Origin of the sequence: Cryobacterium flavum (genome assembly GCF_900103805.1) — a bacterium.
Lineage (GTDB): Bacteria > Actinomycetota > Actinomycetes > Actinomycetales > Microbacteriaceae > Cryobacterium > Cryobacterium flavum.
Map to the genome: position 1 here is coordinate 54,936 of NZ_FNIB01000002.1, position 365,042 is coordinate 419,977.

347 protein-coding genes, 3 tRNA genes, 2 pseudogenes and 2 riboswitches (1 of these 354 only partly in view) are annotated in these 365,042 nt (G+C 65.5%); of the genes and pseudogenes, 120 read left to right on the top strand and 232 right to left on the bottom strand.

The features are described from left to right. The 3 genes from BLS91_RS02545 to BLS91_RS02555 all read left to right on the top strand — a co-directional run. Window positions 1-898: the 3' portion of a PucR family transcriptional regulator gene (locus tag BLS91_RS02545; RefSeq protein ID WP_092338933.1), read on the top strand. Its footprint begins 323 nt before the window's first position; the window shows 898 of its 1,221 coding nt (coding positions 324-1,221); the start codon falls outside the window, past its left edge; its stop codon occupies window positions 896-898. Between the two features lie 35 nt (window positions 899-933). Beyond that, entirely contained in the window at window positions 934-1,203 is a 270-nt protein-coding gene (locus BLS91_RS02550) for an acylphosphatase (protein WP_092338935.1), read from the top strand. A gap of 72 nt (window positions 1,204-1,275) precedes the next feature. Beyond that, window positions 1,276-1,929, top strand: coding sequence for a Pr6Pr family membrane protein (locus tag BLS91_RS02555; protein WP_092338937.1), 654 nt, complete (start codon window positions 1,276-1,278; stop codon window positions 1,927-1,929). A 17-nt stretch (window positions 1,930-1,946) separates the two neighbouring features. On the opposite strand, the gene BLS91_RS02560 is transcribed toward BLS91_RS02555, so the two are convergent. Together BLS91_RS02560 and BLS91_RS02565 are read right to left on the bottom strand one after the other, a co-directional pair. After that, complete coding sequence (locus BLS91_RS02560; RefSeq protein ID WP_092338939.1) at window positions 1,947-3,356, bottom strand: flavin monoamine oxidase family protein; 1,410 nt, start codon at window positions 3,354-3,356, stop codon at window positions 1,947-1,949. Between the two features lie 124 nt (window positions 3,357-3,480). Then, entirely contained in the window at window positions 3,481-4,278 is a 798-nt protein-coding gene (locus tag BLS91_RS02565; protein ID WP_092338940.1) for an SDR family oxidoreductase, read from the bottom strand. A 145-nt stretch (window positions 4,279-4,423) separates the two neighbouring features. On the opposite strand from BLS91_RS02565, the gene BLS91_RS02570 reads away from it, so the two are divergent. Genes BLS91_RS02570 through BLS91_RS02580 form a run of 3 tightly spaced genes read left to right on the top strand, consistent with a single transcriptional unit; the run spans window position 4,424 to window position 6,500 of the window. Next, on the top strand, window positions 4,424-4,795 hold the full coding sequence (locus tag BLS91_RS02570; protein WP_092338942.1) for a GntR family transcriptional regulator: 372 nt from the start codon (window positions 4,424-4,426) through the stop codon (window positions 4,793-4,795). Continuing rightward, window positions 4,792-5,721, top strand: coding sequence for an ABC transporter ATP-binding protein (locus BLS91_RS02575; protein ID WP_092338944.1), 930 nt, complete (start codon window positions 4,792-4,794; stop codon window positions 5,719-5,721). Before BLS91_RS02570 ends, BLS91_RS02575 begins: the two co-directional genes overlap by 4 nt. Continuing rightward, window positions 5,718-6,500, top strand: a complete 783-nt coding sequence (locus tag BLS91_RS02580) for a hypothetical protein (RefSeq protein WP_092338946.1) — start codon at window positions 5,718-5,720, stop codon at window positions 6,498-6,500. The genes BLS91_RS02575 and BLS91_RS02580 overlap by 4 nt, the downstream gene beginning before the upstream one ends. Here BLS91_RS02580 and BLS91_RS02585 read toward each other — a convergent pair whose 3' ends face one another. The 6 genes from BLS91_RS02585 to BLS91_RS02610 form a co-directional block, all read right to left on the bottom strand. Beyond that, complete coding sequence (locus BLS91_RS02585) at window positions 6,501-8,036, bottom strand: DUF7059 domain-containing protein (RefSeq protein ID WP_092338948.1); 1,536 nt, start codon at window positions 8,034-8,036, stop codon at window positions 6,501-6,503. A 26-nt stretch (window positions 8,037-8,062) separates the two neighbouring features. Next, the gene (locus BLS91_RS02590) at window positions 8,063-9,187 is read right to left on the bottom strand and encodes an FAD-dependent oxidoreductase (protein ID WP_092338949.1); all 1,125 of its coding nucleotides are present in this window, start codon (window positions 9,185-9,187) and stop codon (window positions 8,063-8,065) included. Beyond that, a complete protein-coding gene (locus BLS91_RS02595) occupies window positions 9,187-9,885 on the bottom strand; it encodes a class I SAM-dependent methyltransferase (RefSeq protein WP_092338951.1) in 699 nt (232 codons plus the stop codon). The genes BLS91_RS02590 and BLS91_RS02595 overlap by 1 nt, the downstream gene beginning before the upstream one ends. Further along, a complete protein-coding gene (locus BLS91_RS02600) occupies window positions 9,886-11,091 on the bottom strand; it encodes a type III polyketide synthase (protein ID WP_092338953.1) in 1,206 nt (401 codons plus the stop codon). It abuts the gene before it with no gap. A gap of 69 nt (window positions 11,092-11,160) precedes the next feature. Further along, window positions 11,161-12,066 (bottom strand): phosphatase PAP2 family protein, encoded by a 906-nt coding sequence (locus tag BLS91_RS02605; RefSeq protein WP_140425708.1) that lies wholly within the window; start codon window positions 12,064-12,066, stop codon window positions 11,161-11,163. 80 nt (window positions 12,067-12,146) lie between these two features. Next, the gene (locus tag BLS91_RS02610) at window positions 12,147-12,374 is read right to left on the bottom strand and encodes a zinc-binding dehydrogenase (protein WP_092338957.1); all 228 of its coding nucleotides are present in this window, start codon (window positions 12,372-12,374) and stop codon (window positions 12,147-12,149) included. Window positions 12,375-12,620: 246 nt separating this feature from the next. Between BLS91_RS02610 and BLS91_RS02615 the strand changes: the two genes are divergently transcribed. Beyond that, a complete protein-coding gene (locus tag BLS91_RS02615) occupies window positions 12,621-13,559 on the top strand; it encodes a phosphodiesterase (RefSeq protein ID WP_092338958.1) in 939 nt (312 codons plus the stop codon). Here BLS91_RS02615 and BLS91_RS02620 read toward each other — a convergent pair. From BLS91_RS02620 to BLS91_RS02635, 4 genes are all read right to left on the bottom strand, one after another. Next, entirely contained in the window at window positions 13,489-15,285 is a 1,797-nt protein-coding gene (locus BLS91_RS02620; protein WP_092338960.1) for a stealth family protein, read from the bottom strand. The two genes, BLS91_RS02615 and BLS91_RS02620, sit on opposite strands and share 71 nt — an antisense overlap. 283 nt (window positions 15,286-15,568) lie before the next feature. Beyond that, window positions 15,569-17,548, bottom strand: coding sequence for a thioredoxin domain-containing protein (locus BLS91_RS02625; RefSeq protein ID WP_092338962.1), 1,980 nt, complete (start codon window positions 17,546-17,548; stop codon window positions 15,569-15,571). Between the two features lie 36 nt (window positions 17,549-17,584). Continuing rightward, window positions 17,585-18,259, bottom strand: a complete 675-nt coding sequence (pnuC, locus tag BLS91_RS02630; RefSeq protein ID WP_092338964.1) for a nicotinamide riboside transporter PnuC — start codon at window positions 18,257-18,259, stop codon at window positions 17,585-17,587. Window positions 18,260-18,403: 144 nt separating this feature from the next. Next, on the bottom strand, window positions 18,404-19,237 hold the full coding sequence (locus BLS91_RS02635) for an aldo/keto reductase (protein WP_092338966.1): 834 nt from the start codon (window positions 19,235-19,237) through the stop codon (window positions 18,404-18,406). 103 nt (window positions 19,238-19,340) lie between these two features. Here BLS91_RS02635 and hrpA point away from each other — a divergent pair, with 103 nt between their 5' ends. After that, window positions 19,341-23,405 carry an ATP-dependent RNA helicase HrpA gene (gene hrpA / locus BLS91_RS02640; RefSeq protein WP_092338968.1) on the top strand — a complete coding sequence of 1,355 codons (4,065 nt, stop codon included), beginning with the start codon at window positions 19,341-19,343 and terminating at the stop codon, window positions 23,403-23,405. Between the two features lie 95 nt (window positions 23,406-23,500). Here hrpA and BLS91_RS02645 read toward each other — a convergent pair whose 3' ends face one another. From BLS91_RS02645 to BLS91_RS02655, 3 genes are read right to left on the bottom strand one after another with little or no spacing between them, the layout of a single operon-like run. Next, window positions 23,501-24,268: an amino acid ABC transporter ATP-binding protein gene (locus tag BLS91_RS02645; protein WP_092338970.1), complete on the bottom strand. Its 768-nt coding sequence runs from the start codon at window positions 24,266-24,268 to the stop codon at window positions 23,501-23,503. Then, window positions 24,268-25,251 carry an amino acid ABC transporter permease gene (locus tag BLS91_RS02650; protein WP_092338972.1) on the bottom strand — a complete coding sequence of 328 codons (984 nt, stop codon included), beginning with the start codon at window positions 25,249-25,251 and terminating at the stop codon, window positions 24,268-24,270. The genes BLS91_RS02645 and BLS91_RS02650 overlap by 1 nt, the downstream gene beginning before the upstream one ends. A gap of 20 nt (window positions 25,252-25,271) precedes the next feature. Next, window positions 25,272-26,162, bottom strand: a complete 891-nt coding sequence (locus tag BLS91_RS02655; protein WP_092338974.1) for an ABC transporter substrate-binding protein — start codon at window positions 26,160-26,162, stop codon at window positions 25,272-25,274. Between the two features lie 166 nt (window positions 26,163-26,328). Between BLS91_RS02655 and BLS91_RS02660 the strand changes: the two genes are divergently transcribed. Continuing rightward, a complete protein-coding gene (locus BLS91_RS02660; protein WP_241983028.1) occupies window positions 26,329-26,853 on the top strand; it encodes a GNAT family N-acetyltransferase in 525 nt (174 codons plus the stop codon). Between the two features lie 64 nt (window positions 26,854-26,917). Here the strand turns inward: BLS91_RS02660 and BLS91_RS02665 are convergent, their stop codons facing one another. From BLS91_RS02665 to BLS91_RS02685, 5 genes are read right to left on the bottom strand one after another with little or no spacing between them, the layout of a single operon-like run. Beyond that, window positions 26,918-27,919, bottom strand: coding sequence for an iron-siderophore ABC transporter substrate-binding protein (locus BLS91_RS02665; protein WP_092338978.1), 1,002 nt, complete (start codon window positions 27,917-27,919; stop codon window positions 26,918-26,920). A gap of 50 nt (window positions 27,920-27,969) precedes the next feature. Next, window positions 27,970-28,833: an ABC transporter ATP-binding protein gene (locus BLS91_RS02670; RefSeq protein WP_092338980.1), complete on the bottom strand. Its 864-nt coding sequence runs from the start codon at window positions 28,831-28,833 to the stop codon at window positions 27,970-27,972. Then, window positions 28,833-29,882 carry a FecCD family ABC transporter permease gene (locus tag BLS91_RS02675; protein WP_092338982.1) on the bottom strand — a complete coding sequence of 350 codons (1,050 nt, stop codon included), beginning with the start codon at window positions 29,880-29,882 and terminating at the stop codon, window positions 28,833-28,835. Before BLS91_RS02675 ends, BLS91_RS02670 begins: the two co-directional genes overlap by 1 nt. Then, window positions 29,882-30,907: a FecCD family ABC transporter permease gene (locus tag BLS91_RS02680; protein ID WP_233206187.1), complete on the bottom strand. Its 1,026-nt coding sequence runs from the start codon at window positions 30,905-30,907 to the stop codon at window positions 29,882-29,884. The genes BLS91_RS02675 and BLS91_RS02680 overlap by 1 nt, the downstream gene beginning before the upstream one ends. 20 nt (window positions 30,908-30,927) lie before the next feature. Beyond that, window positions 30,928-31,905, bottom strand: coding sequence for a siderophore-interacting protein (locus BLS91_RS02685; protein ID WP_241983027.1), 978 nt, complete (start codon window positions 31,903-31,905; stop codon window positions 30,928-30,930). 108 nt (window positions 31,906-32,013) lie between these two features. On the opposite strand from BLS91_RS02685, the gene BLS91_RS02690 reads away from it, so the two are divergent. Continuing rightward, window positions 32,014-33,222 carry an MFS transporter gene (locus BLS91_RS02690; RefSeq protein WP_092338988.1) on the top strand — a complete coding sequence of 403 codons (1,209 nt, stop codon included), beginning with the start codon at window positions 32,014-32,016 and terminating at the stop codon, window positions 33,220-33,222. Between the two features lie 9 nt (window positions 33,223-33,231). Beyond that, on the top strand, window positions 33,232-34,047 hold the full coding sequence (locus BLS91_RS02695) for an aldo/keto reductase (protein ID WP_092338989.1): 816 nt from the start codon (window positions 33,232-33,234) through the stop codon (window positions 34,045-34,047). A gap of 3 nt (window positions 34,048-34,050) precedes the next feature. Here BLS91_RS02695 and BLS91_RS02700 read toward each other — a convergent pair whose 3' ends face one another. The 11 genes from BLS91_RS02700 to BLS91_RS02750 all read right to left on the bottom strand — a co-directional run bounded on the left by BLS91_RS02700 (window position 34,051) and on the right by BLS91_RS02750 (window position 46,761). After that, a complete protein-coding gene (locus tag BLS91_RS02700) occupies window positions 34,051-35,316 on the bottom strand; it encodes an MFS transporter (protein ID WP_092338991.1) in 1,266 nt (421 codons plus the stop codon). Continuing rightward, a complete protein-coding gene (locus BLS91_RS02705) occupies window positions 35,316-36,302 on the bottom strand; it encodes an aldo/keto reductase (protein ID WP_092338993.1) in 987 nt (328 codons plus the stop codon). Before BLS91_RS02705 ends, BLS91_RS02700 begins: the two co-directional genes overlap by 1 nt. Window positions 36,303-36,367: 65 nt before the next feature. Beyond that, window positions 36,368-37,279 (bottom strand): carbohydrate kinase family protein, encoded by a 912-nt coding sequence (locus BLS91_RS02710; protein ID WP_158252824.1) that lies wholly within the window; start codon window positions 37,277-37,279, stop codon window positions 36,368-36,370. A gap of 93 nt (window positions 37,280-37,372) precedes the next feature. Next, a complete protein-coding gene (locus tag BLS91_RS02715; protein WP_092338997.1) occupies window positions 37,373-38,677 on the bottom strand; it encodes a thymidine phosphorylase in 1,305 nt (434 codons plus the stop codon). Next, window positions 38,674-39,099, bottom strand: coding sequence for a cytidine deaminase (locus BLS91_RS02720; RefSeq protein ID WP_092338999.1), 426 nt, complete (start codon window positions 39,097-39,099; stop codon window positions 38,674-38,676). The genes BLS91_RS02715 and BLS91_RS02720 overlap by 4 nt, the downstream gene beginning before the upstream one ends. After that, the gene (locus BLS91_RS02725; RefSeq protein ID WP_092339001.1) at window positions 39,096-40,385 is read right to left on the bottom strand and encodes an ABC transporter permease; all 1,290 of its coding nucleotides are present in this window, start codon (window positions 40,383-40,385) and stop codon (window positions 39,096-39,098) included. Before BLS91_RS02725 ends, BLS91_RS02720 begins: the two co-directional genes overlap by 4 nt. Continuing rightward, complete coding sequence (locus tag BLS91_RS02730; RefSeq protein ID WP_369827308.1) at window positions 40,382-41,674, bottom strand: ABC transporter permease; 1,293 nt, start codon at window positions 41,672-41,674, stop codon at window positions 40,382-40,384. The genes BLS91_RS02725 and BLS91_RS02730 overlap by 4 nt, the downstream gene beginning before the upstream one ends. Further along, window positions 41,671-43,191, bottom strand: coding sequence for an ABC transporter ATP-binding protein (locus tag BLS91_RS02735; protein WP_092339003.1), 1,521 nt, complete (start codon window positions 43,189-43,191; stop codon window positions 41,671-41,673). The genes BLS91_RS02730 and BLS91_RS02735 overlap by 4 nt, the downstream gene beginning before the upstream one ends. A gap of 94 nt (window positions 43,192-43,285) precedes the next feature. Then, the gene (locus tag BLS91_RS02740) at window positions 43,286-44,392 is read right to left on the bottom strand and encodes a BMP family lipoprotein (RefSeq protein WP_092339005.1); all 1,107 of its coding nucleotides are present in this window, start codon (window positions 44,390-44,392) and stop codon (window positions 43,286-43,288) included. Window positions 44,393-44,534: 142 nt separating this feature from the next. Next, window positions 44,535-45,596: a BMP family lipoprotein gene (locus BLS91_RS02745; protein WP_092339007.1), complete on the bottom strand. Its 1,062-nt coding sequence runs from the start codon at window positions 45,594-45,596 to the stop codon at window positions 44,535-44,537. A gap of 43 nt (window positions 45,597-45,639) precedes the next feature. After that, window positions 45,640-46,761 carry a mannose-1-phosphate guanylyltransferase gene (locus BLS91_RS02750; RefSeq protein ID WP_092339009.1) on the bottom strand — a complete coding sequence of 374 codons (1,122 nt, stop codon included), beginning with the start codon at window positions 46,759-46,761 and terminating at the stop codon, window positions 45,640-45,642. A 96-nt stretch (window positions 46,762-46,857) separates the two neighbouring features. Between BLS91_RS02750 and BLS91_RS02755 the strand changes: the two genes are divergently transcribed. The 10 genes from BLS91_RS02755 (at window position 46,858) to BLS91_RS02800 (ending at window position 55,981) form a co-directional block, all read left to right on the top strand. Then, on the top strand, window positions 46,858-48,030 hold the full coding sequence (locus BLS91_RS02755) for a glycosyltransferase family 4 protein (protein WP_092339011.1): 1,173 nt from the start codon (window positions 46,858-46,860) through the stop codon (window positions 48,028-48,030). A gap of 110 nt (window positions 48,031-48,140) precedes the next feature. Beyond that, entirely contained in the window at window positions 48,141-48,554 is a 414-nt protein-coding gene (gene sdhC, locus BLS91_RS02760) for a succinate dehydrogenase, cytochrome b556 subunit (protein ID WP_092339487.1), read from the top strand. Window positions 48,555-48,565: 11 nt separating this feature from the next. Continuing rightward, window positions 48,566-49,018, top strand: a complete 453-nt coding sequence (locus tag BLS91_RS02765) for a succinate dehydrogenase hydrophobic membrane anchor subunit (RefSeq protein ID WP_092339013.1) — start codon at window positions 48,566-48,568, stop codon at window positions 49,016-49,018. Window positions 49,019-49,035: 17 nt separating this feature from the next. Continuing rightward, complete coding sequence (gene sdhA, locus BLS91_RS02770) at window positions 49,036-50,844, top strand: succinate dehydrogenase flavoprotein subunit (RefSeq protein ID WP_092339015.1); 1,809 nt, start codon at window positions 49,036-49,038, stop codon at window positions 50,842-50,844. Next, window positions 50,844-51,605, top strand: a complete 762-nt coding sequence (locus BLS91_RS02775; protein WP_092339017.1) for a succinate dehydrogenase iron-sulfur subunit — start codon at window positions 50,844-50,846, stop codon at window positions 51,603-51,605. The genes sdhA and BLS91_RS02775 overlap by 1 nt, the downstream gene beginning before the upstream one ends. A gap of 113 nt (window positions 51,606-51,718) precedes the next feature. Then, entirely contained in the window at window positions 51,719-52,744 is a 1,026-nt protein-coding gene (locus BLS91_RS02780; RefSeq protein WP_134505176.1) for a YihY/virulence factor BrkB family protein, read from the top strand. Between the two features lie 9 nt (window positions 52,745-52,753). Beyond that, complete coding sequence (locus BLS91_RS02785; RefSeq protein ID WP_092339020.1) at window positions 52,754-53,611, top strand: exodeoxyribonuclease III; 858 nt, start codon at window positions 52,754-52,756, stop codon at window positions 53,609-53,611. Continuing rightward, the gene (gene trpS / locus BLS91_RS02790) at window positions 53,608-54,612 is read left to right on the top strand and encodes a tryptophan--tRNA ligase (protein ID WP_092339022.1); all 1,005 of its coding nucleotides are present in this window, start codon (window positions 53,608-53,610) and stop codon (window positions 54,610-54,612) included. The genes BLS91_RS02785 and trpS overlap by 4 nt, the downstream gene beginning before the upstream one ends. A gap of 11 nt (window positions 54,613-54,623) precedes the next feature. Continuing rightward, window positions 54,624-55,220, top strand: a complete 597-nt coding sequence (locus BLS91_RS02795) for a GNAT family N-acetyltransferase (protein WP_158252823.1) — start codon at window positions 54,624-54,626, stop codon at window positions 55,218-55,220. Beyond that, window positions 55,217-55,981 carry an HAD family hydrolase gene (locus tag BLS91_RS02800; protein WP_092339026.1) on the top strand — a complete coding sequence of 255 codons (765 nt, stop codon included), beginning with the start codon at window positions 55,217-55,219 and terminating at the stop codon, window positions 55,979-55,981. The genes BLS91_RS02795 and BLS91_RS02800 overlap by 4 nt, the downstream gene beginning before the upstream one ends. Window positions 55,982-56,139: 158 nt before the next feature. Here the strand turns inward: BLS91_RS02800 and glpK are convergent, their stop codons facing one another. The 3 genes from glpK to BLS91_RS02815 form a co-directional block, all read right to left on the bottom strand. Beyond that, the gene (gene glpK, locus BLS91_RS02805) at window positions 56,140-57,654 is read right to left on the bottom strand and encodes a glycerol kinase GlpK (RefSeq protein ID WP_092339028.1); all 1,515 of its coding nucleotides are present in this window, start codon (window positions 57,652-57,654) and stop codon (window positions 56,140-56,142) included. Between the two features lie 71 nt (window positions 57,655-57,725). Beyond that, window positions 57,726-58,460: an MIP/aquaporin family protein gene (locus tag BLS91_RS02810; protein WP_092339488.1), complete on the bottom strand. Its 735-nt coding sequence runs from the start codon at window positions 58,458-58,460 to the stop codon at window positions 57,726-57,728. A gap of 189 nt (window positions 58,461-58,649) precedes the next feature. After that, entirely contained in the window at window positions 58,650-60,392 is a 1,743-nt protein-coding gene (locus BLS91_RS02815) for a glycerol-3-phosphate dehydrogenase/oxidase (RefSeq protein ID WP_092339030.1), read from the bottom strand. A 110-nt stretch (window positions 60,393-60,502) separates the two neighbouring features. Here BLS91_RS02815 and BLS91_RS02820 point away from each other — a divergent pair, with 110 nt between their 5' ends. The 7 genes from BLS91_RS02820 (at window position 60,503) to BLS91_RS02850 (ending at window position 67,070) form a co-directional block, all read left to right on the top strand. Then, on the top strand, window positions 60,503-61,477 hold the full coding sequence (locus tag BLS91_RS02820) for a sugar-binding transcriptional regulator (protein ID WP_338061540.1): 975 nt from the start codon (window positions 60,503-60,505) through the stop codon (window positions 61,475-61,477). A gap of 59 nt (window positions 61,478-61,536) precedes the next feature. Then, window positions 61,537-61,673, top strand: a riboswitch (FMN riboswitch). A 90-nt stretch (window positions 61,674-61,763) separates the two neighbouring features. After that, window positions 61,764-62,798, top strand: a complete 1,035-nt coding sequence (ribD, locus tag BLS91_RS02825) for a bifunctional diaminohydroxyphosphoribosylaminopyrimidine deaminase/5-amino-6-(5-phosphoribosylamino)uracil reductase RibD (protein ID WP_233197364.1) — start codon at window positions 61,764-61,766, stop codon at window positions 62,796-62,798. Window positions 62,799-62,805: 7 nt separating this feature from the next. After that, on the top strand, window positions 62,806-63,453 hold the full coding sequence (locus tag BLS91_RS02830; RefSeq protein WP_092339032.1) for a riboflavin synthase: 648 nt from the start codon (window positions 62,806-62,808) through the stop codon (window positions 63,451-63,453). Then, window positions 63,450-64,709, top strand: coding sequence for a GTP cyclohydrolase II (gene ribA / locus BLS91_RS02835; RefSeq protein WP_092339034.1), 1,260 nt, complete (start codon window positions 63,450-63,452; stop codon window positions 64,707-64,709). The genes BLS91_RS02830 and ribA overlap by 4 nt, the downstream gene beginning before the upstream one ends. Continuing rightward, the gene (gene ribH / locus BLS91_RS02840) at window positions 64,709-65,185 is read left to right on the top strand and encodes a 6,7-dimethyl-8-ribityllumazine synthase (RefSeq protein WP_092339036.1); all 477 of its coding nucleotides are present in this window, start codon (window positions 64,709-64,711) and stop codon (window positions 65,183-65,185) included. Before ribA ends, ribH begins: the two co-directional genes overlap by 1 nt. 33 nt (window positions 65,186-65,218) lie before the next feature. Then, entirely contained in the window at window positions 65,219-65,575 is a 357-nt protein-coding gene (locus BLS91_RS02845; RefSeq protein WP_092339038.1) for a hypothetical protein, read from the top strand. 142 nt (window positions 65,576-65,717) lie between these two features. Then, window positions 65,718-67,070, top strand: coding sequence for an MFS transporter (locus tag BLS91_RS02850; RefSeq protein ID WP_167552410.1), 1,353 nt, complete (start codon window positions 65,718-65,720; stop codon window positions 67,068-67,070). 52 nt (window positions 67,071-67,122) lie between these two features. On the opposite strand, the gene BLS91_RS02855 is transcribed toward BLS91_RS02850, so the two are convergent. Genes BLS91_RS02855 through BLS91_RS02865 form a run of 3 tightly spaced genes read right to left on the bottom strand, consistent with a single transcriptional unit; the run spans window position 67,123 to window position 69,760 of the window. After that, window positions 67,123-67,947: an ABC transporter permease gene (locus BLS91_RS02855; RefSeq protein ID WP_233197375.1), complete on the bottom strand. Its 825-nt coding sequence runs from the start codon at window positions 67,945-67,947 to the stop codon at window positions 67,123-67,125. Window positions 67,948-67,958: 11 nt separating this feature from the next. Further along, window positions 67,959-68,822 (bottom strand): ABC transporter permease, encoded by an 864-nt coding sequence (locus tag BLS91_RS02860; RefSeq protein WP_092339042.1) that lies wholly within the window; start codon window positions 68,820-68,822, stop codon window positions 67,959-67,961. After that, entirely contained in the window at window positions 68,819-69,760 is a 942-nt protein-coding gene (locus BLS91_RS02865) for an ABC transporter ATP-binding protein (RefSeq protein ID WP_092339044.1), read from the bottom strand. Before BLS91_RS02865 ends, BLS91_RS02860 begins: the two co-directional genes overlap by 4 nt. Window positions 69,761-69,827: 67 nt before the next feature. On the opposite strand from BLS91_RS02865, the gene BLS91_RS02870 reads away from it, so the two are divergent. Further along, window positions 69,828-71,753: an ABC transporter ATP-binding protein gene (locus BLS91_RS02870; RefSeq protein ID WP_369827307.1), complete on the top strand. Its 1,926-nt coding sequence runs from the start codon at window positions 69,828-69,830 to the stop codon at window positions 71,751-71,753. Window positions 71,754-71,842: 89 nt separating this feature from the next. Here the strand turns inward: BLS91_RS02870 and BLS91_RS02875 are convergent, their stop codons facing one another. Further along, window positions 71,843-74,887, bottom strand: coding sequence for an alpha-mannosidase (locus tag BLS91_RS02875; RefSeq protein ID WP_092339046.1), 3,045 nt, complete (start codon window positions 74,885-74,887; stop codon window positions 71,843-71,845). 194 nt (window positions 74,888-75,081) lie between these two features. After that, entirely contained in the window at window positions 75,082-76,932 is a 1,851-nt protein-coding gene (locus tag BLS91_RS02880) for a phosphoenolpyruvate carboxykinase (GTP) (RefSeq protein WP_092339048.1), read from the bottom strand. Window positions 76,933-77,110: 178 nt separating this feature from the next. Between BLS91_RS02880 and BLS91_RS02885 the strand changes: the two genes are divergently transcribed. The 3 genes from BLS91_RS02885 to BLS91_RS02895 are packed head-to-tail and all read left to right on the top strand — an operon-like array spanning window position 77,111 to window position 80,610. After that, window positions 77,111-78,553, top strand: coding sequence for a helix-turn-helix domain-containing protein (locus tag BLS91_RS02885; RefSeq protein WP_092339050.1), 1,443 nt, complete (start codon window positions 77,111-77,113; stop codon window positions 78,551-78,553). 57 nt (window positions 78,554-78,610) lie between these two features. Beyond that, window positions 78,611-79,582 carry a nitrilase-related carbon-nitrogen hydrolase gene (locus BLS91_RS02890; RefSeq protein ID WP_092339051.1) on the top strand — a complete coding sequence of 324 codons (972 nt, stop codon included), beginning with the start codon at window positions 78,611-78,613 and terminating at the stop codon, window positions 79,580-79,582. After that, window positions 79,579-80,610 (top strand): agmatine deiminase family protein, encoded by a 1,032-nt coding sequence (locus BLS91_RS02895; protein WP_092339053.1) that lies wholly within the window; start codon window positions 79,579-79,581, stop codon window positions 80,608-80,610. The genes BLS91_RS02890 and BLS91_RS02895 overlap by 4 nt, the downstream gene beginning before the upstream one ends. Here BLS91_RS02895 and BLS91_RS02900 read toward each other — a convergent pair whose 3' ends face one another. Next, complete coding sequence (locus tag BLS91_RS02900; RefSeq protein ID WP_092339055.1) at window positions 80,611-80,904, bottom strand: hypothetical protein; 294 nt, start codon at window positions 80,902-80,904, stop codon at window positions 80,611-80,613. After that, the gene (locus BLS91_RS02905; RefSeq protein ID WP_092339057.1) at window positions 80,904-81,209 is read right to left on the bottom strand and encodes a hypothetical protein; all 306 of its coding nucleotides are present in this window, start codon (window positions 81,207-81,209) and stop codon (window positions 80,904-80,906) included. The genes BLS91_RS02900 and BLS91_RS02905 overlap by 1 nt, the downstream gene beginning before the upstream one ends. A 154-nt stretch (window positions 81,210-81,363) precedes the next feature. On the opposite strand from BLS91_RS02905, the gene BLS91_RS02910 reads away from it, so the two are divergent. Both BLS91_RS02910 and BLS91_RS02915 read left to right on the top strand, forming a co-directional pair. After that, window positions 81,364-82,215, top strand: coding sequence for a hypothetical protein (locus tag BLS91_RS02910; protein WP_092339059.1), 852 nt, complete (start codon window positions 81,364-81,366; stop codon window positions 82,213-82,215). Further along, on the top strand, window positions 82,212-82,556 hold the full coding sequence (locus BLS91_RS02915) for a transcriptional regulator (RefSeq protein WP_092339061.1): 345 nt from the start codon (window positions 82,212-82,214) through the stop codon (window positions 82,554-82,556). The genes BLS91_RS02910 and BLS91_RS02915 overlap by 4 nt, the downstream gene beginning before the upstream one ends. On the opposite strand, the gene BLS91_RS02920 is transcribed toward BLS91_RS02915, so the two are convergent. The 8 genes and pseudogenes from BLS91_RS02920 to BLS91_RS02955 form a co-directional block, all read right to left on the bottom strand. Further along, a complete protein-coding gene (locus tag BLS91_RS02920) occupies window positions 82,516-83,298 on the bottom strand; it encodes a 3-hydroxyacyl-CoA dehydrogenase (RefSeq protein WP_092339063.1) in 783 nt (260 codons plus the stop codon). The two genes, BLS91_RS02915 and BLS91_RS02920, sit on opposite strands and share 41 nt — an antisense overlap. 43 nt (window positions 83,299-83,341) lie before the next feature. Further along, window positions 83,342-84,526, bottom strand: a complete 1,185-nt coding sequence (locus BLS91_RS02925; RefSeq protein ID WP_092339065.1) for a thiolase family protein — start codon at window positions 84,524-84,526, stop codon at window positions 83,342-83,344. Between the two features lie 66 nt (window positions 84,527-84,592). Continuing rightward, window positions 84,593-85,399 carry a TrmH family RNA methyltransferase gene (locus BLS91_RS02930; RefSeq protein WP_092339067.1) on the bottom strand — a complete coding sequence of 269 codons (807 nt, stop codon included), beginning with the start codon at window positions 85,397-85,399 and terminating at the stop codon, window positions 84,593-84,595. A gap of 86 nt (window positions 85,400-85,485) precedes the next feature. Further along, window positions 85,486-86,094: pseudogene (locus tag BLS91_RS21295) on the bottom strand (DUF4397 domain-containing protein); the annotation flags it as partial. 213 nt (window positions 86,095-86,307) lie between these two features. Continuing rightward, window positions 86,308-86,784, bottom strand: a pseudogene (locus BLS91_RS21300) (DUF4397 domain-containing protein); the annotation flags it as partial. 102 nt (window positions 86,785-86,886) lie between these two features. Then, complete coding sequence (locus BLS91_RS02945) at window positions 86,887-87,714, bottom strand: anti-sigma factor (protein ID WP_092339069.1); 828 nt, start codon at window positions 87,712-87,714, stop codon at window positions 86,887-86,889. After that, complete coding sequence (locus BLS91_RS02950) at window positions 87,701-88,255, bottom strand: RNA polymerase sigma factor (protein ID WP_233197362.1); 555 nt, start codon at window positions 88,253-88,255, stop codon at window positions 87,701-87,703. The genes BLS91_RS02945 and BLS91_RS02950 overlap by 14 nt, the downstream gene beginning before the upstream one ends. Before the next feature lie 253 nt (window positions 88,256-88,508). Next, a complete protein-coding gene (locus tag BLS91_RS02955; RefSeq protein WP_092339073.1) occupies window positions 88,509-89,990 on the bottom strand; it encodes an NAD-dependent succinate-semialdehyde dehydrogenase in 1,482 nt (493 codons plus the stop codon). A gap of 279 nt (window positions 89,991-90,269) precedes the next feature. On the opposite strand from BLS91_RS02955, the gene BLS91_RS02960 reads away from it, so the two are divergent. From BLS91_RS02960 to BLS91_RS02990, 7 genes are all read left to right on the top strand, one after another. Continuing rightward, complete coding sequence (locus BLS91_RS02960) at window positions 90,270-91,721, top strand: fumarylacetoacetate hydrolase family protein (protein WP_092339075.1); 1,452 nt, start codon at window positions 90,270-90,272, stop codon at window positions 91,719-91,721. Next, entirely contained in the window at window positions 91,709-92,416 is a 708-nt protein-coding gene (locus tag BLS91_RS02965; RefSeq protein WP_092339077.1) for a GntR family transcriptional regulator, read from the top strand. The genes BLS91_RS02960 and BLS91_RS02965 overlap by 13 nt, the downstream gene beginning before the upstream one ends. A 2-nt stretch (window positions 92,417-92,418) precedes the next feature. Next, window positions 92,419-93,933, top strand: coding sequence for a 5-carboxymethyl-2-hydroxymuconate semialdehyde dehydrogenase (hpaE, locus tag BLS91_RS02970; RefSeq protein WP_092339079.1), 1,515 nt, complete (start codon window positions 92,419-92,421; stop codon window positions 93,931-93,933). 159 nt (window positions 93,934-94,092) lie between these two features. Further along, window positions 94,093-95,169, top strand: coding sequence for a 3,4-dihydroxyphenylacetate 2,3-dioxygenase (gene hpaD / locus BLS91_RS02975; protein WP_092339081.1), 1,077 nt, complete (start codon window positions 94,093-94,095; stop codon window positions 95,167-95,169). 12 nt (window positions 95,170-95,181) lie between these two features. Beyond that, on the top strand, window positions 95,182-95,967 hold the full coding sequence (gene hpaH, locus BLS91_RS02980) for a 2-oxo-hept-4-ene-1,7-dioate hydratase (protein ID WP_092339083.1): 786 nt from the start codon (window positions 95,182-95,184) through the stop codon (window positions 95,965-95,967). After that, window positions 95,952-96,773 carry an HpcH/HpaI aldolase family protein gene (locus tag BLS91_RS02985; protein ID WP_092339085.1) on the top strand — a complete coding sequence of 274 codons (822 nt, stop codon included), beginning with the start codon at window positions 95,952-95,954 and terminating at the stop codon, window positions 96,771-96,773. The genes hpaH and BLS91_RS02985 overlap by 16 nt, the downstream gene beginning before the upstream one ends. 59 nt (window positions 96,774-96,832) lie before the next feature. Further along, window positions 96,833-97,567: an IclR family transcriptional regulator gene (locus tag BLS91_RS02990; protein ID WP_092339494.1), complete on the top strand. Its 735-nt coding sequence runs from the start codon at window positions 96,833-96,835 to the stop codon at window positions 97,565-97,567. Between the two features lie 19 nt (window positions 97,568-97,586). Here BLS91_RS02990 and BLS91_RS02995 read toward each other — a convergent pair whose 3' ends face one another. After that, the gene (locus BLS91_RS02995; RefSeq protein WP_092339087.1) at window positions 97,587-98,864 is read right to left on the bottom strand and encodes a hypothetical protein; all 1,278 of its coding nucleotides are present in this window, start codon (window positions 98,862-98,864) and stop codon (window positions 97,587-97,589) included. A gap of 236 nt (window positions 98,865-99,100) precedes the next feature. Here BLS91_RS02995 and BLS91_RS03000 point away from each other — a divergent pair, with 236 nt between their 5' ends. Then, window positions 99,101-100,447, top strand: coding sequence for an MFS transporter (locus BLS91_RS03000; RefSeq protein WP_092339089.1), 1,347 nt, complete (start codon window positions 99,101-99,103; stop codon window positions 100,445-100,447). Between the two features lie 262 nt (window positions 100,448-100,709). Here BLS91_RS03000 and BLS91_RS03005 read toward each other — a convergent pair whose 3' ends face one another. From BLS91_RS03005 to BLS91_RS03030, 6 genes are all read right to left on the bottom strand, one after another. Beyond that, complete coding sequence (locus BLS91_RS03005; RefSeq protein ID WP_092339091.1) at window positions 100,710-102,152, bottom strand: aldehyde dehydrogenase family protein; 1,443 nt, start codon at window positions 102,150-102,152, stop codon at window positions 100,710-100,712. A gap of 130 nt (window positions 102,153-102,282) precedes the next feature. Continuing rightward, window positions 102,283-103,014 (bottom strand): alpha/beta fold hydrolase, encoded by a 732-nt coding sequence (locus tag BLS91_RS03010; protein ID WP_233197360.1) that lies wholly within the window; start codon window positions 103,012-103,014, stop codon window positions 102,283-102,285. Continuing rightward, the gene (locus BLS91_RS03015; RefSeq protein WP_092339093.1) at window positions 103,011-103,601 is read right to left on the bottom strand and encodes an isochorismatase family protein; all 591 of its coding nucleotides are present in this window, start codon (window positions 103,599-103,601) and stop codon (window positions 103,011-103,013) included. Before BLS91_RS03015 ends, BLS91_RS03010 begins: the two co-directional genes overlap by 4 nt. A 19-nt stretch (window positions 103,602-103,620) precedes the next feature. Further along, complete coding sequence (locus BLS91_RS03020; RefSeq protein WP_241983025.1) at window positions 103,621-105,099, bottom strand: D-alanyl-D-alanine carboxypeptidase/D-alanyl-D-alanine-endopeptidase; 1,479 nt, start codon at window positions 105,097-105,099, stop codon at window positions 103,621-103,623. Window positions 105,100-105,131: 32 nt separating this feature from the next. Next, window positions 105,132-106,118 carry a Gfo/Idh/MocA family protein gene (locus tag BLS91_RS03025; protein ID WP_092339095.1) on the bottom strand — a complete coding sequence of 329 codons (987 nt, stop codon included), beginning with the start codon at window positions 106,116-106,118 and terminating at the stop codon, window positions 105,132-105,134. Continuing rightward, entirely contained in the window at window positions 106,115-107,497 is a 1,383-nt protein-coding gene (locus tag BLS91_RS03030) for a DHA2 family efflux MFS transporter permease subunit (protein WP_092339097.1), read from the bottom strand. The genes BLS91_RS03025 and BLS91_RS03030 overlap by 4 nt, the downstream gene beginning before the upstream one ends. 48 nt (window positions 107,498-107,545) lie before the next feature. Here BLS91_RS03030 and BLS91_RS03035 point away from each other — a divergent pair, with 48 nt between their 5' ends. Continuing rightward, complete coding sequence (locus BLS91_RS03035; protein ID WP_092339099.1) at window positions 107,546-107,815, top strand: hypothetical protein; 270 nt, start codon at window positions 107,546-107,548, stop codon at window positions 107,813-107,815. 10 nt (window positions 107,816-107,825) lie between these two features. On the opposite strand, the gene arsA is transcribed toward BLS91_RS03035, so the two are convergent. Both arsA and arsD read right to left on the bottom strand, forming a co-directional pair. After that, window positions 107,826-109,631 (bottom strand): arsenical pump-driving ATPase, encoded by a 1,806-nt coding sequence (gene arsA, locus BLS91_RS03040; RefSeq protein WP_276326779.1) that lies wholly within the window; start codon window positions 109,629-109,631, stop codon window positions 107,826-107,828. Then, window positions 109,601-109,975, bottom strand: a complete 375-nt coding sequence (arsD, locus tag BLS91_RS03045; RefSeq protein ID WP_092339101.1) for an arsenite efflux transporter metallochaperone ArsD — start codon at window positions 109,973-109,975, stop codon at window positions 109,601-109,603. The genes arsA and arsD overlap by 31 nt, the downstream gene beginning before the upstream one ends. 95 nt (window positions 109,976-110,070) lie before the next feature. Between arsD and arsM the strand changes: the two genes are divergently transcribed. Then, a complete protein-coding gene (gene arsM / locus BLS91_RS03050; RefSeq protein ID WP_092339103.1) occupies window positions 110,071-110,835 on the top strand; it encodes an arsenite methyltransferase in 765 nt (254 codons plus the stop codon). A gap of 149 nt (window positions 110,836-110,984) precedes the next feature. On the opposite strand, the gene BLS91_RS03055 is transcribed toward arsM, so the two are convergent. Continuing rightward, a complete protein-coding gene (locus tag BLS91_RS03055) occupies window positions 110,985-111,518 on the bottom strand; it encodes a GNAT family N-acetyltransferase (protein WP_092339105.1) in 534 nt (177 codons plus the stop codon). A gap of 96 nt (window positions 111,519-111,614) precedes the next feature. Next, on the bottom strand, window positions 111,615-112,166 hold the full coding sequence (locus BLS91_RS03060; RefSeq protein ID WP_092339107.1) for a hypothetical protein: 552 nt from the start codon (window positions 112,164-112,166) through the stop codon (window positions 111,615-111,617). Between the two features lie 75 nt (window positions 112,167-112,241). On the opposite strand from BLS91_RS03060, the gene BLS91_RS03065 reads away from it, so the two are divergent. From BLS91_RS03065 to BLS91_RS03075, 3 genes are all read left to right on the top strand, one after another. Next, on the top strand, window positions 112,242-112,670 hold the full coding sequence (locus BLS91_RS03065) for a GNAT family N-acetyltransferase (RefSeq protein WP_092339109.1): 429 nt from the start codon (window positions 112,242-112,244) through the stop codon (window positions 112,668-112,670). Between the two features lie 190 nt (window positions 112,671-112,860). Then, on the top strand, window positions 112,861-113,130 hold the full coding sequence (locus BLS91_RS03070; protein ID WP_092339111.1) for an RNA polymerase sigma factor: 270 nt from the start codon (window positions 112,861-112,863) through the stop codon (window positions 113,128-113,130). Next, window positions 113,127-113,675 carry a hypothetical protein gene (locus BLS91_RS03075; RefSeq protein WP_092339113.1) on the top strand — a complete coding sequence of 183 codons (549 nt, stop codon included), beginning with the start codon at window positions 113,127-113,129 and terminating at the stop codon, window positions 113,673-113,675. Before BLS91_RS03070 ends, BLS91_RS03075 begins: the two co-directional genes overlap by 4 nt. A gap of 233 nt (window positions 113,676-113,908) precedes the next feature. Here BLS91_RS03075 and BLS91_RS03080 read toward each other — a convergent pair. The 6 genes from BLS91_RS03080 to topA all read right to left on the bottom strand — a co-directional run bounded on the left by BLS91_RS03080 (window position 113,909) and on the right by topA (window position 121,279). Further along, window positions 113,909-113,984: transfer RNA gene (locus tag BLS91_RS03080), tRNA-Thr, on the bottom strand. A 46-nt stretch (window positions 113,985-114,030) separates the two neighbouring features. Next, window positions 114,031-114,669 carry a TetR/AcrR family transcriptional regulator gene (locus BLS91_RS03085; protein ID WP_092339115.1) on the bottom strand — a complete coding sequence of 213 codons (639 nt, stop codon included), beginning with the start codon at window positions 114,667-114,669 and terminating at the stop codon, window positions 114,031-114,033. Between the two features lie 29 nt (window positions 114,670-114,698). Beyond that, window positions 114,699-116,234 carry an alpha/beta hydrolase gene (locus BLS91_RS03090; RefSeq protein WP_092339117.1) on the bottom strand — a complete coding sequence of 512 codons (1,536 nt, stop codon included), beginning with the start codon at window positions 116,232-116,234 and terminating at the stop codon, window positions 114,699-114,701. 106 nt (window positions 116,235-116,340) lie between these two features. Continuing rightward, window positions 116,341-117,543 (bottom strand): DNA polymerase III subunit delta', encoded by a 1,203-nt coding sequence (locus BLS91_RS03095; RefSeq protein WP_092339119.1) that lies wholly within the window; start codon window positions 117,541-117,543, stop codon window positions 116,341-116,343. A 125-nt stretch (window positions 117,544-117,668) separates the two neighbouring features. Further along, on the bottom strand, window positions 117,669-118,289 hold the full coding sequence (gene tmk / locus BLS91_RS03100; protein WP_233197358.1) for a dTMP kinase: 621 nt from the start codon (window positions 118,287-118,289) through the stop codon (window positions 117,669-117,671). Continuing rightward, a complete protein-coding gene (topA, locus tag BLS91_RS03105; protein WP_092339123.1) occupies window positions 118,286-121,279 on the bottom strand; it encodes a type I DNA topoisomerase in 2,994 nt (997 codons plus the stop codon). The genes tmk and topA overlap by 4 nt, the downstream gene beginning before the upstream one ends. A gap of 206 nt (window positions 121,280-121,485) precedes the next feature. Here topA and BLS91_RS03110 point away from each other — a divergent pair, with 206 nt between their 5' ends. Next, entirely contained in the window at window positions 121,486-121,722 is a 237-nt protein-coding gene (locus BLS91_RS03110; RefSeq protein ID WP_092339125.1) for a hypothetical protein, read from the top strand. 13 nt (window positions 121,723-121,735) lie between these two features. On the opposite strand, the gene BLS91_RS03115 is transcribed toward BLS91_RS03110, so the two are convergent. The 5 genes from BLS91_RS03115 to BLS91_RS03135 form a co-directional block, all read right to left on the bottom strand. Next, a complete protein-coding gene (locus BLS91_RS03115; protein WP_092339127.1) occupies window positions 121,736-122,152 on the bottom strand; it encodes an Rv3654c family TadE-like protein in 417 nt (138 codons plus the stop codon). Next, entirely contained in the window at window positions 122,149-122,505 is a 357-nt protein-coding gene (locus BLS91_RS03120; protein ID WP_167552411.1) for a TadE family type IV pilus minor pilin, read from the bottom strand. Before BLS91_RS03120 ends, BLS91_RS03115 begins: the two co-directional genes overlap by 4 nt. Next, window positions 122,486-122,689: a DUF4244 domain-containing protein gene (locus tag BLS91_RS03125; protein WP_092339129.1), complete on the bottom strand. Its 204-nt coding sequence runs from the start codon at window positions 122,687-122,689 to the stop codon at window positions 122,486-122,488. Before BLS91_RS03125 ends, BLS91_RS03120 begins: the two co-directional genes overlap by 20 nt. An 85-nt stretch (window positions 122,690-122,774) precedes the next feature. Beyond that, the gene (locus BLS91_RS03130; RefSeq protein WP_092339131.1) at window positions 122,775-123,803 is read right to left on the bottom strand and encodes a type II secretion system F family protein; all 1,029 of its coding nucleotides are present in this window, start codon (window positions 123,801-123,803) and stop codon (window positions 122,775-122,777) included. Window positions 123,804-123,845: 42 nt separating this feature from the next. Continuing rightward, window positions 123,846-125,093, bottom strand: a complete 1,248-nt coding sequence (locus BLS91_RS03135; protein ID WP_338061541.1) for a TadA family conjugal transfer-associated ATPase — start codon at window positions 125,091-125,093, stop codon at window positions 123,846-123,848. A 462-nt stretch (window positions 125,094-125,555) separates the two neighbouring features. On the opposite strand from BLS91_RS03135, the gene acs reads away from it, so the two are divergent. Together acs and BLS91_RS03145 are read left to right on the top strand one after the other, a co-directional pair. Then, window positions 125,556-127,529, top strand: a complete 1,974-nt coding sequence (gene acs / locus BLS91_RS03140) for an acetate--CoA ligase (RefSeq protein WP_092339133.1) — start codon at window positions 125,556-125,558, stop codon at window positions 127,527-127,529. Between the two features lie 198 nt (window positions 127,530-127,727). After that, a complete protein-coding gene (locus BLS91_RS03145) occupies window positions 127,728-128,957 on the top strand; it encodes an acyltransferase family protein (protein ID WP_159433816.1) in 1,230 nt (409 codons plus the stop codon). 6 nt (window positions 128,958-128,963) lie between these two features. On the opposite strand, the gene BLS91_RS03150 is transcribed toward BLS91_RS03145, so the two are convergent. Then, window positions 128,964-129,434: a RidA family protein gene (locus BLS91_RS03150; protein ID WP_092339137.1), complete on the bottom strand. Its 471-nt coding sequence runs from the start codon at window positions 129,432-129,434 to the stop codon at window positions 128,964-128,966. 2 nt (window positions 129,435-129,436) lie between these two features. Continuing rightward, entirely contained in the window at window positions 129,437-129,604 is a 168-nt protein-coding gene (locus tag BLS91_RS20130; RefSeq protein WP_166789918.1) for a Sp36 family protein, read from the bottom strand. A gap of 71 nt (window positions 129,605-129,675) precedes the next feature. Between BLS91_RS20130 and BLS91_RS03155 the strand changes: the two genes are divergently transcribed. From BLS91_RS03155 to BLS91_RS03225, 16 genes are all read left to right on the top strand, one after another. Further along, the gene (locus BLS91_RS03155; protein WP_241983024.1) at window positions 129,676-132,291 is read left to right on the top strand and encodes a transglycosylase domain-containing protein; all 2,616 of its coding nucleotides are present in this window, start codon (window positions 129,676-129,678) and stop codon (window positions 132,289-132,291) included. After that, window positions 132,288-133,280, top strand: a complete 993-nt coding sequence (locus tag BLS91_RS03160; RefSeq protein ID WP_092339142.1) for a metallophosphoesterase — start codon at window positions 132,288-132,290, stop codon at window positions 133,278-133,280. Before BLS91_RS03155 ends, BLS91_RS03160 begins: the two co-directional genes overlap by 4 nt. 63 nt (window positions 133,281-133,343) lie before the next feature. Continuing rightward, window positions 133,344-133,417: transfer RNA gene (locus tag BLS91_RS03165), tRNA-Pro, on the top strand. A 135-nt stretch (window positions 133,418-133,552) separates the two neighbouring features. Continuing rightward, a complete protein-coding gene (locus BLS91_RS03170) occupies window positions 133,553-135,046 on the top strand; it encodes a DHA2 family efflux MFS transporter permease subunit (RefSeq protein WP_092339144.1) in 1,494 nt (497 codons plus the stop codon). A gap of 30 nt (window positions 135,047-135,076) precedes the next feature. Continuing rightward, window positions 135,077-135,550, top strand: coding sequence for a VanZ family protein (locus BLS91_RS03175; protein ID WP_092339146.1), 474 nt, complete (start codon window positions 135,077-135,079; stop codon window positions 135,548-135,550). A 46-nt stretch (window positions 135,551-135,596) separates the two neighbouring features. Next, window positions 135,597-136,475: a hypothetical protein gene (locus BLS91_RS03180; protein WP_092339148.1), complete on the top strand. Its 879-nt coding sequence runs from the start codon at window positions 135,597-135,599 to the stop codon at window positions 136,473-136,475. 47 nt (window positions 136,476-136,522) lie between these two features. Further along, on the top strand, window positions 136,523-137,617 hold the full coding sequence (locus tag BLS91_RS03185) for an acyltransferase family protein (RefSeq protein WP_092339150.1): 1,095 nt from the start codon (window positions 136,523-136,525) through the stop codon (window positions 137,615-137,617). Beyond that, window positions 137,614-138,180 carry a YdcF family protein gene (locus BLS91_RS03190; protein ID WP_092339152.1) on the top strand — a complete coding sequence of 189 codons (567 nt, stop codon included), beginning with the start codon at window positions 137,614-137,616 and terminating at the stop codon, window positions 138,178-138,180. The genes BLS91_RS03185 and BLS91_RS03190 overlap by 4 nt, the downstream gene beginning before the upstream one ends. A gap of 143 nt (window positions 138,181-138,323) precedes the next feature. Further along, complete coding sequence (locus BLS91_RS03195) at window positions 138,324-139,790, top strand: O-antigen ligase family protein (RefSeq protein ID WP_092339154.1); 1,467 nt, start codon at window positions 138,324-138,326, stop codon at window positions 139,788-139,790. An 84-nt stretch (window positions 139,791-139,874) separates the two neighbouring features. Then, a complete protein-coding gene (locus BLS91_RS03200) occupies window positions 139,875-140,915 on the top strand; it encodes a glycosyltransferase (RefSeq protein ID WP_092339500.1) in 1,041 nt (346 codons plus the stop codon). Beyond that, entirely contained in the window at window positions 140,912-143,827 is a 2,916-nt protein-coding gene (locus BLS91_RS19845; protein ID WP_134505175.1) for an oligosaccharide flippase family protein, read from the top strand. The genes BLS91_RS03200 and BLS91_RS19845 overlap by 4 nt, the downstream gene beginning before the upstream one ends. Beyond that, a complete protein-coding gene (locus BLS91_RS03210) occupies window positions 143,824-145,053 on the top strand; it encodes a glycosyltransferase (protein WP_092339156.1) in 1,230 nt (409 codons plus the stop codon). The genes BLS91_RS19845 and BLS91_RS03210 overlap by 4 nt, the downstream gene beginning before the upstream one ends. Next, window positions 145,050-146,099, top strand: coding sequence for a polysaccharide pyruvyl transferase family protein (locus BLS91_RS19850; RefSeq protein ID WP_159433817.1), 1,050 nt, complete (start codon window positions 145,050-145,052; stop codon window positions 146,097-146,099). Before BLS91_RS03210 ends, BLS91_RS19850 begins: the two co-directional genes overlap by 4 nt. Then, window positions 146,096-147,133 carry a glycosyltransferase family 2 protein gene (locus tag BLS91_RS03215; protein WP_159433818.1) on the top strand — a complete coding sequence of 346 codons (1,038 nt, stop codon included), beginning with the start codon at window positions 146,096-146,098 and terminating at the stop codon, window positions 147,131-147,133. Before BLS91_RS19850 ends, BLS91_RS03215 begins: the two co-directional genes overlap by 4 nt. A gap of 549 nt (window positions 147,134-147,682) precedes the next feature. Then, window positions 147,683-149,086 carry a right-handed parallel beta-helix repeat-containing protein gene (locus tag BLS91_RS03220; RefSeq protein WP_134505174.1) on the top strand — a complete coding sequence of 468 codons (1,404 nt, stop codon included), beginning with the start codon at window positions 147,683-147,685 and terminating at the stop codon, window positions 149,084-149,086. A gap of 505 nt (window positions 149,087-149,591) precedes the next feature. Next, window positions 149,592-151,505: a right-handed parallel beta-helix repeat-containing protein gene (locus BLS91_RS03225; RefSeq protein ID WP_092339162.1), complete on the top strand. Its 1,914-nt coding sequence runs from the start codon at window positions 149,592-149,594 to the stop codon at window positions 151,503-151,505. Here BLS91_RS03225 and BLS91_RS03230 read toward each other — a convergent pair. The 7 genes from BLS91_RS03230 to BLS91_RS03260 all read right to left on the bottom strand — a co-directional run bounded on the left by BLS91_RS03230 (window position 151,500) and on the right by BLS91_RS03260 (window position 159,466). Beyond that, a complete protein-coding gene (locus BLS91_RS03230; protein ID WP_092339164.1) occupies window positions 151,500-152,747 on the bottom strand; it encodes a glycosyltransferase family 4 protein in 1,248 nt (415 codons plus the stop codon). The two genes, BLS91_RS03225 and BLS91_RS03230, sit on opposite strands and share 6 nt — an antisense overlap. After that, complete coding sequence (locus BLS91_RS03235; protein WP_134505173.1) at window positions 152,744-153,853, bottom strand: hypothetical protein; 1,110 nt, start codon at window positions 153,851-153,853, stop codon at window positions 152,744-152,746. The genes BLS91_RS03230 and BLS91_RS03235 overlap by 4 nt, the downstream gene beginning before the upstream one ends. Beyond that, the gene (locus BLS91_RS03240) at window positions 153,850-154,836 is read right to left on the bottom strand and encodes a glycosyltransferase (RefSeq protein WP_198412721.1); all 987 of its coding nucleotides are present in this window, start codon (window positions 154,834-154,836) and stop codon (window positions 153,850-153,852) included. Before BLS91_RS03240 ends, BLS91_RS03235 begins: the two co-directional genes overlap by 4 nt. Before the next feature lie 87 nt (window positions 154,837-154,923). Next, window positions 154,924-156,399 carry a tyrosine-protein kinase domain-containing protein gene (locus BLS91_RS03245; protein ID WP_092339168.1) on the bottom strand — a complete coding sequence of 492 codons (1,476 nt, stop codon included), beginning with the start codon at window positions 156,397-156,399 and terminating at the stop codon, window positions 154,924-154,926. A 105-nt stretch (window positions 156,400-156,504) separates the two neighbouring features. Further along, complete coding sequence (locus BLS91_RS03250) at window positions 156,505-157,422, bottom strand: alpha/beta hydrolase (protein WP_092339170.1); 918 nt, start codon at window positions 157,420-157,422, stop codon at window positions 156,505-156,507. Then, complete coding sequence (locus tag BLS91_RS03255; protein WP_158252819.1) at window positions 157,419-158,474, bottom strand: acyltransferase family protein; 1,056 nt, start codon at window positions 158,472-158,474, stop codon at window positions 157,419-157,421. Before BLS91_RS03255 ends, BLS91_RS03250 begins: the two co-directional genes overlap by 4 nt. 224 nt (window positions 158,475-158,698) lie before the next feature. Further along, entirely contained in the window at window positions 158,699-159,466 is a 768-nt protein-coding gene (locus BLS91_RS03260; RefSeq protein ID WP_092339174.1) for an HAD-IIB family hydrolase, read from the bottom strand. An 83-nt stretch (window positions 159,467-159,549) separates the two neighbouring features. On the opposite strand from BLS91_RS03260, the gene BLS91_RS03265 reads away from it, so the two are divergent. Then, window positions 159,550-160,173: a flavin reductase family protein gene (locus BLS91_RS03265; protein ID WP_092339176.1), complete on the top strand. Its 624-nt coding sequence runs from the start codon at window positions 159,550-159,552 to the stop codon at window positions 160,171-160,173. Here the strand turns inward: BLS91_RS03265 and BLS91_RS03270 are convergent. The 9 genes from BLS91_RS03270 to BLS91_RS03310 all read right to left on the bottom strand — a co-directional run bounded on the left by BLS91_RS03270 (window position 160,118) and on the right by BLS91_RS03310 (window position 169,651). Beyond that, entirely contained in the window at window positions 160,118-161,467 is a 1,350-nt protein-coding gene (locus BLS91_RS03270; RefSeq protein ID WP_092339178.1) for an SGNH hydrolase domain-containing protein, read from the bottom strand. The two genes, BLS91_RS03265 and BLS91_RS03270, sit on opposite strands and share 56 nt — an antisense overlap. Before the next feature lie 65 nt (window positions 161,468-161,532). Next, the gene (locus BLS91_RS03275) at window positions 161,533-162,153 is read right to left on the bottom strand and encodes an acyltransferase family protein (RefSeq protein ID WP_092339180.1); all 621 of its coding nucleotides are present in this window, start codon (window positions 162,151-162,153) and stop codon (window positions 161,533-161,535) included. A gap of 112 nt (window positions 162,154-162,265) precedes the next feature. Next, complete coding sequence (locus tag BLS91_RS03280) at window positions 162,266-163,387, bottom strand: Gfo/Idh/MocA family protein (RefSeq protein WP_092339182.1); 1,122 nt, start codon at window positions 163,385-163,387, stop codon at window positions 162,266-162,268. After that, a complete protein-coding gene (locus BLS91_RS03285; RefSeq protein WP_092339184.1) occupies window positions 163,384-164,373 on the bottom strand; it encodes a Gfo/Idh/MocA family protein in 990 nt (329 codons plus the stop codon). Before BLS91_RS03285 ends, BLS91_RS03280 begins: the two co-directional genes overlap by 4 nt. 13 nt (window positions 164,374-164,386) lie before the next feature. Continuing rightward, window positions 164,387-165,229 carry a carbohydrate ABC transporter permease gene (locus tag BLS91_RS03290; RefSeq protein ID WP_092339186.1) on the bottom strand — a complete coding sequence of 281 codons (843 nt, stop codon included), beginning with the start codon at window positions 165,227-165,229 and terminating at the stop codon, window positions 164,387-164,389. Then, window positions 165,222-166,184, bottom strand: coding sequence for a carbohydrate ABC transporter permease (locus BLS91_RS03295; protein WP_092339188.1), 963 nt, complete (start codon window positions 166,182-166,184; stop codon window positions 165,222-165,224). Before BLS91_RS03295 ends, BLS91_RS03290 begins: the two co-directional genes overlap by 8 nt. Next, on the bottom strand, window positions 166,181-167,458 hold the full coding sequence (locus BLS91_RS03300) for an ABC transporter substrate-binding protein (protein ID WP_092339190.1): 1,278 nt from the start codon (window positions 167,456-167,458) through the stop codon (window positions 166,181-166,183). The genes BLS91_RS03295 and BLS91_RS03300 overlap by 4 nt, the downstream gene beginning before the upstream one ends. 29 nt (window positions 167,459-167,487) lie before the next feature. Next, window positions 167,488-168,789, bottom strand: coding sequence for an ROK family transcriptional regulator (locus BLS91_RS03305; protein ID WP_092339192.1), 1,302 nt, complete (start codon window positions 168,787-168,789; stop codon window positions 167,488-167,490). Window positions 168,790-168,961: 172 nt separating this feature from the next. Then, window positions 168,962-169,651 (bottom strand): FadR/GntR family transcriptional regulator, encoded by a 690-nt coding sequence (locus BLS91_RS03310; protein WP_092339194.1) that lies wholly within the window; start codon window positions 169,649-169,651, stop codon window positions 168,962-168,964. Between the two features lie 228 nt (window positions 169,652-169,879). Here BLS91_RS03310 and BLS91_RS03315 point away from each other — a divergent pair, with 228 nt between their 5' ends. From BLS91_RS03315 to BLS91_RS03330, 4 genes are read left to right on the top strand one after another with little or no spacing between them, the layout of a single operon-like run. Beyond that, window positions 169,880-171,115 (top strand): aminotransferase class V-fold PLP-dependent enzyme, encoded by a 1,236-nt coding sequence (locus tag BLS91_RS03315; RefSeq protein WP_092339196.1) that lies wholly within the window; start codon window positions 169,880-169,882, stop codon window positions 171,113-171,115. Between the two features lie 47 nt (window positions 171,116-171,162). After that, complete coding sequence (locus BLS91_RS03320; protein ID WP_233197356.1) at window positions 171,163-172,467, top strand: ABC transporter substrate-binding protein; 1,305 nt, start codon at window positions 171,163-171,165, stop codon at window positions 172,465-172,467. Window positions 172,468-172,478: 11 nt separating this feature from the next. Further along, window positions 172,479-173,459, top strand: a complete 981-nt coding sequence (locus BLS91_RS03325; RefSeq protein ID WP_092339198.1) for a carbohydrate ABC transporter permease — start codon at window positions 172,479-172,481, stop codon at window positions 173,457-173,459. Continuing rightward, a complete protein-coding gene (locus tag BLS91_RS03330; RefSeq protein WP_092339200.1) occupies window positions 173,456-174,292 on the top strand; it encodes a carbohydrate ABC transporter permease in 837 nt (278 codons plus the stop codon). The genes BLS91_RS03325 and BLS91_RS03330 overlap by 4 nt, the downstream gene beginning before the upstream one ends. A gap of 1 nt (window position 174,293) precedes the next feature. Here the strand turns inward: BLS91_RS03330 and BLS91_RS03335 are convergent, their stop codons facing one another. The 4 genes from BLS91_RS03335 to BLS91_RS03350 all read right to left on the bottom strand — a co-directional run bounded on the left by BLS91_RS03335 (window position 174,294) and on the right by BLS91_RS03350 (window position 178,330). Beyond that, entirely contained in the window at window positions 174,294-175,127 is an 834-nt protein-coding gene (locus BLS91_RS03335) for a class II fructose-bisphosphate aldolase (protein ID WP_092339202.1), read from the bottom strand. Between the two features lie 23 nt (window positions 175,128-175,150). Then, window positions 175,151-176,041, bottom strand: coding sequence for a carbohydrate ABC transporter permease (locus BLS91_RS03340; protein WP_198412720.1), 891 nt, complete (start codon window positions 176,039-176,041; stop codon window positions 175,151-175,153). 2 nt (window positions 176,042-176,043) lie between these two features. Next, window positions 176,044-177,012: a carbohydrate ABC transporter permease gene (locus tag BLS91_RS03345; RefSeq protein WP_092339204.1), complete on the bottom strand. Its 969-nt coding sequence runs from the start codon at window positions 177,010-177,012 to the stop codon at window positions 176,044-176,046. Between the two features lie 64 nt (window positions 177,013-177,076). Continuing rightward, window positions 177,077-178,330, bottom strand: a complete 1,254-nt coding sequence (locus BLS91_RS03350) for an extracellular solute-binding protein (RefSeq protein WP_092339206.1) — start codon at window positions 178,328-178,330, stop codon at window positions 177,077-177,079. 292 nt (window positions 178,331-178,622) lie between these two features. Here BLS91_RS03350 and BLS91_RS03355 point away from each other — a divergent pair, with 292 nt between their 5' ends. Genes BLS91_RS03355 through nagA form a run of 5 tightly spaced genes read left to right on the top strand, consistent with a single transcriptional unit; the run spans window position 178,623 to window position 183,401 of the window. Then, window positions 178,623-179,516, top strand: coding sequence for an SIS domain-containing protein (locus tag BLS91_RS03355; protein ID WP_092339208.1), 894 nt, complete (start codon window positions 178,623-178,625; stop codon window positions 179,514-179,516). Continuing rightward, window positions 179,513-180,484 carry an ROK family protein gene (locus BLS91_RS03360; RefSeq protein WP_241983023.1) on the top strand — a complete coding sequence of 324 codons (972 nt, stop codon included), beginning with the start codon at window positions 179,513-179,515 and terminating at the stop codon, window positions 180,482-180,484. The genes BLS91_RS03355 and BLS91_RS03360 overlap by 4 nt, the downstream gene beginning before the upstream one ends. Then, entirely contained in the window at window positions 180,481-181,422 is a 942-nt protein-coding gene (locus tag BLS91_RS03365; RefSeq protein WP_092339210.1) for a 1-phosphofructokinase family hexose kinase, read from the top strand. Before BLS91_RS03360 ends, BLS91_RS03365 begins: the two co-directional genes overlap by 4 nt. 45 nt (window positions 181,423-181,467) lie before the next feature. Beyond that, window positions 181,468-182,256 carry a DeoR/GlpR family DNA-binding transcription regulator gene (locus tag BLS91_RS03370; RefSeq protein WP_092339212.1) on the top strand — a complete coding sequence of 263 codons (789 nt, stop codon included), beginning with the start codon at window positions 181,468-181,470 and terminating at the stop codon, window positions 182,254-182,256. Further along, window positions 182,253-183,401: an N-acetylglucosamine-6-phosphate deacetylase gene (gene nagA / locus BLS91_RS03375; protein WP_233197354.1), complete on the top strand. Its 1,149-nt coding sequence runs from the start codon at window positions 182,253-182,255 to the stop codon at window positions 183,399-183,401. Before BLS91_RS03370 ends, nagA begins: the two co-directional genes overlap by 4 nt. Here nagA and BLS91_RS03380 read toward each other — a convergent pair. Beyond that, window positions 183,398-184,183 carry a glucosamine-6-phosphate deaminase gene (locus tag BLS91_RS03380; RefSeq protein WP_092339216.1) on the bottom strand — a complete coding sequence of 262 codons (786 nt, stop codon included), beginning with the start codon at window positions 184,181-184,183 and terminating at the stop codon, window positions 183,398-183,400. The genes nagA and BLS91_RS03380 overlap by 4 nt on opposite strands. Before the next feature lie 94 nt (window positions 184,184-184,277). On the opposite strand from BLS91_RS03380, the gene BLS91_RS03385 reads away from it, so the two are divergent. Continuing rightward, window positions 184,278-184,988, top strand: a complete 711-nt coding sequence (locus BLS91_RS03385; protein ID WP_092339217.1) for a copper homeostasis protein CutC — start codon at window positions 184,278-184,280, stop codon at window positions 184,986-184,988. An 83-nt stretch (window positions 184,989-185,071) separates the two neighbouring features. Here the strand turns inward: BLS91_RS03385 and BLS91_RS03390 are convergent, their stop codons facing one another. The 8 genes from BLS91_RS03390 to BLS91_RS03425 all read right to left on the bottom strand — a co-directional run bounded on the left by BLS91_RS03390 (window position 185,072) and on the right by BLS91_RS03425 (window position 193,189). Beyond that, window positions 185,072-186,151, bottom strand: coding sequence for a YeiH family protein (locus BLS91_RS03390; RefSeq protein WP_092339219.1), 1,080 nt, complete (start codon window positions 186,149-186,151; stop codon window positions 185,072-185,074). Between the two features lie 83 nt (window positions 186,152-186,234). Beyond that, window positions 186,235-187,632, bottom strand: coding sequence for a DMT family transporter (locus BLS91_RS03395; protein ID WP_092339222.1), 1,398 nt, complete (start codon window positions 187,630-187,632; stop codon window positions 186,235-186,237). 111 nt (window positions 187,633-187,743) lie between these two features. Continuing rightward, a complete protein-coding gene (locus BLS91_RS03400) occupies window positions 187,744-189,054 on the bottom strand; it encodes a UDP-glucose dehydrogenase family protein (protein WP_092339224.1) in 1,311 nt (436 codons plus the stop codon). A 194-nt stretch (window positions 189,055-189,248) separates the two neighbouring features. Beyond that, window positions 189,249-189,506 (bottom strand): hypothetical protein, encoded by a 258-nt coding sequence (locus BLS91_RS03405; protein ID WP_092339226.1) that lies wholly within the window; start codon window positions 189,504-189,506, stop codon window positions 189,249-189,251. 32 nt (window positions 189,507-189,538) lie between these two features. Beyond that, complete coding sequence (locus tag BLS91_RS03410) at window positions 189,539-190,426, bottom strand: aminodeoxychorismate lyase (RefSeq protein WP_092339228.1); 888 nt, start codon at window positions 190,424-190,426, stop codon at window positions 189,539-189,541. A 195-nt stretch (window positions 190,427-190,621) separates the two neighbouring features. Next, complete coding sequence (locus BLS91_RS03415; RefSeq protein ID WP_092339230.1) at window positions 190,622-191,542, bottom strand: anti-sigma factor; 921 nt, start codon at window positions 191,540-191,542, stop codon at window positions 190,622-190,624. After that, the gene (locus tag BLS91_RS03420; protein WP_166789926.1) at window positions 191,539-192,123 is read right to left on the bottom strand and encodes a sigma-70 family RNA polymerase sigma factor; all 585 of its coding nucleotides are present in this window, start codon (window positions 192,121-192,123) and stop codon (window positions 191,539-191,541) included. The genes BLS91_RS03415 and BLS91_RS03420 overlap by 4 nt, the downstream gene beginning before the upstream one ends. A 436-nt stretch (window positions 192,124-192,559) precedes the next feature. Beyond that, the gene (locus BLS91_RS03425) at window positions 192,560-193,189 is read right to left on the bottom strand and encodes a DNA-directed RNA polymerase subunit beta (RefSeq protein WP_092339233.1); all 630 of its coding nucleotides are present in this window, start codon (window positions 193,187-193,189) and stop codon (window positions 192,560-192,562) included. 95 nt (window positions 193,190-193,284) lie between these two features. On the opposite strand from BLS91_RS03425, the gene BLS91_RS03430 reads away from it, so the two are divergent. After that, window positions 193,285-193,357: transfer RNA gene (locus BLS91_RS03430), tRNA-Lys, on the top strand. Between the two features lie 114 nt (window positions 193,358-193,471). Here the strand turns inward: BLS91_RS03430 and BLS91_RS21110 are convergent. After that, a complete protein-coding gene (locus tag BLS91_RS21110; RefSeq protein WP_092339505.1) occupies window positions 193,472-193,813 on the bottom strand; it encodes a MarR family transcriptional regulator in 342 nt (113 codons plus the stop codon). On the opposite strand from BLS91_RS21110, the gene BLS91_RS03440 reads away from it, so the two are divergent. Continuing rightward, on the top strand, window positions 193,762-194,268 hold the full coding sequence (locus BLS91_RS03440) for an APC family permease (protein WP_198412719.1): 507 nt from the start codon (window positions 193,762-193,764) through the stop codon (window positions 194,266-194,268). The two genes, BLS91_RS21110 and BLS91_RS03440, sit on opposite strands and share 52 nt — an antisense overlap. 81 nt (window positions 194,269-194,349) lie before the next feature. After that, on the top strand, window positions 194,350-195,210 hold the full coding sequence (locus BLS91_RS03445; RefSeq protein ID WP_241983022.1) for an acetamidase/formamidase family protein: 861 nt from the start codon (window positions 194,350-194,352) through the stop codon (window positions 195,208-195,210). A gap of 201 nt (window positions 195,211-195,411) precedes the next feature. Here the strand turns inward: BLS91_RS03445 and BLS91_RS03450 are convergent, their stop codons facing one another. Genes BLS91_RS03450 through BLS91_RS03460 form a run of 3 tightly spaced genes read right to left on the bottom strand, consistent with a single transcriptional unit; the run spans window position 195,412 to window position 198,620 of the window. Continuing rightward, entirely contained in the window at window positions 195,412-195,963 is a 552-nt protein-coding gene (locus tag BLS91_RS03450) for a pyridoxine/pyridoxamine 5'-phosphate oxidase (RefSeq protein ID WP_092339237.1), read from the bottom strand. Between the two features lie 42 nt (window positions 195,964-196,005). Next, window positions 196,006-197,232, bottom strand: coding sequence for a GAF domain-containing protein (locus BLS91_RS03455; protein ID WP_092339239.1), 1,227 nt, complete (start codon window positions 197,230-197,232; stop codon window positions 196,006-196,008). 50 nt (window positions 197,233-197,282) lie between these two features. Beyond that, on the bottom strand, window positions 197,283-198,620 hold the full coding sequence (locus BLS91_RS03460; protein ID WP_092339241.1) for a DUF445 domain-containing protein: 1,338 nt from the start codon (window positions 198,618-198,620) through the stop codon (window positions 197,283-197,285). A gap of 299 nt (window positions 198,621-198,919) precedes the next feature. Between BLS91_RS03460 and BLS91_RS03465 the strand changes: the two genes are divergently transcribed. The 3 genes from BLS91_RS03465 to BLS91_RS03475 all read left to right on the top strand — a co-directional run bounded on the left by BLS91_RS03465 (window position 198,920) and on the right by BLS91_RS03475 (window position 202,414). Beyond that, entirely contained in the window at window positions 198,920-199,516 is a 597-nt protein-coding gene (locus BLS91_RS03465) for a DUF305 domain-containing protein (RefSeq protein ID WP_241983021.1), read from the top strand. After that, on the top strand, window positions 199,516-200,103 hold the full coding sequence (locus BLS91_RS21035) for a multicopper oxidase domain-containing protein (RefSeq protein ID WP_338061542.1): 588 nt from the start codon (window positions 199,516-199,518) through the stop codon (window positions 200,101-200,103). Before BLS91_RS03465 ends, BLS91_RS21035 begins: the two co-directional genes overlap by 1 nt. A 103-nt stretch (window positions 200,104-200,206) precedes the next feature. Next, window positions 200,207-202,414 carry an HAD-IC family P-type ATPase gene (locus BLS91_RS03475; protein ID WP_092339243.1) on the top strand — a complete coding sequence of 736 codons (2,208 nt, stop codon included), beginning with the start codon at window positions 200,207-200,209 and terminating at the stop codon, window positions 202,412-202,414. A 97-nt stretch (window positions 202,415-202,511) separates the two neighbouring features. Here BLS91_RS03475 and BLS91_RS03480 read toward each other — a convergent pair whose 3' ends face one another. After that, the gene (locus BLS91_RS03480) at window positions 202,512-204,425 is read right to left on the bottom strand and encodes a primary-amine oxidase (RefSeq protein ID WP_092339245.1); all 1,914 of its coding nucleotides are present in this window, start codon (window positions 204,423-204,425) and stop codon (window positions 202,512-202,514) included. Between the two features lie 161 nt (window positions 204,426-204,586). On the opposite strand from BLS91_RS03480, the gene BLS91_RS03485 reads away from it, so the two are divergent. After that, the gene (locus BLS91_RS03485; RefSeq protein WP_092339247.1) at window positions 204,587-205,183 is read left to right on the top strand and encodes a TetR/AcrR family transcriptional regulator; all 597 of its coding nucleotides are present in this window, start codon (window positions 204,587-204,589) and stop codon (window positions 205,181-205,183) included. 126 nt (window positions 205,184-205,309) lie between these two features. Here the strand turns inward: BLS91_RS03485 and BLS91_RS03490 are convergent, their stop codons facing one another. After that, on the bottom strand, window positions 205,310-205,528 hold the full coding sequence (locus BLS91_RS03490) for a hypothetical protein (protein WP_092339249.1): 219 nt from the start codon (window positions 205,526-205,528) through the stop codon (window positions 205,310-205,312). A gap of 244 nt (window positions 205,529-205,772) precedes the next feature. Between BLS91_RS03490 and BLS91_RS03495 the strand changes: the two genes are divergently transcribed. Together BLS91_RS03495 and BLS91_RS03500 are read left to right on the top strand one after the other, a co-directional pair. Next, a complete protein-coding gene (locus BLS91_RS03495; protein ID WP_092339507.1) occupies window positions 205,773-206,738 on the top strand; it encodes an AraC-like ligand-binding domain-containing protein in 966 nt (321 codons plus the stop codon). Window positions 206,739-206,943: 205 nt separating this feature from the next. Then, a complete protein-coding gene (locus BLS91_RS03500; protein ID WP_092339251.1) occupies window positions 206,944-208,449 on the top strand; it encodes an APC family permease in 1,506 nt (501 codons plus the stop codon). A gap of 162 nt (window positions 208,450-208,611) precedes the next feature. Here BLS91_RS03500 and BLS91_RS03505 read toward each other — a convergent pair whose 3' ends face one another. After that, the gene (locus tag BLS91_RS03505; protein ID WP_092339253.1) at window positions 208,612-209,535 is read right to left on the bottom strand and encodes a DMT family transporter; all 924 of its coding nucleotides are present in this window, start codon (window positions 209,533-209,535) and stop codon (window positions 208,612-208,614) included. A 72-nt stretch (window positions 209,536-209,607) separates the two neighbouring features. Between BLS91_RS03505 and BLS91_RS03510 the strand changes: the two genes are divergently transcribed. Next, complete coding sequence (locus BLS91_RS03510; protein ID WP_092339255.1) at window positions 209,608-210,504, top strand: LysR family transcriptional regulator; 897 nt, start codon at window positions 209,608-209,610, stop codon at window positions 210,502-210,504. Here the strand turns inward: BLS91_RS03510 and BLS91_RS03515 are convergent. Beyond that, the gene (locus BLS91_RS03515) at window positions 210,501-211,442 is read right to left on the bottom strand and encodes an aldose 1-epimerase family protein (protein WP_092339257.1); all 942 of its coding nucleotides are present in this window, start codon (window positions 211,440-211,442) and stop codon (window positions 210,501-210,503) included. The genes BLS91_RS03510 and BLS91_RS03515 overlap by 4 nt on opposite strands. A 126-nt stretch (window positions 211,443-211,568) precedes the next feature. On the opposite strand from BLS91_RS03515, the gene BLS91_RS03520 reads away from it, so the two are divergent. Then, window positions 211,569-212,111 (top strand): gamma carbonic anhydrase family protein, encoded by a 543-nt coding sequence (locus BLS91_RS03520; protein ID WP_092339259.1) that lies wholly within the window; start codon window positions 211,569-211,571, stop codon window positions 212,109-212,111. Between the two features lie 170 nt (window positions 212,112-212,281). Here the strand turns inward: BLS91_RS03520 and BLS91_RS03525 are convergent, their stop codons facing one another. Together BLS91_RS03525 and glyA are read right to left on the bottom strand one after the other, a co-directional pair. Further along, the gene (locus BLS91_RS03525) at window positions 212,282-213,166 is read right to left on the bottom strand and encodes a bifunctional methylenetetrahydrofolate dehydrogenase/methenyltetrahydrofolate cyclohydrolase (RefSeq protein WP_092339260.1); all 885 of its coding nucleotides are present in this window, start codon (window positions 213,164-213,166) and stop codon (window positions 212,282-212,284) included. A 205-nt stretch (window positions 213,167-213,371) separates the two neighbouring features. Then, window positions 213,372-214,664, bottom strand: coding sequence for a serine hydroxymethyltransferase (gene glyA / locus BLS91_RS03530; protein WP_276326780.1), 1,293 nt, complete (start codon window positions 214,662-214,664; stop codon window positions 213,372-213,374). A gap of 21 nt (window positions 214,665-214,685) precedes the next feature. After that, window positions 214,686-214,774: riboswitch (ZMP/ZTP riboswitch) on the bottom strand. A gap of 198 nt (window positions 214,775-214,972) precedes the next feature. Between glyA and BLS91_RS03535 the strand changes: the two genes are divergently transcribed. Beyond that, window positions 214,973-216,160: an LLM class flavin-dependent oxidoreductase gene (locus BLS91_RS03535; RefSeq protein ID WP_092339262.1), complete on the top strand. Its 1,188-nt coding sequence runs from the start codon at window positions 214,973-214,975 to the stop codon at window positions 216,158-216,160. A gap of 1 nt (window position 216,161) precedes the next feature. Beyond that, entirely contained in the window at window positions 216,162-216,806 is a 645-nt protein-coding gene (locus BLS91_RS03540) for an FMN reductase (RefSeq protein WP_092339264.1), read from the top strand. An 81-nt stretch (window positions 216,807-216,887) separates the two neighbouring features. Here BLS91_RS03540 and BLS91_RS03545 read toward each other — a convergent pair whose 3' ends face one another. Beyond that, window positions 216,888-217,712 (bottom strand): PKD domain-containing protein, encoded by an 825-nt coding sequence (locus tag BLS91_RS03545; protein ID WP_134505170.1) that lies wholly within the window; start codon window positions 217,710-217,712, stop codon window positions 216,888-216,890. A gap of 35 nt (window positions 217,713-217,747) precedes the next feature. Next, window positions 217,748-218,350, bottom strand: coding sequence for a hypothetical protein (locus BLS91_RS03550; RefSeq protein WP_092339268.1), 603 nt, complete (start codon window positions 218,348-218,350; stop codon window positions 217,748-217,750). Window positions 218,351-219,127: 777 nt separating this feature from the next. On the opposite strand from BLS91_RS03550, the gene BLS91_RS03555 reads away from it, so the two are divergent. Next, the gene (locus tag BLS91_RS03555) at window positions 219,128-219,577 is read left to right on the top strand and encodes an HNH endonuclease signature motif containing protein (protein ID WP_092339270.1); all 450 of its coding nucleotides are present in this window, start codon (window positions 219,128-219,130) and stop codon (window positions 219,575-219,577) included. A 276-nt stretch (window positions 219,578-219,853) separates the two neighbouring features. On the opposite strand, the gene mnhG is transcribed toward BLS91_RS03555, so the two are convergent. From mnhG to BLS91_RS03585, 6 genes are read right to left on the bottom strand one after another with little or no spacing between them, the layout of a single operon-like run. After that, the gene (mnhG, locus tag BLS91_RS03560; RefSeq protein ID WP_092339272.1) at window positions 219,854-220,198 is read right to left on the bottom strand and encodes a monovalent cation/H(+) antiporter subunit G; all 345 of its coding nucleotides are present in this window, start codon (window positions 220,196-220,198) and stop codon (window positions 219,854-219,856) included. Continuing rightward, window positions 220,195-220,464, bottom strand: a complete 270-nt coding sequence (locus tag BLS91_RS03565; protein ID WP_338061543.1) for an MrpF/PhaF family protein — start codon at window positions 220,462-220,464, stop codon at window positions 220,195-220,197. Before BLS91_RS03565 ends, mnhG begins: the two co-directional genes overlap by 4 nt. Beyond that, window positions 220,461-221,054: a Na+/H+ antiporter subunit E gene (locus BLS91_RS03570; RefSeq protein WP_092339274.1), complete on the bottom strand. Its 594-nt coding sequence runs from the start codon at window positions 221,052-221,054 to the stop codon at window positions 220,461-220,463. The genes BLS91_RS03565 and BLS91_RS03570 overlap by 4 nt, the downstream gene beginning before the upstream one ends. Then, the gene (locus BLS91_RS03575; protein WP_092339276.1) at window positions 221,051-222,658 is read right to left on the bottom strand and encodes a Na+/H+ antiporter subunit D; all 1,608 of its coding nucleotides are present in this window, start codon (window positions 222,656-222,658) and stop codon (window positions 221,051-221,053) included. Before BLS91_RS03575 ends, BLS91_RS03570 begins: the two co-directional genes overlap by 4 nt. Then, a complete protein-coding gene (locus BLS91_RS03580) occupies window positions 222,655-223,200 on the bottom strand; it encodes a sodium:proton antiporter (RefSeq protein WP_092339278.1) in 546 nt (181 codons plus the stop codon). Before BLS91_RS03580 ends, BLS91_RS03575 begins: the two co-directional genes overlap by 4 nt. After that, window positions 223,197-226,190 carry a Na+/H+ antiporter subunit A gene (locus BLS91_RS03585; protein ID WP_092339280.1) on the bottom strand — a complete coding sequence of 998 codons (2,994 nt, stop codon included), beginning with the start codon at window positions 226,188-226,190 and terminating at the stop codon, window positions 223,197-223,199. The genes BLS91_RS03580 and BLS91_RS03585 overlap by 4 nt, the downstream gene beginning before the upstream one ends. Before the next feature lie 287 nt (window positions 226,191-226,477). On the opposite strand from BLS91_RS03585, the gene BLS91_RS03590 reads away from it, so the two are divergent. Further along, window positions 226,478-228,037 carry an amino acid permease gene (locus tag BLS91_RS03590; RefSeq protein WP_092339510.1) on the top strand — a complete coding sequence of 520 codons (1,560 nt, stop codon included), beginning with the start codon at window positions 226,478-226,480 and terminating at the stop codon, window positions 228,035-228,037. Here the strand turns inward: BLS91_RS03590 and BLS91_RS03595 are convergent. Continuing rightward, window positions 228,034-229,311: an MFS transporter gene (locus BLS91_RS03595; RefSeq protein ID WP_092339511.1), complete on the bottom strand. Its 1,278-nt coding sequence runs from the start codon at window positions 229,309-229,311 to the stop codon at window positions 228,034-228,036. The genes BLS91_RS03590 and BLS91_RS03595 overlap by 4 nt on opposite strands. 196 nt (window positions 229,312-229,507) lie before the next feature. Here BLS91_RS03595 and purU point away from each other — a divergent pair, with 196 nt between their 5' ends. After that, a complete protein-coding gene (gene purU, locus BLS91_RS03600) occupies window positions 229,508-230,368 on the top strand; it encodes a formyltetrahydrofolate deformylase (protein ID WP_092339282.1) in 861 nt (286 codons plus the stop codon). A 149-nt stretch (window positions 230,369-230,517) separates the two neighbouring features. Then, a complete protein-coding gene (locus tag BLS91_RS03605; RefSeq protein ID WP_233197351.1) occupies window positions 230,518-230,874 on the top strand; it encodes a YrdB family protein in 357 nt (118 codons plus the stop codon). A gap of 61 nt (window positions 230,875-230,935) precedes the next feature. Here BLS91_RS03605 and BLS91_RS03610 read toward each other — a convergent pair whose 3' ends face one another. The 7 genes from BLS91_RS03610 to BLS91_RS03640 all read right to left on the bottom strand — a co-directional run bounded on the left by BLS91_RS03610 (window position 230,936) and on the right by BLS91_RS03640 (window position 245,350). Further along, window positions 230,936-231,592, bottom strand: coding sequence for an alpha/beta hydrolase (locus BLS91_RS03610; protein WP_092339284.1), 657 nt, complete (start codon window positions 231,590-231,592; stop codon window positions 230,936-230,938). Continuing rightward, the gene (locus BLS91_RS03615; RefSeq protein ID WP_092339286.1) at window positions 231,589-232,590 is read right to left on the bottom strand and encodes a ring-cleaving dioxygenase; all 1,002 of its coding nucleotides are present in this window, start codon (window positions 232,588-232,590) and stop codon (window positions 231,589-231,591) included. The genes BLS91_RS03610 and BLS91_RS03615 overlap by 4 nt, the downstream gene beginning before the upstream one ends. A 216-nt stretch (window positions 232,591-232,806) precedes the next feature. Next, window positions 232,807-234,042 (bottom strand): MFS transporter, encoded by a 1,236-nt coding sequence (locus BLS91_RS03620; RefSeq protein WP_092339288.1) that lies wholly within the window; start codon window positions 234,040-234,042, stop codon window positions 232,807-232,809. Between the two features lie 279 nt (window positions 234,043-234,321). Continuing rightward, a complete protein-coding gene (locus tag BLS91_RS03625) occupies window positions 234,322-237,996 on the bottom strand; it encodes a S8 family serine peptidase (RefSeq protein ID WP_092339290.1) in 3,675 nt (1,224 codons plus the stop codon). A 257-nt stretch (window positions 237,997-238,253) separates the two neighbouring features. Then, a complete protein-coding gene (locus BLS91_RS03630; protein ID WP_241983020.1) occupies window positions 238,254-241,820 on the bottom strand; it encodes a S8 family serine peptidase in 3,567 nt (1,188 codons plus the stop codon). A gap of 256 nt (window positions 241,821-242,076) precedes the next feature. Continuing rightward, the gene (locus tag BLS91_RS03635) at window positions 242,077-244,014 is read right to left on the bottom strand and encodes a heavy metal translocating P-type ATPase (protein WP_092339293.1); all 1,938 of its coding nucleotides are present in this window, start codon (window positions 244,012-244,014) and stop codon (window positions 242,077-242,079) included. A gap of 121 nt (window positions 244,015-244,135) precedes the next feature. Continuing rightward, entirely contained in the window at window positions 244,136-245,350 is a 1,215-nt protein-coding gene (locus tag BLS91_RS03640; protein WP_092339513.1) for an NADP-dependent isocitrate dehydrogenase, read from the bottom strand. Between the two features lie 159 nt (window positions 245,351-245,509). Between BLS91_RS03640 and BLS91_RS03645 the strand changes: the two genes are divergently transcribed. Further along, on the top strand, window positions 245,510-245,962 hold the full coding sequence (locus BLS91_RS03645) for a GNAT family N-acetyltransferase (protein WP_092339295.1): 453 nt from the start codon (window positions 245,510-245,512) through the stop codon (window positions 245,960-245,962). Window positions 245,963-245,979: 17 nt separating this feature from the next. Continuing rightward, window positions 245,980-246,303 carry an MGMT family protein gene (locus BLS91_RS03650; RefSeq protein WP_092339297.1) on the top strand — a complete coding sequence of 108 codons (324 nt, stop codon included), beginning with the start codon at window positions 245,980-245,982 and terminating at the stop codon, window positions 246,301-246,303. A 56-nt stretch (window positions 246,304-246,359) separates the two neighbouring features. On the opposite strand, the gene BLS91_RS03655 is transcribed toward BLS91_RS03650, so the two are convergent. Next, on the bottom strand, window positions 246,360-247,376 hold the full coding sequence (locus BLS91_RS03655) for a LacI family DNA-binding transcriptional regulator (RefSeq protein WP_092339299.1): 1,017 nt from the start codon (window positions 247,374-247,376) through the stop codon (window positions 246,360-246,362). Between the two features lie 250 nt (window positions 247,377-247,626). On the opposite strand from BLS91_RS03655, the gene BLS91_RS03660 reads away from it, so the two are divergent. The 4 genes from BLS91_RS03660 to BLS91_RS03680 all read left to right on the top strand — a co-directional run bounded on the left by BLS91_RS03660 (window position 247,627) and on the right by BLS91_RS03680 (window position 253,024). Next, window positions 247,627-248,862 carry a sugar ABC transporter substrate-binding protein gene (locus BLS91_RS03660; protein ID WP_092339301.1) on the top strand — a complete coding sequence of 412 codons (1,236 nt, stop codon included), beginning with the start codon at window positions 247,627-247,629 and terminating at the stop codon, window positions 248,860-248,862. Between the two features lie 97 nt (window positions 248,863-248,959). After that, entirely contained in the window at window positions 248,960-250,573 is a 1,614-nt protein-coding gene (locus BLS91_RS03665; RefSeq protein ID WP_092339303.1) for an ABC transporter permease subunit, read from the top strand. Then, window positions 250,570-251,472, top strand: a complete 903-nt coding sequence (locus BLS91_RS03670) for a sugar ABC transporter permease (RefSeq protein WP_092339305.1) — start codon at window positions 250,570-250,572, stop codon at window positions 251,470-251,472. Before BLS91_RS03665 ends, BLS91_RS03670 begins: the two co-directional genes overlap by 4 nt. Before the next feature lie 1,156 nt (window positions 251,473-252,628). After that, on the top strand, window positions 252,629-253,024 hold the full coding sequence (locus tag BLS91_RS03680; protein WP_241983019.1) for a cupin domain-containing protein: 396 nt from the start codon (window positions 252,629-252,631) through the stop codon (window positions 253,022-253,024). Window positions 253,025-253,044: 20 nt separating this feature from the next. Here BLS91_RS03680 and BLS91_RS03685 read toward each other — a convergent pair whose 3' ends face one another. Together BLS91_RS03685 and BLS91_RS03690 are read right to left on the bottom strand one after the other, a co-directional pair. Beyond that, window positions 253,045-254,850, bottom strand: a complete 1,806-nt coding sequence (locus BLS91_RS03685; RefSeq protein ID WP_092339309.1) for an ABC transporter ATP-binding protein — start codon at window positions 254,848-254,850, stop codon at window positions 253,045-253,047. Further along, complete coding sequence (locus BLS91_RS03690; protein ID WP_092339311.1) at window positions 254,847-256,709, bottom strand: ABC transporter ATP-binding protein; 1,863 nt, start codon at window positions 256,707-256,709, stop codon at window positions 254,847-254,849. Before BLS91_RS03690 ends, BLS91_RS03685 begins: the two co-directional genes overlap by 4 nt. A gap of 545 nt (window positions 256,710-257,254) precedes the next feature. On the opposite strand from BLS91_RS03690, the gene BLS91_RS03695 reads away from it, so the two are divergent. After that, window positions 257,255-257,944 carry a DedA family protein gene (locus BLS91_RS03695; protein ID WP_092339313.1) on the top strand — a complete coding sequence of 230 codons (690 nt, stop codon included), beginning with the start codon at window positions 257,255-257,257 and terminating at the stop codon, window positions 257,942-257,944. A 161-nt stretch (window positions 257,945-258,105) separates the two neighbouring features. Here BLS91_RS03695 and BLS91_RS03700 read toward each other — a convergent pair whose 3' ends face one another. From BLS91_RS03700 to sucC, 6 genes are all read right to left on the bottom strand, one after another. Further along, window positions 258,106-259,185: a Glu/Leu/Phe/Val dehydrogenase dimerization domain-containing protein gene (locus BLS91_RS03700; RefSeq protein WP_092339315.1), complete on the bottom strand. Its 1,080-nt coding sequence runs from the start codon at window positions 259,183-259,185 to the stop codon at window positions 258,106-258,108. Window positions 259,186-259,322: 137 nt separating this feature from the next. Beyond that, the gene (gene purH / locus BLS91_RS03705) at window positions 259,323-260,990 is read right to left on the bottom strand and encodes a bifunctional phosphoribosylaminoimidazolecarboxamide formyltransferase/IMP cyclohydrolase (protein ID WP_092339317.1); all 1,668 of its coding nucleotides are present in this window, start codon (window positions 260,988-260,990) and stop codon (window positions 259,323-259,325) included. Then, entirely contained in the window at window positions 260,987-261,580 is a 594-nt protein-coding gene (purN, locus tag BLS91_RS03710; RefSeq protein ID WP_092339319.1) for a phosphoribosylglycinamide formyltransferase, read from the bottom strand. The genes purH and purN overlap by 4 nt, the downstream gene beginning before the upstream one ends. A gap of 10 nt (window positions 261,581-261,590) precedes the next feature. Next, a complete protein-coding gene (locus tag BLS91_RS03715) occupies window positions 261,591-262,838 on the bottom strand; it encodes a cell division protein PerM (protein ID WP_092339321.1) in 1,248 nt (415 codons plus the stop codon). 237 nt (window positions 262,839-263,075) lie between these two features. After that, window positions 263,076-263,963, bottom strand: coding sequence for a succinate--CoA ligase subunit alpha (gene sucD, locus BLS91_RS03720; protein ID WP_092339322.1), 888 nt, complete (start codon window positions 263,961-263,963; stop codon window positions 263,076-263,078). A gap of 13 nt (window positions 263,964-263,976) precedes the next feature. Beyond that, on the bottom strand, window positions 263,977-265,146 hold the full coding sequence (gene sucC / locus BLS91_RS03725; RefSeq protein WP_092339324.1) for an ADP-forming succinate--CoA ligase subunit beta: 1,170 nt from the start codon (window positions 265,144-265,146) through the stop codon (window positions 263,977-263,979). 252 nt (window positions 265,147-265,398) lie between these two features. Here sucC and BLS91_RS03730 point away from each other — a divergent pair, with 252 nt between their 5' ends. Next, window positions 265,399-266,109, top strand: a complete 711-nt coding sequence (locus BLS91_RS03730) for a VIT1/CCC1 transporter family protein (protein ID WP_092339326.1) — start codon at window positions 265,399-265,401, stop codon at window positions 266,107-266,109. A 58-nt stretch (window positions 266,110-266,167) separates the two neighbouring features. Next, on the top strand, window positions 266,168-266,578 hold the full coding sequence (locus tag BLS91_RS03735) for a DUF3054 domain-containing protein (RefSeq protein WP_092339328.1): 411 nt from the start codon (window positions 266,168-266,170) through the stop codon (window positions 266,576-266,578). 19 nt (window positions 266,579-266,597) lie between these two features. Here the strand turns inward: BLS91_RS03735 and BLS91_RS03740 are convergent, their stop codons facing one another. Together BLS91_RS03740 and BLS91_RS03745 are read right to left on the bottom strand one after the other, a co-directional pair. Continuing rightward, the gene (locus BLS91_RS03740) at window positions 266,598-267,209 is read right to left on the bottom strand and encodes a DUF6518 family protein (RefSeq protein ID WP_092339330.1); all 612 of its coding nucleotides are present in this window, start codon (window positions 267,207-267,209) and stop codon (window positions 266,598-266,600) included. Window positions 267,210-267,275: 66 nt separating this feature from the next. Beyond that, window positions 267,276-267,920: an NADPH-dependent F420 reductase gene (locus BLS91_RS03745; protein WP_092339332.1), complete on the bottom strand. Its 645-nt coding sequence runs from the start codon at window positions 267,918-267,920 to the stop codon at window positions 267,276-267,278. 133 nt (window positions 267,921-268,053) lie between these two features. Between BLS91_RS03745 and BLS91_RS03750 the strand changes: the two genes are divergently transcribed. After that, window positions 268,054-268,554, top strand: coding sequence for a MarR family winged helix-turn-helix transcriptional regulator (locus BLS91_RS03750; protein WP_092339334.1), 501 nt, complete (start codon window positions 268,054-268,056; stop codon window positions 268,552-268,554). Between the two features lie 154 nt (window positions 268,555-268,708). Here the strand turns inward: BLS91_RS03750 and BLS91_RS03755 are convergent, their stop codons facing one another. The 7 genes from BLS91_RS03755 to BLS91_RS03780 all read right to left on the bottom strand — a co-directional run bounded on the left by BLS91_RS03755 (window position 268,709) and on the right by BLS91_RS03780 (window position 275,878). Then, window positions 268,709-269,551 (bottom strand): FAD:protein FMN transferase, encoded by an 843-nt coding sequence (locus BLS91_RS03755; protein ID WP_241983018.1) that lies wholly within the window; start codon window positions 269,549-269,551, stop codon window positions 268,709-268,711. A gap of 9 nt (window positions 269,552-269,560) precedes the next feature. Further along, entirely contained in the window at window positions 269,561-270,190 is a 630-nt protein-coding gene (locus BLS91_RS20480; RefSeq protein ID WP_241983017.1) for an FMN-binding protein, read from the bottom strand. After that, window positions 270,187-271,611, bottom strand: coding sequence for a ferredoxin reductase family protein (locus tag BLS91_RS03765; RefSeq protein WP_241983016.1), 1,425 nt, complete (start codon window positions 271,609-271,611; stop codon window positions 270,187-270,189). The genes BLS91_RS20480 and BLS91_RS03765 overlap by 4 nt, the downstream gene beginning before the upstream one ends. 65 nt (window positions 271,612-271,676) lie before the next feature. Continuing rightward, window positions 271,677-271,835, bottom strand: coding sequence for a hypothetical protein (locus BLS91_RS19855; protein WP_158252816.1), 159 nt, complete (start codon window positions 271,833-271,835; stop codon window positions 271,677-271,679). Window positions 271,836-271,867: 32 nt separating this feature from the next. Then, the gene (locus BLS91_RS03770; RefSeq protein ID WP_092339336.1) at window positions 271,868-272,134 is read right to left on the bottom strand and encodes a hypothetical protein; all 267 of its coding nucleotides are present in this window, start codon (window positions 272,132-272,134) and stop codon (window positions 271,868-271,870) included. A gap of 88 nt (window positions 272,135-272,222) precedes the next feature. Continuing rightward, on the bottom strand, window positions 272,223-274,760 hold the full coding sequence (locus tag BLS91_RS03775; protein ID WP_092339338.1) for an ATP-dependent helicase: 2,538 nt from the start codon (window positions 274,758-274,760) through the stop codon (window positions 272,223-272,225). Window positions 274,761-274,816: 56 nt separating this feature from the next. After that, entirely contained in the window at window positions 274,817-275,878 is a 1,062-nt protein-coding gene (locus BLS91_RS03780) for a glycerophosphodiester phosphodiesterase family protein (protein WP_092339340.1), read from the bottom strand. Window positions 275,879-276,076: 198 nt separating this feature from the next. Here BLS91_RS03780 and BLS91_RS03785 point away from each other — a divergent pair, with 198 nt between their 5' ends. Together BLS91_RS03785 and BLS91_RS19860 are read left to right on the top strand one after the other, a co-directional pair. After that, entirely contained in the window at window positions 276,077-276,895 is an 819-nt protein-coding gene (locus BLS91_RS03785; protein WP_092339342.1) for a Bax inhibitor-1/YccA family protein, read from the top strand. Between the two features lie 90 nt (window positions 276,896-276,985). Continuing rightward, window positions 276,986-277,138 (top strand): hypothetical protein, encoded by a 153-nt coding sequence (locus BLS91_RS19860; protein ID WP_159433820.1) that lies wholly within the window; start codon window positions 276,986-276,988, stop codon window positions 277,136-277,138. A 77-nt stretch (window positions 277,139-277,215) separates the two neighbouring features. Here the strand turns inward: BLS91_RS19860 and BLS91_RS03790 are convergent, their stop codons facing one another. Next, complete coding sequence (locus BLS91_RS03790) at window positions 277,216-278,130, bottom strand: DMT family transporter (RefSeq protein WP_092339344.1); 915 nt, start codon at window positions 278,128-278,130, stop codon at window positions 277,216-277,218. Between the two features lie 44 nt (window positions 278,131-278,174). Here BLS91_RS03790 and BLS91_RS03795 point away from each other — a divergent pair, with 44 nt between their 5' ends. Further along, the gene (locus BLS91_RS03795) at window positions 278,175-278,729 is read left to right on the top strand and encodes a MarR family winged helix-turn-helix transcriptional regulator (protein ID WP_092339346.1); all 555 of its coding nucleotides are present in this window, start codon (window positions 278,175-278,177) and stop codon (window positions 278,727-278,729) included. On the opposite strand, the gene BLS91_RS03800 is transcribed toward BLS91_RS03795, so the two are convergent. Continuing rightward, entirely contained in the window at window positions 278,673-279,146 is a 474-nt protein-coding gene (locus tag BLS91_RS03800) for a DUF1990 family protein (protein ID WP_092339348.1), read from the bottom strand. The genes BLS91_RS03795 and BLS91_RS03800 overlap by 57 nt on opposite strands. A 121-nt stretch (window positions 279,147-279,267) precedes the next feature. Here BLS91_RS03800 and BLS91_RS03805 point away from each other — a divergent pair, with 121 nt between their 5' ends. Together BLS91_RS03805 and BLS91_RS03810 are read left to right on the top strand one after the other, a co-directional pair. After that, a complete protein-coding gene (locus tag BLS91_RS03805; protein WP_092339350.1) occupies window positions 279,268-280,647 on the top strand; it encodes an MFS transporter in 1,380 nt (459 codons plus the stop codon). Next, window positions 280,619-281,878, top strand: a complete 1,260-nt coding sequence (locus tag BLS91_RS03810) for an IS256 family transposase (protein ID WP_092339352.1) — start codon at window positions 280,619-280,621, stop codon at window positions 281,876-281,878. The genes BLS91_RS03805 and BLS91_RS03810 overlap by 29 nt, the downstream gene beginning before the upstream one ends. 139 nt (window positions 281,879-282,017) lie before the next feature. On the opposite strand, the gene BLS91_RS03815 is transcribed toward BLS91_RS03810, so the two are convergent. The 6 genes from BLS91_RS03815 to BLS91_RS03840 all read right to left on the bottom strand — a co-directional run bounded on the left by BLS91_RS03815 (window position 282,018) and on the right by BLS91_RS03840 (window position 287,699). Then, window positions 282,018-282,602 carry a GNAT family N-acetyltransferase gene (locus BLS91_RS03815; RefSeq protein WP_092339354.1) on the bottom strand — a complete coding sequence of 195 codons (585 nt, stop codon included), beginning with the start codon at window positions 282,600-282,602 and terminating at the stop codon, window positions 282,018-282,020. Between the two features lie 233 nt (window positions 282,603-282,835). Next, a complete protein-coding gene (gene guaA / locus BLS91_RS03820) occupies window positions 282,836-284,383 on the bottom strand; it encodes a glutamine-hydrolyzing GMP synthase (RefSeq protein WP_241983034.1) in 1,548 nt (515 codons plus the stop codon). Window positions 284,384-284,466: 83 nt separating this feature from the next. Further along, window positions 284,467-284,901: a DUF3817 domain-containing protein gene (locus tag BLS91_RS03825; protein WP_092339358.1), complete on the bottom strand. Its 435-nt coding sequence runs from the start codon at window positions 284,899-284,901 to the stop codon at window positions 284,467-284,469. Window positions 284,902-284,910: 9 nt separating this feature from the next. Next, window positions 284,911-285,690 (bottom strand): SURF1 family protein, encoded by a 780-nt coding sequence (locus tag BLS91_RS03830; protein WP_092339360.1) that lies wholly within the window; start codon window positions 285,688-285,690, stop codon window positions 284,911-284,913. A 5-nt stretch (window positions 285,691-285,695) separates the two neighbouring features. Beyond that, window positions 285,696-287,162, bottom strand: a complete 1,467-nt coding sequence (locus tag BLS91_RS03835; protein ID WP_092339362.1) for a cation:proton antiporter — start codon at window positions 287,160-287,162, stop codon at window positions 285,696-285,698. 3 nt (window positions 287,163-287,165) lie between these two features. Beyond that, window positions 287,166-287,699: a cation:proton antiporter regulatory subunit gene (locus tag BLS91_RS03840; RefSeq protein ID WP_233193339.1), complete on the bottom strand. Its 534-nt coding sequence runs from the start codon at window positions 287,697-287,699 to the stop codon at window positions 287,166-287,168. Window positions 287,700-287,833: 134 nt separating this feature from the next. Between BLS91_RS03840 and BLS91_RS19495 the strand changes: the two genes are divergently transcribed. Beyond that, entirely contained in the window at window positions 287,834-288,217 is a 384-nt protein-coding gene (locus BLS91_RS19495; protein ID WP_233197344.1) for a chlorite dismutase family protein, read from the top strand. A gap of 48 nt (window positions 288,218-288,265) precedes the next feature. Here the strand turns inward: BLS91_RS19495 and BLS91_RS03850 are convergent, their stop codons facing one another. The 3 genes from BLS91_RS03850 to guaB all read right to left on the bottom strand — a co-directional run bounded on the left by BLS91_RS03850 (window position 288,266) and on the right by guaB (window position 292,776). Next, complete coding sequence (locus BLS91_RS03850; RefSeq protein ID WP_092339364.1) at window positions 288,266-289,996, bottom strand: glycerol-3-phosphate dehydrogenase/oxidase; 1,731 nt, start codon at window positions 289,994-289,996, stop codon at window positions 288,266-288,268. Window positions 289,997-290,096: 100 nt separating this feature from the next. Beyond that, window positions 290,097-291,215: a GuaB3 family IMP dehydrogenase-related protein gene (locus tag BLS91_RS03855; protein ID WP_092339366.1), complete on the bottom strand. Its 1,119-nt coding sequence runs from the start codon at window positions 291,213-291,215 to the stop codon at window positions 290,097-290,099. 58 nt (window positions 291,216-291,273) lie between these two features. After that, entirely contained in the window at window positions 291,274-292,776 is a 1,503-nt protein-coding gene (gene guaB, locus BLS91_RS03860; RefSeq protein WP_092339368.1) for an IMP dehydrogenase, read from the bottom strand. A gap of 275 nt (window positions 292,777-293,051) precedes the next feature. On the opposite strand from guaB, the gene BLS91_RS03865 reads away from it, so the two are divergent. From BLS91_RS03865 to BLS91_RS03880, 4 genes are read left to right on the top strand one after another with little or no spacing between them, the layout of a single operon-like run. After that, window positions 293,052-294,317, top strand: coding sequence for a branched-chain amino acid ABC transporter permease (locus BLS91_RS03865; protein WP_092339370.1), 1,266 nt, complete (start codon window positions 293,052-293,054; stop codon window positions 294,315-294,317). Between the two features lie 9 nt (window positions 294,318-294,326). Continuing rightward, window positions 294,327-295,307: a branched-chain amino acid ABC transporter permease gene (locus tag BLS91_RS03870; protein WP_092339372.1), complete on the top strand. Its 981-nt coding sequence runs from the start codon at window positions 294,327-294,329 to the stop codon at window positions 295,305-295,307. A 37-nt stretch (window positions 295,308-295,344) separates the two neighbouring features. Next, the gene (locus BLS91_RS03875; RefSeq protein ID WP_198412727.1) at window positions 295,345-296,247 is read left to right on the top strand and encodes an ABC transporter ATP-binding protein; all 903 of its coding nucleotides are present in this window, start codon (window positions 295,345-295,347) and stop codon (window positions 296,245-296,247) included. Next, window positions 296,234-297,001: an ABC transporter ATP-binding protein gene (locus tag BLS91_RS03880; protein WP_174774958.1), complete on the top strand. Its 768-nt coding sequence runs from the start codon at window positions 296,234-296,236 to the stop codon at window positions 296,999-297,001. Before BLS91_RS03875 ends, BLS91_RS03880 begins: the two co-directional genes overlap by 14 nt. Before the next feature lie 181 nt (window positions 297,002-297,182). Here BLS91_RS03880 and BLS91_RS03885 read toward each other — a convergent pair whose 3' ends face one another. The 4 genes from BLS91_RS03885 to groES all read right to left on the bottom strand — a co-directional run bounded on the left by BLS91_RS03885 (window position 297,183) and on the right by groES (window position 300,769). Next, window positions 297,183-298,481: an ABC transporter substrate-binding protein gene (locus tag BLS91_RS03885; protein WP_092339376.1), complete on the bottom strand. Its 1,299-nt coding sequence runs from the start codon at window positions 298,479-298,481 to the stop codon at window positions 297,183-297,185. 127 nt (window positions 298,482-298,608) lie between these two features. Further along, window positions 298,609-299,316, bottom strand: a complete 708-nt coding sequence (locus tag BLS91_RS03890; RefSeq protein ID WP_134505168.1) for an ABC transporter substrate-binding protein — start codon at window positions 299,314-299,316, stop codon at window positions 298,609-298,611. Between the two features lie 108 nt (window positions 299,317-299,424). Next, the gene (gene rarD / locus BLS91_RS03895; protein ID WP_092339380.1) at window positions 299,425-300,375 is read right to left on the bottom strand and encodes an EamA family transporter RarD; all 951 of its coding nucleotides are present in this window, start codon (window positions 300,373-300,375) and stop codon (window positions 299,425-299,427) included. Between the two features lie 97 nt (window positions 300,376-300,472). Continuing rightward, complete coding sequence (groES, locus tag BLS91_RS03900; RefSeq protein ID WP_092339382.1) at window positions 300,473-300,769, bottom strand: co-chaperone GroES; 297 nt, start codon at window positions 300,767-300,769, stop codon at window positions 300,473-300,475. Between the two features lie 125 nt (window positions 300,770-300,894). Between groES and BLS91_RS03905 the strand changes: the two genes are divergently transcribed. Continuing rightward, window positions 300,895-302,100: a class I SAM-dependent methyltransferase gene (locus BLS91_RS03905; protein WP_092339384.1), complete on the top strand. Its 1,206-nt coding sequence runs from the start codon at window positions 300,895-300,897 to the stop codon at window positions 302,098-302,100. 4 nt (window positions 302,101-302,104) lie between these two features. On the opposite strand, the gene BLS91_RS03910 is transcribed toward BLS91_RS03905, so the two are convergent. From BLS91_RS03910 to BLS91_RS03955, 10 genes are all read right to left on the bottom strand, one after another. Further along, window positions 302,105-302,506 carry a hypothetical protein gene (locus BLS91_RS03910; protein ID WP_134505167.1) on the bottom strand — a complete coding sequence of 134 codons (402 nt, stop codon included), beginning with the start codon at window positions 302,504-302,506 and terminating at the stop codon, window positions 302,105-302,107. 93 nt (window positions 302,507-302,599) lie between these two features. Then, window positions 302,600-303,103: a DUF4190 domain-containing protein gene (locus tag BLS91_RS03915; RefSeq protein ID WP_092339388.1), complete on the bottom strand. Its 504-nt coding sequence runs from the start codon at window positions 303,101-303,103 to the stop codon at window positions 302,600-302,602. Window positions 303,104-303,187: 84 nt separating this feature from the next. Continuing rightward, on the bottom strand, window positions 303,188-304,279 hold the full coding sequence (gene tsaD / locus BLS91_RS03920) for a tRNA (adenosine(37)-N6)-threonylcarbamoyltransferase complex transferase subunit TsaD (RefSeq protein WP_092339390.1): 1,092 nt from the start codon (window positions 304,277-304,279) through the stop codon (window positions 303,188-303,190). After that, window positions 304,279-304,770 carry a ribosomal protein S18-alanine N-acetyltransferase gene (gene rimI, locus BLS91_RS03925; RefSeq protein WP_092339392.1) on the bottom strand — a complete coding sequence of 164 codons (492 nt, stop codon included), beginning with the start codon at window positions 304,768-304,770 and terminating at the stop codon, window positions 304,279-304,281. Before rimI ends, tsaD begins: the two co-directional genes overlap by 1 nt. Further along, window positions 304,767-305,402 carry a tRNA (adenosine(37)-N6)-threonylcarbamoyltransferase complex dimerization subunit type 1 TsaB gene (gene tsaB, locus BLS91_RS03930; RefSeq protein WP_092339394.1) on the bottom strand — a complete coding sequence of 212 codons (636 nt, stop codon included), beginning with the start codon at window positions 305,400-305,402 and terminating at the stop codon, window positions 304,767-304,769. Before tsaB ends, rimI begins: the two co-directional genes overlap by 4 nt. Window positions 305,403-305,492: 90 nt before the next feature. Beyond that, window positions 305,493-306,260 carry a sulfite exporter TauE/SafE family protein gene (locus BLS91_RS03935; protein WP_092339396.1) on the bottom strand — a complete coding sequence of 256 codons (768 nt, stop codon included), beginning with the start codon at window positions 306,258-306,260 and terminating at the stop codon, window positions 305,493-305,495. Then, window positions 306,261-307,283 carry a zinc-binding dehydrogenase gene (locus BLS91_RS03940; RefSeq protein ID WP_198412718.1) on the bottom strand — a complete coding sequence of 341 codons (1,023 nt, stop codon included), beginning with the start codon at window positions 307,281-307,283 and terminating at the stop codon, window positions 306,261-306,263. A gap of 419 nt (window positions 307,284-307,702) precedes the next feature. After that, entirely contained in the window at window positions 307,703-309,214 is a 1,512-nt protein-coding gene (locus tag BLS91_RS03945) for a carboxyl transferase domain-containing protein (RefSeq protein ID WP_092339398.1), read from the bottom strand. Further along, window positions 309,211-310,431 carry a CaiB/BaiF CoA transferase family protein gene (locus BLS91_RS03950; RefSeq protein WP_092339400.1) on the bottom strand — a complete coding sequence of 407 codons (1,221 nt, stop codon included), beginning with the start codon at window positions 310,429-310,431 and terminating at the stop codon, window positions 309,211-309,213. The genes BLS91_RS03945 and BLS91_RS03950 overlap by 4 nt, the downstream gene beginning before the upstream one ends. A 36-nt stretch (window positions 310,432-310,467) precedes the next feature. Next, the gene (locus BLS91_RS03955; RefSeq protein WP_092339402.1) at window positions 310,468-311,835 is read right to left on the bottom strand and encodes an SLC13 family permease; all 1,368 of its coding nucleotides are present in this window, start codon (window positions 311,833-311,835) and stop codon (window positions 310,468-310,470) included. Window positions 311,836-311,988: 153 nt separating this feature from the next. Here BLS91_RS03955 and BLS91_RS03960 point away from each other — a divergent pair, with 153 nt between their 5' ends. After that, window positions 311,989-312,660, top strand: coding sequence for a FadR/GntR family transcriptional regulator (locus BLS91_RS03960; protein ID WP_092339404.1), 672 nt, complete (start codon window positions 311,989-311,991; stop codon window positions 312,658-312,660). Between the two features lie 72 nt (window positions 312,661-312,732). Here BLS91_RS03960 and tsaE read toward each other — a convergent pair whose 3' ends face one another. Genes tsaE through glmS form a run of 4 tightly spaced genes read right to left on the bottom strand, consistent with a single transcriptional unit; the run spans window position 312,733 to window position 316,595 of the window. Then, window positions 312,733-313,257, bottom strand: a complete 525-nt coding sequence (tsaE, locus tag BLS91_RS03965; protein WP_198412717.1) for a tRNA (adenosine(37)-N6)-threonylcarbamoyltransferase complex ATPase subunit type 1 TsaE — start codon at window positions 313,255-313,257, stop codon at window positions 312,733-312,735. Further along, entirely contained in the window at window positions 313,250-314,320 is a 1,071-nt protein-coding gene (alr, locus tag BLS91_RS03970; protein WP_092339520.1) for an alanine racemase, read from the bottom strand. Before alr ends, tsaE begins: the two co-directional genes overlap by 8 nt. Window positions 314,321-314,367: 47 nt before the next feature. Next, window positions 314,368-314,724 (bottom strand): holo-ACP synthase, encoded by a 357-nt coding sequence (locus tag BLS91_RS03975; protein WP_092339405.1) that lies wholly within the window; start codon window positions 314,722-314,724, stop codon window positions 314,368-314,370. A 20-nt stretch (window positions 314,725-314,744) separates the two neighbouring features. After that, the gene (gene glmS / locus BLS91_RS03980) at window positions 314,745-316,595 is read right to left on the bottom strand and encodes a glutamine--fructose-6-phosphate transaminase (isomerizing) (protein ID WP_092339407.1); all 1,851 of its coding nucleotides are present in this window, start codon (window positions 316,593-316,595) and stop codon (window positions 314,745-314,747) included. A 34-nt stretch (window positions 316,596-316,629) separates the two neighbouring features. On the opposite strand from glmS, the gene coaA reads away from it, so the two are divergent. Beyond that, a complete protein-coding gene (gene coaA, locus BLS91_RS03985) occupies window positions 316,630-317,586 on the top strand; it encodes a type I pantothenate kinase (protein ID WP_092339409.1) in 957 nt (318 codons plus the stop codon). A 95-nt stretch (window positions 317,587-317,681) separates the two neighbouring features. On the opposite strand, the gene glmM is transcribed toward coaA, so the two are convergent. The 4 genes from glmM to truA all read right to left on the bottom strand — a co-directional run bounded on the left by glmM (window position 317,682) and on the right by truA (window position 321,120). Then, window positions 317,682-319,043: a phosphoglucosamine mutase gene (gene glmM / locus BLS91_RS03990; protein WP_092339411.1), complete on the bottom strand. Its 1,362-nt coding sequence runs from the start codon at window positions 319,041-319,043 to the stop codon at window positions 317,682-317,684. A 19-nt stretch (window positions 319,044-319,062) separates the two neighbouring features. Continuing rightward, window positions 319,063-319,548, bottom strand: a complete 486-nt coding sequence (rpsI, locus tag BLS91_RS03995; RefSeq protein WP_092107287.1) for a 30S ribosomal protein S9 — start codon at window positions 319,546-319,548, stop codon at window positions 319,063-319,065. Window positions 319,549-319,598: 50 nt separating this feature from the next. Further along, window positions 319,599-320,045: a 50S ribosomal protein L13 gene (rplM, locus tag BLS91_RS04000; protein WP_092107284.1), complete on the bottom strand. Its 447-nt coding sequence runs from the start codon at window positions 320,043-320,045 to the stop codon at window positions 319,599-319,601. A 136-nt stretch (window positions 320,046-320,181) separates the two neighbouring features. Then, complete coding sequence (gene truA / locus BLS91_RS04005; RefSeq protein WP_241983014.1) at window positions 320,182-321,120, bottom strand: tRNA pseudouridine(38-40) synthase TruA; 939 nt, start codon at window positions 321,118-321,120, stop codon at window positions 320,182-320,184. Window positions 321,121-321,212: 92 nt separating this feature from the next. On the opposite strand from truA, the gene BLS91_RS04010 reads away from it, so the two are divergent. After that, window positions 321,213-323,168, top strand: a complete 1,956-nt coding sequence (locus BLS91_RS04010) for an acyltransferase family protein (RefSeq protein WP_158252814.1) — start codon at window positions 321,213-321,215, stop codon at window positions 323,166-323,168. 4 nt (window positions 323,169-323,172) lie between these two features. Here the strand turns inward: BLS91_RS04010 and BLS91_RS04015 are convergent, their stop codons facing one another. The 53 genes from BLS91_RS04015 to BLS91_RS04270 form a co-directional block, all read right to left on the bottom strand. Beyond that, entirely contained in the window at window positions 323,173-324,216 is a 1,044-nt protein-coding gene (locus tag BLS91_RS04015) for a GNAT family N-acetyltransferase (RefSeq protein WP_092339414.1), read from the bottom strand. Between the two features lie 38 nt (window positions 324,217-324,254). Next, the gene (locus BLS91_RS04020; protein ID WP_092339416.1) at window positions 324,255-325,298 is read right to left on the bottom strand and encodes a GNAT family N-acetyltransferase; all 1,044 of its coding nucleotides are present in this window, start codon (window positions 325,296-325,298) and stop codon (window positions 324,255-324,257) included. Between the two features lie 93 nt (window positions 325,299-325,391). Continuing rightward, a complete protein-coding gene (gene rplQ / locus BLS91_RS04025; RefSeq protein ID WP_092339417.1) occupies window positions 325,392-325,901 on the bottom strand; it encodes a 50S ribosomal protein L17 in 510 nt (169 codons plus the stop codon). Between the two features lie 50 nt (window positions 325,902-325,951). Next, window positions 325,952-326,941, bottom strand: a complete 990-nt coding sequence (locus tag BLS91_RS04030; protein ID WP_092339419.1) for a DNA-directed RNA polymerase subunit alpha — start codon at window positions 326,939-326,941, stop codon at window positions 325,952-325,954. Between the two features lie 133 nt (window positions 326,942-327,074). Further along, complete coding sequence (gene rpsK / locus BLS91_RS04035; RefSeq protein ID WP_035834641.1) at window positions 327,075-327,473, bottom strand: 30S ribosomal protein S11; 399 nt, start codon at window positions 327,471-327,473, stop codon at window positions 327,075-327,077. Window positions 327,474-327,519: 46 nt separating this feature from the next. Continuing rightward, a complete protein-coding gene (gene rpsM, locus BLS91_RS04040) occupies window positions 327,520-327,894 on the bottom strand; it encodes a 30S ribosomal protein S13 (protein WP_092107268.1) in 375 nt (124 codons plus the stop codon). Between the two features lie 131 nt (window positions 327,895-328,025). After that, window positions 328,026-328,139 (bottom strand): 50S ribosomal protein L36, encoded by a 114-nt coding sequence (gene rpmJ, locus BLS91_RS04045; protein ID WP_035834639.1) that lies wholly within the window; start codon window positions 328,137-328,139, stop codon window positions 328,026-328,028. A 67-nt stretch (window positions 328,140-328,206) separates the two neighbouring features. Further along, complete coding sequence (gene infA, locus BLS91_RS04050; protein ID WP_035834638.1) at window positions 328,207-328,428, bottom strand: translation initiation factor IF-1; 222 nt, start codon at window positions 328,426-328,428, stop codon at window positions 328,207-328,209. 219 nt (window positions 328,429-328,647) lie between these two features. Further along, window positions 328,648-328,872 (bottom strand): hypothetical protein, encoded by a 225-nt coding sequence (locus BLS91_RS04055; RefSeq protein ID WP_092339421.1) that lies wholly within the window; start codon window positions 328,870-328,872, stop codon window positions 328,648-328,650. Between the two features lie 56 nt (window positions 328,873-328,928). Further along, entirely contained in the window at window positions 328,929-329,711 is a 783-nt protein-coding gene (map, locus tag BLS91_RS04060) for a type I methionyl aminopeptidase (protein ID WP_092339522.1), read from the bottom strand. 146 nt (window positions 329,712-329,857) lie between these two features. Continuing rightward, a complete protein-coding gene (locus BLS91_RS04065; RefSeq protein ID WP_092339423.1) occupies window positions 329,858-330,454 on the bottom strand; it encodes an adenylate kinase in 597 nt (198 codons plus the stop codon). After that, window positions 330,451-331,773 (bottom strand): preprotein translocase subunit SecY, encoded by a 1,323-nt coding sequence (gene secY / locus BLS91_RS04070; RefSeq protein ID WP_092339425.1) that lies wholly within the window; start codon window positions 331,771-331,773, stop codon window positions 330,451-330,453. Before secY ends, BLS91_RS04065 begins: the two co-directional genes overlap by 4 nt. Before the next feature lie 144 nt (window positions 331,774-331,917). After that, a complete protein-coding gene (rplO, locus tag BLS91_RS04075; protein WP_092339427.1) occupies window positions 331,918-332,496 on the bottom strand; it encodes a 50S ribosomal protein L15 in 579 nt (192 codons plus the stop codon). Beyond that, window positions 332,496-332,678, bottom strand: a complete 183-nt coding sequence (rpmD, locus tag BLS91_RS04080; protein ID WP_066597599.1) for a 50S ribosomal protein L30 — start codon at window positions 332,676-332,678, stop codon at window positions 332,496-332,498. Before rpmD ends, rplO begins: the two co-directional genes overlap by 1 nt. Then, window positions 332,678-333,385: a 30S ribosomal protein S5 gene (gene rpsE / locus BLS91_RS04085; protein ID WP_369827303.1), complete on the bottom strand. Its 708-nt coding sequence runs from the start codon at window positions 333,383-333,385 to the stop codon at window positions 332,678-332,680. The genes rpmD and rpsE overlap by 1 nt, the downstream gene beginning before the upstream one ends. Beyond that, window positions 333,382-333,753 (bottom strand): 50S ribosomal protein L18, encoded by a 372-nt coding sequence (gene rplR, locus BLS91_RS04090; protein WP_092107252.1) that lies wholly within the window; start codon window positions 333,751-333,753, stop codon window positions 333,382-333,384. Before rplR ends, rpsE begins: the two co-directional genes overlap by 4 nt. 2 nt (window positions 333,754-333,755) lie before the next feature. Further along, window positions 333,756-334,292: a 50S ribosomal protein L6 gene (gene rplF / locus BLS91_RS04095; RefSeq protein ID WP_092339429.1), complete on the bottom strand. Its 537-nt coding sequence runs from the start codon at window positions 334,290-334,292 to the stop codon at window positions 333,756-333,758. Window positions 334,293-334,298: 6 nt separating this feature from the next. Further along, the gene (gene rpsH, locus BLS91_RS04100; RefSeq protein ID WP_092339431.1) at window positions 334,299-334,697 is read right to left on the bottom strand and encodes a 30S ribosomal protein S8; all 399 of its coding nucleotides are present in this window, start codon (window positions 334,695-334,697) and stop codon (window positions 334,299-334,301) included. Between the two features lie 208 nt (window positions 334,698-334,905). After that, window positions 334,906-335,511 (bottom strand): 50S ribosomal protein L5, encoded by a 606-nt coding sequence (gene rplE, locus BLS91_RS04105; RefSeq protein ID WP_092339433.1) that lies wholly within the window; start codon window positions 335,509-335,511, stop codon window positions 334,906-334,908. Continuing rightward, the gene (gene rplX, locus BLS91_RS04110) at window positions 335,511-335,870 is read right to left on the bottom strand and encodes a 50S ribosomal protein L24 (RefSeq protein ID WP_092339435.1); all 360 of its coding nucleotides are present in this window, start codon (window positions 335,868-335,870) and stop codon (window positions 335,511-335,513) included. Before rplX ends, rplE begins: the two co-directional genes overlap by 1 nt. Before the next feature lie 2 nt (window positions 335,871-335,872). Beyond that, on the bottom strand, window positions 335,873-336,241 hold the full coding sequence (gene rplN / locus BLS91_RS04115) for a 50S ribosomal protein L14 (protein WP_035834620.1): 369 nt from the start codon (window positions 336,239-336,241) through the stop codon (window positions 335,873-335,875). A gap of 34 nt (window positions 336,242-336,275) precedes the next feature. Continuing rightward, window positions 336,276-336,575 (bottom strand): 30S ribosomal protein S17, encoded by a 300-nt coding sequence (gene rpsQ, locus BLS91_RS04120; protein WP_035834619.1) that lies wholly within the window; start codon window positions 336,573-336,575, stop codon window positions 336,276-336,278. Between the two features lie 2 nt (window positions 336,576-336,577). Beyond that, the gene (gene rpmC, locus BLS91_RS20915) at window positions 336,578-336,922 is read right to left on the bottom strand and encodes a 50S ribosomal protein L29 (RefSeq protein WP_092339437.1); all 345 of its coding nucleotides are present in this window, start codon (window positions 336,920-336,922) and stop codon (window positions 336,578-336,580) included. Next, a complete protein-coding gene (gene rplP, locus BLS91_RS04130) occupies window positions 336,922-337,341 on the bottom strand; it encodes a 50S ribosomal protein L16 (protein WP_035880247.1) in 420 nt (139 codons plus the stop codon). Before rplP ends, rpmC begins: the two co-directional genes overlap by 1 nt. Further along, the gene (gene rpsC / locus BLS91_RS04135; RefSeq protein WP_092107240.1) at window positions 337,341-338,111 is read right to left on the bottom strand and encodes a 30S ribosomal protein S3; all 771 of its coding nucleotides are present in this window, start codon (window positions 338,109-338,111) and stop codon (window positions 337,341-337,343) included. Before rpsC ends, rplP begins: the two co-directional genes overlap by 1 nt. Beyond that, window positions 338,111-338,476 carry a 50S ribosomal protein L22 gene (gene rplV / locus BLS91_RS04140; protein WP_092339439.1) on the bottom strand — a complete coding sequence of 122 codons (366 nt, stop codon included), beginning with the start codon at window positions 338,474-338,476 and terminating at the stop codon, window positions 338,111-338,113. Before rplV ends, rpsC begins: the two co-directional genes overlap by 1 nt. A gap of 26 nt (window positions 338,477-338,502) precedes the next feature. Then, window positions 338,503-338,784 (bottom strand): 30S ribosomal protein S19, encoded by a 282-nt coding sequence (gene rpsS, locus BLS91_RS04145; RefSeq protein ID WP_092107237.1) that lies wholly within the window; start codon window positions 338,782-338,784, stop codon window positions 338,503-338,505. A 9-nt stretch (window positions 338,785-338,793) separates the two neighbouring features. Continuing rightward, on the bottom strand, window positions 338,794-339,633 hold the full coding sequence (gene rplB, locus BLS91_RS04150; protein ID WP_092339441.1) for a 50S ribosomal protein L2: 840 nt from the start codon (window positions 339,631-339,633) through the stop codon (window positions 338,794-338,796). Window positions 339,634-339,656: 23 nt separating this feature from the next. Next, window positions 339,657-339,959 (bottom strand): 50S ribosomal protein L23, encoded by a 303-nt coding sequence (gene rplW / locus BLS91_RS04155; protein ID WP_092107233.1) that lies wholly within the window; start codon window positions 339,957-339,959, stop codon window positions 339,657-339,659. Then, window positions 339,959-340,609, bottom strand: coding sequence for a 50S ribosomal protein L4 (rplD, locus tag BLS91_RS04160; RefSeq protein WP_092107231.1), 651 nt, complete (start codon window positions 340,607-340,609; stop codon window positions 339,959-339,961). The genes rplW and rplD overlap by 1 nt, the downstream gene beginning before the upstream one ends. A 5-nt stretch (window positions 340,610-340,614) precedes the next feature. Then, a complete protein-coding gene (rplC, locus tag BLS91_RS04165; protein WP_092339443.1) occupies window positions 340,615-341,274 on the bottom strand; it encodes a 50S ribosomal protein L3 in 660 nt (219 codons plus the stop codon). Window positions 341,275-341,282: 8 nt separating this feature from the next. Beyond that, window positions 341,283-341,591 carry a 30S ribosomal protein S10 gene (gene rpsJ / locus BLS91_RS04170; RefSeq protein WP_035834607.1) on the bottom strand — a complete coding sequence of 103 codons (309 nt, stop codon included), beginning with the start codon at window positions 341,589-341,591 and terminating at the stop codon, window positions 341,283-341,285. Window positions 341,592-342,072: 481 nt separating this feature from the next. Further along, on the bottom strand, window positions 342,073-342,522 hold the full coding sequence (locus BLS91_RS04175; protein ID WP_134505166.1) for a hypothetical protein: 450 nt from the start codon (window positions 342,520-342,522) through the stop codon (window positions 342,073-342,075). A 146-nt stretch (window positions 342,523-342,668) separates the two neighbouring features. Further along, window positions 342,669-343,862: an elongation factor Tu gene (gene tuf / locus BLS91_RS04180; protein ID WP_092107225.1), complete on the bottom strand. Its 1,194-nt coding sequence runs from the start codon at window positions 343,860-343,862 to the stop codon at window positions 342,669-342,671. Between the two features lie 134 nt (window positions 343,863-343,996). Continuing rightward, complete coding sequence (gene fusA, locus BLS91_RS04185) at window positions 343,997-346,111, bottom strand: elongation factor G (RefSeq protein ID WP_092339447.1); 2,115 nt, start codon at window positions 346,109-346,111, stop codon at window positions 343,997-343,999. 124 nt (window positions 346,112-346,235) lie between these two features. Further along, window positions 346,236-346,706, bottom strand: coding sequence for a 30S ribosomal protein S7 (gene rpsG / locus BLS91_RS04190; protein WP_092107221.1), 471 nt, complete (start codon window positions 346,704-346,706; stop codon window positions 346,236-346,238). Beyond that, complete coding sequence (gene rpsL / locus BLS91_RS04195) at window positions 346,706-347,080, bottom strand: 30S ribosomal protein S12 (RefSeq protein WP_035834602.1); 375 nt, start codon at window positions 347,078-347,080, stop codon at window positions 346,706-346,708. The genes rpsG and rpsL overlap by 1 nt, the downstream gene beginning before the upstream one ends. 439 nt (window positions 347,081-347,519) lie before the next feature. Then, window positions 347,520-348,242: a hypothetical protein gene (locus BLS91_RS04200; RefSeq protein ID WP_092339449.1), complete on the bottom strand. Its 723-nt coding sequence runs from the start codon at window positions 348,240-348,242 to the stop codon at window positions 347,520-347,522. A gap of 113 nt (window positions 348,243-348,355) precedes the next feature. Then, window positions 348,356-348,847, bottom strand: a complete 492-nt coding sequence (locus tag BLS91_RS04205; protein WP_092339451.1) for a DUF6121 family protein — start codon at window positions 348,845-348,847, stop codon at window positions 348,356-348,358. 117 nt (window positions 348,848-348,964) lie between these two features. Continuing rightward, a complete protein-coding gene (locus tag BLS91_RS04210; protein WP_092339453.1) occupies window positions 348,965-350,068 on the bottom strand; it encodes a DUF805 domain-containing protein in 1,104 nt (367 codons plus the stop codon). 87 nt (window positions 350,069-350,155) lie between these two features. Beyond that, window positions 350,156-350,287, bottom strand: coding sequence for a hypothetical protein (locus BLS91_RS20920; RefSeq protein WP_255410014.1), 132 nt, complete (start codon window positions 350,285-350,287; stop codon window positions 350,156-350,158). Beyond that, window positions 350,287-351,564: a type IV pilus twitching motility protein PilT gene (locus BLS91_RS04215; protein WP_092339455.1), complete on the bottom strand. Its 1,278-nt coding sequence runs from the start codon at window positions 351,562-351,564 to the stop codon at window positions 350,287-350,289. Before BLS91_RS04215 ends, BLS91_RS20920 begins: the two co-directional genes overlap by 1 nt. Before the next feature lie 478 nt (window positions 351,565-352,042). Next, window positions 352,043-352,708, bottom strand: a complete 666-nt coding sequence (locus tag BLS91_RS04220) for a hypothetical protein (protein ID WP_092339457.1) — start codon at window positions 352,706-352,708, stop codon at window positions 352,043-352,045. Between the two features lie 4 nt (window positions 352,709-352,712). Further along, the gene (locus BLS91_RS04225; RefSeq protein WP_134505165.1) at window positions 352,713-353,372 is read right to left on the bottom strand and encodes a hypothetical protein; all 660 of its coding nucleotides are present in this window, start codon (window positions 353,370-353,372) and stop codon (window positions 352,713-352,715) included. Beyond that, complete coding sequence (gene pilM, locus BLS91_RS04230) at window positions 353,369-354,421, bottom strand: type IV pilus assembly protein PilM (protein WP_092339461.1); 1,053 nt, start codon at window positions 354,419-354,421, stop codon at window positions 353,369-353,371. The genes BLS91_RS04225 and pilM overlap by 4 nt, the downstream gene beginning before the upstream one ends. Window positions 354,422-354,498: 77 nt before the next feature. Beyond that, the gene (locus BLS91_RS04235; RefSeq protein WP_092339463.1) at window positions 354,499-355,341 is read right to left on the bottom strand and encodes a prepilin peptidase; all 843 of its coding nucleotides are present in this window, start codon (window positions 355,339-355,341) and stop codon (window positions 354,499-354,501) included. Beyond that, window positions 355,334-356,791, bottom strand: a complete 1,458-nt coding sequence (locus BLS91_RS04240; protein WP_134505164.1) for a hypothetical protein — start codon at window positions 356,789-356,791, stop codon at window positions 355,334-355,336. Before BLS91_RS04240 ends, BLS91_RS04235 begins: the two co-directional genes overlap by 8 nt. A 32-nt stretch (window positions 356,792-356,823) precedes the next feature. Then, window positions 356,824-357,435: a hypothetical protein gene (locus BLS91_RS04245; protein ID WP_092339467.1), complete on the bottom strand. Its 612-nt coding sequence runs from the start codon at window positions 357,433-357,435 to the stop codon at window positions 356,824-356,826. Then, window positions 357,432-357,830 (bottom strand): type IV pilus modification PilV family protein, encoded by a 399-nt coding sequence (locus tag BLS91_RS04250; RefSeq protein WP_092339469.1) that lies wholly within the window; start codon window positions 357,828-357,830, stop codon window positions 357,432-357,434. Before BLS91_RS04250 ends, BLS91_RS04245 begins: the two co-directional genes overlap by 4 nt. Window positions 357,831-357,913: 83 nt before the next feature. Then, window positions 357,914-358,339, bottom strand: coding sequence for a type IV pilin protein (locus BLS91_RS20925; RefSeq protein WP_092339471.1), 426 nt, complete (start codon window positions 358,337-358,339; stop codon window positions 357,914-357,916). Between the two features lie 155 nt (window positions 358,340-358,494). Continuing rightward, window positions 358,495-359,724: a type II secretion system F family protein gene (locus tag BLS91_RS04260; protein ID WP_092339473.1), complete on the bottom strand. Its 1,230-nt coding sequence runs from the start codon at window positions 359,722-359,724 to the stop codon at window positions 358,495-358,497. Further along, the gene (locus tag BLS91_RS04265) at window positions 359,725-360,903 is read right to left on the bottom strand and encodes a type IV pilus twitching motility protein PilT (RefSeq protein ID WP_276326785.1); all 1,179 of its coding nucleotides are present in this window, start codon (window positions 360,901-360,903) and stop codon (window positions 359,725-359,727) included. It abuts the gene before it with no gap. A 132-nt stretch (window positions 360,904-361,035) separates the two neighbouring features. After that, entirely contained in the window at window positions 361,036-362,757 is a 1,722-nt protein-coding gene (locus BLS91_RS04270) for a GspE/PulE family protein (RefSeq protein ID WP_092339524.1), read from the bottom strand. 374 nt (window positions 362,758-363,131) lie between these two features. On the opposite strand from BLS91_RS04270, the gene BLS91_RS19500 reads away from it, so the two are divergent. Both BLS91_RS19500 and BLS91_RS04280 read left to right on the top strand, forming a co-directional pair. After that, window positions 363,132-363,479, top strand: a complete 348-nt coding sequence (locus tag BLS91_RS19500; RefSeq protein WP_139165807.1) for a hypothetical protein — start codon at window positions 363,132-363,134, stop codon at window positions 363,477-363,479. Continuing rightward, window positions 363,437-364,873 carry an integrase core domain-containing protein gene (locus BLS91_RS04280; RefSeq protein WP_092339477.1) on the top strand — a complete coding sequence of 479 codons (1,437 nt, stop codon included), beginning with the start codon at window positions 363,437-363,439 and terminating at the stop codon, window positions 364,871-364,873. Before BLS91_RS19500 ends, BLS91_RS04280 begins: the two co-directional genes overlap by 43 nt. Window positions 364,874-365,042: the final 169 nt, after the last annotated feature.

The following is a 365,042-nucleotide window of genomic DNA, read 5'->3' on the forward strand; positions in this document are numbered from 1 at the left end:
GGGCACCGAGCCGCTCGGGTCGATCTGGGTGGTCGACGCCACTGGGGAGCTGGACGCCGCTGCCGCCGCCGAACTGGAACGCGCAGCGGACATCGCCGCGCTGCATATTCTGCGTGCCCGCAGCGCCGCCGATTTGGCCCGGGCGCAACGCGCAGTGCTGCTGCGCCGACTGCTCGACGGTGACACGGATGCCCGCCTCGTCGCCGCCCAGCTCGGCCTCGACCCGGGCAGTCAGTACGTGGCCCTCGCTTTTCAACCACAGTTCGGCCCCGCCGGCGATGAACTACGAATGAACCGGCTGGTCGACCTCGTGGCGATGGCCTGCGAGGCGCACCAGAGCGGCACCGAGTGTGTCGCCATCGGCACGACTGTATATGCACTGTTCTTCGGCCAGCAGCTGAATGACGCACAGTTGGTCAGCATCGAGGCGATGGCCGCCCGCCTGGTCGCACGGGCGACCATCGCGATGCGGATCGCGCTGCGGGCATCCGTTGGATCGCGGGTGAGCCGTGTCGACACAATCGCCCGGTCACGGCGGGATGCCGATCTTGTTCTGTTGCTGACGGATCCGGCTGGCCCGGTCGTAAGTGCGCGCAATGTGGGCAGTCGGCTGAGCCTGCTCGAACTCGGGCAAGTGCTGCGGGACACCCCGCGGTTGTTCTCGTCCCAGGCGCGCGCGGTGCTCGATCTGGATGAGCGTTCGGGCACCGAGTACGCGCTCACCCTACTTACCTACCTCGACTGCGGGCGGGACTCAGCTCGCACGGCCGGCCTGCTCTCGGTGCACCAGAACACCCTGCGCTACCGGTTGCGCCGGGTGCGTGACCTATTCACCATCGACCTCGACAACGCCGACGACACCCTGACGCTGTGGTTGAGCCTGCGCGTGGCCGACTAGCTGTTGTGCCAGCGCACCCGGGGCACAATAGTCAGGTGATTCGCAAACGAGTGCTCGCTCGCGGCGAGGTGCAGGGCGTCGGGTTTCGTTACCATGCCCGGGCCCAAGCGCTGCACCTCGGGCTGGTCGGGTACGTTCGGAACCGGCCGGACGGGTCGGTGGAACTCGAAATCGAGGGGCGGGAGGCATCCGTTGCGCGCATGCTGCACTGGCTGGAAACCGGCCCGCGGTATGCCGTCGTGACCGCCCTCGAGGTGAGTGACGTCGCGGCAACCGGCGAGAGCGAGTTTCAGATCACCGGTTGAGGTCGGGGGCTGCCCGGCGCTGGCGTAGCGTTAGCCTATGACCGCGCGCACGAGCCCCGCCGGGGTACGGGAATGAAAGCGCGCACCGCGTTCGGTGTGGCGCGCCTCGGCCTGACCGCGGTCGAACTCGTGGCCCTCATCGGCTACTTTCAGTACACCCTCGGCGTGACTACCTTCGCTATCGCGAACTTCTTCAGCTACTTCACGGTGCAGAGCGCCATCGCATCGATGTTCGTCTTTCTGACCGCCGCGAGTGTCGCATTGCGGCGATCGACCGACCCGGCCTGGCTCGACATGTTGCGAGCGATGGTGACGACCTACATTCTGGTCTCCGGAGTCGTCTACGGCATCATCGTCTGGCAGTCGTCGAGCGCGAACTATTCCATCGAGGTGCCCTGGTCGAGCCAGCTGCTGCACTTCGTTATTCCGGTCTTGGCCCTCATCGACTGGATCGTCGACCCGTTCAAGGCCCGCCTGCCGTGGAGATATCTCGGCTGGGCCATCGTCTTTCCGGTGTTCTGGCTGGTCTTCACCCTGTTACGCGGGCCCATCGTGGGCTGGTACCCGTACTTCTTTCTCGACGCCCGCCAGGTGAGCGGCCCCGGCGAGACCGTGTTCTACTGCCTGATCATCGTGGTGATCATCACGAGCATTGCGGCCCTGCTCACCTGGATCACAAGGCTCAAGCGGATGCCGCACCACCGACTTGCGTACTGGCGCCCCTGAGCTGTTCAGCTGCACTACTACGGGTCGGGTACCGCCAGGAACGGCTCGAGCGCGGTGAGCGCCGCCGCGAGAAAGTCGTCGTCGTCGAGCTCGCTCAGCCGGGTCGCGTTTTCGGCTGCGACCAGACCCATTAGAACGGGATCGCCGGTCAGCGGCATCATGTTGATCCAGACCGGGAAGTCGGCGTCTTCGCCGACGATGGTCCAGAGGCGGGCGGAGGTATCCCAGAACGGCACGTCGAACCGCAACCAGACCTTGTCGACCACGCCCATGCCGAGCGCGCCGATGGCACCGCGGTGGGCGAATGGCAGCGCCGGCGAGAATTCGATGGCCGCGTTCTTCAGCACACCGAGTGGCACGGTCACGATCACCCGATCGGCGGACAGCGACTCGCCGGTACCAAGGCGCAGGCTCACGCCGTCGTCGTCGTGGGCCACGCGATTGACCACGCTCGAGAGCAGCATTTCGAGGCCTTCGGCGTCACTGGCGAGCAGGGTGGAGTAGCCGCCCACAACGAGCTGGTCGTCGTCGGTGCTCGCGATGTCGGTCGTGTACCAGGCCGATTGCTGGCTCGGTGTGGCCCCGGTCTCAACCTTGAGTTTCGTGGCGATCTCGTACTCGAGCCAGTCGGCATCCGAGAGGCCATCGGCGTTCGGGGTCTTCGACAGACTTGCTTCGCCCGAATCGACCAGGGCTCGTTCAACCGAGACATCCTGCTGCTGATTGGCTGCCCAGCTGAGGGCTCCGGCCACGGCCTGAGTGCCGAGTGGTGACACCTCGACGATCGCCCCGGCTCGGGTTCGCACCTCGGGCGTGCGCACGAACGGCAGCAGCTTCACCCCGAGCGCCGTGAGCTCGTCGTCCAAAAAATTATCCGAGGTGTTGTGTACGAACGAGGGACCACGTTCGATCGGAAAGGGCCAGTCGTCGCTGACTGTGTCGATGCGCCCACCGATGCGGTCGCGCGCCTCAATCACGACCACGTTGAAGCCATCGTTGACGAGTTGACGGGCCGCCGTTATCCCGGCAATTCCGGCACCGACAATCGTGATACGTTCCCCCGGAGCCGCGACATCCCGCACCTGGCTGGCCGCCAGCAGACCAGAAGCGCGGGCACCCTGCACAGTGCCGGGCTCATCGGCCGCGGTCGCTTCGCCAGCGAAGAACACTCGGGCATCGACGGCCTGGCCGAGGGCTGTTCGGTGCTCTGGGGTGGCACCGACGGTGGCGTAGCTGAAGGATCCGCGGGAGAAAGGGTCGGCCGACCAGTTGGTTCTGGAGACCGTGAGCGGCTGCGGAACCAGCGAGGGGGTGAGCGTGGTTGGCGACGGGGATGTCGTCGGAACCGGCGCCGGGGACACGCACGCGGCGAGAGCCAACACGGAAAAACCCGACGCTGTGCCGAGCAGAAAAGTGCGCCGCTTCACGATCGGTCTGCTTTAGAACGGCGGATCCCGGGCGCGCGCCCGCAGTGCTTCAGTACGGCGCCAGTCATGAGACCAAACTACCGCAGACCGTGCCGCTTGACATTTTCTTCTCGAGAGCCGCTGGTTACCGGCGCTCCTCGGCCACGGAGTTACCGCCGTCGACGACGATCACCTGCCCGGTCACGTAGGCGGCTCCTGGCGAGGCAAGAAACGCGATGACGGATGCGACTTCCCCCGGCGTGCCGCTTCGGCCGGCCGGAACCAGCGCACCCTCCAGAGCCTCGCTCGTGAGCTGGGAACCGGTCGAGATCCAGCCGGGCGCGACGGCGTTCGCCGTGATGCCCACTTCGGCCTCGTCCACTGCGAGCGCCCGCACCAGCCCGACCAGCCCGGCCTTCGCTGCGGCGTAGGCGACATCATTGCGGCTGGCCATGATCGACCCGCTCACGCTCGACACCATCACGATGCGACCCCATCCGGCCGCGCGCATGAACCCGATCACCGTGCGAGTGGCATGAAATGCTGTGGACAGATTGATGGCGAGGCCGTGTTCCCACTCGGCCGGACTGGTCAGGATATCTCCGTGACCCATCTCGGCGTCGCCGACCGCGACCATGCCCGCGTTGTTCACGAGAATCGTCGGCTCGCTCCCGGTCGCGGCGAGCGCCACCCGCAGTCCCTCGGCACCGACGGCCGAGTCGAGGGCACAGACGATTCCGCTCGCATCGAGTCCGTGTGCCGTCAGTTCGCGCGCACGGTCGTGCACCCGCGCCGTCGTGCCCGTGAGGATCACCCGGCAACCGAGTTCACCCAGCATCCGTGCTGCGGCGAAGCCGATACCGGTGGCGCTGCCCGCCCCGGTGATGAGTGCGGTGTGCCCGCCGAGGTCGAAGGCGGCCGGGAGCGCGGTTGCGGGAGTCATGGCGTCAGGTTAGTGCCCTCTCACCGCAGACTGTGCCGGTTGACATTTTCCTCTCAAGGTAGTTAGTTAGTCACATGACCAACTAACCAGTGAACCGGCGGGGGCTGGGAATCGGGCAGCAGCATCCACTGAAAGCAGGCAGTCCTTGATCGAAGCGGGCAAACCGATCTTCGTGCAGATCGCGGAGCAGATCGAGAACGACATCATCGATGGCGTCATTGAGGAAGAAACATCCGTTCCGTCGACCAACGAATTCGCGGCCTTTCACCGCATCAATCCGGCGACCGCTGGCAAGGGCGTCAACCGTCTGGTCGAAGACGGCATTCTCTACAAGAGGCGAGGAATAGGAATGTTTGTAGCAACCGGAGCTCGGCAACGACTGGTCGTCGCCCGCACCGAACAGTTTCGGGCCAACTTCGTCGGCCCCCTGCTCAGTGAAGCCGCCAAGCTCGGCATCACCCCGAAACAGGTGGCCGGAATGATCAACATTGAATCGAGAAAGGGCAGTAACTCATGACTGACACCGCTGTGCGCGTCGCCGGCCTCACCAAGAAGTTCGGCGCCTTCACCGCTATCGACGACGTGAGTTTCACGGTCGAACGCAACAAGATCTATGGTCTGCTCGGCCGCAACGGCGCCGGCAAGACTACCCTGATGCAGCTGCTCACCGGACAGCAGTTCGCCACCAGCGGCACCCTCGAGGTGTTCGGCGCCTCCCCCGTTGAGAACGCGCGGGTGTTGCAGTCGCTGTGTTTCATCAAGGAAAGCCAGAGATATCCGGACAGTTTTCGGCCCCAACACGTCTTCGCGAGCGCTCCGTGGTTTTTCGCGAACTGGGACGACGCCTTCGCCGCCCGTCTGGTGGAGGATTTTCGGCTGCCGCTCAACCGTCCGATCAAGAAACTCTCCCGTGGTCAGCTCTCGGCGGTCGGCGTGATTGTGGGGCTCGCCTCGCGCGCGCCGCTCACCTTCTTCGATGAGCCCTACCTTGGACTCGATGCGGTCGCGCGGCAGATCTTCTACGATCGCCTGCTCGAGGACTACGCCGAGTATCCGCGCACCATCATGCTCTCGACACACCTCATTGACGAGGTCAGCAACCTGCTCGAGCACGTTCTCGTGATCGACGAGGGCCGTATCCTCATGGACCAGGACGCCGAGCAGCTGCGCGGCTCAGCCAGCACCGTGGTCGGCAAAAAAACGGATGTCGACGCTTTCGTTGCCGGCCGCGACATTATTTCCCGAGATGGTATCGGCGGGCTCGCCTCGGTGACCGTGGCCGGCCTCGGCGAGGCCGAACGGGCCGCCGCGCGCGCCGCCGGACTCGAGCTCTCGCCCGTGTCGCTGCAGCAGCTGATCGTGCAGCGCACCACGAGCACCACCGGCAGCGCAACCCTTGATGAAACCGAGAGCAAGACCGACGCCTGGAGCACACACTCATGACCGTCACCGATTCGCTGACCGGCACCGCGGCATCCGTTCACCCGCGGAGCGCGCCGGCCCGCATCTGGAACGTGGTGCGGTTGCACCTCATCGACCGCCGAACCTACATCGGTATCCCGTGGCTCATAGTGGGCATGGCCTTCGTGATCACCATCTTCATCGCCCAGATCGTCGGTTTCACGACCGGCGGACTCGGCACCCCCGACGCCATCGAGGGCCAGCGCTACAGCTGGGCCGTGCTCTCACCGCAGTGGTACCTGGTTGTCGTGGGCGTGCAGGCCATCTCCTTCGGGTTTCCGCTCGCGCTCGGTTTCGGCGTCACCCGCCGGGACTTCTACCTCGGAACAGCGCTGCTGTTCCTACTGATCTCGGCCGCCAACGCCCTCGCGTTCGCCCTGCTGACCCAGCTCGAACAGCTGACCGAGGGGTGGTTCATCGACACCTATATGTTCAACGCGCTCTGGCTCGGCATCGACGGGTTCTGGGTTGACCTTTTCTCGTTCTTCGTGATGCAGCTGCTCGTGTTCTTCATCGGGGCGTCGATCGCGACCATCTATATGCGCTGGCGCATGCCCGGCATGCTCGTGTTCTGGAGCTCGCTGGCCCTGGCCATCGTCGGCGCGGTCACGATCATCACCTTCACGAGCAACTGGCCGGCAGTTGCTATCTGGTTCGGCGCCCAGGGAATCGGCGGCATCTTCGCCTGGCTGCTTCTGCCCGCAGCGGTCGCCGGATTCGGCGGCTTCCTGGCTCTGCGCCGCGCGACCCCCAAGAACTAGCTACTTCAGGAAGCCATCGACTAAAAGGGCGCGCACCTTGGGCAGCAGCTCGGCGGTCAGCGCTGGCTCGTCCGCGTCGAGCAGCTGGGCGAGGGCTCCGATGATGGCGCCGACGGCGAGCTCACCGTCGCAGGCACCGACCAGCCCGGCCAGGGCGGTGTCGAGCGGCAACGAGCGGCCGAATCCGCTGCCCTGGTGCAGGGTCATGAGCGTCGGATCCTGCTGTCCTGGCCAGTAGTGGCGCTCTTCGGTGACGTCGGAGGCCACGGTGAGATTTGTGCGCAACAGGCGCGCATCATCCGTTGCCGCCTGCCAGTCGTGCGCGGCGAGACACTCGGCGAGGTGCGCGCCGAGCCCGGCCGGGTTGTGGCCCAGGGCATCGGGCAGGCGCTCGAGGCGACGCAGGCCGGGAGCGGTGCCCCGGGTGGATGCGGTTTCCGGCAGGCGCAGCAGCAGGTAGCCGAAGCCGACCCGACCCACTCCGCGCGCCTCGAAGTCGTTCAGCCAGGCCTTGTACAGCCGGTCGAAATCGGGACCGGGGCGGGTGCCGCCGTCGCGGATCCAGGTCTCGGCATACTCGCCCGGCGTCTGCACCTCGCGCTCGATGATCCACGCGTCGAGGGCACCCGGCGTGAGCCAGCGCTCAAGGCGCTCGAAGGCATCCGTTTCACCGTAGTATTCCCAGTTTCCGAGCAGCTGAACAACTCCGCCGGGCGTGAGGTGGTTGGCGGCGCCGCGCACAACAGCCTCGACCAGGGCATCACCGACCATTCCGCCGTCGCGGTACTCGTAGCTCGGCACTCCCTCGGTCCGCGGGGTGATCACGAACGGCGGGTTCGAGATGATGTGGTCGAACCGCTCCCCCGCCACCGGCTCGAACAGGCTGCCGAACCGAAACTCGATGTTGTCGATCTGGTTGAGCTCGGCGTTCAGCGCCGCGAGCTCGAGCGCACGCACCGAGATGTCGGTCGCGACGACATGCTCGGCGTGCCGGGAAGCGTGCATGGCCTGGATTCCGCAGCCGGTGCCGATGTCGAGCGCCCGCTCAACCGCGCGCGGCATCATGAGCCCGCTCAGGGTGCGCGAGGCGCCGCCGATGCCGAGAACGTGACTTTCGCCGAGCGGATGCCCGAGCGCCAGCTCCCCCAGATCGCTCACGATCCACCAGCTGCCGGCCCCGTGCGCGTCGATGAAGCTGTACGGACGGAGGTCGACGAGCGGGCGCAGGAGCGTATCGACGGCGGCCACGAGCCCGAGTCGTTCAGCCCCGCCTGCCCCGAGTGTCGGCAGCGCGGCATCGAGATCGGCACGCGGCACCGCGTCCCCGAGCAGAAACAGCCGGGCCAGCGTCGCGGCGGGTTCATTCCGGCTCAGTTTGACGGCGAGCGTGGCGAGCGCCCGCTGGGCCGGAACCCGCTGGTTGCGGCGGAGGGCGGCATCCGCTTCTATGCCCCACAGTCCGGTCAGGCCAGGAACCGAGAAATGAGCGGCCGCGAGGTCGGTGCGGAGGCGGGGAACGAGAGTTGCAGGAGTCACGGTTCTATTCAACTCGATGCGCGCGGTCACAACCAACGCATGGTGAACGCCCGGGCCACCAGTTCGTTGGCCGGCGGCAGCGTGAGACCGCGCACGACGGCGTTGCGAACGCCGAGTCGCAGACCGTGGGCTGGCCGGCCCATCTGCATGTTGAATCCGGCTTGCAGGGCCGCTCGCCGGGCGGCGCGGCGGCGCGTGCGGTCGTAGCGGGCCAAAACGGATGCCGCCGCTGACGGTTCGAGCAGCGCTCGCTGCACCGCCGGCGCGAGGGCCACGGCGTCGAGCCAGCCGAGGTTCATGCCCTGCCCACCGATCGGGCTGATCTGGTGCGCCGCATCGCCGATCAGCACCACGCGGCCCGTGCACATGCTCCCCGCGAGCCGCTGCTGCACGGCGAAGGCGCTGACAGCCCCGAGCGGCTGGGCAACGCTGACTCCTGTTCGGTGACGGATGAGCGCGGCGAAGTCGGCGCTGTCGGCATCCGTTGCGAGAAAATCGGTCATCGCCACCCACCGACGCCGATCGCCGGGCAGCGGAAACGACTCGACCACGCCGCCGCGCTCGAAGTAGAGCACCGCGCCGGTATCTCTCGGGTCAGGATCGGCGAAGTCACCCATGAGATACGTTTCACCGCGGCCGAGCTGCCGCCAGGCGATGCCTGCCGCCTGACGCACGCGGCTGCGCGCGCCGTCCGCGCCGATCACGTAGCGGGTATCGATCGGGCCGGCGTCGGTCGTGAGTTTCAGGGCGTCACCGCGGTCTTGCACCCCGGACACGGTCACGCCGCTGCGATACAGGCCTGGGCGGAGTTGCTCGAACCGATCGCGCAGCAGGGCCTCCGTCTCGTATTGCGGCAGGGCGACCACGAACGGATACGCCGGCGCGACCTTCTCGAACGACATCTGCCCGAGCCGGCGCGAATCGCAGCGCACCTCTCCCGTGCGAATGCGCACGGCCCGCTCGAGCAGGGCGTCGGTGATGCCAATGGCGGCGAGGGCGGCCAGCGACGGCGGGTGAATGCCGATCGCCCGCGACCGGAGGGACGGCGTCTCGCGCTGCTCCAGCACCTCAACGTCGAGCCCGCCGACGGCGAGTACGCAGGCGAGCATGGTGCCGACCGGGCCGCCACCCACGATGACGACGTCACGCATCAGGCCGCATCCCAGCCCAGCACGAGCCGCGACGGCAGGCCGCGCGACACCGTCCACCCAGCGGGCACCGCCGCCCGCAGCTCGACGGCCGTGTAGCTGCGTTGAATCGAAGTGAGCCCGTCCGGGCGAATATAGGAATGCCGAAAGAACGGCCAGGTCGCCGCCGCGAACCCGAGGTACGCGTAGTTGGAACGCTCCAGATCGGCGTGCAGCACGCGCACGCGAGCGAGATCCTCCGAGTCCACGAGCAGCCCCTTCAGCTCGTCCACGCTCAGATGGTGCAGCACGTGATTGGACACCACGAAGTCGAAGCGCGCGCCCTCTGCGACGAGGTCGGAGCTGAGCGCCCGGCGAAACGAGAGGCCGGCGATCTTCGGCTGGCTGGTCGCGAAGACGTGCGCACGGGCATCCGGATCGATGCCGGTCACGGTGAGCCGCAGTCCGTCGCGCACTGCCCAGCGGGCCAGCGATCGCGAGACATCGCCACCGCCGGAGCCGACGTCGAGCAGCGTCGTTTCGGTCGTGGTGGACAGAGTCGGGCGGATGCTGCGGCGATAGATCCCCGGCCAGCCCGACACGACCGCATTGACCACCTGAAAATTCTGGTACGTGCGCGTGAGCATGGCCGGGTCGCACAGCGGGGAATCCATGATCTCCACGGCCCCATGCGCCCGCACGCGCAGTGACGGAAGGGCCATTCAGCCCTCGATCACGGTCATCAGGCCGGACTCCACGGTGAGACCGGGGCCGAACGCCATGGCGCAGACCCGTTCACCGTCGGCGGTGGCTGGGCCGTCGAGAATTGCCTTCATGACGAAGAGAATGGTCGCGCTGCTCATATTGCCGTTGGTGCGCAGCGTCTCACGCGAAGGCAGCAGCTGGTCGGGGCGGAGTCCGAGTTTGGCCTCGGTCTTGTCGAGAATGCTCCGACCACCGGGGTGGATCGCCCAGTGCTCGATCACCGAGCTCAGCGTGGCCGGCGGCGCGAGGGTGAGGACCGGGGCCGCGCTGGCCGCTGCATCCGCCTCACAAGGGACGGCCACGAGCTGCCGGGTGATCGACGCGTCGCGGGCAAACAGGGGCGCGAGGGCACTCTCGATGTGTTCGTCGATGATGTGCGGAACGTAGGTGCTCAGAATCATTTCGAAGCCCTCATCGCCGATTTTCCAGGCCATGTCGCCCTCACCGACCGGGGTGATGACCGTTTCGAACAGGTCGAGACCGAGGGCTTTCTCGCCGGGCAGCGGTGCCCGGGAGCTGACGATACCGGCGGCCGCGCCGTCGGAGAACAGCGAGGAGGCGACGATGGTGTCCGGGTCGCTCGAGGTGCGCAGGTGCAGCGAGCAGAGTTCGGCGCTGACCACGAGTACGACCGCATTCGGGTCGGCCTCGACGAACTGCTTCGCGGTGCGGAGGGCAGGCATGGAGGCGTAGCAGCCCATGAATCCGAGGTGGTAGCGCTGGGTGCTGGCATTCAAGCCGAGTTCGCGCACGAGCATGTAGTCGGGGCCGGGGGCGTAGAACCCGGTGCAGGAGACTGTGACGACGTGGGTCACATCTTCCGGGCGAATGTCGGGGCAGGCGGCGAGCGCCCGGCGGCCAGCCTCGACGAAGAGTTTGGTGGCTTCCGTGATGTAGAGCTCGTTACGCACCCGGGTACTCGGCACCAGCAGAAGTTGCTGCCGCGCATCGAAGAACTGCGGATCGGCCGAATCGTTGTCGAGGGTGAGCTCGGCAATCACGGTATGTCGGGTTTCAATACCCGACACGTTGAAACTAGTGCTGACCAGCCGTTGTGCCAGTCGGCTGAGTCCGGGCTGGGCGGCGAAAATGTCGCGCACCTGCTCCTGGATCAGAATCGTCGGGGGAACTACGGTCTGGAGCGCTCTCAACGTGACGGCCATGAGTTAGTCTCGCACGTGGTTTCGATTGAGTACACCCCTCCGAGGCCGAATCTCAGGGCGTTGGCGAATCTAGGGCAGTCGAGCGAACAGCCGAGTTCCACTCAGCGCGAGCAGCAGGCCGGCGGTCACGATGGCCGCAACCCCGCCCAAGTAGGCCACGATGGTGCCGAGCGTACCGACGCGCTCGAACAGGCTGCTGTCCAGCACGAGGGTCACGATGAAGGCCACGGCGGAGATCGCCCCGCACCCGATCGACAGCCAGCGCACCACGCGAATCGTCGACTGTCGCAGCCCGGTAAAGGCTGGCCATCGTGAGCTGGGGGCGGCAGCATCCGTTTGCGGCACGACACCTACCCGCGGCCAGGCCAGCACCGCCCCGGCGAGGCACCCCCAGAATGCGACCCAGAGCAGGGCTGCAATCACGTCGCTCGGCCGATGCCACTGGTTGGCAAGCGTGGCCACACCGGCCAGCACGGCGAAAGCGGTGCCCCACCCGGCGACCATCGGGCGCATGCGCGGGCTCGCGACCAGAAAGACCACCAGCGCGGATGCCGCCGCCACCGTCGTATGCCCCGACGGGAATGAGTTTCCGGCGTAGCCCTCGACCGCGAGGTCGGGACGGGCCAGAATGCCATACTTCAGCAGTTGGGCCGAGGCAGTCGCCGCCGCTGCCGCGACCAGGGCAACCACGAGGGTGCGCCAGTTGCGGCGCACGAGCGCGATGACGGCGGTCAGCACCACGCCGAATGCCACGGCGATGTCCGGAACAGAGTCCAGCATCCGACCGGTGAACGAGGTAATGCTGCGACGGCCGAATTCGGCGCCGTCATAGGCAAGCTGGTCGGCTTCCTGGCCGGCGTGGCTGCGCACGAAGAACAGGTAGAGACCGATGAAGGCCACGGTGGTAAGCGCGGCCCCGGCGACGTACCCGAGCGAACCCTGCTTCAGGGAGTTTCGAGGGGACCAATTGCGCACGGTCAAGCATGCCACAGTGTTTCTGGGAGACGCGGTTTCTGGGAGACGCGGTTTCTGGGAGACGCGGTTTCTGGGGCCCGCTACCGGGTAGCGAGAACGACTTTGCCGTGCAGGTGGCCCGCCATGAGGTGGCGGTAGGCGTCCTGCACCTGATCGAGCGGGAACACCCGGTCGATCGGCAGCACGATCTCACCGTGCGCAATCAGTGTGGCCAGCGCCTCGAGGTCGTTGATGTCCGCGAACTGTCCGCCCACCTCGGTTACGCCCGCGCACCCGTACCTCACCGCGCCCGGCCTGCGGCTGCTCATCGTGCACGATGCTCAACACCTCTGGCTCACCAAATTCGTCAATGCGTACGTATCGAGCCATGCCTCAGCCTAGAGGCCCGCTCGTATGTCACCGACCGACCACGAATTGTCTCGCCCATTTACCCCAATTGCTGCACGATTGATGCGTGGCGTACACCGGTTGTTCAAGAACTTCTGATCGAATAGTGTCTACCACCGAGAGGGCATGCCGAAAGAGCGTGCACCCGACAAACGAATGGACGCTCTGTGAGCATTCGAACGGCTGAGTACCCCCGGCCGGACCACTTCCTGTTACACCTGAGCGACACCCACCTGCTGGCGGGAGGCTCAAAGCTCTATGGCAGCGTCAACGCTGAAGCCCATCTGGCCGAGCTGTTCGCCGAGGTCGAGGCATCCGGGGCCCGCCCCGAGGCCATCGTCTTCACCGGTGATCTCGCCGACAAGGGCGAACCGGGCGCCTACGAGCTGCTGCGCAAGATCGTCGAGCCGGCCGCTGCCAGGCTCGGTGCACGCGTCATCTGGGTGATGGGCAATCACGACAATCGTTCGGTTTTTCGCACCGAGTTGCTCGACCAGGCCGCGAGCGAGGCCCCGATCGACCGGTCCTATGACCTCAACGGCCTGCGCCTGATCACCCTCGACACCTCGGTCCCCGGTCACCATCACGGCGCGGTGAGCGACCAGCAGCTGCTCTGGCTCGCCGACGAGCTGCGGGTACCGGCGCCCGACGGCACGATTCTGGCCATGCACCACCCGCCGATTCCGAGCGTGCTCGACCTGGCCAACGCGGTGGAGCTGCGCGACCAAGATCGCCTCGCCAGCGTGCTCCGCGGCACTGACGTGCGCAGCATCATCGCCGGACACCTGCACTACTCGTCCATGGCCATGTTCGCCGGTATCCCCGTGTCGGTGTCGTCGGCCACCTGCTACACCCAGGATCTGAACGTTCCGGTGGGCGGCACCCTGGGTCGCGACGGCGCACGAGCCTTCAACCTCGTGCACGTCTACCCGGGCACCGTGCTGCACTCCGTGGTGCCGCTCGGCCACTATCCAACGCTCGACTACGTCGACGCCGCCGAAAGCGCACGTCGTCTGCGCGCTTCCGGCGTCGAGATCACGCCGTCGGAGACTCTGCCTGCATTGCGTGAGCCGCCAATGACCCGACCGATCCCAGTTCTGCGATAGTGGCAACACTGGCCCGTTCCCACGGTGCCACGATCGGAAAGTACAGCTCCAGAAATTCGGTGACCGCAGCGCGGCGCACCTCGGTGGAAATCTCCGGGTGACTGCCGTCGTTCAGGCAGAACATGTCCTGATCGCGACGCTTGCGCAGGTGATTCATCTGGCGCAGGGCGATGCGTAGTGTCGTCTCGATGTAGAGCGAACGCACCTGAGTTTGGGCGACCGCACGACCGGTCATCAAGGCGTAATAGTGGTACAGCGAGTTGGTGACCGAGATGTCGGTCGCCGAACGAAAACGACTCGCCGCGGTGCGGCTGAAGTCCTCGGGAAATTCCTGTTCCAACTCGAGCAGCACACTCTTGCGCATGGGAGCTGGCGTGTGCTCCAGGTGCCGGGTGGTGACCTTGCCGAAGCGCCCACGCAGCAGCGCCCGGTTCACGCGAGCGGCGTTCTCGAACCCGCTGCGGGTCGGATCGTTCTCGCCGAGGCCGATCCGAGTGGCTGCCTCCACAAACTTGGTCACCCCACCGGGTGAGAAGAACAGCTCCGGACCGACCGGGCGACCGAAGAACATGTCGTCGTTGGAGTAGAGAAAGTGCTCGGCCAGCCCGGGAATGTGGTGCAGCTGGCTTTCCACGGCGTGCGAGTTGTGAATGGGCAGCACGCTCGTGTCGACGAAGAAGTCCTCGCTGCGCATGATGGTGACGCGAGGATGCTCGGAGAGCCACTCCGGCACCGGTGAGTCAGTGGCGATGAAGATGCGGCGAATCCAGGGTGCGAACATGTATACGCTGCGCAGGGCGTACTTGAGCTCGTCGATCTGGCGAAAACGGGCGTCGGAATCGTCACCCTCCCCGATGACATAGGCCTTCATACGTTTGGCACGTTCCCGCTGAAACTCGTCGCTAGAACCGTCGACCCAGCTGAACACCAGGTCGATGTCGAAGGACACGTCGCTGGCCAGGTCGTCGAACATGTTCTGCAAGGTCAGCCAGGTGCGTCCATACAGGTCGATCGTGGTTTCGCGGGCTTCGGAGCGTGGCAGCCGGGTGCGCATGAGCGCGTTCTCGACCGGGGCGATGATTTCATCTTCGCCGAAACGCCACAGCTCGAACTGGAACGCGGTCTGGGCGCCGTAGCGCAGGCGGCCGATCGGTTCGATGCGCGGCCGGTAGACGCGAAAGACGGAGGACTTGCGCAGCGTCATGAGGGCGCCATCGGCGAGCAGAAACTGCTGGCTGACGTTGCCATCGAGCGGCTTGGCGTAGAACGGCTCGTTGGCGAATGCCGCAGTCAGGACCTTGGTGATTTCCTTGCGCCGCTTGCGGTCGACGGCGATGACCGGACGGTTGTGGTCGCCGCGCACGAGTAGAAAGTCGATGCCGGCGTTGGTGAGGGCGTCGTACACGGCCACGAGGTCCTTGACCATGGACTCGTGCGGAGTGTAGTGACCGTTGATGAGGGCGATCTCACCCTTGCGCACGACGAGGTCGTCGCGGTCGAACCGGCGCGTACGGGCATCCGGTGTGATCAGCACCAGCTCCGGCTCGCTGCTGAGCGACAGAGTCGGGATCAGGCCGGTGTTAGTGGGTGGTTCGGGTTCACTGGAGTCGTAGCCCACGGAGTCGGGGCGAAAGGCGTCGGTGTCGAAGATGTCACCGCCGAACGAGTCGGGGTCCCCCTGCTCGCCAGTCTCCGGTTGTGCGTCCGGAATATTGCGTGTCGCCATGGTCCTCCTTGAGAAAGTGGAGCACTCCAGCGCGACCAGCCGGGGGCTGAAACCGAGGAGTGCGGCCGAAAGTGCCGGCGTGAATGGTTCAGAGTGTTTCGCAGCGACGATCTTCTCGAGAAGTGACGAGGTTCTCGATGAGCGACTGGCGTTTGGTGAAACGCGGGGACATTTGTCTTTAGTGTACGTCGCGATGTCGGTAGTTTACTGCGGCGTCTAGCAGCCAGGGAGATGAGCCCAGGAAATGCGAAATGAGGAAGTGGGGCGAGGTTATACCCAGATGTTAGCGCTTGTGAGGCCGCACCGATTGTTGCGCTTCGGCGGCAATTTCGCTCAGGAGTCTGGCCGTGCTCGCGATCGGTGGCAGCTGCGCCGGGTCAGTGATCGGCAGCTGGCAGACGAAGTCGCGGCAGAGGTACGCGGTGGGTTGGCCGGCCTTGGCCGTCCGCGCCAGGAACAGGCCGAAGCCGGCCTCCGCAAATGCTTGGGCCTGTGACTCTGAAACGGATGCGACCACTCCCGCCGCGTGGCGTCGGGCGAGGTCGTGCAGGGTGATGGCCGGGCGGTTTGCCGCGGCGGCACCAAACCGGTCGGGCGAGACGATCACGAGCTGCTCGATCGGGGCGTTAAGTTCGTCGAACAGGCGCAGGGCGGCGCCGTAGGCAAGTGGTCGGCTCGGTGCCAGAGTTGCGACGAGGCCGAGGCCGGCCTGCGCGGCCAAACGATAGCGGTCGTCGCCGGTGAGGCTGTGCAACAGCAGTGCGGCATCCGCTGTGGCGGAGAGTCCGGAGGGGTAGGCACCCTCGGAAGGGTCGATGGCGCTAACCAGGCCCTGCCGGCTGAGCACTGGATCCGCGCCGTTCGGAGAGCGGAAGGCAGGCGCGTCAGTGGCTGCTGGTAGCGTGCTGTCGAGCAGGTGACGAGCCTGGGTGGCGTAGCAAACGTTACCGGTGACGAGCGCGAGTTCGAGGAGTCCCCGTGCGTACATGCCGTAGTCCTCCAGCGTGGCGTTCGCTGTGGAGGTGCGTGCGGCAACGGAGGCACGAACGAGGGTGCCGTCGGCGCGCACGTGGTGTTCGCGCAGGTAGTCGGCCGCGCGGCAGGCGGCGTCAATGAGACGGGGCTGGTCGAAGGCGAAGCCGGCCCGGGCGAGAGCCTGAATCGCGAGTCCGTTCCAGCCGGTGAGTACTTTCGTATCGAGGGCCGGCGGGGTCTGCCGCAGACGGTCGCCCGGTTCGAGTGCGTAGTAGCCGCCCTCGACCCGATGGCCGTCGACGGTGCTTTCCGAGTCTTGGGCGCTGGCAAACCCGCCTCCCGGAAGCTGCATCACGTCACAGAGAAAGCGGGCAATTCCCTCGGCGACGTGACGTACCCACGGTGCGCCGGTGAGCATCCAGGCGCGGGTGTAGAGGCTGAGCAGCTGGGCGTTGTCGTAGAGCATCCGTTCGTAATGTGGATCACTCCAATCACGGTTGACCGCGTAGCGAAAGAAGCCGCCCTCGATCGGGTCGCGAAGCGGTGACGCGCCCATGAGCTTGAGTGTGCGCAGCGCGAGCATTGGCCCGTCGCCGTTCGCGTCGCCGTGCCCGAGCAGAAAGGAGAGGGCAGGGGCCACCGGAAACTTTGGTGCACCGCCGAAGCCACCAAAGCGGGCGTCTTCATAACCGACCAGCTCGGTGACCGCCCGGTCGAGCACTGCGGTGCTGGGATGCAGGGGCACCGCGGCACCACCCGCCGCCGCGGCACCCTCGGCGAGCTCACGCGCCGATTCGGCGAGCAACTCGGCCACCTTGGCGGCGCCGGCCCTGACCTCGGCCCGCCGGGTGTGCCAGGCCGTCGTCACCGCGGTCAGAACGTCGCGAAACGACGGATGCCCCGCCAGGGCCACCGGCGGAAAGTACGTTCCCGCGTGAAACGTCTGCCCGTCGGGGGTGACGAACACGTTGAGCGGCCAGCCGAGTCCCTCGATGAAGGCACTCGCGGCAGAGAGATAGCTCGCGTCGACATCGGGGTGCTCCTCCCGGTCGACCTTGATGCTGACGAAGTGGGTGTTGAGGTACTCGGCAATCGCCGGGTCGCTGAAACTCTCCCGCGCCATGACGTGACACCAGTGGCAGGTGGAGTAGCCGATCGACACCAGCACGGGCACATCGCGCTCGCGGGCTTCGGCAAAGGCTTCCTCGCCCCAGCCGAACCAGTCGACCGGGTTGTCGGCATGGCTGCGCAGGTAGGGGCTGATGGCGTCGGCGAGGCTGTTGGGCATGCTCTATTCTGCGCCCCGTTGCCCGGGCGGGCGAGGTCAGGGCAGCAGGGCAGCCCCGAGCAGGGCGTTGCGGCGGCGTTGAACCCGCACCCAGACCACGAAACCCACGAGGGTGAAGGCGCCGTAGAACAGGTACAGCACGGCCGAGGCGTAGTAGCCGGCGCTGATCAGCAGTGGCACGCCGACCACGTCGACGGCTACCCAGATCAGCCAGAATTCGGTCCAGCCCTTGGCCATTCCGTAGGTCGCCAGCAGCGATCCGGTAAAGATCCAGGCATCCGCCCAGACCGGTTCGAACGAGCCGAGGGCGCGAAAGATGGGGGTGAGCACCAGGGTGCCGGCGACGAGCCCGAACCCCAGCAGGATGCGGGTGCGGTTACCGGCCCAGTGCGGGGCGACGGCAACGTGCACCGCCGAGTTGCGGCTGCGCTGCCACTGTACCCAGCCGAAGATCGACACGATGATGAACATGATCTGCCGGCCGGCCTGCCCGAGCAGATTGACCGGGTTGGGAGTGCCGAACACAGCGCCGAGAAACACGGTGAACAGCAGGGCGTTGCCGATGATGCCGACCGGCCAGGCCCAGATCTTGCGGCGCATGCCGCCGACGGCGCTCGCGATGCCGAAGGCGTTGCCGACGACCTCGCGCCAGAGAATGGTCTGGGTGCCGATCTGCAACTGGGCGTCGAACAGCCATTCAATCGGGTTCATGGGGATCTTTCTGCGCGCGCGGCATGTGCCGCGCCTGACAAAGCGCGGCGCGTCCAATCTACGCCGCTGCCCGGCCCTCTGCCGCCCGATGACAGAGCGGTGGCCCCGCAGAGTCTGCGGGGCCACTCAAACGGATGCTTCGGGCTAGTTCACCTCGTTGGGGTGCGCCGAGACGCGGCCGGCGCGTTCGAGCGCGGAGATCATGGTGACCTCCGTGTGGGTGAGTTCGAAGTCGAACACGTTGAAGTTCTCAATCATGCGCTCCAGCCGGTTCGACTTGGGGAACAGGATGTTGCCCACCTGCAGGTGCCAGCGAATGACGATCTGCGCGGGCGACTTGCCGTGCGCGTCGGCAGCATCCGTTATGATCTGCTCGTCGAACAGGGGGTACTTGCCCTGGCCCAGCGGGCCCCAGGCCTCAATGTTGATGCCGTTTTCGCGAGCGAACGCGGTGACTTCCGGCTGCTGGTGCGCTGGGTGCAGCTCGATCTGGTTGACCGCGGGCACAATGCTGGTCTCGTGCAGCAGGCGGTCCAGGTGCGGCACCAGAAAGTTCGAGACACCGATGGATCGGGCGCGGCCCGATTCCTGGATCTTTTCCAGGGCGCGCCAGCTCTCTACAAACTTGTCGTTCGCCGGAGCCGGCCAGTGAATCAAATAGAGGTCGACGTAGTCGAGGCCAAGCTTCTCGAGGCTCTCCTCGAACGCGTCAAAGGCCGACTCGGTACCCTGACGGTCGTTCCACAGCTTGGTCGTGATGAACAGATCGGAGCGGTCGATGCCGGAGGCGGCCAGAGCCTTGCCCACGCCCGCCTCGTTGCCGTAGATGGCGGCGGTATCGATGTGGCGATAACCGACCGACAGCGCGTCGGCCACGATGCGGGTGGTCTCGTCAGGTTCGACCTTGAACACGCCGAAACCGAGCTGCGGAATCGTGTGGCCGTCGTTGAGGGTGATGGTGGGAACAGATTTCGTCATCCCCTCACCCTATGCGCCCCGAAAGCCGTGCACCCCCCGAATACCCAGTGTTCACTGACCGCGAAAACGCCCTCGGAGTGCGACGAAGTATTATTGGAGCTTCATGGAAACGCTCAACATCACCTTCCCGCCCGAACTGCCGGTCAGCCAGCGCCGCGATGACATCGCCGCAGCCATCCGCGACAACCAGGTCGTCATCGTCGCCGGCTCGACCGGGTCGGGCAAGACCACCCAGCTGCCCAAGATCTGCCTCGAACTCGGCCGCCAGAACATCGGCCACACGCAGCCCCGCCGGCTCGCCGCCCGCACGATCGCCGAGCGCATTGCCGAGGAGCTCGGCCAGGAGGTCGGGCAGCTCGTCGGCTACCAGGTGCGGTTCACCGACAAGGTCGGCGCCGATACCCGGATCAAGTTGATGACCGACGGCATCCTCTTGAATGAGATTCACCGCGACCGCATGCTGCAGAAGTACGACACGATCATCATCGACGAAGCGCACGAGCGCAGCCTCAACATCGACTTTCTGCTCGGCTACCTGCGCCAACTGCTGCCCAAGCGCCCTGATCTGAAGTTGATCATCACCTCGGCCACCATCGATCCGGCCAGCTTCGCAAAGCACTTTGCCGCCGCCGACGGCACCCCGGCGCCGGTGGTCGAGGTGTCCGGGCGCACCTTTCCGGTGGAGATTCGCTACCGGCCGCTGGTGGCCGAGCCCGGCATCGACGACGATGACGACACGACGGATGCCGCTCCCCCGGTCGACCGCGACTACATCGAGGGGATCACCGCCGCCCTCGACGAGCTCGAACGCGAGTCGAACGGTGACGTACTGGTCTTTCTCTCGGGCGAGACCGAGATTCGCGACGCGGCCGACGCCCTGCAGGGTAAATACGCCTCCTCGGCCAGTCGCAACCCGACCGAGGTGCTGCCGCTTTACGGCCGGCTGTCGTCTGCCGACCAGCATCGCGTGTTCCAACCATCGACCGTGGCGGGGGTGAAGCGGCGCATCGTGCTCGCGACCAACGTCGCCGAGACCAGCCTGACGGTGCCGGGCATCCGCTACGTGATCGACGCCGGAACTGCGCGCATCAGCCGGTACAGCGTGCGCTCGAAGGTGCAGCGGCTGCCGATCGAAGCCATCTCGCAGGCCTCGGGCAACCAGCGCAGCGGCCGGAGCGGGCGCACCAGCGACGGCATCGCCATCCGCCTGTATTCCGAGGAAGACTATCTGCGGCGCCCGGAATACACCGAGCCGGAGATTCTGCGCACCAACCTCGCCGCCGTCATTCTGCAGATGATCTCGCTCGGGCTCGGCGATATCGCCTCGTTCCCGTTTTTGACCCCGCCGGATTCCCGCAATATCAAGGACGGCCTCGACCTGCTCGCCGAACTCGGCGCGATCGAGGCAGAGGGAGCCGGCCGCACCAAGAGCGGCCGCGGCCGCGTTGCAACGGATGCCGCAGCCCCGGCCACCCCGCGCCTCACCCGAATCGGCCAGCAACTCGCGCAGCTGCCGATCGACCCGCGGTTTGGCCGCATGGTGATCGAGTCGAAAACCCAAAGCACCAGCCGCGAAGTCATGGCGATCGTGGCCGGGCTCACCATTCAGGACCCGCGGGAGCGCCCGCTCGAGCGGCGTGCGCAGGCCGACCAGTTCCACGCGCGATTCGCTGACCCCACGAGTGACTTCCTCAGCCTGCTCAATCTCTGGAACTACCTCGAGAAGCAGCAGTCCGAACTGAGCTCGAGCGCCTTTCGGCGGCTGTGCAAGAACGAGTACCTCAACTACCTGCGGGTGCGCGAATGGCAGGACGTGCTGCGCCAGTTGCGCCAGCTGGCCAAACCGCTCGGCCTGCACCTCGGTGAGCCGAGCGCGAACCCCGACGGCGTGCACCGCTCGCTGCTGGCCGGGCTGCTCTCCCACATCGGGCTGAAGGACGTCGCCAAGAAGGACTATGTCGGGGCGAGGCAGCAGCGCTTCGTGCTGTTTCCCGGCTCGACCCTCGCGAAGAAGCAACCGAACGCTGTCATGAGCGCCGAACTGGTCGAGACCAGCCGACTGTTCGCCCGCATGAACGCTGTCGTCGACCCGGCCTGGGCCGAGCCGCTCGCCGGCGACCTGTGCAAGCGCAGCTACTCCGAACCGCACTGGGAGATGAAGCAGGGCGCCGCCGTCGTGTACGAACGCGTGACGCTGTACGGCGTGCCGATCGTGGCGCGGCGCCGGGTGCAGTTCTCCCGCATCGACCCGGCCTATGCCCGCGAGCTGTTCATTCGGCACGCTCTGGTCGAGGGCGAGTGGGACCGCGCGTCGGGGCCGCAGTCTGTCGCCGCCGAGAAAGAAGCCGACCGCGGCGGTCGCGGGCCTTCGCGCAGCGAGCGCGTCAGCATCTCCGTGGACGGGGGCGCTGCCTCGGGCGGGCGCGGGTCCGGCGGCGCGCCCGCGGTAGGCTCCAGCGCGAGCCGCGGCGGAAGGCCCGGCCAGACCGGCGACCCCGGCATGTGGGCGTTCGAACGGGCCAATGCCCGGCTGCGGGAGGAACTGGCCGAGCTGGAGGAGCGCACCCGGCGCCGGGACATCCTCTTTGACGACGAGGCTGTCTTCGACTTCTACCAACGGCGCATTCCGGCTGATGTCTCGTCGACCAAGAGCTTCGAGGGCTGGTGGCGCAGTGCCCGCTTCGACACCCCCGACCTGCTCACGATGACCGCCGACGCGCTCGTGGCCGAAGACTCCCCCGAGATCGACGAGGGGCTGTTTCCGCCGAGCTGGCAGCAGGGTGACCAGCGCCTGACCCTCGGGTACCGCTTCGAGCCCGGTGAGGAGGACGACGGCGTAACCGTGCGCATCCCGCTCGCCCTGCTCGCCCGACTGTCGCCGAACGGATTCGACTGGCAGGTGCCCGGCCTCCGCGCCGAACTCGTGACCGCCATGATCAAGTCGCTGCCGAAAAGCATCCGGCGCAATGTCGTTCCGGCCGCCGACTGGGCCACGCGACTGCTCGGCGAGCTGCCCGGCGAACCCGGAATTGTGGAGACTCTGCCGACGCCGGTGCCCGAGGTTTCGTTCGCTGAGACCCTCGCCGCGCTGATTCAGAAGCTCACCTATGTGCCGGTCACCGCACGCGACTTCGAGCTCGGCCGCGTTCCCTCCCACCTGCGCATGACCTTCGTCGTCACCGACGAGCGCGGCCGCACGGTCGCCTCCGACAAGGACCTCGCCGACCTGCAGCGCCGCCTGGTCACCCGGGTGCGGGAGAGCGTCGCGAAGGCGACCAGCGCCGCCGCCCCCAGCAATGCCATCGAACGCGGCGGCATCACCACGTGGGACCTCGGTGAACTCCCCCGCTTCCTCGACACGAAGCAGGGTGACAACACGATTCGCGGGTATCCGACGCTGGTCGATGACGGGGCATCCGTTTCTATTCGCATGATGAGCACCGAGCTGGAGCAGGCCCGTGCGCTGCCCCGCGGGGTGCGGCGGCTGCTGCTGCTCGCGACGCCGTCGCCGGCCGCGTACGTACAGCAGCACCTGACCGCGGCCGAGAAGCTTTCGCTCGCGACCAGCCCGTACAAGAGCACGCAGACCCTGTTCGAGGATTGTCTCGCGGCCGCGGTCGATGACGTATTGTTTCGCGTGCGTCCAGGCGGCCAGGTGTTCATGAAGGCGGAGTTCGACACCATTCGCGACCGGGTGTCGGGGGTCGTGATGGATTCCATGTTTGAAACTGTCGGCCTGGTCGCCCGCATTCTGACCGCCCAGCGCCTGGCCGATAAGGCGCTCAAGGCCGCGACCAGCATGGCGCTGCTGCCCGGAATCAGCGATGCCCGCCAGCAGCTGACAGCGCTGGTCTACCCCGGGTTCGTCAGCGATACCGGCCTCGCCCGGCTGCGCCACCTGCCGCGCTACCTCGGCGGAATCAGCGCCCGGGTGCCGAAACTGGTCGACAATCCGAGCCGCGACCGGGTCTGGATGAACGAGACCCAGGCCGCAACCACCCGGTTCGAGAACGCCGGCGGAACCATTCCCCTGAAAGCGGATGCCGCGGCATCCGTTCTGCGCGCCCGCTGGATGATCGAGGAGCTGCGCATCAGCTTGTTTGCGCAGGAGCTCAGAGCGGCAGAGCCCGTCTCGCTGCAGCGTATCCAGAAGGCGCTCGCCGGATAGTTCACGCCCCAGGCCCACCTTATGAACCCGGGCCCAGTCTATAAACTGGGCCCGGGGACGGGGCCCGGGCCCCGTCCCCGGGTGGTGGTGCGGGGCTAGAGCACCTTGGAGAGGAAGGCCTGGGTGCGGTGGTGCTGGGGGTTGGCGAGCACCTCGGTGGGCACGCCGCTCTCGACGACGACGCCGCCGTCCATGAAGACCAGGGAGTCGGCGACCTCGCGGGCGAATCCCATCTCGTGGGTGACCACGATCATGGTCATGCCATCGCGAGCGAGGCCCTGCATCACGTCGAGCACCTCGCCGACGAGCTCGGGGTCGAGCGCACTGGTGGGCTCATCGAACAGCATGAGCTTGGGTTCCATGGCAAGGGCACGAGCAATAGCGACCCGCTGCTGCTGACCGCCGGAGAGGTGCGCCGGGTAGTAGTCGGCGCGTTCGGCCAGTCCCACCCGGGCCAGCAGGGCGCGAGCGTTGGCCTCGACCCCGGCCTTGGACAGGCCTTTGACCCGGATCGGCGCTTCCATGACGTTCTGCAGCGCGGTCATGTGCGGAAACAGGTTGAACCGCTGGAACACCATGCCGATATCGCGACGCTGCCGGGCGGCCTCCTTCGGGCGCATCTCGTAGAGCTTGTGGTTGGCTTCGCGGTAGCCGATGAGCTCGCCGTCGACACTGAGGCGTCCGGCCGAGACGACCTCGAGGTGATTGATGCAGCGCAGGAAGGTGGACTTGCCCGAGCCGCTGGGCCCGACCAGGCACATGACCTCGCCGCGCTTGACCTCGAGCGAGATGCTCTTGAGCACCTCATTGGAACCGAAGCTCTTGGAGACACGGTCGGCGACGACCATGGGGGTATCGGGCATCAGCGGTCTCCCTTGTGCGGGTCGGTGGGGGGAAGCACCACGGTGGGCTGGCCGCTGCCGACGACCCGGGTGACGCCCGTGATCGACGCGGTGGCGTCATCCGCTTTCTTGTCGGGGCGGCGGTCGCCGATGCCGCGGGCGAACCGCTTCTCGAGGAAGTACTGGCCGACCATGAGGATGGAGGTGAAGAACAGGTACCAGATCGACGCGACGATGAGCATCGGCACCGTTTCGAAGGTGACCGCGGCGATATCGCGGGAGCGGGTGTAGAGCTCGAGCGTGAACGGGATAGCCGTCACGAGCGAGGTGGTCTTGAGCATCGAGATGACCTCGTTGCCGGCCGGCGGGATGATCACCCGCATCGACTGCGGAACGATGACGCGCACCATGGTCTGGAACCAGCTCATGCCGAGCGCGGTGGCGGCTTCTTCCTGCCCGCTGTCGACCGAGAGCAGGCCGGCCCGCACGATCTCCGCCATGTAGGCGGCTTCGTTGAGCGCGAGCCCGATGATCGCCAGGATGAACGCGGAGAGCGCCACCCGGGTGGGGAAGGACACCCACGGGTCGGTGAATGGGAGTCCGATGTCAATGGACTGGTAGATCGTGCCGATCAGGCCCCAGAACACCAGCTGCACGTACACCGGGGTGCCGCGGAACACCCAGAGGTAGACCCACGCGATGCTGTTGACCACTGGGTTGGGTGACAGCCGCATGATCGCGAGGGTCACCCCGAGGATGATCGCGATGATCATCGAGTACACCGTGAGCTGCAGGGTCACGAACGCCGCCTGCGAGATGCGCTGGTCGAACAGATACTTACCGACGGCCGGCCAGTCGTAGGCCGGCCGCATCGCCGCATCGGCGACGAACAGCGCGACAATGAGCAATAACACCACCGCGAAGGTGTTGCGCCACGGGTGGCGCAGGCGAATCGCCTTGATTCCGGGCTCCGTCTTGCCGCCCGGCGCGGCCGTGTCAGTCATGATGTGAGTCGCTTACTGCTCTAGCCGTTGGAGGCGGCGTTGATGGTGATGGTGTCGATGCCACCGTCGGTGACACCCCACTTGTCGAGGATCTTGCCGTAGGAACCGTCATCGACCATGGACTGCAGGGCGGCCTGCACGGCCTTGGTCAGCTCGGAACCCTTGTTGACGGTGATGCCGTAGGGCGCCGTGTCGAAGCTCTCGCCGGCCGGCTGCAGCTTGCCGCCCGACTTGGAGATGGCGTAGAGGGTGACGGGCGAGTCGGCGCTGAGGGCGGCGGCCTTGCCGAGAATGACAGCGTTGGTCGCTTCGTCCTGCGAACCGTAGGGCAAAATCTCGATCTTGTCCTTGCCAGCGGCGAGGCAGGCGTCATTCTTGGCGGGCAGCTCGTCGGTGTATTCCACCGTGCCCGACTGCACGGCGACGGTCAGGCCGCAGGCGTTGTCGGGGTCGACGGTCGTTCCGGCGGGCGAGGCCCAGAGAATGCCGGCGTTGTAGTAGTTGACGAAGTCAACCTGCTTCTCGCGCTCGAGGTTGTCGGTGAACGAGGATTCGCCCATGTCGACGGTGCCGCCGGTGATGCTCGGAATGATGTTGTCGAACGATGCAATCTGGTACTTGGTCGTCAGGCCGAGCTTGGCGGCGATGCCGTCGGAGAGTTCGATGCCCCAGCCGATCGGTGCGCCGGCATCGTTCTTGAACTCGTTCGGCGGGTAGGCCGCATCGGTTCCGATAATGAGCACGCCGGCGCTCTTGATAGTGGCGGGGAGCAGCGCGACGGCTGCGGCATCCGCTTCAATGGTGGCAGCGGCGCCGGGCGTCGTGGCGGCCGGAGTCGAGTTGTCGACACAGCCGGTGAGCAGCAAAACGGCGGCGGCGGCAAAAGCCGGAACGAAATAGCGTGCGCGCATGGCACTTCCTTCTTGATTTGGTCGAAAGTGCGGGATTCGCCAGTGAATCCCACACGCGGGTAAGACTTATCGAGCCTAATGCACACCGGCGCGCGCGAGAATCGAGACGGCACCCCCCATCCGCCGTTTTTTTGACGAGCGGATGCTGCGGATCTATCGTCAAGAGGTGCCCACCACCACCCCGAACATTCTGTACACCTCCCCCGACGATCCGCTCGCCGCTCCTCTCGTGGCTGAACTGTCGCGGGAGTACGACGAACGCTACGGCCTGAACGACGGCATTCCGTCGTCGGTCGAGCTCAGCCGCTACCCGACCCGGCGGTTTCAGCCGGTCGACGGTGGTACTTTTCTGCTCCTGGTCGAAAACGGGCAGGCGGTGGCCGGCGGAGCTTTCATGCGGGCCGACGACGACACCATCGTCGAGGTCAAACGGGTGTGGACGCACTCGGCGCATCGTCGCCGCGGGCTGGCCCGTCAGGTGGTGGCCGAGCTCGAAGCGGAAGCTGCACGGCGCGGCATTCGCTCGATCGTGCTGACCACGGGAGCCCGCCAGCCGGAGGCAGTGGCGCTCTACCTCGCGCTCGGCTACGAACCGCAGTTCGACCTGGACGAGGACTGGGAGTCGATCGGGTATTTGGAGTTTCGCAAGCAGCCTTCGGTCGTCGACGAGTCGGGCCAGACGCCGCTCTGACGGCACGCACACAACGGATGCCGCGCGCCCAGCTGGGCCAGCGGCATCCGTTTTTTGAAGCGTGCTACTGGTTGACGGCGGCGGCGAGCAGGGTGACGTAGTCGTCGAGGCCCCAGCTCAGCGAGAGTCCGGTGGGCGGCGAGACCGAGCTGATGAACGCGGCGCCGACCGGGCTTGCAACCGTGCCGGCCTGCACCTGCGGCATCGCCTGGGAGTAGCTGGCGTCCAGGAACGCATCCGACTGTTCTTGAGTGGATCCGAAGTTGACCAGCAGGTCGCTGGAGAGTTGGTCGAGCTGTTCGTAGCTGAGCGTGTAGTAGAAGCTGGCCTCGTCGGTGGCGAGCTCATCGACGGCGGGGGCGCTGACGAAGCCGAGGTCGAGCGTGAAGGCGACGCGCGGGTCTTCCTTCTTATAGACGTAGAAGGTTCCGTCGCTGTCGCTCGTGAGGGCGATGGTCTTTTCGGCGAATTCGGGGTGCGCGGCGGCTTGGTCAGCGATTTCAGTGTCGATGGACGCAAGCAGAGCGGTCGCCTCGGTGCTCTTGCCGAGTGCGGTGCCCGTGATCTCGATCAGATCGCGCCACGGGGTGGCCCAGGCGTCACCCGGGTAGGCGACGACCGGCGCGATCTTGCTGAGCAGGTTATATTCCTCTTCGGTGATACCGGAATACGCGGCGAGAATAACGTCGGGTGCGGCCGCGGCGATGTCCTCGTAGGGCGGCTCCTCGGTGTCGGGCAGTACGACCGGCATTTCCTGGCCCTTGAGCGCATCGGAGATCCACGGCAGTACGCCATTCTTGTCGCCGCCGTAGCTCTGGAACGGAATCGCCACCGGTATCACGCCGAGCGCAATCGCGTCATCGGCACTGCCCCAGCCCCAGGCTACGACGCGGGTCGGCTGCTCATCGATCGTGGTTTCGCCGAAGGCGTGCTCGATGGTGACGGGAAAGCTGCCGGATGCAGCGGTGTCGGCGGCGGGGGCCGTCGCGGCGGCGGTGCATCCGCCGAGCCCCAGGGCGAGGATACTCGCTGCGGCCGCGAGCGTGATGGTCAGGCATCGGGACACGAATTTCTCCAGTTCGTTGGCAACAATACTTAGGGTAGCCTACCCTAACTTTAGACCTGCTGGTGTAGCCGGGAACGAGTCGCGGGCGCAGGATCGGCGGGCGCCGGATCAGGGTCGGCCGCTCGCCCGTGGAACCGGCCGATCGGAACGACCATGGGCGCACCACAGACCGGATCTGGCACGATCCGTGCCTCGAGGTCGAAGGCAGAGCGCACGATCTCGGCGGTGAGCGTGTCGGCGGGCGCGCCAGTCGCGATGATTTTGCCGGCGCGCATGACGACGAGGTGGTCGGCGTAGCGGGCGGCGAGGTTGAGGTCGTGCAGCACCATCACGACGGTCGTTCCGTGTTGGCGGTTGCGCTCGAGCAGCAGGTCGAGCACTTCGATTTGGTGGGTCACGTCGAGAAATGTCGTGGGTTCGTCGAGCAGCAGAATCTCGGGGTCCTGGGCGAGGGCCATGGCAATCCAGACCCGCTGCCGCTGCCCGCCGGAAAGGTCTTCGAGGTGGCGGGCTGCAAGCTGCTCGGTGTTCGTGGCGGCCATCGCCGCGGCGACGATCTCGTCGTCGGTACTCGACCACTGCCGAAACCAGCCCTGGTGCGGGTAGCGGCCTCGCCCGACGAGGTCGGCCACGGTGATGCCGTCGGGAGCGATGGGCTGCTGCGGCAGCAGTCCGACGACGGTCGCGACCTTCTTCCCTGGCAGCGCTGCGATGTTGCGGCCACCCAGAGTGACCTGGCCGGCATCCGGTTTGATCAGTCGGGAGAGCCCCTTAAGCAGGGTGGATTTGCCGGAAGCGTTGGCGCCGACGATGACCGTGATCGCACCGGGGATGACCTCGAAGTCGAGGCCGTCGATGATGGGCGTGTGGTCGTAGCCGAGGGTGATGCCTTCGGCGCGCAGTTGGTGGGTCATCAGGCGCCCTTTCCGGTTTTGTTGCTGGTGGCGAGCAGCCAGAGCAGATAGGGGGCGCCGATCGCGCCCGTGATGATTCCGGCGGGGAGTTCGAGCTGCCCGGGCAGCAGATGCTGTGCCGTGAAATCGGCCACGGCAGTGATGAGGGCGCCAACGAGTGCCGCGGGCACGAGTGCGAGGCCGCCGGTGCCGAGCACGCGCCGGGCGATCGGTGCCGCCACAAAAGCCACGAAGGCGAGCGGACCGACCGCCGCGGTCGCCGTCGCGGCGAGGGCAACCGCGACTACGAGCAGCAGGAGTCGAGTGCGTTCGGCCCCGACACCGAGGCTTGCTGCGAGGTCATCGCCGAGTTGCAGGGCTTGCAGTCGCCCGTCAGCCAAGCGAATAACCGGCAGCAGCACGAACAAAACGAGGGCCACGACGGCGATGTCCTGCCAGCGGGCGCCGCTCACGCTGCCGACCAGCCAGAGCAGCGCGCCCTGCGCGTCGTTCAGGTCGGCGCGGGACAGCAGGTAGCCGAGCACGCCCTGCACCATGAAGGCGACGCCCACGCCGATCAGCACGAAGCGATAGCCGACCACACCGCCGCGCCAGGCCAGCAGGTAGATGGCGCAGGCGACAATGATGGCTCCGGCGAAGGCGGCGAGGGAGGTGGCGACACTTCCGAAGCCGAGAATGAGCATGCTGAAGACGGCGGCGGCGCTCGCTCCCCCGGTGACTCCGATGATGTCCGGGCTGGCGAGCGGGTTGCGCAGCACGGTCTGGAACAGGGCGCCGGACAGCGCGAACGCCACGCCGACGAGCACGGCGAGGGTCAGTCGGGGCAGGCGCAGCGAGAGCACGATGAAGTTTTCGCCCTGGCTGCCCTGGCCGGTGAGGGTGCGAAGCAGGTCCGGAACGCTGAGCGAGTACGCGCCGACGGCGAGGCTGAACGCCGCGACGACGACGAGGGCAGCCAGGAGTACGAGCACGACGCTCCGGTTGCGCAGGCCGCGCTGGGCGCGCGCGTGCGCCAGGGGGGTAGCATCCGCTCTCTGCAAAGTTGTCATCACAGGCCTGCCAGTTTCACGCGACGCACCAGGGCGATCAGCACCGGCGCGCCGAGAAACGCGACGACGAGACCGGCCTCGATTTCGCCGGGCTGGGCGATGAGGCGACCGAGCACGTCGGCGAGCACGAGCAGGGTCGGGCCGAACAGCGCCGAGAACGCGATGATCAGGCGGTAATCGGGGCCGGTGATCCACCGGGCCACGTGCGGCACGGCGAGGCCGACGAACACGATCGGGCCGGCCATCGCCGTCGCCGAGCCACAGAGCAGCACGATGGCGACGGCGCAGACGATGCGGGCGGTAATCAGGTTTTGGCCGAGGCCGCGGGCGAGGTCGTCGCCCAGCGCGAGGGCGTTGAGCATGCGGGCGGCCACGATCGCCAGCACCAGACCAACCAGGATGAACGGGGCCAGCGGCAGGGCGGCGTCGAGGCCGCGTGCCACGAGCGACCCGGCCGCCCAGAACCGGTAGCGATCGAAGGCTTCGGTGTCGGCGAGCAGCACGATAGTGATGAGCGAGGTGAACGCGGCGGTCAGCGCGGTTCCGGCGAGGGCGAGCTTGACCGGCGTCGCACCCTCACGGCCGAGAGAACCGATGAGGTACACGATGGTGGCCGCGACGGCGGCGCCCGCGAAGGCGAACCAGACATAGCCAAGCGAGGACGTCACCCCGAACCAGGCGATCCCGGCGACGACGAACAGCGAGGCGCCGGCGTTGACGCCGAGCAGGCCGGGGTCGGCGATCGGGTTGCGCGTGACGCCCTGCATGAGAGCGCCGGCCAGGCCGAGGGCGAGGCCGGCGAGCAGGCCAACGGCGGTGCGCGGCACCCGCAGGTCGAGAATGACGGTGTGGTCGGTCAGGGTGCGGTCCGGGCTGAACAGGGCGTTCCACACGGTGCCGGGGGCGATCTCGCGGGTGCCGACCAGGAGCGATGCGGCCACGCTGAGCCCGAGCAACCCGACGGCGAGCGCGAAGCCGATGACGACCCGGCGCGGGCGGGCGCACGGTGACACCGGCACAGCCACGGGTCGATCCGGAGCCAGGGTCATTGAGCTTCGGACCGGCCGAGCCGCCAGTAGCCCATGAAAGCCACCCTTGAGCGGTCGATGCCGGTCTGACTCACCAGAAACCGTCGCAGGAGTTTGATCGTGCAGGATTCTCCGGCGAGCCAGGCGTAGAACCCGGCCCCGTTCTCTTCGGCGGGCGATTCCCAGAGCACGTCACAGTCCACGTCGACCTCGGCGAGCGGCTGCGGGGCCGCCGCGACCGCGGCCTCGACCAGGGCGCGATTGCTCGCAACCCAGCCACGCACTGCGGCGTCGAGGCGCTCTCCGTGCGGCGCCCGATCGCGAGCCAGCCAGGTGATCTCGCACCCTGCGGGCAGAACGAGAGGCAGGGCATCCGCCCCAGTGGGTATCTCGATGAAGGCGTGGGCGCGGCGGCCGGCCGGCAGGCTTTCGAGGATGCTGCAGATGGCGGGGGCGGCGGTCTCGTCGCCGGCCAGCAGCAGGTCGGTCGCCTGGCCGGGGTGCCAGTCGAGGCCGATGGAACGACCCGGGCTGCGCTCGTCGGGGCCGACGATGACGACGTCACTGCCGATGGAAACGGCCTGCAGCCAGGGCGCAGCCGGGCCGAGTGCGCCGTGAGCGGCGTGGGTGACGAAATCCACGTCGAGTTCCCGCTGTTCGGGGCGCACGGCGCGAATCGTGTAGGTGCGAAAAGGGTTGCGATCGGCGTAGGGCAGTGCACGCCAGCGGTCATACCAGCGGCCCGTGGCAATGGTTTCCTCGTAGTCGGCGCCGATATCGGAGAGTCCCCGGCCGGGCAGCGGAAACACGATCTTGACGCGCTGGTCCAGCCCGGCCGTGCCGAAGGTGTCGAACTGTTCACCGAAGAAGGTCACCCGGGTGAAATGTTCACTCAATAAGCGGATGCCGACGACCGTCGCGCGATAGGGCCGGTAGGCCGGGCGGTCAGCGACCGTCATAGCGCCGGGGCCGGTCACGCTCGGTAAGGTAAGCATTACCTTAGTATGGCATGCCTTGCCTCAGATCAGGCTGTACGGTCTGAAACTGTCCTGGCGCGCTGACTCCCCAGTTTTCGATTCAACCGACCCTAGACTGAAATCATTGTGAAAAGTTACTGGACCCTTCTGCGCACGCCGGGCGTATCCCGCCTGATCGGCGCGCAGTTGACGGCGAGGTTTCCCTTTGGAATGCTCTCCCTCGCCTTTCTCATTCACATCGAGCGCATCTTCGATTCGTACGGTGCGGCGGGGCTCGTTCTGGGCGCGATGAGTATCGGCCAGGCCATCGCCGGTCCCCTGACCAGCCGGCTGATGGGCCGGCTCGGCATGCGCCCGGTCATCATCGCGACAATGTTCATCTGCGCCGTGTCGATCGTGGTCATGTCACTGGTTCCGCTGTCGGTACTGAGCCTGATGCTCATCGGATTCGTCGCCGGACTGTCGACCCCGCCGATCCAGCCGGCCGTGCGCACCATCTACCCCAAAATCGTCAACTCCCGCCAGCTCACCCCGCTGTTCTCGCTCGACGCCTCGGCGCAGGAGATCATCTGGGTGCTCGGGCCGGTGATCGCAACCTTCGTGGCTTTGCAGGTATCGACGACCGCGGGCATCCTGCTCGCCGCGTTCTTTCTGGTGGCCGGCGGAATCTGGTTCGTCTCGCTGCCCGAGGTCGGCCGGGTGCGCATCCCCCGCAGCCGGCGCAAGCTCGGCGTCGTGCTCAAAAAGCCCGAGGTACTGCTCAGCACGATCGTCGGGTTCACGTTGGTCGCGGCCTGCGCCGCCGTGGAAGCCGGGGTGGTCGCGGTGTTCGGCCACGGCAGCGCCGATGCCGGCTGGGTGCTCGGCATCTTCGCCATCGGCTCGCTCATCGGTGGGCTCGCCCTCGGCCACGCCCCGATCGGCCCCTGGGCGCTCGCTGCCCGCATGCTCATCGTCACGATCGGCCTCGCCCTGGCCAGCCTGTGGCTCACCTTCTGGTGGCTGTCCTTTGCCCTGCTTCTGGCCGGGGTCGGCATCGCCCCCGCCTTCGCCGTTCTGTTCGGCATCGTCTCGGCCAGCGTCAAGTTCAGCGACACCGCCGAAGCCTACGGCTGGGTCGGCACCGGCCAGCTGATCGGCGCCGCCATGGGCTCCGCCATTGCCGGGTTCTCGATCGACCACTCCGGACCGGTCTCGGCCATCTACGTCGCCGCCGGCTTCGCCGCCCTGGGCTGCATCATTCCCGCGCTCGGCCGCCGCTGGCACCCCGACCTGCGCGGCCGCGACATCAGCCCCATCCCCGACACCGAGCCCATTCAGATTCAGGTCTCGTAGCATTATGGGATGACCTCCCTCACGCTCAATGACGGCCACGTGATCCCCCAGCTCGGTCTCGGGGTCTATAAAGTAGCGGATGCCCTCGCCGCCGACACCGTCGAGGTCGCCCTCGCCGCCGGGTACCGTCACGTCGACACCGCAGCCCTCTACGAGAACGAGGTCGGCGTCGGGCAGGGTCTCGCGCGCTCGAACGTGCCCCGCGAGGACGTGTTCGTGACCACCAAGGTGTGGAACGACCGCCACTGCTACGACGAAACGCTGAAAGCGTTCGACGAGAGCCTGGCCAAACTCGACCTCGACTACGTCGACCTCTACCTGATCCACTGGCCGGCCCCGACCCAGAATCGCTACGTCGAGACCTATCGGGCGCTCGAGGCGATCCGGGCCACGGGCCGCGCCCGCTCGATCGGCGTCTCCAACTTTCATCCGCACCACCTCGACCGGCTGCTGAATGAGACCGAGGTCGTTCCGGTGCTCAACCAGGTGGAGTTGCACCCGTGGCTGCCGCAAGCCGAGGTGCGCGCGTATGATGCGGCCCACGGCATCCTGACCGAAGCGTGGTCGCCGCTGGCTCGCGGGCGTGCGATCGGCAACCGGGCCCTCGATGCGATCGGCGCCAGGCACGGCAAGTCGGCCGCGCAGATCGTGATCGCCTGGCACCTCGCGCTCGGCAACGTGGTCATTCCCAAGTCGGTCACGCCGGCGCGCATCCGCGCCAACATCGACGTGTTCGACATTTCCCTCGACGCCGACGACCTCGCGGCGATTGCCGGTCTGGAAAGCGGCGAGCGCACCGGCAAGGACCCCGACGACCTCGACTGAGCCCTATAGGGGAACGAGGGCGTCCGGCCCGAGCGGGTCTGGCACGTCTTCGGCGTTCGGCAGGATGCTGATGAACCGGTAAAACACGATGCCGAGCACCGTCGCGACTACGCCGCCAATGATGAAGGGCAGGGCAAGATCGATGCGCCCGACCAGACCGCCGAGCACGCTCCCGATCGGTGTCGCTCCCCAGAGCAGGGTGCGCCACGTGCCGTGCACTCGCCCGAGCAGATGTCCCGGAATGATGCTCTGCCGCAGGGACATCACCAGAATGTTCCAGACTGTCACCGCGCCGCTGCTCACCGCGAAAAAGATCACGGTCACCCACAAGTTGGGCCAGAGGCCAACAATCAGGAACGCCAGGCCGCTCAAGACCAGCATGATCGCCATGGTCGGCCCGGCATTCAAGCCGTTCTTGAGCGGTGCCGTAAAAACCGATCCAACGATGCCGCCGATCGCGCCGCTCAGCATGAAGACTCCGAACCAAGCCTCCGGTACCGCGAGCGGTCCGAGCACGAACAGCACGAAGCTGGCCGTGGCGAAGGAGAACGCGAGTCCGATGGTAGTGCTCAGCAGCCAGAGCGTGACCAGCATGCGGCTCTTCACGATGAAACGGTAGCCGTCGACGAACTGGCGATACCAGGCGGCTTCGGTCTGGTCGCCGATCAGAGCGTGCTGCCGTCCCGACGCGATCTTCGGCAGGAACAGCGCGAGCGCTGCGGCGACCAGAAAAGCCACCGCGTTCGCACCGAGCGGAATCAGCACCGAAACGGCGAACAGCAGGCTGGTGAGCGGCCCGGCCAGAAAATTCTGCACCACGAGCTCGCCGGCCTCGATGCGGGAATTGGCGCGGGGCAGGTCGGCGCGGCCGATGATGCTCGGAACGACCGCGCGGGTCGCCCCGTCGTACACGGTCTCGAACGCACCATAGATGAAAATAAGGGCGTACAGCCAGACGATGGTGAGGGCATCCGTTGCGGTGAGCACACACAGGGCGACGGCGAGGATCATGCGCACGGTGTTGGCGAGTGCGAGGGCGATGCGACGGTCGATGCGGTCGACCAGGATGCCGGCCGGGATGGCGCAGAGCAGCCACGGCAGCATCGCCATGGCCGCGATACCGGCGATCAGCAGGGGGTCGTCGGTGAGCCGCGCCGCGAGCAGGGGCAGCGCGGTGCGCGCGATACCGTCACCGAGATTGCTCGCGAGGCTCGCCGTGAACAGGTTGTTGAAGGCCGGCCCGAGGCCGCCCGACAGGCGACGCCGCATCACCAGCGGGGGTGAATCTGCTCCCGCAGGAGCCGATCGTAGACATCCTGCACGCCCTCGTTAAAGGCGAGGTCAAGTGGTTCGGCAACGCCCGCCGTGGCATTGCCCTGCGCCTGCGCGACCGAGCGAGCGCCGGGAATGACGGCGCTCACGCCGTCGATCTGAGCAACCCAGGCCAGCGCAGCCTGCGCGGGAGTGAGGCCGGCCGGGGCCAGAGCGGCAAATTCAGTCGCGGCCTGCAGGCCTACCTCGAAGTCGACGCCGGAGAAGGTCTCGCCAACGTCGAAGTGGCTGCCGTCACGGTTGAAGTTGCGGTGGTCGCTCTCGGCGAACACCGTCTCGCGGGAGTATTTGCCGGTCAGCAGTCCGCTGGCCAGCGGCACCCGCGCGATAATGCCGACCCCGGCCTCCCGCGCGGCGGGCAGCACCTCATCGAGCGGCTTCAGTCGAAACGCGTTCAGGATGATCTGCACGGTGGCGACGCCGGGGTGGCTGATCGCGGCGAGGGCCTGGGCGCAGGTCTCCACGCTCACGCCGTAGTTGCTGATGACGCCCTCGTCGACGAGGGTGTCGAGCGCGTCGTAGACCTCGCCCGAGTCGAAGACCGCGCTCGGCGGGCAGTGCAGTTGTACGAGGTCGAGGGTGTCCGTGCCCAGGTTTGTGCGCGAGCGGTCGGTCCAGGCCCGAAAATTGCCAAGCACGAAATTCTCGGGCAGCTGCTCGGCCCGCCGCCCCATCTTGGTCGCTACGGTGATTTCAGCGCCCGGGGCGTCGTGCGCGAGAAAATGCCCGATCAGGCGTTCGCTGCGGCCGTCACCGTAGACATCCGCTGTGTCAAAAAAGGTGATTCCTGCATCAGCGGATGCCGCCAGCACAGCGGTCGCGTCAGCGTCAGACACGGCACCCCAGTCGGCGCCGAGCTGCCAGGTTCCGAGGCCGATCACGGAAACAGTGCGGCCGGTTCGTCCGAGGGTGCGTTTGTGCATAGCTCCAGCTTAGGTAGGGGGCGGTTTCAGCGCCGCAAGAATTTCTGGTCTGGCGGGGAAGACGCTCAGACCGGGCGACCGCCGACGATCGCGATGGCGCGGGCGGCGAGACGACTACCGGCATCCGCTGCTGACGTCATCGACGCACCCTCGAGCCACGCTGCGACGAAACCGGCACCGAAGGCATCGCCGGCCCCGGACGCGTCGGTCCGGTCACCCCCTGCGGCTGGCACCATCACCGGAGGCTGTCCGTCGACTGCGACAACCGCGCCCTCGGCCCCCATGGTTAGTGCGACCAGCCCAAAACTCTCAGCGAGACGCGTCGCAACGTCGAAAGGATCCTCCAGCCCGGTGAGGGCACGCCCCTCGGGAAGGTTGGGCAACAGAACGGATGCCCCCGCCACCGCCCGCAAGAAATGCGCTACCCCGAAATCCGCCAGTTGACCGCCCGACCCGGGGTCCACGACGACGGGCACCCCACGCTCGCGGCATCGCCCCAGGAGGTGTTGGAAGGAATCAACCGTCCCCTCCGGGTCGTGCTGGCCGGAGAACACCGTATACCCGGTGAAATACAGCGCCGCAGCACCATCGAGCAGGGAATCGGGCACGTCGTTCGGAGTCAGAACCCGGTTGGCCCCGCGTTCGATCAGCACGGTACGGCCCTCGTTCTCATCGACAATGACGATGATCGTGCCCGTAGGACGGGTCGCGTCGGGAGTGAGGTGAGCCCGCACACCGAAATCAGCGAGGAAGGCGGCATGGTAGTCACAGTCGATGGCGCCGACCCGCCCGATGAAGTCCACGTCGACCCCGGCATCTCCGAGCCAGGCCGACACGTTGGCCGCAGCACCGCCCGGGACCTGCCGAATCGATGACTGCGTATCGGTATCGACAAGCGGCTCCCGATGCGGTCGAACGACGATGTCGTCGATCACGTCGCCGAACACCACAACCCGTGGGCGTCCACCATCGCTCAAGTTATTCCCCCTTGAATTAGTGCTGGCCGGAATTCTTAGTGGTCGGTCTGGCCAGGCCGCACCGACCCCCGAATGACCGAACATTCTCTGAGCCTAGTGGCCCCCGATGCGCTCCGCGATCAGCGGACCGCCATCCTGCACGGGTTCCCCCGGGTCGCCGATGCGCCAGGCACCCGCGACGGCTTCGAGGGCACGGGCGAACCGTGCTGGCTCGTCGGCGCTGAGCGTGAACAGGGGCTGCCCCTTGACCACGGTGTCGCCGGGCTTGGCGTGCAGGTCGATTCCGGCGGCGTGCTGCACCGGATCCTGCTTGCGCGCCCGCCCCGCGCCGAGCCGCCAGGCACCGATCCCGAACGGCAGGGCCTGCTGTTCCACCAGCACGCCGCTCCGCTCGGCGAGTACGACGTGGGTTTCGCGGGCAACCGGCAACGCGGCATCCGGGTCGCCGCCCTGCGCGCGAATCACGGCGCGCCACTTGTCCATGGCCCGACCATCGTTCAGGGCGGCCCCCACGTCGACGCCGGTGATTCCAGCGAGTGAGAGCATCTCCTCGGCCAGAGCCACGGTGAGTTCGACCACGTCTTTCGGCCCGCCGCCGGCGAGCACCTCAACCGATTCGCGCACCTCATTGGCATTGCCGATGGCAAAACCGAGCGGCACGTTCATGTTGGTCAGCAAGGCGGATGTCGCCACCCCGGCATCCTCGCCGAGTTCCACCATGGTGCGGGCGAGCTCGCGTGAGCGCTCGATATCTTTCAGAAAAGCACCGGAGCCGAACTTCACGTCGAGCACGAGAGCGCTGGTGCCCTCGGCGATCTTCTTCGACATGATCGACGACGCGATCAGCGGAATCGCCTCGACCGTTCCGGTGATGTCGCGCAGGGCATAGAGCTTGCCGTCGGCCGGAGCCAGACCGCTGCCGGCCGCGCAGACCACGCCGCCGATCTCCTGCAACTGTTTAAGCATCTCGGCGTTGCTGAGGTTGGCGCGCCAGCCCGGAATGGACTCGAGCTTGTCCAGCGTGCCGCCCGTGTGGCCGAGGCCACGACCCGAAAGCTGCGGCACGGCCGCGCCGAACACCGCGACGAGCGGCATCAGCGGCAGGGTGATCTTGTCGCCGACACCGCCGGTGGAGTGCTTGTCGGTGGTCGGCTTGCCGAGCCCGTCGAAGGTCATGCGTTCGCCGCTCGCGAGCATCGCCATGGTCAGCGCCCGAATCTCGTTACGGCTCATGCCGTTCAGAAAGATGGCCATGGTCATGGCGGCCATCTGCTCGTCGCCGACGTAACCACGCGTGTAGGCGTCGATCAGCCAGTTGATCTGCGCTTCGCTGAGTTCGCCGCGGTCGCGCTTGGTGTGGATGAGGTCGACGGCGTCAAACGCTTCGATGGTGGTCATTCCGTGTGTTCCTTTACAGCGTGATACTCGGCGAGCTGGCGTGGCCCGAAGGCATCCGGCAGCACCTCGTCAATGGTTTTCACGCCGGAGACGGTTTCGAGCAGCATGCCCGGCGCGGAGTGTTCATACAGAAGCTGCCGGCAGCGACCGCACGGCATGAGAATGCCACCGTTGCCGTCGACGCAGGTGAAGGCCACGAGGTGGCCGCCGCCGCTCCGGTGCAGCGCGGAAACCAGACCGCACTCGGCGCAGAGGGTGAGGCCGTAGGAGGCGTTCTCCACGTTGCATCCGCTGATCACTCGTCCGTCATCGACCAACGCCGCAACGCCCACCGGAAACTTGGAGTACGGCACGTAGGCGGTCTTCATGGCGGTGAGGGCGACCTCCCGCAGCGCGGCCCAGTCGACGGTCACCGTGCTCACTTGATGTACGGTTTTCCGTCGGCGGCGGGGGCCCGCGAGCGGCCGACGAACCCGGCCACGGCGAAGATCGTGACGACGTAGGGCAGCATGAGCATGAATTCACTCGGCACCGGCGAGCCAATGATGCCCAGCACGTTTTGCAGGTTGGTGGCGAAGCCGAACAGAAGCGCCGCGAGGGTGGCCTTGATCGGATGCCACTGGCCGAAGATCACCGCGGCGAGGGCGATGAAGCCCATGCCGTTTGTCATCTCCTTGTTGAACGCGCCGACAGCACCGAGGGTGAAGTACGCTCCGCCGAAGCCCGAGATGACGCCGCCGAGGGTGACGGCAACGAAACGGGTGCGGTTGACGTTGATGCCGACGGTGTCGGCGGCCTGCGGATGCTCACCCACGGCCCGCACGCGCAGGCCCCACTTGGTGCGAAACAGGCCAAAATACACCACGGCAACGGCTACGTACATGATGTAGACGATGATGGTCTGGCGAAAAAGCACCGGGCCGATGATGGGGATTTCGCTGAGCAGCGGAATGTTGAGTCGGGGAAAGACATCGGGTGAGTTGAGGTTGGCGCTCGGGGCGAGAACCTGCGAGTAGAGAAAGCTGGTGAGCCCGATCACAAGCACGTTGAGCACGACGCCGACGATGACCTGGTCGACGAGATACTTGAGCGCGAATGCGGCCAGCACCATGGAGACGAGCGCTCCGGCGACCATCGCGGCGAGCAAGCCGATATAGGGGTTGCCCGTGGCGGAGGCGACGACCGCTGAGCTGAAGGCACCGGCCAGAAGCTGCGCCTCGATGGCAACGTTCACGACGCCGGCTCGCTCGGACAGCACACCGCCGAGGGCACCGAAGATGAGCGGGGCGCTCAGGGTGACCGTTCCGATCAGCAGTCCGGGCACCGGAATGGTCGATCCCGATGCAGCCCAGGCCAGAAAGCCGACCAGAAACAGCAGGGCGAACAGAATGGTCAGCACGATCGGGATCTTGCGGTGGCGGTAGACCAGCCAGACCGACGCCGCGGCCAGCAGCACGAGCACGATGGCGATGATCACCCCGGTGGCGAAAGTCGGAAGGGCCATCTCGGGCAGCTGAATCAGGTCGCGCGCTTCGGACAGACGGAAGGTGCTGAGCTCGCCGCGCTGGCCTCGTCCGAGCACCACGAACAGGATCAGGGACAGCACGGCAAAGCCGCCGAAGGTGATCGGAATCTTCCAGCTGCGAATTTGTGCCGTCGTCGCGATCGCGGCGGAAACGGGAGCTGTGCTCTCTGCGATCGTGCTCACTTCGCCACCACCTCGTTGCTCTTGCTTGCCTTGACGGCGCTGATCTTGGGTTTTCTCGTGGTGCCTGGCGTCGGAAGGTGGAACATGGCCCGCACCAGCGGCGGGGCAGCGATGAACAGCACGATCAGAGCCTGTACGACCACGACGATATCGATGGGCACACCCTCTGCCGCCTGCATGGAAAACCCTCCGGCTTTGAAAGCACCGAAGAGAATGCCGGCGGCGAAGATTCCCCAGGGCTTAGACCGGCCCAAAAGTGCCACCGTGATGGCGTCGAAACCGATACCCGCGTCGATACCGGAACCGAAACCAGTCGTCACCGTACCGAGCACCTGGTTGATACCGGCCAGCCCCACGAGCGCACCCGAGATGGCCATGGCATACAGGTAGACGTTCTTCACGTTGATGCCTGCTACCCGGGCCGCGCTGGGGTTTTGACCGACGGCGCGAAACTGAAACCCGAGGTTGGAGCGGCTGAGCAGCCACCAGACGAAGATTGTGGCGGCGATGACCGTGAGAAAACCGGCGTGGAGGTTGTATCGGGGGCCAAACAGGTCGGGGAACACCGCGGTGGACAACATCGGCGGGGTCTTCGGGTTATTGCTCCCCGGAGCCTGGAGGGCACCCGGCGTGCGCAGCAAGAACTGGATGAGGTAGAGCGCCACGAAGTTGAGCATGATCGTGACGATCACCTCGTGGGCACCGGTGCGAGCCTTGAGCAGGCCCACAATTCCGCCCCAGATAGCCCCGCCGAGCAGTCCGGCCAGGATAGCGACAATCAAGTGGATGCCGGCCGGCAGCTCGACCGCAAAAGCGACATAGCCAGCGGCCCCGGCGGCGATGAGCATCTGCCCACGACCGCCGATGTTGAACATCCCCACCCGAAAGGCGAGCCCGACGCCGAGGCCGGCCGCGATCAGCGGCGTGGCGAAGGTGAGGGTTTCGGTCAGCGGGCGTATCGCGGTGAGAAAGTTCTGCGCCCGAAAGTTATAGATCGACCCCTGGAACAGGGCGGAATAGGCTCCCGCGACGGCGTCCCACACGGCCTGCAGCAGGTCGGCCGGACGGGAGAAGAAGTACCCGGCCGTCTCCTGTACGCGTTCATTGGTGAATGCGATCAAAATGGCGCCGACCACGAGCGCGAACACGACGGCGAGAATGGAGATCATGGCGCTGCCGCCGGTGATGTCGCGCAGGCTTTGGGTCCAGCGCTCAGACCCGTCCTTCCGGCCAGGTCCGGCAGCCGGAGCGGCGGGAGCCGGCGCTGCCGGTGCCGTCAGGTCGCTCACAGTGCAGCCTCGGTTTCGGGGGCGTGTTCGCCGGCCATCATGAGGCCCAGCGTGGCGCGGGGGGTGTTGCCAGGAACGATTCCAACGATTTCTCCTCGATACATCACCGCGATGCGGTCTGCGAGCGCGACGACCTCGTCGAGCTCGGTGGATACCACGATCACGGGAATACCCGAATCCCGCGTTTCGATAATGCGGGTGTGCACGAACTCGATCGAACCGACATCGAGCCCGCGGGTGGGCTGGGCTGCCACGAACAATCGCAGCTCCCGACTCAGCTCACGGGCGAGCACCACTTTCTGTTGGTTGCCACCGGAGAGCCGGCCAGCCTCCATGGCACTGCCCTGCGAACGAATATCGAACTCGTGAATCTTCTCGGCGGCGAATTTGGCTCGAAATCCCAGCTGGAGGTTTCCGCCCTTCACGAACGGCGCCCCGGAGCTGCGGTCCAGCATGAGATTCTCGGCGATGCTGAAATCGGCGATGAGGCCGTCTTCGGTGCGGTCCTCGGGAACGAACCCAACGCCGGAATCGAGGATGCGCCGCACGCTGTAGCCGCGCAATGGTTTTCCGTCGAGTTCGATCGACCCGGTCACGTGGTGCTGCAGCCCGATCAGGGCTTCGGTCAGTTCGGTTTGGCCGTTGCCCTGCACCCCGGCAATGGCGAGCACCTCACCGGCCTGCACGTCGAAGCTCACGTTGTTGACGACGATCTGGTTGCGGGCGTCGATGACCGTGAGATTCTTTACCGACAGTGCGGTACCGCGCAGCTCCGGCGCGTTCTTGTGCACGGTCAGTTCGACGGCACGACCCACCATGAGTGATGCCAGCTCGGCGTTCGTCGCGGTCGGCGAGGCTTCACCGACAACGGTTCCCAAGCGGATGACGGTGATGCGGTCGGCGACGGCGCGCACCTCCCGCAATTTGTGCGTGATGAACACGATTGAGGTGCCGGACTCGGCGAGCTGGCGCATGATGATCATGAGCTCGTCGGTCTCTTGCGGGGTGAGCACGGCGGTGGGTTCGTCGAACACCAGCACCTTCGCATCTTGGGACAGCGCCTTGATGATTTCCACCCGCTGCTGCACACCGACCGGCAGATCTTCGATCAGGGCGTCCGGATCGATATCGAAGCCGAAGCGGTCGGAGATCTCGCGAACCTTGGCGCGGGCCGAACTGAGATCCAGGCGTCCGCCGAAGGTGGTCTGTTCGTGGCCGAGCACGACGTTCTCGGCAACAGTGAACACCGGAACGAGCATGAAGTGCTGGTGGACCATGCCGATTCCCGCGTTCATGGCGTCGCCGGGACCGGCGAATTTCTGCACCACGTCGTCGAGCAGAATCTCGCCCTCTTCGGCAATGTACAGGCCGTACAGCACGTTCATCAGGGTGGACTTGCCAGCGCCGTTCTCACCCAGGAGGGCGTGAATTTCACCCGACTCGACGGTGAGGGAGATGTTGTTGTTGGCGACCAACGCACCAAAGCGCTTGGTGATGCCGCGAAGTTCGAGCTTCATTCATCCTGAATTCTTGAGTCGAGCATGGCGGGAGTGCACGAGGGTAATGAAATGGGGAGGCCGAAAAATCGGCCTCCCCATTGCTGTCAGCGTATTACTGCTTGGGCGAAGCGGGTGATTCCACCGTGATCGAACCGTCGATGATACCAGCCTTGATCGCGTCCAGCTCGTCGGTCATGGTCGCGGGGACCTTGGATTCGAAGTCGTGGAACGGCGCAACTCCCACGCCGTCGTTGGCCAAGGTACCGACGAATGCGGTGGCATCGAAGGCACCTGTGCCGGCACCGGTGACGACGTCGGACACGCCGACCTTGATGCCCTTGAGGATGCTGGTCAGGAACAGGTCAGCGCCATCCGGGTAGGTCTCGTATAGGTCGGCGTCGACACCGATCATGGCGATGTCCTTGCCCGAGCTCTTGATCGCTTCAATCGCGCTCAGGAAGATCGGTCCACCAACGGGAAGCAGCACGTCGGCGTTCTGGTCGATGAGGCCCTGGGCCTTGGCGAGCGAGTCGACGCCTGCAGCGAAGCCACCGGTGAAGGAGCCGGTCTGCGAGGCGACGTCCCAGCCGACGGTCTGAACGGACGTACCGTTCTGGTCGTTGAAGTAGGTGACACCGTCAGCGAAACCATCCATGAAGATGGTGACCGGGGGAATCTGAAGTCCGCCATAGGTTCCCACGACGCCGGTCTTGCTGTAGCCGGCTGCCGCGTAGCCGGCCATGAAGCCGGCGGGGGCGGTGTCGAACACGATCGGCTTGATGTTCGGCGCGTCTACCTCACCGTTGAAGTCGAGGTCGGCGGTGTCGTCGATGATGGCGTAGTTGACTTCGGGGTTGGCCAGAGCCGACTCGACCGTTGCGGCGGCGAGGTTGAAGCCTACGGTGACGATGAGAGAGCAGCCCTGGTCGACAAGGTTCTGCACGTTCGACTGGTAGTCAGTCTCGGTCGCAGACTCGACCGTGATCGGCGTGACGCCCAGGGACTTGGCCGCTTCGTTGAGTCCTTCGAAACCGAGCTGGTTGAACGACTTGTCGTCGAATCCACCCGCGTCAGAAACCATGCAGGGAACGAAGTCGCTGGCTGCGGCGGAGTTAGTGTCATCGGTAGTCGCCGGCGCCTGGGCACAGGCCGCGAGCATCGCCACTGAGCCGAACATTGCAAGACCGGTGAGTACGGTCTTACGGGTCGAAATTGTCAAGAGGACCTCCAGGGTGCTGCCCAGCTAGATCGCACGGGCGTGGTGCGATCCACGTTACCGAATGTGACGCTGCGCAGATGAGCAATGTGCGTGCGCGGGCGAGTCGTTACCAAGCCGCGACATTACGGAAACATTTCTCCCCCTATTGGGGTGAACTGGGGCCGTTTACATCGATGATCCCGGCTATGATAGCGGCCCGGATCTGATCGACCTCGTCACTGAGTTCGGTGGTCACCAAGCCGGCCTGGTCGTGGAAGTCAGCGATCTCGACGCCGCCGTTCTTCAGCGTGCCGACGAACGCCGTGTTGTCGAAGCTGCCGTCGAGGTCAGAGCCGATGGTTTCCACGACCGCGGCCGACGTGTTTTTGAGCACACTCGTGAGCACAACCGACCGGAACTGTTCCGGAAGCGTCACAAAGCCGTCGTTGTCGACCCAGATAATGGTCACGCCCGGCGTCTCGATCGCGGCAGCGGCCGCACCCTGCCCCACCTGGCCGGCCACCGGCAGAATAATGTCGGCGCCCTGGTCGATGAACGACTGGGCGAGGGCCTTGCCCTTGTTGACGTCTTCGAAGTCGCCGGTGAAGCGGCCATCCTGAAGCTCCTTGTTCCAGCCGAGCACCTTCACGGCAGCCTTGTGCTTGTCGTTGTACATGGCGACGCCGTCGACGAAGCCGTCCATGAACAGGGTGACGGGCGGCTGGTTACCGCCGCCGAAGGTGGCGACGATTCCAGTCTTGCTCACCCCGGCAGCGAGGTAGCCGGCCAGAAACGACGCCTGGGCGGTGTCGAAGACGATCGGTTTCACGTTGGGGGCATCGACGACCTCGTCGACGATTGCAAAGTGCACCTCGGGGTTCGCGGTGGCTTCGGCCAGCGTGGCGTCGGCGAGTTCGTAGCCGACGGTGAGAACGAAATCACAGCCGGTGGCGACGGCCTGGCTCACATTGGGCGCCAGATCGGTCTCCGAGGTCGAGACGATAGCGTCGGTATTGATGTTGTAGGTCGTCGCCGCTTCCTGCAGGCCTTCCCAGCTGGACTGGTTGAAGGACCGGTCTTCGAGGCCGCCCGAGTTCGTGACCATGCGGGCGCAGTAGTCGGGCGCCGTCGCATCCGCTGTCGTGGTGGGTGCCGGTGCCTGCGCGCACCCGGCCAGCAGCAGAGCGGATGCCGCGAGGGCAGAAACAGCAATCACACGACGCATGGACACTCCTTAAGCATGAATTGGAATTCTAGTCAGGAATGGCCTACAGCACATCGCTGGAGCCGGAGAGCTTTAGCGCGTCGACGACAGCCTTGACCTTCTGGGCGTTCGCGCTGGTCGTGACCAGCAGGGCGTCGGGAGTGTCGATCACGACGATGTCCTCCACCCCGATCAGTGCGATCATGCGACCGGTATGGCTGACCACGATGCCGCTCGACGAGTCGGCGAGCACTCGCGCGCCCTCGCCGAGGATGGCGAGGTTGGATTTGCGGCCGCCGGAGTGCAGCTTGGCGATCGAGGCGAAGTCGCCCACGTCGTCCCAGTCGAACTGGCCGGGAATCACGACGAGCTTTCCGGCAGCCGCGGCGGGCTCGGCGACCGAATAGTCGATCGCGATCTTCTTCAGGCGCGGCCAGACCTGGTCGACGACAGCGCCGCGGGCCGGGGTGTCCCAGGCTTCGGCAAGTTTCATCAGTCCGGCTTGCAGCTCGGGCTCGGCCGAGGCAATCTCGGCCAGCAAGCGGTCAGCGCGCGCGATGAAGATGCCGGCGTTCCACAGGTAGTTGCCGTCGGCGAGGTATTGCTCAGCGACCTCGGGGCTCGGCTTCTCGACGAAGGAGTCGACGGCCAGGGCGGTCGGGGCGCCGTCGATGGGCAGGGGCGCCGCGCTCTTGATGTAGCCGAAGCCGATCGCGGGCTCGGTCGGCTGGATGCCGATCGTGACGATGTAGCCGGCATCCGCTGCCGCAACCGCCTCGGTCACCGCCGAGCGGAAGAGGGCGTCGCCCTTGATGACCTGGTCGGCCGGGAACGATCCGATGATCACGCCGGGTTCGCGCAGCTCGAGAATGGCGGCGGCGAGGCCGATCGCGGCGGTCGAGTCGCGCGGTTCGCTTTCGAGAACGACGTTCGGATCGGCCAGTTCGGGCAGCTGCTGCTCGACGGCGGCCCGGTGGGCACGCCCGGTGACGACCATGATGCGTCGCTCGGTCGAGAGCGGAACGAGGCGATCCCAGGTATCGCGCAGCAGGGTGCGGCCAGAGCCGGTGAGGTCGTGCAGAAATTTGGGGGCATCCGCTCGCGACAGCGGCCACAGCCGGGAGCCGATGCCGCCGGCGGGAATCACGCTGTACAGGCGGTCGATGGGCTCACTGGACGTAATCATTGGATCAGACTATCGGGCGGCCCCGATGCGAGTGCCTGACACCACTGTTCATGCGCCCGTCACCCGGCGGCAATCGTCGCGACTTAACCTCGAACCATGCGGATCGCAGTCATCAGCGAAAGTTTTCTCCCCACCGTGAGCGGGGTGACCACGAGCGTGTGCAAGGTGCTCGACCACCTGGCCGCCACCGGACACGAGGCCATGGTCATCGCCCCCTCCGGTGCCCCAGCCGAGTATGCGGGTTTTCCGGTGCACACCGTCTCCGCCGTGAACTACCGCGAATTTCCTGTCGGAATGCCGAGCCCGCAGGTACAGAAGCTGCTCGCCGACTTTCGCCCGGACGTGCTGCACGCCGCCTCGCCGTTTCTGCTCGGCGCCCAGGGCATCAGCGCCGCCAACCGGCTCGACATCCCCTCGGTCGCGATCTTTCAAACGGATGTCGCCGGTTACGCTCACCGAAATCACCTCGGCCCCGCAACGGCCCTGGCCTGGCGATTCGTGAAGTGGGTACACGAGGGTGCCACCCGCACCCTCGTTCCATCGTCGTCGTCGATGGCCGCCCTGCTGCGCCTCGGCGTGCCCCGCCTGGCCATGTGGACCCGCGGTGTCGACCTGACCGGTTTTCACCCCAATCTGAAGAACGATCCGGCGGTCGCCGCGCTCCGGGAGCGGATTGCGCCCGCGCTCAAGACGGAAGGCCAACGCGATGTGATCGTGGGCTACGTCGGTCGCATGGCCCCGGAGAAGCAGGTGGAGCGGCTTCGTGCGCTGCGCGGGGTGCCGGGCATCCGTTTGGCTCTCGTCGGAGACGGACCGAGCGTACCTTCTATACGGCGGGCCCTCGCGGGCATGCCGGTCACCTGGCTGGGGCGGCTGTCGGGCCGCGAACTCGCCGTCGCCTACGCGAGCTTTGACGTGTTCGTGCACGCCGGTACCGAGGAGACGTTCGGCCAGACGCTGCAGGAAGCGCACGCGGCCGGGCTGCCGGTGGTGGCCCCGCACGCCGGAGGGCCGATCGATCTGGTGGCGCACGGCGAGAACGGGTATCTGTTTCGACCGAATGATGACCGTGATCTCAAGCACTGGGTGTGCCAGCTCGCACTCGACCCCATGCTGCGTGCGCGCATGGGCGAAGCCGGGCGTCGCGCAGTGCTCGGGCGCTCCTGGCCCACGGTCTGCGCCGAGCTGGTCGACTACTACGGGCAGGCCATCGACGAGCGCCTCGCCGTGCGCGCCGACACTCACGTGCCACCCTCGATGCAACGTTAGGGCACCCTAACTGACACGAGAAGGCGGAGCACTTGTAGACTAACTACATGTGCTAATAGCGCATTCTCGGTCTCATTTAAGAGCCATAATTCAGCCAGGGAGGGTTGTTCATGCCACAGACGGCAGGAACCCTAGATTCTCAGCAGAAGACGACGTCACGTCGCCCCGCCGGCACCCTGTATCGGGGTAACACGGGCATGTGGTCGTGGGTATTGCACCGCATCACCGGCGTCGCAATTTTCTTCTTTCTGCTCGTCCATATTCTCGATACGGCGCTCGTGCGGGTCAGCCCCGAAGCGTACAACGCGGTTATCGGGCAGTACCAGACACCGATCATGGGTCTCGGTGAGGTCGCACTCGTCGGCGCCATCGTGTTCCATGCCTTCAACGGTCTGCGCATCATTCTGATCGACTTCTGGAACGCCAAGTACCAGCGGGTGCTGTTCTACGTCGTCATCGGCCTCTGGGTCGTCACCATGCTGGGCTTCGCGCCGCGCCACCTCATCAACGTGTTCAGCCACTAGGGGGCGACAATATGACTTCAACAATCGAAGCTCCCCGCAGCCCGTACACCCGCAGCACGAAAAAGAGCGGGGTCAACTGGGAAAAGTGGGGCTGGATCTACATGCGCGTCTCCGGCGTCGTGCTGGTCGTGCTCATCTTCGGCCACCTGTTCGTCAACCTCATGATCGGTGAGGGCGTCAGCGCCCTGAACTTCGCGTTCGTCGCCGGCAAGCTGACCAACCCGTTCTGGATGGTTTGGGACGTCATCATGCTCTGGCTCGCCTTGATTCACGGCGGCAACGGCATGCGCACCCTGGTCAACGACTACGCCACCTCGCGGATCAGCCGCGGCATCCTGAAGGTCGCGATTCTGGTCAGCGTCGTCGCGCTAATCACGCTCGGCACCCTCGTGGTGTTCACCTTCGATCCTTGCCCCGCCGGTGCGCCCGCCGACCTCGTGGCCTCGTTCTGTAAGTCCCTCTAGGAGCTGCACTAACAAATATGACTTCTTCCACAGCGTCCCCGGAGTCCACCGTCGTAGACGGCGTGCACTACCACCAGCACGACATCGTCATTGTGGGAGCGGGTGGAGCCGGCATGCGTGCCGCCATCGAAGCCGGCCCCCACGCCAGCACAGCGGTCATTTCCAAGCTCTACCCGACGCGTTCGCACACCGGTGCGGCGCAGGGCGGGATGGCTGCGGCCCTCGCCAACGTCGAGGAAGACAACTGGGAATGGCACACCTTCGACACGATCAAGGGCGGCGACTACCTGGTTGACCAGGACGCCGCCGAGATCCTGGCCAAGGAAGCCATCGACGCGGTCATCGACCTTGAGAACATGGGCCTGCCGTTCAACCGCACGCCTGAGGGAAAGATCGACCAGCGCCGTTTCGGTGGCCACACTCGCGACCACGGTAAGAGCCCGGTGCGTCGCGCCTGCTACGCCGCTGACCGCACCGGCCACATGATCCTCCAGACGCTCTATCAGAACTGCGTCAAGCGCGGCATCAACTTCTTCAACGAGTACTACGTACTCGACCTGGTCATGACCAACGTCGACGGTGTCGACCAGCCGTCGGCCGTGGTGGCCCTCGACCTGTCGAGCGGCGAACTGCACGTGTTCCAGGGCAAGGCGTTCATCTTCGCCACCGGTGGTTTCGGCAAGATCTACAAGACCACCTCCAACGCCCACACCCTCACCGGTGACGGCGTCGGCATCGTCTGGCGCAAGGGTCTGCCGCTCGAGGACATGGAGTTCTTCCAGTTCCACCCGACCGGGCTGGCCGGATTGGGCATCCTCTTGACCGAGGGAGCTCGCGGCGAGGGAGCAATCCTTCGGAACGCTTCAGGTGAGCGTTTCATGGAACGTTACGCACCGACCATCAAGGACCTCGCCCCGCGTGACATCGTCTCGCGCTGCATGCTCAAGGAGGTCGCGGAGGGTCGCGGCGCCGGGCCCGACAAGGACTACCTGTACCTGGACTGCACCCACCTCGGTAAGGAACTGCTCGAGACCAAGCTGCCCGACATCACCGAATTCGCGCGCACCTACCTCGGCGTCGACCCGGTCACCGAGCCGGTTCCGGTCATGCCGACCGCGCACTACGCGATGGGCGGCATCCCGACCAACGTGAAGGCCGAAGTCTGGCGCAACAATGAGGTCGTCGTTCCCGGGCTGTACGCAGCCGGCGAGTGCGCCTGCGTCTCGGTGCACGGCTCGAACCGTCTCGGCACCAACTCGCTGCTCGACATCAACGTGTTCGGCAAGCGCGCCGGCAACAACGCCGTTGAGTACGTCAAGACGGCCGAGTTCGTTCCGCTGCCGGAAGACCCGGCCAAGGAGGTGCGCGAGCTGCTGGAAGGCATCCGCTCGTCGACCGGAACCGAGCGCATCGCCGTGCTGCGCAAGATTCTGCAGGAAGAAATGGACAAGAAGGCTCAGGTGTTCCGCACCGATGAGTCCCTCGCCGAGGTCACAGAGACCATCCACCTGCTGCGTCAGCGCTACAAGAACATCGGCGTGCAGGACAAGGGTCGTCGATTCAACACCGACCTGCTCGAAGCCGTCGAACTGGGCTTTTTGCTCGACCTCGCCGAGGTCGTCGTCTACTCCGCCCGCAACCGCAAGGAAAGCCGCGGCGGCCACCAGCGCGAGGACTACCTCGTTCGTGATGACGAGAACTACCTCAAGCACACCATGGCGTACCTCAAGGGTGACGCCATGTCGGCCGATGCCGCCGACCACATCAAGCTTGACTGGAAACCGGTTGTCATCACCCGCTACCAGCCGATGGAGAGGAAGTACTAGTGAGTACCGCCACAATCGATAACAAGCCCGTCGTGCCGGAAGAGATCAAATCCTTCACGGTCACGCTCATTATTCGTCGCTTCAACCCGGAGGTCGACGACGAGCCGCACTGGCAGGATTTTGACGTGCAGCTCTACCCGACCGACCGCGTGCTCGACGCGCTGCACAAGATCAAGTGGGAGCAGGACGGCTCGCTGACCTTCCGTCGCTCCTGCGCTCACGGCATCTGCGGCTCGGATGCCATGCGCATCAACGGCCGCAACCGTCTTGCCTGTAAGACGCTCATGAAGGACCTCGACGTTACGAAGCCCATTTATGTGGAGGCCATCAAGGGCTTGCCTCTGGAGAAGGACCTCATCGTTGACATGGAGCCGTTCTTCGCCTCCTTCAAGGCAATACAGCCGTTCATGATGAACAGCGTCAAGCCGGAAAAGGGCAAGGAGCGCATCCAGACGGTCGCCCAGCGCGCGCGCTTCGACGACACCACAAAATGTATTCTCTGCGCGGCATGCACGTCGAGCTGCCCGGTGTTCTGGACCGACGGCCAGTACTTCGGCCCGGCCGCCATCGTCAACGCGCACCGTTTCATCTTCGATTCGCGCGACGATGGCGCCCAAGTGCGCCTCGACATTCTCAACGACAAAGAGGGCGTGTGGCGTTGCCGCACGACCTTCAACTGCACGGATGCCTGCCCCCGCGGCATCCAGGTGACCCAGGCCATCGCCGAGGTCAAGCAGGCCATCATGCGAGGCAAGGCGTAACTGCCCGATTGCATGAAGAACACCCCCGTCGATTCGACGGGGGTGTCTCTCGTTAAACTGGCAGAGTGAAAGAGCTTGTAGCGCGCGTCCAGACTTGGCGCCCCGTGCGGGTCGTGACTCATTTCAGCAGCGTGGGCGGCAGTATCTTGGCCGCCGGTATGTCGTATCAGGCGATTTTCGCCATTTTCGCGGCCGTTTGGGTGGGTTTCTCCATTGCCGGACTGTTCTTGACCGCGAACCAGCCCCTGCTGGACGCGCTCTATGCAATCATCAACCAGTCGATTCCGGGATTGATTGGCACCGACGGCATCATTGACCCAAAGCTGCTGGCGGCCGCCGGAATTTTCACCTGGATCGGTGCGATAGCACTGGTCGGGCTGCTGTTCACCGCGCTCAGCTGGCTGTCGGCCACGGCCCAGGCCGTGCGCACCGTGTTCGATATGCCCCAGCAGACCACGTTCTTCGTCTGGGTGAAGCTCCGTGAGCTCGGCCTTGGGCTGGTGTTCGGCCTGGCCCTGATTCTCTCGGCCGTCGTGTCGCTCGCCAGCACAGCCCTGCTCGACGTGCTGTTCAGTGTCTTTCACCTGCCGCAGGACTCGTTCTTCTATGAGGCGTCGGCCCGGCTGATCGGTCTGGCGGTCGTGCTCATCATCGATACGCTCACGCTGGCCGGCCTGTTCCGGGTGCTCTCCCGGGTGCGCATTCCCCCGCGGCGGCTGTTTACCGGAGCTCTGCTCGGTGGCGTCGCTCTCGGCGTGCTCAAGGTCCTCGGCGGCGCGCTCCTCGGCGGCGCCAATCGCAACCCGCTCCTGGCGACGTTCGCCGTGATCATCGGGCTACTGATCTGGTTCAACCTCGTGAGCACGGTCACGCTGATCGCCGCGTCCTGGATTGCGGTGGGCATGGACGACGCGGGGATCCCGCCCCACACCCTGAGCGCCGATGAAGCCGCCGCCAGCCAGCGCCGGCGCATGCACGACGCGCTCCGGCTGACCGCGCAGGGCGAGCTCAGCTCGGCCAGGGCTGCCGTCGACACCTCGCCCTGGTATGTCCGCTGGAGCGCCCGGCGACGGCTCCGCGCGGCCGAGGCGATCGTCGCTGGGTACGCCAAGGCGGATGCGGCTCAGACCACTAAGTAGACTTGGCCCATGTCTTCAGCTAAGCCCCTACGCATTGCCAGCATCAACACGAACGGGGTACGAGCCGCGTACCGCAAGGGGATGGGCGACTGGCTGAATGCCCGAGACGTTGACATTCTCGCGATTCAGGAAGTGCGTGCCTCCACCGAGGACCTCGTGGGACTGCTCGGGCCGGACTGGAACATTCTGCACGATGCCGCCACCGCGAAGGGGCGGGCCGGGGTCGCCTTGGCGAGCCGCGCCGGAGCATCCATTCATCGTGTTGCCTTGGGCGCCGAAGAATTCGACAGCGCCGGCCGCTGGCTCGAAGCCGACTACGAGGTCAACGGGCAGGTCATCACCGTCGTGAGCACCTACGTGCACTCCGGCGAGACCGACACCCCCAAGCAGGTCGAGAAGTACAAGTTTCTCGACGCCATGCTCGCGCGGCTGCCCGAACTGACCGCGCACAGCCCTCTCGCGCTCGTACTCGGCGACCTGAACGTGGGGCACCGCACGCTGGATATCAAGAACTGGCGCGGAAACAAGAAGCACGCCGGCTTCCTGCCGGAAGAGCGGGAGTATTTCGACCGTATCCTCGGAGCGGAAGGCGACCCCCTGTACAACGCGGGTGCCGGACTCGGCTGGGTCGATGTCGGGCGCAAGTGGGCCGGCGAGGTCGAGGGACCGTACACCTGGTGGTCCCAGCGCGGCCAGGCTTTCGACAATGACACCGGGTGGCGGCTGGACTACCATCTGGCCAGCCCGCTGTTGGCGGCATCCGTTGGTTCCTACGCGGTCGATCGGGCCGCGGCGTACGACCAGCGCTGGAGCGACCATTCCCCCGTCGTTGTCGACTATGACCTTTCTGGAGCGTTGAACTCATGACCAAACCCCGCCTGTATTCGGGCATGCAGCCCTCCGCCGAGTCCCTGCAGATCGGCAACTACATTGGCGCGCTGCTCAACTGGAAGTCGCTGCAGCAGACGCACGACGCGTTCTTCTCCATCGTCGACCTGCACGCCATCACCGTGGCGCAGGAGCCTTCAAAGCTGCGGGAGAACACCCGCGGCACTGCGGCGCAATATATTGCGGCCGGCATCGACCCGTCGGCATCGACGCTGTACGTGCAGTCGCACGTGCCCGCGCATGCCCAGCTGGCCTGGGTTCTGAACACCATCACCGGGTTCGGTGAGGCCAGCCGCATGACGCAGTTCAAGGACAAGTCCGCGCGGCACGGCGCAGACGCGACCACCGTTGGCCTGTTCGCCTACCCGACGCTGATGGCCGCGGACATTCTGCTGTACCAGACCGAGGTGGTGCCGGTCGGGGAAGACCAGCGCCAGCACGTCGAACTCACCCGCGACCTCGCGCTGCGCTTCAACTCGCGGTTCGGCGACACCTTCACGATTCCCGAGGTGGCGATCGTGAAGGAAACCGCGAAGATCTACGACCTGCAGAACCCCGTGTCGAAGATGAGCAAGTCGGCCGAATCGCACGCCGGGGTCATCTGGTTGCTCGACGAGCCCGGTGTGACTCGCAAGAAGATCATGCGCGCGGTGACGGATGCCCATGGCGGCGTGGTGTTCGACCGCGAGAACAAGCCCGGTGTGGCGAACCTGCTCACGATCTACTCCGTGCTGGCCTCGCGCACGATCGAGTCGCTCGAAACCGAGTATGCCGGGCGCGGCTACGGCGATCTCAAGAAGGGGCTGGTCGAGGTTGTTCTGGGCACCTTCGACCCGATTCGCGAGCGCGTCGCCGAACTGCTCGGCGACCCGGCCGAGCTCGACCGGGTGCTGGCGTCGAACGCCGCGAGGGCTGACGCTGTCGCGAACGAGACGCTGGCAACCGTCTACGACCGGGTCGGCTTCCTGCCGCGCCGCTGATGCGTCCGTTCGTGCTGTCATCGCCCGGGGTCGTGCTCGATCAACCGGTGGCCGACGATGCCGATCGAGTCTTCGAGTACTGCCAGGACCCGATCTTCGAGCGCTTTCTGACCGTTCCGTGGCCGTACCGCTTCGAGCACGCCGAAGGATTCCTCAGCGAGTATGTTCCCGCCGGATGGATGTCGGATCGAGAATATACCTGGGCGCTGCGCGAGACGGCCGGGGCAGACCTCCTCGGCGTGATCGCGCTGCGCTTGACGGGAGAATCCGTCGCGGCCGACGCTTCCGTCCACCGGGTGGGGTCCATCGGCTTCTGGTTGGGCGCCCCGCACCGTGGCCGCGGGCTCATCCCCGAAGCGCAACGACTGGTCGCCGATTGGGCGTTCTCATCCAGACTCATCGATGTTCTGCACTGGGAGTGCCTGCTCGGAAACGTCGCGTCAGCCCGAGCGGCGTGGAAGTCGGGGTTTCGATATTCCGGGGTGGGGCCATCCGTCGCCGCCTACCGGGACGGAAGCTACCCTGACTCGTGGCAGGGCCACCTCGCCGCCGGAGACGACCGTGGGCCACAGCCCGGCTGGCCCGCAGAGACCCTGGGCTCGCGATGATGCCGAGGGTTGTGCTGTTCGACCTCGACGACACCCTCTTCGCACACCGGGGAGCGGTTGCAGCGGGCATTCTGCTGCACCTCGACCGGATCGGCGGCGAATTCGCTACCGGCGACCGGACGGCGGCCACCGCGCTCTGGGATGCACTCGAGGAGGAGCACTACCACTCCTACCTCGCCGGCACTCTGGATTTCGCCGGCCAACGCCGCGCCCGCGCCCAGGACTTCGCGGCGTCATTCCGCGTTTCGTTGACTGACGCCGAGGCTGACGCCTGGTTCGACGACTACTTCCTGAGGTACCGGGCCAGTTGGCGGCTGCACGACGACGCCCTCCCCTGCCTCGATGCGCTGGTGGAGCTTCTGCCCGGAGTGCGTTTTGGCCTCATCACGAACGGCGACCCGGTCTTTCAGGGCGAGAAAATTTGGCGGGTCGGATTGCACGACCGGTTCGAGCACGTCGTCACCTCGGGTGCACTCGGCGTCGCCAAGCCCGACGTGCGCATCTTCGAGCACGCCTGCGCCCTGTTCGGCGTGCCCGTGTCAGAGGCGGTGTATGTCGGGGACCGGCTCCGCACGGATGCTCTGGGCGCGGCTGCTGCGGGACTGACGGGGGTCTGGCTCGACCGCGCCACCGCATCCGCTGTCCCACTGACGCCTGCCGACAAAATAGACGCCGCGCGCCTCCGTATTCTTCGGATCGAGACCTTGGCCGAACTCACCAGTGCGCTCAGCGGGCAGTCAGTGGAAACGCGCCCGGCCTAACTCCAATTCGCGGCCGCAAATTGCAGGAATTATGCGGCTGGGCCAGGTGGAAAGGGGAGACAGAGCGGAGGCCGGATGGCCAGCTGCTCGTCGAGGCGAGATGCCGAAAGCCCGGCTCCGCGTTGGCGGGGCCGGGCTTTGGGTCACACGGGCGGACGCTAGCGCACGTCTTCGTCTACCCAGTCGAGGGTCTTCGTTACGGCCTTCTTCCAGTTGCGCAGGAGGCGGTCGGCCTCGTCCTTGTCCATGGAGGGCTCCCAGCGGGAGTCTTCCTGCCAGTTGGCGCGGAGGTCGTCGAGGCCGCTCCAGAATCCGACCGCTAGGCCGGCCGCATACGCGGCACCGAGGGCGGTGGTCTCGGCGACGACCGGGCGCACGACCGGCACGCCGATGATGTCGGCCTGGAACTGCATGAGCAGGTCGTTCGCCGTGGCGCCGCCGTCGACCTTGAGCTCAGTCAGCGGCACGCCGGAGTCGGCGTTGACCGCGTCGAGCACCTCGCGGGTCTGGTACGCAATGGCCTCGAGCGCCGCGCGTGCGATGTGACCCTTGTTGACGTAGCGGGTAAGGCCGACCAGGGCACCGCGGGCGTCGGACCGCCAGTACGGCGCGAACAGGCCGGAGAAGGCCGGTACGAAGTAGGCTCCGCCGTTGTCCTTGACCGTCTTGGCGAGGTCTTCGATCTCAGAGGCGTTCTTAATGATGCCGAGCTGGTCGCGCATCCACTGCACGAGCGACCCGGTCACGGCGATCGATCCTTCGAGCGCGTAGTGCACGGGGGCGTCGCCGAGCTTGTAGCCGACCGTGGTGAGCAGGCCGTTCTTCGAGTGGATGATCTCGGTGCCGGTGTTGAAGATCAGAAAGTTACCGGTGCCATAGGTGTTCTTCGCTTCGCCCTGGTCGAAGGCGGCCTGGCCGAAGGTTGCGGCCTGCTGGTCGCCGAGGATGCCGGCGATCGGCACCTCGCGCAGCAGGCTGTGCCCGCTCGCGATGCCGTAGACCTCGGATGAAGACTTGATCTCGGGCAGCATCGACTTCGGCACGTCGAAGATGGCGAGGATCTCGTCGTCCCACTGAAGGGTTTCGAGGTCCATGAACATGGTGCGGCTCGCGTTGGTGACGTCGGTCGCGTGCACGCCGCCCTCGATGCCACCGGTCAGGTTCCAGAGGACCCAGGAGTCGGTGGTGCCGAACAGGAGGTCGCCGGCATCCGCTTTGGCGCGGGCACCCTCGACGTTTTCGAGGATCCAGACGATCTTGGTGCCGGAGAAGTAGGTGGCCAGTGGCAGGCCGACCTTGCCCTTGAACCGCTCGACACCGCCATCCGCTGCGAGACGATCGACGATCGGCTGGGTTCGCGTGTCCTGCCAGACGATGGCGTTGTAGACGGGCACGCCGGTGTTCTTGTCCCAGACGACAGCGGTTTCGCGCTGGTTGGTGATGCCGATGGCTTCGATGTCGTGGCGCGTGATGTTCGCCTTTGACAGCGCCTGGCCGATGGCCTCACGGGTGTTGTCCCAGATTTCCTTCGGGTCATGCTCGACCCAGCCGGCCTGCGGCAGAATCTGTTCGTGCTCGAGCTGGCCGGTCGAAATGATCGACCCCGCCTTGTCGAACACGATCGCGCGGGAGCTCGTGGTTCCCTGGTCGATGGCGAGAACGTACTTGGCCATGTGTAACTCCTTTGTTGTTCCAGGTGGAATTTCTAAGTTTAAAGCGGATGCTGCAGAATACGTCGAATGGCTTAGCCCAGGATGGGTAGCAGCACTCCCGACGAGGCGCCGGCAAGGACGCCACCGATGATGGGGCCCACGACCGGCACCCAGGAATAGGACCAGTCGCTCGACCCTTTGCCCTTGATCGGCAGCAGGAAGTGCGCGATGCGGGGTCCGAGGTCACGGGCGGGGTTGATGGCGTAACCGGTGGGCCCACCGAGAGAGGCACCGATCGCGATCACGAGCAGGGCCACCGGCAGCGCGCCGAGGGCTGCCAGGCCGCCGCCGTCGCCGTTGCGGCCGAAACCGATGACGACGAAGACGAGCACGAAGGTGCCGATGATCTCGGTGACGAGGTTCCAGCCGTAAGAGCGGATGGCTGGCCCGGTAGAGAAGACGCCGAGCTTGTTGGCGGCTTCCGGCTCCTGGTCGAAGTGCTGCTTGTAGGCGAGCCACACCACGACGGCGCCGAGGATGGCACCGATCATCTGGGCGCCGATATAGGTCAGCGTCGATACGACATTGACCGGCACGCCCGAACCGAAGGTGTCGGCCCCACTCGCGACGAGACCGAGGGTGACGGCCGGGTTCAGGTGGGCACCGGAGTTGTAGGCGGCGATCACACCGGCGTAGACCGCGAGGCCCCAGCCGATGGTGACCATGAGAAAGCCGCCGCCGAAACCCTTGTTCTTGGCGAGGGCGACGTTGGCGACCACGCCACAGCCGAGTAGCACGAGGATGGCCGTTCCCACGACCTCTGACATAAAGACGACACCGAGATTGTCCACATTGACCTTTCAGATGGGGTGCTGCTGTTCACCGCGCTCGACCTAGTTGTCGAGTGCGGCTGTCGTGCGTTGTGTCTAAAACGTATCGGCGCCCAAGGCGGAGTGAGCCGGTTTCGCCTGCACATTCGTGCAGATTGCCGGCAATCGTCAGCCCCGGACGGGGGGTCAGGCGCCGAAGACGGCGGCCTCGCTGGCGGCAGCGAGGTCGACCCCGTGTGCGTCGATCAGGATGCCGCGTGCCAGCTCGATTTCTTCAGCCCGGCGTTCGGCGTCCCAGCCGAGCACGGGGGCGACGACGAGCGCGAGCTCTTTGAGCAGCGGGGTGGTGACCGCGCCGACGAAGGCCATGCTGGTGCGGCGCAGGAGCACGTCGATCAGGCGCACGACGCTCTCGGTCGATGCCAGAAACTCGATCTCACGCCGGCTGTAGGCCGCGTTGTGCTGGAGCGGGGCATCCGCCGGACCGCTTGGGTCGGTCAAGAACTCGATGACCTCGCTGGCCCGCGTTCCGTACCGGGCGAGCAGGGCTGCGGCGCGGTCAGTGCCGACCTCGTCGCCGTGGGCGGTGACCCAAACCTGGTGGGCGGCATCCGTTGCCGGGAAGTTGCGCCCGCCACCGATGGCCAGGCCCTCGGTAGAGACGGTGCGCGGCAGGCCAAGCAGCTTCAGAATGTCGGTGCTCAGGTTTTCGGCCAGGGCACGGAACGTTGTCCACTTGCCTCCGACCAGGCTGAGCAGGGTGCCGTCGGCGGCTCCGGCGCGGGGCAGCGGACGCGACTCGATGCGATAGTCGCGGGAGACGAAACCGGGGGCCTCATCGTCGTGGCGGGGCAGCGGGCGCACACCGGCGAAGCGAAACACGATGTGCGAACGATCGACCTTTACCGTTGGGAAAACGTGCGCGACCAGGTCGAAGAAGTAGTCGATCTCAGGTTCGGTGCACCGAATCGGCTTGGTCATATCGTGCTCGAGGTCGGTGGTACCGACCAGAACGCGGCCCTTGAGCGGGTAGATCAACACGATGCGACCGTCTTCATGCTCGAAGAAGATCTCGCGTCCACCGGTTGCCGCGAGCAGCTCCGGGTTGTCGAGCACCACGTGGGAGCCTTTGGTGCCGCCCATGAAGGTGCTCGGCTGACCGAGGGCAGAGTTGGTGAGGTCGGTCCAGGGGCCACTGGTGTTGACGACGACATCCGCCTGGAATCGGAATTCATCGCCGGTGATGGTGTTGCGCAGGAGCACACCGTTCTCATCCATGCCCGCGGCTTCAACGTAATTAGCGGCGCGGGCGTGGGGACCGGCGTCGAGGCCGTCGCGCAGCACATCGAGGGCGAGACGCTCAGGGTCGTGCATGGCCGCGTCGTAGTAGGTGGCGGTGTACTTGAGGCCGGGGTTCAGCAGCGGCAGGGCGGCGAGCGCCTTGGCACGGCCCTTGAACTCGTGGCGCGGCACGGTGCCGCCGTCGCGGGAGAAGGCGTCGTAGATCATCATACCGAGCTTGATGAGCATGGCGCCGCGCTCAACGTGCTTGGCTCCCTGCTTGTGGGTCAGGAACCGGAGCGGCGCTGCCATCACACCGGAGAAGGTGGAGAAGATGGGAATGGTCGTCTGCAGCGGCTTGACGTAGTGCGGCGCGATCTTGAGCAGGCTGTTGCGCTCCGTCACCGACTCCTTCACCAGGCGAAACTCACCGTTTTCGAGGTAGCGCACGCCGCCGTGGATCATGTGCGAGCTGGCCGACGAGGCGCCGGAGACGAAGTCGTTCTTTTCTACGATGACCACGTCGACGCCCTGGAGTGCCAGATCGCGGAAGGTCGCGATGCCGTTGATGCCTGCGCCGATGATGAGCACCTGGGCGTTCGGATGAGCGGGGATCGCGGTCGAAGTCTGTGAGTTTAAGAACGACATTGTTGTCACCTCTGTCTCGGGCTTGCACTCGACAAGCCATGTGAATAGATTCATTCTGACAGTCCTACATAATTTCTCAACCGGATTGAACATACGTGCAAGGAGCCGCTGTGACCTTCGAGACCGACCCCGTGCAGTCCGACCGCAGCCGCGATGCCCTCACCGCCGCGCACCTGTACTACATGCAGGACCTCACAATGGATGCCATTGCCCAGGAGCTACATACCTCCCGTTCCTCCGTCTCCCGCTTGCTCAGCCACGCTCGAGAGACCGGCCTGGTCGACATCCAAATCAAGTCCCCACTGGATGCCCCGAGTCACCTCGAGCAGCAGATCGAGGCTCGATTTCAGATCACCGCGCACGTCGTTCCGGTTCCGGACAGCGCGAGCGATGTCGATCGGCTCGAGCGTGTGGCCCTGTCTGTTGCACGGATTCTCGGCCAATACTTTGACTCGAACATGACCATGGGTATCGCCTGGGGTTCGACCATGAACGCGATCAGCCGGCACGTGACGCCCAAGCAGACGCACAACTCGCAGATCGTGCAGCTCAACGGCGCCGGAAATATGCGTACGACCGGTCTCGGCTACGCGAGTGAGATTCTCGGCCGTTTCGGAACGGCCTTCGGCGCGCATGTGCAGCAGTTTCCGGTGCCGGCCTTCTTCGACGACCCCGCGACCAAGCAGGCGCTGTGGCGCGAGCGCAGCATCAGTCGCCTGATCGATATGCAGTCCATCATGGATATCGCCCTGTTCGGCCTCGGTTCTCCGTTCTCCGGCGTGATCAGCCGGGTCTACGCCGGCGGCTACCTCGAGCAGGCCGAATTCGACGCCCTCAGCGCGGCCGGCGTGGTCGGCGACGTCGCGACAGTGTTCTACCGCGCCGACGGTTCGGCCGACGATATCGCCATGAACGAACGCTCCACCGGTCCGGACTTCACCGCGCTGCGCCGCACCCCGCGCCGCATCTGCGTTGTGGCCGGTCGCTCCAAGCTCGCGAGCCTGCGCGGCGCTCTGGCCGCACACCTCATCACCGACCTGTTCGTCGACGAGAGCACGGCCCGCGCCCTGGTCGAGGCAAACTGATCGGATATTGAACGGAATACCACGGCGCGCAGGCTGTTGCACTATAACTAGAAGTACTACACGTGCTCCGGGGTCGGTGTAATTCCGAACCGGCGGTTAAAGTCCGCGACCCGTTAGTCCCTTTGACGAGGGACCGACGGTTGAGCTGGTGAAACTCCAGCACCGACGGTTAAAGTCCGGACGGGAGGCGCACGAGTTGGTTGGCCCCTACGGTTGACCGACGGGTTTTAGGCATGATGATGCACACCCACGCCCCCGGAGCTCGTCCGACACGGATGAGGGCGGGATGACCAACAACGCGGCAGTTAACGTGGGCCTGCGGAGCGCCATGCGCCGCGCCCTCGAGCTGGCCGCCCAGGGCCTCGCCACCGGAGTCAACCCGCGGGTGGGCTGCGTAATTCTGAATGCCAACGGCGAGACCCTCGCCGAAGGGTGGCACCGCGGCGCCGGCACCCGGCACGCGGAGGTCGACGCGCTCGCACAGCTCGACCCCGGCGCCGCTCGCGGAAGCACCGTCGTTGTCACGCTCGAACCGTGCAACCATATCGGCCGCACCGGTCCGTGCGCAGAGGCCCTGATCGATGCCGGCGTGGCCCGCGTCGTGTACTCGGTGACCGACCCGGGCCAGCACTCCTGCGGCGGGGCCGACCGGCTGCGCGCCGCCGGCATCGAGGTGCAGGGCGGGCTGTTCGCCAATGTCGGCGAGGCTTTTCTCGCCGACTGGCTCGTCGCCGCCCGCCTCGGTCGCCCGTTCGTCACTCTCAAATGGGCGTCGAGCCTCGACGGGCGCGCGGCCGCCGCCGACGGCTCCAGCCGTTGGATCACCGGCGACGCGGCCCGCCTCGACGTGCACCGACGTCGTAGCGCCTCCGATGCGATCCTGATCGGCACCGGCACCGTTCTCGCCGATGACCCCGCCTTGACCGCGCGCGACGCCGACGGTGTGCTGCTCCCCCGGCAGCCCGTGCCCGTGGTGGTCGGGCGACGCGAGGCGCCGGCATCCTCTGCCCTGTTTGCGCACCCGCAGCAGCCGCTGTTCTTCGACGGCCTCGACCTGCCCGGCCTACTCGCCGACCTGCACAAACGCGCCGTGCGCAGCGTGTTCATCGAGGGCGGCCCAACCGTGGCGAGCGCGTTCGTGGCCGCCGGGCTGGTCGACGAATACCTCGTCTACCTCGCGCCGACGCTGATCGGCGGCCCGCGACTGGCCCTCACTGACATCGGCGTAGCCGCAATCGGCGAGCAGCGCCGCCTCTCTATCCACTCCCTCGACCGCCTCGGCGACGATGTTCTCATCGTGGCCCGACCGCTCACACCCTAAGGAACCCATGTTCACCGGAATCATCGAGGAGCTCGGCCAGATCGAGCGCATCGAGACCACAGCGGATGCCGCCCGCCTCACCATCCGCGGCCCACTCGTGGTCGACGGCGCCGGTCACGGCGACTCCATCGCCGTAGCCGGCGTCTGCCTCACCGTGGTCGAACGCACCCCCGACACGTTCACCGCCGACGTGATGGCCCAGACCCTGTCGATGTCGACCCTGTCTGACGCCAGAGTCGGCTCCACGGTCAACCTCGAACGCGCCGCCCTCGTCGGCGGACGACTCGGCGGCCACATCGTGCAGGGCCACATCGACGGCACCAGCACCGTACTCGCCGTCACCCCCGGCGAGGCCTGGCGGGTGCTGCGATTCAGCCTCAGCGCCCAGCTGGCGCCGCTCGTGGTCGGTAAGGGGTCGATCGCCATCGACGGCGTCTCCCTCACCGTGAGCAACATCAGTCCGGCCACCGATGTGAACCAGTGGTTCGAGGTGTCGCTCATTCCGGAGACCCTCACCGCCACCACCCTCGGCGAACGCGCCGTCGGCGACCGGGTCAACATCGAGACCGACATTCTGGCGCGCCACGTCGAACGGATGCTGGCCCTCGCCACCCACAATTCCCAGCCCGAAGCAGCAACAAGGAGCGCATCATGAGCCTCGCCGATATTCCCTCCGCACTCGACGCCCTGCGCCTCGGCCGACCGGTCATCGTCGCCGACGACGAGGGCCGCGAAAACGAGGGCGACGTCATCATCTCCGCCCAGTTGGCCACGCAGGAGTGGATCGCCTGGACCGTGCGCTACTCCTCCGGATTCATCTGCGCGCCGATGACCAACGAGATCGCCGACCAGCTCGACCTGCCGGTGATGGTGCTCAACAACGAGGACCCACTCGGCACCAACTACACGGTGAGTGTCGATGCCGCCGACCGGCTGTCGACCGGCATCAGTGCCGCTGACCGCGCCCACACCCTGCGGGTGCTGGCCGACCCGCAGTCGGCCCCGGCCAGCCTGCACCGCCCCGGCCACATCCTGCCGCTGCGGGCCCGCGACGGCGGCGTGCGAGAGCGCGGCGGCCACACCGAAGCCGGCGTCGACCTCATGAAACTGGCCGGCCTGGTTCCGGTCGCCGCGATCGCCGAGATCGTCGCCGAGGACGGCGAAATGATGCGCCTGCCCGGCCTGCTCGAACTCGGTGAGCGCGAGGGGCTGCTCGTCATCACGATCAAAGACCTGATCAGCTACCTGGACGAGTTCCACCCGAACGAGGCGCTGCCGACGATCGCCCCGATCATCGAGGCCCCGCGGGTCGACTTCGAGGTGGAGACCACGGTGCCCACCCGGCACGGGGCCTTCCGAGTACGCGCCTACCGGGACCGCTCCACCGGTGCCGATCACGTCGCTTTCGTCGCCGGAACCCCGGTCAATGGTGCCATTGTGCGGGTGCACTCCGAGTGCCTCACCGGGGAGGCCTTCGGCTCGCTCAAGTGCGAGTGCGGACCGCAGCTCGACGCCTCCCTCGACATCATCCAGGCGGAGGGCGGCGTCGTCGTCTACCTGCGCGGCCAGGAGGGGCGCGGCATCGGCCTGATCAACAAGCTGCGCGCCTACGAGCTGCAGGAGGACGGCCTCGACACCCTCGACGCCAACCTCGCGCTGGGGCTGCCCGGCGACAGCCGCGATTACGGCGCGGCCACCAGCATCCTGCACGATCTGGGTTTGCAGTCGGTGCGGCTGCTCACCAACAACCCGGAGAAGGTGCGTCAACTTGAACTGCACGGCGTCGCCGTGACCGAACGGGTGCCGCTCGTGGTGGGTATCGGCGAGTTCAACGAGGAGTACGTCGCCACCAAACGTGACCGCATGGGTCACCACATTTCCAACATCGAAATCATGAACGGAATCGCCTAATGGCTGGAACAGGACCCACAATCAGCGTTGACGGACGCGGCCTTCGGCTCGTCATCGTTGCCGGTCTGTGGCACACCGGCATCACCGACGGCCTCATCGCCGGCGCGACCCGGGTGCTCGAAGCGAGCAACGCCGAATTCTCACTCGTTCGCGTTCCGGGCAGCTTCGAATTGCCCGTCGCCTGCAAGGTCGCGCTCGATAGCGGTGCCGACGCGGTCGTCGCGCTCGGCGTGATCATTCGCGGCGGCACCCCCCACTTCGAGTTCGTTTCGAAAGCGGCAACGGATGGCCTCACCCGCGTCGCCCTCGACACCGGCAAGCCTGTGGGGTTCGGCGTCTTGACGCTGGACGACGAGCAGCAGGGCCTCGACCGGGCCGGATTGCCCGGGTCGAAGGAAGACAAGGGCGAGGAGGCGGCATCCGCTGCCCTCTCGACCGCGTTGGTGCTTCGGGAGTTGCGCGGGCACATCGGGTAAGGGACGGCGTCTTTGTGTCTCTAGGCTGAACGCATGGACCTTATACGCAATATTCTGCTCATTCTGCACTTCGTCGGACTGGCTTCGCTGCTCGGCGGCTTTCTCGTGCAGATCAAGCCGATCATTGCCAGCAAGGGCACGATCGTCGCCGCAATGTTCCACGGTGCGCTGACCCAGCTGGTCACCGGCGTGCTGCTCGTCGGCATCATCGAGATGGGTTCGCTCGGCCACATCGACAATGCCAAGATCGGCGTCAAGCTGGTCGTGCTCCTCGTGATCACCGTGCTCGTGATCGTCAACCGCAAGAAGCCGAGCGTTTCATCGCTCGTGCTCTGGGCCATTGGCGCCTTGACCCTGGCCAACGTTGCCATCGCGGTGCTCTGGAAGTAACTGCGCGAAAGCGGGCTAAGGTATTTTGTGACCTCTACACGCGGCCACACCACCATTCGTGCGTAAACGCTTCCGCGGGAAGTCAGATCGACTTGCGGGTTTCGTCGGCGCTCAGCCATCCTTTCGAAAGCGTTCCATCCTCATGTCAACAAGCACAGCGTCAGTATCGACGCCGACTACACCTCTCAATCCGAAGAGTCGCGTCATCATGGCGAGCCTCATCGGCACGACCATTGAGTTCTACGACTTCTACGTCTACGCGACGGCAGCCGTTCTGGTCTTCCCGCACCTGTTCTTTCCGACCGGCAACGACACCACCGCGCTGCTCGCCTCCTTCGCCGTCTTCGGCGCTGCGATGGTCGCCCGCCCGATCGGCGCGCTGTTCTTCGGCCACTTCGGTGACCGCAAGGGACGCAAGGCCACCCTGGTCGGCGCTCTGCTCACGATGGGTATCGCGACCTTTTTGATCGGCCTGCTGCCGACCTACGCCATGATCGGCTGGTGGGCACCGCTCATGCTCGTCATCCTGCGTCTCGCCCAAGGCTTCGCCCTCGGTGGGGAGTGGAGCGGCGCGGCGCTGGTTGCGACCGAGAATGCTCCGGTCGGCAAGCGCGCCTGGTACGGCACCTTCCCGCAGGTCGGCGCCCCGCTCGGCTTCATCATTGCCAACGGCCTGTTTCTCGGCCTCGCCCTCGCGCTGCCGTCGACCGACCCGACCCGTCCGTCGGAGGCGTTCCTCGAGTGGGCCTGGCGCGTGCCGTTCCTGTTCTCGGCCGTGATGGTCATCGTCGGACTCTGGGTGCGTCTGCGCCTAGTTGAAAGTGACGTCTTCACCAAGGTCGTCAAGGCTGACAGAGTTGAGAAGCTGCCGCTCGCTGCCGTGTTCAAGTCCAACTGGCGCGAACTCATCCTCGGCACGTTCATCATGCTGGCCACCTACGTGCTGTTCTACCTGATGACCACCTTCACGCTGAGCTACGGTCGTGCCGCCACCGATGCCGAGGTCCCCGGACTCGGCTTCACCTACAACAGCTTCATTCTCATGATGATTCTCGGCGTGGTGTTCTTCGGAATCTTCACCCTCGCCTCCGGCCCCTGGGCGGATAAGCACGGACGTCGCAAGACGCTCATCATCGTGACCCTGTTCATCATCGTGTTCGGGTTCCTCTTCGTGCCGTTGCTCGGTGCCGGTGACCTCAGTGTGATGCTGTTCCTCATCGTGGGCTTCTCGCTCATGGGCATGACCTTCGGCCCGATGGGCGCGTTGCTGCCCGAGCTGTTCCCGACCAATGTGCGCTACACCGGCTCGGCGTTCGCTTACAACATAAGTTCCATTCTGGGTGCCGCAGTTGCCCCGTTCATCGCCGTCTGGCTCTGGACGATCGGCGAGGGCAGCCCGTTCTGGGTCGGCATCTACCTCTCGGTGATGGGTGTCATCACCCTGATCGCGCTGATCCTGAGCCGCGAAACCAAAGACCTCGACCTGCACCGCTGAGTTCTTTCGGTACGGCATCCGCTCCTCTCACGCTCGGCGTGGGGGAGCGTTGTCAGTTCAGGAAGAGGGCTTTGAGGCGGCGGGTGGTCGCGAACAGGCCGACCACGATCATCACGGCATAGTAGAGCACGTGCCAGAGCAGCCCAAGGTTGACCTGGCCGGTGGTCAGTGCCCGCACGAGCTCGACACCGTGCCAGAGCGGCAGCGCCTGGATCACATATTGGATTCCCTGCGGGTAGACGCTGAGCGGGTAGAACGTGGCCGAAAACAGAAACATCGGCAGCAGCACGAAGTTGATCCAGTCCATCTGCTGGAACGTCTTCATGTAGCTTGTGACCGCCATACCCACGCTCGCAAAGCCGAACGCGATGAGCAACACGGCGAGCAGGGCGAGCAGCGCCCACCAGGACAGGTTCAGGCCGAGGGCCTGCATGACGAGCATGAATCCGGTCGCGTAGAGCAGTCCGCGCAGCAGGGCGAGCGAGATCTCGCCGAGTGCCACGTCGAGCGGGCCGAGCGAGGTCGACAGCATCCCCTCGTAAAGCTTGGCGAACTGCATCTTGAAGAACACGTTCCAGGTCGAGTCGTAGATCGCGCCGTTCATCGCGGCGACGGCGAGCAGGGCCGGGGCAATGAACGCTGCGTAGGAGACCTGGGTGCCGTCGGCGGTCTGCACCTGCCCGATCAGTGCCCCGAGGCCGAGGCCCATTGACAGCAGGTAGAAGATGGGCTCGACGAAGCCGCTCAGTACGACGAGGGAGTTGGTGCTGCGGGTCGCTCGCCAGCCGCGCGCCATGACACTGCGCGCGTTGCCAGCATAAAGGTGGCCGAACGCGCGCGGCGGGCGAGCGCCCGCCGCGATCGTCGACGGAGACAGCTGCGGCCCGGTCACTTGTTCAACCTGTCGGCCGTGAGGCGGCGGGCACAGATCCAGCCGACGGCCAGCAGCGCGGCGAGATAGAGCACGTGCACGAGGCTCAACCAGATCGGCTCCGGCATACCGTAGGCGAAGACTCGAGAGAGTTCGGTGCCGTGCCAGAGTGGCGAGATCCAGCCGATCCACTGCAGGTACGGTGGCAGCACATCGAGGGGAAAGAACGTGCCCGAGAACAGGGTCATCGGCAAAATGACGAAGCGTTGCACCATGGCGAGCTGTCCGGTGTCGTCTTTGAGGGTGGCCGTGTAGGCCATCACGAGCGCCCCGAAGGCCAGGCCGGTGAGCAGCGCCACGAGCACAGCGACGAACCCCAGTGGCCTCGGTACCGCCCCGAAGACCAGCATGAAGACGAAGAAGATGGCACAGGTGAGCAGCATGCGCGCGGCGACCGAGATGACGATGCCGTTGATGATCTGGCCGGGCTGAATCGAGCTTGCGTTCATGCCGAAGAAGGTGGGGTTCCACTTGAAGCCGAGCATGATCGGGTAGGTGAACTCTTCGGATGCCACCGCGATCGCACTGCTGGCGAGCAACGCCGGGGCGAGGAAGGAGAGGTAGCTCACCACGTTGACGGCGTCGTCGCCGAGATTGCCGTCGACCAGGCTTGCCAGGCCTACCCCCATCGCGTACAGGTAGACCAGCGGGCTACCGATTGCTGTGAACAGCACGGTCTGGGCATACGACCGCATCACCCGAAATCGGTGTTCGGCCACATACCAGGAGCCGTAACGGCGGGTACGCGCGGCCTGCGCGACCGCCGCCGCGAGCGTATCAGAGCGGATGCCGTCGCTCGTGTTATCGGAAAGCGTGCTCATTCGATCAGGTTTCGGCCGGTGAGCCGCAGGAACACGTCTTCGAGGCTGGAGCGACGCACGAGGCTGGTGATCGGGTGGAGGCCGGCTGCGGTCATCCGCTCTAATTCATTCTCGCCGCTGTCGCTGTAGACCAGGATGCGGTCGGGCAGCACGTCGACCCGCTCGCCATAGCCCTCGATGCGGCCCGCGACCTCGGCGTTCTGGGTGGACCCGAACCGCACCTCGAGCACTTCGCGCGAGGAATAGCGGCGAATGAGGTCGGCCGGGGAACCTTCGGCCATGATGCGCCCCTTGTCGACCACGACGAGGCGGTCGCAGAGCTGCTCGGCTTCGTCCATATAGTGGGTGGTGAGGAGCAGCGTCGTGCCCTGCTCTTTCAGGCGGAAGAGGCGGTCCCAGAGAATGTGGCGTGCCTGCGGGTCGAGGCCGGTGGTCGGTTCGTCGAGGAGCAGGATGCGCGGGTCGTTGATGAGGGCCCGGGCGATGGTGAGGCGACGCTTCATGCCGCCGGACAGGTCATCGACCTTGGCGGAGGCCTTGTCGGCGAGCTGCGCGAACTCGAGCAGTTCGTCGGCCCGACGGGCCACCCGGGCGCGCGGCAGCCCGAAGTAGCGGCCGTAGACCAGTAGGTTCTCCCGCACCTTGAGTTCCATGTCGAGGTTGTTCTCCTGCGGAACGACACCGAGCTGGGAGCGAATCTCGGGACCATACCGATTGGGGTCGAGGCCGAGCACAGCCAGGTCGCCGCTCGTGCGCGTGGAGACCGCACCGATCATGCGCATCGTCGTGGATTTACCGGCGCCGTTGGGCCCGAGCAGCCCGAAGGACTCCCCCGGCGCAACCTCAAAGCTGATGCCGTCGACGGCGACGAAATCGCTTGCGTTCTTGACCGGATAACTTTTGACGAGATTCTGGGTGGCGATGACAGGCTCTGGCACAGTTCTAACCTAGACCGCACCGGTGACACTGGGGATTGTTCGCATCTTCGGCAGCTACGATTCTCTGGTGACTACCGCTACCCGTGTGCCCGAATCCGCTGCTGCATCCGCTTCGCCGAGCGCCGGGAAGACGCCGCGCGGCCGACGCGGCCGACCCGTTCCCGCCGGTCCCCGCGCCACGTTCAGCCAGTTATTGCCCTACCTGTTCGAGCACAAAAAGGTGCTCAGCGTCGTCATCGTTCTGAGCGTGCTGGGCGCCGCCGCGAGCCTGGCCCAGCCGCTGCTCGTCAGCCAGGTCATCACGATCGTGCAGGCGAATGACCCACTCGGGTCGCTCGTTGGTGTGCTGATTGCGCTCGTGGTCATTTCGGGCCTGATCAGCGGCTACCAGCACTATCTGCTGCAGCGCACCGGCGAGGGCGTCGTGCTCTCCAGCCGGCGCAAACTGGTTGGGCGACTGCTGCGACTGCCGATCAGCGAATTCGACGCCCGCCGCACCGGAGACCTCGTCTCCCGCGTCGGCAGCGACACCACCCTGCTGCGCGCGGTACTCACCCAGGGCCTGGTCGAAGCGATCGGCGGGTCGCTCACCTTCATCGGCGCACTCGTGGCGATGCTCATCATCGACCCGGTACTGCTCGGCCTGACCGTGCTCGTCATCGCAGTGTCGGTGGTCACCGTCATCCTGCTGTCCCGCCGCATTCGCACCGCCAGCACGGCCGCCCAGGTGAAGGTTGGCGACCTCGCGGCCAGCGTCGAACGCGCCATCAGCGCCATTCGCACCGTGCGCGCCGCCAATGCCACCGACCGTGAAGTCGCCGTGATCGAGGAAGACGCCCGCGGCGCTTGGCGCATGGGTATCAAGGTTGCCAAGATCAGCGCCCTCGTCGTACCGATCGCCGGCATCGCCATGCAGGTGTCGTTTCTCGTGGTGCTCGGCGTCGGCGGTTTTCGGGTCGCGAGCGACGCCATCACCATCGCCGACCTGGTCGCGTTCATTCTGTTTCTGTTCATGATGATCATGCCGCTCGGACAGTTCTTCGGCGCGATCACCTCGGTTAACTCCGCGCTCGGCGCGCTCGGCCGTATCCAGGAGATCATCGACCTGCCCGCCGAGGACCAGTTCGACCGGGACATCGCCCCGCTCGCCATGACGGTCGGCGCCGCCAACGAAAAGGTGCGCCCCGAAGCCGCCGCGATCAGCTTCGAGAACGTGCACTTCGGCTATGCGGTCGCTCCGGTCGACGCTGATTCCAACGAAGCGGATGCTGCCGCCGCCGATATCGAGACCGCTCCCCCGTCAACAGACCCGCGGCCGGTGCTCAACGGCGTTTCTTTCGCCGCCCCGCGCGGACTGCGCACGGCGCTCGTCGGGCCGAGCGGCGCGGGCAAGAGCACCATCCTCGCCCTGATCGAGAGGTTCTACGACGTTTCGGACGGCACCGTGCGACTGGGCGGGCTGGACATCCGCTCGCTGGATCGCACCGCGCTGCGCGCCCAGATCGGCTACGTCGAACAGGACGCCCCGGTGCTCGCCGGGTCGCTGCGGGACAACCTCACTCTCGCGACCCCCGACGCCACCGACGAGGACTGCATCACCGTGCTGCACGCGGTCAACCTGGGCGAGGTACTCGACCGCGACCCGGCCGGACTCGGGGCTGCGGTCGGCGAATCGGGAGTGAAACTCTCCGGTGGCGAACGCCAGCGGCTCGCGATCGCGCGGGCGCTGCTCGCGGCGCCACCGATTCTGCTGCTCGACGAGTCCACCTCGAGCCTCGACGGCAAGAACGAGCAGATGATGCGGGAGGCCATCGACGCCGTCGCGGCCGACCGCACCCTGATCGTGATCGCGCACCGCCTGTCGACCGTGGTCGACAGTGACCAGATCGTGGTGCTCGACCACGGCCAGGTCGTCGGCGTCGGCACGCACTCCGAGCTCGTCGTCTCGACCCCCCTCTATCGCGACTTAGCAAAACACCAACTACTGGTCTAGCCCGCCATGCCGGTATTTTTTACCGGTAAATATGCGACACGCCGCACAGATTGACGCGCGATTACTGCGTGTCGCGAAATCTACCGGGGTTACGTGCGCCGAAAGCGCAGAGTGACGAGCTGAAACGGGCGCAGCTCCAGCGTCAGGGCGGCGTCATCGGCCTCGATGACGGCGGACGAGATGACCGGGCGCTCCAGCAGGTCGGTCTCGAACGTTTCGGTCGCGTCGAATGAGCGGATGACGCGGGCCAGGGCCCGGGTACCATGCGCCTCGTAGACCCGCACGATGACGTCGCCGCTGCCGTCTTCGGCGAGTTTCACCGCCTCGATCACGACGGCCGGGTTGTCGACAGTGAATAGCGGCTCCACTGGCGTGGAACCGACGCCGGTTACGGTGCGGATCGGCAGATTCAGTCGATAGCCCTCATATACCGCGTCGGGAATACTCGCGCCCACGCGCAGAGCAACGCGTAGCTCGTGCCGCCCCTGGTCGGCGGTCGGATCGGGAAAAAGCGGCGCGCGCAGCAGGGAGAGCGACACGGTCGTGCCGATGCGGGGTGCGGCATCCGCTTCTGAAGCGAAGACGGTGCGGGTGATCGAGTGCCCGTAGGTGGAATCGTTGGCGACGGCCACTCCGAAGCCGGGTTCGCCGACGTGCACCCAGCGGTGGGCGACGGTTTCGAAGCGGGCCGCATCCCACGAGGTGTTTGCATGCGTCGGACGGAATATATGGCCGAACTGAATCTCGGAGGCGGCCCGGTCAGCGGCGACCTCGAGCGCGAAGTTTAGCCTCAGCAGTTTCTGGCGCTCGTGCCAGTCGATGTTGAACGTGAGGTCGATGGCACTCGAGTCTTGCGCCAGGGTGACGTCTTGGGTGATAGTCGAGGCACCGAAGCGCCGCGTGACGCGAACGCCGACCTGACCGTGGGGCAGGTGGTCGAGCTGCTCCACCGTCTCGGCGTCGGTGAGCGCCTCGAACAGGCGTGCGTTGGGGGTGTCGATGTCCCAGGCATCCCACTGGGTGGGGGTGTCGCGGTGCAGGGTGAGCAGGTTGGCCCTGGCTCCGGTCGGCACGACCTCGCGCTCGGCGTGGCGATCGTAGATCGAAGTGAAGAGACCGTCGGCGTCGATGGTCACGCGCACGTGCCGGTTCGACAATACCCAGCCGGCGGGGGTGCGCGCGATCGTGGCGCCAAGAAGGGAATCCGCAACCTGCGTGACACCGCAGAGTGCGGGCACACCCTCCTGGGCGTAGGGCCCCGCGTTCAGCAGAATCGCGTCGTCGCCTGGTCCGCACAGCGCTCGAACGGATGCCTCGATCACCCCTTCGAGCACCCCCGCGACCCGCGCATACTCACGCTCGGCCTGTTGGTGAACCCAGGCGATCGACGATCCCGGAAGAATGTCATGAAACTGTTGCAGCAACACCGTCTGCCACGCGTTTTCGAGTGCCGCGCGTGGATACTCCGCTCCTGACCGAATGAATGCCGTCGTCGCCCATAACTCGGCCTCCCGCAGTAGGTGTTCGCAGCGCCGGTTGCCCTGCTTGGTGCGGGCCTGCGAGGTGAGCGTGCCGCGGTGAAACTCCAAGTACAGCTCCCCCGACCAGACCGGTGGCGCCGCGTATTCGGCCTCCGCCGCCTCGAAGAACCGCCGCGGACTCGACAGCTCGACCGTGGGCGATCCCTCGAGGGACGCGGTGCGGTGGGCGGCGGCGATCATCTCCTCGGTCGGTCCGCCGCCGCCGTCGCCCCAGCCGAACGGCACGAGCGAGGTGTTCGCGACACCCTTTTCGCTGTAGAGGCGTTCGGCCCGGGCCAGTTCGAGCCCGGAGAGCTGCGCGTTGTAGTCGGCGACCGGCGGAAAGTGTGTAAAGATGCGGCTGCCGTCGAGGCCCTCCCAGAGAAAGCTGTGGTGCGGAAACACGTTCGTGTCGTTCCAGGAGAGTTTTTGGGTGAGAAACCAGCGGCTGCCGGCGGCCCGCACGATCTGCGGCAGCGCCGCCGAGTATCCGAACGAGTCCGGCAGCCAGACCTCGAGTGGTTCTACCCCGAACTCGCGCAGGAAAAACCCCTTGCCCGCCACGAACTGCCGCGCCAACGCCTCACCGCCGGGCATGTTCGTGTCGGATTCGACCCACATTCCGCCGGTCGGCACGAAGTTGCCGGCCGCGACGGCCCGCCGCACCCGCTCGAACAGCTCAGGGTAGCCGTCCTGCAGCCAGGCGTATTGCTGCGCCGACGAGGCGGCGAACACGAAATCGGGGTACCGGTCAATCAGGTCGAGCACGTTGGAGAAGGTGCGCGCGACCTTGCGCACCGTCTCCCGCACCGGCCACAGCCAGGCACTGTCGATGTGCGCGTGCCCGACAGCGTGCACCCGGTGCGCGCTGGCATTCGCCGGGCTCGCGAGCACGTCGGCGAGGGCAGCCCGACCAACCGCCGCCGTGCCGCCGACATCGTCGGGGTCGAGAAGGTCGAGGCAGCGTTCCAGCGCCCGCAGAATGTTCGCCCGTCGGGGCGAGGCGGCCGGCAGCTCGCGGCGCAGGCCGTCTAGCGCTACGACGTCCTGCAGAAGGTGCCAGGCCTGTGTGTCGCGCGCTGCGACATCCGCTTGCCACAGGGTGTAGAGCGGCGTGGTGCCGGCGGTGGCGAGGTCGCCCAGCGGGGTGGGGGTGAAGCTGAAGTCGGCGGCGATATTGGGGTTGGCGGCCGCCTCGATGTACATATCGACAATTTCGCCGGTGACCGTGACGGCACGGTTCAGCGATTCGACGCCTTTGAGGAGTCGCCCGTCTGGGTTGTAGGCCGTGCCCTCGGCCTGAAACCCCGGCACGGCGACCGTGAACCCGAGGTCGACCACGACCTCGATGCGGGTTTCGGCCAGGCCGGCCCACTTGGGCGGCACCGTTCCCGTCAGGTGAAACCACACCGTGCCCCAGGGCCGCCCCCACGCCTCGCCCACGGCAAACGGCGTGAACGGATGCGAGACGGCCTCCGCAAACGAGACCGGCTCCCCCGGCGCCACCCAGGCCGTGACCGTGAGCGGCGCGGTAGCCCCATAGATCGCCGGCTGCAGCCGTTCGCGAACAAACCGATTCAGCCGGGCCTCGACGAGTGCGCTGTCGTCATGCATGCTCGCATCCTACGACCGTGGCTGTCGTCGAGCGAGGCGGCGTGCTGACGAGCATCCCCGTGGTGGGGCCCACCTTACGTCCCTGGGCCCAGTTTATAAACTGGGCCCAGGGACGGGGCCCGGGCCCCGACCGCGGTGGGGACGCGAAGCCGCCCCGCCACCAGGGGTGGCGGGGCCGTTTCGCGCTGCCGGGACTAGTCCTTGAGGTGGTAACGCACGCTCGCGAGCTCGGCGCGCAGTGCCGGCGGCACCTTGTCGCCGAACTTGTCGAAGTACTCCTCGGTCAAGTCGCACTCGGCGAGCCAGCTGGTCTTGTCGATGGCGAAGAGCTGGTCGACGGCTTCCTTGGACAGGTCGAGACCGTCGAGGTTCAGGCCGTCCTCGGCCGGGAGCAGGCCGATCGGGGTGTCGACGGCGTCGATGCGGCCCTGAATGCGGCGAATCATCCACTCCAGAACCCGCGAGTTCTCGCCGAATCCGGGCCATATGAAGCTGCCATCGGGGCCTTTGCGGAACCAGTTCACCTGGAAGATCGCCGGGGCGTTGGTGCCGAGTTCCTTGCCGACCTTGAGCCAGTGACCCCAGTAGTCGGCCATGTTGTAGCCGCAGAACGGGAGCATCGCGAACGGGTCGCGGCGCAGCTCGCCGACGATGCCGTCAGCAGCGGCAGTCTTCTCGGACGAGATCGTCGCGCCCATGAACACGCCGTGCTTCCAGCTGCGGGCCTGCGCCACCAGCGGAACGTTGGTGGCGCGACGGCCGCCGAAGACGATGGCGTCGATCGGCACGCCGCCAGCAGCTTCCCAGTCGTCGGCGATCGACGGGCACTGGGCGGCCGCAACGGTGAAGCGGGAGTTCGGGTGGGCGGCGGTACGGCCGGAGTCGGGCGTCCAGTCCTTGCCCTGCCAGTCGATCAGGTGCTCGGGAGCCTTGTCGGTGAGGCCTTCCCACCAGACATCTCCGTCGTCGCGCAGGGCGACGTTGGTGAAGATGGTGTTGCCCCACATGGTGGAGACGGCGGTCGGGTTGGTGGTTTCACCGGTTCCGGGGGCGACTCCGAAGAAGCCGGCCTCTGGATTGATGGCCCAGAGACGGCCGTCTTCGCCCTGACGCAGCCATGCGATGTCGTCGCCGATGGTCTCGACCGTCCAGCCGGGAACGGTCGGGCGCAGCATCGACAGGTTCGTCTTGCCACAGGCCGACGGGAACGCGGCGGCCACGTGGAACACGCCGCCCTCCGGCGAGATCAGCTTGATGAGCAGCATGTGCTCGGCCAGCCAGCCCTCGTCGCGGCCCATGACCGACGCGATACGCAGGGCGAAGGACTTCTTCGAGAGCAGGGCGTTTCCGCCGTAGCCGGAACCGTAGGACCAGACCTCGCGGGTGTCGGGGAACTGCACGATGTACTTGTCGTCGTTGCAGGGCCATTCGATGTCGGGACGGGTGATACCCGACGCGTCAACGAGCGGGTAGCCGACGCTGTGCACGGTGTGCACCCACGGGTCGCCATCTTCGATCATGGTCAGTACGGTCTCGCCCATGCGGGTCATGATGCCCATATTGAGCACGACGTAGGGGGAATCGGTGATCTCGACGCCGAGCTGCGAGATGGGGCCGCCGAGCGGGCCCATCGAGAACGGCACGATGTACATGGTGCGACCGCGCATACTGCCCGCGAAGACGCCGCGCAGTTCGGCGCGCATGGCCGACGGTTCGGCCCAGTTGTTGGTGGGGCCGGCATCCGCTTCATCGTTGGAGCAGATGAAGGTGCGGTTCTCGACGCGGGCAACGTCCTTCGGGTTGGTGCGGGCGAGGAAGCTGTTCGGGCGCCATTCCGGGTTGAGACGGATGAGCTGGCCTGAAGTAACGAGCAGTTTGGAGAGCTCGTTGGCCTCGCGCTTGGAACCGTCGCACCAGACGATGGCGTCGGGTTCGGTCAGGCGAGCAACCTCATCGACCCAAGCCTGCAGGTTGGGGTCGGTGCTGCCCGTACGCGACGGGTACGCATCCCCGTTGGTCTGGAGGGAAGAGTTTGTGAGAGTCATATTCTGGCCTTTCCGGTTGTTCGGGTAGGTGCAAATTTATGGAACGTCGGGCTGCGTTGCTTACTTGACGTTGCGTACGGCCATAATTTCGGCCACAAATCAAGGATGCTCCCCTCTGCAGACGAGAACCGGCGATATTGCCAGTTAAGAATGTTCATTCTTTAGATATTGTTAAGGAATGTCGCCTCAAGCTTCTGATCTGATCACCCTCGGCCATCGCATCCGCCATTTTCGAAGCGAACGCGGCCTCACGCTCGACCAACTCGGTGAGCGGGTCAGTCTCGCGGGCAGCCAGCTGTCACTGATCGAGAACGGCCGCCGGGAGCCGAAACTCTCGACGCTGCAGGAACTCGCGACCGCGCTGTCGGTCGACCTGGCCGAGCTGCTGCGCCGGGAAGCGCCGAACAATCGGGCGGCGCTCGAGATCGAACTCGACCGGGCGCAGAAGAATCCGCTCTACGGCGCGCTCGGCCTGCCGGTCGTGAAAGTGACCAAGGGGATGCCGCTGCCCGCGATCGAATCGCTGCTCGGCCTGCACCGCGAGCTGTCCCGCCGGGCCAGCGAGGCCATCGCCACCCCGGAGGAGGCCCGCCGCGCCAATACGGAATTGCGCGAGCGGATGCGCGAGCAGGGCAACTACCTGCCGGCCATCGAAGAGCTCGTGGAGGAACGGGTGCGCGCGAGCGGCCACATCTCCGGCGCGCTCACGCACCGCGAGGTGAGCGTTATGGCCGATCAGCTCGGTTTCAACCTGATCTACGTGAACGATCTGCCCAACTCCACCCGGTCGGTCACCGACCTCGCCAACGGCCGCATCTACCTGCCGCCGGCCTCGATTCCCGGCGGGCACGGACTGCGGTCGATGGCGTTGCAGGCGATGGGCCACCGGTTGCTCGGGCACGAACGGCCGGGCAGCTACGCCGAGTTCCTGTGGCAACGACTTGAGATCAACTATTTCGCGGCGGCGTGTTTGATGCCGCGCGAGGCATCCGTCGCCTTTCTCTCCAACGCCAAGCAGGAACGCGAGCTGTCGGTCGAGGACTTTCGCGACACCTTCGGCGTCACCCACGAGGCGGCAGCGTTGCGCCTGACCAACCTCGCCACGAGTCACCTCGACATGACGCTGCACTTTCTGCGGGTCAACGGCGACGGCGCCCTGCAGAAGGGGTACGAAAACGACGACCTACCGTTTCCGGTCGACGTCACCGGGTCGATCGAGGGCCAGTACGTCTGCAAGCAGTGGAGCGCCCGCAGCGCCTTCACCCACACCAACCGCACCACCGAGTTCTACCAGTACACCGACACCCCCGCCGGCACGTTCTGGTCGGCCACCCAGACCGGGTCAACGGATGCCGGCGAGTTCTCGATCAGCGTCGGCGTTCCGTTCGCGCAGGCCAAGTGGTTTCGCGGGCGCGAGACCACCCAACGCACGGTGTCACGCTGTCCAGACGAGTCATGCTGCCGCCGCCCCAACTCGGATGCCGCCGCGCGCTGGGCCGGCCGGGCCTGGCCGAGCGCCCGGCTGCACGCGCACGTTCTGTCGCCGTTGCCGTCCGGCACGTTTCCGGGTGTCGACGACTCCGAGGTGTACGCGTTTCTGGAGGCGCACGCCGCGGAGTAACGGGACCATATAGTTTGAAGCAGGTAGTTGACCGCTTAGAGTTCACAGGAGAACCGCATGCGCCTGATCGAGGCCCCGTCCAGCCCCGCGTCGCCCACCCGGGCCAGCGAGCCCGACCGCCTCCCCCTGCGCGTCGGCCTCGTGCAGCATCGCTGGCACGCCGAGGCGGCGACGCTCGAGACAGAGCTGGCCGACGGCATCCGTTTGGCGGCTGAAGCCGGCGCGCGCATCGTCTTTCTGCCCGAACTGACCCTCAGCAAATACCCCGGCAACGTGCGGGCTACAGGAATTCCCAAAGCGGATTCCGAGCCGCTCCTGACCGGCCCCACCTACGAATTCGCCGCGGCCCAGGCGCGGCTGCACAATGTCATCGTGCACGCGTCCCTGTTCGAACGGCCGGCTGACACCGACGAACCGAACGACCCGCGCGGCTACAACACGGCCATTCTCGTATCGCCGACCGGCGAGCTGCTCGGCCGCACCCGCAAAACGCACATTCCGGTCACGGCGGGGTACTACGAGGACACCTATTTTCGGCCGGGTCCCGCCGAAGACGCCTACCCGGTCTACGAGGTGGCGGGTTCCCGCCTCGGCCTGCCGACCTGCTGGGACGAATGGTTTCCCGAAGTCTCCCGACTGTACGGGCTCGGCGGTGCCGAGATTCTCGCCTACCCCACCGCGATCGGCTCTGAGCCGCTTTTTCCGAAGTTCGACACCCAGCCGATCTGGCAGCAGGTCATCGTGGCCAACGGCATCACCAGCGGACTGTTCATGGTCGTGCCCAACCGGCACGGCGACGAGGGCGACCTCACCTTTTACGGTTCCTCGTTCATCTCCGATCCGTTCGGACGCGTGCTGGTGCAGGCACCGCGCGGCGAATCCGTGGCGCTCGTGGCCGACCTCGATCTGACGCAGCGCGAGGAGTGGCTCACCCTGTTCCCATTCCTGTCCACCCGCCGGCCCGACAGCTACGCGGCGCTGACGGCGGCGGTCGACCCGGCGCATCCGTTTGGATCGGCGCGCGCATGACCTGGCGCATGCCGGCCGAACCCGCGCCGCAGGACCGGGTCTGGATGGCTTTTCCGGCTGGCGGCTACACCCTCGGGGACACCGCAGCCGACGCGCACGAGGCACGCCGCACCTGGACCGCCGTCGCCCATGCGATCGCCGACTTCGAGCCGGTGACCATGGTCGTCGACCCGGCCGCCCGCGCCGACGCTGTCCGCTATCTGAGTAGCGAGATCGAGGTCGTGGAAGCCGAGCTGAACGACAGTTGGATGCGCGACATCGGTCCGAGCTTCGTGCACGACGCGGATGGCCAGCTCGGCGCCGTCGACTGGACCTTCAACGGCTGGGGCGGCCAGGACTGGGCCAGCTGGGACAAAGACGAGTCGGTCGGTCGGTTTGTAGCGGATGCCGCCGGCGCAGCCCTCGTAACGTCGTCGCTCGTGAACGAGGGCGGCGGCATCCACGTCGACGGCGCGGGCACAGTGCTGGCGACGGAGAGCGTGCAGCTTGACCCCGGACGTAACCCCGGCACCACGACCGCCGACGTCGAAGCAGAATTCCGCCGCACGATCGGTGCCGAGCACGTCGTCTGGCTGCCGCGCGGTCTCACCCGCGACCAAGCCCGGTTCGGCACCCGCGGGCACATCGATATGGTCGCCACGATCTCGTCGCCGGGCACGATTCTGCTGCACGCGCAGAACGATCCAGGGCATCCCGACTACCCGCTGACCCGCGATTTCCGGGCCCTCCTGGCCGCCGAACACGATGCGGCCGGGCGCTCGTTCACCATTATCGATCTGCCGGCGCCCGCCGTGCTGCGCGACGACGAGGGCTTCGTCGACTACAACTACGTCAACCACCTCGTGGTCAACGGCGGCGTCATTGCCTGCAGCTTCGGTGAGGAACGGGCCGATGCCATAGCCCGCGACCTGCTCGCCGCCGCTTACCCGGGGCGACGGGTCGTGTCGGTCGACGCGCGGCCGTTGTTCGCGCGCGGCGGCGGCATCCACTGCATCACGCAGCAGCAGCCGTCTGCACTGCGGGCCTGATCAGGCGTCAGCCGGCCGACGCGCGTTGCGCCACAAGCCGAAGATGAGCGGCAGAACGAGAACGATACCGAAAATCAGATAGGCCCACCCACCAAGCTCGTTCTGCAGGATCCCGACGCCGGAGACCAGGAGTGCGATCTGGAGCATTCTCCAGACCAATGCTGGAAGCCGCTGGCGCCCCTTGAATTTCACGAAGGTTCCCGAGCCACGGTTCGGCCCCGATATCCTCGAGGCTTCCACGAGACCGAGGGCCGTCGAGATAGCAATGAGAACGACGCCGAGCAGAAGCTCCATCAGCGCTGTACGCCTGCAGCGACCTGCCGATTATGCCAGAACCGCACGAGGTTGAACGGCACCAGAACGGCGATGATGAGCAGCACGAACGCCCAGGGGCCGACCTCGGCCGTCATGAGGTTGGCACCCCAGATCACCAGGACGACCGCACCGATATTCAACAAAGTGGATGCCCGTGGCTGGGTCGGGGCCGTGCGCATCAGCGGAATCACGACCCCGGAGTTGGCGCGGGACAGCCAGACCGCGTAAACGATGCCACAGGCGAACCCGGACAAAACGAAAATCGCGCCGAATATCACTGCCATGCGGTCGTGCCCCCTGACGAGTCGTTTCTACAAGCCTAACCGCAGGGTAACGCCGGTCACGCGTTACTTTCTATTTGGAAAGTACCTGCTAGCCTTCCAGCAGAGCCATGGCGCGGCACCCGCTCGCTGCACCGGCGTGAAGCGAGGAACCACCATGAAGCCGAACGACACGGACCGTCTCGATGCAGCGGGAGCCGCGCGCTTGCTCGAGGCCGGCGCCGTCGCGAGCGCCCGGGCCGACGGCGCTGTCGACCGTCGGGTATTGGCCCGGACGCAGTGCGGTATCGCGGCTGCGATGTTAATCTACATCAGCGCATTCCTGCTGCTGTTCGGCAACCAGACGCAGGAGGCTGTGTCGGGAGCAGCATCTGGCGGCTATGCCTACGCCAACGTCTTACTCATTCCCTTTCTCGTACTCACGCAGCTGGTCATGGGAGTGCGCGATCGGGTGCGCGTTCTGCGCGCGCATCGGCCTTCCCTCGTCTTCACCCTGATTGGGCTGATTCCGTTCCTCGCTCTTGCCGTGCTGAGTGTTTTCGGCGTGAGCTATCCATGGGGCTTCAACCTCGTCGCTGCCGCCGCACCGGCCGTTCCAATGGTCTGGTTGGGCCTGAAATCGGCCCGCCGGGCGGACCCGCCAGCTACGACGGTCGCACACACCGAACCGGGCCGGCCCGCCCGGATCATGACCGCGAGTCTCGGCCTCTATCTCGGACTCACCGGCATGCTCGCGGCCTTCAACGGGTTCGCTCTCACCGGTCTCGGCCTCATCACCGTGTTGATCGTGCTGCTCGCCCTGTTCTCGTCCCGCTGGGGACTGCCCAGCCTCGGAGCCGCGTGGAGCACCCGCGAATGGACCGCCTACGCCCTCTCGTTCACCCTGCTGGTCACCCTGGCCGTCGTGCTCGCCCGCACCCCGTGGAACACGCCGCTGGTCGGCGTGGTCGGAGGAATGCCCGTGGCCGCGCCGCTGGTGGTCGCGGCCGTTCGCGGCGCACGGTCATGACCGAGCGGCGCCATCCGCGGCATGGGCTCGACGACGCGCTGCTGACCCCCCTGCGCTTCTCGCTCATGGCCGCGCTCGGGCCTGAAGCCGAGATCGACTTCGCGACGCTGCGTCAGTTGCTCGAGACCGACGATTCGGCGCTCAGCAAGGCCATCGCGACCCTTAGGGCGGCGGGCTATGTTGGCGTGCGCAAGGGATACGTGGCCAACCGTCCGCGCACCTGGCTTCGGGCGACCCTAAGTGGCCGGGCAGCCATGCGCGTGCACGTCAGCGCCCTGCAGGCCATCGCCGGCGGGCTGACTACTTCGGCTGCATCCGAATCGCCCCGTCAAGACGGATAGTTTCTCCATTGAGCATGGGATTCTCGATGATATGCCGCACCAGGAAAGCAAACTCAGTCGGGTCACCGAGCCGGGAGGGATGCGGCACCTGGGCGCCGAGGGAGTCCCGCACCGGCTGCGGCAGCCCCTGCAGCATGGGGGTGTCGAAGATGCCGGGTGCAATCGACATCACCCGAATCAGGCTCTGCGCGAATTCGCGAGCCAGCGGCAGGGTCATCGCTGCGACGCCGCCCTTGGACGCGGCATAGGCAGCCTGCCCGATCTGACCGTCGAATGCGGCGACGGAGGCCGTGTTCACGATGACGCCGCGTTCAGCGCCGCCCTGACGGTCCTGGTTGCCCGCGGGTTCGGTGCGTTGCATTGCGGCGGCGGCCAAGCGCACGACGTTGAAGGTACCGACGAGGTTGATGCGGATGGCCCGCTCAAAGTCCTCGAGCGGCAGTGGGCCGTCGCGGCCGACCGTGCGAGCGCCGGGCGCAATGCCGGCACAGTTGATCACGATGCGCAGCGGCCCGTGCACCACTGCGGCGTCGACGGCACTCTGCACGTCGCCCGCGCTCGTGACGTCGCCAGCTACGAACTGGGCGCGGTCGCCCAGGGAGGCCGCGATTTGTTCGCCGGGCGCGCCCGGCAGATCGAGCAGCACCACGAAGGCTCCGGCCTCGTGCAGCGTGCGAACGCAGGCCAAGCCGAGGCCGGAGGCGCCTCCGGTAATGAGGGCGGAGCATCCGTCAATCTGCATTAGAGCCTTTCCATCAAAGGTGTGACAATCGCGAAATCGCGCATTAGAGCCGCTCAATCAGGGTGGCATTGGCCATGCCGCCGCCCTCGCACATGGCCTGCAGGCCCCAACGACCGCCGGTCATTTCGAGGTGGTTGAGCAGGGTGCCAAGCAGTCGGGTGCCCGAGGAACCGAGCGCGTGGCCGAGGGCGATGGCACCGCCGCGCGGGTTGAGGCAGTCGGGATCAGCACCAGTCTCGCGCAGCCAGGCCAGCGGCACGCTCGCGAACGCCTCGTTGATCTCGTAGGCGTCGATGTCGTCGATGCCGAGGCCAGCCCGCGCGAGGATGCGCTGGGTCGCCGGAATCACGCCGGTCAGCATGAGCATCGGATCGCTTCCCACAACGGTGAAGCTATGGAAGCGGGCGCGGGGGTTCAGGCCGAGCTGCGCGGCCCGCTTGGCGCTCATAATCAGGGTCGCCGAGGCGCCGTCGGTGAGCGGGGACGAGTTGCCGGCCGTGACATGCCAGCCAAGCTTCGGAAACCGGGCGGCGAGCGCGTCGGTGCGATAGGCGGGGCGCAGGCCGGCGAGCCTGGCGTGCGAGGTGCCGGGGCGGATGGTTTCGTCCTCGCTGAAGACGCTGCCGTCTGGCCGGGTGACGGCCACGATTTCGCCACCGAAGTCGCCTCGTTCGGCGGCCGCTGCGGCGAGCCGGTGCGAGCGGGCCGCGTAGTTGTCGAGGGCGTCGCGGCCGAGATTCCATTTCTGGTTGATGAGCTCTGCGGACACTCCCTGGTTGACCAGGCCGTCGGGGTAACGCTCGTGCATGAGGGTGCCGAACGGGTCCTGTCCGCCAGCCGTGGAACCGAGCGGCACCCGGCTCATCGATTCAACGCCGCAGGCGATGACGACGTCGGCGTTGCCGCTCATCACGGCCTGGGCGGCAAAGGTGGCGGCCTGCTGGCTGGACCCGCACTGGCGGTCGATGGTGGTGCCGGGTACGGTGTGCGGAAATCCGGCGCTGAGCAGGGCGGTGCGGGTCACGTTGTTCCCCTGTTCTCCGGCCTGGCTGACGCAGCCGCCGATGACGTCGTCGATCAGTGCCGGGTCGAGGTTGTTACGGTTGACCAGTTCGTGCAGCACGGTGGCCAGGAGGTCGGCCGGATGGATGCCGTCGAGGGCTCCCCCGGGCTTACCCCGGCCCGAGGGGGTGCGCAGAACGTCGATGATGACAGCCTCATTGCTCATGACCCCAGCCTAGGCCCGCTCGGCGGGCGCGTGCCCACCGGCCGGTGAGCGGATGCCCGCCGAGCGTTACCCGGACAGCGCCCACATCGCGACGGCGCTCGCTGCGGCGACGTTGAGCGAGTCGATGCCGTGCTTCATCGGAATCTGCACGACGCTGTCCGACGCGGCGAGCGCATCGGGCGTGAGCCCCTCCCCCTCGGCGCCGAGCAGCAGGGCCAGGCGCTCGTGGCTGGTGCCGTCGAAGTCGCGCAGGCTGACCGCATCGGGCGTCAGCGCGAGGGCGGCCACGTGAAAGCCGTGCCGGGTGAGCAGAGCGCGGGTGTCGGTCCAGTCCCCGACGCGGGTCCACGGCACCTGCAGCACCGTGCCCATCGACACGCGAATGGCGCGGCGGTAGAACGGGTCGGAGCAGCGCGGTGTGACCAGAATTGCATCCGCTCCAATGGCACCGGCCGAGCGGAAGATGGCGCCGACGTTGGTCGGGTCCGAGACGTTTTCGAGGATCACGATGCGGCGCGCACCGGCTAGCAGGGTGTCGGCGCTGGGCAGCGCGGGCCGGTTCATCGACGCGATCAGGCCGCGATGCAGAATGTACCCGGTGAGGTCGGCGAGCATTTCTCCTGGGCCGACGAACACCGGAACCTCGGCCGCGTAGTCGCCGAGCACCGCGAGTGCTTCATCAGCCGTATTGCCGAGCGCCAGCACCGACCGCGGAATGTGACCTGCGCGCAGCGCGCGCTCAAGCACAAGGGCCGATTCGGCGATGTAGAGGCCGTGCTCGGTGCCGCGGGCCTTCTTGAGCGCGACATCAGTGAAGTGGGCGTAGTCGACAAGTCGCGGGTCGCTCAGGTCGTCGATCGCGATCAGGGGCATCCGCAAAGTCTAGTGAAAGGCAGAACTCCCGCAGGCCGAAGCCTGCGGGAGTTCTGCTGCACGTGCGGCTCGGATTACTTTGTGGCCACCGTCTGCACGGCGAGCGCGAGGGTACCGTCGGCGAGACTGCCCCAGGCGTAGACGATCGTGTTGGTTCTCTTGGCGATGACCACATCGGCCGGGCCGATGAGCGCTGCGGTCGTTCCGGCAGCGGCAACCGCAGCCGAGATGGTGCCGACCGGCAGCACGAGCACTGACTCGTTCGGATTGGTCAGACCGGTGATGGCCGGGGCGCCGTTGGCCAGCACGTCCACGGCGGGTGCGGCCGCGACGTGACGAACCGTGAGCCGACCCTGGCCGGCGCCGGGCGCCGAGGTGTCGTTGGTGAACAGGGCAGCGGTCGGAACTCCGGCCTCACTCAGGTGGGCGACAGCCGTGTAGTTCATACCGGACGCAACCACGAGATCGACCGGGCCGATCACCGGAGCGCTCGCGTCGGGGGCATCCGCTGCGGTGATGGCGAGGGTGTAGCTGCCGGCCGGAATTCGGAACGTCTTCGTAAGGGTGCCGGGTTCGAAGTCGTCGATGACCTTGGTGTTGTCGACGTAGACGTCGACCATGACGCCCGGAATGGCGTGCAGCACCGAAACGGATGCCGGCGCTGCGGCCCGCGTGCGCACCGTCTGCACGAACAATGCGAGGTTGCTGTCGGCGAGACTCCCCCAGGCATAGACGATGGTGTTGGTGCGCGGGGCGATCGTGACGTCGGCCGGGCCGAGCAGCGGCGCGGTGGTTCCGGCGGCGGCAACGACGGCGCTGATTGAGCCGACCGGCAGGTCGAGCACGGCCTGCGACGGGTTGGTCAGGCCGGCGACGGCGACCGCGCCGTTCGCGAGCACGTCAACGGCGGGTGCGGCCGCAACGTGCCGCACTGTCAGGCGACCCTGCCCGGGCGCCAGCGGCGTGGTGTCGTCGTTGAACAAGGTGGCGGTGGGGAGGCCGGCGTCACTCAGGTGGGCCACGGCCGTGAAGCTTCGATTGGCCGTGACCGTCACGGTGGTTGAACCACTGATCGCAATCGCGGGCAGCGGAACGCCGTTCGCGCCCACGCCCACCTCGAGCGGGTTCGACGCGGAGATGTCGACGGTGTGGGTGCCGGCCGCGATCTTCAGCGGGCCGAGCAGGGTTCCCGGCATGAAGTCGTCGACGACGACGCGGCCGTCGACCGAGATGTCGAGGGTCAGCCCGGGAATGGCGTGCAGCACCGAGACGGATGCCGTACCCGGCGAAGCGGATGCTGCCGGCACGGCCGCCTGCGCCGGCGCGAGCCCGGCGAGGGCGACGAGAAGGCCGGCGGAGATTCCGACGGCGAGGGACTTGCGCATTGCTACCTCCAGTGGGTCGTTACGGAAGGCGGCTGTGCCTTCCTGGTAACAACTTCTCCGGCCGGGCGCGTTTCGGATGCATCGGCAGCAAGTATTTCGCAATCAGAGTCTGTGCAGCGCTCCGCGCACGATCGAGTCACCGGAGTGGGCCGGGTCGCCGTCGGCGGGTTCGGCCGACACGTCGACCAGCGGGTACTGGGTGAGGTCGACGCTCGCCGGGATGGTGAAGCGGCCGGTGGAACCGTCGAGGAAACCGATGCTGACCAGGCTGGAGGCATCCGCTTTGAGCAGCCAGACCTCGCGCAGGCCCGAGCCCGGGATGGCTGCCGCGTCGAGGTCGACCACAACCGAGCGGCGGCCGTCGGCGGCCTGCTCGACCCGGGCCGAGCCGCTCGCGGTCCAGCCGGGCAGGGCGTCCAGGGCTGCTTCGGCCACGACCTGCTCGGGCGGCGGGCCGGTGGTACTCGCGACACCGATGGCGATGCCGCCGACCAGGCCGATCACGCCGGCGGCCGCCGCGAACGGCACCCAGCGGCGGCGGGGCAGCGGGCGAACCGGTGCTGGCGCGCTCAACGATTCGGGCGTCGATTCGACCGGCAGGGACGCGACGACCGGCGAAGCGGATGCGCGGGGCGGGGGCGCAGCATCCATCAACTCAGGGGTGCTCGCGAACGACGGCGGTCTGCGCACAGTATCGCTCAGCCCGAGCTCGGCATGGATCCCCGCCCAGACACCCGCCGGCGGCGTGAGCAGCGGATCGGACCCGGCGGCACGACCGAGTTGCACGACCTGCCGCAGGGCGAGGTACTCCTCCGCGCACTCGGCGCAGGCAGCGAGGTGGGCACGCTCGCCGGCGCTGGCGCCCTGTTCGGCCAGAGCGAGCAGGTGCAGGTCGTCCGCGGCAATGTGGGCGCCATCAATAGGAGTCATCGGACACCTCCAGCCGGGTGCGGAGGCGGGTCAGGCTGCGCCGCATGTGGCTCTTGACCGTGCCGAGCGGCAGCCCGAGACTGTCGGCGATCTGCACCTGGGTGAGATCGTCGAAAAAGGCCAGGCGCATCACCTGCCGTGGCACCGGTTCAAGCCGGTCGATTTCGTCGCCGACCAGCACCCGGTTGACCACGCTCACGCTGTCGTCGACCCGATGGGCGGGGATGGTCGCCGCGATGGACTCTTCTAGCCGTCGCTGTCGGCTACGGGCCTCGTGGGTGTCGGCGACCACATGCCTCGTGATTCCGATCAACCAGGCCGGCAGGCGGGAACGGGCCGGGTCGAACCCGGATCGCCCCCGCCAGGCGGCAATGAACACCTTCTGGGTGACGTCCTCGGCGTCAGCCGCATTGGCGAGGGAGCGCACGGCGATCGTGAAGACCAGGGGCGACCAGCGCGCGTAAGCCGCAGCGAGGGCACGCTCATCACCGTCCTGAAAGGCGCGGGCCAGAGCCGCGTCATCGTCGGTGGGTGCGCTCACGTGAGTGTGGGTCCTTCGGGCCGAAACACGAACCGGGCAGGGGCGCTTCGGCCGGACACTCCGGGTGTCAACCTCCGCGCGCACCAGCATAGTGAGTTTCCTTCGACTCGGTTGCGGTACCCGCTCGAGCAAAGGGGCCACAGCAGCAAACCCGACGTCGCTTGCTGTGGCCCTTCCCGGGGCGGGAAACCACTTACTCCTCTATTTCTCTCCTCGAGGGCGAAACGGATGCACCCTGCCGCAGCTCACGGCTCTACGGCGTCGGCGTGAGCGTGTACTTCGTCGAGAGATACTCCTGGATTCCCTCGAGCCCGCCCTCGCGGCCGAGGCCGGACTGCTTGACGCCGCCGAACGGTGCGGCGGCGTTGGAGACGACACCGGTGTTCAGGCCCATCATGCCGGTCTGTAGCTTCTCGATCAAGCGCTGGCCGCGCGCGAGATCGGTCGTGAACACATAGCTGATCAAGCCGAACTCGGTGTCGTTGGCGAGGCGCACGGCATCCGCTTCGTCGGTGAACGTGCTGATTGCCAGCACAGGGCCGAAGATTTCGTCGCGCAGAATATCGCTGCCGGCCTTGACGTCGGTCAGTACCGTGGGCGCATAGAAGGTTCCCTCGCGCTCGATGGCGGCGCCGCCGGTAAGCAGGGTCGCGCCACGGGTGAGGGCGTCTTGCACCAGGGAATCGGCCTTGGCGACGGCTTTGCCATCGATCAGCGGGCCGATGGTAATGCCGGCCTCTGTGCCACGGCCGATCTGGAACGCTTCAACGCGTTCGGTGATGCGGCGGGCGAATTCGGCGGCGACGGACTCGTGCACGATGAAGCGGTTGGCAGCTGTGCAGGCCTGGCCGATGTTGCGGAACTTGGCGATGAGCGCGCCATCGACGGCCTTGTCGAGGTCGGCGTCGGCGAAGACGACGAACGGTGCATTGCCGCCGAGCTCCATCGAGGTGCGCAGCACGTTCTCGGCGGAGAGCTTGATCAGCGACTTGCCGACCGCGGTCGACCCGGTGAAGCTGAGCTTGCGAAGGCGCGGGTCGGCGATGATCGGTTCGGACACCGCGCCGGACTGCGACGTCGTGATGACGTTAACGACGCCCGCGGGTAGGCCAGCCTCTTCGAGCAGGGCCACGAAGTGCAGGGTGGTTAGCGGGGTGAGCGCGGCCGGCTTGACGACGACGGTACAGCCGGCGGCGAGCGCCGGGGCAATTTTGCGCGTCGCCATGGCGAGCGGAAAGTTCCACGGGGTGATCAGAAAGCACGGGCCCACCGGATGCTGGGTGACGATCATACGACCGGTGCCCTCGGGGTTGGTGCCGTAGCGGCCGCTGATGCGCACCGCTTCTTCGCTGAACCAGCGCAGGAATTCGCCGCCGTAGGCGACCTCGCCGAGCGCCTCGGGCAGCGGCTTGCCCATTTCGATGGTCATGAGCAGCGCGAACTCCTGCTTGCGTTCCTGCAGCAGGTCGAAGGCGCGGCGCAGAATTTCACCCCGCACCCGGGCCGGCGTCGCAGCCCAGTCGGCCTGGGCGGCGTCGGCGGCGTCGAGGGCTGCAGTGCCGTCGGCCACACTCGCGTCGGCGATGGTCTTGATGACGCGGCCGGTGGCCGGGTCGGTGACATTGAGGGTGCGGCCGCCGGTGGCGGCGACCCACTTGCCGTTGATGTAGAGCTGGTTCGGGACGCGAGCGAGCAGCTCGGATTCGTTCGTTGGCGCTTCGGTAACAACCGTCATTGCATCTCCCAATACTTTGTCTGCCCGTCTATCTGACGGTAATAGCCTAGCTGCGCCCACCAACAGGGGCGCTGAGCGCTTGTGGTTCAGCTCAACATCACGGAAACGATCATGCTGGCGTGGTGCGCGGCCACGCTACGCGCGAACCTTAGGGCCGGCTTGTCGACCGGCGCACGGTTGGGGCGTAACGGCGCACCCTCACGCTGAAGAAGGGGTTGCATCTTTCGACTGATCGTATATGATTTCAAATACACACGTAGCGCAGCGAGAGGACATCACATGCAGAACCCCGCACCATTCACCGGCACCCCCGGCAAGGTGATCGCCCTGCACCTCAACTATCCCTCCCGCATTGCCCAGCGCGGCCGCACGCCGGAACAGCCGTCATACTTCCTGAAGCCCGGCAGCTCGGTGAGCGCCTCCGGCACCCCGATCGAACGCCCGGCCGGCACCGAACTGCTCGCCTTCGAGGGCGAGATCGCCCTGATCATCGGCCACAGCATCCGTCGGGTAACCCCGGAGCAGGGCTGGGCGGCCGTCTCCGGCGTCACCGCCGCCAACGATTTCGGCGTCTACGACCTGCGCTACGCCGACAAGGGCTCAAATCTGAAGTCCAAGGGCGGCGACGGCTTCACCCCGCTCGGCCCGACCGTGATCAACGCCACAGACATTCAACCGGATGCCCTCCGGGTGCGCACGTGGGTCAATGGCGCGTTGGTGCAGAACGACACCACGGCGCACCTGGCCTTCGGGTTCGGCCGTCTGGTCGCCGACCTCTCCCAGCTGATGACCCTCGAACCGGGCGATGTGATTCTCACCGGAACCCCCGCCGGTTCCTCCGTCGTGCAGCCTGGCGACGTGGTCGAGGTCGAAGTGGATGCCCCCACCGCGCCCGGCGCGCCCAGCACCGGGCGACTGGTCACGCCCGTCGTCGCCGGCTCGATCGCCATGGCCGAATACGGTGCCGGCCCGAAGATCGACGATCTGCAACGGGCCGAGGCGTGGGGATCGGCCAAAGCGGCCGGACTGCCCACGAAGACACTTCTGACCGACGAGCTCAAAGCGAAAATCAACTCGGTCGGCACGGCCACGCTCAGCTCCCAGCTGCGCAAGCGCGGCCTGAACAACGTCTCAATCGACGGGCTCCAGTCCACTCGGCCGAGCGTGCGCCTGGTCGGTCTCGCTCGCACCCTGCGGTTCATTCCCAACCGGGAGGATCTCTTCATCTCGCATGGCGGCGGCTACAACGCGCAAAAGCGCGCCTTCGACTCCCTCCGCCCCGACGATGTGCTCGTGATCGAGGCCCGCGGCGAGACCGGCACCGGCACCGTCGGCGACATCCTCGCCCTCCGCGCCCAGGTGAACGGCGCGGCCGGCCTGGTGACGGACGGCGGGGTGCGCGACGTCGCCGCCGTCACCGCCCTGAAAATGCCCACCTACTTCGCCAACGCGCATCCTGCCGTTCTCGGCCGCAAGCATGTGCCGTGGGACACCGACCTCACCATCGCCTGCGGCGGCGCGGCCGTGCAGCCGGGCGATGTGATCGTCGGCGACGCCGACGGCATCCTGGTGATTCCGCCGCACCTGATCGAGGAGGTCGTCGCCGACGCGATCGAGCAGGAGCGCGAGGAAACCTTCATCGCCGAGATGGTCGCCGCCGGCGAGGGCGTCGACGGGCTGTACCCGATGAACGCGAAGTGGAAGGGACGGTACCAGCAATGGCTGCAGTAACAGCGCCGTCGGTCAGCAAGTCGCAACTCGCCTATCAGTGGGTCAAGGCGCGCATCTCCGACGGAACGTTCACGCCGGGCTACCGTTTAGTCCTGGGCGCAATCGGCAGGGAGCTCGGCGTGAGCGTCGTACCGGTGCGCGAGGCAATCCGTCGCCTCGAAGCGGAGGGACTGGTCACCTTCGAGCGCAACGTCGGCGCGCAGGTCGCCATGCTCGAGGAGACCGAATATCTCTACACGATGCAGACCCTGAGTGTCGTCGAGGGCGTCGCGACCGCGCTGTCGGCACCGTTCATCACGGCCGCCGACATCGAACGCGCCCGCTCGGTCAACCAGGCCATGGCCGCCTCCCTCGAAGACTTGAACCCACACCGGTTCACCGAACTGAACCTCGACTTTCACTCGATCCTGTTTGAGAACTGCCCGAACCCGCACATCCTCGATCTCGTGCACCGCGGGTGGAACCGCATGAAAGTGCTGCGCGACTCGACCTTCAGCTTTGTGCCCGGCCGCGCCCGCGACTCCGTGTCGGAGCACGAAAACCTGCTGCAGCTGATCGAATCGGGCTCCGACGCGCTCACGCTCGAGCTGGCCGCGCGCGCCCACCGCACCGGCACACTGGATGCCTTCCTCACGTACCAGAAATCGCATCACCCCCACACACCATCCGAACCGTCCCCGAGAAAGAGAGCCTGACTATGACGCAGACGTCTGTCCAGACCACGCACTACGTCCCCGCCGACCTGCCCACCAGCATCCGTCATTTCATCGGTGGAGAATTCGTCGACAGTGTCGGAGGCGAAACCTTCGACGTGCTCGACCCGGTGTCGAACCAGACTTACGCCACCGCCGCCGCCGGCCAGCAGGCCGACATTGCGCGAGCCGTCGCCGCAGCGAAAGATGCCTTCGACAACGGCCCCTGGCCGCGCATGCTGCCCCGCGCCCGCGCCCGCGTGCTGCACGCGATCGCCGACGCCGTCGAGGCGCAGGACGCCCGGCTCGCCGAGCTGGAGACCTTCGACACCGGACTGCCGATCACCCAGGCACTCGGCCAGGCCCAGCGCGCGGCCGAGAACTTTCGCTTCTTCGCCGACCTGATCGTGGCGCAGGTCGACGACACCTACAAGGTGCCGGGCCGGCAGATCAACTACGTCAACCGCAAGCCGGTCGGTGTCGCCGGGCTGATCACCCCGTGGAACACCCCGTTCATGCTGGAGAGCTGGAAGCTCGCCCCCGCGCTCGCCTCCGGCTGCACCGTCGTGCTGAAACCGGCCGAATTCACCCCACTGTCAGCGAGCCTCTGGGCCGAGATCTTTCGCACCGCCGGCGTGCCCGACGGGGTTTTCAACCTGGTCAACGGCATCGGTGAGGAGGCCGGCGATGCGCTGGTCAAGCATCCTGATGTGCCGCTCATCTCTTTCACCGGCGAGACCACGACCGGCCAGACCATCTACCGCAACTGCGCCGCGAACCTCAAGGGCATATCGATGGAACTCGGCGGCAAGTCGCCCGCCGTCGTCTTCGCCGACGCCGACCTCGACGCCGCGATCGACTCGACCCTGTTCGGCGTGTTCTCCCTCAACGGCGAGCGTTGCACCGCGTCGAGCCGCATTCTGGTCGAACGCTCCATCTACGACGACTTCTGCGCCCGCTACGCCGCCCGCGCGCAGAGCATCGTGGTCGGCGACCCGCACGACCCGAAAACCGAGGTCGGCGCGCTCGTACACCCCGACCACTACGCCAAGGTCATGAGCTACGTCGAAATCGGCAAAACCGAGGGTCTACTGCTCGCCGGCGGCGGCCGCCCGGAAGGCCTAACGGAGGGCAACTATGTCTCCCCCACGGTCTTCGCGGATGTCGCCCCCACCGCCCGCATCTTTCAGGAAGAGATCTTCGGCCCGGTTGTTGCCATCACTCCCTTTGAAACGGATGCCGAAGCGCTCGCCCTGGCCAACGGTGTGAAGTACGGGCTGGCTGCGTACATCTGGACCACGAACCTCGTTCGCGCCCACAACTTCGCCCAGGCGGTCGATGCCGGCATGGTCTGGTTGAACTCGCACAACGTGCGGGACCTGCGCACCCCGTTCGGCGGCGTCAAGGCCTCCGGCCTCGGGCACGAGGGCGGCTACCGGTCGATCGATTTCTACACCGACTCGCAGGCCGTGCACATAACACTCGCCCCCGTGCACACGCCCCGCTTCGGCGGCAACTAGTCCCTCACCACCCGGGGACGGGGCCCGGGCCCCGTCCTCGGGCCCAGTTTATAAACTGGGCCCGCGTTCATAAGGTGGGCCCGGCCGCAGGACCCGCGCTGGCGGTCTTGATAGCCAGCCCCACGCATCCACTGTAGAAACCTCAACGAGGAGAACCCCATGACACTCAGCCCGATCCCCACCCCCGCCGCAACCCCGCCCGACATCCTGCGCTGCGCCTACATGGACATCGTCGTGACCGACCTGGCCCGCTCCCGCGAGTTCTACGTCGACATTCTCGGCCTCGTCGTCACCGAGGAGAGCGACACCGAGATCTACCTGCGCAGCTTCGAGGAGTTCATCCACCACAATCTCGTGCTGCGCCAGGGGCCCATTGCCGCCGTCGCCGCGATGGCGTTCCGGGTGCGCAGCCCCGAAGACGTCGACCTCGCCGAGGCCTACTATAAGGAGCTCGGCTGCCGCACCGAACGCCGCACCGAGGGCTTTGTCAAGGGAATCGGCGACAGCGTGCGCGTCGAAGACCCGCTCGGCTTCCCCTACGAATTCTTCTTCGCCACTACCCACGTGGAACGCCTCGCCTGGCGCTACGACCTGCAGGGCCCGGGCGCACTGGTGCGACTGGACCACTTCAACCAGGTCACCCCCGACGTCGGCCGCGGCCGCAAATACCTCGAGGACCTGGGCTTTCGCGTCACCGAAGACATTCAGGACGCGGACGGTGTCACCTACGCAGCCTGGATGCGCCGCAAGGACACCGTGCACGACACCGCGCTCACCGGCGGAAACGGGCCGCGCATGCACCACATCGCGTTCTCGACGCACGAGAAGCACAACATCATCTACATCTGCGACAAGCTCGGCGCACTGCGCCAGAGCGACCTGATCGAGCGGGGACCTGGCCGCCACGGCGTCTCGAACGCGTTCTACCTGTACCTGCGCGACCCCGACGGCCACCGCGTCGAGATCTACACGCAGGACTACTACACCGGCGACCCTGACAACCCCGTGGTCACCTGGGACGTGCACGACAACCAGCGCCGCGACTGGTGGGGCAACCCCGTCGTGCCCAGCTGGTACACGGATGCCTCGCTCGTGCTCGACCTCGACGGCAACCCGCAGCCGGTCGCCCTGCGCACCGAGTCCAGCGAAATGGCCGTGACCGTCGGCGCCGACGGTTTCTCCTACACTCGCAAAGACGACGAGTTGGCCGGCTTTAAACTCGGCACCACCCTCTAGAAGGCAGTGCGCATGCTTGACCAGTCAGTCATTGAAGAGATCGCCGACGAACTCGTCGCGGCCGGGCGGACCCGGTCGACGGTTCCCCTGCTGACCACCCGCTACCCCGGCATGACCGTCGACGACGCCTACGCCGTGCAGAGCCTGTGGAAAGAACGCGGCATCGCGGCCGGCCGAAGGCTGGTCGGCCGCAAGATCGGCCTGACCTCCAAGGTCATGCAGGTCGCCACCGGCATCACCGAGCCCGATTACGGTGTGATCTTCAGCGACGAGGTCTACGAGAATGGCGCGAGCATCCGTTTCGACAGCTTCTCTAACGTGCGCATCGAGGTCGAACTGGCGTTCGTGCTCGGCAAGCCGCTGTCCGGCCCGAACTGCACGCTGTTCGACGTGCTGGACGCCACGGACTACGTGGTTCCGGCCCTCGAGATTCTCAGCTCGCGCATCGAGATGGCCGGCCGAACCATCGTCGACACCATCTCCGACAACGCGGCGATGGGCGGGATGGTTGTGGGCGGCACGCCCGTGAAGGTCGGAGACATCGACCTGCGCTGGGTGTCGGCCTTGCTGTATCGCAACCAGACCATCGAGGAATCGGGGGTGGCCGCCGCTGTGCTGAACCACCCCGCGGCCGGCGTCTACTGGCTGGCCAACAAGCTGGCCCAGCACGGAACCAGCCTCGAGGCCGGGGAGATCATTTTGGCCGGCTCGTTCACCCGCCCGATGTGGGTGGAGCAGGGCGACACCGTGCACGCCGACTATGGACCATTGGGAGCCATCACATGTCGATTCGAATAGCCGCAGAGCCGACCTTCCGCGACGTTCTCGCGGGCGCCGCACGCCCTCAGATGGGAATGTGGGTGTGCTCCGGCAGCGCGCTGGTGGCGGAGATCTGCGCCGGCAGCGGTCTCGATTGGCTTTTGATCGACACCGAACACAGCCCGAACGGCCTCGAGTCGACGCTCAGCCAGCTGCAAGCCGTGCACGGCTACCCCATCGTGCCGCTGGTGCGCGCGCCGATCGGGGATCGGATCATCGTGAAACAGCTCCTTGACCTCGGCGCTCAAAATTTGCTCATTCCGATGGTCGACACCGCCGAGCAGGCCCGCGAGATGGTGGCCGCGGTGCGCTACCCGCCGCTCGGCGTTCGCGGTGTCGGCAGCGCCCTCGCCCGAGCCTCCCGCTGGAACCGTATCGACGACTACCTGGCCCGCGCCAACGAGACGATCTCACTGTTCGTACAGATCGAGACAACGGATGCCGTGGCCAACATCGCCGAGATCGCCGGCGTCGACGGCGTCGACGGCCTGTTCGTTGGTCCCTCCGACCTCGCCGCATCGATGGGCTTGCTTGGCCAGCAGGACCACCCCGACATCGTGGCCGCGGTCGAGCAGTGCATTCGCACTGTCGCGGCGATCGGCAAACCCGTCGGCGTCAATGCCTTCGCGCCAACGACCGCCGACCGTTACCTGGCGGCGGGGGCCAACTTCGTGCTCGTCGGTGCCGACGTGGCTATCCTCGCCAGGGCCTCGGAGTCGCTCGCCGCCACCTTCATCAGGCCCACGGGTCTGGCCGGGCCCGAGGTCCCACGACCGAGTTACTGAGCGGCAGAGTTACTGAGCGGCAGAGTACCCGAGCCGAATGCGAGAATAGAAGGGTGTCGATCTCAGAATTCGCCGAGACCGCCGGCAGCCCCCTGCCGGCACCCGCTGCGCACTCGCAAACGCTGTCGCGTGGCATCCGCGTGCTGGAGGTTCTCGCTGAAGCCGACGAACCGATGAGTATCATCGAACTCGCCGCAGCCCTCGACGTGCACCGATCTATCGCCTATCGAATCCTCCGCACTCTCGAAGATCACGGCCTCGTCGTTCGGAACCCGGCCGGACTGGTGCGGCTCGGCCCGCGCCTGGCCGCCCTGGCCCGCGGGGTGTCCCGTGACCTGCAGGCCACGGCCCTGCCGGTGCTCACCCGTATCGCCAACGAGCTCGGCATGACGGCGTTCGTCGCGGTGCTCGACCAGGGCGAGATCTTCACTCTCGTGAGTATCGAACCGCGCAAGGCCCACGCGACGGTTGCGCAACAGCCCGGCACGCGGCATCCGCTGCACCGGGGTGCACCGGGAATCGCCATCCAGTCTGGCCTGAGCGCCGCGCAGTGGGCCGCGCTCGGCCTCCCCGAAACCCGCCGCAGTGAGGCCGGTGAGGTCGCTGCCCTCGGCTACGCTTCGAGCCATAACGAAGTCATTCCGGGCCTGTCATCTATTGCCGTGCCGTTGCTCGTGCCCGGGGAATCACCCGCCTCCGTCGCCGTCGTGTATATCTCGAGTCTGCACTCCCCCACCGACATCGGGGCCGTGCTCACCGCGGCCGCGCGCACGATCGTCGCCGAGCTCGGCTGAGCTGCCCACGCTCAACTGACTACCGCACCACGCACAGGCTCTGCATGCCCACGCGCACGGTCGATCCGACGTGGCGGGCGCGCAGCTGCGACACGATGCTCGGTGCGTCGGCGACGGCGTAGAACTCGGTGTTCTCGGGGGCGCTGGGGTGTCCGTCGGCGGCCCAGCCTTCGGTGATGCGCAGGTACGCGGCTTCCGCGGCGTCGTAGTTGACATCCCAGTCGTCGGCATCGGCGCCGGAGAAGGTGAGCTCCATGCCGTAGCCGATGCCCGTCCCCAGGCAGTCGAACGCATAGGGCGCGGCGGCCACGTCCAGGTCGAGCGCGGGGCCGGGAATTGCCCCCTGTCGCTCCGGCTCGGCATAGGCCGGCCCGAATCGTGCGGTCGTCTGGGCGACGAACGCCGCAAACTGTTGCTCGAGCTCGGCTGCCGACAGAGCCGTCGACGGCTCGGTCGGCAGCTCGATGGGCGGTGACGCCGGCTGCGGCAGGATTTCCACTCCGCCCGATGACGGCGGCACGGTTATCTGGGCGCTGTCGGTCGCCGACGGTGCGATCCGTTCACCGGCCGCGACAATCTTGGCGATGGCCCCCACACCCAGCGACAGGGTGAGCCCGAGCAGCACCACTGCGGCGACCAATCCAGCGACCGCAACGGATGCCGCATCCGCTCCCCCAGACCGCGCGCGAGCCCGCAGCACCCAGCCGACAATCCCCGCAGCGAGGGCCAGCAGCGGAATCACGGCCGCGACAAGAAGCTGCCCGACGTAGATCGGAATCTGAGTGTAAGGGTCGGCCGCGCCGTTTCCGCCCTGGTCGACGCCGATGTCCAGGTAGAGCATCCAGGCCGGCGAGAGTACGGAAACCACCGCGAGCAACCCGCACAGCCGACGCAGTCGACGAACCCGGCGCGAGGGCAGGCTCCCGGCGACGTAGGCGAAGTTCACACCGGATGCTGCCGGCGCAAGCTTCGGCACCAACCACACCCCCGCGAGCACCCCGACCAGCATGGCCGCAACGCCGAGCACGAGCACGACGGAAAGACCAACGGTCACGCCCTCCGCGGTCGCGCTTACCCACCCATCACCCCCGGTTGAACAGAGCATGCGCGGTGGGAAAAAGTCATAGCGCACGAGGTCGCCCGAGCCGTGTACCCGCGCGCAGGTCTCATCCGGATCCCAGGCGCTGAGAACGAAAACGGCCGTGACGATCGGCCAGAGCAGGGTCACGATCAAGCCGGCGATCAGCACGCCGAGCGCGGTGCGGGCACGCTTCACGGCGGATTTCTGGGAAGACATTCCCCTCAAACTACCGCTCAACACCCCTCGTACTGCAACCGGCATGCTCCAGCACGCCCCCGATCGGCACGCACTGTGCTACACCGGCACCCAAAAAAACAACAATACTGACCAAAAGGTAGGTAATCCTGGATTTTCCTGCCATACTGCCCCAGTGCCGGTTTTTCTCCGCACGATCCACACACTTTGCAGCAGCACCCGACCCAGCACCGCAGTGAGATACGAGGGAGTATTCCATGGCTTTAACGACCGAGCGCACGCAGGCAACCAGCGCTAAACGGAACGAAGAACGGCGGGTCCTCGCCGGCACAATGGTGGGTACCACCATCGAGTGGTATGACTTCTTCATTTACGCCCAGGCCGCCGGCCTCGTGCTGGCCGGCCTGTTCTTCGCCCCGCTCGCCGGCGAGAATGAGCCGCTCGCCCAGCTGATCGCCTGGGCCTCGCTCGGCATTAGTTTTCTGTTCCGCCCGCTCGGCGCCATCGTCGCCGGCCACCTCGGCGACCGGATCGGCCGCAAGGCGATGCTGGTCTTCACCCTCGTTATGATGGGCGCGGCCACCGCACTCATCGGCCTCCTGCCGACCTTCGACCAGATCGGCGTCTGGGCGCCCATCTTCCTGATCGTGCTTCGCATCCTGCAGGGCTTCTCGGCCGGCGGCGAATGGGGCGGTGCCGCACTCATGTCGGTTGAACACGCACCGATCAACAAACGCGGCTTCTTCGGCGCCTACCCGCAGATCGGCGTTCCGGTCGGCCTCATCCTTGCCACCGGCGTGATGATCGCCGTGACCACCTCGATGAGCGAAGAGGCATTCCTCAGCTGGGGCTGGCGCATCCCGTTCCTGGTTTCCGTGCTGCTCATCGTCGTCGGCTGGGTCATCCGCCGCGCGGTCGCCGAGAGCCCGGTCTTCAAGGAGATGCAGACCCGCAAGAAGGAATCTGCCGCCCCACTCAAGCAGCTGTTCAAGAACCACTCTCGTCAGGTCATCCTCACCGCACTCATCTTCATCGCCAACAACGCGGCCGGCTACATGCTCATCGCCTTCTTCAGCTCCTACGCCACCAAGCCCGCCGAAGCCGGCGGACTCGGCATGGAGCGCACCCCGGTGCTTATCGCGAGCACCGTTGCAGCCGTGTTCTGGCTCGCCTCGACCATGGCCGGTGGCATCCTCTCTGACAAAATCGGCCGCGTGCGCACCTTCCAGATTGGCTACGCGTTTCTCTTCATCTGGGCAATCCCGATGTTCCTGCTGATCGACACCGGCGACATCGTCTGGTTCGCGCTCTCGCTCATCATCCTGGCGAGCGGACTCGGTCTCTCCTACGGCCCGCAGGCCGCGCTCTACGCCGAGATGTTCCCGGCTCAGGTGCGCTACTCCGGCGTGTCGATCGGTTACGCCCTCGGCGCGATTCTCGGTGGAGCCTTCGCCCCGCTGATCGCCCAGCTGCTGCTCGATCAGACCGGCCAGTCCGTCTCGATCGGCGTCTACCTCATGGTGCTCGCCGCGATCTCCTTCGTCGCGGTGACCCTCGTGAAGGAAACCCGCGGGGTTCCGCTGGGCATCAGCACGCACGAGTAACCAGCTCGCAGTACCTGACCGTGCCGCCCGGCCTCTACCCCGGCGGCACGGTTATTTTATGCTCCCTGTGGCCGGGCGAGCCTGCTCGCCCGGGGACTAATTCAGGAAATTCCCGCGACCCCCGGCGGTCCGCCGCAGGTTTTTGCGGGGCGGGCCCAGACATCCGCTCACCATTCCTGAATTAGCCACCACCAGCCCGGGCACACCGGCACAGAAGTGGGCCCCCGCCGGTGGCGAGGGCCCTGTTTTCCTGAGCGGATGGTTAGCCGTTGATGACCTGCGGCACGCCGAGTGCCTTGAGGCCCTCGACACCGAACTCGAGCCCGTAGCCGGACTGCTTGGCCCCGCCAAACGGAATCATCGGGTGCACCGCGCCGTGCGCGTTGATCCACACCGTGCCGGTTTCGAGGCGAGCGGCGACCGCGCGCGCTGCGACGAGGTCGCTCGACCAAACCGAACCGCCGAGCCCGACGTCAACACTGTTGGCGCGAGCGATGACATCGTCAAGGTCGGTATAGCGGATGATCGGAAGCGCCGGCCCGAACTGCTCCTCCCGCACGAGCGGGTTGTCGTCGTCGATGTCGGCGATGAGCGTGGTCGGGTAGAAGAAACCGGGAGCCGCCAGGTCGGGGTTACCGCCGATGAGCACGCGTGCTCCGGAGTCTTTCGCTGACTGCACGAGGCCGGCGACAATGTCGAACTGGGCCTTATTCTGCAGCGGGCCGAGCACGTTGTTCTCGTCAATTCCGACACCCATCGGCATCTTGGCGGCGACTGCTGTGAGTGCGTCGCAGACCGCGTCGTAGATGTCGTCGTGCACGTAGAGGCGCTTGAGCGCTGCGCAGGTCTGGCCGGTGTTGATGAACGCGCCCCAGAACAGTCCCTCAGCGATGGCCTCCGGGTCGGCGTCGGGAAGCACGATTCCGGCGTCGTTGCCGCCGAGCTCGAGGGTGAGGCGCTTGACCGTGTCGGCCGAGCTCTTGATGATGGCCTTGCCGGTCGCGGTCGATCCGGTGAACATGACCTTGCCGATGCCGGGGTGCACGGCGAGGCCGGCACCGATCGCGCGGCCGCCGGAGACGACGCTGACGAGTCCTTCTGGCAGCATCTGGTTCAGCACTGCCACGAGAGCGAGCACGCTGAGCGGCGTGTACTCGGAGGGCTTGACCACGACGGCGTTGCCCATGCGCAGCGCGGGAGCGATCTGCCAGATCGCAATCATCATCGGCCAGTTCCACGGGCCGATCGCGCCGACGACGCCGATCGGGCGGTAGGTGATCGCCGCGTGGGTGGTGCCGTCGTCGATGAGCACCTCAGACTCCAGCGGGGTCGCCGCAGCCGTGCGCAGCCAAGCGGATGCTCCGCCCACCTCGAACCGCGCGTTCGGACCATTGAGCGGTTTACCCTGTTCGCGGGAGAGCAACTGGGCGAGGGCCTCGGCTGCTGCATCGATCGCGTCGGCGGCGCGCACCATGACGGCGCTGCGCTGGGTGTGCCCGAGCGCGGCCCAGGCCGGCTGGGCCAGCGTTGCCGCGGCGATGGCGGCTTCGAGGTCGTCGACGGTGTGCACCGGGGCGAGACCGACCACCGCGCCGGTCGCGGGGTCGAGAATCTCGCGCGTCTCACCCGTTGTGGGAGTGATGGCGGCGAGCAGCCCGTCGAAGGTGTCGAGTGTCGGGGTGGCCAGGGTGTCGTTCGTTGTCATGAGTCCTCCACATTGAGTGCGGCGTCTTCAGTCCCGCCGTGGCTCCACCGTATGCGCGAGCACCGACATCCACTTGCACGAGAGCGCTACCCACTCGCCATCCCGCGCACATCGTGCACGAGCCCGATGGTCAGGCCAGAAACTCCAGCGCCGCCTGCTTGAACTCACGCGACGTCAGCGCGTTGACATGGGTGCGGCCAGGCAGCTCGAGGTACTGCGCGCCGCGCTCGGCCGCGAGTGCGACTACCCCGGCGGTGATCTGGTCGGCACCGCCGGCGACAAAGAGCTGCGGGATGCCGGCGGGCACGTCGAGCGTGAAACCCGCGACCCCCTGCACGCACGCCAACAGCGCCTCGCGGTCGGCACCGGCCGCGATTGCCGGGCCGAGAACCGCTGCGATGGTCGGGTCGGCGGGCAGCTGACCCGAGACAATGAACCGGTTGACCTCACCCTGGTCCCAGGTCTCGAACAGTTCGAGCGGACCCGCTCCGCCGAGCACGAGTCGCCGCACGCGCTCCGGCGCCAGCCGGGCCAGGGCGGCGACCACCCGCGATCCCATGGAGTATCCGATCACGTCGACCCGGTCGAGTTCGAGGGTGTCGAGCACGGCCACGAGGTCGGCGGCGAGTTGCCGGGGCGCGTAATCAGCGGCACGATGCGGCTTGTCGCTGCGCCCGTGGCCGCGCAGGTCGGGTGTGATCGCCCCGCGACCCGCCTCGCCTAGCGCGCGCACCCAGCCGGAACCGCCCCAGGTGACCGCGACAGTCGAGGCGAAACCGTGCACGAGCAGCACCGGCCGCTCTCCCGGCGTGGCGTCGAAGGCGATGCGCACACCGTCGAGCCGTCTTGCGAACTCCGTCACTCGACGGCGTCACTCGCGGCGAACACCGCGCCGGCGTGCGCCATCTCGGCGAGGGCGGCCTGGGTGGATTCGGCGGCGACCCCGGCCACGAGGTCAGTCAGCACGCGCACGTGCTGGCCGTGCTCGAGGGCATCGAGGGTGGAAGCCCGCACGCAGTAGTCGGTGGCGAGGCCGACGATGTCAACGTCGGTGACTCCGTGCTCGCTGAGCAGTGCGCCCACGGTCTGCCCGGCCTCGGTGGTGCCCTCGAAGATGGAGTACGCGGGCTTGCCCTGGCCCTTGCGAATGTGAAAGGTCACCGCATCCGTTGTGAGAGCTTTGTGATATTCGGCGCCCGCAGTTCCAGCCACACAGTGCACCGGCCAGGTCGTGACGTAGTCGGGAGCAGCGTCGCGGGCGAAGTGACCGCCGTTGTCGTTGCCGATGTCGTGCCAGTCGCGCGAGGCGAAGACGTATTTATAGGCGCCACCATGATCAGCCAGCAGCGCGCTCACGCCCGCCGCGACCGCGCTACCGCCGTCAACCCCGAGCGCACCGCCCTCGGTGAAATCGTTCTGAACGTCGATGATGAATAGTGCACGGGTCACGAGTTCTCCTTACGAATGGTCAGTTGTTGGACAGATTATCGCCGCAGTGGAAAAAGCCGGTGGTCAGGGTGTCGATGGCGATTTTCGCATTCGAACTCACGTTGCCAATGGCGTAAATAGCGAAGGTAAGCGGGGTGCCGTCGGCGGAGTGGATGACGCCGGCGAGTGTGTAGCCGGTGTCGATCCAGCCGGTTTTGGCGAAGACGGCGCCGTCAGCAGCGGAGTTCGCGCCAGCGAAACGGTCGCTGTAGGAGAGGGATCCGCGCGGACCGCCGGCGACCGGCAGGCCGTCGAACAGTACGCCCAGGTTGCCTTCACGCGCGTTGACCTTCACGAACAGGGCGGTGAGGTAGGCCGGCGATACGGCGTTGTTCGGGCTGAGCCCGGAGCCGTCCTTGATGATCATGTCGGTCGTGTCGATGCCATAGGCGGCAAGCCCGCCAACGATGCCCTGCTGCAGTGCGGAGAAGGAGTTGCCGGCACCGTTTTCGATGGCGACGAGGCGGGCGAGCATTTCGGCGATGGTGTTGTCGCTCACGATGAGGGACTGCTGAATGAGCGTGGACACCGGCGCGGACTGCACGGCGCCGAGCTGGGCGGCGCCGGCCGGGGCCGTGGCCTGGCTGATGGCGAGTCCGCCACCGAGGGCGTCGGCGAAGGCCTGCCCGGCCCGGGCAATCGGGTCTTCGCTGCGAGCGGAGGTGCTGCGGGTGGGTTCGTTGCGGTCGCCGTCCACCATGAGGGCCGTGATTTCGGGCATGTAGCCGAGGCCGAGTTCGGTGCGGGCCCAGCCGTCGTCCCAGTCGGGGCCGGAGAAGTAGGAGGAGTCGAGCACGAGGGAGGTGATCGGCGGGTTGGCCGGGTCGGCGGCCCAGGCGACCATGGTCTGGGTGGCGAGGTCGTCGAGGTGGGCTGCCCCGGTATAGAACGGCTCCTGGCCTGTGGGCAGGCGCGACAGTGTCAGGTCTCCGCCGCCGACGAGCACGATCTGGCCGGGTTCGGCGCCCTTCACGACGCGGGTGGTGGCGCGGTAGTCGCTGCCCAGCACGTTGAGCGCGGCGGCCGAGGTGAGTACCTTCATGACGCTCGCCGTGCGGGACGACGTCGTGCCGCCGCGGTCGAACAGAACTTCGCCGGTGGTGGCGTTGACGACCTGCGCCTGAAAATCGGCGAGGCGCGTGTCGGCAGCGAGCCCGGCGACCGAGCAGGTGCGCAGACGGCTAGCCGTCGTTGCCTCGGCGGGCACCGGCCGGGCCGGATCCACCGTGGGCGTCGGGCTCGGAGTGGCCGTCGACGATGAAACAGCGGATGCCGCAGCCGGCTCGTTCCCGCCGGTCTGCGTTCCAGCGAACACTGCTCCACTGCCCAGCAGTACGAACACCAGGGCGCCGGCGGCGATCAGCCACGCCCGGCGATGCTGGGAGAAGACGGCCGCGATGCCGCCGCGCGGGGCCGTAGAAGCCGTGGCGGGTTCGGGTGTCTGCACTGGTTCGTCCACCTCCGTATGGTATCCGACTGGCCTCGGGCAGGCTATTCGCCCGGGTAGCGCAAGCCGATCTGGGCGCGCACGGAATCGAGGGTCTCCAGGATCGCAACGGATTCTTCGGCCGGCATGATGTCGCTCGAGATTCTGCCGGCCCGAATCAGCGCCTCGACCTCGACCGCTTCGAAGTGCATGCCGCGGCCAGCGAACTCGGCCGGCACAAAGGTCTCGAGCACCGCGCCGAGATTATCCAGCACCCGAAATTCGGTCGGCGAGTACCACACCGAGTTGATATCGATGCGCCCCAGCGTGCCAATGATGGAGGCCGTGGTGGGGCCGAGGGTGTCGCTGGCCGAGAACGTCGTGGCGATCTGACCGCCGGCGTAGCGAAAGATGGTGGCGATCTGGGCATCCGCTCCGGTGGCTTTGAACGAGGCGCTGGCCAGAATTGTGTCGGGCACCCCGAACACGGCGTGCGCGAAGTTCACCGGGTAGACGCCGAGGTCGAGCAGCGCGCCGCCGCCGAGGGCGAGCGAGTTCAGCCGATGCGCCGGATTGTCGGGTAGATCTTGGGTGTGGTCGGCGAGCAGGCTGCGCACGTCACCGAGCGTTCCGGCGGCGAGAACCTCGCGAATACGGGCCATGTGCGGCAGAAACCGCGTCCACATAGCTTCCATCACCAGCAATCCGCGGCTCACTGCGAGATCGACTATCTGGCGGGCTTCACGAGCATTGAGCGCAAACGGCTTCTCGATGAGCACGTGCTTGCCGGCGTTCAGCGCGAGACGTGCATGCTCAGCGTGGAAGGGGTGCGGGGTCGACACGTAGATGACGTCGACCTCGGGGTCGTTCACGAGATCGGCGTAGCTGGAGTGCGCGGTGGGAATGGAGAATTCGGCAGCGAAGGAATGCGCTGAGGCCTGGCTGCGCGATCCGACCGCCTGCACCGTATGGCCGTTCTGCACGAGGTCGTTGGTGAACAGGTGGGCGATGCCGCCGGTGGCCAGGATTCCCCAGCGAATGAGAGCCGTCATGCCTGCAGTTTATCCACGGGCGCCGACATTGCGTTCTGGATGCCAAGGCCCGACACGATTCCGCCGCCAACCAGCAGAATTCCGGTGGCAATCGCGGCCCGATGGAACCCCTCGACGTCGAGCACCGGCCCGACGATGATGCTCGCCGCTGCGATCGCGACGAGTCCCGCCACCCGTGACAGGGCGTTGTTGACGGCCGAGGCGATGCCGGCCCGGCTGGGATCGATGGCGCCGAGGATGGCGGAGGTCAGCGGGGCCACGGTGATGGTCAGGCCGAGGCCGAAGATAACGACGCCGGGAAGCACGCTGCTGAAGTAGATGACGCTCTGATCGACCCGCAGCATGGTGAAGAAGCCGATTCCGGCGGTGATCGGGCCGACGCACATGAACAGCCGCGGCCCGAACCGTCCGGCGAGCCGGCCGACAAGACCCGACAGCGCAATGCTCAGGATGCTGACGGGCAGCAACGCCAGGCCGGCCAGCGTCGCTGAATACCCGCCGACCTGCTGCAGGAACACCGCAAGAATGAACGAGCCGAGCGACAGGGCCGCGTAGATGAAGGTCGTGGCCACGTTGCCCACCCAGAAGTTGCGCACCTGGAACAGGCTGAGCGGCATCATCGGTTGCCGGGTGCGGCGCTCGTGTGCGATGAACGCGGCAAAGCACACGAGGCCCACCACGAGTGGAATCAGGATGACTGGGCTGCCCCACCCGAAGTTGCCCTGTTCGATGAGCGCGAAGACGGGCAGGGCCAGGCCGAGCACCCCGAGTACCGCGCCGACGATGTCGACGCGGGTGCCGGCATCCGCTGCAGGGTCACGGGGAAGGCGCGCCAGCAGAAACAGGGTCGCCGCGATGGGCACGATGTTGATGGCGAACACCAGCCGCCACGACGAGAGATCGACCAGCAGACCCCCGATGAGCGGGCCGGCGATGAAGGCGGTACTGGTCCAGGCAGTCCAGGTGCCGATCGCGCGAGCCTGGCCGGCGCCAGAAAACGTGCTGAAGATAAGCGCCAGGGAGCTCGGCACCAGCAGGGCACCGGCCACTCCCTGCAATCCACGCGCGCCGATCAGAACGAGGGCGCTCGGTGCCAGGGCGCAGAGAACGGATGCCGCGGCGAACCCCACGAGGCCCCAGAACAGCACCCGCTTACGCCCGAACGCGTCGGAGAGTGAACCGGCGAGCAGGATGATGCCGCCCAGGGTGATGAGGTAGGCATCGACGACCCACTGCTGGGTGGCAATGCCGCCGCCGAGCTCACGAGTGATCGCTGGCAGGGCCACATTGATGACGGTGCCGTCGAGAAATGCGATGAACGAGGCGAGCACCGCGACCACGAGAACGAGCCGTTGGGTGCCGGCCGAAGAACTTGTCATGATCCGAGTTAACTCCACCGGCCGCAATATATAGGTCAAACTAGACCAATGATCACCCTGCAGCAGGATGCCGATGGCTTCATCCGCATGAACCGGCACTTTCCCGACAACTCACTCATCAGCATCAGCTTCACCGAGGGGGCCGCGAAGGAATTCACCGGAACCCAGCTGAACGCCATCTTCGACGACGCCCTGGCCGAGTTTCGCGGGCAGAACCGTCTCGAGGGGGCGAAGGGCTTCTCCCGGGCACCCGCGAAAACCGTGCACCCCACGAAGAACATCACCTTCGTGAAGGTGCACCCCGGAATGGCCGCCTAACCTCGACCACTCAGGCGGTTTGCGGCGCTCGGGCGGTCAGCGCGGCGAGCCTGTCGACACCGATCGGTTCGTCGGCCAGCAACGGAACGATCGCGACCCGATCGGCACGGGCGTGCACCTCGTCGATCTGGATGGCCTCGTTGGCGGCGCGCGCCTGCAGAAAAGGCGTCTCCGGGTGCGCTGCGGCGATGGAATTGTTCACCACCCAGCCCCAGGGCTGGATTCCGGCGCGAACGAGGTCGTCCTGCAGCCCCGCGGCCTCGAGCACCGGCGTCGTCTCGGCCAAGGTCACCAGCAACACCTTGGTCAGCGCCGGATCCTGAAGCCGCATCAACGGGGTCACGAACGCCATGCCCTCCCCCATCTGGCGGGCGATTTCCCGGTGATACGCCCCGGTGGCGTCGAGCAACAGCAGGGTGTGACCGGTCGGCGCGGTATCGACAATGACAAATTCGTGCCGCGATTCGTGCACCGCCTGCGAGAATTGCCTAAAAACCGCGACCTCGTCGGTACACGGCGAGAGCAGGTCTTCGGCCAGGGCAGCTCGGCCATCGTCGTCGAGGTTCTTACCCTTGGTGGCCATGACGTGATCCCGATACTCCCGAATCGCTTCCTCCGGGTCGATGCGTGAGACGCGCAGCCCCGGCAGGCTCCCGTGCAGGGTCGCGGCCAGATGGGCGGCCGGATCCGTCGTCGTCAGGTGCACGGCGTGGCCGCGCTGGGCGAGAGCCACGGCGAGTGCCGCCGCAATCGTGGTCTTGCCCACGCCGCCCTTTCCCATACAGAGAATGAGGCCGTGCCCGGTCGGTTCCAGCTCGTCGACGAACGCGCCGAGCGGTGCATCCGGCACGTCAACCCGAGTCTGCGAATCGGCTCTGTCAGCACCGGGCCGAAACAGTGTGCGCAGCGCCGCGACGCCCACCATGTTGCCCGCTTTGAGCTCGAGGATGTCCCGCGGCAAGGCTGCCAGGCGTGCGGGAATTCCGCTCAGCGCGGCTTCCTCCCGGTTGCGCACCGCTGTCGCTATCGGCTCGGTTCCAGCTTGATTCGGCAGTACGCCGTTGATCACGACGTAGCCGCCGAGAATGCCGATCTGCTCAAGCTCCCCGAAGGTGCGATCGATTTCGGCCACAGCGGATGCCTGCGCCCGCGCCACCAGCACCAGTCGCGTCCGCGCGGGGTCGGCCAGGGCGGCGACCGCCGCGGCGTAGACCGTCTTGTGCTTCTCCAGCCCGGACAACGGGCCGAGGCACGACGGATCGCCCTTACCCGCGTCGAGAAATTCGGTCCAGGAACCCGGGAGTTGCAGCAGGCGAATCGTGTGCCCGGTCGGCGCAGTGTCGAACACGATGTGGTCGTAGGTCGTGAGCAGGCTGTCGTCGGTGAGCAGGTCGGTGAACTCGTCGAACGAAGCGACTTCGGTAGTACAAGAGCCCGAAAGCCCCTCGGCAATGCTCGCGAGCTCGCGCTCCGGCAGCAGTCCGCGAACCGGGGCGATGATGCGTTCGCGGTAGGCATCCGCTGCCTGCTCCGGGTCGATTTCGAGAGCGCTCAGGCCGGCAATCGCGACGATCGGCGTGACGGTGTTGCCGATGGTGAGGCCAAAGACCTGGCCGATGTTGGAGGCCGGGTCGGTGCTCACCAGCAGCACGCGGCGTCCGCGTTCGGCCAGCTCCATGGCGGCGGCGCAGGCAACGGATGTCTTCCCCACGCCGCCCTTGCCGGTGAAGAACACAAAGCGGGGCGGGTTGTGCAGGAACTTCATGGTGTCAGCTGTCCGTGGTGTCAGCAGCAGGCCGAGTCGGCGTCGCAGCATCCGCTGTCAGATTGTGCGGTCAACCCGAGCTGCGGGCGCTCAGCCAGGCCGGCGAAGGCGAGCAGCTGATCTTTGGAGGGGTAGGAGCCGGTCGCGACGGTGACGCCGTCGACGACGGTGAGCGGCAGCCCGGTGGAACCGACGACGTGCATGAAAGCGCGCACGGTCTCATCCGTCGTGAAAGCGAGCGGATCGGTGGCCAGATTGTGGCGTTGGATGTCCGCGCCGAGCTCCTGCAGATTGCGCACGGCGGCCGTCACCTCCACCAGGGACTGGTCGACGTCGACGCCACAGACGCCGGTGTCGCAGCACAATGCCGGTTCGTAGATTCGGATGGCAGCCATGTCGATCTCCCTCGAAACTTCAGTCACGCTCGCTATATCGATCAGTATCAATGTAGCAGTAGGCTGGTGCCGCCACCTACCGAGAGGATCAACCGATGACCGAGAAATCTGAGATCACCGAGCTCGTTCGCGAGCGCTACGCGGCGGCCGCCCTGCAGCTGAGCGATGTCTCGAGCACGTCCTGCTGCGTGCCCACCGACCTCGGCAACGGCGACGTGTTCGGGCGGGTGCTGTATACCCAGGGTGAGGACGACGAGATCCCCGAGGAAGCGCTCCTGGCCAGCCTGGGCTGCGGCAACCCGACGGCGGTCGCTGACCTGCACCCGGGCGAAACTGTGCTCGACCTGGGCTCTGGCGGCGGCATCGACGTGCTTCTCTCCGCCCGCCGAGTGGGCCCGACCGGCTTCGCCTACGGGCTCGACATGACCGATGAGATGCTCGCGCTCGCCCGGGCCAACGCCGCCAAGGCCGAAGCCACTAACGTCGAGTTCATCAAGGGGCAGATGGAGGCCATCCCCCTGGCCGACGACACCATCGACGTGATTATCTCCAACTGCGTCATCAACCTGTCCGCCGACAAGAATGCCGTGATCTCCGAGATGTTCCGGGTATTGAAGCCCGGCGGGCGCCTCGGCATCTCCGATGTCGTGGCCGAAAACCACCTGAGCGCAGAGGATCGTATCCAGCGCGGCAGCTACGCCGGCTGCATCGCTGGTGCCCTCTCGAACCAGGAGTACCTCGACGCCCTGGCCGCAGCGGGCTTCGTCGACGGGGCCGTGAACTACACCCACGAGGTCGCCGCCGAAATGCACGGAGCCATCGTGAAGGCCGTCAAGCCCGGCGTTCCCTCCGACGCCTGACTGCGGCTGATTCTGCGGCTGCAGGTATGCGGCCGGTTATCCCGCCCGTCGTGGCACGCCTTTGAGAAGTTGGCACTGGTTTGAACACGGGCCAGCTTCCGCACAACGTGCAGCGAGCGCGCACAAACAGCCGAGGTCGTGCCCGTTCCCTACTTCCGTTCGACGCTGAACAGCTCACACTCCGCGTTGTAGTAGTCAGAGGTCGTCCCTTTGTGCGTCATTCCGATGCGCTGGGCCACAGCCTGTGATGCGACATTGTCCTTGTTGGTCACGGCAGAGATCCGATCGAGTCCCATCACAAAGGCGTGGGCCAGGACGGCTCGCGCCGCTTCACTCGCATAACCGTGCCCCCACGCGTCGGGGTGCAGATGCCAACCGATCTCAATCTCACCAGAGGGACTCAACGGCATCTCCGCACCGGATGCGGGTAGTGGTTTCAGGAGCAACACGCCGAATCGCTGTCCGCTCGTCTTCTCCGTGATCGCCCACAGCCCGTGCACGGGATGCTCGAATGCGGCGTATCGCGCGGCGCGCTCGTTTGCCTCGGAGCGATCAGCCATCACTCGGGGCTTCACACCGATGAAGCGTTGCACGTCCCATCGGGAGTACATGTCGAAGATGAAGTCCGCATCATCGGTAGTGAAACGGCGAAGTGCGAGACGATCAGTCAGCAGTTCTTTCACGTGTCGAGTCTAGGCGGCAGCACTTGCGAATCGCAGGTAAATTGTCATGCCACAACGTACCGTGGCCGGTTCGAGCACTTAGGCAGGATCAGATGACTACAAAGCTATTGGCATCGACGTGGCCGCTGTCGATGAACGGGTCGACGTGAATACGAACCTGTCGTGTGGATCCCATTCGTACTCGTCGTCGCAACGGTAACCGCGCAGCCACGGCTGGCCGTCGACGACGCGAAGGTAGAAGCCTTTCGGGAAAGCGGCCTCTAATCGAAGCGGTGGGGCGGCGACGGTGAGCGATCCGGACGGTGCGTGGCCATTGGACATGACCGTGTCGGGAGCTGCCCTCTGACTGCCGAGCGCCAACCGAAGGTAGGGGGCGGCACCCGATGGGCAGAGGTGGAGGCCGCCCTCGCGGGCTGTCTGAAAGATGCGCGAGAGCACAGCACCGTCCTCCAGCCCCAGTTCGATCAAAGAGTGTTCGACGACGGTTATGGTCTCGCGTTCCGGGCCGTCGAAGATGAGGTCGTCGAGCAAGACGGTCGCCCAGTCGTTCAATTGCACACCCGCTTTGCCCAGAGCTTCCCGCAACTGCGGTCGGGTCATGGTGCCGGTCTCGAAACTGAGCGGTTCTAGAAGGGTTGGAAGATGCATACCATCAGCTTCACGCAAAACAAGCACCCGAGCGCGCACTCTGCGCGATTTGTGTGAACACGATTAGATGGGACGATGAATGCAAATTATCGGTTCTCATCTGACGTTGCCGAGATCGACCGCGACCAGGTGCACCGCTGGATCAGCGAGCAGTCCTACTGGGCGCCCGAGCGATCACGCTCACGACAAGACGCAGCGATTGACGGCTCACGCAACTTCGGCGTGTACGACACCGTGTCCAACCGGCAGGTCGCCTACGCGCGCGTCATCACCGACGGCGTCACGTTTGCCTGGCTCTGCGATGTCTTCGTCGACCCCGCCGTTCGCGGTCACGGCATTGGCAAGGCCCTCATCGCGGGGATTCTCGAGGAGTGCGATCCCCTGGGACTGAGGCGCATCGCCCTCTCGACCAACGATGCACACGGCCTGTATTCCAATCTCGGGTTCTCCACTTTGATCGCCCCGGAGACGTGGATGGAGCGCATCGTCAACCCCGGCGTGTAGCCAAGAGACGACTATCTGCTCCGCGCGTGCGACCCCCCGGAGACGTGGGATCTACAACCGCCTTCGCGATACAGAAGATGTCTTTCGCGCCGAAATCCTGCACCCCTTGGCAAAATGAACCGAAGCGTGTAACACTCTGACTGCGGCCGGACATTATTAGGTATGACTGACTTTGACGCAGACGCCAGCGATGCAGACGTGTGGTCGCAGGTGCGCGCGGGCAACGGCCAGTCGTTCGGGGTGCTCTTCGACCGGCACCGCGACCGGGTCTTCCGCTACAGCTTCAGGCTGGGAAATCCTCTCGCTCTGTGTTCTCGAAGAGCTCTCGGCACCAGACGTCGGCGAGATCCTCGGCATCGCCCCCGGCGCAGTCCGCGCACGCCTCATGCGCGCCAAACGGCGCCTCAGCCACACCCTTGACATCGATTCCTTGACAGTTTCCTCAGGAGAGACACGATGAATACGAACGATGACAGCCGCCCCGTGTTCAACGAAGCGCGCAGCGCCTCGATGCGCGCGATGCTGGTCGATGTTGCAGAAATCGGCACCACCCAGAATCGTCGATTCCGAGTGGCTCAACGAGCGTGGACCGTCGTGCCGGCCGCCCTCCTGGTGATCGGCCTCTCAGCGGGCATGTTTTTCGCCACCCAACCAGTGACCGATCAGTACTCAGTCGCCTGCTTCGCCCGCGCCGAACTGGACTGGCGCGGAGCCTTCCCCGGCACGACCGGCGCGTCCCTCATCGGCACAACCGATGGCTCAGACGGAGGATCATCCCCCATCACCGACGCCATCGCGTTCTGTTCCGACCTGTGGGCGCAGCACGCACTCGATGCCAGCTCCCCCAACGGAACACCTCCCGGCCCCGGATACGAAGATCGCACCTTCTCCCACCCCGTGCCCAGCCCCCTGACCGAGTGCGTCATGAAAAACGGCACAGCGGCCGTTATCCCCGGCGGCCCCGACGTGTGCAGCCGACTCGGCCTCGCCTCAAAATCCCAATAGGCCGCCCGCATCGGCACCACCCACGCAGACCGCTGATGCTCGAGAACTTGGCCGGCCTTCTCAGCTACCAAGTTCTAGACACTTCAACACCGCGTGTGCTGCTCGACCCAGTTCAGCTCCGCGAAGAATGTGAAAACCACCAGGGCGTGGGCAAATTGTGGGCAAATCCGGTAAATTCGGAGAAACATACCACTCAGTCAGTTTTGGAAACCAACTCTGACCAGGAGTTTTAGTGGAGCCGCCTGTCAGAATCGAACTGACGACCTTCTCATTACGAGTGAGATGCTCTACCAACTGAGCTAAGGCGGCGATACCAGAACACCCCATAAGGCACTCGGTGATACAGCAGCCAAGCCTAGTCGTTTCTGCGAGTGATTCTGTACACCTCGGCGAACGAGGCGTCCACGCGCTCCGAGAGAGGGCTCGCACCGTCCCCCTCGGCCCAGCACCGCCAGGCATGACGGATGGCGGCCACGGCCACCAGAGTGAACAGCAGGGCGCGCTGGTGCAGCTCGACTGCGTCGTGAGCGGGGGCGGGGGCATCCGCTTTGAAGCGTTGCTCGATGATCTGCTGCAACTGGTCTTCGAAGTCGCGCAGGGTGGCCATGCGCATGCCGAACAGGTAGGCATTTTCCCTCATGACCGTGCGTCGCAGCTGGTGGATCTCGCGGTCGTCCTCTGTGCGCTGCAGGCTCTTGGAGAGCAGCACGGCCAGATCGGCCAGCACGTCGTTGTCGGGACCGCCAGCGACAAACACCTCGATATCTTCAGCGGATGCCAGTCCCGGCGCGTCCCCGATGAGGGCGGCGTCTTTGGAGGAGAAATAGTTGAAGAACGTGCGCGGCGACACGTTGGCGACGCGGCTGATGTCTTCGACGGTGACGTGGTCGATTCCGCGCTCGCGGGACAGGGTCAGCACGGCGTGCTGGATGGCCCGCCGGGTGGCGAGGCGCTTGCGCTCGCGCAGTCCGAGCAGTTCAGTATCGATCGACATGCCGCAATTATTTCACAGCACGCAAGAGGCTAGCACTGGGGGTCGGAGGCGGGCACGATTCCGTCCACCAGATACGAGTCGACGGCATCGTTCACACAGGAGTTCGACTTGTTGTAGGCGGTGTGTCCTTCGCCGGTGTAGGTCACGAGGCTGCCGCTGTCGAGCTGCTCGGCCAATTGCTGCGCCCAGACGTAGGGGGTGGCCGGGTCGTTGGTGGTACCGACGACGAGAATGGGTGCCGCGCCCGGCGCATGAATCTCCGTGCGTTCGCCGGTGAACTTGTACGGCCAGTCGGCGCAGCCGATGTCGCCGAAGCTCATGAACGGGCCGATCACCGGTGCTGCAGCCTCGAGCTCGGCAGCCTGAGCACGCATCACGGTCGGGTCGGCGTTGTACGGATAGTCTATGCAGTTGATCGCCATGAACGACTCGGTGGAGTTGTCGGTGTAGTCACCGTTTGCGTCCCGGCCGTTGTAGGCATCCGCAAATTGAAACGCGCCCTCGGCGCTGCCGTGCAGCACGGTGTCCAGCATCGTGCTCAATTGCGGCCACGCGGTGGCCTGGTAGAGCGGGTAGATGATCGCGGTGAGCAGCGCGTTTCCGCCGAGCTGACGGCCGTCTGTGGCGGTGATCGGGCTTGCGTCGACGGATTTCAGCAGCGCACCGATCGTCGTCATCGCACTGTCGATACTGCCACGGAAGGGGCAGTCCTCGCCCGCCAGGCAGTCACTGAGGTAAGCGCGCAGGGCGTTTTCGAAGCCCACCGCCTGGGTCTTGGTGACCTCGAAGTTACTGGTCGAGGGGTCGACGGCGCCGTCGAGCACGAGGCGGCCGACCTTCTCGGGAAAGAGTTCGGCGTAGGTGGCTCCGAGGAAGGTGCCGTAGGAGTAGCCGAGGTAGTTCAGGTGGGTGTCGCCGAGTACGGCGCGCAGCAGGTCAAGGTCGCGGGCGGCGCTCTTGGTGTCAACCGTGCCGAGCAGCGGCCCGGTGCGCTGGGCACACGCCGCAGCGAAGGCGTCAGAGGAGGCTTTCAGCTCGGCGATCCAGGCATCCGTTCCGCGCTCGGCGGTCGTGAGCCCGTAGACGTACTCATCCATCTCCGCGGAGTCATAGCAGACGACCGCCGAGGAACGCCCGACTCCCCGAGGGTCAAACCCGACGATGTCGAAGCTCGCCTGCAGGGTGGAGTCGGTGGCGTAGTCGAGGGAATCCTTGATGAAGTCGTAGCCGGAACCGCCCGGCCCACCGGGATTCACCAGCAGCGAGCCAATCCGGTCATTGCCGGTGGCGACGTGGCGTACCAGGGCCAGCGAGACATCGCCGGCGGCCGGATCGGTGTAGTCGAGCGGCGCTGACGCATCGGTGCACTGCAAGCCGTCGCCACAGTCGCTCCACTGCAGCACCTGGCTGTAGAACGGGTCGAGGTCGTTCGTCACCTGCTCGCCGGTGGGGGTGGACTCGGTCGGGCCGGCATCCGTCGCGAACCAGGAGGCGCATCCGCTCAGCGCGAGGGTGAGGGCCAGGGCTGTGGCGGTGATGCTGGTGGCGCGAGTGCGTCGGTTCAACGGGTTCCTCTTTCATAGCGTGAAGCGGATGCTGCGGTTCAGGCTACCGAAAGCGGCTGGGAGTCACTGCGTATGGTGGCACTGTGGGCGTCTCACTGGGGGCGTCTCACTGGGGACGGCGGATCGCCGACACGAGCATCGCCTCGAGGGCGAGAGCCGGGGCGACGTTGCCCTGAATGCGCTGGCGGGCCACGGCGATGGCGTCCATCGTGGCGACCGTGGTTGCTGGGCTGCCGGCCACACTGGCCGTGCGCAGTTCGGCGAGCAGTTCGAGGTTGATCACGGCGTGTTCCCGTCCGAGCTGCACCATGCAGACATCGCGATAGAGCGAGGCGAGGTCGACCAGAATACGGTCGATGCCGTCGTGCAGGCTGCGCTTCGCCCGGCGCTTCTGGTCGTCTTCGAGGTCTTTGATCTGGCTACGCAGCCCCGGTGGCACGGACTGCCCGGCTTCGACACCAAGCGAGCGCAGCATGCCGTCGCGCTCGGCGGCATCCAGCTCGACGGTAATCGCCTTCGCGTCGTCACCGGCGATCGCGAGCAGTCGAGCGGCAGCGTTGACGGCAGACGACACCGAGCGGATGCCGAGAGCCGCGCGTAGGGTCTCCTCGCGTCGTGCCCGCGCATCAGCGTTGGTGGCGAGCCGCCGAGCCATACCGATGTGGCTCTGGGCGAGGCGGGCGCTGAGCTCGGCGATGACGGGGTCGACGCCGTTGCGGCGCACGAGCAGGTCGGCGACGTCGGCGACGCTCGGCACGCGCAGACGAACCGTGCGCACGCGCGAGCGGATGGTGGGGAGCAGGTCGGCCTCGCTCGGCGCGCACAGAATCCACACCGTGCGTTCGGGCGGTTCTTCGAGGGCTTTTAGCAGCACATTCGAGGTGCGCTCGACCATGCGGTCGGCATCTTCGACCACGACAACCCGGTAACGACCGACCGAGGGCGAGTATTGCGAGCGGGCGACGGCCTCCTTGACGGTCTTCATCGGGATGATGACGCCCTCGGTCGTCAGCACGCTGAGGTCGGGGTGGGTGCGCGCCTCCACCTGACGGGCGGCCGCGAGGTCGCCGTCGGGGGTGCCCGGGCTCAGCAGGGCCGCCGCAAAAGCGAAAGCGAGGTTGGAGCGGCCGGAGCCGGGCGGGCCGGTGATGAGCCAGGCGTGCGTCATGGAACTGGATTCGGCGGTGGCGGTGCTGCCGGCCGCTCCCCCGGCATCCGCTGCACCGGTGGTCGACGGCACCCGCTGCGCCGCCGCCCGGAAGATGGCGATCGCGTCGGCCTGTCCCGTTAGGTTGTCCCACACTGCCATGAGTCAAGGGTAACCCGCGCCGCCGACAGGCCGCGTCCGCACTCCCGTAACCGGACGGGGCCCAGGCCCGAGCCCCGGGCCCAGTTTATAAACTGGGCCCCGGGACGGGGCCTGGGCCCCGTCCCTTAAAGAAGGAGGGGGAGGACGCGGGACCGGATGGTGGCGGCGATCTCGGCGACGGGGGCGGCGGCATCCACTACCAGGAACCGGTCGGGTTCGGCGGCGGCCAGGTCGAGGAACGCGGCGCGCACGCGGGCATGAAAGTCGTTCTTCTCCGCTTCGAGCCGGTCGAAGACCTTGTCGTCGGCGTCGAGCCGGGCCCGGGCGGCACGCGAGTCGAGGTCGAGAAGCACGGTCAGGTCGGGCAGCAGTCCTTCGGCAGCCCAGAGCGACAGGTCGCGCACCTCGGAGGCGCCGAGCACGCGGCCGGCTCCCTGGTAAGCCACGGAGGAGTCGAGGTAGCGGTCCTGCACGATTACGTCGCCGCGGGCGAGCGCGGGCCGCAGCTTGGTGCCCACGTGCTGGGCACGGTCGGCGGCGTAGAGCAGGGCCTCGGCGCGCGGGTCGACCTCGCCGCGGTGGTGCAGCACGATCTGGCGAATCTCGACTCCGACATCCGTTCCGCCGGGCTCGCGGGTGCGCACCACGGTGCGCCCCCGCGCTTCGAGCCAGTCGGTGAGCAACTGCGCCTGAGTGGTCTTGCCGGATCCGTCGCCGCCCTCGAGGGTGATGAACAGACCGGTCACGAGACCTTCGGCGCGATCGTTGTCGTGGCGGCGGATTCAGCGGCCGAACTGGCAGGCTTCTTCACTGCAGGCTTTTTCGCAACCGGCTTCTTGACCACGGGTGCGCCGGTCAGCGCGGCCTTGGCCGCCGCATTCTTGGCGCGGGTAGCGGCTGCCTTCTTCGCGGTCGCCGCCTTGGCCGCAGCGGTCGGCGCCTTCTTGACTGCCGGCTTCTTGGCAGCGGCCTGCTTGGCCGGTGCCTTCTTGCGGGGAGCCGCCGGACCCTTGGCCCGCTTGTCGGCGAGCAGCTGCACGGCCCGGTCGAAGTCGATCTCCTCGATGTCCTCCGACTTGGGAATCGTCGCGTTGGTGACCCCGTCGGTCACATACGCTCCGAACCGGCCGTCCTTGATCTTGATCGCCTTGCCGCTCTCCGGGTCGGGCGCTTCGAACTCTTTCAGTGCGCTCGACGCCCGGCGGGCGCCGTACTTCGGCTGGGCATACAGCTCGATCGCACCCGGCAGGTCGATGTCGAAGATCTGGTCTTCGCTCGTGAGCGACCGGGTGTCGATGCCCTTCTTGAGGTACGGCCCGAACTTGCCGTTCTGGGCCAGAATCTCGGTACCGGTCTCTGGGTCGAGCCCGACGACGCGCGGCAGCGCGAGCAGGCGCAGGGCCGTTTCGAGGTCGACGGCGGCCAGGTCCATTGACTTGAAAATGGATGCTGTGCGCGGCTTGTCCGCCGCGGCCACCTTTTTCGCGGCCGGCTTGCGCTTCGGCTTGGCCACGGTGACCTCGCCGGTGACGGGGTCGATCGTCTCGACCGGAGCCACGACGACGACCGGAGCAACCGGCTCGGCCGGTGCCGGCGCGAGCTCGGTAACGTACGGCCCGAAGCGGCCGTCCTTGGCGACGATTTCCTTGCCGTTGTCGGGGTTGAGGCCGATCACGCGGTCGGTGACGACCGGGGCGTCGATGAGCTCGCGAGCCTTGGTGGCGGTCAGTTCGTCGGGCGCGAGTTCCGGCGGGATGTTGACTCGGCGGGGCGGGGCATCCGCTGCCGCATCGGGGTCGATGACCTCGAGATAGGGGCCGTACTTTCCGATGCGCAGGGTGATGTCGTCGCTGATGGCGACCGAGTTGATCACACGCGGGTCGATCTCACCGAGGTTGTCGATGACCTGGCGCAGGCCGCGGTGCTTGTCGCTGCCGAAGTAGAAGCTGGTGAGCCAGTCCAGGCGGTTGGCTTCGCCGCCGGCGATGCGGTCGAGGTCGTCTTCCATCTCGGCGGTGAAGTCGTATTCGACCAGGTCGCCGAAGAATTCTTCGAGCAGGCGCACGACCGAGAAAGCGATCCAGTTGGGAACGAGCGACTGGCCGCGCGGCGTGACATAGCCGCGCTCGGTGATGGTCGAGATGATCGAGGCGAACGTCGAGGGGCGCCCGATGCCGAGCTCTTCGAGCTTCTTCACCAGGCTGGCCTCGGTGTACCGGGCGGCCGGGGTGGTCTCGTGGCCCTTGGCTTCGAGCTCGAGCAGGGTCAGTGTCTGGCCCTCTTCGAGCGGCGGCAGCTTGGACTCGGTCGCATCCGTCGACGCGTTGCGCTCCTCGTCCTTGGACTCTTCATAGGCAAGCATGAAGCCGCGAAAGGTGATGACCGTTCCGCTGGCTCCGAATTCGGCGAGCGCACCCGAGGCGGAGGGGTGCTCCGACGTGCCGGTCGGGCCGGCCGCGATGGTCACCGAGGCGGTTGAGCCGGTGGCGTCCTTCATCTGCGAGGCGACGGTGCGCTTCCAGATCAGGTCGTACAGCTTGAAGTCGTTGCCGCGCAGGCTGGAAGCAAGCGAGGTCGGGGTGCGGAAGGTGTCGCCGGAGGGGCGAATTGCCTCGTGCGCTTCCTGGGCGTTCTTGCTCTTGCCCTTGTAGGCGCGCGGGGCATCCGGAACCGTCTCGGCGCCGTAGAGTGCCGCGGCCTGGGTGCGGGCAGCCGTGAGGGCCTGCTGCCCGAGCGACGGCGAGTCGGTACGCATATAGGTGATGTACCCGTTTTCGTACAGCGACTGGGCGACGCTCATGGTCTGCCGTGCGGTGAAGCGCAGCTTGCGTGCCGCTTCCTGCTGCAGGGTCGAGGTGGTGAACGGGGCTGCGGGGCTGCGACGGTAGGGCTTGGAGGTGACCTTGGTGACCTCGAGCTTCACACCGGGGGCCCGCAGCGCGGTCGTCAACGCCTGGGCGGCGGAGGCGTCCAGTGTGACGGCCTTCACTGTGGGCTTGAGCGCACCGGAGTCGTCGAAGTCGCCACCGGTGGCAATGCGCTCACCGTTCAGTCGAACGAGCTTCGCGTCGAACGCCTGCTCTGTTTCTGAAGCGGATGCTGCCAGTCGCGCCAGCAGATCCCAGTAGCCGGCGGAGACGAACGCGAGGCGCTCCTTCTCCCGGTCGACGACGAGGCGGGTCGCGGCGCTCTGCACGCGGCCGGCGGACAGACCGGGGCCGACCTTGCGCCACAGCACCGGGGAGATCTCGTAGCCGTAGATGCGGTCGAGGATGCGGCGGGTTTCCTGCGCGTCGACGAGGGCGGTGTCGAGGTCGCGGGTGTTGTCTTTGGCGGCGAGGATGGCGTCTTTGGTGATCTCGTGGAACACCATGCGCTTGACCGGAACCTTGGGCTGCAGCACCTGCAGCAGGTGCCAGGCAATGGCCTCGCCCTCGCGGTCCTCATCAGTTGCGAGCAGGAGTTCGTTCGCATTCTTGAGGGCCCGCTTGAGTTCGCTGACAGTCTTCTTCTTGGCGTCGCTGACCACGTAGTACGGTTCGAAACCGTTCTCCACATCGACCGAGAATCGGCCGAGGGCACCCTTCTTGAGCTCAGGCGGCAGGTTTTTCGGCTCGATCAGATCGCGAATATGACCAACCGAAGACAAAACTTCGTAGCCGTCGCCGAGATACGCGGCGATCGACTTCATCTTGGTCGGTGATTCAACAATGACCAGCTTCTTAGTGCCTGGCACCAGACTCCTCTTTATACGTAGTGACCAAATGTGGGCCAAGGCACACCATACACACCGGAATGGAGTGCGTGCCTAATCGACGGGCACGTCTCGGCGCGTCCCGCTCGCACACACGGCGCTCCCAGCCCGTGCTCAGTTCGCTCAGAGCATGCAGCACAACAATCCCAAACCCTTGCTGTTTGCCCGCCCCAGTGCAGAATAGACCCATGGGTACAATGACGGCCACATACACCGCGAAGTTGACGGACGGGCCCCTTCAGGGCAAGACAATCACGACGACTTTTCTCGACTCGGGTGATCCGCAGCCGCGCATCGAGATTCCGGCCGATTCCGGCAAGCGCTATCTCTACGCGCGCGGCGCCGGCCTGGAATTCGAAGGCTCCGACTTCCCCGGCCGCCCGAGCGCGGTCGAGTACCGCTACCTCGAGGTGCTCCTCTCGTAGTTAGCTCGTCAGATCAGGCTGGCGGCCCGGCCCGAGCACTCGCGGAGATGTCGATGCCGTGCACCCGCCGCCGCACCGAAACGGACGCGATCAGTCCCGTTACCGTGCAGCTTGTGACGGTGGTCTCGTTCATCGTGGCGACGGCATCCGCTGCCTCACAGGGGAAGCCCGGGATGGCACCGGAGGCTGTGTCGGCGGCGGCGAGCGCGGCTGCATCGGCCGCGTTCGCGACGGACCGGCCCGCGGTGAGCAGCCCGAGAACCGACACGACGAGGGTTGTCAGCAGCACGGTGGCAGCGAGCACGGCGAGCGCGAGGATCGACCCGGCTCCCCGCTCGGTCGAGCCAGGCCCGGTCTCGGGCCAGACTCCAAACCCGGAAGTTCCGGTCCGGGAGGCCCTGTCGCTCGGCGTGCCGATTCCCTCGCTCATTGGCCGCCGGCCAGAGCGCAGGACTGTGCTTCGAGGGTGAGGCCCGCGAAGATTCCCGGCGCACGCGTGACGACGCGCGCGCAGACGAACTCGCCGCGGCGCTCCGGAGCCAGACTGGCGCCCGCCACGGTTTGATGCACGAGCCCCGCAGCCCGTACCGCGCTGTCGCCGCGGGCGAGCGAACGCGCGGCGCTGGCGGCAGCATCCGTCAACCGCACCTGCACACCAATAACCTGAACAGCACCGAGGCAGCAGGCCAGCACCAGCACGACCGCCGGCAGTGCCGTGGCGAACTCAGCGGTCGTGCTGCCCCGGCTACTTCGCCCACTTTGGCTACCCGATACTGAGGGCACGTCGCACCAGATCGGTGAGCATTCCGCGCACCTCGTCGCTGCGCAGAATGACGATGAGCAGCCCGGCGAACCCGACCGCGGCCATTGTGGCGACAACGTATTCCGCCGTCGCTGCTCCGGCCTCGTCGGCCAGTTTTTTCAGGGTGGTCTTTGTATACACGGACTCGTCTCCTTCGGCGTCCATCGACGCGGGTTGGGCGGCACGAGCACGTTCACTCTGCTCCGATCCGCTGGCGCGGGCGGCGGCATCCGCTTATCTGTGGACAGTTTTAGAACGTCGTCAGGGTGGAGGAGAGCACGCTGAGCAACAACGGCACGACGCCGACCAGCATGAACGCGGGCAACACGCACAGGCCGAGCGGCAGCATGAGCGTCACGGAGAGTGTCGCGGCCCGGCGCTGCCCCGCGCTGCGGGCATCGCGCCGAAGCTGTTCGGCCTCGCTGCGCAGTAGTTCCGCCGCAGGAACTCCCGCACGCGTCGAGAGGTCGAGTACCCGGTCAACCGGGTCACCGACGTCGCCCGCGTCGCCCGCTGCAATGCCGTAGCGCTCGGCGGCAGCCTGCACCAGTGCACGGGAGCGGTCGATGGAACCTCCGCCGCTCATAGCGATGGCCATGAGTTCCAGTCGCAGCCCCGGCGTGAGGTCGGTCGGGCCGGCCCGACGCACCAACGCCCGGTTCCAGCCTGCGGCGGCGAGCATCAGCAGAGCGCCGCCGCCGAGGCAAACCCACCCAGGCACGGTCGCGAACAGGGTGTGCAGGGAGTCGAAGCCCATAAGGCTGCCGAAGACGACCCCGATCAGCGGCAGCACCATCACCAGCCGGGCGGTCGCGCGCGGAGCCGCCAGCGCCACCTCGAGATCGCGCTGCACCTGGGCGAGTTCCCGCAGGGATGCGGCGAGTTCGCGCAGGCAGCCGGCCAGCGGCGCACCAGCCTGGGTTGCTACCTGCCAGGCCGCAGCGAGTCCGAACCAGGCGTGCTCGGCCTCAGCGGCCGCGCCGTTCCGGCGTCGCCCGGGTGCGGCAGTCGCCGGACGTGCGGCACGGCCCTCCGAAGGATTCTCACGGCCCAGCCTTCGTGCCTGACCAGCGATCGCATCGGCCACGCTGTCACCCCGGGCCGCGGCGCGCGCTGCAGCACGCAGGATGCCCGTGGTCCCCGAATCCACCAGTAGTGACGGCGGTAACAGATAGCCCCAAGCGGACACCGGGGACACACCCGCCGACAGCAATACCGCCAGCCGTTGGGTCACTGCCGCGACCTCTTCGATCGGCGGGACAGCATCAGCTCGGCGCACGGTTGTCCCCTGGCCGAATCGTGGCTGGTTGATCGCCCCGCATCAGACCGCCTCGATCGAGAGCCGGTCTCGGCCGTCGAGCGTGAAACGGCCGACGGCGTCGAGTCGGCGTACCCCGTCGGTGCGTTCCAGGTGCAGCACCAGGCCGATCGCGCTCACGGTCTGCCGGGCCACGGCGGAAGCGCTCATGCCGGCGAGAGAACCGAGCGCCTCCAGACGGGCCGGAACGTCTTCGAGCGAATTCGCGTGCAGCGTGCCCGCTCCCCCGTCGTGACCGGTGTTGAGCGCGGCGAGCAGTTCCCGAATCTCCGACCCGCGGCACTCGCCGAGCACGAGCCGATCCGGCCGCATGCGCAGCGCCTCCCGCAGCAGCGCCTCCAGGCCGATGCGCCCGGCCCCCTCCAGATTGGCCTGCCTGGCCTCGAGGGCCACCACGTGCGGATGCCGGATGCGCAACTCGGCGACATCTTCGATCGCGACGATGCGCTCGTTGTCCGGCGCTTCGCCGAGCAGCGCTGCCAGCAGCGTGGTCTTTCCGCTCCCGGCAGCACCGGTGATCAGCAGATTCTGGCGGCCGCGCACAGCGGCACGCAGCCGACCCAATCGGGCAGCGGCTGCCTCCCCCACGCCAAACAAACCGGCGTCAGCAAGTGCACCAAGGCTCCGGTCGGCGGCGTGGGGAAGCCGAATCGAGAGGAGGGTTCCAGTGCTCGAGACCGGTGGAAGCACGGCGTGCACCCGAATGCCGTCGGCCAGTCGCACGTCGACGCACGGGCTCGCTTCGTCAATGTGCCGCCCGCCCAGAGCGATCAGCCGTACGGCCAGCTCGCGCACTTCGGCCTCGCCGAGCTGCCAGGCCGGCGCGAATGCGAGACCGTGCCCGGCGTCGATCCACAGACCGGCATCTCCGTTGACGAACAGATCAGTGGTCTCCGGGGCGGCAGCATAGCTGGCCAGCGGGCCCAGCGCCCGCACGTTCAGTCGCTCGTTGCCGACCAGCGACAGGGTCGTCGGGGTGGTCTGCGGTCTCGCGCCAGCGGCATCCGCTGTCGGCGAACGGTGCCGGGCGGAGTTCACAGGCGGCGGTGCGGCTCCAGAACCCGACGTGCCCGACTGTGCCACCGCCGGGCCGACCGGCGGCGCCGCCCAGGGATCGGCCACAGTTGGCGAGCCCGAATAGGCAACGCCCGAGACGGCAGCGCCCGAACCGACAGCACTCGGCATGGCCGACACTGCAACGGCCGCGACCGGAACGGCGTACGACGGAACGGCAACGAAAGGCTGGCCCATGCTTCGACGGTACGGCGAGCCGTGCCGGCGCCGGCTCGGCCGGCACAATCTGTGGACAACCGGCGGGCCGAGGAAGCAGGGGAGGAGCCGCACCGGCACGACTTTTCACCCACATCAACTCCGCGCACCCGCCATAAACTATGGAACCGCTTAAATAGAAGGGGCGGCACCTATTGGGGGGAACAGGTGCCGCCTAGCATCGCGCAGATTGGGGGGAACCGTACGCGATGCTGGTCAAAACTTTCGTTCAGACGTGTTTAGTTTACGCAGCCGCGCTCAAAATGCAAGTCCGATGTCCTCATTAGAGAGGACACTCGGGCGGGGGGTACAAAATCACCCTGAAACAGGGGTCCATTTCTCAGTATTTCGTTTGTGTATACAGAGATTGGCCTGAAACCGGTAGGGTTCAGGTGAGCTGGCAATGTCCTGCATGCACGTACCGCAAAGGAGCGAATTACACATATGACGGTTAAAATTGACACCCTCCTGCACGAATCGCGTCGATTCGCGCCCACTCCCGAGTTCGCCGCGCAGACAGCAGCGACACCAGACCTGTACACCGAAGCGCAAAACGACCCGACCACCTTTTGGGCTGATCAGGCCCGCAATCTGCTGCACTGGCACAAGCCGTTCACCAAGACCCTCGACTGGACCAACCCGCCGTTCGCGAAGTGGTTTGAAGACGGCGAACTCAATGTCGCCTACAACTGCCTCGATCGCCACGTTCTGGCCGGCAACGGCGAGCGCGTAGCTCTGTACTTCGAGGGCGAGCCCGGCGATTCCCGCAGCTACACCTACGCCGAGCTCACCACCGAGGTCAAAAAAGCCGCCAACGTGCTGCGCGGCCTCGGCGTGACAGCCGGCGACCGCGTGGCCGTGTACCTGCCGATGATTCCAGAGGCTGTCATCTCCATGCTCGCCGTGGCCCGCATCGGCGCCGTGCACTCCGTCATCTTCGGCGGATTCAGCGCCGAAAGCCTGCGCTCGCGCATCGACGATGCCAATGCCGTGCTCGTGATCACGGCCGACGGCGGCTACCGCAAGGGCAAGATCAGCGCCCTCAAGCCGGCCGTCGACGCCGCCCTGCAGTCCAACGACTCCTCGGTGAAGAACGTACTCGTGGTCAAGCGCACCGGCCAGGACGTGCAGTGGAACGACCGCGACATCTGGTGGTCCGACGCCATGGAGACGGCGTCTCCCGAGCACGAGGCCGAGGCTTTCCCGGCCGAGAACCCGCTCTTCATTCTGTATACATCGGGCACGACCGGCGCGCCCAAGGGCATCCTGCACACCAGCGGCGGTTACCTGACTCAGAACGCGTTCACCCACCAGAACGTCTTCGACCTCAAGCCTGAAACGGATGTCTACTGGTGCACCGCCGACGTCGGCTGGATCACCGGACACAGCTACGTGGTCTACGGCCCTCTCGCCAACGGCGCCACCCAGGTGCTCTACGAGGGCACCCCCGACTCCCCGCACACCGGCCGCTGGTGGGAAATCATCGAGAAGTACAAGGTCTCGATTCTGTATACAGCGCCGACCGCGATCCGCACGTTCATGAAGCTGGGCCGTCAGATTCCGCAGCAGTTCGACCTGTCGAGCCTGCGCGTCCTCGGCTCGGTGGGCGAGCCCATCAACCCCGAGGCCTGGATGTGGTACCGCGAGGTCATCGGCAGTAACATCACGCCGATCGTCGATACCTGGTGGCAGACCGAGACCGGCTCGATCATGGTCTCGGCCCTCGCCGGCTTAACCTCGACGAAGCCGGGCGCCGCCCAGGTTCCGGTTCCCGGCATCACCATCGACGTGCTCGACGACGACGGCGTGCACGTGGGCCACGGCAATGGCGGGCTCCTCGTCGTCACCCAGCCCTGGCCAGCCATGCTCCGCGGCATCTGGGGCGACCCCGAGCGCTTCAAGGAGACCTACTGGGACAAGTTCGAGGGCACAACCGGCGCGAAGGACGGCCCGCTGTACTTCGCCGGCGACGGCGCCAGGCTCGACCACGACGGTGACATCTGGCTGCTCGGCCGCGTCGACGACGTCATGAACGTGTCCGGCCACCGCCTGTCCACGGCCGAGATCGAGTCGTCTCTCGTTGCCCACTCGCTCACGGCCGAAGCCGCTGTGGTCGGTGCCGCCGACGAGACCACCGGTCAGGCGGTCGTCGCGTTCGTCGTGATCAAGTTCAGCCAGGCTGAAATTGCCTCGCACGAGGACATCGTCGATATTCTGCGCAAGCACGTTGCCCAGCAGATCGGTGCCATTGCCCGCCCGCGCGACATCTACATCGTCGACGAGCTGCCGAAGACCCGCTCCGGCAAGATCATGCGCCGTCTGCTGCGTGACGCGGCCGAGGGACGCGACGTCGGCGACGTCACGACCCTCGCCGACACGATGGTCATGAACACCATCACCTCGCAGATGAAGAAGTAGCCAGCGAACACCAGCGACGGCCGTCTTCCCTCCGGAAGTCGGCCGTTGCCGTTCCCCCCGGCACCGTAACTCCTGCAATTCACCGCCGCCGCAGATCTGGCCCCTAATTTCACGCGGATGCTTCGCGCGACCCCCACAAATTGCAGGAGTTGTGCAGGCTCCCGCCCGGGAACCAGCAAGGGGCCCTACTGTGTGGACATGACTTCAGCCGCGACACCCGGGCGCGGTCGCCTCGGCCGGCTGGATGCGCTGCGCGGGGTGGCCGCCGTTGTTGTGCTGGTGCACCACGTATCGATGACGGTGCCGCAGATCGCCGCAGCCTACGAGTCGAGTGCCGGCCTGACCGTGTACTCCGTTGGCTGGTGGGCCACCCTGTCCCCGCTCAAGGTGTTGCTGGCCGGCCCCGAGTTCGTGTTGGTGTTCTTCGTGCTGAGCGGCTTCGTGCTCGTGAGGTCCCCGCTGGCTGCCCGCTGGAACGGCGCGCGGTACGACTGGGTGGCCTATTACGTGCGCCGCGTCATCCGTTTGGCCGTACCCGTGCTGGTGTCGGTGGGCCTCGCTGTCATCTGGATCGTGCTGGTGCCGCGCACGGTGGGCGCGGCAGGCGGGCCGTGGCTGGCCCGGCAGGACACACCAGACCTGGGCCTTGGCAATCTGCTGCGGGAAGCCAGCATCATTGGAGAGACCCGGCGCCCCGACATCAACCCGCCCCTGTGGTCCCTGGTCTGGGAAATGTGGTTCTCGCTGCTGCTGCCGGTGTTCGTCGTCCTCGCCGCGTTCACCCGCAGTCTGGTCAGCGCCCCGGTGCGCCGTGTTCTGCTCTGGGCCGCTTTCTGGTGTGCCCTCGCCGGCCTCGGCTACGTCACGACCACCCAGGCGCTCATGTACCTGCCGCCGTTCGCGCTCGGCGCCCTGCTCGCTGCCAACTTTGACGAACTGCAGCGGTGCAGCGAGCGGCTGGCCGAACGGGCCAGCGGTCGCCTGCTCAGATTCGCGCTGGCCGCGCTCGGCCCGTTCCTCCTCGTGGCCTATTGGATACTGCGCCCGCTGACCAACGGCGAGTGGAGCGACGTCACCCTGTCGCTGCGGGTGGCCGGCGCGTTCGTGATCGTGGCGACCGTGGCGTTCTGGCCAGCTGCGCAGCGGGTCAGCGGGCCGCGGCTCAGCGGGCACTGGCCGCGCCGACTACTCACCTGGCTGGGCTCGATCAGCTTCAGCCTGTACCTCGTGCATTTTCCGATAGTGGTGGCCTTCGCACTGCTCGCCGGACCGGGGCGCTGGTGGCTGGGCGCTCTGGTGTCGGTGCCGCTCAGCCTGCTGATGGCGCAAGCGATGACCCGGTGGGTCGAGCGACCGGCACAGGTGTACGGAACGCGCGCCGGGGCATCCGTTTCAGAGCGGATGCCCCGGCTCGCGCCGCGCAGATAACGGCGGTTAGGCGAACGCGACGACGAACTCGATCTCAACCGGAGCGTCGAGCGGCAGCACCGCGACGCCGACAGCGGAACGCGCATGGCGGCCGATGTCTCCGAAGATCTCCACGAGAACGTCGGAGGCTCCGTTGACCACGGTCGGCTGGCCGGTGAATGACGGATCGGAGGCGACGAAGCCGGTGACCTTCACCACCTGGGTGATGCGGTCGAGCGAACCGATGACGCTCTTGATGGCGGCGAGGCCGTTGAGGGCGCAGGTGCGGGCATATTCCTGGGCGTCAGCGGCGGGAACGAGGCCGTGACCGTCACCGACCTTGCCGGCGGCGGGCAGCGCGCCGGACACCATGGGCAGCTGGCCGGCGGTATAGACGAACCCGTTGCTGATCACGGCGGGCAGGTAGGCGGCGACCGGCGGTACGACGCTGGGCAATTCAAGACCCAGTTCGGCCAGTCGGGCTTCGATCTTCGACACGCTTAGGCCTCTTCCTTGCCGGCGAGCGGGCGTTTGAGATAGGCAACCAGGCCGCCTTCGGGACCGGGGACAACCTGCACGAGTTCCCACCCGTCGGTGCCCCAGTTGTTCAAAATAGCGGCCGTGTTGTGGATCATCAACGGTGTTGTGAGGTACTCCCAGGCGGGCATGTGACTCCTATTTAGGCGGGCGTTCAGATTTGTCGCTTACGCTCAAGTGTATGTCTGCCAAAAATCGAACCGTGAGCGGGGCTCTGGGGGGTTTCCTGGGTCTCGTCGGGATGAGCGCCGTTGCCGGCATTCTCGTGACCGCCGCCGTCGCCCCCGCCGTTGCCCTGTCCGGCATGGCCGCTACGAACACCATCAACGTGTTCGACAGCCTGCCCGAGTATCTCTCCATCGATCGGCTCTCCCAGAAGAGCAACATCTACGCGTCGACCAACGCCGAGGATCCGGTGGGTACCCGCGTACTTCTGGCCTCGTTCTACGAGCAGAACCGGGTAGACGTCGCCTCTGACGCGATCAGCCAGTTCGCCAAGGACGCAGCGATTGCCGGTGAAGACCCGCGGTTCATGGAGCACGGTGGCGTGGACATTCAGTCCAGCTTCAACGGTGCCGTGCAGACTCTGGCCGGCGGCGGCACCCGCGGCGGCTCATCGATCACGCAGCAGTATGTGAAGAACGTGCTCATTCAAAAGTGTGAGGTCATGACCGACGCCGATGCGGCGAAGTCGTGCTACGCCGATGCCACCAAGCCCACCGCCGACCGCAAGCTGCGCGAGATGCGCCTCGCCATCGGCATCGAGAAGAAGTACGAAAAAGCAGACATTCTTCGCGGCTATCTCAACATTGCCGGGTATGGCGGAACGGTCTACGGCATCGAAGCCGCCGCCAACTACTACTTCAACACCACCGCCCTCAATCTGACCCTGCCGCAGGCGGCGAGCCTGGTGGCGATCGTGAATAACCCGGTGAAGTTTCAGCTCGACCGCCCCGACAGCGAAACGAACGGCGCGGCCAACGGCTACGCTGCCAACAAGTTGCGGCGGGACTACATACTCGACGAGATGCTCAAGTACGACAAGATCGTGCAGGCCGACTACGACGCTGCCATCGCAGCGCCGATCGAGCCCGTCATCACGGTACCCAGCACCGGCTGCCAGACCGCCGGCGACAACGCCTTCTTCTGCGACTACGTCACCAAGATTCTCAAGAACGACGTGACCTTCGGCGCGACCGAGGAAGAACGCCTGGCCAACTTTAGCCAGGGCGGGTTCAACGTCTATACCACCCTCGACCTCGACCTTCAGGCAACCTCGGTTGCCGCCCTGAATGCGAACGTCCCCAAGGTCGTCAACGATTGGAACGTCGGCGGCGTCGTGTCGAGCGTCAGGGTCGGCACCGGAGCCATTCTCGTGATGGCCCAAAACAAGGACTACAGCCAGGATCCGGCCGTGCAGGCAACCGGTACCAACTACACGAGCCTCAACTACAACACCGACCACGCCTACGGCGGATCGAACGGGTTTCAACCCGGTTCTACCTACAAGGTGTTCACCCTGGCCGAGTGGCTCAAGGAAGGCCACGCGCTCACCGAGCGCGTCGACTCCCGACGCAAATCCAACTGGGGTAACTTTCAGGACAGCTGCCTCGGCGTGCAAAATTACGACAAGGACGTGCCGCCCTTCAACCCCCGCAACGACGGCGGCAGCAGCGAATCAAACCCCAACTATTCCGCACTTCAGTCCACGACAAACTCCATCAACACCGGCTTCATCGGCATGGCCAAGAAGCTCGACCTCTGCGGAATCCGCAAGACCGCGGAGAACTTCGGCGTGCACCGCGCCGACGGCGGCGACCTCGGCCAGAACGCCGCATCGGTGATCGGCACCAACGAGATCGCACCGCTCACGATGGCGGCGGCCTTCGCCGGAATCGCCAACAACGGCATGACCTGTACTCCCATCGCCATTTCCAAGATGCTCAGCTCCGACGGTACCGAGCTGCCGATTCCCAAGTCGACTTGTACGCAATCGGTCGAGCCGGCTGTGGCCGCCGGCATGCAGTACGCCATGCAGACGGTTATGACGAACGGAACGGCGCGCTCCTCTAACCGCGCTACCTCTCCCCGGCTGCCGATGATCGGTAAGACTGGAACCACCGACGCCGCCAAAGACACCTGGATGAGCGGCGCCACAACCCAGGTCGCCACCGTCGTCGGCGTGGTCAACGTCGGCGGGTCGAACTGGAAGAACCAGCGCACCTACAGTGGCCGTTTGTTCGGCAAGGATGGCTCCACGGCGCGCCACCGCATTTGGCCGGTCGTCATGTCCGCCGCCAACGCCAAGTACGGCGGAGACGATTTTCCCGAGGCGTCCTCCAGCCTGATCAACGCGGTCGCCGTCCCGGTGCCCGACGTGCGCGGCAAGTCGATAGCCGAAGCCAAGACCACCATTGAGGCGGCCGGGTTCCTGTTCGTCGACGGCGGCGTGACCAGCTCCGAGATGCCCGCCGGTACCGTGGCCAACACCGATCCGGCCGGCGGCGCGGCATCCACTCGCGGTGCCACCGTCACGGCCTTCTCGAGTGACGGCACCGGAGTCGTGATTCCCGCGCTTATCGGTAAGACCGAAGCGGATGCCCGCGCCACGCTGTCGGCCGCCCCCTACGGCTTCAGCGTGGCCAAGCTCGAACAGGCCGTGACCGACAAGGCGCAGGACGGCAAGGTGGTGGCGATTCAGCCGGGCGAGGGAACGGCCAGCCGCCCCGGTGACGGGGTGACGATCGTCATCGGCAAGTACACCGCGCCGGAACCGGCCGCATCCGGTCAAGGTGCCAACAACGGAAAGAACGGATGACAGCGCTCCGTAGCCTGGGCGAGGGCGGGCGGCTCGTCGGCGCGTCGCTCGCGGCGGCGGGCGCCTTCGGCCTGGCCGCCTTCGCCTGGGGCGCGCTCGTGGAGCGCACCCGGTTCACCCTGCGTGAGGTGAGTGTGCCGGTGCTCGCGCCGGGATCGGCGCCTATCCGGGTGCTGCACCTCTCCGATTTGCACATGGCTCCGTGGCAGAAGAACAAGCAGGAGTGGTTGCGCAGTCTCGCCGCTCTGAAGCCCGATCTCGTGGTCGACACCGGCGACAATCTCGGGCATGAAGACGGCGTCACGGGCATCGAGTATGCCCTGGCACCGTTCCGGGGAATTCCCGGTGTGTTCGTGAACGGTTCCAACGACTACATTGGTCCGCAGTTGAAGAACCCGTTCACCTACTTCGGCGGGCCGTCCAGCCGGCGTACTGTGCGCCGGGAGGAGCTCGACACCGATGCCCTCCGCCGGGTGTTCGCCGATCTCGGCTGGACCGACATCAACAACGCGGCCGAGTCTCTCGACCTCGCGGACACCCACGTGGAGTTCTTCGGCGTCGACGACCCGCACATCGGCCGCGACCGGCTCGACCTGATCACGCGGGCGATCGACGACCTACGGGCCAACGATCCGCTCGGCGATGACGTCTGGCCCGACCCGGAAGAAGCCGCGGCCCCGCGTTCCACTCTCACGGTGGGCGTGGCTCACGCGCCGTACCAACGCGTGTTGAATTCGTTCGTGAACCACGGCGCCCAGCTCATTCTGGCCGGCCACACCCACGGCGGTCAGGTCTGCGTACCCGGTTTCGGAGCGCTCGTGACCAATTGCGACATTCCGCGCCGCCAGGTGAAGGGTTTGAGCCTGTGGAACCACGGCCTGCGCACCGCCTTTTTGAACGTCTCGGCCGGTCTCGGCACCTCGATTTATGCGCCGGTTCGGTTCGCCTGCCCGCCCGAGGCGACCCTGCTGACCCTGACCGCAGCCTAACTGCCGACTCAATTCGTCGCGGGAGGCTTGGAGCGCCTATACTGATTGAGGCCCACGGGCCATCGGGGTATGGCGCAGCTTGGTAGCGCGCGTCGTTCGGGACGACGAGGTCGCAGGTTCAAATCCTGTTACCCCGACAGCAGTAAAATCAGCAGAAACATCACAAAACCCCCACTCCAATCGAGTGGGGGTTTTGTTGTAGGATCGCCTGTCGGCATCAGCGTCACTCCTGCCGAGGATCGCCGGGAGACCGGCGCAAAAGGATCTCGCGCATGACTTCTACGCCAGCCACCCCAACAACTTCCGTCGTTCCCCGCCGCGCCTGGCAGGCCCTGATCGTGCTTCTCGCCGGTATGTTCATGGCCCTGCTCGACACGACCATCGTGAACGTGGCGCTGCCGAGCATCCGCACGAGCCTCGATGCCAGCGAAGCCACCCTGTCGTGGATCATCTCCGGTTACGCCCTGGCCTTCGGCCTCGCGCTCATTCCGGCGGGCCGGGTGGGCGACCGGTACGGCCACAAGTGGGTCTTCTTCACCGGCTTGGCCCTGTTCACCCTGGCCAGCCTCGCCTGCGGACTCGCACAAAACGACCTGCAGCTCATCGTCGCCCGGGTCATTCAGGGCTTGGCCGGCGGCATGTTCGTGCCAGCCGTGACCGCCGTCATCCAACTGATGTTTCCGCCGCTGTCCCGTGGCAAGGCCTATGCCATCATGGGCTCGGTCATCGGTGTCTCGACGGCCCTCGGCCCCATCGTCGGCGGACTGATCATCGAAGCCTTCGGTGTGGAGAACGGCTGGCGACTGGTGTTCTGGGTGAACCTTCCGATTGGTGTTCTCGCCCTCATCGCCACGGTCTTTCTCCTGCCCGGCGGCGCCGCGCTCCCTGAGAAGACCCGGAGCTCGCGGGCGGGCATCGACTGGTTGGGACTCGTACTCATCTCGGTCGGTCTCGTGGCGCTCCTGGTGCCGCTGATCGAGGGTCAGGACCAGGGCTGGCCACTCTGGACTTTTCTCACCCTGGCGGCCGGCGTGCTGCTCGTGGTGGCGTTCGGTGCCTGGGAGGTGTCCGTCGCCAGGCGCAGCGGCAGCCCACTCGTGCCTCCGCACCTGTTCTCCCACCCGGCCTTCACCGGCGGTGTCATTCTCGCGCTGGTCTATTTCGCGGCGTTCACCAGCATTTTCTTCACCATTTCCATCCTCTGGCAGGCCGGCCTCGGGCACAGCGCCCTCGAGTCGGGCCTGGTCTCCATCCCCTTCGCGATCGGCACGATTCTCGGGGCCTCACAGAGCGACCGACTGGCCAAACGCCTCGGACGCACCATTCTCGTGGTCGGCGTTGCCTTCGTCACGATCGGCCTGACCTGGATCTGGCTGGTCATGCTGCTGACCACCCCAGGCGATCTGACCAACTGGCACCTGCTGCCACCTCTGTTCATTGCGGGCCTCGGCAGCGGATTCTTCATCGCCCCGAACGTGTCATTCATCGTCGCGACCGTCGATCGCGCCGAGGCGGGCGGCGCGAGCGGCGTGGTCGGCGTGATGCAGCGCGTCGGCAGCGCGGTCGGTATCGCCGTGATCGGCAGCGTCTTCTTCGGAACCCTGACCGTGATTGGCCCTGGAGCGGATGCCCTCGCCACGGCTTTCACCCACAGCGCCACCATGGCCATGGCGGTGAGCGTCGGGTTCGCCCTGCTCGCGCTCGTGCTCGTCTTTGCCCTGCCGAAACGCGTCGCCGGCAACGGCCCGGCCGCTGCCGCCGGGTAAGGCAGAGTTGACGAGTATGCAGGACCTGACATGACCGTGACTCGACGACGTCGGCACAGCCTGCTGCGCCGCGGCGCCCTGTGGATCACGCTGGTCTACCTGGTGCTGCTCGCGCTGATCGCATTCTGGCCCACGCCGGTCGACCGCAACATGCACGGATCAATCGGGGCTTTCGTGACCTGGTTACACGCGCACGAAATGCCGACCCGGTTCGGTTACGACACCATTGAGTTCACCGCCAACATCGCGCTGTTCGTTCCAGTGGGCCTGCTCGTCGTCGTGCTCGCAGGAGCGCGCCGCTGGTGGCTCGGCCCGGTGGCTGGCGCCCTGATCAGCGCCATGATCGAGCTCGGCCAGCTGATTTTTCTGCCGGAACGGTTCGCGACCGTGAACGACGTTGTCGCCAACAGTCTCGGGGCACTACTCGGCACGGGTCTCGCGCTCGTCGTGCTGCGATTCGCCCTCGGACCGCGCCAGACGCCCCACCCGATCCACCTTCGCTAACATTTCGGGTTGGACCTCGTCGTTTCTCTCTGCTACCTTCGGCAGAATGAAGCGTCGAGAGTTTCTCACTTTATCAACTGCTGGCGCAGCCACGCTCGGCTTGGGTGCGCTCGGCGCACCCGCCGCGTTCGCTGCCACCGCCCCGAAACTACCCGGGGAGGTGTCGCGCCTGTCGAATGTGCTCACCCAAAAGGGACGGAAGCTCTACGACAACGTTGAGGTGGACATCGGCGGCGATCGTGCCCGCCTGTTCATTCCGCAGACAATCTCGATGAACTCGACCGCCGCCATCGGTGCCGTGTGGTTCTATCACGCAGCCTCCAGCTCCCACAACGCGCTGAACGGCGGCTTCAAATACCCGGGCGAATTGGTGGTCGACCAGAACAGCATCGCCATCTGCATCAATGCCGGCGGCACCCAGTACACCAACTCCATCGCCACGACTGCCCAGAAGAACGCCTGGACCTACCTGAACTCGCTCTACACCGTGCGTCGCAATTTTCTGCGCGCGACCTCCTTTGGCGGGTCGCTGGCCTGCTACACCTACGGCAAGAAGCTCATCCCCTACATTCGCGGCCTGTACATGGTGAACGGCCTCTATGACAACGAGTGGCTCTACGCCTACGACACCAAGAATCAGGCGCACGTCGGCGACGCCTACAACAACGACCCCACCCTGATCAAGGGCACCAACCCGGCGCGCATCAGCGCAACACCGTGGACCAATAGCCGGGTCAAGGTGCTCGTCTCCGATGATGCCCACCCCGATAACGTCGTCGTGCCGAGCAAGAACGGCCTCGCTCTGGTCAACAAGATCAAGCTCGTCGCCGCCGACACCCAGGTGATGTATCACACGCTCGGCCACGAAACGCCGGGCTTCGCCCACACCGACATGATCAAAACCTTCGCCCAGTGGTCGGTATAACACCGTGGTCGGTCTGAGACACGGGACGGTCTAGCAGGGAGGCACTTGTGGCCAGCACAATCGATCGCACCCGGGTCGACTGGGTCGACGGTGCCAAAGGCATTGCCATTCTGCTCGTGGCCCTCGCGCACGCCGTGCAGTGGACGGTTCTCTCCGGCCTCGCCCCGGAGCTGTGGAACAAGATCAACCTGGTGTTCATCGTGTTTCGCATGCCGCTGTTCTTTCTCGCCTCCGGGCTGTTTGCCGGCTCCATCATCAAACGCACCTGGCCGGCGCTCTGGCGCACCCGGCTGAGCCTGCTGGTGTGGGCGCTGCTGCTGTGGACGGTCATCCGTTTCGCGTATTTCTCGCTGCTGCCGAACCCCGCGGGCTTCGATGAGACCAACCCGATCGACCTGCTGCTCGCCCCCGTGCGCCCGAGCAATGGCCTCTGGTTTCTCTACGCCCTCGCGTTGTTCTTCGTGGCCGCGAAACTGATGCTCAATCGCGTCGACTGGCGGGTGCAGATCGGTGTTGCCGCCGTGTTGTCGGTGTTGTTCTTCGCGCGCGCGGACACCGGCAACATCGCCTGGAACGGAATCGGCCGCTACTTCGTGTTCTTTCTGCTCGGCTGCTACCTGCGCGAATGGATCCTGGCCTTCGTGAACCGGCCCAGCCGGTTCGGCGCTCTCGGGCTGGGGCTCGGTTTCGGTGCGGGCTTCCTCGTGCTGGCCGGAGTGATTCTCACCGTCGACGCCCGGGTGCCGTTCATCACAGGCAGCCTCGTGCTGGTGAGCCTCGCCGCCCTCGGCGCCGGCCTGCTCCTGGCCCGGTTTCTGGTGGGCTTTCGCGCGTTCACCTGGCTGACCTATGTGGGCCGCAACACCCTGCCGATCTACGTGGTGCACGTTCTCTTCGTCTCCGCCATCACCAGCCTGCTGCTGCTCGCGCGCGGCCAGGCCTGGCTCGACCGCCTCGCCCCGGTGCTGCCCCTGATCGTCGCCGGAGGCGCCGTCGCTGCCTCGCTGTTGTTCTGGCGCCTGGTGCGCGACCTGCCGGTGCTGCGCTACGGATTCGCCGTGCCGACCTGGTTCTCCGGTCGCCCGCCGGTCGCGGCGGTGAAATCCCGACCAGCAGAGCGGATGCTGCCGCGCAGCGAGTGAGGCACCCCCGTCGGCAGCGCGCGCTGATCGTGCTCACCGGCCTCGTGCTGCTGACCGTGGGCTTCCTGGCCATCACCACGCGAACGGTCATGTTTCCGCGCGAGGACCAACCGGTCGCCGCCGACGCTATCGTCGTGCTCGGCGGACTCGGCAGCGCCGCCGTGGTGGCGAAGGCCGTGCACCTCGCCCAGGCCGGCTACAGCGGAAAGATCTTCATCTCCGACGCGTTCGGCGGTGATACCCGACCGGCGAATCTGTGTGCGCGAGCGGTGCCGGTACCGGGCACGGCGATTACCGTGGAGTGTTTCGATCCACACCCCACAACGACCCGCGGTGAGGCCGAGGCCATCGCGGCGTTTGCGACCGAACGCGGCTGGAACCGGGTGATCGTGGTCACCTCGAGCTACCACGTGAGCCGGGCCCGGGTGCAGATCAGCCGGTGCTACGCGGGGGAACTCGCGGTGATCGGCGCCGCACAGCCGATGGATCCCGGCAAATGGGCCTACCAGTTCGTCTACCAGAGCGCCGGATTTCTGAAGGCGCAGTTCACGCCCTCATGTTGACCCAAATACCGATTTTCACACCATTGCGCTGGTGCTGAGGAAAATTCACGTGTTATCGTTGCGGCTATTCGCACCAATAGTGCTGCGCAATACCCGAACTATTCACTGCGCCAACACTGCGCCACTACTACCCGAGGCGGCCGATGTTCGATTCCACCCTGCGCCGATTGAGGAGCACGCCGGTCGTTCTGGTCGTGCTCGCCGCACTGTTCGTCATTGTGTCCAGCGTCGTGCTGCCCCGATTCATCACCACAGTGGGCATCATTCTGATTCCACTCACCCTGCTCGCCTTTGCCGCCGTCGTCACCCTGTTCCTGCTGCCGGCGCACATCCTGCCGGCCGTCGCGCTCGTCACCTTCGCGCTGATTCCGGCGCGCATCCTGCCGCAGGACGGCCCGATCGGCGCCCTGCCGCTGACCACCATGATCATCGTCATCTGGGCCCTGCGACGCCTGCTGCCAACGAAAACGGATGCCAGCCCCGCGACCCCGCCGGCCCCCTTCCGGTCGGCCACCCGCTACTTCGCCCTGCTGTTTCTGGTCTGGACACTGTTCACCCTCGCGCGCACCACCGACCTGCAGGCGAGCCTGGGTTGGATGATCAGCTTCAGCGCTGCCGTTCTGCTGCCGCTATGCATCGGCACCAGCACCCGAGAGGCGTACTGGATTCGCCGCACCTGGCTACTGCTCGGAGCCTGGCTCGGTGCCTACGCGGTCGTCGAAGGGGTTCTGCGTTTCAACCCGATTTGGGGCACCCTGTTCTCGGCGCTCGGGCTGACCGACCACCAGCACTGGTCGGTGTATCGGGCCGACGCGTCATTCGGGCATCCGCTCTTCGCGGCCCTGTTTTTTGCCGTCGCCTGCGCCTTGGCCATTGGCATCTGGCTGCGGGAGAACTCCAAGCTCGCGCTCGCCGCGGCCGTCTTCAGTAGCCTCGGCCTGGTCACCACCGTCTCGCGCGGGGCGATTCTCGCCGCTGCCATCGCCATCGGTTTCGCCTACGCGGTGTCGCTCGTGCTGCGCGGCGAAAAGCGCTGGGGCAAATTCGCCCTGCTGGCCGGGCTCTTTGTCATTGCCGTGGTGGGATTGTTCCAGTTCGATGCCTTCACCGCTCGCAACAACTCCGTCGAAGCCGAGCTCTCTTCGCAGGCCCGCGACCTCGGCGTGTGGGTGTCGGTACAGGCCGCGAATCTCACCGGCTGGATCGGGTCGGGCCCTGGCACGTCCGGCATCACCGGGCGCCTGTTCAACGAGGTCACCATCGAGAACTCGCTGCTGCAGCTGCTCATCAGTATCGGCCTGCCCGGCCTGGCGCTGTTCCTGCTCATGATCGGCTCGGCCATTGCCCACGCTCTGTCCCGCAGGGCGGTCGGCGCTGCCGCCGCCCTGGCGGCGTACACGGTGTGCATCGCCGGCTTCAACGCGATCGACGCACTGCGCCCGATGCACCTGTTGCTAGGCCTGCTGCTGATTCTGGCGCTGAATCCCAGCAGAGCGGATGCCGCCGGCCCGCTCGAATCCGGCCGCGCACCCACTGCGCGGCGGGCATCTGGTGCCCCAAACGGGGGTATGCACGACTCTGACGCAGGAGCTCCCTGCACGCTACGCTAAACCGAGAGATTCTCACGTTTGAGTTGATCCGTTTAGCCGCTCTGTTTAGCCGATCCGTTTCACCGGCCCGTAAGGGGAATGGGCATGATGACAGCATTTAATGGACACCTGACAGTTTTACAATCGCTGAGTCCGCCCGACGGCACCACCCGGTACGTCAACCAGGTCGTCGAGGGCGCTCCCGATGCGGTGACCATGCGATTCTTTTCCTGGCGCACCGCGCTGCTCGGCCGCTATGACGTCTTTCACGTGCACTGGCCGGAGCTGCTCATCCGCGCGCCGAGGCCGCTGAAGGCCCGGCTGCGCCGCGGTGCGCTGTACGCCCTGCTGCTGCGCGCCAAGCTGCAGCGCATTCCGATCGTGCGCACCGCGCACAACATGACCCCGCACGAGGCGGCCGGTCACGATGCCGAAACTCGCGCGCTGGACGCGCTCGACGCTCGCACGGCCCTCGTAATCCGGCTCAACCCCACCACACCGGTCGAGCCCGAGTCCCGGGCGGTCACCATTTTGCACGGCCACTATCGCGACCGTTTCAGCGGCATGCCGCGGCCAGACTCGGTGACGGGGCGCATCCTCTATTTCGGTTTGATCCGCCCGTACAAGGGTGTCGAAACGCTGCTGCAGGTGTTCCGGGCGTTACCTCGGCCCGACCTGACGCTGCGCATTGTGGGCCGGCCGTCGAGCGGGCTGGGTGAGATCATCAGCACCGAAACCGCCCGCGATGCGCGGATCAGCTCCGTGCTGCGTTTCGTCTCCGACGAGGAATTGGTGATCGAGGTCGGCGGGGCCGAACTGGTCGTGCTGCCCTACCGCGAAATGCACAACTCCGGGGTGCTGCTCGTGGCACTGTCGCTCGATCGACCGGTGCTCGTGCCGTCGACAGCCTCGAACCGGGCGCTGTCCGAGGAGGTCGGCCCCGACTGGATCTACCTCTACGAGGGCGACCTCACTCCGGAGATCCTGCTCGGCACCCTCGAGCGGATGCGCGCGGCCGGCCCGCGACCGCGCCCGCAGCTCTCCGGGCGCGACTGGAAAACGCTCGGCCTGCAGAGCTATCACACCTACCTGCGGGCCCTGCAGCTGACCGGTCGCACCGTGGCTGCCGGGCGGAGCATCCGTTGACCGCCACGATGCAGCCGGGAACCCCCGAGAAGCCCCGCTCGACCGCCGGACTTGGCCGCACTGCGGGGCGCGGAGCATCGACCACCCTGGTCGGCCAGCTCATTCGCATCGGCGTGCAGCTCGGCGGCATCGTCGTGCTCGGCCGACTGCTCGACCCGAGCGACTACGGCCTCGTCGCCTCGGTCGCTGCCATCATCGGCGTCGGCGAGGTGCTGCGCAACTTCGGGCTGTCGTCGGCCGCCATTCAGGTGCGCGACCTCAGCCGGCACCAGAAAGACAACCTGTTCTGGATCAACAGCCTGATCGGGCTCGCGCTCATGCTGCTCGCGGTACTGTTCAGCCCGCTCATCGCCACCCTGTACGGCGACGACCGGCTCGTGCTGCTCACCCAGGTGCTCGCCGGAACGTTTCTGCTCAACGGCCTGGCCACCCAGTTTCGCGCGGACCTCAACCGCAACTTTCACTTCGTGGCCCTGGCCGGGTCGGAGATCGGCGCGCAGGTCGGCGGCCTCTTCGTCGGTATCGTGATGGCCCTGAACGGCTTCGGCTACTGGGCTCTCGCCGGGCAGCAGATCAGCCAGGGCATTCTCACCATCATCATTCTCATTCCGGTCACCACCTGGTTTCCCGGCTGGTATCACCGCGCCGCGCCCATGCGCCACCTGATCGTGTTCGGGTCGAACCTGGCCGGTACCCAGCTGCTCGGCTACGCCAGTCGCAACACCGACACGATCGTGATCGGTGCCACCCTCGGTGCCGGCCCGCTCGGCCTGTACAACCGGGCGTTCCAGCTGCTGCTGCTGCCGCTCAACCAGATCAACGGTCCGTCCACCCGGGTGGCCCTGCCGGTGCTGGCCCGGCTGCAGGACGACCCGCCCAAGTACGACCGGTTCATTCTGCTCGGGCAGACGATCATGCTGCACGCGGTCACCATCGTGCTCGCCTTCTCCTGCGCCCAGGCCCTGCCGATCATCAGCATCGCGCTCGGCAGCCGGTGGCTGGGTTCCGCACCGATCTTTCAGATTCTCGCCATAGCCGGATTCTTCGAAGCCGCCGCCTACGCCACCTATTGGGTGTTCCTGTCGAAGGATGCCACCAAGCAGAACCTGTATTTCGCCCTCACCACTCGGCCGTTGCTGGTGGCCTTCGTGCTGGTCGGTTCGCTCTGGGGCGTCTACGGCGTCGCCGCCGGGTACTCGATCGGCGTCGCGCTGATCTGGCCGATCGGCCTCTGGTGGATCAGCCGGGTAACGGATGCGCCGGCGCGCGCCATGTTCCTGGCTGGCGTGCGCGCCATTCTCGGTTACGGTTTCGCCACCGGCGTCAGCTGGGCCGCCGTGCAGTGGATTCCGATCGAGCTTCCGTTCGCGCGCGTCGCCCTCGGCGGAGTCGCGCTGCTCGCCGCGATCGGCCTGGTCATGCTGATCTGGCCGATTTTTCGCCGCGATGTGCGCTCGATCACCCAGGCCCGCAACTTTCTGCGCTCCGCGAAGGCGTCGAAATCGGGCAGCCCCAGCGTTGATATCGACACCGACCAGCTGTCCCCCGCCCGCATCCCGGCGCGGACCCGCACGGCCGGCCGCACCCGGCTGCGCATCATCCGCCGGTTGGACCGGGTCGTGCACGGCCTGGCCGCGGCATCCGCTCTGCCGTATCTGCGCGACCGCGCTGCGCTGCAACACGCGACCAACCAGCTGCGCCCGTTCGATCTGCGCGCCCAGCGGTGGCATGTTCTCGTCGCACCGCCCGGCGAAGGCAATATCGGCGACCAGGCCATGGTCGAAGCTTTTCTTGAAAACGTGGAGGGACCGGTGCAGGTGCTCGTGCGCCGGCCGGCGGACGTGCGGATTCCCACGCAGCATGCCTCGCGGGCGCACCTCGTACCGATTCCGCACCTGATCTACGGTACCGGGCGGGTACACCGCCAGGCTATGGCCCTGCTGGCTCCGGTACTCGACGGAGCCCGGTCGCTGACCGTGATCGGCGCCGATATCATGGACGGCGCCTACAGCGTGCGCGCCTCCTCCCGGCGAGCGGATGTTGCCAGCCTGGCCCGCAGCATCGGCGTCGAAGCGCGCATTCTCGGCTTCAGCTGGAACGGCCACGCCAATGTGGGAGTGCGCCGGTCGCTCGCCCGGGCCGGCCGGATGGGCACGCGGTTGCAGCTGCGCGACCCGGTATCCAGCGAGCGCGCCCGCACCGATCGCTTCGAGAACGTGGTGGATGTCGCCGACGCCGTGTTCGCCGCCCGCACCAGTTGTAGCCTGGCGGTGACGGAATATCTCGGGGCCACACCGGCCCGGTACGCCGTGGTCAACGCGAGCGCGCTGGTTGGCCGCAGCTTCGACCAGACCACGGAGTACGCCCGAATCGTCACGGCACTGCTGGAGGCGGGGCTCCGCGTGGTGTTACTGCCGCACGTCGTGCGCACCAGCGGTGACGACGCGGCCGCCTGCCGAGCCGTGTTCGACCGGCTGGCCGCCTCTGGCGGGCTGACGGATTCCGGAGTGGTCCTGGTGAACCGGCTGCTCAGCCCGGCCGAAGTGCGCGGGCTGTGCGCCGGCGCCGACATCGTACTGACCGGTCGCATGCACCTGGCCGTGCAGGCCATGTTCCACGAGGTGCCCGCCGTTGCCTTGTCAACCCAGGGCAAGGTCGCCGGCATGATGCGGCTCTTTGACACGCAGGAACTGTGCGTCGAACCGGGCGTCGGCTTAGCCGAGCGCATGATCCCGGTGGCCCTGGCCGTGTTGGCCGAGCGAGAGAGCTATCGCGATCGGCTTGCCGCGCGGCTGCCCGAGGTGCAGCGCCTGGCCGCTCTGAACTTCTCGGGATTGCCGAGTGCAACGCGTTCCCATTCCCCTGCCCTGACGGCCCCGAGCCCGACTCCCCACAGACAAGGCCCCGCATGACACTCTCCTCACCGCCCCCGCCCGACTATGAGCGCGGGCACCCAGCCCTGCGACGCATCCTCTTTGTTATTCCGTCACTGCACGGTGGCGGGGCAGAATTCGTGGCCCGCACCTGGATGGGCTGGCTCGCCGACCAGGGCTACGAGGTGAGCGTCGTGCTCACCGCCGCCGAGGTGAAGCCGGAGTACCTGCCTGACGGGGTTGAAGCCATTTCTCTCTCTGCCCAGCACGGCCATGTGCGGAAAGCCTCCGCGCTGCGCCGCCGCCTGCTCGACTGGCAGCCCGACGTGGCGATATCCCTGCAGGCGCACCCCAATCTGGTGCTGCTGACGGCAGCCCGCCTGATTCCGGTGCGACTGCGGCCGCGCGTGCTGGTGAGCGAGCGCAACCTGGTGTCGCTCGGACTGCCCGGTTCGGGCCTCGCCCACCGGGTGAAGATCTGGTTCGCCAAGCGCCTGTATCGGTGGGCCGACCACGTGATCGCCATCTCACATCCGGTCGCCGCGGAAATGGTCGCGGCTTTCGGGGTGCGCGGCGACCGCATCACCGTCGTCGCCAACCCGGCGACCGCGAAGCTGCGCGGAACCCCGCGCGGGCCGGGTACGACCGCGGCGCGGGTCGAGGTGAGTGGTGACGGTACCGCTCCGGCCGAAGCGGGCGGCACGACCATCCTGGAGCGATCCGAACGGCGGCCGGGGTCGGCCAATGGCATTCAAATCGTGCTGGCCTGCCGGCTGGTGGCGCAGAAGCGTCCGCTGCTCGCCATCGCGGCCGCAGCGGAGCTCGCCCGTCGCGGCGTGGCCGTCGAGGTCGTCTCCTTCGGCGGCGGCCCGCTGCTCGACGACGTGCAGGCCGCGGCCCGACAGGAGCACGTGGTCTTTCACCACCGCGGCTGGGTCGAGAACTGGTTCGACCACTTCGGCGACAACGCGGTGGCCCTGCTCACCTCGAGCCGGGAAGGCTTCGGCAATGTGCTCGTGGAGGCCGCGGCGGCCGGCTATCCGGCGGTCGCCGTGTCGGGGGCACTCGGGGTAGCGGATGCGATTGTGCCCGGTATCACGGGGGAACTCGCGCTGTCCGCTCATCCGGTTGACCTCGCCGACGCCATCCTGCGGGCAGCCGAGCTGCCGCTCGACAACATCGAACCCTGGCTGGCCCGATTCTCGGAGGAAGCCAGCGGCTCCGACCTGGAACGAGTGCTGCTGCGGGTTGTGGAGCGCACATGAGAATCTTCGCCTCGGCCATGGGCCAGATCGACAATGTCGGCGACACCGTGTTGCGGCGGGCCTTTTTCGAGGCGCTGCGCGGGGCCGGCGAACTGCAGGTGTTCGTGGGCGCCCGATCGGATGCCTATCTGAGTGGGCTCGGCCTGCACGACGAAGACCGGGTCTACCGCACCAGCGCCGAGTGGCGACGAGAGATTTCGCGGTCGACGCTGCGGGAGGCATCCGTGTATGCCTTCAACTCCGGCGAAATTGAGCTGCAGCGCGCCTACGCGCTGCGCTATCTGCGGTTGGCGCCACACCTAGCGCTCAACCGGCTGCGCGGCGGCCATGCCGTGCACGCCGGGTTCGGCGTGCGGCAGAAGACCGGCTGGCGCATTCCGGTAGCGGCTACCCTGCGCCTGTGCGACCTGGTGGCCTGGCGCGACGCCTACAGCCGTTCCGCGATGGGGCTCGGCCGTATCGCTCCCGACTGGGCCTTCGCCACGGGAGCAGCGGATGCCGACCTGATCGCGTCCACCGCGGATCGCCCGCTGCTCGCAGTCTCGGTGCGCTACAACGGGCGACGCCCCGACGCGGCCTGGCTCGCGGCGCTCCGCGGTCTGGCCGACACTCTCGGGCTCGAGATCGTCACCGTGTCGCAGATTGAACGCGACGGGCCACTCGCCGAAGAACTCGCGGTCTCACTCGGCGGCACGGCCCTGGTCTGGGACGGCCCGGACCATGCAACACAGGAGCTTCGCCTGCGCGAGGTGTACCAGCGGTCGCTGCTCGTGGTGAGTGACCGGCTGCACGCCGCCGTGATCGGGCTGACCGAGGGCGTACTGCCGCTCGTGATCGCTGACGCTGGGCCGTCGAAGGCGGCCCGCAGCCTCGACGCGGTCGGCATCAAGGGCGCCACGATCGGCTGGACGTTGCCCGACCCGGCGGCGCTCGAGCGCCGGTCTCGCGACGTGATCAGCCGCCGGGAGCCGATCCTGCGCCACGTCGTGGAGGCCCGCGCTTCTCTGCGGGAGCTGACCGACACCATTCGAAAGCTCACGGCGTGAACGGGGGGCACGCCGCCGGGCGGTCAGAGGCGGTCGCGCATCCGGTCGTGAGCGTCATTGTTCCGGCCTACAACGCGGAGGAATTTCTTCAAGACGCCATCAAGAACCTGCTGCAGCAGACGCTCACCGTTTCCGCCGCCGGGTCGGTCGAGATCATCGTGGTCGACGACGGCTCAACGGATGCGACGGCCCAGATCGGCGCGCGGGCTGCAGCCGCCCACGCCAGCGTTTCGTATTTTCGACAGGAGCAGAACGGCGGAGTCGCCCGCGCCCGGGCCCGCGCGGTGGCTGAGAGCCGCGGCGAATTTCTGTGGTTCGTCGATTGTGATGACGACTGGGCGGTGTCGGCGCTCGAGAAACTCGTGGCGGCGGCCCGGTCGACCGGCGCCGACGTGATCGTCTGCGGCGCCGAATACGTCTATCCCGGCCAGCGGCGCCCGTTAGCTGCGCCGCCGCTGAATGGTCCGATCAGCGGCGCCGAGGCTTTTGGAATGCTGCTCGACGGCGAGCTCACCGGGCACCTGTGGAACAAGCTGTTCCGACGGGAGCTCACCCGTGAGATCGAGTTCACCCCGGCCCGGGTGCACTCCGACCTGGCCATGGTCGCCCAACTGCTCGCCGCGGCCACTCACGTGGCCGTCATCAGCGACGTGCTGTATTCCTACGTCGTGCGCGGTGGGTCGATCATCCGCTCGGGGTCGCGCCGAGCGGAGTCGCTGCTGCTGGTGGAGCAGGCCGTCACCACTGCGGCGATCACCCTCGACACTCGCATCATCGGATCGAACTCGTACGGGTACTTTCGGCTGCGCTACGTGCTGCTCTCCGGGCTGAAGGACGCCCTGAGCGGCCCGTACGACGCCGACGAACGCGACGAGATCGTCGCCGATCTGCGCTCCCGGCTCACCTGGCGGCTGGTGCTGCTCGCTGCGCGTCGTGGCGACTGGAAGCGCCTCGCGCTGGCCGGCTCGGCGAAGGTCAGTGTGCCGCTGCACCGCCGGGTGCTGCGCCTGGCCGCCGAGCAGGGTGAGCGCTGAGCCTGTGGAGGCTGCAGCGGGCGAGCTGCGCAGAGACGTCACGCGGAGAGGCGCCATTCTGGGCGTTTTCACAGGAAAGTGAAACGGATTCGACTTTGGCTCTCGATAGGCTCGGGACCACAGTGCAATCCGAATAGTCCCCTACGATCTCGGTCTTAGAACGCTGAATACGCATCGCACCCCAACGACCCGGCCAGCATCCGGCACGAAGCGAACCGTCGAAAGACTCGCCCGCTACAGATCACCGGAATATCTCCAACCTGACCGAATCGTAGAGATCGACGAACCGATTCTCGGGCGAGAATTCACCCGCTCCTGCCCTGCGATACGGCTCTGCCAGCATCCGCGCCGCTCGCGCACCAGCTGTCCATTCGCGAACCTGACTCTCCGGAGGACTCCACCGTGCACCTGTTCCGCAACCACCCCCAACGCAAACCGGCTGACCGCACGCCGACTTCCCGCACACTCCCCCGCCCGCGCGCATCCACTCGCCACGCTCTGACTATTGTCGCCGCCTTCACTGCGGTCGCCGTGGCTATTCTGGTCCCGATGACCGCCCCCATCCCGGGCATCGAGGCCGCCGCCGCCGGACCGGCCCGAACTGTTATCGACAGTTCCTCGGCCAAGATCACCTACACCGGCTCCTGGCGCAGCACCCGCGATGCCGCCGACCGGGGTGGCTCCGTGCGGTTTCAGTTCAGTGCGGGCAGCGCGTCGATGACGTTCACGGGAACCAACGTGGCCTTCATCACCCGCACCACCACGAGCTCGGGCAAGAGTACCGTGTCGATCGATGGCAAGGTCGTCGCCACGGTGAATGCGTACTCCGCGAGAACAGTGCACCAGAAGACCGCGTTCAGCACGACCACCCTGTCGAGCGGCAGCCACACCATCAAGATCAGTCGAACCGGCAAAAAGGATGCCCGCTCGAGCGGCACCAACAGCATCGTCGACGCCTTCGTCGTGAACGCCACGACCAGCGTGGCCCCGGCTCCGGAACCCGCGCCCGTCCCCGCGCTCGCGCCGTCGACCGGAGTGCACCGCTATGCCGACTGCCCCGCCGCGACGACGACGGTGCACACCGCCGACGAGCTCATGGCGGCCGTCGACCGCGCACGGCCCGGCACCGTCATCAGGATGGCCCCCGGTACCTACAGAGGCCAGATCGACATGCACGCCAACGGCACTGCCTCCAACCCGATCTGGGTCTGCGGCTCGCGCGACGCCGTGATCAACGTTGGCGGCATCCAGGACAACCACGGTATCCAGGTCAAGAACTCCTCCAACCTCGTGATCGCGGGCATGACCGTGACCAACAGCCTCAAGGGCATCAGCGTAATCAGCGGCACGAACGTGACCATCGCCGACACCCGCATCGACCACATCGGCTATGAGGGCATCCACCTGCGCGCTTTCACGACCGACAGCACGGTCGTCGGCAACACCATTTCGAACACCGGTAAGCGCGACGCATCCTTCGGCGAGGGCATCTACATCGGCACCTCGGAGAACAACTGGTGCGCCCAGACCAACTGTAAGCCCGATCGAACCGACGGCACCCGGGTGCTGTCCAACCGCATCAGCCTCACCGGCGCCCAGCCGATCGAGGTCAAGGAGGGCACGTCAGACGGCGTCATTCGCGACAACGTGATCGACGGCGCCAATGCCATGAGCGATGCCGAAGAGTGGGTCAAGGTCAAGGGCAACGACTGGACCATCGATGGCAACCGGGGCTCCAACAGCCCGCTGCACGGATTCGCAGTCAACGGCAGTGTCGATGGCTGGGGCTTGCGCAACACCTTCACCGGCAACTCCGGGGCGGTGAACGCCGGCGGCTTTGCCTTCTTCATCCACGAGAAGGGCCGTAAGGGGTCGAGCGACACCGACGTGTCGTGCTCGAACTCGGTCACCCGCGCTGGCGAAGGCCTCTCCAACATCGCCTGCACTCGATAGCCGAAATTCTCACGGCCCTCAATGCGCTCAGGGAGCGCGTTGAGGGCCGTTTGTCGCGCGCTCAGCTTCACGATTTTCGAGGTTGACAAAAGACTCAACAGTTTCAGATTTTCTCTAGGCGCTTTCACAGGAATGACGGATGCCACGCCGCGGCTACCCCGCTCGGAGGCCCGCAGGACACGCCCCCGTTTGCGGGGCATAGCCCACAATGGGCAATAGCACTGATCAGGGCGAAATCGTCGAGGTCTTTTCAGTTTCGGCCATCCGGCCACACGGGAGCACCCCGAAGCCCTCCCGCGCGCGCTCGCGCGAGGCGAGGCGCGGCATCCGCTCAGATTGCGCCCACAAACCCATTTACACACGGGTAACGCGCAGCAGTTCAGACGCTAATTGACAAAAAGTGATCACGGCAGCGCGAAGCCGAAGTTCACGAAGATCATGTGCGTCGTAATCCCCCGGGTTCACGGACGCCACCAACTGTCCATGAATTTCCGGAAGGTCCACAATGCTGTTCCCCCGCATCTCACGCCGCGCCATCATCGCCGCCGTCGCCATCGCCGCGCTGGTTCCCCTCACCGCGATGATCCCCGTCGGCGTCGCCTCAGCCTCCGCCGCCACTGCGCCCGCCGGCACCACGGTGGTCGACAGTAGCTCCTCGCAGGTCAAGTACTCCGGCACCTGGCTCACGACGGGCTCGCCGTCCGACAACGGCGCATCGATCAAGTACGCCGGGGCCACGTCGAGCGCCTCGCTCACCTTCACCGGGTCAACCGTGGCCTACGTGACACGTATGACCAGCAGCTCAGGCACCAGTGACATCGCCATCGACGGCAAGGTCGTCGCCACGATCAACGGCTACTCAGCCTCGACGAAGTACCAGCAGAGCCTGTTCAGCACCTCGAATCTCTCCAGCGGAACGCACACCATCAAGGTGAGCCGCACCGGCCAGAAGGATGCCCGTTCCACCGGAACCAGCAGCATCGTCGACGCCTTCGTCACCCTGGCCCCGGCAGGCACGACGACGACACCGGCCCCTGAGCCCACCCCGACTCCGGTTGCTACCACGGCTCCGGTACAGGCCCCGGCCGGCTCGACCACCTTCGACAGCGCCTCGGCATCGGTCTCGTATGCCGGTACCTGGCGCACCTCCGGCTCGGCCAATGACTCGGGCGGCGGAGTGCAGTTCACCACGACCTCAGGCAGCGCCGCGTTCACCTTTCAGGGCACCAGCGTTGCCTTCATCACCCGTCTGACCAGCAGCTCGGGTACGAGCACCATCGCGATCGACGGCCAGACCGTTGCCACGGTCAACGGTTACTCGGCGACCACGGCCTACAAGCAGAACGCGTTCAGCACCACGAGCCTCTCGGCAGGAACCCACACCATCACGGTGACCCGCACCGGTCAGAAGGATGCCCGCTCCACCGGTACCAGCAGCATCGTCGACGCGTTCATCGTGTCGGCCGTGCCGAGCACCGCGCCGACCCCGGCTCCGATCAGCACCCACCGCTACGCTGACTGCCCCGCTGCCACCGTGAACGTGGCCACGGCCAGGGAGCTCATGGCCGCGCTCGCCCAGGCCCAGCCCGGAACCGTCATCAAGCTGGCCCCCGGCACCTACAACGAGCAGATCAACATGACCGTCAATGGAACCGCTTCCAACCCGATCTGGGTCTGCGGACCGCGCAGCGCCGTGATCAACGTCGGCAGTATCCAGGACAACCACGGCATTCAGATCACCAACTCGTCCAACCTCGTGATAGCCGGCATGACCGTCACCAACAGCCTCAAGGGCATCAGCGTGATCCGCAGCAACCACGTCACCGTTGCCGACACTCTCGTCGACAACATCGGCTACGAGGGCATTCACGTTCGCGCCTTCAGCACCGACAACACCATCGTCGGCAACACCATCAAGAACACCGGAAAGCGCGACCCGTTCTACGGCGAGGGCATCTACATCGGAACCTCAGACGCCAACTGGTGCGCTCAGACCACCTGCCAGCCCGACAACACCGACCGCACCCTGCTCATGGCCAACAACATCAGCCTGACGGGCGCCCAGCCGATCGAGGTCAAGGAAGGCACGTCGAACGGCATCATCCGCGACAACGTCATCGACGGTGCCAACGCCATGCCCCGCGCCGAGGAATGGGTCAAGGTCAAGGGCAACGACTGGAGCATCTACAACAACACCGGCAAGAACAGCACCATGCACGGCTTTGCGGTCAACGGAAGCGTCGCCGGCTGGGGACTGCGCAACGTCTTCTTCGGCAACACCGCCCCGGTCGGTGCCGCCGGCTACGGCTTCTTCGTGCACGAGCAGGGCAGCAAGGGTGCCAGCGGCACCAAGGTCTACTGCTCGAACACCGTCACGGCCGCCGGTTCCGGCTTCTCGAACCAGTCCTGCATTTCATAACACACTGTCTGCTCGCCGGTCGAGCGCAACCTGCCAGCTGCGCTCGACCAGCGGAAAGACAGCGGCCGCCGAATAGGTAGTCTCAAAGGCGGATCTGGCCAGATCCGCCTTTTTGGCGCGCCAGGCGGCATCCGTCATCGCGTGCCGCAGGGCCGCCTCGAGCGAGTCGGCGTCGCCGGGCTCCACGATCATGCCCACACCGTTCGCCAGTACGGCCGGCACGCCGCCGACCCGCGTCGCCACAACACAGTTCCTCCGGGCCATTGCTTCGAGAATGAACATGGGCATCGCCTCGTCGCGGGAGGGCAACACGGCGATCGCCGACCGCTCCAGCAGCTTCATCAGTGCCTCGTGGCTGAGCGCCCCCACGAATTCGCCGCGGGTCAGCGGCACTGCGGGTTGGTCGACAATGGGGCCAGCGATGACCAGTTTCCAGAGCGGATGCTGCGGCGCAATCCGCTGCCAGACCGCCACCAGCACATCGATGCCCTTACGCGTGCTGACCGCACCGCCGAACACCACGAGCGGTTCGATCTCGCGCCGCACCCCGTCGGCGACGGCATTCGGCACGAGCACGACGCGCTCCAGGGGCACGAACTCGGCGGCCGCGGCCTTCGACTCGGCCGACAGGGTCAGCACCACGTCGGCCGCGCGTAGGACACGCCCGACCAGGCCGGGCCGTTTCTCGGCAAAGTCGGCGAAGGAGCTGCCGTGAAGCTGAGCGACCGTGGCGAACCCGCGCGCGTGGGCCAGGGCCAGCAGCGCGCCTTCGCGCGCGAAGGACCCGCCCTGCGACAGGTGCGCGATCACCACGGTGCGCTCGGGCGTGGCCAGGCGCAGCACCTTCCAAAAAGCGGATGCCGCCAGCCCAGCTGCTCGCACCCCGCCACTGCCGTCCCGCGACGAGACCATGCGCAGATCGAAGTCAGCGAAAGAATGTGCCAGATAGCCATTGACGACCTGACTCATACCGCCGGCGACTTCGCCGCTGCGCCCGATGTGCACGGCGAGGAGGCGCTCGGACTGCGAAGCCGGAACGAACGAAACGCGGGTCGGTCCGGGACTGGACGCGGAACTGGTGGCACTGACCGCTGCAGGGGACGGGTTCACGATGGCGATCGGTTCGGTGTCGCCCGGTTCAGAATCGATGGACTCGGCTGCAACGACCACGGCATCGTCGGACTCGACGTCGTTCGAGACGGTATTGATCGGACCCTTGTCGCCCGCTTCGGCGAGGCTCACCGCACGCTCTCGTCGCGCAGCACCTCATCCAGCAGCCGGCGCACGGTCTGCAATTCGTGCTGGGCCTCGACCAGGCCGGCCAGAATAGCCGTGCGACGGCCCAGCAGATTCTGCAGCCGTTCAGCGATTTCGGCGGCAGCCAGGCCCGCGCTGACAATGCTCACGTCGTGCAGTCCGGCTGCGGCGAAATGCCGAGCGATCTTGTCTGACTTGGCGTCGACCAGGAGCGCGGCCGGAACCGCCCCCTCGGTGAGGGCGCCGACGAGCACGTGCAGTCGATCACTCACGGTGAGCGCCGCCCGCCGATACAGGGCACGCAGGCGTTGTTCCTGCTCGTCATGCCCGGTGCCGTTCCAGCGCAGCGCCTCGCCGCCGAGGTCGGCGGCAAGTTGGCCGCACTTGTCATCATCGCGCAACACTTGGGTGACGCACCAGATCTGCAGGCCGTTGTCGGCCGCAACGGCGCGCACCCCGGCGAGCCAGGCGGCGCTCGGGTACTCGAGATCGGAGCGCATCGACACGACGAGCACGTCGCGGCGGGCCGTGGCACCGGCATCAGCGCCGCTTGAATCAGCGCTGCTGCCGGCGAAGGCCAGGTCGGGCATGATGCTGCCCTGCCCGAGATACCCGGCCGTCGCCGCATCCCGCCACAACGACACGTTCGACAGCGCGATGGAAGGCCCCATCAATGCTCGCGGCAGCGGCGCGAAGTTTCGGCTGCCCACTCCGACCCGGGCGACGCGACCGTGTCGAGCACGCACGAGTGCGAGCACTGGCAGCATGGCGAGGTGCTCTTTCATGCCGATCAGGGTCAGCTGGATCTCGCCCGGTTTGAACACGTACGAGGCGCGGCCTCGGGCCGCACTGGCCAGCGCCGCGGCATACCACCGGCGAAACGAACGATACTGCACGTCGACCGGGGTGAGACCGAGCCCCTCGGCATACCCGTCGGGCGCCTCACCGACATAGACGTGCAGCGGCCCGCTCGCCCGCAACCAGTCAAGCAATTGGCGGCGCAGCAGAATGTCGCCGATGTTGTCGTACTGGCCGCGGGCGGGCACGAAGATGTCGCGCAGCATCCGCTGGGGAGAGCTCCCCTGGCTCATCGGTCGCTGGGCAGCGGAATGCGCACACCGGTGTCGATGGCACGGCCGGCAGCGAAGCGGATGACGTCGGCCGTGAGGTCGGGCGAGTCAACGGCTCGGGCGACGCCGAGGTATTCGGCGAGCTCCGCGATCTGCATCTGGTGGTCATCGACGTGTTCACCGCGGTGCTTGCGGCGGGTCACGAGCACCGGAAAAATGCCCATTTCGAGCAGTCCCATGAAGGTGCCGACACCGGCGTGGGTGATCACAACGTCGGAGTTCAGGGCCGCATCGACGAACTGTGCGGTCGGCATCATCTGGTGCACCTGGCCGGGAAGGTCGGTGCGCTTGGTGGTGAAACCGAGCTGCCAGACGGTGCGCTCATCGGCCAGGCCGCTGGCGAGCACGGCGTCGACGAGGGAGTCGAAGCGGTAACCCTCGATGGTGCCGAGGGTGACGAACAGGCTGGGGCGCTCCGGCGCTGGCCGAATCAACGAATGGTAGGTGGACAGCACGCTCGGGTGCGTTCGCCACCGGTTGGTGGCCCAGGCTGGATGCTGGGTGCGTACGCTGACCAGGTGGCTGGCGGCGAGCATCCGCCCGCTGAGCGATGGCCCCTCGACGCGCGAGACGCTCTCGATGTAGAGGCTCGGCACGCCGCTGATCGCGGCCTGCGGCAGCGCCGCGACGGCGAGACCGGCGCCGGTGCTCACTGCCCCCTCAAACGTTTCGTGCCGGAGCACACGGCGAACGATGCCGGCCGCGCGCATCATTCCGAGGTAGTCGCGGGGACGCACGTACGGCACATGGATGCGGCGCTGGCCGGCCAACAATGACCGGCTCTGCATGGAATCAAAGGTGACCCAGAGCGAACTGGGCGAGGCACCCAGCCCGGGCGCCAGCCGCACCAGCTGGGCCAGGTGCCCGCCGGTGGAGGCGACGAGCAGAAGCTTTCGTTGCTGGGAGGGCAACGAATCGATCGGGTAAGACGAGTGCACGGACACTGAGGCTCCCTTCGGGTAAAGCCTTTGCGGAACTGTTTCGAACGTGCGTCTTCGAACGTGCGCCAAACGTAAATGGAACGGGTGGATCTACCAGGTGACGCGGGTAGGGGTGTCTGATGGGGCAGACTCGCTGTCGGGCGGGGTCGAGCGACTCGGTTCGCTCGTCTCCGCGTCGATCGCGGTGGTCGCACGGGGTGCCAGGCGGGAAGTAGCCGCGAACCCGGCGCCCTGCACGAGCGCGTCGGGACCGCGAGTGGGAACCATGGCCAGTACGACACCGAGGGGCGTCGTGCCGACCGCTTCGAGGGCGTCGAGGGCGGCGAGCAGTTCGGGTTCGCGCACCCGGTTCGCGCCGACGACCAGAATGGTGCCGCCGGTCCAGCGGCTGAGCACGGCAGCGTCGGTCACCGCGAGCACCGACGGGGCGTCGATGAGCACGTAATCGTAGCTGCTGCTGAGCACGTCGAGCACCGTGCCCATGGCGGTCGATCCGAGCAGTTCGCTCGGGTTCGTGGGAATTTTGCCCGACGACAAGACGGTGAGCGGATGCTGCGCGCCCCACGATTGCAGGGATTCCTTGAGCTGAACGTCGCCCAGGAGCACCTCAGTCAGACCACGATCGGCGTCGAGGCCCAGGTAATCGGCGAGCCGGGGCGTGCGCAGGTCGGCGTCGATGACGGCGACGGTCGCACCGCTCTCGGCCAGCACGATGGCGAGGTTCACGAGCGTCGTGGTCTTGCCCTCGCCCGAAACGGAGGAGGTCACGACGAGGCTGCGACGACCGGTGTCGGCGTCGGCGAATTCGAGGTTGGTGCGCAACACCCGAAACGCCTCAGCGCGGGCGGTGGAAGCACCGTCGGGCGAGATGATCGGATTGGCGCGGGCTTCGAGCGGAATACCGCCGAGCATGGGAACAACGGTGAGGCGTTCGATGTCGTCGCGGTTGTAGATGCGGCGGTCGAGCAGCCCGAGGATGAGCGCGGTGACCAGTCCGACGAACAGCCCGATCAGCAGTCCGACGGCGAGGTTGAGGTAAAGCTGAGGCAGCGCGGGGTTATCGGGGGCGACGGCGGGGTCGAGCACGCCGACCGTGACCGGGCTGGCACCGCCGTCAGCGGGCTTCTCCAGCTGGTTGATGACGACGTCGGTGAAACTTTCGGAGACGGCCTGCGCGAGCTGCTGGGCGGCATCCGCTGTAGACGCAAGCGCTGCGATCTCAATGACCGCTGAGCCGGGCTGGGTGGTGGCCGTGACCCGCTCGGCCAGGTCGACCGCGGTCTCATCGAGGCCAAGGCTTGCGATCACCGGGTCGAGCACGCGGGGGCTCGTGGCGACGTCGAGGTAGTACGGCAGCTTCTGCACGACGAAGTTGTTGCCCTGCACGAGGTCACCGGGTGTTGAGCCGTTTTGAATCTGGGCGGCCACGAACACGCGGGTGGAGGCCTGGTACTGCACGGGGGTGATCAGCGCGGCTGCTGCTCCACCGACCACGCCGAGCAGGACGAAAGCAACAATGAGAATCCATCGCTTTCTAAGTATTCGAACCAGTCGTTTTAGTTCCATGGGCACTTCTCCCCGCGTGATCGACGCATCGTGCTTCGGGTGCACGATGACAGAAACCTATGTTGGCATAAAAATCCTCACTTTTGGACCGTCAGTATCGAGGATTTAATCAGTCCGTGATGAGGAGTTAACTAAATTGTCGATCAGAAACTGACGAATACTCGCGCGCGTGGTCTCGTCGAGGAGCTCCAATGCGTGTCGTTTACCGGGTTTCACGTCGAGAGTGACCGGTACACCGACCGCTTTGAGCGCGAGAGCCATGGCCTCCCCCTGTTCGACGGGAACAAGTTCTTTTTTTGAAATGGCGATGTAGAACGGCGGGTCGGTCTTGTCCACGGAGTACAACGGCGACGCCTCGCGGGAATTCGGGCAGTCGGTGAAGTTGGAACAGCCGAGGTATTGCAGAATGGAGGCGACCGCCGTCTTTGACGGGTCGCCGAGCAGGAGTCCGTTTTCGGTGAGGTCGACCGCCGGCGACATCGCCACGACCGCCGCGACCCGGTCTCCACTGGTGAGGCTGCCGGTACCGTTGGTGCCAATCGAGGCAGCGATGATTGCACCGGCCGAACTGCCGAACAATCCGATGCGTTCGGGGTCGATGCCGAATTGCGCGACCTGGGCGGGGTCACGCAACCACTCGAGCGCATCGGTGACATCGTTCACCTGGGCCGGGTAAGCAAATTTCGGTGCCAGGCGGTAGTCCACCGAGAAGGCGGCGATGCCGCCGTCGGCCAGCTCTGAGCAGAGCGCGGTCATGCCGCCGAAGTCTTTCGTGCCGCTGTCGAAGCCGCCGCCGTGAATGAGGATCATGGCCGCAATGGGACTCTTCTTGCCCTTCGGCAGGCAGGCGTTCAGCAGTAGCTTCTGGCCACGGGCTGTACCGTATTGCAGGTCGTTCTGCAGCGCGACCGAGTCGCTGTGCGCGTCGGCGACTGGCGTGGTGGGGGTGGCTGAGCATCCGCTGAGCAGTAGACCAGCGGCCAGCAGTACAGCGAATGCCCCGATCAGGCCAGATTTCTTCACAACAGGTCTCCGTTCAGATGAGCCCGACGCGAGACCGATGTGGTCTGGCGTTTGCGGAACGGGCTGACCCAGAGGAACGAGAACCGGCGCAGGAGCTTGGCGAGGTAGAGCGAGGCGACGAGCACGATGGCCGCGAGCAGGAACGGCAAGGCGTTGCCGGCCCGTTCGAGCCAGAGTGATTCGGCGAAGGGCGCGAGCAGCGCGAGGGCGCCGGCCACGAGGAACAGGTGCAGCAGGTAGATCTGAAAGCTGTATTGGCCGAGGGTGTTCATGAAGTTCAGCCATTTCACTCGCACGAGCAGGGTGGCCAAGGCCACGCCCATCGCCACGGCGACCGCGCTTTCGAGCAAAATCAGCCCGGGAACTCGGGAAAGGTGCAGCGGCACGAGCAGCACGGCGAGGCCGATATACGCGGCCACGAGCACGATGGCGTGCCACACCCGCACCCGAGCCGCCAAGCGGTAGACGGCGTGAGGAAAGTAGACCGCGGTGATGAAAAAGAGGAAATTGGCCGCGACGCGGTCCCAGCCGACATTGTCGAGGTCGAGCACTCCCGGCGTGGTCGACAGCACGGCCACGGCACCGGCGAGCCCGATTTGCGCCGGGACCGGCAGTTTACGTAGCAGCCAGGCGAGCAGGGTGAAGATGGCCAGAGCCCAGATGAACCAGTAACTGCTCGTGGGCCAGACCGGGAGGAGTGCGATGTTGACCAGGTCGGTCGGGGATCGCTCCGTGCCGCGCAGGTGCGGAACGATGAGGTAGAAGACCACCCGAATGACCGACCAGAGCAGGTAGAGGTAGACCAGGGTGAGCAGGCGGCGACGCCAGAGATCCTTGAAGTTCCAGGTGAGCATGCGCCGGGCGGTGAGACCGGCGATGAAGAAGAACACCGGCATCGGAAAGTAGCTGAGCACGAGGCGCAGTCGCGGCGTGCTGCCGGCCAGGCCGAGGTCGTTGAGAAACAGCGACGAGTGGTAGAGCACGACGAGAATGATCGCCGCGCCCTTGGCGAAGTTGATCCACTCGCGGTTCTCCGCCCGTATCTCTTTCACAAGCGAAATGTACACGAGAAAAACTCAGTATGGAATCTCGACCTCGGTTGTCGGGCCGCTGCGGGCCCATAACCCGACCCTCACACCACGCCATTCGGCATAACTCCTGCAATTCGCGCCGGGCCCGACGGCGCGCCCCCGGAAACATGCGGAAGTACGTTTCGGAGGTCAGAAATCGCAGGAGTTATGCCGGGCGTTCAACGTAGAGCGCCTCAGGAGGCGGTTCAGACGGCTACGTAGCGGGGAATCAGGTCATCGAGCAGGGCGGCCGTGTCTGGCCAGCCTTCGACGGCAACGCACTCCACGCCGAGAACCTTGACCGGGTAGTCGTTTCCGTTCTCGTCGAGGCGATCGCCGACGAACAGCATGTCGTCGAGGGTAACCCCGGTGAGGTCGGCCAGGCGCTTCATGCCGTAGGCCTTGTCGATGCCCTGCCGGGTGATATCAACGGATGTCGACCCGCCGGAGCGCACCTCGAGGTCGGGCAGCAGAGCCTGCACGGCTTCCCGCAGGGCATTCTTCTTCTCGCCGGTCGGGTCCCAGGCGATTTTGGACGCAACCGGGGCAGCCTGGCCGAGCGCGGAGAAGGTGATCTGCGACCCGCGGTCTTCGAGGATCGGACCCCACGTGTCGCTTTCCCAGTACCCGAGGTCGCGGGCGGTCTGCTCGACAGCCTGGAGCGCCCGCGCCTTCTGGTCGTCGCTGAGATTCTCGGCGTACACCTGGGTCCAGCCTTGGGCGTCGCTCCGGTAGTACTGGGTGCCGCAGGTGGGCATGAGGTGCAGCCGGGCGAGCTTCTCTGCACTGATCTCGGGCAGGTTGTCGATGATCTGCGCCTGGAACTGACCGAACTGGCCGCCGGAAATGATGCAGACCTCGGTGACGCCGAGCAGCTTCACGAGCAGGTCGATCATGGTCGGGTCGAGCGCGGACTTGGACGGCGCGAGCGTATCGTCGAGGTCGAAGGCCACCAGGCGGGGAAGAGTAGGCATCAGGCCACTCTATCGGCGCGGGCCGGTTACCGGCCGGGCGCGGCGCCGGCCACGCGGGCTAAGCGAGTTGTTAGCCTGAGCGGATGCGTACTGACTTCGACCCAGAGACCCTGCCCCGCCGCGACTTCTACCGCCTGCTCAACTCGCTCGTGGTGCCGCGGCCGATCGCCTGGGTATCGAGCCGGTCGGCGGAGGGTGTCGACAACCTGGCGCCGCATTCGTTCTTCACCGTGGCATCCGTTTCGCCGCCCATCGTGCAGTTCACCTCGGTGGGGGTAAAGGACACCGTGCGCAATATCCTCGCGACCGGGGATTTCGTGGTGAACTTCACGCCGGAGTCGCTGTTTGCGGAAGTCAACGCCACCGGCACCGATTTTGGGCCGGAGGAGAGCGAATTCGATCGCGCCGGGCTCACCCGCGAGCCGAGTGCGACCGTGGCCGCCATGCGGGTTGCCGAGTCCCCCGCGGCGATCGAGTGCCGTCTGCATTCCACGCTGTCGATGGGTGATTGCACTCTCGTTTTCGGCGAGGTGACGCACGTGGTGGTGTCGTCTGCGGTGTTGGACGGGGAGCATCCGCTCATTGAGAAGCTGCGACCGCTGTCCCGGCTCGGCCTGGACGAGTGGGGAACCATCGGCGAGGTCAAAGAGGTCAAGCGCATTCGGGCGAGCGACTGGCCGCGCGAGTTTCGGCCGCGCGAGCGCTGAGGGCCTGCCGAATCTCGCGCTGGCGCGTGCAGCATTCGACCAGCTTATGAGCGCCCCCACACACGAATGGCCGATCGAGCGGATGCCGCCCCCCGCGGCAACTAGGCGGCCGGCGGGAACAGGGCCTCCGCCAGCAGCGGGCCGAGCTGGTTGCTCGCCTCGCGCACGAAGTGCTGGCCGTCGAAGAACGCCGGGCAGGTGTTGTCGACACAGAGCCACGGCACGACGTTGACGTACTGGGCGAAGTCGCCGAACTTTTCGAGGCTCCCTGCTCGGTCGCGACCACCTTCTGGTAGAGGCTCGAGGGGCTGTAGGTGCAGTCGGCGGGGGCGCTCGTGAGGGTCTTGCACTCGGCGAACGGCGTGCTGGCCGGCGGCGGGGAGAGCACAGCGACGTGGTCGGTCGACCCCTGCACGGCCGTGATCGTGTCAGCGGTCGCGGTCTGCCACTCCGTGAGGGCTGCGACTCCCTCGTTGCCGCTGGCCAGGCGCACGATGGATCCGGCCAGGCTCGACATGATCACGAGATCGGGCGAGAGCCGCGCGACCTCGTTGTAGACCCAGGAGTGGTGGTCGTCGCAGGTGGCGGCCGAGGCGTCGGAGGCGTTCTTGGGCGCCACCGAGATGTTGACGGCCGGGCAGGAGAACATGGTCAGCGACTGCACGTTGTAGCCGAGCGGTTCGAGGGCGGCGCGGATGGCGGGCATGTAGCTGATGGCCATGGAGTCCCCGAGCAGAACTGCGGTTTTGGTGGCCGCAGGGTCGCCGTAGACGCACCCCGCGGCGTTCTTCTCGCTGACCGATAGGCAGTTGTCGTCGACCCATTCCGGGGCGCCGGAGCTGTCGCCGAGGGCGCCGAAAGCGGGGGGTGGTCGCCGGCCAGGCGGTCGACGCCAGTGCTGCGGCGATGTCGGACTGCCGCGTGGCCAAGAGGGTAGCCGGTGCGTCGGGCGTTTCGGGACCAACGTCCGCGCCGACCGGGGCCGGGTCGGCCTGGGGGGGGTGGAGGACGTTCCGCCCCTCAGAGCGATAAACGACACCGAGACGATGACGAGGGTCACGACGACCAGGGCACCGATCCAGGCTTGGGCTGGGGTGATGCCGAAGTGGCGTGTGGTGGCGGGGCGGAGCATCCGTTCTCGCTTTCGGGTTTGGGCAGTTTCGAGCCAGAGCGAGTGGCGGATGGGGTCCTCGACGAAGTGAAAGGAGAACACCGAGAGGGCCACCATGAGTACGACGGTGAGTGGCAGGTAGACCGGTGAGTCGGTGGCGAAGACGGTGGCGAGCAGAATCACGACCGGAAAGTGCCACAGATAGAGGGAGTAGGAGATTTTTCCGACATAGCGGCTGACCGGGTGGGTCAGCAGAAACAGCAGGCGCTGTTCGGGCTGTCCGATTCCGGCGGCGATAACCAGGGCTGCTGCCCGTCGCGGGCGAAGATCACGATGAGCAAGAACGGCCAGACGAAGTAGAACTGTTCCTCGACCGCGAGCGACCAGTAATGCTGCAACGGGGAGACGGCGTTGGTGGCCTGCAGGTAGTCGGTACCGACGGCGGCGAAGTGCCAGTTGGCCACGAACAGGGCCGAGTAGACGCCGTCCCACAGGGTGCTGAAGGCGCGGGCGCCGGGCAGCAGCAGGTAGCCGATGGCCACGGTGACGACGAGTACGAGGAGCGAGACCGGCAGGATGCGGCGGATGCGGCGGCGGTAGAAGCCGACGAGGGAGATGCGGCCGGTGCGGGCATGCTCCTTGAGCAGCAGGCTCGTGATGAGAAAACCGGAGATGACGAAGAAAATGTCGACACCGATGAATCCGCCGGAGGGCCAGCCGAGCAGGTGATCGAAGATGACGACGATCACGGCGACCGCGCGCAGGCCCTCGATGTCGCCACGAAAGGTGCGCGTGGCGGACTTGCCGCCGGTGGGCCCGGCCGGGTCGGGTGCGCGCTCGTGGCGCTCCAAGGTGGACTGAACGGACATGTATAGCCTCCGACTCGGGTTTCGGAACTGGTACCTGTTCGGCCCGACTGTCGGGCACGCCTTGCGATTATGACGCAAGCTCAGCTATCGGGGCAAACCTGTCGGCCGAGTTTTACCTGATTGACACAACCTCGCCGGTGCGCGCCGACTCCTGCGCGGCAAGCACGATTTTCAGCGAGCGGATGCCCGCGGCCCCGTCGGGCTGCCCCGCCCGCCCGGCACGCACCGCGTGCACAAACTCGTTCAGGAGCAGTTCGTCGGTGTTCTTGCCGTAGCCGAGAAACACGGCCTCATCGGCCCCGACGCCGCCCACGTGCTGCGCAAACGGATCGATGTCCGCGATCCCCCGCGTGCCGACCACCTGAAGGGTCAGTCCGCCCCAGGTCGGCGCGTTGTCGGGCTGGCTCCAGGAGCAGTCGATCGTGGCGACGAAGCCGCCGGCATAGCTGATCGTGACTAGTCCCCCGGTTTCGGCGCGAACCTCGGGCTTGTCGGCGTGCAGAATGCGGTTCGACACTGCCCGCACGAACTGGGCTGTCAGCCCGGTCAGGGCATCGAGCAGGTCAGCAACGTGCACGATATGGTCGACCATTGCACCGCCGCCAGAGAGTGCCGGGTCGGTGAACCAAGCCCGGTCCCCGACCGGAATCTGACCGTTGTTCGTGCCGGTCGCCGCGAGCAGCGCGCCCAGCCCACCGGCCTGAACGAGTTCGCGCAGCCGGGCGAAGGCGGGCGAGAACCGCACCGGGTAAGCGGTCATCAGCGTGACGCCGGCCGCGTCGCAGGCGGCCTGCATGGCGAGGGCATCCGCCAGGGTCGTGGCCAACGGCTTCTCGCACAGCACGGCCGCGCCGGCCAGGGCTGCGGCTTCGACCAACGGACGGTGCCGGGCGTTTTCGCTCGTCACGATGACGGCGTCGGGTTGCCAGACGAGCAGTTCGGCGTAGCTGTCGACGTAGCTGACGCCGAGGTCGTCGGCGAGGCCCCGGCCACGCCGTTCGGCCGGCTCGTTGCCGCCGTCGGGGTCGGAGGCGCGCAACTCGACGTTCGGCATCGACTGTAGCAGTGCCGCATAGCCAGCGGCGTGCACGTGGGCGAACGACATCAGGGCTACGCGCAGGGGGCGCTCAGACAGCGGATGCTGCGGCGCGACCGCGCTCGACGCGGCTTGCCCGGACAACGAGGAGGTCGGTTGCACGGACGCGTTCGGTCGGGCATTCGCGACGGCTCTCATGCCGCCACCGTCTCACGCACGACGGACTCGCTTCGCCCGGACGCGATCGACGCGTTCGCGGCGGCGGCTAGTTCGACCGCGCGGGTGGCGTCGGCGAGGCTGACCCGCGGGGCAGGTCCCCCCAGGGTCGCGGCGGCGAACTCCCGCAGTTCGCTCAGGTACGGGCTTTCGCCCAGCGACGTGTCCGGGCGCATAGACTGCGTGCCGGCGACGGGCGCGCCGAGGTCGAAGCGGAGCGAGGCATCCGCTCGGGAATCGTGCTTCAGCACCCCGGTCGAGCCGGCGATCGAGAAGGACGTGGCGAAGGTGGTGCCGGGCGCGCCCCAGACTCCGGTGACGTAGCTGAGCGCGCCGCTTTCGTGAGTGAGCACGACCTGGGCGGTCTCGCATCCGTCGCCCACGGACTTCACGGCGTACACCTCGGTGACCTCGCCGGCGATCCAGCGGGCAATGTCGAGGTCGTGGATCATCTGGTCCAGCACGATTCCGCCGGACTGTTCCTCATCGGCGAACCAGCTCGCCCAGGTGGGAAACTCGCCGATGCGACTGAACCGCAAAATGGCCGGCTCGCCGATCGTTCCGGCGGCGACGGCGCCTCGGGCCAGGGCGTACTCGGGAAAGTAGCGCACAACGTGGGCCGGGTGCAGCTGCTTGCCGACGAAGGCGGCGAGCTCGGCGAGAGCGGCGGCATCCGCTGGGTGGAGCGCTATGGGCTTTTCGCAGATGACGTGTTTGCCGGCGCGGAGGGCGCGTTCGGCGAGGCGATAGTGCGTTGGAGTGGGAGTGCATATGTCGACCACGTCGCACGCGTCGAGCAGCTCATCGAGTGAGCCGACCGCGGTGATGCCGTACTGCGCGGCGACCTCGGCACCGCCCTCGAGCGAGAACACGGTGACCCGCGCGCCGAGGGCGAGCCAGGCCGGAATGTGCACGTGGGTGATGCCGCCGGCACCGATGAGGCCAATGTTCACGAGAAGTCCAGACATATAAGGGGTGGTGCTACTTCGAGCCGCTGAAGGCGAGGCCTTCGACGACGCGACGCTGCAGAACAATAAAGAGGATGAGCACGGGCGCCATCGCGAGTACGCTCGCGGCCATCATGACCGGGTAATCGGTCGTGATACTGCCGGCGAGCGTCGCCAGGCCGGCCGAGAGCGGCATTTTCTCGGCGTAGGTCGTGACCACGAGTGGCCAGAGCAGGTCGTTCCACGACCATAGGGTCGTGATGATGACCAGGGCGCTGATGCCCGGGGTGGCTAGCGGAAGCATGATCTTGTAGAAGATTTGGACCGGGTTGGCGCCGTCGAGCCGGGCGGCTTCTTCGAGTTCGATCGGCAGGCCGAGAAAGATCTGCCGCATCAGGAACACGCCAAAGGCGCTGAAGATGCCGGGCAGGGCGATGCCGATTATGGTGTTGAGCAGGCCGAGGTTCTGGATGATCTGGAACTGCGGAATGAGGTACACCTGCGGCGGCACCATGAGAATCGAGAGGATGACGCCGAGAAAGATTCCACGGCCGCGAAACCGCATACGGGCGAACGCGTAGCCGGCCATCGAGCACAGCACGACCTGGCCGATCACGCGGATGACGGTGATGCCGACCGAGACGCCGAACTGGTCGAAGAACGGCAGCTTGGTGAAGACGTCGACGAAGTTGCCCCACTGCAGGTCGCCCGGCCAGAAGGTGGGCGGCACGCTCATCACCTGGTCGTTGGTGGAGAGCGAGATGACGAGCTGCCAGATGAACGGGAACACCATAATGAAGCCGATGATGCCGAGCACCAGGTGGGTGCGCACGCTGTTCGCGCCCTGCTGGGCCGGGGAGAGGGACTGTTTAGACATAGTTCACCCACTTTTTCTGCATCCGAAACTGGAAGAAGGTGACGATGCCGATCGTTACGAGAATGACCATGCCGATCGCCGCGGCATAGCCCTTGTCGTTTTGAATGAAAGCCTGGTTGTAGAAGATGTAGACCAGCGACTGGCTCTGCACCAGGGCCGGGTTGTACTGGCCCATGATGGCGTAGAGCAGGTCGAACAGCTGAAACCCGTTGATCACCGAGATGATCGTGACGAAGAACAGGCTCGGCGTCACGAGCGGCACGGTTATCGAGGTGAACTGCTTCCACTTGGTGGCGCCGTCGAGCTGCGCCGCCTCGTAATACTCCGGTGAGATGTTTTTCAGGGCAGCACCGAGAATGATGATCCCGAACCCGAGCGACGCCCACATTCCGACAACGCCGACCGAGACGATCGCGAAGCCGGGGGTCGAGGTCCAGTACGGGCCATCGATATCGACGAGCGAGAGCATCCAGTTCAGGATGCCGAAATCACCGTTATAAATCATGCGCCAGACCAGGGCGACCGCAGTGGGCATCGCGATGTAGGGCATGAAGAACAGCACGCGATAGAACGACGCGAAGCGCAGGCCGGGCTGGTTGACCAAGTTGGCCATGAGCAGCGCGATCGGAATGCCGGCCAGCACGATGACCGTGTAGATCAGGGTGTTGATCAGGGCCTGGGCCACGTTTCCGTCGGCCAGCATGGTTTGGTAGTTGTCGATGCCGACGAATTCTTCGCCGCCGAACGGACCGGTTTCGGTGAAGCTCAGGTAGCCGGTCTGAATGATCGGCCAAATGTAGAAGCCGAGCACACCGAGCAGGGTCGGCAGCACGAACAACCACGGCCAGTAGCCGTCGAAGCTCTTTGGCTTCTTTTGCGGTGTTGTTGCTACGGGCACCGGGAGGTCGGCGGGATCACGGCTCTCGCCGACCGCGCTCCCGGTGCGCAGGGTCATTCCTTGGCCAGCGCTTCGTTCATTCGAGTGGCGAGCTCGTCAGCGACATCTTCAACGGTGCGAGTGCCGGAGAAGGCCTGCGGCAGCAGCTCGTTTTCAATCGTGGTCCAAGCCGCGGTGTCCTTCGAGATGGGGAATGGGTAGGCATAGTTGTCGGCTTCGTCGATGAACACCTCGAGGTCGAAGTGCTCGACCGAGTCGAGGAAGGCTTGGCCGGCGCCGATGAAGGCGGGGTTGGCCGCTCCCATTTCGGCCTGCAGGGTCTGCGCTTCTTCGCTGCCGAGGTAAGCCTGAAAAGCCTGTGCGGCCGACTTGTGCTCGCTGCCCGCCGAGACCACGTTGGCGAGGCCGTGGATGACAGTGGCCTGCTTCTCGTCCTGAGGCAGCGGGGCCACGTTCAGGTCGAGGGTGTTGCTTGCCGACGCGAGTTCGGCGACGCTCCAGGTGCCGGACCAGAAGAACGCGGTCTTGCTGCTGGTGAACCACGCGTTGTGAGGAGTGTCGGAGAGTTGCTGCAGGTTTGGGCTGGAACCGTCGGCAATGAGATCAGCCCAGAACTGCAGGCCGCGAATCGTGTTCGGGTCGTCGTAGCCGCTGGACGTGCCGTCTTCAGAGAGGATACTGCCGCCCGCCTGCAGAATCGTGTTGTAGTAGCCCTCCTGGCCGCCGGTCAGGCCGGTCGCGACGCCGTAGACGCCCTGGTCGGCGAGGGTGTCACTGACGGTTTTGGCGGCCGTAGCGAAGTCGTCCCAGGTCCAGGTTTCGTCGGGAATTGCGACGCCGGCCTCGGAGAGAATCGCCTTGTTATACCAGAGTGCGACCGTGTCGAAGTCCTTGGGCATGCCGTACTGCACACCGTCGAAGGAATAGAGGTCGTTGAGCACCTCGACGTAGTTGGCCGGGTCGACATCGCCGTCGTCGATGAGGTCGGTCATCGGTTCGAGCTGGTCGTTGGCGGCGTAGAGCTGAAAGTTGGGGCCGTTCATCCAGAACACGTCGGGCAGGGTGTCGCCGGACGCCTGGGTCTGCAGCTTGGTGAAGTACTGCGCCCACGGGGTGATGTCGATCTTCACCTCGATCTTCGGGTAAATCTTGTTGAACGCGGCAATGTTCGCCTCGAGCGCCGGAATCTGGTTTTCGTCCCAGATGGCGTAGCTGATCGATGCTGCCGAGTCTGCGGTGACGGCTTCATCGGATGCTGCGGGTGCCGAACACGAGGTCAGCGCGAGCGCGGCGACCAGCGCGAGCGGCGCCAGTCTGGTGATTTTTCTCATTGGGTTCCCCTGCCGTGTTTAATGGATGGTCAGGAATGTGGGTGGGTGGCGGTGCCGGTGTTGGCGTTCGAGCTGCTGCCGTTCGCGCTGGCCGCGTGGGTTGCGAGGCGGGCGCCGAAGGTGGTCGGGTCGGGCCGGGCTGATTCGGGCCGGGCGGCTTCGGCATCCGCTTCTGTGACAGGGATGGCGGGCAGGCTGAAGCGCGGCACGGCGATGTCTTTCGCGCCGTAGAGCCGCTCCGAGACGACTTCGAGGGCGCGCACGAGGCCACCGAGGGCGACGCCGGTGCGGCCGAGCGCCGAGGAGACGAGCGGCGGCTGCGTGCTGCGGGTGACCAGCAGGGCCAGTTCAGTCTGCAGCGCGCCGAGCAACACCGGCCCGGCGGACAGCCCGCCGCCGATCACGATGAGGTCGGGGTCGACGGTCAGCCCGACGACCGCGATACCGCGGATGATGCGGCGCGCGAACCGGGTGACCAGCTCGAGGGCGTCGGGGTCGCCGACCTGTGCTGCCGCGAAGACGTCTTCGGGGCTTTGGCCGAGGAACGCGCCGAGCACGCTGGTCTCGTGCACGTCCTGGTAGCCCCAGCCGGTGGATTCGAGGTCGCCGACCTCGCCGGCGGCAAAGTTGCGGCCGCGGTGCAACGCTCCGCCGAGGATGATGGCGGCGCTCACGCGGTGGCCGACCATGATGAAGACGACATCGTCGGCGTTTTGTGCCGCGCCGGCGTGCAGTTCGCCGAGGGCGGCCATATTGACATCGTTTTCGACGGACACCTGGCAGCCGAGCTGTTCACTGAGGCTCGCAGCGAGGTCGAGGCCGCTCCATTCGGGCAGTACGTTGCTCTGCAGAACGCGGCCGGAGGCATCCACTATGCCCGAAATGCACACCGTGACGGCGGTGAGCCGGCTGGCGTCGAGTTCTGCGAGTGCGCGTTTCAGGGTCGCGGCGGCGAGGGCGAGGAGTTCGGAGCCGGTGATGTCGGTCGTGATGTCGTGCAGGGCGGTGGCGACGATGGTGCCGGCGAGGTCGCTGACCAGCACGGTAACCCGGTGCAGGCCGAGGTCGAGGCCGGCGACGTAGCCGGCGGAGGCGTTGAACGCGACGCGGCGGGCGGGACGGCCCTTGGCTGCGGTGGTGGTCTGCTGCTCGTGTGTGACCAGGCCGTTGGTTTCGAATTCGGCGACGATCGACTCGACGGTGGGGCGGGAGAGTCCGGTGAGGCTGGCCAGTTCGCTGACCGTGAGCACGCCGTGGTCGCGCAGGGCGCCGATGCAGGCGGCGGAATTGCGCCGGCGAAAGGCCAGCATTTCACGTTCATGCAGTGCCATGGCGGTCCCCTCACCTCGTAGGGCGAATTATGCAAGTCGTTTGCATAATTACGTCTGAGTTCAGAGTAGACACGTTGGCGCGGTGTTGTCAACGACTCGGGCACCGTTGCTGGCTGCGTCGCGCTGCAATATTCCACTCAGCAACGGCCGAATGCGGAGTGAGGGCGACCCGCTACGGAGTGCGCACGGCCGGCTGATAAAAGCGCAGCCACTCGACCGTTTGGGCCACGTGGGACGCCGCGGCGGCAGATGCCGCAGCAGGATCATGCAAGACGATTGCGTTGAAGATGGTCCGATGGCCATGGTCGCTGACGCGCCGGATTTCCGCGCCTTCCGGCAGCGCGAACAGTTGATAGGCGCGCGAACGGGCGCGAAAGACGCCCAGCAGAACGGTCAGTGTGGGGTTGCCACTGATCCGATCAATCAACGCGTGAAATTGAGCATCAAGCTCGGGGGCAATTTCGGGGTCGGCGGCGGCCTCCATGGCCTCGACCAAGTCGAAAAGCTCCGCGGTTTGCTCCGGACTTATTCGAGCAGCCGCCTGGGCCGCAGTATGCGACTCGAGGACACCTCGCAATTCGTACATGTCCAAGAGTCCAGACAGCGGCAGAAGGTCGACGGTCAGCGCCAAACTCCCCATGATTTCCTCGGGACGCAACTGAGAAACGTATGTTCCCGACCCATGCCGTGACTCGATCACGCCCAGGGCCGACAGCATGCGCACTGCTTCACGAAGAGACCCGCGCGATACGCCGAGTTCACTCAAGAGAGCGGTCTCCGATGGAAACTTCTCTCCAGCGCCGAGACGTCCGGACGCGATCATGTGACGCAATCCGTGGAACGCGATGTCTACTGCCGACATGCGTGGATCCTTTCGTCCAATCGCCACTACCGATAACCCCACCTAATTCTAAGCGGGAGGCGAGCTGACACGTTCCTCACCCGACAACACTTTATCTCAACTCATCTGATGACTTTTTGGAACAATCCCGATAGAGTCCTGAAAACAGCCATGAAAGTGGGGTGATCCAGAGAGTCATCACACGTCTTGTCATAGTTTGCGAGCCACGAACATTGAAATAGGAAGCACATGCTGACCTCTCCAGTCGCGCCACCGCGTGGATTGACACTTTCGGACGGCCGTCCAGCCCGGGCCGCCTGGTCTCTCGATCCACGAACCATCCACATCAACCACGGGTCGTTTGGTGCTGTGCCCGTCGTCGCCCAGGAACATCAAAATCAACTCCGCGCGCAGATGGATGCCAACCCGGTAGCGTGGTTTCCAGCGCTGCCGGCCATGGTGAAAAGCACCCGCCGCGAAGTTGCCAAGTTTCTCGGCGTAAGCGAAAACGACACCGCCCTCGTGCCCAATGCGAGTGCCGGAGCAAGCGTGGTCTTCTCCAGCCTTCCGGCGAAGATCGGACTGGAGATCGTCGTCACCGACCACGGGTACGGAGCTGTCACCATGGGTGCCGAGCGGTTGGCCCGCCGCTGGAACGGCACGGTACGTACGGCGCATATTCCGCTGGATGCCACCGCAGCCGAGGCTTATGAGGCCATTGTGGCCGAGCTCAGCGCTGCCACCGGGCTGATTATTGTCGACCATATTTCTTCTCCCACCGCCCGATTCTTGCCGGTACAATCCGTCGCCCGCGAGGCGCGCCGTCGTGGAATCCCGCTCCTCGTCGACGGAGCGCACGTGCCAGGGCTGTACGAGGACCCGCTCAATAAGCTGGATTGTGACTTCTGGATCGGGAATCTTCATAAATTTGGCTGCGCCCCGCGCGGCACATCCGTTCTGGTCGCCCGGGGGCCACTGGCGGCTGAGCTATATCCACTCATTGATTCCTGGGGCGCTACCGAGCCCTTCCCCGACCGCTTCGACACCCAAGGTACCTTAGACCTCACGAGCTACCTCGCCACGACGACGGCCCTGGATTTCATCGGGCGAACTTGGGGATGGGATGCCGTGCGCACCTACATGTCGGATCTTGCGGACTACGCCGAAGAGACCATCACCGCTGCTTTTGGTGCGATTACCGGCGAAGACCATCACGTAGATGTCGGCATGCCGGTCAACGCGCTCAGACTCGTTCGTCTGCCCGACGGGATCGCCACGACCCACGACGAAGCGGACGCGCTCCGCGATCGAGTCTTACGTGAACTGGGCGTCGAAGGTGCCTTTACGAGCTTCGGCGGGATCGGCTACTTCCGTTTGTCGGTGCATGTCTACAACACTGCTGCCGACTTTGACTATTTCGTTGAGCACTGCGTTGCCGCACTCACCGAATGGGCCCAGGTCCCTTCTGCTACACCATCGTCATAGGGCGTTGACCTCAAGAATCGTCCGATCTCAATGAAAAGAGGAATGCTGTGATTCACAAGAAAACGTGTGCATGGACCGGCCTGGGGCTCGCTACGGCCCTGGCGCTTTCGGGGTGCTCTGCCGCCTCGGATGCTGCGGATGGCACCGTCAACCTGCAGATGGTTGAAAGCCTGACCAACCCGGCCCGAACCGACGTACTCAAGGGTCTGATCTCAGATTTCGAAGCGAAGAACCCCGGAATTACCGTGGAATTGATCTCCCCTCCCACCGAGCAGGCCGACCAGAAGATTCAGCAGATGCTTCAGTCTGGTACCGGGGTCGACGTTCTTGAGGTGCGCGACATCACGGTTGGACCGTTTTCCACCAACGGCTGGCTGTACGACATGTCCGATGAACTTGCCGGCTGGGACGGCTGGGACGACCTGACCGTGAACGCTGCCAAGTACGCGACCAACGCGGACGGCAAGTCCTATTACATTCCCTACGGTTTTTATGGTGCGAGCCTGTTCTACCGAACCGACCTCATCAAGGAGGCCGGCTTCTCGGCACCACCCACCAGCTGGGACGAACTTCTCACGCAGGCCACGGCCTTGCAGGACGAGTCGAAGAGTCAGTTCGGCTACGCTTTTCGCGGCGGCAAGAACGGCAATACTAACGTTGTACTGGCGATCGAGGCTTACGTAGCGGACCAGATCGACCAGGACAATGCTTTTAAGCTCACCGACGGCAGCACGATCTTTGCCGCGCCAGAAGCTGCTGACGCCCTTGAGACCTACTTCGCTCTCTTCGAGAATGCGTCGCCACCCTCGTCGGTCGCCTGGGGGTACCCAGAAATGGTGGAGGGGTTCGCCAACGGTTCCACGGGATTCCTCTTACAGGATCCGGAAGTAATCGCGACCCTCGAACAAGCGCAGTCGATCAGCGTCGATCAGTGGACAACGGCCCCGATGCCGACCGGACCGACGGGTAAGGCGATTCAGCCCATGGCCACCGCCGGCTGGGGCACTGCAGAGTCCAGCGAGCACAAGGCCGAGTCGGCCAAGTTGATCTCCTTCCTGTCGGAAGGCGATGCGTCGACCACTTTCACGCAGAAGAACAGCCTCGTTTCCATTCTGAAAGACGCCGCAGACAGCGACTTCTACAAGACCGGCGCGTGGGCCAGCTACGTAACCATGAACGAGAATCCCGATACCTACATCACTGCCGTCCAGCCGCGCGATTCTTCATGGTGGACCGACTGGATCCAGAAGTCCGACTCTGAACTACAGCAGGTGCTCATCGGCCAGATGACTCAGAAGGAACTTCTCGCCAGCTGGGATGCCTACTGGGTCGAAAAGTGGAAGAACGCCTAGGCGGAACTTCCATGACGTCTCCACGTACCGAAACACTGGAGCGCGCGGCGACTTCGCCGAGCGCTCCACGACGGCCGGACCCGGGAACACGACGTTCGCAACGGCGCACTTTCACCGTTCGCAAAAGCCTGACTATTCTGGCGTTTCTCTCCCCCGCCCTGATATTCGTGATCATCTTTGTGTATTACCCGATGATCGCGGGCAGCCAGATGGCGTTCCGCAATTGGAACCTGAGCAATCTCACCGACACCTCCTGGGTGGGATTCAAAAACTTCGCGGCGATTCTGACCGATCCGGTCTTCTACACCGTGCTGAGAAATACAGCTGTCTGGGTCGTGGCTTCTCTCGTGCCGCAGTTCGTGATTGGTTTTGCTCTCGCGCTTTGGCTCCGACGTAAATTTGCCTTTCGAGGACTTTACCAAGCCCTGATCTTTTTCCCGTGGGCGATCTCCGGTTTTCTGATCGGCATCTTGTTTCGGTGGATGTTCAACAGTGAATTCGGCGTGATCAATGACCTACTGTCGAAAGTCGGCCTCACCGATCAAGCGATACCGTGGCTCGCTGACCCAACGACGGCCATGGTCGCCATCATCATCGCGAACGTCTGGTACGGCGTTACATTCTTCACGATCATGATCCTTGCCGCTCTTCAATCCGTTCCGGAGGAGCTCTTCGAGGCCGCAGCCCTCGACGGTGCAGGAAAAACGCGAACTCTCTTTCGGATCACCATTCCCTACATTCGCACCACGCTCGCGCTGACGGTTCTGCTGCGTGTGATTTGGATCTTCAATTTTCCCGACATCATCTTCGGCATGACCGGCGGCGGTCCAGCGAATCAGACCCACATCATCACGACCTGGATGATTGCGACGACCCAACGCGGCGACTACGGGCAGGCATCCGCTCTGGGACTCATTGTCGTGGGGATCCTGCTTATCTTCTCCATCTTCTACCTCCTTGCGATTCGCGAGAAGAAAGCGGTCACCACATGATCGACAGGGAAACCCGGCTGGCCCGCACCATTCGCATCGTTTTTCTCGCGATCTGGCTCGCAATCACGATCTTTCCGCTCTACTGGATCACGATCACGTCGTTCAAAGGCCCCGGGGCGATCTTCAGCTTTCCGCTGACCTACTGGCCAGAAGTCTTCTCGCTCGAGAACTACGTGAACCTCTTTAGCAAGGCGCAGTTCGGCACCTATCTTGCCAACAGCCTCGTGATCGCTGCGGTGGCCGCCACCGTCGCGACGCTCATTTCTTTGCTCTCGGCATATGTCCTTGCCCGGTTCGAATTTCGCAGCAAGGGCGCGCTGATGATGGCGTTTCTGGTCACCCAGATGATCCCGGCGTTCATCGCCCTGGGCCCGCTTTACCTGATGATGTCGCAGCTGGGGTTGGTCGACAATAAGTTCGGACTCGTGCTCGTCTACATCGCGATTTGCATACCGTTTTGCACGGTGATGCTGCGCGGGTTCTTCGCCAACGTGCCGGATGCGTTGGAAGAAGCGGCAATGATCGACGGATGCTCCCGGCTGGGCGCACTCTTCAGAGTCATCGTTCCCGTTATGAAGCCCGGGATCGTCGCCGCGTTCATCTTCAATTTCGTAAACTGCTGGAACGAGTTGTTTCTCTCGGTCACGCTGATGAACCGTGACCAAAACAAGACGATTCCGACTGCCCTGAATGGGTTCATCTCAAGCTTCAACATCGACTGGGGCTCGATGTCAGCGGCAGCGGTTTTGACGATCATTCCGACCATGGTCTTGTTCGCCTTCGCCAGCCGATACATCGTGCAGGGGCTGACTGCTGGGGCGGTCAAGGGATAACCTACGCGGCGAAAAGTCGCACCAGGCGGGCTGCTTCCTGTACAACGGCGGCACGTCCGGCTGCCCCGTACCTGCGGCTGTCAACAACCGCGGCATTCGCTGCGAGATAACCGCGAATCGCCTCGGTGAAGTGTTTGTTCAGCTGCGTCGAGACGTTGATCTTGGTCATGCCGGCTCGAATCGCCTTCACGATGTTCTCATCGGCAATGCCGGATGACCCGTGCAGGACCAAGGGCACGTCGAGAGCGGCCCGCAGTCGCGCGATCAAGCTGTAGTCGACTGCTGCCACGCGTTCCGTCATGGCGTGCGATGAACCGACTGCTACTGCCAGTGCGTCGACACCGGTGCTGCGCACAAACGCGGCTGCTTCACCCGGGTCCGTTCGCACGCCCGGTGTATGGGCGCCATCTTTGCCGCCAACCGCACCCAGTTCAGCCTCCACATACACGCCGCGAGACTGCGCGTACTGGGTGATTCGCGCCGTGATCGCGACGTTTTCATCAAATCCCAGATGCGCTCCGTCGTACATCACGGACCCAAAGCCGAGTTCGATCGCCTCGTAGACGAGTTCTTCATTCTGGGCGTGGTCGAGATGCACTGCGACCTCGACGGCTGACGCTCGCGCCACCGCCAGGGTGGATAGAGCGATCGGTTCGAGTCCGCCGTGATACTGGGCGCAGTTTTCTGAGATTTGAAGTATGACCGGAAGTTCGGCCTGCTCGGCTGCTGCGACGAGCGCCTCGGCCGTCTCGAGATGGAGCACGTTGAACGCCCCAATAGCAACCCCGCGCTGATAGGCCGAATCCATGAGGCTTCGGGTGAGGACTAACGTCATTCGGTCTCCGAGAACTTGATTGGTTACTTGACGCTGCCAGCGGTGAGACCACCGATGAGGCGTTTTTCAATGAGCATGAAGAGCACCACGACCGGCACGATGGCGACGATGGAAACACCGAAGACGTAGTGCCAGCTGGTTTCGTACTGCCCCACGAACTTGGTCAGGGCAACGGCCATGGGCTGGTTGCCCGCCGTCGAGAGGATGACCAGGCTTGCGGCGAATTCGTTCCAGCAGGCCACGAAGGTGAACACGATTGCGGTGACGATGCCCGGCCAGACGAGGGGGAGGTTGATCTTGAACAACACCGTGAGGCGACCCGCTCCATCCAATTGCGCGGCTTCGTCTACTTCCTTCGGGATTCCAGCAAAAAAGCTATGCATGATCCACACAGCAAAGGACAGATTGAACGCCGCGTTGATCAAGATCATGGCGAGCCAGGTATCGGAAATGCCCAGGAACCCGAACTGACGAAAGAGGCCGGAGGTGAGAACGGCCGGCTGCAGCATCTGGGTCACAATCACCAGGAACATGAAGACCAGGCGTCCGGGAAAGCGCGCCCTGGCCGTGTAATAAGCGGCCGGTAGTGCAACGAGAAGTACCAGAAGAGTTGCGAAAACGGAGATGACAATCGTCGAGATGAGGTTCTGCACCAGCGGGGTCTCGGGTGTGAACCACATGGTGAGGTAGTTCTCCCAGTGCCATTCCGTGGGGAAATAGGTGGGCTCAACCGAACGAATCTCGCTCTTTGTCTTGACTGACCCGAAGAACATGATCAGGTAGGGAATCACGAAAATGAGCAGCACCACGGCGCCGGCAACCATGCGCCAGATCACTGTCGAAAGCGGAACCTGATCAGCCGTGTATCGAGGTTTGCGGGCAGCGCGCGGCGCCGACGTAAGCAGGGCGGTCATAATCAGACCTCTTTCATAGGCTTGACGACCTTGACGTAGATCGCCACGATCACGATCACGATCAGGAAGGCAACGACGCTCAGCGCGCTGGCCACGTCGATCTTGTGCTCATTCTGGATGTACTTGAAAATCATCGTCATGACCGTGTCAGCGTCGTAGCCGGGAATCGACCCGGTCATGATTTTGAGGATCGGCAGCGAATTGAAGACGTTAATGATGTTGATCAAGACAGCTACGGATAATGCACCGCGCAGTTGTGGAAGGACTATCCCGAAATAGGTGCGGATGCGACCGGCACCGTCCATTTTGGCGGCCTCGAGAATATCGCCGGGTACCGATTGCAGACCGGCGAGAATCGTGTAGGTCGTGAAAGGGAGGGAGACGAAAACTGCAATGCCGATCGACCAGCTGAAGGCACTGACCGGGTTCTTGGTCCAGCCGTATGGTCCGTCGATCAGTTGGATGTCGACGAGAAACTTGTTGATGATGCCGATGTACCCTTCGAGCCCGTAGTAGACCACGAGCGTGGTCATCACCACGCTCGCTGCCCAGGGGATGATGACGGCGAGGCGCACGATCTGGCGCCCGGGAAATGACTTGTTGAGAAACTGGGCCAGGACCAGCGAGATGAGAACGGTGAGAGCCACGACGGCAACGACCCAGATCAGGGTGCGCAGCATGATTCCGCCGAGCGGGGTGAATTCAAGGAGCGTTGCATAGTTGGCAAACCCGACGGGACCCTTGTCGAGACCGCTCAGGCTGATGTCCCTGGTGGAGTTGTAGAACATGACGACGGCAGGGAAGAGTACGACGCCGAAGATCAGGACGAGTGCCGGCCCGATCCACGGCAAAGCGGAGATCAGATCGGACAGGCGGGTACCCGCTGCTGCACGCTGACGCGCAGGCCCCGAACGGGGACGGCCGGTGGCCGTCCCCGTCTGGGTCGGTGGTTCATGAATTGTTTGAGTCATTTCCTAATCCACCGATATTCCTTGTGATCAACTTGGAGCGAGGTCGCGCACGGCGCGAAGGCCGCTAGCCTTCGTCTGACTTGGCCTGGATTTCGGTGAGAACGGTCTGCGCATCCTTGCCTTGGGCCAACTGCCCGATCAAGCTCTTGAACGCGGCATCCGTCGCCGACCAGTTGGGGTTCGTGCTCGGGTAGAACTGAGCACCGGGCAGCGCCTCGATGAACGGCGCCAAGGCCGGAGTGTCGCCCATCGCGTCGGAACCGGACTGGGTGGTCGGGAGGAAGTTCTCGGCGGTCACCCACGGTACGTACTGGTCAGCAGCGTAGAAGAAGTCCAGGAACTTCGTGATGGCTTCCTGCTTGGATCCGTCATTCTTGAATGCCATGAGGTGATCGGCGACCCCGAGGGTGAAGGCCTTGCCGTCAACCGTGGGGATGGGGTTCACGGAGTAGTTGAGTGCAGCATTGCCCTCAGCGATCTGACCGACCGTCGGCGGAAGCCCGATGATCATACCGATCTTGCCCTGGACGAAGACGTCCATGAGAGGGCTGCGGTCAGTAGCTCCCGCATCCGCCTGCGTCGCGCCGGCGTCGACCATCGTCTGAATGAACTTGGCAGCCTCGAGGTTTTCGGGGGTGTCGATCGTGATCGCACTGGCATCACCGAAACCGCCACCGGCACCGTAGAACCAGACCGCCGATTCCGCCTGTGCCTCTTCGGACCCGAGCGGCAGTCCGTACCCGGCTACTCCCCCGCCGATGGCGGAAATCTTCGTGGCCGCATCCAGCAGCTCACTCCATGTCGTCGGGACTGCGGTCACGCCGGCCTGTGCCAACAGGTCTTCGTTGACGAAAAGCGCACGGGCCGAGGCGAGCAGGGGCGCGCCGAATTGGACGCCGTCGACGGAAGCGTTCTCAACAAACGAGGACTGGAAATCAGCGAGGGTGTCGGCCGACACCACTTCGTCGATTGGGTACAGCAGGTCATCCGCGGCAAAACCCGCAAACGGGCCGCCGTTCATGATGTCGGGCGCTGCGTTTCCCTGAACCTTGGTCGTGATGACATCGGTCAGGTTGTCCCAGGACTGCACCTCGAGGTTTACCGTGATATCGCTGTTGGCGACTTCGAAGTCGGAGATGACGCCTTCCCACAGTGCCTGCGTGTTGTCCGAGTAGCTGGGGACCAACAGGTTCACGGTCGTGCCCGATCCACCGGACCCGCCCGATGCGTTGCCGCCACCAAAACCACAGGAGGCTAGTGACATCGTGGCCAGCGTCGCTGTCACGACGATGCCACCCAATCGCAGAGACTTCTTCATGTCTGATTTCCTTATCGTCTGATGATGCTTGTTGACTGTAAAAGCACCTGAACAGTCACATCCATTCAGGTTTTGACTAGTTTGGCGCTCGGGTCGTGTCGGCACAACTGTTGATATCAGATCGTTACGTGACGTTAAAAAACACTTAGAGTAGTTGCTAGTGATTGATTTTCTAGCTCTACAATCATTAACAGTCAGAAATGACCGCGAATTTTCAGATCAGCCTCATTCCACCTGAATGATCGCAACCAATCAATCCGAAAGATCCACAACTTACCGAGGAGCCACGGTCATGACGACATCCACCGAAGAACACATCGCGACGGAACTGGCCTCACAACCCGAGACCTGGGCGCGTGCCGTTGCGATGACCGCTGAACAGCGGCTGCTCCCCGCTCCTGGGCAGAAGGTCGCCATGGTTGGCTGCGGCACTTCCTGGTTCATGGCCCAGTCCTACGCGGCCTTGCGCGAGGGCGCCGGCCACGGGGTGACGGACGCTTTCTCGGCCTCCGAGGCCTTTGTCGATCGCGATTATGACGCCATCATTGCCCTCACTCGCTCCGGGACCACGACTGAAGTGCTCGACATTGTGAAGGCACACCGCGGTCGAACTCGGATCATTGGAATCGTCGGCGACACGACCTCGCCGTTCGTTGACGAGGTGGATGACCTCATCACCCTGCCGTTCGCCGATGAGCAGTCGGTCGTGCAGACTCGATTCGCGACCACGGCGCTCGCCTTTCTGCGCGCGAGCCTCGGCGAAGACCTCAGCACGGCCATCGCTGACGCCGAGTTGGCGGTCGCCGACGAACTCGATGACGGGATCATCGGCGCAGAACAGATCACCTTTCTCGGCCGGGGCTGGACCGTCGGTCTGGCTCACGAGGCCGCACTCAAAATGCGCGAGGCGACGCAATCCTGGACCGAGTCTTACCCCGCGATGGAATATCGACACGGTCCAATCAGCATCGCCGCCCCCGGGCGCATCACCTGGATGTTCGGCGCGGCGCCCACTGGTATTCGAGAGGATGTGCTCGCCACCGGCGCACGCTTCGAAACGAGCGCCCTCGACCCGCTCGCCAACCTCGTGCGCGTGCACAAACTGGCTCTGCTCCGCGCCCGCGCCAAGGGCCTCAACCCCGACCTGCCTCGGAGCCTGACGCGGTCAGTCATACTCGACTCGTGACCAACTTTCCCGCGGCCGTCTCAATTGAGCCCCTCGGGGATGGTGCAGCCGTCGTCGCCTTCGACATTGGTGGAACCGACATCAAGGCCGCGCTGTTCGATGCGTCCGGTGCCATGCTCGGTCTGACCCGCGTCCCCACACCGCATCGTGGTGTGCACACCGTCGATGCCGTGATGCAAGAAATTGCGGAGCTCACCGCCGGTTTTGCGGCGGACTTTCCGCTCGTGCAACCACTGGCGGTCGGGCTTATCGCCCCGGGCATCGTCGATGACGATCGGGGTATCGGGATCCACGCGGCCAATTTGCAGTGGGCCGATGCCCCCTTCAAACATCTCGCCGAGAAACGTCTGGGCATGCCGGCCTCGTTTTCCCACGATGTCCGTGCAGCCGGGGAAGCGGAATTCCGGCTCGGCGCAGCCCTGCCATACCGCGATGTGGCCGTCGTCGTGATCGGCACCGGCATTGCGGCGTCGCTGTTCATCGGGGGGCGACCCCATTCGGCGGGAGGATACGCCGGTGAGCTGGGGCACTCCATCGTCGACCCGGCGGGCGAACTGTGCGCCTGCGGTTCGACCGGCTGTCTCGAAACTATTGCATCGGCTGGTGCCATCGTGCGCCGCTACGAGCGGGCGACGGGATCGAAGATGCCCGGCGCCAAAGAAATCATTGAGCGAGCCCGCAACGGCGATTCCGAAGCCCAGTCGATCTGGAACGACGCCCTCGACGCCCTCGCGTTGAGCATTGCGCAGCTGGCAGCGGTGCTGGCCCCCGAGGCCATTGTGATCGGCGGCGGGCTTGCTCAGGCCGGTGACGCACTTTTGGTCCCGCTGCGAACGCGCGTTGACAACCTCCTGAGCTTCCAACGACTGCCGGTCGTTGTCGCGGCCAGTATCGGTGAAAATGCCGGACTTCTCGGGGCGGCGCTGCTTGCCCGTGCTGCCGCAGTTGCTGCGGGGATGCGCCCGTGATCGTCACGGTCACGCCGAATTCCGCGGTGGACCTCACGTACTTGCACCCGAACATCCGTTTTGGGGAAACCAACCGGGTGCCCACCGCTGTCGCTCGTGCCGGCGGTAAAGGACTCAACGTGGCGCGGGTCATCCACCAGCAGGGTCATCCCGTGTTGGCTGTCGCGACGGCCGGAGGCCGCACCGGTCAAGCACTCGTTGATGACCTCGTGCAGGCGGGCATTCGCCATCAAATCGTCTCCGTGCAGTCTGACACCCGGCGAACCATCGCTCTCGTTGATTCTGACCGCGAACAAACCACGATCTTGAACGAGCACGGCCAGAACCACACGCCGCAGGAGTGGCTCAGCCTGACTGCGGGAACGACGGCTGTCCTGGCCGGCGCTCGATGCCTGGTGGGGTCCGGCAGTCTGCCGAGCGGTGCCGATGACACCTTCTATGCACAGCTGGTGGACCTGGCGCGCGAACGCGGGATTCCGAGCATCATCGATACGTCTGGGCCGGGGCTCCTGGCCGCAGCACGTTCCGGTGCCTCTGTGCTCAAGCCGAATCGTGAGGAACTTGCCGCTGCCACCGGGATCGACAACCCGGTCAATGGCGCCCGTGCTCTGGTGCGGTCGGGCGCAGGACTAGTCCTGGTGTCGCTTGGTGAGCGGGGCATGCTTGCCGTCTCGCGCGAGCATCCGCTTTCATCGTTGCACGCACGACTACCGCGAGTGCTGGCGGGCAACGCCACGGGTGCCGGGGATGCGGCCGTGGCAGCCGTCGCGGTCTCGTTAGCGGCGGGAATAACGAATGCCGAATCCCTGTTGCGGCAAGCCACCGCCTGGTCTGCCGCCGCCGTGCTCATGCCCCTGGCCGGAGAAATTTCTCCTAAATATGCGAGGTTCGTCGAGGAACTCGTCGTGGATCGCCTTGTTGACGCACCTCGGCTATAACGTCGGGATAGATTTGCAACTGAGAAGCTTGAGAAACGAGAAATCATGAACCGCGCCGAGCGTCTGATCGCTGTGCTGGACCTTTTGGCTGAGTCGGGCCATCTTGAGGTCGACGACATCATCACGAAACTCCAGGTATCTGCCGCGACGGCGCGACGGGATCTCGACACGCTCGCTTCGCAGCAGCTACTGACGCGAACGCGCGGGGGAGCGACCGGTCAGGTCGTTGCCTACGATCTCCCGGTGCGTTACAAGCGGGAGCAACACGCCCCGGAGAAGCAGAAAATTGCGGTGGTGGCGAGTTCGCTCGTACAGCGCGGGGATGTCATTGGTCTCTGTGGTGGCACAACCAGTACCGCTATCGCGGGTGTGCTCGTTGCCCGCGCAGACATTATGGAGGCCGGGCCACAATCCAATCTGACCGTCGTCACGAATGCCATCAACATTGCGGCACAGCTCGCCATGCGGCCCCAAATCAAGACAGTCGTCACCGGAGGGGTAGTGCACTCGCGCTCCTATGAGCTCGTCGGCCCGTACAGTGCCGAGGTGCTGAATCAGGTAACACTTGACCTCGCGTTCATCGGCGTCAACGGCATCGATCCGATTCGCGGCGCCACGGTCAATGATGAACGAGAAGCCGCGGTGAACTCGCTCATGGCGCGGCGTGCCACCAAAGCCTTTGTGGTGGCAGATTCGAGCAAGATTGGAACGACGGCTTTTGCCACCCTGGGCGCCCTGACGGTATTCAGCGCGTTGATCACTGACTCGGGAATCACCGCGGATCAGCTGTCGGCGTTCGCCGAGGCGGGACTCGAAGTCATCGTCGCCCAGTGACACACGTTATTCACTCCGCCCGGATGATATCGGGAGGCGCAACCACGCCGGACTCGTGGGTTGCTTTCTCCGGCGACTCGATCAGCGCTACCGGAACGGGTGCAACCTGGCGCGGCCTGGCCACGGCCACCACCAGCGTCACGGACGCTGCCGGTCGCATCCTCTCGCCGGGTTTTGTAGATATCCACTGCCATGGGGCCGGAGGCGCCGCTTTCGACGACGGTGCGGAGGGCATCGCCACGGCGCTGCAGGTGCACCGCCGTCACGGTACAACCCGGAGCGTCTTGTCGCTCGTGACCGCTAGTCAGGCGGATCTCGAGCGGCGGGTCGCGATTGTGGCTGACCTGGCGCAGCACGATGCGCTCATTCTCGGCGCCCATCTCGAGGGGCCGTTTCTTGACCAGACCTATCGTGGCGCCCACGACCCGACCCTGCTCAGTGCACCGGATGCGAAACGGATCGATCGACTTCTCACGAAAGCTCAAGGACAGTTGCGTCAGATCACGCTGGCCCCCGAGCTGCCAGGAGCGGTCGACGCGATTGCGCAACTCGTCGACGCTGGTGTTGTGGTGGCCGTGGGGCACAGTGCCGCTGACTATTCCACAACGCTCGCGGCCTTCGAGGCAGGGGCGACGATTTTGACCCATGCTTTCAATGGGATGAAAGGCATCCATCATCGCGCGCCTGGACCCGTGGCTGCCGCGACGCATGCCGCAGGCGTCACCCTCGAGATCATCAACGATGGCGTTCATGTGCACCCGGAAGTCGTGCGGCTGGCCTTCGCGGGCGCGCCCGGCCGAATAGCCCTGGTAACGGACGCCATGGCTGCAACTGGTGCCTCGGATGGGGCCTATCTTCTGGGCTCGCTCGCCGTGACGGTGACCGATGGCGTCGCCCGGCTGACCGATGGCGGATCGATTGCCGGATCGACGCTGACTCTTGATGTTGCGCTGCGCCGAGCAGTCACCGAGGCGGGCGTGCCGATCGCCGAGGCTATCTCTGCGCTCACGGAGACACCTGCCCGAGCCATCGGTCGCGGTCACGACCTGGGGTTGCTGACCGTTGGCTATGCGGCTGACGCCGTGCTGCTTGGCGCGGATCTTGCTGTGGATGCGGTGTTTGCCGCCGGGCGCCAGCTGACTTAGATCGTTTGCCAAGCTGGGCGGTTCGCCCAGATGTACTTGTAGTAGTCGAGGTTGACCATTTTGCTCGCAGCCGCTTCGTCGACGACGACGGTGACGTGTGGGTGCAGCTGGATGGCGGTGCCGGGCTGGCTGGCTGAGATGGGTCCTTCAACGGCCGCGGCCAACGCTGCCGCTTTGCCTTCGCCGAATGCCAGCAACACCAGGTGTCTGGCTCGAAGGATCGTTCCGAGCCCCTGGGTGATGCAGTGCACGGGAACAGCGTCCGGCGAATCAAAGAACCGGGCGTTGTCTGCGCGGGATTTTCTAGCGAGCGTCTTCACGCGCGTGAGGGACGCAAACGAGGAACTGGGCTCGTTGAACCCGAGGTGCCCGGTTCGACCAATGCCGAGTATTTGCACGTCCACTCCACCCGCCGCGACCAGTGCTCGTTCGTATTCAGCACCAGCAGTGGAGAGCGTGGCAACGTCGCCACTGGGCACGTGGACGTTGGCCGGGGACAGGCCCAGCGGTTCGATGACGTCGCGCGCGATGACCATTCGGTAGCTCTCGGGGTGGCCCGCCGGTAGCCCGACGTACTCGTCGAGCGCGAAGCCTCGCACTTTCGAGACGTCGAGAGGACGCTCCGAGAAAGAGCGGGCCAGCGACGCGTACACCGGCAGGGGTGTCGATCCGGTCGCCAATCCGAGCACCGCGTCGGGCTTGGACTCGATAAGTGCCCGAATCGACTCGGCGATCAGGTCGCCGGCTGCTCGTTTGTTCTCAACAACGACGATTTCGGCCAATGGGGTCTCACTTCCGATGTGATTGTATTTGATTCTATAATACAGCTAATAATCATTTGCAATCATTTCTAAATCAATGCGGCAGGACACTTTCATGCACACACTCGTCGAAATTTGCATCGATGACCTGGACGGTGCGCTCGTGGCCGAACGAGCCGGAGCCGACCGGGTCGAATTGTGCGGCAATTTGATCGAGGGCGGCACCACTCCGAGCATCGGGCTGCTCAGGCGTGTCCTCGATTCCGTCGAACGTATTGGCGTGCAGGTGATGGTCCGCCCGCGCGGCGGCAACTTCGTGAACTCGGCGTCGGAGCTCTCGGTGATGCAGGCCGATATTCGGGCTATTCGGCGGGACGCCGACGGCGCTGCTGTGCGGGTCGGCCTGGTGTTGGGTGTGCTGACGCGCGACAACCAGATTGATCAGACCGCGATGCGTCGTTTGATCGCGGAGGCCGCAGAGCTGCCGGTTACCTTTCACAAGGCTTTTGACGATGTGAACGATCTGGGCGCCGCCCTCGAACAACTCGGCGAACTCGGCGTTGAACGTGTTCTCACCTCCGGTGGACAGACCACTGCATTTGACGGCGCAGGGGCGCTGCGTGACCTGGGGCGGCACGGCTCGGCCGTGCGCATCCTGGCCGGCGGCGGGGTTCGGGCGCACAATGTGGCAGCGCTGGTGGCATCGACCGGGGTCAGCGAGGTTCATCTGCGCGCCCAGGTTGCTAGCCCACTCGGCACGGGAACTTTGGCCACGGACTTCGACATTATTCGTTCGGTGATCGGGGCGCTCGCCCGGTCGAACTGATTCGGGAGCAACCGCGGCGTTCGCCCGGCCGTCTGCCGCGGGTCGGAGCAGGTTTTGCAGCGGCTTTTGAAGCGGGGTGAAAGTCAGGAAAGCTGCACGGCCCCGAAGGCCAGAGCCGCGATCAGCGTCCAGGACAGCAGCCCGACCGCGAGCGCTCGACTGCCCGTGCGCAGCAGGGTGCTGAGGTTGACGGCCGCACCGAGGGCGAAGAGCGCCATGGCCAGCAGTGCGGTCTGCACCAGGTCGGCGACCTCGAGTACCTGATCGGGCAGCGGAGCGAACGTGCGTATCAGCATGGCCACGATGAATCCGGCAACGAAAAGCGGAACGATCGGTGGAGGCTTCGGCCGGTTGCTCCGGGTGGCCGGTTCAGACACAGCGGCGTCGCCGGCAGTCGGGTCGCCGGCAGCAGACCTGGATACATCGGAGGCAGCGGGAGCGGCGGCATCCGCCTCGAGAGTGGCAAGCCGGTGGCGCTCGACGATGGACGCGACGGCCACGACCGGGGCGAGCATGAGCACGCGGGTGAGTTTGACGACGAGGGCCACCGCGAGCGCGCCCGAGCCGGCAATTTGCGCTGTCGCGACGACCTGGCCGACGTCGTGCACGCCGGCGCCGACCCAGTGTCCGAATTGCAGACTGCTCAATCCGAGCGGATGCCACAGCAGCGGCAACACGGCGATCGCGAGGGTTCCACACAGGGTCACCAGGGCGATCGGGGTGGCGGTCTCTTCATCTTTGGCCTTGACGACGCCGCTCATGGCGCCGATGGCGGAAGCGCCGCAGATACTGAATCCGGTGGCGATGAGCAGGGGTTGACGGCCGGGCAGGCCGAACCAGCGGCCGAGACCGAGGGTACCAGCGAACGTGAGCAGCACGATGGCGACGGTCGTCACGATGGTCACCCAGCCGAGAGCTGCTATGTCGACGAGGCTGAGTTTGAGGCCGAGCAGCACGATTCCGAGCTGCATGAACGGTTTGGCCGCGACGGCCAGCCCGGGCGCGAGGGCCCCGGCGAGCACGGGACGTGCGGCCGGGATCTGGCCGACGACGATTCCGAGCACGACGGCCATGGTCAGCAGCGGGACCGCGGGGACGGCGGCATGCACGCCCCAGGCAGCGAGGGCGGCGAGGGCCGCCACGAGTACTCCCCGAAGCCACATTCAGACAAGTCTAGGCGCGCTGGTTCGCTGGACGGGGCCCAGCTTCTAACCTGGGCCACGGTTCATAAGGTGGGCCCGGCGCCTCAGACCGACACGCGCCGCAACACCGGCGCCAGGCGCGCGGCGAAGACCTCGGCCTGTTCGACGCTGGCCGACGTATAAACGCCCGACGCGTCGAGAAAATTCAGGCTGCCGAGAAATCCGGCGTCGTCGACGATGACGGCGTTCACTGTGGCGGTCAAGTTCGGTGTGGTGAGCGCTCCAAAGCCGCCCGCCTCGTCGTCGGCCAGAAAGGAACGCTGCCCGATGACACACTGCTCGACCCAGTTCGGATCCAGCTCCGACGAGATTCCGCCGAGCTGGTAGACGTACGGCCGGCTGGAGTACACGCGTACCAGATCCTCGAATTCGTCCCGCCAGAGTGACACGGTGACCAACTGGGCGCCGACGGCATCCGCGGCCTCGATGGCGATGTCACAGAGCTGGGCGGCAAGATCCGGCGATAGCGTGAGGTCGGCCACGTCTTCGTGCTCGCGCGGAAGTCCGATGATCGGCACCGCGCCGGCGAGCACACCGACGATCGGAATCGCCCCGGTGAGCAGCCCGAGCCCCGCCTGCTTGCGCCGCGACGTTGCCCGGGAGAGCATAACGACCCCGAGCAAGGCCGAGCCTCCCCCGACCAGCGCGGCAATCGTCGGCACTTCGCCGAGCAGCAGCCAGCCCAGGAGCAGCGAGAAAATCGGCACGATCAGCAGCAGCGAACCGCCCTCGGCTACGCTCGTACGCGACAGGGTCTGGTTCCAGAGGCAGTAGCCGAGCACGGTGCTGACGACCACCAGTACCACCAGCGCCACCCAAACGGATGCCGTCAGCCGACTGGGATCGACCGCGAACCGGGCCGTGGGCAGCGCGGTGAAACCGCCGATGGCACAGCCCCAGAACACGGTTTCGATGGGAGATACCCGCGCGAACAGCGGCTGCTGCACGATCAGAAAGACCGACAGCAGCAGAGCGGCGCCCACGATGAGGAGGGCGGTGCCGTTGAACCCGGTCGCGCTTCCGCCGCCGAGCGTGATCACGATGACGCCGCCGACCGCGATGACCATGCCAAGGTAGCCGAGCCGGGTGGTGCGTTCGACGAGCACGAAGTAGCCGAGAATGAACGCGAACACCGGCGAGATATTGAGCAGCAGGCTGGTGGTTCCCGCGGGAACGGTGGCCTGGCCGAGGTTGAGCAGCATGCCGTAGCCGGCATAACCGCAGAGCGAGACGGCGATCATTCGCGGGATATCGTGGCGCCGCAGCGTGAGCCGCTGCCGGGTGATGAGCAGATAAAGGCCGATGATGGCGGCGCCGACGAGAAAACGCACGGCGGTGAGATCCTGCGGGGAGAGCACTGTGAGGGCTTCACGCGTGGCGACATACGTCGGCGCCGTGGCCGCGACCATGAGCACATCGGGTCGAGCCAGCCAGCGTCGCACGAGACCCGATTCCCTTGAAGTGTGTCTCGAGACTAGTGCAACGCGGCCGACCCAGGTAAAAACGCGTTCAAAACGGGGCCCACGGACGGGGCCCGGGCCCCGTCCGAAGTACTACGGGCGACCGAGGCCGTGATAGGTCCAACCGGCAGCACGCCAGGCTGCGGGATCGAGGGCGTTTCGGCCGTCGACCACGGTCTTGGTACGAACGAGCGCACCAGCCCAGACCGGGTCGAGGTGCCGAAACTCGGGCCACTCGGTGACGAGCACGACGGCATCCGCTCCCCGCAGAGTCTCTTCGAGCGACTCCTCATAGTTGAGTTGCGGATGCCGCGCCCGCGAGTTCTCGATGGCCTGCGGGTCGGTCGCCACCACGTCGGCACCCAGGCCGCGCAACTGCACGGCCACGTCGAGCGCCGGCGAGTCACGCACGTCATCGGAGTGCGGCTTGAAACTCAGGCCAAGCACCGCGACCTTGGCGTTGTAGACGCCGTCGCCGAGGGCCCCTACGGTCAGGTCGACCACGCGCTGGCGGCGACGCAGGTTGATCTTGTCGATCTCCTTGAGGAAGGCTACGGACTCGCCGCGCCCCAGCTCTTCGGCGCGGGCGGTGAAGGCACGGATGTCTTTGGGCAGGCACCCACCGCCGAAACCGACGCCGGCGCCGAGGAAGCGGCGACCGATGCGGCCGTCGTAACCGATGGCATCCGCCAGCTGGGTGACGTCGGCACCGGTGACCTCGGCGATCTCGGCCATGGCATTGATGAAGCTGATCTTGGTAGCGAGGAACGCGTTCGCGGCGACCTTGACCAGCTCCGCGGTCGCATAGTCGGTGATGACCAGGGGGGTGTCGGCAGCGAGCGCCGTGGCGTAGATCTCGTTGAGCAGCGCGGTGGCATGCTCGCCTTTATCGCCCGGAGCGACGCCGTAGACCAGGCGGTCGGGGCTGATGGTGTCCTGCACGGCGAATCCCTCGCGCAGAAACTCGGGGTTCCAGGCCAGCGAGGCGCCGCTGCCGGACTCGATGAGCTCGGCCAGGCGCGCGGCGGTTCCGACCGGAACTGTGCTCTTGCCCACGACGAGGTCACCGTCGGCCAGGTGCGGAATGAGCGATTCGATCGACGCATCGACGTAGCGCAGGTCGGCGCTGTAGCTGCCGAGCTTCTGCGGGGTTCCGACGGCGATGAAGTGTACCTGCGAGCCGGCGGCATCCGCTATGTCGGTGCTGAAGCGCAGGCGACCGCTGTTCATGGCGGACGTGAGAACCTCGGGCAGGCCAGGTTCAAAGAAGGGTGGCTTGCCGATGGCAAGCTGGGCGATCTTGACAGCGTCGACATCGATACCGATGACCTCGTGCCCCAGCTCGGCCATGGCCGACGCGTGCACGGCTCCCAGGTAGCCGCATCCAATGACAGAAATTCTCATTTATTCCTTTCGGTCCTCCCAGAGCATAGTGGGCGCTGCACGTCACCCCAATTCGAGCAGGTTAACAAACGGATGCCGGGCCGTCACGCACGTACCGCCGGTAAAATTTGCGACTCGCCGTGATTCGGGCAGGATTTGCCCGGAGAGTCGCAGATCTACCGGCGTTACGTACCAGCGAATGACGCGCGCGCGGGTTACGCGGTGGCCACCACGCGGCGGCGCTGCAGCCCGGTTTCGGCGAGGCCGGCAAGCAGCACCAGCAGGGCACCGCCGAGCACGCTGCCAAGGTCGACGCCGGTTTTCGCGAGCGACGAAGCGGATGCCGGTTCCACAACGCGCACGCCCAGGTCGAGCACGCGGGTTGATCCGTTCGGTGCCAAGCCGACGACCTGCAGGGTGTGCAGTCCGGCTGCGATGCTCGTGGGCGCGGCGAAGTTCTTAATTACCGGCATAACGTAATAGCGGATGCCGCCCTCGGCTGCGCCTACGCCGTGCGGCCCAGCAGGTACGCGTTCAGGGCGTCGGTCAGCGCCTGATCGGCGGGAAACGGCTCGCCGTCGAGGGCGACCACGGACACGGCGAGGCGCACGCTGGAGACCAGCCAGGCGGCATCCGCGTGGCGAAGTTCCTTGAGCGTGACGTCGCGGTATTCCACGCGTGAACCCTGCGCGCGCAGGTAGTCGAACATGCTCTGCTGCGTGGTGCCGTGCAGAATAGCGCCGCTCGGCGCGGGCGTCACATACTCGCCATTGATGCGCAGCACGACACTTGAGGTCGGACCCTCCATGACGAAGCCGTCGGTCGTGAGAAAGATGGTGTCGTCGGCGCCACGACGGTGCGCCTCGCGAATCGCCGCCATGTTCACCGCATAGCTGAGCGTTTTCGCGCCCATCAGCAGCCAGGGGGCCTTCTCGGCAGCCCCGCGCGGATAGCCGCGGTCGAGAGTGATCACCCGCACGCCGTTCGCGCGCACCGCCGTGAAGTCCGACGCCGCAGCCGCGTGCAACCAGGCCGTGGGCGCCGGACCGTGCTCGACGCCGCGGCTAAGCACGAACTTGAGGGCGATCTCGCCCCGCTGCGGAATGCGCGACACGGCGTAGGCGATCGCGGCCCGCCACTGCTCGGCATTCGGCACCGGAAGCTCGCAGATGCGCGCAGAGTTGCGCAGCCGGCTGATGTGCGGCTCGACCTCCTGCGGGTGGCCGTCGACGACGGCGAGGGTCTCGAAGATTCCGTCGCCGCGCTGGGTGCTCAACTCGCCGACGCGCAGCGCCGGGGCGGTCGATTCCATCTCGTGGAACGTGTCGCTGAAGTCCTGCTGCAGCGAGTCGGCGGGCACGGGGTCGATCAGCAGGGTGAAGGGCAATCTCATGCCCCTGAGCCTACTTCGCGCCCGGCTTGGGTGGGCATCCGCTCCGGTGAAACGGATGCTTCCACCCGGGCCCGCCGCGTCGCCCGCGAGGGGACGCAAGAGCGCGGAAAAGGACGGATTGCGCCCCCTCACAGGCTGGCGGCCTACCTGGGGCCGTCGCGGCGTCGGCGGCCGAGCTGAGGCCGCCTCGGCCAGTTAGCTCTGGAACGCGACGATGGGGTTGGTCGTGGGCTGGTCGGATCCGCCGTTGGGTTCCACGGTGACACCCACCTGGTCGCCGGCGTGCATCGTGCCGTCAAGCACGCGCCAGGCCGTACCATCGCCGGTCGAGTCGAAGGTTCCGGCCGAAGCTGCGCCGTCCCCGTTGATGTACCAGAGTTGATAGTCCTGATCGCTCGGCAGCACGGGCAGTTTGTCAACCAGCACCGCGGAGATTCCAAGTTTGTTCGACCAGACCAGGGTTGCTTCCTGCCCGTTAGCGGTGGTCGTCGCGGCGCGCTGCGAGTCGTCGGCCGCGTTGATCTGGGCGAGTCCGGAGGCCTGCTGGGACTCGAACTGGTTGCTGTTCAGCACCTGACCGAAGAAGGATCCGCCAATGAACAGCGCGACCGCGGCCGCGGCGGCCAGCATGAACTGTGCCGGACGCTTGAACCAGCGGGCCTGGGCCCGCTCGGTTGCCGTTCGGTGCGGGCCGGAGCCGGTACCAAAATTGATGTCCGTGACCGCCGACGCGGAGCCGGCGGGCGCGCCGCCACCGGAATTCGGCGTCGTGGAGGTCGGCCCAGCGGGCAGGGTCGGGGTGGCGATCGGGGCAACGACGGGAGCTGCGTTGGTAACGGAGGCGAGGGCATCCGTTGTGCCGGCCGTAAGCGGCGGAAGCTGCGGGGTCGACGCGAGCAGGGACATGAGGTTCGCCTTGAGCGCGGCGGACGGCTGCACGGGCGCCACGGCGAGGCCGAGGGCCACCGCGGTGTCATTCAACTCGGCAGCCTCGATGCGGGCCCGCTCGGATTCGGCGAGGAGCGCTTCAAAGGTGGCCGTGTCGTCGGCGTCGAGGGCGTGCAGGGCATAAGCGCCAGCCAGATCGGCCGGGTGCTGCTCGTTACGGCCGGTCATGATGCCACGCCCAATTCGTCGCGCAGACGGATGAGGCCATCGCGCAACCGCGTTTTCACGGTGCCCAAGGGAATGTGGAGCATATCGGCGACCTCGCTGTGACTGAACCCGCCGTAATACGCGAGGCTCACAGCCTGACGCTGCAGCTGAGTCAATCGAGTCATCGCCCTCTCCACCCTTTCATGTTCGAGTCGTACTTCAACAGTTTCGGCCACGTGATCGTAGGCAACGGCCAGGTCACGGATTCCAATTTTGGTATCACGGTCGCGTCCGGCCTGCGACGACCGAATTCGGTCGACCGCTCGCCGGTGTGCCATCGTGAGGATCCAGGTGCTCGCGCCACCACGCGTGGGTTCGTACCGCGACGCCGACTGCCAGATCTCCAGGAAAATCTCCTGAGTCACTTCTTCCGACTGTGCGTGGTCGACGAGCAGACGCTTGACCAGGCCAAGCACCCGCGGGGCGATCTGGTCATACAGTTCTCCGAATGCCGATTGGTCGCCGCGGGCCACACGTCCGAGCAACTCCTCCTTGGTGGCAGGGGCTGGCGGCGCGAGGTCTCCGGCGGGATCAACAGTCATGAGATCTAGCATGTCAGGTCTTTTCCCGTTGTATGACTAGGGTTCGGTGCGAAGTCGATAACGGATTGGTCTTGGCGGCAAGCAATTCGCCAAAAGCGGATGCCTGCGGCCGCGCTGCGCCGCCGGGACCGGTATGACGCCTCGCGGGGCTGAAGAAGGTCGGGCCGCAGAGCACCTCTCGGCGCGAGGCCGCTCGAAGCGGCGAATAATGGAACCCGGGATTACTGCGGCCCGACCAGACTCCAGTGTATTCGAGCGGACCGGCCGGCGTCGAATGTTCGCCCGTGGCGCACAGGTTGCGCACGTCCGGGCCCACCTTATGAACACGGGCCCAGTTTATAGACTGGGCCCGTGGACGGGGCCTGGGCCCCGACCACGGTGAGAGGGTGCGAGACCAGACTTGAGCGGCAGCCCCTGCGCGAAGGGCTAGGCCCGCCTACTCCAGGGAGTCGCGGCGCCAGAGGCGCGCGCAGGCGGCGAACTCGGCCGCTGTCGTGGAGAATCGCAGGGCTCGCGTGGTCAGCTCCGACGAGCGGTGCGGTTCGGTCAGCTCGAGATCGTCGGCGATGCTCGCGGCCCCGACGGCGGTGACCCGACAGTAGGCGGCCCCACGATCCAGCGCCACCGCGAAGTCGCCGGTGAACAGTCCGCGCAGAATTTCATCGGCGAGGATCATGATCTCGGCCGGGCCAGTGGGCACGGCGGCGCCCGCGACGAGCGGATCGATCGTGGCGGCGGCATCCGTTCCCCGTTGGTACAGGTACGCGCACCCCTCCGGATCCTGCCGAATCAGCATACGAATGAGATAGATGCGCCAGAGTGCGCCCGGCAGGCTGCGCGGCGTGGCCCGCGACCACAGCTCAGCGACAGCGTCGATTCCGTTTTCGTCGGTGTAGGCGACCAGGCGTTCGACAGTCTCCGGGTCGGGGTCGCTGCGTACTCGGTTGAGTAGCGCCTGCGCGGTCTCGTGCGCGACGCGGCTGATGGCCGCCGGATCGTCGCCGCCCTGGAATGCCTCGAATTTGATCCCCGCGAACAGGGTGGGCTTGTGAAAGTTGTCGGCCACGGCGGGTTCTCCTTCGGGTTCAGACGGCGGTTTTTTGCTGTCCCCCACGCTACCCAGAAAAGCTGAGCGCGAATCCACGGTAGATTAGAACCTACGGGCCTCTAGCTCAGTTGGTAGAGCAAAGGACTTTTAATCCTTGGGTCGTCGGTTCGAGCCCGACGGGGCCCACAATGATCGCGCACGTGGCGCGGCAGATACGCACTGAATCCACTGGTTTCGGTGCGCATTTCTGTTAGAAGGGCGGAGCGCCGAGATTGCCGGTCAAGGTTCGCTCCTGCGCCCCTAGCGCCCGCGTGGCGAAGTCGGCGGCTTCAAGAAAGGCTGTTGCGGCATCTGGTCGAGCCGCTGCTGAAGCGTTTGCTCCCAGGCGACGACAATCTGACGAATGCGCGCAAGTTTGTCACGGCCCCGGTCGGACACATGCACTGTGATTCGTCTGCGGTCGGTAACGGTCGGTAATCGAAAGGCACACGCCGTGTCTTCCAGTGCGTCGACCGTTCGGCTCAGGCTCGCGTTCGCCATACCCGACACCTCAGCTAACTCCCCCATCGTCGGCGAGTCGAGCCTTTCTAGTGTCTCCAAAATTCGCCACTGATTTCGCCAATGCACTCGTCGCGCAGGCATCGACTTCCCGCCTGCTCTATGCGATGACGCGCGACCGCCAGCTGCCCAAATTCCTCGCCAAAGTGACCGAGAAACACAGCGTGCCGGTCAATGCGACATTTTTGGTCGCGGCCATCTCCCTCATCCTCGGACTGTTTCTGACAGTACTGCCGGATGGACTCGGTGCTATCGCGGCCCTGGTCAACTTTGGCGCGCCAACAGCATTCCTGCTGTTGAATGTGTCGGTCGTGTGGTGGTTCATCGTCAAGCAGAAGTCCCGGCGGTGGTTCGTACACCTGATTTTCCCGGTCCTGGGGTTCGTGGTTCTCGCCTTTGTGCTCTACAACGCCCGAGTGTCCGCCCAAATCCACGGCGTGGCCTGGCTGATCATAGGAATTGTGGTCGCGGTCGTACTCTACAAAACAGGTCGCATGACCAATCCCGTCCCCGTGTCCGCACCGAGCGAAACGCGGTAGCGACATGGCCGTACACCAGCCCACTCCGCTCCCCGAACAGTACTCCTACGTGTTCGGGGGGGGCGCGCTCCCCTGCTGAGCGTGCACCCCGGCGACATCGTTGAGGTCAGCACGGAGGATTGCTTCGGCGGACGGGTGGAAACCCCCGAGGATTTTCCCAGTCAAATTGTGCCGTTCAACGAACTTAATCCGGTCTCCGGGCCGATCGAAGTGATCGGCGCGGAACCCGGTGACGTGCTGGCCGTACATTTCGTTTCAATCATCCCGGCGCGCCGGTACGCCATCTCGAGCACCTTCCCGCTCTTCGGCGCTCTCTCAGAGACGCACGAAACAGCGATGCTGCATGAGCCGCTCGAGGAGCGGGTGTGGTTTTACGACATCGATCTGGATGCCTGGACGGCCACTTTTCGCGCCAAGAACTCGGACTACACGCTCGCGCTCCCGCTCGATCCGATGCACGGAACCGTGGGTGTTGCTCCAGCGGGAGGCGAGGTTCGGTTGGTGGTGACGCCCTCCACCCACGGTGGCAATATGGATACCCCTGAAGCGAGAGCCGGAACAACGCTCTACCTTCCGGTCAACGTAGCCGGGGCGATGCTGTCCCTCGGAGATGGTCACGCGCGCCAGGGAGAGGGCGAGGTGTGTGGCACCGGACTTGAGTCGGCCATGAACTCGGTCATCGCCCTGGGCCTCATCAAGGGCGGCGCTTCGGCGTGGCCCCGACTCGAGAACGACGAGTTCATCATGAGTACCGGGTCAGCTCGCCCCTTGGAAGACGCCTTCCGGATCAGCCAGAAAGACCTTGTGACTGGGCATCCGATCTCACCGGTCTCGACACTCTCGATGCGTACCAACTGGTCAGCCAGATGGGACTCGCTCCGGCCGCCAACGTGTGCGATCCCAATTACACGATGTTGGCAAAACTGCCCAAGTGGACTTTGAAGGATACGCAGGCCTACGGCGGAGTTCACGGTCGTTTGCGCACTGCGGCCGTGGAATACCTGGCAGCACGATAGCGCCGCCGTTGTCCCGCAGGTTCGGGTGCCCCGACCTGAGCCTGTGTGGCGGTGACGGCCCCTGCAGCGCTGTCGGGCGAAGGGCCGACCACGCCCTATCAGGCGAACCTAGGCGGTAGGACGGCATTTAGAGCGCGTAGCGGTGACGGATGTGGTGGCGATCGCCGCTCGCCTGCCAGAACTCGATCTCGGTGGGAAGCAGGGCGTAGAGCTGCCAGTCGGGGTTGGACCGTCCGTCGGCGCCGGGGCGCTCCTCCCAGTCCAGAGCGGATGCCTCAGCCGACAACAGAGACACCGCGCCGACCACTCGCACCTGCCTCCCGAGGGCCGCCCAATAGAAGTTCATGGCCGCGCGCGGGTTGGCGGTGAGCTCGCGCCCCTTGCGCGATGTCCGGGTGCTGGCGAAGTGCCAGGCCCCGAAGTCGACGCCCGCGTTCGTGCCCGAGGAAGCCGGCTCGAGGTTTTTCAGAATGAGCATGCGCGACGACACCTCGCCGGTTGCAGTGGACGTCGCGAGGCTGAAGGCGTGCGGCTGGGGCACGCCGACGGCCAGCGCTTGCTCGAGCCATTTGAGAAAGAGGTCGACCGGCGAGGTCGGCGCCGTGGCCGGATCGAAGGCGGGCAGGTCCGCCGGAAAATCGGGCAGGGCCCGTAGGCGTCGACGCAGGGAATCACTCACGCGGCGAGCCTACCCGTATAGCCCCGAGAGATGGCCTGCTTGCTACCCCTTCCGCGGCCCTACCCGCAGCTCCCGCTGCACCAGCAGCGCGAGCTCCCGCAGCAGCACCTGGTCGACGTCGGCGGCCGAGCGGGGTTGCGAGTCAAACACGCACAGGGCGCCGATGCGCTCCCCTGAGGGCGACTCAATGGGAAAACCAGCGTAGAAGCGAATGAGCGGATCACCCTGCACGAGCGGGTTGTCGCTGAACCGGGCGTCACTGCGGGCATCCTCGATAATGAGCGGCCCGTCGCCGTCAATGGTGATCGCGCAGAACGAGCCGGAGCGGGGCAATTCCGGCGCGTCCAGACCCACCCGGGCTTTGTGCCACTGTCGGTCGTGATCAATGATGCTGATCAGGGCAGATTCGGTGTCGAAGAGGCGTTGGGCGAGTACGACCAGCCGGTCGAATCGGGCCTCCGGCGGGGTGTCGACAATGGCGAGAGCGTCGACGGCCGTCTGGCGCGCGCGTTCCTGGCCGGCGGCATCCGATTGGGGTGTCGAAAGGTGGTCGGTGATGCCGACCCGTGCTGAATCCAAGTTGTCGGACATGGCCTCAGCCAGGAGCACGGCCCAGCGGCGATAGTCGTCGGGGGTGCGGTGCCGGTCTGGAGAGAGCGTCGCCGTTGGCGAGAACGGCACGAACGTGGTGCGCGGCGCGTCGGCGGCGAGCCGCTCGCTCACGGCATTGAGGTCGGTGGCTGACCAATCCGCGATGAGGGCGAGTGGGCCCTTGAAGATCTCAATGCTGCGAATGGGCGGAATTCCGAGCACGAAGATGGTCGTACTGCGTGAAGTCTCACGTTCCAGCATCGCGAGCAGGGCCGCCAAACGGTCGCGCCACTCGGTAACGCTGGTGAGATCGAGCGCTTCATTGACGCCGAGTGTGACGACGACGGCGTCGAAGCGGCCAAGCCGGGTGTCGGCCAGGGTGGTGAGCGCGTTCACGGCGGTCATGGTACGGCTGGACAGAAGGTCGATGTCCACGCCGCGGCCGGTACGGGTCGATAGTTCGCGGGCCAGCCAGCCGGGCAGGGCGAGCTGGTGGCTGAGCACACCCCACCCAACGGCCGGTCCGCCGCCAAGAATGAGCACCCGGTCGCTGTCGATTCCAGCGGCGTGGGCCTGTGGTGCGTCGCTCGGTCGGGGCAAGTGGCGGTCTTGGCGCTCGGCTGACGCCGTCCACACTCGCATCAGGGGGCGGAGCGCCCACCGGGTGAGGTCGTGCATTGGAGCCTTTCGTTCTGACCAGTCTCCCCCGCATCAGGGTCAAAAGCGATTCAAAACAGCGCGGCCACCGCGTGCGCGAGCGTGAAAATGGCCAGACCAGCGAGGGCGCCGACCACGGTTCCGTTGATGCGGATGAATTGCAGGTCGCGGCCCACCTGCAGTTCGATCTTCGCGGCCGTCTCTTCGGCGGGCCAGCGCTCCACGGTTTCGGTGATCACTCCGGCGATCTCGTGCCGATAGTTGGCGACGACGTAACTGGCTGTGTCGGCGAGCCAGCGGTCGATGCGGGAGCCGAGGGCGCCATCCGTTGTGAGTCTCTCGCCGACGTCGCTCAGCGTCGAGCGGATGCCGACCCGCAGCGCGCTCGTCGGGTCGCTCAATGCCTCGATGAGCGACGCTTTGACGGCCTCCCAAGTGTCGCCGGCGAACTCCCGCAGCTTGGCATTGTCGAGAATCTCGTCCTTGAGATTTTCGACTTTGGCGATCATGGCTGATTCATATTGCAGGTCGTGCATGACCTCGCTGAGGTACTCGTCGAGGGCTTTGCGCACCGGATGCCTGCGGTCGTTTCGCGCGGACGCCACAAACGCAAGCACCTCCCGGTAGGCCTTGTCGTCGACGAGTTTGTCGACGAAGCCGGGCAGCCACGTCGGCAGCCGCTGCGACACCACGCGCCCGAACGCCTCGGGATGGGCGCGCAACCAGCCGTCGGCGCGGTCGAGCAGCAGGTCGACGGCCGCGTGCTGCTGCCCGCTCGTGACGAGGCGCTCCCCCACCTTGCCCAGGCTCGGGCCCCACTCGGGCTTCACCAAGTGTTCGCGCGCGACGGATTCAATGAGGTTCTTGATGGCGTCGTCGCCGAGCAGGTTGAGCAGGCCCTGGCCGGCGACGGCGAGCTCGTCGGTGAGGCGTTCGGCGTTGGATGTAGTGGTGAGCCAGGCGCCGAGGCGGCGGGACGGCTGCATGGATTCGAGTTTGCCGCGAATGACGGTTTCGGAAAGAAAATTGGTCTCAACGAATTCGCCGAGGCTCGCACCGATCTCGTCTTTGCGGTTGGCGATGATGTTGGTGTGCGGGATTTTTAGCCCCAGCGGGTAGCGAAACAGGGCGGTCACGGCGAACCAGTCCGCGATCGCGCCGACCATGCCACCCTCGGCGGCGGCGCGTACGTATTCGAGCCAGGGGTAGCTCTCCTGCAGGGCGAACGACACCGTGAAGATGACGGCCATGAGGGCGAGCAGCCCGGCCGCGAGGCGCTTCATGCTTCTCAGGGCGGTACGGCGTGCCTGGTCGTTCGGAGATTCTGCGGGGGACGCGGTTTCTGTTGTCGCGCCCGAGGTCTGGTCGGGGGCGACTTGTTCGTTGCCCGGGGTTCTGCTCTGCGCCATGGCTCAAGCCTGCCCGATTGCGGGGCTGCGCGGGTGCACATTTGGGCGCGGCGTGTTCGAGGCCGTGCCCGAGGTGTTCGTGCGTGGGTGTGGCGGCATCCGCTCACCGAGCCGTGAGTTTCATACGCCGACCCGTGAGTCTTCACCCCATGCAAACGATTCAACGAGCTCAAACTCACGGCTCGACGAACGCCGCGGTCACGAACTCACGGCTCGGTGGGGAGCGCCGGACCGATACTCTGAGGGGGTATGCGATTCGCTCGGACCGCATCGCATGCGTCGACGGAGGTGATCTGAGCGTGAAAGCTGGTGTTGCAGCCTCCGTTTCGCACCGGCGCACCGCGCTGCTCGCGCTTCTGGCCCTGGCCGCCCTGGTGCTGAGCGTGCTGGCCATGCACTCCGCCTCCCCCGAGGCCGCCCCGAGCACGGCGGCATCCGCTTTCAAAAGTGACGACGTGATGTTCGCGCCGCAGATGATTCCGCACCACGAACAGGCCGTTGAGATGAGCGATGACCTGCTCACCAAAGACGGCGTCGACCAGGACGTCGTCGATCTGGCGACACAGATCAAGGCCGCGCAGGCGCCCGAGATCGAAACGATGCAGGGCTGGCTCAGCGACTGGGATGCCACCGAGGACGGCATGGCCGGGATGGACCACGGCACCGGCGACATGATGAGCGACGACGACATGATGGAGCTGCAGGACGCCTCGGGAGCGGATGCCGGAGCGCTCTACCTGACCCAGATGATCATGCACCACGAGGGCGCGATCGCGATGGCCAGGGCCGAGCTGAACGATGGGGAGAACGCCGACGCGCTCGCCCTGGCCGAGGCGATCGTGAGCTCGCAGACCGGCGAGATCGCCGTGATGAACGACCTGCTCGCCGCACGCTAGTGACCGTCACGGTGAGCCGTCGTCGGGTATTGACCATTGGGGGCCTCGGCCTGGCCGCAACCGCCATCGGGGCGGGGGCGGCGTGGCAGCTGTGGCCCGACGGTTCGGGCGGCGCGTCGGGCGGGCCCGAGTTCGTGCAGCCGAAGGAACTGTCCAGCTCGGCCGGTGAACTCACGGTGAAATTGGATGCCGCACCCGTTCGAGTTCACCTGCGCCCTTCGACCGTGACGGCCCGGCGCGAGTTGGTGTTCGCCATGGGAATGGGGTCGGGAATGGGCGGCGGCATGATGACGCCCACGATCAACGGGCAGGTTTTCTCGGGCGACCGGGTCGACCTGACTGTGGCGTCGGGCAGCGTTGAGGAGTGGACACTGCGCAACGACAGCGGAATGGCGCATCCGGTGCACCTGCACGTCTGGCCGGTGCAGATCGTGGAGCAGAACGCACGGGCGGTGTCGGCAGCCGTCTGGCAGGACGTGGTGAACGTTCCGCCGCTCGGCCAAGTGCGGGTGCGCATCGCGTTCGACGACTTCGGCGGTCGCACGGGCTACCACTGCCACATTCTCGACCAGAGGACACCGGCATGATGGGCGTCGTCGAATCCCGTTAGCGTGTGCGTTCGGCCCCCTGTGGGTATACCCTTGGGGGGTATAAGTTGCATTATCGAGAGAATCGGCATCGAGGAATGACATGACGCAGCCCGACCTTGGCAGCACGGATCACGAAATGATGGACCACGGGGCCATGAACCACGGAGCCATGAACCACGCCGGCCACGGCGACCATGTCGGGCAGTTCCGGCGCCTGTTCTGGACCATGCTCATCATCGCGGTGCCCGTCGTGGGGTTCAGCCACATGTTCTCTATGCTGGCCGGCTATGCTTTGCCCGATTTCGTGGGGATCATGTGGATCTCTCCTGTGCTCGGCACCGTCATGTACGTCTGGGGCGGCCGCCCCTTTCTCACCGGCGCGGTCAGCGAGCTGAAGGCCCGTAAACCCGGCATGATGCTGCTGATCGCGCTCGCGATCACGGTCGCGTTCCTCGCCTCCTGGGGCGCGAGTCTCGGCCTCATCGACGGCGAGCTCGACTTCTGGTGGGAACTGGCCCTGCTGATCGTGATCATGCTGCTCGGCCACTGGATCGAAATGCGGTCGCTGGCGCAGACATCCACTGCCCTGGAATCGCTCGCCGCCCTGCTGCCCGATGAGGCCGAGCGGGTCGAGGGCGACGAGATCGTCTTGATCTCGCCGAGCGATCTGGTGCTCGGTGACCTCGTCGTGGTGCGTCCGGGCGGGCGAGTGCCGGCCGACGGCCAAGTCACCGAGGGAACGGCCGACGTCGACGAATCGATGATCACCGGCGAATCGCGGCCGGTTCAGCGCTCGGTCGGCGACCAGGTCGTGGCCGGCACGGTCGCGACCGATTCCGCCCTGCGCGTGCGGGTCACGGCGGTCGGCGACGACACGGCGCTGGCCGGAATCCAGCGCCTGGTCAGCGAGGCGCAGAACTCGTCGTCGCGGGCGCAGCGCATCGCCGATCGCGCCGCTGGCTGGCTGTTCTGGTTCGCGCTCGGCTCGGGAGTGCTCACGGCGATCGTCTGGACCGCGCTCGGCCAGCCGCAGGATGCCGTCGTGCGCACCATCACCGTGCTCGTCATCGCCTGCCCGCACGCGCTCGGGCTGGCGATTCCGCTCGTGGTGTCGATCGCGACCGAACGCGCCGCGAAGGGCGGCGTGCTGATCAAGGATCGCCTGGCCCTCGAGAGCATGCGCCAGGTCACGTCGGTGCTGTTCGACAAGACCGGCACGCTCACCAAGGGCGAGCCCACGGTCAGTCACGTTGCTGTTGCCGACCAGGTCGCGAGCAGCGAAGCGGATGCCACGGCTCAGGCCGCGCAGACTGACGCAGATTCGGCTGGCCCGGGTTCGGTCGAGGCGGGCACGTCGGCCCGGGGTTCTGCTTCGGGTTCGGATTCAGCCGCCACTTCACGATCGGTCTCGACACCGATCACCGCCGACGACGTTCTCGCGTGGGCGGCGGCCGTGGAGGGTGACAGCGAGCATCCGCTTGCCCGTGCTATCGTCACGGCGGCGCGAAACCGCGAGCTGACCGTGCCGCGCGCGACCGAGTTTCACACTGCCGCGGCGGTCGGGGTGACCGGTCTGGTCGACGGGCACAGCGTGAGCGTCGGCGGTCCGAGCATGCTCGACGAACACGGAGCCCGGCCGCTGCCTGAGACCGTGGCCTGGCAGCGTCAGGGCGCGATCATTCTGCACGTGCTGCGCGATGGCGTGGTCGTGGGCGCGATCGGTCTGGCCGACGAGATTCGCGAAGAGTCGCGGCAGGCCGTGGACGCGCTGCACCGGCTGGATATCGAGGTGGTCATGATCACCGGCGACGCCGAAGCGGTCGCCCAGTCCGTGGCCGCCGAGCTCGGCATCGACCGGGTGTTCGCGGGGGTGCATCCGGAAGACAAGGCGCGTAAGGTAGCCGAGCTGCAACACGAGGGCCGCCGCGTGGCCATGGTCGGCGACGGGGTGAACGATGCCCCAGCGCTCGCGCAGGCCGATGTCGGCATCGCGATCGGCGCCGGAACCGACGTGGCGATCGCGTCGGCCGGCGTCATTCTCGCGAGCGACGATCCGCGTTCGGTGCTCTCGGTCATCGAGTTGTCGCGGGCGAGCTACCGCAAGATGAAGCAGAACCTGTGGTGGGCGGCCGGCTACAACCTGCTGTCGGTTCCGCTCGCTGCGGGCGTGCTCGCCCCGATCGGGTTCGTGCTGCCGATGGAGATCGGGGCGCTGCTCATGTCGGTGTCGACGGTGGTAGTGGCGCTGAACGCGCAGCTGCTGCGCCGTCTCGACCTGCGGCCCGAGGCGAGTGTGCAGGTGCGGTAGCGCCGCGCTGACGCATCCGCTCACCGGGCCCACCTTATGGTTAGGGGCCCAGTTTATAAACTGGGCCCCGTCCGCAATGCGACGTGCGCGACACGGGTCAGTGGCAGTGACCACCGGATGCCGGGGGCACGTTAGCGGGGACGTCCAGCACTGGGCTGCGGTCGAAGAAGCCGTCGGGGCGCAGCTTGAAGCCCACGGTGTCGACCGGCATGATCGGCCAGTCCTCGACCCGCGGAAAGTGGGTGAGGCCGAAGGTATGCCAGAGCACGATGTCCTCGCCGTCGATCGCTCGGTCGGCCGCAATGTAGGCGGGCAGCCCGGCGCCGCCGGCGTGCTGGTTGACGAAGTCACCGGTGGGATAGCGTTCGTCTTCGGCGAAGCGGGTGACCCAGAGGCCCTTGGTGGCGAACGCCGCGCGCTGGGCCACCGACGACTCCGGGTCGGCCAGCAGCACGGGCAGCCCCTGCGGGTGCAGCTTGTACGCGACGGGTTCGCCGAGGCGATTGAGGGAATTGGGGTTGGAGACGTGCCAGGTGCGGCCGATGGCGGCATCCGCTTGTCTGACGCCCTCGAGCTCGGTGGCGAGCACGGTGCGCTGGCGGGTGAAGGCGTTGCCGCGCTCGTTGCCGGGGCCTATCGGAACGCGCACGACGTCTTCTTCTTCGACCCGGTTGGTGTCGCCGTCGAGGGCCATGTCGAGGCGGGCGCTGAACAGGTGCTGGTGAAAGGGGGCGCCGAGACCGGGAGCGATTTCGGAGGCGTAGGGATAGCCCTTGCCGGCGTAGGCGCTCGTGAAGACGACGCCGGTGGCCTTCGCCTCGAATTCGATGGTGCCGTCGAGGTAGAGGTACCAGTAGAAGCCGTAGTCGTAGTTGCCGACGGTGGTGAAGAAGCTGATGACGAAGCGGCGGTTGCGGCGGGTGTATTCGATGCCGCTCCACAGGTCGCTGTGCTTGGCGAGGATGCTCCAATCCTCTTCGTGCATGCAGATACCGTTGCGAATCTCGCGCGGGTTGCCGAAGCCGTCGGTGATGACCGGGCTCAGGTAGGTAATCTCGCCGAGGCAGTCGCAGCCGAGTTCGAGCGAGTTGGCGTACTGGCCGACGAGGTATTCGCCGGTGTCGAAGTAGTTCTGCCAGGACCGCACGGGGGCCGGATCGCCATACGGCACGACCATCTCCGCGATCGACGCACGACGGATGATGGAGCGTGTCTTCGCGCCGTCGCGAAAGCCGATGTTGTGCAGCACGACGCCCTCGCGCACGTCGAAACCCACGTCGAGGCTCCATTTCTCCCACTCGATGTGGTTGCCGCCGGTGACGGTAAAGCTCACGCCATCGGGCTGGGTGATACTGATCGGCTTGAGCGTTTCGCGCAGCGGGCCGGTGAGGGCGGGATCGGTGAAGTTGCCGTGTTCGGCGGGGATGGGAACGACGCCGAAGTCGAGCACCTGGTCCACGGTCTTCGCGACGATGTCGACGTAGGCGACGAGGCCGTCGATCGGGTGGGCCCAGGCGCTGTCCTCCGGAAAGTTCTGCACGAAGGCGAGGCCGCGCAGAATGCGGCGGCCCTTCTCGTTCGGGTATTCGAATACCCCCGCGGAGAGGGGAGCGACGCGCACGGTGGCCACGTCGAGGCCGCGGGCTGCGAGTGCGGCCCGCCAGCGGGCATCCGTTGTGAGGAGGTCTTCGACGGCGCCGAATTCTTCCTCGAGCACGGGCAGTTCACCGGTGAGCGCGGTGTCGAGGGTGACGCGGGACTCGACGGTGCCGTGGGTCGCCGAGACGATCACGTCGGTGGGGGCTGCGCCGGACACGTCGTGCAGAAAGACCCGAAAGCGACGGTTGATCTCGGTGGCACCTCGCGGCGGGTCGAGCAGGCCGAGATAGGCAACCCGAATACTGTCGCCGAACAGGCCGGCGTCGGCCAGAATCGTGCGCACGGTTTGCAGTTCCTGCGCGGTGGGAAGTGCAAAGTCGGTGACGATGTCGGCAGTCTCGGCGGTGAGCATTGCGTCTCATTTCCTGGATCGGCCCGGCGGTTGCAGCTCCGGGGATTTATTTCCTATGGTTGTAGAATATAAATGGTCAGCGCTGCTGCTGGCAAGCCTTTCGAGAATCTTTCTGACAAGCTGATGCTCCCAGCTCTAACCGCACCACCAGAAGAGGGCCAATGCCGAAAGTCGTCGATCACGACCAGCGTCGCGTCGAGCTGGTCAATGCCACCTGGCGCATCATCGCCCGGCACGGCATCGAGGGCGCGACCCTGCGCGAGATCGCCACCGAGGCCGGATTCGCCAACGGCGCACTCAAACCCTACTTCGGCACCAAGGACGACCTGCTCACCTTCGCCTTCGGGCACGTGTTCAGCCAGACCAACCTGCGCATCGAGCGCGGGGCCGCTGGCCTGACCGGGCTGGCCGCCGTGCGCGCCTTCTGTCACGAAATTCTTCCGCTCGATGAGACGCGTGTGAGCGAGGCGCGCATCGTGATTCCGTTCTGGCAGAAGGCGCTGACCAATGCGGCCAAGGCGCAGCTGCACGATGAGTCGATGCTGCAGTGGCGCCTCGCGCTGCTCGGGCACTTGGCCGAGGCACGCGCAGCCGGCGAGATGCACACGGCTCTTACCGACACGGATGTCGTGGGTCACCTCCTGAACGTGCTGCTCGGCGCGCAGATCACCGCTGCGCTCTCCCCCGACGAGCACGCCCCGGAACAGCTCGTGGCCCAGCTCGACGGCTACCTGCACCTGCTTTCGACCGGAGATTAGCGCTCTGGGTTGCTCGGTTGCCACAAGCTGCCCGCGCAAGCGGATGGGCGCGCCCGACGCTCATGAGAGCGCCCGAAACGGGCAGCCGCGCGCGCAGCCGTTGGCAGCGCCAACGACGGGCCAGGCTCACTGTGTGGGCGCGTCATCCTTCGATTGGGACCGTGAGACCCGCACCGGAAGCAGAGTCCACAGGAAAGCGGAACCGCAGGCAGCCGACAACGCCAGGAGTGCGCCCTGGTCGAAGACCACGCCGAACACGGCGAACAGGGCGGCGGCGGCCAGAGATACCCACCCGACTCGATTACGGATCAGCTGAGCAGCGGCCAAGCGAGCATCGTCATCCATTTTTTCGCTCCACTCGCGACCGGTCAATCACTCTCCGGATACTAGCCAGTTCCGTCGATCTGCGTGCAGATCTATTTTCGCCGAGTGTCGAAAAAAAATGACAAGGGAGCCGTGCAGGACTACATTGGCTCCAGACGATCATGAAACTCCCCCCGAGGGCCGATCTGGTCAGGACCCGGCGAAGGAGCTGCTTGTGACGATGACGGTTGTGAACTCGGTAACGGGCGCCGCAGGCACGAGCACCATGCCACCCGAGGACACCGTTCCGCTGACCGCCCCAACCGACCGAGTGCAGTGCGCCATCGCCGACTCCTTCTCGCAGTGGCGCACCCTCGTGTCGCAGTCATTCGTTCCGCTCGAGGTGCGCAGTGCCTCCCGTAGCTTTCACGGCACCTTGCGCTCGCGCGTGCTCGACGAGCTCTCCATCGTCGAGGTCACCGCCAACGGGCACCAGGTGATTCGCACACCGTCGCTGATCGCGGCATCCACTCGACAGTATTTCAAGCTGAACCTGCAACTGACCGGCACCGGCTTGCTCGTGCAGGACAACCGCGAGGCCACCCTGCGCCCCGGCGACCTGGCCGTGTACGACACCAACCGGCCATACACGCTCGAGTTCGAGAAGGACTTTCGCACTCTCGTGCTCATGTTTCCGCACGACGTACTCGACCTGCCGGCTGATTCGGTGGGCCAGCTCACCGCCGTGCGGCTGCCCGGCGACGCCGGACTCGGCCGCCTGATCAGCCCATTCATGGTGCAGCTCGCGGAAAACCTCGACGTGCTTTCCGGCGCGAGTGGGCACCGCCTCGCCTACAACGCCGTCGACCTGATCGCGACCATGTTCGAGAGCGAACTGAACCTGCGCCGCGACCCGGTGGCGGGGGCGCACGGCGACCTGCTGGGGCGCATCCGCTCGTATGTGGATGCCCACCTGGGCGACCCGGAGCTGTGCCCGGCGAGCATCGCGAGCGCCCACTTCATCTCGACCCGGCACCTGCACAACGTTTTTCACGAGGCCGACAACACCGTGGCGAGCTGGATCCGCACCCGCCGGCTGGAGCACTGCCGCCGCGACCTACGCGACCCCATTCTTGGAGACCGCTCGGTGGGCACCATCGCCGCTCGCTGGGGCTTCGTCGACGCCGCGCACTTCAGCCGCATCTTTCGCACGGCTTTCGGCGAAACGCCGAGCACCTACCGTCGCGTCTGAGCCCGCTTTCGCGGTCGCGCGGCACGCTTCGTCGGCGTGCGCCTCGACGGCAGGCAACCGTCACAGCATGCGCAATTCGACAACTGCGGTGCCGCAAATGGCAAACGGTTTGGCCCAGAGATTGCCACGCTGATAGCCACAGGTGAAGCGGATGCAGCGTGCATCCGTTTTGCGCACCCGACCTCTTACTCAACGAGGAGTAGCCATGACCCAGACCAAGCCCGACCAGGCGACAGCACCGGAAACGGCCCTGCACAAGGGCCGACTCGGCGTTCTCGGCATCGTCTTCTTCGTGGTCGCGGCCGCGGCGCCCCTCGTGGGCATGACCGGCGCGGTGCCCGTGGCGATCGTGCTCGGCAATGGCGCGGCGGCCCCCGGCGCCTACGTGGTTGTCGGACTCACCCTGCTGGTGTTCAGCGTCGGCTACGCCGCGATGAGCCAGCGCGTCACCAATGCCGGTGCGTTCTTCGCCTACATTGGCCGGGGCCTGGGTCGCCACCTCGGCACCGCATCGGCGTTCGTGTCAATTCTCGCCTACCTTGCCGTGCAGCTGGCCATCTACGGATTCTTCGGCGCCCTCATGGCCGGCCAGGTGGGCGTGCTCCCCTGGTGGGCCTGGTCGCTCATCTCCTGGGGCATCGTGACCCTGCTCTCCCTGCTCAGCGTCGACGTCGGCGCCAAGGTGCTCGGCGTGCTCATGCTGCTCGAACTGACCGCGCTCGTGGTCACCGCGGTCGCCATCCTGCTCGACGGCGGGCCGGAAGGAATTAACTTCTGGGCCTCGTTCAACCCCGCCGCCATTGTTGCCGGCGGCCTGGCCGGCTCGGCCGGCATCGCCTTCGCGTTCGCCTTCGCCTCCTTCATCGGCTTCGAGGCCACCGCCATCTACGGCGAAGAATCCAAGGACCCGAAGACCGTCGTTCCCCGCGCCACCTACCTCGCCGTCGTCGTCATCACCGTTCTGTTCGGCCTGACCGCCTTCGCTATGGTGACCGGCATGGGCGCATCGACCGTGGTTGAGAAGACCGTCGAACTCTCGACCGTCGCGGGCGTTCCTTTGGCAGACCCGGCCGCAGTGCTGTTCGCACTCGCGACCCAATACGTGGGCCCGTGGATGGCGACGCTCATGAGCATCCTCGTGCTGTCGAGCCTGTTCGCCGGGCTGCTCGCCTTTCAAAACGCCGCGAGCCGCTACCTGTTCGCGCTCGGTCGCGGCGGCGCGCTGCCGGGGCCGCTCAGCACGGTCAACGGTCGCGGCGCGCCGAGCACGGCGTCGCTCGTCACGTCCGTCATCACCGGCGTCGTGCTCGTGGTGTTCGCGGTGTTCCAGCTCGACCCGGTACTCAACCTGTTCTACTGGTTCAGCGGGCTCTCGGTGATCGCCATCGTACTTATCGAGATTCTGGTCAGCATCGCGATCATCGCGTATTTCCGCCGCAACAAAGGCACCGAGAATATCTTCCAGACGGTGATCGCCCCGGTTCTCGCCACGTTCGGCCTGCTGCTCGGCGAATACCTGCTGATGAGCCACTTCGGACTGCTCGCCGGCACCGTGGCCGACGGCGTTGACCCGACCACCACCTCCTGGGGCCTCAGCACCATCGGCTGGGTGCTCGTGGCTCTGCCGTTCGCGTTGCTGATCGGCGGCTATATCTTCTCCCGGCTGCGCAACCACGAGAACGATGATCTGGTGCGGGACGTGCTGTCCTAGCTGCGACATCCACTTGGTGAGTGCCTGCGGCCTTCGAGCCGCAGGCACTCGTCGTTGGTGGAACGGATTCCTGGCCGCGCGCCGAGCCGTGCGCGAGGTGTCCCGCGAATCGGACTGGTGGGCATACACACGTGGCATTCTTCCTCCACCCCCAGCGGATGCCTACCCGACGCGCAGGCGGTGACTCGCCTCGATGCGCTGGCCCCAGAACGTACCCACGATGATGAGCGCGGCCCCGGCGGCGCCGATCAGGCCGAGGGTTTCGCTGCCGAGCGACACCCCCACGAGCACCGCCCAAATTGGCTCGGTTCCCATGAGCAGGCTGGCCCGGGCCGCCGACGTGCGGCGAATCGCCCACATCTGCGCGAGAAACGCGAACACGCTGCAGGCCAGGCCGAGGTAGAACACGCCGATCCAGGCGGCCAGGTTGAAGGTCGTGACGGCGGTGACGAGGCCGGGAAGATCGAACGCGGTGAAGACCGCCGCCCCGACCAGCGCCTGCAGCAGGGTCAGAGTGATGGTGCTGTCGCTGCGGCCCCGAACGAGGTGGCCCATCATGGTGACGTGCAGGGAGCGCACGACCGCCGCCGCGAGAATGAGCAGGTCGCCCACGTTCGGCTGCGCGAATCCGTTGCCGGAGACGAGCAGCGCTACCCCCACGACCGCGAGCACCGCCGCCACGAAGAAGGGGCGCGGCAGCCAGCGGCGGGCCGCCACCGACTCGAGTACCGGGGTCATGATGATCGTGAGGCTGATGATGAGCCCGGCGTTCGTGGCGGAGGTGAACGCCACACCTTGGGTCTCGAGCCAGAGGATGCTCGCCTGAGTGACCCCGAGCAGCAAGCCCACCCCGAGCGCCCGCCGGGTCGGAAGGCGTTCGCGCCGCACGACCCAGACGATCACGAGGGCCAGCGCCGCGACCAGAAAGCGCAGCGCGAGCACGGCTGACACGCTCGCCTGCTCGGTCAGCATCTTTGCGCTCAGGTAACTGCCACCCCAGACCAAGGCCACGAGCAGCAGCACGAGGTCGACGCGGTAGCGTCCCAGGTGCGGCAGCAGAGTACGGCGGGTCAGAACGGAAGTCATGAGGCAATGGTGCGCGACGGCATCCGTTAAGTCTAGACACCATTTTATAAACGGATGCTTTAGCCTGAGCTTATGGAATTGCGCCAGCTTGCCGTACTACGGGAGCTCGGCGAGCGCGGAAGCGTCGCCGCTGTGGCCCGCGCCCTGCACGTGTCGTCGTCGGCGGTCTCGCAGCAGCTCAGCGCCCTCGAGCAACGTGCCGGCGTCAAGCTCACCGAGAAACACGGCCGGGTGCTCCGGCTGACCCCTGCCGGCGTCGCCCTGGCGAGCGCCGCCGCCGACGTCTCGACCGCGATGGCCCGGGCCGACGAGGCCGTGGCCCGGTTTCAAAACGACCCCGGCCTGCCGGTGACCGTGAGCGCGTTCCACAGTGCCGGGCTGGCCTGGTTCGGCCCGCTGCTGAACCGAATGCACTTGAGTGGCGGCCCGACCGTGGGCTGCGGCGACGAGGATGTGCCGCGGGAGCGTTTTGCGGCGCTCGTCGCCGACTATGACCTGGTGATCGCGCACCGGGTGCCGCACGATCCGGCCTGGCCGAATACCGTCGCGGTCACGCCGTTGCTGTTCGAGCCGCTGGATGTGGCCGTGCCGGTCGGGCATCCGCTGGCCGAAAAGGTATCGCTCACCCTCGACGATATTCGAGACGAGCCGTGGGTCACCGGTCACGTTGGGTTTCCGCTCGCCGAGGCGGTGAACGTGGTCGCGGCGGCGGCCGGTCAGCCGCTGCGCATCGCGCATCGGATCAACGAGTTCTTCGTGGCGACGTCGGTTGTGGCGACCGGGGCGGCCATTGCGCTGCTGCCGCGCTACACAATGGCGCCGCGACAGGGCGACGGAGTCGTGCTCGTGCCGTTTCGGGGCCTCACTGTGGGGCGGCAGATCGACGTGTTGAGCCGCCCGGAAACGCTCGCCCGCGCCTCGGTGCGCAGGGTGCTGGCCGAACTCGTCGACGTGGCCGGGCAGCGTTAACGCAGCTCAAGCCCGTCATGACGGATGCCCCAGCGCACGATCCACTGCTCCCCCGGTTCTACCCAGTGCAGGCCGGCCCCGGAGTTGAACGCATCGGCGGGAGCGGTCATCGGCTCGATCGCGATCGCGAGGCCGCGCACCGGCTCGCCCGCACCCTGCGTGACCGGAAAGATGCGCGGCGTGAACACCTGCACGTAGCGCATGCTTTCATCGCCCCAGAGGGTGAGGCTTCGGCCATCCGGCGCGGTGAGGGTATGTTCGGCACCGACTCCGACGCCGCCGAAGCCGTCGTCGAGGTCTAGATCCCCGACCAGGGCGCCCGCGCGCAGGTCGAAGCGGGTGCCGTGCACCGGGGTCTCACCAATGGGGTTGAGGCGGTCGTCGACGTCGAGGTGGGTCGCGGCATCCACGCGCACGATGAGGTCGCCCGTGGGCACGTCTCCGATCTTCAAAAACGGATGCGCCCCCACGGCCACCGGCGCGGGCTCCGCTCCCACGTTGCGCACCCGATGCGTGACCTCGAGCCCGCTGGAAGTGAGCGCGTAGGTCACCTCGGTCTCAAGGTGAAATGGGTAGCCGGACTGCGGAAAGACCGTCGCCGCCAGGGTTACCGTGTCTGTGCTGCGCGATACCTCCCGGTACGGCGCGAAGCGCAGCAGCCCGTGGCTGGCGTTCTGCTTGGCCGGCTCAGTGAGAGCGAGCTGGCGGGTGATTCCGTTCTGAGTCCATTTGCCGTCACGAATGCGATTGGGCCAGGGCACGAGCACAACTCCGGCCGCCATCGGCGGTTGCACTGACTCGTCGAAGGTCTCCACCAAGTCTATGCCATTTACGGAATATGCGCGCAGTCCCGCCGCGACCTCGGTCACGACGGCGCGAGCGGGGCCGCTCGGGGTTTCGCGGGTCAACTCATACTGGATTCCGGTGGGTGCACGCATCCGCTCAGTGTATTGCGGGCGGGGCCGGGCATGCCCGACGCGATATAGCACCGACCCGAGCCACTGCGGGGTCGCAGGTGCAAACCGAGCCGAGTGGCGCCATCCCTCGGCAGTAGGCTGACGCGTATGACTGCTGACAACGCCGCCCGAATCATCGTCCTGCCGAACACACCGGCTCCAACCATCGCCGAGACCGCGTTCGTCGCTCCCGGCGCCGTGATCGTCGGCAACGTCACCCTCGCCGACCGGGCCAGCGTCTGGTACAACTCCGTGCTGCGCGCGGAACTTGCGCCGATCACGATCGGCGCCGACTCGAACCTGCAGGACAACGTCTCCTGCCACGTCGACACCGACTTTCCGCTCACCCTCGGCACCGGCGTCTCGGTCGGGCACGGCGCAGTGCTGCACGGCTGCACCATCGAGGACAACGTCCTCGTCGGCATGGCCGCGACCGTTCTGAACGGAGCCATCATCGGCACCGGATCGCTCGTGGCCGCCGGAGCCGTCGTGCTCGGCGGCACCGTTGTTCCCCCCGGTTCGCTCGTGGCCGGTGTTCCCGCCAAGGTGCGGCGCACGCTGACCGACGAGGAGATCGCGAGCATCCGGCACAACGCCACGAGCTACCTGGCACACACCGAGCTGCACCGCGCAGCCGTCGCCCAGCAGTAGCGCAGGAGCCGAGCGGGTGCCGCGCCGGCCTGAATGTCGCCCCCCATACCGGAGGCGTCGTTCACAACTGCGGAAATTCCCGTTTCGAGCGGGCGAGACGCCCTGATTTCGCACAAATATTTGCGAAGTTTCCGCAGTTACGCACACTTACTCCGGTACCACAGCTGGCGTTACGCCAGCAGGGACTGCTCGGCGGCCTTCACTACGTTGGAGAGCAGCATGGCGCGGGTCATCGGGCCGACGCCGCGCGGGTTCGGCGACAGGTGCCCGGCCACCGAGGCCACATCGGGGTGTACGTCGCCGGTCAGGCGGCCCTTGCCGGTGACCGGGTCCGTCACGCGGGTGACTCCCACGTCGAGCACGGCGGCACCCGGCTTGATCCAGTCGGCCTGAATCAGGTGCGGCACGCCAACGGCGGCCACGACGATATCGGCCCGACGCACTTCGCCGGCAAGGTCGACCGTGCGCGAGTGGGTCAGCGTGACGGTCGCGTCGAGGCCCTTGCGGGTGAACAGCAGGCCGAGCGGGCGCCCCACGGTGAGGCCGCGGCCGACCACGACGACCTTCTGGCCCACGATCGGCACGTCGTAACGACGTAGCAGCTCGACGATGCCGGCCGGGGTGCACGGCAGCGGTGAGCGCAGTTCGCCCTCGATGCCGAGCACGAGCCGCCCGAGGTTGGTCGGGTGCAGGCCGTCAGCATCCTTCGACGGATCGATAAGCTCAAGCATCGCGTTCTCGTTATGACCAACGGGCAACGGCAGCTGGATGATGTAGCCCGTGACTTCGCGACTGTGATTGAGGTCGTTGATCGCCGCGCGCACGTCGGCGCTCGTCGCCGAGCCGGGCAGGTCGATGCGCAGCGACTCGATGCCGACCTCGGCGCAGTCGCGGTGCTTGCCCGCCACATAGGTCTCAGAACCCGGGTCATTACCCACGAGCAGGGTTGCCAGGCCGGGCACGACGCCGTGCGAGCGCAGCGCCGCGATGCGGTCCCGCAGCTCGGCCTTGATGTCGGAGGCGGTCTTGACCCCGTCGAGTGTGATTGCCGTCATCGTGGATCCCTACTGTTGTGGTTCAGTTCGGTGCCGTACTTCGGTTCGCTTGGACGGGGCCTGAGCCCCGTCCAGTGGTGATTACCGGGTGCTTGCCGGGTTCATCGCAGGCGGGCGACAGCGGATGCCCAGCCGAGCGGCCGGCGACATCCATCTGCGAGAGCGGATGCCGCGGGCCAGTCAGCGGCATCCGCTTCGACGAAAGTTACTGCTGCAGGCCGGAGTAGAGCGGAAACGCCTGCGTCAGAGCGCCGACGCGGGTGCGGAGCGCTGCGATGTCGGCGCCGGGCTTGAGAGCCTCGGCGATGACGTCGGCGACCTCAGTGAACTCGGCGTCGCCGAATCCGCGGGTGGCCAGGGCGGGCGTGCCGATGCGGAGGCCCGAGGTGACCATCGGCGGGCGCGGGTCGAACGGAACCGAGTTGCGGTTCACGGTGATGCCCACCTCGTGCAGGGCATCCTCGGCCTGCTGGCCGTTGATCTCGGAGTGGCGCAGGTCGGCGAGCACGAGGTGCACGTCAGTGCCGCCGGTGAGCACATCGATGCCGTGGGCACGCGAGTCGTCGGCGGTGAGACGGTCGGCGAGGATGCTGGCACCGCGCAGGGTGCGCTCCTGGCGTTCCTTGAACTCGGGCTCGGCGGCGAGCTTGAACGCGGTCGCCTTGGCGGCGATCACGTGCATGAGCGGGCCGCCCTGCTGGCCGGGGAACACGTTCGAGTTGAGTTTCTTGGCCAGGGCCATGTCGCGCGAGAGAATGAACCCAGAGCGCGGGCCGGCGAGGGTCTTGTGCACGGTGCTCGACACGACGTCGGCGTAGGGCACGGGCGAGGGGTGCAGGCCGGCGGCGACGAGTCCGGCGAAGTGGGCCATGTCAACCCAGAGCAGCGCGCCGACCTCATCGGCGATGGCGCGGAAGGCCTCGAAGTCGAGGTGGCGCGGGTACGCCGACCAGCCGGCGATGATGACCTTCGGCCTGCTCTCGAGCGCCTTGTCGCGCACGACATCCATGTCGACGCGGAAGGTTTCCGGGTCGACGCCGTAGGCGACCGGGTTGTACAGCTTGCCCGAGAAGTTGAGCTTCATGCCGTGGGTGAGGTGGCCTCCGTGGGCCAGCTCGAGGCCGAGAATCGTGTCGCCGGGGGTGGCGATGGCGGAGAGCACTGCCGCGTTGGCGGTGGCGCCAGAGTGCGGCTGCACGTTCGCGTAGGCGGCGCCGAAGAGGCTCTTGGCGCGGTCGATGGCGAGCTGCTCGGCGACGTCGACGTACTCGCAGCCGCCGTAGTAGCGGCGCCCCGGGTAGCCCTCGGCGTACTTGTTGGTGAGCACGGAGCCCTGCGACTGCAGCACGGCGCGCGGAACGAAGTTCTCGCTCGCGATCATTTCGAGGTAGTCGCGCTGGCGACCGAGCTCCTGCTCGAGCACGGCGGCGATCTCGGGGTCAACGACCGAGAGCGGTTCGTTGAAGGTTGACTTCAAGACAGTGGCGGAATCAGGCACGGAGTTCTCCTTATATATGGATGTTGCGGCCCAGGCGTGCGGCCACTAACCGTGTCAGTCGCTCCCCGATGGTGACCCATCTTCGTGCTACGCCAGTTGCGACCCGATTAGTATATCAGCGGATGCCCGCGCCCGCCGCCCAAAGATCCGCTCGCGCCTCGTGGCACGCGTCCAGGAAGCTGGCACTGGTTGCAACGCCTGCCAGCTTCGGGGGCACGTGCCGTGAATCTCGAAGGCCGGGAATAGCCGCGCAGGTTCTACCGTTACGATAGATATACATGCAGACGCATAGAAAGTTGGAGGATGGCATGCAGTTCGGAATCTTCACGGTCGGGGACATCACCAGCGACCCCACCACGGGCGACACCCCCACCGAGAACGCCCGGATCAAAGCCATGGTCGCCATCGCGCAGAAGGCCGAGGAGGTCGGTCTCGACGTCTTCGCCACCGGCGAGCACCACAACCCGCCGTTCGTGCCGTCGTCGCCGACCACCATGCTCGGCTACATCGCCGCGAATACCAAGCGCATCATCCTCTCCACCGCGACCACGCTGATCACCACGAGCGACCCGGTGAAAATCGCCGAGGACTTCGCCATGCTGCAGCACCTCGCCGACGGCCGGGTGGACCTCACCCTGGGCCGCGGCAACACCGGCCCGGTCTACCCGTGGTTCGGCAAGGACATCCGCGAGGGCATCCCGCTCGCGCTGGAGAACTACGCCCTGCTCCGCCGGCTCTGGCGTGAAGACTTCGTCGACTGGGAAGGCCAGTTCCGCACCCCGCTGCAGGGTTTCCAATCCACCCCGCGCCCGCTCAACGGCGTGCCCCCGTTCGTCTGGCACGGCAGTATCCGCAGCCCCGAAATCGCCGAACAGGCCGCGTACTACGGCGACGGATTCTTCTCCAACCACATCTTCTGGCCCGCCTCGCACACCGCGAAGATGGTGCAGTACTATCGCCAACGCTTCGAACACTACGGCCACGGCACCGCCGCACAGGCCATCGTCGGGCTCGGCGGCCAGGTGTTCATGAGCAAGAACTCGCAGGATGCCAAGCGCCACTTCCGCCCGTACTTCGACAACGCCCCGGTCTACGGCAACGGCCCGAGCATGGAGGACTTCACCTCGCAGACCCCGCTCACCGTGGGCAGCCCGCAGGAAGTCATCGACCGTACCCTCGGATTCCGCGACTACGTCGGCGACTACCAGCGCCAGCTCTGGTTGATGGACCACGCCGGCCTGCCGCTGAAGACTGTACTCGAGCAGCTCGACCTGCTCGGCGAAGAGGTCGTGCCCGTGCTGCGCCGCGAGTTTGCGAAGAACCGCCCGGTCGACGTACCGGATGGCCCCACTCACGAATCCCTGCGCCTCGCCGCCCACACTCCGGTTGCCGCTACGACCGCGCTGCCTGACGACCTCGACACCGCCGCCGCCATCGCACCCGCCCGAACCGGCGCCGCCTTCGGCCTCACCCGCACCACGCAGACCGGAGCCTGAGATGACCACGACCGAGCGCACCCTCGCGGTCGTTTCGGCCGGCCTGAGCCAGCCGTCATCAACTCGGCTGCTCGCCGACAAGCTCACCGCTGCCACCGTGGCGCGGCTGACCGACGAGGGTGTCACGACCCAAGTGGTGACCTACGAGCTGCGCGACTACGCGCAGGACGTGATGAACAACATGCTCACCGGTTTCGCCAGCCCGCGGCTGCAAACGATGATCGAGGCCGTCACCGCGGCCGACGGCCTCATCGCCGTCACACCGATCTTCACGACCAGTTACAGCGGCCTGTTCAAGACGTTCTTCGACGTGATCGACAACCGCTCTCTCACCGACCAGCCGGTTCTGATCGGCGCGACCGCGGGAACGGCCCGGCATTCCCTGGCCCTCGACTACGCGCTGCGCCCTATGTTCACCTACCTGCACGCCGTTGTCGTGCCCACCTCGGTGTTCGCCGCCTCGGAGGACTGGGGCAGCGGCGACGGCGGAGTGGACAGCCGGCTGGCCACCCTGCCCGCCCGCATCGAGAGGGCGGCCGGTGAGCTGGCGACCTTGGTGGCCGCGTCGGACCGGTCGAGCCGCGTGCCCGACCCGTTCGAGCTGCCGGCCGGCTTCAACCCTGCCGGTTTCAGCCCGTCTCGATAGTCACGGCACTCGTTCCAGGTCATGGCACCCCTACGTAGAGTGCCCTGATCTCTAACCGGTGCCGCGACGCGGGCAGGTACGTCAGCAGCCGGGTCCGCGAGGGTTGGCGTTGCAGTCTTCGGCCACGAGCACAGTGGATTCCGTCGCCGCGACCACGGCGAACGGCGCGGAGGGTACGGTGACGATGCCGTCGACGGGTCGCCAGCCCTGGTCGCCGAAGCTGTAGTCGGCGCGGTAGTCGACAGTGAGGGTGACCGAGTAGCTGCCTCTCGCGGCGTACTTGTGGCTAGTGGGGGTGCTGGAGAATTCGGTGAGGCCGAGGTCGGCCCAGCTCGCCCCACCGTCGGCGGATACCGCTGTCGTGCCGTCGCCGTAGTCCCAGCGGTAGCCGATCGGCGTGAACATCACCTGGGCCGGTTCGCCCAGCAGTAGTCCTTCGCCGATCTGAGCGGATGCCCCGGCCCAGAAGTTCGCGGCCAGCCCAACGATCGCCCAGCCATTGGGCTCCATGCCGGTGGGGGCGGGGTAGGCGGGAAAGTTCTGCAGGTCGGAGACCCGCACGATGGTGTCGGGAGAGCATCCGGCGCACGGGACCGCGGGTGCGTTGTGCTGGGCCAAAGGCAGTAATGTGCCGTTGCCGCAAGGAATCGTTTCGATTCCGGGCTTCATCGGGTCGCCGTTTGCGCACACTGTCGGCAGCGCGGGAGTGACCGACCCTCCACCGGAACCGTGCTGCTTGCCGGCAGACTTGCCGCCAACATGTGCAGAGGTGTAGCCAGCCACAAGATCCACTCCATTTCCGTGGGCCATGCCGTCGGAGTCTGGCGGCGGATCGACGGCATTCCCAAGTTCGACGGTCTCGGTCAGCCCGACCACTTCGTGAGCACTTGCCGATGCGGAACTCACCTGAGAGAACTGGGCGGCGAATAGGGCCGCAACGACTAGCAGAAATCTGACCCGGACCATATTTCCGATTTCTCTAGGAGAAGCTGATTCAATGCGTCGTTCTGAACCAGGGCCACAACGAGTGGGTAGCGCAAGGGCCTGTCTGGCGGTGCGACCGACATGCCGCCTGCGTCCACGACTTCGCCTTTGGAAACGTCTAAGCACATGTACAGATTGATTGACCCGGCATTCAGGTCTGCCGACTGCACGGACATCGAGTCGAAATCGATATCGCCGACAAGGTGTACGCCGCGGTCTGCCAGTCGTTCAAAGGTTGCGATTTCGCCCGGCAACATATCTTTTGTGACAAAGTCCGATATTCGAGATGGATCAGCTCCACCTTCGCGCGAGATCGTGTTTGCGATGCCCTGATACGACGCATAAAACGCGGTCGCGGCAGCCAGGGCCTCGTCGTTCGAAGCGAAGACCGCAGATGTTTCGATCGGTGCCGGTGTTGCCTCGGCGACGGGCTCGGCAGTGTCGCGGGGTGCTGGGGCGGGTGTGGCGGAGCATCCGCTCAACGCGCCGGTCGCGAGGGCTATCAGGAGGGCGCTGAGCACGGCGTTGTGCAGCGTTTGGTGACGCGAGGGGTTTCGCATGGGGTCAGAGTAGACGGGTTACTACAATCCTGCCGAGTGTTTCCACAGGCTGGTGCGGAGGTCCAAATCAGGCTATGGGCAAAGCGAAACCCGAACCTCGGGTCGCCGGGCATCGCGTTTCGACCGTGCAAACCCCACGGGACGGGGCAACACCAACGTGCGCTGGGCCACAACGATCGTTCCGGTCAGCGTCGAAGAACGAGAGATCGCCGAAGACTCATCGACTTGTCGAAACATTTCTTTGGGTTTTCTTTGCCGGTTTTGCCGGTGTTGTGCTTTTATAAGTGACATTTTCTCGTGTCGGTGGTTGGGTGTTGAGTTGAAGCATGAACAACCTGGCGATGGAGCTCACTCGGGCGGCGAATGCTGTCGCCGCTCTCGGTGGGTCCAGCGCTGAATTCGCCGGACTGTCCGATGCGGAGGTGCTCGCCGCGCGCGTGCCGATTGCGGCGTTGTTGCGGCTGACGAACACGGCGGCCGCCCTGCTGGCGGGTACGATCGCGGAGCGGTCCCGGCCGCAGCTGGGGCAGTCCGGTCTGGCAGCACGGCCGGGGTTCGGCAACCCGACGTCGATGGTGCAGCACGCCACCGGTCTCAGCCGCATCGAAGCGGGACGGCTGGTCGCCGTCGGCGTGCTGATGAGCGAGACGGAGACGGCCGAGCGGGACGCTGCGGCAGCCCGCGAAGCGACGCCGGCTGAAACCACGGGCGCCACCCAGACCACGAAGAACACGCGCGCGGCTAAGGCCACCAGCACCACCGGGCCGTTTGGGTACTTTGAGGGAAGCCCAGCCCCCCGTAGCGAAAGAGACGATCGACCGACATCTGTGCGACGCCGGTTACCTCGGCATCCTGTTCAGCCAGGACGGCCAGCCCCTCAACGTCGGACGCGACGAACGCCTGTTCAACCGGGACCAACGCCGAGCCCTCGCCGCCCGCGCCGGCGGATGCCGCTGGCCCGGCTGCGATCGACCACCGTCCTGGTCGGAAGCGCATCACGTCGAAAACTGGGCTGACCTCGGACTTTCTAACATCGACCACGCCATCCTGCTCTGCGCCCACCACCACCCGCTGCTCCACAACAAGCACTGGAAGATCCTTCTCTTGGGAGGCTTGTACTGGCTGCACCCCCCGGTCGAGATCGACCCCGAGCAGACGCTGATCGCGCTGCCCAGCAAGAACCCCCTCCTGCAGGTGCCCCTCTTGCAGGAGCCCATGCTGCTCTAGCCGCCGCGGTAGAACGTTGCCCGTGCGCCACCGCAAGCCGGGTCGCGTTGGACGATGCCGGTCTCGGCGAGCTCGACCAGCGACATGTCAGGGCCACACACGCAACGTCACATTGGACGATGGCGATCTCGTCTTGGGCCCACCTTATGACCGCGGGCCCAGTTTATAAACTGGGCCCAGGGACGGGGCCCAGGCCCCGACCGCAAAAAGAGCACCGACGCGCGACCCGACAAACACCCGTGCGGCGCACCGGTCGACGGGTCAGCGATCGGCGGGTCAGCGGTCGGCCCGGCGGTCCTTCAGCTCGTCGACAATGAGCAGGTCTGGCCGCAGGTGCTCGGTCTCGTACGCGGCCCGGCCCACCAGGTGCGCGGCCATCGGCGCGGTCAGGGCCTGGAAGACCACAATCGCGACCACGAGAGTCACGGTTCCGACCGAGAAATTGTTGATCGCGACATCCGCTGTCACCGCCATGAGCCCGAAAATCTGCGGCTTGGTCGCGGCGTGCAGTCGCGACAGTACGTCGGGAAAACGGATGAGCCCGATTCCGGCGGCCAGGCACATGGTCGCGCCGGCTAGCACGAGAATTGCGGTCAGCACATCGTGCAGAACGGCGCTCATGCGTTGTCCCGACCGGGCAGAAAGCGGGCGACGCTGAGCGAACCGAGCACCGCGAACAGCGCCAGCACGAGCAGCACCGGCAGGGTGTCGGTGTGCCGGTTCAGGGCCATCTCGGCGCCGAGGGCGCAGATGATGGTCGCCACGAGCACGTCGGAGGCGATGACCCGGTCGAGCACGCTCGGTCCAATGACGATGCGGTACACCGACAGGAGCGCCCCGACCGCGAACATGACCGACGCGACCACGGCCACAATCTGCAACATCATGACAATTCCTTTCCTGATCGACGAGCACTGAGCCGGTTTGCGGGCAGCACCCCGCGCATCCGCTCGACGTCTTCGTGCGAGCCGAACCCGCGCACGATGCGCCGTTCGGTGTCGAGTACGCGCCGCCGAAACTGCTCGATATCGCTGGCGCTCTGCATATTCAGCACGTGCAGGTACAGGATGGACGATTCCCGGTCGATGTCGACGACGATCGAGCCGGGCACGATCGAGGTGGCCACCGCCGTCCAGGTGAGAATTAGGTCGCTGCGCGTGCGCAGCCGTATCTCCAGGATCGCGTTCGACGTGACCAGCCGGGGCTTGACCGCGAGCCAGGACACGTCGACCGACGCCCGCACGATGTCCACGATGAGCCGCACGAAGAACACCACGGTCTGCAGCGGATGCACGCGCCCGCTCAGCTGCACCGGCACCAAATAAAACGCCACGGTCACGACGATTCCCACGACGAGCCCGACCAGCAGGTTGAGCCAGGAGAACTCGCCCCAGAGCAGCATCCACAGCACGATCAGGGCGATCAGCGGCGGAATTTGATTGCCGACGGCTTCGAGGCGCTCGCGCGAAGTGGTCACTTGGCGCCGCCCTCGAAGTTGGTGCCCACATTACTGTCGGCGATCGACCCGGTTCCGTTCGGGAACACGGCATCGATGTAGGTCGACGGCGAGCTGATGTTGGCGGCGGCCCGGGTGGCGAGGTCGAAGATCGGACCGGCGAACACGGTCAGGCCGAGGGCCAGCACGAGCATGGACGTGGTCGTACCGACCATGAGCGGGGAGACCGTCTTCTTCAGCACGATGCCCTCGTCCTGCGGGTCTTCCACGAGCGACGCCGACATCGACGAGGTGTAGTCCTTCACTTGTTTCTTCGGCCGCCAGAACGCCATGTTCCAGGCCCGGGCCAGGGCGTAGAGGGTGAGCAGCGAGGTCAGTGCGCCCACGCCGATCAGCACGTAGATGATCGGGTCGCCCACGATCGTGCCGGCCTGAAACAGGGCGATCTTGCCGAGAAAGCCGGAGAACGGCGGGATCCCACCGAGGTTGAGCGCGCCCAGAAAGAACAAAATGGCCACGAGCGGTGACGATTTCAGCAGTCCGCCAAGCCGCGACAGCGAGGTGGTGCCGCCGACCCGGTCGATCAGGCCCGCCGCGAGAAACAGGGTGGTCTGCACGGTGATGTGGTGCACGACGTAGAAGATGGTCGCGGCAATGGCGAGTGGGGTGCCGATGGCGATGCCGAAGAGCATGTAGCCGATGTGGCTGACCAGGGTGAATGAGAGCAGCCGTTTGATGTCGGCCTGGGCGAGCGCTCCCAGAATGCCGACCAGCAGGGTCAGCCCCGCCACGATCATGAGTGGCATCGAGAACTGATTGTCTGGAAAGAACAGGGTCTGGGTGCGCAAGATCGCGTAGACACCGACCTTGGTGAGCAGCCCGGCGAACACCGCGGTGACCGGCGCCGGGGCGGTCGGGTAGGAGTCCGGCAGCCAGAACGACATCGGGAACACGGCGGCTTTCACCCCGAAGGCGATGAGCAGCAGCAGCCCGAGGATCAGCTGAATGTCGGCGGGGAGGTCGGGCATCCGCTCGGCGATGAGGGCGAGGGTGACCGTGCCGGTGGCCCCGTAGATGAGGGCGATCGCGCTGAGAAACAGCAGCGACGAGACCAGGCTCACGACGATGTAGGTGATGCCCACGCGAATGCGCGCGCCGGTACCGCCGAGGGTGAGAAGCACGTAGCTCGCCGACAGCAGCATCTCGAAACCGACATACATGGTGAACAGGTCACCGGCAACGAAGGCGTTGAACAAGCCGGCGGCCAACACGAGATACGTGGGGTGAAAGATCGAGACTGGAGTCTCGGTGTCACCGTCGACGATGCCCTGGCCCACCGCGAACAGCAGCACGCCGAGCAGCATGAGCGCCGAGATGAGCAGCATGATCGCCGAGAGTCGGTCGACGACGAGCACGATGCCCCACGGCGCTTCCCAGCCCCCGACCTGCACCACGACGGTTCCAAACCGGTCGACCAGCGCAAGCAGCACTGCGCTCATCACCGTGGCGGCGGCGAGGCTCAGCACGCTCACCAGCACCTGCAGGCGACGACGCTGGCCGAGCATCAGCGCGACGGCGGCACCGAGCAGCGGCAGGCAGACGATGAGGGGTACGAGGGCGGTCATCGCGCATCTCCCTCGGGCTTTTTCGACGCAGCGCGAGCGGATGCGCCGGCGCTGCCGGCCGCATCCGCTTTGCTGGAGACGGTGTCTTCATCGCTCGTGGCGCCGTCGCCGCGCTCGAAGTCATCGATCGACTCGGCGACCGCGTCGTCATCATCGGAGGAGGAGCGGAAGGTGGCGTCGGCTTCGTCGGCACTCTCGGTGGCGTGCTCGTCGGTGAGGGTGTCGCCCTCATCGCCGAGCTGGGCCAGCCACCACGAGCGATAGATCAGGGCGAGCAACAGCGCGGTGATGCCGAAGTTGATCACGATCGCGGTGAGCATGAGCACCTGCGGAATCGGGTCGACCATGTCGGCGACGCTCGAGCCGGTGACGATCGGCGAGCTTCCGGGCCGGCCGCTCATGATGAAGATGAGCAGGTTGGTGGCGTTGCCGACGAGTAGGAAGCCGATCAGTACCCGGGTGAGGCTGCGTTCGAGCATCACATAGACGCCGGCCGCGTACATGACGGCCATCACAATGACGAGGGTGAGGGAGGCGCTCATTGGGATGCTCCTCCGTTCGAGGAATCGTTCACGGGGCTGATGCTCACGCCGGCAGCCGTGTCGGTGGGAGGTTCGGCGTCGGTCGCCGGGGCCGGTCGCGGCCCGACCTCGTCATTTTCGCTCTGCCGGTCGATTTCGCTGCCGAGGCTGCGCAGAATGTCATAGGTCAGCCCGATGACAACGAGATACACGCCGATATCGAAGATGGTAGAGGTACCAAACGACAGGTCACCGAGCACGGGCACGGACGCCGTGAAGTAGGCCGATTCGAGCGGGATCCCGTCGAAGAACAGCGAGACGACGGCCATTCCCACGGCGAGAATCACTCCCAGACCCAGGATTTTGCCTGGATCGATCGGCGCCGCTTCGCTGAGCTCGTAGCGTCCGCCGGCCAGATACCGGGCCACCAAGGCCAGGCCGGCCAGCAGTCCGCCAGCGAACCCTCCGCCGGGCAGGTTGTGACCGGCGAACAGCAGGTAGATCGACACGATCATCGCGGGGTGGAAGAGCAACCGCACGAGCACTTCAATGAGAATCGACCGGCTGCTTGGGTCGTTTTTACGCCCGGCGAGGAGAAAAGCCTGCCGGGTGACGGCGTGGCCCTCACTCGATAGCTCGGGGTCGGCGACGACGCGACGACGGTTCGCAACCGAGCGCAGGCTGCGGGATTCCTTCAACCTGGGCACGACCGAGTTGCGGCCCGACACGAACAGCAGGCTCGCAACGCCCGTGGCCACGACGATGAGCACCGAGACCTCACCCATGGTGTCCCAGGCGCGAATGTCCACGAGCATCACGTTGACGATGTTGTCGCCGTGCCCGTCGTCGACCGACAATCGGGGCAGTGCGCCGGCGATACTCGCGAAGTCCCGCGCCCCGAGCGCGATGAACCCAATGGTGCCCATGACCAGGCCGACCAGGCTGCCGATCAGCAGGCGACGCTTGCGGCGCACCGGTTTGTTGTGCTGGGCGATGTTCGCGGGCAGTCGGCGCAGCACGAGCACGAAGATCACCAGGGTGATCGACTCGACTAGGGCCTGAGTGAGGGCGAGGTCTGGTGCCCCGTGAAAAGCGAACAGGGCGACCAGGCCGTAACCGGTGACGCCTGCAAGAATCACGGCGGTCATCCGCTGCCCGACCCTGGCCGCCATCACCGCGCAGATTCCCATAATCAGGGCAATCAGTACCTGACCTGGGTAGTCCCACAGCACGATCGCGTCCGGCCAGGTGCGGTTGACGAAGGCCGCAAAACCGAGGGCCAGCACGAAGACGGTAAGGATGGTGCCGAGGTACTGCGGGAGTCCGCCCTGCTGCGCGAAGTGGGTGACGCGGGCCGCGATGCGGTCGACGGCGCGGATGGCCTTGCCGTAACCGCGGCCGGCGTCGATGTAGTCGGGAACCCTCGCCTGCAGTTTCGACACGCCGCGGCGGGCTCGAAACAGCAGCGCGCCGAGCAGCAGCACGGCCGCACTCAGGTAGAGGGCCGGCTCGAGCCCGTGCCACAGCGCGAGATGGTACGGCGGTTCGGTGACGCTGCCGGCGCCCGGAACGGTGTCGGCATAGGGCGCGAGCAGCGGATCGAGCATGGAGGCGAACAGACCAAGACCAATGGTCGCGACGGTGAGCACCCCGGGCGCGAGCAGGGTGTCCCAGGGGCTCGCGTGCAGCACGGTCTGGGGCTGTTCCTTGCGCCTGCCGAAGGCCCCCCAGAAGAAACGGATGCTGTATGCCACCGTCAACACGGACCCGACGGCCGTGCCGATGAGCGCCGCGTAGCCCCAGCCGGACCCGCCGACGCCGGCGTCGAGCAGGGAGGTGAACACAGCCTCCTTGGCGACGAAGCCGAACAACGGCGGCAGGCCGGCCATCGACGCGGCAGCGATGAGCGCGATGACGGCGAGGCCGGGAGCTGTGCGACCGACGCCGCTGAGCTTCCGCCAGTCGCGGGTGCCGGCCCGGTGGTCGATCACGCCGACGACGAGGAACAACGTGGCCTTGTAGAGGGCGTGAGCGAGCAGCAGAGCGGCGCCGGCGAGGGCGGTGTCGCGGGTGTTGAAGCCGATCGCGATCATGAGAAAGCCAAGCTGGCTGACCGTGCCGTAGGCGAGCAGAAGTTTGAGGTCGTACTGGCGCAGGGCCCGCCAGGCGCCGACGACCATGGTCCAGACGCCGAGGGTGACGAGCACCGGCAGCCAGCCGTCGCTGTCGGCGTAGCCAGGGGCGAGCCGGGCGACGATGTAGATGCCGGCCTTGACCATGGCGGCGGCATGCAGGTACGCGCTCACCGGGGTCGGCGCGGCCATCGCGGCCGGCAGCCAGAAGTGGAACGGCACCAGCGCACTCTTGGAAAGCGCACCGACCAGGATCAGCAGCACGGCCCAGGTGCCCATGGTGCCCGTCACCGGGTTGGCCACGATATAGGCGAGGCTCGTAGTGCCGGAGGCGACCGAGATCATCACAACACCGACCAGCATGACCAGCCCGCCGAAGGTCGTCACGATCAGCGCCTGCAGGGCGGCGCCGCGGCTCTCGCGTTTATGCGTGTAATGCCCGATCAGCAGATAGGAGAGCACGCTCGTGATCTCCCAAAACATGAACATGATCACCAGGTCGTCCGCGGTGACGAGGCCGTACATGGTGCCGGCAAAGGCGAGCAGCAGCGCGGCGAACCGGCCGAGGCTGGGCTCGTCGTCGGCGAAATACCGCGCGCAATAGATAAGGACGAGGGCGCCGATGCCCGTCACGACGAGGGCGAGCAGCCAGGCCAGCGTGTCGACCCGAAAAGACAGGCTGATACCGAGCTGCGGAATCCACGGGATCGACTGGGTCACGGCCCCGCCGGCGGTGACCGTGGCGGTCTGGGTGAGCGTGTACGCGAAGGCCCCGGCCGGCAGCAGGGCGATCAGATAGAAGACGCGGGTGCCGAGACGCCGGGTAAGCCAAGGCGTGAGCACCGAAAGAACGACAAACGCGAGGAGGAAAAGAACCATGCGGCCTCCAGGCTTGTCAGGTCGGGGTATGAAGGTCTAGTCTACCCGCCTACAGGCGGCCCCCCGCCGGGGGTTCTGGCAACGCGCTCAGCGCAGGGCTCGGGGCCGCAGAGTAGGGTTGCGCTATCCCCCGGCCGACGCCGCACACCGCCAGAAGCGCGCGTGCGTGCAGTTTCCGGCCACTTCCCGCGCCACTCGAATCGTTTCTCACACGAAGCCTTCTGCGTGACCGGCCAGCGAAATCGAGTACCGTTTTGAGCCCCACCCGCGGCCAGCAGCCCTCATCCATGCCCGCGTCGGGCGATTCGTCGTCGGAACCGCACGGTCACCACGACCACGCGATTCCGCCCGAAGAAACCCCGTTCGAGCACATCGAAGACGCCCTGAGCGTGCACGAGGATGACGCCCTGCACAAGGGACTCAAGTCTCGCCACGTGCAGATGATCGCGATCGGCGGTGCGATCGGCACCGGCCTGTTCCTCGGTGCCGGCGGACGCCTCGCCAGCGCCGGTCCCGCCCTGGTGTTCGTCTACGCGATCTGCGGTTTCTTCGCCTTCCTCATCCTGCGGGCGCTCGGCGAACTGGTGCTGCACCGCCCGAGCTCCGGCTCCTTCGTGTCGTACGCGCGCGAATTCTTCGGCGAGAAGACTGCTTTCGTCACCGGTTGGCTGTACTGGCTCAACTGGGCCATGACGGCGATCGTCGACGTGACCGCGGTGGCGCTGTACATGAATTTCTTCGCCACCTACTGGGCGCCGTTCGGCGAGGTGCCGCAGTGGCTGTACGCCCTCGCCGCACTCGCCCTGGTGCTCTCGCTCAACCTGCTCTCGGTCAAGGTGTTCGGTGAGATGGAATTCTGGTTCGCCCTGATCAAGGTGCTCGCCATCGTGGCATTCCTGATCGTCGGAACCTGGATGGTCATCTTCGGCACGCCGCTCGACGGGGCCACCGCCGGTTTTGCGCTGATCGGCGAAAACGGGGGCTGGCTGCCCAACGGGCTGATCGCATCCGTTCTGGTGGTGCAGGGCGTTGTGTTCGCGTATGCCTCGATCGAGCTGGTCGGAACGACGGCCGGGGAGACGAAGAACCCCGAGAAGGTCATGCCGAAGGCCATCAACACGGTCATCATTCGCATTGCGGTGTTCTACGTGGGGTCCATTCTGCTGCTCTCGCTGTTGTTGCCGTACACGGCATATAAAGCCGGCGAAAGCCCGTTCGTCACGTTCTTCGGCACGATCGGCATCGACGGCGTCGACGTGATCATGAACCTCGTCGTTCTCACCGCGGCCTTGTCGTCGCTGAACGCCGGTCTATATTCCACCGGGCGCATACTTCGATCGATGTCGCTTGCCGGCTCAGCGCCGCGTTTCGCGGGCAAGATCAGCCGCAACGGAGTGCCGTTCGGCGGCATCCTGCTGACCGGGGTCGTGACCCTGCTCGGGGTGGGCCTGAACGCCATCGTGCCTGACGAAGCTTTCGAGATCGTGCTGAACATGGCGGCGATCGGCATCGTGAGCGCCTGGGGCATGATCGTGCTGTGCCAGCTGAGGTTGCAGGCCTGGGCCAAACGCGGCATTCTGGTGCGCCCGGTGTTCCGCATGCCGTGGGCGCCGTACTCGGGCTATCTGACGCTCGTGTTCCTGGCCGGTGTGCTCGTGCTGATGGCGTTCGACTGGCCGGTCGGCACCCTCACGATCAGCTCGCTCGTGCTCATCGTTCCGGGACTGATGATCGGCTGGTACGCCTGCCGCGGTCGCATTCTCGAGATCGCCGCAGCCCGCGACGGCTTCACCGGCCGCGTGCCGGTCGTGGCCAACCGTCCGCTCTCCGACCGTTCGCGCGACTAAGCGGATGCGGCCTGGCGCGCCTGGGCGCGCTGCGTCATGAGGTCAGTGACCACCACGAGCACGAGGGCAACGACCAGCAGCCCCACGTAGACCAACGGCACCCGCTCGAGCCCGACGCTGTCGATCAGCACCGCACCGAGCAGTGCACCACCGCCGATGCCGGCGTTGAACGCGGTGGTGTAGAAGGCGCTTGCGGTATCGCGGATGCGCGGCGACGCGGCGTGCAGCATCCGGGTCTGCATCAGCGGAGGGAGCATGCCGAACGCCATGCCCCAGAGCACGAATGCGATGAGCGCCACCGGCAGGGTCGCCGTGAACGCGGCGAGCAGGCTCACGCTGAGGGCGCTCACGGCGAGGCCGAGAATGAGGCCGAGGCTCGGGCGCGGGCCGAAGACCGTGCCGACGAGCAGTAGTCCCACCGCGCCGGCCACACCGTAGGCGAACAGCATCGGGGCCAGCAGTTCGGGGTCAATATTGAGCCCGTCGAGCAGGAACGGCGCGATGTAGGTGTAAAAGCTGTAGTGGCCGATCATGGTGATGCCGGTGATGATACAGATCAGCACCACGGCCGGCACGGTCGCGTCGCGCGGCTGACGGGTTTTCGGTGCGTGAGCGGATGCCGCGGCGCCGGTGGAATACCGCGCGACCGGTGGTAGAAACTTCCAGACCAGAACCGCACCCACGAGCATCAGGCCGGCGAGCACGACGAAGGAGAGCCGCCAGCCGAGCAGGTGTCCGCCCGCGGTGCCGAGCGGCACCCCGAACACGAACGCGAGCGTGCCGCCGGCGACCGTGATCGAGACGGCGCGACCGATCTGCGCTTTCGGCACGAGGTGCCCGGCATAGGCACCCACCACCGACCAGAACAGTCCGTGCGCGACGCCGCCGAGCACGCGCGCGGCGACGACGAACTCGTAGGTCGGCGCGATGGCGGTGAGAATATTGCTCACCGCGAAGATGATGAGCACGACGATGATCAGCCCGTGCCGCGGAAAGCGGCGGGTCCAGATGGCGACCGGTGCGCTCGTGAGCACCACCGTGAACGCGAACCAGGAGACCAGCAGCCCGATCTGCGATTGGGCGACACCCAGGCTGCGACTCATCTCGGGGAGCAGCCCGGTCGGCAGCATTTCACTCGTGACCGAGAGAAAAACGGCGGCAGACAGGGTCATCAAACCGACCCAGGGAAACGGCGGTTCAACCCGGTCTGAGCGAACGGACGGCGCGACCGGGATCGAGCCGGTGGGCAAAAAGATATTGGCGGTGTTGGTCATGGCTGCATTCGAACTGGGCCGAAGAGGACGACCGGTGGGACCATTCACACCGAGATCGAAGCCACTCGACTGCGCGCCGACGTGCGCGCCCGGGGCCGACTTGTTCAGTGCGACCAACAGGTAGTCTACCCAAAGCCGGTGAGGCGGCAACTGGGCGGGCCGCGGCATCCGCTCTCACGCCGGGTATTCTGGCCCAATGACTTCTTCGACCCCGCACCACTGGGTAATCACGCTGGTCTGTGCTGACCAGCCCGGCATTGTGCACGCCGTCAGCGGCGCGATCGTGCAGGCGCAGGGCAATATCTCGGAGAGCCAGCAGTTCTCCAGCGATGACACCGGACGGTTCTTCATGCGGTTGCAGGTGCAGTCGCCGGCGACCAGGCCCGAGCTCGAGGCGGCGCTCGCGCCGGTAATCGAACGTTATGCGATGGCGTCGATCATCGATGTCGTCGGGCGTCCGCTGCGCACGCTCGTGCTCGCTTCCTCGGCCGGTCATTGCGTCAACGATCTGCTGTTTCGCCAGCGCGGCGGGCAGCTGCCGGTGGAGATTCCGCTCGTGCTCAGCAATCACGGCACGCTGCGCGACCTCGTGGGGTTCTACGGGGTGCCGTTCGAATCGCTGCCCATAACGGATGCCGCCAGCAAGGCCGACTTCGAAGCGCGCGTCATCGAGGCGGTCGACGACCTCGACATCGAACTCGTCGTGCTCGCCCGGTACATGCAGATTCTGTCGCCGGAACTGTGCGCGCGGCTCGGCGGGCGGGCGATCAACATTCACCACTCGTTCCTGCCGGGGTTCAAGGGGGCCAACCCCTACCGCCAGGCGCACGCGCGCGGCGTGAAGCTCATTGGTGCGACCGCGCACTTTGTGACCGGCAACCTCGACGAGGGTCCGATCATCGAGCAGAACGTGGTGCGGGTCGATCACTCACGCACTCCGGCGGAGCTCGTGTCGATCGGACAAGATGAGGAGAGCCGCACCCTCACTCAGGCGGTCAAGTGGTTCGCCGAGAACCGCGTGCTGCTCGACGGGGCCCGCACGATCATCTTCAAGTAGTGGACGGGGCCCAGGCCCCGTCCACGGGCCCAGGTTATAAACTGGGCCCAGGGTCCGGGCCTGGGCCCCGTCCGCAGCGCGGGTCCGGAACGCGCGCCCAGAATGTGCGCCCGGAACGCGAGGCCACAGCGCATCGCTAGGATTGAATAGTGACAGATACGCGCGACCTGCCGAAAATCGGCCCCAACGACATGCTCCGGTTCGTGCTCGAACTCTTCGCCTTCGTCAGCCTCGGAATCTGGGGGTTCGTCGCCTGGCCCCTCCCCTGGCCCGGCATTCTGTTCGGCCTCGCCACTCCCGCCTTCGCCATCCTGGTCTGGGCGCTGTTCCGCTCCCCCCGGGCCGTGTTCCGCCTCGATCCATTCGGCAAGGCCGTCATCGAGATCGCCATCTTCGGCTCGGCCGCGCTCGCCTGGTGGGATCTGGGCCTGCCCATCATCACCGTAATCTTCGCCGTCGTCGCCACGGCCAGCGGCATTATCTCCGGCCGTAAAGAGCTTCGCTAACCCCTCCCACTAGAGCAATGCTGAACGGGTCAATCGGGCACGTGCGGTGCACCCTCGCCGGCTAGGCCAACCAGGCGACCGCAGCAGCGACATCGGATTCGGCGATACCGTGGCCACCGGCGCGCAGCTCCTGCTGCACCCGCGCGCCCTGCGCTTCCAGAACCTCCACGAGGCTCTGCACACTGGCAAGCGGTGCCATCGGGTCGCTGTGACCATTCAGCAGCAGCACAGCGGATGCCGCCAGCTCGCTCGCCGCGACCCGCGCGCCGATCGCACGCTCCACCTCGCTCGCATCCGCTGACACGTCGAGCGGGTGCATCCCCGAGAAAGCGATCACCCGCGCCACCACCTCGGGATGCAGCAGGGCCAGGGCGAGGGCGATGTTGGCGCCATTGGAGAACCCGACGGCAACGAGCGAACGGTCGCCCAACTCGTAGTAGTCCCGGGCCCAGACCAGGAATCCGGCTAGGTCGTCGGCTCGCCGGGCGACATCTTCGGTATCGAAGACACCTTCCGACAGCCGACGGAACCAGCGGTTCACGCCGTTCTCTGCCGCGCGTCCGCGTGGGGCGAGCACTGAGGCCGTCGGGTCGAGCGCGGCGGCGAGCCCACTGATCTGCTGCTCGTCGCCGCCGGTTCCGTGCAGCATGAGCAGTACCGGAGCGTCGGGCGAACCCGCCCGAAACAGGTGCGGCCAGTCCGGTGTCACGTCACTCATTCGTGAGCCGCGGCGGCTGCCAGCGCCGCGGCATCCGCCAGCCCCGGGTTGTTCTCGGCGGGCACCGTGACGGGCGCGACCGAGTTCTCGATGGCCTCACGGCTCGGCTCGAGCCACGGCGGAAGCTTGAGCGACCGACCGAGTTCGAGCAGCGGCTCATCGATGTCGAAGCCGGGGGTGTCCGTGGCAATTTCGAATAATACGCCGCCGGGTTCGCGAAAGTAGATCGAGGTGAAGTAGTCCCGGTCGAGAATGGCGGTCACACCGTAACCGCTGTCCACGAGCTGTTCGCGCCATTCGGCCTGGGTGGCCCGGTCGGGCACCCGGAACGCCACGTGGTGCACGGTTCCGCCAGCGGTCAGTCCCGGCTCGCCGGCCGGGTCGGCGAGCACGTCGACGAGGTTGCCGGCCGCACCATCACCGGCCCCGACGCGGATGCGGCCATCCGATTCGGAGATGACATGCATGCCGAGGTCAGCCGTGAGCACCTGCACGGTCTTCGCCGGGTCGGCCACCGTGAGCACCGAGGAGTGCTGGCCGCGCACCGCAAATTCGGCGGGAACGGATGCGGAATCCCACGGATTGCGCGGATCCACGGTCGACGATCCCACAAGGTCGAGCTGCAGGCCGTCGGGGTCGCGCAGCGAAAGGCGCTCCTCGTGCGAGGAGCGTCCGGTCACCGCAGATTCCACGCCGAGCGCGGCGAAGTGTGCTTTCCACCAGCCGAGGCTGCCGGCCGGAACCGAGAACGCGGTGGTCGTCGACTGCCCGGCACCGGTGCGTCCGCTGCGAATGCCGGCCCACGGAAAGAAGGTGAGTAGTGATCCGGGCCGGCCGGAGTCATCGCCGTAGTAGAGGTGATACGTGCCCGGGTCGTCGAAGTTGACGGTTCGTTTGACGAGGCGCAGGCCCAGTCCGGTCACGTAGAAGTCGATGTTGCGCTGCGGGTCGCCCGCAATCGCGGTGACGTGGTGCAGTCCGCTGGTCTGGACGGTCATGGCTAGTCTCCTTGGCAGATCAATCGCTCGTTGTTTATGCAAACGCATGTATCTGCTGTGGTATTCCCACTCGTCCCATGCCCGCAGGAATTCGTGCGCGCGTTTTCGGGGACTAGTTCAGGAAATCGGTTTCGCTGGCCAGGGAACGCCTCCGACTCCTGCGGAAGCTCGGTGGGCCGCGCCGGACTTTCCTGAATCAGCCACGCGCATCCGCTGTTACGCGACGGCGAGGCGCTCCGACGGCATCCGCAGCGCGTACGCCGCCGCAATGACCAGGAAAACCCCGCCCACCGCGAACCCGGCCGAGAACGAGAAGGTATCAACCAGCAAGCCGGCGACGAGCGGACCGACGATCGCACCGGCATCCGCGCACATGGAGAACACCGACACCGGGCGTCCCCCGCGAGCGCCGGCAGCATCGCCCACCGCTGCGGCCGGCGCGGTGCCCATGAACGCCGCGGCGACCCCGTAGACGCAGAGCAGGACGCCGAGCACCCAGATGTTCGGCGCGAACGAGATGGCCACGATCGCCAGCCCAGCCACGGTGAATGCCCCGATGATTGCCGGTTTACGCCCGACCGTATCGACGAACCGGGCGGCCGGCGCCAGCGCGAGTGCCTGGGCCACCGCCGCGGCCGCGAGAGCGATGCCGGTCCACGAGCTGGTCCCGCCGAGCACCACCACCACAAACAGCGGAATGAGCGTCGTGCGTACCCCGAGGGACGTCCAGCCCTGGGCGAAGTTGGCGATGCAGGCCGCGCGAAAGCGCTCGTCGCGCAACACGGTGCGAAACGGCGTGCGCACAGCGGATGCGTCGGCCGCGGCGATCGCGCTGCCCCGCCCGCCGGAACGCAGCAGGAACAGCCCAACCAGGCCCGCCACGGTGAGGGTGCCAGCGTAGAAGAAGAACGGTGCGGTCAGGGAGATGGTCGCGAGCAGGCTGCCGATCGCCGGGCCAGCCATGCCACCGATCAGGAATCCGCCCTGATAGAACCCGATCGCACGGGCCCGCCGGCCCGGCTCAGCCGTGCGCAGCAGCAGTGTCATGGCCGACACCGAGAACATGGCCGAGCCGATGCCGCCCGCACCGCGCAGCAGCAAGAGTTGCACGTAGCTGTCGGCCGCGCCGACCAGTCCACTGGAGAGCGCGACAATTCCGATGCCGATGGCCAGCACGCTGCGCTCCCCCGCCCAGTCGATCAGGCGGCCACAGGCCGGGCTGAACACGAAACGCATAAGCGCGAACGCCGAGACGACCGCACCGACCTCGAGGTTGCCGACCCCGAAGCTCTGCACGTAGACCGGAAGCACCGGAACCACAACCCCGAACCCGACCATCACGAAGAATGCGATGACGCCGAGCACGATCACGTCCCGGTTCAGCCGCGGCTTCGGGCTCGCGCCGGTTGCGCCCGATCCGGCTACAGCGGATGCCCGGGGTCGCCCCCGCATCCATCCCGCCGCTCGCATCCCTACAGCTTAAGCTGCCGCGTGCCCCCCGGGCCCGGAAAGTACGAACACGCACAACTCGTGACACGCGTGAAGGCGACGGATGGCGCATCCGTCGCCTTCATCGTCGCCCGGGCCCACCTTATGACCACGGGCCCAGTTTCTAAACTGGGCCCAGGGACGGGGCCTGGGCCCCGTCCAGAAAGAGACCGGGACCCGTTGGGAACGAGACGAAGCTCGGGCCCCGTGCAGATTGCACGGAGCCCGAGCACCGGCGGCGGGCTACCGCACGACCAGCAGGGAGCGGGCCGGGCTGTTCGCGGCGGCGACCGCGTCGTTGCCGGCGTAGTGCCCGACCACCTTGTACAGGCCGCGACCGAGCTTAGGCAGCGTGACGCTGCCGTGCCCGTTCGCGTCGAGCGTCACGGTGAACCGGCGCTTGTCGACCGTCACCGTGGCGGTGTCACCGACCTCCCCCTTGCTGGTGACCGTGACCGACACGGTGACCCGGCTGGAGAAGAAGACGGCCCGGTGGTTGAGCGTCACCGCGACCTTGGCGGCATACTTCACCAGAACACCAGCCGAGGTGACCGCTGCGCTCGGCCCGCCCGGCACCAATGCGGCCACGACCACGGTCAGTGTCGTTCCGGCGAGCGCCTTGGTCGGCGTGAAGGTGGCTGACGTCGCACCCGTGATGTCGACGCCGTTGCTCTGCCACTGGTAGCCGAAGATAAGACCTTCGACGTTCCACTGGCCGGGGTCAGCCGTCAGAACCGACCCGATCTCCGGCGTACCGGAAATGCTCGGCGCCACGGTATTCACCGGGGCCTGGGTGTTGTCACCCTCGCTCGCCGCAATGGCGAGAATCGTCGAGGCTGTGCTGTCGCCGTAGTCGACCACACCGAGGTACGGCGTGTTCGGCACGAGACCGGCCCAACTGAGCGTGTACGTGATCGGCACGCCCTGCGGCCCCTGGATCGTCGGCGGTGTCGCGGTGAACCCACTGGTGGGAATCCCCGACGCGACCGAGAAGGTGTTCACGTCGAACGCCGTCGAACCGGAGAAGACGTCCACAACGACCTGGTAGAAGCCGGCCTCCGGGGTGGGGATGTCAACGTGCTCATCGGCGGACCCCGTAGCCGACTGCCAGCCGGCAACCGGGTTGCCTCCCGGGCCGTCGAGCAGCAGCACGAACAGGTCGAGGTCGGTCGAATCGTCGACGGCGTTCAGGTCGAACCGGGCGAGCCGGCCTGTCTGAATCTCCACCTCGTAGGTGAACTGGTCGCCGGTCGCGCCCTCACCGCTGTGCGCAGCGGACGGGTCCGCGGCGTTGTTCTGGTGCACCCCGTTGGCCAGGCCGCTGAGGTTCAGCGCGACCGGTTCTGACCCGCCCGGGGCCACGGTGATGTCGATCGAACCGTCGAGGCCGGTGCCAGCCACCTCGGTGGGGGCGACGACGGTGACCGGACGAACAGCGATCGGGCTGTGCACCACGTCGAAGAAGTCGCCCGGGTCGCCCGAACCACCGTTTCCGAAGCCCCAGTCCAGCGAGCCGGTGGCGTACTGGTCGAGCGGAGCATCCGTTCGAGTGAAGGTCACCGTGTAGCTCTGCTTCTCACCCACGGCGCTGAAGGTCATCTCGGCCGGAGACACAACGGCGGTGATGCCGGGGATCTCGATCGGGACGGCCGTGTAGGTGCCCACCCGTACGGCGGTCACCGTGCGGGTGATGGTTTCGGGCGCGGTCAGCGCTCCGATCTGAATCGACGGCAGGTTCAGGTTGCTGGCGTCGATCGGCTCCACGCCGGCGTCGAAACCGATCCCCTGCAGGTAGGCCAGCCAGTCGGCTGGACCGCTCTGGTAGACCAAGCCCGGAAAGTCGAACGAGGACGGGTTGACCTGCCCGGCACCCTGCGCGAACGGGTCGGTCACCGGGGCACCGGTAGCGTCGACCGTGTTCTTCGCGGTCGTCATCATGACCGACTTGATCTCGGCCGGGGTCGCGAGCGGCCGAAAGCCCAGGATCAGTGCGGCGAGGCCGGCGATGTGCGGGCTGGCCATCGAGGTACCCGACTCGAACTGGAACGTCGGGTCGGCACCCTCCGCGTTGGGGCCGTCGGCCAGAATGCTGACACCGGGCGCCGCGATATCGGGCTTGAGCAGGTCGCCGCCGTCGGCGGTCACCGGCCCGCGGGAGGAGAATCCGGCCATCTGGGGCACCGGCGTCTGCGTGGCGGTCGTGTTGTCGGGTGTGAACGTGACGGTCGCGCCTGCCGTTGCGGCGTAGGCGAAGACCGGGTCAAAGGCCGGGGCGTCCAAGTGGATGCTCGGCACCGAGTGTTCGTCGGTATCGACGTCGGCCGGTGTGCGGTTGACCAGCAGCATGCCGCTGCCGCCCGCCCGCAGCACCTCGGCCGACTTGGCCACCCGGTCGTAGACGCCGCGCTGGCAGAACACGATCCCGCCGGCCACCTTGGCCGGGTCGAGTGCGCCCGGCGCGCAGAGCAACGCGTCAGCTGGGTCGAAGCCGTCCACCGCTACGAGGTCGGCCCGCAGCAGGTTGCCGGAGAGCGGGGTGGCTCCCGGCGTGCGGTCGACGGTGATCGAGGCACCGGCATACGCCGTACCGTCACCGAGCGTGGCCGTCGCCTCATACGACGGAATCGTCGTCGCGGCGACCGTGGTGATCCACGGTGACGCGTTCTCCACGGTGGATGCCGTTGGACCGTCGTTACCAGCGGATGCAGCCACGAAAATGCCCGCCGCAGCAGCGCCGAGGAAGGCTTCGTCGGTGGGCGAGAACGTGGTCTGCGCGGGGCCGCCGCCGATCGAGTAATTGATCACGTCGACGCCGTCGGAGATGGCCTGGTCGATGGCCTTCAGAATGTCGGTGTCCGTGCAGCCGTCGTCGGTCGTGACGGTGTTGTCGGGGCCGGACCAGCACACCTTGTAGGCGGCGATCTTGGCAGCCGGGGCTACCCCCGAGATGTTGCCGAAGTCGACTCCGTTGATGGTCGTCGGTATGTCGGCGTTGCCGCCAGCGGTGCTCGAGGTGTGCGAACCGTGACCGTCGCCGTCCCGCGGGGAGACGTATTCACCCGTTGACGCGTCGCCGATCTGGTCGGCTCCGAAGCCGTCGAGAAAGTACCGGGCCCCGATCACCTTGGTGCTGCAGGCACTCGCAGCGAACTGCTCGCCGGTCTGGCAGGTGCCGGTGAAGGTGGTTCCGTCAGCCTTGTTCATGGTGATCGTGTCACCGTCGAGCCACGGCTCCTCGCCGGGTGTCGTGCCGAGCGGCGATCCGGCGAAGGACGGGTTCTCCGGGGCGATGCCGGTGTCGAGCACTCCGATCACCACGCCCTTACCGGCCTCGCTGGTTCCGCCGAGCTTGGACCACAGTCCGTTCGGTCCGCTCAACCGCAGAAAATCGGTCGACGACTCGGCCGTCACGTGTCGGAGGGCGTCGGGTACAACCGACACCACGTTCTTCTTCACGGCCAGGGCCGCCGCCTGCTTGCCGGTGAGCTGCGCTGCGAATCCGTTCACGGCGAGCGTGTAGGAATACGCCACCTTGGCATCAACGGATGCTGCCACCTCGCTTTGGATGCGCGTCAAGTAGTCCTTGTAGGTCTCGGCCGAGCGGCTTTGGGCGTTGAGCTTGGCCCCGGCATCCGGCATGGTGGCCGAGAAACCGTCGACTCCGCCCTGATACAGCGCAACGGCCTCGTCACTGAGGGTCACGATGTAGCGTCCGGCGGTGAAATCCATCCGCTGTCCGCCGGGAGAGGCGATGCTGCCGGAGAGACCGGTCGCTGCGGGGGCGGCGCCGGCGGGCAGGGTGCCGCCGACCAGTACGGAAGCGCCCACCAGGGCGATGGTGACGGTGGCCGCGATTGTGGCGCGGCGGCGCGTGCGGGATGTTGGCGCTGGGTTCAGCGCTGAATCCGGCGCAGACATCGTGCGCCTGAAGAAAGAACTCACGTGGGTGTCCAATCCGATAAGGGTGCGAGGTGGTCTCGTTCCACAACAGGAACGTGTCGCTGTCCCGATGCGCGGGACAGTTCGCTGGTGACCGTAGCGCGCTCGGCGACCCCCGGATAGGGGCATTCCGCAGGTACCGCAGGCTGGGGGTGCGCAAGCGGGCACACGCAACGCGCGCCGCGTGCATCCGCTTGAAAAACGGATGCACGCGGCGCGCGCCTGGCGCTCGCCTGCTACCGCACGGTCAGCGTGCGCGGCTTGCTGTTCGCCGCGGCGACGAGGTCGGTGCCGGCGTACTGCGCCACAACCGTATAGCTGCCGCGGTCCAGGTCGGGTAGGGTCAGCGATCCCTTGCCCTTCTGATCGAGGGCCACGTCGTAGCTCTGATCGTCGACCAGAATCTGCACTGTGCCGAGCGGCGCCGAGCGCGGTGCGTCGGTCTTCACCGACACATTGATCGTGGCGCCCTTGGAGTGCGGCTTAGCCTTCGAATCGACCTTCACATCAACGGTGGTGGAGTACTTCACTACGACCCCGGCCGAGGTGGCCGCGCCGGCCGGAAGCCCGTCGGCCCGGGCGGTGACAAGCACCGTGAGCGTCTTGCCACCGAGCGACTTGGTCGGCGTGTAGTCGACCTTGGTGGCCTTCTTGATGTCGCGACCATCGGCCTGCCACTGATAGCTGTAGGCCAGCCCGGCGAGGTTCCACTCTCCCGCCAGAGCGGTCAGTTTCGCGCCGACGACGGCGGTGCCCTCGATCGACGGCAACGCCGTGTTCACGGGCGCTTCCGGCTCGGGAGCTGCGCCGCTGGCGACCGAGACGACCGTTGAGACCGAACTGTCACCGTAACCGACGAGACCGAGGTAACCGGTCTCGGGCAGAAGGCCCGACCAAGACAGCGAGTACGTCGCCGCCACGCCCTGCTGGCCCGCGACGACCGGTGGTGCGGCCGCGAACGACCCCGCGCCGGGGCCGGCGAGCACCGAGTAGGTGTTCACGTTGAACGCGGTCGTTCCGCTGTAGACGGAGTTGATCACCTGGTAGAAACCGGCTTCGGGGTCGACCAGGTCGATGAGTTCATCGGCCGATCCGGTCGCGGACTGCCAGCCGGCCACCGGAGAACCGCCGTCACCGTTCAGGCGGTAGACGATCAGGTCGAGATCGGCGGTCTGGTCGACCGCGTCGAGGTCGAACCGGGCGAGCTGGGTCCCCTCCGGTACCTCCACCTGGTAGCTGAACTCGTCACCGGCGGTGCCGGATCCGGTGTTCGGACTGGCCGGGTCGGCCGGGTCGCTCTGGTGCAGTCCGGCCGCGAGGCCGATCAGGTTCAGCGCGATGTCCCCGGTGGCTCCGGGGGTGATCGACACGTCGACCGAACCGTCAACCCCGGTGCCGTTGGCGGTGGCCGGCGCGACGAGGGTAACGGGCTGAATGGCGATGGGACTGTGCACGAGCGTCCCTCTGCCGCTCACCCAGTTGAGCGAGCCGGTCGAGAACTGATCGAGCGGGGCATCCGTTCGGGTGAACGTCACGGTGTAGCTGGCCGATTCGCCTTCAGCGCCAAAGCTCAGCGTGGCCGGCGAGACGACCGCGTCGATGCCCGGTACCGTCACCGGCTGGGCGGTGAAGGTGCCGGCCTCGGTGCTCGTGACGGTGCGGGTGATGGTCTCCGGCGCGGTCAGTGACCCGATCGCGATGGAGGCCAGGTTGAGGTTGCTCGGGTCCACCGGGTCGGCGCCGACGTCATAACCGATGCCCTGAATGTAGGAGTACCAATCCTCGGTGTCATTCAGGTAGAGCAGGCCCGGTTCGAACATTCTCGTCGGGTCGACGTGACCTGCACCCTGGGTGAACGGGTCGGTGACGGTGTCGCCGCCCGCATCGACGGTGTCATACGCGCTCGTCATCATGGCCGACTTGATCTCGCTGGGGGTGGCGAGCGGTCGTTCACCGAGATACAGCGCTGCGAGTCCGGCGATCTGCGGGCTCGACATCGACGTACCGGAGAGGAACTGCCAGGTCGGCTCGCCACCCTCGGCGTTCGGACCGTCGGCGAGAATGGCCACGCCGGGCGCGGTCACGTCGGGCTTCAGAATGTCGCTGCCGTCGGCGAGTACCGGCCCATGCGAGGAGAACCCGGCCACCTGCGGTGTCGGCGGCGTGTAGCTGGTCGTATTCCCGTCGGTGAATATAACGGATGCCGCGGCGCTGCCCGCGTAGGCATACGTCGCCTCCCAGTATGTGGAGTCGAGGTGGATGGTGGGCACGCTGTGCTCGTCGGTGTCGACCGAGCCGGGAACGCTGTTCACGAGCAGCGTGCCGATGCCGCCGGCCCGCAAAACCTCGGCGGACTTCGCGACCCGGTCGTAAACGCCGCGTTCACAGAGCACGATGGTTCCGGAAACGAGCGCCGGGTCGAGGGAATCGGGGCCGCAGAGCAGGGCGTCGGCCGGGTCGTGGCCTTCCGCCGCTACGAGGTCACCACGCACGAGAGTGCCGGCCAGCGGGGTGGCGCCCGGGGTGCGGTCGACCGAGATCGAGCCGCCAGCGTAGGCGGTGCCGTCACCGAAGGTGGCGGTGGCCTCGTAGCCGGGGATAGTGCTCGCGGCGACCGTGGTGATCCACGGGGAGGCGTTGTCGAGCGTCGACGCACCGGGACCGGAGTTGCCGGCCGAGGCGGCCACGAAGATGCCCGCTGCGGCCGCGCCGAGGAAGGCCTGGTCAGTCGGTGAGACCGTGGTGTCGGCCGCTCCGCCGCCGATCGAGTAGTTCAGAACGTCGACGTTGTCGGCGACGGCCTGGTTGATACCGGCCAGCAGGTCGGAGGTGGCGCAGCCGTCGTCTCCGCCGGGAGCAGCCGTCCAGCAGACCTTGTAGGCGGCGATCTTGGCGGCCGGGGCAACGCCCGAGATGAGGCCGTAGTCCAGGCCGCTGATGGTCGCGGTTACGTCGTGGTTGCCTCCGGCGGTGCTCGCGGTGTGCGACCCGTGGCCGTCGCCGTCGCGCGGCGACAGGTATTCGCCCTCGTCGACCCCGCCGATGCGATCGGCGCCGTAGCCGGTCACGAAGTAGCGCGCACCGACCACCTTGGTGCTGCAGTCCGAGGCGTCGAACTGCACGCCGGTGACGCACTCGCCGGTGAAGACGGTGCCGTCGCTCTTGGTCATGGTGATTGTGTCACCGTCGAGCCAGGGCTCGTCACCGGCCGTGCCGCCGAGTGCGTCGCCGGCGAACGAGGGGTTTTCCGGTGCGAAACCGGTGTCAAGCACGCCGATGACGACGCCCTCGCCCGCGGTGTCGGCGCCGCCGGTGGACGCCCAGACGCCGTCATCGCCGGAGAGTCCGAGAAACTCGGTCGACGAGGTAGCGGTCAGGTGCTTGAGCTCGTCGGGCGAGATGGCCACGACGTCTTTCTCGGCCGAGAGCCTGGCCGCCTGCGCGGCGGTCAGTTCGGCGGCGAACCCGTTCAAGGCCAGGGTGTAGGAGTAGTCGATCGTGGCATCAACGGATGCCGCCACCTCCTTTTGCTTACCAGCCAGGTAGTCGGAATAGCTCGACGAGGCGCGACTGTGCGGATCGAGGCGGGCGCCGGCATCCGGTGTGGTCGGTGCAAAACCGTCGACACCGCCGGTGTAGGTGGCGACAGCGTTGTCGGCCAGGGTCACGATGTAGCGACCGTCGGTGAAGTCGGTGACCGGGCTGCCCGCGCCGATGATGCCGCCAAGGCCGGGAGCCATCGGGGCGGCTGCGGCACCGCTCACGCCCACGAGGGCGGCGGCGGCGACGAGGGTCGTGGTCACGCAGAGCGCCATCACCCGCCGCATCTGGTGGGGAGCGAAATACGGGCTTTCGGGCGGGAGTGTGGTTCGCCTGAACTGTGATCTCACGTGCGTTTCCAATCGGATCGGAGTGCGCTAGCCGCTCTGCCCCAGTTCGGGGCACAACGTGCTCGTGAACGTATCGCACGGGCGACACCCCCGTACAGGGTGCAGAATGCTCGGTAACACGATCGTTACCTTGACTAATGCTCAATTCAGGCTCGGGGCAGCCCCTGAATCAGACGGGTCTGTCTACTGTCGGGAGTACCGGTCTGTCTGCCCTTTCGCTGGTTTCCAGTGGGGCCGATGCTCCGCCAACGGATGCCCGCCGAGCCCGCACGGCATCGCGCCGACCGCCAATGGCGCGCAGCGCGTTCAGAATGGTGATGAGGTCGACGACCTCCTGGCTGATCGCTCCGGCCGTCGCCGGTATGAGGCCGAACGCCGCGATCACCATGAGCACCACGCTCAGGGCAATCCCCAGCCAGATGCTCTGCAAGGCAACACGAACGGTGTCCTGGCCAATGCGCACGGCCCGCACGGTGCGCGAGATATCGTCGAGCAGAATGACCACGTCGGCCGATTCGCTCGCCGCCGTCGAGCCCTTGGCCCCCATCGCGATGCCCACGTCGGCGACCGCGAGTACGGGAGCGTCGTTGACGCCGTCGCCCACCATGATCACCGGGCGTCGGGTCAGCGCCCGCACAGCGTCGACTTTGTCACTCGGCAGGCAGTCCGCTCGCACGTGCACAATGCCTACCTGGCCGGCCACGTGCAAAGCGGTAGCGCGCGCATCGCCGGTGAGCATGAGATTCTCCCGCACGCCGAGACGGGCGAGGTCAGCGACGCTCTGGCGGGCGTTGTCCCGCACCCGGTCGCTGGCCACGATGCTGCCGGCGAACCGTCCGTCCACGGCGACGTACATGGCCAGCTCGCCGCCGGCAAGGTGCGTAGCCGTCGCATCCGCTGCCCCGTCATTGATGAACGAGAGCTTGCCGACCCGCACGGTTCCGGGGGCGAATCGGGCCTCGACGCCAAAGGTTGCGGCCTCACTGGCCGAGTCCGCCGTGTGCAGCGCGAGACCGCGCTCGTGCGCGGCGCCAAGAACGGATGCCGCCAGCACGTGACTCGAATACTGCTCGGCCGACGCCGCGAGAGTCAGCAGCTCGTCAGCGCTGAAGCCCGCTTCGGGGCGCACCTCGCTGATCGCGGGCGTGCCGTAGGTGAGCGTTCCGGTCTTGTCGAAGACGACAGTTTTGGCGCGGGAGAGGGCTTCGAGCACGCCGGCGCCCTTGACGATGATCCCGTTCCGCGCTGCCCGACTCATGCCGCCCATGAACGCGACCGGCGCGGCGAGCAGCAGTGGGCACGGCGTCGCCACTACGAGCACCTCGGCGAACCGCACCGGATCGTTGGACAACGCCCAGGCCAAACCGGCCAGGGTGAGAGCGCCCACCGTGAACGGAACGGCGTAGCGGTCGGCGAGGCGCACCACCGGGGCTTTACTGCTTGACGCCTCCTCGACCAAGGCAATGATGTGCTGGTACTGACTGTTCGCGGCGGTCGCCGTGGCCATCAGGGTGGCTGCGATTTGCCCGTTGATGGATCCACTCAGTACCGGGTCTCCGACGCTGCGTTCAACCGGGAGGCTCTCGCCGGTAAGCGAGGACTCGTCGAACGCGGCAGTGTCGCTCTGCAGTTGCCCGTCGACCGGCACGATTTCCGACGGGCGCACGAGCAACAGGTCGCCGACACGCACCTCGGTGGCCGGCACATCCGTAGCCTCACCCGAGTCAGGGTCGAGGCGATGAGCGATCTGAGGCGCACGTTTCAGGAGCGCGTCGAGTTCTCGCGCAGCGCGGCCAGCGGCATAATCTTCGAGGGCCGCGCCGCCCGACAGCATGAGCACGATGAGGAGGGTCGCCACGTATTCACCCACGAGGATGGTAGCGACGATCGCGATGATGGCGAGCAGGTCGACGCCGAAGCTGCCCCGGACCAGTTGACGTACCATCCCGACGGACGAAACGAGGGCGGCAACGATGCCGAACCCGCTGAACAGCCAGCGCACGGCATCCGCTTGACCGAAGATTCCGAGCGCGAGCCCGAGCAGGCCGACGAGCACCGTGGCGGCGACGAGCGGATATCGGCGTGCGAACACGAGGAGGCGGGACATGCCTGCATTCTCCCGCGCGGTGCAGCCGAGCGCCACCGAGGAAAGCCTCGCCTGCAGTCACGCAGAACGCACGAAGGCCCCGACCGATTACGGTCGAGGCCTTCCGAGACGCTGGTGATGGCTACGCCAGGCGGGTCTGCAGGTTCTCGGCGAGCGAGGCGAGGAACTCTTCGGTGGTCTGGTAGCCCTGGTCGGGCCCGACCAGGAGTGCGAGGTCCTTGGTCATCTTGCCGCTTTCGACGGTCTTGATGACGACGTCTTCGAGGGTCAACGCGAACTCGGCCAGGGCCTTGTTATTGTCGAGCTTGGCGCGGTGCGACAGACCCCGGGTCCAGGCGTAGATCGACGCGATCGGGTTGGTCGAGGTGGGCTTGCCGAGCTGGTGCTGACGGTAGTGACGGGTCACGGTACCGTGGGCGGCTTCAGCTTCGACGATCTTGCCGTCGGGAGTGGAGAGCACGCTGGTCATGAGGCCGAGCGAGCCGAAGCCCTGCGCGACGGTGTCGGACTGAACGTCGCCGTCGTAGTTCTTGCAGGCCCAGAGGTAGCCGCCCTCCCACTTCATGGCCGAGGCGACCATGTCGTCGATGAGGCGGTGCTCGTAGGTGAGGCCGGCCGCTTCGTAGCCGGCCTTGAACTCGGCGTCGAAGATGTCCTGGAAGATGTCCTTGAAGCGACCGTCGTAGGCCTTGAGGATGGTGTTCTTGGTCGAGAGAAAGACCGGCACGTTGCGCTCGAGGCCGTACGCCAGGGTGGCGCGGGCGAAGTCGGTGATCGACGAGTCGAGGTTGTACATGCCCATGGCGATGCCGTCGCCCGGGGCCTCGAACACCTCGAACGTGGACGGCTCGCTGCCGTCCTGCGGGGTGAAGGTCATGCTGAGCGTGCCCTTGCCCTTGAACCGAAAGTTGGTGGCCTTGTACTGGTCGCCGTAGGCGTGACGGCTGATGATGATCGGCTTGTTCCAGCCCGGCACGAGGCGCGGGATGTTGGAGATGACGATCGGCTCGCGGAAGATGGTGCCGCCGAGGATGTTGCGAATGGTGCCGTTCGGCGAGAGCCACATCTTCTTGAGACCGAACTCTTCCACCCGCGCTTCGTCGGGCGTGATAGTCGCGCACTTCACGCCGACGCCGTGCTTCTGAATGGCGTGGGCGGCGTCGATCGTGATCTGGTCGTTGGTTTCATCGCGCTTCTGGATGGAGAGGTCGTAGTACTCGAGGTCGATATCGAGGTACGGGTGAATGAGCGTTTCTTTGATGGCATGCCAGATGATGCGGGTCATCTCATCGCCATCGAGCTCGACTACTGTTCCCTCAACCTTGATCTTCGACAAAAATATCTCCTCTTTATTCAGTGTGGCCGTCACGACCACCGTCAAGCTTACTAGAGGACGGTAACTATCTTGACATCGAGATAAATTTGCGAGGTGAATTGCGGGGGCCAAACGCCCTCTCGACTACCGGCGACCCCGGGCGCACGTTAGCCTGAACACATGGGTGAGCTGAAGCTGGAAGAATTATCTGCACGAAACATCGTCGCGGCCAACAATCTGAGCCTCAAGCCTGGCCAGGAACAATTCATTGCACCGGTCTCGTATTCAGTCGCCGCCTCGGTGATCAACCCGGCCACCTCGTGGCAGCGCGTGGTACTTCTCGACGGCGTCGTCGCTGGTTTCATCCACGGCAACTTCGACCCGAACTCCGAGCACGAAGAATTTCGCGCCTGCATCTGGCGCATCAACGTCAACGCGGAGACGCAGGGTCAGGGTGTCGGCAAGTTCGCCGCTGAAGCCCTCGCCGCTGAAGCCCGTGATCGCGGCTTCGACCACGTCAACGTCATCTGGGAGCCCGGTGCCGACGGCCCGGAGGCCTTTTTCCACCGCCTGGGCTTCGTCGATGTCGGCGAGACCCAGTACGGCGAAGTCATCGGCTCACTGAAGCTCTGAGCCGCGTCGAGCCTCAGATGAGCACGCCTGAGCCCGACGACTTCGTGTCCCGGGTGCTCGGCGTGGTCGATTCCATCCCGCCCGGCCGTGTGATGACCTACGGCGGCGTGGCCGCGCAGCTCGGTTCCCGCGCGGCCCGCGCGGTCGGGCAAGTCATGGCTCGTTACGGCTCTGATGCGGCCTGGTGGCGGGTGATTCGCGCCGGCGGGCATCCCCCGATCGGGCATGAGACCCAGGCGCTACCGCACTACCGCGCCGAAAACACGCCGGTTCTCATCACGAAAACGGATGCCGCGTATCGAGTCGACTACGCCGCCGCCCGCTGGTCACCGCCCGCCTAACTTGCCCGCGTAATCTGCTCGCGTAATCTGCTCGCGTAATCTGCTTGCGGCCGGGATTACTCCGGCGGCCGCGCCGTACTGGCGCGCACGATGAGCTCGAACGGCATGTTGATATTGAGCCCGGTACGCGGCTCCGGGTGCGGTCGGAGTTCTTCCATGAGCACCTCAACGGCTTTCTCGCCCTGCTGCCTGGGAAACTGCGCGACCGTGCTGAGCCCGAAGAAGGCTGCCTGTTCGTGGTCGTCTACCCCGATCACCGACACGTCGCGGGGCACAACGAGTCCGAGGTCGCGGGCGGCGAGCATACTGCCGATGGCCATTTCGTCGGAGGCGGCGAAAATGGCGGTCGGGCGTTCGTGCGGCCGCCCAAGCAGTTGCTTGGCAGCCTGGTAGCCGCCGGCCGTGGTGAAGTCGGCCGGGCGGTAGTCCTCCCGGCGCGCTTCGATCCCGGCCGCCGCGAGCGCCGCTTCGTAGCCGAAGCGCCGGTTCGTCGGCAGGTTGAAGTCCAGGTCGAAGGCCTTGTCCCCGCCAATATGGGCGATTCGGGTGTGGCCGAGAGCGATCAGGTGTTCGGTCGCCAGGCGTGCCACGGCGAGGTCGTCGACGGTGAGCGTCGGCACGCCCGCGAGTGGGCCGCCGACCCCGACGAGCGGTTTGTCGAGGGCATGCAGCCGGGCCACCTCGTGCTCGGTCAATTCCAGCGAAACCGCGATGACGGCATCCACTCGCTGGCGCAGCAGGAAGTGTTCGAAGACGCTGCGGCGGGCCTCGAGCCCGCCCGTGAGGTTGTAGAGGGTGAGGTCGTAACCGTGGCGTTGCAGGGCCTGCTGGGCGCCCTCGACGACACTCGCGAAGAACCACCGGTTCAAAAACGGTACGACCACACCGATGTTCTTCATGCGACCGGAGGCGAGGCTCGACGCTGTCGACGATACGACGTAACCGAGCTGGGCAGCGGATGCCTCCACCCGCAGGCGCGTGGCCGGCGACACGTTGTGGGCACCGCTGAGAGCGCGTGACACCGTCGCCGTCGAGACCCCGGCGTGACGGGCGACGTCCGCGATTCCAACCATGATGCCCCTCGTCGTGCCGCCCTCGTTGGCGGCGTAGTCGATATGCTACACATTTTCCGATCACTGCAAGCGTTTGCAGGATGATCCGCACAGAATTCGCGTTCTCCACGATTCGTTGCAGTTCTGTGACCAGAATGGCGCGTATTCGGGCTAACCTCGATCAAGGCCGGGATGCAATCGCTTGCAAACCGGGTCGGAATCAGCCCGCCTGCATCGCCGCAGGCACTATTTTGCGAAAGGCTCCACACCAATGACGGTGAACACCAAGAACCTGCTCCGCCTCGGCGCCCTCCTGGGCGTTGCAACCCTCGCCCTCGCCGGATGCTCGCCCGCGTCATCCGACGACACCGCCGGCGACGCCGCTTCCGCGAGCACACTGACGGTCTGGATCGACGCCGAACGCGTCGACGCCCTGAAACCGGCCGCGGCCGCGTACACCGAGAAGACCGGAGTGGAGGTCGACCTCGTCTCCAAAGACAATGCCACCCTCAAGGATGACTTCATTCAACAGGTCCCCACCGGCAAGGGCCCGGACATCACCATGGGTGCCCACGACTGGCTCGGTGAACTCGTCACCAACGGTGTCGTCAGCCCGATCGAACTCGGCGACAAGGCAGACGATTTCCTCCCCGTCGCCATCACGGCATCCACGTACGACGGCCAGGTCTACGAGCTGCCCTACGCCGTCGAAAACCTCGCCCTGCTGCGCAACGCCGACCTCGTGCCCGAGGCCGCCACCTCCTACGACGACATGATCGCCAAGGGCACCGCCACCGGCGTGACTTACCCGTTCCTGGTCGAGCAGGGTGTCGACGGCAACCCGTACCACCTCTACCCGTTCCAGACGTCGTTCGGAGCTCCGGTCTTCGGCACCGACTCAACCGGCGGCTATGACGCCGCCCAGCTCGAAATTGGCAACGCCGGCGGTGAGGCCTTCGCTGCATGGCTCTCCGCCCAGGGCAAGACCGGTACCGGCGTGTTCAACACCGAGATCACCGGTGACATCGCCAAGACCGCCTTCACGTCCGGCGACGCCGCCTTCTGGCTGACCGGCCCGTGGAACGTCGGCGCAGCTCTCGACGCAGGAATCAACCTCGCGGTCGACCCGATCGCCGCTCCGTCGACCGGCGCCGCAGCCCCCTTCGCCGGAGTGAAGGGCTTCTTCATCAGCGAGCAGAGCGAGAACAAGGTCGCCGCCAACGACTTCCTGGTGAACTACATGGCCACCGAAGACGTGCAGACCGCCCTGTTCGAGTCGGGCGAGGTCCTTCCCGCGCTGAAGGCATCCGCCGAGGCAGCGTCGAGTGATCCCATCGTGGCCGGCTTCGCCGCGGTCGGCGCTGAGGCCGTGCCGATGCCCGCCATCCCGGCCATGGGCCAGGTCTGGCAGTTCTGGGGCATCGCCCAGGCCGCCATCATCAACGGCGAAGACCCCACCGCGACGTGGCAGAAGCTGGCCGCCGACGTGCAGGGCGCCATCGGCTGACCGGCACCATCCGCAGAGCAGCAACCGCACCACCGCGGGGTGTGGTCGCCCGTCGACCACACCCCGCACGAGAGTTGAACCCGACGAAAGCTGAACCATGCGCACCGATGACACCGACGTCAGCACGACCAAACCGTCGAAGCGGCAGCATCGCGCGGCTATGGTCGCGGAAGCAGCCTCCGGCGGCCTGAAAGCCATCCTGGTCAAGATGGCGCTGCTCGGCGTCGTGGACGCCGTCGCGCTCTATGGCCTGTTCATCCTGTTCCTGCAGCAGCAGTGGCTCATCTTCGCGCTCGTCGCCCTGGTCACGCTCGTGGTCAACTGGATCTACTTCACGCCCGGCAAGCTCCCGGCCAAATACCTCACCCCCGGCGTCATCTTCCTGGTCGTGTTCCAAATCTTCGTCGTGGGCTACACCGCCTACATCGGGTTCACCAACTACAGCACCGGCCACAACAGCGACAAGGCGCAGGCCATCTCGGCGCTCATGAGCAGCGCCCAGGAACGCGTGCCCGACTCCCCCAGCTACGCGGTCACGGTGCTCGACCAGTTCGGCACACTGAGTTTTCTGGTGACCGACCCTGGCGGCGAGGTGAGCCTCGGCTCGGCCGACAGCCCGTTGGCGCCCGTGAACGATGCCACCATCACCGGTGGTGAGGCCGTCGGGCTCGACGGCTACACCACCCTCAGCTTCCAGGACATCCTGTCGCGCACGGCTGAAATCACCGCCCTCACGGTGCCGTTCTCCGACGACCCGAACGACGGCGCCCTGCGCACCAACGACGGCAGCAGCGCCTACCTCTACCTCTCCTCGCTCGTCTACGACGAGCAGGCCGACACCATGACGGATGCCCAGACCGGCACGGTCTTCTCCGACACCGGTGACGGTGCCTTCGTCTCGGCGACCGGTGAGGAGATGCTGCCGGGCTGGCGCATCAACGTGGGATTCGACAACTTCGCCCGCGCCTTCACGGAAAAAGGCATTCGCACACCGCTGATCAGCGTAACCCTGTGGACCATCACCTTCGCCGCCCTCTCGATGGCGACGACATTCTTCCTCGGGCTCTTTCTCGCCATCGTTTTCAACGACATGCGCATGAAGGGTCGCAAGTTCTACCGGGTCGCCATGATCCTGCCCTACGCCTTTCCGGCATTCCTGTCCGCACTAGTCTGGGCCGGCATGCTCAGCGAGAGTTTCGGCTTCGTCAACCAAGTGTTGCTCGGCGGGGCGCAGATCCCCTGGCTCACCAACGAATGGCTGGCCAAGATCAGCATTCTCGTGGTGAACCTGTGGCTCGGGTTTCCGTACATGTTCCTGGTCTGCACCGGAGCCCTGCAGTCGATCCCGGCCGAACTCGAAGAAGCCGCCACGGTCGACGGCGCCAGGCCCTGGGCGGTGTTCCGGCTGATCAAGCTGCCGCTGCTGCTGGTGTCGGTCGCGCCGCTGCTCATCGCATCGTTCGCGTTCAACTTCAACAATTTCAATCTCATCTACATGCTCACCGGTGGCGGGCCGCGCGATGCCGCGGCCGACGTGAATGTCGGGGCCACCGACATCCTGATTTCGATGGTCTACAAGGTCGCCTTCACGGGGCAGGCCCGGGACTACGGGCTCGCTAGCGCGTTCTCGATCATCATCTTCATCCTGGTGGCGGTCATCTCGGTCATCGCCTTCCGCAAGACCAAGGCACTCGAGGAGTTGAACCGATGACATCCGTCGACGAGGGCACGCGGGTGATCCCGCAGAAACGACCGTTCACGTTCAAGCGGTGGTTCGGCCGCACGGGGTGGCGGCACGCGATCGGCATCGTCATGGTCGTCTTCTCCGGCTTTCCGCTGCTGTACGTACTCTCGGCTTCCCTCAACCCACAGGGAACCCTCACCGGGTCGAACGAGCTGTTCTCGCAGGTGGGTTTCGAAGCCTACGCGCGCATTCTCAACTCCCCCGATGCCCCGTTCGCCCAGTGGTTCGGCAACACCATCGTCATCGCCGGCACCACCTCGATTCTCACCGTCTTCCTCGGCGCCCTTGCGGCATATTCCTTTTCGCGCATGCGCTTCACCGGTCGTCGGGTTGGACTGCTGACCCTCGTGCTCGTGCAGATGTTCCCCCAGCTGCTCGCCGTCGTCGCGATCTTCCTCGTGATGAGCACGATCGGTGACCTGTTCCCGGCGATCGGCCTGAACACCCAGGTCGGGCTGATCATGGTCTACCTCGGCGGCGCCCTCGGCGTGAACACCTACCTCATGTACGGCTTCTTCAACACGATCCCGTCGTCAATCGACGAGGCGGCCAAGATCGACGGGGCGAGCCACGCCCGCATCTTCTTCACGATCATTCTGCGGCTGGTCGCCCCGATCCTCGCGGTCGTCGGGCTGCTGTCTTTTATCGCGACGACCAATGATTTCGTAGTCGCCAGCGTGCTGCTGATCGACCCGGAGAAGCAGACCCTCGCCGTGGGCCTGTACAAGCTCGTGTCCAACCCGAACTATGCAGACTGGAGCGCGTTCTCGGCCGGCGCTGTGCTCGCCGCCCTGCCGGTGATGGCGCTGTTCCTCTACCTGCAGAAGTACATCGTGGGCGGGCTGACAGCTGGCTCCGACAAGTAGGTTTTTCAGCCCTCCGACCGGGTGACCGGGGTCGGCTCGACCGGACCCTGGTCTAGCCGGAACGGCGGGTACTCGTCGCGGCGGGGTGATCGGGCCGGTCGCATCCACTCGACCAAATGCGGGCGGCTGCGGCACCGTGCCCGCGCCCCCGGGCTCACGCGGCTTCGGTGTGAGCTGTCGACCGAGGCCGATGGCGCCGGCCACAACGAGGAGCACACCGATCAGAAAGAGGATGCCGCCCCCGACCAGGAGTCCCACAGCGATCGGTCCGAGCAGATCGGTGTGCACACCAGCGGAGAGGTTGACCGCGACCCCGGGGCTGCCGTCAGCGTTCATCACGACGACGGACCAGTCGCCGGCGGCGGGCTTCCAGATGATTTCCTGGGTGCCGGTGCCCGTGGCCGATTCGGTCCAGAAGCTCTGGTCCGTGGGAGCGGCCGCTGATTGGGTGCCGGGAACGTCGAGGTAGTCGACCCGGAACGGAGACGTCCGTACCTCGCGCAGCTCGCTGTGGTTCACGTCGGCGAGGTAGGTATCAACGTCGGCGCGCGGCGCGATGCCGATGAAGACGTCCTGGTCGGTCGCCACATTGCTCGCCTGCAGGCGCACCGTGGCAATGTCGAACCCGACGCCGGTCGGTACTCCGAGGTCCTTGCCAACGTCCAGGTTCGGCGAGGTGATCGCCGAGGAATCAACAGTGAAGGTCTCGGCCTGCGTGGTGAAGTAGCCGTCATCCCCCTGCGCGGCGGTGACGACGGCGAGCGCCGTACCCCCGAGAGCATGCCGGCGCCGACCAGACCCAGCACGGTGCCCAGAATGAGCATGATGATCGGTCCGGGCCTGGCCCCTGAACGCGCCCGCGGTCGGGAGGTCGGCGGGGTTGCCGCTGGTGGGGTCTGCGGGGAGGGCGTGAAACTGCTCATCGTCTGGCAGCCTTTCTCGTGCGGTGCATGCCGATGGACCAAAGTTGCGCTGCTAGCCTCCCGCACCTCTGGCGATCGCACTAGTGACGAAAGACCCGTTTCGTCGAGCGGATGCCTCGGCCGATCGCCTGGCCCGACCGTCTGCGCAGGCCGCTGGCGCGGATGCCTGGGCCGTGCGGCCAAGCCGGCGCCACCTCCTGTGCAGGCAAGCGGCGCGGTGCTACCGTGCTGGCATGCAGAGCGATCCGGTCGTCACCAACCCCCAGTTCTACCGGGTGATTTTCGAGAACGAGCGGGTGCGGGTGCTCGAGTACCTCGACCGGCCCGGCGACGAAACCGTGCCGCATCGGCACCCCGACAGTGTCATGTTCACCCTGACCGCCTTCCAGCGGCGTCTGTCAAGCGGCGGCCGTTCCGTCGACGTCGACCTGCCGGAGGGCGTCGCTCGCTGGCTTCCCGCCCAAGAGCATTCCGGGTCCAACATCGGCGATACGGCCACGCACACCATCTTTGTCGAGCTCAAGGAGCCTGTGCCCGCCACGCTCACCCCGGGCACCCCAGGCACCCCAGGCCGCCCGGAGCCCCTCGGTCCAGACGCCACCGAGCGCCGTGGTCCCCTGCTCGATTAGTGTCGGCGGCCTCGCCCGCTCTACACCAGGGAGTCGCGCCAGGCGGCGTGCATGGTCGCGAAGCGGCCGGTTCCCGAGATGAGGTCGTTCGGGGTGCCGTCCTCCACGATGCGCCCGTGTTCCATCACGAGCACCCGGTCGGCGATCGCAACCGTCGACAGGCGGTGCGCGATGATCACGGCAGTGCGATCGGCCAGCAACGTCTGCAGCGCCTCCTGCACCAGCCGTTCACTCGGAATGTCGAGCGACGACGTCGCCTCATCGAGAATGAGCACCGCCGGGTTAGCAAGGAAAGCGCGCGCAAACGAGATCAGCTGGCGCTGACCGGCCGACACCCTCCCGCCGCGCTTGTTCACGTCGGTGTCATACCCGTTCGGCAGGCTCTCGATGAAGTCGTGAGCACCGACGGCAGCCGCGGCGGCGCGTATCTCCTGCGCCGAGGCATCCGGTTTGCCGATCGCGATGTTCTCGGCGACCGAACCACTGAACAGGTACGCCTCCTGGGTGACCATGACGATCGCCCGGCGCAGATCCTTGGGGTGCAGGTCGCGCAGGTCGACGTCGTCGAGCCGCACCCGACCATCCGTCGGGTCGTAAAACCGGCTCATGAGCTTGGCGAGGGTGGACTTGCCGGCGCCGGTCGACCCGACCAGGGCGATGGTCTGCCCGGCCGGAATGTCGAGGTCGAAGTGCGGCAGAATCTCCCGATCGGCCTGGTAGGCGAACTGCACGTTCTCGAAGCGCACCCGTCCGCGGGCCTCCCAGAGGTCGACCGGGGCGACCGGATCGGGTACGCCCGGACGTTCCTCGAGCACACCCGAGATCTTCTCGAGCGCCGCGGCGGCCGACTGGTAGGAGTTGTAGAACATCGCCATCTCCTCCATCGGGTCGAAAAACCGGCGGGTGTAGAGCAGTATCGCGAGCAGCGCGCCGATGGCGAGGTCGCCGTCGGCCACCCGAAAGCCGCCCACCAGCAGCACGGCGGCGACCGTCACGTTGCCGATCAGCACCAGTCCGGGGTCGAAAACTCCGAACAGCTGGATCACGCGGGCGTTGACCAGCCGGTAGCTCTCGACGAGTTGTCCGAACACCGTCTCGTTGTGCTTCTCGGTGCGAAACGCCTTCACGGCACGAATGCCGGTCATGGTTTCAACGAAGCGCACGATCAGGCTCGCCGACGCGACCCGCGACTGCCGGAACAGGCTCTGCGAGCGCACCTGGAACCAGCGGGTGAGAATGACCAGCGGCAGGAGCGCACACAGCAGCACGAGTCCGCTCGTGCCGTCGAACAGCACCAGGGCGATCGCGGTGAACGACATATAGAGGATGCCCTGCACCAGCTGGTTGATCCCCGAGTCGAGCAGCTCCCGAATGGCGTCGAGGTCACTGGTCTGGCGCGAGATGATGCGGCCCGAGGTGTACGACTCGTGAAATTCGAGGCTCAGCTTCTGCGTGTGCACAAACACGCGCTTGCGCAGGTCGATCAGCACGGCCTGGCTCACTCGGGCGCTCAGAACGGTGTACCAGGCGATGAGCAGCGCGCCGAGCACCCCGGCAACCAGGTAGATCCCGCCGGTCGCGGCCAACGGCATCCAGTCCTGCTTCAGTAGCGCCGGTAATCCGCGATCGATGCCGAACGCGATCAGGGCCGGGCCGGCCACCTGCGCGGCGGTCGAGACGACCACCACGAGCATGGCGAGCACGACCTTGCCGCGCACCGGCAGCAGCAGCGAACCGAGCAGCCGCAGCGAACGGGCCCGAATCTGCTTGCTTTCAGCCTTGGTGAAGTCGTGGCGTTCCTCACCCTGTACTCCGGTGACGCTCACAGTACTTCCTCCGCTCGGATCGATTCTCGGCGTTCTTCGTCTTCCAGACTGGAGATGACGAAGGTGTAGTGCGGGCTGGTGCGCAGCAGTTCGGAGTGCGTACCGACCGCCGTGATGCGGCCGTCTTCGAGCAGCGCCACCCGGTCGGCGAGCATGACCGTCGACGGGCGGTGCGCCACGATGAGCGCCGTCGTGTCGACGAGCACCTCGCGGAGCGCGTTCTCCACGAGCGATTCGGTGTTCACATCGAGCGCCGAGAGGGGGTCATCCAAAATCAAAACGGATGGCCGCGCCGCGACCGCGCGCGCCAGGGCGAGGCGCTGCCGTTGCCCGCCGGACAGACTCATGCCCTCCTCGCCGACGAGGGTGTCGACGCCGAGCGGCAGGTCGTGCACAAAGCCGGCCTGGGCGATCTGCAGGGCCTGCGCGAGCGCGGCATCCGCTTCGGGACTGTTTTCGGCCAAGTCAGCGCGCCCGAGCAGCACGTTGTCGCGAACGGAGGCGGAGAACAGCGTGGCGTCCTCGAAGGCCATCGCCAAGTGGCGGCGCAGCTCCTCACGGCTGAGCGCGCGCACGTCGACACCGTCGAGCGTCACTGAACCGGCCGTCACGTCGTACAGCCGGGTGGTCAGGGCCGTCAGCGTGCTCTTGCCCGAGCCGGTGAGTCCGACCAGCGCCATGGTTTCCCCCGGTTCGAGCACGAGGTCGATGCCGTCGAGCAGGTCGGGAAAACGCTCCGGCGAGTCGGGGTAGCGAAAGTGCACGTTGTCGAACGCGAGCCGGCCGAGCGGCGCGTTCAGGATGACCGGAGCGGCCGGGTCGGTGATGTCGTTCGGGGTGTCGAGAATGTCGAAGAACCGGTCGGTCGCGGTGCGCGCGTCGAAGGTCATCGACAGCAGAAAACCGATCGATTCCACCGGAAACCGCAGCACCGTCGCCGTGGCGAAGAATGCGAGCAGCTCGCCACCGCTCAGGTCGCCCTGACTGGTGAGCCAGACGCCGGCGACGAGGCAGAGCGCGAACGCCACATCGGGAACCAGCAGCAGCCAGAGCCAGATGCCGGCAATGGCGCGGGCTTTCTCGATCTCGGTGCCGCGCAGGCTTTCGGCCTGTGAGGCGAAGTTCTTGAGCGCGAACGAGCCACGACCGAAGGCCTTGAGCACGCGAATGCCGTGCACCGATTCCTCGACCGCGGTGGCGAGGTCGCCGGACTGGTCCTGGCTGCGCCTGGCGATCACCGAGTATTTCTCCTCGAAGACGTAACCGTAGATCCAGATCGGAATCGAGCAGACCACGAAGATCACGCCGAGCAACCAGTGCATCCACAGCAAAATGACGACGCCGACGACGATGGTGAGAAAGTTGACGACGAGCAGCACGAGCCCGAACGACACCCAGCGGCGGATGAGGTTCAAATCGCTCACGGCGCGCGAGAGCAGTTGGCCGCTCGGCCAGCGGTCGTGGAAGCTCACCGGAAGGTCCTGCAGGCGGGCGTAGAGGTGGTTGCGCATGCGCGCCTCGATGTGGGTGCCGGGTGTGAGCACGAACCAGCGGCGCAGGGCGATCATGATCGCCTCGACCACGCCGAGGGCGAGCACGATCCACACGGCCGGCCAGATCTGTGAGGCGCTGTCGCCGGAGCCGACGCTGCTGAGCGGGCCGTCGACCAGCCAGGCCAGCACCTGCGGGATGGCCAGGGCCACGAGACCGGCCAGCAGCGCGGCGACCATGCCGAGATAGATGCGCGGCAGGGCCGGTTTGGCATAGGGGTAGAGCCGTTGCAGGCTGCGAAAGGTGTTGCTGCGCACGGCCGCGTCGTTGGTGGGAGGCGGCGGTGCCGGTGGTGCAGTGGTGGTCATGGTCCAGTCCTGATTGTGGTGCGGGGTGCGCGTGAAGCGGATGTTTGTGGTCACCAGACCGAGTGGTCGCCACCCGAGACGCTCGCGCCGTACGGCGCTGGCGGGTCGGCGATGCCCGGTATCGAGCGGTGGGTGCGCGTGTACAGAACGCGCAGGCAGCGAGCTGCCGGGCTGAACGAGCGAATCGCTCGTCGTTGCGGGGTGAGTCGCGGCTAGCCGACGAGACGCACGGCGGCGGCGGGGGACCCAGCGGAGACGCCAAAGTGTGCGCCGTCGGTCGCAATCGCTGCGAGCGTGATCGGTGCTGTCTTTGTCATGTCTGCCTCCTGGGCGCCTCAAGAATATGTGTCAGATGCCCCCCGGATCAGGCAGCCTTTCAGACTATGGCGAAACGGGGGCAGAACGCAAGGATTTTCTGGGGCGGGGGCATCCGCGGGGCGGAATGGTCACCCGGCATTTCCCAGCCTGAGGTCACGTAGTCTGGGTTCTGCGCCTTTTCTCGGCATGGCCATGCCGCGCGCGCTCGCCCGTTGGAAGGATTCTTCATGCTGCCCACCCTCTTCGGAATCGATTTTCTCGACTCTGAGTGGCTGATCCACTCGTTTGGGTCCTTCGTGCTTCTGGGCGTCGCCGCGGTCGTGTTCATCGAGACCGGTTTCATCGTTTTGTCATTCCTGCCGGGTGATTCCCTGCTGTTCACCGTTGGCTTGCTCACCGCGACCGGCGTTGTTCCGCTGCCGATTTGGGTGACCTGCCTGGTGGTCTTCATGGCCGCCTTCGCCGGTGACCAGCTGGCCTATGTCATCGGCCGAAAAGCCGGCCCCGCGGTGTTCTCGCGGGAAAAGAACCGCTTCTTCAACCCGAAGAACGTGGAGCGCACCAACGCCTTTTTCGCCAAGCACGGCGGCAAGTCCATTATTCTGGCCCGTTTTCTGCCGGTCTTTCGGGCCTTCGTGCCGGTTGCCGCCGGTGTCGGCAAGATGCGCTACGGCAGCTTCGTGACCTACAACGCCATTGGCGCCTTCGCCTGGGGCGTCGGACTCACCCTGGTCGGGTTCTTCCTCGGCCAGATCGCCTTCGTCGAGAAGTATTCCGAGTTCTTCATCATCGGCATCATCCTGCTCTCCGGAATCCCCATTCTCACCGAACTGGGCAAGGCCGCACGCACGACGCTCAAGGAGCGCCGTGCGGCCGCACGCGTCGTTCCGACAATCCCGGCCGACCTCCGCGAGTAGCGCCCCGGGCGCAGACCGCAGACCACGTTGTCGCGCGGCCGAAAGCTGCACCGGTGGCGTCGAGCTGCTGGCGCGACCGACCTGCCAGGCGCGCCAGCAGGTTTACCTAGCGCCAGTAGCTCTCGGCGCTCGAAGCGGGCGCGCCAGGGCGAGCGAACGGGCTACCGGGCGGCGTCCAGGCGCGCCGCGGCGAGCATCTCGGCGGCGGCGAGCGTCGTGATCTCATTGGCGCGGGCATCCGTGAAGATCTGGGTCAGCACGGAGCCGATGCCCGCGACGCGCGCGGTGATCTGCGCGAGGTCGGCGTTCGGTTCGCTCGCCATGGCGAGGTAGACGACCCCGCCGGCGTTGACGACGAAATCCGGTGCCCAGAGGATGCCTCGCGCATCCAGCTGGGCCGCCCCGGCCGGTGTCGCAAGCTGGTTGTTGGCGGCGCCGCAGACGCCGAGCACGTTCAGCTCCGCGATGACGGATGCGCTCAGTACGCCGCCGAGGCCGCACGGCACGAACAGGTCAGCGTGTACCCGGTGGGCGTCGGCGACGGACACCCAGCTGGCTCCAAGTTCGTCGGCGAGGGCACGCTTGTCGGGGTTGATGTCGGTGACGGTGAGGGTGGCGCCGGCTGCGGCGAGTGCCCGCGCGAGGCGTCCGCCGACCTGGCCGAGTCCGGAGATGACGAGGTGGCGGCCCGGCACCTCGCGGCTGCCGAACAGGGCCTCCAGGGTGGATTCGATGCTCGAGTAAACTCCGGCCGCTGTGGCATCGGCTGGTTCGCCGACTCCGCCGCTCGCGGCGGGCAGTCCGCAGACGTGGCTCGTGCGTTCGGCGACGATGGCCATGAGTTCGGCGCTCGTGCCCACGTCTTCGGCGGTCATGTAGGCACCGTTCAGGCTTTCGATGGCGTCGCCGAGGTCGAGCATGGCCAGGCGTTTCTGGGCGTCGGTGAGTACGGTGCCGAGCGGCAGGTAGATCACCGATTTGCCGCCGCCAAGGTTCAGACCGGCGGCCGCGTTCTTGAGGGTCATGGCGGCGGAGAGCCGCAGAGCGTCGGCGACCGCGTCGGTCCAGCTCGCGTACTGCCAGAGGCGGGCGCCGCCGAGGGCCTGGCCGAGGCGGGTGGAATGAACGGCCACCGTGATCAGCAGTCCGGAGCGTTCCCCGCTCGTGATCAGCACTTTCTCGTGGGACAGTGTTGTCTGCGCGAGGGAGTCGAGGGCGGCGGCTGGATGCGTGAGGGTCATGGAAACTCCGTTGTCTCGGGCTTTGTGGGCCGAATGCGGCGGAGCCGGTGTGTGGCACCGCCTCGAACAGGATAACCGGCCCAGACATGCAAAAAGCACCCCCGATTCAATATCGCGCGGTGCTTCTCGCGTTTGTTCTAGTGGAAGAAGTGACGCTCCCCGGTGAAGTACATCGAGACACCGGCCGCGGTGGCCGCGGCGATGACCTCGGGGTCGCGCACCGATCCGCCGGGCTGCACGACCGCCGCGACGCCGGCGTCGAGCAGAACTTCGAGCCCGTCAGCGAAAGGGAAAAACGCGTCCGACGCAGCGACCGATCCCTCGGCGCGTTCGCCAGCCCGGCTCACAGCGAGGTGACAGGAGTCGACCCGGTTGACCTGGCCCATTCCCACACCGACGGATGCCCCGGCGTGCGCCAGCAGAATCGCGTTCGACTTCACGGAACGGCAGGACTTCCACGCGAATTCCAGGTCGGCGCGGGTGGCAGCATCCACTTCGGGGCCGGCCACGAGAGTCCAGCCGGCCGAGCTGAAGCCCTCAAAGCTGTCGGTCTCCTGCACGAGCAGGCCGCCGGAAATCTGGTGCAGTTCGAGCGAGGAACGCTCGTAGTCGGCCGGCAGTTCGAGCAGGCGGATGTTCTTCTTCTTGGTGAGCAGTTCCACCGCGGCGGGTTCGAAACCGGGGGCGACGAGCACCTCGGTGAAGATCTCGCTGATGGTTTCGGCCATGCCGAGGGTGACGACGCGGTTCGCGGCGATCACGCCGCCGAACGCGGAGATCGGGTCGCAGGCGTGCGCGCGCAGGTGCGCGGAGGCGATGGCATCCGGTGCATTGGGCTTGGCAACGGCGATGCCACACGGATTGGCGTGCTTGACGATGGCGACGGCCGGCTCACTGAAGTCGAAGGCGGCGCGCACCGCGGCATCCGCGTCGACATAATTGTTGTACGACATTTCCTTGCCGTGCAGCTGCTTGGCCTGGGCGATGCCCCGGCCGCCTTCGCCCACGTAGAGCGCGGCAGCCTGGTGCGAGTTCTCGCCGTAGCGCAGAATGGCGTCGCGGGTGACCTCGATACCGAGGCCGGCGGGAAAGGTGGATTCCTCTTCGTCGTCGTCGTCGATGGTGGAGAACGTGACGTCTTCGCCCAGTGCCTCGGTGTCGTCCTGCCACTGGTCGTAGACGTTCTCGGTGAACCACGCCGAGACGCTGAGGTCGTAGTCGGCGGTGTGCTCGAAGGCGAGCGAGGCGAGCTTCTGGCGCAGTTTGAGGGTCGAGCCACCATCCGCGACGGCGGCGATGATCTCGCCGTAGTTGGCCGGGTCGACGACGATGGCCACGTTCGCGTGGTTTTTAGCGGATGCCCGCACCAATGCCGGCCCACCGATGTCGACCTGCTCGATCACATCGGCCGGCTCTGCGCCGCTCAGGGCGGTCTCGACGAAGGGGTACAGGTTGACGACGACGAGCTGGAACGCCTTGATGCCGAGCTCTGTGAGCTGAGCTTCGTGCGTTTCGAGCCGCAGGTCGGCGAGGATGCCGGCGTGCACGCCGGGGTGCAGAGTCTTGACCCGGCCGTCGAGGGACTCCGGAAAGCCGGTGACCGCCGCGACATCGGTTACGTCTATGCCGGCGGCGCGAATGGTGGCCGCCGTCGAACCGGTGGAGACGATTTCGACGCCATCCGCTTTCAGGGCTGCGGCGAGCTCGACCAGGCCGGACTTGTCGCTCACGGAGATGAGTGCGCGCTCGATTACGATCTGGTCGCGGTTACGGTACGAGCTGGGCGCGTTGGTGTGTCCACTCATGCGTTGGAGTTCTCCTTGAGGTTCATGTGTCCGTTGGCGATGTCGAGCACGGCCTGGATGAGCAGGCGACGCTCGACGATCTTGATGCGATTCTGCAGGGAAGTTTCGGTATCGCCTGGCAGCACGTCGACGCGTTCCTGCACCAGGATGGGGCCCTCGTCGACACCGTTGTCGACCACGATGATGCTCGCACCGGTCTGCACGGCCCCGGCAGCGAGGGTGTCACGCACCGCGTGTGCGCCCGGAAATTCGGGGAGGTAGGCCGGATGCGTGTTGATCAGGTTCGGCGACAGCGCGGCGACCACGCGCGGCGGCAGCAGGCGCATCATGCCGCTGAGCACGACCAGGTCGGGCTGCCACTGCTGAATTTGCGAAAGTAGTTCGTCGCCCCAGGCGGCGCGGTCGGGAAACGACGAGAAGGGAACGGAGAAGGTCGGGATGCCGAATTCGACGCCGAGTTCGAGGCCGTCGGCGTCACGGTCGGCGCCGATCGCCACGATTCTGGCGGGAAACTCGGCGTCTTCTGACGCCTCCAGCAGGGCTCGCAGATTCGATCCTCCGCCGGAGATCAACACGACAATAGACAGCACGGTCCTGAGCTTACCGTTTGGCGGCACGCACCGAGGGGAGCCGAACGCGGCCGGCCAGCATGCCGAGGGCCGCTGCAACGCCGATTTCGGCTGCCGCGAGGGCGCCGACCAGCAGCGGATTTGGCCCGACCAGGGCGAGGCGACCGGGGCCCATGGCGCCCGCCGACCACCAGGCCAACAAGCCGAGGAGCGCCCCGCCGACGACGCCCATGCCCAGTCCGGTGAGCACGTGCTCGAGGCTGGTGCGCTCTGGCGCTCCCCGACGGTCAAGAAATTGCCGGGTCACGACGGCGAGGATAAAGCCCAAGAGCACGGGCACGAGCAGCCCGAGAAAGCCGTAGGCCGGAGTGCCCTGCGGCAGCGCACCGAACAGCGGCAGACCGGGCAGGGTGCCAACCACGGTGCCGATCGGCGAGACGGTGGTGCCGACGCCGAGCGCGATGCCGGGCCCGACGAACCAGGCGGCGGCCCAGATCACCAGGTTGGGAATGAGTGCGAGCTGCGCCAGGGTGATGGTGGCGCCGCCGAAAACGCCGGCCTGAACCGCCTCGTAGAGCCCGATGATGGTCGCGTAGTTGAGGGCGATGAGCGCGGTCACGGCCACAGCCGAAACGATGAGAACGCCGGCGGCGGCGGCGGTTCCGCCGCGCAGGGCGCCCTCGATGACGGTGCGAGTGGTCTGCGGCATGCGCTGGTACCACGAGCGGATGCCGCGACTCACACGGTCCAGACCCTCCACGGCCCCCGCAGCCTTGCGCCGCCCCAGTTCGGCCCCCACCAGAACTCCGGCAGCGTAGACGAGCGTCGGCAGCAGCAGCCCCTGCAGTTGGTTGGGTGCCACCGTTTTCGACACGGCGGACAGGGTCACGAGCGCGGCCAGAATGGCATACGTGCCCACGGCGACGCCGACGCCGGTCCAGCGGTGCGGGGTCTCGGCCGCGCGACGGCCGGTGTGCACGCCCATGAGCACGCTCAGCATGGCGAAACCGAGCGGCACGACCGAGATGAGGAAGGGAGTGTCGGCGCCGGCCAGGCCGAGGGCTGCGGCGACGTCGGGGCCGAGTTGCACCGTGAGGTCGACGCCGTTGCCGAGCAGCCAGATATCGGCGGCCGCCCGCCAGAACACGAACCATTCCACCGACAAGCCGAAATGGGCGGCCCAGAGTACGGTGAGCGGCACCATGGCAATGCCAATACCAATGGCGACAACAAGTAGAGCCTCGAGAGCGGCGAGCAGGGCGGTCGTTATGCGGTTCATCCGTTGCGAGCCTATATCGCCGGGCCGACAATGCTCACCAGCACGCGCCCACGCTGAGCTTCTACCCCGGCCTCCGTTCATAACTGCGGATATTCTGCCGTCGCGGCTCGGGCGCGCGCGAACCGCCGCGTCGTCGCGCGGCCCGCCTCGGGCATCCGCTGAAATATCCGCAGATTGGAACGCCACGCGCGCAAAAGGGGCCCGCCGACGTTCCGGCGAGCCCCTCATTAAAGCGATCTACAGTGCGGCGAGTGCCTCGCGCAGCAGGGTGGCAGCCTCGCTCGGCGTCTTGCCGACCTTGACTCCGGCGGCCTCGAGGGCCTCCTTCTTGCCTTGGGCGGTTCCGGCTCCGTCGGAGACGATGGCGCCGGCGTGGCCCATGGTCTTACCCTCGGGCGCGGTGAAACCGGCCACGTAGCCGATGACCGGCTTCGTGACGTGCGCCTTGATGTACTCGGCGGCCTTCTCTTCAGCGTCGCCGCCGATTTCGCCGATCATGACGATCGCCTTGGTCTCCGGGTCGTTCTCGAAGGCTTCGAGCGCATCGATGTGCGTGGTGCCGATGATGGGGTCGCCACCGATGCCGATCGCGGTGGAGAAGCCCAGGTCGCGCAGTTCGTACATCATCTGGTAGGTCAGCGTGCCCGACTTGGAGACGAGTCCGACCGGGCCCTTGACGGTGATGTTCGCCGGCGTGATGCCGACGAGTGCCTCACCGGGCGTGATGATGCCGGGGCAGTTCGGGCCGATGATGCGGGTCTTGTTGCCCTTTTTGATGGCGTAGGCCCAGAACTCGGCCGAGTCCTGCACGGGAACACCCTCGGTGATAATGACGAGCAGCGGAATCTCGGCGTCGATCGCTTCGATGACGGCGTCCTTGGTGAACACCGGCGGTACGAAGACGATGGAGACGTCGGCGCCGGTCTTCTCGATGGCTTCTTTGACGGTGCCGAAGACGGGGAGTTCAACGTCGCCGTGCACGACAACGCTGCCGGCCTTGCGAGCGTTGACGCCACCGACGACCTGGGTACCGGCCTTGAGCATGAGGGCGGTGTGCTTGGAGCCCTCACCTCCGGTGATGCCCTGAACGATGACCTTGGAGTCCTTGTTGAGGAAGATTGACATTCTGAGTTGTCCCTTACTTCGCTGCGTGGGCGAGTTCGGCGGCCTTGGCGGCGCCCTCGTCCATGGTGGCGGCCAGTGTTACGAGCGGGTGGTTCGCCTCGGAGAGGATGCGACGACCCTCCTCGACGTTGTTGCCGTCGAGGCGCACCACGAGCGGCTTGTTGGCGCTCGAACCGAGCTCGGCGAGCGCGCCCACGATGCCCTTGGCGACGGCGTCACACGCGGTGATACCGCCGAAGACGTTGACGAACACGCTCTTGACCTGCGGGTCACCGAGAATGACGTCGAGGCCGGCGGCCATGACCTCAGCGGATGCTCCGCCCCCGATGTCGAGGAAGTTGGCCGGCTTGACGCTGCCGAAGTTCTCGCCGGCGTAGGCGACGACGTCGAGGGTACTCATGACCAGTCCAGCGCCGTTGCCGATGATGCCGACTTCACCGTCGAGCTTCACGTAGTTGAGGCCGGCAGCCTTGGCCTTGGCTTCGAGCGGGTCAGCCGCAGCGGCATCCTCGAGGAGGGCATGCTTGGGGTGACGGAAGTCGGCGTTCTCGTCGATCGTGACCTTGCCGTCGAGCGCGATGATGTCGCCCTCTTCGGTGAGGACGAGCGGGTTGACCTCGACCAGGGTCGCGTCTTCACCCTTGAATACGTTGTACAGCTTGACGAAGACCGGAGCGACCTTGTCGACGAGGTCGGCCGGGAACTTGGCGTCGATCGCGATCTGCTTCGCAACGGCGAGGTCGATGCCGACCATCGGGTCGACGGCCGTGTAGGCGAGCGCTTCGGGCTTCTCGACAGCGAGAACTTCGATCTCCACGCCACCCTCGTAGCTGGCGAGCGACAGGTAGGACCGGTTGGACCTGTCCAGCAGCACGGAGAAGTAGAACTCCGCCTTGATGCGGGCGCCGCCGGCCACCATGACGCGGTGAACGGTGTGGCCCTTGATGTCCAGGCCCAGAATGTCGCGACCGGCGGCCTCGGCGTCATCCGGAGTCTTAGCTACCTTGACGCCGCCGGCCTTGCCGCGGCCGCCAACCTTGACCTGTGCCTTGACGACGACAACGCCACCGAGCTTCTCGGCCGCTGCACGTACTTCGGCGGGGGTGTCCGCGATGATGCCCGGCAGAACCGGTACACCATATTCCTCAAAGAGGTCTCTCGCTTGGTACTCGTAAAGATCCACGCTGCTCTTCCAATCCGCGTCTTGGCGATCACACCGCCGGTGAAGATATATGAGGTTGTTGGTAACAGCAGTCCGGCCGTAAATTAGCTCGACATCAAGACATACTGGCCCTTGAAAACTCTATCGCGTGAATTGAACGTCACGGCGCACACCATAGGCGCCCGAAACGGCGCTGTGCCGCCACAAAATGCCAGCGCGAAGGCTAGCCACACCTTGCTGGACGACGCCGCCACCGAGTGCTTATCTAGTGCTATGACTGATCTTGCTCAAGCGGTGGAACCGCACGCCGCCGGGCTCGCCTCCCGGCTGAACTGGCTGCGCGCCGGTGTTCTGGGCGCGAACGACGGCATCGTCTCCGTCGCCGCCCTCGTCGTCGGAGTCGCCGCCGCGACCACCGATTCCAATGTGATTCTCATCGCCGGTGTCGCGAGCCTGCTCGCCGGCGCGATTTCGATGGCCCTCGGCGAGTATGTGTCGGTGAGCAGCCAGCGCGACTCCGAACGCGCCCTCATCGCCAAAGAAACCTGGGAACTCGAGAACGAGCCCGACGAGGAACTCGCCGAACTGGCCGGATTCTACGAGGCCAAGGGGCTCTCCAGCCAGACCGCCCAACAGGTGGCAATCGAGCTCACCGAGCATGACGCCCTCGCCGCGCACCTCGAAGTCGAGCTGCACATCACCGAGCAGGATGTGTCGAATCCCTGGCACGCGGCGTACGCATCCGCTATCGCATTCACCGTCGGCGCTGCACTGCCCCTGCTCGCCGTGCTGCTGCCACCGGCCGAGTGGCGCATCGGAGCCACTTTCTTCGCGGTGCTGGTGGCCCTCGTCATCACCGGCTGGCTCAGCGCCCACCTCGGCAACAGCCCCAAGCCGCGTGCCATCGCCCGCATCGTCATCGGCGGCATTCTCGCCCTCGCGGTGACCTATGTCATCGGTGCGCTGATCGGCGGCGGCATCTAGGACGATGGCTCACAGGCAACTCCGGGTTACGCCCTCATCGCGTGGATAGGCTGAAAATATGGCATCACTGCACATCGGGGCTGGCCCCATTCCTCGATCATCAATCCGCACCGCTGGCGTGCTCGACGCGGTCCTCGTTCTGGCCTTCGCCGCGATCGGCCGTCTCAGCCACGGCGAGAGCCTGGCCGGCATCGGCGTGACCTACTGGCCGTTCCTCGGCGGTCTGATCATCGGCTGGCTGGTGCTGCGTGCCTGGCGTCACCCACGCACGATCGTCTGGACCGGCATCGGCATCTGGATCGCCACCGTGGCCGGCGGCCTGCTGCTGCGCCTGGCCAGCGGCCAGGGCGTGCAGCTCAGTTTCGCGATCGTCACGACTATCGTGCTCGGCGTGTTCCTGCTCGGCTGGCGGGCCATCGCCGCGCTCGTGCAGCGCGCCTCTCGCCAGCGGATGCCGACCCCCGCCTAGTCTGTCGGCCGCAACGGTTCTAGCCGGCGGCGATTGCGTCAAAGAGCAGGTAGACGCCGAACAGGCTGGCCGCCATCAGAGCGGCCAGCGCGAGCGCCACTGCCCGGTCTGGCCAGCGGCGACCTCCGCCGAGAGCCAGGAGCAGGCCCAGGGCGCCCTCGCCCCACCACTGCGGGCCGCCGATCAGCAGCGCGCCGTAGAACGCCTCGCCGAGGACGAGCCCGCTCATCACGGCCAAACCCAATCGGTGCGCGAGCGGATGCCGTCGGCCGGCCAGGTCACCCGCCAGCCCACACAGCGCGCCGGCGCCGATGGCGACGATCCCCCACAGCACGAGCACGCGGGGTGGCTGCGACTCCGGGCCGAGCACGGCCCAGGTTGCGACCATCGCCGCCAGCGCGGTCACGCCAAGCAGGATCGCGCGCGACCCGCGGGTTCGGGTCAGCGCTGCAACGGTGAACGGAAGCAGGCCCCACAGCGCGCTGGTGTTGGCGAGCGTGGTCCACGGCTCCGGCAGCACTGCATACAGCGCGCGGGCCAGCAGCCCGGTCGCGATCCCGGCGCCGACCGCCACGAGCAGACTGCGGGCGAGCATCGCTGGCCGACGCATCCGTTCGTCGGTCAGGGTCATGCTGCGAGCCTAGGGTGTTGCACGCCGCCTCCTGGGCGGGCGGGCGGCGCCCAGCCGGATCTGCGCCTAGGCGAGCACCTTGAGGCCGGTGTTCCAGTTGTACGAGGCGTGTGCCGGGTTGACCTGCAGGGTCATGATGAGCAGTTGGAAGCCCTCGAGCTCGCGGGCGCGACGCAGCGGGCCGACATCGATGGGGTTGAGTCCGGCGTCGGCGACGAACGACTCGACGGCGGCTTTGGCCGTGTCGGAGTCACTCGCGACGAACACGTCGAGCGGCTGGCCGGCGACCGACCCGGTGACGAGCGTGCCAGCGAAGGTCGTGTTGAAGGCCTTAACGATGTTGACGCCGTCAGCGGCGAGCTTGGCGAGCTCTTCGACCGCTGAGGTGCCGGGGGCGACGGTGAGGGAGTCGAAGGTCGTGAAGTCGACCGGGTTGGTGATGTCGATCACGGTCTTGCCGGCGAGTGCGGCGCCGTAGCCGGTCACGAGGGTGCGAGCCGCGTCGTAGGGAACGGCTAGCACGACGATGTCGCCGTCGACGGCAGCGAAGTCGACCGGGCCGTTGGTCACGGATGCCCCGAGTTCGGCAGCGAGCGCCGCCGCCTTGGCCAGGTCCTGGCCGAGAATCTGCACGCTGCGGCCGGCCGCAACTGCACGGGTTCCGATGCCGCGAGCCATGTTGCCGCTGCCGATGATAACGATGTCAGTCATTAGAATTCTCTTTCTATTGGGGGGGTGAGGCCTGTTGGTCGTATTCACGATGTGGATGTAACTTACTTGAAGCAACAACTAAAACCTAGGGCTTTTTAGTTGAAACGTCAAGTCAACTGGTAGATTGTCTGTTATGACTTCCCCTCCCCCACGCACCCCGGAGCCGCGCTGGCTCACCGAGGACGAGCGCATCGCCTGGCTGCGCCTGATGGCGGTCACGATGCTGCTCCCGGCCCGCCTGGAGTCCGAGCTGAAACGTGACGCCGGCCTCAGCCACTTCGAGTACTACGTGCTCGCCATGATCTCCGAGAACGACGAACACTCGTTGCCGCTCAGTGAACTCGCCTCACGCACCAACTCCTCCCTCTCCCGGCTCTCGCACGTGCTCACCCGCCTGGAAACGCAGGGCTACATCACCCGCTGTGCCTCGCAAGCGGATGCCCGCGCCTCCCTGGCCCGCCTCACCGAAACGGGCTGGCAGAAGGTCGTCGCCAGCGCTCCCGGCCACGTCGATGAGGTGCGCACCGTGGTGTTCGACCCGCTCACCGCCCGCCAGGTCGGCCAACTCAGCGAGATCTGCGGTCGACTGCTCGGCACTCTCGACCCCGACCACCGCCTGCTCGATAACGACTGACCAAGCACGACCGGTCAGCCACGACCGAACAGCTGATCAGTACCGGTCGTCGTTGTCGAAGTCGAGATCGGCGTAGGCGTCTGGATCCAGATCGAGGTCGAAGCTGCGGTCGATCAAGCGCCAGGTACAAACTGTCCGGGCAGTCTGAAATGACCTATTCGGCCCGGCGCAGCCCCGGTGTCGCGAGCAACTGGCCGTCACGCAACACGGCGAGAACATCGATGGGAAAGCGCTCGGTCATTTCGTTCAGCGTCGCCTCGCCGCCAGCCACGATCGCCGTCGCGAGCACGTCGGCCGTGACGATATCGGCGGCAAAAACGCTCACCTGGCGAAACGGCGACGGCTCACCGTTCAACGCCGTCCAGATGTGCTCGCCGCGTTCCGCGCTGCCCGAGGTGGCCACGGCTCGAAGCGGATGCCGCAGCGGCACGCTCGCAATCACGTCACCCCGATCGAATGGATTAACGATCGCCACGACCCATTCGAGGTGCTCGGTCACCGCGGCCGGCGTCGCCACTCGATGCCCGGTCGGCATCGCACTGTCGGCGGACTCCCACGCCTCAAATCGTTCGCCCGGCTGACCACTGACCAGCACGTCACCGCCGGCGTTGATCGACCAGTCGGCGAAGCCGCTCGCGATCAGGGCAGCCCCGGCTTCGGCGATGGCGAGCGCCTTGATCACCCCGGACAAGTCGATCACGCCATCCGCACGATGCGGAGTGAATACGCCCCGGGTGCGATCCCGCCAGTCCAACGTGAGGGCGTAACAGTTGCGCAAGCTCTCACTCGCGTCGGTCAAACGGATGTCCCCGCGCGCGACCCGAGACAGCTCCGAGTCGTCTCGGTAGAGGCTGAATTGCTGATCCCAGCGCCGAAACACTGTCTCGACCAGGTCACCGGCAGCGGTATCGGCAGCGAAATCGCCGAGTCGCAAACTGACGACGGTGCCCATCGTTGCAAAGGTGAGCGCGGGCATCCGCTCAGAGTCGCGGCACACGGCAGGCACCTAGAACCCGGCCATATCGAGGGCCGACTGCAGCGACCGCAGGTAGCCCTGGGTCGTGTAGGTGGCGCCACTCACGTTTTGCACGCTCGCGGATTGGGCCGCGAGCACCTCGGAGCGCAAGATCGGCGCGGCCTGGTTGCTGATGGCAACCGATCGGCCGCCACGGTTGGTCAGCTGCAGCGGAGTGACCTCGGTGATCGCCCCGTTGGCGATCGTCACGGACACCTGCATGTTGCCGAACTGGGTGGCGACGACCGAGCCGGTGAAGCTTCCCGATTGCGACGATGCGGTCGCCGCGGTGGCTGCAACCGCGTTGGCAGCCGCAGCTGCGTCGGCCGCGGCTGTTGCTACTGCCGCCGCATCCGCTGCTGCCTTCGTCGAGGCAGCAGTGTTGGCGGCATCGGCCTGGGCTTGGGCTGTGGCCGCAGCGTCGGCGGCCGCTTTCGCGGTCGCTGCGGCCTGGGCGGCGGCATCCGTTGCGGCCGAGGCGGCGGTGGCTGCGCCGGTACCGGTACCGGTGGCTGCGGTCAGGCTCTGCGAGGCGTCGATAGCCTGCGAGCCGAGCTGCCAGCCGATGCCGACGATCGAGACGGAGGCCAGTGCGGCCAGTGCTACGGCACGTGCTCTCACCAGTCAAACCTTTCGTAGTGGATCTGCTTCTTGGGGACCCCGCCGGCGCGGGCGTCTCGCACAACGGCGTCGGTCCACGGGCGGGGACCGCAGATGTAGATATCGCAGTGGAGCAGTTCGGGCACGATCTTGCGCAGGGTGATGCCGGCGCGGGCGGCATCCGCTGGCAGCCAGGTACTCACGCCCTTGGGACGTTTTCCGGCGATGATGCGCAGTTCAGCGCCGCGCACCCGGCACAGGTCGGTCAGCTCGTCGACCAGGTAAGTATCGCCGAGGCTGTGCGAGCGCAGCAGCACGGTGGCGTTGCCCGGCGCGAACGATACCGTTTCCAGCAGCGAGCGGATGGGGGCGACGCCGATGCCGGCGGCGATCAAGACGACGCGGGGCGACGTGCGAGCGTTCTCGGTGAAGAGCCCGTACGGGCCTTCGAAGCTCACTCGGGTGCCGCGCTTCAGCTGCGGAAGCTGCTGCGAGGCATCGCCGAGACCGCGCACCGTGATGCGCAGTCCGCGCTCGCTCGGCGCTGACGACAGGGAGAAGGGGTGCGCCTGCCACCAGAGTCCGTGGGACCAGAACCGCCAGACGAAGAACTGCCCGGAGGTCGCCCGGAGTTTGTCCAGCTGCCGGCCGGTCAGTGTGATGGAGACCACGCCCGGAGCGACGGCGTCGATGCGGTCGACGATCAGCTGATGACGCAATGACCGGGAGACCGGAAGCAGAAAGCGAAACACGATGATGGAGCCGGCGACCGCCACGTAGAGGGCGAGCCAGTAGTAGCGGGCAATGGCCCCCTCGCTGAGCAGGTTGCCGACGCTCAGCTGGTGCGGGATGGCGCCCAGCACCGAGAGGTAGGCGAGCAGGTGCACGGCGTGCCAGGCCTCGTAGCGAAACTTACGGCGCACGACCACGAGCGAGGTGATCACGACACCGAGCATGAGCGCGAGGCCGAGGAAGGCGAGCGGCATGTCGGGCAGGGTCGTGAACATGTTCCAGACCTCGACGAACACGTTCACGTTTTCGGCGAGGGCATAGCCGGTGATGAGCAGCGCCGCATGGCCGAGGATGAGATAGAGGGCGGGCTTGCCGAGCGACTGGTGCACGGCCATGGCTTGGTCGTGTCCGAAAGCGCGGTCGATCGGGGGCAGCCGCGCGGCCAGCACGAGCATCACGAGCAGCAGGTCGGTTCCGACCAGTCCGGCGACGATTCCGAGCGAGGTGAAAGCGTCGGCCGGAGCGGAGAACTTGGCTGCTCCCCCGTCGGCGAGAAAGATGGCGATGACGATGGCGACCGACGCCACGCAGAGAATCTGCAGGCTGTCGGCGAGGCGCATCCGCTTCTGGTAGGCGGGATGCTGCAACGCCGTACGGGTGCGGCGTGTGGGCGCCTGGCCGGTTCGGTTGGTGCGCGTGTCGAGGCTCATGAGTAGAGCATCGACCGGGGGGCCATCGAACAGCTATCGATAACCTGTGAACAGTCTGTGTGTCGTCAATGCCTGTTTTTCAGCCGGACTCTCGCCCGCGCGAGCAGCACGATCACCAGGGCGAAGACGCGGCGCAGCACGGTCTCGAGCACGCGATCGACCAGCAGCGCCGGAACCGGTACCGGGCTGGTGAGGTGCAGCACGGTGAGGGCGAGCGGGGTCACGAACAGCAGGGCGGCGCCGTAGTGTCGGCCGATCAGAATCTCGGCGCCGAGCTGGCCTGACGGGCCGGGCAGCAGATGATCGCGAGCATGAGTGTGCCGGCAACGGTGACCGTGCGCAGCCGCACCCGGTAGGGCTCGTTCCGGCCGAACAGCGCTGTCATGGCGCCGAAGGCCGCGTAGGCGGCCCAGTCGAGCTGGCCGGTGAGCACGAGAACGGTGAGTGGCAGCGCGGCGGCGACCGCTGCCCGGGTGGCGACCTCGAACTGGAAGGAGCGCAGGTTGAGCGCCCACTGCCTCAAGGATTCGGGCTGGCGCAAGGAATCGGGCTGGCGCAGGGATTCGGGCTGGCCCGGTTCCGGCCCTGGCGCGGGTTGAACGGGGTGCTCGCTAGATCTTTTCGATCGGGGCGATCTTGATCAACAGCTTTTTGGCGCCCGCAGTGTCGAACTGCACGTGCGCGATGCGCTTGGTACCTTCGCCGGTGACCTGGTTGACCCGGCCCTCGCCGAAGTCGTGGTGGCGAATGCGGTCACCCGCCTGAAGCTCGAGGCCACCGTTGTCGCGCACCGTTCCGGTGATCTTGTTCGCCCACTCCGTCTTCGGCTTGCCGGGCGGCAGGCCGACCGGTTGTTTGCTGGTGCCGTAGCTGCTGCGCCCGCCGTAACCATCGTTCGAGCCGGTGCCCAGTGAATTACCGAACCCACCGAAGCCACCGTCGCGTCGCGCATTGAGGGCTCGCGGCTGGGTGCCACCACGGGAATTGGCCATGCCCGGCGACTGCTTCCAGTCGATCAGGTCGGCCGGAATCTCCTGTAGGTATCGACTCGGCATGGCCACGTTGATGTCGCCGAACTGAGCGCGGGTCATGGCGAGGGAGAGGTAAAGCCGTTTGCGGGCGCGGGTGATGCCCACGTAGAACAGGCGGCGTTCCTCGGCCGGGCCGCCGGGCTCGTTCGCCGACATCTGGTGCGGAAGCAGCCCCTCTTCCACTCCGGTGAGGAACACTGCCTCGTATTCGAGGCCCTTCGCGGTGTGCAGGGTCATCAGGGATACGGTTCCCGAGGCATCGTCGAGGTCGTCGGCGGCGGCCACGAGTGACACCTGGGTGAGAAAGTCGACGAGACCGCCGTCGGGGTTCTCCTTGTTGAAGTCCTTGGTCTGGGCCACGAGCTCTTCGATGTTCTCGGCGCGCACCTCGTCTTGAGGATCGCGGCTGTTTCGTAAGCCGGCGAGCAGCCCGCTGCCGTTCAACAGAAATTCGAGCACTTCGGAGACGTTGGCACCGCCGACCGGCACGCCGTCGTCGGTGACCGAGGTCGGTACCAGCATGAGCGCGGCGGCATCGAGCAGTTCGGCGAGTTCGAGGATGGCGCCGGTCACCTTGGGGCCGAGGCCGAGCGCGGCGGAATTGCGCATGGCTTGGCGAAAGGTGAGTTCGTTGTCGTCGGCGAAGCTCGACAGACCGGTTTCGGTGGCCGGGCCGATGCCGCGCTTCGGGGTGTTGAGGATGCGGCGCAGGGCGAGTTCGTCGACCGGGTTGGCGACGGCGATGAGGTAGGCCAGGGCGTCCTTGATCTCGGCCCGCTCGTAGAACTTGGTGCCGCCGACCACCCGGTAGGGGGTCGCGGAGCGCACCAGGATTTCTTCGAGCGCTCGGGTCTGGGCGTTGGTGCGGTAGAACACGGCCATGTCTCGGTAGGCCATGCCGGCCGCGTGCAGCACCTGGATTTCGTCGGAGACGAACTGGGCTTCGTCGTGCCCGGAGTAGGCGGTGAAGCCGACGATCTTCTCGCCGTCGCCGCCGGCGCTCCACAATTTCTTGTCTGTACGGTCGAAGTTGTGGCCGATCACGGCGTTCGCCGCCGAGAGAATATTCTGGGTCGACCGGTAGTTCTGCTCGAGCAGAATCACCCTAGCGCCCGGGTAGTCCCGCTCGAACCCGCTGATGTTGCGGGTGTCGGCGCCACGGAAGGCGTAGATCGATTGGTCGGAATCGCCGACCACGGTGAGTGACGCCCCGGGGATGGCGCCGGACGCGTCGCGCAGGTTGCGCACGTGCACGCCGTCGTCTTCCATCTCCTGGGCGAGCTCGGGCGTGACCGGTCGGGTGAGCTCGTGCACGAGGGCGTACTGGGCGTGGTTGGTGTCCTGGTATTCGTCGACCAGCAGGTGCCGAAAGCGGCGCCGGTAGAGCGCGGCGACCTTGGGAAAAGCACGGAACAGGTAGACCGTCTCGCCGATAAGGTCGTCGAAGTCGAGCGCGCTCGCTGCGCGCAGTCGGGCCTGGTACTGCCGAAAAATCTCGACGAACATGACCTCCTGCGGGTCGCTCATGTTGGCGTTGCGCGCATAGGAATCGGCATCGGCGAGCTCGTTCTTGAGCTTGGAGATCTTGGCGCCCGCTGACCCCGGCGTGAATCCGTAGGTATCGGCGTCGAGGCCCTTGATGATGCGCTTGAGCGTGACCTTGGTGTCGGCCGAGTCGTAGATGCTGAACGTGCTGGACAGGCCGATCTTTTCGGCTTCGCGGCGCAGGATGCGCACGCAGGAGGAGTGGAAGGTGCTGATCCACATGCCGTCTGAGCCCTGCCCGAGGATGGCGTGCACCCGCTCGCGCATCTCGGCGGCGGCCTTATTGGTAAAGGTAATCGCGAGAATCTGGCTCGGCCAGGCATCGCGGGTTTCGAGCAGGCTCGCGACGCGACGGGTGAGCACACTGGTCTTGCCCGACCCGGCGCCAGCGATGATGAGCAAGGCCTGGCCGCGGTATTCCACGGCCTCTTTCTGCTGCGGGTTGAGCCCGTCAAGCAAGGGACTCTGCTGCGTACCGCCCGGGCCTGCATACCCATTGGAATCGAGAATGATCGGCGTGGCCGAGCGGCCGGTGGTGACGGGTGCGGATTCCGCGTTCAGAGGTGTGGTCATGTCGGTTTCCAGTGTAGGCGAGGCCCCTGACACGAGGCCGGGATGACGCCCACGGGTCAGCGCCGCTCGTCGCGCACGTGCACGGCCAGATCGGGGTGGTCGGCGAACACCCCGTCGACGCCCGAGTCGAAAATCAGGCGAAACTCGGATTGCCAGTGGCCGAAATCCGCCTTTCGGGTGCCGCTCTGAAAGGTTGTCTCCAGAAACTTGTTCTCCGGGCGCAAAGTCCAGCAGTAGACCTCCAGTCCGGCGGCGTGCGCATCCTCGACCAGAGCGGAGGCCCCGATCACGTCACCCGCGTCATCCGTTTTGAGGATGAGCGACTTGGGAACGCTGATGCCGTCCACCCCGATGTCACTCGTGGCCGTGCTCGAGCCCATGCTGCTGCGGGAGCCGCCGGCCGAGCGGCCCGCCGCCAGGCTCGAGAGCCCGCCAGCGGTGAGGTGGGCGGCGTAGCTGAGCGCACCGGCCCCGTACTCGGCGAGTTGGTCGGCCGGGTGCCCCTGGTCTTCGAGCAGAAAGATGCGTTTGCCACGCACGCCCTGGGCCCGAACCTGCGCGAGCACGCTCGGTTCGAAGCTCTCCACGGTGAGCCGGTCGGTGTTCCAGCCTGCGGCGGAGACCTCGGCGGCGAACAGCTCGGGCAGTGGCAGGTCGAGGCTCGCGAAGTAGTTGCTGTGCTTGATTTCGGCCACGATACCGAGCACCCGGTCGGTGTGTTCGGCTGCGTCATCGACCAGGTCGAACAGGTCGCGCAGGCGCAGGATCGGCTGTTGGTCGTCGAAGGTGGTGTTGCCCTGCCGCAGGGCGGGCAGTCGTTCCCTGGCCCGCAGGGTGCGCAGTTCGTCCCAGGTGAAGTCCTCGGTGAACCAGCCGGTGACGAGCGTTCCGTCGATGTGTTTCTCGGTGCGGCGAGCGGAGAATTCGGCGCGGGTGGCGACATCCGTTGTGCCGGAGATCTCGTTTTCGTGGCGGATCACCAGCACCCCGTCGCGGGTGGCGACGAGGTCGGGTTCGACCGCGTCGGCGCCGAGGCCGAAGGCGAGGTCGAATGCGCTGCGGGTGTGCTCGGGCCGGTGCCCGCTCGCCCCGCGGTGGCCAATCACGATCGGTTGCATGGTTTCAGGCTAACAACGGGGCCAGAACGGATGCTGGGGGCCGGCATCCGCTCACAGCGAAATGGGTGCGAAACACCGCCTGCAATGCTGCAAATCGGCTGATCCCCTGCACATTCGCACGTGCTCTCGGGTACCGTGGAAGAAGTGCCGCACCAGGCGCACCCAAACTCCACCAGCTGATTGTGAGTACAGCAACACATGGCATCCTCCAACCCCGCTTTCTCCCGCAACGAGGCGTTCGGCCCTCGCGGCGCAGTGGCGTCGTCGCAGGCCCTCTCGGACAACGATCTGCAGTCGATGTACAACCGGCCCTCGGCCGGTGCGCAGGACACCGAACGCATGACCTACGAAGACACCATCACCAAGACCGGCCTCGGCTTCGCGCTGCTGCTCGTCGCGGCAATGATCTCCTGGGTTGCTACCCCGGTGCTCCCGTTCCTGTTCATTCTGGGTGCCATCGCCGGTTTCGTGCTCGGTCTGGTCAACACCTTCAAGAAGGAGCCGTCCGCTCCGCTCATTCTCGCCTTCGCCGGGGCCCAGGGCCTGTTCGTCGGCGGCATCTCGCGCTTCTTCGAGGACCTCTACGGGGGCGTCGTGATGCAGGCGGTTCTCGCCACCCTCGTAGTCGTCGGTGTCACGCTCGCCCTGTTCAAGAGCGGCAAGATCCGCGCCTCGAAGAAAGCCACCAAGATCTTCCTGGTCGCCATGATCGGCTACGCCGCGTTCTCGCTGATCAACTTCGGCATGATGCTGTTCGGCGCCACCGACCAGGCCTTCGGCATGCGCAGCCAGAGCATTAGCATTCTCGGCTTCGACATCAAGCTCGGCATCCTCATCGGCCTGCTCGCTGTACTCCTGGCCGCGTACTCGCTCGTGCTCGACTTCGACTTCATCCAGAAGGGCGTCAACAACCGCCTGCCGCGCAAGTACGGCTGGACCGGCGCGTTCGGCATCATCATGACCGTCGTCTGGCTCTACGTCGAAATGCTGCGCATCTTCGTGCTGACCCGCGAGTAGCGGCATCCGCTTGATCAGGCGCCCTCGTCATTTCGGAACGGGGGCGCTTTTTCGTACCCCACGCACGCCACACTGTGGTTGGCTTAAGCAATGAGTTTCACTGACCTGCACGCGCTGGCTCCCCTCGAATCCACCGGCGTGAACGCCACGTTCGGCTACATCGGCAGCGGCATCGTGCTCCTCGGGCTCGCCTGGGTGGTCGTGCTCGCCATCCGCCGCTACCTCAAAGCGCCCAAAGACTGACTAAACGGATGCCCGCGCCGGGGTCATCCCATGTGCGCCCCCAATATCGGCAGTCGCTACGCCGGTTACCGTAGCGGTCACCCGTTTCGGGCGCGGCCACGGGCAAACCTGGGTCGATGCAGGGAGAAACCGCGTTTCGGGGTCCTGGCGACGATGACGGCCGCGATCGAGCCGAGCACGATGACGATTCCCGCGATCTGAATCGGGGCAAGGTGCTCTCCGGCGATCGCCCAGCCGAGCACGATGGCCACGACGGGGCTCAGCAGGCCGAGGAATGCGATGGTGCTCGCGGGCAGGCGCGCAATGCCGTGGAACCAGGCGACGTAGGCGAGTGCCGTGCCGGCCACAGCGAGGTACGCGTAGCCGGCGAGGTTGGCCACGGTCAGCGGCGTGGTCGGAAGGCCTTCGAGCAGGAGCAAAACGGGCAGCAGGCTGAGCCCGCCCGCGATGAGCTGCCACGAGGTCGTCGCCAGCAGCGGCGCCGGCTGCCCCCACTTCTTGGAGAGCACGATGCCCGAGGCCATGCAGACCGTGCCGCCGACAGCGGCCAGGATCCCGATAGCGTCAAGCCTCGCCTGCGATTGGAGCACGATGAGGCTGACGCCGAAGGCACCGGTCGCGCCGCTCGCCAGAACGCGTCCGGTCATCCTCTCGTGCAGCACGCGACTGGCGAGCAATGCGACCACGAGCGGCTGCAGGCCTCCGACGATGGCGGCCACTCCGCCAGGGAGCCGGTAGGCCGCGATGAAGAGCAGCGCGAAGAACGCCCCGATGTTGAGCACGCCGAGCACCCAGGACTTCCACCACCATTCGCCGCGCGGCAATCGGCGGCAGAGCACCAGGAGCAGCAGCCCTGCGGGGAGCGCGCGCAGGAATGCCGCGAGCAGCGGCCGATCCGCGGGCAGCAACGCCGTCGTCGTCAGATAGGTGGTTCCCCAAAGAACGGGAGCCAGGGCGGTGGTCGCCAACAGAAGGAATCGGTTGCTAAGCACTTAGCTATTATAGCTAAGTGCTTAGCAATTGATAGTGTGGAACCATGACAGACCAGGTCGATCGAATCCTCGAGCAGTGGAGCACCGAGAAGCCCGACCTGGATGTCTCCCCGATGGCCGTCATCGGCCGCTTGAGTCGCACCGCTCTGGCCGTCGAGTCCCGCCTGGCCGCGACCTTTGCGCGGTACGGCCTGGACGCATCCTCTTTCGACGTGCTCGCGACGCTGCTGCGGAGCGGTGCGCCCTACCGGATCTCCCCGGCGGCACTGGCCCGCGATGCGATGATCTCGACGAGCGCGGTGGCCCAGCGCCTGAACAAACTTCAGACGCGAGGTTTGGTCAGCCGAGAGGCGAACCCCGACGATGGCCGCGGTATCCTGGTCGCGCTGACGGATGCCGGTAAGCGGCTCATCGACGCCGCCCTGGCCCCGCACGTCGAGACCGAGCGAACCATCACCCAGATTCTTTCTGACGACGAACAATCGCTTCTGGTGGGGCTGCTGCAGAGGATCAACGCTGCGGCAACCCACGGACTGAACGAATCAGCGCAGCGAACGCAGGTAGCGTCGGCGAACGATGAGTTGAGCGACCCGAAGTAGTGGGTAGAGGGCGCGCCACGGCTGCTGCGGGGCCGCCCGCGTCAGCGATCGCACCGTGAGATGCACTTCGTTGCCGTGGCGGTGCACGATGAACGCCTCCTCGCCACTGACCGGATGCCCGGGCAGCGTTCGATAGGCGAACCCGACCCGGTTCGGCTCGTCGACGACAGAAACGACCTCCACCGGTTCGACGACGGTCAGCGCGATCAGGCGTGCCGTGACGATTACCCGGTCGCCGGGCGACACCGGCGCCGCCGAATCCACGGCAAACCCGCTCGCCGTCTTCACCCGCCAGCGCAGCACATCCCCGGCGGCGCGCTCCCACACCGCGTCACCGCTGCCCACGACCGCTGACACTTCCGAGCGCCGGAATTTCGGATCGCTCGCCGGCCAGTCGTGAAGTTCAGGGCTGGCCATGATTCTCCTTCGCGCCGAGCCTTAGGGTGTGGGTCATCTGCCCAGTCAATCGCAACGGCGACGGTTTCAGTCCGGGGTTCGCCCGCAGCGCACCGCGTGAATCCCTGCGTAGACTCGGGTTATGTCGCTCGGTCGCCCATTTCGAGCGCTGTGGACATCGAGTGCCTCCTCGAATCTCGCTGACGGAGTCGCGTTCATCTCGATGCCGCTTCTCGCGGTGTCGCTCACCGACGATCCGCGGTTGGTCGCGGGTCTGGCCACGACGTACGCCCTGGTGCGGCTCCTGGTCGCGCTGCCCATCGGGGTATGGGTCGATCGAGTCGATCGGCGCACGCTGCTGATCGGCGCGAACCTCATCCGTGGGTTGGCGGTGCTCGCCCTGGCTGTCTCCGTGCAGTTGGACCTCGCAACGTTACCGCTGCTCTACGCGGCGTTTGCGGTCGTCGGAACGCTGGAGAGCGCGGCGGACAACGCATCCGTTTCGCTCTTGCCCGGGGTCGTACCGGTCACGCAGCTGGATCGCGCCAATGGTCGCATTTCAGCCGCGCAGCTGATCGCCGATGAGTTCGCCGGACCGCCGCTGGGTGGACTGCTGTTTGCCGCCCTGGCCGCCGCTCCCCTGTATCTCATGGGCGGGCTGTGGGCTGCGGCCGGGATTCTCGCCCTGGCGCTGCCGATCCGGCGGCTCGGTGGGTCGAGCCCCGACCTCACCCTGCGCCAGCCCATTTTTCGCGAGGCGATCGAGGGTGCGCGATGGCTCGCGGGCAACCGCGCGGTTGGCGGGCTCGCGCTGATCGGCGCGCTTGCCAGTGTGGGCTACATGCTCCCCTTCTCGATCCTCGTGCTGTTCGCCGGGCAACGCCTCGCCCTCGATGCCCTCGGTTACGGGGTGATCCTGGCCGTTTCAGCGCTCGGCGGATTGGTCGGTTCGTTCTCGACAGCACGAGTCGTTGGCACGATGGGCTACCGGCGCACGATTATTGCGAGCCTCGTCACGGGGGCGGCAGCACTGTTCGCGCTGTCGATCGCCACCAACGGAGTTGTTGCCGCTGTGTTTCTCGCGGTCTACATCCTGCACGCCGTGGTCTGGGGAATCTGCGCCACCTCCCTCCGGCAACGACTCGTGCCCGACGCCCTGCGCGGACGGGTGAACGCGGCGTCCCGCGTGCTCAGCCTGCTCGGGCTGGCGCTCGGTTCGGCGCTCGGCGGCCTGCTGGCTGTGGTTGGCCTTGCACTGCCGATCGCCGTCGGTGGCGGAGTCTTCGTGTGTTGTGCGGTGCTGGCTGTCATCGTGCTCCCCCGCGATCCTGCCCCTGATCATCCAATGCCAGTCAGGCCCGGTGACAACAGGTCACGTCCCGTGCAGTGGTGTAGTTTCCGGGGTTTGATCGTTGGATTAACAACGCAACGAACCACCGTGCGATGGTCAGTGAGAACCGTTCAAAGTTCCTCACAGAAAGACACATCACACGATGGCTCTAGACCAGTCTGCCTTGCTTGAGCTCCTCTCGGAGCTCAAGCTCACCAATGTCACCGATCGAATCCGAACGGTGACCGAAACGCTCTACCAAGAACTCATCAACGCGGAGGCCACCGCCCACATCGGCGCGGCCCCGTTTGAGCGTTCTGACGATCGCACCAACCAGCGCAATGGGACCCGCCCGCGCGTCTTGACGACCACGGCCGGGGACCTGAATCTGAAGATCCCCAAGCTACGCCAGGGCTCCTTCTTCCCGGCACTCCTTGAGCGGCGCCGGCGCGTGGACCAAGCCCTGTTCGCTGTCGTGATGGAGGCTTACCTCCACGGCGTCTCGACCCGCAAAGTCGACGACCTGGTCAAAGCCCTGGGCGCGGACACCGGCATCTCCAAGTCCGAAGTATCCCGGATTTGCGCGGATCTCGACGGGGAAGTCGCCACATTCCGTGACCGTGACCTCGGCGTTACCGGCTACCCCTACGTCTTCCTTGACGCCACGTATTGCAAGGCTCGCGTCAACCACCGCGTCATCTCCCAAGCGATGGTCGTCGCCATCGGCGTGGCCGCCGATGGCCGCCGCGAGGTCCTCGGTTTCGACGTCGGCGACAGCGAGAATGAGATCTTCTGGACCGAGTTCCTGCGGTCTTTGAAAGCCCGTGGACTGGACGGTGTCAAGCTCGTCATCTCCGACGCTCACTCAGAGTTGAAGAAAGCCATTAGCACCGTTTTTCAGGGTGCCGCGTGGCAACGCTGCAGGGTCCACTTCATGAGAAATGTTCTTTCCATTGTCCCGCGCGCCAGTCAAGATATGGTCGCCGCTGTCATCCGCACCATCTTCGCCCAGCCCGACGCGACGCACGTTCAGGCCCAGTTCGACGAGGTCACCCGCATGCTCGAACGCTCTCACCCAAAAGTCGCCACGATGCTCCACGACGCGCGCGCCGACATCCTCGCATTCTGCGGATTCCCGCCCAAACACTGGCGACAGGTGTGGTCCACAAACCCACTCGAACGCTTAAATAAGGAAATCAAGCGCAGGACCGATGTCGTCGGTGTGTTTCCCAACCCGGCCGCCCTGCTCCGCCTCGCAGGCGCCGTCCTGGTCGAGCAACACGACGAGTGGGAGGCAGGCGCCCGCCGCCACCTCTCCGAAGACTCCATGCGCCAACTCGACGCCTTCAACGCCGCCCTCACCCTCCCCGACGCCAGCGCCCTGACGGGGGTGATTCCCGTTCCCGAGCTCATTGCCGCATAATCAAATCAGCTGACCCGCACGGTGACGATGAATTACACCACCCGGCGGGACGTGACCTGACAACACCCCCGGATCATCAATGACTGGGGGCAATAACCATGCCGGGCCTAACAGGCCAACACCCTTCAGAAGCAAAGCTTCAAGGGCCACCTACAAGGTAACGGGGGCTTGGCGCCCGCAGTCGCAAGAGATATTGGCGGCAGACGTACACACGGGAGTAGCGCTGACGAAGCTCATCCTCGAGTTCGAAGCGCGCGTGCATGAAGGCGTGCACGGGTGTGGACAGTCCATCGGGAGACTCAAATCCGTCGTCCCCGCTCGCTGACTCCTTGTACACGTGCAGGTAGCGATAGTTCTCCGCGAATCCTGCCGAGGTGTACCAGTCGTTTGCACTCGCGGTTTCTCGCGTCCAGGCATCGAGCGACGTGACTCGCTCCGGCAGCCGCTGTACGGCATGCCGCAGGAGCTTTGAGGCGATTCCGTGGCGTTGAGCATCCGGATGCACGGCTATTGAGTCGATCGTCGCGGTGTCGCCGTCGATCTCGACGTCGATCAGTCCAACGACGACGTCGCCCCTGCAGGCAACTAATTCCACACGAGCACTCGCAAATGTTGTCTTGCAAATTTTGACCTCGTCATAGTAATCGGTGTCAAAAAAACTCAGCAAGCGGCAGGTGAGCCAGCTTCGTTCGTCGGAAGTGCGGTAGTCCCGTATCTGTAGCATCGTGTCCCTGATCGTTGAAAAATTCGGTGCTCAATCGCGCGGAATGCACGAGAGCGCGGAACAATCAGGAGCGGAACATGATTCGACTGTACTGCGCGCCGCTCTGCCAAGGCAACCGCATCGCGGTGGAAGGAGTATGAGCGCACCCGTTTCGGGCGCGACCACGAGCGGATGCCGGCGCCGGGCACACAAAAAGGGCCGACTCTCGCGAGCCGACCCTTTTTACTGCGCGATCACTCCCACTCGATGGTTCCCGGCGGCTTGCTCGTCACATCGAGCACGACGCGGTTCACGCCGTCGACCTCGTTGGTGATGCGGTTCGAAATCTTGGCGAGCAGGTCGTAGGGCAGGCGAGTCCAGTCGGCGGTCATGGCATCCTCTGAAGACACCGGGCGCAACACGATCGGGTGACCGTAGGTGCGGCCGTCGCCCTGCACGCCCACCGAGCGCACATCGGCCAGCAGCACGACCGGGCACTGCCAGATCTCGCGGTCGAGGCCGGCGGCGGTCAGTTCGAAGCGAACGATCGCATCCGCTTGACGCAGCAGGTCGAGGCGTTCCTGGGTGATCGAGCCGACGATGCGAATTCCCAGGCCGGGGCCGGGAAACGGCTGGCGCTGCACAATTTCGGCCGGCAGTCCAAGCTCGGCGCCGATCGCGCGCACTTCGTCTTTGAACAGGGTGCGCAGCGGTTCGACCAGTTCGAACTTGAGGTCGTCGGGCAGGCCGCCCACGTTGTGGTGGCTCTTGATGTTGGCGGTGCCACTGCCGCCGCCGGATTCGACGACGTCGGGGTAGAGCGTGCCCTGCACGAGGAAGCGGATCGGGTCGCCGTCGATTTCCTTGGCTTCTTCGATAAGTTCGGCCTGGGCCTGCTCGAAGGTGCGAATGAACTCGCGGCCGATGATCTTGCGCTTGGTCTCAGGGTCGCTCACACCTTCGAGGGCCACGAGGAACTGCTCACGCACGTCCACGGTGACCAGGCGGATGCCCGTGGCCTTGACGTAGTCTTCCTCAACCTGGCGGCGCTCGTCCTGGCGCAGCAGGCCGTGGTCGACGAACACGCAGACCAGCTGGTCGCCGATCGCCTTGTGCACGAGGGCGGCGGCGACGGCGGAGTCGACTCCGCCGGACAGGCCGCAGATGACCTTGCCGGTGCCGACCTGGGCGCGAATCTTCGCGACCTGCTCGGCGATGACGTTGCCGCTGTTCCAGTCGGGGTTGATGCCGGCGGCGCGGTGCAGAAAGTTCTCGAGCACGTGCTGCCCGTTTTCGGAGTGCTTGACCTCGGGGTGCCACTGCACGCCGTAGAGGCGCTTGGCGTCGTTGGCAAAGGCGGCGACCGGGGTCGAGACCGAGGAGGCCAAAACGGTGAAACCCTCCGGCGCCGTGGCAACCGAGTCGCCGTGGCTCATCCACACGGTCTGGTTGCCCGGCTGGTTTGCCAGCAGCACGTTGTCGCCGTTGCTCACGGTGACCGGGGTCGAGCCGTATTCGCGGGCGCCAGTGTGGGCGACGGTGCCGCCGAGAGCGGTCGCCATCACCTGGAAGCCGTAGCAAATGCCGAGCACGGGCACGCCGAGCTCGAAGATCGCGGCATCGAAGGCGGGCGCGCCATCGGCGTAGACGCTTGACGGGCCGCCGCTCAGCACGATTCCGCGCGGGTTCTTGGCGAGAACTTCGGCGGCGGTGATCGTGTGCGGCACGATTTCCGAATAAACGGATGCCTCCCGCACGCGCCGCGCGATCAGCTGCGCGTACTGCGCACCGAAGTCGACCACGAGAACGGGGCGATCGAGGCCTGAGTCGGCGACCGCAGCTGAATCGGCGCGTGAGGCATCCGCTGATGCTGTGTCGACGACACTCACGAACGCACCTCGGCGGCCTTTTTCGCTTCGAGCTGCTCGAGGGAACGTTTGACGCGGCGGGTCATGGGGCCTTCCAGGAAGAACGAGAGCGTGGGGATGATGCCGCCGAGCGCAATCAGCACGAAGAGCGGGAACGGCCAGCGCATGAGACTCCACAGCCGGAAGTCGGCGAACAGGTAGAGCACGTAGAACCAGCCGTGCACGATCAGGATGATCGTGCTCAGGTTGATTGCGGCGACCGTGTCGCGCGGCACGAAGGCGAGAAAGCCATCGGCGCCGTTCATTTCGAGTTCGTAACCGAGAATGAACTTGGCATAGACCTCGGCGCAGAGCAGCAGCAGAAAGACACCGGTGATGATGGACGACACCTGGTAGAGCCGAAGCGCACCGGGGATTCGGGAAATATCGGCGGGCTTGGGATCAAGTGGCATGGGGTAATTCTATGCGCCAGCGCTGGGAGTGCTTGCAGAGACCAATTCGAGCTCGGCCTCCTCCTGCTCGCGCTCCAGCGCGTCGCGCACCAGACGATACCAGAGGAACACGGCGAATCCGGCGAAGACGACCCACTCGATGGCATAGAAGATGTTCAGCCAGTTGAGCGACTGATCAACTTCGGGCACCGGGGAGTCGATTTTGTCGAGTCCGCCCGGGGCTTCGGCGGCGACGATATACGCGGAATACACGGACTCGTCGGTGAAATCAGCCCACAAATTGATCAAAGCGGATGGCGCCACCTTGGTCAGTTCCATTGAGTCACCCTGCGGGTCGGGCAGCTCGGGTGCCTCGCCGGTGAGGAAGCGTCCGGTCAGGGTAACCGGGGTGTTTTCCGGTTCGGTTTGCAGCGCATCGATGACAGCCTGGGCGCTGACCTTATCGGGGGCCCAGCCGCGCGCGACGGCGATACTGGCGGCAGCATCCGTTTGAAAATGGCTGACCACCCAGAACCCTTCGACGCCGCCGTTGAAGCGTGTCGAGATGAGCGTGTCGTCACCGGGCACCCAGGTGCCTTCAGTGCTGACCATTTGGCCGGTCGCGATCTGCGTCACTCCCCCGTCGGGCTGCGCCACCTCGGCGAGAGGCTTGACCTGTTCGGTGCTGCGCTCCACGACCACGCCGGATTCGATGGCGCGCTCGAGCTGCCAGTGCCCGAGCAGGGCGAACGCCGCGGCAACGCCGAGGGCAAGCAGCAGTGCAGCGACCCAGCGGGGGCGCACCATCATTCTGATCACGAATAGTCACCTGTGTGAGTTTCTCGCCCGGGTTTGCGTGCCGGCCGGTCGGCCGCGTCGTCGGGTTCTGGGGAATGCTGACCGAGCGCGAAATCAGCCATGGAATCTACATCTGAATGCGAGCGTTTCGCTCTGGCAACCGTATCTTCCGCCGGTTGGGAATTAGCCGAGTCGCGTTTGGCCGTACGGCGGGTGAACTCGTCGGCATCGGCCGCCTGGGCGGCGGTCGCCGCCTCGACCAGCGCGATCTCTTCGTCGAGCATGGGGTTGCGCGGTGCGCGCGGCGCAACAGATGCCGGCACCCGACGACGCAGCGCCGATCCGATCTTCTCGGAATTCGCCGCGAACAGCGGGCCGAGTATGGCCATCGATAACACGTAGAGCCCGGCGAACGGTTGCAGCCGCGGATCCAGCCCGGCCGACACCGACAGCGTTGCCAAAATGAGCGTGAACTCGCCGCGGTTGACAAAGATCGCGGCGGTGTTCAGTGCTTCGCGTGGCCCCATCTTGTGCAGCCAGGCCAGCAGTGCCCCAGACAGCAGACTGAGTACGAAGGTCATCACGATGGCGATCAGCACGACTCCGATCACCGACCCGAACTGGGCTACGTCGAGGGCGAGTCCGAAGTTGAGAAAGAAGAATGCCGCGAAGATGTCGCGGAGGGGCACGGCGACGCGTTCGATTCTGGCGCGATAGCTGCTCGCGCCGAGCACGACGCCGATCAGGAACGCGCCGATCGCATCCGTCACGCCGATGATCTCGCCGATGCCGGCGAACAGCACCACGAGCCCGAAGAACAAAATGGTGAACAGTTCGTCGTCTTTGGTACGCATCAGGCGCGAGACGACGCGGCCGCCCCAGCGGGCGAGCGAGAACATGGCCACCAGAAACAGGAACGCGATGGAGAGCTGCAGCACGATCGGCCAGATCTCGGTTTCACCGCTCAGCACGACCGAGACGATGGAGAGGTAGATGGCGATGAAGATGTCGCCGACGACCGTCACGCCGAGGATCATCGGGGTCTCTTTGTTAGCCAGGCGGCGCAGTTCGATGAGCAGTTTGGTAATGATGGCGCTCGAGGAGGTTCCGGTCATGCCGGCAATGACGAGGGCTTCGCGGGGGCCCCAGCCCACGAGCAGGCCGAAGATGAAGCCGGCGCCCATGTTGATGAGCACCCAGGATCCGCCGGAGATGATCAGAGTCTTGGCGTTGCCGAAGAATTCTTCCTGGTCGAATTCGAGGCCGAGGCTGAAGAGCAGCAGGATCAGGCCGAACACGGCGATGAGTTCAATGTCGCCGGACTGAAAGTCGAGGGGGAAGAAGTCGGTGTTCGGGCTCGCGAGAACGCCCACGATCATATAGATCGGGATGGTGGGGAGCCCGATCATTTTGCCCAGGCGGCCAAGAACGTAGGCGACGACGAGCAGGATGCCGAGAACGAGGAGGTCTTCGCCCAGGTGCATCGGTTATCCCCCGGGTGGAGCGTCGACGGTTTTCGCCTTCACTTCACCGGTGCGGAAGAACGCGAAGGCCTTGACGACCTTTTCCGGCGAGCCAGCGACGACGAGGGTGTCGCCGGGAAAGACCTTGAAGTCGGCGGCCGGTGCCGGGTTGGCGGATTCTCCGCGCACGACGGCCACCACGGTGAGTCCGGCGATACCGCGATCGGCCGGGTTGCCAAGCGCCTGGCCGGCGATGTGGTCTTCGTAGTCGACGGTGAACCAGTCGATGCTGAGGCCGGGAATCTGGTCGAGGGCGCTGAGCGACTCGGTGATCTGGGTGCCGCCGAGCAGCTCGGCGAGGGTGTGCGCCTCGTCTTCGTTGAGCCGAAGCGAGACCTTGCTCGCGTCGGGGCCGCCCTCGTCGTCAGCAAAGGTAATGAGGTCGCTGTGGCCGGAACGGTGGGCGATGACGCCGACCTTGCCACCGTCATCCGTTATGAAGGTGTGCAGCACACCCACGCCGGGAAGTTTGACCCGCCGAACATCAACCATTGTCATGACTCCTGAGGTTTAGGGGCAGTGCGCTCATTCTACCGGAGCTGCTTTTTTCCGCCGCGCGCGGGTTCGTGCCGACGACATGCGTCGCGCGCCCGGTTTCGCCGACTGAAGCGACGAGTTCTCCCGACTGGGTTTTGCGCGGCGCCGTCAGCAATCAGCGCTACACGACCGCCGCAGAACTGACGCGACTGAACGCGCAGTCCCCGGCGCTGGGCCGACCGGACGCCACCGTGGCCTCGCTCATTCCGATCACGAAATCGAACGCGTGGTGGGAACTGGCCCAGGACGAACGACGAGCCATCTTTGAGGAGACGAGCCATCATATCCGCCGCGCCATGGACTATCTGCCGGCCGTGGCCAGGAAGCTGCATCACTGTCGCGACCTGGGCGGACCGTTTGATTTTCTGACCTGGTTCGAGTTCGCCCCATCAACGCGGCCGCATTCGACGATCTACTGGCTGAGCTGCGGGGGACGACGGAATGGACCTTTGTCGAGCGCGAGGTCGAGGTGCGCGTGACCCGAGGACCCCGGTAGCGCACCCGGTCGGCGGCGCCTGCGGCGCGCGCTAGTTCGTGACCACGATGTCGGGGGCCTCGAGGCGCACCCGGTCGGCGGATTCGTCGTTCGGCTCCTCCTGCGAGGCCCGCTCGGCGGCGACCCGGGTGAGATAGAAGCCGACCTCCCGGTCGATGCGCCCCTGGTCCCAGCCGAGCACGTCAGCCATGAGAGCTGCGGCGACCGGCGCGGCCGACACCCCGCGGTCCCAGGCCTCGATCGAGATGCGGGTGCGGCGCGCCAGCACGTCCTCGAGGTGCAGGGCACCCTCGTGCGACGCCGCGTAGACGACCTCGGCACCGATGTAGTCATCGGCGCCGGGCAGCGGCTCGGCGAGCGCCGGGTTCGCCTTGATCAGGTCGAGCAACTCGTCGGTGAGGGTGCCGTACCGGTTGAGCAGGTGTTCGACCCGCACGGTGTGCAGTCCGAACGCCCTGGCGATCTTGCCGCGCTTGTTCCAGGCGGCCTGATAACCCTCGGCGCCCAGCAAGGGGATGTCCTGGGTCGCCGACGCGGGAATGCAACCGTCGAGAGCCGACGCCGCGGCATCCACTGCGTCCTTGGCCATGATGCGGTAGGTGGTCCACTTGCCGCCGGCGATGACGACGAGGCCGGGAACGGAGTGCCCGACGAGGTGCTCACGGGACAGCTTGGAGGTCTGGTCGCTCTCGCCGGCCAGCAGCGGACGCAGCCCGGCGTAGACGCCCTCAACGTCTTCGCGGGTGAGCGGAACGCTCAGCACCTCGTTGATGTGCTCGAGAATGTAGTCGATATCCGCCGCCGTAGCAGCGGGGTGCGCCTTGTCGAGGTGCCAATCGGTGTCGGTCGTTCCGATGAGCCAGTGCCGGCCCCACGGGATGACGAAAAGTACGCTCTTCTCGGTGCGCAGCAGCAGTCCCATGGCGCTCTGGAACCGGTCGCGCGGCACGACGAGGTGCACGCCCTTCGAGGCCCGCACCTTGAAGGTGCCGCGTTCGCCGACCATGCGCTGGGTGTCGTCGGTCCAGACGCCGGTCGCGTTCACGACCTGCTTGGCCCGCACGTCGAAGTGTTCGTCGGTCTGCAGGTCGTGGGCGCGCACGCCGACGACGCGCTCCCCCACCTTGATGAAGCCCTCGACCCGCACCCGGCTGGCCGCGTGGGCTCCGTAGAACGAGGCGGTGCGCACGAGCGAAGACACGTAGCGGGCGTCATCGACCTGGGCGTCGTAGTACGTGATGCCGCCGACCAGGGCGTCATTGGCGAGGCTCGGAATGAGCTTCTGCACCTGGCTCTTGGACAGGTGGCGGTGGTGCGGCACTCCGGGCGGACGACCGCCGGTGTAGGAGAAGATGTCGTAGAGCAGCATGCCGGCCCCGATGTAGAAACGTTCGGTGAAGCGTTTCTTGAGCGGGTACAGAAACCGCACCGGCTTCACGAGGTGTGGTGCGATGCGCTGCAGCAGCAGCCCTCGTTCGGTGAGCGCTTCGCGAACGAGACGAAAGTCGAGCTGCTCCAGATAGCGAATGCCGCCGTGCACGAGCTTCGAAGACCGGCTCGACGTGCCCGACGCCCAGTCCCGGGCTTCCAGAATGCCCACGCTCAAACCACGCGTGACGGCATCAAGGGCTGCGCCGGCACCGACGATGCCGCCGCCGACAACGAGAATGTCGAGTTCCTTGTCTTTGAGCTTGGCGAGAGCGGCGATCCGCTCCTCAGGCCCCATTTTTGTGGATCGGGTGACCGAATTGTGGGACGTCATTGCTACTCCTGTTCAGACTCAATGTTCAAGACGAGAGGTCAGGGCGTGCTGCGACAACAGTGTTGAGGGTTATTTACGAAAAGTTCCGCTATCTTCGACGCTAGTTCACTCGGTACGGCGCGACAACCACTTCAACCCGTTGAAATTCTTTGAGATCGGAGTAGCCGGTGGTCGCCATCGACCGACGCAGCGCGCCGATGAGGTTGGCGGTGCCGTCGGCCACCGGTGCCGGGCCGTAGAGGATCTCCTCGAGCGGGGCCACTGTGCCCACCTGCACGCGCTTGCCGCGCGGCAGTTGCGGGTGGTGAGCCTCGGCGCCCCAGTGGAATCCGCCGCCGGGAGCATCCGTTGCCCGGGCCAGTGCGGTGCCGAGCATGACAGCGTCGGCGCCACAGGCGACGGCCTTGACGATGTCGCCCGAGGTCCCGAGGCCGCCGTCGGCGATGACGTGCACGTAGCGCCCGCCGGACTCGTCCATGTAGTCGCGACGCGCGCCGGCGACATCCGCTACCGCGGTCGCCATCGGGGCGTGGATACCGAGGGTCGTGCGGGTGGTCGACGCGGCTCCCCCACCGAAACCGACCAGAACACCCGCGGCGCCGGTGCGCATGAGGTGCAGGGCAGCCGTGTAGGTGGCCGCGCCGCCGACGATGACGGGAACGTCGAGTTCGTAGATGAACTTCTTGAGGTTGAGCGGTTCCTGGTTCTGCGACACGTGCTCGGCCGACACTGTCGTGCCGCGAATCACGAACAGGTCAACACCGGCGGCGACGACGGTTTCGTAGAGTTCCTGGGTGCGCTGGGGCGAAAGGGCACCGGCCACGGTGACGCCGCCCGTCCGAATCTCAGCGAGACGTGCGGTGACGAGCTCGGGCTGGATCGGAGCGGAGTACATCTCCTGCATGCGCGCGGTCGCCTTATCGGCGGGCAGGCTGCGAATTTCGGCGAGTAGCGGCTCCGGGTTTTCGTGCCGGGTCCACAGGCCTTCGAGGTCGAGCACGCCGACGCCGCCGAGCTGGCCCATCATGATGGCTGTGGTCGGCGAGACGACGGAGTCCATCGGGGCGGCGAGCACGGGAATGGCGAACTGGTAGGCGTCGATGGTCCAGCCGACCGACACGTCCTCCGGGTCGCGGGTGCGCCGGCTCGGCACCACCGCGATGTCGTCGAAGGCATATACGCGGCGAGCGCGCTTGGAACGGCCAATCTCGATTTCCATGGTTCCAGTTTAGAGGGAACCCCCGACATCCTCTTTTCAAGCGGATGCCGGACCCTCCCTACCGACGGTAGTTCGGGGCCTCGACCACGATTTGCACGTCGTGCGGATGCGACTCCTTGAGCCCGGCGGGCGTAATGCGCACGAACTTGCCCTTTTGTTTGAGCTCGGCGATGGTGCGGGCGCCCACATAGAACATGGACTGACGCAGGCCACCGACGAGCTGATAGGCCACAGCGGCGAGGGGACCGCGGAACGGAACTTGGCCCTCGATACCCTCTGGGATGAGCTTCTCGTCACTGGGAACGTCGTTCTGAAAGTAGCGGTCCTTCGAGTACGACGTCTTGGTGCCGCGGGTCTGCAGAGCGCCGAGCGAACCCATGCCGCGATACGTTTTGAACTGTTTGCCGTTGACGAACACGAGTTCGCCTGGACTTTCGGTGCAACCCGCGAGCAGGGAGCCGAGCATGACGGTGTCGGCACCGGCCACGAGGGCCTTGGCGATGTCACCGGAATACTGCAGTCCGCCATCGGCGATGACCGGAATGCCGGTTTCGCGAGCGGCGAGGGACGCCTGGTAGACCGCGGTGATCTGGGGAACTCCCACACCGGCCACGATGCGCGTGGTGCAGATGGAGCCGGGGCCCACGCCCACCTTGATGGCGTCGGCGCCCGCGTCGATGAGAGCCTGGGCGCCGGAGCGGGTGGCCACGTTTCCACCGATCACGTCGACGTCGGCGAAGGCCTTGTCGGCCTTCAGCCGACGAATGATGTCGAGCACCCCGGCGCTGTCGCCATTGGCGGTGTCGACCACGAGCACGTCAACGCCCGATTCGAGCAGGGCGGTCGCGCGCTGCCAGGCGTCGCCGAAGAAGCCGATGGCCGCGCCGACGCGCAGGCGTCCCGCGTCGTCCTTGGTGGCGAGGGGATATTCCTCGCTCTTGTCGAAGTCCTTCACGGTGATCAGGCCGGTGAGCTTGCCGTTGGCGTCGATCAGCGGGAGCTTCTCAATCTTGTGCTTGGCGAAGATGGCGAGGGCGTCTTCGGGCGCCATGCCGACCTTGCCGGTGATCAGCGGCGAGGTCGTCATGACCTCGCGCACCCGGGTGAGGGCCTTCTTGGCGTACGGCACGAAGCGCATGTCACGGTTGGTGATGATGCCCACCAGAATGCCGTCACCGTCGATGACGGGCAGCCCGCTGACGCGGAACTGGCCGCACAGGGCGTCGACTTCGGCCACGGTGGCGTCGGGCGAGGTGGTGACCGGATTGGTGATCATCCCAGATTCGCTGCGCTTGACCAGGTCGACCTGCTCGGCCTGGTCGCCGATCGAGAGGTTGCGGTGCAGAATGCCGAGGCCCCCCTCGCGGGCCATGGCGATCGCCATGCGCGTCTCTGTGACGGTGTCCATGGCGCTGGAGAGTAGCGGCAGCGACACGTCGATTCGCCGGGTCAGGCGGGATTTGGTGACCGCCTCGCTCGGAATGACATCGGTGTGCCCCGGCAGGAGCAGCACGTCGTCGTAGGTGAGCCCGGTGAATCCGAACGGATCTGGCTGATCCATGAAACCCCTTACCTGTAGCTGAAAAACAGAAAATTAACCGGAAAGTCACGAAAATTAACCGGTCCTCCAATGTTAAGCGTGTTTGGGTTCATCACATTCCGCACACCATTGTCAACACGGTGCGGTGTTTCGAAACTTATAGGACATAATCGGCAAATACTCTCAACAGAGAAGTTGGCAGTAGTCACCCGGCGCCCGCCCGGTTACCCGTCGGTCGGCACCAACATGGAGGTCCCGTGCACCCCACACATACGGCTCAGAGATACATACCCAGGATGCTCGCCATCCTGTTTGTGACGCTGCTAGCAGCCTTCACCATGGCCACATTCTCGGCAGGCAGCGCGCAGGCCGATGCGGTCGGTACGGAATACAACTTCACTATCTCCGGCAACGTGCAGTTCAACGGCAAGGCCCTCGACAAGGTGGCCATCGCCGTTGACGGCAACGGCTACCAGGCCAATACCGTGACGGACGCCGAGGGTAAGTGGGCCATCGGAGTTCCCGAAAAGGGAACCTACAAGGTAACTCTCGATGAGGGAACCCTGCCCAAGGGCGTTATCGTCGCCAAGGGTGGCAATGTCATCGACGCGGAGTTCGGACTCACCGACCGCCGCTCGGTGAACTTTTTCCTCGGTGAGGGCACCCGCAACACTGTCAGCTTCTTCGACCAGTTCGTCAACCGGTTTGTCAACGGCCTCAACTTTGGCCTACTGCTGGCCCTCGCGGCGATCGGAGTGTCGCTGATCTTCGGAACCACCGGGCTGAGCAACTTCGCCCACGCGGAGATGATCACGTTTGGCGCGTTGATGACCTTGGTCTTCTCGGTGCAGTTGGGCCTGCCGATCTGGCTCGCCATTCTGATTGCCATTCTGCTCAGCGGCGCTCTCGGGTTCGGCCTCGATGCGGTGATCTGGAAACCGTTGCGCCGCAAGGGCGTGGCGGTAATTCCGCTCATGATCGTGAGCATCGGGCTCTCCCTCGCACTGCGCTATCTCTACCAGTACTTCTTCGGCGGCAGCACCAGCCAGCTGCCGGGTGCCGGCATGGCCGACCTCAAGTTCGGCGCGATCTCACTCTCCCCGATCGACCTCGCCAGCATGAGTATCAGCATCGTCGTACTGCTGGCCGTGGCCTACTTTCTGCTGCGAACCCGCATCGGCAAGGCCACCCGCGCCGTCTCCGACAACCCCAGCTTGGCGTCGGCGAGCGGCATCGACGTCGACCATGTCATCCGCATCGTCTGGGTGGTCGGGGCCGCACTCGCCGGACTCAGCGGCGTTCTCTGGGCTTACTTCCGCCCCGGAGTCAGCTGGGACATGGGCTTCCAGATGCTGTTGCTAGTCTTTGCCGCTGTGACCCTCGGCGGTCTCGGCACGGCGTTCGGAGCCCTCGTCGGCTCCCTCATCGTCGGCCTCTTCGTTGAACTGTCAACGCTGTGGCTCCCGTCCGACCTGAAAGTGGTCGGCGCCCTTGTTGTTTTGATCTTGGTGCTGCTGTTTCGACCGCAAGGCATTTTGGGTCGCAAAGAGAGAATTGGTTAGGGGTTCACGATGGACTGGGGAGCAATCTTCAATAACGCCGCCGTCGAGCTGATCAGCCCGACCACGGCCGCCTACGCACTCGCCGCCCTCGGGCTCGCCGTGCACTTCGGCTACACCGGCCTGCTGAACTTCGGACAGGCCGGGTTCATGGCCCTCGGAGCCTACGGCTACGCCATCTCCATTTTGACCTTCGGGTTTCCCGTCTGGGGAGCCTTTCTGGTCGGCGTGGGGGCATCCGTGCTGTTTGCCTTGATTTTGGGTATTCCCACGCTTCGGCTGCGCGCCGACTACCTCGCCATCGTCACGATCGCTGCCGCCGAGATTGTGCGGCTGTTGTTCACGACGAACACTTTCGCCTCCGTCACCGGATCGGCCAACGGCCTGAGTGGGTACAAGAACGAGTTCGCGGCGCTCAACCCGCTAGCTGATGGCAGCTATGGGTCCGGGCCGTTCGAGAACAACGCCTACGACACCTGGCTGCGCATCGTGGCCTGGTCGATCGTGATTATCGCGGCCCTGCTGGTCTGGCAGATCATGCGCAGCCCCTGGGGCCGCGTCATCAAGGGCATTCGCGAAGACGAAGACGCCGTGCGTGCCCTCGGCAAGAACGTCTATGCCTACAAAATGCAGTCGCTCATTCTCGGTGGTGTGTTCGGTACCATCGCGGGAATGATCTTCGCGCTGCCGCGAGCGGTCGTACCGTCGAATTATCAGACGACTCTGACGTTCTTCATCTACGCGATTCTGCTGCTCGGCGGGGCCGCCACGGTGCTCGGCCCGATCATCGGTTCAATGATCTTCTGGGTGCTGCTGTCGTTCTTCTCGGGTTTCATGGCTCGGGCCGTCGAAGCAGGCTGGTTGCCGTTCATGACGTCCATTCAGGCCGGCCAGCTGCGCTTCGTACTGGTGGGAGTGGCGATCATGTTAATAGTCATCTTCAGACCGCAAGGTATCTTCGGCAATAAGAAGGAGTTGGCTTTTGTCCGATAACGCTGTTCCGGCCGCTCCCCTCGAGCCGCCCGTTCCCATCACAAAGCCGGTCAAAGCGACCGGCCTGCACATCGGAGAACCCGCACCCGGTTGTGCGAAGGTCGACCCGATTCTGGTCGTCGACAACGTGCGGCGCACCTTCGGGGGGCTCACCGCGGTCGACGTCGATCACGTCGAGGTTCCGCGCGGCGCGATCACAGCACTGATCGGCCCGAACGGCGCCGGTAAGACGACCCTGTTCAACCTGTTGACCGGTTTCGACAAGCCCGACGACGGAAAGTGGACCTTCAACGGTCGCTCCCTCGCTGGTGTTCCGGCGTACCGAGTGGCCCGCATGGGCCAGATTCGCACCTTCCAGTTGACCAAGGCGCTCGGTCTGCTCACCGTTATGGACAATATGCTGCTCGGTGCCAAGGGCCAGACCGGCGAGAACATGTTCCGCGCATTGATGCCGTTTCTCTGGCGCAATGAAGAGGAGCAGAACCGCGCCAAAGCACTCGATCTGCTCACCCGGTTCAAGCTTGATACCAAGAAAGACGACTACGCGGCGAGCCTCTCCGGCGGGCAGCGCAAGCTGCTCGAAATGGCCAGAGCGCTCATGAGCGATCCGACCCTGGTAATGCTCGACGAACCCATGGCCGGGGTCAACCCGGCACTGACCCAGTCGCTGCTCGACCACATTCTCAACCTCAAGGCGCAGGGCATGTCCGTTCTCTTTGTGGAGCACGACATGCACATGGTGCGCCACATCGCCGACTGGGTGATCGTAATGGCCGAGGGCAAGGTGGTCGCCGAGGGCGACCCGCACGAGGTCATGAAGAACCCGGCTGTGATCGACGCATATCTCGGTCAGCACCATGACGAAGACATTGGGGAAGACCCCGATGCCGAGATCGTGCACGTTTCAGCCGTTAAGGAGTTGCTCGATGACGAACGCTAATCCGCAAATCGTGCCGGCACCGACCGAAACCCGGGACGCCGTCGTCGAGGTCAAGAGCGTCACCGCCGGCTACGTCACCGGAGTGAATATTCTCAATGCCTGCTCCCTCACCGCTTACGACGGCGAGCTGATCGGCATTATCGGCCCGAACGGCGCAGGCAAGTCGACGCTACTCAAAGCCATTTTCGGCTTGGTGAAAGTGCGCGACGGCGAGATCCTCCTGCGCGGCAACAACATCACCAATCTCAAGGCCAACAAGCTCGTCGCCCAGGGCGTCGGCTTCGTGCCGCAGAACAACAACGTCTTTCCGACCTTGACCATTCGCGAGAACCTCGAGATGGGCATCTTTCAGAAGCCCAAGGGTCTGATCGAGCGGCTCGAGTTCGTCACCGAGATCTTCCCGGAGCTCAGTAAACGGATGTCGCAGCGCGCCGGTTCGCTGTCGGGCGGCGAACGACAGATGGTCGCCATGAGCCGCGCGCTCATGATGGGTCCACACGTGCTGCTGCTCGACGAGCCGAGCGCCGGCCTCTCCCCCGTGCGCCAGGACGAAGCCTTCCTCCGCGTGAAGGAGATCAATAAGGCCGGCGTGACCACGATCATGGTGGAGCAGAACGCTCGTCGCTGCCTGCAGATCTGCGACCGCGGCTACGTGCTCGATCAGGGTCGCGATGCCTACACCGGCACCGGACGTGAGCTTTTGAACGACCCCAAGGTGATCGGCCTGTACCTGGGTACCCTCGGGCAGGATTAGCGCTCTCACCCCCTGCACGAGCCTCCAGCGGCGTCCGAGATCACCTCGGGCGCCGCTTCTGTATGTATGCCGGCGAACGGATGCCACGGCTCGCGCTTCAGGATCGGCTCACGTGTACGCAGAAGGGCCCCGGCCGAAGCCGGGGCCCTTCAGATCGCTCAGTAGAGCGGGAGCGGTGGAGCTAGTTGATGCGCTTGTACATGTTGTCGGCACCGAACTGGTAAATGCCGATGGTCGCGCCGGTCGGGTCGCCGTTCTCATCGAACGTGATCGGACCAGAGAAGCCGTCATAGTTGACCTGCTTGCCGGCCTTCAGATCCGCAGCAGCGGACTTGAAATCGGTGGCCTTGGTGCCGTCGCCGGTGCCGCCGGAGACCTGACGCAGGTAGCTCGCGATCGAGGTACCCGAAACGTCGTTGCCCGCATAGGCGGCCAAGGCGATCAGGACGACGGCGTCATAAGACTCGGCTGCGTAGCTGTAGTCGGTCAGCGTCGGGTCGACCGTCAGCAGGCGGTCGGTGAAGTCGCCGAGCGATGCCGTGTCGAGGCCTGGCAGCGTGCCCTTGGCGCCCTCGACGAGACCGGGAGCGAAGGTTGTGCTGTAGTCGGAAAGGTTGCCGTCAACGAAGTACAACTGCTTTCCCGGGAAACCGGTGGCCACGAGGTCCGGAACGATGACCTTGGCCTGGTCGAACGTGATCAGAGCGATCGCGTCGGGGGCCGCAGCGGTGACTTCGGCGATCTGCGCGGAGAACGACGGGTCGCCCTCGTTGAACAGTGCGGTTGCGACGACCTTGCCGCCAGACTTGGTGAACGCGTCGCCAACGTACTTGGCGAGTCCGGTCCCGTAGGCGTCGTTGAGCACGATCAGGCCGAGGGTGGCGTTGCCGTCGTCAGCGATCTGGGTGCCGAGTACTTCACCCTGGAGCACGTCGGAGGGTGCGGTACGCCAATACAGACCCTGGTCGGCATAGGTCGTGAACGCGTCAGAGGTGTTGGCCGGGGAAAACTGCACAACGCCAGCACCGGTGATCTGGTCGATCACGGTCTTGGAGACGCCAGATGAGGCCGCTCCGACGATGGCTGTCACGTTCTGCGAGAGCAGGTCGGTGACCGAAGTTGTCGCGGTGTCGGTCGTCGTGTCGCCAGAGTCGCGATAAATCGCTTCAACCTTGATACCGAGACCGGCCGCGTTGACGTCCTGCACGGCGAGCTTCACTCCGGCTTCTTCGGGCGGGCCGAGGAAGGCCAGTCCACCACTCTGCGGAAGAATAGTGCCGATCTTCAGGGACAGGTCGCGCGCTCCGGAAGCGACCGGCTTGAAGTCGGATGCCGCTGTGGTTGTGGCCGCGTCGGTGGGTGTGGTCGCAGCGCCATTGCTGCAGCCGGTGAGCAAAAGGGCGCTCACGCCGATGAGGGCGACACCGGTAACGAGGGTACGAACTGAGCGGGAAGCCGAGGCCTTCGCGAAAACGCTCATGTTGCTCCTTGATTTATAAAGAGGGGTAAGACTGGTCAGCCGGTTGACTGCCGTGGTGTCAGAGTAGGCAATCAAGGGCCCAGAAACATACCCCCTGATGAGAGAACTTTGTAATGCGACCAAATCGTTACGAACGACGGCCGGTAATCCCCTGATAATCAATGATCTGTTTCTCCGTCATGGCGAAGACGCACTCTGCCCAGGAAGCGCACACGGCGCTTCCTGAAATCACCTTGGGCCAGCCAGCCTCAAGCGAGGAACCGCCGTCGTCGCCGGTGATGACGGCGGCCAGGGCGGCCGTCATCACTCCGTCGTAGGCCTCTGCACCGCCAGCGGTGGCCGTCAGCGTCGGATCGGCGGTCTTGAGTCGCGCGGTGAACTCGTCCGTGGCGGCGAGCGGAGTTCCACCATTGGCAAAGTCGATCAGGGCAACGATGGCCGCGCTGCCAATCAGTCCTTCAGCATCCGCTGGCAATGCCGTCGTCGCGTCCCACAGCACCAGATCGACGCCGCGCGTCGCGAGGTCGGCGTAGGCGGCGGCGAGGTCGCCGGCCACGTTGCGGTGGATGAGTTGCACGGGCTGGGTGGGCGTTGTCTGGTCGGCGAGAATGTCACGCACGGCGAGTTCGGTGCCGGCTACCTGAGCGGCACCGCTCGCGGCATTATCGCCGGTCATGGGAAACAGCGTGCCGATGAGAAGCGTGCCGTCGCCGGTGGGCGCCGTGCTGGCGACGAGTGTTGGGGTCATGCTCGGCTTGGCGGCCGACGCACCGGTGCAGCCGGTCAGAGCCAGGGCAAGCAGCAAGACGGCGGCGATCATGGGGCGAACGGGCATGTGGATCCTCTGGTGCTGGGCTGAGCTGGTGCTGTTTGGTCTGGGCTGGCGCGTGCTGTTGGTTCAGCGTATCGGCTGGCCGGTCCGAGCCGGGCCGGGCCGGGCCAGCTAGGCGGGTTCGAGGGTACTGCGGCGGGGAGTGCGGCCGGAGGCCACCATGTCGACCGTCAAAATGATCAGGGCAACCCAGACCAGCCCGAAACCGAGCCAGCGTTCGAGGGGCATCGCCTCGTTCAGGATGAACACGCCCACCAGAAACTGCAGCACCGGGGCCACGAACTGAATGAGCCCGAGCACGGTCAACGGCAGGCGCCGCGCGGCGGCAGCGAACAGCAGCAGTGGTACCGCGGTGATGATGCCGGCCGCGAGCAGGCCAGCTGTATGCCAGGGCGACACCGTGCCGAAGGTGAGCCCGGAAATGCCGGAGACCACGACCAGTTGGATGACGGCGACCGGTGCGAGCCAGGCGGTCTCCAAGGTGAGGCCGGTGACGGCATCGACGCTCGGGCCCACGCGCTTCTTGATCAGACCGTAGAGTCCGAAGGAGAAAGCGAGGATGAGCGAGATCCACGGCAGTGAGCCGTACCCGACGGCGAGCACGACCACGGCGAGAAAGCTGATGGTGATGGCCACCCACTGCAAGCGGCGCAGGTGTTCCCGCAGCACGAAGACGCCGAGCAGCACGGTGACGATCGGGTTGATGAAGTAGCCGAGGGCCGCTTCGACCACGTGACCGGTGGTCGCGGCAATCACGTAGGTCTGCCAGTTGATGAAGATGAAGACCCCGGCCAGGCCCATGGTCAATACCAGGCGCCGCTGCCTGAGGGCCCGCCCGAGAACCGTCCAGGTGCGGGTCACCGTGATGATCAGTACGCAGAAGACCAGGGAGAACAGCACCCGCCAGGCCACGATCTCAAAGGCACCCGACGGTGCGAGCAGCAGAAAGTAGAGCGGCAGCACACCCCAGAGGGCGTAGGAGAGGCCGCCGAAGATGAGTCCGGAGCGATGCGTGCCGGCGGCGGTACCGGTCGTCGCGACTGGGCTTACGGCATCCGACATGAGGGTCCTTGACTCGGCAGAGGTGAAGAAAGCAGAAAACTCCCGGATAGCGGGGCTATCCGGGAGTTTTCAGTCTAGAACGACCGACTGCTTGGTGTTAGCGTACGACCACGGCGAGCACGTCGCGAGCGGAGAGAACCAGAAGGTCATCGCCACCGAACTTGACCTCGGTTCCGCCGTACTTGGAGTAAATCACCTTGTCGCCGACGGCGATGTCGAGGGGGATGCGGTTGCCGTTGTCGTCAATGCGGCCGGGGCCGACTGCAACAACTTCGCCCTCCTGGGGCTTTTCCTTCGCGGTGTCAGGAATGACCAGACCTGATGCGGTGGTCTGCTCGGCATCGACCTGCTTGATGACGATGCGATCCTCGAGCGGCTTGATGGAGACCGACACGGTTGACCTCTTTCTAAGATTTGGGTTAGCAGACTCACAGCGAGAGTGCCAAGTGAAGTTTAGGGGGGTTCTGGCACTCACGCAACGTGAGTGCCAGATGGGGGTCATTTTGGTAGCGTTGCAGCATGGATCGAACCGAACTCGTTGAGCTGCTTTCCCCCGCGAGTTTGCGGCTGCTGGACTCCCTGCCGCCTTACGACACCCACGGCGACGTGCTGAAGCTCGTGAGCGATCTGCGCAAGGCCGGGCACGCGCCCGGACTCGTGTCGGCCGTGCTCAGCCAATCGCGGCTGCGGGCAAAAGCCGCCCTCAAGTTCGGTGAATTCGCCGAGCGGATGCTCTTCACAGAGGCCGGCCTGGAACAGGCCACCCGGCTGCGTGTCGCCGCCGTGCACGCGGGCCGTTTCACTGGTCTCGGCGCTGCGCTCGGCCGCACGCCGCGGGTCGCCGACCTCGGCTGCGGTATCGGCGGCGACGCCATGGCCCTCGCCGCGCTGGATCTGTCGGTCGTGGCCGTTGATGCCGACGAGGTCACGGCGACCGTAGCAAGCTTCAACCTCGCGCCGTTTCCGAACGCCTCGGCGCTGCAGGCCGATGCCGAGACGGTCGACCTCGAAGATTTCGACGCGGTCTGGCTCGATCCTGCCCGCCGCACGAGCGGGCACAGCAACACGACGCGACTGACCCGCTCCGAGGATTACTCCCCCTCGCTTGACTTCGCCTATCTGCTCGCGACGAAGCTGCCGCTCGGTATGAAGCTCGGGCCCGGCCACGACCGCGACCAGATTCCGGTCGACGCCGAAGCACAGTGGGTGTCGGTGGACGGCCAGCTGGTGGAGATGGGGCTGTGGTTCGGCGCTCTCGCCCGCCCCGGCATCCGTCGGTCAGCCCTGCTCCTGACAGCAGACGGCAGGCACGAACTGACTGCATCGGACGACAGTGCAGACGTCGATGCTAGCAGCCTCGGAAACTACCTCTACGAGCCGGACGGCGCGGTGATTCGGGCACGCCTGATTGGCGATCTGGCCCGCTCGCTGGATGCCCGCATGCTGAGTGAGGGCATCGCCTACCTGACCAACGACACGCTCACGCCGACGCCGTTCGCGAGCGTTTTTCGGGTGCTCGAAACGCTCCCCTTCGATGAGAAGAAGCTGCGGCTGGCGCTGCTGGAACGGCGTATCGGCACCCTCGAGATCAAGAAGCGTGGCGTAGACGTGGATCCGGCGACACTGCGCACCCGGCTGAAGCTCAAGGGGCCTGAAGCCGCAACGTTGATTCTGACCAGGGCGGCCGGGCATCGCGTGGCGCTGCTCGTGGAGCGCGTGCGGTAGCGGATTACAGCAGCGGCAGCACGATCTGGCTGATGTAGACGATCCAGCCGGCCGCCAGCAGAACCCCGACGAGACCGCTCACGAGGCCACTCCGCCAGAGCGTGCGCGCCCGATTCTCGGTGGTGCGCGCGATCAGCGCGAGAGTGATCGCAATGAGAGCGATCGGCAGACCAAACACCCCGACCACGCCGAGTGCGAGACCGAGAAGGCCACAGACGACGGAGGAGACCGCGAGCCGACGGCGGCCGGTGATGCGCTGCACCTCGGCCTCGGTGTAGCTGTACGGTACGAACTCGGTAGGAGCGGTGACCGTCGAGGCCCAGTCCAACTGGCTGCCGGGTGGCTCGGGAGGGCGCGTATATTGCAGCTGCGCCGAAGCCTCGTCGTGCGGATGGGGTGTAGTCATGGCTGTCCTCTGGCCGCGCATACGGTCAGCTTGTGGGGGTGGCCCCTGTCGATCGAAACGTGCGGCGTGGCCCCGAAGGGGCCACCTGCGTGGCTAGTAGTTGTAGCTCGTGCCGGTGGAGGCCGCCGCGAGTAGCAAAATGATCGTGAAAGCGGCGAAGATAGCACCGCCGAGAAGGCCGACGTAGCCGAGGATGGTTCCCCAGAGGGCGAGCCCGTGTCCCTTTTCGCCGGTCTTCTTGATCTGGCTCAGGGCGATGTGGCCGGTGATGATGCCGACCACCGAGATGAGAAGGATCGAGGTGACGAGCGAGATGATCGAGAGAACGTTGTACTTGTCCTGCGGGTTCTGCTGGCCGTAGGGGTTCTGGCCGTAGGCCGGCTGCTGGCCATACGCGGCGGGCTGCCCGTAGGCGGGAGCCTGGCCAGATCCGGAAGCGGCCGGAGCGCCGGGTGCCGGGTAGCTCGGAGCGGCCGGGTAGGCCGGCGGCAGGCTGGAGTCGGCCGGAGTCGAACCCGTCGGGTCGCTGCTCGCCGGGCCGCTGCTGGTCGGTTCGCTGCTGGTCGGATCGACGGGGGGCTGGGTGGGATCAGACATCTGCGGTCTCCTTCGTGCGGAATGTTCGGGGTCGCAGAGCCAGAATATCCCGTGTGCCCGCGCGTGGGCGAATTCTGTGGCAGATCAGACCTGAATCTGGCCGACCGGCAGGGTGGAATCGGCGCCGAATTGCAGCGTTGAGGGCTCATGCCCGGCCATGATGAGCTGCGCACCGAGGGCTGCGATCATGGCACCGTTGTCGGTGCACAGGGAGAGGGGCGGGATGCGCAGAACGATGCCGGCAGCATCCGTTCTCTGGGTGGCGACCTCGCGCAGACGCTTGTTGGCGATGACACCGCCGCCGAGCAGCAGCCGCGGTACGCCGTAGTCGGCGCAGGCGGCGAGGGCCTTGGTGAGCAGAATATCGACGACCGCCTCCCGAAAACTGGCCGCGACATCGCCGATCGGCACGGGTTCGCCAGCGTCCTGGCGCTGTTCGACGAAGCGAGCGACCGAGGTTTTCAGGCCGGAGAAGGAGAAGTCGTAACGGTGCACGGCCATGTCCTTGGGCTGGCTGAGTCCGCGTGGAAACCGAATGGCCTTCGGGTTGCCGCCGAGCGCGACCCGGTCGATCTGCGGTCCACCGGGGTAGGGCAGGGAGAGTAGGCGCGCCACCTTGTCGAAGGCCTCGCCGGCGGCATCGTCGATGGTCTCGCCGAGCAACTCGACGTCGCTGACCAGGTCGCGCACGAGCAGCAGCGAGGTGTGGCCCCCGGAGACCAGCAGGGCGATCGTCGGGTACTCGAGCGGAGCGGTGTCGCCGGTGTTGGTGTCGCCGTGCCGAAGCTCTCCCTGAAGCAGGTCGGCTCCGACGTGGCCGACCAGGTGGTTGACCGCGTAGATCGGTTTGTCGAGCGCCACGGCAAGCGCCTTGGCGGCCCCGACGCCGACCATGAGCGCGCCGGAGAGTCCGGGCCCACAGGTGACCGCGATGGCGTCCAGATCACTCAAGCGGATGCCCGCCTCGGCAACGGCCGCGTTGATGGCCGGCACGAGCTCGTCAAGGTGCGCCCTGGCCGCGATCTCGGGCACGACACCGCCGTAACGGGCATGTTCGTCCATTGAGCTCGCAATGGTGTTGGAGAGCAAGGTGGTTCCGCGCACGATGCCGATGCCGGTTTCGTCGCAGGACGTTTCAATGCCGAGCACGAGCGGATCAGCGCGGTTTATGGTCATCACGAGGTCTCCACAAGCATAGATTCCAATTCTGGAATATCGAGACGCATGACGATGGCATCTACGTTGTCCGGCTGGTAGTAGCCGCGGCGCACGCCAACCTCGATGAATCCGAGGCGTTCGTACAGGCGCTGGGCACCGGGATTATCGGCCCGCACCTCGAGAAAGATTAGCCGGGCGCCGCGCTTCCGGGCCTCATTGATGAGCGCCTGCATGAGTGTGCGGCCCAGGCCGCGTCCGCGTGCGGATTCGGCGACCGCGATGGTCTGAATGTCGCCCTCGACGGCTCCCCGCGGGGCGAGCAGGCCGGCGTAGCCCTCGACCGCGCTTGGTTCGTCGGGCGGAAACGCCACGAGGTAGAAGCAGGCGGGGTCGCCGAGGTCGCGCGCCATCATGGTCGGCGACCAGGCGTCATGGACGAAAGTGATCGTCTCGAGGTGCATGATGGCTTCAAGATCGGCCTCGTGCGCGCGGCGCAGCTGCCAGGTCATCGGCTGACTCGCTTCGGACCGTTTGAGAGGGTGACGTCGGGCGAGCGCAGGTAGAGCGGCTCATTGGCCGCGAACGGGCGTCCGTGGGCGTAGCTCAACTCAGCGACCAGACCGAGTTCACCGGCCGACACTGTGGCGGCGTCCAGGCGCGGCCACCCGGCGTGCAGCCAGCCCTCGTCGTCGAGGTCGGCCGGTTTGGCAAGGCCGGGCTGGCCGACGCGCACGGGCAGACCAACGGCATCCGCTTGGGAATAGGCGCTCCAGTAGATTTCACGGCGGCGAGCGTCGGTGACGACGACGAGCGGGCCGGAGTGGCCGCGGCGGTAGTGGCCGTAGGCGATGGCGTCGTGGCTGATCACCGGTACGAGCGGAGTGCCAGCCCCGAGGGCGAAGACGCGGGCCGAGGCGATACCGACTCGCAGGCCGGTGAACGGGCCTGGACCCATGCCGCCGACGACGCCGGAGAGGTCAGCCGGGGCGACATGCGCTTCCTGCAGGCATTCCAGAATGAACGGGCCGACGATTTCGGCGTGACGCATCGTGTCGGCTTCACCGCGTTCCGCGATGACTCCGCGGGCAAGGTCGACGACGGCGACGCTCGTGCCGGCGGAGGTGTCGATGGCAAGTAGCACCCGTTCAGCCTAGCTTTCATAGGCCAGCGCTTCGCGCGGCTGGCTTTCATAGGCCAGCGCTTCGCGCGGCTGGCTTTCATGGGGCCGCGATCAGGTCAGAAAGAGCACGACGGCGGCTGTCAGGGCAACGATCACCAGGATCGCACGCAACACCGGAGCCGAGAGCCTTCGCCCGATGCGGGCACCGAGCCAGCCACCGAAGGCGGAACCAACGCCGATCAGCAGAGCGATCACCCAGTCGACCGTGCCGCTGGAGATGAAAATAATCGCAGAGACGAGGTTGGCCATGCCGGCCAGCACATTCTTGGCACCGTTGGCCCGGTGCATGTCGGTGGACCACAGAATACCCAGCAGTGCCAACAGCACCACTCCTTGCGCTGCGCCGAAGTATCCCCCATAGACCCCCGTGCCGAGAATGCCGAGCACGAGGCCGAACGTGATCGGCCGAGTGTCGGTCGTGGTGCCTTCGGGAGACTTGCGCCGCACGTAACGGGCCACGCGGGGCTGGATCGCGGAGAGCAGCGCGGCGAGCAGCAGCAGGAACGGAACGACCGCCGAGAAGGCCTCCTCGGGCAGGACCAGCAGCAGCAACCCGCCGATCACACCGCCCACGGCCGAGAACACCGCCATCCAGGCCACGGGCCGCCACTGCGAGCGCAGTTCCCGGCGATAACCGTAAGCTCCGGCAATCGACCCGGGAACCAGACCAACCGTGTTGGATACGTTCGCCGTGATCGGAGGGATACCGAGGGCGAGCAGGGTGGGAAAGGTGATCAGGGTTCCAGCGCCGGCCACCACATTGATGATGCCCGCGGCAATTCCGGCGACCAGGATGATCGCGCCTTCAAGAAGTGTCATTTAGTGAGAGTTTCCCGTGTTCGAATTCTCGGCGGCCGCGTCGCCAACGGCGAGCACAATCTTGCCGAGGGAGGAGTTGGTGCGCATCAGAGTCTGGGCCGCGTCGGCCTCGGTCCACGGCATGATCCGGTCGATGAGCGGTCGAAGAACCGGCGAGCCAAGGTCGACATCGGCACGCAGCGCGGCGACGAGGTCGATCTTGTCCTGGGTGGAGCGGGTGCGAAAGGTGACCCCGTGCAGGGCGAGTCGCTTGTAGGCGAGCATTTCCAGGTCGAGCGTGCCCTCGCTGCCGCCGAGTCGCCCCACGCCGATGATGCGGCCGGCGATGGCGGCCGAGCGGATATTGCCGGCCAGGTAGGGTCCGCCGACGTGGTCGACAATGACGTCGGCACCGTGGCCATCGGTCAACGCCAGCACCTGCTCGGCGAAGCCGTCATCGTCGACGACGAGCACCTGGTCGGCACCGACCGATCGGATCAGCGTGGTCATGCCCTCCGAGCGGGTCGTACCGATCACGAGCCCGGCACCGAGGTATTTGGCGAGCTGAACACACTGCAACCCGACAGAGGACGCTGCGGCGTGCACCAGCACGGTCTCACCGGGCTGCAACCGACCGTGGGTGCGGAGCGCGTTGTGTTCGGTCAGGAGTCCGAGAACGGCCGCCGCCCCCTCGGCGTAACTCCACCCGTCGGGAATCGGAATCGGCAGGGCGGCATCGACCACGATGTGCTCGCTGAGTCCCCCGCCGACGATGGTCATGACGCGATCGCCGACCCGCAGTGAGGTGACGTCCGAACCGATCTCGACCACATCGCCGGCCGCGTCGAGTCCGACCACTGACGGGGGGCTGCCCGGAACCGCCGGCTCAGGGGTTCCGGAGCGTTGGGCCAGATCTGCCCGGTTCACCGACGCTGCGTGCACGAGAATGCGCACGTCTCGCGGCCCTGGTACCGGTACGGCACGTTCACGCAGCATCAGTTGCGGTCCGTCAGTCCCCGGTTCGACCAGAATCGCTTGCATCATGGACGTGTCCTTTCGTGGCCAACATCGGGCAGTCTGAGGGCCCCTGCTCGTCTCGTTCGATTATCGCCTAGGCAAGCCTTGACAAGAATTCGGCCCGGCGGTGTGGTCGACGGTTTACTGCTGCTCATTGTGCCCGAGGAAACCTTTTGCTCGATGGTGCCGTTTTTACTGTTGCTGGCCGCGGTGCTCTTGGCAGTCCAGCCTCGCGTGGCGCGTTACGGCACCGGGGTCTACGGCGGATACTTCAGCTCCGCTCAGGGCGTGGTCCTGCTTGCGCTGCTGGGCATACTCTGGTCCACCGACATGCACCGAGCCAACGGGGTGAAAAACGTTCTGGCCGGCATGGCAAACCTGGACCGCGGGGTAATCGCCGAACGGGGCGCAACCGACACCATGCGCCACACCGAAATGACGAGGGGTCAGCGACCGAGGGAGTGGTACCGGGCCAGGCGGCGCGGAAGTAGCTCATCAACGGGCACCGTGGAGAGCGCGGACAGCTCGTATTCGATGGCCGACGCCAAGCGCTGGCAGAACGCCCGTCCCTCGTCTGCGGCGTCGGGGCGCTCGTCCACGATGTGGTCGACGATCCGATTGGCGTACAGCGAGGCAACGTTCACGCCCTGCGCCTCCGACATGGCCGGCGCGAAATCAGTGTTGTGGTGCACGATGGCACTGGCCCCTTCGGGAGGAAGCGGCGACAGCCAGGAGTGCTGGGCGGCGATCGTACGATCGGCGGGCAGCAGCGCGAGCGCCCCACCGCCGGCACCCTGTCCAAGCAGCACGGACACGGTTGCCGACCGCAGGCCGATCAGCTCGTGCAAAGATCGGGCAATTTCCCCGGCCATGCCGCCCTCCTCGGCCTCCTTCGACAGCGCGGCGCCGGCGATGTCGATCACGGTGAGAAGCGGAAGCCCGAGTTCTTCCGCAAGGCGCATGCCGCGGCGGGCCTCCCGCAGCGATCCGGGGCCCATCCTGGTGTCTTGCGACGGCCGCGGCCGGATGTGCCCGAGCACGATGCAGCTCTGCTGCCCGAACCGTGCCATGGCGAGCATGAGCCCCGGGTCCTTCTCACCCTGGCCCGTGCCGTTCAACGGCAGCACGTCGTGCGCGCCGTAGGCGAGCAGCTGGCGCAGGTCCGGTCGCCGCGGGTTGCGCGAAATCAAAATGGATGACCACGCGCCGCTCGCTGCCGGCCGCACGTTCAGGGTCTCCGGTGCCGCCACCGGCGTAGAGGCCCGGTCGGTAAGGATTGTGAGGGCGCGGTGCACGATCTCCGGCAACTGCTCCGGCGGCACAACGGCGTCGATCAGCCCTTGGTTGAACAGGTTTTCGGAGACCTGCACGTTTTCCGGAAATTTCTTACCGTACAGCGCCTCATAGACCCGAGGGCCGAGAAACCCGAGCAGCGCGCCCGGCTCGGCCACCGTCACGTGCCCGAGTGAGCCCCATGAGGCCATCACCCCGCCCGTGGTGGGGTGCCGCAAGTACACCAGATACGGATGCCTCGCCTCGCGGTGCGCGCGCACGGCCGCGGTGATCTTCACCATCGACAAAAAGGCCAACGTGCCCTCCTGCATGCGGGTACCGCCGGATGCCGGTCCGGCCAAGACCGGCAACCCCTCGCGTGTGGCCCGTTCGATCGCGTTCACAATCCTGTCGGCAGCAGAAAGCCCGATCGATCCGGCGAGAAACGCGAACTCGCTCACCACGATCGCCACCCGGCGGCCGCGGATCAGCCCCTCGCCGGTGAGCACCGACTCGTCGGTGCCGCTCTTCGCTCGGGCCTTCACGAGGTCGGCCCGGTACTCCTCGTTCGGGGCGGGGTCGACCACGGGCTGATCCCAGCTCGTGAAGGAGCCGTTATCGAGCACCACGTCGATGAGCTCCGTGGCGTTCAGGTGGCGAGTTGTGAGCGCGGATTGAGAAATCACAGTGAGATACCTTCCAGTGAGCGGTTGAGCCAGGTGCGAATGTCGGTGCCGTGCTGGTCGAGCACCGGCGGAGCGGAGTGCATCGTGTTCGTTGTCTCGACCGTATCGGCGGGTCCGAAGAACCGAAGCGGTGGACCGGGGAGGCTGATCCGGCCGAGCACCTCGTGTTCAACGTCGATCAGCAGCCCCTGCGAGAGCACCTGATCCCATTGATAGACCTCATCCAGGGAACGCACCTTGCCGGCCGGGATTCCGGCGTCGGTCAGTTTCTTCAGCAAGGTCGCGGCATCGAAGTGGGCGAAGGCATCCGCTATGGCCTCCTTGAGACCCTCCCGATTGCGCACGCGCTGCGCGTTGGTGGCCCACTCGGATTGCGCAGCATCGAGCCCGAACTCGGCTGCGAAGGTGGCCCAGAGTTTCTCACTGCCGATGCTGATCTGCACACTGCCGCCGCGGCAGGGAAAGAGCCCGTAGGGAGCGATCGACGGATGGTGGTTGCCCTGGGCCTCCGGCACCTCTCCGGCCACCGTGGCGCGGGTGCCCTGGAAGGCGTGCACTCCCACCAGCGCGGCGAGCAGTGAGGTGCGCACAATCTGTCCCTGACCAGTGCGCTCGCGCTGAAGCAGCGCGGCGAGCAGTCCGAACGCGCCATACATGCCCGAGAGCAGATCGGCGATCGGCACGCCCACACGCTGCGGGTCGTCGGGGCCAGAGCCGGTGAGGGACATCAGGCCGGCCTCGCCCTGGAGAATCTGGTCGTAGCCGCTGCGGCTCGATTCGGGGCCGTCGTGGCCGAAACCGGTGATCGAGAGAATCACCAGCGCCGGGTTGAGAGCGTGCATCGCCTCGGGCGAGAATCCGAGCCGGTCGAGCACCCCTGGGCGAAAATTCTCCACTACAACGTCCGCGCGCAGCAGCAGCTCGCTGAGCACCTCCCGGCCGTCGTCACTCTTCAGATCGAGGGCGATGGATTCTTTATTGCGATTGCAGGAGAGAAAGTACGTGGATTGCGGATCGTTCGCGGGGCCCACGAAAGGCGGGCCCCAGCCGCGGGTATCGTCTCCCGTGATGGGGTTCTCCACCTTGATCACGCGCGCGCCGAGATCGGCGAGCATCATGGTGGCGTGCGGGCCGGCAAGAGCGCGGCTCAGGTCTACGACGAGATAGCCCGACAGCGGGCCCTGCATACCGGTTTCGGAGCGGATGTTGGTACTCATGTTCGGTCCTTTCTCAGTATTTCGGCAGGTGGCGGGTTACAGCCAACCGGGCAGCACGAGCACGGCCCAGGCGATGGCCGGCCCGGCCACGACGACGATTCCGCTGTAGGCGAGAATCTGCTTGTAGAAGCGGTCCTTGTCCACGTCGTCGGGGGCGTTGGCAAGCACGAGAGCGCCATTGGTCGAGAACGGCGACACGTCCACGATGGTCGACGCGACGGCGAGCGCGCAGATCACGCCGATGGCGCTGATATCCCCGGTAGCGAGGAACGGCACGGCGAGCGGAATCAGCGCGGCCAGAATGGCCGTTGACGAGGCGAAGGCCGAGACGACGGCACCGATGTAGCAGATCAAGAGTGCCGCAAGCAGGGGCATGCCGAGGTTGGCCACCGCTCCCGATACGTATTCGATGGTGCCGGCCTCCTCGAGAACACCGACGAACGTGAGCATGCCGCAGATGAGCAGCACGGTCGACCAGCTGATCTTATTGACCGCGCCCTTCTGCGCCGCGGGCGAGACGAGGGCGAGGATGACGGCGATTGTGATGGCAACGAAGCCCACGTCAACCTTGAAGCCGAGCGCGATCACGGCGAGGGCGATGAGGCCGGCCACCGTCACAAGCTGAGGGATGCGCTCTCCTCGGGTGGCCGTGGCCTCGACTCCGTCGCCCGCGGGGTCGCGGGGGCCGTAGATGCCGGAGCCGAAGCCCTTGAACGCCACATCACCGCCGGCGCGCGCACCGACACTTACGGCCATGCGCGCTTCGGCGGCTTGCTCCACGAAATGTCCGACCCGGCTCGACATAAGGTTTCGGCCACCGAGAACGATGAACAGCACGACGGCGATCAGAAAGTTGAAGATGAGGCTCGACAGAAACACCGCTGTGGGGCTCGCGTCGAGCCCGGTGGTCGAGATGAGGCTGTTCACGATCACGCCGTAAACGGCGATCGGCGAGAATCCGCCGCCCTGCGCGCCGTGGATCACCATCATGCCCATCAGCAGCGGGCTGATCTTGTACTTGCGGGCAAAGCCGAGCGCAATCGGCGCCACGATGGCCACCGCGGCCGGGGAAAGCGCACCGACGGCCGTGATCACGGCGGTGATCACGAACATCACCCAGGGGATGAGGGCCACCCGACCGCCGACGAGCCGCACTGCGCCGCGCACCAGCAGGTCGATCGTGCCGTTGCCCTGCGCAATCGCGAACAGGTACGTAACCCCGACGAGCGTGAGGAACAGTCCGCCCGGGAAGTTGGCGAGAATATCGGTGGTCTCCATGCCGAGAAAGACGGCACCGAGCAGAAAGGCACCCACGAAGGCCAGCGCACCCATGTTGACGGGCAAAAGCGTGGCGATCAGAAACATCACCGCCAGGATGATGATTGAGATAACGGGAGCGGACATCGTTGTTCCTCCATAGGTTCAGGTGAATGTGGGCTATTGGCTCACTGGACTAGCCTCCTAGACAGTAGGCGACTTTGTCAAGAGCCGTGTAACCTTGGGTCGAATACTGATGGGGAGGCAGACGTGACGAGGGATGCAATACCCCAGCCGCTCATGCGCGTCACGAAACCACGCCTGTACGAACAGCTCGTGGCCCAGCTTCTCGCCTACATCGAGTCCGCCCACCTCGGCCCCGGCGACCTGTTACCCGCCGAGCGCGACCTCGCCGAACGCCTCGGCGTTTCCCGCGCCACGCTCGCCCAGGCCCTCGTGGCTCTCGAAGTGCTCGGCGTCATCGATGTTCAACACGGCACCGGCGCCGTTCTCGTCTACCGGCCGAGCATCGCAGCGGTGATCAGTGGGCTGCGGGAGCACCGCAACCGGCTGCCCGAGATTGTCGAAGCCCGCACCACCCTCGAGGTCAAACTCGCCGAGCTCGCCGCGGAACGCCGAACGGATGCCGACCTGCTCGCGATCGAGGATGCGCTCCGGGCGATGGCAGAGGAAATCGCCGTCGGCGACCGCGGGGCGCACGGCGACGAGCTCTTCCACCAAGCCGTCACTGCGGCGGCTCACTCCCCGGTGCTCGCCCAACTCATGACGTTCATCGCAGAGATGATACTCGAAACCCGGCTCGAATCCCTCGCTCAGCCGGGCCGGCCGGAGCAGTCCCTCGCCTCACACCGCACCATCACCGAGGCGATCCGGGCGCAGGACGCCACAGCGGCGACCGCGGCGATGCTCTCGCACATCGAGCTCGTCTCCGACGTAGCCCTGCTCAAGTAGGGGGAGAACGGGCGTCCCGCCGCAGCCCGATCAGAGCGAGAGTAATCGAATAGTGGGCGCCACAGCCCAAGGTCACGGCATCGAGTCGGCCAGCCGCGCCCAGCGCTGGCCGTGACCCGTGAGGGTCAGGGTGCGCGGTTCGTCGAGGTCGTGATCAAGGTCGAGAAAGGATGCCGCCGCATCCGTTTCACACGCTGCCTCCGCGCGACCCTGCGGTCGCTCGATCTCGATGTCCAGCCAGGATTCGGTGATGCCGTCGAGCAGGCCGCGGCCCCACTCGACCACCACGATGGAGCGGGCGAAATCAATGTCGAGGTCGTCGAGTTCCATGGCACTGCCGAGGCGGTAGGCGTCGACGTGCACGAACGGCGGCCCGCCGACCAAGCTTGGATGCGTGCGGGCCAGCACGAAGGTGGGGCTGGTGACGGCTCCGCGCACCTGCAGCCCCTCGCCCAGGCCGCGGGTGAGGGTGGTTTTGCCCGCCCCGAGCGGTCCGGTGAGCACGACGAGGTCCCCGGCCTGCACGATGCCGGCGAGGATCACGCCGAAGCGATGCATCGCCGCTGCATCCGCAATCGTACGAACGAGCTCAGCCATTGAGGTGCCGCCGGATCACCCGGTGCCCGATGCGGGTGACGATCTCGTAATTGATCGTGCCCGCTGCATCGGCCCAGTCGGTGGCGCTCGGCGCACCGGTGGCCGGGTCGCCGAACAGCACGACCTCATCGCCGACGGCGACGCCGGGGTTGTCGGCGCCGAGGTTGACCACGAACTGGTCCATCGCGACCCGACCGACCAGGGGATAGTTCTCGCCGTTGATGTGCACGAGCGCCGTTCCCGACGACTGCCGGGGAATGCCGTCGGCGTAGCCGAGCGGCACGAGCACGAGGGTGGAATCCTGCGGCGCCCGCCAGAGGTAATCGTAGGAGACACCGGCGCCGGCGCTCACCCGGCGTACCAGGGCCACCCGGCCGCGCAGGGTCATCGCCGGAACCAGCCCGAGGTCGTCGCTGCTCGCATCCTCAAACGGCGACAGCCCGTACAGGGTGATGCCGAACCGCACCATGGTGAAACGGGCGGCCGGCAACCGCAGGGCCGCAGCCGACGACGCGAGGTGCACGAGCGTGGGGGTCAGGCCGGCGGCGCGGGCAGCCGCAACGCCGCGTTCAAAACAGTCCAGGGCGTTCTGGTCGTCCTCGGCCGAGGCGTTGGCGAGGTGGCTCATCACACCGTCGACGCGCAGCAGGCCGACCCGCTCTAGGGCGGCGGCGAGCGCGAAGACGGCGGCCCAGTCGTATTCGTGCACGCCGTTGCGGCTCAAGCCGGTCTCGAGTTTCAGGTGAACGGATGCGGCCCTGCCGAGTTCCGCCGCTGCATCCGCTACCTGCTGCACCTGACGCACAGACGACAAGGCCAGGGTGACGTCGTCGTCGATGGCGGCGCTGAAATCAGCGTCGGGGTCGTGCAGCCAGGCCAGAATCGGTGCGTCGATGCCCGCGTCTCGCAGGGCCAGGGCCTCGTCGATGTCGGCGACGCCGAGCCAGTCCGCCCCGCCGGCCAGGGCTGCGCGCGCCACCGGAAGGGCACCGTGCCCGTAGGCGTTGGCTTTGACCACCGCCATCGCGTGCGGGGTGCCGGCTACGGCGCGCAGGTGGGCCATGTTGTGGCGAATGGCGGCGAGGTCGATCACGGCCTCGCGAAAGCCGGTCACGCTTCACCCTCCGCGACGACGAAGGCGCAGGCCACGCCGGCGTCGTGGGTCATAGTGACGTGCACCCGGCTTATGCCGCGGCCGGTCAGCGCGTGCAGGGCAGCCCCGCTCAGCTTGAATTCGGGGTTGCCGTGCGGGTCGTTGACGATTTCCATCTCTTGCCAGGTGGCCCCCGCGCTGTCGCCGAGGGCCTTGATCAGGGCTTCCTTGGCGGCGAAGCGCGCCGCGAGGGAATGCACCGGCAGATTTCGTTCGTTTTCGGTGAACAACCGCGGCACGAGGCGCGGTGTGCGTTCGACCTGGCGGGTGAAACGCGCCAGGTCGACCACGTCAACCCCGATGCCCTTGATCACGCTGCTCGATTCAACGTGGCTTATTCGACCGTGACGGACTTGGCGAGGTTGCGCGGCTGGTCGACGTCGAGGCCCTTGGCAATGGCCAACTCCATCGCGAACATCTGCAGCGGCACCACAGCCAGCAGCGGTTCAAACAGGGGGGCCGCGAGCGGAATGTGAATGACGGTGTCGGCAAACGGCAGCACGGCGGCGTCGCCGACCTCGGCGATGGCGATGATGCGGGCACCGCGGGCACGGATCTCCTGGATGTTGGAGACGACCTTCGGGTGCAGGTGGGCGGAGCCGCGCGGGCTCGGTACCACCACGAACACCGGCTGGCCGGGTTCGATCAGCGCGATCGGGCCGTGCTTGAGTTCTCCGGCGGCGAAGCCTTCGGCGTGGATGTAGGCGAGTTCCTTGAGCTTGAGCGCACCCTCGAGCGCGATCGGGAACCCGACGTGACGGCCGAGGAACAGCACAGCGCGGGTGTCGCTCATCCAGCGGGCCAGCTGACGCACCTCGTCTTCGACGCCGAGAACGGCCTGGATCTTCTCCGGAATGGCCTGCAGTTCGGCGACCTGCACGGCCTGTTCGGCCTCGGTGAGGCTGCCGCGCACGCGGGCGAGGTGCAGGGCGAACAGGTAGAGCGCGGTGATCTGGGCGACGAAGGCCTTGGTCGAGGCCACTGCGACCTCGGGGCCGGCGTGCGTGTAGATGACGGCGTCGCTCTCACGCGGGATGGTCGCACCTTGCGTGTTGCAGATGGAGATGGCCTTGGCACCGAGCGACATGGCGTACTTGACGGCCATGAGCGTGTCCATGGTCTCGCCGGACTGGCTGATCGAGATCACCAGGGTATCGGCGCTGAGCACCGGGTCGCGGTAGCGGAACTCGTGGCTCAGTTCAACGTCCACCGGCACCTGCGCCCACTTTTCAATGGCGTACTTGGCGGTCTGGCCGGCATACGCGGCCGTGCCGCAGGCGACGATGACGATGCGACGGATGCCCGCGAGCACGTCATCGCCGAACGCGGTCAGTTCGGGAACGACGACCTGGTCGTCATCGATGCGGCCGCGCAGGGTGTTGGCGACGGCGTCCGGCTGCTCGGAGACTTCCTTGGCCATGAAGCTGGACCAGCCGCCCTTTTCGCTGGCGGAGGCATCCCAGGCGATGTCGAACTCTTCCGTCTCGACGGGGTGACCGTCGAAGTCGGTGACGGTGACGGCATCCGCTGTGATCGTGACGATCTGGTCCTGGCCGATGGCGACGGCGCGGCGGGTGTATTCGACGAACGCGGCCACGTCGGAGCCGAGAAAGTTCTCGCCCTCGCCGAGGCCGATGACGAGAGGGGAGTTTCGGCGGGCACCGACGACGACGCCGGGCTGGTCCTGGTGCACGGCGAGCAGCGTGAAGGCACCGTCGAGACGGGCGACGATGATGCGGAAGGCTTCGGCCAGGTCGCCGACGCGCTGGTATTCGCGGCCGAGCAGCACCGCGGCGACCTCGGTGTCGGTCTCACTCAGAAAGGTGTATCCCTCATTGAGTAGTTCCTCGCGCAGGGGGGCGAAGTTCTCGATGATGCCGTTGTGGATGAGGGCGAGCTTGTTGTTGTCGCCGAGGTGCGGGTGCGCGTTTTCGTCGTTGGGTCCGCCGTGGGTGGCCCAGCGGGTGTGACCGATTCCGGTCGAGCCGTCGTTGATGGGGTGAGCCTTCAGGTCATTGGTGAGGGCCGACAGCTTGCCGGCCTTCTTGGCGGTGTTGAGTACACCGAACTCATCGATGACGGCTATTCCCGCGGAGTCGTACCCACGGTATTCGAGCCGTCCGAGCCCGCCCATGAGAACGTCAACGGTTTTATTGCTTCCGACATAACCTACGATTCCGCACATGGAAGTCGATTTTAGTCGGACTAAGCTTGGGGGAATGTCCGATCCGGTGCTGGCCCCTGTATTGAACGGTCACGGTACCCCTTTTGTGGAGCTCGACCGGGCCGACTGGGCGGCCCTCGCGCCGACCACTCTGCTGCCGCTGAAAGAAACCGAGATCGTGCAATTGCGCGGCATCGGCGAGCCGCTCGACATCAACGAGGTGACGGATGTCTACCTGCCGCTGAGCCGCCTGCTCAACCTCTACGCGGCCAATGCCCGCACACTGCACCGCGCGACCAGTGGATTCCTGGGCGAACGCGCCCGCCCGACCCCGTTCGTGATCGGTGTGGCCGGCTCCGTCGCGGTCGGTAAATCCACGACCGCCCGACTGCTGCGGAAGATGCTCGCCCGCTGGGACGACACCCCCCGGGTGGAACTGGTCACGACCGACGGGTTTTTGTTTCCGAACGCCGAGCTGAACCGCCGCGGGCTGATGGAACGCAAGGGTTTTCCGGAGTCCTACGACCGACGGGCCCTGCTGCGCTTTGTGAGCGCGGTAAAGAGCGGCGCCCCCGAGGTGCGCTCACCGTTCTACTCGCACCTCAGCTACGACATCGTGCCCGACGCGCAGATTGTGGTGCGCCAGCCCGATATTCTCATTGTCGAGGGTCTCAACGTGTTGCAGCCGCCCGGCCCTGGGCACGGCCTCTCGGTCAGTGACCTGTTCGACTTCACCATCTACGTGGATGCCCGCACCCAGGACATTGCCCGCTGGTACGAGGAGCGTTTTCTCAAGCTGCAACGCGGCGCGTTCGCCAACCCCAACTCGTTCTTTCACCGTTACGCCGACCTCACCGAAGATGAGGCTCGCGGCAAGGCGCGCAGCATCTGGACCAGCATCAACCAGCCCAACCTGCTGCAGAATATTCGCCCCACCCGGTCGCGGGCGACCCTGGTGCTGCGCAAGGACCCCACGCACGCGGTCTCCACGGTGCTCCTGCGCAAGGTCTGACCCGTCCTGACACGGACGGGGCCCGGGCCCGAGCCGTGGGCCCAGTTTATAAACTGGTCCCGGGGACGGGGCCTGGGCCCCGTCCCCGGGACGGACTAGAGGGCCAGGCGCTCGCGGACCACGTCGGCCAGGGAGTGCGCCAGGCGGTCGGCGGTGTGCTGGTCGGCGGCTTCCACCATGACCCGCACCATCGGCTCGGTGCCCGAGGGGCGCAGCAGCACGCGACCGGTGTCGCCGAGTTCGGCTTCAGCGGCGAGCACGGCCTCGGCGATGACCTCGTCGGCGCCGAGACCCTTGTGGTTGACTCCGCGCACGTTGACCAGAATCTGCGGGTACACCGTCATAACGGATGCCAGTTCGGCCAAGGTTTTACCGGTGCGCGCCATTTCGGCCACGAGGTGCAGCCCGGTGAGGATGCCGTCACCGGTAGTGGCGAACTTGGTCATGATGACGTGACCGCTCTGCTCGCCGCCGAGGGAATACCCGTGGGCGTTGAGTTCTTCGAGCACGTACCGGTCGCCGACCTTGGTCTGCACCATGGCGATGTCGTTGGCCGCCATCGCCTTGCGCAGGCCGAGGTTGCTCATGACGGTCGCGACCAGCGTGCGGTCTTTCAGCACACCGCGTTCGGCCATCGACACGGCGAGAATAGCCATGATCTGGTCGCCGTCGACGATGTTGCCATCCTTGTCCACGGCCAGGCAACGGTCGGCGTCGCCGTCGTGGGCGATGCCGACGTCAGCGCCGTGCTCGAGTACGGCTTTGGCGAGGTTGTCGAGGTGGGTGGAGCCCACACCGTCGTTGATATTGAGGCCGTCGGGGTCGGCGCCGATCACCGTTAGGCGAGCACCGGCATCCGTGAACACCTGCGGTGACACACCGGCGGCGGCGCCGTGCGCGCAGTCGAGCACGACGTGGATGCCGTCGAGGCGGTGCGGCAGGGTGGTGAGCAGGTGCACCACGTAGCGGTCTTCGGCGTCGGCAAAGCGACGAATGCGTCCAACGTCGCCGGCGATCGGCATCAGGGTGTCGCGACCGATGTAGCTCTCGATGCGGTCCTCGACGTCGTCGGGAAGTTTGGTTCCGCCATAGGCGAAGATCTTGATGCCGTTATCGGGGGCCGCGTTGTGTGAGGCAGAAATCATCACACCGAAGTCGGCCCCGATGTCGTTGATCAGAAAGGCTGCAGCTGGCGTGGGGATGACCCCGGCGTCGAGAACGTCGACACCGCTGGAGGCCAAGCCGGCCGAGACGGCGGCGTTCAGGAATTCACCGGAGATTCGCGGGTCGCGGGCGACCACGGCGACGGGCCGGCGGCCCGCTTCAAGACGTGCTTGGGCACGACGTCCCTTGGTCAGCACTGCGGCGCTGGCCTGGGCAAGGCTCAGGGCCAGGCCAGCCGTGAGATCACGGTTGGCCAGGCCCCGAACGCCGTCCGTGCCGAACAGACGAGTCATTTCGTCGTCGGCTATCGGGTTAGCGCTTGCTGAACTGAGGAGCCTTACGGGCCTTCTTGAGTCCGGCCTTCTTACGCTCCTTGACTCGAGCGTCGCGGCTGAGGAAGCCGTTCTTCTTGAGGATGGCACGGTTGTTCTCTTCGTCGATCAGGTTCAAGCAGCGTGCGATGCCGAGGCGAAGCGCGCCGGCCTGGCCGGACGGGCCACCACCGGTGATGCGGGCGATGACATCGTACGAGCCGAGCAGGTCGAGAACCTTGAACGGGTCGTTGATGAGCTGCTGGTGCAGCTTGTTCGGGAAGTAGTCAGCGAACTCGCGGCCGTTGACAACGATCGTGCCGGAGCCGGGGACGATGCGCACGCGGGCGATGGCCTGCTTGCGACGGCCGACGGCTGCGCCGGGAACGTTGAGGACGGCGCGGGGCGCCTTGGTTACGGTTTCGGCCGGAGTCTCGGTGGAGTAGCTCTCCGGAGCCTGGTCAATCTGGTCTGCGATCTTCGCCACGATGATGGGAATCCTTTTTATCTAAGAGTCGAGAAGTCTGGTTGCCGGCGCTACTGCGCGACCTGGCTGAGGGTGTACGGCTTGGGCTGCTGAGCGGAGTGCGGGTGCTCAGGGCCGGCGTAAACCTTCAGCTTGGTGAGCTGGGCGCGGCCGAGCGAGTTCTTCGGCAGCATGCCGCGGATCGCTTTTTCAACCGCACGGGTCGGGTGCTTCTCGAGCATCTCGGAGTAGTTGGTCGCCGTGAGGCCGCCCGGGTAACCGGAGTGGCGGTAGGCGATCTTCAGGTCGAGCTTCTTGCCGGTCAGGGCAACCTTCTCGGCGTTGACGATGATGACGAAGTCGCCACCGTCCATGTGCGGGGAGAAGGTGGCCTTGTGCTTGCCGCGCAGCAGGATTGCCGCGTGGCTGGCCAGACGTCCGAGGACGATATCGGTGGCATCGATGACAACCCAGTCGTGCTGGAGTTCGCTTGCCTTGGGGGTGTAAGTGCGCGTCACTGTTGTGCTGCTTTCTTCTTTTTCGAACGGAGGTGTTCGTGAATCCCGCTCCGGGCGTGTTCTAAAGGAGAACACTGTCGATGGAGGGCTCACGTTCGGGTGCCGCGCTGCAACGCACAGACACCAAGGGTCAACACTAGTCGGAGGCGACCGCGGACGCAACTTGCCCAGGAAGCGAGCGCCGGTTGCGCGTGTCGATGGCGCGCTGCGCCAGGGACGCGTCGTCGGGGTAGCCGACGTCGATCAGGGTGAGGCCGTGCGCCTGCATCACCTTGAACTCGCTGATGCGGTGCTTGTCGAAGTGCAGGTGCGCGAGAGTGCTGCCGTCGAGGCGCCCCTCCCCCACGGCCACGCAGGCGCCGACCATGGCGCGCACCATGCTGTGGCAGAAGGCATCCGCTTTGATCGTGGCGATGATCAGGCCGTCGTCATCGCGCGACCAGCTAAAGTCCTGCACGGTTCGGATGGCCGTCGCTCCGGGGCGCGGCTTGCAGTAGGCGGCGAAGTCGTGCAGGCCCACCAGCGTCGCGGCTGCGGCGTCCATGGCCGCGAGGTCGAGTTTAAACGGATGCCACGTGGTGCGCAGCCGCTGCTGCGGGTCGCGTAGGGCGAGGGGGTCGCTGATGCGGTATTCGTAACGGCGCCACATGGCCGAGAACCGGGCATCGAAGCCGCCGGGCACGACCGTGGCGCGGCGCAGCACGATGTCGGGCTTGGTCACCAGGATGCCGCCGAGGCGGCGCAGCACGGCAGTGCCGAGGTCGACCGGCGGGCGGTTTCCGGTACCGCGCTGGATGCGCACCAGGGAGTGCGCCTGCTCGGCGGTGAGGTCGAAGTGGGCGACCTGCCCGCGGGCGTGCACCCCGGCATCCGTTCGGCCGGCGACGATCAGGGTGGGGTGCGGGGGAAAGCTCTGCAGAATGCCGGCAAGGCCATTTTCAATGTCGGCCTGAACGGTTCGAAAGCCCGGTTGGCGGGCCCAACCGGTAAAATCAGTGCCATCGTAGGAGAGGTCAAGACGGATGCGCGTGGAGCCGAGCGCAGCGTTCACGGCGCGGGGCACAAAAAGATTCACGAGGGTAAGCCTAGGCGGCGCGCTCGGGTTATCGTTGAAACCGGCCCATGGCCCACCCCCATAATGAGTGCCAAAGAAACCCTGTGTTGCCCATGACTCGTTCCCCGCGTTTGTTCCCATTCACCGGGAGAACTCGGCCAGCGACCGCAACACTCGGGCCGGTCAACACTCCCCTGCTGGGGCCAACGAACGCCCCGCGCAGCTCTCGCCTGGCCGGCCTCGACGGCCTGCGCGCGCTCGCCGTCATTGCCGTCGCGCTCTACCATTTCTTTCCGGCGATGCTGCCCGGCGGTTTCATCGGCGTTGACGTTTTCTTCGTGATCAGTGGTTTTCTGATCACCGGACTGTTGGTCTCCGAGCACACCCGCACCGGGCGCATCTCGCTCCACCGGTTCTGGCAACGCCGCGCCCGCCGGCTGGTGCCCCCGCTCATTCCGGTCGTGCTGATCAGCTGCACCATCGCCTTCGTGATCGGCGGCGACGTGCTGGTCGGGCTCGGCGCGCAACTCGTCGGGGCCAGCACCTTCGGCTACAACTGGGTGTCGATCGCCAATGATGCGAGCTATTTCAGCGTCAACGAACCCGAACTGCTGCGCAACCTGTGGTCGCTCGCAGTGGAAGAACAGTTCTACCTGGTCTGGCCGCTGCTCCTGCTGGGCGTTCTGCTGATTCGCCGGCCGCGCGTTCGGCTGGCCATCGTCACCACGCTGTTCATCGCCTCGGCCCTGTGGATGGGCGTGCTGTACCAGCCCGGAGCGGACCCGACCCGGGTGTACTACGGCTCCGACACCCACAGTTTTGGCCTGTTCGCGGGCGCCGCCCTGGCCCTGCTGCTCCGTCGACCCAGCGGACAACGCAATGAAGTGCCCCGACTGCGTCCGTGGCTCGGCGGGGCTGCCATCCTGACGATCATCGCCTTCGCACTCTGGCTGCCGGAAGACGGCACCGCCACCTACCGCGGCGGCCTCGTCGCAGTCTCCGTCGCCACAGCCGTCGCCATCTGGGCGGGAGTGCGCGGCGGCCGGTTCGGGCGTCTGCTCGACGCGGCCCCGCTCCGCTACCTCGGAGAGCGCTCCTACGGCATCTACCTGTGGCACTGGCCGATCCTCGTACTGGTGCAGCTGCTCTGGCCGGCATCGTCCCGCGCGAGCAGCCTGCTGCCGATCGGCCTCGTTGCCACGGTCATCACCCTGGTCTTCGCCGCAGTGTCGTACCGCTGGCTGGAAGTGCCGATCCGGCAGGTCGGCGTGCGCGGCAGCATCCGTCAGATCGGTGCGCTGTGGACCGGACCCACCCGTCGCCGCCGCCTGATCGCGGCGACGTCCGCCCTGTCGCTGCTACTGGTCGGCGGCACCACCGCCGCCGTCGTGGCCGCGCCGGCGCAGACCTCGGCGCAACTCCGCATCGAACGGGGTCAACGGGCAATGGATGCCGCGGCCCGGGCCGCCGCGCAGGCTGCGGCCTCCGAGGCTGCCCGCCAGGCCACCGCGACCCCAGCCCTGGTCGACGGACCGATCACCGCGATCGGCGACTCCGTCATGCTGGCGTCGGCTCCGGAATTGCAGGCAACCTTCGCGGGCATGACCGTTGACGCGTCGGTCTCCCGCGGGATGTATTCCGCAGATGACATATTGCTGGCGCTGCAGGCGGCGGGCCAGTTGCAGCCGGTTGTGGTGATCGGGCTCGGCACCAACGGGCCGATCACGACCAGCGAACTCACCGAGATTCTGCGCATTCTCGGGCCCGACCGGCAGCTCGTGCTCGTGAACGCCTACGCCGAACGGGATTGGACCGACGGCGTCAATGCCAGGCTCGCCGAGTTCGCTTCGGGCAATCGCCGGGTCGAACTCGCGAACTGGCACGACGTGATCGCGGGGCGACTCGACCTGCTGGCCGGCGATCACGTGCACCCGGGGCCGACCGGCGGCCAGCTCTACGCCGACGAGGTGCACGCCGCGGTTCAGCGTCTGGCGGCGGTGCCGCCGCTGCCGGACACCAGCTGGTTGATGCGTGATTCCGACGCGCCAAGTTCGCCGCCCTACCGCTGACACTTCAGAACTCGAGCACGTAGGCGAGCTCCCGGTTGGTGGCGAAGAAGCCCATGCCCGTATACAGGTCGAGCGCGCCGGTCGGGCTCGCCGAGTCCACGTCGAGGGTGGCCCGCTCGTGCCCGGCGGCCCGGCTGGCGGCCAGCTGCGCGGCCAACAGGGCCTGCGCGATGTGGCGGCCGCGCCATCCGCTCAGCACGCCGACCAGTCCGATGTAGCTGCTGCGGTAGCCGGCCGCCGCCCAGTCGTCTTCGTTCACGCTCGACATGACAAAGCCGACGACGTGTTCACTGCCGTCGGGCTCGGTCGCGAACGCGACGAACGAAAGGTCGTTGGTGAACGACGGCCCGGTGACGTAGGCGTTCCAGCTCTCGTCGGGAATGGGCTGGCTCGACCAGTGATCCATGAAGGCGGCATCACGCGCGGCGTGCACGGCCGCCGACAGCTCGGGCGTATACCCGGCCACGCGGATGCCCGCGCCCACCGTGACCTCGCGGATCGGGTCGGCGAGCAGGCGGTCGAGGGTGAGAAAGTAGCGCGTGCAGGCCAGACCGAACCGTGCGTAGAGGCGCCCGTTCTGGGGTGCACGCTCGTCAGAGAACGTGGAGATCCAGCCTGGGAGCATCTTGCCAGAGGTGGCCAGTTGCTGGTGGGCGCGGGCGACCTGCCAGCCCAGCAGCTCACGGCCGATGCCCCGGCCGCGCAGCGCGGGCAGTACCCCGCCGCTCAGGTTGGCTTTCACCAGGGTTTCCTGCCCGGGCTGCAGCACGACCAGGCCGTCGGCGACGACGTGACCGTCGGCGTCGAGAGCGACGAGGGTGTCGGTCGCCGGGTCGACGAACGAGAAGTCGAAGATCTCGGCGATCTGATCCCGCTCCAGCACATAGTTGGGGTGGTCGGCCCGGCCGATTGCCTTCTCCAGCTCCCAGATGGCGTCGATATCGTCGGACGTCGCCGGGCGCCACAGTGCGACCTCGGCATGCTCAGGAACGGGCAGCTGCGCGGGAGCGGTCACGCGCGCAGAGAGTGGAGTCGTGTGATCGGTCATGCTTCACCCTATCCGCGCCGTCCCGAACGGGGCGAGACTCAGAACTCGAGCGTGTACGCCATCTTCTTGTGGGTGGGCACGAAACCCATGCCGGTATACAGGCCGAGGGCACCGGTGGGGCTGGCAGAGTCCACCGCGAGGGTCACTCGTTCGTGGCCGAGTGCCTGCCCGGCAGCCAGCTGGGCGGCCAGGAGGGATTGCGCGATGTGGCGGCCGCGCCATCCGCTCAAGACGCCGACCAGGTCGATATAGCTGCCGGTGAACCCCTGCATGGCCCAGATATTCTCATTCGCTGTCGAGAGCACGAAGCCGACGACCTGCTCGGTGCCGGCCGCGTCGGTGCCGTAAGCCACGAATGACAGGTCGGGGCGAAACCATTTTCCGCCCACGAAGGCATTCCAGTTTTCGTCACTCATCGGCTGGCTGCCCCAGTGGTCCATGAAGGAGTCATCTCGGGTGCGGTGCACCTCGGCCGAGACCGCCGCGGTATACGCGGCGACACGGATGCCGGCGGCCGGGTCGATCACGCGCACCGACGCATCCAATGGGCGTTCGAGGGTGAGAAAATAGCGCGCGAGGCTGAGGCCGGCGTGCTCGAACAGGGCGGCGTTCTGCGGGGAACGTTCGTCGGCGTAGCTGAGGATCCAGCCGGGCAGCGTCGTGGTCGAGCTCGCTAGCTGCTGTTTCGCCCGGCCGAGCTGCCACGCCAGCAGCTGGCGGCCGATGCCCCGGCCGCGCAGTCGGGGGTGTACGCCGCCGATCGGCATCGAGCGCACGAGGCTGACCTGGCGGGGCGGGAACATGACCATGCCGACCGCAAGGATGCTGCCGGCGGCGTCGATGCCCACGAGCGAATCGAGCTCCGCATGAAAGTGGGAGTAGCCGAAGTCGGCGGCGATCGCACCGCGAGCCGTGAGGTAGTTGGGGTGGTCGACTTCGCCCATGGCCCGGCGCAACTGCCAGATGCCGTCGATGTCGGCGGTGGTGGCGGGCCGCCACGCCGCGACATCCGGGTGCTGCGGAAGAACCGGAGCCGGGGCGACCCCCACGCGTTCGGCCAACGAAGTCTCGTGTAGATCCATCCCCCAACCCTATCTTTCGTCGAGAGCGCAAAAAGTGCCCGATTGAGCGATCCAATCGGGCACTTTTTGCGCTCTCGCGAGCGGGGGGTGATACTACTTCTTGTCGGCCTCTGCTGCAGCGTCTTCGACGGCTGCATCTTCGACGACAACATCGTCAGCGACGACGTCCTCGACTACGACGTCCTCGGACCCGATGGGGGTCGCGGCAACGGTCGCGGTCTTGGAGCGCATAACCTTGGGGGTCAGGGGCTCGAGAACGAGCTCCATCTGCACCATGGACGCGTTGTCACCCTTGCGGAAACCGAGCTTCGTGATGCGGGTGTAACCGCCCTGACGCTCGTTGACCTGCGGGGCGATGACCGTGAACAGCTCGTGCACGACGGACTTGTCGGTGATCGTCGCGAGGACGCGACGACGGGCGTGCAGGTCGCCGCGCTTGGCGAACTGCACCATGCGCTCGGCGAGCGGACGCAGGCGCTTGGCACGGGTCTCGGTCGTCTTGATCGACTTGTGGGTGAACAGGGCCGCGGCCAGGTTCGCAAGCATGAGGCGCTCGTGCGCCGGGCCGCCACCGAGACGGGGGCCCTTTGTGGGCTTAGGCATGGGTAATCTCCAGTATCAAAAAATCGAAAGGCAGCGTTGAAGCGCGAGCCTTAGTTGGTCTCTTCTTCGTAGCCGCTGTAGAAGTGCGCGCCGTCGAATCCGGGAACCGAATCCTTCAGGGACAGGCCGAGCTCAACGAGCTTGTCCTTCACTTCGTCAACCGACTTCTGCCCGAAGTTGCGGATGTTCATCAGCTGGGTCTCCGACAGGGCGACCAGTTCGCTGACGTTGTTGATGCCTTCGCGCTTGAGGCAGTTGTACGAGCGCACCGACAGGTCGAGGTCTTCGATCGGAATCGAAAGCTCGGTCGAGAGCACGGCGTCAACCGGCGCGGGGCCGATCTCGATGCCCTCGGCGGCGGTGTTGAGCTCGCGGGCCAGACCGAACAGCTCAGTCAGGGTGCGGCCAGAGGATGCGATGGCGTCGCGCGGCGAGATGGCCGACTTGGTCTCCACGTCAACGACGAGGCGGTCGAAGTCAGTGCGCTCTCCGGCACGAGTTGCCTCGACGCGGTAGGTCACCTTGAGCACGGGCGAGTAGATCGAGTCGACCGGAATCTGGCCGGCTTCGGAGAACTCGTTGCGGTTCTGGGTGCTGGAGACGTAACCACGTCCACGCTCAATGGTCAGTTCGAGTTCGAACTTCGCCTTGTCGTTGAGGGTTGCGATGACCAGTTCGGGGTTGTGCACCTCGACGCCGGCGGGAGCCGAAATGTCAGCGGCGGTGACCTGGCCGGCACCCTGCTTGCGCAGGTACGCGGTGATCGGCTCGTCGTGCTCGCTCGAGACGACAAGTCCCTTGATGTTCAGGATGATCTCAGTGACATCTTCCTTCACCCCGGGAACGGTGCTGAACTCGTGCAGCACGCCATCGATACGGATGCTGGTTACAGCAGCGCCCGGGATCGAGGAGAGCAGGGTACGGCGAAGCGAGTTGCCGAGGGTGTAGCCGAAGCCAGGTTCGAGCGGCTCAATAATGAACCGTGAACGGAACTCCGAGATGTTCTCTTCGGTGAGCGTTGGACGCTGTGCAATAAGCACTGTTGATTCCTTTCGGCTAAGTGTCCGCTATATGACACTTGCAATGACGAGAGAGTGAAAAGTTGAAAGAAAAGAGTCCCGACGGGGCTCGGCAGCAACGAAGTGCCGAGCCCGTCGAGATACAGCGAGTGCTTTAGACGCGGCGGCGCTTCGGCGGACGGCATCCGTTGTGAGCCTGGGGCGTCACGTCGTTGATCGAACCGACCTCGAGGCCAGCGGCCTGCAGTGAACGGATCGCGGTCTCGCGGCCTGAGCCGGGTCCCTTGACGAACACGTCAACCTTCTTCATGCCGTGTTCCTGCGCCTGGCGGGCGGCCGACTCGGCGGCCAGCTGTGCGGCGAAGGGGGTCGACTTGCGCGAACCCTTGAAACCGACCTGGCCCGACGAGGCCCAGCTGATGACGGCACCGGTCGTGTCGGTGATCGACACGATCGTGTTGTTGAAGGTGCTCTTGATGTGGGCCTGGCCCACAGCAATGTTCTTCTTTTCTTTCTTACGCGGCTTCCGTACGGCCGACTTGGGTTGTGCCATGAATTTCTCCTGAATCCTAAAGGCGTTAGCGGGCTAGGCCGAGGGCCTAGCGCGCCTTCTTCTTGCCGGCTACGGTGCGCTTCGGGCCCTTGCGGGTGCGAGCGTTGGTCTTGGTGCGCTGTCCGCGAACGGGCAGGCCCTTGCGGTGGCGAATGCCCTCGTAGCTGCCAATTTCAACCTTGCGGCGGATGTCAGCGGCAACCTCACGGCGGAGGTCACCCTCAACCTTGAAGGAACCCTCGACGTAGTCGCGGAGAAGGACGAGTTGGTCGTCGCTCAAATCCTTGACGCGGATGTTTCCGTCGATTCCAGTGTCGGCGAGGGTCTTGAGGGCCCTCGTACGGCCAACACCGTAAATGTAAGTCAATGCAACTTCCACGCGCTTATCGCGCGGGATGTCGACGCCGGCTAGACGTGCCATTGTGTCTCCTGTTAGTGATGGAGGTCTGTAACAGCTCCTGTACACCGGCCTCCAACCGATGGTGTCACCCTCACGGGCTCCCGGAACTGCTAGTAAATATTCAGTTATTCAGGTAAATCTCGAAGGGAGACTTAACCCTGGCGCTGCTTGTGACGCGGGTTCTCGCAGATGACCATCACGTTGCCGTTACGGCGGATGACCTTGCACTTGTCACAGATCTTTTTGACGCTGGGCTTGACCTTCATGGTGATTCCTTGTTTTTCGCTGTCTTCGTACCCGCGGGATGCCGAGGGCCGTTACTTACAGCAGTCGTTACTTGTAGCGGTAGACGATCCGGCCGCGGGTCAGGTCGTACGGGCTGAGTTCTACGATCACGCGGTCCTCCGGGAGGATGCGGATGTAGTGCTGGCGCATCTTGCCCGAGATGTGGGCAAGAACTCGGTGGCCGTTTGACAGCTCAACGCGAAACATCGCGTTGGGCAGAGCTTCGACTACTGCGCCCTCGATTTCGATGACACCGTCTTTTTTGGCCATACCCTCACTGTCGCTCTGTATTGATTGCTGGTCATGCGGGATTGATGCCTGACACGCCACAAAAGACGACACCAGACACCAAGGGTCAATCTTATGGTATGAGATTGCCTTTTGGCAATTCAGTCCTATAATCTCCCGCGCACCAGTGTCCCCGACTCGGCGGAAGCAGGTATGGCCGCAGGAGTCAGGGGCGCCGGTGGGCGCGGCTCGGGTTCTGGTTCAGCGGCTCACCCGCTGGGCTGCGGCGATGTCCCGGGTGACCGCGTCAAACAGTGGATGCCCCGGCGCCAGCCCGCAGACCACCTCCGCAATCCGAGGCGCAGCTTCCCCGGCCAGCAGGCGCTGAAGCTTGGCGCTCTGCGAATCGCCGGGTACGTCGAAGCGGAAAGCCGCGCGAATCGCCTCCAGCAGGGATACCGCGCTCCCGCCGGAACTGGCGAGCACCCTCGCCGACCGAGCCGACGTGCACCTGATGGACCAGTAGCTACGCGATCAGCCAGCTACGGAATTGGGACGGGAACGATTCCGAACTGGGCGAGGCCGGAAGCTCCGCCGTCCTCGGCGGTGAGCACCCAGATGCCGTCCTTGTGCACGGCGACGCTGTGCTCCCAGTGCGCTGCGGCCTTGCCGTCGCTCGTGGCGACGGTCCAGTCGTCGTCGCGGGTGTAGGTGTCGATCGAGCCGAGCACGACCATCGGCTCAATGGCTACCACGAGGCCCGGCTTCACATCCGGGCCCTTCTGGCGCACGCGGTAGTTGAACACCGGCGGGGCTTCGTGCATGGAACGGCCGATGCCGTGGCCGACATAGTCGGTGAGGATGCCGTAGGTGCCCTGCGACTCGATGTAGTCCTCGATGGCGTCGCCGACCTCGTTCAGGTGGCGCGCGGTGTGCAGTCGGGCGATACCGTGCCAGAGCGACTGCTCGGTCACGTCGGAGAGCTTCTGGCGTTCGGCCACGAGCTCGGGGCGCGACTCGTCGGGGAGCACGAAGCTGAACGCAGCGTCACCGTTCCAGCCTTCGATGATCGCTCCGCTGTCGATCGAGACGATATCGCCGGCGCCGAGGCGACGTGCAGACGGGATCCCGTGCACGACGTCGTCGTTCACCGAGGCGCACACAGTGTGGTGGTAGCCCTGTTCGAGTTTGAAGTTCGGCTTACCGCCGAGCAGGGCGATGGCGGCCTCAGCAGCGGCATCAAGCTCGAGCGTGGTCGCGCCGATGACCATGGCCGCGCGGGCAGCTTTGAGCGATGCCGCGGTGGCCAGACCCGGTGCCACCATGAGGCGCAGCTGGGCTGGGTTCTTGTAGATGGAACGTCGAAGACTCACTGATTTCCTACAAACTAGCTCCGAGAACGGGAGCGATTATTCAATTGGTGGTGCACATGATGATGGGCCGGGCCTTTCGGCCCAGCCCCAAACTGTTGCTAGAGAGTGCTGCTGCCCTGGAGCAGGCCGCGTTCGGCCAGCGCAGCGAGAATGCGGTCGGTGACCACTTCAACGGCACCGAGGCCGTCGATGGTGACGACGAGGCCGCGGGCGCTGTACACATCGATGAGCGGAGCGGTCTGCTCAGCGTAGACGTCAAGACGGTGACGGATGACCTCGGCAGTGTCGTCCGCGCGGCCCTGCTCGGCTGCGCGCTTCAGCAGTCGGGCGACAACCTCGTCGGTGTCGGCGGTGATCAGAACGACCACGTCGAGCTGGGTGCCGCCGGCAACGAGCAGGCGGTCGAGCTCAACGACCTGATCGGTTGTGCGCGGGTAGCCGTCCAGCAGAAAACCGTTGGTGGCATCCGATTCTTTCAGACGGTCAGCGACGATCGCGTTGGTGAGGGTGTCCGGCACGTAGGCGCCGGCATCCATGAACGACTTGACCTCGAGCCCCAGCGGGGTGTTGTTGACCACGTTGTAGCGAAAGATGTCACCGGTGGAGATAGCGGGAACGTCGAAGGCGAGCGCCAGACGCTCCGCCTGGGTGCCTTTGCCCGCGCCGGGCGGGCCGATCAGTAGTAAGCGCGTCATTTAAGAAGCCCCTCATAGTGTCGCTGTTGCAGTTGCGAGTCGATCTGCTTGACCGTCTCGAGCCCCACGCCGACGACGATGAGAATGCTCGCGCCGCCGAACGGAAAGTTCTGGTCGGCGCCGATAACCGAGAACGCGATCAACGGGATGAGCGCGATCAGGCCCAGATAGATCGAGCCGGGGAGCGTGATTCGGGTCAGCACGAAGTCGAGGTACTCGGCGGTCGGGCGGCCGGCGCGAATGCCGGGAATGAACCCGCCGTACTTCTTCATGTTGTCGGCGACTTCTTCGGGGTTGAACGTGATGGCCACGTAGAAGTAGGTGAAGCCGATGATGAGCAGGAAGTACATGGCCATATACAGCGGCTGGTCGCCGCCGGTGAGGTTCTGCGAGATCCAGACTACCCAGGCCGGCGCTTCGGTTCCGGCGGCCGGCTGGTTGAACTGCGCGAGCAGGGCTGGCAGGTACAGCAGCGAGGAGGCAAAGATCACGGGGATCACGCCGGCCATGTTGACCTTGATCGGAATGTAGGTGTTGTTGCCGCCGTAGGTGCGTCGGCCGACCATGCGCTTGGCGTACTGCACTGGTATTCGCCGCTGCGATTGCTCGACGAAAACCACGCCGGCGACCACCAATATTCCGACGATCAGAACGATGATCAGGGTGTCGGGACCCTGCTGCTGACCGATCGAGGCGAGCGAGCCGGGGAACAGGGCGGCAATCGAGATGAAGATCATGAGCGACATGCCGTTGCCGACGCCGCGTTCGGTGACGAGCTCGCCCATCCACATGATGACGCCGGTGCCGGCGGTCATCGTGATGACCATGAGCATGATGGCGTACCAGGCGTCGTTGGTGATCAGCTGCGTGCACTCGGTGCTGGCGGATGTCCCGAACAGGGCGCCGCTTCGAGCCACCGTGATCAGCGTGGTCGACTGCAGAATACCCAGGGCGATGGTGAGGTAACGCGTGTACTGGGTCAGAGTGCTCTGGCCCGATGCACCCTCTTTATAGAGAGTGTCGAAGTGGGGGATGACCACGCGCAGCAACTGCACGATGATCGAGGCCGTGATGTACGGCATGATGCCGAGCGCAAAGACGCTCAACTGCAGCAGGGCGCCACCACTGAACAGGTTGACGAGCTCGTAGAGGCCGCTCGTGCCCTGGTTGGCTGCGAGACACAGCTGCACATTGCCGAAGTCCACGAACGGGGCCGGTACGAACGAGCCCAGACGGAACAGAGCAATGATGCCCAGGGTGAAGCCGATCTTCTTACGAAGGTCGGGTGTGCGGAAGATCCGCGCAATGGCGCTAAACAAAAAGGCCTCCAGATTTTTACGCAGATCGACAGTGCATGTCGATGTAAAGCGGCAGATCGACTTAAAACGATCGAGCTTGTCGAATCACACCAAACGATTTACTCGATTGACGGATTCGACAAGCTCGATTGAGCGTCTTCGGACTTACTTTACAGATCCACCCGCGGCGACAATTTTCTGCTCAACTGAAGCAGAGACCTTGTCGACCGTCACGTTCAGCTTAACGGTAATTTCACCGGTTCCAAGAACCTTGACTTTTTCGTTGTCACGAACCGCACCCTTGGCGATCAGGCTGGCAATGGTGACATCGCCGCCGTCCGGGTACAGCAGTTCGAGCTTTTCCAGGTTGACAACCTGGTACTCGACGCGGAACGGGTTCTTGAATCCACGCAGTTTCGGGGTGCGCATGTGCAGAGGCATCTGCCCACCCTCGAAGCCGACGCGCACGCTGTAGCGTGCCTTGGTGCCCTTGGTACCTCGACCCGCGGTCTTACCCTTGGATCCTTCACCACGGCCAACGCGCTGGCGGGCCTTCTTCGCTCCGGGAGCCGGGCGAAGGTGGTGTACCTTCAGCACGTGCTCGCGGGGCTCAGTCGGTTCTGCTGCAACGGCTGCCTTTTTGGGGGCAGTAGCCTTCTTCGGTGCTGCGGCCTTTTTGGGGGCAGCAGCCTTCTTCGTGGCGGGCTTGTCGGCTACCTTGGTAGCTTCCTTCTCGTCAGCCATTAGTCAATCTCCTCGACCTTTACGAGGTGAGCGACGGTGTTGACGTAGCCACGGTTCTGCGAGTTGTCCTCGCGGATGGTGACGGCGCCAATGCGTCGCAGACCCAGGCTGCGAAGAGTGTCGCGCTGGTTCTGCTTCTCACTAATTTTGGACTTGATCTGTGTGATCTTCAGCTGGGCCATCAGGCACCTGCCTTCGCGGTTGCGGCCGCTGCAGCTGCAGCGGCGTCGGCACGAAGAAAACGGGCCGGAGCCACGTCTTCATAGGCGAGGCCACGGCGAGCCGCAACCGCACGCGGCTCTTCGAGCTGGTGCAGTGCCTCGACCGTGGCGTGCACGATATTGATGGTGTTCGACGAACCGAGCGACTTGCTCAGCACGTCGTGGATGCCAGCGCATTCGAGTACGGCGCGCACCGGGCCACCGGCGATAACGCCGGTACCTGCTGCTGCCGGACGAAGCAGAACGACGCCGGCTGCGGCTTCACCCTGCACGGGGTGCGGGATGGTCAGGCCAACGCGAGGAACGCGGAAGAAGTTCTTCTTCGCTTCTTCGACGCCCTTGGAGATAGCAGTCGGGACCTCGCGGGCCTTACCGTATCCAACGCCGACCAGGCCGTTACCGTCGCCGACGACGACGAGAGCGGTGAAGCTGAAGCGACGACCACCCTTGACGACCTTCGACACGCGGTTGATGGTGACGACGCGCTCCAGAAACTGGCTCTTGTCGGCATCGCGGCTTCCGCGGTCCTTGTTCGGGTTGCGCTCACGGCCACCACGACGAGCCTCGCGAGGCTCGTTCTGCGGCGGGGTCGTGGAGGCAGCGGTTTCAACCGGCGCCTCGGCAACGGCAGCAACAGGTGCTGTGGTTTCGATCTTTTCAGTGCTCACAGGTTCAATCCACCCTCTCGAGCTCCCTCAGCGATGGCTGCGACGCGTCCTGCGTACTTGCTGCCACCACGGTCAAATACAACGGCTTCGATGCCGGCGGCTTTCGCACGCTCAGCAACAAGCTCACCGACCTTGCGTGCCTTGGCGGTCTTGTCACCATCGAAGGTGCGCAAGTCCGTTTCGAGCGTGGATGCCGACGCAAGGGTGAAACCCTTGCTGTCGTCGACGACCTGCACGAATACGTGGCGAGCCGAGCGCGTGACGACGAGGCGCGGGCGAAGCGCCGTTCCCTCGATCTTCTTGCGAAGACGTGTGTGACGACGTCCGCGGGCTGCGGCCTTGCTCTTGCCTCTAGTTCCGAGTCCCATGGTTACTTACCGCTCTTTCCGGCCTTGCGGCGAACAATCTCGCCGGCGTAACGCACACCCTTGCCCTTGTAGGGCTCTGGCTTGCGAATCTTACGGATGTTCGCGGCAACCTCGCCGACGGCCTGCTTGTCGATTCCGCTGACCGTGAGCTTGTTGACGCTCTCAACGGTCAAAACGATTCCGACGGGCGGCTCGACGACGACCGGGTGCGAGAAGCCGAGGGCGAACTCAACGGAGGTGCCCTTCTGCGCCGCGCGGTAACCGGTACCGACGATTTCGAGACCCTTGGTGTAACCAACGGTTACGCCGATGATCTGGTTGTTGATCAGGGTGCGGGTCAGACCGTGCAGCGAACGCGACTGGCGCTCGTCGTTCGGACGGGTGACGAGAACGTGACCGTCCTCGATCGACACCGAGATGGGGTTGGAAACGACGAGCGCGAGCTCGCCCTTCGGGCCCTTGACGGAGACGGCCTGGCCGTCAGCCACAACCGTGACCCCAGCGGGGATCGGGATGGGGAGTCTTCCAATACGTGACATTCTCAGTTACCACACGTAGGCGAGAACTTCTCCGCCTACGCCCTTCTTCTCAGCCTGGCGGTCGGTGAGCAGACCGCTGGAGGTGGACAGGATGGCAACGCCGAGGCCGCCGAGAACCGTGGGGATCTCAGTCGACTTTGCGTACACGCGGAGGCCGGGCTTGGAAACCCGCTTGATGCCTACGATGGAGCGCTCGCGGTTCGGACCGAACTTGAGGTCCAAGGTGAGGGACTTGCCTACTGTTGCATCCTTGACGGTCCAGGCGGAGATGTAACCCTGAGCCTTGAGGATGTCAGCGATGTGCGCTTTCAATTTGCTATGCGGCATCGACACTGTGTCGTGGTACGCCGAGTTCGCGTTGCGCAGTCTGGTCAGCATGTCTGCGACCGGATCTGTCATTGTCATTTTGTGGTGCCTTTCTCGCCTGGTTTCGCCCATCCGTTACACGAATGACGACCTGTGGTGGTGAGGAACCCGATCGGTTGATCGGATTCCGGGGTGAAAATCTGTGTGCGCCCAGTGAAAAACTGTGGGCGAGGCCAACCATAGTTGGGAGCTTGCAAGCGCAAGCTCCCAACTCTAGTTGAATTTGTTCCTCTGTAGTGAGGAACTGCTACTTGACGTCGTCCGTCTTGAACGGGAAACCGAGCGCCTTGAGCAGCGCGCGACCCTCGTCGTTGGTCTTCGCGGTCGTGACGACCGTGATGTCCATGCCGCGAACGCGGTCAATACGGTCCTGGTCGATCTCGTGGAACATGACCTGCTCGGTCAGACCGAAGGTGTAGTTGCCCGCACCGTCGAACTGCTTGTCGGACAGACCGCGGAAGTCACGGATGCGAGGAAGGGCCAGGCTGAGCAGCCGGTCCAGGAACTCCCACATGCGGTCGCCACGAAGTGTGACGTGGGCGCCGATGGGCTGTCCCTCGCGCAGTTTGAACTGCGCAATGGACTTGCGGGCCTTGGTGACCTGCGGCTTCTGGCCGGTGATCTTGGTGAGGTCAGAAACCGCACCGTCCATCACCTTGCCGTCGCGTGCTGCTTCTCCGACACCCATGTTGACGACAATCTTCGTCAGGGTGGGGATGCGGTGCACGTTGGTGAAGCCGAGTTCTGCGGAAAGCTTGGCACTGATCTCATCGCGGTACTTCTGCTTCAGACGCGGCAGGGCCTTGACGGGCGCGGCTCCGCCTGTTCCTTCAACAACTGCGGTGTCAGTCATTAGAGGTCCTTCCCTGACTTCTTGGCGTAACGAATGCGGACCGTCTTGGAGACGCCGTCCTTCGTTACCTCTTCCTGGCGGAAGCCGACGCGGGTCGGCTTCTTGGTCTCCGGGTCGACGATGGCAACGTTGGACACGTGGATGGGGGCTTCGAAGGTCTCGATGCCGCCCGTCTTTGTGCCGCGCTGGGTCTGTCCGACGCGAACGTGCTTGGTCACGAAGTTGATGCCCTCAACGAGGACACGGTTCTTCGTGGCGTCGACGGAGATGATCTTGCCCTGCTTGCCACGGTCTCCGCCGCGAGCCTGGCTGCGGCCGCTGATGACCTGAACGAGGTCACCCTTTTTGATTCTGGCCATGATTAAATAACCTCCGGTGCCAGCGAGATGATCTTCATGAACTTCTTGTCGCGAAGCTCGCGACCGACCGGTCCGAAGATTCGGGTGCCGCGGGGGTCACCGTCTGCCTTCAAGATCACTGCAGCGTTCTCATCGAACTTGATGTAGGAGCCGTCTGGACGACGGGTCTCCTTCTTGGTGCGAACGATGACAGCTTTGACGATGTCACCCTTCTTGACGTTGCCGCCCGGGATTGCATCCTTGACCGTGGCGACGATGACGTCTCCGAGGCCGGCGTAGCGACGGCCTGAGCCACCGAGAACGCGGATGGTCAAGAGTTCCTTGGCACCGGTGTTGTCGGCAACTTTGACTCGTGATTCTTGCTGAAGCACTTTATAACTCCTTTACGTCAAGTAAGCGCGAGGCTTACTTGGCCTTCTCAAGAATCTCGACCAGGCGCCAGCGCTTGGAAGCGCTGAGCGGACGGGTCTCACTGATCAGGACCAGGTCGCCGATGCCGGCGGAGTTCGCCTCGTCGTGCGCCTTCAGCTTGGATGTACGGCGGATGACCTTGCCGTACAACGGGTGCTTCACGCGGTCTTCGACCACGACAATGATGGTTTTGTTCATCTTGTCGCTGGTCACGTAACCACGCAGCGTCTTGCGGTAACCGCGTACGAGCTCGGTGGCTTCGCCCGCGACGACCGTTTCGTCAGTCTTCGCCATGACTAGGCCTCCTTCGTCTCGACGGCCTCAGCTGCAGCGTCGTCGGTGGACTCCACTGCGGCCTTGGCCTTCTTGGTCTTTTTCTCGCCCTTTTCAGCCTTGGCCGGAGCCGGGGCTACGACCGGGGTGGCACGAATGCCCAGCTCGCGCTCACGGAGAACCGTGTAGATGCGAGCGATGTCGCGCTTGACCGCGCGGAGGCGGCCGTGGCTTTCGAGCTGACCGGTGGCCGACTGGAAGCGCAGGTTGAACAGCTCTTCCTTGGCCTTCTTCAGCTCGTCGAACAGCTTCTCATTGTCAAAAGTATCGAGCTCGACTGAGGCGAGCTCCTTGGTTCCGATCGCCATTATGCGTCGCCCTCCTCGCGCTTGATGATGCGTGCCTTGAGGGGCAGCTTGTGAATTGCGCGGGTCAGCGCCTCTTTCGCAACGGCGTCGGTGACACCGCTGAGCTCGAACAGAACGCGACCCGGCTTGACGTTGGCAACCCACCACTCGACCGAACCCTTACCGGAACCCATGCGGGTTTCGGCCGGCTTCTTGGTCAGCGGGCGGTCGGGGTAGATGTTGATCCACACCTTACCGCCACGCTTGATGTGACGCGTCATGGCGATACGAGCGGACTCGATCTGACGGTTGGTCACATACGCGGGGGTCAGCGCCTGAATGCCGTACTCACCGAAGGACACCGTGGTGCCACCGGTAGCGTGGCCGGTGCGACCCGGGTGGTGCTGCTTGCGGTGCTTGACTCTACGTGGAATCAACATTATTTAGCCTCAACTCCTGCTGCGACCGGTGCCGCTGCCGGAGCATCTGCACGAGGTGCACGGCGCGGTCGATCGTCACGACGCTCGGGGCGGGACGACTTAGCGTTGGCCTGCTCGCGAGCGAGTTCCTTGTTGGTGATGTCGCCCTTGTAGATCCAAACCTTCACGCCGATACGGCCGAAGGTGGTCTTGGCTTCGTAGAAGCCGTAGTCGATGTTCGCGCGCAGGGTGTGCAGGGGCACACGGCCTTCGCGGTAGAACTCGCTGCGGCTCATCTCGGCGCCACCCAGACGACCCGACACCTGGATGCGAACACCCTTGGCGCCGGCGCGCTGTGCACCCTGCAGGCCCTTACGCATCGCGCGGCGGAAAGCCACACGAGCGGAGAGCTGCTCGGCAATACCCTGCGCGACGAGCTGGGCATCCTGCTCGGGGTTCTTGACCTCGAGGATGTTCAGCTGAATCTGCTTGGCGGTGAGCTTCTCAAGGTCAGAGCGGATGCGCTCGGCCTCCGCGCCGCGGCGACCAATCACAATGCCCGGACGGGCGGTGTGAATGTCAACGCGAACACGGTCACGAGTGCGCTCGATCTCGATACGGCTGACGCCGGCACGGTCAAGGCTGGTGCTCAGCAGGCGACGGATCTTGACGTCTTCTGCAACAAAGTCAGCGTAACGCTGACCCGGCTTGGTCGAGTCAGAGAACCAACGCGATACGTGATCGGTGGTGATTCCCAGACGGAAGCCATAGGGGTTTACTTTCTGACCCATTACTTCGTACCCTCCTCAGGAGTGGTGAGCACAACCGTGATGTGGCTGGTGCGCTTCTTGATTTCGAATGCGCGACCCTGGGCACGAGCCTGGAAACGCTTGAGGGTCGTACCCTCGTCAACGAATGCCCGGCTGATGAACAGGTCCTGCTCGTCCAGATACGTGTTGGCTGCATCTGCTTTGACTCGGGCGTTGGCGATGGCCGAGGCCACCAGCTTGTAGACCGGGTCGGAAGCGCCCTGGGGCGCGAACTTCAGAATTCCCAGCGCTTCGTGCGCCTGCTTGCCGCGGATCATGTCAACGACGCGACGAGCCTTCTGGGGGGTAACGCGGATGTGACGCACGCGTGCGATCGACTCCACCATTTCTTCTCCTCCTTCACGTCCCCGCGTTAGCGGCGACGGCCCTTCTTGTCGTCCTTCACGTGTCCACGGAAGGTGCGGGTGGGCGCAAACTCACCGAGCTTGTGTCCGACCATGCTCTCGGTGACGAACACCGGGATGTGCTTGCGTCCGTCGTGCACTGCGATGGTGTGTCCGAGCATGTCGGGGATGATCATCGAGCGGCGCGACCAGGTCTTGATAACGTTCTTGCTCTTGGCTTCGTTCGCCGCGAACACCTTGCGAAGCAGGTGGTCGTCAACGAAAGGGCCTTTCTTAAGACTTCTTGGCATCGTCTACTCCTACTTACGCTTCTTGCCGACGGTGCGGCGACGAACAATGAGCTTGTCGCTTTCCTTATTCGGGTGGCGGGTGCGCCCTTCCTTCTGGCCCCAGGGGCTGACGGGGTGACGTCCACCGGACGTCTTACCCTCACCACCACCGTGCGGGTGATCGACCGGGTTCATGGCAACACCACGAACGGTCGGGCGAACGCCTTTCCAGCGCATACGTCCGGCCTTGCCCCAGTTGATGTTCGACTGCTCGGCGTTGCCGACCTCGCCGATCGTCGCGCGGCAGCGAGCATCCACGTTGCGGATTTCACCAGACGGCAGACGAAGCTGGGCGTAGACGCCCTCCTTCGCGACCAGGCGAACCGACGAACCGGCGGAGCGGGCCATCTTGGCGCCACCACCCGGACGCAGCTCGATCGCGTGAATGATGGTACCGGTGGGGATGTTCTTCAACGGCAGGTTGTTGCCGGGCTTGATGTCAGCCCCGGCTCCAGACTCGATGATGTCGCCCTGGCTGAGCTTGTTCGGCGCGATGATGTAACGCTTCGTGCCGTCGATGAAGTGCAGGAGCGCGATGCGCGCCGTGCGGTTCGGGTCGTATTCAATTTCAGCGACGCGGGCGTTGACGCCGTCCTTGTCGTTGCGCTTGAAGTCGATCACACGGTACTGGCGCTTGTGGCCACCACCGATGTGACGGGTCGTGATGCGGCCCTGGTTGTTACGTCCACCGGTCTTGGAGAGCGGACGCAGAAGCGACTTCTCCGGGGTGGAACGCGTGATTTCCGCGAAGTCGGCAACGGATGAACCGCGTCGACCCGGGGTCGTGGGCTTGTACTTACGAATAGCCATTAGTTATCCCTCTGCCTTGTCGCTTAGCCGACGGCCGTGAAGATGTCGATGGAGCCAGACTTGAGCGTGACAATGGCACGCTTGGTGTCCTTGCGCTTGCCCATGCCGAACTTGGTGCGGCGAGTCTTGCCCACGCGGTTCAGGGTGTTGATCGAAGCGACCTGCACCTTGAAGATCTTTTCGATCGCGAGCTTGATCTCCGTCTTGTTCGAGCGGGGGTCAACGATGAAGGTGTACTTACCCTCGTCAATCAGGCCGTAGCTCTTCTCAGAGACAACCGGAGAGATGATGATGTCGCGGGGGTCCTTGTTGGTCGCGATAGTCATTATGCGGCCACCTCTTCCTTCTTGGTCTTGCTCTCCACGAACGCGTTGAACGCGCCGGTGGTGAAGACAATGTCGTCGCTGACGAGCACGTCATAGGCGTTGAGCTGGTCCCACGAAAGGATGTGCACCGTCGGGATGTTGCGAATGCTGCGCAACGTGGTCTCGTCGGTACGCTCGAGAACAACCAGCACGTGCTTGCTCGTGGCGATCTGCGTGAGCAGCTCTAGGGCAACCTTGGTGTTGGGGGTCTCAGCCGTGAACAGTGCCTCGACGATGTGCAGGCGGCCACCGCGGGCGCGGTCGCTCAGTGCACCCTTGAGGGCTGCGGCGATCATCTTTTTCGGGGTGCGCTGGTCGTAGCTGCGCGGGGTCGGTCCGTGGACGATTCCACCACCGGTCATCTGAGGAGCGCGGATGGAGCCCTGACGAGCGCGACCGGTTCCTTTCTGCTTGAACGGCTTGCGGCCGGCACCGGAAACTTCTCCACGGCGCTTGACCTTGCTCGTTCCCTGGCGTGCGGCAGCGAGCTGCGCAACAACGACCTGGTGGATGAGAGGAATGTTGGCGGGAACGTCGAAGAGCTCGTCGGGAAGCTCGGCAGAGCCTGCCTTCTTGCCCTTGGCGTCAATGATGTCGAGTGCTGTAGCCATAGTGACTAGGCTCCCTTCACTGCGTTGCGAACGAATACGAGGCGGCCACGGGCACCGGGAACGGCACCCTTGACGAGCATGAGGCCCTTGTCGGCGTCAATAGCGTGCACCTTGAGGTTCAGCACGGTTACGCGCTCGCCACCCATACGACCGGCCATGCGCATGCCCTTGAAGACACGGCTCGGGGTCGAGGAAGCACCGATGGAACCGGGCTTACGGTGGTTGCGGTGCGAACCGTGAGAGGAGGAGACACCCTTGAAGTTGTGACGCTTCATAACACCGGCGAAACCCTTACCCTTGCTGGTGCCCATGACATCAACCTTGGTGCCGGCAACGAAGACACCGTCGACGGTGAGTTCCTGGCCCAGGTTGTAATCAGCGGCATCCGCGGTACGGAGCTCGGTGATGTGGCGACGAGGCGTGACGCCGGCCTTGTCGAAGTGACCGGCAAGGGGCTTGTTGACCTTGCGCGGGTCGATGGGGCCAGCGGCGATCTGAACGCCGTTGTAGCCGTCGACGGCCTTGGTGCGGATCTGCGTGACAACGTTCGGCGCGATCTCGATGACGGTAACGGGAACAAGCTTGTTGTTCTCGTCCCACACCTGGGTCATGCCGAGCTTCTTGCCGAGGAGACCCTTGGTGGTCTTGGTATCGGAGTAAGACATCGCGGGCCCTAGAGCTTGATCTCGATGTTGACGTCGGCCGGAAGGTCGAGGCGCATGAGCGAGTCAACAGCCTTCGGGGTCGGGTCAATGATGTCGATCAGACGCTTGTGGGTGCGCATTTCAAAGTGCTCCCGGCTGTCCTTGTACTTGTGAGGGGAACGGATGACACACACCACGTTCTTCTCGGTCGGAAGCGGCACCGGGCCGACGACTGTAGCGCCCGCACGGGTCACTGTGTCGACGATCTTGCGCGCCGAAATGTCGATGACCTCGTGGTCATACGACTTAAGTCGAATGCGGATCTTCTGTCCCGCCATGTCGAACTCTCTCTCTGTCGAGGCGTCTTACAGACCACGGCAGGATTTGCCGAGGTTGCATTGGACGCCGTAGTAGCACTGCTGCTATTAGCACCACTGTTCATATGTCAATTTCGATTCACGCCAAATAATCGACGCTCATCGTCAACGCCGACTCCCAGAAGCAGAACCTGGGGGACGGCACGGTTTTACCCATGCCGACCAGATCGTTGATTTATGCTGCGCTCTGCTCCCTGCGGCCTAGCCTGCGATCTGCACATTTCGACACGTGTTATTCGAAAGGGTGTGACGCGACTATGCACTGCCTGGCAGTGATTCCGGCGACGCGTAGCGCACGCCGAAAGTGTTGAACTAGAAGAGTCTGCCACACAGTTGCCATTACATGCAACCCGGGCGTGTCGCGCGCGGCGTGTCGCGCGATATACCAGCGGATGCCCGCGGCCGACCAGCCACGAGCATCCGTTTTAGTGCGGCGGGTGACCTAGCCCTGAACGATTCCGGCGGCCACTCGCGGGCTTTGCTCCGGGCAGCTCTTGGCGGTGGATTCGGTCAGCACACGCTGGGCCATGATCTGACGGGATTGGTCGGACAGGCCAGTGGTCGGGTATTCGGCGAGCACCTTGGTGATGATCTCGGGAATCGACAGGGCGGCATATTGTTTAAGGCTGTCGCAGACCAGCACGCTGTAGACGCTGACGGTGCTGGTCACGATGCCGTCGAGAATCTGCTGTTCGGTCTGGGCTGTTGGCGCTGGTGCGGGTGTGGACGTGGCGATCGCCGACGGCGTCGGCGTCTGCGTCACCCGGGCGATCGATGACTGGGCAGCGGGAGCGGACCCGGCCAGGCGGGGCACGATCACCACGGCGAGAATGGCCACCACAACGATCGCGATCCCCAGGAGGATGCGCATTTCCAGTTTCGATATCTGCATGCGCAGACCATAACCGGATATTCCCAATCCCGCGTCGGGTAGTGAGCGATCGTCATCCGCTTGAAATATTCGATTGCGTCAGGGGTACAAAAAAGGGGCCGAACCCGAAGGTCCGACCCCTTTTCTTCAGATCTAAGTAAAGGAAATTACTTGATGATCTTGGTCACCGTGCCGGCGCCGACGGTGCGGCCACCTTCACGGATAGCGAAGCCGAGGCCCTCTTCCATGGCGATCGGCTGAATCAGCGCGACAGTCAGGTCGGTGGTGTCGCCAGGCATGACCATCTCGGTGCCCTCGGGCAGCGTGATGACGCCGGTGACGTCCGTGGTGCGGAAGTAGAACTGCGGGCGGTAGTTCGCGTAGAACGGGTTGTGACGGCCACCCTCGTTCTTGCTGAGGATGTACGCGGTGCCCTCGAAGTCGGTGTGCGGCGTAACCGAACCCGGCTTGACGACGACCTGGCCGCGCTCAACGTCTTCGCGCTTGGTGCCACGAAGAAGAAGTCCACAGTTCTCGCCGGCCCAAGCCTCGTCGAGCTGCTTGTGGAACATCTCAATACCGGTAACCGTGGTCTTCTGCGTCGGGCGGATGCCGACGATCTCGATCTCGGAGTTGATCTTGAGGGTTCCACGCTCGGCGCGGCCCGTAACAACGGTGCCACGGCCGGTGATCGTGAAGACGTCCTCGATCGGCATCAAGAACGGCTTGTCCTTGTCGCGGATCGGGTCCGGAATGAAGTCGTCAACAGCCTTCATGAGCTCAAGGATGTTGCCGGTCCACTTCTCGTCGCCTTCAAGCGCCTTGAGTGCGGAGACCTGGATGACGGGGGCGTTGTCGCCATCGAAACCCTGGCTGGAGAGAAGTTCACGAACTTCGAGCTCGACGAGCTCCATGATCTCTTCGTCATCAACCATGTCGGCCTTGTTCAGCGCGACGAGCAGGGTCGGAACGCCGACCTGCTTGGCGAGAAGAACGTGCTCACGGGTCTGAGCCATCGGGCCGTCAGTAGCGGCAACCACGAGGATTGCGCCGTCCATCTGAGCAGCACCGGTGATCATGTTCTTGATGTAGTCAGCGTGGCCCGGAGCATCCACGTGCGCATAGTGACGCTTGTCGGTCTCGTACTCAACGTGCGAAATGTTGATCGTGATGCCGCGCTGGCGTTCTTCCGGAGCCGAGTCAATCGACGCGAAGTCGCGCTGAACGTTGATCTTGGACGGGAACTTATCGGCAAGAACCTTGGAGATCGCTGCAGTCAGCGTGGTCTTTCCGTGGTCAACGTGACCGATCGTTCCGATGTTTACGTGCGGCTTTGTCCGCTCGAACTTGGCCTTGGCCACTGTGGGTCCTCCTCAGGACTCGCGTGCAAATTCACGGCCGCCGTTATGAGCGGCCGGTATGCGCTGGATGTGTCTACTTATGTTACTAGGGCCAGGTGGCCGAAGCGATTTTGGCCCGAAGGCCACCTTAGGGGCTATTCGCCCTTGTTCTTGTTGATGATCTCGTCGGCAACTGCCTTCGGGACCTCCGCATAGCTCTCGAACGTCATCGAGTACACCGCACGGCCACTGGTCTTCGACCGCAGGTCACCGATGTATCCGAACATCTCCGACAGTGGAACGTGTGCGCGAATTACCTTCACGCCCTGCGCATCCTCCATGGTCTGGATCTGCCCACGACGCGAGTTGAGGTCGCCGATTACGTCACCCATGTATTCCTCAGGGGTACGAACTTCGACGGCCATCAGCGGCTCGAGCAGAACGGGGTTCGCCTTACGAACGGCTTCCTTGAAGCCCATCGAGCCAGCAATCTTGAAGGCCATCTCCGAGGAGTCGACGTCGTGCGCAGCGCCGTCAAGCAGGCTGGCTCGAACGCCCACCATCGGGTAGCCGGCCAGGATGCCTACGCGGAGCGCATCCTGAATTCCAGCATCCACCGAGGGGATGTACTCACGCGGGATACGACCACCGGTGACCTTGTTGAGGAACTCGTACGACTTCTCAGCAGTGATTTCCATCGGTTCGATCGCGATCTGAATCTTCGCGAACTGGCCGGATCCACCGGTCTGCTTCTTGTGCGTGTAGTCGTGACGCTCAACGGCCTTGCGGATCGTTTCGCGGTACGCCACCTGGGGCTTGCCGACGTTCGCCTCAACGTTGAATTCACGCTTCATGCGGTCGACCAGGATGTCCAGGTGAAGTTCACCCATTCCCTTGATTACCGTCTGGCCAGTTTCCTGGTTCTGTTCGGTACGGAAAGTGGGGTCTTCTTCGGCGAGCTTCTGAATGGCAAGGCCCAGTTTTTCCTGGTCCTGCTTGGTCTTGGGCTCGATAGCGACCTCGATAACCGGGTCAGGGAACGTCATGGACTCGAGTACGACCTGGGCATTCGGGTCGCACAGGGTGTCGCCCGTGGTGGTGTCCTTGAGGCCGATGACCGCGTAGATGTGACCGGCGGTGACGAAGGCCACCGGGTTCTCCTTGTTGGCGTGCATCTGGAAAATCTTGCCGATGCGCTCCTTCTTACCCTTGGTCGAGTTGATGACCTGGGCTCCGGAGTCGAGACGGCCCGAGTACACGCGCACGTAGGTGAGGCGACCGAAGAACGGGTGCACCGCAACCTTGAACGCGAGCGCCGTGAAGGGCTCCTCGGCGTCGGGGTGACGCATGATGACCTTTTCTTCATCGCGCGGGTCGTGTGCCTCAATGGCAGGCACGTCGAGCGGCGTCGGAAGGTAATCGATGACAGCGTCGAGCATCGGCTGAACGCCGCGGTTCTTGAACGCAGAACCACACAGAACCGGGTAGATCTCACTGTTGATGGTGAGCTTGCGGATGGCGCCCTTGATCTCGGCAACCGTCAGCTCTTCGCCGGCGAAGTAACGCTCCATGAGGTCGTCGTCGGTTTCGGCAACGGTCTCGAGCAGAAGCTTGCGGTACTCGGCAGCCTTCTCCACGAGGTCGGCGGGGATCTCTTCGATGGCGTACTTCGAGCCCATCTCCACGTCACCCTTGGAGTCGCCGCGCCAGGTCAGTGCGCGCATCTGAACGAGGTCAACGACACCCTCGAACTCAGACTCTGCACCGATCGGCAGCTGGATGACCAGCGGCTTCGCGCCGAGGCGCTTGATGATGGTGTCGACCGTGAAGTAGAAGTCGGCGCCGAGCTTGTCCATCTTGTTGACGAAGCAAATGCGGGGCACGTCGTACTTGTCGGCCTGACGCCACACGGTTTCGGACTGGGGCTCAACGCCCTCCTTGCCGTCGAACACGGCAACAGCACCGTCGAGAACGCGGAGCGAACGCTCCACCTCCACGGTGAAGTCCACGTGTCCGGGGGTGTCGATGATGTTGATCTGGTTGTTGTCCCAGAAACAGGTCGTCGCAGCGGAGGTGATCGTGATGCCACGTTCCTGCTCCTGCGCCATCCAGTCCATCGTCGAGGCGCCGTCGTGGGTCTCGCCGATCTTGTGGTTGACACCCGTGTAGAACAGGATGCGCTCAGTCGTGGTGGTCTTGCCAGCATCAATGTGAGCCATGATGCCGATATTGCGGACCTTACTCAGGTCGGTGAGCACGTCAAGTGCCACGGGGGTCCTCCGGAAGGGTAGGGGTGGGAATGCGGAACAAGGCCTTGAGCATCCGCTTAGCAGCTGGGCAGGCGCGTGTTTCACACGCGCCTGCCTGCTGATCAGGAATGCTCGATGGTTCTAACTACCAGCGGTAGTGCGCGAAGGCCTTGTTCGCTTCAGCCATCTTGTGAGTGTCTTCACGACGCTTGACAGCGGCACCGAGGCCGTTGCTCGCGTCGAGGATCTCGTTGGTGAGGCGCTCGGTCATGGTCTTCTCGCGACGCGCCTTGGCGTAGCTGGTCAACCAGCGAAGGGCCAACGTGTTGGCGCGGTGCGGCTTCACTTCGACGGGCACCTGGTAGGTGGAACCACCGACGCGGCGCGAACGCACCTCGAGGGTCGGACGAACGTTGTCGAGTGCCTTCTTCAGCGTGACGACGGCATCCAGCTCGTTCTTGGCGGAGACTCCCGCGAGGGCATCGTAAACGATGCGCTCGGCGAGGCCCTTTTTGCCATCGAGAAGGATCTTGTTGACGAGCTGGCTGACGATGGGGGCACCGTAAACCGGGTCGGCAATGACAGGGCGCTTGGGAGCGGGTCCTTTACGGGGCATTACTTCTTCTCCATCTTTGCGCCGTAGCGGCTGCGGGCCTGCTTACGGTTCTTGACGGCCTGGGTGTCCAGTGCGCCGCGAATGATTTTGTAACGCACACCGGGGAGGTCCTTAACACGGCCTCCGCGCACGAGCACCATGGAGTGCTCCTGCAGGTTGTGGCCCTCGCCGGGAATGTAGGCGGTGACCTCGGTGCCGTTGGAAAGCTTGACGCGGGCGACCTTGCGAAGAGCCGAGTTCGGCTTCTTCGGGGTGGTGGTGTAGACGCGGGTGCAAACGCCGCGCTGCTGCGGGTTGGACTTCAGGGCGGGAGCCTTGGTCTTGGTGACCTTGGGGCTACGGCCCTTCCTGACCAACTGCTGAATGGTGGGCACTAATTACTCCTTGATATTGCTGCACGGTGACAGCTTTGTGATGGTTAGCATTCGATCTTGTCCTGACGGGTGGGATCGAGTTCATCTGGACCCGCTTGAACCCACACGATTGCTCGCGCGTGTTTTGGTGGGTATGCCGTGGGGGCGTGGTCTTTGACCAGCCCTACATGTGTGGAATCTCGCACCTGTGCTCTCAAGAGGGCATAATTCAGGCGCACGACAAAGTGCACACCGGGTAATTCTAGCCCGGCTGAGCCTCCATGGTCAAATGGGTTGCGCCCCGCGTCAGGCCCGCCGCCGCGCGGCCCTTTTCCCCGTTTAGCACTGTCAGAACAGGCCCTCTGCGGACGGGGCCCGGGCCCCGTCCGTGGGCCCAGTTTATAGACTGGGCCCGCGTTCACAAGGTGGGCCCGGACCGAGAACGGATGCTGCGGCTCGGCTAGGGATTGCGCGGCCACAGCGGCGAGTCGAGGGTGCTCTCGAGGTCAGCCAGCAAGGCCTGCACCTGGGGCTCGACGAACTCCGCAATTGCGGCGAGCAAGCGGGGCTTTTGTTGGGCGAGCTGGGCGCAAACCCGCAGGCCGACCTGGGTGGCGAACTCGTCAGCGAGGGCCATCTCGACCTTCAGGGCGGCCTTCTCTTCGGGGCTGAGCGGCGGAAGCGGTTCGAACGGTGCCGGGGCGGGGAGCTCGAGCTGGAGTTCCTGCTCTGCGGCATCGAGCGAGGACGGGGGTGCCGGCTGGGGTTCGGCGGGCTGCTGGTCGGCGAGTTCGCTGAAGGTGAAGAGGTACGGGGCATCCGCTGCGGGTTGCGGGTCGAGATCGAGCCCGCGAAACTCCGGTTCGAGGCCCTCAGCCGGCCGATAGGCCTGGGCGGATTCGCGGCGCTCGCTCAGGTTGAGCTCGTGCGCGAGCAGCGGCAGATTGCGCTCGGTATATTCGTCGACCGAGGCGTCGATGACGATCTTCATGCGCATGGAAAGGGCGTGCTGAACGACGTGGGGAACGTCGACGGCGAGTCCGGCGGAGGCGATGATCGGGGATCCGAAGCATCGGCGGCACAGGCGGGCACGGCCGCGGTGCGTTGCGGGGCGCCACCGGGTGATCCAACGCAGCCATTTCTCAACCTCGTGGTTGACGCGCGACTCGATGGACCTATCCATAATGCATAAGGTTACTCGTACGCGGGTCGTGCGCGAGATGCCAACATCGGCCCCATGAATGGGGCTGCTGAGGGTGCCGCGCGCGCGACGTCACGAAACGCCCCATCAGCGCGCTAGTTGTCGTCGTTCTTCTCCCAGGGCCACTCGGGAGCGCCGGAGCCAGCGGGTTTGGCGAGCAGCACCACGAAGAACAGAAAGGCGATGAGCCAGCCGCTCACGGCGACGGCGATCGCGAACGGGCCCATCATTTCGCCGCCGATGAAGATGACCGAGCGAAAGAGTTCGCCGGCGCCGAGGCTATAGAACACTCCCCCGGAGACGCAATAGCCGAGGTAGGCGGCGACTCCGGCAATGAAGATCGGCAACGGCGGAACCTGCGTCAGCCGTTCGGGCGAGCGCAGCACCGCGCTGAGCATGACCCAGACCAACGCGAGGGCCGCTGTGGTGACCATGATGGGGCCGAGGAGGGCGCCGGCATCCGTTTCGTTGATGACGTCACGATTGAGCAGCAGACTGAGCACGCCGAACGCCGCGACGATGAAGGCAACGTAGAGGGCGACCGAGAAGGCTGCCATGGTGATCGCGTACTTTCGATATTCCCGCATGGCTCCAGCGTAGGCCCGCCCGCCGGCTACCGGTGCCGGACGGGGCCTGGGCCCGAGCCATGGGCCCAGTTTATAAACTGGGCCCATGGACGGGGCCTGGGCCCCGTCCGCAAGGAGCTAGGGGCGGGAGACCTGGGGGCCGTCGGCGAGCAGGCGCTCATACTCGGTGCGGGCCTCGAGGTTCTTCGCGGTGACGCGGCGTCCGCGGCGGGCGATCCAGGCTCCGGCCCAGATCGGCACCTCGCGGGCGATGAGCCCGGCAGCGATGGCGCCGGGGTTCAGCCACAGGGTCGATACGATGCGGCTGAGTTCGGTCGGGGTCAGGCCGTCAGACTGGCCGTCGATCACGAGGCCGAGCATGGCCCCGCCGATGTAGGAGAAGTACACCACGACGCCGACGAAGAAACCGAACAGCACGTACGCCCACCAGCCGCCGCGGTTGACCAGCACAATCAGGGCGGCATAGGCCAGGAAGAAGAAGAAGACCGGAATGTAGAATCTCGGCAGCCCGACGAAGGACGTGAAGGTGCTCACGGTGACGGCCATGGTCGCGCTCGTCACGCCGATGATGATGAACGCCGCGACGGCGTACAGCACCGCGAAAACCACCGTGGCGAGCAGGGCGATCAGAATGCCGCCGCCCCGGTTGCTGCGGTCCTTGGGCTTGGTGGGTGCCTGCACGTAGATCGGCGACTGGGCCGGGGGCGTGTACGACGGCGGGGTCGAGACCGGCACGTCACGGGGGGCCTCGACGACGGAGTAGTCGATCGGCGTCTCCGCGGTGGCGGCCGTTCCCACGACGAGCGCGACCGGCACGACGGGCGACGCCAGCTCTGACTCAATGGCTGTGCTCGTGGCCGGAACCGTTTCGGCGGGAGTATAGGAGTCGGAGTAGTCGTCGGCAAGGCTCGGTGCGTCGGCATCGCGGGGCGCGACCGGAGCGGCCGTTGACATGGGGGCCAGGTTGCGGGCGTCGGCCGAAGCGGATGCCACGTCGGCGCGCTCGGCAGCGCTCAGGTTGGCGTTGATGGCGTCATAGTCGATGACGATGGGTTCCTGAACGGGCTCGGCGAGCGAAGCCGTTGGCTCGACCACGACCGCGGCGTGCTCGGGGGCACCGCTCTGGTCGGTGGAATCCTGCTCGGGCGCGCTCGAATCGGGCGCTGCGGCAGCATCCGTTTCCGGGTTCTTCTTGCCGTCGGTTGGCGTGTTGTCGCTCATGCTGAACTCCTCGTGGCCTTCGCCGTGACTGACCTCTACTGTACCAAGGGCACAGCAAATGCCACGGAGACTCGGCGCGCCGCCGCATTATCCAGCGGATGCCGCCGCCGGCGCCACCAGCGAATACGCCTGCCCCGAGTTGAGCACGTCGACTCGCCCTTTCACGTTCGTACCCCGGGTGTCGCGACCGGTGTAGCTGAAGACCAGTGTCTCCGGCATCAGAGAACCGCGCGGGAAAAGCCGGCGTCGTAGTCGGCAGCGCGGCCGGTGTCGTAGCCGCCGCCGCTGTACCCGCTCGCGCCCGCGAAGGCGAAGGCTCCGCCGCCCGCCGCCGACTCGGTGCGGTGAATGAGCAGCTCAACGCCGATGACATCGTGGGCCTTGGCGAGCGCGGCCGTACGGGCGATCTGGCCGGCGTTGACCAGTTCGGCGAGGTGCTGGTCCATGGTGTGCATGCCCTTGTCGCGGCCGGTCTGCATCATGGATTCGATCTGGTGCGTCTTGCCCTCGCGAATGAGGTTGGCAATGGCCGGCGTGGTTACAAGCACCTCGGTCGCGGCAACCCGGCCGGAACCGTTCGCCCACTTCACCAGGGTCTGACAGACCACGCCCTGCAGGGTCTGGGCGAGCTGCGCCTGCACCTGGTTCCGCTGGTGCGGCGGAAACACGTCGATGATGCGGTCGATCGTCTGGGCAGCGCTCTGCGTGTGCAGGGTCGCGAAGACGAGGTGGCCGGTTTCGGCGGCGGTCAGCGCTACCTGAATCGTCTCAAGGTCCCGCAGTTCGCCGATGAGAATCACGTCGGGGCCCTGCCGCAGCACGTGTTTCAAAGCGGATGCGAAACTCGCCGTGTCGTGCCCCACCTCGCGTTGGGTCACGATTGACTTTTTGTGCGCGTGCAGAAACTCGATCGGGTCTTCCACGGTGACGATGTGGTCGGCCCTGGTGCTGTTCACGAGGTCGACGAGGGCGGACAGGGTGGTGGACTTCCCAGAGCCGGTAGGCACGGCCACGAGCACCAGCCCGCGAGGCAGCGCCGCGAACGTGGCCACCGATTGCGGAATTCCCAGGGCCTTGAGGTCTTTGATCTCGCTCGGAATGAGCCGAAAGACCGCACCGACTGCGCCACGCTGCTGGTGCACGTTGACTCGAAAGCGGTTGGACGTGCCGCTGACCGCGGTGTCCTCGAGCGTGTACGCGAAGTCGAGTTCGTGGTCGCGATCGAAGCTGGTCTGCTGGGCGCGGGTGAGAATGCTGCGGATCGCGAGGTCTGCCTTTTGGCGCGACCAGGCCGGGCCAATGCCCACCGGGCCCAGATCGCCATCGCGGCGAATGCTCGGCGGAGCTGCGACGGAGACATGCAGGTCGGAAGCCTTGCGTAGCACAACCTCGGTGAGCGCTTCGATCAGGTCGGTGTCTGGAGCGCCGAGCACATCGGGCTCCGCCTGGCCGACGCTTCGCAGAATGCGGTCGCCGGGAACACTGCGTAGCGCCATGCGTGCGCCTGCGGTTCGTGGGAAGCACGCGAATTTCGTCGCGGTGGGTGGCGTTCACTGCGGCGGAGGCCGAAACCGGGGTGAAGCCCACCAGATCGGCGTAAAGCAGGCCAGCGCCTGGCGACGCGGTGTGGTCGATCAGCGCAGAGTTTTTCGGGCCGTCCATGAGGAATCCTTTTCGCAAAGCAAGTGTCGGGTACTGACTGCCGCGGAACAGGTACGGCCGTGCGGGTAGATCACGAGCGGATGCCGAGGGTGCGGCACACGGTCGAGGCAGGCCTCGCGAGTGGAGCCAGAGGGTAAGTCTTGTTCGCGAGAGGCCTACGTAACTCGCAACGCTATTGAGACTGGCGGTTCAGCGGTAGTCCCGCGATCTGGGGGTCTGCGGGCGGGCATGGGCAGCCGCCTACAGACGCTGGCAGGAATGCGAAAGCCCCCGATACTGGAGGTATCGGGGGCCTTGGAGTGCTGCGCCGGGTTACTCGGCGGCTGGTGCGGTGGGGTCGACCAGCACGTAGATCTCGGCCGCAATGGTGACGGTGGCCTCCCCCGCGCTCGCTCCCGCGCCGGTGGAGAAGGTCTTGATGGCAATGATGCGATCGCCGTATTGCAGCCCGGAGAGAAAGTCGAGCACACTGGCATTGGTGCCGCTCGCCTCGATGGAAACCGGCACCGAGATGTAGTTCGCGGGCGACAGGCGCGGGCTCATCGTTGGAGCCGAGTCGGCGCCCGCTAGGTCGGCAGTGGCCGCGTCGGTACTAGCTGCGGCGGCCTCGGGAGCGGCGACCGGTTCGATCGGCACGTAACCGGTGCCGTCGCTGATCGAAATCTGGTCGAGCGTCACCTGGTGCTCGGCGGCAATGGCGTCGAGCTGCGCCACAAACGCGGGAATGTCGGCGGTCAGGGGAATGCCGAGCTGCAGCTCAGCCAGATTATTCTTGAGCACATCGATGTGCGCGAACTCGTCCTTCAGGGTGGCGAGGGCCAGCTCGTGCTGGGTGTTCTGGGCTTTCACGTTGGTCAGTTCGCGGGCGGCAGCACTGGCCTCTGCTACTTTCGGCGCGATACCGAGCAGCGTGCCGAAAACCACGACGGCGCCCACGATAGCGACCCAGGTGAGCCCCCAGAGTCGGTCCCTATTCATCTCTCTACTCCTCTGCGGCAAAGCGGTTCGACAACGCGGCCGCGTTGATGTTGAGTGCGAGACTCACGACATAGCTGCCGTCTTGCGAGCGAGAAATGGATCCAGGGCTCGCGTCGGCATAGCCGGGCAGGTCTTTCAGGCCGACCAGCCACTGCGGCACCGTGGGCAGCCCCGGGCTGGTGATTTCCAATGCGAGTGAAGCAGTTCGGGGTTGAGTGAGTGGCACCGCGCTCTGAACAAAGCCGGCCCAGGGTGACGACGTGGTCACAGTGACTGAATCGATCGTGACGTCGGCCGGCAGGATGGCGCGAATATCGGCGAGGTAGGCCTTCCAATCCACCTCGGTCGACAGGCCGAGACCACGCACGGCCAGGGTCGTGTCGTACTGGTCCTGCACCCGACTCACCTCGGCGAATTTGGTGGTCTCCATGAGGATCGCATCGGTGCGCAGCGTGGCTTCCGCCAAATCGTTCTGGTTTAATGCCGCCGTCACGGAGACCGCGCCGATGCCCGCGCCCATGATCACAACGACACCCATGAGGGTGATGGTCAATGCTCGGTGCAGTGCTCGGTTCGCTCGCCGGGCCAACAGATCCGGGGGGAGCAGATCTGCGCGCGGCTCCCCGCCGAGGATCAGCTCCTGCATATCCGTTGCCCGTTTCATGCTTTGCTCCCCAATGCCAGTCCTAGTGCGGCAACAAAGGTGCACTGGGAATTCTCTAAGTCTGTTTGATTGACGTCGGGTCCAAGTTCCAGCCCGCCGTAGGGCTGCGCCGGAACGACCGGGAAACGGGTCAATTCGCTGAGCGCGGCACCGAATCCGTCGAGTCGGGCACCACCGCCCATGAGCACGATGCGGTCGATCGGTAGCTCCGGCCGGTTATTGGTGAAATACGCGACTGTGTTGCGCAGGCTCTCCAAAAGTTCCGAGGTGATCTCCCGAATGATCGTGGTGGCTATCTCATCTTCGGGTGCCGCCTCCTTTGGCAGACCCAGCCGCTTCTTGAGCACCTCGGCCGCCTCCTCGTCGATGCCGAGGCGCACGCGTAGCGCTTTGGTGAGCTGATTACCGCCGGAGGGAATCACGCGCACGAACTGCGGCACGCCGTTCGAGGAGATGAGCACGCTCGACGAGCCGCCACCGATATCAATCTGCACGATCACGTCGGGGGTGGTCACTGCACGGTGAATGGCACGACTGCGAGCGAACGACATAATGTCAACGGTGACGGTGTGCAGTCCGGCCAGCTTTACGGCCTTGATGTGCGATTGCACGACATCTTTCAAGGAGGCGATCAGCAGGCCGGAGATTTGCGGGCCAGACTCACCATCACTGTCGACTTCGGCAATCGGGTAGAAGTCGAGCAGCGCCTCGGCGGTGGGAAATGACAGCAGGTCCTGCGCCTGAAAGGGCAGCGACTCGCGAATGCGGCGCAGCGACATCTTGGGCACGGTCAGGTTGCGCACGACCATTCGGTGGTAGCCCATCCCGAGCACGACGTCTTTGGTGGTGAAGCCGCCCCTCGCCCACATTCGCTGGAGCGCCGCGGCGACGACGGCCGGTTCCAGCACTTCGCCGCGGCTGACCGCACCGAATGGGAGGGGCTCTTCGTGGCAGCGCACGAGCACGGGGTGATCCGTCTCGCCATCCCGCAGTTCTACGGCCCGCACGGCGGTGGTACCGATATCGATTCCGACCACGCGTGTAGTCATTTGTTTCCCCCAGTGAGAAGTTGGTTCGTAAACGGTGGTCGAGGAGCGGGTCGAATGGTCGTGGCGGCAGCTGACGGTTAAGCGAGGCCGTACAGGGTGAGGTAGCCGATGGATATCTGGTCGCCGAAGAATACGCCGATCCAGGCGCCCAGCAGCATCCACGGGCCGAACGGAATACTGCTGCGGCGCTTGGCCTTTCGGCTGAGGAGCAGAAGGAGTCCGAATACACCGCCGAGCAGAAAAGCGCCGAAAGCGCCCACGATGAGCGGCGCCCAGCCCAGATAACCCAGGTAGAGACCGAGCAGGCCGGCTAGTTTCACGTCGCCGAGGCCCATGCCGCCGGGGCTGATCAATGCCAAGGCCAGGTAGAGGCCGAACAGTGTTCCGGCCCCGATGAGGGCGGTGAGCAGGCGACCGGGCTCGCCGGCCACGAGGGCGGCTGCCCCGAGCAGTACCGCGGCCACCGGATACGCGGGCAGCAGAATGCGGTTCGGCAGGGTGCGCGTGTCGAGGTCGATCATGGCCAGGGCCACGCTGATCGCCGCCAGGTAGAGAAACGCCGCGAGCACGATGAGCTGAGTGGCCAGGGTGTTGGTGGCGGTCGTCACGGCCGCCCAGCCGAAATTTGCGGACGCGAACACCCAGAGAGCGACGACAGCGAAGAACACCGCGGTGCCGAGTTCGATCATGGGGTAGCGGGGCGGGATGAGTGCCTTACAGTCGCGGCATTCGCCGCGCAGCACGAACCAGCTCAAGACTGGAATATTGTCATACGGCCGAATGCGCGCACCGCAACTGCCACACGCACTCGGCGGGGAAACGATGGAGCGGCCAGCCGGTATGCGGTAGATTACCACGTTGAGAAGTGAGCCGATTACGGCGCCAAGAATACCGAAGATCCCAGCAACGGTGCTAGCCATTCAGGTCTCGAATCGACTCCCGCGCACCTAAGGCAGGCGTCCCTCCACCGGTCGATGTCGCGCCTGGAAAGCCGACCTCAGCGTAGGTGTAGACGCCGGATGTAGCCAGTTTCACGGTACCGCCCCAAATCTGACCACGCCACTGGGACGAAGTGGAAATGTTTACGTTGCACGGCGTATAAACCATCACATCAACATTGAAGTTGACTTTAAATGATTCGATTACCGAAAAATCCTCGGCCTTTGCGTTACATTTTGACTTGCTGTTTGGCGACTTGTCAGAGGTTACCAACCACAATTTGTGCTTCGAAGCAGCATCGATCTGAGCGCTGTTACGAAATTGAAAGTTGTCCGCGATAATTGCGATGTCACTGCCAAGATTCAGTATCCCCGTACCTGAGACGTCAACCCCATTCGCGCATTCAATGATCCCAGGAGCGCCAGTCAGCGCATCGGCAGCAGCTTGCAGGGCGGCCAGATCACAGATCCCTCCAAGAACGACCTTATTTTCAAAGTAGTTCCATGCCATATCCTTTTGGCTTTTATCGTTCACGAACGTGCCGATTGTCGATGAATACTTGTACTTTAGGTCGTACCATCCCGGTGCGGCGAGGCCGGAAACCGGTCCAGGTTTGGTCTGCGATGAATTTCCGATCAAACTGCCGAGAATACCGCTCGTTTCACCCGCCGTGAGACTTCCGCCGACGACCGTACCCGGACCAATCGCGGCAAGCCCTGAAACCCAGACATTGCCGCTAACCTGCGCGGTCGACGATGTGGTCAATCTGGCAGCAATCAGGCTTTGGTGGACAAGTGCGGATCCACCGATTGTGGCATTGCCCGATGCCCACACGTCTCCGAACAGACCGCAGGATTCTCCGAGGATGACGTCGCCCGCATGGACTATCAGATCCACGGTGTTTGCGCCCGAACTGATGCAACTGGCGTCACCCTGACGCACATAGATCGCAGCACCCGGTGCATGGATGGTCACGGACTCGATGATGGAAAAGCCGAGGTCAGCGTAGATCGCGATGCCGGCGCTCGGGCTGCTGCCCGATACGGCCACAGAGTAGACAGCCTCGACGCTGCGGGTGGTGCCCGCCGCTTTGCCACCGAGGCCGGCAGACCCTGCGGTACCCGTCGAAACCATCTTGACCTGTCCCATCGCCGCTGGGCAACCCTCTTCCCACACCGGAGCCCCGCTATCCAGATGCGAGAAAATCACCTCGAATTGAGGCGCAGACCTCCTGAGCCGGTTGTCTTCGACGAGGGGGCAACCAGTGCTGAGCTGGACCACTCCGGCAGCGATCCCCGCCTCGGCCGCAGCCTGCGCCTGCACGCCGGCGAGGACCGAGGTTGTCAGTCCGAGCGATTGCAACGAAGAAGAGGTTACGGTAAGGGTAACGATCACGAGCACGGCCATCACGCCAATCACAGCGATCAGCACGCTCCCGCGCTCGCCAGCGCCAGACTCCGGGATCACCCTGCGAAGCATGTTTGTCCTATCTCTAGCGTTCCTTGCGGTTTGATCGTCGTATCTACTCGGTCCGAAGTAGCTGAGCCGACTCCAAGGGACAACTCGACTTCGTCTCCGTTAAATCCGACGGTCGCCTCATTAATTAAGATCCTGTGATTGGTCCAACTGACAATCTCACTACTATTCGGAGCCTTCAATGGCGTCCCGGATGCGGTTTCCTTGGAGTAGACCGAGCCGTCGTGGAAGTACCATGCCTGGCATGTCCAAGTGAGGTCTGTGTTTCGCCCTGCCGTCTTCACAATTAATAGATCCTGGCCTCGAACTGTGATCTGGTTTGCATTGCGCACGTCGGCCCTAATCGCTTCAACGATCACCTGCGTCGTGTTGGTCGTCTGTACGGCTGAAACGAGCTCCCGTTCCGCGCGCAAAGTAGTGACCAGAAAACCGCCAACCAGGGTGAGGATCACCCCTGCCAGCGAAGTGTAGATAATCAACTCGACCAGCGACATACCGTCCTGGCCTGGCGCGCTTGCGGTTGCAAGCTTCTCGGCTTGGCCAACATTCAACCTTTGTGCCTCTGCACCACGGTACCGGGCCAAGAACCACGTGGTCACGGTGAAACCAGAATGAGCGTAACGACCTGAGCGAGCACACTGCGGTCTGTGCGATCGATGACGGTGCTGGTGTACTTCACCATCGCGGGAACACCCGTCGAGCATCCGTCGGCGAGTTCCCACTCTCCGGTAACGGCTAATTCATCGTGCACTGATGCGGTGCTTGCGGGAAGCGGATTACAGGTGACTGCCAGTGGTCGCGCCTGCTCCAGATCCGCGCTAAGTAGCTGAGTTGCCGTTGCGATCGACGCGTTGGACGCAGTGAGGTGCATAGCCTGCGTGAGCACCGGCAGGAATACCAGTGCCATAAGGCTGAGAAGAAACATCGACACGATGACTTCAACCAGGCCGAAGCCGTCGGAACGTCTGCTGGACTCAACGCCGAGCACAGTCATTCAACGTTCCTTTCACTTATTCATTCTGATATCTCCAGCACGAAGCGAGAGCGCCAAATTATCGACGCCCTCTACTCGAATTTCTAGCTCTTTTTAGCCGAGGTTGATTCCGTGATTGTGTGCTCGTTTGTGCCGGCTTGCCCGGCAGTGTCCACGTATGTTCCAGTCAGTAAGAATGCGTCCGGGGTGGCTGCAACGGGCGCAGCGGCTACAACGCTAATTTTCTCGCTGGCGGAGTACCCGGGAAGGGTTTCCAGTGCAGCTACGGCGGCGTCGACCGTTGAACCTTCAGCCACTGAGACGGAAATTGCGGCCTTCGCCTGCGCCAGTTGAGTAGCCACGGCGCTGTCCTTCGCGGAATCCTGCTGGCCGATGTAGATGGGAATTGCGATCGCGGAGAGAATGCCGAGGATGAGAACGACCACGAGGAGCTCGATGAGCGTGAAGCCCTTCTCCTTGTCGCCGAGGGCCTTGCGCTTGGCTAGGACGGTCGTGAAGAAGCGGTTCATGTGTGTGTTTCCTTTGAGTGATTCTGCAAGGAGTAAATCGGCGGAGTTACTCCGTTGTCAGCTTAGATTCAAGCCCCAGACCGAACCTTGTTTTTCGGGGGGCTGACTACCCCCACTGGGAGTGCAGCCCAAACGGGGGCTACTTGCCTCGCCGGCTATTTGACGTAGTCGAAAACACTGAACATGGGCAGGTACAGCGACACGACCATGCCACCGATGATCACGCCGATGACGGCGATCATGAGCGGCTCGATCAGTGCCGTGAGCTGCTCCGTGGTCGACTGCACCTCCTGGTCGTAGAAGTCGGCGATCTTGGTGAGCATCTGCTCGAGCACGCCGGCACCCTCTCCCACCGCGATCATCTGCGTGACCATGGCCGGAAACACCGGCTCGAGTGCGAGCGGGGTCGCCATTGAACGACCCTGGCTCACCGATTCCTGAACTTTGATCAGGGCGGACTCGATGACATAGTTTCCCGAGGTCTCCCCTACGATCTTGAGCGAGTTCAGAATGGGCACACCGGCACCGATCATCGTGGCGAAGTTGCGGCTGAAGCGAGCGATGGCGAGCTTGATAAGTAGCTTGCCAAACACCGGCAGTTTGAGCTTGAACGGGTCGAGTACCCGCCGCACGGCCAGGGTGTGCTTGTTCTTGCGCCACCAAACGGAGAACACGATGACGGCAATGAGCAGCACCGGGGCCACCCAGACCATGCCGTTGGAGAGCGCGACGAGCACCCGGGTGGCCGGCGGTAACTCGCCACCTAGATCAGCGAACATCTTCTCGAACACGGGAACGATGAAAATGAGCATGCCCACCACGGCGAGCACGGCCATGATCAGCACGATCACGGGGTAGGCGAGCGCGCTCTTGATGGTGTCGCGCAGCTTCACCTCGCTTTCGAAGTTGTCGGCAATGGAGTTGAGGGCGTCTTCGAGAAAACCACCGGACTCGCCCGCGCGCACCAGGCTGATCATGATCGGCGGAAACACCACGTCCTGCTTATCGAAGGCTTCGGAGAGCGACACGCCGGTTTCGACGTCGCTGCGAATGACAGCGATCACCTGGGCGAGCTGCTTGTTCTCGGTCTGCTCCGACAGAATATTGAGCGTGCGCAGCAACGACAGCCCCGCCGCGGTCATTGTCGCCATCTGACGGCTCATCACGGAGAGGTCGCTGAGTCCAATGTGCTTTTGAAACCCCGGAATGCTCAGATCTGCGTGAAGACCCGTGAGTTTATGGGCCGGCGTGATCGAAATGGGCGAGAGCCCCATGGTGCGCAGTTGCAGCAGCGCTGCCCGCTCCGACGCTGCGTCCATGCGGCCCTTGACCACGCGGTCGCGGGAGTCCCTGCTGGTGTAGCTGAAAGAGCTTTCGGTGGACATCTAGCGCCTTCCGGACGAGAACGAGTCATTGAAGTCAATTTCGCCGTTGCTCAGGCCGCCCACCGGGGTGTCCGGGGGATCAACCCTGTGCACGAGTTGCTTGAGCACGTCGACGTCCATGGCCTTCTCCTCTGCGGCCTGCCGAGTGATCTGGCCGGCCTCGACGAGTTCAGCGAGGTGCTGGTCCATGGTGTGCATGCCGAGGGTGCGCCCGGATTGCAGGGCTGAGGCAATCTGGTGGGTCTTGCCCTCCCGCACCAGGTTCGCGATGGCGGCGGTGGTCACCAGAATCTCGGTCGCGACCACACGCCCACCGCCGATCTTGCGCACGAGGGTCTGGCAGACCACCCCGCGCAGCGTCGCGGCGAGCTGCGCGCGCACTTGCGCCTGCTGGTGCGGTGGAAAAACGTCGATGATGCGGTCGATGGTCTGGGCAGCATCCTGAGTGTGCAGCGTGGAAAACACGAGGTGACCGGTCTGGGCGGCGGTCAAAGCCACCGAGATCGTCTCCAGGTCGCGCAACTCGCCGATCAGAATGACGTCGGGGTCTTGGCGCAGCACGTGTGTGAGAGCGGATGCGAAACTGTGCGTGTCCTGCCCCACCTCGCGTTGGCTGATCATGGATTTCTTGGCCTCATGAATGAACTCGATCGGGTCTTCCACCGTGACGATGTGGTCGTCCCTGGTGCGATTCACCAGGTCCACCATTGCGGCCAGCGTTGTGGTCTTGCCGGAGCCGGTGGGACCGGTGACCAGAACGAGGCCTCGCGGCAGGTGAGCGAACCGCGCCACCGATTCCGGAATGCCCAGCTCGGCCAATGATTTGATCTCATTGGGAATGAGCCGAAAGGCGCCCCCGACCGTGTTGCGCTGCTGGTAGAAATTGACTCGAAAACGCGTGCCCTCCACCGTGTGGGCGAAATCGAGCTCGAGTTCCTGGTCGAATTCTTCGCGCTGCTCCGGCGACAGAATGCTGTTGAGTGCGGAAGCGACCTTCTCCGGCGACCAACGATCCCACCCGGGAATCGGCCGCAGGGAACCGTCCACCCGGATGCTCGGCGGTGCACCGCCAGAAACGTGCAGGTCGCTCGCTCCCTCGTCCAGCACGAGACGGAGCGCCCGGAGCAGGTCGGCATCGGGCATGGGTGCGCTGAATTGGGCTGATGATTCGGAACGCATAAGCCTCCTCGAACGGATATCAACGGTGGAGGCGGGCGGGTCATCGGATTCCTGGACGGCATAACCGAGATCGGGCGATCTCACTGCGGGACCTGCGCGGTCCGTCGGGGGCGAACCGGGGCATCCCGGAAATTAGGAAACAACACGGAGCACCTCGTCGATCGAGGTCAGCCCGAGGGCGACCTTGGCCCAGCCGTCTTCACGCATGGTGATCATTCCCTGCTTGCGGGCGGCGGCTCCGATCTGCGCGCTCGAGGCGTGCGCCACGGTCAGCCGCTCGATCTCTTCGGACACCGTCATGACCTCGTGAATACCAAGCCGTCCACGGTAGCCGGTCTGCGAGCAACTCGAGCACCCGGTCGGCTTGTAGATGATCGTGCCCGTCGTGGTGGGGTCGATGGCCGGGCCGAGATCCGGCATGACCGTCGAACGGTTCGAGACGTAGCCCACCGTTGGGTTGACTACAAAACCCAGATAGGCCAGGTCGGTGCGCTCGTCGGGCACCTTGCAGCGGTCGCACAGACGCCGGGCCAGTCGCTGGGCCACAACGCAGTCCAGGGCCGACCCCACGAGAAAGGGCTCGATGCCCATTTCGATTAGTCGGGTCATAGCGCTCGGCGCGTCGTTGGTGTGCAGGGTCGACAGTACGAGGTGACCGGTGAGCGAGGCCTCGATGGCGATCTTCGCGGTCTCCTGGTCTCGAATCTCACCGAGCAGCACGACATCGGGGTCGGCGCGCAGAATGGAACGCAGCGCAACGGCGAAGGTGAGGCCCGCCTTGCGATTCACCTGCACCTGGTTGACCCCTTGCATGCGGTATTCCACCGGGTCTTCAACGGTGATGACGTTGATCTCCGGGCGATTGATGGCGTGCAGGGTCGTGTAGAGCGTGGTCGACTTGCCCGACCCGGTCGGGCCGGTGACCAGAATCATGCCGTACGGCTTGGTGTACGCCATCTCGTACTCGTTGAAGTTGTCGGTGAGCAGATTGAGGCCGTCCATGCTCATCGACGAGGTGGCGTTGTCGAGAATTCGCAGCACGACCTTCTCTCCCCACACCGTAGGCAGAACGGCGACGCGCAGGTCGACGGTGCGCCCGTTGTGGTGCACCGACATGCGGCCGTCCTGCGGTTTGCGACGCTCAGCGATGTCGAGGTCGCTCATGATCTTGATGCGCGAGATGACGCCACCGGCGATGGTCGACGGAGCTCGCTGCATCTCGTGCAGCACCCCGTCTATGCGGTAGCGCACGCGCACATCGTTCTCACCGGGTTCGATGTGGATGTCAGAGGCTTTGTCTTGAATGGCCTGGCTGACCAACAGGTTGACGAAGCGCACGATCGGAGCGGCGTCATCCGTTTCGTTGGGACCGGCAAACTCCTCGGGTTCTTCGCTGTCGGCGGTGAGAGTGGTGCTGAGGTCGATCAATTCGTTGTCGGCGCGGTGATAGCGGGCGATGGCCGCCTGCAGGTCGGACAGCTCGACGACAACCGGGCTGACCCGCATGCGCGCTGCCTCGCGCACGTCGTCGACGGCGAACACATCGCCGGGGTTGACCATGGCCACCACGAGGCGACCGTCTTCAAAGGCGATCGGCAAAACATTGGCCCGGTGGCAGACGGTGGCCGGCACTTTGGCCACGGCGAGCCGGTCAACCGGATAGTCCAGCAGCTCGACGAAGGGCAGGTTTTTCTGCTCGGCGCGTGCCCTGGCGAACTGCAGCTCGGTGATGGTGCCGGCCTCCACCAAGTTGCGCACGGCGGCTTCATCGGCGCGATCGCTCAACCGAACGGTGTCAAGTCCCTCCACCGGCAGCAGTCCGTGCACGATCAGAATTTCGGTCAGGCTGGTCACGTCTGCGCTGCTCCCCCGGTTCTCAGTCATCTCAATGCGCTCGTGTGGAAGCACACCGCAGTCACGGCACGAGACTGACTCTTTACGTTATCGCGGCGGGTAAAGGCTGAACCAGTTCCCGCCGATGGTACCCGTGCTTTTGTCGACCCCAGTTCAGGGGGAAACTTTGCCCATAATTGATGATTATGCCTCTACTGCGGCCGGGTTACGCCCCACGAAAGCGGGTGAACGGCTATTACAGGAGGGCCGAAGTGACCGTTTCCCGCACTTGGCTTTCAGAAGAAACTTTTGAACTTTCGTTTGTATTTGACTGAGATTTGCTCGTGTTTAGGGGCGATTTGGTCTATACTTGTGGTGAAGGAGGCACCGACGCCATGACCCTCACCGCCCCGCCCGCCACAGCCGGCTCGATGCCGCAGGGTTCTCGCGTTGAAGCGGTGGCTCAGGCCGGTGCCATTCTGGCAGCAGCGTTTGACGAGGTGCGGTTCGGTCACCTCGACGATGCTGAAGCTGTTGCGGTTCTCGCGGCGTTGGAGGGGCTCGGCCGCAAGGTCGATGGGGCCCAGTACCAATTAACCGCGCTGTCCTGTCTCAGCGCATCGTGGACACACGATCTCATGACATCGTGGACACGATGTCTCACAGCATCGGAGACACTTGCGCCGATGATAGTTAGGGAATGTCGAATTCTCTTTCACCCCAGACTCGTGCCGCGATCATGAATTACGATCCGACCCAGCCTCACGCGCTGTCGATTATCGGGTTCTGCCGCTCTCTGAAGATCTCTCGGAGCGTGTTCTACAAGATCCGCGGGCGAGCTCTCCACGAGGCTGCTGCTGCGCTGCACCCACGCTCCCGCGCCCCGAATGTCCCAGCCCGGCGTTATGGGCAGGTCGTCGTGAATGAGGTGGTGAAGATCCGCAAACAGCTCAAGACTGATGGCTGGGATTATGGTCCCCGCTCGATCTACTACGAAGCGGCCATGGATAGCGGGTTCCCTGGAGGGAAGGTCCCGTCGGTGGCGACGATCGCACGTCTTCTGGCCAGCGTTGGGCAGGTGGACGCGTCACCAAAGAAGCGACCGAAGTCGTCCTACATCCCGTTCGTGCGCGCGACGGCGATGTCGCTGTGGCAACTGGACGCGTTCGAGTACCGGCTGGCGAACGGGCAAACCGTCACGGTGTATCAACTGCTCGACGACGCAAGCCGATACGACGTGGGCTCCGACGCGTATTCGCGTCATGAGAACAGTGCTGATGCCAAGGACGTACTCGAACGGGCAATCGCTGCATGCGGGGCACCCCAGGAAGTGTTATCGGATAACTCGATGGCGTTCAACCAGCTGCGCGCAGGCACGATCGGCTCCGTGGAGATCTTTCTGGCATCGAAAGGCACCATGCCGATCAGCGGGCTGCCGGGCAAGCCCACCACACAGGGCAAGAATGAGCGCTCCCACCAGACGTTGATCCGTTTCCTCGACGCCGATCGGCCGGCCACTCTCGAGCATCTCCGTGTCCGGATCCAGCGTTTCCGGGAGCACTACAACAACCGCCGACCGCATCAAGCCCTCGAACAAGCTACGCCGCGGGCGGCGTGGGACTTGCTTGAGCACACGCCAGCGACCGGGCCGATCCCGCTGTCGGTATTGGAAGCGAAAGCCTCGGAGTACCGGTGGGCTCGCGCTCGACGACAGTCAGACCTTCACCGGGCGTCGTTGACGATCTCCAAGTCCGGGCAGGTTATGCCCGACGACAACGCACGGCCGCAAACAGCGGATCAGTCACTTGTGGAGGTCACCAAAGCCAACCGGCAGGTCTACTTTCAGGGCTACCAGGTCTCCCTGCCGACGACGTACGCCGACCGCACGTTCTACCGGACGATCACCGACGACGCGTTCTTGCTCACCGATCCCGTCACCGCTGAGATCGTGTTCTCATTCCCGCTGCCGATGGTTGCGCTGAACGTCCGGGGCCGATACGTTGCCTCATACTCCATCCAGGGCGTTGGAGTGGCCCACCCGACGAAGCCCTGGGAACGCAAGAACGCGGAATATCAGACACAGTTCGCCCAGCGTCAGATTGATCTCCCCGCAGTGCTCGGTGAGCCAGGACGGTAGATGTGCACGAAGCCATGAGACCCCGCGTCCACGAAGTACTGAGATCCACTGTCCACGATGTCACGCGATTACACACCAATTAACCGCGCACGCGCCACCACCGACATCGGTGTGCGCGCCGAGACCGACCTTGGCAACGGGTCGCTGGCGTACCGAAACGGATGCCGCA

Coding starts and splice junctions, on each gene's coding strand:
- BLS91_RS02555 (WP_092338937.1), top strand. CDS start 1,276: ATGAAAGCGCGCACCGCGTTCGGTGTGGCGCGCCTCGGCCTGACCGCG.
- BLS91_RS02565 (WP_092338940.1), bottom strand. CDS start 4,278: ATGACTCCCGCAACCGCGCTCCCGGCCGCCTTCGACCTCGGCGGGCAC.
- BLS91_RS02575 (WP_092338944.1), top strand. CDS start 4,792: ATGACTGACACCGCTGTGCGCGTCGCCGGCCTCACCAAGAAGTTCGGC.
- BLS91_RS02580 (WP_092338946.1), top strand. CDS start 5,718: ATGACCGTCACCGATTCGCTGACCGGCACCGCGGCATCCGTTCACCCG.
- BLS91_RS02590 (WP_092338949.1), bottom strand. CDS start 9,187: ATGCGTGACGTCGTCATCGTGGGTGGCGGCCCGGTCGGCACCATGCTC.
- BLS91_RS02595 (WP_092338951.1), bottom strand. CDS start 9,885: ATGGCCCTTCCGTCACTGCGCGTGCGGGCGCATGGGGCCGTGGAGATC.
- BLS91_RS02600 (WP_092338953.1), bottom strand. CDS start 11,091: ATGGCCGTCACGTTGAGAGCGCTCCAGACCGTAGTTCCCCCGACGATT.
- BLS91_RS02610 (WP_092338957.1), bottom strand. CDS start 12,374: ATGAGCAGCCGCAGGCCGGGCGCGGTGAGGTACGGGTGCGCGGGCGTA.
- BLS91_RS02620 (WP_092338960.1), bottom strand. CDS start 15,285: ATGGCGACACGCAATATTCCGGACGCACAACCGGAGACTGGCGAGCAG.
- BLS91_RS02625 (WP_092338962.1), bottom strand. CDS start 17,548: ATGCCCAACAGCCTCGCCGACGCCATCAGCCCCTACCTGCGCAGCCAT.
- pnuC (WP_092338964.1), bottom strand. CDS start 18,259: ATGAACCCGATTGAATGGCTGTTCGACGCCCAGTTGCAGATCGGCACC.
- BLS91_RS02635 (WP_092338966.1), bottom strand. CDS start 19,237: ATGACGAAATCTGTTCCCACCATCACCCTCAACGACGGCCACACGATT.
- hrpA (WP_092338968.1), top strand. CDS start 19,341: ATGGAAACGCTCAACATCACCTTCCCGCCCGAACTGCCGGTCAGCCAG.
- BLS91_RS02645 (WP_092338970.1), bottom strand. CDS start 24,268: ATGCCCGATACCCCCATGGTCGTCGCCGACCGTGTCTCCAAGAGCTTC.
- BLS91_RS02650 (WP_092338972.1), bottom strand. CDS start 25,251: ATGACTGACACGGCCGCGCCGGGCGGCAAGACGGAGCCCGGAATCAAG.
- BLS91_RS02655 (WP_092338974.1), bottom strand. CDS start 26,162: ATGCGCGCACGCTATTTCGTTCCGGCTTTTGCCGCCGCCGCCGTTTTG.
- BLS91_RS02670 (WP_092338980.1), bottom strand. CDS start 28,833: ATGACCCACCAACTGCGCGCCGAAGGCATCACCCTCGGCTACGACCAC.
- BLS91_RS02675 (WP_092338982.1), bottom strand. CDS start 29,882: ATGACAACTTTGCAGAGAGCGGATGCTACCCCCCTGGCGCACGCGCGC.
- BLS91_RS02685 (WP_241983027.1), bottom strand. CDS start 31,905: ATGCTTACCTTACCGAGCGTGACCGGCCCCGGCGCTATGACGGTCGCT.
- BLS91_RS02695 (WP_092338989.1), top strand. CDS start 33,232: ATGACCTCCCTCACGCTCAATGACGGCCACGTGATCCCCCAGCTCGGT.
- BLS91_RS02700 (WP_092338991.1), bottom strand. CDS start 35,316: ATGCGGCGTCGCCTGTCGGGCGGCCTCGGGCCGGCCTTCAACAACCTG.
- BLS91_RS02705 (WP_092338993.1), bottom strand. CDS start 36,302: ATGCACAAACGCACCCTCGGACGAACCGGCCGCACTGTTTCCGTGATC.
- BLS91_RS02715 (WP_092338997.1), bottom strand. CDS start 38,677: ATGACCACCATCGAAGCGTTTGACGCCGTCGACCTCATCCACACCAAG.
- BLS91_RS02735 (WP_092339003.1), bottom strand. CDS start 43,191: ATGAAGCTCGAACTTCGCGGCATCACCAAGCGCTTTGGTGCGTTGGTC.
- BLS91_RS02745 (WP_092339007.1), bottom strand. CDS start 45,596: ATGCGTCGTGTGATTGCTGTTTCTGCCCTCGCGGCATCCGCTCTGCTG.
- BLS91_RS02750 (WP_092339009.1), bottom strand. CDS start 46,761: ATGATTACGTCCAGTGAGCCCATCGACCGCCTGTACAGCGTGATTCCC.
- BLS91_RS02755 (WP_092339011.1), top strand. CDS start 46,858: ATGCGGATCGCAGTCATCAGCGAAAGTTTTCTCCCCACCGTGAGCGGG.
- sdhC (WP_092339487.1), top strand. CDS start 48,141: ATGCCACAGACGGCAGGAACCCTAGATTCTCAGCAGAAGACGACGTCA.
- BLS91_RS02765 (WP_092339013.1), top strand. CDS start 48,566: ATGACTTCAACAATCGAAGCTCCCCGCAGCCCGTACACCCGCAGCACG.
- sdhA (WP_092339015.1), top strand. CDS start 49,036: ATGACTTCTTCCACAGCGTCCCCGGAGTCCACCGTCGTAGACGGCGTG.
- BLS91_RS02785 (WP_092339020.1), top strand. CDS start 52,754: ATGTCTTCAGCTAAGCCCCTACGCATTGCCAGCATCAACACGAACGGG.
- trpS (WP_092339022.1), top strand. CDS start 53,608: ATGACCAAACCCCGCCTGTATTCGGGCATGCAGCCCTCCGCCGAGTCC.
- BLS91_RS02800 (WP_092339026.1), top strand. CDS start 55,217: ATGATGCCGAGGGTTGTGCTGTTCGACCTCGACGACACCCTCTTCGCA.
- glpK (WP_092339028.1), bottom strand. CDS start 57,654: ATGGCCAAGTACGTTCTCGCCATCGACCAGGGAACCACGAGCTCCCGC.
- BLS91_RS02810 (WP_092339488.1), bottom strand. CDS start 58,460: ATGTCAGAGGTCGTGGGAACGGCCATCCTCGTGCTACTCGGCTGTGGC.
- BLS91_RS02815 (WP_092339030.1), bottom strand. CDS start 60,392: ATGTCGTTCTTAAACTCACAGACTTCGACCGCGATCCCCGCTCATCCG.
- ribD (WP_233197364.1), top strand. CDS start 61,764: ATGACCAACAACGCGGCAGTTAACGTGGGCCTGCGGAGCGCCATGCGC.
- BLS91_RS02830 (WP_092339032.1), top strand. CDS start 62,806: ATGTTCACCGGAATCATCGAGGAGCTCGGCCAGATCGAGCGCATCGAG.
- ribA (WP_092339034.1), top strand. CDS start 63,450: ATGAGCCTCGCCGATATTCCCTCCGCACTCGACGCCCTGCGCCTCGGC.
- ribH (WP_092339036.1), top strand. CDS start 64,709: ATGGCTGGAACAGGACCCACAATCAGCGTTGACGGACGCGGCCTTCGG.
- BLS91_RS02845 (WP_092339038.1), top strand. CDS start 65,219: ATGGACCTTATACGCAATATTCTGCTCATTCTGCACTTCGTCGGACTG.
- BLS91_RS02850 (WP_167552410.1), top strand. CDS start 65,718: ATGTCAACAAGCACAGCGTCAGTATCGACGCCGACTACACCTCTCAAT.
- BLS91_RS02860 (WP_092339042.1), bottom strand. CDS start 68,822: ATGAGCACGCTTTCCGATAACACGAGCGACGGCATCCGCTCTGATACG.
- BLS91_RS02875 (WP_092339046.1), bottom strand. CDS start 74,887: ATGCATGACGACAGCGCACTCGTCGAGGCCCGGCTGAATCGGTTTGTT.
- BLS91_RS02880 (WP_092339048.1), bottom strand. CDS start 76,932: ATGACTCTCACAAACTCTTCCCTCCAGACCAACGGGGATGCGTACCCG.
- BLS91_RS02885 (WP_092339050.1), top strand. CDS start 77,111: ATGTCGCCTCAAGCTTCTGATCTGATCACCCTCGGCCATCGCATCCGC.
- BLS91_RS02890 (WP_092339051.1), top strand. CDS start 78,611: ATGCGCCTGATCGAGGCCCCGTCCAGCCCCGCGTCGCCCACCCGGGCC.
- BLS91_RS02895 (WP_092339053.1), top strand. CDS start 79,579: ATGACCTGGCGCATGCCGGCCGAACCCGCGCCGCAGGACCGGGTCTGG.
- BLS91_RS02900 (WP_092339055.1), bottom strand. CDS start 80,904: ATGGAGCTTCTGCTCGGCGTCGTTCTCATTGCTATCTCGACGGCCCTC.
- BLS91_RS02905 (WP_092339057.1), bottom strand. CDS start 81,209: ATGGCAGTGATATTCGGCGCGATTTTCGTTTTGTCCGGGTTCGCCTGT.
- BLS91_RS02910 (WP_092339059.1), top strand. CDS start 81,364: ATGAAGCCGAACGACACGGACCGTCTCGATGCAGCGGGAGCCGCGCGC.
- BLS91_RS02915 (WP_092339061.1), top strand. CDS start 82,212: ATGACCGAGCGGCGCCATCCGCGGCATGGGCTCGACGACGCGCTGCTG.
- BLS91_RS02920 (WP_092339063.1), bottom strand. CDS start 83,298: ATGCAGATTGACGGATGCTCCGCCCTCATTACCGGAGGCGCCTCCGGC.
- BLS91_RS02925 (WP_092339065.1), bottom strand. CDS start 84,526: ATGAGCAATGAGGCTGTCATCATCGACGTTCTGCGCACCCCCTCGGGC.
- BLS91_RS02930 (WP_092339067.1), bottom strand. CDS start 85,399: ATGCCCCTGATCGCGATCGACGACCTGAGCGACCCGCGACTTGTCGAC.
- BLS91_RS02945 (WP_092339069.1), bottom strand. CDS start 87,714: ATGACTCCTATTGATGGCGCCCACATTGCCGCGGACGACCTGCACCTG.
- BLS91_RS02955 (WP_092339073.1), bottom strand. CDS start 89,990: ATGACGGTTGTTACCGAAGCGCCAACGAACGAATCCGAGCTGCTCGCT.
- BLS91_RS02960 (WP_092339075.1), top strand. CDS start 90,270: ATGCAGAACCCCGCACCATTCACCGGCACCCCCGGCAAGGTGATCGCC.
- BLS91_RS02965 (WP_092339077.1), top strand. CDS start 91,709: ATGGCTGCAGTAACAGCGCCGTCGGTCAGCAAGTCGCAACTCGCCTAT.
- hpaE (WP_092339079.1), top strand. CDS start 92,419: ATGACGCAGACGTCTGTCCAGACCACGCACTACGTCCCCGCCGACCTG.
- hpaD (WP_092339081.1), top strand. CDS start 94,093: ATGACACTCAGCCCGATCCCCACCCCCGCCGCAACCCCGCCCGACATC.
- hpaH (WP_092339083.1), top strand. CDS start 95,182: ATGCTTGACCAGTCAGTCATTGAAGAGATCGCCGACGAACTCGTCGCG.
- BLS91_RS02985 (WP_092339085.1), top strand. CDS start 95,952: ATGTCGATTCGAATAGCCGCAGAGCCGACCTTCCGCGACGTTCTCGCG.
- BLS91_RS02995 (WP_092339087.1), bottom strand. CDS start 98,864: ATGTCTTCCCAGAAATCCGCCGTGAAGCGTGCCCGCACCGCGCTCGGC.
- BLS91_RS03000 (WP_092339089.1), top strand. CDS start 99,101: ATGGCTTTAACGACCGAGCGCACGCAGGCAACCAGCGCTAAACGGAAC.
- BLS91_RS03005 (WP_092339091.1), bottom strand. CDS start 102,152: ATGACAACGAACGACACCCTGGCCACCCCGACACTCGACACCTTCGAC.
- BLS91_RS03025 (WP_092339095.1), bottom strand. CDS start 106,118: ATGACGGCTCTCATTCGCTGGGGAATCCTGGCCACCGGCGGCATCGCC.
- BLS91_RS03030 (WP_092339097.1), bottom strand. CDS start 107,497: ATGACAAGTTCTTCGGCCGGCACCCAACGGCTCGTTCTCGTGGTCGCG.
- BLS91_RS03035 (WP_092339099.1), top strand. CDS start 107,546: ATGATCACCCTGCAGCAGGATGCCGATGGCTTCATCCGCATGAACCGG.
- arsA (WP_276326779.1), bottom strand. CDS start 109,631: ATGCTGCGACGCCGACTCGGCCTGCTGCTGACACCACGGACAGCTGAC.
- arsD (WP_092339101.1), bottom strand. CDS start 109,975: ATGGCTGCCATCCGAATCTACGAACCGGCATTGTGCTGCGACACCGGC.
- arsM (WP_092339103.1), top strand. CDS start 110,071: ATGACCGAGAAATCTGAGATCACCGAGCTCGTTCGCGAGCGCTACGCG.
- BLS91_RS03060 (WP_092339107.1), bottom strand. CDS start 112,166: ATGCATCTTCCAACCCTTCTAGAACCGCTCAGTTTCGAGACCGGCACC.
- BLS91_RS03065 (WP_092339109.1), top strand. CDS start 112,242: ATGAATGCAAATTATCGGTTCTCATCTGACGTTGCCGAGATCGACCGC.
- BLS91_RS03070 (WP_092339111.1), top strand. CDS start 112,861: ATGCAGACGTGTGGTCGCAGGTGCGCGCGGGCAACGGCCAGTCGTTCG.
- BLS91_RS03075 (WP_092339113.1), top strand. CDS start 113,127: ATGAATACGAACGATGACAGCCGCCCCGTGTTCAACGAAGCGCGCAGC.
- BLS91_RS03085 (WP_092339115.1), bottom strand. CDS start 114,669: ATGTCGATCGATACTGAACTGCTCGGACTGCGCGAGCGCAAGCGCCTC.
- BLS91_RS03095 (WP_092339119.1), bottom strand. CDS start 117,543: ATGGCAGTGTGGGACAACCTAACGGGACAGGCCGACGCGATCGCCATC.
- BLS91_RS03110 (WP_092339125.1), top strand. CDS start 121,486: ATGGGTACAATGACGGCCACATACACCGCGAAGTTGACGGACGGGCCC.
- BLS91_RS03115 (WP_092339127.1), bottom strand. CDS start 122,152: ATGAGCGAGGGAATCGGCACGCCGAGCGACAGGGCCTCCCGGACCGGA.
- BLS91_RS03125 (WP_092339129.1), bottom strand. CDS start 122,689: ATGGACGCCGAAGGAGACGAGTCCGTGTATACAAAGACCACCCTGAAA.
- BLS91_RS03135 (WP_338061541.1), bottom strand. CDS start 125,093: ATGGGCCAGCCTTTCGTTGCCGTTCCGTCGTACGCCGTTCCGGTCGCG.
- acs (WP_092339133.1), top strand. CDS start 125,556: ATGACGGTTAAAATTGACACCCTCCTGCACGAATCGCGTCGATTCGCG.
- BLS91_RS03145 (WP_159433816.1), top strand. CDS start 127,728: ATGACTTCAGCCGCGACACCCGGGCGCGGTCGCCTCGGCCGGCTGGAT.
- BLS91_RS20130 (WP_166789918.1), bottom strand. CDS start 129,604: ATGCCCGCCTGGGAGTACCTCACAACACCGTTGATGATCCACAACACG.
- BLS91_RS03160 (WP_092339142.1), top strand. CDS start 132,288: ATGACAGCGCTCCGTAGCCTGGGCGAGGGCGGGCGGCTCGTCGGCGCG.
- BLS91_RS03170 (WP_092339144.1), top strand. CDS start 133,553: ATGACTTCTACGCCAGCCACCCCAACAACTTCCGTCGTTCCCCGCCGC.
- BLS91_RS03175 (WP_092339146.1), top strand. CDS start 135,077: ATGACCGTGACTCGACGACGTCGGCACAGCCTGCTGCGCCGCGGCGCC.
- BLS91_RS03180 (WP_092339148.1), top strand. CDS start 135,597: ATGAAGCGTCGAGAGTTTCTCACTTTATCAACTGCTGGCGCAGCCACG.
- BLS91_RS03195 (WP_092339154.1), top strand. CDS start 138,324: ATGTTCGATTCCACCCTGCGCCGATTGAGGAGCACGCCGGTCGTTCTG.
- BLS91_RS03200 (WP_092339500.1), top strand. CDS start 139,875: ATGATGACAGCATTTAATGGACACCTGACAGTTTTACAATCGCTGAGT.
- BLS91_RS03210 (WP_092339156.1), top strand. CDS start 143,824: ATGACACTCTCCTCACCGCCCCCGCCCGACTATGAGCGCGGGCACCCA.
- BLS91_RS19850 (WP_159433817.1), top strand. CDS start 145,050: ATGAGAATCTTCGCCTCGGCCATGGGCCAGATCGACAATGTCGGCGAC.
- BLS91_RS03220 (WP_134505174.1), top strand. CDS start 147,683: ATGACCGCCCCCATCCCGGGCATCGAGGCCGCCGCCGCCGGACCGGCC.
- BLS91_RS03225 (WP_092339162.1), top strand. CDS start 149,592: ATGCTGTTCCCCCGCATCTCACGCCGCGCCATCATCGCCGCCGTCGCC.
- BLS91_RS03235 (WP_134505173.1), bottom strand. CDS start 153,853: ATGAGCCAGGGGAGCTCTCCCCAGCGGATGCTGCGCGACATCTTCGTG.
- BLS91_RS03245 (WP_092339168.1), bottom strand. CDS start 156,399: ATGGAACTAAAACGACTGGTTCGAATACTTAGAAAGCGATGGATTCTC.
- BLS91_RS03260 (WP_092339174.1), bottom strand. CDS start 159,466: ATGCCTACTCTTCCCCGCCTGGTGGCCTTCGACCTCGACGATACGCTC.
- BLS91_RS03265 (WP_092339176.1), top strand. CDS start 159,550: ATGCGTACTGACTTCGACCCAGAGACCCTGCCCCGCCGCGACTTCTAC.
- BLS91_RS03275 (WP_092339180.1), bottom strand. CDS start 162,153: ATGTCCGTTCAGTCCACCTTGGAGCGCCACGAGCGCGCACCCGACCCG.
- BLS91_RS03280 (WP_092339182.1), bottom strand. CDS start 163,387: ATGAGAGCCGTCGCGAATGCCCGACCGAACGCGTCCGTGCAACCGACC.
- BLS91_RS03285 (WP_092339184.1), bottom strand. CDS start 164,373: ATGTCTGGACTTCTCGTGAACATTGGCCTCATCGGTGCCGGCGGCATC.
- BLS91_RS03290 (WP_092339186.1), bottom strand. CDS start 165,229: ATGTCTAAACAGTCCCTCTCCCCGGCCCAGCAGGGCGCGAACAGCGTG.
- BLS91_RS03295 (WP_092339188.1), bottom strand. CDS start 166,184: ATGACCCTGCGCACCGGGAGCGCGGTCGGCGAGAGCCGTGATCCCGCC.
- BLS91_RS03300 (WP_092339190.1), bottom strand. CDS start 167,458: ATGAGAAAAATCACCAGACTGGCGCCGCTCGCGCTGGTCGCCGCGCTC.
- BLS91_RS03305 (WP_092339192.1), bottom strand. CDS start 168,789: ATGGCACTGCATGAACGTGAAATGCTGGCCTTTCGCCGGCGCAATTCC.
- BLS91_RS03310 (WP_092339194.1), bottom strand. CDS start 169,651: ATGTCGGCAGTAGACATCGCGTTCCACGGATTGCGTCACATGATCGCG.
- BLS91_RS03315 (WP_092339196.1), top strand. CDS start 169,880: ATGCTGACCTCTCCAGTCGCGCCACCGCGTGGATTGACACTTTCGGAC.
- BLS91_RS03325 (WP_092339198.1), top strand. CDS start 172,479: ATGACGTCTCCACGTACCGAAACACTGGAGCGCGCGGCGACTTCGCCG.
- BLS91_RS03330 (WP_092339200.1), top strand. CDS start 173,456: ATGATCGACAGGGAAACCCGGCTGGCCCGCACCATTCGCATCGTTTTT.
- BLS91_RS03335 (WP_092339202.1), bottom strand. CDS start 175,127: ATGACGTTAGTCCTCACCCGAAGCCTCATGGATTCGGCCTATCAGCGC.
- BLS91_RS03340 (WP_198412720.1), bottom strand. CDS start 176,041: ATGACCGCCCTGCTTACGTCGGCGCCGCGCGCTGCCCGCAAACCTCGA.
- BLS91_RS03345 (WP_092339204.1), bottom strand. CDS start 177,012: ATGACTCAAACAATTCATGAACCACCGACCCAGACGGGGACGGCCACC.
- BLS91_RS03350 (WP_092339206.1), bottom strand. CDS start 178,330: ATGAAGAAGTCTCTGCGATTGGGTGGCATCGTCGTGACAGCGACGCTG.
- BLS91_RS03355 (WP_092339208.1), top strand. CDS start 178,623: ATGACGACATCCACCGAAGAACACATCGCGACGGAACTGGCCTCACAA.
- BLS91_RS03370 (WP_092339212.1), top strand. CDS start 181,468: ATGAACCGCGCCGAGCGTCTGATCGCTGTGCTGGACCTTTTGGCTGAG.
- BLS91_RS03385 (WP_092339217.1), top strand. CDS start 184,278: ATGCACACACTCGTCGAAATTTGCATCGATGACCTGGACGGTGCGCTC.
- BLS91_RS03390 (WP_092339219.1), bottom strand. CDS start 186,151: ATGTGGCTTCGGGGAGTACTCGTGGCGGCCCTCGCCGCCCTCGCTGCC.
- BLS91_RS03400 (WP_092339224.1), bottom strand. CDS start 189,054: ATGAGAATTTCTGTCATTGGATGCGGCTACCTGGGAGCCGTGCACGCG.
- BLS91_RS03405 (WP_092339226.1), bottom strand. CDS start 189,506: ATGCCGGTAATTAAGAACTTCGCCGCGCCCACGAGCATCGCAGCCGGA.
- BLS91_RS03410 (WP_092339228.1), bottom strand. CDS start 190,426: ATGAGATTGCCCTTCACCCTGCTGATCGACCCCGTGCCCGCCGACTCG.
- BLS91_RS03415 (WP_092339230.1), bottom strand. CDS start 191,542: ATGACCGGCCGTAACGAGCAGCACCCGGCCGATCTGGCTGGCGCTTAT.
- BLS91_RS03420 (WP_166789926.1), bottom strand. CDS start 192,123: ATGACTGTTGATCCCGCCGGAGACCTCGCGCCGCCAGCCCCTGCCACC.
- BLS91_RS21110 (WP_092339505.1), bottom strand. CDS start 193,813: ATGCCTGCGCGACGAGTGCATTGGCGAAATCAGTGGCGAATTTTGGAG.
- BLS91_RS03455 (WP_092339239.1), bottom strand. CDS start 197,232: ATGCACGACCTCACCCGGTGGGCGCTCCGCCCCCTGATGCGAGTGTGG.
- BLS91_RS03460 (WP_092339241.1), bottom strand. CDS start 198,620: ATGGCGCAGAGCAGAACCCCGGGCAACGAACAAGTCGCCCCCGACCAG.
- BLS91_RS03475 (WP_092339243.1), top strand. CDS start 200,207: ATGACGCAGCCCGACCTTGGCAGCACGGATCACGAAATGATGGACCAC.
- BLS91_RS03480 (WP_092339245.1), bottom strand. CDS start 204,425: ATGCTCACCGCCGAGACTGCCGACATCGTCACCGACTTTGCACTTCCC.
- BLS91_RS03485 (WP_092339247.1), top strand. CDS start 204,587: ATGCCGAAAGTCGTCGATCACGACCAGCGTCGCGTCGAGCTGGTCAAT.
- BLS91_RS03490 (WP_092339249.1), bottom strand. CDS start 205,528: ATGGATGACGATGCTCGCTTGGCCGCTGCTCAGCTGATCCGTAATCGA.
- BLS91_RS03495 (WP_092339507.1), top strand. CDS start 205,773: ATGCCACCCGAGGACACCGTTCCGCTGACCGCCCCAACCGACCGAGTG.
- BLS91_RS03500 (WP_092339251.1), top strand. CDS start 206,944: ATGACCCAGACCAAGCCCGACCAGGCGACAGCACCGGAAACGGCCCTG.
- BLS91_RS03505 (WP_092339253.1), bottom strand. CDS start 209,535: ATGACTTCCGTTCTGACCCGCCGTACTCTGCTGCCGCACCTGGGACGC.
- BLS91_RS03510 (WP_092339255.1), top strand. CDS start 209,608: ATGGAATTGCGCCAGCTTGCCGTACTACGGGAGCTCGGCGAGCGCGGA.
- BLS91_RS03515 (WP_092339257.1), bottom strand. CDS start 211,442: ATGCGTGCACCCACCGGAATCCAGTATGAGTTGACCCGCGAAACCCCG.
- BLS91_RS03520 (WP_092339259.1), top strand. CDS start 211,569: ATGACTGCTGACAACGCCGCCCGAATCATCGTCCTGCCGAACACACCG.
- BLS91_RS03525 (WP_092339260.1), bottom strand. CDS start 213,166: ATGACGGCAATCACACTCGACGGGGTCAAGACCGCCTCCGACATCAAG.
- BLS91_RS03535 (WP_092339262.1), top strand. CDS start 214,973: ATGCAGTTCGGAATCTTCACGGTCGGGGACATCACCAGCGACCCCACC.
- BLS91_RS03540 (WP_092339264.1), top strand. CDS start 216,162: ATGACCACGACCGAGCGCACCCTCGCGGTCGTTTCGGCCGGCCTGAGC.
- BLS91_RS03550 (WP_092339268.1), bottom strand. CDS start 218,350: ATGCGAAACCCCTCGCGTCACCAAACGCTGCACAACGCCGTGCTCAGC.
- mnhG (WP_092339272.1), bottom strand. CDS start 220,198: ATGAGCGCCGTTCTGCACGATGTGCTGACCGCAATTCTCGTGCTAGCC.
- BLS91_RS03565 (WP_338061543.1), bottom strand. CDS start 220,464: ATGATGTTGCAGATTGTGGCCGTGGTCGCGTCGGTCATGTTCGCGGTC.
- BLS91_RS03575 (WP_092339276.1), bottom strand. CDS start 222,658: ATGACCGCCCTCGTACCCCTCATCGTCTGCCTGCCGCTGCTCGGTGCC.
- BLS91_RS03580 (WP_092339278.1), bottom strand. CDS start 223,200: ATGAGCGCCTCCCTCACCCTCGTCATTGTGATGGCCGTCATGTACGCG.
- BLS91_RS03585 (WP_092339280.1), bottom strand. CDS start 226,190: ATGGTTCTTTTCCTCCTCGCGTTTGTCGTTCTTTCGGTGCTCACGCCT.
- BLS91_RS03590 (WP_092339510.1), top strand. CDS start 226,478: ATGCCCGCGTCGGGCGATTCGTCGTCGGAACCGCACGGTCACCACGAC.
- BLS91_RS03595 (WP_092339511.1), bottom strand. CDS start 229,311: ATGACCAACACCGCCAATATCTTTTTGCCCACCGGCTCGATCCCGGTC.
- purU (WP_092339282.1), top strand. CDS start 229,508: ATGACTTCTTCGACCCCGCACCACTGGGTAATCACGCTGGTCTGTGCT.
- BLS91_RS03610 (WP_092339284.1), bottom strand. CDS start 231,592: ATGAGTGACGTGACACCGGACTGGCCGCACCTGTTTCGGGCGGGTTCG.
- BLS91_RS03615 (WP_092339286.1), bottom strand. CDS start 232,590: ATGACCGTCCAGACCAGCGGACTGCACCACGTCACCGCGATTGCGGGC.
- BLS91_RS03620 (WP_092339288.1), bottom strand. CDS start 234,042: ATGCGGGGGCGACCCCGGGCATCCGCTGTAGCCGGATCGGGCGCAACC.
- BLS91_RS03625 (WP_092339290.1), bottom strand. CDS start 237,996: ATGTCTGCGCCGGATTCAGCGCTGAACCCAGCGCCAACATCCCGCACG.
- BLS91_RS03635 (WP_092339293.1), bottom strand. CDS start 244,014: ATGTCCCGCCTCCTCGTGTTCGCACGCCGATATCCGCTCGTCGCCGCC.
- BLS91_RS03645 (WP_092339295.1), top strand. CDS start 245,510: ATGGGTGAGCTGAAGCTGGAAGAATTATCTGCACGAAACATCGTCGCG.
- BLS91_RS03650 (WP_092339297.1), top strand. CDS start 245,980: ATGAGCACGCCTGAGCCCGACGACTTCGTGTCCCGGGTGCTCGGCGTG.
- BLS91_RS03655 (WP_092339299.1), bottom strand. CDS start 247,376: ATGGTTGGAATCGCGGACGTCGCCCGTCACGCCGGGGTCTCGACGGCG.
- BLS91_RS03660 (WP_092339301.1), top strand. CDS start 247,627: ATGACGGTGAACACCAAGAACCTGCTCCGCCTCGGCGCCCTCCTGGGC.
- BLS91_RS03665 (WP_092339303.1), top strand. CDS start 248,960: ATGCGCACCGATGACACCGACGTCAGCACGACCAAACCGTCGAAGCGG.
- BLS91_RS03670 (WP_092339305.1), top strand. CDS start 250,570: ATGACATCCGTCGACGAGGGCACGCGGGTGATCCCGCAGAAACGACCG.
- BLS91_RS03680 (WP_241983019.1), top strand. CDS start 252,629: ATGCAGAGCGATCCGGTCGTCACCAACCCCCAGTTCTACCGGGTGATT.
- BLS91_RS03690 (WP_092339311.1), bottom strand. CDS start 256,709: ATGACCACCACTGCACCACCGGCACCGCCGCCTCCCACCAACGACGCG.
- BLS91_RS03695 (WP_092339313.1), top strand. CDS start 257,255: ATGCTGCCCACCCTCTTCGGAATCGATTTTCTCGACTCTGAGTGGCTG.
- BLS91_RS03700 (WP_092339315.1), bottom strand. CDS start 259,185: ATGACCCTCACGCATCCAGCCGCCGCCCTCGACTCCCTCGCGCAGACA.
- purH (WP_092339317.1), bottom strand. CDS start 260,990: ATGAGTGGACACACCAACGCGCCCAGCTCGTACCGTAACCGCGACCAG.
- BLS91_RS03715 (WP_092339321.1), bottom strand. CDS start 262,838: ATGAACCGCATAACGACCGCCCTGCTCGCCGCTCTCGAGGCTCTACTT.
- sucD (WP_092339322.1), bottom strand. CDS start 263,963: ATGTCAATCTTCCTCAACAAGGACTCCAAGGTCATCGTTCAGGGCATC.
- BLS91_RS03730 (WP_092339326.1), top strand. CDS start 265,399: ATGACTGATCTTGCTCAAGCGGTGGAACCGCACGCCGCCGGGCTCGCC.
- BLS91_RS03735 (WP_092339328.1), top strand. CDS start 266,168: ATGGCATCACTGCACATCGGGGCTGGCCCCATTCCTCGATCATCAATC.
- BLS91_RS03740 (WP_092339330.1), bottom strand. CDS start 267,209: ATGACCCTGACCGACGAACGGATGCGTCGGCCAGCGATGCTCGCCCGC.
- BLS91_RS03745 (WP_092339332.1), bottom strand. CDS start 267,920: ATGACTGACATCGTTATCATCGGCAGCGGCAACATGGCTCGCGGCATC.
- BLS91_RS03750 (WP_092339334.1), top strand. CDS start 268,054: ATGACTTCCCCTCCCCCACGCACCCCGGAGCCGCGCTGGCTCACCGAG.
- BLS91_RS03765 (WP_241983016.1), bottom strand. CDS start 271,611: ATGAGCCTCGACACGCGCACCAACCGAACCGGCCAGGCGCCCACACGC.
- BLS91_RS03775 (WP_092339338.1), bottom strand. CDS start 274,760: ATGACCACACCTCTGAACGCGGAATCCGCACCCGTCACCACCGGCCGC.
- BLS91_RS03780 (WP_092339340.1), bottom strand. CDS start 275,878: ATGCAACCGATCGTGATTGGCCACCGCGGGGCGAGCGGGCACCGGCCC.
- BLS91_RS03785 (WP_092339342.1), top strand. CDS start 276,077: ATGGCATCCTCCAACCCCGCTTTCTCCCGCAACGAGGCGTTCGGCCCT.
- BLS91_RS19860 (WP_159433820.1), top strand. CDS start 276,986: ATGAGTTTCACTGACCTGCACGCGCTGGCTCCCCTCGAATCCACCGGC.
- BLS91_RS03795 (WP_092339346.1), top strand. CDS start 278,175: ATGACAGACCAGGTCGATCGAATCCTCGAGCAGTGGAGCACCGAGAAG.
- BLS91_RS03800 (WP_092339348.1), bottom strand. CDS start 279,146: ATGGCCAGCCCTGAACTTCACGACTGGCCGGCGAGCGATCCGAAATTC.
- BLS91_RS03805 (WP_092339350.1), top strand. CDS start 279,268: ATGTCGCTCGGTCGCCCATTTCGAGCGCTGTGGACATCGAGTGCCTCC.
- BLS91_RS03810 (WP_092339352.1), top strand. CDS start 280,619: ATGGCTCTAGACCAGTCTGCCTTGCTTGAGCTCCTCTCGGAGCTCAAG.
- BLS91_RS03815 (WP_092339354.1), bottom strand. CDS start 282,602: ATGCTACAGATACGGGACTACCGCACTTCCGACGAACGAAGCTGGCTC.
- BLS91_RS03825 (WP_092339358.1), bottom strand. CDS start 284,901: ATGCCACTTGATCCCAAGCCCGCCGATATTTCCCGAATCCCCGGTGCG.
- BLS91_RS03830 (WP_092339360.1), bottom strand. CDS start 285,690: ATGATGGTGCGCCCCCGCTGGGTCGCTGCACTGCTGCTTGCCCTCGGC.
- BLS91_RS03835 (WP_092339362.1), bottom strand. CDS start 287,162: ATGCACCTGGGCGAAGACCTCCTCGTTCTCGGCATCCTGCTCGTCGTC.
- BLS91_RS03840 (WP_233193339.1), bottom strand. CDS start 287,699: ATGACAATGGTTGATGTTCGGCGGGTCAAACTTCCCGGCGTGGGTGTG.
- BLS91_RS03850 (WP_092339364.1), bottom strand. CDS start 289,996: ATGACGTCCCACAATTCGGTCACCCGATCCACAAAAATGGGGCCTGAG.
- BLS91_RS03855 (WP_092339366.1), bottom strand. CDS start 291,215: ATGGAAATCGAGATTGGCCGTTCCAAGCGCGCTCGCCGCGTATATGCC.
- guaB (WP_092339368.1), bottom strand. CDS start 292,776: ATGGATCAGCCAGATCCGTTCGGATTCACCGGGCTCACCTACGACGAC.
- BLS91_RS03865 (WP_092339370.1), top strand. CDS start 293,052: ATGCTCGCCATCCTGTTTGTGACGCTGCTAGCAGCCTTCACCATGGCC.
- BLS91_RS03870 (WP_092339372.1), top strand. CDS start 294,327: ATGGACTGGGGAGCAATCTTCAATAACGCCGCCGTCGAGCTGATCAGC.
- BLS91_RS03880 (WP_174774958.1), top strand. CDS start 296,234: ATGACGAACGCTAATCCGCAAATCGTGCCGGCACCGACCGAAACCCGG.
- BLS91_RS03885 (WP_092339376.1), bottom strand. CDS start 298,481: ATGAGCGTTTTCGCGAAGGCCTCGGCTTCCCGCTCAGTTCGTACCCTC.
- BLS91_RS03890 (WP_134505168.1), bottom strand. CDS start 299,316: ATGCCCGTTCGCCCCATGATCGCCGCCGTCTTGCTGCTTGCCCTGGCT.
- rarD (WP_092339380.1), bottom strand. CDS start 300,375: ATGTCGGATGCCGTAAGCCCAGTCGCGACGACCGGTACCGCCGCCGGC.
- BLS91_RS03905 (WP_092339384.1), top strand. CDS start 300,895: ATGGATCGAACCGAACTCGTTGAGCTGCTTTCCCCCGCGAGTTTGCGG.
- BLS91_RS03910 (WP_134505167.1), bottom strand. CDS start 302,506: ATGACTACACCCCATCCGCACGACGAGGCTTCGGCGCAGCTGCAATAT.
- BLS91_RS03915 (WP_092339388.1), bottom strand. CDS start 303,103: ATGTCTGATCCCACCCAGCCCCCCGTCGATCCGACCAGCAGCGAACCG.
- tsaD (WP_092339390.1), bottom strand. CDS start 304,279: ATGACCATAAACCGCGCTGATCCGCTCGTGCTCGGCATTGAAACGTCC.
- rimI (WP_092339392.1), bottom strand. CDS start 304,770: ATGACCTGGCAGCTGCGCCGCGCGCACGAGGCCGATCTTGAAGCCATC.
- BLS91_RS03935 (WP_092339396.1), bottom strand. CDS start 306,260: ATGACACTTCTTGAAGGCGCGATCATCCTGGTCGCCGGAATTGCCGCG.
- BLS91_RS03940 (WP_198412718.1), bottom strand. CDS start 307,283: ATGATGCAAGCGATTCTGGTCGAACCGGGGACTGACGGACCGCAACTG.
- BLS91_RS03950 (WP_092339400.1), bottom strand. CDS start 310,431: ATGAGTACCAACATCCGCTCCGAAACCGGTATGCAGGGCCCGCTGTCG.
- BLS91_RS03955 (WP_092339402.1), bottom strand. CDS start 311,835: ATGTCCGCTCCCGTTATCTCAATCATCATCCTGGCGGTGATGTTTCTG.
- BLS91_RS03960 (WP_092339404.1), top strand. CDS start 311,989: ATGCGCGTCACGAAACCACGCCTGTACGAACAGCTCGTGGCCCAGCTT.
- tsaE (WP_198412717.1), bottom strand. CDS start 313,257: ATGGCTGAGCTCGTTCGTACGATTGCGGATGCAGCGGCGATGCATCGC.
- alr (WP_092339520.1), bottom strand. CDS start 314,320: ATGGCCCACCTGCGCGCCGTAGCCGGCACCCCGCACGCGATGGCGGTG.
- glmS (WP_092339407.1), bottom strand. CDS start 316,595: ATGTGCGGAATCGTAGGTTATGTCGGAAGCAATAAAACCGTTGACGTT.
- coaA (WP_092339409.1), top strand. CDS start 316,630: ATGTCCGATCCGGTGCTGGCCCCTGTATTGAACGGTCACGGTACCCCT.
- glmM (WP_092339411.1), bottom strand. CDS start 319,043: ATGACTCGTCTGTTCGGCACGGACGGCGTTCGGGGCCTGGCCAACCGT.
- BLS91_RS04010 (WP_158252814.1), top strand. CDS start 321,213: ATGACTCGTTCCCCGCGTTTGTTCCCATTCACCGGGAGAACTCGGCCA.
- BLS91_RS04015 (WP_092339414.1), bottom strand. CDS start 324,216: ATGACCGATCACACGACTCCACTCTCTGCGCGCGTGACCGCTCCCGCG.
- BLS91_RS04020 (WP_092339416.1), bottom strand. CDS start 325,298: ATGGATCTACACGAGACTTCGTTGGCCGAACGCGTGGGGGTCGCCCCG.
- rplQ (WP_092339417.1), bottom strand. CDS start 325,901: ATGCCTAAGCCCACAAAGGGCCCCCGTCTCGGTGGCGGCCCGGCGCAC.
- rpsK (WP_035834641.1), bottom strand. CDS start 327,473: ATGGCACAACCCAAGTCGGCCGTACGGAAGCCGCGTAAGAAAGAAAAG.
- rpsM (WP_092107268.1), bottom strand. CDS start 327,894: ATGGCACGTCTAGCCGGCGTCGACATCCCGCGCGATAAGCGCGTGGAA.
- rpmJ (WP_035834639.1), bottom strand. CDS start 328,139: ATGAAGGTCAAGCCCAGCGTCAAAAAGATCTGTGACAAGTGCAAGGTC.
- infA (WP_035834638.1), bottom strand. CDS start 328,428: ATGGCCAAAAAAGACGGTGTCATCGAAATCGAGGGCGCAGTAGTCGAA.
- map (WP_092339522.1), bottom strand. CDS start 329,711: ATGGTGGCACCGGGTCTGGCCACCGCGGCATCGCTCAAAGCTGCCCGC.
- BLS91_RS04065 (WP_092339423.1), bottom strand. CDS start 330,454: ATGACGCGCTTACTACTGATCGGCCCGCCCGGCGCGGGCAAAGGCACC.
- rplO (WP_092339427.1), bottom strand. CDS start 332,496: ATGGCTGACGAGAAGGAAGCTACCAAGGTAGCCGACAAGCCCGCCACG.
- rpmD (WP_066597599.1), bottom strand. CDS start 332,678: ATGGCCCAGCTGAAGATCACACAGATCAAGTCCAAAATTAGTGAGAAG.
- rplR (WP_092107252.1), bottom strand. CDS start 333,753: ATGGGACTCGGAACTAGAGGCAAGAGCAAGGCCGCAGCCCGCGGACGT.
- rplF (WP_092339429.1), bottom strand. CDS start 334,292: ATGTCACGTATTGGAAGACTCCCCATCCCGATCCCCGCTGGGGTCACG.
- rpsH (WP_092339431.1), bottom strand. CDS start 334,697: ATGACAATGACAGATCCGGTCGCAGACATGCTGACCAGACTGCGCAAC.
- rplE (WP_092339433.1), bottom strand. CDS start 335,511: ATGACTGACACCGCAGTTGTTGAAGGAACAGGCGGAGCCGCGCCCGTC.
- rplX (WP_092339435.1), bottom strand. CDS start 335,870: ATGGCCAGAATCAAAAAGGGTGACCTCGTTCAGGTCATCAGCGGCCGC.
- rpsQ (WP_035834619.1), bottom strand. CDS start 336,575: ATGGCGAAGACTGACGAAACGGTCGTCGCGGGCGAAGCCACCGAGCTC.
- rpmC (WP_092339437.1), bottom strand. CDS start 336,922: ATGGCGATCGGAACCAAGGAGCTCGCCTCAGTCGAGCTCGATACTTTT.
- rplP (WP_035880247.1), bottom strand. CDS start 337,341: ATGTTGATTCCACGTAGAGTCAAGCACCGCAAGCAGCACCACCCGGGT.
- rpsC (WP_092107240.1), bottom strand. CDS start 338,111: ATGGGTCAGAAAGTAAACCCCTATGGCTTCCGTCTGGGAATCACCACC.
- rplV (WP_092339439.1), bottom strand. CDS start 338,476: ATGGTGGAGTCGATCGCACGCGTGCGTCACATCCGCGTTACCCCCCAG.
- rpsS (WP_092107237.1), bottom strand. CDS start 338,784: ATGCCAAGAAGTCTTAAGAAAGGCCCTTTCGTTGACGACCACCTGCTT.
- rplB (WP_092339441.1), bottom strand. CDS start 339,633: ATGGCTATTCGTAAGTACAAGCCCACGACCCCGGGTCGACGCGGTTCA.
- rplW (WP_092107233.1), bottom strand. CDS start 339,959: ATGACTATCGCGACCAACAAGGACCCCCGCGACATCATCATCTCTCCG.
- rplD (WP_092107231.1), bottom strand. CDS start 340,609: ATGGCTACAGCACTCGACATCATTGACGCCAAGGGCAAGAAGGCAGGC.
- rplC (WP_092339443.1), bottom strand. CDS start 341,274: ATGTCTTACTCCGATACCAAGACCACCAAGGGTCTCCTCGGCAAGAAG.
- rpsJ (WP_035834607.1), bottom strand. CDS start 341,591: ATGGCGGGACAGAAGATCCGCATTCGACTTAAGTCGTATGACCACGAG.
- BLS91_RS04175 (WP_134505166.1), bottom strand. CDS start 342,522: ATGCAGATATCGAAACTGGAAATGCGCATCCTCCTGGGGATCGCGATC.
- rpsG (WP_092107221.1), bottom strand. CDS start 346,706: ATGCCCCGTAAAGGACCCGCTCCCAAGCGCCCTGTCATTGCCGACCCG.
- BLS91_RS04200 (WP_092339449.1), bottom strand. CDS start 348,242: ATGGATAGGTCCATCGAGTCGCGCGTCAACCACGAGGTTGAGAAATGG.
- BLS91_RS04205 (WP_092339451.1), bottom strand. CDS start 348,847: ATGCGGGAATATCGAAAGTACGCGATCACCATGGCAGCCTTCTCGGTC.
- BLS91_RS04210 (WP_092339453.1), bottom strand. CDS start 350,068: ATGAGCGACAACACGCCAACCGACGGCAAGAAGAACCCGGAAACGGAT.
- BLS91_RS20920 (WP_255410014.1), bottom strand. CDS start 350,287: ATGCCGGAGACACTGGTCTTCAGCTACACCGGTCGCGACACCCGGGGT.
- BLS91_RS04215 (WP_092339455.1), bottom strand. CDS start 351,564: ATGGCGCTACGCAGTGTTCCCGGCGACCGCATTCTGCGAAGCGTCGGC.
- BLS91_RS04220 (WP_092339457.1), bottom strand. CDS start 352,708: ATGAATAGGGACCGACTCTGGGGGCTCACCTGGGTCGCTATCGTGGGC.
- BLS91_RS04225 (WP_134505165.1), bottom strand. CDS start 353,372: ATGAAACGGGCAACGGATATGCAGGAGCTGATCCTCGGCGGGGAGCCG.
- pilM (WP_092339461.1), bottom strand. CDS start 354,421: ATGACTACACGCGTGGTCGGAATCGATATCGGTACCACCGCCGTGCGG.
- BLS91_RS04235 (WP_092339463.1), bottom strand. CDS start 355,341: ATGGCTAGCACCGTTGCTGGGATCTTCGGTATTCTTGGCGCCGTAATC.
- BLS91_RS04250 (WP_092339469.1), bottom strand. CDS start 357,830: ATGACTGTGCTCGGCGTTGAGTCCAGCAGACGTTCCGACGGCTTCGGC.
- BLS91_RS20925 (WP_092339471.1), bottom strand. CDS start 358,339: ATGAACCGCTTCTTCACGACCGTCCTAGCCAAGCGCAAGGCCCTCGGC.
- BLS91_RS04260 (WP_092339473.1), bottom strand. CDS start 359,724: ATGTCCACCGAAAGCTCTTTCAGCTACACCAGCAGGGACTCCCGCGAC.
- BLS91_RS04265 (WP_276326785.1), bottom strand. CDS start 360,903: ATGCGTTCCGAATCATCAGCCCAATTCAGCGCACCCATGCCCGATGCC.
- BLS91_RS19500 (WP_139165807.1), top strand. CDS start 363,132: ATGACCCTCACCGCCCCGCCCGCCACAGCCGGCTCGATGCCGCAGGGT.
- BLS91_RS04280 (WP_092339477.1), top strand. CDS start 363,437: ATGTCGAATTCTCTTTCACCCCAGACTCGTGCCGCGATCATGAATTAC.